The 457837-nt window shown below is 68.9% G+C and carries 431 protein-coding genes, 3 tRNA genes and 1 riboswitch (2 of these 435 only partly in view); of the genes, 174 read left to right on the top strand and 260 right to left on the bottom strand.

The features are described from left to right. Both ACFQY2_RS14840 and ACFQY2_RS14835 read right to left on the bottom strand, forming a co-directional pair. A protein-coding gene (locus ACFQY2_RS14840; RefSeq protein WP_378746707.1) for an aldo/keto reductase crosses the window boundary here: on the bottom strand, positions 1-982 show its 5' portion. Its footprint begins 44 nt before the window's first position; the window shows 982 of its 1026 coding nt (coding positions 1-982); the start codon lies at positions 980-982; the stop codon falls past the left edge of the window. 221 nt (positions 983-1203) lie between these two features. Further along, a complete protein-coding gene (locus ACFQY2_RS14835) occupies positions 1204-3477 on the bottom strand; it encodes a polyribonucleotide nucleotidyltransferase (protein ID WP_378746706.1) in 2274 nt (757 codons plus the stop codon). A 300-nt stretch (positions 3478-3777) separates the two neighbouring features. On the opposite strand from ACFQY2_RS14835, the gene ACFQY2_RS14830 reads away from it, so the two are divergent. Further along, on the top strand, positions 3778-3951 hold the full coding sequence (locus ACFQY2_RS14830) for a DUF5302 domain-containing protein (protein WP_378746705.1): 174 nt from the start codon (positions 3778-3780) through the stop codon (positions 3949-3951). A gap of 33 nt (positions 3952-3984) precedes the next feature. Here the strand turns inward: ACFQY2_RS14830 and ACFQY2_RS14825 are convergent, their stop codons facing one another. From ACFQY2_RS14825 to ACFQY2_RS14815, 3 genes are read right to left on the bottom strand one after another with little or no spacing between them, the layout of a single operon-like run. Further along, positions 3985-4734, bottom strand: a complete 750-nt coding sequence (locus ACFQY2_RS14825; RefSeq protein ID WP_378746704.1) for an SDR family oxidoreductase — start codon at positions 4732-4734, stop codon at positions 3985-3987. Positions 4735-4765: 31 nt separating this feature from the next. Further along, entirely contained in the window at positions 4766-5410 is a 645-nt protein-coding gene (locus tag ACFQY2_RS14820) for an FMN reductase (protein ID WP_378746703.1), read from the bottom strand. A gap of 1 nt (position 5411) precedes the next feature. Then, entirely contained in the window at positions 5412-6611 is a 1200-nt protein-coding gene (locus ACFQY2_RS14815; RefSeq protein WP_378746808.1) for an LLM class flavin-dependent oxidoreductase, read from the bottom strand. A 134-nt stretch (positions 6612-6745) separates the two neighbouring features. On the opposite strand from ACFQY2_RS14815, the gene ACFQY2_RS14810 reads away from it, so the two are divergent. After that, a complete protein-coding gene (locus tag ACFQY2_RS14810; RefSeq protein WP_378746702.1) occupies positions 6746-7873 on the top strand; it encodes an acyltransferase family protein in 1128 nt (375 codons plus the stop codon). A 15-nt stretch (positions 7874-7888) separates the two neighbouring features. Here ACFQY2_RS14810 and efeB read toward each other — a convergent pair whose 3' ends face one another. Genes efeB through efeU form a run of 3 tightly spaced genes read right to left on the bottom strand, consistent with a single transcriptional unit; the run spans position 7889 to position 11344 of the window. Beyond that, on the bottom strand, positions 7889-9151 hold the full coding sequence (efeB, locus tag ACFQY2_RS14805) for an iron uptake transporter deferrochelatase/peroxidase subunit (RefSeq protein WP_378746700.1): 1263 nt from the start codon (positions 9149-9151) through the stop codon (positions 7889-7891). A gap of 13 nt (positions 9152-9164) precedes the next feature. Continuing rightward, positions 9165-10397, bottom strand: coding sequence for an iron uptake system protein EfeO (efeO, locus tag ACFQY2_RS14800; protein WP_378746698.1), 1233 nt, complete (start codon positions 10395-10397; stop codon positions 9165-9167). Then, positions 10394-11344 (bottom strand): iron uptake transporter permease EfeU, encoded by a 951-nt coding sequence (gene efeU, locus ACFQY2_RS14795; protein WP_378746697.1) that lies wholly within the window; start codon positions 11342-11344, stop codon positions 10394-10396. The genes efeO and efeU overlap by 4 nt, the downstream gene beginning before the upstream one ends. A 127-nt stretch (positions 11345-11471) precedes the next feature. Here efeU and ACFQY2_RS14790 point away from each other — a divergent pair, with 127 nt between their 5' ends. Beyond that, entirely contained in the window at positions 11472-12467 is a 996-nt protein-coding gene (locus tag ACFQY2_RS14790) for an isopenicillin N synthase family dioxygenase (RefSeq protein WP_378746807.1), read from the top strand. Positions 12468-12697: 230 nt separating this feature from the next. Here ACFQY2_RS14790 and rpsO read toward each other — a convergent pair whose 3' ends face one another. After that, a complete protein-coding gene (rpsO, locus tag ACFQY2_RS14785; protein ID WP_045276110.1) occupies positions 12698-12967 on the bottom strand; it encodes a 30S ribosomal protein S15 in 270 nt (89 codons plus the stop codon). Positions 12968-13121: 154 nt separating this feature from the next. Between rpsO and ACFQY2_RS14780 the strand changes: the two genes are divergently transcribed. After that, complete coding sequence (locus ACFQY2_RS14780; RefSeq protein WP_378746695.1) at positions 13122-14414, top strand: MFS transporter; 1293 nt, start codon at positions 13122-13124, stop codon at positions 14412-14414. A 42-nt stretch (positions 14415-14456) separates the two neighbouring features. Here the strand turns inward: ACFQY2_RS14780 and ACFQY2_RS14775 are convergent, their stop codons facing one another. Together ACFQY2_RS14775 and ACFQY2_RS14770 are read right to left on the bottom strand one after the other, a co-directional pair. Next, positions 14457-15005, bottom strand: coding sequence for a YceI family protein (locus ACFQY2_RS14775; protein ID WP_378746694.1), 549 nt, complete (start codon positions 15003-15005; stop codon positions 14457-14459). Between the two features lie 154 nt (positions 15006-15159). After that, positions 15160-15528, bottom strand: a complete 369-nt coding sequence (locus ACFQY2_RS14770; RefSeq protein ID WP_378746693.1) for an FKBP-type peptidyl-prolyl cis-trans isomerase — start codon at positions 15526-15528, stop codon at positions 15160-15162. Between the two features lie 162 nt (positions 15529-15690). Here ACFQY2_RS14770 and ACFQY2_RS14765 point away from each other — a divergent pair, with 162 nt between their 5' ends. Together ACFQY2_RS14765 and ACFQY2_RS14760 are read left to right on the top strand one after the other, a co-directional pair. After that, positions 15691-16500, top strand: coding sequence for a FadR/GntR family transcriptional regulator (locus ACFQY2_RS14765; RefSeq protein WP_378746691.1), 810 nt, complete (start codon positions 15691-15693; stop codon positions 16498-16500). Between the two features lie 26 nt (positions 16501-16526). Continuing rightward, a complete protein-coding gene (locus ACFQY2_RS14760) occupies positions 16527-17234 on the top strand; it encodes a cache domain-containing protein (protein ID WP_378746690.1) in 708 nt (235 codons plus the stop codon). Between the two features lie 152 nt (positions 17235-17386). Here the strand turns inward: ACFQY2_RS14760 and ACFQY2_RS14755 are convergent, their stop codons facing one another. Next, entirely contained in the window at positions 17387-18703 is a 1317-nt protein-coding gene (locus ACFQY2_RS14755; protein WP_378746689.1) for a PrsW family intramembrane metalloprotease, read from the bottom strand. Between the two features lie 60 nt (positions 18704-18763). Here ACFQY2_RS14755 and ACFQY2_RS14750 point away from each other — a divergent pair, with 60 nt between their 5' ends. Then, on the top strand, positions 18764-19633 hold the full coding sequence (locus tag ACFQY2_RS14750; RefSeq protein WP_378746687.1) for a fumarylacetoacetate hydrolase family protein: 870 nt from the start codon (positions 18764-18766) through the stop codon (positions 19631-19633). Between the two features lie 90 nt (positions 19634-19723). Here the strand turns inward: ACFQY2_RS14750 and ACFQY2_RS14745 are convergent, their stop codons facing one another. From ACFQY2_RS14745 to ACFQY2_RS14730, 4 genes are all read right to left on the bottom strand, one after another. Next, positions 19724-21184: an aspartate ammonia-lyase gene (locus tag ACFQY2_RS14745; protein WP_378746686.1), complete on the bottom strand. Its 1461-nt coding sequence runs from the start codon at positions 21182-21184 to the stop codon at positions 19724-19726. A gap of 49 nt (positions 21185-21233) precedes the next feature. Further along, positions 21234-22151: a phosphodiesterase gene (locus ACFQY2_RS14740; protein WP_378746684.1), complete on the bottom strand. Its 918-nt coding sequence runs from the start codon at positions 22149-22151 to the stop codon at positions 21234-21236. Positions 22152-22240: 89 nt separating this feature from the next. Continuing rightward, the gene (locus tag ACFQY2_RS14735) at positions 22241-22576 is read right to left on the bottom strand and encodes a peptidase (RefSeq protein WP_378746683.1); all 336 of its coding nucleotides are present in this window, start codon (positions 22574-22576) and stop codon (positions 22241-22243) included. Further along, positions 22573-24039: an anion permease gene (locus ACFQY2_RS14730; RefSeq protein WP_378746681.1), complete on the bottom strand. Its 1467-nt coding sequence runs from the start codon at positions 24037-24039 to the stop codon at positions 22573-22575. The genes ACFQY2_RS14735 and ACFQY2_RS14730 overlap by 4 nt, the downstream gene beginning before the upstream one ends. Positions 24040-24248: 209 nt before the next feature. Between ACFQY2_RS14730 and ACFQY2_RS14725 the strand changes: the two genes are divergently transcribed. After that, positions 24249-26354, top strand: a complete 2106-nt coding sequence (locus ACFQY2_RS14725) for a S9 family peptidase (protein ID WP_378746679.1) — start codon at positions 24249-24251, stop codon at positions 26352-26354. A gap of 238 nt (positions 26355-26592) precedes the next feature. Next, a complete protein-coding gene (locus ACFQY2_RS14720; RefSeq protein ID WP_378746678.1) occupies positions 26593-27561 on the top strand; it encodes a hypothetical protein in 969 nt (322 codons plus the stop codon). Positions 27562-27753: 192 nt separating this feature from the next. Here the strand turns inward: ACFQY2_RS14720 and ACFQY2_RS14715 are convergent, their stop codons facing one another. From ACFQY2_RS14715 to truB, 6 genes are all read right to left on the bottom strand, one after another. Beyond that, a complete protein-coding gene (locus ACFQY2_RS14715) occupies positions 27754-28782 on the bottom strand; it encodes a 6-phosphofructokinase (protein WP_378746677.1) in 1029 nt (342 codons plus the stop codon). 222 nt (positions 28783-29004) lie between these two features. Next, a complete protein-coding gene (locus tag ACFQY2_RS14710) occupies positions 29005-31152 on the bottom strand; it encodes a DEAD/DEAH box helicase (RefSeq protein WP_378746676.1) in 2148 nt (715 codons plus the stop codon). A 171-nt stretch (positions 31153-31323) separates the two neighbouring features. Continuing rightward, the gene (locus ACFQY2_RS14705) at positions 31324-32271 is read right to left on the bottom strand and encodes a bifunctional riboflavin kinase/FAD synthetase (protein ID WP_378746674.1); all 948 of its coding nucleotides are present in this window, start codon (positions 32269-32271) and stop codon (positions 31324-31326) included. Beyond that, positions 32268-32705 carry a hypothetical protein gene (locus ACFQY2_RS14700; protein ID WP_378746673.1) on the bottom strand — a complete coding sequence of 146 codons (438 nt, stop codon included), beginning with the start codon at positions 32703-32705 and terminating at the stop codon, positions 32268-32270. Before ACFQY2_RS14700 ends, ACFQY2_RS14705 begins: the two co-directional genes overlap by 4 nt. A gap of 28 nt (positions 32706-32733) precedes the next feature. Further along, positions 32734-33102 (bottom strand): hypothetical protein, encoded by a 369-nt coding sequence (locus tag ACFQY2_RS14695; RefSeq protein WP_378746672.1) that lies wholly within the window; start codon positions 33100-33102, stop codon positions 32734-32736. Further along, the gene (gene truB, locus ACFQY2_RS14690; RefSeq protein WP_378746671.1) at positions 33099-33992 is read right to left on the bottom strand and encodes a tRNA pseudouridine(55) synthase TruB; all 894 of its coding nucleotides are present in this window, start codon (positions 33990-33992) and stop codon (positions 33099-33101) included. Before truB ends, ACFQY2_RS14695 begins: the two co-directional genes overlap by 4 nt. 82 nt (positions 33993-34074) lie before the next feature. On the opposite strand from truB, the gene ACFQY2_RS14685 reads away from it, so the two are divergent. Then, positions 34075-34974 carry an A/G-specific adenine glycosylase gene (locus tag ACFQY2_RS14685; RefSeq protein ID WP_378746669.1) on the top strand — a complete coding sequence of 300 codons (900 nt, stop codon included), beginning with the start codon at positions 34075-34077 and terminating at the stop codon, positions 34972-34974. A gap of 13 nt (positions 34975-34987) precedes the next feature. On the opposite strand, the gene rbfA is transcribed toward ACFQY2_RS14685, so the two are convergent. From rbfA to ACFQY2_RS14650, 7 genes are all read right to left on the bottom strand, one after another. Beyond that, on the bottom strand, positions 34988-35419 hold the full coding sequence (gene rbfA / locus ACFQY2_RS14680; RefSeq protein ID WP_378746668.1) for a 30S ribosome-binding factor RbfA: 432 nt from the start codon (positions 35417-35419) through the stop codon (positions 34988-34990). 65 nt (positions 35420-35484) lie between these two features. Next, positions 35485-38244 (bottom strand): translation initiation factor IF-2, encoded by a 2760-nt coding sequence (gene infB, locus ACFQY2_RS14675; RefSeq protein WP_378746667.1) that lies wholly within the window; start codon positions 38242-38244, stop codon positions 35485-35487. 94 nt (positions 38245-38338) lie between these two features. After that, on the bottom strand, positions 38339-38611 hold the full coding sequence (locus tag ACFQY2_RS14670; RefSeq protein WP_378746666.1) for a YlxR family protein: 273 nt from the start codon (positions 38609-38611) through the stop codon (positions 38339-38341). A 50-nt stretch (positions 38612-38661) separates the two neighbouring features. Beyond that, entirely contained in the window at positions 38662-39645 is a 984-nt protein-coding gene (gene nusA / locus ACFQY2_RS14665; protein WP_378746665.1) for a transcription termination factor NusA, read from the bottom strand. A 93-nt stretch (positions 39646-39738) separates the two neighbouring features. Next, complete coding sequence (locus ACFQY2_RS14660) at positions 39739-40773, bottom strand: TIGR00730 family Rossman fold protein (protein ID WP_378746664.1); 1035 nt, start codon at positions 40771-40773, stop codon at positions 39739-39741. 34 nt (positions 40774-40807) lie between these two features. Then, a complete protein-coding gene (locus ACFQY2_RS14655; RefSeq protein ID WP_378746663.1) occupies positions 40808-42562 on the bottom strand; it encodes a proline--tRNA ligase in 1755 nt (584 codons plus the stop codon). Between the two features lie 60 nt (positions 42563-42622). Beyond that, complete coding sequence (locus ACFQY2_RS14650) at positions 42623-43393, bottom strand: isocitrate lyase/phosphoenolpyruvate mutase family protein (RefSeq protein ID WP_378746661.1); 771 nt, start codon at positions 43391-43393, stop codon at positions 42623-42625. Positions 43394-43500: 107 nt separating this feature from the next. Between ACFQY2_RS14650 and ACFQY2_RS14645 the strand changes: the two genes are divergently transcribed. Together ACFQY2_RS14645 and ACFQY2_RS14640 are read left to right on the top strand one after the other, a co-directional pair. Continuing rightward, positions 43501-44922 (top strand): RNB domain-containing ribonuclease, encoded by a 1422-nt coding sequence (locus ACFQY2_RS14645; protein WP_378746660.1) that lies wholly within the window; start codon positions 43501-43503, stop codon positions 44920-44922. Then, positions 44919-45770: a phosphotransferase gene (locus ACFQY2_RS14640; RefSeq protein ID WP_378746659.1), complete on the top strand. Its 852-nt coding sequence runs from the start codon at positions 44919-44921 to the stop codon at positions 45768-45770. The genes ACFQY2_RS14645 and ACFQY2_RS14640 overlap by 4 nt, the downstream gene beginning before the upstream one ends. Positions 45771-45785: 15 nt before the next feature. Here the strand turns inward: ACFQY2_RS14640 and ACFQY2_RS14635 are convergent, their stop codons facing one another. The 5 genes from ACFQY2_RS14635 to ispG all read right to left on the bottom strand — a co-directional run bounded on the left by ACFQY2_RS14635 (position 45786) and on the right by ispG (position 51266). Further along, positions 45786-46631, bottom strand: a complete 846-nt coding sequence (locus ACFQY2_RS14635) for a sigma-70 family RNA polymerase sigma factor (protein ID WP_378746658.1) — start codon at positions 46629-46631, stop codon at positions 45786-45788. Next, a complete protein-coding gene (locus ACFQY2_RS14630; RefSeq protein WP_378746656.1) occupies positions 46628-47995 on the bottom strand; it encodes an FAD-binding oxidoreductase in 1368 nt (455 codons plus the stop codon). The genes ACFQY2_RS14635 and ACFQY2_RS14630 overlap by 4 nt, the downstream gene beginning before the upstream one ends. 104 nt (positions 47996-48099) lie before the next feature. Next, positions 48100-49080: an aldo/keto reductase gene (locus ACFQY2_RS14625; RefSeq protein ID WP_378746655.1), complete on the bottom strand. Its 981-nt coding sequence runs from the start codon at positions 49078-49080 to the stop codon at positions 48100-48102. A 174-nt stretch (positions 49081-49254) separates the two neighbouring features. Next, positions 49255-50109 carry a hypothetical protein gene (locus ACFQY2_RS14620; protein ID WP_378746653.1) on the bottom strand — a complete coding sequence of 285 codons (855 nt, stop codon included), beginning with the start codon at positions 50107-50109 and terminating at the stop codon, positions 49255-49257. Between the two features lie 5 nt (positions 50110-50114). After that, positions 50115-51266 (bottom strand): flavodoxin-dependent (E)-4-hydroxy-3-methylbut-2-enyl-diphosphate synthase, encoded by a 1152-nt coding sequence (ispG, locus tag ACFQY2_RS14615; protein ID WP_378746652.1) that lies wholly within the window; start codon positions 51264-51266, stop codon positions 50115-50117. Positions 51267-51516: 250 nt separating this feature from the next. On the opposite strand from ispG, the gene ACFQY2_RS14610 reads away from it, so the two are divergent. Then, on the top strand, positions 51517-53394 hold the full coding sequence (locus ACFQY2_RS14610) for a chorismate-binding protein (protein WP_378746650.1): 1878 nt from the start codon (positions 51517-51519) through the stop codon (positions 53392-53394). Positions 53395-53455: 61 nt separating this feature from the next. Here the strand turns inward: ACFQY2_RS14610 and ACFQY2_RS14605 are convergent, their stop codons facing one another. Then, complete coding sequence (locus ACFQY2_RS14605) at positions 53456-54769, bottom strand: M50 family metallopeptidase (protein WP_378746649.1); 1314 nt, start codon at positions 54767-54769, stop codon at positions 53456-53458. Positions 54770-54830: 61 nt separating this feature from the next. Between ACFQY2_RS14605 and ACFQY2_RS14600 the strand changes: the two genes are divergently transcribed. From ACFQY2_RS14600 to ACFQY2_RS14590, 3 genes are all read left to right on the top strand, one after another. Further along, positions 54831-55433, top strand: coding sequence for a hypothetical protein (locus tag ACFQY2_RS14600; RefSeq protein WP_378746648.1), 603 nt, complete (start codon positions 54831-54833; stop codon positions 55431-55433). Positions 55434-55612: 179 nt separating this feature from the next. After that, complete coding sequence (locus ACFQY2_RS14595) at positions 55613-56272, top strand: DUF1775 domain-containing protein (protein ID WP_378746646.1); 660 nt, start codon at positions 55613-55615, stop codon at positions 56270-56272. 74 nt (positions 56273-56346) lie between these two features. Then, positions 56347-57957, top strand: a complete 1611-nt coding sequence (locus ACFQY2_RS14590) for a Mur ligase family protein (protein WP_378746645.1) — start codon at positions 56347-56349, stop codon at positions 57955-57957. Between the two features lie 31 nt (positions 57958-57988). On the opposite strand, the gene dxr is transcribed toward ACFQY2_RS14590, so the two are convergent. Then, complete coding sequence (gene dxr / locus ACFQY2_RS14585; protein WP_378746644.1) at positions 57989-59074, bottom strand: 1-deoxy-D-xylulose-5-phosphate reductoisomerase; 1086 nt, start codon at positions 59072-59074, stop codon at positions 57989-57991. Between the two features lie 73 nt (positions 59075-59147). After that, positions 59148-60104 (bottom strand): FKBP-type peptidyl-prolyl cis-trans isomerase, encoded by a 957-nt coding sequence (locus ACFQY2_RS14580; protein ID WP_378746643.1) that lies wholly within the window; start codon positions 60102-60104, stop codon positions 59148-59150. A gap of 129 nt (positions 60105-60233) precedes the next feature. Here ACFQY2_RS14580 and ACFQY2_RS14575 point away from each other — a divergent pair, with 129 nt between their 5' ends. Next, the gene (locus ACFQY2_RS14575; RefSeq protein WP_378746642.1) at positions 60234-61010 is read left to right on the top strand and encodes a lysophospholipid acyltransferase family protein; all 777 of its coding nucleotides are present in this window, start codon (positions 60234-60236) and stop codon (positions 61008-61010) included. A gap of 10 nt (positions 61011-61020) precedes the next feature. On the opposite strand, the gene ACFQY2_RS14570 is transcribed toward ACFQY2_RS14575, so the two are convergent. Then, positions 61021-61503, bottom strand: coding sequence for an OsmC family protein (locus ACFQY2_RS14570; RefSeq protein WP_378746640.1), 483 nt, complete (start codon positions 61501-61503; stop codon positions 61021-61023). A 55-nt stretch (positions 61504-61558) separates the two neighbouring features. On the opposite strand from ACFQY2_RS14570, the gene ACFQY2_RS14565 reads away from it, so the two are divergent. Further along, positions 61559-62554, top strand: a complete 996-nt coding sequence (locus tag ACFQY2_RS14565; protein WP_378746639.1) for an asparaginase — start codon at positions 61559-61561, stop codon at positions 62552-62554. A 24-nt stretch (positions 62555-62578) separates the two neighbouring features. Here ACFQY2_RS14565 and ACFQY2_RS14560 read toward each other — a convergent pair whose 3' ends face one another. The 17 genes from ACFQY2_RS14560 to prmC all read right to left on the bottom strand — a co-directional run bounded on the left by ACFQY2_RS14560 (position 62579) and on the right by prmC (position 79269). Continuing rightward, a complete protein-coding gene (locus ACFQY2_RS14560; RefSeq protein WP_378746638.1) occupies positions 62579-65260 on the bottom strand; it encodes an FtsK/SpoIIIE domain-containing protein in 2682 nt (893 codons plus the stop codon). A 58-nt stretch (positions 65261-65318) separates the two neighbouring features. Continuing rightward, positions 65319-66113, bottom strand: a complete 795-nt coding sequence (locus tag ACFQY2_RS14555; protein ID WP_378746636.1) for a PP2C family protein-serine/threonine phosphatase — start codon at positions 66111-66113, stop codon at positions 65319-65321. Positions 66114-66185: 72 nt separating this feature from the next. After that, positions 66186-67169 (bottom strand): aldo/keto reductase, encoded by a 984-nt coding sequence (locus tag ACFQY2_RS14550; RefSeq protein ID WP_378746635.1) that lies wholly within the window; start codon positions 67167-67169, stop codon positions 66186-66188. A gap of 117 nt (positions 67170-67286) precedes the next feature. Beyond that, complete coding sequence (locus ACFQY2_RS14545; RefSeq protein WP_378746633.1) at positions 67287-68099, bottom strand: large exoprotein; 813 nt, start codon at positions 68097-68099, stop codon at positions 67287-67289. Between the two features lie 132 nt (positions 68100-68231). Then, positions 68232-68972, bottom strand: coding sequence for a YaaA family protein (locus ACFQY2_RS14540; protein ID WP_378746632.1), 741 nt, complete (start codon positions 68970-68972; stop codon positions 68232-68234). 78 nt (positions 68973-69050) lie between these two features. Then, positions 69051-69311 (bottom strand): F0F1 ATP synthase subunit epsilon, encoded by a 261-nt coding sequence (locus ACFQY2_RS14535; RefSeq protein WP_307366516.1) that lies wholly within the window; start codon positions 69309-69311, stop codon positions 69051-69053. A 2-nt stretch (positions 69312-69313) separates the two neighbouring features. After that, positions 69314-70768: a F0F1 ATP synthase subunit beta gene (atpD, locus tag ACFQY2_RS14530; RefSeq protein WP_378746630.1), complete on the bottom strand. Its 1455-nt coding sequence runs from the start codon at positions 70766-70768 to the stop codon at positions 69314-69316. Positions 70769-70794: 26 nt separating this feature from the next. Further along, on the bottom strand, positions 70795-71691 hold the full coding sequence (locus ACFQY2_RS14525; protein WP_378746629.1) for a F0F1 ATP synthase subunit gamma: 897 nt from the start codon (positions 71689-71691) through the stop codon (positions 70795-70797). Positions 71692-71710: 19 nt separating this feature from the next. Continuing rightward, the gene (gene atpA / locus ACFQY2_RS14520; RefSeq protein WP_378746628.1) at positions 71711-73351 is read right to left on the bottom strand and encodes a F0F1 ATP synthase subunit alpha; all 1641 of its coding nucleotides are present in this window, start codon (positions 73349-73351) and stop codon (positions 71711-71713) included. Between the two features lie 51 nt (positions 73352-73402). Then, complete coding sequence (locus ACFQY2_RS14515) at positions 73403-74191, bottom strand: F0F1 ATP synthase subunit delta (protein WP_378746626.1); 789 nt, start codon at positions 74189-74191, stop codon at positions 73403-73405. Continuing rightward, entirely contained in the window at positions 74191-74727 is a 537-nt protein-coding gene (locus tag ACFQY2_RS14510; RefSeq protein WP_378746625.1) for a F0F1 ATP synthase subunit B, read from the bottom strand. The genes ACFQY2_RS14515 and ACFQY2_RS14510 overlap by 1 nt, the downstream gene beginning before the upstream one ends. Before the next feature lie 28 nt (positions 74728-74755). Further along, complete coding sequence (gene atpE / locus ACFQY2_RS14505; RefSeq protein WP_378746624.1) at positions 74756-74992, bottom strand: ATP synthase F0 subunit C; 237 nt, start codon at positions 74990-74992, stop codon at positions 74756-74758. A 44-nt stretch (positions 74993-75036) separates the two neighbouring features. After that, a complete protein-coding gene (atpB, locus tag ACFQY2_RS14500) occupies positions 75037-75831 on the bottom strand; it encodes a F0F1 ATP synthase subunit A (RefSeq protein ID WP_378746622.1) in 795 nt (264 codons plus the stop codon). Positions 75832-75985: 154 nt separating this feature from the next. Next, entirely contained in the window at positions 75986-76453 is a 468-nt protein-coding gene (locus tag ACFQY2_RS14495) for a hypothetical protein (protein ID WP_378746621.1), read from the bottom strand. Then, positions 76453-77619 (bottom strand): MraY family glycosyltransferase, encoded by a 1167-nt coding sequence (locus ACFQY2_RS14490; RefSeq protein ID WP_378746620.1) that lies wholly within the window; start codon positions 77617-77619, stop codon positions 76453-76455. Before ACFQY2_RS14490 ends, ACFQY2_RS14495 begins: the two co-directional genes overlap by 1 nt. Further along, entirely contained in the window at positions 77616-78362 is a 747-nt protein-coding gene (locus ACFQY2_RS14485; protein ID WP_378746619.1) for an L-threonylcarbamoyladenylate synthase, read from the bottom strand. Before ACFQY2_RS14485 ends, ACFQY2_RS14490 begins: the two co-directional genes overlap by 4 nt. 49 nt (positions 78363-78411) lie before the next feature. Continuing rightward, on the bottom strand, positions 78412-79269 hold the full coding sequence (gene prmC / locus ACFQY2_RS14480) for a peptide chain release factor N(5)-glutamine methyltransferase (protein ID WP_378746618.1): 858 nt from the start codon (positions 79267-79269) through the stop codon (positions 78412-78414). A 99-nt stretch (positions 79270-79368) separates the two neighbouring features. On the opposite strand from prmC, the gene cysK reads away from it, so the two are divergent. Continuing rightward, complete coding sequence (gene cysK / locus ACFQY2_RS14475) at positions 79369-80316, top strand: cysteine synthase A (RefSeq protein WP_378746616.1); 948 nt, start codon at positions 79369-79371, stop codon at positions 80314-80316. A gap of 11 nt (positions 80317-80327) precedes the next feature. Beyond that, positions 80328-80897: a serine O-acetyltransferase EpsC gene (gene epsC / locus ACFQY2_RS14470; RefSeq protein WP_378746615.1), complete on the top strand. Its 570-nt coding sequence runs from the start codon at positions 80328-80330 to the stop codon at positions 80895-80897. Positions 80898-80999: 102 nt separating this feature from the next. Here the strand turns inward: epsC and ACFQY2_RS14465 are convergent, their stop codons facing one another. The 6 genes from ACFQY2_RS14465 to lysA form a co-directional block, all read right to left on the bottom strand. Beyond that, positions 81000-81602 carry a hypothetical protein gene (locus ACFQY2_RS14465; protein ID WP_378746613.1) on the bottom strand — a complete coding sequence of 201 codons (603 nt, stop codon included), beginning with the start codon at positions 81600-81602 and terminating at the stop codon, positions 81000-81002. 516 nt (positions 81603-82118) lie between these two features. Then, positions 82119-83195: a peptide chain release factor 1 gene (gene prfA / locus ACFQY2_RS14460; RefSeq protein ID WP_378746612.1), complete on the bottom strand. Its 1077-nt coding sequence runs from the start codon at positions 83193-83195 to the stop codon at positions 82119-82121. Between the two features lie 23 nt (positions 83196-83218). Further along, positions 83219-85381 carry a transcription termination factor Rho gene (gene rho / locus ACFQY2_RS14455; protein WP_378746611.1) on the bottom strand — a complete coding sequence of 721 codons (2163 nt, stop codon included), beginning with the start codon at positions 85379-85381 and terminating at the stop codon, positions 83219-83221. 164 nt (positions 85382-85545) lie between these two features. Further along, positions 85546-86508: a homoserine kinase gene (gene thrB / locus ACFQY2_RS14450; RefSeq protein WP_378746806.1), complete on the bottom strand. Its 963-nt coding sequence runs from the start codon at positions 86506-86508 to the stop codon at positions 85546-85548. A gap of 29 nt (positions 86509-86537) precedes the next feature. Further along, positions 86538-87851, bottom strand: coding sequence for a homoserine dehydrogenase (locus ACFQY2_RS14445; protein WP_378746610.1), 1314 nt, complete (start codon positions 87849-87851; stop codon positions 86538-86540). 75 nt (positions 87852-87926) lie between these two features. After that, a complete protein-coding gene (lysA, locus tag ACFQY2_RS14440) occupies positions 87927-89318 on the bottom strand; it encodes a diaminopimelate decarboxylase (RefSeq protein WP_378746608.1) in 1392 nt (463 codons plus the stop codon). Positions 89319-89437: 119 nt separating this feature from the next. Between lysA and ACFQY2_RS14435 the strand changes: the two genes are divergently transcribed. Then, positions 89438-90484: a YihY/virulence factor BrkB family protein gene (locus ACFQY2_RS14435; protein ID WP_378746606.1), complete on the top strand. Its 1047-nt coding sequence runs from the start codon at positions 89438-89440 to the stop codon at positions 90482-90484. Between the two features lie 58 nt (positions 90485-90542). Here ACFQY2_RS14435 and ACFQY2_RS14430 read toward each other — a convergent pair whose 3' ends face one another. Genes ACFQY2_RS14430 through ACFQY2_RS14420 form a run of 3 tightly spaced genes read right to left on the bottom strand, consistent with a single transcriptional unit; the run spans position 90543 to position 94022 of the window. After that, a complete protein-coding gene (locus tag ACFQY2_RS14430) occupies positions 90543-91319 on the bottom strand; it encodes a DUF2993 domain-containing protein (RefSeq protein ID WP_378746605.1) in 777 nt (258 codons plus the stop codon). A 1-nt stretch (position 91320) separates the two neighbouring features. Next, the gene (argS, locus tag ACFQY2_RS14425; protein ID WP_378746604.1) at positions 91321-92988 is read right to left on the bottom strand and encodes an arginine--tRNA ligase; all 1668 of its coding nucleotides are present in this window, start codon (positions 92986-92988) and stop codon (positions 91321-91323) included. 50 nt (positions 92989-93038) lie between these two features. Continuing rightward, positions 93039-94022, bottom strand: a complete 984-nt coding sequence (locus ACFQY2_RS14420; protein WP_378746602.1) for an N-acetylglucosamine kinase — start codon at positions 94020-94022, stop codon at positions 93039-93041. Between the two features lie 87 nt (positions 94023-94109). Between ACFQY2_RS14420 and ACFQY2_RS14415 the strand changes: the two genes are divergently transcribed. The 6 genes from ACFQY2_RS14415 to ACFQY2_RS14390 all read left to right on the top strand — a co-directional run bounded on the left by ACFQY2_RS14415 (position 94110) and on the right by ACFQY2_RS14390 (position 100141). Next, positions 94110-95045 (top strand): MurR/RpiR family transcriptional regulator, encoded by a 936-nt coding sequence (locus ACFQY2_RS14415; protein WP_378746601.1) that lies wholly within the window; start codon positions 94110-94112, stop codon positions 95043-95045. Then, positions 95042-95794 (top strand): sugar isomerase domain-containing protein, encoded by a 753-nt coding sequence (locus ACFQY2_RS14410; protein WP_378746600.1) that lies wholly within the window; start codon positions 95042-95044, stop codon positions 95792-95794. Before ACFQY2_RS14415 ends, ACFQY2_RS14410 begins: the two co-directional genes overlap by 4 nt. An 84-nt stretch (positions 95795-95878) precedes the next feature. Continuing rightward, positions 95879-97297 (top strand): N-acetylglucosamine/diacetylchitobiose ABC transporter substrate-binding protein, encoded by a 1419-nt coding sequence (ngcE, locus tag ACFQY2_RS14405; RefSeq protein ID WP_378746598.1) that lies wholly within the window; start codon positions 95879-95881, stop codon positions 97295-97297. After that, on the top strand, positions 97294-98316 hold the full coding sequence (locus tag ACFQY2_RS14400; RefSeq protein WP_378746597.1) for a carbohydrate ABC transporter permease: 1023 nt from the start codon (positions 97294-97296) through the stop codon (positions 98314-98316). Before ngcE ends, ACFQY2_RS14400 begins: the two co-directional genes overlap by 4 nt. Positions 98317-98450: 134 nt before the next feature. Next, positions 98451-99239, top strand: coding sequence for a carbohydrate ABC transporter permease (locus ACFQY2_RS14395; protein WP_378746804.1), 789 nt, complete (start codon positions 98451-98453; stop codon positions 99237-99239). A 107-nt stretch (positions 99240-99346) separates the two neighbouring features. Next, complete coding sequence (locus ACFQY2_RS14390) at positions 99347-100141, top strand: SGNH/GDSL hydrolase family protein (protein ID WP_378746596.1); 795 nt, start codon at positions 99347-99349, stop codon at positions 100139-100141. Here ACFQY2_RS14390 and ACFQY2_RS14385 read toward each other — a convergent pair. The 7 genes from ACFQY2_RS14385 to ACFQY2_RS14355 all read right to left on the bottom strand — a co-directional run bounded on the left by ACFQY2_RS14385 (position 100134) and on the right by ACFQY2_RS14355 (position 104058). Further along, a complete protein-coding gene (locus ACFQY2_RS14385) occupies positions 100134-100673 on the bottom strand; it encodes a DUF488 family protein (protein WP_378746594.1) in 540 nt (179 codons plus the stop codon). The genes ACFQY2_RS14390 and ACFQY2_RS14385 overlap by 8 nt on opposite strands. Then, positions 100666-100881 carry a DUF2945 domain-containing protein gene (locus ACFQY2_RS14380; protein ID WP_378746593.1) on the bottom strand — a complete coding sequence of 72 codons (216 nt, stop codon included), beginning with the start codon at positions 100879-100881 and terminating at the stop codon, positions 100666-100668. Before ACFQY2_RS14380 ends, ACFQY2_RS14385 begins: the two co-directional genes overlap by 8 nt. Positions 100882-101028: 147 nt before the next feature. After that, positions 101029-101104, bottom strand: a tRNA-Arg gene (locus ACFQY2_RS14375). Between the two features lie 70 nt (positions 101105-101174). Further along, positions 101175-101561: a DUF1304 domain-containing protein gene (locus ACFQY2_RS14370; protein ID WP_378746591.1), complete on the bottom strand. Its 387-nt coding sequence runs from the start codon at positions 101559-101561 to the stop codon at positions 101175-101177. A gap of 39 nt (positions 101562-101600) precedes the next feature. After that, on the bottom strand, positions 101601-102467 hold the full coding sequence (locus ACFQY2_RS14365; protein ID WP_378746589.1) for a CPBP family intramembrane glutamic endopeptidase: 867 nt from the start codon (positions 102465-102467) through the stop codon (positions 101601-101603). Beyond that, positions 102464-103189: a tRNA (guanosine(46)-N7)-methyltransferase TrmB gene (gene trmB, locus ACFQY2_RS14360; protein WP_378746588.1), complete on the bottom strand. Its 726-nt coding sequence runs from the start codon at positions 103187-103189 to the stop codon at positions 102464-102466. Before trmB ends, ACFQY2_RS14365 begins: the two co-directional genes overlap by 4 nt. A 29-nt stretch (positions 103190-103218) precedes the next feature. Then, entirely contained in the window at positions 103219-104058 is an 840-nt protein-coding gene (locus ACFQY2_RS14355) for a DUF3097 domain-containing protein (RefSeq protein ID WP_378746587.1), read from the bottom strand. Positions 104059-104148: 90 nt separating this feature from the next. Between ACFQY2_RS14355 and ACFQY2_RS14350 the strand changes: the two genes are divergently transcribed. The 4 genes from ACFQY2_RS14350 (at position 104149) to ACFQY2_RS14335 (ending at position 108304) form a co-directional block, all read left to right on the top strand. After that, on the top strand, positions 104149-106194 hold the full coding sequence (locus ACFQY2_RS14350) for a TPM domain-containing protein (protein ID WP_378746586.1): 2046 nt from the start codon (positions 104149-104151) through the stop codon (positions 106192-106194). A 67-nt stretch (positions 106195-106261) separates the two neighbouring features. Then, positions 106262-106999, top strand: a complete 738-nt coding sequence (locus tag ACFQY2_RS14345) for a PspA/IM30 family protein (protein WP_378746585.1) — start codon at positions 106262-106264, stop codon at positions 106997-106999. Positions 107000-107054: 55 nt separating this feature from the next. Continuing rightward, positions 107055-107864 (top strand): arginase family protein, encoded by an 810-nt coding sequence (locus ACFQY2_RS14340; RefSeq protein ID WP_378746583.1) that lies wholly within the window; start codon positions 107055-107057, stop codon positions 107862-107864. Then, on the top strand, positions 107861-108304 hold the full coding sequence (locus ACFQY2_RS14335; protein ID WP_378746582.1) for a Fe-S oxidoreductase: 444 nt from the start codon (positions 107861-107863) through the stop codon (positions 108302-108304). Before ACFQY2_RS14340 ends, ACFQY2_RS14335 begins: the two co-directional genes overlap by 4 nt. Positions 108305-108329: 25 nt before the next feature. On the opposite strand, the gene ACFQY2_RS14330 is transcribed toward ACFQY2_RS14335, so the two are convergent. Next, entirely contained in the window at positions 108330-108788 is a 459-nt protein-coding gene (locus ACFQY2_RS14330) for an SIP domain-containing protein (RefSeq protein ID WP_378746581.1), read from the bottom strand. A 62-nt stretch (positions 108789-108850) separates the two neighbouring features. Next, complete coding sequence (locus tag ACFQY2_RS14325; RefSeq protein WP_378746580.1) at positions 108851-109555, bottom strand: tyrosine-protein phosphatase; 705 nt, start codon at positions 109553-109555, stop codon at positions 108851-108853. Between the two features lie 158 nt (positions 109556-109713). Between ACFQY2_RS14325 and ACFQY2_RS14320 the strand changes: the two genes are divergently transcribed. From ACFQY2_RS14320 to ACFQY2_RS14295, 6 genes are read left to right on the top strand one after another with little or no spacing between them, the layout of a single operon-like run. Further along, positions 109714-110637 (top strand): alpha/beta fold hydrolase, encoded by a 924-nt coding sequence (locus ACFQY2_RS14320; RefSeq protein ID WP_378746579.1) that lies wholly within the window; start codon positions 109714-109716, stop codon positions 110635-110637. A 34-nt stretch (positions 110638-110671) separates the two neighbouring features. After that, positions 110672-112201: an ABC transporter substrate-binding protein gene (locus ACFQY2_RS14315; protein ID WP_378746578.1), complete on the top strand. Its 1530-nt coding sequence runs from the start codon at positions 110672-110674 to the stop codon at positions 112199-112201. A 3-nt stretch (positions 112202-112204) separates the two neighbouring features. Then, complete coding sequence (locus tag ACFQY2_RS14310; RefSeq protein WP_378746577.1) at positions 112205-113158, top strand: ABC transporter permease; 954 nt, start codon at positions 112205-112207, stop codon at positions 113156-113158. Continuing rightward, positions 113155-114039 carry an ABC transporter permease gene (locus ACFQY2_RS14305; protein ID WP_378746575.1) on the top strand — a complete coding sequence of 295 codons (885 nt, stop codon included), beginning with the start codon at positions 113155-113157 and terminating at the stop codon, positions 114037-114039. The genes ACFQY2_RS14310 and ACFQY2_RS14305 overlap by 4 nt, the downstream gene beginning before the upstream one ends. Continuing rightward, positions 114036-114839 carry an ATP-binding cassette domain-containing protein gene (locus ACFQY2_RS14300; RefSeq protein WP_378746574.1) on the top strand — a complete coding sequence of 268 codons (804 nt, stop codon included), beginning with the start codon at positions 114036-114038 and terminating at the stop codon, positions 114837-114839. The genes ACFQY2_RS14305 and ACFQY2_RS14300 overlap by 4 nt, the downstream gene beginning before the upstream one ends. Next, positions 114836-115630 (top strand): ABC transporter ATP-binding protein, encoded by a 795-nt coding sequence (locus ACFQY2_RS14295; protein ID WP_378746573.1) that lies wholly within the window; start codon positions 114836-114838, stop codon positions 115628-115630. Before ACFQY2_RS14300 ends, ACFQY2_RS14295 begins: the two co-directional genes overlap by 4 nt. Here the strand turns inward: ACFQY2_RS14295 and ACFQY2_RS14290 are convergent. The 3 genes from ACFQY2_RS14290 to ACFQY2_RS14280 are packed head-to-tail and all read right to left on the bottom strand — an operon-like array spanning position 115611 to position 117660. Beyond that, positions 115611-116177, bottom strand: coding sequence for a GNAT family N-acetyltransferase (locus ACFQY2_RS14290; protein ID WP_378746571.1), 567 nt, complete (start codon positions 116175-116177; stop codon positions 115611-115613). The genes ACFQY2_RS14295 and ACFQY2_RS14290 overlap by 20 nt on opposite strands. Then, entirely contained in the window at positions 116174-116875 is a 702-nt protein-coding gene (locus tag ACFQY2_RS14285; protein WP_378746570.1) for a uracil-DNA glycosylase, read from the bottom strand. The genes ACFQY2_RS14290 and ACFQY2_RS14285 overlap by 4 nt, the downstream gene beginning before the upstream one ends. Beyond that, positions 116875-117660 (bottom strand): SDR family oxidoreductase, encoded by a 786-nt coding sequence (locus ACFQY2_RS14280; protein ID WP_378746568.1) that lies wholly within the window; start codon positions 117658-117660, stop codon positions 116875-116877. Before ACFQY2_RS14280 ends, ACFQY2_RS14285 begins: the two co-directional genes overlap by 1 nt. A gap of 172 nt (positions 117661-117832) precedes the next feature. Between ACFQY2_RS14280 and ACFQY2_RS14275 the strand changes: the two genes are divergently transcribed. Next, positions 117833-119152 (top strand): bifunctional o-acetylhomoserine/o-acetylserine sulfhydrylase, encoded by a 1320-nt coding sequence (locus ACFQY2_RS14275; RefSeq protein WP_378746567.1) that lies wholly within the window; start codon positions 117833-117835, stop codon positions 119150-119152. A gap of 192 nt (positions 119153-119344) precedes the next feature. On the opposite strand, the gene ACFQY2_RS14270 is transcribed toward ACFQY2_RS14275, so the two are convergent. Continuing rightward, positions 119345-120097: an endonuclease domain-containing protein gene (locus ACFQY2_RS14270; RefSeq protein ID WP_378746566.1), complete on the bottom strand. Its 753-nt coding sequence runs from the start codon at positions 120095-120097 to the stop codon at positions 119345-119347. A 302-nt stretch (positions 120098-120399) separates the two neighbouring features. Here ACFQY2_RS14270 and ACFQY2_RS14265 point away from each other — a divergent pair, with 302 nt between their 5' ends. Further along, positions 120400-121605 (top strand): homoserine O-acetyltransferase, encoded by a 1206-nt coding sequence (locus ACFQY2_RS14265; protein ID WP_378746565.1) that lies wholly within the window; start codon positions 120400-120402, stop codon positions 121603-121605. 12 nt (positions 121606-121617) lie between these two features. Here the strand turns inward: ACFQY2_RS14265 and ACFQY2_RS14260 are convergent, their stop codons facing one another. From ACFQY2_RS14260 to ACFQY2_RS14245, 4 genes are all read right to left on the bottom strand, one after another. After that, a complete protein-coding gene (locus ACFQY2_RS14260; RefSeq protein WP_378746564.1) occupies positions 121618-122277 on the bottom strand; it encodes an NUDIX domain-containing protein in 660 nt (219 codons plus the stop codon). Further along, positions 122267-122590 (bottom strand): MTH1187 family thiamine-binding protein, encoded by a 324-nt coding sequence (locus ACFQY2_RS14255; protein ID WP_378746563.1) that lies wholly within the window; start codon positions 122588-122590, stop codon positions 122267-122269. Before ACFQY2_RS14255 ends, ACFQY2_RS14260 begins: the two co-directional genes overlap by 11 nt. 87 nt (positions 122591-122677) lie before the next feature. Next, positions 122678-123925 carry a hypothetical protein gene (locus tag ACFQY2_RS14250; protein ID WP_378746562.1) on the bottom strand — a complete coding sequence of 416 codons (1248 nt, stop codon included), beginning with the start codon at positions 123923-123925 and terminating at the stop codon, positions 122678-122680. Between the two features lie 16 nt (positions 123926-123941). Then, entirely contained in the window at positions 123942-124778 is an 837-nt protein-coding gene (locus tag ACFQY2_RS14245; protein WP_378746561.1) for an NAD(P)H-hydrate dehydratase, read from the bottom strand. A gap of 50 nt (positions 124779-124828) precedes the next feature. Here ACFQY2_RS14245 and ACFQY2_RS14240 point away from each other — a divergent pair, with 50 nt between their 5' ends. After that, a complete protein-coding gene (locus ACFQY2_RS14240) occupies positions 124829-125890 on the top strand; it encodes an NADH:flavin oxidoreductase/NADH oxidase (RefSeq protein ID WP_378746560.1) in 1062 nt (353 codons plus the stop codon). Positions 125891-125999: 109 nt separating this feature from the next. Here the strand turns inward: ACFQY2_RS14240 and ACFQY2_RS14235 are convergent, their stop codons facing one another. The 4 genes from ACFQY2_RS14235 to ACFQY2_RS14220 form a co-directional block, all read right to left on the bottom strand. Then, complete coding sequence (locus tag ACFQY2_RS14235) at positions 126000-127061, bottom strand: hemolysin family protein (RefSeq protein WP_378746559.1); 1062 nt, start codon at positions 127059-127061, stop codon at positions 126000-126002. Next, entirely contained in the window at positions 127058-128392 is a 1335-nt protein-coding gene (locus tag ACFQY2_RS14230) for a hemolysin family protein (RefSeq protein WP_378746558.1), read from the bottom strand. The genes ACFQY2_RS14235 and ACFQY2_RS14230 overlap by 4 nt, the downstream gene beginning before the upstream one ends. A gap of 298 nt (positions 128393-128690) precedes the next feature. Further along, positions 128691-129665, bottom strand: a complete 975-nt coding sequence (locus ACFQY2_RS14225; protein ID WP_378746557.1) for a hypothetical protein — start codon at positions 129663-129665, stop codon at positions 128691-128693. A 320-nt stretch (positions 129666-129985) separates the two neighbouring features. Next, complete coding sequence (locus ACFQY2_RS14220) at positions 129986-131446, bottom strand: GuaB1 family IMP dehydrogenase-related protein (protein ID WP_378746556.1); 1461 nt, start codon at positions 131444-131446, stop codon at positions 129986-129988. Positions 131447-131606: 160 nt separating this feature from the next. Here ACFQY2_RS14220 and ACFQY2_RS14215 point away from each other — a divergent pair, with 160 nt between their 5' ends. Beyond that, positions 131607-135278, top strand: a complete 3672-nt coding sequence (locus ACFQY2_RS14215) for a multifunctional oxoglutarate decarboxylase/oxoglutarate dehydrogenase thiamine pyrophosphate-binding subunit/dihydrolipoyllysine-residue succinyltransferase subunit (RefSeq protein WP_378746555.1) — start codon at positions 131607-131609, stop codon at positions 135276-135278. Positions 135279-135429: 151 nt separating this feature from the next. Here the strand turns inward: ACFQY2_RS14215 and ACFQY2_RS14210 are convergent, their stop codons facing one another. Genes ACFQY2_RS14210 through ACFQY2_RS14200 form a run of 3 tightly spaced genes read right to left on the bottom strand, consistent with a single transcriptional unit; the run spans position 135430 to position 137689 of the window. Beyond that, a complete protein-coding gene (locus ACFQY2_RS14210; protein ID WP_378746554.1) occupies positions 135430-136731 on the bottom strand; it encodes a GNAT family N-acetyltransferase in 1302 nt (433 codons plus the stop codon). Between the two features lie 47 nt (positions 136732-136778). Further along, complete coding sequence (locus tag ACFQY2_RS14205) at positions 136779-137024, bottom strand: zf-HC2 domain-containing protein (RefSeq protein ID WP_378746553.1); 246 nt, start codon at positions 137022-137024, stop codon at positions 136779-136781. Then, positions 137021-137689: a sigma-70 family RNA polymerase sigma factor gene (locus ACFQY2_RS14200; RefSeq protein WP_378746552.1), complete on the bottom strand. Its 669-nt coding sequence runs from the start codon at positions 137687-137689 to the stop codon at positions 137021-137023. The genes ACFQY2_RS14205 and ACFQY2_RS14200 overlap by 4 nt, the downstream gene beginning before the upstream one ends. Positions 137690-137738: 49 nt before the next feature. Here ACFQY2_RS14200 and aroA point away from each other — a divergent pair, with 49 nt between their 5' ends. Genes aroA through bcp form a run of 3 tightly spaced genes read left to right on the top strand, consistent with a single transcriptional unit; the run spans position 137739 to position 140626 of the window. Beyond that, positions 137739-139064 (top strand): 3-phosphoshikimate 1-carboxyvinyltransferase, encoded by a 1326-nt coding sequence (gene aroA, locus ACFQY2_RS14195; RefSeq protein ID WP_378746551.1) that lies wholly within the window; start codon positions 137739-137741, stop codon positions 139062-139064. Beyond that, positions 139061-140122, top strand: a complete 1062-nt coding sequence (rsgA, locus tag ACFQY2_RS14190) for a ribosome small subunit-dependent GTPase A (RefSeq protein WP_378746550.1) — start codon at positions 139061-139063, stop codon at positions 140120-140122. Before aroA ends, rsgA begins: the two co-directional genes overlap by 4 nt. 27 nt (positions 140123-140149) lie before the next feature. After that, the gene (gene bcp / locus ACFQY2_RS14185) at positions 140150-140626 is read left to right on the top strand and encodes a thioredoxin-dependent thiol peroxidase (RefSeq protein WP_378746549.1); all 477 of its coding nucleotides are present in this window, start codon (positions 140150-140152) and stop codon (positions 140624-140626) included. Positions 140627-140635: 9 nt separating this feature from the next. Here bcp and ACFQY2_RS14180 read toward each other — a convergent pair whose 3' ends face one another. Continuing rightward, the gene (locus ACFQY2_RS14180) at positions 140636-141055 is read right to left on the bottom strand and encodes a hypothetical protein (protein WP_378746548.1); all 420 of its coding nucleotides are present in this window, start codon (positions 141053-141055) and stop codon (positions 140636-140638) included. 204 nt (positions 141056-141259) lie between these two features. Between ACFQY2_RS14180 and ACFQY2_RS14175 the strand changes: the two genes are divergently transcribed. Beyond that, positions 141260-141508, top strand: coding sequence for a WhiB family transcriptional regulator (locus ACFQY2_RS14175; protein ID WP_071641453.1), 249 nt, complete (start codon positions 141260-141262; stop codon positions 141506-141508). A gap of 61 nt (positions 141509-141569) precedes the next feature. On the opposite strand, the gene ACFQY2_RS14170 is transcribed toward ACFQY2_RS14175, so the two are convergent. Both ACFQY2_RS14170 and ACFQY2_RS14165 read right to left on the bottom strand, forming a co-directional pair. After that, on the bottom strand, positions 141570-143042 hold the full coding sequence (locus ACFQY2_RS14170) for a sensor histidine kinase (protein WP_378746547.1): 1473 nt from the start codon (positions 143040-143042) through the stop codon (positions 141570-141572). Between the two features lie 49 nt (positions 143043-143091). Then, the gene (locus tag ACFQY2_RS14165) at positions 143092-143487 is read right to left on the bottom strand and encodes an Rv3235 family protein (RefSeq protein WP_378746546.1); all 396 of its coding nucleotides are present in this window, start codon (positions 143485-143487) and stop codon (positions 143092-143094) included. Between the two features lie 157 nt (positions 143488-143644). On the opposite strand from ACFQY2_RS14165, the gene ACFQY2_RS14160 reads away from it, so the two are divergent. Next, a complete protein-coding gene (locus tag ACFQY2_RS14160) occupies positions 143645-144241 on the top strand; it encodes a hypothetical protein (RefSeq protein WP_378746545.1) in 597 nt (198 codons plus the stop codon). Positions 144242-144263: 22 nt separating this feature from the next. Here the strand turns inward: ACFQY2_RS14160 and ACFQY2_RS14155 are convergent, their stop codons facing one another. Continuing rightward, positions 144264-144542 (bottom strand): helix-turn-helix domain-containing protein, encoded by a 279-nt coding sequence (locus tag ACFQY2_RS14155; protein WP_378746544.1) that lies wholly within the window; start codon positions 144540-144542, stop codon positions 144264-144266. A gap of 97 nt (positions 144543-144639) precedes the next feature. Between ACFQY2_RS14155 and ACFQY2_RS14150 the strand changes: the two genes are divergently transcribed. Together ACFQY2_RS14150 and ACFQY2_RS14145 are read left to right on the top strand one after the other, a co-directional pair. Continuing rightward, on the top strand, positions 144640-145254 hold the full coding sequence (locus tag ACFQY2_RS14150; RefSeq protein WP_378746543.1) for an SAF domain-containing protein: 615 nt from the start codon (positions 144640-144642) through the stop codon (positions 145252-145254). Then, on the top strand, positions 145251-146456 hold the full coding sequence (locus ACFQY2_RS14145; protein WP_378746542.1) for a CpaE family protein: 1206 nt from the start codon (positions 145251-145253) through the stop codon (positions 146454-146456). Before ACFQY2_RS14150 ends, ACFQY2_RS14145 begins: the two co-directional genes overlap by 4 nt. On the opposite strand, the gene ACFQY2_RS14140 is transcribed toward ACFQY2_RS14145, so the two are convergent. From ACFQY2_RS14140 to ACFQY2_RS14130, 3 genes are read right to left on the bottom strand one after another with little or no spacing between them, the layout of a single operon-like run. Then, entirely contained in the window at positions 146404-147627 is a 1224-nt protein-coding gene (locus tag ACFQY2_RS14140; RefSeq protein ID WP_378746541.1) for a pyridoxal phosphate-dependent aminotransferase, read from the bottom strand. The genes ACFQY2_RS14145 and ACFQY2_RS14140 overlap by 53 nt on opposite strands. 50 nt (positions 147628-147677) lie before the next feature. Further along, the gene (locus ACFQY2_RS14135) at positions 147678-148352 is read right to left on the bottom strand and encodes a GntR family transcriptional regulator (protein ID WP_378746540.1); all 675 of its coding nucleotides are present in this window, start codon (positions 148350-148352) and stop codon (positions 147678-147680) included. Positions 148353-148387: 35 nt separating this feature from the next. Next, positions 148388-149371 carry a carbamate kinase gene (locus tag ACFQY2_RS14130; protein WP_378746539.1) on the bottom strand — a complete coding sequence of 328 codons (984 nt, stop codon included), beginning with the start codon at positions 149369-149371 and terminating at the stop codon, positions 148388-148390. 145 nt (positions 149372-149516) lie between these two features. On the opposite strand from ACFQY2_RS14130, the gene ACFQY2_RS14125 reads away from it, so the two are divergent. The 7 genes from ACFQY2_RS14125 to ACFQY2_RS14095 all read left to right on the top strand — a co-directional run bounded on the left by ACFQY2_RS14125 (position 149517) and on the right by ACFQY2_RS14095 (position 157747). Continuing rightward, positions 149517-150431 carry a DUF2877 domain-containing protein gene (locus ACFQY2_RS14125; RefSeq protein WP_378746538.1) on the top strand — a complete coding sequence of 305 codons (915 nt, stop codon included), beginning with the start codon at positions 149517-149519 and terminating at the stop codon, positions 150429-150431. 24 nt (positions 150432-150455) lie between these two features. Then, entirely contained in the window at positions 150456-151064 is a 609-nt protein-coding gene (locus ACFQY2_RS14120) for an ankyrin repeat domain-containing protein (RefSeq protein WP_378746537.1), read from the top strand. 20 nt (positions 151065-151084) lie between these two features. Then, complete coding sequence (gene fdrA, locus ACFQY2_RS14115) at positions 151085-152632, top strand: acyl-CoA synthetase FdrA (RefSeq protein WP_378746536.1); 1548 nt, start codon at positions 151085-151087, stop codon at positions 152630-152632. Continuing rightward, positions 152632-154053, top strand: a complete 1422-nt coding sequence (locus ACFQY2_RS14110) for a DUF1116 domain-containing protein (RefSeq protein ID WP_378746535.1) — start codon at positions 152632-152634, stop codon at positions 154051-154053. The genes fdrA and ACFQY2_RS14110 overlap by 1 nt, the downstream gene beginning before the upstream one ends. Further along, positions 154050-155636: a hypothetical protein gene (locus ACFQY2_RS14105; RefSeq protein ID WP_378746534.1), complete on the top strand. Its 1587-nt coding sequence runs from the start codon at positions 154050-154052 to the stop codon at positions 155634-155636. Before ACFQY2_RS14110 ends, ACFQY2_RS14105 begins: the two co-directional genes overlap by 4 nt. A 97-nt stretch (positions 155637-155733) precedes the next feature. Beyond that, complete coding sequence (locus ACFQY2_RS14100) at positions 155734-157227, top strand: cytosine permease (RefSeq protein ID WP_378746533.1); 1494 nt, start codon at positions 155734-155736, stop codon at positions 157225-157227. A gap of 31 nt (positions 157228-157258) precedes the next feature. Next, positions 157259-157747 carry a nucleoside deaminase gene (locus ACFQY2_RS14095; protein WP_378746532.1) on the top strand — a complete coding sequence of 163 codons (489 nt, stop codon included), beginning with the start codon at positions 157259-157261 and terminating at the stop codon, positions 157745-157747. A gap of 83 nt (positions 157748-157830) precedes the next feature. Here the strand turns inward: ACFQY2_RS14095 and secA are convergent, their stop codons facing one another. Continuing rightward, positions 157831-160620 carry a preprotein translocase subunit SecA gene (gene secA / locus ACFQY2_RS14090; protein ID WP_378746531.1) on the bottom strand — a complete coding sequence of 930 codons (2790 nt, stop codon included), beginning with the start codon at positions 160618-160620 and terminating at the stop codon, positions 157831-157833. A 210-nt stretch (positions 160621-160830) separates the two neighbouring features. On the opposite strand from secA, the gene ACFQY2_RS14085 reads away from it, so the two are divergent. From ACFQY2_RS14085 to ACFQY2_RS14070, 4 genes are all read left to right on the top strand, one after another. Beyond that, positions 160831-161430 (top strand): PadR family transcriptional regulator, encoded by a 600-nt coding sequence (locus tag ACFQY2_RS14085; RefSeq protein WP_378746530.1) that lies wholly within the window; start codon positions 160831-160833, stop codon positions 161428-161430. Beyond that, complete coding sequence (locus ACFQY2_RS14080) at positions 161427-162149, top strand: ABC transporter ATP-binding protein (RefSeq protein WP_378746529.1); 723 nt, start codon at positions 161427-161429, stop codon at positions 162147-162149. The genes ACFQY2_RS14085 and ACFQY2_RS14080 overlap by 4 nt, the downstream gene beginning before the upstream one ends. Next, positions 162146-164869, top strand: coding sequence for an FtsX-like permease family protein (locus tag ACFQY2_RS14075; protein WP_378746528.1), 2724 nt, complete (start codon positions 162146-162148; stop codon positions 164867-164869). The genes ACFQY2_RS14080 and ACFQY2_RS14075 overlap by 4 nt, the downstream gene beginning before the upstream one ends. A gap of 179 nt (positions 164870-165048) precedes the next feature. Continuing rightward, positions 165049-166368: a hypothetical protein gene (locus tag ACFQY2_RS14070; protein WP_378746803.1), complete on the top strand. Its 1320-nt coding sequence runs from the start codon at positions 165049-165051 to the stop codon at positions 166366-166368. Between the two features lie 209 nt (positions 166369-166577). On the opposite strand, the gene hpf is transcribed toward ACFQY2_RS14070, so the two are convergent. The 5 genes from hpf to mtrA all read right to left on the bottom strand — a co-directional run bounded on the left by hpf (position 166578) and on the right by mtrA (position 172182). Continuing rightward, entirely contained in the window at positions 166578-167237 is a 660-nt protein-coding gene (hpf, locus tag ACFQY2_RS14065) for a ribosome hibernation-promoting factor, HPF/YfiA family (protein WP_378746527.1), read from the bottom strand. Positions 167238-167335: 98 nt separating this feature from the next. After that, positions 167336-167992 carry a ComF family protein gene (locus ACFQY2_RS14060; RefSeq protein WP_378746526.1) on the bottom strand — a complete coding sequence of 219 codons (657 nt, stop codon included), beginning with the start codon at positions 167990-167992 and terminating at the stop codon, positions 167336-167338. Between the two features lie 120 nt (positions 167993-168112). Beyond that, positions 168113-169819, bottom strand: coding sequence for an LpqB family beta-propeller domain-containing protein (locus ACFQY2_RS14055; RefSeq protein WP_378746525.1), 1707 nt, complete (start codon positions 169817-169819; stop codon positions 168113-168115). Next, entirely contained in the window at positions 169816-171492 is a 1677-nt protein-coding gene (mtrB, locus tag ACFQY2_RS14050; RefSeq protein WP_378746524.1) for an MtrAB system histidine kinase MtrB, read from the bottom strand. The genes ACFQY2_RS14055 and mtrB overlap by 4 nt, the downstream gene beginning before the upstream one ends. A gap of 9 nt (positions 171493-171501) precedes the next feature. Beyond that, complete coding sequence (mtrA, locus tag ACFQY2_RS14045) at positions 171502-172182, bottom strand: MtrAB system response regulator MtrA (protein ID WP_378746523.1); 681 nt, start codon at positions 172180-172182, stop codon at positions 171502-171504. Between the two features lie 169 nt (positions 172183-172351). Between mtrA and ACFQY2_RS14040 the strand changes: the two genes are divergently transcribed. From ACFQY2_RS14040 to aqpZ, 8 genes are all read left to right on the top strand, one after another. Further along, on the top strand, positions 172352-173794 hold the full coding sequence (locus ACFQY2_RS14040; protein WP_378746522.1) for a hypothetical protein: 1443 nt from the start codon (positions 172352-172354) through the stop codon (positions 173792-173794). Continuing rightward, a complete protein-coding gene (locus tag ACFQY2_RS14035) occupies positions 173791-174444 on the top strand; it encodes a DUF4129 domain-containing protein (RefSeq protein ID WP_378746521.1) in 654 nt (217 codons plus the stop codon). The genes ACFQY2_RS14040 and ACFQY2_RS14035 overlap by 4 nt, the downstream gene beginning before the upstream one ends. Beyond that, on the top strand, positions 174441-175664 hold the full coding sequence (locus tag ACFQY2_RS14030; protein WP_378746520.1) for a DUF4350 domain-containing protein: 1224 nt from the start codon (positions 174441-174443) through the stop codon (positions 175662-175664). The genes ACFQY2_RS14035 and ACFQY2_RS14030 overlap by 4 nt, the downstream gene beginning before the upstream one ends. 74 nt (positions 175665-175738) lie before the next feature. After that, positions 175739-176662, top strand: a complete 924-nt coding sequence (locus tag ACFQY2_RS14025; RefSeq protein ID WP_378746802.1) for an AAA family ATPase — start codon at positions 175739-175741, stop codon at positions 176660-176662. Between the two features lie 17 nt (positions 176663-176679). Further along, entirely contained in the window at positions 176680-177987 is a 1308-nt protein-coding gene (locus tag ACFQY2_RS14020) for a DUF58 domain-containing protein (protein ID WP_378746519.1), read from the top strand. Positions 177988-178057: 70 nt separating this feature from the next. After that, complete coding sequence (locus ACFQY2_RS14015; protein WP_378746518.1) at positions 178058-178486, top strand: Fur family transcriptional regulator; 429 nt, start codon at positions 178058-178060, stop codon at positions 178484-178486. After that, positions 178487-179986, top strand: coding sequence for a catalase (locus tag ACFQY2_RS14010; RefSeq protein ID WP_378746517.1), 1500 nt, complete (start codon positions 178487-178489; stop codon positions 179984-179986). It begins immediately after the preceding gene. Between the two features lie 108 nt (positions 179987-180094). Beyond that, a complete protein-coding gene (aqpZ, locus tag ACFQY2_RS14005) occupies positions 180095-180874 on the top strand; it encodes an aquaporin Z (RefSeq protein WP_378746516.1) in 780 nt (259 codons plus the stop codon). A gap of 33 nt (positions 180875-180907) precedes the next feature. Here the strand turns inward: aqpZ and ACFQY2_RS14000 are convergent, their stop codons facing one another. Genes ACFQY2_RS14000 through ACFQY2_RS13990 form a run of 3 tightly spaced genes read right to left on the bottom strand, consistent with a single transcriptional unit; the run spans position 180908 to position 183526 of the window. Then, complete coding sequence (locus tag ACFQY2_RS14000; RefSeq protein WP_378746515.1) at positions 180908-181897, bottom strand: stage II sporulation protein M; 990 nt, start codon at positions 181895-181897, stop codon at positions 180908-180910. 52 nt (positions 181898-181949) lie between these two features. After that, the gene (locus ACFQY2_RS13995; protein WP_378746513.1) at positions 181950-182834 is read right to left on the bottom strand and encodes a transposase; all 885 of its coding nucleotides are present in this window, start codon (positions 182832-182834) and stop codon (positions 181950-181952) included. Continuing rightward, on the bottom strand, positions 182831-183526 hold the full coding sequence (locus ACFQY2_RS13990) for an SOS response-associated peptidase (RefSeq protein WP_378746512.1): 696 nt from the start codon (positions 183524-183526) through the stop codon (positions 182831-182833). Before ACFQY2_RS13990 ends, ACFQY2_RS13995 begins: the two co-directional genes overlap by 4 nt. A 58-nt stretch (positions 183527-183584) precedes the next feature. On the opposite strand from ACFQY2_RS13990, the gene ACFQY2_RS13985 reads away from it, so the two are divergent. Further along, the gene (locus ACFQY2_RS13985) at positions 183585-184394 is read left to right on the top strand and encodes an RDD family protein (protein ID WP_378746511.1); all 810 of its coding nucleotides are present in this window, start codon (positions 183585-183587) and stop codon (positions 184392-184394) included. 51 nt (positions 184395-184445) lie between these two features. Here ACFQY2_RS13985 and ACFQY2_RS13980 read toward each other — a convergent pair whose 3' ends face one another. After that, the gene (locus ACFQY2_RS13980) at positions 184446-184670 is read right to left on the bottom strand and encodes a DUF3499 family protein (RefSeq protein WP_378746510.1); all 225 of its coding nucleotides are present in this window, start codon (positions 184668-184670) and stop codon (positions 184446-184448) included. Positions 184671-184741: 71 nt separating this feature from the next. Here ACFQY2_RS13980 and ACFQY2_RS13975 point away from each other — a divergent pair, with 71 nt between their 5' ends. Continuing rightward, on the top strand, positions 184742-185173 hold the full coding sequence (locus tag ACFQY2_RS13975) for a hypothetical protein (RefSeq protein WP_378746509.1): 432 nt from the start codon (positions 184742-184744) through the stop codon (positions 185171-185173). A 16-nt stretch (positions 185174-185189) separates the two neighbouring features. On the opposite strand, the gene ACFQY2_RS13970 is transcribed toward ACFQY2_RS13975, so the two are convergent. The 4 genes from ACFQY2_RS13970 to manA all read right to left on the bottom strand — a co-directional run bounded on the left by ACFQY2_RS13970 (position 185190) and on the right by manA (position 191372). Then, complete coding sequence (locus ACFQY2_RS13970; protein ID WP_378746507.1) at positions 185190-186578, bottom strand: DUF5719 family protein; 1389 nt, start codon at positions 186576-186578, stop codon at positions 185190-185192. Continuing rightward, positions 186575-189664, bottom strand: a complete 3090-nt coding sequence (locus ACFQY2_RS13965) for a glycosyltransferase (RefSeq protein WP_378746506.1) — start codon at positions 189662-189664, stop codon at positions 186575-186577. The genes ACFQY2_RS13970 and ACFQY2_RS13965 overlap by 4 nt, the downstream gene beginning before the upstream one ends. Before the next feature lie 132 nt (positions 189665-189796). Continuing rightward, the gene (locus ACFQY2_RS13960; protein WP_378746505.1) at positions 189797-190114 is read right to left on the bottom strand and encodes a WhiB family transcriptional regulator; all 318 of its coding nucleotides are present in this window, start codon (positions 190112-190114) and stop codon (positions 189797-189799) included. A gap of 109 nt (positions 190115-190223) precedes the next feature. Continuing rightward, positions 190224-191372 carry a mannose-6-phosphate isomerase, class I gene (gene manA / locus ACFQY2_RS13955; RefSeq protein WP_378746503.1) on the bottom strand — a complete coding sequence of 383 codons (1149 nt, stop codon included), beginning with the start codon at positions 191370-191372 and terminating at the stop codon, positions 190224-190226. Positions 191373-191461: 89 nt separating this feature from the next. Here manA and ACFQY2_RS13950 point away from each other — a divergent pair, with 89 nt between their 5' ends. From ACFQY2_RS13950 to ACFQY2_RS13930, 5 genes are all read left to right on the top strand, one after another. Beyond that, on the top strand, positions 191462-192880 hold the full coding sequence (locus ACFQY2_RS13950; RefSeq protein WP_378746502.1) for an O-antigen ligase family protein: 1419 nt from the start codon (positions 191462-191464) through the stop codon (positions 192878-192880). Then, a complete protein-coding gene (locus ACFQY2_RS13945; RefSeq protein WP_378746501.1) occupies positions 192877-194175 on the top strand; it encodes an O-antigen ligase family protein in 1299 nt (432 codons plus the stop codon). The genes ACFQY2_RS13950 and ACFQY2_RS13945 overlap by 4 nt, the downstream gene beginning before the upstream one ends. Positions 194176-194253: 78 nt before the next feature. Further along, complete coding sequence (locus ACFQY2_RS13940; protein ID WP_378746499.1) at positions 194254-196164, top strand: glycosyltransferase; 1911 nt, start codon at positions 194254-194256, stop codon at positions 196162-196164. Beyond that, entirely contained in the window at positions 196161-197117 is a 957-nt protein-coding gene (locus ACFQY2_RS13935) for a glycosyltransferase family 2 protein (RefSeq protein ID WP_378746498.1), read from the top strand. Before ACFQY2_RS13940 ends, ACFQY2_RS13935 begins: the two co-directional genes overlap by 4 nt. After that, positions 197114-197722 (top strand): hypothetical protein, encoded by a 609-nt coding sequence (locus tag ACFQY2_RS13930; protein ID WP_378746497.1) that lies wholly within the window; start codon positions 197114-197116, stop codon positions 197720-197722. The genes ACFQY2_RS13935 and ACFQY2_RS13930 overlap by 4 nt, the downstream gene beginning before the upstream one ends. 40 nt (positions 197723-197762) lie before the next feature. On the opposite strand, the gene ACFQY2_RS13925 is transcribed toward ACFQY2_RS13930, so the two are convergent. From ACFQY2_RS13925 to ACFQY2_RS13910, 4 genes are all read right to left on the bottom strand, one after another. Continuing rightward, complete coding sequence (locus ACFQY2_RS13925) at positions 197763-198500, bottom strand: ABC transporter ATP-binding protein (protein WP_378746496.1); 738 nt, start codon at positions 198498-198500, stop codon at positions 197763-197765. Beyond that, the gene (locus tag ACFQY2_RS13920) at positions 198500-199330 is read right to left on the bottom strand and encodes an ABC transporter permease (protein WP_378746495.1); all 831 of its coding nucleotides are present in this window, start codon (positions 199328-199330) and stop codon (positions 198500-198502) included. The genes ACFQY2_RS13925 and ACFQY2_RS13920 overlap by 1 nt, the downstream gene beginning before the upstream one ends. After that, complete coding sequence (glf, locus tag ACFQY2_RS13915; RefSeq protein WP_378746494.1) at positions 199317-200465, bottom strand: UDP-galactopyranose mutase; 1149 nt, start codon at positions 200463-200465, stop codon at positions 199317-199319. The genes ACFQY2_RS13920 and glf overlap by 14 nt, the downstream gene beginning before the upstream one ends. A 65-nt stretch (positions 200466-200530) precedes the next feature. Then, positions 200531-201826 carry a nucleotide sugar dehydrogenase gene (locus tag ACFQY2_RS13910; RefSeq protein WP_378746493.1) on the bottom strand — a complete coding sequence of 432 codons (1296 nt, stop codon included), beginning with the start codon at positions 201824-201826 and terminating at the stop codon, positions 200531-200533. On the opposite strand from ACFQY2_RS13910, the gene ACFQY2_RS13905 reads away from it, so the two are divergent. From ACFQY2_RS13905 to ACFQY2_RS13895, 3 genes are read left to right on the top strand one after another with little or no spacing between them, the layout of a single operon-like run. Next, positions 201819-203105 (top strand): acyltransferase family protein, encoded by a 1287-nt coding sequence (locus ACFQY2_RS13905; protein ID WP_378746492.1) that lies wholly within the window; start codon positions 201819-201821, stop codon positions 203103-203105. The two genes, ACFQY2_RS13910 and ACFQY2_RS13905, sit on opposite strands and share 8 nt — an antisense overlap. 29 nt (positions 203106-203134) lie before the next feature. Continuing rightward, the gene (locus ACFQY2_RS13900) at positions 203135-204442 is read left to right on the top strand and encodes a glycosyl transferase (RefSeq protein WP_378746491.1); all 1308 of its coding nucleotides are present in this window, start codon (positions 203135-203137) and stop codon (positions 204440-204442) included. Next, positions 204439-204885, top strand: coding sequence for a hypothetical protein (locus tag ACFQY2_RS13895; RefSeq protein WP_378746490.1), 447 nt, complete (start codon positions 204439-204441; stop codon positions 204883-204885). The genes ACFQY2_RS13900 and ACFQY2_RS13895 overlap by 4 nt, the downstream gene beginning before the upstream one ends. 19 nt (positions 204886-204904) lie before the next feature. On the opposite strand, the gene ACFQY2_RS13890 is transcribed toward ACFQY2_RS13895, so the two are convergent. The 29 genes from ACFQY2_RS13890 to ACFQY2_RS13750 form a co-directional block, all read right to left on the bottom strand. Then, the gene (locus ACFQY2_RS13890; protein ID WP_378746489.1) at positions 204905-206056 is read right to left on the bottom strand and encodes a hypothetical protein; all 1152 of its coding nucleotides are present in this window, start codon (positions 206054-206056) and stop codon (positions 204905-204907) included. Continuing rightward, positions 206049-207284 carry a hypothetical protein gene (locus ACFQY2_RS13885; RefSeq protein ID WP_378746488.1) on the bottom strand — a complete coding sequence of 412 codons (1236 nt, stop codon included), beginning with the start codon at positions 207282-207284 and terminating at the stop codon, positions 206049-206051. The genes ACFQY2_RS13890 and ACFQY2_RS13885 overlap by 8 nt, the downstream gene beginning before the upstream one ends. Positions 207285-207292: 8 nt before the next feature. Then, positions 207293-209008 (bottom strand): ABC transporter ATP-binding protein, encoded by a 1716-nt coding sequence (locus tag ACFQY2_RS13880; protein ID WP_378746487.1) that lies wholly within the window; start codon positions 209006-209008, stop codon positions 207293-207295. Positions 209009-209080: 72 nt separating this feature from the next. Further along, entirely contained in the window at positions 209081-210067 is a 987-nt protein-coding gene (locus ACFQY2_RS13875) for a Gfo/Idh/MocA family oxidoreductase (RefSeq protein ID WP_378746486.1), read from the bottom strand. Further along, positions 210067-211164, bottom strand: coding sequence for a DegT/DnrJ/EryC1/StrS family aminotransferase (locus ACFQY2_RS13870; RefSeq protein ID WP_378746485.1), 1098 nt, complete (start codon positions 211162-211164; stop codon positions 210067-210069). The genes ACFQY2_RS13875 and ACFQY2_RS13870 overlap by 1 nt, the downstream gene beginning before the upstream one ends. Next, entirely contained in the window at positions 211161-211772 is a 612-nt protein-coding gene (locus ACFQY2_RS13865; RefSeq protein ID WP_378746484.1) for an acyltransferase, read from the bottom strand. The genes ACFQY2_RS13870 and ACFQY2_RS13865 overlap by 4 nt, the downstream gene beginning before the upstream one ends. Positions 211773-211828: 56 nt before the next feature. After that, on the bottom strand, positions 211829-212956 hold the full coding sequence (locus ACFQY2_RS13860; protein ID WP_378746801.1) for a glycosyltransferase family 4 protein: 1128 nt from the start codon (positions 212954-212956) through the stop codon (positions 211829-211831). A gap of 111 nt (positions 212957-213067) precedes the next feature. Further along, a complete protein-coding gene (locus ACFQY2_RS13855) occupies positions 213068-213475 on the bottom strand; it encodes a DUF2304 domain-containing protein (protein WP_378746483.1) in 408 nt (135 codons plus the stop codon). Continuing rightward, entirely contained in the window at positions 213472-214200 is a 729-nt protein-coding gene (locus ACFQY2_RS13850; RefSeq protein WP_378746482.1) for a glycosyltransferase family 2 protein, read from the bottom strand. Before ACFQY2_RS13850 ends, ACFQY2_RS13855 begins: the two co-directional genes overlap by 4 nt. A gap of 32 nt (positions 214201-214232) precedes the next feature. Beyond that, positions 214233-216164, bottom strand: coding sequence for a DUF6541 family protein (locus tag ACFQY2_RS13845; RefSeq protein ID WP_378746481.1), 1932 nt, complete (start codon positions 216162-216164; stop codon positions 214233-214235). Then, the gene (locus ACFQY2_RS13840; protein ID WP_378746480.1) at positions 216161-216898 is read right to left on the bottom strand and encodes an ABC transporter ATP-binding protein; all 738 of its coding nucleotides are present in this window, start codon (positions 216896-216898) and stop codon (positions 216161-216163) included. The genes ACFQY2_RS13845 and ACFQY2_RS13840 overlap by 4 nt, the downstream gene beginning before the upstream one ends. Next, on the bottom strand, positions 216895-217830 hold the full coding sequence (locus ACFQY2_RS13835) for an ABC transporter permease (RefSeq protein ID WP_378746479.1): 936 nt from the start codon (positions 217828-217830) through the stop codon (positions 216895-216897). Before ACFQY2_RS13835 ends, ACFQY2_RS13840 begins: the two co-directional genes overlap by 4 nt. A gap of 108 nt (positions 217831-217938) precedes the next feature. Continuing rightward, the gene (locus ACFQY2_RS13830) at positions 217939-219417 is read right to left on the bottom strand and encodes a hypothetical protein (RefSeq protein WP_378746478.1); all 1479 of its coding nucleotides are present in this window, start codon (positions 219415-219417) and stop codon (positions 217939-217941) included. Next, positions 219387-220085: a cytidylyltransferase domain-containing protein gene (locus ACFQY2_RS13825; protein WP_378746477.1), complete on the bottom strand. Its 699-nt coding sequence runs from the start codon at positions 220083-220085 to the stop codon at positions 219387-219389. The genes ACFQY2_RS13830 and ACFQY2_RS13825 overlap by 31 nt, the downstream gene beginning before the upstream one ends. After that, the gene (locus ACFQY2_RS13820; RefSeq protein ID WP_378746476.1) at positions 220082-221128 is read right to left on the bottom strand and encodes a nucleotidyltransferase family protein; all 1047 of its coding nucleotides are present in this window, start codon (positions 221126-221128) and stop codon (positions 220082-220084) included. Before ACFQY2_RS13820 ends, ACFQY2_RS13825 begins: the two co-directional genes overlap by 4 nt. Beyond that, entirely contained in the window at positions 221125-221769 is a 645-nt protein-coding gene (locus ACFQY2_RS13815; RefSeq protein ID WP_378746475.1) for an acetyltransferase, read from the bottom strand. Before ACFQY2_RS13815 ends, ACFQY2_RS13820 begins: the two co-directional genes overlap by 4 nt. Then, the gene (locus ACFQY2_RS13810) at positions 221762-222862 is read right to left on the bottom strand and encodes an N-acetylneuraminate synthase family protein (RefSeq protein WP_378746474.1); all 1101 of its coding nucleotides are present in this window, start codon (positions 222860-222862) and stop codon (positions 221762-221764) included. The genes ACFQY2_RS13815 and ACFQY2_RS13810 overlap by 8 nt, the downstream gene beginning before the upstream one ends. After that, positions 222852-224006 carry a UDP-N-acetylglucosamine 2-epimerase gene (gene neuC, locus ACFQY2_RS13805; RefSeq protein WP_378746473.1) on the bottom strand — a complete coding sequence of 385 codons (1155 nt, stop codon included), beginning with the start codon at positions 224004-224006 and terminating at the stop codon, positions 222852-222854. Before neuC ends, ACFQY2_RS13810 begins: the two co-directional genes overlap by 11 nt. 14 nt (positions 224007-224020) lie before the next feature. Next, positions 224021-225178, bottom strand: a complete 1158-nt coding sequence (locus ACFQY2_RS13800; RefSeq protein WP_378746472.1) for a LegC family aminotransferase — start codon at positions 225176-225178, stop codon at positions 224021-224023. Beyond that, positions 225175-226170 carry an SDR family NAD(P)-dependent oxidoreductase gene (locus ACFQY2_RS13795; RefSeq protein WP_378746471.1) on the bottom strand — a complete coding sequence of 332 codons (996 nt, stop codon included), beginning with the start codon at positions 226168-226170 and terminating at the stop codon, positions 225175-225177. Before ACFQY2_RS13795 ends, ACFQY2_RS13800 begins: the two co-directional genes overlap by 4 nt. A gap of 31 nt (positions 226171-226201) precedes the next feature. Further along, entirely contained in the window at positions 226202-229096 is a 2895-nt protein-coding gene (locus ACFQY2_RS13790; protein ID WP_378746470.1) for an LGFP repeat-containing protein, read from the bottom strand. Between the two features lie 92 nt (positions 229097-229188). Further along, on the bottom strand, positions 229189-230262 hold the full coding sequence (locus tag ACFQY2_RS13785) for a glycosyltransferase (RefSeq protein ID WP_378746469.1): 1074 nt from the start codon (positions 230260-230262) through the stop codon (positions 229189-229191). 80 nt (positions 230263-230342) lie between these two features. Further along, complete coding sequence (locus tag ACFQY2_RS13780; protein WP_378746468.1) at positions 230343-231794, bottom strand: LCP family protein; 1452 nt, start codon at positions 231792-231794, stop codon at positions 230343-230345. After that, positions 231791-232258, bottom strand: a complete 468-nt coding sequence (gene purE, locus ACFQY2_RS13775; protein WP_378746799.1) for a 5-(carboxyamino)imidazole ribonucleotide mutase — start codon at positions 232256-232258, stop codon at positions 231791-231793. Before purE ends, ACFQY2_RS13780 begins: the two co-directional genes overlap by 4 nt. Before the next feature lie 136 nt (positions 232259-232394). Next, entirely contained in the window at positions 232395-233555 is a 1161-nt protein-coding gene (locus ACFQY2_RS13770) for a 5-(carboxyamino)imidazole ribonucleotide synthase (RefSeq protein WP_378746466.1), read from the bottom strand. 37 nt (positions 233556-233592) lie between these two features. Continuing rightward, positions 233593-234153, bottom strand: a complete 561-nt coding sequence (locus ACFQY2_RS13765) for a PH domain-containing protein (RefSeq protein WP_378746465.1) — start codon at positions 234151-234153, stop codon at positions 233593-233595. Between the two features lie 129 nt (positions 234154-234282). Next, positions 234283-235062 carry a biotin--[acetyl-CoA-carboxylase] ligase gene (locus ACFQY2_RS13760; protein ID WP_378746464.1) on the bottom strand — a complete coding sequence of 260 codons (780 nt, stop codon included), beginning with the start codon at positions 235060-235062 and terminating at the stop codon, positions 234283-234285. Then, positions 235063-236334 (bottom strand): CDP-glycerol glycerophosphotransferase family protein, encoded by a 1272-nt coding sequence (locus ACFQY2_RS13755; RefSeq protein ID WP_378746463.1) that lies wholly within the window; start codon positions 236332-236334, stop codon positions 235063-235065. It abuts the gene before it with no gap. Positions 236335-236350: 16 nt separating this feature from the next. Further along, on the bottom strand, positions 236351-237586 hold the full coding sequence (locus ACFQY2_RS13750) for a CDP-glycerol glycerophosphotransferase family protein (protein WP_378746462.1): 1236 nt from the start codon (positions 237584-237586) through the stop codon (positions 236351-236353). Positions 237587-237704: 118 nt separating this feature from the next. On the opposite strand from ACFQY2_RS13750, the gene ACFQY2_RS13745 reads away from it, so the two are divergent. Then, positions 237705-238742, top strand: coding sequence for a glycosyltransferase family 2 protein (locus ACFQY2_RS13745; protein ID WP_378746798.1), 1038 nt, complete (start codon positions 237705-237707; stop codon positions 238740-238742). Between the two features lie 26 nt (positions 238743-238768). On the opposite strand, the gene ACFQY2_RS13740 is transcribed toward ACFQY2_RS13745, so the two are convergent. The 3 genes from ACFQY2_RS13740 to ACFQY2_RS13730 are packed head-to-tail and all read right to left on the bottom strand — an operon-like array spanning position 238769 to position 243147. Then, the gene (locus ACFQY2_RS13740; RefSeq protein WP_378746461.1) at positions 238769-240205 is read right to left on the bottom strand and encodes a CDP-glycerol glycerophosphotransferase family protein; all 1437 of its coding nucleotides are present in this window, start codon (positions 240203-240205) and stop codon (positions 238769-238771) included. Further along, the gene (locus tag ACFQY2_RS13735; protein ID WP_378746460.1) at positions 240202-241455 is read right to left on the bottom strand and encodes a CDP-glycerol glycerophosphotransferase family protein; all 1254 of its coding nucleotides are present in this window, start codon (positions 241453-241455) and stop codon (positions 240202-240204) included. The genes ACFQY2_RS13740 and ACFQY2_RS13735 overlap by 4 nt, the downstream gene beginning before the upstream one ends. A gap of 51 nt (positions 241456-241506) precedes the next feature. After that, entirely contained in the window at positions 241507-243147 is a 1641-nt protein-coding gene (locus ACFQY2_RS13730) for a trypsin-like peptidase domain-containing protein (RefSeq protein ID WP_378746458.1), read from the bottom strand. A gap of 97 nt (positions 243148-243244) precedes the next feature. Between ACFQY2_RS13730 and ACFQY2_RS13725 the strand changes: the two genes are divergently transcribed. Continuing rightward, positions 243245-244444, top strand: a complete 1200-nt coding sequence (locus ACFQY2_RS13725; protein WP_378746457.1) for an aminotransferase class I/II-fold pyridoxal phosphate-dependent enzyme — start codon at positions 243245-243247, stop codon at positions 244442-244444. Between the two features lie 21 nt (positions 244445-244465). On the opposite strand, the gene ACFQY2_RS13720 is transcribed toward ACFQY2_RS13725, so the two are convergent. Next, a complete protein-coding gene (locus tag ACFQY2_RS13720) occupies positions 244466-245272 on the bottom strand; it encodes a carbon-nitrogen hydrolase family protein (protein ID WP_378746456.1) in 807 nt (268 codons plus the stop codon). 66 nt (positions 245273-245338) lie between these two features. Between ACFQY2_RS13720 and ACFQY2_RS13715 the strand changes: the two genes are divergently transcribed. Continuing rightward, positions 245339-245686 (top strand): carboxymuconolactone decarboxylase family protein, encoded by a 348-nt coding sequence (locus ACFQY2_RS13715; RefSeq protein WP_378746455.1) that lies wholly within the window; start codon positions 245339-245341, stop codon positions 245684-245686. Between the two features lie 47 nt (positions 245687-245733). Here ACFQY2_RS13715 and ACFQY2_RS13710 read toward each other — a convergent pair. From ACFQY2_RS13710 to ACFQY2_RS13700, 3 genes are all read right to left on the bottom strand, one after another. Further along, positions 245734-245807, bottom strand: a tRNA-Met gene (locus ACFQY2_RS13710). A gap of 167 nt (positions 245808-245974) precedes the next feature. Continuing rightward, positions 245975-248896, bottom strand: coding sequence for a UPF0182 family protein (locus ACFQY2_RS13705; RefSeq protein ID WP_378746453.1), 2922 nt, complete (start codon positions 248894-248896; stop codon positions 245975-245977). 90 nt (positions 248897-248986) lie between these two features. Beyond that, on the bottom strand, positions 248987-250081 hold the full coding sequence (locus ACFQY2_RS13700) for a PDZ domain-containing protein (RefSeq protein ID WP_378746452.1): 1095 nt from the start codon (positions 250079-250081) through the stop codon (positions 248987-248989). A 120-nt stretch (positions 250082-250201) separates the two neighbouring features. On the opposite strand from ACFQY2_RS13700, the gene ACFQY2_RS13695 reads away from it, so the two are divergent. Then, on the top strand, positions 250202-251653 hold the full coding sequence (locus ACFQY2_RS13695) for a zinc-dependent metalloprotease (RefSeq protein WP_378746451.1): 1452 nt from the start codon (positions 250202-250204) through the stop codon (positions 251651-251653). A gap of 799 nt (positions 251654-252452) precedes the next feature. On the opposite strand, the gene ACFQY2_RS13690 is transcribed toward ACFQY2_RS13695, so the two are convergent. Both ACFQY2_RS13690 and nudC read right to left on the bottom strand, forming a co-directional pair. Then, positions 252453-254174 carry an ATP-dependent helicase gene (locus ACFQY2_RS13690; RefSeq protein WP_378746450.1) on the bottom strand — a complete coding sequence of 574 codons (1722 nt, stop codon included), beginning with the start codon at positions 254172-254174 and terminating at the stop codon, positions 252453-252455. Further along, positions 254175-255053 (bottom strand): NAD(+) diphosphatase, encoded by an 879-nt coding sequence (gene nudC / locus ACFQY2_RS13685; protein ID WP_378746449.1) that lies wholly within the window; start codon positions 255051-255053, stop codon positions 254175-254177. Between the two features lie 110 nt (positions 255054-255163). Between nudC and ACFQY2_RS13680 the strand changes: the two genes are divergently transcribed. Further along, on the top strand, positions 255164-256579 hold the full coding sequence (locus tag ACFQY2_RS13680) for a phosphotransferase (protein ID WP_378746448.1): 1416 nt from the start codon (positions 255164-255166) through the stop codon (positions 256577-256579). Here the strand turns inward: ACFQY2_RS13680 and ACFQY2_RS13675 are convergent. Continuing rightward, on the bottom strand, positions 256525-260001 hold the full coding sequence (locus tag ACFQY2_RS13675; protein WP_378746447.1) for an ATP-dependent helicase: 3477 nt from the start codon (positions 259999-260001) through the stop codon (positions 256525-256527). The two genes, ACFQY2_RS13680 and ACFQY2_RS13675, sit on opposite strands and share 55 nt — an antisense overlap. Further along, positions 259998-263207: an ATP-dependent helicase gene (locus ACFQY2_RS13670; protein ID WP_378746445.1), complete on the bottom strand. Its 3210-nt coding sequence runs from the start codon at positions 263205-263207 to the stop codon at positions 259998-260000. Before ACFQY2_RS13670 ends, ACFQY2_RS13675 begins: the two co-directional genes overlap by 4 nt. A 129-nt stretch (positions 263208-263336) precedes the next feature. On the opposite strand from ACFQY2_RS13670, the gene ACFQY2_RS13665 reads away from it, so the two are divergent. Next, positions 263337-263561 (top strand): DUF3107 domain-containing protein, encoded by a 225-nt coding sequence (locus ACFQY2_RS13665; RefSeq protein WP_378746444.1) that lies wholly within the window; start codon positions 263337-263339, stop codon positions 263559-263561. Between the two features lies 1 nt (position 263562). After that, the gene (locus ACFQY2_RS13660) at positions 263563-263850 is read left to right on the top strand and encodes a hypothetical protein (RefSeq protein WP_378746443.1); all 288 of its coding nucleotides are present in this window, start codon (positions 263563-263565) and stop codon (positions 263848-263850) included. Between the two features lie 36 nt (positions 263851-263886). Here ACFQY2_RS13660 and ACFQY2_RS13655 read toward each other — a convergent pair whose 3' ends face one another. Then, positions 263887-264597 (bottom strand): ferritin-like fold-containing protein, encoded by a 711-nt coding sequence (locus ACFQY2_RS13655; RefSeq protein ID WP_378746441.1) that lies wholly within the window; start codon positions 264595-264597, stop codon positions 263887-263889. A gap of 164 nt (positions 264598-264761) precedes the next feature. Here ACFQY2_RS13655 and ACFQY2_RS13650 point away from each other — a divergent pair, with 164 nt between their 5' ends. Beyond that, positions 264762-266279, top strand: a complete 1518-nt coding sequence (locus ACFQY2_RS13650; protein ID WP_378746440.1) for a DEAD/DEAH box helicase — start codon at positions 264762-264764, stop codon at positions 266277-266279. 219 nt (positions 266280-266498) lie between these two features. Here ACFQY2_RS13650 and ACFQY2_RS13645 read toward each other — a convergent pair whose 3' ends face one another. Continuing rightward, positions 266499-267374, bottom strand: a complete 876-nt coding sequence (locus ACFQY2_RS13645; protein WP_378746439.1) for a PHP domain-containing protein — start codon at positions 267372-267374, stop codon at positions 266499-266501. A 53-nt stretch (positions 267375-267427) separates the two neighbouring features. On the opposite strand from ACFQY2_RS13645, the gene ACFQY2_RS13640 reads away from it, so the two are divergent. From ACFQY2_RS13640 to ACFQY2_RS13630, 3 genes are all read left to right on the top strand, one after another. Further along, a complete protein-coding gene (locus ACFQY2_RS13640) occupies positions 267428-268450 on the top strand; it encodes an endonuclease/exonuclease/phosphatase family protein (protein ID WP_378746438.1) in 1023 nt (340 codons plus the stop codon). Positions 268451-268595: 145 nt separating this feature from the next. Beyond that, positions 268596-270014 (top strand): aminopeptidase P family protein, encoded by a 1419-nt coding sequence (locus ACFQY2_RS13635; protein ID WP_378746437.1) that lies wholly within the window; start codon positions 268596-268598, stop codon positions 270012-270014. Between the two features lie 141 nt (positions 270015-270155). Next, positions 270156-270617, top strand: coding sequence for a low affinity iron permease family protein (locus tag ACFQY2_RS13630; RefSeq protein ID WP_378746436.1), 462 nt, complete (start codon positions 270156-270158; stop codon positions 270615-270617). A 26-nt stretch (positions 270618-270643) separates the two neighbouring features. Here ACFQY2_RS13630 and ACFQY2_RS13625 read toward each other — a convergent pair whose 3' ends face one another. Then, a complete protein-coding gene (locus ACFQY2_RS13625) occupies positions 270644-271126 on the bottom strand; it encodes a GNAT family N-acetyltransferase (protein ID WP_378746434.1) in 483 nt (160 codons plus the stop codon). 163 nt (positions 271127-271289) lie between these two features. Here ACFQY2_RS13625 and ACFQY2_RS13620 point away from each other — a divergent pair, with 163 nt between their 5' ends. Continuing rightward, positions 271290-271916 (top strand): uridine kinase, encoded by a 627-nt coding sequence (locus ACFQY2_RS13620; protein ID WP_378746433.1) that lies wholly within the window; start codon positions 271290-271292, stop codon positions 271914-271916. A 75-nt stretch (positions 271917-271991) separates the two neighbouring features. Beyond that, positions 271992-272651, top strand: coding sequence for a YdcF family protein (locus ACFQY2_RS13615; RefSeq protein WP_378746432.1), 660 nt, complete (start codon positions 271992-271994; stop codon positions 272649-272651). Positions 272652-272663: 12 nt separating this feature from the next. Here ACFQY2_RS13615 and ACFQY2_RS13610 read toward each other — a convergent pair whose 3' ends face one another. Genes ACFQY2_RS13610 through ACFQY2_RS13600 form a run of 3 tightly spaced genes read right to left on the bottom strand, consistent with a single transcriptional unit; the run spans position 272664 to position 274443 of the window. Beyond that, positions 272664-273326 carry an alpha/beta fold hydrolase gene (locus ACFQY2_RS13610; RefSeq protein WP_378746797.1) on the bottom strand — a complete coding sequence of 221 codons (663 nt, stop codon included), beginning with the start codon at positions 273324-273326 and terminating at the stop codon, positions 272664-272666. Positions 273327-273328: 2 nt separating this feature from the next. Continuing rightward, positions 273329-273736, bottom strand: a complete 408-nt coding sequence (locus ACFQY2_RS13605; protein ID WP_378746430.1) for a hypothetical protein — start codon at positions 273734-273736, stop codon at positions 273329-273331. Beyond that, positions 273733-274443: a general stress protein gene (locus ACFQY2_RS13600; protein ID WP_378746429.1), complete on the bottom strand. Its 711-nt coding sequence runs from the start codon at positions 274441-274443 to the stop codon at positions 273733-273735. Before ACFQY2_RS13600 ends, ACFQY2_RS13605 begins: the two co-directional genes overlap by 4 nt. Before the next feature lie 82 nt (positions 274444-274525). Between ACFQY2_RS13600 and ACFQY2_RS13595 the strand changes: the two genes are divergently transcribed. The 3 genes from ACFQY2_RS13595 to ACFQY2_RS13585 are packed head-to-tail and all read left to right on the top strand — an operon-like array spanning position 274526 to position 277502. After that, complete coding sequence (locus ACFQY2_RS13595) at positions 274526-275851, top strand: magnesium transporter (protein ID WP_378746428.1); 1326 nt, start codon at positions 274526-274528, stop codon at positions 275849-275851. Further along, positions 275851-276366, top strand: a complete 516-nt coding sequence (locus ACFQY2_RS13590; RefSeq protein ID WP_378746795.1) for a DUF1003 domain-containing protein — start codon at positions 275851-275853, stop codon at positions 276364-276366. The genes ACFQY2_RS13595 and ACFQY2_RS13590 overlap by 1 nt, the downstream gene beginning before the upstream one ends. Continuing rightward, complete coding sequence (locus tag ACFQY2_RS13585; RefSeq protein ID WP_378746427.1) at positions 276363-277502, top strand: Mrp/NBP35 family ATP-binding protein; 1140 nt, start codon at positions 276363-276365, stop codon at positions 277500-277502. The genes ACFQY2_RS13590 and ACFQY2_RS13585 overlap by 4 nt, the downstream gene beginning before the upstream one ends. A gap of 19 nt (positions 277503-277521) precedes the next feature. Here ACFQY2_RS13585 and ACFQY2_RS13580 read toward each other — a convergent pair whose 3' ends face one another. Next, a complete protein-coding gene (locus ACFQY2_RS13580) occupies positions 277522-277908 on the bottom strand; it encodes a twin-arginine translocase TatA/TatE family subunit (protein ID WP_378746425.1) in 387 nt (128 codons plus the stop codon). 85 nt (positions 277909-277993) lie between these two features. Between ACFQY2_RS13580 and ACFQY2_RS13575 the strand changes: the two genes are divergently transcribed. After that, on the top strand, positions 277994-278626 hold the full coding sequence (locus tag ACFQY2_RS13575) for an O-methyltransferase (protein WP_378746424.1): 633 nt from the start codon (positions 277994-277996) through the stop codon (positions 278624-278626). Between the two features lie 63 nt (positions 278627-278689). Here the strand turns inward: ACFQY2_RS13575 and ACFQY2_RS13570 are convergent, their stop codons facing one another. The 3 genes from ACFQY2_RS13570 to dapE all read right to left on the bottom strand — a co-directional run bounded on the left by ACFQY2_RS13570 (position 278690) and on the right by dapE (position 281246). After that, positions 278690-278863 carry a DUF3117 domain-containing protein gene (locus ACFQY2_RS13570; RefSeq protein ID WP_082069058.1) on the bottom strand — a complete coding sequence of 58 codons (174 nt, stop codon included), beginning with the start codon at positions 278861-278863 and terminating at the stop codon, positions 278690-278692. A 113-nt stretch (positions 278864-278976) separates the two neighbouring features. Continuing rightward, positions 278977-280191: a hypothetical protein gene (locus tag ACFQY2_RS13565; RefSeq protein ID WP_378746422.1), complete on the bottom strand. Its 1215-nt coding sequence runs from the start codon at positions 280189-280191 to the stop codon at positions 278977-278979. Further along, a complete protein-coding gene (dapE, locus tag ACFQY2_RS13560; RefSeq protein WP_378746421.1) occupies positions 280173-281246 on the bottom strand; it encodes a succinyl-diaminopimelate desuccinylase in 1074 nt (357 codons plus the stop codon). The genes ACFQY2_RS13565 and dapE overlap by 19 nt, the downstream gene beginning before the upstream one ends. Positions 281247-281312: 66 nt before the next feature. Between dapE and dapD the strand changes: the two genes are divergently transcribed. Together dapD and ACFQY2_RS13550 are read left to right on the top strand one after the other, a co-directional pair. Further along, complete coding sequence (gene dapD / locus ACFQY2_RS13555; protein ID WP_378746420.1) at positions 281313-282266, top strand: 2,3,4,5-tetrahydropyridine-2,6-dicarboxylate N-succinyltransferase; 954 nt, start codon at positions 281313-281315, stop codon at positions 282264-282266. 206 nt (positions 282267-282472) lie between these two features. After that, entirely contained in the window at positions 282473-283942 is a 1470-nt protein-coding gene (locus ACFQY2_RS13550; protein ID WP_378746419.1) for a DEAD/DEAH box helicase, read from the top strand. 137 nt (positions 283943-284079) lie between these two features. Here the strand turns inward: ACFQY2_RS13550 and ACFQY2_RS13545 are convergent, their stop codons facing one another. From ACFQY2_RS13545 to ACFQY2_RS13515, 7 genes are all read right to left on the bottom strand, one after another. Next, entirely contained in the window at positions 284080-284406 is a 327-nt protein-coding gene (locus tag ACFQY2_RS13545) for an SHOCT domain-containing protein (RefSeq protein WP_378746418.1), read from the bottom strand. A 35-nt stretch (positions 284407-284441) separates the two neighbouring features. Further along, on the bottom strand, positions 284442-285731 hold the full coding sequence (locus ACFQY2_RS13540; protein WP_378746417.1) for a citrate synthase: 1290 nt from the start codon (positions 285729-285731) through the stop codon (positions 284442-284444). Positions 285732-285913: 182 nt separating this feature from the next. Then, complete coding sequence (dapC, locus tag ACFQY2_RS13535) at positions 285914-287026, bottom strand: succinyldiaminopimelate transaminase (RefSeq protein ID WP_378746415.1); 1113 nt, start codon at positions 287024-287026, stop codon at positions 285914-285916. After that, entirely contained in the window at positions 287027-287347 is a 321-nt protein-coding gene (gene fdxA / locus ACFQY2_RS13530) for a ferredoxin (protein ID WP_307366933.1), read from the bottom strand. Positions 287348-287356: 9 nt separating this feature from the next. Further along, positions 287357-287767 (bottom strand): histidinol dehydrogenase, encoded by a 411-nt coding sequence (locus ACFQY2_RS13525; protein ID WP_378746414.1) that lies wholly within the window; start codon positions 287765-287767, stop codon positions 287357-287359. 67 nt (positions 287768-287834) lie between these two features. Further along, complete coding sequence (locus ACFQY2_RS13520; protein WP_378746412.1) at positions 287835-288149, bottom strand: AzlD domain-containing protein; 315 nt, start codon at positions 288147-288149, stop codon at positions 287835-287837. Next, positions 288146-288886, bottom strand: a complete 741-nt coding sequence (locus ACFQY2_RS13515) for an AzlC family ABC transporter permease (protein ID WP_378746411.1) — start codon at positions 288884-288886, stop codon at positions 288146-288148. Before ACFQY2_RS13515 ends, ACFQY2_RS13520 begins: the two co-directional genes overlap by 4 nt. Positions 288887-288952: 66 nt before the next feature. Here ACFQY2_RS13515 and ACFQY2_RS13510 point away from each other — a divergent pair, with 66 nt between their 5' ends. Beyond that, on the top strand, positions 288953-289498 hold the full coding sequence (locus tag ACFQY2_RS13510) for a helix-turn-helix domain-containing protein (RefSeq protein ID WP_378746410.1): 546 nt from the start codon (positions 288953-288955) through the stop codon (positions 289496-289498). A gap of 12 nt (positions 289499-289510) precedes the next feature. Here the strand turns inward: ACFQY2_RS13510 and ACFQY2_RS13505 are convergent, their stop codons facing one another. Both ACFQY2_RS13505 and typA read right to left on the bottom strand, forming a co-directional pair. Then, entirely contained in the window at positions 289511-290374 is an 864-nt protein-coding gene (locus ACFQY2_RS13505; protein ID WP_378746409.1) for a phospholipase, read from the bottom strand. A gap of 263 nt (positions 290375-290637) precedes the next feature. After that, entirely contained in the window at positions 290638-292548 is a 1911-nt protein-coding gene (gene typA, locus ACFQY2_RS13500; RefSeq protein WP_378746408.1) for a translational GTPase TypA, read from the bottom strand. Between the two features lie 128 nt (positions 292549-292676). Here typA and ACFQY2_RS13495 point away from each other — a divergent pair, with 128 nt between their 5' ends. Beyond that, a complete protein-coding gene (locus tag ACFQY2_RS13495; protein ID WP_378746406.1) occupies positions 292677-293447 on the top strand; it encodes a CPBP family intramembrane glutamic endopeptidase in 771 nt (256 codons plus the stop codon). Between the two features lie 51 nt (positions 293448-293498). On the opposite strand, the gene ACFQY2_RS13490 is transcribed toward ACFQY2_RS13495, so the two are convergent. From ACFQY2_RS13490 to gcvT, 8 genes are all read right to left on the bottom strand, one after another. Further along, on the bottom strand, positions 293499-294074 hold the full coding sequence (locus tag ACFQY2_RS13490; protein WP_378746405.1) for a PH domain-containing protein: 576 nt from the start codon (positions 294072-294074) through the stop codon (positions 293499-293501). Then, positions 294071-295744: a dipeptide ABC transporter ATP-binding protein gene (locus tag ACFQY2_RS13485; protein ID WP_378746404.1), complete on the bottom strand. Its 1674-nt coding sequence runs from the start codon at positions 295742-295744 to the stop codon at positions 294071-294073. The genes ACFQY2_RS13490 and ACFQY2_RS13485 overlap by 4 nt, the downstream gene beginning before the upstream one ends. Continuing rightward, positions 295741-296697, bottom strand: coding sequence for an ABC transporter permease (locus ACFQY2_RS13480; RefSeq protein WP_378746403.1), 957 nt, complete (start codon positions 296695-296697; stop codon positions 295741-295743). The genes ACFQY2_RS13485 and ACFQY2_RS13480 overlap by 4 nt, the downstream gene beginning before the upstream one ends. Beyond that, positions 296690-297616: an ABC transporter permease gene (locus tag ACFQY2_RS13475; protein ID WP_378746402.1), complete on the bottom strand. Its 927-nt coding sequence runs from the start codon at positions 297614-297616 to the stop codon at positions 296690-296692. Before ACFQY2_RS13475 ends, ACFQY2_RS13480 begins: the two co-directional genes overlap by 8 nt. A gap of 86 nt (positions 297617-297702) precedes the next feature. Next, positions 297703-299361 carry an ABC transporter substrate-binding protein gene (locus tag ACFQY2_RS13470; protein WP_378746400.1) on the bottom strand — a complete coding sequence of 553 codons (1659 nt, stop codon included), beginning with the start codon at positions 299359-299361 and terminating at the stop codon, positions 297703-297705. 173 nt (positions 299362-299534) lie between these two features. After that, positions 299535-302351 carry an aminomethyl-transferring glycine dehydrogenase gene (gene gcvP, locus ACFQY2_RS13465; protein ID WP_378746794.1) on the bottom strand — a complete coding sequence of 939 codons (2817 nt, stop codon included), beginning with the start codon at positions 302349-302351 and terminating at the stop codon, positions 299535-299537. A gap of 56 nt (positions 302352-302407) precedes the next feature. After that, entirely contained in the window at positions 302408-302785 is a 378-nt protein-coding gene (gene gcvH / locus ACFQY2_RS13460; protein ID WP_378746399.1) for a glycine cleavage system protein GcvH, read from the bottom strand. After that, positions 302782-303915, bottom strand: coding sequence for a glycine cleavage system aminomethyltransferase GcvT (gene gcvT / locus ACFQY2_RS13455; protein ID WP_378746398.1), 1134 nt, complete (start codon positions 303913-303915; stop codon positions 302782-302784). The genes gcvH and gcvT overlap by 4 nt, the downstream gene beginning before the upstream one ends. Before the next feature lie 167 nt (positions 303916-304082). Continuing rightward, positions 304083-304176, bottom strand: a riboswitch (glycine riboswitch). Between the two features lie 107 nt (positions 304177-304283). Here gcvT and ACFQY2_RS13450 point away from each other — a divergent pair. The 5 genes from ACFQY2_RS13450 to ACFQY2_RS13430 all read left to right on the top strand — a co-directional run bounded on the left by ACFQY2_RS13450 (position 304284) and on the right by ACFQY2_RS13430 (position 309864). Next, positions 304284-304946 carry an NUDIX domain-containing protein gene (locus ACFQY2_RS13450; protein WP_378746397.1) on the top strand — a complete coding sequence of 221 codons (663 nt, stop codon included), beginning with the start codon at positions 304284-304286 and terminating at the stop codon, positions 304944-304946. A gap of 130 nt (positions 304947-305076) precedes the next feature. Then, a complete protein-coding gene (gene nadA / locus ACFQY2_RS13445; RefSeq protein ID WP_378746396.1) occupies positions 305077-306384 on the top strand; it encodes a quinolinate synthase NadA in 1308 nt (435 codons plus the stop codon). Continuing rightward, positions 306381-307862, top strand: coding sequence for an L-aspartate oxidase (nadB, locus tag ACFQY2_RS13440; protein ID WP_378746394.1), 1482 nt, complete (start codon positions 306381-306383; stop codon positions 307860-307862). Before nadA ends, nadB begins: the two co-directional genes overlap by 4 nt. After that, positions 307859-308710 carry a carboxylating nicotinate-nucleotide diphosphorylase gene (gene nadC / locus ACFQY2_RS13435; protein ID WP_378746393.1) on the top strand — a complete coding sequence of 284 codons (852 nt, stop codon included), beginning with the start codon at positions 307859-307861 and terminating at the stop codon, positions 308708-308710. Before nadB ends, nadC begins: the two co-directional genes overlap by 4 nt. Then, positions 308710-309864, top strand: a complete 1155-nt coding sequence (locus ACFQY2_RS13430; RefSeq protein ID WP_378746392.1) for a cysteine desulfurase family protein — start codon at positions 308710-308712, stop codon at positions 309862-309864. The genes nadC and ACFQY2_RS13430 overlap by 1 nt, the downstream gene beginning before the upstream one ends. A 27-nt stretch (positions 309865-309891) precedes the next feature. On the opposite strand, the gene ACFQY2_RS13425 is transcribed toward ACFQY2_RS13430, so the two are convergent. Beyond that, positions 309892-310878: a squalene cyclase gene (locus ACFQY2_RS13425; RefSeq protein WP_378746391.1), complete on the bottom strand. Its 987-nt coding sequence runs from the start codon at positions 310876-310878 to the stop codon at positions 309892-309894. Between the two features lie 62 nt (positions 310879-310940). On the opposite strand from ACFQY2_RS13425, the gene ACFQY2_RS13420 reads away from it, so the two are divergent. Both ACFQY2_RS13420 and ACFQY2_RS13415 read left to right on the top strand, forming a co-directional pair. Continuing rightward, positions 310941-311879, top strand: a complete 939-nt coding sequence (locus ACFQY2_RS13420; RefSeq protein ID WP_378746390.1) for a glycosyltransferase family 2 protein — start codon at positions 310941-310943, stop codon at positions 311877-311879. A gap of 5 nt (positions 311880-311884) precedes the next feature. Then, entirely contained in the window at positions 311885-312658 is a 774-nt protein-coding gene (locus ACFQY2_RS13415; protein WP_378746389.1) for an SDR family NAD(P)-dependent oxidoreductase, read from the top strand. 36 nt (positions 312659-312694) lie between these two features. On the opposite strand, the gene ACFQY2_RS13410 is transcribed toward ACFQY2_RS13415, so the two are convergent. Next, positions 312695-314626, bottom strand: a complete 1932-nt coding sequence (locus tag ACFQY2_RS13410) for an ABC transporter ATP-binding protein (RefSeq protein WP_378746793.1) — start codon at positions 314624-314626, stop codon at positions 312695-312697. A 158-nt stretch (positions 314627-314784) separates the two neighbouring features. On the opposite strand from ACFQY2_RS13410, the gene ACFQY2_RS13405 reads away from it, so the two are divergent. From ACFQY2_RS13405 to ACFQY2_RS13395, 3 genes are read left to right on the top strand one after another with little or no spacing between them, the layout of a single operon-like run. After that, entirely contained in the window at positions 314785-316260 is a 1476-nt protein-coding gene (locus ACFQY2_RS13405) for an MDR family MFS transporter (RefSeq protein ID WP_378746387.1), read from the top strand. 48 nt (positions 316261-316308) lie between these two features. Then, entirely contained in the window at positions 316309-316653 is a 345-nt protein-coding gene (locus ACFQY2_RS13400; protein ID WP_378746386.1) for a hypothetical protein, read from the top strand. Continuing rightward, entirely contained in the window at positions 316650-316886 is a 237-nt protein-coding gene (locus ACFQY2_RS13395; protein WP_378746385.1) for a hypothetical protein, read from the top strand. Before ACFQY2_RS13400 ends, ACFQY2_RS13395 begins: the two co-directional genes overlap by 4 nt. A 73-nt stretch (positions 316887-316959) precedes the next feature. Here ACFQY2_RS13395 and ACFQY2_RS13390 read toward each other — a convergent pair whose 3' ends face one another. Then, the gene (locus ACFQY2_RS13390; protein ID WP_378746383.1) at positions 316960-317109 is read right to left on the bottom strand and encodes a hypothetical protein; all 150 of its coding nucleotides are present in this window, start codon (positions 317107-317109) and stop codon (positions 316960-316962) included. A gap of 116 nt (positions 317110-317225) precedes the next feature. Between ACFQY2_RS13390 and ACFQY2_RS13385 the strand changes: the two genes are divergently transcribed. The 3 genes from ACFQY2_RS13385 to ACFQY2_RS13375 all read left to right on the top strand — a co-directional run bounded on the left by ACFQY2_RS13385 (position 317226) and on the right by ACFQY2_RS13375 (position 318818). Further along, on the top strand, positions 317226-317738 hold the full coding sequence (locus ACFQY2_RS13385) for a DUF6328 family protein (protein ID WP_378746382.1): 513 nt from the start codon (positions 317226-317228) through the stop codon (positions 317736-317738). 107 nt (positions 317739-317845) lie between these two features. Further along, a complete protein-coding gene (locus ACFQY2_RS13380) occupies positions 317846-318136 on the top strand; it encodes a Fe-S cluster assembly protein HesB (protein ID WP_378746381.1) in 291 nt (96 codons plus the stop codon). A gap of 106 nt (positions 318137-318242) precedes the next feature. Beyond that, complete coding sequence (locus ACFQY2_RS13375) at positions 318243-318818, top strand: 1-acyl-sn-glycerol-3-phosphate acyltransferase (protein WP_378746380.1); 576 nt, start codon at positions 318243-318245, stop codon at positions 318816-318818. A 165-nt stretch (positions 318819-318983) separates the two neighbouring features. Here ACFQY2_RS13375 and ACFQY2_RS13370 read toward each other — a convergent pair whose 3' ends face one another. The 4 genes from ACFQY2_RS13370 to ACFQY2_RS13355 all read right to left on the bottom strand — a co-directional run bounded on the left by ACFQY2_RS13370 (position 318984) and on the right by ACFQY2_RS13355 (position 322370). Further along, a complete protein-coding gene (locus ACFQY2_RS13370) occupies positions 318984-319922 on the bottom strand; it encodes a tellurite resistance/C4-dicarboxylate transporter family protein (protein WP_378746378.1) in 939 nt (312 codons plus the stop codon). 99 nt (positions 319923-320021) lie between these two features. After that, positions 320022-320591 (bottom strand): alpha/beta fold hydrolase, encoded by a 570-nt coding sequence (locus ACFQY2_RS13365; protein ID WP_378746377.1) that lies wholly within the window; start codon positions 320589-320591, stop codon positions 320022-320024. Positions 320592-320683: 92 nt separating this feature from the next. Continuing rightward, positions 320684-321865, bottom strand: a complete 1182-nt coding sequence (locus ACFQY2_RS13360) for an MFS transporter (protein ID WP_378746376.1) — start codon at positions 321863-321865, stop codon at positions 320684-320686. Between the two features lie 61 nt (positions 321866-321926). Then, positions 321927-322370, bottom strand: a complete 444-nt coding sequence (locus ACFQY2_RS13355; RefSeq protein WP_378746375.1) for a nuclear transport factor 2 family protein — start codon at positions 322368-322370, stop codon at positions 321927-321929. 169 nt (positions 322371-322539) lie between these two features. On the opposite strand from ACFQY2_RS13355, the gene ACFQY2_RS13350 reads away from it, so the two are divergent. Then, complete coding sequence (locus ACFQY2_RS13350; protein WP_378746374.1) at positions 322540-323013, top strand: nuclear transport factor 2 family protein; 474 nt, start codon at positions 322540-322542, stop codon at positions 323011-323013. A gap of 138 nt (positions 323014-323151) precedes the next feature. Here the strand turns inward: ACFQY2_RS13350 and ACFQY2_RS13345 are convergent, their stop codons facing one another. The 6 genes from ACFQY2_RS13345 to ACFQY2_RS13320 all read right to left on the bottom strand — a co-directional run bounded on the left by ACFQY2_RS13345 (position 323152) and on the right by ACFQY2_RS13320 (position 330581). Continuing rightward, on the bottom strand, positions 323152-324705 hold the full coding sequence (locus ACFQY2_RS13345; RefSeq protein ID WP_378746373.1) for a sugar ABC transporter ATP-binding protein: 1554 nt from the start codon (positions 324703-324705) through the stop codon (positions 323152-323154). Between the two features lie 15 nt (positions 324706-324720). Next, on the bottom strand, positions 324721-325482 hold the full coding sequence (locus ACFQY2_RS13340; RefSeq protein ID WP_378746372.1) for an SDR family NAD(P)-dependent oxidoreductase: 762 nt from the start codon (positions 325480-325482) through the stop codon (positions 324721-324723). Positions 325483-325533: 51 nt separating this feature from the next. Further along, positions 325534-326529 (bottom strand): SDR family NAD(P)-dependent oxidoreductase, encoded by a 996-nt coding sequence (locus ACFQY2_RS13335; RefSeq protein WP_378746371.1) that lies wholly within the window; start codon positions 326527-326529, stop codon positions 325534-325536. Between the two features lie 52 nt (positions 326530-326581). Next, entirely contained in the window at positions 326582-328051 is a 1470-nt protein-coding gene (locus ACFQY2_RS13330) for an aldehyde dehydrogenase family protein (protein WP_378746370.1), read from the bottom strand. A 317-nt stretch (positions 328052-328368) separates the two neighbouring features. Continuing rightward, positions 328369-329433 (bottom strand): ABC transporter permease, encoded by a 1065-nt coding sequence (locus tag ACFQY2_RS13325; RefSeq protein ID WP_378746369.1) that lies wholly within the window; start codon positions 329431-329433, stop codon positions 328369-328371. Then, entirely contained in the window at positions 329430-330581 is a 1152-nt protein-coding gene (locus ACFQY2_RS13320; RefSeq protein ID WP_378746367.1) for a sugar ABC transporter substrate-binding protein, read from the bottom strand. The genes ACFQY2_RS13325 and ACFQY2_RS13320 overlap by 4 nt, the downstream gene beginning before the upstream one ends. A gap of 668 nt (positions 330582-331249) precedes the next feature. On the opposite strand from ACFQY2_RS13320, the gene ACFQY2_RS13315 reads away from it, so the two are divergent. Further along, the gene (locus tag ACFQY2_RS13315; RefSeq protein WP_378746366.1) at positions 331250-331996 is read left to right on the top strand and encodes an SDR family NAD(P)-dependent oxidoreductase; all 747 of its coding nucleotides are present in this window, start codon (positions 331250-331252) and stop codon (positions 331994-331996) included. Between the two features lie 399 nt (positions 331997-332395). After that, a complete protein-coding gene (locus tag ACFQY2_RS13310; protein WP_378746365.1) occupies positions 332396-332719 on the top strand; it encodes a VOC family protein in 324 nt (107 codons plus the stop codon). Positions 332720-332925: 206 nt separating this feature from the next. On the opposite strand, the gene ACFQY2_RS13305 is transcribed toward ACFQY2_RS13310, so the two are convergent. Continuing rightward, positions 332926-333882: an MBL fold metallo-hydrolase gene (locus tag ACFQY2_RS13305; RefSeq protein WP_378746364.1), complete on the bottom strand. Its 957-nt coding sequence runs from the start codon at positions 333880-333882 to the stop codon at positions 332926-332928. A gap of 49 nt (positions 333883-333931) precedes the next feature. Then, positions 333932-335551: a long-chain fatty acid--CoA ligase gene (locus ACFQY2_RS13300; RefSeq protein ID WP_378746363.1), complete on the bottom strand. Its 1620-nt coding sequence runs from the start codon at positions 335549-335551 to the stop codon at positions 333932-333934. Positions 335552-335783: 232 nt separating this feature from the next. Here ACFQY2_RS13300 and ACFQY2_RS13295 point away from each other — a divergent pair, with 232 nt between their 5' ends. Together ACFQY2_RS13295 and ACFQY2_RS13290 are read left to right on the top strand one after the other, a co-directional pair. Continuing rightward, positions 335784-336719 carry a LysR family transcriptional regulator gene (locus ACFQY2_RS13295; protein WP_378746362.1) on the top strand — a complete coding sequence of 312 codons (936 nt, stop codon included), beginning with the start codon at positions 335784-335786 and terminating at the stop codon, positions 336717-336719. Between the two features lie 70 nt (positions 336720-336789). Further along, positions 336790-337260: a YybH family protein gene (locus tag ACFQY2_RS13290; protein ID WP_378746361.1), complete on the top strand. Its 471-nt coding sequence runs from the start codon at positions 336790-336792 to the stop codon at positions 337258-337260. A gap of 56 nt (positions 337261-337316) precedes the next feature. Here the strand turns inward: ACFQY2_RS13290 and ACFQY2_RS13285 are convergent, their stop codons facing one another. From ACFQY2_RS13285 to ACFQY2_RS13270, 4 genes are all read right to left on the bottom strand, one after another. Then, positions 337317-337763 (bottom strand): nuclear transport factor 2 family protein, encoded by a 447-nt coding sequence (locus ACFQY2_RS13285; RefSeq protein ID WP_378746360.1) that lies wholly within the window; start codon positions 337761-337763, stop codon positions 337317-337319. A gap of 60 nt (positions 337764-337823) precedes the next feature. Beyond that, on the bottom strand, positions 337824-338615 hold the full coding sequence (locus ACFQY2_RS13280; RefSeq protein WP_378746359.1) for an IclR family transcriptional regulator: 792 nt from the start codon (positions 338613-338615) through the stop codon (positions 337824-337826). Positions 338616-338644: 29 nt separating this feature from the next. Next, the gene (locus ACFQY2_RS13275) at positions 338645-340069 is read right to left on the bottom strand and encodes a M24 family metallopeptidase (protein WP_378746357.1); all 1425 of its coding nucleotides are present in this window, start codon (positions 340067-340069) and stop codon (positions 338645-338647) included. Positions 340070-340217: 148 nt separating this feature from the next. Then, a complete protein-coding gene (locus ACFQY2_RS13270) occupies positions 340218-341015 on the bottom strand; it encodes an IclR family transcriptional regulator (protein WP_378746792.1) in 798 nt (265 codons plus the stop codon). A 91-nt stretch (positions 341016-341106) separates the two neighbouring features. Here ACFQY2_RS13270 and ACFQY2_RS13265 point away from each other — a divergent pair, with 91 nt between their 5' ends. The 6 genes from ACFQY2_RS13265 (at position 341107) to ACFQY2_RS13240 (ending at position 346866) form a co-directional block, all read left to right on the top strand. After that, positions 341107-342219 (top strand): cupin domain-containing protein, encoded by a 1113-nt coding sequence (locus ACFQY2_RS13265; protein WP_378746356.1) that lies wholly within the window; start codon positions 341107-341109, stop codon positions 342217-342219. Then, complete coding sequence (locus tag ACFQY2_RS13260; protein ID WP_378746355.1) at positions 342216-343040, top strand: fumarylacetoacetate hydrolase family protein; 825 nt, start codon at positions 342216-342218, stop codon at positions 343038-343040. The genes ACFQY2_RS13265 and ACFQY2_RS13260 overlap by 4 nt, the downstream gene beginning before the upstream one ends. A 134-nt stretch (positions 343041-343174) precedes the next feature. Continuing rightward, positions 343175-343831, top strand: coding sequence for a maleylpyruvate isomerase family mycothiol-dependent enzyme (locus tag ACFQY2_RS13255; RefSeq protein WP_378746354.1), 657 nt, complete (start codon positions 343175-343177; stop codon positions 343829-343831). Between the two features lie 7 nt (positions 343832-343838). Continuing rightward, positions 343839-344726, top strand: a complete 888-nt coding sequence (locus tag ACFQY2_RS13250) for a carbohydrate ABC transporter permease (RefSeq protein WP_378746353.1) — start codon at positions 343839-343841, stop codon at positions 344724-344726. Continuing rightward, positions 344723-345550: a carbohydrate ABC transporter permease gene (locus ACFQY2_RS13245; protein ID WP_378746352.1), complete on the top strand. Its 828-nt coding sequence runs from the start codon at positions 344723-344725 to the stop codon at positions 345548-345550. Before ACFQY2_RS13250 ends, ACFQY2_RS13245 begins: the two co-directional genes overlap by 4 nt. Next, positions 345547-346866, top strand: coding sequence for an extracellular solute-binding protein (locus ACFQY2_RS13240; protein WP_378746351.1), 1320 nt, complete (start codon positions 345547-345549; stop codon positions 346864-346866). The genes ACFQY2_RS13245 and ACFQY2_RS13240 overlap by 4 nt, the downstream gene beginning before the upstream one ends. A gap of 20 nt (positions 346867-346886) precedes the next feature. Here the strand turns inward: ACFQY2_RS13240 and ACFQY2_RS13235 are convergent, their stop codons facing one another. Both ACFQY2_RS13235 and ACFQY2_RS13230 read right to left on the bottom strand, forming a co-directional pair. Then, positions 346887-347435 carry a Dps family protein gene (locus ACFQY2_RS13235; RefSeq protein WP_378746350.1) on the bottom strand — a complete coding sequence of 183 codons (549 nt, stop codon included), beginning with the start codon at positions 347433-347435 and terminating at the stop codon, positions 346887-346889. A 76-nt stretch (positions 347436-347511) separates the two neighbouring features. Then, positions 347512-348432 carry a helix-turn-helix domain-containing protein gene (locus ACFQY2_RS13230; protein ID WP_378746349.1) on the bottom strand — a complete coding sequence of 307 codons (921 nt, stop codon included), beginning with the start codon at positions 348430-348432 and terminating at the stop codon, positions 347512-347514. A 103-nt stretch (positions 348433-348535) separates the two neighbouring features. Here ACFQY2_RS13230 and arfB point away from each other — a divergent pair, with 103 nt between their 5' ends. Next, a complete protein-coding gene (gene arfB / locus ACFQY2_RS13225) occupies positions 348536-348979 on the top strand; it encodes an alternative ribosome rescue aminoacyl-tRNA hydrolase ArfB (RefSeq protein ID WP_378746347.1) in 444 nt (147 codons plus the stop codon). Positions 348980-348998: 19 nt separating this feature from the next. On the opposite strand, the gene ACFQY2_RS13220 is transcribed toward arfB, so the two are convergent. Both ACFQY2_RS13220 and ACFQY2_RS13215 read right to left on the bottom strand, forming a co-directional pair. Continuing rightward, entirely contained in the window at positions 348999-350129 is a 1131-nt protein-coding gene (locus ACFQY2_RS13220) for an epoxide hydrolase family protein (protein WP_378746346.1), read from the bottom strand. Next, positions 350126-351880, bottom strand: coding sequence for an FAD-dependent oxidoreductase (locus ACFQY2_RS13215; RefSeq protein ID WP_378746345.1), 1755 nt, complete (start codon positions 351878-351880; stop codon positions 350126-350128). Before ACFQY2_RS13215 ends, ACFQY2_RS13220 begins: the two co-directional genes overlap by 4 nt. A gap of 48 nt (positions 351881-351928) precedes the next feature. Here ACFQY2_RS13215 and ACFQY2_RS13210 point away from each other — a divergent pair, with 48 nt between their 5' ends. After that, positions 351929-352501 (top strand): helix-turn-helix domain-containing protein, encoded by a 573-nt coding sequence (locus ACFQY2_RS13210; protein ID WP_378746344.1) that lies wholly within the window; start codon positions 351929-351931, stop codon positions 352499-352501. Between the two features lie 43 nt (positions 352502-352544). Continuing rightward, positions 352545-353030 (top strand): tetratricopeptide repeat protein, encoded by a 486-nt coding sequence (locus tag ACFQY2_RS13205; protein WP_378746342.1) that lies wholly within the window; start codon positions 352545-352547, stop codon positions 353028-353030. A 173-nt stretch (positions 353031-353203) separates the two neighbouring features. Here the strand turns inward: ACFQY2_RS13205 and ACFQY2_RS13200 are convergent, their stop codons facing one another. Next, on the bottom strand, positions 353204-353767 hold the full coding sequence (locus ACFQY2_RS13200; protein ID WP_378746341.1) for a dihydrofolate reductase family protein: 564 nt from the start codon (positions 353765-353767) through the stop codon (positions 353204-353206). Positions 353768-353814: 47 nt separating this feature from the next. Then, the gene (locus ACFQY2_RS13195; RefSeq protein ID WP_378746790.1) at positions 353815-354759 is read right to left on the bottom strand and encodes a DMT family transporter; all 945 of its coding nucleotides are present in this window, start codon (positions 354757-354759) and stop codon (positions 353815-353817) included. Between ACFQY2_RS13195 and ACFQY2_RS13190 the strand changes: the two genes are divergently transcribed. Next, complete coding sequence (locus ACFQY2_RS13190; RefSeq protein WP_378746340.1) at positions 354731-355084, top strand: Lrp/AsnC family transcriptional regulator; 354 nt, start codon at positions 354731-354733, stop codon at positions 355082-355084. The two genes, ACFQY2_RS13195 and ACFQY2_RS13190, sit on opposite strands and share 29 nt — an antisense overlap. 68 nt (positions 355085-355152) lie before the next feature. On the opposite strand, the gene ACFQY2_RS13185 is transcribed toward ACFQY2_RS13190, so the two are convergent. Then, positions 355153-356019, bottom strand: coding sequence for a GyrI-like domain-containing protein (locus ACFQY2_RS13185; RefSeq protein WP_378746339.1), 867 nt, complete (start codon positions 356017-356019; stop codon positions 355153-355155). Between the two features lie 134 nt (positions 356020-356153). Further along, positions 356154-356687 carry a TetR/AcrR family transcriptional regulator gene (locus ACFQY2_RS13180; protein ID WP_378746338.1) on the bottom strand — a complete coding sequence of 178 codons (534 nt, stop codon included), beginning with the start codon at positions 356685-356687 and terminating at the stop codon, positions 356154-356156. 158 nt (positions 356688-356845) lie between these two features. Between ACFQY2_RS13180 and ACFQY2_RS13175 the strand changes: the two genes are divergently transcribed. Beyond that, positions 356846-357865: an aldo/keto reductase gene (locus ACFQY2_RS13175; protein ID WP_378746337.1), complete on the top strand. Its 1020-nt coding sequence runs from the start codon at positions 356846-356848 to the stop codon at positions 357863-357865. 84 nt (positions 357866-357949) lie between these two features. Here the strand turns inward: ACFQY2_RS13175 and ACFQY2_RS13170 are convergent, their stop codons facing one another. Genes ACFQY2_RS13170 through ACFQY2_RS13150 form a run of 5 tightly spaced genes read right to left on the bottom strand, consistent with a single transcriptional unit; the run spans position 357950 to position 361346 of the window. Then, complete coding sequence (locus ACFQY2_RS13170; protein ID WP_378746335.1) at positions 357950-358480, bottom strand: VOC family protein; 531 nt, start codon at positions 358478-358480, stop codon at positions 357950-357952. 43 nt (positions 358481-358523) lie between these two features. Further along, on the bottom strand, positions 358524-359228 hold the full coding sequence (locus ACFQY2_RS13165; RefSeq protein WP_378746334.1) for a helix-turn-helix domain-containing protein: 705 nt from the start codon (positions 359226-359228) through the stop codon (positions 358524-358526). Positions 359229-359280: 52 nt separating this feature from the next. Then, a complete protein-coding gene (gene ychF, locus ACFQY2_RS13160) occupies positions 359281-360354 on the bottom strand; it encodes a redox-regulated ATPase YchF (RefSeq protein ID WP_378746333.1) in 1074 nt (357 codons plus the stop codon). Positions 360355-360365: 11 nt separating this feature from the next. Then, positions 360366-360563 (bottom strand): hypothetical protein, encoded by a 198-nt coding sequence (locus ACFQY2_RS13155; RefSeq protein ID WP_378746331.1) that lies wholly within the window; start codon positions 360561-360563, stop codon positions 360366-360368. 39 nt (positions 360564-360602) lie between these two features. Next, positions 360603-361346 carry a class I SAM-dependent methyltransferase gene (locus tag ACFQY2_RS13150; protein ID WP_378746330.1) on the bottom strand — a complete coding sequence of 248 codons (744 nt, stop codon included), beginning with the start codon at positions 361344-361346 and terminating at the stop codon, positions 360603-360605. Between the two features lie 60 nt (positions 361347-361406). On the opposite strand from ACFQY2_RS13150, the gene ACFQY2_RS13145 reads away from it, so the two are divergent. Together ACFQY2_RS13145 and ACFQY2_RS13140 are read left to right on the top strand one after the other, a co-directional pair. Further along, positions 361407-362000, top strand: coding sequence for a 3'-5' exonuclease (locus tag ACFQY2_RS13145; protein ID WP_378746329.1), 594 nt, complete (start codon positions 361407-361409; stop codon positions 361998-362000). Positions 362001-362088: 88 nt separating this feature from the next. After that, positions 362089-362472, top strand: coding sequence for an ankyrin repeat domain-containing protein (locus ACFQY2_RS13140; RefSeq protein ID WP_378746328.1), 384 nt, complete (start codon positions 362089-362091; stop codon positions 362470-362472). Between the two features lie 15 nt (positions 362473-362487). On the opposite strand, the gene ACFQY2_RS13135 is transcribed toward ACFQY2_RS13140, so the two are convergent. Both ACFQY2_RS13135 and glpX read right to left on the bottom strand, forming a co-directional pair. After that, a complete protein-coding gene (locus ACFQY2_RS13135; protein WP_378746326.1) occupies positions 362488-362766 on the bottom strand; it encodes a hypothetical protein in 279 nt (92 codons plus the stop codon). A 172-nt stretch (positions 362767-362938) separates the two neighbouring features. Further along, the gene (gene glpX, locus ACFQY2_RS13130; protein WP_378746324.1) at positions 362939-363925 is read right to left on the bottom strand and encodes a class II fructose-bisphosphatase; all 987 of its coding nucleotides are present in this window, start codon (positions 363923-363925) and stop codon (positions 362939-362941) included. 183 nt (positions 363926-364108) lie between these two features. Between glpX and fbaA the strand changes: the two genes are divergently transcribed. Then, the gene (fbaA, locus tag ACFQY2_RS13125) at positions 364109-365137 is read left to right on the top strand and encodes a class II fructose-bisphosphate aldolase (RefSeq protein WP_378746323.1); all 1029 of its coding nucleotides are present in this window, start codon (positions 364109-364111) and stop codon (positions 365135-365137) included. 58 nt (positions 365138-365195) lie between these two features. Here fbaA and ACFQY2_RS13120 read toward each other — a convergent pair whose 3' ends face one another. The 3 genes from ACFQY2_RS13120 to ACFQY2_RS13110 all read right to left on the bottom strand — a co-directional run bounded on the left by ACFQY2_RS13120 (position 365196) and on the right by ACFQY2_RS13110 (position 366940). Then, on the bottom strand, positions 365196-365705 hold the full coding sequence (locus ACFQY2_RS13120; protein WP_378746322.1) for a hypothetical protein: 510 nt from the start codon (positions 365703-365705) through the stop codon (positions 365196-365198). Positions 365706-365780: 75 nt separating this feature from the next. After that, a complete protein-coding gene (locus ACFQY2_RS13115; protein WP_378746321.1) occupies positions 365781-366440 on the bottom strand; it encodes an anti-sigma factor family protein in 660 nt (219 codons plus the stop codon). Continuing rightward, positions 366437-366940, bottom strand: coding sequence for a sigma-70 family RNA polymerase sigma factor (locus tag ACFQY2_RS13110; RefSeq protein WP_378746320.1), 504 nt, complete (start codon positions 366938-366940; stop codon positions 366437-366439). Before ACFQY2_RS13110 ends, ACFQY2_RS13115 begins: the two co-directional genes overlap by 4 nt. Before the next feature lie 82 nt (positions 366941-367022). Between ACFQY2_RS13110 and ACFQY2_RS13105 the strand changes: the two genes are divergently transcribed. Further along, entirely contained in the window at positions 367023-367526 is a 504-nt protein-coding gene (locus tag ACFQY2_RS13105) for a DUF2231 domain-containing protein (protein WP_378746319.1), read from the top strand. Between the two features lie 4 nt (positions 367527-367530). Here the strand turns inward: ACFQY2_RS13105 and ACFQY2_RS13100 are convergent, their stop codons facing one another. Further along, on the bottom strand, positions 367531-368298 hold the full coding sequence (locus tag ACFQY2_RS13100; RefSeq protein WP_378746317.1) for a GntR family transcriptional regulator: 768 nt from the start codon (positions 368296-368298) through the stop codon (positions 367531-367533). A gap of 200 nt (positions 368299-368498) precedes the next feature. Between ACFQY2_RS13100 and ACFQY2_RS13095 the strand changes: the two genes are divergently transcribed. Genes ACFQY2_RS13095 through ehuA form a run of 4 tightly spaced genes read left to right on the top strand, consistent with a single transcriptional unit; the run spans position 368499 to position 371583 of the window. Further along, entirely contained in the window at positions 368499-369386 is an 888-nt protein-coding gene (locus ACFQY2_RS13095) for a transporter substrate-binding domain-containing protein (protein WP_378746316.1), read from the top strand. A gap of 13 nt (positions 369387-369399) precedes the next feature. Continuing rightward, positions 369400-370125, top strand: a complete 726-nt coding sequence (gene ehuC, locus ACFQY2_RS13090; RefSeq protein ID WP_378746315.1) for an ectoine/hydroxyectoine ABC transporter permease subunit EhuC — start codon at positions 369400-369402, stop codon at positions 370123-370125. Next, positions 370122-370784: an ectoine/hydroxyectoine ABC transporter permease subunit EhuD gene (gene ehuD / locus ACFQY2_RS13085; RefSeq protein WP_378746314.1), complete on the top strand. Its 663-nt coding sequence runs from the start codon at positions 370122-370124 to the stop codon at positions 370782-370784. Before ehuC ends, ehuD begins: the two co-directional genes overlap by 4 nt. Beyond that, positions 370768-371583 carry an ectoine/hydroxyectoine ABC transporter ATP-binding protein EhuA gene (ehuA, locus tag ACFQY2_RS13080; RefSeq protein WP_378746312.1) on the top strand — a complete coding sequence of 272 codons (816 nt, stop codon included), beginning with the start codon at positions 370768-370770 and terminating at the stop codon, positions 371581-371583. The genes ehuD and ehuA overlap by 17 nt, the downstream gene beginning before the upstream one ends. Before the next feature lie 73 nt (positions 371584-371656). On the opposite strand, the gene ACFQY2_RS13075 is transcribed toward ehuA, so the two are convergent. The 3 genes from ACFQY2_RS13075 to ACFQY2_RS13065 form a co-directional block, all read right to left on the bottom strand. Then, positions 371657-372919 carry a hypothetical protein gene (locus ACFQY2_RS13075; RefSeq protein WP_378746311.1) on the bottom strand — a complete coding sequence of 421 codons (1263 nt, stop codon included), beginning with the start codon at positions 372917-372919 and terminating at the stop codon, positions 371657-371659. Positions 372920-372928: 9 nt separating this feature from the next. Continuing rightward, complete coding sequence (locus tag ACFQY2_RS13070) at positions 372929-373450, bottom strand: DUF6264 family protein (protein WP_378746310.1); 522 nt, start codon at positions 373448-373450, stop codon at positions 372929-372931. Between the two features lie 97 nt (positions 373451-373547). Further along, a complete protein-coding gene (locus ACFQY2_RS13065) occupies positions 373548-374549 on the bottom strand; it encodes a 4-hydroxy-3-methylbut-2-enyl diphosphate reductase (protein WP_378746789.1) in 1002 nt (333 codons plus the stop codon). 180 nt (positions 374550-374729) lie between these two features. Here ACFQY2_RS13065 and xseA point away from each other — a divergent pair, with 180 nt between their 5' ends. From xseA to ACFQY2_RS13035, 6 genes are all read left to right on the top strand, one after another. After that, positions 374730-376007 (top strand): exodeoxyribonuclease VII large subunit, encoded by a 1278-nt coding sequence (gene xseA, locus ACFQY2_RS13060; protein ID WP_378746308.1) that lies wholly within the window; start codon positions 374730-374732, stop codon positions 376005-376007. A gap of 204 nt (positions 376008-376211) precedes the next feature. Then, the gene (locus ACFQY2_RS13055) at positions 376212-376442 is read left to right on the top strand and encodes an exodeoxyribonuclease VII small subunit (protein ID WP_378746307.1); all 231 of its coding nucleotides are present in this window, start codon (positions 376212-376214) and stop codon (positions 376440-376442) included. Next, entirely contained in the window at positions 376439-377080 is a 642-nt protein-coding gene (locus ACFQY2_RS13050; protein ID WP_378746306.1) for a DUF4245 family protein, read from the top strand. The genes ACFQY2_RS13055 and ACFQY2_RS13050 overlap by 4 nt, the downstream gene beginning before the upstream one ends. Then, a complete protein-coding gene (locus tag ACFQY2_RS13045) occupies positions 377077-377748 on the top strand; it encodes a carbonic anhydrase (RefSeq protein WP_378746304.1) in 672 nt (223 codons plus the stop codon). Before ACFQY2_RS13050 ends, ACFQY2_RS13045 begins: the two co-directional genes overlap by 4 nt. Next, on the top strand, positions 377745-379166 hold the full coding sequence (locus ACFQY2_RS13040) for a class II fumarate hydratase (RefSeq protein ID WP_378746303.1): 1422 nt from the start codon (positions 377745-377747) through the stop codon (positions 379164-379166). Before ACFQY2_RS13045 ends, ACFQY2_RS13040 begins: the two co-directional genes overlap by 4 nt. Positions 379167-379387: 221 nt before the next feature. Continuing rightward, positions 379388-380224: a DUF559 domain-containing protein gene (locus ACFQY2_RS13035; RefSeq protein WP_378746302.1), complete on the top strand. Its 837-nt coding sequence runs from the start codon at positions 379388-379390 to the stop codon at positions 380222-380224. 87 nt (positions 380225-380311) lie between these two features. On the opposite strand, the gene ACFQY2_RS13030 is transcribed toward ACFQY2_RS13035, so the two are convergent. The 3 genes from ACFQY2_RS13030 to ACFQY2_RS13020 form a co-directional block, all read right to left on the bottom strand. Further along, positions 380312-381619, bottom strand: coding sequence for a PhoH family protein (locus ACFQY2_RS13030; RefSeq protein WP_378746787.1), 1308 nt, complete (start codon positions 381617-381619; stop codon positions 380312-380314). Positions 381620-381834: 215 nt separating this feature from the next. After that, positions 381835-382965 (bottom strand): aminotransferase class V-fold PLP-dependent enzyme, encoded by a 1131-nt coding sequence (locus ACFQY2_RS13025; RefSeq protein ID WP_378746300.1) that lies wholly within the window; start codon positions 382963-382965, stop codon positions 381835-381837. A 17-nt stretch (positions 382966-382982) separates the two neighbouring features. Beyond that, entirely contained in the window at positions 382983-383765 is a 783-nt protein-coding gene (locus ACFQY2_RS13020) for an isoprenyl transferase (RefSeq protein WP_378746299.1), read from the bottom strand. A gap of 108 nt (positions 383766-383873) precedes the next feature. Between ACFQY2_RS13020 and ACFQY2_RS13015 the strand changes: the two genes are divergently transcribed. Then, complete coding sequence (locus ACFQY2_RS13015; protein WP_378746786.1) at positions 383874-384575, top strand: hemolysin III family protein; 702 nt, start codon at positions 383874-383876, stop codon at positions 384573-384575. Positions 384576-384637: 62 nt separating this feature from the next. Continuing rightward, positions 384638-385111, top strand: coding sequence for an S-ribosylhomocysteine lyase (locus ACFQY2_RS13010; protein WP_378746298.1), 474 nt, complete (start codon positions 384638-384640; stop codon positions 385109-385111). Positions 385112-385151: 40 nt separating this feature from the next. Here ACFQY2_RS13010 and ACFQY2_RS13005 read toward each other — a convergent pair whose 3' ends face one another. Further along, positions 385152-385457 (bottom strand): hypothetical protein, encoded by a 306-nt coding sequence (locus ACFQY2_RS13005; protein ID WP_378746296.1) that lies wholly within the window; start codon positions 385455-385457, stop codon positions 385152-385154. A gap of 74 nt (positions 385458-385531) precedes the next feature. Between ACFQY2_RS13005 and ACFQY2_RS13000 the strand changes: the two genes are divergently transcribed. Next, entirely contained in the window at positions 385532-385918 is a 387-nt protein-coding gene (locus tag ACFQY2_RS13000) for a DUF4307 domain-containing protein (protein ID WP_378746295.1), read from the top strand. A 123-nt stretch (positions 385919-386041) separates the two neighbouring features. Next, positions 386042-386530 carry a transcription elongation factor GreA gene (gene greA / locus ACFQY2_RS12995; RefSeq protein ID WP_378746294.1) on the top strand — a complete coding sequence of 163 codons (489 nt, stop codon included), beginning with the start codon at positions 386042-386044 and terminating at the stop codon, positions 386528-386530. A 60-nt stretch (positions 386531-386590) separates the two neighbouring features. Here the strand turns inward: greA and ilvA are convergent, their stop codons facing one another. Both ilvA and ACFQY2_RS12985 read right to left on the bottom strand, forming a co-directional pair. Continuing rightward, positions 386591-387820, bottom strand: coding sequence for a threonine ammonia-lyase (gene ilvA, locus ACFQY2_RS12990; RefSeq protein WP_378746292.1), 1230 nt, complete (start codon positions 387818-387820; stop codon positions 386591-386593). Then, on the bottom strand, positions 387817-389013 hold the full coding sequence (locus tag ACFQY2_RS12985; RefSeq protein WP_378746291.1) for an AI-2E family transporter: 1197 nt from the start codon (positions 389011-389013) through the stop codon (positions 387817-387819). The genes ilvA and ACFQY2_RS12985 overlap by 4 nt, the downstream gene beginning before the upstream one ends. A gap of 90 nt (positions 389014-389103) precedes the next feature. On the opposite strand from ACFQY2_RS12985, the gene ACFQY2_RS12980 reads away from it, so the two are divergent. Next, on the top strand, positions 389104-390360 hold the full coding sequence (locus ACFQY2_RS12980; RefSeq protein ID WP_378746785.1) for a winged helix-turn-helix domain-containing protein: 1257 nt from the start codon (positions 389104-389106) through the stop codon (positions 390358-390360). Positions 390361-390395: 35 nt separating this feature from the next. Here the strand turns inward: ACFQY2_RS12980 and ACFQY2_RS12975 are convergent, their stop codons facing one another. The 3 genes from ACFQY2_RS12975 to ACFQY2_RS12965 all read right to left on the bottom strand — a co-directional run bounded on the left by ACFQY2_RS12975 (position 390396) and on the right by ACFQY2_RS12965 (position 393593). Next, the gene (locus ACFQY2_RS12975) at positions 390396-390962 is read right to left on the bottom strand and encodes a LemA family protein (protein ID WP_378746290.1); all 567 of its coding nucleotides are present in this window, start codon (positions 390960-390962) and stop codon (positions 390396-390398) included. 70 nt (positions 390963-391032) lie between these two features. After that, the gene (locus ACFQY2_RS12970) at positions 391033-392346 is read right to left on the bottom strand and encodes a D-arabinono-1,4-lactone oxidase (RefSeq protein ID WP_378746288.1); all 1314 of its coding nucleotides are present in this window, start codon (positions 392344-392346) and stop codon (positions 391033-391035) included. Continuing rightward, a complete protein-coding gene (locus ACFQY2_RS12965; protein WP_378746287.1) occupies positions 392343-393593 on the bottom strand; it encodes an alanine racemase in 1251 nt (416 codons plus the stop codon). The genes ACFQY2_RS12970 and ACFQY2_RS12965 overlap by 4 nt, the downstream gene beginning before the upstream one ends. Before the next feature lie 84 nt (positions 393594-393677). On the opposite strand from ACFQY2_RS12965, the gene ACFQY2_RS12960 reads away from it, so the two are divergent. Then, a tRNA-Leu gene (locus ACFQY2_RS12960) sits at positions 393678-393750 on the top strand. A gap of 124 nt (positions 393751-393874) precedes the next feature. Here ACFQY2_RS12960 and ACFQY2_RS12955 read toward each other — a convergent pair. The 9 genes from ACFQY2_RS12955 to ACFQY2_RS12915 all read right to left on the bottom strand — a co-directional run bounded on the left by ACFQY2_RS12955 (position 393875) and on the right by ACFQY2_RS12915 (position 402447). After that, complete coding sequence (locus ACFQY2_RS12955) at positions 393875-395521, bottom strand: NAD(P)/FAD-dependent oxidoreductase (protein ID WP_378746286.1); 1647 nt, start codon at positions 395519-395521, stop codon at positions 393875-393877. After that, the gene (locus tag ACFQY2_RS12950; protein ID WP_378746784.1) at positions 395518-396879 is read right to left on the bottom strand and encodes a S8 family serine peptidase; all 1362 of its coding nucleotides are present in this window, start codon (positions 396877-396879) and stop codon (positions 395518-395520) included. Before ACFQY2_RS12950 ends, ACFQY2_RS12955 begins: the two co-directional genes overlap by 4 nt. After that, complete coding sequence (locus ACFQY2_RS12945) at positions 396879-397415, bottom strand: DUF501 domain-containing protein (protein ID WP_378746285.1); 537 nt, start codon at positions 397413-397415, stop codon at positions 396879-396881. The genes ACFQY2_RS12950 and ACFQY2_RS12945 overlap by 1 nt, the downstream gene beginning before the upstream one ends. 47 nt (positions 397416-397462) lie before the next feature. Next, positions 397463-397984, bottom strand: coding sequence for a septum formation initiator family protein (locus tag ACFQY2_RS12940; protein WP_378746283.1), 522 nt, complete (start codon positions 397982-397984; stop codon positions 397463-397465). 42 nt (positions 397985-398026) lie between these two features. Then, positions 398027-399307 (bottom strand): phosphopyruvate hydratase, encoded by a 1281-nt coding sequence (gene eno / locus ACFQY2_RS12935; RefSeq protein WP_378746282.1) that lies wholly within the window; start codon positions 399305-399307, stop codon positions 398027-398029. Positions 399308-399400: 93 nt separating this feature from the next. Then, positions 399401-400060 carry an O-methyltransferase gene (locus ACFQY2_RS12930; protein ID WP_378746280.1) on the bottom strand — a complete coding sequence of 220 codons (660 nt, stop codon included), beginning with the start codon at positions 400058-400060 and terminating at the stop codon, positions 399401-399403. A gap of 31 nt (positions 400061-400091) precedes the next feature. Next, on the bottom strand, positions 400092-401048 hold the full coding sequence (locus ACFQY2_RS12925; RefSeq protein WP_378746279.1) for a CPBP family intramembrane glutamic endopeptidase: 957 nt from the start codon (positions 401046-401048) through the stop codon (positions 400092-400094). Between the two features lie 26 nt (positions 401049-401074). Next, entirely contained in the window at positions 401075-402100 is a 1026-nt protein-coding gene (locus ACFQY2_RS12920) for a DUF1648 domain-containing protein (protein ID WP_378746278.1), read from the bottom strand. Then, on the bottom strand, positions 402097-402447 hold the full coding sequence (locus ACFQY2_RS12915; RefSeq protein ID WP_378746276.1) for a GntR family transcriptional regulator: 351 nt from the start codon (positions 402445-402447) through the stop codon (positions 402097-402099). Before ACFQY2_RS12915 ends, ACFQY2_RS12920 begins: the two co-directional genes overlap by 4 nt. Positions 402448-402588: 141 nt before the next feature. Between ACFQY2_RS12915 and ACFQY2_RS12910 the strand changes: the two genes are divergently transcribed. After that, positions 402589-403821 carry an APC family permease gene (locus tag ACFQY2_RS12910; protein ID WP_378746275.1) on the top strand — a complete coding sequence of 411 codons (1233 nt, stop codon included), beginning with the start codon at positions 402589-402591 and terminating at the stop codon, positions 403819-403821. A 4-nt stretch (positions 403822-403825) separates the two neighbouring features. Here the strand turns inward: ACFQY2_RS12910 and ACFQY2_RS12905 are convergent, their stop codons facing one another. Further along, complete coding sequence (locus ACFQY2_RS12905; RefSeq protein WP_378746274.1) at positions 403826-404602, bottom strand: helix-turn-helix domain-containing protein; 777 nt, start codon at positions 404600-404602, stop codon at positions 403826-403828. Between the two features lie 81 nt (positions 404603-404683). On the opposite strand from ACFQY2_RS12905, the gene ACFQY2_RS12900 reads away from it, so the two are divergent. Beyond that, positions 404684-405196: a VOC family protein gene (locus ACFQY2_RS12900; RefSeq protein ID WP_378746272.1), complete on the top strand. Its 513-nt coding sequence runs from the start codon at positions 404684-404686 to the stop codon at positions 405194-405196. Between the two features lie 25 nt (positions 405197-405221). Here ACFQY2_RS12900 and ACFQY2_RS12895 read toward each other — a convergent pair whose 3' ends face one another. From ACFQY2_RS12895 to ACFQY2_RS12885, 3 genes are all read right to left on the bottom strand, one after another. Further along, entirely contained in the window at positions 405222-406508 is a 1287-nt protein-coding gene (locus ACFQY2_RS12895) for a histidine--tRNA ligase (RefSeq protein WP_378746783.1), read from the bottom strand. Between the two features lie 425 nt (positions 406509-406933). Then, positions 406934-407611 (bottom strand): MazG family protein, encoded by a 678-nt coding sequence (locus ACFQY2_RS12890; RefSeq protein ID WP_378746271.1) that lies wholly within the window; start codon positions 407609-407611, stop codon positions 406934-406936. Between the two features lie 10 nt (positions 407612-407621). After that, on the bottom strand, positions 407622-408788 hold the full coding sequence (locus ACFQY2_RS12885) for a Na+/H+ antiporter NhaA (protein WP_378746270.1): 1167 nt from the start codon (positions 408786-408788) through the stop codon (positions 407622-407624). 130 nt (positions 408789-408918) lie between these two features. Here ACFQY2_RS12885 and ACFQY2_RS12880 point away from each other — a divergent pair, with 130 nt between their 5' ends. Together ACFQY2_RS12880 and gdhA are read left to right on the top strand one after the other, a co-directional pair. Continuing rightward, positions 408919-411585: a phosphoenolpyruvate carboxylase gene (locus ACFQY2_RS12880; protein ID WP_378746269.1), complete on the top strand. Its 2667-nt coding sequence runs from the start codon at positions 408919-408921 to the stop codon at positions 411583-411585. Between the two features lie 116 nt (positions 411586-411701). Further along, a complete protein-coding gene (gene gdhA, locus ACFQY2_RS12875; protein WP_378746268.1) occupies positions 411702-413069 on the top strand; it encodes an NADP-specific glutamate dehydrogenase in 1368 nt (455 codons plus the stop codon). A gap of 282 nt (positions 413070-413351) precedes the next feature. On the opposite strand, the gene ACFQY2_RS12870 is transcribed toward gdhA, so the two are convergent. The 4 genes from ACFQY2_RS12870 to ACFQY2_RS12855 all read right to left on the bottom strand — a co-directional run bounded on the left by ACFQY2_RS12870 (position 413352) and on the right by ACFQY2_RS12855 (position 416916). Further along, positions 413352-413948: a gamma carbonic anhydrase family protein gene (locus ACFQY2_RS12870; protein WP_378746267.1), complete on the bottom strand. Its 597-nt coding sequence runs from the start codon at positions 413946-413948 to the stop codon at positions 413352-413354. Between the two features lie 66 nt (positions 413949-414014). Then, positions 414015-414173, bottom strand: coding sequence for a hypothetical protein (locus ACFQY2_RS12865; RefSeq protein WP_378746265.1), 159 nt, complete (start codon positions 414171-414173; stop codon positions 414015-414017). An 82-nt stretch (positions 414174-414255) separates the two neighbouring features. Beyond that, a complete protein-coding gene (cydB, locus tag ACFQY2_RS12860) occupies positions 414256-415293 on the bottom strand; it encodes a cytochrome d ubiquinol oxidase subunit II (RefSeq protein ID WP_378746264.1) in 1038 nt (345 codons plus the stop codon). Between the two features lie 27 nt (positions 415294-415320). Then, complete coding sequence (locus ACFQY2_RS12855; protein WP_378746263.1) at positions 415321-416916, bottom strand: cytochrome ubiquinol oxidase subunit I; 1596 nt, start codon at positions 416914-416916, stop codon at positions 415321-415323. A 155-nt stretch (positions 416917-417071) separates the two neighbouring features. Here ACFQY2_RS12855 and ACFQY2_RS12850 point away from each other — a divergent pair, with 155 nt between their 5' ends. Further along, the gene (locus tag ACFQY2_RS12850; RefSeq protein WP_378746262.1) at positions 417072-417428 is read left to right on the top strand and encodes a BlaI/MecI/CopY family transcriptional regulator; all 357 of its coding nucleotides are present in this window, start codon (positions 417072-417074) and stop codon (positions 417426-417428) included. 10 nt (positions 417429-417438) lie between these two features. Continuing rightward, positions 417439-418257, top strand: coding sequence for a M56 family metallopeptidase (locus ACFQY2_RS12845; RefSeq protein WP_378746260.1), 819 nt, complete (start codon positions 417439-417441; stop codon positions 418255-418257). 148 nt (positions 418258-418405) lie between these two features. On the opposite strand, the gene cydC is transcribed toward ACFQY2_RS12845, so the two are convergent. The 4 genes from cydC to ACFQY2_RS12825 are packed head-to-tail and all read right to left on the bottom strand — an operon-like array spanning position 418406 to position 427115. Then, on the bottom strand, positions 418406-421786 hold the full coding sequence (gene cydC, locus ACFQY2_RS12840; RefSeq protein WP_378746259.1) for a thiol reductant ABC exporter subunit CydC: 3381 nt from the start codon (positions 421784-421786) through the stop codon (positions 418406-418408). A gap of 28 nt (positions 421787-421814) precedes the next feature. Beyond that, positions 421815-422627: an alpha/beta fold hydrolase gene (locus ACFQY2_RS12835; protein WP_378746257.1), complete on the bottom strand. Its 813-nt coding sequence runs from the start codon at positions 422625-422627 to the stop codon at positions 421815-421817. A 33-nt stretch (positions 422628-422660) separates the two neighbouring features. Then, the gene (mfd, locus tag ACFQY2_RS12830; RefSeq protein ID WP_378746256.1) at positions 422661-426191 is read right to left on the bottom strand and encodes a transcription-repair coupling factor; all 3531 of its coding nucleotides are present in this window, start codon (positions 426189-426191) and stop codon (positions 422661-422663) included. A gap of 42 nt (positions 426192-426233) precedes the next feature. Beyond that, on the bottom strand, positions 426234-427115 hold the full coding sequence (locus tag ACFQY2_RS12825) for an EamA family transporter (RefSeq protein WP_378746255.1): 882 nt from the start codon (positions 427113-427115) through the stop codon (positions 426234-426236). Between the two features lie 74 nt (positions 427116-427189). Here ACFQY2_RS12825 and ACFQY2_RS12820 point away from each other — a divergent pair, with 74 nt between their 5' ends. The 12 genes from ACFQY2_RS12820 to ACFQY2_RS12765 all read left to right on the top strand — a co-directional run bounded on the left by ACFQY2_RS12820 (position 427190) and on the right by ACFQY2_RS12765 (position 438804). After that, the gene (locus ACFQY2_RS12820; protein WP_378746254.1) at positions 427190-427753 is read left to right on the top strand and encodes a GNAT family N-acetyltransferase; all 564 of its coding nucleotides are present in this window, start codon (positions 427190-427192) and stop codon (positions 427751-427753) included. Between the two features lie 165 nt (positions 427754-427918). Beyond that, positions 427919-428782, top strand: coding sequence for an Fpg/Nei family DNA glycosylase (locus ACFQY2_RS12815; protein ID WP_378746252.1), 864 nt, complete (start codon positions 427919-427921; stop codon positions 428780-428782). Positions 428783-429027: 245 nt separating this feature from the next. Next, a complete protein-coding gene (ribD, locus tag ACFQY2_RS12810; protein WP_378746251.1) occupies positions 429028-430056 on the top strand; it encodes a bifunctional diaminohydroxyphosphoribosylaminopyrimidine deaminase/5-amino-6-(5-phosphoribosylamino)uracil reductase RibD in 1029 nt (342 codons plus the stop codon). Further along, complete coding sequence (locus ACFQY2_RS12805) at positions 430056-430685, top strand: riboflavin synthase (protein ID WP_378746250.1); 630 nt, start codon at positions 430056-430058, stop codon at positions 430683-430685. The genes ribD and ACFQY2_RS12805 overlap by 1 nt, the downstream gene beginning before the upstream one ends. Then, positions 430682-431956 carry a GTP cyclohydrolase II gene (ribA, locus tag ACFQY2_RS12800; RefSeq protein ID WP_378746248.1) on the top strand — a complete coding sequence of 425 codons (1275 nt, stop codon included), beginning with the start codon at positions 430682-430684 and terminating at the stop codon, positions 431954-431956. Before ACFQY2_RS12805 ends, ribA begins: the two co-directional genes overlap by 4 nt. Then, positions 431953-432429, top strand: a complete 477-nt coding sequence (gene ribH / locus ACFQY2_RS12795) for a 6,7-dimethyl-8-ribityllumazine synthase (RefSeq protein ID WP_378746247.1) — start codon at positions 431953-431955, stop codon at positions 432427-432429. Before ribA ends, ribH begins: the two co-directional genes overlap by 4 nt. Positions 432430-432495: 66 nt before the next feature. Next, on the top strand, positions 432496-432855 hold the full coding sequence (locus ACFQY2_RS12790) for a Fe-S protein (RefSeq protein ID WP_378746246.1): 360 nt from the start codon (positions 432496-432498) through the stop codon (positions 432853-432855). A gap of 138 nt (positions 432856-432993) precedes the next feature. Next, positions 432994-434166, top strand: coding sequence for an ABC transporter substrate-binding protein (locus ACFQY2_RS12785; RefSeq protein ID WP_378746244.1), 1173 nt, complete (start codon positions 432994-432996; stop codon positions 434164-434166). Between the two features lie 40 nt (positions 434167-434206). Further along, positions 434207-435085 carry a branched-chain amino acid ABC transporter permease gene (locus tag ACFQY2_RS12780; RefSeq protein ID WP_378746243.1) on the top strand — a complete coding sequence of 293 codons (879 nt, stop codon included), beginning with the start codon at positions 434207-434209 and terminating at the stop codon, positions 435083-435085. Further along, positions 435085-436863 (top strand): ATP-binding cassette domain-containing protein, encoded by a 1779-nt coding sequence (locus ACFQY2_RS12775; protein WP_378746241.1) that lies wholly within the window; start codon positions 435085-435087, stop codon positions 436861-436863. Before ACFQY2_RS12780 ends, ACFQY2_RS12775 begins: the two co-directional genes overlap by 1 nt. After that, positions 436856-437581, top strand: a complete 726-nt coding sequence (locus ACFQY2_RS12770) for an ABC transporter ATP-binding protein (RefSeq protein ID WP_378746240.1) — start codon at positions 436856-436858, stop codon at positions 437579-437581. The genes ACFQY2_RS12775 and ACFQY2_RS12770 overlap by 8 nt, the downstream gene beginning before the upstream one ends. Then, positions 437578-438804 (top strand): alpha-hydroxy-acid oxidizing protein, encoded by a 1227-nt coding sequence (locus ACFQY2_RS12765; protein ID WP_378746239.1) that lies wholly within the window; start codon positions 437578-437580, stop codon positions 438802-438804. Before ACFQY2_RS12770 ends, ACFQY2_RS12765 begins: the two co-directional genes overlap by 4 nt. A 93-nt stretch (positions 438805-438897) precedes the next feature. Here the strand turns inward: ACFQY2_RS12765 and ACFQY2_RS12760 are convergent, their stop codons facing one another. Beyond that, the gene (locus ACFQY2_RS12760; RefSeq protein ID WP_378746238.1) at positions 438898-439530 is read right to left on the bottom strand and encodes an HAD-IA family hydrolase; all 633 of its coding nucleotides are present in this window, start codon (positions 439528-439530) and stop codon (positions 438898-438900) included. Positions 439531-439593: 63 nt separating this feature from the next. On the opposite strand from ACFQY2_RS12760, the gene ACFQY2_RS12755 reads away from it, so the two are divergent. Together ACFQY2_RS12755 and ACFQY2_RS12750 are read left to right on the top strand one after the other, a co-directional pair. Beyond that, the gene (locus tag ACFQY2_RS12755) at positions 439594-439800 is read left to right on the top strand and encodes an AsnC family protein (RefSeq protein WP_378746237.1); all 207 of its coding nucleotides are present in this window, start codon (positions 439594-439596) and stop codon (positions 439798-439800) included. A 40-nt stretch (positions 439801-439840) separates the two neighbouring features. Then, positions 439841-441739: an ABC transporter ATP-binding protein gene (locus ACFQY2_RS12750; RefSeq protein ID WP_378746236.1), complete on the top strand. Its 1899-nt coding sequence runs from the start codon at positions 439841-439843 to the stop codon at positions 441737-441739. A gap of 69 nt (positions 441740-441808) precedes the next feature. On the opposite strand, the gene ACFQY2_RS12745 is transcribed toward ACFQY2_RS12750, so the two are convergent. Then, positions 441809-442255, bottom strand: coding sequence for a hemerythrin domain-containing protein (locus ACFQY2_RS12745; protein WP_378746234.1), 447 nt, complete (start codon positions 442253-442255; stop codon positions 441809-441811). A 209-nt stretch (positions 442256-442464) separates the two neighbouring features. Beyond that, positions 442465-444270, bottom strand: a complete 1806-nt coding sequence (locus tag ACFQY2_RS12740; protein WP_378746781.1) for a phosphoenolpyruvate carboxykinase (GTP) — start codon at positions 444268-444270, stop codon at positions 442465-442467. A gap of 175 nt (positions 444271-444445) precedes the next feature. Between ACFQY2_RS12740 and ACFQY2_RS12735 the strand changes: the two genes are divergently transcribed. Next, positions 444446-445888 carry a helix-turn-helix domain-containing protein gene (locus ACFQY2_RS12735; protein ID WP_378746233.1) on the top strand — a complete coding sequence of 481 codons (1443 nt, stop codon included), beginning with the start codon at positions 444446-444448 and terminating at the stop codon, positions 445886-445888. A 7-nt stretch (positions 445889-445895) separates the two neighbouring features. Here the strand turns inward: ACFQY2_RS12735 and ACFQY2_RS12730 are convergent, their stop codons facing one another. Genes ACFQY2_RS12730 through ACFQY2_RS12720 form a run of 3 tightly spaced genes read right to left on the bottom strand, consistent with a single transcriptional unit; the run spans position 445896 to position 449268 of the window. Further along, positions 445896-446672 carry a thioesterase family protein gene (locus ACFQY2_RS12730; protein WP_378746232.1) on the bottom strand — a complete coding sequence of 259 codons (777 nt, stop codon included), beginning with the start codon at positions 446670-446672 and terminating at the stop codon, positions 445896-445898. A gap of 49 nt (positions 446673-446721) precedes the next feature. After that, positions 446722-447774 carry a winged helix DNA-binding domain-containing protein gene (locus ACFQY2_RS12725; protein WP_378746231.1) on the bottom strand — a complete coding sequence of 351 codons (1053 nt, stop codon included), beginning with the start codon at positions 447772-447774 and terminating at the stop codon, positions 446722-446724. A 45-nt stretch (positions 447775-447819) separates the two neighbouring features. Next, positions 447820-449268, bottom strand: a complete 1449-nt coding sequence (locus ACFQY2_RS12720) for a glyceraldehyde-3-phosphate dehydrogenase (RefSeq protein WP_378746230.1) — start codon at positions 449266-449268, stop codon at positions 447820-447822. Between the two features lie 219 nt (positions 449269-449487). Between ACFQY2_RS12720 and ACFQY2_RS12715 the strand changes: the two genes are divergently transcribed. After that, on the top strand, positions 449488-450138 hold the full coding sequence (locus ACFQY2_RS12715) for an HAD-IA family hydrolase (RefSeq protein WP_378746229.1): 651 nt from the start codon (positions 449488-449490) through the stop codon (positions 450136-450138). Positions 450139-450145: 7 nt separating this feature from the next. Here ACFQY2_RS12715 and ACFQY2_RS12710 read toward each other — a convergent pair whose 3' ends face one another. The 3 genes from ACFQY2_RS12710 to ACFQY2_RS12700 form a co-directional block, all read right to left on the bottom strand. Continuing rightward, complete coding sequence (locus ACFQY2_RS12710) at positions 450146-450703, bottom strand: hypothetical protein (protein ID WP_378746228.1); 558 nt, start codon at positions 450701-450703, stop codon at positions 450146-450148. Between the two features lie 150 nt (positions 450704-450853). Then, positions 450854-451924: a hypothetical protein gene (locus ACFQY2_RS12705; protein WP_378746227.1), complete on the bottom strand. Its 1071-nt coding sequence runs from the start codon at positions 451922-451924 to the stop codon at positions 450854-450856. A 37-nt stretch (positions 451925-451961) separates the two neighbouring features. Next, the gene (locus ACFQY2_RS12700; protein WP_378746226.1) at positions 451962-452399 is read right to left on the bottom strand and encodes an Lrp/AsnC family transcriptional regulator; all 438 of its coding nucleotides are present in this window, start codon (positions 452397-452399) and stop codon (positions 451962-451964) included. Positions 452400-452549: 150 nt separating this feature from the next. On the opposite strand from ACFQY2_RS12700, the gene pdhA reads away from it, so the two are divergent. The 5 genes in view from pdhA to ACFQY2_RS12675 are tightly spaced (at most 22 nt apart) and all read left to right on the top strand, a layout consistent with a single transcriptional unit that may run on beyond the window. Continuing rightward, positions 452550-453668 (top strand): pyruvate dehydrogenase (acetyl-transferring) E1 component subunit alpha, encoded by a 1119-nt coding sequence (gene pdhA, locus ACFQY2_RS12695; RefSeq protein ID WP_378746225.1) that lies wholly within the window; start codon positions 452550-452552, stop codon positions 453666-453668. Then, positions 453665-454711 (top strand): alpha-ketoacid dehydrogenase subunit beta, encoded by a 1047-nt coding sequence (locus ACFQY2_RS12690; RefSeq protein WP_378746223.1) that lies wholly within the window; start codon positions 453665-453667, stop codon positions 454709-454711. The genes pdhA and ACFQY2_RS12690 overlap by 4 nt, the downstream gene beginning before the upstream one ends. After that, positions 454708-456078 carry a dihydrolipoamide acetyltransferase family protein gene (locus tag ACFQY2_RS12685; RefSeq protein ID WP_378746222.1) on the top strand — a complete coding sequence of 457 codons (1371 nt, stop codon included), beginning with the start codon at positions 454708-454710 and terminating at the stop codon, positions 456076-456078. The genes ACFQY2_RS12690 and ACFQY2_RS12685 overlap by 4 nt, the downstream gene beginning before the upstream one ends. A gap of 22 nt (positions 456079-456100) precedes the next feature. Beyond that, positions 456101-457291: a thiolase family protein gene (locus ACFQY2_RS12680; protein WP_378746221.1), complete on the top strand. Its 1191-nt coding sequence runs from the start codon at positions 456101-456103 to the stop codon at positions 457289-457291. After that, a protein-coding gene (locus ACFQY2_RS12675; protein ID WP_378746220.1) for an enoyl-CoA hydratase/isomerase family protein crosses the window boundary here: on the top strand, positions 457284-457837 show its 5' portion. 208 nt of this gene lie beyond the right edge of the window; only the first 554 of its 762 coding nucleotides appear in the window; its start codon is at positions 457284-457286; its stop codon lies beyond the right edge, outside the window. Before ACFQY2_RS12680 ends, ACFQY2_RS12675 begins: the two co-directional genes overlap by 8 nt.

The raw sequence follows: 457837 nt of genomic DNA, 5'->3' as shown, positions 1-457837 counted from the left end.
GTGTGATTCCGGCGCCCTGCACGAGCTCGTCGACGTGCTCCACGGCGAAGGCGTTGACGATCGGCGCCACGACCGTGCGCTGCGCGAGCAGCCACGCCATCGACACGGCCGCGACAGGGACCGCGAGCTCATCGGCGATCAGGTCCAGAGCCCGCAGAACGCGTATTCCGCGCCGATTCAGATGACTGCGCATCTGCTGTCCGCGCACGCCCACCGCGGAGCTCTTGGTGCGGTGCCGCCCGGACAGGAAGCCGTGCTCCAGGGCGTGCGATGGAGTGACGGCCAGACTCTGTGCGGCGGCGACCAGGCGCAGGTCGCCTTCGAAGTCATCGCGTCGCACGAGGTTGTAGGGCTCGTCGAGCACCTCCAGTCGCGGGTAACCCGCCGCCGCCAGGATCCGCGCCTCCACGAGTCGCTCCGGTGCGAAGCGGAACGCACCGACCGCGGAGATCTTCCCGGCCTCACGCAGCCACTCCACCGTCGCGAGGGTGTCCTCGAGGTCGGTGCTCTCATCGAGCGACGCATCCAGGTAGAGCACGTCGATGCGATCGACGCCGAGTCGGGTGAGCGAGCCCTCCACCGCACGCACGAGGTTGACCGATCCGAGCCCGGGGTTGTCGGCGTGCGAGCCGATGCGTGCGCTCAGCACGATCTGCTCACGTCGTCCGTTGGACTGCAGCCACCGGCCGATGATGTGCTCGCTCCGGCCTCCCGAGAAGCCGTCCGCAGTGTGCACCGCGTTGCCGCCGAATTCGAGATAGCGGTCCAGCAGCGCATGGCTGGTCTGCTGATCGACGTTCCAACCGAACTCGGCGGCTCCCAGCATGATCGGGAAGATGCGGAAGCCGGTCTCGCCGAGGGAGACGCGGATGCTCTCGCCGACGCCGGGACCGATGACGGGGATCGGCGCGGAGGGATGGTCGTCGACGGACGTGTCGGCACGCGACGGCTGATCGGCTGTGCCGATACCGAATATCCTCATCTCCCACCCCCGCGGACCCTCGATCCGTGATGCAGCGCACCCCCCGGTGCGTACTCACAGGCTAAGCGACGTCCTGCACCGCGATGTCCACGACGACCGTGCGGAGGTGAACTTCTCGTAACGATCCGGTCACATCGGATACGACAAGACCCGGGCTCCTGCAATCCGCTGCAGGAGCCCGGGTCTTCGTCATGGATGCAGCCGAAGCGGCATCCTCCGGATCACGCTTCGGTGCTCTCCGGAGCCGTCTCGCCCTCCGCGGCCGCGTCGTCGAGCACGGGCTCGAGCGACAGCTTGCCGCGGTCGTCGATCTTCGTGATCTTCACGAGGATCTTCTGGCCGACGGAGAGGACGTCATCGACGTTCTCGACGCGCTTGCCACCGGCGAGCTTGCGCACCTCGGTGACGTGCAGCAGTCCGTCCTTGCCCGGCAGCAGCGAGACGAAGGCGCCGAACGTGGCGATCTTCACGACGGTGCCGAGGAACTGCTCGCCGACCTCCGGGTTGGTGGGGTTGGCGATCGCGTTGACCTGGGCACGGGCGGCCTCGGCCGACGGGCCGTCGACAGCTCCGATGTAGACGGTGCCGTCCTCCTCGATGGAGATCTGAGCGCCGGTCTCGTCCTGGATCGCGTTGATCGTCTTGCCCTTCGGGCCGATCAGCTCGCCGATCTTGTCGACCGGGATCTGCACGCTGATGACGCGGGGAGCGGTGGGCGCCATCTCGTCGGGAGCGTCGATTGCGGCGTTCAGCACGTTGAGGATCGTCAGACGCGCCTCGCGAGCCTGGGTGAGGGCGCCCGCCAGCACCGACGACGGGATGCCGTCGAGCTTGGTGTCCAGCTGGATCGCCGTGATGAACTCGCTGGTGCCCGCGACCTTGAAGTCCATGTCGCCCAACGCGTCCTCGGCACCCAGGATGTCGGTGAGCGCCGCGTAGCGGGTCTCGCCGTCGACCTCGTCGGACACCAGGCCCATGGCGATGCCGGCGACCGGTGCGCGCAGCGGCACACCGGCGTTCAGCAGCGACAGTGTCGAGGCGCAGACGGAGCCCATCGAGGTGGAGCCGTTGGAGCTGAGCGCCTCGGACACCTGACGGATCGCGTAGGGGAACTCCTCGCGGGTGGGCAGCACCGGCACGAGCGCGCGCTCGGCGAGGAAGCCGTGCCCGATCTCGCGACGCTTCGGCGAACCGACGCGACCGGTCTCACCGGTGGAGTACGGCGGGAAGTTGTAGTGGTGCATGTACCGCTTGTGCGTCACCGGCGACAGCGAGTCGATCTGCTGCTCCATCTTGAGCATGTTCAGCGTGGTGACGCCCATGATCTGGGTCTCACCGCGCTGGAAGATCGCCGAGCCGTGCACGCGCGGGATGACCTGCACCTCTGCGTCCAGCGGACGGATGTCCGCCAGGCCACGGCCGTCCATGCGCACGCCCTCGGAGAGGATTCGTCCGCGGACGATGTTCTTGGTGACCGACTTGTAGGCACCGGAGACCTCACCCGCGGCGGTTGCCGGGAGCGTGCCCGCCTCGATGGCGGCGGCGACCTCGGTCTTGACGCGGTCCTTGACCTCGTCGTCGGCGTTCTGACGCTCGACCTTGTCGGCGATCTGGTAGACCTTCTCGAGGTCTGCCGACGCGGATGCCGACACGAAGTCGTACGTGGCCTGCTCATACGCCGGGAAGACCGGGTAGACGCCGGGCTCCTTCGACGAGTGCTGAGCCATCTCGGCCTGAGCCTCGACGAGCTTCTTGAGGAACGGCTTGGCAGCCTCCAGGCCACCGGCGACGATCTCCTCGCTGGGCTTGACGGCTCCGGCCTTGATGAGGTTCCAGCTGTTCTCGGTGGCCTCGGCCTCGACCATCATGATCGCGACGTCTTCCGAACCGTCGGCCTTCTTGACGACGCGGCCGGCGACCATCAGGTCGAACACCGCCTCTTCGACCTGAGCCTGGTTCGGGAACGCCACCCACTGGTCGGCGTGCTCGCCGTGACCCGGGATCAGCGCGAGGCGGACACCGGCGATCGGGCCCGAGAACGGCAGACCGGAGATCTGGGTGGACGCGGATGCGGCGTTGATGGCCAGTGCGTCGTAGTACTCGCCGGGAGCGATGGAGAGCACGGTGATGACGATCTGGACCTCGTTGCGCAGACCGTCGACGAACGACGGACGCAGCGGACGGTCGATCAGACGGCACACCAGGATCGCCTCGGTGGAGGGGCGGCCCTCACGACGGAAGAACGAACCGGGGATCTTGCCCGCGGCATAGGACCGCTCCTCGACGTCGACCGTCAGCGGGAAGAAGTCGAAGCCCTCGCGCGGGTGCTTGCCCGCGCTGGTGGCCGACAGGATCATCGTCTCGTCGTCGAGGTAGGCGGCGACGGCGCCCTGCGCCTGCTGGGCGAGGCGGCCGGTCTCGAAGCGGACGGTGCGGGTTCCGAAGCGTCCGTTGTCGAGGACGGCTTCGGCGGCAGTGATTTCAGGACCTTCCAAGAGGTCTCTCCTTCTTTGTTTAGGCTCGCGCGTCCGTATGACGGGCGAGTTCTCGCGAAGGAGCGGATGCGGGCAGATATAGGCGCGCGGGCACTCCCGCGAATGTCGCCAGCACTGGCCACCAGTAGAAGACCACCCGGCGCCGTGCGCGACGAGGAACCCACCACAGGGGACCAGCTTCTCAGCCGACCGCTCCGTACTACGTCGATATGAAGTTGGCGGATGCCACAGGCATCCGATGCCAGCCTAGCAGTGCCTCTGCAATCGACGCGCTCCCACCGAGCGACTAGGCTGACCGACATGAGCGAAGACAAGGCAGTCTCCCCCGAGGAGATGAAGCGCAAGTTCAAGGAAGCGCTCGACCGGAAGAACTCGAAGAGCCGGGCCGGTGAATCGCACCTCAACGGCGATTCGGCCGTGCACGCGACCAACGCCCCTCAGATGAAGCGCGAGTTCCGCCGCAAGAGCGGCTGACGCCCGTCCGCATCCACCTGCTCTCGGCTCAACTCATCTCTCGGGTTGGGCCGAGAGCCATTCTGCGAACGTCGTCGTTCCGTGGTCGGCATCGTCCTGCGGCAGCAGCGCGCCCGAGCGCATCGCCCGCCCGAATCGTCCGGGAAGGCCCAGCTTCGGCATCCATCCCCTTCTCCCGCGGTGGCGCGCCCAGGCCCGCATCATCTCGGCGAGGTCCTCCTCGCGCGGTCCGGCGATGTCCTTCGCACGTCCCTGCGCAGGGCGCTCGGCGAGCTCCACCAGACGGATGGCGAGTTCGCGCGCGTCGACGGGCCTGGTGCGCATGCGCACCGCGAGGTGAATCGGGCCGATGGCCGCCCGCGCGTACATCTGCGCCGCGAAGTCATGGAACTGCGTCGCACGCAGGATCGTCCACGGGACCTCGCCCTCCTGCACCGCGGCCTCCTGGGCGAGCTTGCCCGCGTAGTAGCCGTACGGTGCTCGATCCACGCCGACGATCGACAGCGCGATGTGATGGCCCGTTCCGTCCCGCCGCTGCCCGGAGAGGAGGTTCGCCGTGGTGCGACGGAAGAACTCCGCCGCCTTGTCCGCGTCCGTGGTGGTGATGTTCAGCACGTCGATGACCGCATCGGCTCCCCCGAGCGCGTTCTCGAGGCCGACTCCCGCCTGCACGTCGATCCCCGAGCCCCTGCTCAGCACGCGCACGGCATGGCCGCGCTCCTGAGCGACGCGGACCACGTGCGATCCGATGACCCCGGTGCCCCCGGCGATGGCGATGTCCATGGGTCCATCCTCCCCCGCCGGGGGTCTTTCGTCACTCCCCCGCGAGACCGCCGAGCAGGTGGCCGAACGAGCGCCCCTTGCCGAGGTAGGTGTCGGGGTCGAACGGGTCGGCATCCGTCACCGCGTCGCGGCGGGCGATCGCGTCCGCGAGCTCGCGCGCACCGCGCTCCACGCGAGCACTCAACGGCGCCACCTCGTCGGCGTTCGCGCCCCAGTCGCTCGATGCGGCGAAGACGCCGGTGGAGACGGGTTCCGCGTGCAGGTACGTGAACAGCGGGCGGATCGCGTAGTCGATCGCGAGCGAGTGCCGCGCCGTGCCGGCGTTCGCACCCAGCAGCACGGGCTTCCCGGTGAGCGCGTCCGGGTCCAGCACGTCGATGAACGACTTGAACAATCCCGCATAACTGGTCGAGAAGATCGGGGTGACGGCGATGAGTGCATCCGCCGAGACCACCCGGTTGATCGCCTCCTCGAGGGGCGCGGGCGCGAAGCCGGTGAGCAGGTTGTTCGTGATGTCGTGCGCGAGGTCGCGCAGCTCGATCACATCGGCCTGCACCTCGATGCCCCGCTCACGCAGGGCCTTCACCGTCTCGGCGAGCAGGCGGTCCGCCAGCATCCGCGTCGAGGACGGGTTCGACAGTCCGGAGGAGATCACGGCGATACGGCGCTCGCTCATCTCACGCCTCCGTCCGGGTCAGTCCGAACGCCGCACCGGCGGGAGCCGGCGCGTCCTGGTAGGGCGATCCCGCGGTGAGGTTGTCGCCGCGGTTCGCACCGGGGCGTGCCTCGCGGGCGGGCCCATCGCCGTATACGGCGCGTACCCGGGCCGCATGGGTGGGCGCGTCCGGTGCCTCGGGCGCGCGGTTCTGCGCGAGCTCCTTGCGCAGAACGGGCACGACCTCGCTGCCGAGCAGGTCGATCTGCTCGAGCACGGTCTTCAGCGGCAGCCCCGCGTGATCCACGAGGAACAGCTGACGCTGGTAGTCGCCGAAGGTGTCGCGCATGGCGGCGTAGCGGTCGATGACCTGCTGCGGGGATCCGACGGTCAGCGGCGTCATCTCGGTGAAGTCCTCCATCGAGGGGCCGTGGCCGTAGACCGGCGCGTTGTCGAAGTACGGCCGGAACTCGTTGACGGCGTCCTGCGACTTCGGGCGGATGAAGGCCTGGCCGCCGAGCCCCACGATCGCCGTCTCCGGGGCGCCGTGGCCGTAGTGCGACCAGCGCTGACGGTACAGCTCGATCAGGCGCTGGTAGTGCTCCTTGGGCCAGAAGATGTTGTTCGCGAAGAAGCCGTCGCCGTAGTATGCGGCCTGCTCGGCGATCTCGGGGGTGCGGATCGATCCGTGCCAGACGAACGGCGCGACGCCGTCCAGCGGACGCGGGGTGGCGGTGAATCCCTGCAGCGGGGTGCGGAACTTGCCGTCCCAGTCGACGACGTCCTTGGTCCACAGCTCGTGCAGCAGCGCGTAGCTCTCGATCGCCAGAGGCAGGCCCTGGCGGATGTCCTTGCCAAACCACGGGTAGACAGGGCCGGTGTTGCCGCGGCCCATCATCAGGTCCATCCGGCCGCCGGAGAGGTGCTGCAGCATCGCGTACTCCTCCGCGATGCGCACCGGATCGTTGGTGGTGATCAGCGTCGTGGACGTCGAGACGATCAGCCGCTCGGTCTGCGCGGCGATGTAGGCCAGCAGAGTCGTGGGGCTCGACGAGAAGAACGGCGGATTGTGGTGCTCGCCGATGGCGAAGACGTCCAGTCCCGCATCCTCGGCGTGCTTCGCCATGGTGACCGCGGCCTGGATGCGCTCCCGCTCGCTGGGCGTGACGCCGGTGGTCGGGTCCTGTGTGATGTCACTGACCGACATGAGGCCGAACTGCATGCCGGACCGGTCGCTGCTCTGTGCGTCCATGATCTTCTCCGCTCGGGATGCCGTGACATCCCCTTGTATTCATTTGAATGTAGTTGGTGCAACGCCTCCACCGCAAACTTATTCCCGGCGGGTAGCCTCGGATGATGAGCAGTGCCGTGCAGCATCCGCCCACCGGTTCGACGGGCGCGATCCCCCGCCCGCGTCGGCGGGTTCCGTTCTGGGACAACGCCCGCTTCGCCTGCATCGTGCTCGTGGTGCTCGGTCACGGCATCCAGCGTCTCATCTACGACTCCGACATCTCGTACGCCTTCTATCTGTGGGTCTACGCGTTCCACATGCCCGCGTTCGCCATCATCTCCGGGTACTTCTCCAAGGCCTCCAGCCCCACCAGGAAGCAGATGGCGCGGATCATCACGGACATCGTCGTGCCGTACGTGATCTTCGAGGGTCTCTGGACCCTGACGAAATGGCTCGTGGAGGGCCGCGCGGACCCGAACCTCACCCAGCCGTCGTGGACGCTGTGGTTCCTCCTCGCGCTGGGGATCTTCCGCCTGGTGCTGCCCTACCTGGCCATCCTGCGGTGGCCGCTGGCGTGGGCGCTCGCGATCTCGATCGGAGTCGGCTACCTCGACAACGTCGACAGCACCTTCTCGCTGTCGCGCACCCTGGGTCTGCTGTTCTTCTTCACCCTGGGCTGGTGGCTGCGCGAACGGGACGTGGTGCGCCGCTTCCAGCTGATCGATTTCCGGCCGTGGTGGCTGCGCGCGAGCGCCGTCGCAGTGCTCGGCGGCTGGGCGTTCGTGTGCTGGCGCTGGCTGCCGACGTGGGATGCCGTGGAGCTGCGGTACTGGTTCTTCTACGACGATTCGTATGCGGGCCTCGCCGCCGACGAGTGGTGGGCGGGCGGCATCCGTCTGTGCCTGATGGCCCTGGCCCTGCTGCTGAGCGCGTGCTTCCTCGTGCTCATGCCGCGCCGGACCCAGCGCTGGACCACGCTCGGCCAGTACACGATGTACGTGTACCTGCTGCACTCCTTCGTGCTCTACCCGTTCCGCGAGTCCGGCGTGCTGCGCGGCCTGGACCCGACGTGGCTGTGGCTGCCGCTGATCACCCTCTTCGCGGTGCTCGTCGCATTCGCGCTCGCCTCCAAGCCGGTGCGTCGCCTCTTCCGGCCGCTGATCGAGCCCCGGCCCCGCTGGATGTTCGACGACGCGGCCCTGGCATCCGGTGCCGACCACCGCAACGACCCGACGGGATCGCGCCGCAGCTGAGCCGGTGCGGGATGCTCAGGCGAACAGCGCGGCTCCGACGTAGGAGCCCTCGGAGGCGCCTGCGGGAATCGCCCAGACTCCGGAGCCGACGTGCCGGATGTACTCGGCCAGCAGGTCGGAGGAGAGCTTGCGCTGCAGCGAGACGAACTGCCGCGGGTCGCGCTGGTACGAGAGGAAGAAGAGACCGGCGTCCAGCCGGCCCAGCGCGTTGTTCCCGCCGACGTAGTTGAATCCCCGGCGGAGGATGCGGATCCCGCCGTTGGCGTCGGGATGCGCGAGACGCACGTGGCTGCGCTCGTCGAGTCCGGACAGCTTCGGCCGCGTCATCTCCGTGCCACCGGACAGCGGCGCGCCCTCGCCCTTGTCGCGCCCGAAGATGCGCTCCTGCTCGCCCAGCTGCACCCGATCCCACGTCTCGATCAGCATCGCGATCTTGCGGGCGACGAGATAGGTGCCGCCCGCGAGCCAGGTGGGATCGTCGTCGTCCGCCACCCAGACGTCGGCTGCGAGGGCCTTCGCATCGTCGGCGAGGATGTTCGCGGTGCCGTCCTTGAAACCGAACAGGTTCCTCGGTGTCGCCTGCTCGGAGGTCGTGCGCGAGGTCTTGCCGAAGCCGAGCTGCGACCAGCGCAGCTTCGCACGGCCGAACGCGATCCGGCTGAGGTTGCGCACAGCGTGCACGGCGACCTGCGGGTCGTCCGCACAGACCTGGATGCACAGGTCGCCGTCCGACTGCGCCGGATCGAGGTCGTCGCCGAGGAAGGACGGCAGCCGTTGCAGACGAGTCGGGCGCTGCGCACGGATGCCGTAGCGGTCGCCGTCCTCGTTCTCGAAGAGCGTCGGCCCGAAGCCGAACGTGATCGTCAGCGCGCTCGCCGGCAGTCCGAGCGCCTCGCCGGTGTCGTCCGGCGGCGTCTCCGCCGTGCCTCCGACGGCCCCGGTCGCGCTGACCTCGAGCCCCTGAGTCATGCGGGCGGCCGCGTAGCTCCAGTCCTGCAGCAGCTCGATGAGATCGTCCCGGCCGCTGCGCGGCATCATGTCGAACGCGGCGAAGTGCAGATGCTCCTGCACGGGGGTGACGATTCCCGCCTGATGAGTCCCGAAGAACGGGTGGCTGTCGGGGGCCGACGACTCGGGCGGCCGCGTCGCACTCAGCGCGAAGCCGCCTGCACCGGCGGCAACGAGAGCGGCGGCTCCTCCTCCGGCGAGCCCGAGCAGCCCGCGCCTGCTCAGACCCGTGCGCGTGCGCGGGTGCGGGGCCGTGGTGTCATCGCTCATCGGACTGCGAGCGTCAGGAGAGCGCCGTGCCGGTGAGTCGGGACAGCGGCTCCGCCAGGGCATTGATCAGATCGACCAGTCCGCGCTTGTCCTCGTCCGTCAGCTCGGTGAACGGGACGAACCCGGACGCCAGTGAGCCATGCGCGGCGAGCGCCGCGTCCAGGTCGTCGTAGCCGGCCGCGATCTGCTTCACCAGTGCGGCCCCGTCGTCGCCCTTGGCGGCGACGAAGTCGCTGACCAGCGAGAACGCCATCCTGGAGCCCTCGACGTTGGCGGCGAAGTCGTACAGGTCGGTGCGGGACCACCAGTCCTCCTCGCCCGTGATCTTGCCCGTGGCCACCTCATCGAGCAGGGCGACGGCACCGTTGGAGATGCCGGCGATCCCCTGGTCGTTCAGCGCCGAGGTGAAGTCCTTGGAGTGCACGTAGTCGTAGAGTTCCTGCACATCGGCGATCAGCAGGTCGCCGAACTCACCGCGTTCCTCGGTCGTGGACGGCGACCAGTCCTGCCAGGCCGGCGTCGCGCCGTCGGCGTTCAGGGCGTCCTTCGCCGGAACCCAGAGGTCCTTCTCGATGCGGTGGAAGCCGGTCCAGTCCAGACCCTCTGCGACCGCATCCACCTCACGGAAATCGATCCGGGGGTCGAGGTCGCCGAGCGCCTCGGCCACCGGTTCGATGCGCTCATAGTAGGTGCGGGCCGCCGGGAACAGCTGGCGAGCCTTCTCGTCGTCACCCGCGGTGTACGCCGCGACGAGGCCTTCGACGGCGGGCACCAGGCTGCCGACCTGATCCTTGACGAAGGCGGCGTACAGATCGACCGCCTTCTGCTTCTGCTCCGCGTCCGGTCCATCGATGGCCACCTTGTCGCCGCTGACCGCGAACGCCGCCCTCCCGACCCCCTCGCCGACCATCCCCGGCTTGCACACGGTGAAGTAGTCGCCGGGCTGGGCCACGACCGTCAGTGTGCGCGACGCTGCGGGGGCGATGTTCTCGACCTCTCCGACGATGCGCAGGCCGTCCGAGGCCAGCAGGTAGAACTCGGTGATCTGATCGCCGCTGTTGGCGATGTCGAAGGTGAGGGTGCCGCTGCTCGCGGTGTCGGCCGAGACGGTGCAGGTGTCGTCGGTCGACGTGACGGTGAACGTCGCCGACGGGTCGGCGCTGGTCTTCGCCACGCATCCGGTGAGAGCGACGGCCGCGACGGCGATCGCCGCGGCGAAGGAGAGGGGACGGACTGCGTTGGTCATGGGGCTCCCGGAGACGTAGGGGTGAGGGACGACGGATGCAAGGCCGCGTCTGCGGGCTCGCGCTGAGGGCGGGGACGGGCGCGGTGCGCTCCGCGCAGGAAGAAGACGCCGACGACGACGATGTAGATGCTCCAGGCGATCACCTGCAGCCAGGTCATGTGGGGCATGAAGCCCACGACCGCCTGAAGCAGGACGGCCCAGACACCGGCCGGGGCGATCACAGCGCTCACGTCGAAGGCCCAGCCGAACGGGAACCCCGCCCACCCCGTCAGCACCACACCGGTCACCGCGTCGACGGGTGCCGCGGCGCTGAACGGACCGGGGAGGACACCGGCCTCCTGCAAGTCCATGACCGCGTAGGCGAGCACCCCTGCCGCGACGATGACGAGGAATCCGCCCGTCCAGGTGAAGAAGCGGCCGAGATCGAGGCGGAGTGCCCCGCGCGCCAGCAGCCATCCGGCGACGACGGCGACGACGAGGCCACCCGCCGCGCCCAGCAGCACCGAGGGGTCCGTGCCGAAGGTCTGCGACATCGACCACAGCAGCAGTGTCGTCTCGATCCCCTCGCGGGCGACCGACACGAACCCCACCACGACCAGCGCCCACACGCTGCCGTGCTCCAGCGCGCGGTCGATGCCGCCCTGCAGCGTGGTCTTCATGCTGCGCCCGGTCTTCTGCATCCAGAAGATCATCCACGTGACCATGCCGACGGCCAGCAGCGAGAACGTTCCGCCGAGGATCTCCTGGGCCTGAGAGGTCAGCGCGTACGAGCCGAAGGTGAGGATCGCACCGATCCCCAGTGCCAGTGCGACGGCGAGGCCGATGCCGGCCCACATCCGCGGCAGCACGTCCTCTCGCCCGATCCGGCGGAGGTAGGCGACCAGGATGCCGACGACGAGCGCCGCTTCGAGGCCTTCTCGCAGGCCGATGAGGAAGGTGGCGATCACAGGCGGATACTCCGAGAGCCGAAGGTGTGGGTAAGGAGTGCCTTACCTAACGACTGTACATCCGGGTAACCCCACGCAACAAACCTGGCCACCCGCGGATCGCGCGCATACCGTCGATGCATGGCAGATCTCTCTCCCGATCCTCGACCTCTCCCGCCTCGACCGGGGGCAGGACGAGGCGGAGCGCTTCCGCGACGACCTGCGCACCGCGACCCGTGACGTGGGCTTCTTCTATCTGACCGGCACCGGCATACCGCCCGAATTGGAGCAGCGGCTGCATCGCGCCGCCCGGGCCTTCTTCGCGCTCCCCGAATCCGACAAGCTCGCGATCGAGAACGTGAAGAGCCCGCACTTCCGGGGCTACACGCGTGTCGGCGGCGAGCGCACGCGCGGTGCGGTCGACTGGCGCGAGCAGATCGACATCGGTCCGGAGCGCGAGTCCGTCTCCGGCGGCCCCGCGTACACCCGGCTGATCGGGCCGAACCTCTGGCCGGCCGCGCAGCCCGAGCTGCGCGAGGTGGTCGCGGAATGGCACGCCGCACTGTCTGCGATCTCCCGTCGTCTGCTGCGCGCGTGGGCGCTCGCACTGGGCGCGGAGGAGAGCTACTTCGATGATCATTTCGGTGAACCGTCCACTCTGATCAAGATCGTCCGCTATCCCGGCACCGATGAGCCGCTCCCCCAGCAGGGCGTGGGCGCGCACAAGGACAGCGGCGTGCTGACTCTGCTGTGGGTGGAGCCCGGACGCGGCGGCCTGCAGGTCGAGCGCGACGGGCAGTGGGTGGATGCCCCACCGGTGGAGGACGCGTTCGTCGTGAACATCGGCGAGCTGCTGGAGTACGCCACGGGCGGCTATCTCAAGGCCACGAACCATCGCGTGATCTCGCCGAAGGCGCCGGACGATCGCCTGTCGATCCCGTTCTTCTTCAACCCGGCTCTGGACACGCAGCTGCCGTTGATCGATCTGCCGCCCGAGCTCGCGTCACAGGCGCGCGGGGTGACGGACGACCCCGGCAACCCGATCCACAGCCTGTACGGCGAGAACGCCCTGAAGTCACGTCTGCGGGCCCATCCCGAAGTGGCAGCCATCCATCACCCCGACCTCGTCGGTGCGTCGGCGTAGCGACCGATCTCACGGTGCGCCGGCACCACCGGCGCCGAAGCCCCTTGCGCACGTTCCAGCGGGAAAATCCCGCAGTGAGGCATCACGTCCGACATGAGAAACCACGTGCGCACGTGAGTCTCACGCTGAAAATGGTTTCTCGCGCCTCAGCGCTGCCGGGAACGACGAAGGCCGCCCACACCGTGGGCGGCCTTCTCAAGAATGTTCTGCGCGATTGAACGCTGGTGCGATTAGCGACGCAGGCCGAGACGCTCGATGAGCGAGCGGTAACGGCTGATGTCGATGTCCTGCAGGTAACCCAGCAGGCGACGACGCTGACCGACGAGCAGGAACAGCCCACGACGCGAGTGGTGGTCGTGCTTGTGTTCCTTGAGGTGCTCGGTGAGGTCCTTGATGCGCTGCGTCAGCATCGCGACCTGCACCTCGGGGGATCCGGTGTCACCGGGGTGCGTCGCGTACTCTTCGATGATCGCCTTCTTGACGTCTGCTTCCAGTGCCATAGATTCGATCCCCTCTCTGCTTGTTGCGCGGCGCCCGACGCCTGATACGTGGGCTCTCTTCATCCGCGGCCGATCAAACGGCAACCTCAACAGCTTACCAGCCTTCCCGCACCCTCTGCGCCCGGTCGGGCACCGAGCCGGATAGCCTCATCTGGTGCAGTTCTCCCGCGGTCTCCTCATCGACCTCACCCCGTTCCGGACGAGCCCCGCCTTCGCGCGGATGTGGATCGGGTCGGCCCTGTCCGGGATCGGCGGACAGCTGACCGTCGTCACCGTCATGCTGCACGTGTTCGACCTGACCGGCAGCACCTTCGCGGTGTCGATGATCGCCGTCGCGGGCCTGCTGCCGATGATCCTCGCCGGGCTGTACGGCGGGATGCTGGCGGACGCCTTCGACCGACGCCGGCTCGCACTCGTCTCCGCCACGATCGCCTTCGCCGCCACCGCCCTGCTCGCCGCCCTGACGTGGACGCACGCGGAATCGATCTGGTGGCTGTACGCACTGAGCATGACCATCGCCGCGGCGAACTCCGTGGGGATGGCCACCCGCACCGCGATCGTCCCCCGCCTGATCCCCCTGGATCAGCTCGCCGCGGCATCCGCCCTGAACGGCATCTCCTTCGGGCTCACAGTGATGGTCGGCCCGGCGGTGGCCGGCATGCTCGTCGCCCTCACGGGCTTCGGCTGGACGTACACGATCGACGTCATCCTCATGCTCTCGATGTTCCTCGGCCTGTGGACGCTGCCCGCGCTGCGACCCGAGGGCACGATCGTGCGCCCCGGCCTGGCCTCCCTCGTCGACGGGTGGCGGTTCCTGAGACGCGCCGGGAACATCCGGATGCAGTATCTGCTCGACGTCACGGCGATGACCTTCGGCCAGCCGCTCGCCCTCTTTCCGGCGCTCGGCACCGTGCTGCTCGGCGGCGGAGCGATCACCACCGGCATCCTCACCGCCGCGGTCGCGGTGGGGACCTTCGCCTGCAGCCTGTTCTCGGGCAGGATCGTGCACTACCGCTGGCACGGGCAGGGCATCGTGCGCGCCGTGCAGGCCTACGGCGCCGCGATCGCGCTGTTCGGCATCGTGCTGCTCTTGGGCGTCTTCCTGCCCACCGCATCCGAGGACGCACCGCACATCGCGCTCATCGTCGCCGCGTGCGTCGCACTGGCGCTGTCCGGAGCGGCGGACAATGTGAGTTCGATCTACCGCAACACAATGATGCAGGCTGCCGTGCCGGACACCATGCGCGGTCGGCTGCAGGGGATCTTCATCATCGTCGTGGCCGGCGGTCCGCGGATCGGTGCGCTGTACGCGGGCGCGCTGGCCACGCTGACGAGTCTGTGGTTCCCGCCGCTGCTGGGGGGCTTCCTCGTCATCGGCGTGGCGGCGATGCTGTCGCGGCTCAATCCGCGCTTCCGCGGCTACGACGCACTGAACCCCACGGCCTGACGCGGAGAGCGTCGAGCCGCGGGGCTCAGGAGCGGCGAAGATTCAGGCCTGCAGCGCGCCCTGCAGGTCGAGGCCGATGGTGATCTCCTTGCCGACGAGCACACCGCCGGTCTCGAGCGCCGCGTTCCACGTCAGGCCGAAGTCCTCGCGGTTGATCACGGTCTTCGCCGACGCACCGGCCTTGTAGTTGCCGTAGGGATCCTTGCCGAAGCCGCCGAACTCGAACTCGAAGCTGACCGGCTTGGTGATGCCGCGGATCGTCAGGTCTCCGTCGACGAAGAAGTCGCCGTTCTCGATGCGGGCGCCGGTGGACGCGAACTCCATGGTCGGGAAGGTCTCGGCGTCGAAGAAGTCAGCCGAGCGCAGGTGCGCGTCGCGGTTCTCGTCCTGCGTGTCGATGGAGGTCACGTCGACCTTCGCCTCGACCTGAGCCTCCAGCGGGTTCTCGGGGGCGACGAGCGTCGCCTCCTTCATGCCGAACGTGCCGCGCACCTTGGAGATCATCATGTGGCGGACGCTGAAGGTGACCTCGCTGTGCGACGGGTCCAGGACCCAGGTGCCGGGGCGGTAGCCGGGGATCTCGATCGACATGTGGTTTCTCCTCAGTTCAGGTGGCCGCGTTCTCGCGGCATCAGAGGACGAGAACTTCTATGCGCGTGAATCTATTCCCGGGTTTCCGCTGAAGAATGCGAAAGGCCTCCGCCCGCGCGATCGCGGACGGAGGCCAGGCTCGGATGCTGTCGGATCAGCCGACGGCGACCAGGTCGATGATGAAGATCAGGGTCTTGCCGGAGAGGAAGTGGCCGGAACCGGCGGGACCGTACGCGAGGTGCGGAGGGATGGTGAGCTCTCGGCGTCCGCCGACCTTCATGCCGGGGATGCCGTCCTGCCAGCCCTGGATCAGGCCGCGCAGCGGGAACTGGATCGTCTCACCGCGACCCCAGGACGAGTCGAACTCCTCGCCGGAGTCGTGCTCGACACCGGCGTAGTGCACGGTGACGGTGTCGCCGGGCTTCGCCTCATCGCCGTCTCCGACGATGATGTCGCGGCTGACGAGCTCGGTGGGGGCGGGTCCGGTGGGGGCGTCGAACTCGGGCTTTGTGCGATCAGTCATGAATACATCAAACCCCGACCCGCGCGCACAGGTCAACGTGATGACTCCGCTGAGCGCGAACTCTCCGACGCGCCGGTCGGCGCGTCGTCCGCGATGCGCGCGGACCGGCGAGAGGCGCTGAAGCTCGCACGGGCATGGTGGATGCCGTGCGAGAATCCACACATGGATTCACTGATGTCGTCGCCGGGGCTGCGGTCCGACGAGCCATCGGTCGACGCCTCTGCGCCTGTCTCACCGAATCGCCTGCAGGGCGCGCTGTTCCAGCCCATCGGGGACGAGGGTCGCGCGGAGCTGGTCGAGCGGAGACTGGTGGACGCGATCCAGCGCGGCCACCTGCGGGCCGGCGAGCGACTTCCGGCGGAGTCGGAACTCGCGCGCAGCCTCGGCGTGGCGCCCGTCACGGTGCGCGAGGGACTCCTCGCCGTCCGCGGCCGCGGCCTCATCGTCACCCGACGTGGACGCAACGGCGGCAGCTTCGTGTCCGACGATGCCGATCCCCTCGCATTCGCGCGCGCCGAACTGGCCCGCACCTCCCGGATAACCCTGCGCGACATAGGGGTGCACTACGCCGCGATCTCGACGGCGGCCGTGCGACTGGCGGCCCGCAGGGCGGACCCCAGCGAGATCCACCGCGTGTTGCACCGACTCGAGGCGATCGGCGATCTCGAGCCCGAACAGCAGCGACGCGTGCTCGATGACGTCCAGGTGGAGCTCGTCGCGCTCAGTCAGTCGGCGCGGCTCACCCGTGAGCAGATGAAGCTGCAGGCCGAGTTCTCGCCGTACCTGCGCCTCGTCGCCCCCGATGCCCCGGGGCTCGCACGACAGGCCCGCGGCATCATCCGGATCATCAAGGCAGTCCGATCCGGTGACCAGGAGGACGCCGCACGACGCACCGAGGCCATGGTCGCCGACGTCATCGACGAACTGATCCGGTTGCAGAGCGAGCTCTCGGACTCTGCCCTTCCCGGATGACGACCCTCGACGCACAGGAGACCGCGATGAGCATCACTCCCATCACCTCCCGGCCCGACGCGGCGCAGATCGTCGAGGAGTACTTCAGCGCCCCGATCCGCATCCTTCAGGAGTGGGCGGCCCCCTGTGCCGAGGAGGTCGCCGCCCTCCTCGAAGGCGGCGACCTGAGCCGCGCGGCATTGGATGCCCTTGTGGAGCCGTACGCGCTGCGCAGCCTCGACCTGCAGGGCGCGCGGGTGCACGGCGCGGGATTCATCGCCGCGCTCGGTCTGCTTCCCGACACGCGCGGCCATCTCGCCTGGTGGCAGTGCGAGGACAGGCGCCGGCTCCTCCTGGCGTCGCAGAGCGTGAACAAGGAGTACATCGACTACCGCGAGCTCGAGTGGTATCGCGTGCCGATGAGCACCGGTCTGCCGCACGTGGCCGGACCGTACGTCGACTACCTCTGCCGCGACGAGTACACCATCACGATCGCCGTGCCCGCCCTCTCCGGCGAGACTCCCCTCGGTGTCGCGGGACTGGACCTGCTCGTCTCCGAAGTGGAACGCGAGCTGATTCCCCGTTTCAGCGCTCTCGGGCAGCAGGTCACACTCGTCAACGGCGTCGGTCGGGTCGTCGTCTCGACCGACCCTCGATACGCGGCCGGGGACTCCGTGCGCGGCAGCCGCCTCGCGGATCTCGCGCGAACCCCGTGCGACGAGGTGGCGCTGGATGTCATCGTCGAGAGCTCCTGACCGGATCCCATCCGACTCTTGACTTCCATGCGGGTCGGAGGCACCCTGTCAGTAGGCCAACTCAGCGCCCGGGAGACTAGCAGGCATCGCCGCAGCACCGGGCGCTGAGTCTGTCAGGTCGGCCTTGCGCAGGTCAGCCCGAACCTCGGGGCTCAGTACGCCAGCAGCTGCGCCCGCGTGACCCGGGTCCTGGCGAGCAGCGCCTGCTCATCGGCGGCCGCGTACGCGTCGTGGCCGTTGATCGCGCGCTGTCGCACCGCGGCGAGCGCCGCCGCATCCCTGATGAAGGAGCGCATCAGCGCGCGACGATCGCCGGGGAGCGCGGCGGCCCACTGCAGGCCGACTCTGCGGCCGGCAGGGGTGGCGAGCATCACCACCTCCTCCGGCGTGAACCAGCCGGCTGCCGCGTAGTCGCCCAGACGTCGCTGGGTCAGACGCGCCTCCTCACGTCGCAGCGCGACGATCACGAGGATGAAGACGACGAAGAGCGGCACCTGGGTCGTCAGATACAGCACCGTGAAGTCGCCCAGCAGGGAGGAGCCGTTCCAGAACGCGTGCAGAGCGACTGCCCCGAGCGCGCCCAGGGCACCGGCCCCGAGGGCGCCGGCGGTGTTCGCTCCGCGGCGCACGACGACCCCGATCGCGAAGCCCGTGAGCGCCGTGAACATCGCGTGCGCGAAGGGCGATACGAGCCCGCGCAGGATGAAGGTCAGCGTCAACTCTCCCGCACCGCCGGTGACGAGACTGATCCCGAAGTACTGAATGTTCTCGGTGAATGCGAACCCCGCACCGACCAGCGCCCCGTACACCACGCCGTCCACGGGTCCGTCGAAAGCGCGGCGGCCGATCACGAACACCAGGAACACGCCGAGACCCTTCGCGACCTCCTCGATGAACGGGGCCTGCACGACACCGGTGAAGAACGGATTGCGGATGCCGGCGGCGACCGTGAGCAGCAGGTCGAACAGCAGCGACAATCCGACCGCCGCCACCGCTCCCCAGGCCAGCGCGAAGACCACCAGGCTTCTGGGCTCGGGCTCCCACCGGTCGATCAGTCGGACGCCGAAGAGAACGATGCCGAGCGGTACGAGAGCCAGCAGCAGCCCGACGATCGAGGCGCCGGCGCCCAGGAAGCGGGCGAAGTACGCGATCAGCGCGAGCATCGCGAACCCGAGCACCCCGAACAGCCAGATCGAGACCGAGCGTCCCTTGCGCACCGGCATCGCGAGCGCGGGCATCGCCGCAGCGGGCGTCACCGGCTGCGGCGCGGGCAGCGGTGAGGTCGCCGGGGCCCCTGCCGAGGAACCGGCGAAGACCGCTGCGGGCCCGGCGGCGGACTGCGCCGCCGGCGTGCGCGCGTCCTGCCCGCGGACTGGATGCGGCGGCTGACCGTAGACGGGTGTCGGCGGCTGACCGTACACCGGCCGCGGTGGCTCGCCGTACCGCGGGGGCTGTCCTCCAAAGCTCATAGGGAAAGCCTAGAGGGAGCCTCTGCTCCGCCACCCGCCGCGGCCGGTACCGTAGAGGACATGCGGTTTGCCCACCTGAGCGCTCACGACTCCGAAAACCTTCATCTCGCCGTCATCGACGGGGATGAGGCGGTGCTCGTCAGTGACCTCGTCTCCCCCGGACCCCAGACTCTTCAGCAGCTCATCGCCGGCGGCGACGAGCTGCTCGACGACGTGCGCCGCGCGTTCGCCGCGAACGGGGCCCCTCGGCATCCTGTCGCGGACTTCTCCTTCGGGTCCGCCATCGTCGACCCGCCCGCGGTACTCGCGGTCGGCCTCAACTACTCCGCCCACTCCAGCGAGCTCGGACTGAAGACCGACGCGGCACCGACCGTCTTCACGCTCTGGCCCAACTCGCTGACGGGCCACGAGCACACCACCTCCTGGCCGCGCACGCTCAGCGAATCCATCGACTACGAAGCCGAGCTCGGCGTCATCATCGGGAGCCCGGCGAAGGACGTCTCCGTCGATGACGCGCTGAACGCCGTCTGGGGATACACCGTCGTGAACGACATCACCGCCCGCGACATCCAGTTCGCCGAGGCGCAGTGGAGCCGCTGCAAGTCGTTCGACGGCTTCACGCCCACCGGCCCGGTCGTGGTCACCGCCGACGAGATCCCCGATCCGCAGGCGCTGCACATCTGGACCGTCGTCGACGGGCACACCGTGCAGGACTCGACCACCGGGCACATGGTCCGCGACGTCGCCACGCTCATCGCGCACCTGTCCACATCGGTGACGCTCCTGCCCGGCACACTGATCTCCACCGGCAGCCCGGGTGGTGCGGGGTACTCCCGCGACCCGCAGATCTTCTTGCGCGACCGTTCGACGGTGACGGTGGGCATCGACGGGATCGGCGAGCTGACCACGCACTGCCGCATCCTGAACTGATCCGGCCGCCGAGGCGCCCCCGCCGACCGAGCAGCCCCCTCCCGGCTCGCCTTCGGCGTCCGTGAGGGGGCTGCGATGTGCCCGCCGTGGTCAGTTCTGCGGAAGATCCTCGGCGGCGATCACCGGAATCGCCGAGGTGATCGTCTCCAAGCCCGACAGCCGCGCGGGTGAGATCTGCTTCATGACCTCTTCGCGGGACATCAGCCCGGCCTCGACCACCAGGTCGGCGATGTTGCGGTTGGTCAGCAGCGCCGCCTTCGCGAGTGCGGCGGAGGCCGCGTACCCGATGAACGGTGTCAGAGCCGTGACGACGCCCACGGAGGCGCCGACCATCGCACCGAGTCGTTCACGGTTCGCGGTGATGCCATCGACGCAGTTGACCCGCAGCGTCCACATCGCCTGGCGCATCCACGTGATCGACTGGAAGATCGAGTGCGCGATCACGGGCTCGAACGCGTTCAGCTGCAGCTGCCCGCCCTCCACCGCCATGGTCACGGTGACGTCGGCACCGGCGACGGCGAACGCCACCTGGTTGACGGCCTCCGGGATGACGGGGTTCACCTTGCCCGGCATGATGCTGGAGCCGGCCTGCATCGCGGGCAGGTTGATCTCGCCGAGACCCGCCTGCGGGCCCGAGGACAGCAGGCGCAGGTCGTTGCAGATCTTGGAGAGCTTGATCGCGTTGCGCTTCAGCGAGGACGAGAAGGACATGAAGGCGCCGGTGTCGCTGGTGGCCTCGACCAGGTCGCCTGCCGTGCTGAGATCGAGTCCGCTGATCTCGCGGAGATGACGCAGCACGGTCGGTGCGTAGTCGGCGTGCGTGGTGATGCCGGTGCCGATCGCCGTGGCGCCCATGTTGATCTCGGTGAGCAGCGACGCGTTCTCGGTCAGGCGGCTGTGGTCCTCGCCCAGAGTCGTGGCGAAGCCGTGGAACTCCTGGCCGAGGGTCATCGGCACGGCGTCCTGCAGCTGGGTGCGCCCGACCTTGAGGATGTCGTGGAACTCGTCCGCCTTGGACAGGAAGGACCGCCGCAGCAGGTCGAGCTCGTCGAGCAGCGAGAGGAGGTTGAGGGAGAGTCCGATCTTCACCGCAGTCGGGTACACGTCGTTGGTCGACTGGCTCCGGTTGGTGTGATCGATCGGCGACAGGTACGCGTAGTCGCCCTTCTGCCGCCCGGCCATCTCGAGCGCGACGTTGGTGATGACCTCGTTCGCGTTCATGTTCGTCGAGGTACCGGCACCGCCCTGGATCACGCCGACCGTGAACTGATCGTGGAACTCGCCGTCGATGATGCGCTGCGAGGCGTGATCGATCAGGTCGGCCCGCTCGGCATCCAGCACCCCGATCTCCTTGTTGGCGCGCGCGCTGGCCTGCTTGACCATGGCCAGCCCGCGTACCAGGTCCGGGTACACCGAGATCGGCCGCTTGGTGATCGGGAAGTTGTGCTCGGCGCGCAGGGTGTGCACGCCGTAGTAGGCGTCTGCGGGGATCTCGAGGCTGCCGATCGAGTCGGTCTCTATGCGGGTCTGGGCAGGCGCGTCAGCGGCCATGTCACGTCCTTGTGGGTAGTGGCGGGTGGGATGGGGGGATGCTGCCAGTCTACGCCTGCGGCCTCGGCCGCTTCCTGGAGAAGGCCTCCAACCGCTCCTGGGGCGACAATCGGGCCATCGCCCGCGTCCACTCCTCGCTGAAGTAGTCCCCCGTCGGCGCATCCGCGACGGGGACCACCGTATGGGTGATGACATCGGGGCGCACGTGCACCAGCTGGAACGCCTGTGCGGCGTCCATTCCGTTGACCTCCAGAGCAGGACGGCCGAGATTCATCGTGTAGCAGGTCGAGGATGCCACGCTCACCGGGACACCGGCGAACATGCCGGACGACGAGTAGTGCAGGTGCCCCGCGAGGATGCCACGGACGTCGGTACCGCGGATGACCTCGGCCAGTTCGTCCTGGTGGCGCAGCTCGAGGATGTCGAACAGCGGCAGGTGCGCGGGAAGCGGGGGGTGGTGCATCGCGATCAGCGTGCCGTGCGGTGCCGGGTGCTGCAGCTGTTGCGCGAGCCAGGACCGCTGCGCCTCGTCGATGTCGCCGTGATGCCAGCCCGGCACACTGGAGTCCAGTGCGATGAGACGCAGACCCTCCAGGTCCCACACACCGGTGACCGGTTCCTCCGTCGCGGGAGCATCCAGCAGTCCGACGCGCAGCGCCGCACGCTCGTCATGGTTGCCTGCGACCCACACGATCGGGCAGCCGAGATCCGCTGCGACCGGTTCGATCAGGGCGCGGAGCCGGCGGTACGCGTCGGGCTCGCCGAAATCCGTCAGGTCGCCGGTGATGACGATCGCGGACGGGTGCGGATGCACCCGGCGCACGGTGTCGAGCGTGTGCGCCAGGTTGCTCTCGCTGTCGGAGCCGCCGGCGTGCCTGGCGCCGTGGGCGAGGAGATGCGGGTCGCTGAGATGGATGATCGTGTGCGACGCGGGCTGATGGCGTCCGAACACGGGCGGGTCGATCATGCGCCCAGCCTACGGCCGGGATACGACATCATCCGGATTCCGGCCTGCGCCGTCAACCGAGACCGAGCCCTTCCACGACCGAGCCCGCCTCAGTGATTGATGACGATGATCAGGATGCCACCGAGCACGGCCGCCCCGCAGAGCACGAAGCAGGCGATCGCGGCGACGAAGGCCAGCTGCCTCTGCGCGGTGGTCAGCGGGTTCTTCTTGGCCGCTTTGGCCGCCTGCTTCGCCGCATGCCTGATCTCCTTCTCGGAGAGCACCGTGATGGCGTCGGTGAACTCGGCCGGCGTGACGACGGGGACGCGTCCGGCGCGCACCAGCATGCGCAGTCCGAGTGCGTAGAGCGAGACGACCGCGACGGCGCCGATGAAGGCGACGACGAACACGCTGAGGAACGCACCCCAATCGATCACGACGCTCATCGTGCAGCCTCCTGGTCATCGACCGCGATATCCCATTCGGCGAGCTTCGCTCGCGCGCGACGGCTGGCGCTGAGCTCCTCCCACTCCTGGCTCGCCTTCTCGGCCTCCGCGTACTTCCGCGCCGCGCGGTCCGCGGCCTTGCGTGCCGCCTTGATCTCGCTCGGGGTCCCGCCCGCCTTCTTGAGCTTCTTCGCGCGGCGCGCCGCCCGCTCGGCCTCGTCTGCCTTGCGCTCGGCCCTCTCGAGGGCCCGCATCAGCTCGATCCGGCTGGTACGGCGGGTCGGACCGGGAACATCGGGCAGGTCGACGACGTGACCGGACTCGGCGACATCGCTCATCGCATTCGCCGAGTTGACGGCGTTCTTGCGGGAGCGCAGGTACAGTCCGATGATGACGGCGAGCGCGAGCACCGCGTCTATCGCGACGCCCCAGCCGCCGAACCACATCACGAACAGCGCGGCGAACGCGCCGACCGCTCCGGCAGCGGGAAGGGTGAGCAGCCAGCCGATCGCGATGCGCCCCGCCGTGCGCCAGCGCACCACCGAACCGCGGCGGCCCAGACCGGAGCCGATCACCGACCCCGAGGCGACCTGTGTGGTGGACAGCGCGAATCCCAAGGCGCTGGAGGCGAGGATCGTGGCGGCCGTCGAGCTCTCCGCGGCGAAGCCCTGCGCGGGCTTGACCTCGGTGAGGCCCTTGCCCAACGTGCGGATGATCCGCCATCCGCCGAGGTAGGTGCCCAGCGCGATCGTGAAGGCGCACGCGACGATCACCCAGAACTCGGGGTTGTGGAAGTCCTCGCTGCCCGGGTCTCCGGTCTGCCAGCCGACGGTGATCAGGGCGAGAGTGATGACACCCATGGTCTTCTGCGCGTCATTGGTGCCGTGGGCGAGAGCCACCATCGAGGAGGTGAAGATCTGCCCCCAGCGGAACCCGGAGCGCCCGTCGGGCTTGCCGTCGTACCGGCGAGTGATGCCGTAGGCCACCTTCGTGGCCGCGAAGGCGATGAGCCCGGCCGTGAGCGGGGCGATCAGGGCCGGCAGCACGACCTTCGAGAGCACGACGCCGAAGTTGATGCCCGCGACGCCGAAGCCCACGAGGGTCGCGCCGATCAGGCCGCCGAACAGAGCATGCGATGAGCTGGAGGGAAGCCCCAGCAGCCAGGTGAGCATGTTCCAGGTGATCGCGCCGATGAGTCCGGCGAAGATCAGCTGCGGGAGCAGGTCGTGCGGAATGTCTCCCTCGTTGACGATGCCGCCGGAGACCGTCTTGGCGACCTCCGTGGACAGGAACGCGCCGACGAGATTCAGCAGTGCCGCCAGCAGCACGGCGGTCTTGGGCTTGAGCGCGCCGGTCGCGATCGGCGTCGCCATCGCGTTGGCGGTGTCGTGGAATCCGTTGGTGAAGTCGAAGAAGAGCGCCAGTGCGATGACCAGCACGACGACGAGGGCTGCGGTTTCCACCGGTCTCTTTCGTTGGGATTGCCAGGAGGGGATGCCGGGAGTCCGGCGTGACGAACGAAGAGTTCACCGTGGGTTCAATATCCGTTTACGGGGCCCGCGAGAATCTTCCCACCCTCCTCCGCCGCGGTCAACTCGCGCGACACGCGCAGCGCTGCGCGCCCGCCGCGCTGGACGCGCTCGGCACGCGCGCGCCGCGCTAGCGTGGGAGGGTGAGCGATTCCCGCATTCAGCCGCCCGTCGCGGCCCGCCGCCCCATCACCCGCACCCACCACGGGGACTCCTTCGAGGACGCCTACGAGTGGCTCAGAGCCAAGGACGATGCCGAGGTCGTCGCCCATCTCGAAGCCGAGAACGCCTATACCGAAGCGCGCACCGCGAGGCTGGAACCGCTGCGCGAGCGGCTGTTCCAGGAGGTGAAGTCGCGCGTCCTGGAGACCGACCTGTCGGTTCCCACCCGACGCGGCGACTGGTGGTATTACGGGCGCACCGAGGAGGGCTCCCAGTACGGCATCCAGTGCCGTACCGCCGCGACCGGCGACGACTGGACCCCTCCGGTGCTCGAGCCGGGGGTTCCCGTCCCCGGCGAGGAGGTACTGCTGGACGGCAACGTCGAGGCCGACGGACACGAGTTCTTCTCGCTCGGGGCCTTCGACATCTCCGAGGACGGCCGACGGATGCTCTGGTCGGTGGATGTCGAGGGATCGGAGCTCTACACGGTCCACGTGCGCGACCTGGTCACCGGCGAGCGGCTCGGCGACGTGATCGAGAACACCGGCCAGGCGTTCTTCACCCCCGATGCCGAGTCGATCGTCTACACCACCCGTGACGAGGCCTGGCGGCCCGACACCCTGTGGATGCACCGCCTGGGGACGGCCGTTGCCGAGGACACCCAGCTCTTCCACGAGCCCGACGAGCGGTTCTGGCTGGGCGCGGGCGTCACCCGCAGCAAGAGGTACCTGGTGATCGGGCTCGGCTCGAAGATCACCAGTGAGGAGCTGCTGATCGATCTGTCCGATCCGGATGCCGAGCCCCGCGTCGTCTGGCCGCGGCGCGACGGGGTCGAGTACTCGGTCGACCACGCGGTCGTCGACGGCGAGGACCGGCTCCTCATCCTGCACAACGACGGCGCGCTGGACTTCGAGCTCGTCTCGGTCTCGGCATCCGACCCGCAGGGTGAGCGGCGGATGCTGCTGCCGCACACGCCGGGACGGCGCCTGTTGGACGTGGACTGCTTCCGCGACTTCGCGACCGTCGAGTTCCGCGCCGAGGGGATGCCGCATGCGGCACTGCTGGACTACCGCAGCGGCACCCTGGACGTCGTCGAGTTCGACGAGCCGCTGTACGAGGCCTACTTCAGTGGGAATCCGGAGTGGCACGCGCCGTTCCTGCGCATGGGGTACACCTCCTTCGTGACGCCGTCGACCGTGCTCGAGCTCGAACTGGCCACCGGTGAGAAGCACGTCCGCAAGCAGATGACCGTGCTCGGCGGGTACGACCCGGCCGACTACGGCCAGCAGCGCGTCTGGGCCACCGCACCCGACGGCGTGCAGGTGCCGGTCTCCCTCGTCTGGAGGCGCTCGTTCGGCGACCCGGGCGCGAAGGCGCGACCGGTGCACCTGTACGGCTACGGCTCGTACGAGCACTCCATCGACCCGAGCTTCTCGGCCATGCGCCTGTCACTGATGGACCGCGGCGTGATCTTCGCGGTGGCGCACGTGCGCGGCGGCGGGGAGATGGGACGGCACTGGTACGAGGACGGGAAGGAGCTGAACAAGCGCAACACGTTCACCGACTTCATCGCGAGTGCGCGGCATCTGATCGACGCCGGGGTCACGACGCCCGAGCTCATGGTCGCGGAAGGCGGGAGCGCAGGCGGCCTGCTGATGGGCGCCGTCGCCAACCTCGCCCCTGAGCTGTTCGCCGGCATCCTCGCCAACGTGCCCTTCGTCGACGCGCTCACTTCCATCCTGGACCCGTCCCTGCCGCTGACCGTGGTGGAGTGGGACGAATGGGGCGACCCCCTGCACGATCCCGAGGTGTACGCCTACATGAAGACGTACACGCCGTATGAGAACATCCGCTCCGACATCGCCTACCCCCGCATTCTCGCGATGACCTCGCTGAACGACACGCGCGTGCTGTACGTGGAGCCGGCGAAGTGGGTGGCGGCGCTGCGGCACTCCGGCGCGCAGGATGTGCTGCTGAAGTGCGAGATGTCCGCAGGGCACGGCGGAGTCAGCGGACGCTACAACGCCTGGCGCGACCGCGCGTTCGAGCTCGCCTGGATGCTGGACGTGCTGGGCCTGGCCGACTGATCGCGCGCCGCCCCTGCATGTCCCCGTTGTGGCGGGTGCGCTCCCTTCGCACCCGCCAGAACTGATCCGCCGCGCGCGACGTGTTCCAGAACTGGCGGGTGTGCGCCGTCGCGAGTCACCACGACGAGGACACGATGCCGGACCATTCGCCCTGCACACTTCTGTCGTCCTGATCGACTGTGCACAGTTGGTGGCATCCGGCATCCACGCATGCGCGGTGATCGGGTGAGATACGGGGATGACTCGCAGGCAGCCGCTTCCCGACGACCTCCTCGGCGCCCCCTTCCACATCGCGCAGGCCCACGCGGCGGGACTCGCGCGTTCTCGCCTGCGCGCAGGGGACCTGTCGGCTCCGACCCGTGGCGTTCGATGGCTGCGGAACAAGGCATCAGAGGAGGATGCTGCGGCACTCTCGCCGACGCAGCGGATGCAGCGACTCACGAGACTCCTGCGTGAGGACGCCCAGGGGTTCGCCGCCGCCTTCACCCCGCACCAGTTCCTGAGCCACGAGACGGGACTCGCCATGCTGGGCGCTCCCCTGCCGTACACGACCGCCGGCCGCCGTGAGGTGCATGTCTCCGTGCGGCGCCCGCATCCGCTTCCGCGTCGGCGGGGAGTCCACGGCCACCGCCTGCAGGCGCGCGAGTCGGCGCGCTGGCGAGCAGGCGGCCTGCCGATCGAGCAGCCCGCGCGCATGTGGCGTCAGGCGGCGTCGCAATGGGAGCTGGATGATCTGATCCTCGCGGGCGACTTCCTCATCCACCCGAGCCGCCGCCTCGCCACCCTCGAGCAGCTGCGCCAGGAGGTCGCGGAGGCCGGCGACGTGCGCGGGCTGCTGACCGTCGCCCTGAGGGAGATCCGGTCGGGGTCCGAGAGCCCCGAGGAGAGCCGTCTGCGCCTTCTGCTGACGCGGGCCGGCCTGCCGGAACCGGTGCTGAACATGGACCTGGTGGACAGCAGCGGCGAGTTCGTGGCCCGCCTCGACCTCGCCTATCCGGAGTATCGGGTGGCACCGGAATACGACGGCCGGGGACACGCGCACGAAGCGCAGTTCGCCAAAGACGCCGACCGCTGGGATGCGATCCGGGCGCAGGGCTGGCAGCACGTCCGCATCCTCAGCCACCACCTGCGGCCGAATCCGCAGATCGCCGTCGACAAAGTGGCCGTCGCACTGTTCGCCGCAGGGTGGCGGCCAGGGCGCGGCTGACACCCCGTCTCAGAAATGGCGGGTGGAACAGCATCCGACCCACCACTTCTGGGACATGCACCCGGATGCGGCGCAGCAACGGCGGGTGCGAAGCCCGGACACCCACCACTTCTGGGACATGCACCCGTGGTCGACGTACGCGGCACGGATCGAACGGCAGAGCGCGAACGGTCAGCCGAAGAGCGCAGAGGGTCAGCCGAAGAGCGCGGAGGCTTCTTCGTAGCGTTCCCGCGGCACGGTGTTCAGCTCGCCCAGGGCCTCTTCAAACGGCACGAGGACGATGTCGGTGCCGCGCATCGCGACCATCTGCCCCCAGGCGCCGTTGACGAGGGCATCGGCGGCGTTCAGGCCGAGGCGCGTCGCCAGCACGCGGTCGAAGCCCGAGGGCGAGCCGCCGCGCTGGATGTGTCCGAGCACCGTGGAGCGCGTCTCGATTCCGGTGATGCGCTCGATCTCCGGCGCGAGGATCTCACTGATCCCCCCCAGACGCGGACGGTTGAAGGCGTCCAGCCCCTTGTCGCTGTACGCCTCGTTCATGTCGGTGAGGGTGAAGCCCTCCGACACGACGACCAGAGGCGCGCGGCCGCGGTCCCTGGCACGCGAGACGAGAGCGCAGATCTCGTCCATGGTCATCGGGACCTCGGGGATGCAGATGACATGCGCGCCCGCCGCCATGCCGGCGTGCAGGGCGATCCAGCCGACGTGGCGGCCCATGACCTCGGCGACCATGCAGCGCTGGTGCGAGTCGCCGGTGGTGCGCAGGCGGTCCATGGCATCCGTGGCGATGTTCACCGCGGTGTCGAACCCGAAGGAGTAGTCGGTGGCGCGCAGATCGTTGTCGATGGTCTTCGGCACGCCCAGGACGTTGATGCCGTCCTTGGCGAGACGGTCCGCGGCGGCGAGGGTGCCCTCGCCTCCGATCGCCACGATGCCGTCGATGCCGTGCGCCGCGAGGGTCTTGGCGATGTTCTCCGCACCGCCTCTGCTGCCTTCGTAGGGGTTGGTGCGGCTGGTGCCGAGGATGGTCCCGCCGACCTTCGAGAGCCCCTTCACCTCGTGCCTGGTCAGGGGGAAGAAGTCTCCGTCCACGACGCCGCGCCAGCCGTCGCGGATGCCCACGAACTCGAGGTCGTACGAGGTGGTGCCCTTGAGCACGATGCCGCGGATGACTGCGTTCAGTCCGGGGCAGTCGCCGCCGCTCGTGAGAATGCCGATCTTCATGCTGCTGCCTTCATGATCCGGGAAAAGAGGGTTGGGGCGACGCTGCCTGCATCCGACCCTAGTGGGGAACCCGGGTCGATGCCATTCCACAGTGCATGAAAACCGATAATCTTGCGAGGCCATCTCGGGCGATTTCGGATACTTAGCCATATCGCATCCGATTGACCGAAAGAGGGCGTCAAGAACTGGTGTTCTTAACGCCCTCGTTGCGGGTGATGACGCTCAGTCGGCCCCGAGCGCCTCGCGCAGCAGATGCATGAGCGCAGCCATCTGGACGGATTCTCCCGCGGTCTCCTCGACGGACTCGCCGTCGAGGGCACGCGCGGCCAGGCCCTGCTTCTGATCGATGAGTTCGGCGATCTTCGTGTCGATGGTGTGCGCGGCGATGATGCGCCACGCCGTGACCGGCTCGTCCTGACCGATGCGGTGCACCCGGTCGATGGCCTGGGTCTGCTCCGCGGCCGTCCAGCTGAGCTCCGCCAGCACCACGTTCGACGCGGCCTGCAGGTTCACGCCGACACCCGCCGCCGTCAGCGAGCAGACCGCGATGCCGACCGTCGGGTCGGTGTTGAAGGCGTCGATGGCCTGCTGACGCGCCGGCGTGGACTGGTCGCCGCGGATCGAGACCGCCTTGATGCCCGATGCCGCGAAGTGCGCCTCCGCCTGATCCATGACGTCGATGTGCTTGGCGAAGAACACGACCTTCTCGACCGAGCGCTGCAGCTGGGCGGCGTAGTCGGCGGCGAGACCGGCCTTGGCCTGACCGATCCTGCGGACCATGGTGAACACGTTGTCACCGCCGGTGCCTGCGGCCTTGGACTCCTCGAGTTCGTTGTGCGCGACGAGCCGGACGATGTCGTCGTTGATGTCGCCCTTCGACGACGGCCCGTGCGCGGCCGCACGCGCCTCGACGATGCGCCGGTACTTCGCCGCCATCCGCTCACCGAGTTCGCGCTCGGCCTGCCGGATGCTGCGGCCGAATTCGTCGTCGAGCTGCACGGGAAGGTCGGCGATGAGCTTGTCAGGCAGGTCCGCGGCCACGTCCTTCTTCTTGCGCCGCACGATGCCCATCGAGATCACCGCGTCGCGCGCCTCCGCGTAGAACGACTTGTCTGCCGGCGTGAGGCCGGTGGCATCCAGCTTCTCCATCAGCGCGGGCTCGGGCTTCTCCCCATTGGTCCAGCCGAGGAACCGCCAGATCGCGTCGAAGTCCTCGACGTCGTTGATCAGCGGGGTGCCGGTCAGCGCGAGCAGGAGCGGGTCACGGGTGCGCTCGCGCACTCGTGCGGCGAGGGCCAGCACGTTCTGCGAGCGCTGCGAAGAGAGGTTCTTGATGAAGTGCGCCTCGTCCACGACGATGCCCTTCAGTCCGATCTCGCCCAGCCAGGAGAGGTGGCGGTCGAGGATCTCGTAGTTCACGATGAACACGTCCGCGAACGCGTCGATGTCGGTGCCGTCGCCCTGGATGACCGTCGCACGGCGCTGCGGAGTCCACAGCTCCACCTCGCGCGCCCAGTTCATCTTCACCACGTTGGGCACGACGACCAGCAGCGGGTAGGCACCGGCGACGGATGCCGCGAGCACCGACTGCGCGGTCTTGCCGAGTCCCGGCTCGTCGGCGAGCAGGAAGCTTCGGTGACCGGCACGGACGGCCTCCACGAACCTGGACTGATGAACCATCACCTCGCGGCCCTTCGGCGAGAGGTGGTCGTACTCCGGGGTCGGGGGCAGTTCCATCGTGGCCGCTCCCCCGCCCGCACCGGACTCGAAGGCCTTGTAGAGCGGCCCCATGAGCTCCCAGCCGTCCAGCCGGCGGCGCGGAACGGAGGCGGGGCGCGGGGTGAGATCGGGCTCGAGGAAGGGGTTCGCGAGCTGACGCGACTCCACCGACGGCGGGGTCACCTGCTTCTCGGCGAGAGCCGCCGGGACGACCGCGGTGGCGCGCACGGGTGCGACATCGGTGATGATCAGCTCCTCCGGCGCGAGCTCGGCGCCGGACTCGAGCAACCAGTCGCGGCGCATGCGCTTGGCCACGGGCGAGGTCGCCTGGTCGGCTTCGAGCAGCTGGATCAGGGAGGTGTCCCGCGCCGCGGTCTTCGCGAGGATCGTCGCCACGCCGTCGAGCCGCTTGAGCAGCTCCGCGCGCGCGGCGTCGGTCAGCTCCGCATCCGCCTTCACCCTGGCGCGCTCCTCGCGCACCAGGAATGCGATCACCTGGAACTTGACCCGGTTGGTGGGTCCGAGCTTCGATCGCTGCGCCTTCGCCTCGATCTCGCGCACCTTGCGGGCGAGAATCGGGATCAAGGGTGCCTCTTCGTCTCGACGAGAGGTCTTCTTGCGCCGCGATGCGGCAGTCGCCGTGGTCGGCATGCTCCTCCTGAGCGTGAGTGCCGAAGCGCCGAAGAGGCCTTCGATTCGTACTGCGATCCGCGTGTGGCGCCAGCCAGGACCGTGCGGACGGCTGCTCCGGTCTGCGCGCGGGTACGGCGGATCTCGGATGCCAGGGCACAGTTTACGGCATACCCAGGACTGATGCGATCGTCATTCCTTCGCGAGTCGTGCGCGCGCCTCCGAGACGTCGGCGGCCATCTGCGCGATCAGCGCGTCCAAGCCGTCGAACGCGACCATGCCGCGCAGGTGCGCGGTGAACTCCACGGTGACGTGATGCCCGTAGAGGTCCAGCCCGACCTCGTCGAGCACGTGGGCCTCCACCTGGCGGCGCGGGACGTCGTCGAAGGTCGGGTTGGTGCCCACCGAGATCGCGGCGGGGTGCCGGATGCCGGTGTCGTGGTCCTCCAGCCACCCGGCGTAGACGCCGTCGGCCGGTGCGAGCGCGTCGATGACCTCGGAGAGGTTGGCGGTGGGGAAACCGAGCTCGCGACCGCGTTTGAGTCCGTGCACGACCTCGCCCGACACGGTGACCGGTCGTCCCAGCGCCCTGGCCGCCCCGACGACATCACCCGCTGCGAGCATCTCGCGGATCCAGGTGGAGGACACCCGCCGCTCCGCACCCTCGGGGTGCACGTCCTCGACGACGTCGACGGTGAAGCCGTATCTCGGCCCGAGCTCGCGCAGCAGCGCGGGATCGCCCTGACCCCCGCGGCCGAAGCGGAAGTCACGACCGACGAGCACCGTGACGACGTGCAGCGCGTCGACGAGGATGGTGCGCACGAAGTCCTCGGCCGACAGCGACGCCAGAGCTCGATCGAACCGGAGGAGCAGCGTGGCGTCCAGCGCCAGTTCGCCGAGCAGCGCGATCTTGCGGTCGGTGGCGACGACGTTCTGAGGGCACACCTCGGGGCGCAGGATCTCGAGCGGGTTGCGATCGAAGGTCACTGCGACGGATCGGGCGTTCGCCGCCTGCGCGTCCTCGCGCATCCGCTCGATGACGGCGCGGTGACCGACGTGCACGCCGTCGAACTTGCCGATCGCGACCACACTGGGTCCGAAGTCGGCGGGCACCTCGGTCGGATCCCGGAAGACGATCATGCCCGCTCCCCCGCCGGCGGATGCGTGCGCAGCCACCAGAGACCGAAGACCGGCAGCACGAGCGGGATGAAGACGTACCCCATGCCGAAGTACGACCAGACGCTGTCGTGGGCGAACAGCGCCGGCACGAGCAGACTCAGGGCGCCCACGACGATCACGCCGGTGAGTTCGAACACGATGGCCGTCCAGGCGATCGCGTACCAGCCGCGTCGATGCGCCAGGATCAGGGCGAGCGTCGCGACGATGTAGACCACCGCCGCCCCTGCCGACAGCGAGTAGGCCAGCGGAGCCTCGTCGAAGCGTCGGACGATCTGCACGAAGCTGCGTCCGGTGGCACCGAGCGCCATCACGGCGTAGACGATGACGAGGACCCGGCCGATACCCGTCATGCGGGTGCGCGCGTGGATCTGGGGCGATGCATCGGTGTGGGACATTGCGTCCACCATCCTAATCCGCTCCGGATCACGCGATCTGCACGGTCCAGATCGTCTGCATCCGCCACAGCATGATGGCCAGGGCCAGACCGACGACGCCCAGCACCACGGTGCTCCACCGCGTGCGATCCAGCAGCGCCCACAGCACCCCGCCGACCGGCAGGAGCAAGGCCCCGATCAGGTAGACCCAGTACTCGAGCAGGTCACCGGTCGGCGCGTTGCCCACGAGCGGTGCGATGATGGCGACGACCGCCTGCACCACGAGCAGCGCCTCCACCAGCGCCACACTGCCGACGCTGTAGTCGCTGGGCCGGCGACCGGCGAAGCCCAGCGCGAGGCAGAACAGGCCCGCCGCGCAGGCGACGATGATCTGGACGATGGTGAACCACAGGATCACGCCTGCACCTCCGGCATGTTCATGACGCTCTTGATGTCGCGATCGCGCGCCTCGACGATCCCCACGAGCACTCCGTCGGGATCCAGTGCTGCCACCTCCGCCGCCGTCAGCCGCTGTCGCTGGCCGACCAGGCGCTTCCCGTGACGGAGGTCGCGGGCCTCCTCCGCCGTGACCGGCAGCACCGGCATGACACGAGCCGCCGCTTCCGCGGGTGTCAGCGTGGGCGCGCCCTCCAGACCGTCGACGCCCACGGCGCCGTCCACGTCGAAGCCGCCGACCCTGGTGCGCCGGAGCATCGTGAGATGGCCGCCGACGCCCAGCATGTCACCGAGGTCACGCGCCAGGGCGCGGATGTATGTGCCGGAGGAGCAGTCCACGATCACGTCGAGGTCGACGAAGCCGTCGGACGGTCGCTCGGCGAGCACCTCGAAACGTGAGACGGACACCTCACGGGGAGCGAGTTCGACGCTCTCGCCCGCGCGCACGAGGTCGTACGCACGCCGACCGGCGACCTTGATGGCGGAGACCGAGCTGGGGACCTGGGAGATCGCACCCGTCAGGCGGCGGATGCCGTCGCGCACCGACGCGTCGTCCACGGCCGCCCACGCGGCGGCATCCGCCGTCTCCGTGATGTCCCCCTCGGCGTCGTCGGTCGTCGTGCGTGCGCCGAGCCGGATCGTGGCGAGGTAGGTCTTGTCGGCGCCGACGATGTACGTCAGCAGTCGGGTGGCGCCCTCGATGCCGATCACGAGCAGGCCGGTGGCCATCGGATCGAGCGTGCCGGCATGCCCGACCTTGCGGGTCCCGCAAGCACGCCGGACGCGCGCGACCACATCATGACTGGTCAGGCCACCGGGCTTGTCTACGAGGAGGATGCCATGCGATGCCACCTGCTCAGCCTACCGATACGCCGCCCCGGAGCCGGGTCACCCGCAGACCGGAACCTCGCCGTTCAGCCCATAGGCTGGACACGTGCCGACCGCGACGATTCCCCCCGCCGCCTGGCGTCCGGCCCTGCTCGAATGGTACCGCCAGACAGCGCGCGACCTGCCGTGGCGCAGGCGGGAATTCTCCGAGCGCTACGGAGCGTGGGGAACGCTGGTCAGCGAGTTCATGCTGCAGCAGACGCCGGTGGCGAGGGTGATCCCTCACCTGACCGCGTGGCTGGAGAGGTGGCCGACGCCGGATGCCATGTCGCGGGCCACCCCTGCCGAGGTCGTGCACCAGTGGGCGAACCTGGGCTACCCGCGCCGCGCGCTGTGGCTGCACCGCGCGGCGGTGGAGACCGTCGAGCGCCACGGCGGCGCCGTTCCCCGTGATGTCGCTGCGCTGCTGGAGCTGTCGGGCATCGGCGACTACACGGCCCGCGCAGTGGCGGTCTTCCACTACGGCGACCGGCATCCCGTCGTCGACACCAACACGCGCCGGGTGATCGCGCGCGCCGTCGACGGCCGCGCCCAGCCGGATCCGCCGTCCAGACGCGACCTGGAGCGGATGTCCGCTCTGATGCCCGACGACGTCGACGAATCGGCGATGTTCAATGCGGCGATGATGGAACTGGGTGCGGTCGTGTGCACGGCTCGCACACCGAAGTGCGAGGTCTGCCCGATCGCCGCGCAGTGCGCCTGGCTCGCCGCCGGCAGGCCGGACACCGGTGACACCCGTCGCCGACAGGCACGCTACGAGGGGTCGGATCGGCAGACGCGCGGCGGGGTGCTGCGTGCGCTGCGCGACGCCGCGGACCATCGGATGCCGGCCGATGAGGTGCTCGCCGACTGGCCCGACGCGGCTCAGCGCGATCGGGCCATCGACTCGCTGATCGCCGACGGGCTCGTCGAAGCGGCAGCGGGAACACTCATGCTGCCCCGCTGAGCGCTTCCAGCGGTCAGTCCTCTTCGTCGTCCTCGTCGCGGACGTAGGGGTCGGCGTCACCGGCGTGGGTCGCGCCCACGGCGAGCTTCGCCACCTCCTCGTCGCGCTCGCGCGCCTGCCGCAGCAGGTCGGCGATGTGCCCGGCGTTCTCCGGCAGAGCGTCCGGGATGAACTCCAACGTGGGCACGAGGCGCACGTTCAGCTGCCGGCCGACCTCCTTGCGCAGCAGTCCGGTCGCCGAGGTCAGCGCGGCGCCGCTCGCGACGCGTTCCTCGTCGGTGCCCAGCACCGTGTAGAACACGGAAGCGTGCTGCAGATCACCGCTGACACGCACGTCGGTGATCGTCACGAACCCGAGGCGCGGGTCGCGCAGCCCCTTCTCCAGACGCTCGGCGAGGATGACGCGGATGCGGTCCGCGAACCGGGCCTGTCGTTCTCCAGCCATGATTCCCACTCCCTGTGTGACGAATGAGGGGCGCCCCGCGGGCGCCCCTCCCCGAACCGATCAGATCAGCTGCGTGTCTTCTCGACCATTTCGATGGTCTCGATCTCGTCGCCGACCTGGATGTCGTTGAACTTGCCCAGGCCGATACCGGCCTCGAAGTCCGTGCGCACCTCGGTGACGTCGTCCTTGAAACGACGCAGCGACTCGATGGCGAGGCCATCTGCGAGGACGATGCCATCGCGGATGACACGGGCCTTCGCGTTGCGCGTGATCGTTCCGGAACGGACGATGACACCGGCGATGTTGCCGAACTTCGAGGAGCGGAACACCTCGCGGATCTCGGCGACGCCCGACTGGACCTCTTCGAACTCCGGCTTGAGCATTCCCTTCAGGGAGTTCTCGATCTCGTCGATCGCCGAGTAGATGACCGAGTAGAACCGGACGTCGACGCCTTCGCGCACCGCAGCCTCACGGGCCTTGGGATCGGGGCGGACGTTGAAGCCCACGATGATCGCGTTGTCGATCGTCGCGAGGTTGACATCCGACTCGGTGACAGCGCCCACACCGCGGTGGATGATGCGCAGCTGCACGGTGTCGTCGACCTCGATCTTGAGCAGCGACTCCTCCAGCGCCTCGACGGCACCGGACACGTCGCCCTTGATGATGAGGTTGAGCGTCTCGACCTTGCCCTCTTCGAGCGCGCGGGTGAAGTCCTCGAGCGAGATGCGCTTGCGGGCCTTGGCCAGCAGGGCGTTGCGCTCGACGGCCTCACGCTTCTCAGCGATCTGGCGGGCCATGCGGTCCTCTTCGGTGACGATGAAGACGTCGCCGGCGCGCGGCACCGAGTTCAGTCCCTGCACCTGCACTGGACGCGACGGAGCCGCGTACTCGACTGCCTCGCCGTTCTCGTCGAGCATGGCGCGCACACGGCCGTAAGCCGTACCCGCCACGATCGAGTCGCCGACGCGGAGCGTTCCGGACTGGATCAGCACCGTCGCGACCGAACCGCGGCCCTTGTCGAGCTTCGCCTCGATGGCCACACCGCGGGCAGCCTTGTTCGGGTTGGCCGTGAGGTCCAGGCCCGCGTCGGCCGTCAGCAGGACGGCATCGACGAGCTCCTGGATGCCCGTTCCGGCGCGCGCCGACACATCCACGAACAGCACGTCTCCGCCGTACTCCTCGGCGACCAGACCGTACTCGGTGAGCTGCTGACGCACCTTGGCCGGGTTGGCCTCGGGCTTGTCGACCTTGTTCACCGCGACCACGATCGGCACATCAGCCGCCTGCGCGTGGTTCAGCGCCTCCACCGTCTGCGGCATGATGCCGTCGTCGGCGGCGACCACGAGGATCGCGATGTCGGTCACCTGCGCGCCACGGGCACGCATGGCGGTGAACGCCTCGTGACCCGGGGTGTCGATGAAGGTGACCGCACGCTCGATGCCGTCGTGCTCGGTCCAGATCTGGTACGCACCGATGTGCTGGGTGATGCCACCGGCCTCGCCCTCGATGACGTTGGACTGGCGGATCGCGTCGAGCAGCCGGGTCTTACCGTGGTCGACGTGACCCATGACGGTGACCACCGGGGGACGGATCTCGAGGTCGTCCTCGCTCTCCGCCTCCAGCTCGGCCTCGAGGTCGAGACCGAAGCCCTCCAGGAGCTCCTTGTCCTCATCCTCGGGCGAGACCATCTGGATCTTGTAGCCGAGCTCCTCGCCCAGCACCTCGAAGGTCGCCTCGTCCAGCGACTCGGTGGCCGTGGCCATCTCGCCGAGGTTGAAGAGGATGGTGACCAGCGTTCCGGGCTGAACGGTGTAGCCGTTCAGCGCTTCGAGCTTGTCCGCGAAGTCGGCGATCGATGCACCGCGCCGCAGACGAATGATCTCGCCGTTGCCCTTGGAGACGTTGACGCCGCCGACGACCGGCGCCGACCGCATCTCGAATTCCTGCCGCTTCGCCCGACGCGACTTGCGCTGCTTGCTCTTGCCGCCGCCCTTGCCGAACGCACCTGCGGTACCGCCGCCTGGTCCACGACCACGACCGCCACCACCACCGGGGCGACCGGCGAAGCCGCCGCCCGGACGGGCGCCGGGGCCTGCACCGGGAGCGCCGCCGGGACGGCCGGGACCGCCCGAGCGCTGCTGGAACGGAGCGCCACCGGGACGGCCGCCCTGTCCGCCGCGAGCGCCACCGGGACCACCGGGGCGACCGGGACGCGGAGCGCCGAGGCGCGGCGAATCGGCCCGCGGAGCCTGCGGGCGGGGGATGTTGCCGGGAGTCGGCCGCTGGCCCATGCCCTGCGCCGACGCGAACGGGTTGTTGCCCGGGCGCGGACCCGCCGGGCGCTGGCCCATGCCCTGCGCCGAGGCGAACGGGCTGTTGCCGGGACGCGATGCGCCGGGCTTGGGGGCGCCGCCGCCGGGCTTGGGTGCACTGCCGCCCGGCTTCGGGGCGGCGGGCTGGGCCGCACCGGGAGTCGCCGCCGGCTTGTCCTCGGCGGGTGCCGGTGCGGTCTCGGCCTGCGGCTCGGGAGTCTCCGGCTTCGCCGCCGGCTTCGGGCCGGGCTTGGGCCCGGGCACCGGGGCGCCCGGCTTGGCGCCGGAGGACGCCGGGGTCTTCGCCGCAGGCTTCGTCTCCGCCTTGGCTGCTGCGGGCTTCGCCGCGGGATCGGCCTCGATGGCGGCGCGAAGCTTGCGCGCCACCGGGGGCTCGATGGTGGAAGAGGGACTCTTCACGAACTCGCCGAGCTCCTTGAGCTTCGCGAGTGCGAACTTGCTGTCGATGCCGAGTTCAGCGGCGATCTCGTGTACGCGTGGTTTAGCAGCCACAATTCTCCTGTCGGGGTCGGTCCACCCTGACAGGGCAGACCATTAGTCGCGGACGGGTCTCATTTCGAGCCGTTCACTTTGTTTCCATAGCCGTTCAGCCTTTGTTCTTCGAGCCGTACTGTTCGATGGTCTGCGCGTTCTCCGCCTCCGGAAAGGCGAGGGCGGGGGAAACGCGAAGTGCTCGTGCGAAAGCCCGGCGCCGCACTGCGGCCTCCAGACATTCGGGTGTCGGATGCAACCAGGCGCCCCTCCCCGGCAGCACGCCTCGCTCGTCGAAGACGAGTTCACCGTTACGCTGGGCCACCCTGATCAGAGCGGTTCGAGAGGCACGTCCGCGGCAACCGACACACGTTCGTACAGCATCCATCCTACACCTCACCACGATATCCGAAGCCCGGCGCTCCGCGCCGGGAGGCGTCACTCCATCACGCTGTCGGGCTGGATGTCGATCTTGGCGCCGGTCAGCTTCGCCGCAAGACGCGCGTTCTGACCTTCCTTGCCGATCGCCAGCGACAGCTGGTAGTCGGGAACCAGCGCGCGCACGGCCTTGATGCCCGCGTCCAGCACGAACGAGGAGGTCACCTTCGCGGGCGAGAGGGCGTTGGCGACGAAGGTCGCGAGGTCGGGGTGGTGGTCGACGATGTCGATCTTCTCCCCCGACAGCTCCTCGGTCACCGCACGCACACGGCGGCCCATCTCACCGATGCACGATCCCTTCGCGTTGACGGAGGGGTCGTTCGCCTTCACCGCGATCTTGGTGCGGTGACCGGCTTCGCGAGCAAGCGACACGATCTCGACCAGGCCGGCCGCGATCTCGGGCACTTCGAGCGCGAAGAGCTTGCGCACGAGGCCCGGGTGCGTGCGGGAGACGGTGATCTGAGGCCCCTTGGTGCCCTTGGCGACGCTCGTGACGTAGACGCGCAGACGCGTACCGTGCGCGTACTCCTCGCCCGGCACCTGCTCCTCGGGCGGGAGGATGGCCTCGACGGTGCCGAGGTCGACGTGGATCATTCGCGGGTTCGGACCCTGCTGGATGACTCCGGCGACGATGTCGCCCTCCTTGCCGCGGAACTCGCCGAGCACGGCGTCATCGGCGATGTCGCGCAACCGCTGGCTGATGACCTGCTTGGCGGCGTAGGCGGCGATGCGGCCGAAGTCGGCGGGCGTGGTCTCCTCCTCGCCGATGACCGCACCGTCCTCGTCCTCCACGGGCTGCAGCACCGCGACATGACCGGTCTTGCGGTCCAGCTCGACGCGGACTCCGGCGGGGATCGTCCCGTCCTCGGAGACGTGCTTGCCGTACGCGGTGAGGATGGCCTGCTCGATGATCGACACCAGTTCGTCGAACGGGATCGCCTTCTCCTTCTCGATCCCTCGCAGCAGTCCGAGTTCGATGTCCATCAGCGGTCTCCTCTATTCAGCTCTCCTCCGCGGAAAGACACTCCGCGGGCATCCGTCCAGAATAGCCGAAAGCGAGCGGCTCGGCCGCGGTCGTCAGAGTGCCGACGGCAGGTCGTCGATGGCGCGGATGAGGGCGAACAGCGATCCCACGGCCCGCTGGCGCAGATTCATCACCAGCCGGGGAAGCTCCACCGCATCGCCGTCGGTGATCTCCGCCTGCAGCGGTCCTGAGCGCTCGATGGCCCCTTCCGCGCACATCTCGCCGAACCGTTCGTTGAGGCTCGCCACCTCGGCATCCGTCGGCTCGTGCACCAGCCTCAGCACGAGCTTGTCTCCCACCCACCGCAGTGAGTCGTAGTTCCGCCAGAAGGCGGTGATGTCGGCGACCGCCTCGTCGACGGAGTCCGTGATCAGCACCCGGTCGAGATCGTGGGGATAGATCACCCCGGCGGGCACGAGGTGCTCGTCCACGAAGGTCTTCAAGCCGGTCCAGAAGGTCCCGCCCGGTGCGTCCAGGAGCACGATCGGCATGGGCTCGGCCTTGCCGGTCTGCTGCAGGGTGAGCAGTTCGAACATCTCGTCCATGGTGCCGAATCCGCCCGGCAGGCACACGAAGCCCCGCGACTCCTTCATGAGCATGAGCTTGCGGGTGAAGAAGTACTTCATCGAGACGACCTGGGCGTCCTGCGCGACGATGGTGTCCGCTGGCTCCTCGAAGGGCAGCCGGATCGACACGCCCAGCGACATCTTCGCGCCCGCACCCTCCACGGCCGCCTGCATGATCCCGGGACCGGCGCCGGTCACCACCATCCAGCCGTCGCCGGCCAGCGCCGCCGCGACCTCACGGGCCTGCACGTACAGCGGGTCGTCGTGCAGCGTGCGCGCGGAGCCGAAGACGGTGACCTTGGGGACACGGTGGAAGGGCTGGAACAGCCGGAAGGCCTCATGCATCTCGCTGAGCGCCGCAGACGCGATCTTCAGATCCAGCCGGTCGGTGTTCTCTCGGCCCAGCAGGAGCGCAGTCTGCAGCAGCCGTGTGACCAGCCCGCGCTCGGCGCGGATGCCGGCCCGTTCCAGAAGTCCGGTGAGCTCGTGTCGAAGGTCGTCGTCCAGCAGGGCATCCGTCATGCTCTCAGCCTGTCACAGCCGAGGCGGCACGACCTCAGCGAGTGAGGCGCGCGACGGCATCCGCGACCGGCAGCGTCTCGCGATCACCGGTGCGGCGATCCCACAGCTCGACCTGCCCGTCGGCGGCGCCTCGCCCGACGATGACGATCTTGGGCACGCCCACCAGCTCGGCGTCGCCGAACTTCACCCCCGGGGACACCTTCACGCGGTCGTCGTAGAGCACGTCCAGTCGCGCCGCCTCGAGCTGCTCGGCGATGTCCTCGGCGACGTCGAAGGCGACCTGGTCGCGCCCGGCTGCGACGACATGCACGTCGAAGGGCGAGACGGATGCCGGCCAGATGAGTCCCCTGTCGTCGTTGCTGAGCTCGGCGATGATCGCGAGGATGCGCGTCACGCCGATGCCGTACGAGCCCATGGTGACGGTGACGAGCTTGCCGTTCTCGTTGAGCACCTTCAGGCCGAGCGCCTCGGCGTACTTGCGACCGAGCTGGAAGACGTGTCCGATCTCCATGCCGCGCGCGAGGGTGACCGGGCCGGAGCCGTCCGGTGCGGGATCGCCATCTCGGACGTTCGCGATCTCGACGGTGCCGTCGGCGATGAAGTCCCGACCGGCCACGACGTCATGCGCGTGCTTCTGATCGATATTGGCTCCCGTGATCCAGCGGGTGCCGTCGGCGACGCGCGGGTCGACGAGATAGCGGATGCCGGTCGCCGACTCCTCGCCCAGGATCGCGCCCGTCGCGGACCAGGGCCCGATGTAGCCGCGCACGAGCAGCGGGTGCTTCTCGAAGTCGGAGTCCGTCGCGGGCTCGACCTCGGCGGGTGCGAAGGCCACCTCCGCGCGCTTCATGTCGACGTCCCGGTCGCCGGGAATGCCGACGACGACCACCTGGCGGGTGCCGTCCAGGTGCGTGAGCGCCAGCACGACGTTCTTCAGCGTGTCGGCAGCCGAGTAGTCGCCGTCCAGCACCGCGTTGGCATGCGCCACGAGCGTGTCGATGGTGGGAGTGTCCGGAGAGTCGAACACGCTGGCTGCCGGGGCGTCGTCCCAGCCGACAGCCTCCGGAGCGGTGGTCGTGTACGCCTCGACGTTGGCGGCGTACCCGCCCGCGCTGCGCACGAAGGTGTCCTCACCGACCGGCGTCGGGTGCAGGAACTCCTCGCTGCGCGAGCCGCCCATGGCGCCGGCGTCGGCCTGCACGATGGCGTACTCCAGGCCGAGTCGCTGGAAGATGCGCTCGTAGGCGTCGCGCTGAGCCATGTAGCTGACGTCCAGGCCCTCGTCGGAGGCGTCGAAGGAGTAGGCGTCCTTCATCGTGAACTCGCGTCCGCGCAGGAGACCGGCGCGGGGACGCGCCTCGTCGCGGTACTTGTCCTGGATCTGATAGAGCATCAGGGGCAGGTCCTTGTAGGACGAGTACAGGTCCTTCACCAGCAGAGTGAACGCCTCTTCGTGCGTCGGCGCGAGCAGGTAGTCGCCGCCCTTGCGATCCTGCAGGCGGAACAGAAGGTCGCCGTACTCCTCCCAGCGCCCGGTCGCTTCGTATGCCTCGCGGGGCATGAGTGCGGGGAAGTGCACCTCCTGCGCACCGGCGGCGGCCATCTCCTCGCGGATCACCTTCTCGATCTTCGCCTTGACGCGCAGGCCGAGCGGCAGCCAGGCGAAGATCCCGGCGGCCTGCGGACGGATGTACCCGGCGCGGATCAGCAGTTTGTGACTGGCGACCTCAGCACCTGCCGGGTCTTCGCGAAGCGTGCGGAGGAAGAAGTTCGATAGACGAGTGACCACGAGTCGATTGTACTGACCGTGATCACTCGCCTCTGCCGAGGTGTCGGTCTGCTGGTTCTCTCAGTTCAGCGCGCGGGTGCTCGCGGGGATGACGCCGTCCGCGTACAGATCGGTCGCGAGGTCCTGCAGGGCGGTCAGCGCGACGCGCTGAACCATCGGGCCGTACGAGATCCGCGCCACACCGAGCGCCTCGTACTCCGCTGCGGTGAGGGCGCCGGGCAGGCCGATCACGCTGACCTTGCCCGCGCCGATGCCCTCGACGAGAGTGCGGGTCGCGTCGGCATCCAGGATGCCGGGCACGAAGACCGAGGTGGCCCCGGCCTCGAGGAAGGCACGACCGCGCTGCACGGCATCCGCCAGCTTGTCGGCGAGGGGCTTGTCCCCGCCGCGCACGATGGCGTCGGTGCGGGCGTTCAGCGCGAAGGCGACGCCCTCGGCCTCTCCGGCCTTCACGATCGCCTCGACCTGCGCGACCGATTCCGCGAACGGCTTGAGCCGGTCCTCGACGTTCGCTCCGACGACGCCCACGCCGATCGCGAGGCGCGTGGTCTCCCCCGCATCCCCGTAGCCGTCGTCGAGGTCGGCGGAGACCGGAACGTCGACGGACGCCGCGATCCGGCCGACCATGTCGATCATCAGCTCGCGCGGGATCTGCCCGTCCGGGTATCCGAAGGTGGCGGCGATCGAATGTCCGGCGGTGGCGAGCGCCCGGGTCTCGGGCAGCGCGGCGATCGCCTTCGCGGAGACGACGTCCCAGATGTTGACGACGCGAAGGATCTCGGGTGCTTCGTAGAGGCGGGTGAGGATCTGTGCCTTGTCTGCGGTGGTCATGGCTCTCACGCTAGCGCCCGCAGCGGGCCTCGGCGCCGGGATGGCCGAGAATGACGCAGCGGGCCGGGCTCCGCTCCCCCTCGAGGCCCGCGGCATAGGCTGGCCGCATGCCTCAGCGTCGTTCCCGTGTCGCCCCATCCGCCGAGCAGAGCGAGCTGGCAGCTGCCCTTGCGGCACTGCGCGCCGCGATAGAGGCTCCCCTCGAGTTCTCGGAGGAGGCGCTGGCAGAGGCGGAGTCGGCGACGCCGGCGGTTCCCGATCTCGATCTGCGCGACGTGCCGTTCGTCACCCTCGATCCGGCGGGCTCGCGGGACCTCGATCAGGCGCTTCATCTGGAACGCGACGGATCGGGCTTCCAGGTGCGTTACGCCATCGCCGACGTGCCCGGGTTCGTCACGGCCGGTGGCGCCGTCGACCGAGAGGCCAGGCAGCGCGGTCAGACCCTGTACCTCGCGGACGGGACCATCCCCCTGCATCCGCTCGCCCTCTCGGCGGACCGCGCGTCGCTGCTGGCGGACCAGGAGCGCCCTGCCCTGGTCTGGACGTTCGCACTGGACGAGACGGGCGCGGTGACGCGGTTCCGACTGGAGCGGGCTCTGGTGCGGTCCCGCGCCCAACTGGAGTACGTGTCCGCACAGGCGGCACTCGACCGTGGAGAAGGCGGGCCGCTCTCCCTGCTGCAGGAGGTCGGCGAGCTGCGTCTGCACCAGGAGCGGGAGCGTGGCGGCGCCAGTCTCAATCTTCCCGACGAGGAGGCCATCCAGAACCCGGACGGCAGCTATGGCATCAAACGGCGGCGACCGCTGCCCGTCGAGGACTGGAACGCCCAGCTGTCGCTGATGACGGGGATGGCCGCGGCCGAGCTGATGGTCGGCGCGAAAGTAGGGGTGCTGCGCACCATGCCGCAGCCCGACGAGGAGGCCTTCTCTCGATTCCGCCGTCAGACCGAGGCGCTGGGCCGACCGTGGCGGAACGGCCGGTACGGCGACTATCTCCGCGAGCTGGACAGATCGGATCCCCTGACGCTTCCGGTTCTCGAGGCTGCCGCCTCGCTGTTCCGGGGCGCCGGATACGCGACCTTCGACGGGACGCTTCCGGAGGGAGACCTGGAGCAGGCTGCCATCGGCGCTCCGTACGCCCACGCGACCGCTCCCCTGCGACGGCTGGTCGACCGGTGGTCGCTGGCCATCTGCCTCGCGATCTCGCAGGGTCAGGACGCCCCCGACTGGGCGAGGTCCTCCCTCCCCCAGCTGCCCGGGCTCATGCAGCAGTCGGGTCAGCGCGCGTCTCAGCTGAACGCCGACACGCTGAACCGCGTCGAAGCGGCTCTGCTGCGACCGCTCATCGGCCAGGACATCGAGGCGAGCGTGATCGAGATGCGCGGCGAGGACCGGGCGGCGGTCCAGATCGCCGACCCCGCTGTGACCGCCTCGGCGCCGGTGCCGGCGGGTACCGCTCCCGGTGACACGGTGACGCTGCACCTGATCGGCGCCGAGGTGGCCACAGGCGAGGTCGAGTTCGCGGCGTGATCGGCTGGTCCGAGGGGCGGCTCGATGCGGCGCAGCGGGTCTGGGTCGAGGCGCGGGTGCCGGATGCCGAGCTGATCCGGGACATGTCCTGGGGGCTGGTCGACACCACGGTGCTGCACTTGCGGTCGAACGGTGAGGACTTCGTCGTGAAGGCGGCCGGTCGCCAGGACACGCATATGCCCCGCGAGATCACCGCGCACTCCGGATACACGACTCCCCTGGTCGCCACCGGGCATGCGGCCGCACTGCGCGGATCCTCCCCATCGGTGCGCGTCATCCTGCTGGAGCATCTGCCCGGTGAGCTGGTGCTGGGCACGGAGGCCGAATGGCAGAGGGACACGTACAGGCAGACCGGTGCGCTGCTGCGTCGCCTGCACGATCAGGCATCGCGCAGAGATGCCGACTACGAGGCCCGTGCGACGGCGCGCGCGCTGCACTGGCTCGACCGGCCGCATCGCGTGGATCCGGCGACAGCGGCTCGCGCTCGTGATGTGCTGGAGTCCGCGCCGACGCCACCGGTGCCGCTGGTGCCCACCCATGGCGACTGGCATCCGCGCAACTGGCTGTTCGACCATGGCACGGTGCGCGTGATCGACTTCGGACGGTTCGCGTTCCGGCCGGCATCGACCGACCTCACCCGCCTCGCCGCCCAGCAATGGCGTGGACGTCCTGACCTGGAGGCCGCGTTCTTCGACGGCTACGGCGATGACCCGCGAAGTCCGGACCTGTGGCGACTCGAAGCCCTGCGCCAGGCGGTCGGCACGGCGTGCTGGGCGTACGAGGTCGGCGACGAGGCTTTCGAAGCCCAGGGGCATCGGATGCTCGCAGAGGCACTGGACGCCTACTGACTCGCCCGCCCGGCGTCAGCGCAGGCTGCGCGATTCCATGGCGGTGATCCGATCGTCCCCCACGGTGAAGAACAGGATCGACGACGGATGATCGTGCTGCGATGCGAGCACCGCGATCGCGTCACCCACCTCGAGGATCTCGAATGCGTACCCGACCGCGAAGCGGTGGAACTCCGCTGCGCTCGCCGCGACGCGATCCGCCCCGCGGACGATGCGGATGCCGCCCTCGCCCTGGTCCACCCGGAACTCCAGCGTCGGATGCAGAACGCTCAGGAGCGCCTCGAAGTCCCCGTCTCGAGCCGCCGCGAGGAACGCTTCGACCACGGCCCGTCGCTTCTCACGGGCGGCGACGCCCTGGGGATTCCCGGGCGCGGCACCCCGGACCCGGTCCCGCGCGCGACTGGCCAGCTTTCGGGCCGCCTGTGGGGAGCGGTCCACCACCTCCGCGATCTCGTCGAAGGGCAGAGCGAAGACATCGTGGAGCACGTAGGCGAGCCGCTCGTCGGGTGAGAGCTGCTCCAGCACGAGCATCAGCGCGTAGCCGATGCGGTCGGCGGCATCAGCGCGCAGGAGCGGGTCGGCGCTGTCGGGTGGCGCCTCGATGTCGGGCAGCGCATCGAGGGGGTTCTCCTGGCGCCGTGCACGGGAGCGGAGCTGATCGAGACAGACCCGGCTCACAACCCTGGTGAGCCAGGCGCGCAGATCCTCGATGCCGTCGTCACCCGCGCTTCCGAGGCGCAGCCACGCCTCCTGCACGGCGTCCTCCGCATCGACATGGGAGCCGAGCATCCGATACGCGACCGCCGTGAGATAGCGGCGGTGACCGTCGAACCGCGCCGCGAGCGCTGCAGGCTCGATCATCGGGATCCCTTCCCTTCAGACAAGACATTAGCGGGGACCTCAGCGCCGGGACCGAAGTGGCGCCTGAAGAGGTTCGCGGGGTCGTACTTCTCCTTCACGGTGGCGAGGCGTACGAGCGTGTCCTTGGGGAAGACGGCGCCGATGGCCGCTGCGGAGCTGCCGTCGAGCGAGTTCGCATAGGCGCCGTCGACATGCGGGGCGAGCCTGTTCCACAGCAGATCCAGCCGGGCGCGCGCGTCGGCGACGGCGTCGTCAGGGCTCACGGCGAAGGTGGTCACCATCACCTCCGCGCTCCTATGCGCGAACGCCGTCGCCGCCGGCGACACGTGCGCGAATGCGCCGCCGAGACTGTGCAGGATGATCGCACCAGGTTGTCCCTCGCCCGCGCTGCGCACGACCGCAGCTGCGGCCTCCTCGACCCGGTGCGGGGCGACGACTCCGTTCCGCACCGAGGCGGTGAGCCCGGTCGGCAGTTCCGCACCGGGGTGCAGCACCTCCGCGTACGGAACACGTCGCTGATCGACCGTCAGGGCGCTTCCCGCGGCGGAGAGCGCCGCGACGGACTCGCCGAGGTCGCCGTCGTCGCAGCGGACCAGCGTGATCTGCACGGGAGCGTTCACGCCGCCGGTGAGAGGATCGGCCAGGACCAGTGTCGATCCGATCTCGAACGGCGCCGTGCGCATGTGCGCGGTCCAGGCGTCGACGACCTGCGCGGCCTGCTCGGCGGGGAACGTCATCCGGCAGGATGAGACGTCGGTCACATGCTCGGCCTCGAACTCGAATGCCGTCACGATGCCGTAACCACCGCCTCCCCCTCGCAGCGCCCAGAACAGCTCCGCGTGATGCGATTCGTCGACTTCGAGGATGTCGCCGGACGCGGTGACCAGTTCGATCCGCCGCAGATGGTCCAGGGTGAGGCCGTGTCGACGCACCATCCATCCGATACCGCCGGAGAGGGTCAGTCCTCCCACTCCGACATCGGCGGTGTCGCCGGAGGAGATCGCCAGCCCGTGAGGGCCGAGAGTCTCGACGACCTGACGCCACAGTGCGCCCCCGCCCACCCGCACCCGGTTCCCCGACAGCATCTCGACCGCATTCAGATTACGCAGATCGATCACGATGCCGTCGTCGACGGTGCTGAGCCCGGCGGCGGAATGACCGCCGCCCCGGACGGCGACCCGCCGTCCTGACACGGCGGCGAAGCGCACCGCCCGCTGCACGTCGGCGGCATCCGCCGGGCGGAGGATGACGGCGGGCGCACCCGTGGTCAGTGCGTTGCGCGCGGCTGCGGGGTATCCGTGGGACTCCGGCGTGATGACGTCTCCGGCGAAAGCGACGGGTCGCGCAGCGGACAGTGCACTCATGATGTCTCCTTCCGACGCGCCGCTCTGGCGCCTCATGAAGAAGACGATGGCGCCGCCGCGGATGTGACCGCGAGGGCGGCAGGCTCGCGAGGGACGCCGCTCGGTCAGCCGTCGACCGTGCGCTGCATCTCCTCCGGATACCGTTCTCCGTGCACGCCGATCCGTGCGGCGATGGCGTCGAGATCATCGAGTTCGGTGCCGCTGAGCTCGAGTTCGACGGCGCCGATGTTCTCGTGGATGCGAGACATGCGCCGCGTGCCGGGGATCGGCACGATCCACGGTCGTTGGGCGAGCAGCCAGGCCAGCGCGATCTGTCCCGGCGTCGCGTGCTTCTCCTGGGCGAGCGCCGCCACGTGCGCCACCAGCCGGGCGTTGGCGCGGCGGTTCTCCTCGGTGAAGCGGGGCAGGTCACGGCGCATGTCGTCGTCGGCGAAGCTCGTGCCCGCATCGATCGCGCCGGTGAGGAACCCGCGGCCCAGCGGACTGAAGGGCACGAACCCGATCCCGAGCTCCTCCAGTGCCGGCAGCACCTCCGCCTCCGGGTCTCTCGTCCAGAGCGAGTACTCGCTCTGGACCGCCGACACCGGGAAGACGGCATGCGCACGCCGGATCGTCGCAGCTGATGCCTCGGACATCCCGAAGTGACGGACCTTGCCCTCGGCGACGAGCTCGGCCACCGTGCCGGCGACGTCCTCGATCGGCACGTCGGGGTCGACGCGATGCTGGTAGAACAGGTCGATCACATCGGTGCGCAGGCGCGTGAGCGACGCATCCGCGACGTCGCGGATGTGCTCGGGGCGACTGTTCATCCTGCCGCTCCGGCCGATGTCGAAGCCGAACTTCGTCGCGATCACGACCTGGTCGCGCACGGGCTGGAGCGCCTCGCCGACGAGTTCCTCGTTCACATAGGGGCCGTACACCTCCGCGGTGTCGAACAGCGTGACCCCGGCATCGACGGCACCGCGCAGCACCGCGATCATGTCTTCGCGGGAACCGGGGTTCGGCCCGTAGCTCTGCGACATGCCCATGCACCCCAGACCGATGGCCGAGACCTCCAGCCCCAGACCCAGGCTCCGTGTCCTCATCCGCGCGCTCCTCTCCGTTCTGCGAAGAGCGTACGCCGGTGGGGCGGTGTCCAGTCCACAACTCCGGAGATCTGCGCGATATCGGACGGATTCCCCGCGCAGTCGACCGAAATGCTGCAGATCTCCGGAGTCATGCCCCGCGCGACCGACCGGCACCAGGCCGTCACCCGCGGCTCAGGCCGGGACGGCGGAGGTGGTCATGACCAGCAACTGCGGGTCGGTCAGATCGAGGGACACGGTGATCGCCGCGAACTCCGCCAGCGAGCTCGCATGCGTGCCCCCGCAGAGGAATCCCACCTCGGCCTCGGGCAGCTCGCATCGCCAATGGCGCCGATCGATGATGCTCGGGCCCTCGACCTCGATGCGGCTCGTGCCGCCGGAGGCGACCCAGCCCGCAAGGAGCTCGTTGATCCGCGCCTCCCTGGACACGAGAGTGGCCGCGAATCCTTCGGAGTCGAAACCGGCCTTGCGCAGGCTCTTCCCCAGCCGGTACTCGTCGACGCTGCCGTCGTCGTGGATGCGGCTGGACTGATTCGCGCGGCCTTCGAAATCGGGGTTGCCCAGCGGGTCGCCGGCGATCTCCTTGCGCCACAGCTCCGCCAGCGCGCCGTCCAGAGCCAGCGACGCCAGGTGGCAGGCGGTGTGACCGCGGCTGAGGGCGGCGCGGCGACCCGCATCGACCTCCAGTGCCACAGCCGCTCCCACCGACAGATCGGCCGGCAGCTCACCATCGATCCGGTGCGCGACGAGCCAGGTCCAGCCTTCCGCTCCGCGCTTGACGGGGATGTCACCGCTGACGAAGAGCGTTCCGCCGTCGTCGACGGCGGCCATCACGGCCTCGGAGACCTCCACACGGATGCCGTCGAGGAGGATCACACCGGAGTCCCCGGGCTGATCCGGCCAGGTGTGATCCACCGGGTGGAAGGGCGTGGCATCGACGACGACCACCGAAGACTCGCGATCGACGAGCATCACCTCGCCGATGCCGGTCAGGGAGCCGTCGGGGAACGATACGCGCGTGGACTGCATGGACGTCAGCCGGTGATGACCTGTGCGGTACCCAGAGGAGCATCCGCACCCATCTCGGCGGCGATGCGGTTCGCCTCCTCGATCAGAGTGGCGACGATGTCGGCCTCGGGCACCGTCTTGATGACCTCGCCCTTGACGAAGATCTGGCCCTTGCCGTTGCCCGAGGCGACGCCGAGGTCTGCTTCGCGGGCCTCTCCCGGTCCGTTCACCACGCAGCCCATGACGGCCACGCGCAGCGGAACCGTCATGTCCTTCAGGCCCTCGGTGACGGAATCGGCCAGAGAGTACACATCGACCTGCGCTCGTCCGCAGGACGGGCAGGACACGATCTCCAGCTTCCGCTCGCGCAGATTCAGCGACTGCAGGATCTGGTGGCCGACCTTGACCTCTTCGACCGGGGGCGCCGACAGCGACACGCGGATCGTGTCGCCGATCCCCTCGCCCAGCAGGATGCCGAACGCCGTGGCGCTCTTGATCGTGCCCTGGAATGCGGGGCCGGCCTCGGTGACGCCCAGGTGCAGCGGCCAGTCTCCGCGTGCGGCCAGCTGCCGGTACGCCTTGACCATCACGACGGGGTCGTTGTGCTTGACCGAGATCTTGAAGTCGTGGAAGTCGTGCTCCTCGAACAGGGACGCCTCCCACACGGCGCTCTCCACGAGAGCCTCCGGCGTCGCCTTGCCGTACTTCTCCAGCAGGCGGCGGTCCAGCGACCCCGCGTTCACACCGATCCGCAGCGATACTCCTGCCGCCTGAGCGGCCTTCGCGATCGCGCCGACCTGGTCGTCGAACTTGCGGATGTTGCCCGGGTTGACGCGCACGGCCGCGCAGCCGGCGTCGATCGCCTGGAAGACGTACTTCGGCTGGAAGTGGATGTCGGCGATCACCGGGATCTGGCTCTTCGCCGCGATGATGTGCAGCACGTCCGCGTCGTCCTGCGACGGGACAGCCACGCGCACGATCTCGCAGCCGGATGCCGTCAGCTCCGCGATCTGCTGCAGCGTTCCGTTGATGTCCGTGGTCTTCGTGGTCGTCATCGATTGCACGCTGACCGGGGCGTTGCCCCCGACCAGCACCTTGCCGACCTTGATCTGACGGGACTTGCGACGAGGCGCGAGGACTTCGGGGACGCGCGGCATCCCAAGATTCACTGCTGGCACATGTCCAGGCTACCGCCGCTGGATCGGTGCCGGCTGGACGCAGGGAGAAGGCGCGTCCGACAGACGCCGCGTCCGGCGTCGTCATGGCCGCGGGCCCGTCGTGCGCGATGTGGTACTTTCGCGGTATGTCCGCGACCCGCACCTGGTGGCCCGCCTTCTAGGCGGTGATTCGCGTACCCACGAGAACACGACCGCCTTCCGGGGCGGTCTTCTTGTTCTCCGCACCGGAATCCCCGACCTGGAGACACCGATGACCGCTCTGCCCGCTCGCCTCCGAGACCTCGCCGACGATCCGTCCGCCTCCTTCGTGCTGATCGCCCGGGACGGTGATGTCGAGTTGCTCACCGGCGACATCGTCGACGTCCGGACGCTGGCCGACATCCCGCTCGACGGGCCCGACGGCGCACGCGAGGTGTTCGCGATGGTGCCGTACCACCAGGTGCGCGAGCGCGGCTTCGAAGCGCAGGACGACGGCACGCCACTGCGCTGCCTGCTCGTCGACGAGCACGAGAAGCTCGATGTCGCAGAGCTGATGGCGTCCCTCCCCTCCGACTCCATCGCTCTCACCGACGGTGGATTCGACATCTCCGACGAGGACTACGCCTCCGTCGTGGAGCGCGTCATCGCCGAGGAGATCGGCCGCGGCGAGGGGGCGAACTTCGTCATCCGCCGCGACTACCGCGCCGCCTTCGATGCGGACGACCGCACTGCCGCTCTGACCTGGTTCCGTGCTCTTCTCGAGCACGAGCGCGGGGCCTATTGGACGTTCGCCGTGATCACCCCCGGACAGATCGCCGTGGGCGCGAGCCCCGAGGCGCATGTCGTGGCTCGTGACGGGGTCGTCACGATGAACCCGATATCGGGCACGTTCCGTCATCCCGCGGGCGGTGCCACGGCCGAGTCGCTGACGGAGTTCCTCTCCTCCACGAAGGAGACCGAGGAGCTGTTCATGGTCGTCGACGAGGAACTGAAGATGATGAGCCAGGTCTGCTCCGACGGCGGGCGCATCACCGGCCCTCATCTCAAGGAGATGTCGCGGCTCACTCACACCGAGTACATGCTGCGCGGCCGCAGCCGTCTGGACCCGCGCGACATCCTGCGCGAGACGATGTTCGCCCCCACGGTGACCGGTTCCCCGATGCAGAACGCGTGCACGGTCATCGCCCGCCACGAGCGCCAGCCGCGCGGGTACTACTCGGGTGTGGCAGCACTGTTCACCCCCAACGACGAAGGCGGTCACGACCTCGACGCCCCCATCCTGATCCGCACGGTGTACCTCGAGGACGGACGTCTGCGCGTGCCGGTGGGCGCCACCCTCGTCCGTCACTCCGACCCGGCCGGCGAGGTCAGTGAGACGCACGGCAAGGCGGCGGGCGTGCTGGGCGCCATCGGGGCGATCGAACGCGACCACGTCGCCGAGTCGCGTGACGATGACGCGCCTGCACCGCCTCGGCTGGCCGATGATCCGACGATCGCCGCGCTGCTGGCGTCCCGCAACACCCGCCTGGCGGACTTCTGGATGCAGCCGCAGGATTCCGCACCCGCCGGTCCCTTCCGCGGCACGCGCGCACTGGTCGTCGACGCCGAGGACCGCTTCACGACCATGCTCGCCCACCAGCTGCGCCACCTCGGGCTCGACGTGGAGATCCTGGCGTGGGATGCGGTGAGCGACGAGGCCGTCGACGCCGCCGACCTCATCGTCTCGGGTCCCGGCCCCGGGGACCCGCGCGATGTGCATTCGCCGCGCATCGCCCGCATGCAGCAGGTCGTCGCACGGCGCCGCGCGGCCGGCGCTCCCCTGCTCGCCGTGTGTCTGAGTCATCAGATCCTCGCCGATGGGCTCGGCGTCGACCTGGTGCCGCTGGACTCGCCGCACCAGGGTGTGCAGAAGGTGGTCCCGGTGTTCGAGCATCAGGCGTCCATCGGCTTCTACAACACGTTCACCGCCCGCGTCGCCCCCGGGACGACGCGCGTCGGCGCCGCGGAGGTGTCAGCGGATGCCGTGACCGGTGACGTGTATGCGCTGCGCGGCGTGCGCTTCGCGTCCGTCCAGGGCCACCTGGAGTCGATCCTGTCGCGCGACGGCATCGCCACGCTGGAACGCCTCATCGCCCACGCCCTGACCTGAGCGCGTGATGATCTGAGCGCGTCCCTGCCCGAGTGCGGCGGGCCCGGCGCACGGGGCCTCGTCAGCCGAGCAGGTTCATCGGCTTGACGAGGTCGGCGATGATCAGCAGCGCGCCCATGCCGATCAGCAGCACTGCGACCACGACCGTGACCGGCACCAGCCTCGTCGCATCCGCGGGAGCGGGTTCCGGACGGCCGGTGAGCTTCGCCCACATCCGCTTGATCCCCTCCCACAGCGCCACGACCACGTGCCCGCCGTCGAGCGGCAGCAGCGGGATCAGGTTGAACACGAACAGCGCGACGTTCAGTGCCGCCAGCAGGTTGAGCAGCACGGCCAGGCGGTTCAGCACGGGCGCATCGGTGGCGGCGACCTCACCGGCGATGCGGCCCACTCCGACCACGCTGAGCGGCCCGTCGGGGTCGCGTTCGGATCCGGTCACCAGCGAGACGCCGACGTTCCACAGCTTGGCGGGGAGGTTGATGACCAAGGAGGTCACTCCCCCGACCTGCTGCATCGTCATCTCGGCACCCGTGCCGAGCGGCTGACGTGCGTACTCGTACTGCGCGGTGATGCCGGCGTAGCCGACGCTGCGCGTGACCTGGGCCCCGGAGGCGTCGAGGACGGGCCTTCCGTTCGCGTCGACCTCGCCGCGCTGCGCGGCGACCGGCGTCAGACGCAGGGTGACGTCCTCACCGCTGCGACGCACGACGACGTCCAGACTGCGTCCGGGTGAGTCCTGAATGATCTGCGACGCCTGCGCGAACGTGGCCACCGCGGTGCCGTCGACACGGACCAGCGTGTCGCCCGGCTTGAAGCCGGCGTCGGCGGCCGGCGCGACGGGATCGGATGCCGTGCACTCGTCCTGGGCTGCCCCGGCGGGCACGACGCAGGCGCTGACCGCCGAGATCGTCGTGCTCGCCTGCTGGATGCCGATGCCCGATGCCATCAGCGTGAACAGCAGCACGGCGAGGATGAGGTTCATCACCGGGCCGCCCAGCATGACGATGATCCGCTTGAAGACGGGAAGACGGTAGAACACCCGCTCCTCGGCACCCGCGGCGATGGTCTCGTCGTTGGCCGCACGGGCGTCCTGCACCAGCGTCGCGAACATCCCGGTGGCGGAACCCGTGCCGCTCGAGGGCGGGTACATGCCCGACATGGAGATGAAGCCGCCCACCGGGAGCGCCTTGACCCCGTACTCGGTCTCGCCGAAGCGTCTGGACCACAGGCGGGGGCCGAACCCGATCATGTACTGGCCGACGCGCACGCCGAACAGCTTGGCGGGCACCAGGTGGCCCACCTCATGCAGCCCGATCGACACGCCGAGACCGACGAGCATGAACAGGATGCCGCCCACGTACAGCAGAATCTCCACGCGATCACGCTAGCGGCTGCTCCTACGAATCAGCCGTTCGAGCCGGCGATAGGGTGGATGCGTGTCGATCCGCCAGCTGCGTCTCCTGCGCGGCGCGTCGGCGGCCTCGATCGCGACGACCCTCGCGGCGCTCTCGCACACCTTCGGCGGTGGGTCGCTTCCGCATCCGCTGCTCATGCTGGCTGTGGCGGTGCTGCTCACGCCGGTCGCCGCACTGCTGGTGGGCACGCGCGTAGGCCTTCCCGGTCTGGCGGCAGCCGTCACAGCGACGCAGCTCGTCTTTCACGCCCTCTTCGAGGTGGTCGGTGGGATCACTCCCACCGACGCCGTTCCCGGTGCTCATCAGCACGGTCCGACGGTGCTCGCATTCGCAGCCGGAACCGGTGATCCCTCACTCCTGACCGCCTCGCCCGGCATGCTCGCGGCGCACGTGGCCGCCGCCGTGGTGACCACGGTGCTGGTGTGGCGCGGCGAGCTGCTGGTGCAGGTCATCGCACGCTGGGTGCGCTCGCTGCTGCGGACGCTGCGCCCGGTGGCGCCGTACGCTGAGCACGCGCGCGTGCCTGTGCCGCGCGTCGCCGTCCGCGTGCACGCCCGGCTGCTCGCCGACTGCGCCTGGCGGCGGGGACCGCCGGAACCCGGTCCCCGCATCATCCTCGGCTGACCGCGCCCGTATCGGCGCGTCGGTCGCACGCCCGACCCGACCCCGTCGGTCCGACCCCGTCGGTCCGGCCCCGTCGGTCAGGCTCCGGCGCGCCCGCACTCGCGGCCGCCCCGGCCCGCGCATCCCCGCGGGCCCGTGCCGTCACGGCGGCACCCGTTTCGCACTTTCCAGGAGAAGCAATGTCACACCCCCTTCGACGCGGCGCCCTCGCGGCAGCCGTCGCCGCAGCGTTCGTTCTCGCGGTTCCCGCAGCCGCCGCAGCGCACGTCGGCGTCTCGCCCGATCACATTCCCGCCGGCAGTTCCACCCTCCTCACCTTCTCGTTCAGTCATGGATGCGAGGGCTCGCCCACGACCGCCCTGCGTGTGACGATGCCGGAGGGCATCGGCAACGCCTGGCCCACCTTCGACTCCGACTGGAGGGCCGACATCGAGAAGAGCCCGAGCGGAGCCGTCTCCGCCGTCACCTTCACGGCCGTGCATCCGGTGGCCGAAGATCTGCGCGGCATGGTGGGTCTCACGGTGATCACCGACAAGCATGCCGCCGACCGGCTGGTGTTCCCCGTCGAACAGCGCTGCGTGACCGGCACGAACGAGTGGACGCAGATCGCCGAGGACGGTGAGGATCCGCACTCTCTGGAGGCTCCCGCCCCCGTGGTCGTCCTCGACGCCCCGAACGATGCGGACGATGTGCATGGCGCGCACGGCGGGCAGCCGGCGGCGGACGCTCCGGAGGGCGGCTTCGCAGCATCGGCTCTGCCGCTCGCGCTCGGCGGCGGTGCACTGGCGGTGAGCCTCGCCGCGCTGCTGCTCACGATCGGCAGCCGTCGCCGACGCTGAGCACTCGCGGATCGTGGTGCCCGGCACGCTCCTGTGCCGGGCACCTCAGCGGCGCGTGAGAACATGGATCCGACATGACTACCCTGCCTCCTGTGCTCCGCCCCGCCGCCCCACCCCGTCGCGCGCTGGCCGAGCTCTCCGACCGATTCGGCCATGACACCCGCGGTGATCTCGCGGATGTCCAGCTCACCGGCATCACACTCGCCACCGCCGATCTGCGCGCGGGTGAGGCGTTCGTCGCCATCCAGGGTGTGAACAGGCATGGTGCAGAGTTCGCTCCCACGGCGGCTGCCCAGGGCGCGGTCGCCGTGATCACGGACGCCGCGGGTGCCGACATCGCGGAGCCCGCCGGCCTGCCGATCGTGATCGTCGATGACCCGCGCGCGGTGCTCGGCGAGCTCAGCGCGTGGGTGTACGGCACCGGCGCGTCCGATCCGCTGCCGCTGCTGTTCGGCACGACGGGCACCAACGGCAAGACCAGCGTGTCGCATCTGCTGCAGGGCATCTTCGATCAGCTGGGCGTCGTCTCGGGTCTGTCCTCGACGGCCGAGCGTCACATCGCCGGTGAGGTGATCGTGTCGCGGCTGACGACGCCGGAGGCATCCGAGATGCATGCGCTGCTCGCGCTGATGCGCGAGCGCCACGTCGAGGCCGTCGCGGTGGAGGTCAGCGCGCAGGCGCTTTCCCGGCACCGCGTGGACGGCATCGTGTTCGACGTCGCGGGCTTCACGAACCTCTCGCACGACCATCTGGACGACTACGCCGACATGGAGGAGTACTTCCAGGCGAAACTGCCGCTGTTCACGCCCGAGCGCGCTCGGAGGGGCGTGGTCAGCCTCGACTCCGCCGCCGGCGCGCGCGTGGTCGATCGCTCCGGCATCCCGGTGGTGACCGTCGGCACGCCGTCGATCGCGGTCGATCCGGATGCCGCGGCGGCAGCCGACTGGGTCGTGACCATCGATGACGAGCGCCAGAGCGGCACGGTCTTCACGCTCACCGGCTCCGACGGCAGGTCATTGACCACGCTCGTCCCCGTGATCGGACAGCATATGGCCGCCAATGCCGGCCTCGCGATCGTGATGCTGCTCGAGGCGGGCTACGACTGGGACCGGATCACCGCGGCGCTGGAACGCGATGGCCAGATCATCGCGCATCTTCCCGGTCGTACCCAGTTCATCTCCGGAGAGACCGGTCCGGCCGTCTACGTCGATTTCGGACACTCCCCCGACGCGTTCGAGAAGACGCTCGCCGCCGTGCGCCGTGTCACTCCGGGCAAGGTGCTCATGCTGTTCGGCGCAGACGGCGACCGCGACGCGACCAAGAGATACGACATGGCGCGCACGGCGGTCGAGGGCAGCGACATCCTCGTCATCACCGACCACCATCCGCGCTTCGAGGATCCGGCATCCATCCGCGCGACTCTCGTCGAGGGCGCACGTCGGGCACGACCGGATGCCGAGATCCACGAGTTCTCGCCGCCGGAGAAGGCGATCGTCGCGGCCGTCGGCATGGTCGGCGATGGGGACGCGATCCTCTGGGCAGGGCCCGGGCATCAGGACTACCGCGACATCCGCGGCGTGCGCACCCCGTACTCGGCTCGCGAGCTCGCTCGCCGGGCGCTCATCGCCGCCGGCTGGCCCGCGCCCGACTCGCACTGGCCCGTCCCGTACGACGATCGGACCTGACCGACCACACCCGCTGTCCCTGTTTCGGGGATCAGTGCGCGGAGGCGATCAGCGCGTCGGCCTTCGCGCGCGCCCACGCCTCGGCATCCGCCAGTCCGTCCAGCGTGAGCTCGTCCGGCGCGTCGTGCGCGTCCAGCACGCGCTGGATCGTCTCGACGATGCCGAGGAAAGGCAGCCTGCCCTCGTGGAAGGCGTCCACAGCCTGCTCGTTGGCGGCGTTGTACACGGCGGGCAGCGTCTTGCCGGCACGCCCCACCGCCTTCGCCAGCGCGACTGCGGGGAAGGCCTCGTCATCCAGCGGCTCGAACGTCCACGTGCTCACCGTCCGCCAGTCCAGCGGGCGGCCCACGCCGCCTACGCGATGCGGCCAGTCCAGGCCCAGGGAGATCGGCAGCCGCATGTCGGGCGGCGAGGCCTGGGCGATGGTCGACCCGTCGACGAATTCGACCATCGAGTGCACGATCGACTGCGGGTGCACGACCACTTCGATGTCGTCGTAGTCGACGTCGAAGAGCAGGTGCGCCTCGATGACCTCCAGACCCTTGTTCACGAGGGTCGCTGAGTTGGTGGTGACCATTCGGCCCATGTCCCACGTCGGGTGCGCCAGTGCCTGCGCCGGGGTGACACCGGCGAGCTCGGCGCGGGTGCGCCCGCGGAACGGCCCGCCGGACGCGGTGACGACCAGGCGACGCACCTCCTCCTTCGCGCCGGCGCGCAGGGCCTGGGCGATCGCGGAGTGCTCGGAGTCGACCGGGACGATCTGATCCGGCGCCGCCGCCGCGCGCACCAGCTCGCCGCCGACGATCAGGGACTCCTTGTTGGCCAGAGCGAGGGTGCGTCCCGCCTTCAGGGCGGCGAGGGTGGAGCCGAGACCGATCGACCCGGTGATGGCGTTCAGGACGACATCGGCCTCCACGTCGCGCACCAGCTGCTCGGATTCGGATGCGCCGAGAGCGGTGTGCTCGAGGTGGAACTCCTCGGCCTGCCGGGCGACCGCGTCCGCCTGAGATCCGGCCGACACCCCCACCAGTTCGAACCGTCGCGGATGGGCGCGGATCACATCCAGAGCCTGGGTGCCGATGGAACCGGTGGAGCCGAGGACGATGACGCGACGCATATCGCCAGCCTATGCGACGGCACGGCGACGCGCGGCGGCCGCGGGAGCGCGACCTCGGACCGCCCTCGCCCGCTTACTGGGCGGGAGCCGCAGGCGCGTGCATGGTCGCGAGGATGTCGATCACGAAGACGAGCGTCTTGCCGCCCAGCTCGTGCGCGTCGGCGTCCTCGCCGTATGCGAGCGCGGGCGGGATCACGACGAGCACCTGCGAGCCGACCTTCTGACCGGCGAGCGCCTGCACGAATCCGGGCACGTAGGTGTTACCGGGCAGAGCGAGCGGTTCGCCATTCTTCCAGGACGAGTCGAAGCTCTTGCCGTCGGCCCAGTCGACGCCGTAGTACTGCAGCAGAGTGGTGTCGCCGTCGGCGACAGCGGTGCCCTCTCCCTGCTTGAGCACGGAGACCTTCAGATCCTTCGGGGAGTTGCTCTCGGGGATCGTGACGCGGGGCTCTCCGTCCTTGGCGAGCTTCACCGTGGGCATGCCCTCGGTGGGTGCCTGTGGCTCGCCCCAGGCCGCCGTGTCGACGGTGTCGAGCACGTCGATGATGTACACCTGCGCGCCGGCGCCGCCCTCCTGGGCGGGGAACACCGCCGCGATGCGGGATCCGATCGGAACGCAGCCGATCACCTGGGCGAGGGTCTGATTCGCGAGCACGTTCTGAGGGAGGATCTCGGCATCCGCGTAGCCGAGGTCGCCGAGCTTGTCGCCCGTGGCGGTGTCGAAAGCACTGATCGCGTAGGCGACGTAGTCGCCCTTCTTGATCTCGGGGCCGTCCCCCTCGCTCACGACCGTGCGCTGCAGCCCTTCGACGTCCTGGTCGAGCGCGAAGGTCGCCGTCGAGGGCGTGCCGAAGGTGCCGTCGATCTTCACGGAGTCGGACAGGCTGCCCGGCTCGACCGCCTGCGCACAGGCGTCGCCGCTCGCATCGGCCGATGCGCTCGCGGACGGTTCCGGCGTCGAACTGTCACCGCAGCCGGTCAGCAGGAGCGCCGAGACGGCGAGAGTGGAGAGGAGGGCGAGGGGACGCACGCGCAAGATGGGACCTCATGATCGCTGATGGGGAAGATCTCATCCTGCCGTATGCGGCTTTGTCATGGCTGAACGTCACGGGCCGTCGCCATGCCCTGTACGGAATGCACGGCTGGATAAGCTTCTCTGATGAGTTCTGAGCTGGCTGTCGAGTCCGAGCACGAACCGGAGACGCACGCTCCCCGACATGCCGGATTCAAGTACGCGGTGGGCCGGATGCTCGCCCGGCCACTGGCCCGCGTCGTCTACCGCCCGCGCATCGAGGGCAGGGAGAACGTCCCGAAGGAGGGCGCGGTGATCCTTGCGAGCAATCACCTGTCCTTCATCGATTCGATGGCCATCCCGGTCGCCGCTCCTCGTGCGGTGCATTTCCTCGCGAAGTCGAGCTACTTCGAGGGCACGGGCCTGAAGGGCGCACTGTCCCGCGAGTTCTTCACCTCCGTCGGCGCCATCCCCGTGCGCCGCGGCGGCGGGCAGGCCGCCCTGGATGCTCTGGATCAGCAGCGTCGGCTTCTCGAGGAGGGTCTCGCGGTCGCGCTGTATCCCGAGGGGACGCGCTCCACGGACGGACGGCTCTACAAAGGCCGCACGGGAGCGGCGTTCCTGGCGCTGCAGACGGGTGCGCCGGTGGTGCCCGTCGGCCTCATCGGCACGGACCGCGTGATGCCCGTGGGCGCGAAGATGCCCTCGATGAAGGAGCGCGTGACGGTGCGCTTCGGCGAGCCGATCGACGTCTCCAAGCACGGTGCGGCGACCAGCGGGAAGGCGCGTCGGCTGGCCACCGACGAGATCATGGCCGCCATCCACGCCTTGAGCGGGCAGGAGCTCGCCGGCGTGTACAACGAGCCGCCTGCACAGAATCCCCTCGAGAAGATCAAGCAGGCACTGCCCCACGAGCGCCGCTGATCCGGGCGCGTCAGCCGGCCACGACGGTCGCTTCGTGCCTGACGGGGAAGTTCACGGAGTTGGCGATGAAGCACCACTCGTGCGCCTGTTCGTGCGCCCGTTCGGCGGCCTCGATCATCCCGGGGTCCGCGACGGTCACGTGCGGGCGCAGCACGACCTCGGCGAAGGCGCCTCCTCCGCGCCCGTCTTCGCGCATGATGCCGGAGGCGTCGTCCCGATAGGAGGTGACGACGACCCCGGCCGTCACGCACGCGTGCAGGTAGGAGAGCAGGTGGCATTCCGAGAGCGCCGCCACGAGCAGATCCTCGGGGTTCCATCGCGCGGGGTCTCCGCGGAAGGGTTTGTCGGCGGATGCGAGCAGCTCGGGTTTGCCGTCGATGGCAACGGTGACGTCGCGCGTGTAGTCGCGGTATCCGCTGGTGCCCGTGCCGAGATTCCCGGTCCAGGTCGTGGTGAGCGTGTAGTGGTGTTCGCCGAGCCGGAGCTGTGCCATTCCGTCAGTCTCGCACCTCGGCGGACCTGCGAGCCGTGCGCACTAGGCTGGATGGGTGCTGGAGACCCTGACTGTCCGTGATGCTGTCGAACTCGCCGTCGTGGAGCGCAGCGGCTTCGTGGAGTCCCGTCACGTCGGCGCGGCCGTCGTGCTCGCGCCGGACGGCGAGGTGGTCGCGCAGCACGGGAACGCGGATGCCGTGATCCTGCCGCGCTCGAGCCTGAAACCGCTGCAGGCGGTCGCGAGCCTGACTGCCGGCGCGTCGCTGCAGGGCGAGCAGCTCGCGCTGGGGACGGCGAGCCACTCCGGCACCGACCGGCACGTGGACGTGGTGCGCGAGATCCTCGCCGGCGGCGGCCTCACCGAGGATGATCTCGCCTGCCCTGCCGCATGGCCCAGCGATTCGGCGACCCGCCGCGAGATGATCAGCGACCACGCGGCGCAGTCCCGGATCAGGATGAACTGCTCCGGCAAGCACGCGCTCATGCTGCGCGCCTGTGTCGCCACCGGATGGCCCACCACCGGGTATCTCGACCCTTCCCACCCGTTGCAGGGACACATTCGCGAGGTCGTCGAGCGACTGACCGGCGAGAAGATCGCGCACACGGCTGTCGACGGATGCGGTGCACCCGTCCACGCCGTCACGCTGACCGGACTCGCCCGCGCGATCCACCGCATCGGCACCGCCTCCGAGCGCTCCCCGTTCGCCCTGCACCGTATGGCGGGGAGCCTGATGCGCGCGGTGCGCGAGAACCCCTGGGCGATCGCCGGCCCCGGCGAACCCGACACCGTCGCCGTCGAGACTCTCGGCGTCTTCGCCAAGCACGGCGCGGAGGGCGTCATGGTCATGGTGGCGCCCAACGGCACCACCGTCGCCCTGAAGATCCTCGACGGCGATGGCCGCGCCGCCACCATTGTGGCCGCCACCCTGCTCGCGCGGACGGGCGGCCTGACCGAGGCGGACGCCTCGGCACTCGCGGCGACCCTTCCCCTGTCGGTTCTCGGCGGCGGTGAGCCGGTCGGCGCGATCCGCGTGAGCAGCGACCTCTGAGTCCTTCCCGCTGTGGTGCGGACCTCAGATGAGCAGCACCCGGCGGGGTCTTCCTCCCGCCTCCACGCTCCAGGCGCGATCCTCGTGCTGCAGCGCGAAGGGCGGCAGTTCCCGCACCGCGGCGAGCTGACGCAGTTCGCTCGCGCACTCGGCGGCGACGACGAGCTCCCCCGACGTGCGCACGGCCTGCAGTCGGCTCCACTGCGCCCGCCACTGCTCGGGGTCCCCCACGACGATCACGCCCGCGTCATCGTCCGCCGCCGCCGATTCCTCGAGGGTCGTGACCCGGTGCGTCCCGTCCGCCCGGGTGAGCACGGCGCGGGTGGCGTCGACGGCCGGCGTGACGATCCCCACGATCCGCCGCCGTGGTGTCCATCTCGGGGAATCCGCCGCCCGGGGACCGGCGTCCGTGTGATGCACGGGATCCGGCAGGCACAGCTGAGTCTCACGGTCGTCGAGCCAGGCGCGCCCCGCGGGCCGGGTGCGATCGAACGCCACGGGCTCACCGCCGGCGGCGATGTGCTCGATCTTGCTGGTCAGTCGGAGCAGCGCCCGTCGAGGGACGGCCTCCAAGAGCCTTCCCAGCGGACCGGAGACCCGCGACAGCGCGATGACGGTCCCTGCCGGCGCCCGCACGATGCTCTCCCAGCGACTCAGGAAGACCTGCGCATAGTCGGAGGGATACCGACCGACGAGGACGTCCAGGTCGTCGCACACGACGGGCCCATGACGTCCTCCGGCGAGCTCGGCGACCGCGTCCCACGCCTGCTCCGGGTCCGAGGGCACGAGGACGGCGTCCGGAAGCTGCGACGCGATCATCGCCAACGCGCTGGTCTTGCCCGAACCGGGTCCCCCGATCACGGCGAGCCGCTCACCGGGTGACAACTGGACCCAGGGCTGCCGCTGCCGTTGCGGATCATCCGCCCGCCCCAGCAGGACATGCTCGTGTTCGCCGGGTGGGACCACCAGTCGTGCGGGAAGCGGAGGGAGCCAGGGACTGTTCTGGGCGACGTGCGTCTCCCACCGCTTCTCGACGGCGAGGAGATCCGCCTCTGCGGTCAGCGCCACGCGCATCGGCTGCGCCTCCACATCTCGGGGCCGCCTCACATAGGCGAGGCCACGGGACTCCGCCCCGCCGCGGAGCTGCGCGGCGGCGTCCGATCCGATCACGAATCTGCTGTCCGCCGACTCGGCCACCCTCAGGCTGATGCGCAGCGGGCAGTTGGCCGCGAGCGCATCGCGGATGCTGCCGCTGGCGCGCTGCGTGCCGAGCACCAGGTGCATGCCGAGCGCACGCCCGCGGGCGGCCACATCCGTGAAGATCTCCCCGAGTTCCGGGTACTCCTGCAGGAGTGCGGCGAACTCGTCCACGACGATCACCAACCGTGCCAGCGACGGGCAGTCGCCGACATCGCGCACGCCCGCCGCCGCGAGGGCCGCCTCCCGGCGACGCAGCTCTGCGGTGAGGCCGCCCACACCGCGACGCGCACCGTCGGCATCCAGGTCGGTCACGACCGCGACGACGTGCGGCAGGCGACGCAGCGGATCGAAGGCTGTGCCGCCCTTGAAGTCGACCAGTACGAACGCGACCTCCTCCGGTGGATGCACGGCGGCGACCGCCGCGACCCAGCTCGTGAGCAGCTCGCTTTTGCCCGTGCCCGTCATGCCGGTCACGATCGCGTGAGGACCGTCCTCGACGAGGTCGACGCTCAGGTCGCCGCGCTCCCCTCGTCCGAAGGCGGCGCGCAGGCCCACGACCGCGGCCGGAGCGATCTCGGCGAGACCGATCCGGTCGGGCAGAGAGCTCTCGGCATCGGTCCGGGCCGCCAACTGCGCGCCGATGACTCGCGCCTGCTGCGCCGAGACCGCCTCCGCGGCCACGACCGTGTCCCCGTCCGGGGTGCGCAGGCGGGCACGACCGGGAATGGTGCAGTCGAGGACGGTGGTGATGCCCTCGGGCGGCTCCTCGCCCGGGGCGCGGATGCAGATCACCGCGTCCGCCGCCTCGTCGCCGTCTCCCAGGCGCAGGCGGAATCCGGCGCTGCGACGCCCCACGTGCGGAAACGTCTCGAGCCCCCAGTCCCTCGCCGGATCCCCGCAGAGCGCGAGCTGGCCGGGACTGAAGCGGATGCACAGCTGTGCGACGAGGGCGCGTGCGACCGCCTGTGCGATCGGGTGCTCCGCACGGATGCAGACTCCGTCGCCGAGCGGCGCCGGGATGGGAGCGTCCTCCAGCTGCTGCGCACGAGCGCGGAAGGTCCGGGAGCGGTCGTCCTCACCGCCTCGGGCCTGCACGCGGCTGCCCCGCACACCGCGCCCGACCACGACCGGGGTGTCGCGCTGCACCGCTTCTCGCCCCCGCAGGGGCAGCTCGCGCAGGCATTCGGCGACGTCGGGCTCGCGGCGCCAGAGCAGTGCGTGCTCCTCGCGGTGCAGCTGCTCCAGCTCACGCTCGGCGCGCTGCCATGCCGCGTCCGCCTCGGCCTCCGCGCGACGGCGGTCCTTGCCGCGGATGCGCAGTCCGTCCAGGAACGAGGCCACGAGCATCAGCGGGCCGAGGGCGGCGAAGCAGAGGGCGAACAGCGATCCGGTCACCAGCCACAGCACGACGCCCGCGACGATCGGAACGACGGCGGCGAGAAGAGGCGGTGCCGGACGTCGAGTAGCAGCCGGCACCGCGGGCAGAACGATGGTGGTCGCATCCATGCCGCCCATTGCACCGCACCGGGCCCGGCGAAATCAGCCTGTCCACAGGTCGAGGCGGTCAGTCTCCGGAATCGGGAACTGTGGAGGACGATTGCGCCAGCAGCACGCGGAGCACGATCAGGGTGACGTTGTCGCGACCGCCGTTCTCGAGTGCGGCGTCCACCATGGCATCCACCGCGTCGCCCGGATCCTCGTGCTCGCGCAGGAAGTGCAGGATGCCGTAGTCGGTGAGCTCCTTGGTCAGTCCGTCCGAGCAGATCACCAGCCGGTCCTCATCGCGCACATCGACGCTCACATAGTCGGGGGCGACCAGGTCGCTGGCGCCGACCGCTCGTGTGATGACGTTGCTGTACGGGTGCCCGTCGGCCTCCTCCGGGCTGATCTTCCCCGAGGCGATGAGCTCCTGCACCACGGAATGATCCGTGGTGACCTGCACGAGTCGGTCGTCGCGCTTGAGATATACCCGCGAGTCGCCGATGTTCAGGGCGGTCCACTGCCACGCGCCGTCCTCGTCTCGGCTGAGGAACACGCCCGTCAGGGTCGTGCCGGTTCCCTCATCCGTCGTCTCCGGATGGCTGTGGATGTCGTCGATCGCGAGATGCAGAGCCTGCTGGATGCCGGCATCCGTGATGTCGCCGTCGCCGAGCATCTCCTCGAGTCGCGCGATGGTGTTCTGACTCGCGATCTCCCCACCGGCATGACCGCCCATCCCGTCCGCCACGACGAAGAGGGGGAACTTCGCCAGGTACGCATCCTGATTGTTCTCGCGGCGCCGTCCGCGGTCGGTCGTCCCCGCCCAGGAGAGCTGCAGCTCGTCGCTGACGCGATACGTCTGCGTTGTCGTCTCAGGCACGGTCGGTCTCCGTCGGATGTGCGGGCGCGGGGGCGTCCGTGGAATACAGGTACATGCTAATGGAGTCGGCACTCACATCCGCGCCGCGGGATCCTCGGGCAGCGGGAACAGCCGGTCGATCTCGGCGAGGTCCGCGGCCGTCGGGTTCCAGGCGTCGGCCGCTGCGGCGTTCGCCTCGACCTGTGCGGGGGTGGTCGCGCCGGCGATGACGCTGGAGACGCCGGGCTGCGCGAGAAGCCAGCCGAAGGTCGCCTGCAGCATCGTGATGCCGCGCGCGTCGCAGAAACTCTGGTACGCCTCCAGCGCATCCCACGGTGCATCCGACCAGATGTGCCGACGGGTGTCCATGATGCGGCTGCCGGACGGACCGCCCTCACGCGTGAACTTTCCCGTGAGAAGCCCGTTCTTCAGCGGGAAGTACGGGAAGAAGCCGAGCTGGTACCGGTTGGCCGCCGGCAGCACCTCGCGCTCGGAGGCGCGAGCCAGCAGCGAGTAGTGGTTCTGCGCGGATATGAAACGGCCAGTGGAGCGGGCGCGCGCGGTGAACTCCGCCTCCGCGATCTGCCAGCCGTCGAGGTTGGAGTGTCCGTAATACCGGATCTTGCCCTCGTCGACCAGCTCGTCCAGCGCGTCGATGGTCTCGGCGATGGGTGTCTGAGGGTCGGGCAGATGCAGCTGATACAGGTCGATCCAGTCGGTGCGCAGGCGCCGCAGCGACTGCTCGACGGCGAGACGGACATAGCGTCGCGATCCACGGCCGCCCGGGAAGTCGTACCCCATGTCGGTCTCATGGCCGAACTTCGTCGCGAGGACGACGCGATCGCGACGGCCCTCCAGCACCTCACCCATCAGTTCTTCGCTGCGTCCCACCACCGCGCCGTACATGTCAGCGGTGTCGAAGAAGAACACTCCGCTGGCGAGAGCCGCGTCGATCACGGCACGGGTTCCGTCCAGGGTCTCCGTGACGGTGCCCGCCCGGCCGAAGTTGTTGCATCCGAGTCCGGTCGCCGACACGACGAGTCCGGATGCGCCGACGCGACGCTGCGAGGTTCCCATGCGTCAACCGTATCGAATGCGAGCAGGGCTCGGCGCCGCGCGACGCCACGACGGGTCGTGGTGCAGCGCGCACGGGGAAGACCAGAGGCCCTCGACCGAAGTCGAGGGCCTCTGCGATCACGCCGGCGGCTGCGTCGGGTCGACGGGCGGAGCCGGAGGAGGCGTCCCGGGGGCTGCCGGCGGAGCCGGAGGCGTCCCCGGGGCTGCGGGAGGAGCGGTGGGCGGTGCGGGGGGCGTCGCGGGAGGCGGCACGGGCGCACCGGGCGCCTGCGGTGCGGGCGCCCCAGGAGCCGGAGGAACCGGCGCGCCGTAACCGGGCTGCGCGGGAGGCTGGTAGCCCTGCGGGGGCGCGGCGTAGCCCTGAGGCGTGCCGTAGCCCTGGGGAGCTCCGGACCCGGGGACGGCGCCGGCCGACGGCTGAGTGGGCACGCCGTCCCACACGGTGCGGTCGGCGAGGAAGGCATTGGCGGCCCACGGCGAGGGCGCGACGTTCGGGTTCCAGCGCGACTTGTCGAACGCGTTGATCCCCAGCCAGACGACGCTCACCAGGACGTAGAGGATGACCCAGGCGGCTTCCTTCTGCAGCTTCAGGCCGACGCGCCAAGCCGCCATCGCCGAGAGCACGCCCAACGCCAGTCCGATGAGCCCTCCGAAGAACCCGAGAACGGGGATCCAGGAGAGCACGATCATCCCACCGATGCCGTAGAGCACGAGCCACGGACTCATGTCACCGAGCTTGAAGAAGATCATGATGTTGTAGACCGGAACCCAGGCGCGCCACTTGCCCTGCACGCCCGCCTTCTCGAAGATCTTCATCATGAAGAGCGAGCCGACCACGTAGGCGATCGGCACCACGATGAAGAGCAAGGCGGTCAAGACCGCGATCATCGCGTAGAGGGCGCCGAGTCCGGCGAGATCCCCGTTGTCCATGTCGTCTCATTTCCCTTGTCGACCAGGCGAGCCACTGCGCTCCCCCGGCGAATGAACAGCAACGGCCATGCTATCGGGCACGGAATCGCTCGGGCAATGCTCCGGGCGGGCGGTGACGCTCATTCTCCGCCGTCAGCTCTCGGTGACCAGCTCCCACACCCGCGGTTCGTCAGACTCCCGCAGCCGGATGCCCGACGTCTCCGCCCAGGCCGACAGTCCGCCCGCGGTGCGAATCCTCGGGCGTGTCGTCGCCAGCCTGCGGACCAGCTCGCCCTTGGCCTTCTTGTTGAAGTGGTTCAGCGCCCTGCCCGTCGATGTCACGACGCGCACGTAGGCCGAGGCCACCGAATCCGGCACCGGCCCCAGAGCGACGTACGCCTCACTGCGCAGGTCGAGCAGGAAGTCCTGGCCGGCGAGAGCCTCGGTCGTCGCCGCTGCCCAGTGGCGGCGCAACGGCGGGATGCCGGGCAGTGCCGTCCCCGCAGCGAGGCGGTACGCCGGGATGCCGTCGAGAGCACCGACCGGGCCGAACGGCGCCGAGTGCACGAGCACATGTTCCCCGAGCCAGCGGCGCGACGCGCGGTCCATGCTCGCCGCATCGAGCGCGTCGTAGAGCACGCCGGTGTAGCGATCGACCGCCGCCATCGTCGGCGCGGTGCGCAGGAGCCGGTTGCTGTCGATGTCGCCACGCTGGCGTTCGCTGAGTTTCAGTACGCGCTGCGCGTGATCAGGGTCCGCGGAGAGCGCGATCAGGGCGGTCACCAGGTGCTCGCGCCTGTCGCGCAGTCCAGGCAGCGCGAGGGCCGTGAGGTCGACGGGCGTGCCGGTTCCCCCGGCTCGCTTGGTCTCGGACGGGGGCAGCAGGATCTTCATGGGCTCTCGGGGACGAAGAAGCGTCCGCCTCGATCCGAGACGAGCTCGGACCGAGACGGACGCGTCAGCGGATTGCTGTCAGGCGACCAGCGCGGCGTTGCCTGCCACGATGGTCAGGTTGTCGCCCTCCATCGAGAGGAAGCCGTCCTGCGCGTTGGCCATCACCTTGGTGCCGTCGGCACGGGTGATGCGCACCTGGCCTTCGGCGAGGATGGCCAGCACCGGCTCGTGACCGGCCATGAAGCCGATCTCGCCCTCGACGGTCTTCGCGATGACGAGCGTCGCTTCTCCCGTCCAGACCTCCGCGTCCGCGGAGACGAGACTGACGTGAAGCGCCATGATCAGGCGTTCTCCTTCTGGATCTGCGCCCAGCGCTCTTCGACGTCGGAGATGCCACCCACGTTGAAGAAGGCCTGCTCGGCGACATGGTCGAAGTCGCCGCGGGTGATCGCATCGAACGACTCGATGGTCTCCTTCAGCGGAACGGTCGAACCCTCGACACCCGTGAACTTCTTGGCCATGTAGGTGTTCTGCGAGAGGAACTGCTGGATGCGTCGTGCACGCGACACGACGATCTTGTCCTCTTCGGAGAGCTCGTCGACACCGAGGATCGCGATGATCTCCTGCAGCTCCTTGTTCTTCTGCAGGATCTGCTTGACCGTGGTGGCCACGCGGTAGTGGTCCTCGCCGAGGTAGCGGGGGTCCATGATGCGCGAGGTCGAGGTCAGCGGATCGATGGCCGGGTACAGACCCTTCGACGCGATCTCACGGCTGAGCTCGGTCGTCGCGTCGAGGTGCGCGAAGGTCGTCGCCGGAGCCGGGTCGGTGTAGTCGTCGGCGGGGACGTAGATCGCCTGCAGCGAGGTGATCGAGTGACCGCGGGTCGAGGTGATGCGCTCCTGAAGGAGGCCCATCTCATCGGCCAGGTTCGGCTGGTAGCCCACGGCGGAGGGCATGCGGCCCAGCAGCGTGGAGACCTCGGAACCGGCCTGCGTGAAGCGGAAGATGTTGTCGATGAAGAGCAGCACGTCCTGCTTCTGCACATCGCGGAAGTACTCCGCCATGGTCAGTGCCGACAGGGCGACGCGCAGACGCGTCCCCGGCGGCTCGTCCATCTGACCGAAGACGAGAGCGGTCTTGTCGAAGACGCCCGCCTCCTCCATCTCGTGGATCAGGTCGTTGCCCTCACGGGTGCGCTCACCGACACCGGCGAACACCGACACACCGCCGTGGTCCTGCGCGACACGCTGGATCATCTCCTGGATGAGGACGGTCTTGCCGACGCCGGCACCACCGAACAGACCGATCTTTCCACCCAGCACGTACGGGGTGAGCAGGTCGATGGACTTGATGCCGGTCTCGAACATCGTGGTCTTCGACTCGAGCTGGTCGAAGTTGGGAGCCTTGCGGTGGATCGGCCAGCGCTCGGTGACCTCGATGGTCTCGCCGGGCTCGAGGTTGAGGACCTCGCCGATCACGTTGAAGACCTTGCCCTTGGTCACGTCGCCGACGGGAACGGAGATCGCCTCGCCGGTGTCGCGCACCTCCTGGCCGCGGACCATGCCGTCGGTCGGCTTCAGCGAGATCGCGCGAACCAGGTCATCACCGAGGTGCTGCGCGACCTCGAGGGTGATCTCGGTGGAGTCCTCGCCGATCACGATCGTGGTCTTCAGCGCGTTGTAGATGTCGGGAATCGAGTCGTGCGGGAACTCGATGTCCACGACCGGACCGTTGACGCGTGCGACGCGCCCGACGACCGCGGTCGCGGGCTTGTCAGCCGTAGCGGTGGGGGTCATTTGTTCGTCTCTTTCCTGAGGGTCTGTCAGCTGGATGCGAGAGCGTCGGCGCCACCGACGATCTCGGCGATCTGCTGGGTGATCTCGGCCTGGCGCGCGTTGTTGCGCAGGCGGGTGTAATCGGTGATCAGCTTGTCGGCGTTGTCGCTGGCCGACTTCATCGCCTTCTGCGTCGCGGCCTGCTTGGCAGCCGAGGACTGCAGCAGGGCGTTGAACACGCGGCTCTGGATGTAGACCGGCAGGATCGCATCCAGCACGGTCTCCGCATCGGGCTCGAACTCGTACAGCGGGTAGACCGTGCTGCCCGCCTCCGAGTCGTCGGCCTCTGCGATCTCCAGCGGAAGCAGGCGCACGTTCTCCGGCGACTGCGTCATCATGCTGACGAACCGGTTGTACACAAGGGTGATCTCGTCCACGCCACCCGCTTCCCCACCGCGGGAGAAGGCATCCAGCAGCGTGTGCGAGATCTCCTCCGCCGTGTGGAACGACGGCGTATCGGTGTCGCCCGTCCACTCCGCCGCCGAGGCGATGCCCCGGAACTGGAAGTAGCCGACGGCCTTGCGGCCCACCAGATAGAACACCGGTTCCTTGCCCTGCTCGCGCAGCAGCTCCGCGACCTCGAGACCCTCACGGAGGATCTGCGAGTTGAAGGCCCCGGCGAGACCGCGATCCGAGGAGAAGATGACGACCGCGGAGCGGCTGATCTTCTCGGGTTCGCGGGTGAGCGGATGGTCGACGTTCGAATGCGTCGCGACGGCGGACACGGCCCTCGTCACGGCACGCGCGAAGGGGCTGGACGCCTTGACGCGTGCCATCGCCTTCTGGATGCGCGAAGCCGCGATGAGTTCCATCGCCTTCGTGATCTTCTTGGTCGTCTGAGCAGAAGAGATCTTCTGCTTGTAGACCCTGAGTTGAGCGCCCATGAATCAGTACCTCACGCGATTACGCGCGACGACCCTTGACGATCTTCTCCTGGTTGACATCGTCCGCATCAGCGGCAGCGTGCTCCTCGTGGCCCGGGGCGCCGATGGCGCTGCCCTTGCCGCCCTGGAACTCCAGAATGAAGGCGTCGGTCTGCTTGTCCAGCTCCGCGACCGTGTCGTCGTCGAGGACGTTGGACTCGCGCAGCTTGTCGAGGATGCCCGTGTTGCGACGCAGGTAGTCGAGCAGGTCGCGCTCGAAGCGCAGCACGTCCGACACCTCGAGGGTGTCGAGCTTGCCGTTGGTGCCGGCCCAGATCGAGACAACCTGCTCCTCCACGGGGTACGGCGAGTACTGCGGCTGCTTGAGCAGCTCGGTCAGGCGCGCACCACGAGCAAGCTGGCGACGCGACGCCGCGTCGAGGTCGGATGCGAACATCGCGAACGCCTCGAGCGAACGGTACTGCGCGAGCTCGAGCTTGAGCGTTCCGGAGACCTTCTTGATCGACTTGACCTGAGCGTCACCACCGACTCGCGAGACGGAGATACCCACGTCGACCGCGGGACGCTGGTTGGCGTTGAAGAGGTCGGACTGCAGGAAGATCTGGCCGTCGGTGATGGAGATCACATTGGTCGGAATGTAGGCCGAGACGTCGTTCGCCTTGGTCTCGATGATCGGCAGACCGGTCATCGATCCCGCACCGAGCTCGTCGGACAGCTTCGCGCAGCGCTCCAGCAGGCGAGAGTGCAGGTAGAAGACGTCACCCGGGTATGCCTCGCGGCCCGGCGGGCGGCGCAGCAGAAGGGAGACGGCACGGTAGGCCTCAGCCTGCTTGGAGAGGTCGTCGAAGACGATCAGCACGTGCTTGCCGCCGTACATCCAGTGCTGGCCGATGGCAGAACCGGTGTAGGGAGCCAGGTACTTGAAACCAGCGGGGTCGGATGCGGGAGCGGCCACGATCGTGGTGTACTCCAGCGCACCGGCCTCTTCGAGCGCGCCCTTCACCGAGGCGATGGTCGAGCCCTTCTGGCCGATCGCGACGTAGATGCAGCGCACCTGCTTGTTGACGTCGCCCGACTCCCAGTTGGCCCGCTGGTTGATGATCGTGTCGATCGCCAGGGCCGTCTTCCCGGTCTGGCGGTCGCCGATGATCAGCTGACGCTGGCCGCGGCCGACGGGGATCATGGCGTCGATCGCCTTGATGCCGGTCTGCATGGGCTCGTGCACCGACTTGCGCTGCATGACGCCGGGCGCCTGCAGCTCGAGGGCACGCACACCCTCGGTGGCGATCGAGCCGAGACCGTCGATCGGGTTGCCGAGCGGGTCCACGACCCGGCCCAGGTAGCCGTCGCCGACGGGAACGGAGAGGACCTCACCGGTGCGGGTGACTTCCTGACCCGCCTCGATGCCGGTGAAGTCGCCGAGGACGACCACGCCGATCTGGTGCTCGTCGAGGTTCAGGGCCAGGCCCTTGGTGCCGTCCGCGAAGGTGACGAGCTCGTTGGCCATGACGCCGGGCAGTCCCTCGACGTGCGCGATGCCATCGGCTGCGTCGGTGACGGTGCCGACCTCGGTAGCCGCGGCCCCGGTGGGCTCGTAGGCTGCGGCGAAGTCCTTCAGCGCGTCACGGATGACGTCGGGGCTGATCGATAGTTCTGCCATTGTCTTCCCTTTGTGTGTCTGGGTGAGCGCGGTTCCCCGCGCCAGTCGTTGTCAGCTCGCGAGCTTCTGGCGAAGGTCGGCGAGTCGGGCGGAGATGCTGCCGTCGATGACATCATCGGCGATCTGCACGCGCAGTCCCCCGATGACGGTGGGGTCGATCACCTGATTGACGGAGATCTCGCCCCCATAGCGGCTGGCCAGAGCATCACGGAGACGGGTCTCCTGAGCAGCGGGCAGCGGAGCGGCGGTGTACACGGTCGCGACCGTGCGGCCGGACTGTGCGGAGACGATGTCGATCGCGCGGGCGATGATCTGGCGCACCCGGCGCTCACGCGGCTGGCGCACCAGTGACGAGGCGATCAGCACAGTGGCAGGGGCGGCGTTCGCACCGAAGACCTTCTCGACCAGCGCCGACTTGGCCCCGTCGTCGCCGAGACGGCGTCCGAGGGCCAGCTCGAGCTCCGGGTTCGCGGCGATGACGCGCGAGAATCCGAACAGCTCCCCCGAGACGTCGTCCTGCGGCGAGGCGATGGCGGCCGTGCGGATCGCCAGCTCCTCGACACCGTCGACGAGATCGGATGCATTCGACCAGCGCTGCGCCGCGACCGTGGTCAGCAGCGAGCGCACCGGCGCGGATGCACCGGCGAACACGCCCGAGACCAACGCGGAGCGCGCCTCGGCGGGAGCGGCAGGATCAGCGAGCGCGCCGCTCAGCTGGGCCGACTCGGCGATCGCGCGAGCGGCTGCGAACAGCTCGGCCGCGCTGTCGAGGGTCAGGCCCGACGCTGCGGCAAGCGCGTCCGTCGATGCCGCGAGTGCCTGAGTGGTCGCGCTGCCCATTACCTGGCTGCCTTCTCGATGTCGGCGAGGAAGCGGTCCACGACGGCGGACGCACGCGCGTCGTCCGTGAGGGTCTCCCCGACGACGCCGCCGGCGAGGTCGATCGCGAGCGTGCCCACTTCGTTGCGCAGCGACACGAACGCAGCCTGACGCTCGGCTTCGATCTGAGTGTGCGCAGCGGAGCTGATGCGGCTGGCTTCGGCCGTGGCCGTCTCCTTGGCCTCGGCGACGATCTTCTTGCCGTCCTCACGGGCGGCCTCACGGATCTCACCGGCCTCGGTGCGGGCTTCAGCGAGCTGGCGGGTGTACTCCTCCAGCGCGGCCTCGGCCTGCTTCTGCGCTTCGTCGGCCTTGGCGATGTTGCCTTCGATGGCCGCTGCACGCTCGTCGAGCATGGCGGTCAGCTTGGGAATCGCGACCTTCCACGCCACCACGAGGATGATGACGAAGCAGATCGCCGACCAGAAGATGTCGTACGACGCTGGAACCAGCGGACTCGGCGCCTCTTCCGCGGCAGTGACAAGAGTGCTCAGCATCCTGTCTCCTTACGTGTGGGAAGTGGAATCAGAAGCCGAAGATGAAGCCGGTGGCGATGCCGATGAAGGCGAGCGCCTCGGTGAAGGCGATACCGATCCACATCAGCACCTGCAGGCGGCCGGCCAGCTCGGGCTGACGGGCGACGCCCTCGATCGTCTTGCCGACGACGATGCCGATGCCGATGGCCGGGCCGATGGCTGCGAGGCCGTAGCCGACGGTCGCGATCGAGCCGGACATCTCAGCGAGAACCGTAGTTGCGTCCACGGGATTTTTCCTTTCGGTTGGTGGGCAGGCGGAGGCCTGTCCCCTTAGTGCTCATCGGCGACTGCGAGCTGGATGTAGACCGCAGTCAGGACGGCGAAGATGTACGCCTGCAGGACGGCCACGAGGACCTCGAACAGGGTGAAGGCGAGGCCGAAGGCGCCGGTCGCGACGCCGAGCGCCGACCACCAGCCGCTGAGGCCGAAGACGAAGAACTGGGTTGCCGAGAAGAACAGCACCAGCATCAGGTGACCGACGATCATGTTCATCAGCAGACGCAGGGTCAGGGTGACCGGGCGGATGATGAAGGTCGACAGGAACTCCAGGAGCGCCACGAACCACTGCAGCGCCACCGGAATGCCCGAGGGGAACAGCGAGTTCTTCACGAACCCCTTGGGGCTCTTCTTGACGCCGGCGTAGATGAACGTCACGTACGAGACGATCGCCAGCAGCAGCGGGACCGCGATCACCGAGGTTCCGGCGATGTTCACGCCGGGGATGATGCCGGTCAGGTTCATGAACAGGATCATGAAGAAGATGGTCATCAGGATCGGCAGGAACCGGTCGCCGTCCTTGCGACCCAGGAGATCGTGCGCGATGTTGCCGCGGACGAAACCGAAGCCCATCTCGACCAGGCTCTGGAAGCGCCCGGGTACCACGCGCAGGCGGCGCGTGCCGAGCCAGAAGATCAGGACGAGGATGACCGTCGCGAGAATCTGCGCGAGGTTGATGCGCGTGAACGCGAACGGCGTGTTCTCGAAGGCGATGACCGCAGGGAAGAAGTCGAGAATCGACGGAGGATGGAACGTCGGACCCTCAGTCGCGGCGGCAAGGAGAGACACGGCTTGAGTCAACGTTGCGGCTCCAGCTTCAGAGCACCGGGAGCAGATCCGATGCGCGGGGACAGATGAACGTCAACCGCGGCGAACCGTGATCTGCGAGGATCACCACACAACCTGCGGGGACTCGTCCAGCTTAGCAAACCCTGAGCACCGATCATGACGCCTCGTCGTCCTCCACCCGGGTGGGAAGCTCGATGTCGCTCACATTCGGCAGGCGCATGCGCATGACGACGAGCGCGTCGATGACCAGCGAGACCACGACCCCGGCGACGATCGAGAGGAACAGCACCTGCGGCACCACCCAGGGCTGGCGGCCCAGGACGAGCATCACCACGACGAACAGCCCGATCTTCACCAACCAGCCGCCGAGGACGATCGCGAAGAAGAACTGCACGTACAGGGGGTCGCCGAACCAGCGGTTGGCGAAGAGGATGCTGCCGGCCGTGACGGCCAGCAGGAGCATCGTCAGCAGCACCCCCACCAGGCCGCTCCAGAGACCGTGCACGCCGGCGACGGCGAGACCGATGCCGCCCGCGATCACGGCGAGGGCGAGGGCGGCGATCGCTGACACGATCAGAGTGCGGCGGAGGATCGGTGTGCTGGAGACGGGGCGCGGGGTCATCAGGGCTCCATGGACGTCGGGGTCAGGCGGTGCGGGGGTGTCGGGCGACGGTGCGAGGGCATGAGGGTGACGACGAGGCAGGCCGCGACGCCGACCACGCCGAACAGGATGCCCACGATGTATCCGCCAGGCCAGTCCTGCCTGGTGGCGATGTACATCAGCAGGACCGCCAGGGAGATGACGGCGGTCCAGGCGTAGAAGATGAGGACGGCGTCGCGGTCGCGATGGCCGAGATCCAGCATCCGATGGTGCAGGTGCTTGCGGTCCGGCGCGAACGGCGACTTCCCCGCCCGCATGCGACGGAAGACCGCCAGGGCGAAGTCCAGCAGAGGCAGCATGACGATCACCAGCGGCAGCACGATGGGGATGAAGGCACCCAGCAGCTGAGACCGGCCGAAGCGCTCCGGGTCGAACGCGTTCACGTCGCCCTGCGTGGTGACGGCGATCGCCGACGTCGCCATCAGCAGCCCGAGCACCAGCGCACCCGAGTCGCCCATGAACAGTTTCGCGGGGCTCCAGTTGAAGGGCAGGAATCCCACGCACACGCCGATCAGGACGGCTGCCAGGAAGGTGGCCAGGTTGAAGTAGCTCGTCGCGCCGGAGTCGCGGGTGAGGATGTAGGAGTAGACGAAGAAGATCCCGTTCGCGATCAGGCAGACGCCCGCGACCAGCCCGTCGAGCCCGTCGATGAAGTTCACCGCGTTCATCACGACGACGATCGCCAGCATCGTGATCGAGATGCTCACCCAGGGAGAGACGAGGATCATGTCTCCCACCGGCAGAGAGAGCACCTGCAGCCCGCCGCCGGCGGTGATGATGCCGGCCGCGAGGAACTGCGCGGCGAGCTTGATCATCCAGTCCAGATCCCAGAGGTCGTCGATGACGCCCACGATGGCGATCAGTAGGGCGGCCGCGAGGATCGACCACAATGTGTGCGGGGGCGACCACATCCGCTCGAAGAAGGGGTTCGCCGCCGAGATGAGGATCGCCACGGCGATCCCGGCGAACATCGCCACTCCCCCGAGCCTCGGCGTCGGAGTCTTGTGCACGTCCCGTTCACGGATGCCGGGGTAGAGCTTGAACTTCAGGCTCAACCGCCAGACCGCCCACGTCAGCGCGAACGTGATCGACGCCGTGAGGATGATCGTGAACAGGTACTGCTTCACTCTTCGTCGACCGTGCTTCCGCCGTCGGCATCCGCGGATGCACTGTCCGGCGCGACCTCGGCCAGCTGGTCAGCGGGCTCCAGCAGATCGCCGAGCACCTCCGCGAGCTGATCGCGTGTGATCGAGCCCTCACGGAGGATGCGCACACGGGCGACCTCATCCGGACCCGTGCCGACGAGCGACGTCGCGTCGACGATGGTAGAGGGCACGCCGTTCTCGCTGTACCCCTCCTCCAGATAGACCGCGACGCTGTCGCCGAGCATGGCCTGGGCGTCGGAGGCGATGATCGCCGCATCCCGCCCGGTCAGGTTCGCACTGGAGACCGCGAGCGGACCGGTCTCGGCCAGCAGCTCGAGCGCGACGCGTCGATCCGGCATCCGAACGGCGACCGTGCCCTGGGTATCGCCGAGATCCCACGTCAGCGACGGCTGCGCGGGCAGCACGACGGTCAGTCCTCCGGGCCAGAAGGCGTCGATGAGCTTCTGGACGGGCGCGGGCACTTCCTCCACGAGCGCGGCCATCATCTCCTGCCCTGCCACGAGCACGGGCGGCGGCATGTCGCGTCCCCGCCCCTTGGCCGTGAGCAGCCGCTGCACGGCCGCGGGGGAAAAGGCATCCGCGGCGATTCCGTACACGGTGTCGGTGGGCATCACGATGAGCTCGCCGCGGGCGATGGCCTGGCGTGCGTGGCGCATGCCGGCGAGGATCTGAGCCTCGTCGCGGCAATCGAAGACAGTTGACATGGCTCGCCCATTCTACGGTGATGGACCGTAGGCCCCGCCCGGAGAGCGTTCAGCGGGTCAGCGCCGTGGTCGCGCGGTCCCGGCGGGTGAGGTCCTCATGCGTCGCCGCGGATCGCCAGCCGTCGGCTTCCAGCAGTGCGCGGATCTCCGCGCCCTGCAGCTCGCCGTGCTCGAGAACGAGCAGCCCGCCCGGATGCAGCAGCTCCTGAGCTCGACGACTGATCACCCGCACGACGTCCAGTCCATCCGGACCGCCGTACAGCGCCTGGGCGGGGTCGTGCAGGCGCACCTCCGGGTCACGCGGCACCGCGTCGTCCGGTACATACGGCGGGTTGGAGATCACCACGGCCGCCGTCCCGCGCAGTTCGTCGAACGCGGTGGCCAGGTCACCGTGCACCAGGGTGAGGTTCTCGGCGCGGGCCGTGTTGCGCGCCGCCCAGGTGTACGCCTCGGCCGAGCGCTCGACGGCGAACACCCGGGAATGCGGAACCTCGGTGGCCATGGCGAGGGCGATCGCGCCGCTGCCGGTGCCCAGATCGACGGCGACGGGCGCCGGCGTCGCGCTCTCCATCAGCGCATCGATCGCGATCTGCACGACCACTTCGGTCTCGGGGCGCGGAATGAACACCCCCGGGCCCACCTCGAGCTCCAGATGCCGGAACGCCGCCCGGCCGGTCAGGTGCTGCAGCGGTTCCCTGGAGGCACGGCGGGCGACCAGCCCGTCGAGCTGCGCGGACTCGGCATCCGCCAGCACGTCGCCGCGGATGACCGCCGCCTGCAGCTCGCCGCGACCGAGGCCCAGCACGTGGCCGAGCAGCAGCTCGGCGTCCACGCCCGGCTCGGGTACGCCCGCGTCTGCCAGCTGCTGTGCGATGGCGCGCAGTCGCGCGGAGAGAGGCTCGGGCATCCCCCCAGCTTAAGCGCCGCCCGCCGGACACATTCAGCAGATGCGTGGAGTGCACGCCCTAGGCTGATGACGCTGATCCCTTCGACGAAAGGTCCGCCCATGGCCGGCATCCACTCCGATATCACCACCGCGTTCGGCAACACCCCGCTGGTGCGGCTGAACCGCGTGACCGAGGGTCTGAACGCGACCGTGCTGGCGAAGCTGGAGTTCTACAATCCGGCCTCCAGCGTCAAGGACCGCATCGGGATCGCGATGGTCGACGCCGCCGAGGCGTCGGGACAGCTCAAGCCGGGCGGCACGATCGTCGAGGCCACCAGCGGCAACACCGGCATCGCGCTCGCAATGGTGGGAGCCGCCCGCGGCTACAAGGTGATCCTGACCATGCCCGCCTCCATGTCCAAGGAGCGTCGTGTGCTGCTGCGCGCCTTCGGCGCGGAGATCGTGCTCACCGACCCGACGAAGGGCATGACCGGATCGATCGAGGTGCTCAAGGAGATCCTGGCGGAGAACCCGGATGCCGTCTGGGCCCGTCAGTTCGAGAACGCCGCCAACCCTCGTATTCACCGCGAGACGACCGGCCCCGAGATCCTGCGCGACACCGACGGCGACGTCGACATCTTCATCGCGGGTGTGGGCACCGGCGGCACCGTGACGGGCGTCGGACAGGCGCTGAAGGCGGTCAAGCCCGACGTCCGCGTGATCGCGGTCGAGCCGAAGGACTCCCCCGTGCTCAGCGAGGGCCACCCCGGACCCCACCGCATCCAGGGCATCGGCCCGAACTTCGTCCCGGACGTGCTGGACCGCGACGTGCTCGACGAGGTGTTCCCCGTGGAGTTCGATGATTCGCTGCGCACAGCGCGGGATCTGGCCGTCAAGGAGGGCCTGCTGGTGGGCATGTCCGCCGGCGCGGCCGTCTGGGCTGCGCTGAAGGTCGCCGAACGACCGGAGAACGCCGGCAAGACCATCGTCGTCGTCATCCCCGACACCGGTGAGCGCTACATCTCCACCGCGCTGTTCGAGGATCTGCGCGACAAGCCGAAGGACTGACGGCTTCCGACATGGGCGTCGTCTCCCGGGTCCGCGAAGACATCGCGGCCGCGCGCACGCGTGACCCCGCCGCGCGCAACGGCCTCGAGGTCGCCGTGCTGTACTCCGGTCTGCACGCGATCTGGGCGCACCGCGTCTGGCATGCGCTCTGGCGGCGCGGTCTGCGCCTCCCTGCTCGTGCCGGCTCGCAGCTCACGCGCTGGCTGACCGGCATCGAGATCCACCCGGGCGCGCGCATCGGCCGCCGGTTCTTCATCGACCACGGCATGGGCGTCGTGATCGGCGAGACCGCGGAGATCGGCGACGACGTGATGCTGTACCACGGTGTCACTCTGGGAGGCCGCACCCGGAATCACGGCAAGCGGCATCCGACACTGGAGGACGGCGTGGCGGTCGGGGCGGGCGCGAAGATCCTCGGCCCGGTGCGGGTCGGCGCCCGCTCGGTCGTCGGGGCCAATGCCGTCGTCACCCGCGACTCGCCCCCGGACAGCGTGCTGGTCGGCATGCCGGCGAAGGCCCGGCCGCGTGACGGATCCGACGACTCCCGAGCCCTGCTGCAGGCGCCCGAGTACATCATCTGATCCCCCGTCAAAGCCCGTCTGTGGGGCGCAGAGGTCGGTTTCAGCGGGGCCGAATAAGGCATTCGCGCCCCACAGCCGGGTGGTTTGCCTGCCCAAGGTCTGTCAGCGATTCAAAGCGCTGCGGATGCGGCGCACGGCTTCGGCGGGTTCTCGGAAGACGTGCTGGGATGTCAGACGCACGGTCTGCCATCCGGCTTCCGCATAGGCCTGGTACTTGTCGATGTCCCGCTGCAATTGCCTGCGTGTGAGATGCCCGTCGCTCTCGTACTCGATCGCGATCTTCCGTTCCGGGTAGGCGAGCTCGCTGCATCCGAGCCATCGACCACGACGGTCGTAGACATCGTGATCGAGCACGGGCTCCGGCAATCCGGCATCGCGGACCAGAAGCCGGATCCTCGTCTCCGGCGGTGACGACGCACCCGTCCTGGCATCCGCCAACGCTCGACGCAGTTTGGGCGCCGCCGGGCGTCCCTTTCGATCAGCTGCCTGTTCGAGATCGGATCGCACCGCCATGGGCGTCGTGTCGATCGTCTGAAAGCCGCCGGGATATCGCGGGATGCGCAGGATGCAGTCGGCAGCAGCCGTGAGGTCGTCCTGGCTGAGGTGAGTCCCCAGCGTCGCCCACGTGCTCGCCGGATCGGTCAGCCGGAGGTCCCCGATCTCGACGACCGTGACGAACCCCGAGGTGAACTTGTGCCCTCGCACCCCCTCGCGGCGCGGCGGGCGGTTCGGACGGTACCGACCGACATGCAGATCGGTCCAGTCGCGCGGTGGGAGTGGGATTCCCCAGTAGAACGCAGCACTCGGACCGCAGAAGAAGGCCGTCGGCCCAAGCACCGGCAGGAACTGCTGCATACGCTGCAGGTGGTGGGTTCTCCTCGGATCGTCCGCGACAGCATCCGCACCCTCACAGCCGGTTGTGCCGACAGTCACCGATTCCGAGATGCGCATGCGCATTCCATGGAACGGTGCGGCAAGATCGCCGCCACTCAGACGTGAGCGGCCGATCCCCTTTTCCCGAGCATCGGCGATGGTGAAGAGCGGACCGAGTTCCTCCGGGAGCGGTCTGCGAGAAGCGGGCATGGGACAACCATGCAGCGAAGCCAGCCGGAGCCTCAGGACTTATCCACAAGTGACCGTCCATGGGGCGCAGATGTCGCTTTCAACGCGGCTGAAGGGCGCGTTTGCGCCCCACAGACGGTCTTGGAACGGGGGCAGCTGTCAGGAGCCACCGAGCGAGGCGAGGCGCTCCGCCTCGTCGGCCTCGATGCAGGATTCGATGATCGGATCGAGTGCGCCGTCCATCACCTGGTCCAGGTTGTAGGCCTTGTAGCCGGTGCGGTGGTCGGCGATGCGGTTCTCCGGGAAGTTGTAGGTGCGGATGCGCTCGGAGCGGTCCATCCCGCGGATCTGCGAGCGGCGGGCATCGGAGGCCGCGGCGTCCAGCTCCTCCTGCTGCCTGGCCAGCAGGCGGGCGCGCAGCACGCGCATGCCGGCTTCGCGGTTCTGCAGCTGCGACTTCTCGTTCTGCATCGATACGACGATCCCCGTGGGCACGTGCGTGATGCGCACCGCGGAGTCGGTCGTGTTGACGGATTGACCGCCCGGGCCGGAAGAGCGGTACACATCGATCTTCAGGTCGTTCGGATCGATCTGGATCTCCTCGGGCGCGTCGACCTCGGGGAACACCAGCACCCCGGTGGTCGAGGTATGGATGCGGCCCTGCGATTCGGTGGCGGGGACGCGCTGCACGCGGTGCACGCCGCCCTCGTACTTCAGGTGCGCCCAGACGCCCTGTGAGGGATCGGCCGATGAGCCCTTGATCGCGACCTGGACGTCCTTGTAACCGCCGAGGTCGGACTCGTTCCGCTCGAGCAGTTCGGTCTTCCAGCCGCGATGGGCGGCGTACTGCATGTACATGCGCAGCAGATCCGCGGCGAACAGCGCCGACTCGGCACCGCCCTCCCCGGCCTTGATCTCCATGATCACGTCTCGCGCGTCATCGGGGTCACGAGGTATCAGCAGGCGCCGCAGCTTCTCCTGTGCGACGCGCAGGCGCTCCTCGAGAGAGGGAACCTCTTCGGCGAACGCCGCGTCCTCACGCGCGAGTTCGCGTGCCGCGTCCAGATCCTCCCCCGCCGCCGACCACGCCTCGTGCGCGGCGACGATGCGGCTGAGCTCGGCGTAGCGCCGATTCACGCGTTTCGCGCGCACCGCATCGGCGTGCACCGCCGGGTCGGACAGCTCCTCCTGAACCCGGCGATGCTCGTCGATCAGCGTCTGGACGGACTCGAACATCCCGCCGCTCCCGTCGTGCAGAATCAGCGGATGTTGTTCTCGTGACCGTGGCTGGAACCGGTGGAGGGCGGCGTCGGGATCGACTTCTGCATCTGGAAGAGGAACTCGACGTTCGAGCTCGTCTCCTTCAGCTTGCCCAGAACGACCTCCAGCGCCTGCTGGGGGTCCAGGCCCGCGAGGGCGCGGCGCAGCTTCCACGTGATCTTGACCTCGTCGGCCGAGAGCAGCATCTCCTCGCGACGGGTGCTCGACGCGTTGACGTCGACGGCCGGGAAGATGCGCTTGTCGGCCAGCGCGCGCGACAGGCGCAGCTCGCTGTTTCCGGTGCCCTTGAACTCCTCGAAGATGACCTCGTCCATCTTGGAACCGGTCTCGACCAGCGCGGTCGCGAGGATCGTGAGCGATCCGCCGTTCTCGATGTTCCGCGCGGCACCGAAGAATCGCTTCGGCGGGTACAGGGCCGCCGCGTCCACGCCACCGGTGAGCACACGGCCCGAGGTGGGGGTCGCGATGTTGTAGGCGCGGCCCAGACGGGTGATCGAGTCCAGCAGCACGACCACGTCGCGGCCGAGCTCCACCAGGCGCTTGGCGCGCTCGATGGCGAGTTCGGCGACGGTGGTGTGGTCCTCGGCGGGACGGTCGAAGGTCGAGGCGATGACCTCGCCCTTCACCGTGCGCTCCATGTCGGTGACCTCTTCCGGGCGCTCATCGACGAGGACGACCATGAGGTGGACCTCGGGGTTGTTCTGCGCGATGGCGTTCGCGATCTGCTGCAGCACGATGGTCTTGCCCGCCTTGGGAGGCGCGACGATGAGACCGCGCTGGCCCTTGCCGATCGGGGCGACCAGGTCGATGATCCGCTGGGTGAGCTTCTCGGGAACAGTCTCGAGCCGGAGCCGCTCCTGCGGGTACAGCGGGGTGAGCTTGCCGAACTCGAGGCGGGTTCCGGCATCCTCGGGCGACAGCCCGTTGATCGAGTCCACCTTGACGAGCGCGTTGTACTTCTGACGGCCCTGCTGCTCGCCCTCGTGCGGCTGCTTGATGGCGCCGACGATGGCGTCGCCCTTGCGCAGGTTGTACTTCTTCACCTGTCCGAGCGAGACGTACACGTCGCTCGCACCGGCGAGGTAGCCGGTGGTGCGCACGAAGGCGTAGTTGTCGAGCACGTCGAGAATGCCCGCGATCGGGATCAGGACGTCGTCCTCGCCGATCTCGGTCTCGAACTCGTCGGCGTTCTGGTTGCCGCCGCCACGACGCTTGTTGCGCTGGCGGGTGCGCCCGGAGCCGGACTCGTCATCACCGTGACCGTGGTCCTGCGCACCGTTCTGGCTGCTGCCACCGCCCTGGCTGCCGTTGCTCTGGCTGCCGTTGCCGCGCCCACGGCTGCGGTTGCGGTTGCGTCCGCGGCCACGACCGGATCCGTCGCCGTCGCCGGAGGAGTCGTCATCCGACGAGCCGTTCTGCTCGCCATCGGAGGAGCCCTTGTCGGAGGAGCCCTTGTCGGACTTGCGGTCGGAGCCCTTGTCCGACCTGCGGTCCGAGCTCTTGTCGGAACCGCGATCGGAGCCCTTCTCGGAGCCGGAGGCGTCCGAGCTCTCGGCTGCGGCATCCGCAGCCTCGTCCTGCACATCGGTGCTCTTGGCGCCGCGACGGCCGCGGGCCGGGCGCTTCGCCGGCTCGGCGGTCTCGGATTCATCGACGGGCGTCGCCGCCTCCGCGGCGGTCTCCCCCTCGTCGGCGGTCTTGCTCGATGCGCGCGCGGCGCGCTTGCGGGCAGGCTTGGCCGGCGCTTCGTCAGCATCGGGCGCGCCCGACTCGTCCGCGGCAGGAGCCTTGTCAGCGGCAGGAGCTGCGTCGCCCGCGGGAGCCTTGTCGTCCGCGGGGATGTCGAGTGCCTCGGCATCGGCCTTCTTCGCGCGCGTGCGGCGCGGAGTCTTCGGCTTCTCCGCCGCGGCATCCGGCGCCGTCACGGCCTCCGGAGCAGCAGCGGGCGCGGATGCGGTCTGCTGTGCATCGGCGGCGGGTGCCTGTGCCTCGGCGGTCGGCGCCTCGGATGCGGATGCAGCCGCGGCCGCAGAGGCTGTGGTGGCACGCCGCGGCGCGCGCTTGCGTGCGGGCGCCTTGGTCTCGGTGGCGACCGGGTCAGCGGTCGCCTGGTCGGTCTGGGTCTCGGAGAAGTTCTCCACGAGTACTCCCTCATATGTCGTGGGAAATGAGCAATCCAGAGAATGCGCAGCAGAAGCTGCACGTCACACGCGCCGACGCAGAGCGCCTGCCTGCAAGAACCTGGATGGCACTTGGGGATCGCGTGCGGATTTCGCAGAAGTGCGACGGGGCCAGATTCACGAACTTACGTGGAGCCCTCCGCTCGATCCCTAACTGTACCACCACGCACGTCGACGGCGAGCATGTGCGCGTCCCACGGGGTGTCCGTGACGGCATCGGCGACATCGACGGATCGCTGGCGCTCGCCCGGTCCGTCGGCGAGCACGAGGACACTGGGGCCGGCGCCCGAGACGACGGCCGCGTGGCCCTGTGCGCGCAGCGCCTGCACGAGACGCAGGGTCTCGGGCATCGCGGCGCCGCGATAGTCCTGATGCAGCCGGTCCGCGGTGGCGTCCAGGAGCAGTTCCGGGCTCTGCGTGAGCGCGGCGACCAGCAGCGCCGAGCGGGAGACGTTGAACACCGCGTCCTCCCGCGGCACGTGCGGCGGCTGCAGCGATCTGGCCAGTGACGTCGACATCGTGAAGCCGGGGACGAAGACGACCGGCGCCACGCCGCGGTGCACGAGCAGCTTCTTGTGCTGCGGGCCGTTCTCACCCGTCCATGCGATCGTGAGCCCGCCGAACAGCGCCGGGGCGACGTTGTCGGGGTGCCCTTCCAGCTCGGTGGCCAGACGAAGCAGGGTCGTGTCGTCGAGGTCGACGTCCTCCGCCAAGAGTCCCTTGGCGATGAGGATCCCTGCGGTCACGGCCGCCCCGGAGGAGCCCAGCCCGCGGCCGTGCGGCACCCCGTTCTCGGCGCTGATGCGCAGGCCAGGCATCGCGCGTCCGGAGTCGGCGTAGGCGTGGGCGATCGAACGGACCACGAGGTTGCTCGCATCCCGCGGGATCTGCTCCGCACCGGAGCCGGTGACCTCGATGTCGAGCCGGTCGTCGGAGAACGCCGAGACCGTGATCGTGTCGTAGATGCTCAGCGCGAGTCCGAGCGTGTCGAAACCGGGTCCCAGGTTCGCACTGGTGGCCGGCACGGTCACCGTGACCGTGCGCAGGGCATCGTCCGGAGCGGATGCCGAGGTGACGACGGGCTCCATGTCCGCCGGCACGACGGTGACGCCCACGGTCATTCCCCTTCGACGCGCAGCACGGAGACCACGTGCTCGACGACGTCGCTTGCGGTGAGCCGCTCCACCGCCGCGCTGAGGGCGCTGTCCGAGGCGCGGTGCGTACCGATGATCAGGCGTGCCGTGTCCGCCGCGCCGTCCTCGGTGGGGGTGCCTGTCTGAACGAGGGTCGCGACTGACACGCCGCCCTCGCTGAGCAGCCGTGCGATGGTGGCGAGCACACCCGGCTCATCGGCGACCTCGAGGGTGATCTGGTAGCGGGTGGTCACGTGGCCGATCGGCGCGACGGGGAGGTTCGCCCGGGTGGACTCCCCCACGCCCGTGCCTCCGGCGATGTGACGTCGTGCGGCCGAGACCACGTCGCCGAGCACGGCCGACGCGGTCTGCACGCCGCCGGCGCCGGCGCCGTAGAACATCAGCGAACCGGCGGCCTCGGCCTCGACGAAGACGGCGTTGTTCGCGCCGTGCACAGACGCCAGGGGGTGCGACCGGGGCACGAGAGCCGGGTACACCCGCACCGAGATCGACTCGCCGTTCTCGTCGTTCAGCCTCTCGCAGACGGCGAGCAGCTTGATGACGAATCCTGCCTCGCGGGCCTCCTCGATCATGGCGGCGGTGATCGTGGTGATCCCCTCCCGGTGCACGGCGTCCAGCGGGACAGCGGTGTGGAACGCCAGGCTCGCCAGGATCGCCGCCTTCTGCGCGGCGTCGTAGCCCTCGACATCCGCCGTGGGGTCGGCCTCGGCGTACCCCAGCCGCTGGGCGTCCGCCAGCACGTCGGCGAAGTCGGCTCCCTCGGAGTCCATCCGGTCCAGGATGTAGTTCGTCGTGCCGTTCACGATGCCCATGATGCGCACCACCCTGTCACCGGCCAGAGAATCGCGCAGGGGCCGGATGATCGGGATCGCACCGGCGGCGGCGGCCTCGTAGTACACGGACGCTCCCACCCGGTCGGCGGCCTCGTACACCTCGGGACCATGGGTGGCGAGCAGCGCCTTGTTGGCGGTGACGACATCGGCGCCGGATCCGAGCCCCAGCAGGATGTGCGAGCGGGCCGGCTCGATGCCGCCCATCAGCTCGATGACGATGTCCGACCCGGTGATCAGGGTCTCGACGTCAGTGGTGAACAGCTCCTTGGGGAGATCCACATCACGCGGCGCGTCGACATCGCGCACCGCGATGCCGGCGAGATCCAGGCGCGCACCGGCACGGTCGGCCAGCTCGTCAGCGTGTCGCAGCAGGAGGTCGGCCACCTGCGATCCCACGGCTCCGGCGCCCAGCAGCGCCACGCGAAGTCGTCGGTACTCGGTCATCTGCACTCCTCAGCACGTCAGTCAGTCAGGTCTGTCATGGGCGGCGACGTTCGCACGCCCGGTGTCTGCGGCCGGTCACCTGTCGATGCCGGCGTCGCGCGCCAGCAGGTCGGACAGGCTCTCGCCGCGCACGATCACCCGGGACTCGCCGTCGTTCACGGCGACTATCGGAGGACGGGGCACATGGTTGTAGTTGCTCGACAGCGGTGCGCAGTAGGCACCGGTCGCGGGTACCGCGAGAAGGTCGCCGGGAGCGACATCGCCGGGCAGGTACTCGTGATCGACGACGATGTCGCCGGATTCGCAGTGCCTGCCGACGACGCGCACGAGCACGGGGTCCGCGCCGCCGAGGCGTGCGGCGAGTCGGGCGGAGTACTGCGCGCCGTACAGAGCGGGACGCGCGTTGTCGCTCATTCCACCGTCGACACTCACGTACCGCCGGCTGCCGCTGTCGAGTGCGACGTCCTTGACGGTGCCGACCTCGTACAGGGTGACGCCGGCGTTGCCGACGACCGCGCGACCGGGCTCGAACGAGAGCACGGGGATGCTGATCCCACGGGCCGCGCACCCTTCGGCGACCGCCGAGACGATGCCGTCCGCGAGATTCTCGATCGGCTCGGGCGAATCGACACGGGTGTACGCGATGCCGAAGCCGCCGCCGAGGTTCAGGTGCGGGACGTCGCCTCCGGCGAGCAGCTGCTCGTGCAGGTCGAGCACGCGCGCGGCGGACTCGCGGAATCCGGCGACGCCGAAGATCTGCGAGCCGATGTGGCAGTGCAGCCCCACGAAGTCGAGTCCCTCGATCTCACGGATTCGCGCGACCAGTGCCGGGGCCTGCGTGAGCGGGGTGCCGAACTTCTGATCCTCGTGCGCCGTGGCGAGGAAGTCATGCGTCTCGGCGTGCACGCCGCTGTTGACGCGCAGCATCACACGCTGCGAGGCGCCGGTGCGGGCCACGATCGCCGCGAGGCGTTCGATCTCGATCTCGCTGTCGATGACGATGGTGCCGACGCCGACCTCGACCGCCCGCTCGAGCTCCGCCACCGACTTGTTGTTCCCGTGGAAGCCCAGGCGTGCGGCATCCGCTCCCCCGGCGAGGGCGACCTCCAGCTCGCCTCCCGTGCAGACGTCGAGGTTCAGCCCTTCCTCCATCACCCAGCGAACGATCGTGGTGTTCAGCAGCGCCTTGCCTGCGTAGTACACGCGGGCAGTGGTGCCGTGCGCGGCGGCTGCGTCGTCGAAGGCCGACCGGATGCGGGATGCGCGACGGCGCACCTCCCCCTCGTCGATCACCTGCAGCGGTGTGCCGTAGGTGCGGGCGAGGGCATCGGCGGAAGCGCCTCCGATGATCAGCACGCCGTCCGAGTCGCGCTCGGCAGAGGCCGGCCAGACCGCGGGCACCAGGTCGTCGGCGTCGTCGGGGACGACGAGCCATCCCGGGGCGGGCGAGGAGACAGCTGACTGCACAGAACACCAATCATGGGGACGAGTCCTCGGGCATCGGGCGCACGGCGAGGCTGACCCGATTCTAGGACATCGGCGCAACCCCCCTGGCTATGTTCCGGCCGGTGACTATGTTGATGCAGATGAGCAGCCGTACCGACTCCCCGCAACCGGGCTTCTTCTCGCGCGTCTCCAAAGCGACCATCGCGCGACTCCTGCAGTGGCGACTGGTGCGCGCGATACTGCGATACATCGGGCGTCGGGGTCCTGTGCTGGCGGACGCGGTCACGTATCGGGCACTGTTCAGCGTGTTCGCGGCGGTTCTGCTCGGGTTCTCCATCGCCGCGCTGTGGCTGTCCGGCGACGACGTCGCCTGGGACGCGGTCGTGACCGCGGTGGATGCCGCGGTGCCCGGGCTGATCGCCACGGGTGATGGGGAGGGGATCGTCGACCTCGCCGACATCCGCGCACCCGCCGGGCTCTCGATCGCCGGGATCATCTCGCTGGTCGGTCTGATCGGCTCGGCGCTGGGCGCGATCAGTTCTCTGCGCATCGCCATCCGCAGCGTGGCCGGCACCGTGCACGCCGATGTCGTCTGGTTCAAGGTGATCCTGCGCAACGTCCTGCTCGCGCTCATCATCGCGGGCACGTTCGTCGCCGCTGCCGCGCTGACTTTCGCCAGCGGACTCGTCGTCGACGCGCTCGCGGCGGCAGTCGGCCTGCCGAGTTCCTCGGCGGCGGTGCTGTGGACGGTGCGCGGGCTCTCGCTGGTGGTGGTGCTGGCGCTGAACGCCGTGCTGATCGCGGCGGCGTTCCGGATGCTGTCCGGGGTGCGCGCGTCGGCGAAGTCGTTGTGGGCGGGCGCCCTCGTCGGTGGCGTCGCCCTGCTGGTGCTTCAGGAGCTGTCTGGACTGTTCGTGGGCGGGGCGAGAGCGAATCCGCTGCTGGCATCGTTCGCGTCGCTGCTGGCCCTGCTGCTGTGGCTGAACCTGTCCACCCAGGTCATCCTGATCGCCAGCTCGTTCATCACGCTCTCAGCGAAGGAGGAGCGCGACCGAGTGGCCGAGCGCTTCCGCGCCCGCACGCTGGCTGAGGAGGGACTTCGCCGGGCGGAGGAGGACGTGCGCATCGCGACCGGCGAGCTGCGTGAGGCGCAGGAGGCGGTCGAGAAGGAGCACAAGAGCACCTGACGGCTTCCGCTCGCTCCCCCGAGCCGTCGAAGGGGGCGTGAGGGGCCCGGAGCGGCGCTCAGCGGGGGCAGGTGCCGTTCTCGAGAAGCGCGGGATCGTCGGCGATGCGGCCGTCTGCGGTGAAATCGGCGACCGCCGTGGTGCGCTGGATGCGCAGCGCGGTGAGCGTCAGGCCTGCCGGCAGCTGATCGGCGATGCAGAGACGCTGCGATCCGGCGAGACCTTCGCCGACGTCCCCGAGGAGTCCGGCGAGCGCCCGCAGATCCAGCTCGTTGCCGCCCAGCGTCGCGGAGACGGGGGTGAGCAGGAGGTCGCCGTCGTCTGCGCCGGGGGTCACGGTCAGCCCCACAGGAATCGTGCGTCCCAGGAGGGTGATGTCGCCCTGCAGCGTGGCGTTCGGCTCCTCGAGCGTGATCTCGGCATCCGGCAGCCGGGAGTGCTTCAGCAGCCCGGCGAACTGCGTCTGATCGACCGAGACCGTGCCCTTCGCCGAATGCAGGGCACCGCCGCGCAGCGGCACGCCGGTCGCGGTGACGTGCGCGGCACCCGTGATGCCGCCGATCGTGACCTCGTCCGAAGCCAGCTGCAGCTCGTCGAGGGTGCCGGTGACCAGCTGCGGGACCAGCAGGCCGGACGCCTGCACGTCCAGCTGCTGATCGGAGGGCAGGTCCAGCTGCTCGACGACGATCGAGCGCACGATGCCCGGCAGCACGGCCCGGGCGATCAGCTCCGCCGCGACGAGCAGCACGGCCACCGCCACGACGACGACGAGAACGACCCATGGCCAGCGGGTGCGCCGCGCTCCGGCATCCGCTCCCCGTGCCGCGGCGGTCATGTCACATCCGCTCGGGGGCGGACACGCCCAGCAGTCCGAGCCCGTTGCGCAGCACCTGACCGGCGGCGTCGTTCAGCCACAGGCGAGTGCGGTGCACGGTCTCGATGGGGTCATCGCCCTTGGGGATGACCCGGCAGTTGTCGTACCAGCGGTGGTAGAGCCCCGCCAGCTCCTCCAGGTACCGCGCGATGCGGTGCGGCTCGCGCACCGAGGCGGCGAAGGCGACCAGGCGAGGGAACTCCTGCAGGGCGCCCAGCAGGGCACTCTCGGTCTCGTGCGTGAGCAGTTCCGGCGCGAACTCGGAACGGTCCACGGCGGAGTCGGCCGCATTGCGCGCGACGTTGTGCGTGCGCGCGTGCGCGTACTGCACGTAGAAGACCGGGTTGTCGTTGGTGCGCTTCTGCAGCAGCTCGGGATCCAGATCCAGCGGCGAGTCGGCGGGCGAGCGCTCCAGGGAGTATCGCAGCGCGTCGGGGCCCAGCCAGTCGAGCAGGTCGTCCATCTCGATGATGTTGCCCGCGCGCTTGGACAGGCGTGCACCGTTGATGGAGACCATCTGCCCGATCAGCACCTGGATGTTGCGCTCCGGGTCCTCACCCGCCGCGCCGGCGACGGCCTTGAGCCTGTTCACGTAGCCGTGGTGGTCGGCGCCGAGCAGGTAGATCTTGTTCTGGAAGCCGCGGTCGCCCTTGTTGAGGTAGTACGCCGCGTCGGCGGCGAAGTAGGTGAACTCACCGTTGGAGCGACGGATGACGCGGTCCTTGTCATCGGTGAAGTCCGTGGTGCGCACCCACACCGCGCCGTCCTCATCGAACACGTGCCCCTGGGCACGCAGCCGGTCGACGGCCTGATCGATGAGGCTCGGACCGCCGTCCTCGGAGGCGGCATGCAGCGTGCGCTCGGAGAACCACACGTCGAAGGGCACGTTGAAGCGCTCGAGGGAGTGCTTGATCTCGGCGAGCTGGTACTCGTAGGCCTGGTCGCGGGCGACGACCAGCTGCTCGTCCTCGGGCAGCTGCAGCAGGCCAGGATGCGCGGCGAGCACGCGCTGGGCCAGCTCGCCGATGTAGGCACCCGGGTAGCCGTCCTCGGGGGTCGGCTCGCCCTTCGCCGCGGCCAGCACGGAACGCGCGAAACGCTCCATCTGCGCACCGGCGTCGTTTATGTAGTACTCCCGCACGGCGTGCGCGCCGCTGGCCAGCAGCAGGCGCACGATCGAGTCGCCCAGCGCCGCCCAGCGCGTGTGCGCGATGTGCAGCGGCCCGGTGGGATTCGCCGAGACGAACTCGACGTTCACCGAGACGCCGGTCTGCGAGTCGTTCGTCCCGTAGGCGTCGCCCGCGTCGACGATCGTCTTCGCGAGAGCCCCTGCGGCGGCGGCATCCAGTCGGATGTTGATGAAGCCGGGGCCGGCGACCTCGACACCCGCGATGCCGCCGACCGCGGCCAGACCGTCGGCGATCTGCTGCGCGAGCTCACGGGGGTTCGTCCCCAAGCGCTTCGCGAAGCGCATCGCGATGTTGGTCGCCCAGTCGCCGTGGTCGCGGTTGCGCGGACGGTCCAGGACGATGTCGGATGCCGTGAGCCCGAGCTCCTCGCCGGGGCGTCGCTCGGCCGCGATCGGTTCGAGGACGGCGAGGACGGCTGCGGAGAGGGCTTCAGGGTTCATAGACTCACCAGTCTACGGCCCGGGTGACCGGGCGACGGGGGCCTGAGGCCTCAGCGGAACGCGGAGACCGTTTCGGTGAGACGGGCGAGGATCGCCGCATCCGGAGCGCCTCCGGCCGCGCGCACGGCCAGCACCGCCGCGCCGACCGCGCCGTCGCCGACCGGATGCAGCTTCAGCCCGTCAGCCGCGCCGCCGAGGCGCGCGAGGAACGCGTCCCGCACGGGGCTCATGCGTGCCAGCACACTGCCGCCGATCACGAGGGGTCCGGGACCGCGGAGCACCGCTGTGAGTGTGTCCGCGAGATGCTCGCCGGCCGCGGCGAGGATGCGGTGGGCCACGGCATCCGTGTCCTCGAACGCGAGCGGCGTCAAGGCCGCCAGCTCGATCGGCGGACGCGCGTACAGCGCGCCGACCAGCGCTTCCAGCTCTCGCCACCTGCCCTGTTCGCGCACGTCGGTGCGGGCGAGACCGTAGTGCGCGAGGACTCGAGGCGTGAGGTTCGTCGCGGGGCCCGTGCCATCGAGATCCTGCACGGCGGCACGGGCGATCGCGTGGCCGATCCAGAAGCCGCTGCCGCGGTCCCCCAGCAACCAGCCCAGCCCGTCCCCGACGCCGTCGATGCGTCCGTCCTGCACGCGGATGACGCACGCTCCCGTTCCGGACACCAGGGCGTAGCCGAAGGCGGATGCCGCGCCGCTGAAGTACGTCGCGAGGAGGTCGGACTCGAAGACGAGTCGGCCGGCGAAACCCGCCTCGACCAGCCGGTCATGCAGCCAGGCGACACCACCCGATGCGCGCATGCCCGCCATCGCCGCGACGATCACCGACACGTCGGACAGGGCACGATCCGATTCGGCGAGGGCCATCCGGATGGCATCCAGGACACCGTCCGCTGCTCGATCCGGGCCCGCGGAGATGGGATTGCCCCGGCCTCCGACGCCGTACCCGAAGCACTGCCCGCGGAGGTCCGTCAGCACCGCCCTGGTCGAGGTTCCGCCGGCGTCGATGCCCAGCAGGAGCGATTCGTGACTCATTCGTGATGCTGTCCTATTTGACGTTTTCGTCGCGTGAGAATAGTTTTCATCTCAACGAGAAAAACCCTACCGGGATTTCAGGAGGCAATGGTGCCACGGACCAAGGACTTCGGCAACGGAATGACGATCGCGCGCCGCATCGCGGCCGGTCGTCACACCATGCCGACGGCGATGAGCAAGATCGCCGATGTGGTCACCGTGCACCCCGCCGCCCCCATCGAGCTGACGATCACCGAACTCGCGGATCGCGCCGGGACCTCCCCCGCCACCGTCACCCGCTTCTGCCGCGCGATCGGCTTCGACGGGTACACACAGTTCCGCGTCGGCGTGGCCAGCGAGATCGGCCGCGGCGACGCGAACGAGAGCTGGCACGCCGACATCGGCGAGGAGTTCGGCGCCACCGACGAGCCGGGCAAGGTGCTGCAGACTCTCGTCGCGCTGCACGTGGACAGCCTGGAGAGCACGGCGTCACGCCTCAATCTGGACAGCGTCATGCAGGTCGCGAACGCCGTGGCCGTCTCCCGTCACGTGGACATCTACGGTGTGGGCGGAAGCGGTGTCATCGCCCGCGAGTTCCAGGGGCGGCTGTATCGCATCGGCGTGAACACGCACGCATGGTCGGACGTGCACGAGGGACTCACCAGTGCCGTGATGCAGGATGCCAGGTCGGTCGCCGTCGGGATCTCCAGCACGGGTCGCACCGATGAGACCGTGCAGATGCTCTCTCAGGCCGGCGCCTCGGGCGCCTTCACGGTTGCGATCACCCACGACGCGGACTCGTGGCTGGCCGGGATCGCCGATGTCTCCCTGGCCACGGCCGAGCCGTCCCGCTATCTGCGCCCCGACGACCTGTCCGTCAAGCACTCGCAGCTGCTGGTGCTCGATCTGCTCTACCTGCTCATCGCGCAGCAGATGTTCGCCGACGCATCCACCCGCCTCGCGGCGAGCGCGATGGCCGTTTCGGGGCACCGGCGTCCGCCGCGCCCTGCCAAGACCGCTTCCACCCCTGAGGAGAACCGATGACTGCAACCCCTACCGATCTGCTGCGCGAGGCGACCGTCCGGCTCGAGCGGCTGGCCGCCGACGCCGAGACCGGTGCCCTCGATCCCGCCATCGCACTGATGGTGCAGGCGCTGGACGGTGGCGGCGTGATCCAGGCGTTCGGCACGGGTCACTCCGAGGCCTTCGCGATGGAGATCGCCGGGCGGGCGGGAGGCCTCATCCCGACGAACCGCTTCGCGCTGCGTGACATCGTCATGCACGGCGACCGCGATGCCGACGTGCTGACCGGTTCCCTGGAGCGCGAGCCCTGGGTCGTCGACGAGCTGATGTCGACGGTTCCGGTCGGTGCGAAGGATGTGTTCCTGATCGCTTCGAACTCCGGGGTGAACGGGTCGATCGTCGGCACGGCGCTGTGGGCCCAGGAGCGCGGTCACCGCGTCATCGCGGTGACCAGCCTGCAGCACACGGTGCGTGTCGAGCCGAAGCATCCCAGCGGCAAGCGCCTCAGCGAGATCGCCGACGTCGTCATCGACAACCTCGCACCCTACGGCGACTCGACGCTGGAGCTCGGCGGCGGGATCGGCGCCGGGGCGATCTCCTCCATCACGGCCGCATTCATCGCGCAGCTGCTGACTCTGGGGGTCGCGCGCACCATCGCCGCGCGCGGCGACACCCCTCCGATGTACATCTCCGCCAACATCCCCGGCGGCGATGACCACAACTCCGTCCTTGAGGACCGCTACGCGGGCCGCATCCGACGGGGAGCTTGATCCGTCGAGCTCACCCCGGGGCCCTGAGCTCGGCGAAGGACCCGACACCCACACACCGAACAGATCACTACGGAAGGTATGAAGATGGAACTCAACGATGCATCCATCAGCCGGCGCAACCTGCTGCGCGGCGCGGCCACGGCTGCGCTGCTGCTGCCGTTCGGCGCCACCCTCGCCTCGTGCGCCGCACCGGCGGGCGGAGGCGGCGGCGACAAGCCCGCGGGTGATGTCTCCGCCGACAACCCCTTCGGCGTGGCAGCGAACTCGAAGGTAGACGCGGTCATCTTCGACGGCGGCTACGGCATCGACTATGTCGAGAACTCGGCGAAGATCATGCAGGACAACAAGAACCTCGACGGCGTGTCCGTCAAGGTCTCGTCGTCCACCAAGATCGCCCAGGAGCTGCAGCCTCGCTTCGTCGGCGGCAACCCGCCGGACCTCATCGACAACTCGGGTGCCAACTCGATCGGCTGGAACACGATCCTGGACCAGCTCGAGACGCTCGACGATGTCCTGGACTCCAACAACCTCGAGGGCACCAAGATCAGCGACACGCTGTTCGGCGGAGTGAAGGCGCCGGGCACGTTCGACGGCAAGTTCGTGGCGCTGAACTACGTCATGACGGTCTACGGCATCTGGTACTCCTCCAGCCTGTTCGAGGCGAACGGCTGGGAGGTGCCGAAGTCGTGGCAGGACCTGAAGGCGCTCGGCGAACAGGCGAAGGCCAAGGGCAAGTACCTCTTCCTGTGGGGCAAGGAGGCGGCGACCTACTACCAGACCATGGTGGTGGACTCCGCGGTCATCCAGGCCGGCGACGATGTGCGCATCCCGCTGGAGAACCTCGACGCGAAGGCCTGGTCGCACCCGGCGATCCAGGGCATCCTCGAGATCCTCCACGACCTGATCGCCTCGGGCTACGTCAAGCCCGGTGGCGGCGGCACGCAGTTCACCCAGGCGCAGGCTCAGTGGAGCCTGGACCAGGAGGCGCTGCTGTACCCGTCGGGATCGTGGATCGAGAACGAGATGAAGAAGACCACCGCGGACGACTTCAAGATGAAGGGCTTCCCGGAACTTCCGCTCGACACCAGCCAGACCACCCCGGCCGGCACCATGCGCGCCGAGGCCGGCGAGCCGTTCATCGTCCCGACGAAGGCGAAGAACGTCGCCGGCGGCAAGGAGCTGCTGCGCACCATGCTGTCGAAGGAGTCCGCCACCGCGTTCGCCAAGAACAAGCTGGCTCCGACGATCGTCAAGGACACCGTCCCCGCCGACGGCTTCGGCTCGACGGCGCTCGTGTCGCAGTCCGAGATGCTCGCCGCGGCCGGGGAGAACGTCTTCACCATCAAGTCGTTCAACCTGTACGGCATGAACTCCGACCAGCTGCCCATCTGGAACTCGTTCCTGGACGGCAAGATGACGGTCGCGGAGATCACCAGCCAGCTTCAGGCTCTGACCGACAAGGTCCGCGAGGACAGTTCCGTCACCAAGATCGAGATCAAGTGAGCTATTCCACCGTCAGCGGTGGACCGGGGCTTGAGACGGCCGCGGTCACCGCAGTCCAGGCGGGGCGGCGCAAGCCGTCCCGCCTCGGGCGGCGCAAGCTGACCTTCGACTTCGTCTCGTTTCTGCTCGTCTTCCTCGGCCTGCCGCTGGTCATCTTCCTCGTCTTCGTGATCTCGCCGTTCCTCCAGGCGCTCTACTACGGGCTGACCAACTGGACCGGCTTCTCGGCGACGATGGATTTCGTCGGCATCGACAACTACGTCAGGCTGTTCAACGACCCGATCTTCATGCGGGCGATGATGAACAACATCGTGCTCGCCATCATCGTGCCGTTGATCACCATCGTGATCGCCCTCGTCTTCGCCAGCATGATCACCGTCGGAGGCGCGAGCCACGGACAGGTCCGGGGCCTGCGCGCTTCCAGCTTCTACCGGGTCGTGTCCTTCTTCCCGTACGTGATCCCCGCGATCGTCATCGCCATCCTCTGGAACATGATCTACGCGCCCACCGGCCTGCTCAACGGGCTGCTCGAGCTGTTCGGGATCGACAACGGGGGCTTCGCCTGGCTCGGTGACGAGCGCACCGCCATGGGGGCGACCATCTTCGTCATCGTGTGGAGCATGGTCGGCTTCTACATGATCCTGTTCATCGCCGCGATCAAGGGCATCCCGTCCGAGACGCTGGAAGCCGCCCGCATCGACGGCGCAGGCCGGTTCCGCACCGTCACCTCGATCCTCCTGCCGCAGATGCGCGACAACGTGCAGACGGCGTACATCTACCTGGGCATCCTGGCCCTCGACGCGTTCGTCTACATGGTCGGGCTCAACTCGACCGGCGGACCAGGCAACAGCACGCTGGTGATGAGCCAGTACCTGTTCCGCACGGCGTTCGAGAAGGGTCAGTTCGGCCTGGCCACCGCGATGGGCGTCATCCTCGCGGTCATCACCCTGATATTCGCCGCACTCGTCATCGGCGTGTTCCGCCTGATCGGCGGCAAGGACGAAGGAGGACGCGCATGAGCACCGAGACGCGCGCCGCGGTCACCATCGACGGCGGATCCAGAAGCTCCCTCCCGTCACGCAGGTCGAACCCCTCCCGCAGGACGAAGTCCACGACCGGCGACAAGGCAGTCGCCGGCGTCTCGCACGTGGTGATGGCCATCTGGGCGATCGTCGTCATCCTGCCGATGCTGTGGACCCTGCTCGGGTCGTTCAAGACCACGAAGGAGATCTTCGCCTCCCCGTTCGGGCTGCCGGCGAACTGGAGCTTCGAGAACTACATCAGCGCGTGGGTCGACAACGCGTTCGGCCAGATGTTCCTCAACACGGTGATCGTCGTCGGCGTCTCACTCGTGTCGGTGATGATCCTGGGCGCGATGTGCGCCTACGTGCTGGCCCGGTTCTCCTTGCCCGGCAGCAGGATCATCTACTATCTGATGCTCGCCGGCCTCACCTTCCCGGTGTTCCTCGCGATCGTGCCGCTGTTCTTCATCCTGCAGAACATGGGACTGCTGAACACGCTGCCGGGCCTGATCGTCACGTACGTCGCGTTCGCGCTGCCGTTCACGGTGTTCTTCCTGTACTCGTTCTTCAAATCGCTGTCCTACGAGATCCAGGAGGCCGCGTACGTGGACGGCGCCAGCGAATGGCGCACGTTCTTCCAGGTGATGCTGCCGATGGCCAAGCCCGGTATGGCGGCGGTGGCGATCATGAACTTCCTGGGCCTGTGGAACCAGTTCCTGCTGCCCATCTCGCTGAACACCGACAAGGACAACTACGTGCTCTCCCAGGGCATGGCGGCCTACGCCTCGTCGGCCGGCTACGCCCTCGACTTCGGGCAGATGTTCGCGGCGGTGATGATCACCATCATCCCGGTGCTGATCGTCTACATCCTGTTCCAGCGTCAGCTGCAGGGTTCCGTGTCCCAGGGCACCTCGAAGTAGCATCCAGTGGCCGTCAGAACTCCCCTTCGGTCCCGAGCCGGAGGGGAGTTCTGCATGCCGGTCGCGGCGGAATTCGCATCCGGCTCCCGATGACCTACTCTCGTCCCATGCCTTTGCTCCAGCCGACCCGACGGCGCCGCATCGCCCTCGTGGTCGTGGGTGGCCTGGCCGTCGCGCTCACCGTCGCGCTGGGGATCGTCCGGCCGTGGATGCCGCCCGCCGAGACGGCCCCCATCGCGGCGGCGCCCGGCGGGATCTCGCCTGCGGCGCTGACCCTTCCGGACGATCCGACGGTGCTCGTGTTCGGCGACTCCTGGACGTACGGCTCGGCGGCGACGCCTCCCACGCTCGGGTACGCGTATCTGCTCGCTGACCTGCTCCACGGCACGACCGTCGTGGACGGCGTGCGCGGCAGCGGCTATCAGAAGCCCGGTCTCGACGGGCCCGACTACGGCACGCGGATCAGAGCACTGGATGCCGGCATCGCCCCCGATCTCATCATCATCGAGGGTTCCATCAACGACAGGCGCGAGAACGCGGAGGCGTTCCCGGCAGCGGTCGATGCCGCCTGGAACGCCCTGACGGCGACCTTCCCCGACGTGCCCATCGTGGTGCTCGGCCCCGCCCCGCATGAGCTGCCGGTCGGCGCATCCACGGCACGCATCGATCAGGATCTCTCGCGTCTGGCCGCCGAACGCGCCTGGTGGTACATCTCGCCGGTGCGGGAGAGGTGGATCACGCCGGAGAACTACCTGCAGATGATCGACGTCGGCGTCGGTCGCAAGCACCCCACGAACGCCGGGCACGAGATGCTCGCACAGAGGGTCACCGAGGCGCTGGAACGCTTCAGCACGGCTCCGGTCACCGCTGCCGATGGCACCCGGCCGAAGCCTGCTAAGTAGCCGCGGGGTACTGCACTCCGCCGTCGCGGACGACGGCTCCTTTCGTGAGCTCCGCGCCGGCGACGCGCCCGTCGGGCATGAGATGCCCGACGCGGATGCCGCGGGCCAGCAGGTGATCGGCGATGAGGCGCCGATGGCATCGCCACCAGACCGCCTCTGAGCACATCACCGCGGGCGGATGCTGCGCGTTGGCCTGCGCGATGAGCCCGTCGAGTCCCTGCGCGAACTCCGCGCCCATCGCGTAGTCGGCGTAGTTGTGGAAGCTGCGGTTGCGCCAGAGGGCGTTCACCTCGTCAGGGACGTCGTGCTGGACCGGGCGGCGCCCGGTGAGCTCGGCGACGTGCGCGTAGCGGATGCCGACCTCGCCCAGGCTCTCGCTCAGAGCGTCCTGGTTGAACCACGGGTACCGATTCGAGCCCGGCAGACGTCGCACGTCGACGATCGCGCCCGCTTCGGCCTCTTTCACGAGAGTCAGGAACTCGTCCAGCGGATGCGTGGAGTGGCCGACCGTGAGGATCTCCGGGTCAGTCATCGACGAGCGTCAGCGCGCTGCCCTTGTGCGCGGCGACGTGATCGGTCTTGTCGCTCGTGATCTCGTACTGCGGGTCGTCATCGCTGGCACGATGCGTGTGCCCCTTGTAGTCGAAGTCGGTGGTGTGCACCTTCGAGATGCGGCCGCTCACCTGTCCCGCCTCCGAGTTCCACCTGACGTGGTCTCCGACCGTGAAGCGCTTGGTCATCGCAGGCTCCTCTCACCGTATGGGAGCATTCTCGCGCGGCACGGAGGCGTGGACCACCGGGTTGACAGCGGCCGAGATCGGCACTCCGCCGGGTGGATGCGCAGAGAGGGGCCGCCTCCGGGCGGCCCCTCTCTGCGTTCGTCGTGGTGGTGCCCCCGACAGGAGTCGAACCTGCGACCTACGGTACCGGAAACCGGCGCTCTATCCACTGAGCTACGGAGGCGAACTCATCGAGCCTATCAGCTTCGAATGGCGATTCTGCGCACCGCGGAGACCCTTCCCCCGCCCGGGATTCAGGCGATCGCGATGCTCACGATGAGCACGGCCAGCAGCGGCAGAACACCCTGCACCGCGGCTGCGCGCAGCTTGGTGCGGTCCGCCAGCACGAGCACCAGTGCGGCGGCCAGCATCATGCCGGTCGCGGCGAGCACGAGGGTCACGCCGGCCGTTCCCTGACCCGCGATCGCGAGCACCACGCCCAGGAACGCGGTGAGCGCGAGGAACAGGTTGTAGAAGCCCTGGTTGAAGGCCAGCTGCTTCATGGTCTCGGCATCCTCTGCGCTGCGCACCCCGAAGACGCGGCGGGTGGCGGGCTGCGTCCAGCGCAGAGACTCCAGCACGAAGATGTACACGTGGACCGCTCCGGCGAGCGCGGCGAGGACGAGGCCTGTGATCAGCATCCGACGATTCTCCTCCCTCGCGATCAGCCTCGACAGAGGTCAGACGAGGAACACCGGGAGAAGACCGGGATTGTGCGCGTGGACGAGCACGGCGAAGACGACCGCATCGAAGAGCAGGTGCACGGTGACCACGTACGCGAGCGAGTGGGTGCGCAGGAAGATCCAGCCCTGCAGCAGCGCGAACGGGATGGTCAGCACCGGCCCCCATTCCCGATAGCCCAGTTCCCAGAGGAACGAGACGAAGACGATCGTCTGCAGGACGTTCGCGAGGGCGTCCGGGAAGTGCCGGCGCAGCAGCGCGAACACCGTGCAGATGAAGAACAGCTCATCCCAGATGCCGACCGCGCCGACGCCGACGAAGAGCCGGACGATCAGTTCGGGCGTGTCGACGACGGGCCAGTTCTGGTACACACCGCTGGTGATGAAGTAGAACGGCAGGATCAGCCAGCCGAGGACCAGCACGGCGACCAGCCAGCCCCACTGCCACCGGTTCCACCGGCGCCGCGCGCGCCACGGGAAGGAGATGGCTCGATCGCGGAACACGAAGCGCGAGACCAGGTACGGCACGAGCACCGCTCCCCCGAGGGCCAGGGTGAATCGCAGCATGGCGAGGTCATCGAGCTGCGCCTCCAGCGAGATGGCGTGCACGATCAGCATCCCCAGCGCGATCAGTGCGAGATCCCGGGTGAGCGACGGCATCCGCTTCTCGCCGATCTCCCACGTCGGGTGCGTCCCGACCGAGACCGTCGCGGTGCGGGGCGCGCCCCGCTCCACCAGCGCGGCGGATCCGACGCCGACGACCATGAGCATCCACCCGACCCACGTCCAGCCGAGCACGAAGAATGCGGGCGCGGCCAGGCACACGAGGACGGCGGGGCCGAGACGGCGCCAGGATGCGGGGTTCACGCCCGCGGGACCCTGCGGTAGGTGAGATCACGGATGTCGCGGCCCTTGCTGATGCCCTTGCGCTCGAACGCGGTCATCACTCGTCCGTCGAAGCGCGGCGCCCAGTCGCCCTCGAAGGCGCGCTCGAACTCCGGCGCCTCATCGAGCACCTCGCGCATCTGCAGCGCATAGTCCTCCCAGTCGGTCGCCAGGCGCAGCAGTCCGCCCTCGGCGAGAGCATGCGCTGCGGTCACGGGGAATCCAGGACGCACCAGACGACGCTTGGTATGGCGCTTCTTGTGCCAAGGGTCGGGGAAGAAGATCCAGACCTCGGATGCCGCGCCCTCCGGCAGCAGCGTCGAGAGCACCTCGGGCGCGTTGGCCTCCACCAGGCGCAGATTGCGCGCACCGGCCTTGTCCGCGTCGAGCATGGTGCGCGCGAGTCCGGCACGGAACACCTCGACGGCGAGGAAGTCGGTCTCGGGGTGCGAGGTCGCGGCCGCCACGATCGCATGCCCCTGTCCGGAGCCGATCTCCACGATCAGCGGTGCGGTACGGCCGTACTCGGATGCCGGATCCAACCGCGCGTCCGGGTGCACCGAGGTGAAGGCCACGTCGCGTTCGACGTCGATGAGGTACAACGGTGCGAGCTGCTCGAAGGCCCGCTCCTGCGCCTCGGACATGCGACCGCTGCGGCGCACGAACGAGACCGGTTCTTCACGGAAGGTGCGGGGTTCTGGCATCCCACCAGGGTATCCGCGAGAGCGACCGCTCACGCGGCGGGCTCCGTGACGAAGTCGATGAGCTCTTCGACCCGGCCGAGCAGGGACGGCTCGAGGTCGCGGAACGTGGTGACCCGGGCCAGGATGCGCTGCCAGGCGCGCGCGATGTCCGCCTGATCCTCGGCCGGCCAGCCGAACGCTTTGCAGATGCCCGTCTTCCAGTCCGTGCCGCGCGGGATCTGCGGCCAGGCGCGGATGCCCATCGCGGCAGGTGTCACGCACTGCCAGACGTCGATGAAGGGGTGTCCGACGATCTTCAGGTGCGCGCCGTGCGGACCGCGCATGATCTGCTCGACCATCCGCGTCTCCTTGGACCCCGGCACCAGGTGATCGACGAGCACGCCGTAGCGGCGCTGCGCATTCGGCGGCGCCTGGGTCAGCAGGTCGTCGAGCAGGTCGATGCCCTGCAGGTACTCCACCACGACGCCCTCGACGCGCAGATCGGCGCCCCACACCTTCTCCACGAGCTCGGCGTCGTGCCGGCCTTCGACGAGGATGCGACTGGGCAGGGCGACCTTCGCCCGGTCGTCGGCGACCGTGAAGGAACCGGATGCGGTGCGCCGGGTGCCCTGCGGCTTCGCTGCGGGGATGATCAGACGGACCGGTTTGCCCTCGATGAGGAAGCCGCCGCCCAGCGGGAAGGTGCGTCGGCGCCCCTTCCAGTCCTCCAGCTCGACCAGTCCCGCCTCCACGCGGGTGATCGCGCCGCAGTACCCGTCGTCGGCGACTTCGACGACGAGATCCTTCTCGGCAGGCACGTCGCTCGCCTTCACGGTTCCACGATCCCGCCATCCTGCCGCGAGCACGTCGCCGCCGTACCTGTCGTCCATGCCCTCCAGCGTATGTGCCTCCGCTACGGGCGAACGCCGAACGCGCGGCGGGTGCTGTCGCGTGTCGGCCGCAATGCATAGACTCGTGGCATGGGGGCGCGGCTGCCGGTCGGAGGGATCACTATGAAGCACCGGTGGCTGGCCGTGATCGCGATCCTGCTGGGCACGATCCTCGGGGGCCTCACGCTGAACGCGGCGTCCGCCACAGCGCCCGGGCCTCTCGACGGCCCCATCACCGATCGCAGCGGCGTCGTGTCCGCCGCGGATCGCGCGCAGGCCGAGAGCACGCTCGCGAAACTGCGCACCGAGGCCGGGATCGACCTCTTCTTCGTCATGATCCCGCAGTACACCGACCCGGCCGTCATGGAGGACTGGACCACCGCGACAGCGCAGGGAAACAGCTTCCGCGGGGACCAGTACCTGATCTCGGTCGCCACGGAGGGCCGCTCCTACACGATGTACCGTCCCGACGACGGACGCATGACCACCTCCGAGCGCGACGACATCCTCGCCGCCATGCGCCCTGACCTCTCGAACAGCGATTTCAGCCACGCCGTCGTCGCCGGGGCCGACAAGGCGTACGACATCTACGTGCTGGCGCCGCAGCGCACCGCTCAGGGATGGGCGGTGTTCGGCATCATCGCACTGATCGCGGTGATCGTCGTCGTCGTCGTTCTGTTCGTGCGCCGAGCGCGCAAGCGCGCCGCGGAGAGGGCGAAGCGTCAGGCGGCGCTCGCGGAGACCTCCCAGCAGGCCAGCATCGCACTGGTGCGCACCGACGACCTCGTCCGCACCAGCGAGCAGGAGATGGAGTACGCCCGCGCACAGTTCGGCGATGAGGTGATCGGAGAGTTCGTCGCGGCGCTGGAGACGTCGCGAAAGAACCTCGACGAGGCGTTCTCACTGCAGCAGAAGCTCGACGACGAGATCCCCGACACCGATCAGCAGAAGCAGGAGTGGTACGAACGCATTCTGCAGCTGTGCTCCGACTCCACCCAGGTGCTCGAGGCTCGCAAAGCCGACTTCGATGAACTGCGCAAGCTGGAGCAGAACGCTCCCGCCGCGCTGGAGAACGTCCGCCGACTGCGCGCCGCCGCCGCAGCCGAGGTCGACCGCGCCGAGCAGATCCTCACCTCACTCGCGGCACGCTACTCACCCGTCGCCTATTCATCGGTCAGCGAGAATCCCGCGCAGGCCCGCTCCCGGATCTCCTTCACCGACACTCAGCTCCAGGCCGCCGAGCAGGCGCTGACCGCCGGGAGCACCGGCGATGCCGCGGTGGCTGTACGCGCGGCCGAAGGCGCTGTGCAGCAGGCCACCCAGCTCGAGGATGCCGTCGAGGAGATGCAGAACGCCCTCACCACGGCGGAGACCCGCGCGAAGGCACTGGTCACCGACCTGAACGGCGACCTGCAGACTGCTCAGGCCCTTCCGGACGCACAGGGCGCCGTCGCCCGTGCGATCTCGGCCACGCAGCAGGGCATCATCCAGGCACAGGGCCTGCTCGGTCCCCGCGGAGCCGACCCGATGGCCGCGCTGCGCATCCTCGAGGCGGCGAACTCCGCCATCGACGCCGTCATCGCACAGGTGCGCGACGAGCAGGCGAGGATCGAGCGCGCGCGCAGCATGCTCGCGGACGCGATCCAGCGCGCTGAGATGCAGATCGGGGCCGCCGAGAGATTCATCCAGAACAATCGCGGCGGCGTCGCCGCCGCCGCGCGCACCCGCCTGTCGCAGGCGCAGGCCTCGGTCCTCGATGCACGCCGGGCGGGCGGGTCCGACCCGGTTAAGGCGCTCGCCCTGGCTCAGAACGCCGATCGCCTCGCGAACGAGGCGCTGCGTCTGGCCCAGAACGATGTCAGCACCTGGGGCGGGCCCGGCGCAGGCGGCGGCAGCGACAACCTCGGTGCACTCCTGGGCGGTATCCTCATCGGCCAGGCCACCGGCCGTCGCGGCGGCGGAGGCTGGGGCGGCGGCGGCTGGGGCGGCGGCGGTCTCGGCGGCAGCAGCGGCGGAGGCGGATTCTTCGGCGGCGGAGGCGGGGGCGGATTCTCCGTCGGCGGCTTCGGCGGCGGCGGCTTCGGCGGCGGAGGCGGCGGCTTCGGCGGCAGCAGCGGGGGCGGCGGCGCCTTCTGAGTCGCCGGTCCGTCTGACATCAGACACACACGGCAAGACAACCATCCGATAAGAAAAGGAACCACACATGGCCAAGGAATCCATTTTCGGACGCATCTCCACGCTCGTCCGTGCGAACATCAACGCGCTCCTCGACCAGGCCGAGGACCCGCAGAAGATGATCGACCAGCTGGTCCGCGACTACACGAACAACATCGCCGATGCCGAGTCGGCGATCGCGGAGACGATCGGCAACCTGCGACTTCTCGAGCGCGACCACGAGGAAGACGTCCGCTCCGCCGGCGAATGGGGCAACAAGGCGCTCGCCGCGAGTCGCAAGGCCGATGAGCTTCGCAGCTCGGGCAGCACCGCCGACGCGGACAAGTTCGACAGCCTCGCCAAGATCGCGCTGCAGCGTCAGATCAGCTCCGAGCGCGAGGCTCGCGCGGCCGAGCCGCAGATCGCTTCGCAGACCGAGATCGTCGACAAGCTCAAGAGCGGCCTGAACGGCATGAAGGACAAGCTCGGCGAGCTCAAGACCAAGCGCAGCGAGCTGCTCGCTCGCGCGAAGGTCGCGGAGGCTCAGACGAAGGTTCAGGATGCGATCGGCTCGATCAACGTGCTCGACCCCACCAGCGAGCTCGGCCGCTTCGAGGACAAGATCCGTCGCCAGGAGGCGCTCGCCCAGGGCAAGGCCGAGATCGCCGCATCCTCGCTCGACGCCCAGTTCGAGAGCCTCGAGGACCTCGGCGAGCTCACCGAGGTCGAGGCGCGTCTCGCCGAGCTGAAGGCGGGCAAGCCGCAGGGCGCCATCGAAGCAGAGTGACGGGTGGGCGGATGCCGCAGCCCGGCATCCGCCTCTCCTCCTCAGAGCTGAACACATGACCCGATTCCTCATCGTCCCGCAGTGGCAGGGCTCGCCGTCCACGCGAGCCATGCTCTTGGTGGACGGCGCGAACGCGATCGCCGGCGACCTGCCGCGCAAGGACACCACGGTGCTGGACGTGCCCCTCGAAGCCGGCGAATCGCTCGGCACCGGTGTGCGCCGGCTCAGTGCGCTCCTGCGGGTGCGGGAGCTGATCGCCGAGCAGATGGCGACGGATGCCGCGGAGCAGACCGTCGTGATCGGGGGCGATTGCAGCATCACCGTCTTCGCGCTCTCCGCCCTCGACCTCGCGGACACGGCCGTGCTGTGGTGCGATGCGCACCCCGACCTCAACGACCCGTCCTCGTCGCCGTCCGGCGCGTTCTCCGGCATGGCGCTGCGGGCGGTGCTCGGTGAGGGCGAGCCTCAGCTGGCGCTCGCGCCCGCCGTGCCGCCCGAGCGCATCGTCCTGCTCGGCGCACGCAGCATCGACGAGAGCGAGGAGGATCCGCTGTCCGGCATCACCACCCTCACCGCCGAGGACGCGCAGGATCCGGATGCCGTCGCGGCAGCGGTCCGTGCCACTGGCGCGGCGCGGGTGTGGGTGCACATCGACGTCGACGTCATCGACCCGTCCGAGTTCGAGGGCGTCTCCGAAGCCGCACCGTTCGGCGTCGCCACCGGCGCGCTGGTGTCGGCGATCAAGCGGGTGCGAGCCGACATCCCCCTGGCGGGCGCCACCATCTCCGGATTCGCCCCGCGCAGCCCCGCGGACGCCGTACAGGACATGGGCGCCATCCTGCGACTGATCGGCGCTGTGGCGTGAGCGCCGACTGGCGCAGCGACGCCGACGGCATCCTCGAACGAGGACGACGCTTCGATCGGCGCATCCCCGCGTTCCTGCTGCGATCGCCGATCAGCCGTCTCGGATACTGGTGGGGAAGCGCGGTCGGCTGGGTGTGGGGCACGATCTGGAGCACGGGCCCCGTCGAACGGCGCAACGGACTCTGGGTGTTCCGGGGCCTGCCGCCGTGGTCGTACGGTCGGGGCGGCGTCTGCGTCGGCGGCTGCTACCTCACCGGCGACGTCGAGCCCTCCGAGGCGGTCCTCCGACACGAGGCGGTGCACAAGCAGCAGTGGCTCCGCTACGGCTTCCTGCTGCCGTTCCTCTACCTCTTCGCGGGCCGCGACGCGCTGCGCAACCGCTTCGAGATCGAAGCGGGCCTTGAGGACGGCGGCTACGTGCGCCGACCGTCGCGCCGCTGACGGCCTCCGCCGCCGTCCGGGTGCCTCAGTGGACGGGCAGGCCGTATCGAGCCGGTGCGTGAATGGCACTCGGAGCCACGCCATGACGCTCGGTGAGGTGATCGACGATGTCGGCCGTGCCGACGAAACCGCCCAGGAGCGTCACCTCGGTGCGCAGCGTGGCGGCGGAATCATCGCACAGCATCTCATCCGCCCACGCGGTCGCGGCGCGGGTGAGAACCTCACCGGTGGCGCGACGCGCACCACCACGGGTGCGGGCGAGCCAGGTGACGGTCATCCGAGGCGGAGCGGTGATCGCACCCACGTCGCAGACGTCCGGCACTTCGATGAAGACGCGGCCGACCGCGCACAGCGGAAGAGTGGCGAGGACCAGCTCCAGTTCGGCCAGCGAGTTCTCGTCAGCGGTGACGAGATGCTGCACCAGCGGCCGCCGAGACGCCCTGCGAGCCGCGCGTGCGCCGGCGGATGTCTGGTCGATGCTCATGATGGGTTCCATCGTAACACCGAAGGAAGGGTTGCCTTACCTTCCCCGCCGAAAGAAGAGCGTCACTCGATCAGGGTGCTGCGCAGTCCTTCGAGTTCGGCATCCGTCAGCCCGGCGCCCTGCAGGAAGGCCGCCGCCGAGCCATGCCGTTCATCGATGTCGGCCAGCAGCGCGGCCATCACGGGCGCGGGCGACTGCGTCGCGAGTTGGATCGCATTGCGGGCATCCGGCATGTGCTCGCGCAGGTAGCGCACGATCGCCGTGTTGCGCTCCCTCGGCAGCTGCGACTCGGTCAGCGCGTAGTCGGCGATCACCGCGTCGCGATCGGCTCCGATCGCGCTCAGCGCCAACGCGACCGTGACTCCCGTGCGATCCTTGCCGACCGTGCAGTGCACCAGAGTGGGCTCCCCCGCCGCGACCACGCGCACCGCCTCCACCAGGCGTGACGCGCTGTCGTCGACGAGATGCCGGTACATTCCGGCGAGGTCCATGTCCTCCTCGAAGAACGAACCCACGGATCCGAGGAACAGCGGAATGTGCGTGGTCGGCACGGAACGCAGTGCCGAGGGCTCGGCCCGCACTTCGGTGTCATCGCGCAGGTCCACCACCCGCCGCACCCGCTGGGCCAGCGCGGTCGCACCCTCGGGGGTGAGCCGAGCCAGCTGCCCCGACCGCAGCAGCGCACCGGAGCGGACGCGAGCGGAACCGACGGGAATGCCGCCGACATCTCTGAGGTTGCTCACGCCGGGGATGTCGATGATCGTCACCGTTCCAGCCTAGGTGGAGAACGCATCGAACCCCACCCGCAGGCGAGTGCAGAAAGCGCAGTGATATCCTTGGTTGTTGGCATTTTTATAGGGCAAGATCCCATGTTTCTTGGCGTACTGATCCGAGATTTCTCGTGAACCGCATCCGATAGCAGAATATGGCCGTGGCACAAGACACCAGCGAGTTCCGCTATCTGCCGGTCCAGGCCGAGAGGTTCGAGACCGCCGTCCCCCCGGCCCAGCGGATCGCGATGCGGCTCCCCGACGGTCGCTCGGTCAGCGCGCTGCGCTTCGGCGAGGACGCACCCGAGGTGACGCTGCTGCACGGCGCCGGACTCAACGCCCACACCTGGGACTCCGTCGCGCTGCTCCTGGGGCGCCCCGCACTGGTCATCGACCTGCCCGGACACGGCGACTCCTCCTGGCGCGAGGACCTGGACTACTCCCCGGCGGCGCTCGCAGCCGATGTCGCGGTCGCCCTCGAGCAGTGGACGCAGACGCCGCAGGTGCTGATCGGGCATTCCCTCGGGGGGCTCACCTCCGCGGTGATCGCAGCGCAGCATCCGCAGCTGGTGGCCGAATTGATCCTCGTCGACATCGTCCCCGGTCTCGACACCGACGCGGCACCAGCGGTGCTGCGCGATTTCTACCAGGTGACCGACTTCGGCTCCCGTGAGGAGGCCGCGGATCGCGCCGAGCGATTCGGCTTCGGCGGCGCCAGGGAGGACACCGAGCGCGGAGTGTTCTTCAACACCCGCGTCCGTGAGGACGGCCGCGTCGAGTGGAAGCACCACTTCGCGCAGATCATCGGGCACGCCTTCGACGCGCTGAACGCCGCGAACCGCGCCTCGCGCGCTGCGGACCTCTGGGCCGACCTGGTCGCCGTTCGCGCACCGGTCACGCTCGTCCGCGGCTCGCACGGCTTCCTGCAGGACGCCGACGTCGCGGAGTTCTCACGACGGGTGCCGACCGCCGCTGTCCTCACCGTCGATGCAGGTCACAACGTGCAGGAGACGGATCCTGCCCGCCTGGCCTCCCTCGCCTCCGAAGCACTGAACCGCACCTCCCGCCTCCCCCGCTGACCCGAGCGGGCCACACCCTCCGAGAGGACACTCCGTGTCTAGATCCCTCACTGCACGTCGATCTGTCCGTCTGGCGGCCATCGGTCTCCTCGCCGTCGGCGCACTCGCGCTGAGCGCCTGCGGCGGTTCGCCGGAACCCGTCTCGACGTCGTCCGGGAAGGCCGACCCCGACGCACACCTCGCCGTCGGCCTGGTGCTGGAGCCGACGAACCTCGACATCCGCCACACCAGCGGCGCCGCACTCGAGCAGATCCTCGTCGACAACATCTATGAGGGTCTGGTCACGCGCACGCAGGACAACAAGGTCGAGGAGCGGCTGGCCGCCTCGTACGAGATCTCCCCCGACGGCCTGACGTACACCTTCACGCTCAACGAGGGCATCACCTTCCACGACGGCAGCGCGCTCACCTCGGCCGACGTCGTCGCCTCGTACGAGACCGTGCGGACGGATGCCAGCGTGCAGGGCAACGCCGAGTTCGCGGGCGTCGCCGCCATCACCGCTCCAGATGCCCAGACCGTCCAGATCACGCTGACCAAGCCCGACCAGAACTTCCTGTTCAACCTCACCGGTCCCGCAGGCCTCGTCTTCAAGAGCGGCGACGCGACCGACATGAAGACCGCCGAGAACGGCACCGGGCCGTTCACCCTCGAGCGCTGGACCAAGGGCAACTCCATCACCTTCACCCGGTACGACGAGTACTGGGGAGAGAAGGCGCAGCTGGCCCAGGTCACCTTCCAGTACATCCCCGACTTCACCGCCGGCGTGAACGCGGCGCTCGACGGTTCGGTGGACGTGCTCACCGCCGTGGATCCGAATCTCGTGTCGCAGTTGAAGGACTCCGGCGACTTCACCGTCACCACCGGCCGCACCACCGACAAGGCCACACTCGCGTTCAACAACGCCAAGGCTCCGCTCGACGACGAGCGCGTCCGCAAGGCGCTCCGGCTCGCGATCGACCATGAGGCCCTTGTCGAGGCCGTCGGGGCCGGCGAGACGCTGTACGGACCGATCCCCTCGCTCGACCCCGGCTACGAGGACCTGTCGGACCTGGTCCCGTACGACCCCGACGAGGCGAAGAAGCTCCTCGAGGACGCCGGCCAGGAGAAGCTCGATCTGACTCTCACCATCCCGTCCTTCTACGGCACCACAGTCGCCCAGGTGCTCGTCTCGGACTTCGCGAAGGCCGGAGTCTCCCTCGAGGTCAACCGCGTGGAGTTCGCGACCTGGCTCGAGGACGTCTACACCAACCACGACTACGAGCTCAGCTTCGTGCTGCACGTCGAACCGCGCGACTTCGTCAACTGGGCGAACCCCGACTACTACTTCGGATACGACAACGCCGAGGTGCAGGACCTGTACGCGCGGTCCCAGGCCGAGTTGCACCCCGACAAGGCGGCAGAGCTGCTGAAGCAGGCCGCACGCATCGTGTCGGAGGACAATGCGGCCGACTGGCTGTACAACGGAGCGACGCTGACGGCGCTCGGGCCCGGAGTGTCCGGGTTCCCGAAGGACTCGATCAACTCCCGCATCGACCTCGCAGGCGTCACCAAGTCCGCCGACTGACGCATGCTCCGGTACGCGCTCACACGAGGAGTCCTGCTGATCGCAGGGCTCCTCGTGTCGAGCGTGATCATCTTCCTCACCCTGCGCGTGTTTCCCGGCGACGTCGCGCAGCTGATCGCGGGCACGCAGGCCAGCCCGGAGACGGTGGCGGCGCTGCGAGAGTCCCTCGGGCTGGACGAGCCGCTGACCGCGCAGTACGCCGCGTGGATCGGGGGCATCCTGCAGGGCGATCTCGGCACATCGCAGCTCAGCGGCGCGTCCGTCGGGGCGGAGCTGGTCGAGAAGGCTCGCGTGACCGTCCCGCTGGGCATCATGGCCCTCACGATCGCCCTGCTGATCGCGGTGCCCTTCGGCATCCTGTCGGCTGTTCTGCGCGGACGCGCCGGCGGCACCTCGGTGAACGTGGCCGCGCAGGCCGTGGCGGCCGTGCCGGTGATCTGGGCAGGCATGATGCTCGTGGTCGTGTTCGCCCTCTGGCTGCGATGGCTGCCCGCCCAGGGTTTTCCGCGCACAGGGTGGACCACGCCCTTGGCGGCATTCGAGGCCCTGCTGCTGCCCGCGCTCACCATCGGAATCGTCGAGGGCGCCATGCTCCTGCGCTTCGTCCGCAGCGCCACACTGCAGGCTGCCGGGCAGGACTTCGTCCGCACCGCCGCGGCCAAGGGCCTGACGCGGCGTCAGGCCCTCATCCGCCACGGCATCCCCGCTGTCGGGCTGTCCATCGTGACCGTCCTCGGCCTGCAGGTGGCCGGCATCATCGTCGGCTCGGTGGTCATCGAGCAGCTCTTCACGCTCCCCGGCATCGGACGGATGCTGGTCGCCGACGTCGGCACACGGGACCTGGTGAAGGTTCAGAGCGAGCTGCTGGTGCTCACCGGGTTCGTGCTGCTGATCGGATTCCTCGTCGACCTCGTGCACCACGCCGTCGACCCACGACAGCGTGCGGAGGTGGAATGATGCCTCGGTGGCTGCGTTCGCTGATCTCCTCCCGCACGGGCCTGTTCGGCATCGTGATGGTGGTGCTGATCGCTCTCACCGCGCTCGTCTCCCTGTTCTGGACACCGTTCGATCCGATGCTCTCCGACATCCGCGGACGCTGGACGGCCCCCGGCTGGCCTCACCTCCTCGGCACCGACGGCACCGGCCGTGACATCCTCAGTCTCGTGATGGCAGGGGCTCGGACGACCGTCTTCGTCGCCCTCGGAGCCGGCGTGGTCGCGACCCTGGTGGGCATCGCACTGGCCGCGCTCGGCGCACTGACGGCGAGATGGCTGCGGGAGACGGTGGCCGTGCTCGTCGACATCCTGATCGCCTTCCCCGTTCTGATGATCGCCATGATGATCTCGGCGGTGTGGGGCGGGTCCCTGTGGGTCGTCGTGTTCTCGGTGGGGATCGGCTTCGGAGTGAGCATCGCCCGTGTCACGCGTCCGGAGCTGCGGCGCGTGCAGCGCAGCGACTTCGTGGTCGCCGGGCGGGCGAGCGGGCTGACGACGCGTCAGAACCTCCTGCGCCACCTGCTGCCGAACGTGGCACCGGTGTTCATCGTGCAGCTGTCCTGGTCGATGGCGGTCGCCGTGCTCGCCGAAGCCGGCCTGTCCTACCTCGGGTTCGGGGCGACACTCACCGAGGCCTCGTGGGGCACCCTGCTCGCCGATCTGCAGCGCTACATCGGAGTGCATCCGCTGACGGTGGTCTGGCCGGGTCTGGCGATCACCCTCACCGTGCTGGGCCTGAATCTGCTCGGCGATGCGCTGCGCGAGGCCACCGACCCCACGCTGGCGCGCCACGGCGCGCAGGAGCACCCGGGCCTGGCGGCAGAGGGCACGGTGGTCGCATGAGTCTCGATGTGCAGGACCTGGGCGTCGAGATCGACGGCACCCGTGTGATCGACGGCGTCTCCTTCTCGGTGCAGGACGGTCAGCGCTTCGGCCTGATCGGCGAATCCGGTTCGGGTAAATCCCTGACGGCACTCGCCGTGCTCGGACTGCTGCCCGACGGCGCGCGGGCGACCGGCAGCATCCGCTGGCACGGAACCGAACTGATCGGCATGCCCGATCGCGAGCTGGCGAAGCTGCGCGGCGATGACATCGGCATGGTCTTCCAGGAGCCGCGCACCGCCCTGAACCCGATCCGCACCGTGGGCAGGCAGATCGCGGAGTCGATCCGCATCCACGAGGGCATCGGACGGAGGGAGGCGCGCAGACGAGCCGTCGTCGAGGCCGCGCGCGTGAATCTTCCCGATCCGGAATCGATCGTCGACCGGTATCCGCACCAGCTCTCCGGCGGTCAGCGCCAGCGCGTCGCGATCGCGATGGCGCTCGCCTGCCGGCCCAAACTGCTGATCGCCGATGAGCCGACCACAGCCCTGGACGTCACCATCCAGGCCGAGATCCTGAAACTCCTGCTCTCGCTCGTGGAGGAGCACGGCATGTCGCTGGTGTTCATCACCCACGACCTTGCGGTCCTGTCGCAGATCGCCACCCACGCGGCGGTGCTCGAGCACGGGCGCGACGTCGAGCAGGCGCCGGTGCCGACCCTGCTCAGCGCCCCTTCCTCTCCCGTCACGCAGGCGCTGCTCCGCGATGCGACCGCCACGCTGTGGCGCCCGCAGACCGACGGCGAGGAAGGCACGGAATGAGCCTCATCGTCGCGGAGAACCTCAGCCGCACCTTCCCCCTGCCCCAACGGACCCTGTTCGACCGCCGTCGCACCAGCACCGCGCTGCAGCCCACCGATCTGACCATCGAGGCCGGCGAGTCCGTCGGTCTCATCGGCGAGTCGGGTTCGGGCAAGTCCACCCTGGTCCGCCTGCTGCTGGGCCTGGACCGCCCGACGACCGGCAGCGTGATCGTGGACGGCAGGGAGGTGGACGCGACGGCATCCGCCCGGTCGCTGCACTGGCTGCGCCGTCAGACCGGACTCGTCTTCCAGGATCCCTACGCGTCACTGGACCCGCGCATGACCGCGGGACAGATCATCGCCGAACCCCTCTGGGCGCTCGACATCCCCGGCGACCGCCGTGCGCGCGTGCGCGAGGTCCTCCGGCAGGTGGGCCTGGACCCGACCATGGCCGATCGGCATCCCCACGAGTTCTCCGGCGGGCAGCGCCAGCGCGTGGCGCTGGCCCGCGCGATCGCCCACCGGCCGCGGATCCTCGTCGGCGACGAGCCGCTCTCCGCCCTCGATGTCACCGTGCGCGCGCAGATCCTGGACCTGCTGCGGCAGCTGAAGCAGGACGAGGGGCTCACCCTCATCCTGGTCTCGCACGACATCGGCGTGGTGCAGAGCCTCGCCGACACGGTCGCGGTGATGAAGGACGGTGTGATCGTCGAACGCGGCACGACGGATGCGGTGCTGCGGCGCCCCGCCGAGGACTACACCAGGGCACTGCTCGCGGCGATCCCCGTGATCACGCCTCCGGCCGTCTGAGTGGTTCGGTCCCGGAGCCTGTCGAAGGTCCGGGGCCTGTCGAAGCCAGACTCTTCTGCAGGAAGTACACGCCCTGCGACTCGCCGAACTTCTCCCCCACCTCGGTGAGCCGGCCCACGTCCACGAACCCCGCCTTGCGGTGCAGGGCGATGGAGGCGTCGGCGCCACGATCCGCGATCACCGCGATCACCTGGCGCAGTCCCGCGCGGCGGCACGCGTCGAGGAACTCGGCGAGCAGCGCCCATCCGATCCCTCGGCCTGCTGCCGACGGTGCGAGATAGACCGAGTTCTCGATCGTGAAGCGGTACGCCGACTTGGGCGACCAGGGCTGGCCGAGGGCGTAGCCCAGCAGCTCTCCGGCATCCGTCTCGGCGACGAGGAACGGGATCCCTGCAGCCGAGACCTTCGCCTTCTTCTGCGCCCAGTCGTCCTCCGTCGACTCGATCTCGTCGTAGGTCACCGTCGAGGTCCGTACGTAGTGGTTGTAGATGTCGCGGATGCCGGTCAGATCACTGTTCGCCACCGGGCGCACGCGCAGCGCGCTCATTCCTCGCCCTCCACGCGCCAGTCGACGGCCGGCGCGCCCATCGATTCCAGCAGCGCGTTCGTGCGCGAGAACGGGCGCGACCCGAAGAACCCGCGCCGGGCCGACAGCGGCGACGGATGGGCCGACTCGATCACAGGCGTGCTGCCGAGCAGTGGCTTCAGCCCTCGGGCATCGGCACCCCACAGGATCGCCACCAGTGGTCGTCGCCTCGCCACCAGCGTGCGGATCGCCAGCTCGGTCACCTGTTCCCACCCCCAGCCGCGGTGCGAGCCCGGCATGCCGGGGCGCACAGTGAGCACCCTGTTCAGGAGCAGGACGCCCTGGTCGCTCCACGCGGTGAGCTCGCCATGCGGGGCCGGCGGGATGCCCAGATCCTCCTGACGCTCGCGGTAGATGTTGCCCAGGCTGCGCGGCAGCGGGCGCACCTCACGGTCGACGGCGAAGGACAACCCGATGGCATGACCCGGCGTCGGATACGGATCCTGGCCGGTGATGAGCACCCGGACGTCCTCCAGCGGACGCTGGAAGGCGCGCAGCACGTTCGGACCTGCGGGCAGATAGCCGTCGCCGGCGGCCTGCTGCTCACGCAGCCGATCGCCGATCGCGGCGATGAGCGGCTGCACCGGTTCGAGTGCGGCAGCCCACCCCGGATCGAGCTCTCCCGCATCGGCGAGCTGGGCGAGGGTCTGCGCCGGCATCAGTCCACGTCGGTGCGCACGTGCAGCGGTCCGCGCGCGAGCAGATGCTGCGCGGACTGGGCGACGGGACGCATCGTGACGAGATCGAGGTTGACGCGGCGCGGCGCGTTGAGCGCGTACGCGATGACGTCGGCGACATCCTCGGCCAGCAGCGGCTCCTCGACACCGGCGTACGCGGCCTCAGCCGCGACCCGGTCGCCGCCGAGGCGATTCAACGTGAACTCCTCGGTGTGCACCATCCCGGGCGCGACCTCGACGACGCGGATCGGCTCCCCGTTCAACTCCTGCCGCAGCACCTTGACGAGCATCGACTCCGCGGCCTTCGCGGCGTTGTAGCCGGCACCGCCCGGGTAGGCGATCTGCGCAGCGGTGGAGGTGACGAAGACCGTATCGGCGTGACCAGTCTGCGCGGCGCCCTCGCGCAGCAGAGGCAGGAGACCCGAGACGAGCCGCTGCGTCGAGAGCACGTTCGCGTCGTACATCCACTGCCAGTCCTCGACGGAGCCGCCCTCGACGCTGTCCGTGCCCCTGGCGCCGCCGGCGACCTGAACGAGCGCGTGCAGCGGTCCTGTCCGCTGGAGCTCCTCGGCCAGGGCCGCGACGGCATCCGCATCCGTCAGATCGCATGCGATCGCCGATGACCCGGTCCCTTCGGCGAGGGCCTCCAACCGGTCCGCGCGTCTCGCGACGCCGACGACATCCCAGCCCTGGGCGCGCAACGCGCGCACAGTCGCCTCCCCGATACCGGTACTGGCTCCGGTCACCACGGCACGTCTGTTCACCATGCGTCCACCGTACGGCTTTTTCCGCATCCTGCTGTGATCCGGTGGCGTCCTGTCGCGATCCGCGAGTGTTACGTAACATTTCCCACCGGTTGTCCCGCCTGCAGCCCTTCCGTACTGTCGCAGGCAGGGCAGATGCCCTCCACCCGACTTACATGCCCCTGGGAGAGTTGCGATGACCGCAGAAGACTGGCGTTTCGAGACCAAGCAGATCCACTCCGGTGCCGCTCCGGACCCGGTCACCGGCTCTCGTGCCACGCCCATCTACCAGACGACCTCGTACGTGTTCCGCGACACCGAGCACGCCGCCAATCTCTTCTCCCTCGCGGAGTCGGGCAACATCTACACGCGCATCCAGAACCCGACGCAGGATGTCGTCGAGCAGCGCCTCGCCGCGCTCGAGGGCGGCACGGCGGCGCTCGTGGTCGCATCGGGCATGTCGGCCGCGACGCTGTCGATCCTCAACATCGCCGGCGCCGGTGACCATGTCGTCGCCTCCTCCGCCATCTACGGCGGAACGTACAACCTGCTGCGCTACACCCTGGCCAAGCTCGGCATCGAGACCACCTTCGTCGAGGACCAGGACGACCCGCAAGCCTGGCGCGACGCCGTCCGGCCGAACACCAAGCTCTTCTTCGCCGAGACGATCGGCAACCCGAAGATCAACGTCCTCGACATCCAGACCGTCGCGGACATCGCCCACGAGAACAGCGTGCCGCTGATCGTCGACAACACGATCTCCACCCCGTACCTCGTTCGTCCGTTCGAGTTCGGCGCCGACATCGTCATCCACGCCGCGACGAAGTTCCTCGGCGGACACGGCACCGTCATCGCCGGCGCCATCGTCGACGGCGGTACCTTCCCCTGGTCGGAGCACGCGGACAAGTTCCCCGGTCTCACCGAGCCGGACCCGTCGTACCACGGCGTCAGCTACTCGGGAGTGCTGGGCGACAGCATCGCGTACATCATCAAGGCCCGCGTGCAGCTGCTGCGCGACACCGGCCCCGCGATCGCCCCGGCCAGCGCCTGGCAGCTCATCCAGGGCATCGAGACCCTGTCGCTGCGCATCGAGCGTCACGTGCAGAACACGCAGGAGATCGCCGAGTGGCTCGAGAACCACGATGACGTCGCCTCGGTCAGCTACGCGGGTCTGCCCTCGTCGCCCTGGTACGCCCTGGCCAACAAGTACGCGCCGAAGGGCGTCGGCGCCGTGCTGTCGTTCGAGCTCAAGGGCGGCGTCGACGTCGGTCGCGCGTTCGTCGACAACCTGAAGCTGTTCAGCCACCTCGCCAACATCGGCGACGTGCGCTCGCTGGTGATCCACCCGGCCTCCACCACGCACTCGCAGCTCAGCCCCGAGGAGCAGCTGTCCAGCGGCGTCACCCCGGGCCTGGTCCGTCTGTCCGTGGGCCTCGAGAACGTCGAGGACCTCAAGGCCGACCTCGAGCAGGCGCTGGTCGCCGCTCGCGCCGTCGCCGAGGCCGCACGGGTCTGAACCCGTCCTCGCTGACCATGATGCCCCGGACCGTGCGGTCCGGGGCATCATGCGTTCTGAGGCTCGCTCCGCCGCGCGGCGGATTCCGGCAGGCGCCTCCCGCCCCCATGGCGGGAGCCAGATGTCGGTCATGGCGTCTGAGAACAGGCATCCGGCTCCTCGCCACCCCTGTGTGAGGTCTCCGGGCCGAGCTCACACCCGTGGCCGAGCGCGCATCCCGGAGGCGAGGCGGGCGCGACGCGCGTGACGAAGGTGCGTGAGGAAAGCGTCGGGATCGTCGAGGTCCGCCTGCGTGAGGCGGATCACGATCCATCCCCGCCGCTCGAGCTCACGCTGTCGGCGGATGTCCCGGCGCCATTGCTCCCGGTCCGATCGATGACCGTCCCCGTCGTACTCGATGGCGATCTTCAGCTCGGGGTACGCGAGATCCACACGGGCGACCAATCGCGCACCGTCGAAGACCTCCCACTGCACGACGGGCTCCGGCAGTCCGCCGGCCCTGATCATCAGACGCGTCTCGGACTCCTTCGGCGATTCCACCCCTCGTCGCGCGAGCCCCAGCGCCGTGCGCACCGTGGCGCAGCCGGGAAACCGCCCCCACTCCGCGAGCCGACGCTGTACCTCCTCCGGAGTCGCCAGGGGACGCACGGCAAGCATCCCGGGGTAGTTGTCCGCGTCGGTGAGCAGCGCATCGAACGCGGTCACCATCTGGATGAGGGTGAGATCGGCCGCACTCGACAGCACCGCGGCGATCGGATCGACGACCGCCGCACCTCCGAAGATCAGCCGCCGCGTCCGATGAGGAGCTAGCCGGCGCCCTTTCACACCCGCTCCGCGCGGTGGCGCCGCATCCGGCGCCACGCAGACGTGCAGCGGCTCTGCCCCGGTCCACACGTCGGGATGCGGCAATCCCCACAGGCGCATCGCCGTTCGTCCGACGAACATCTGACCGGGGAGCATGATGGTGCGGTAGCTGTCGACGAGGTCTCTGAAGGTCGACGGAGGGCGTCTGGCACGGGTGCCGTGGAAGGGACGGGCGAGGGTTCATCCGGTGGCGAGGAGCCGAATGTCGTTCACCGGGACCCCAGAATCGACATTCGGCTTCCCGCGCGCCCGACCCGGCGCTCCCCGCCCGCTCGACCCGGCGCGCCGGCGCACCCGACCCGGCGCGCCCGCACAGTCGACCCGGCGCGCTCGTGCCGCGTAACCTTCCGACCCCGGACGCGGGCGCAGGCGACAATGGGAGCATGGACTGGCAGACGACCTCTGAGGACACGGTGCCGTCGGCGCCCGTGACCGAAGCCGATGAGCGTCTGCTGCGTGCGCGGCCCCCCGCCACGGGCGCCTGGCGCGACGGCGACCCCGCCGGTGACCGCCGGTTCACGTTCCTCGGCGATTTCCGCACCGAGAACGGTGACCACCTGCCCGTCACCCGGCTGGCCTGGGAATCATGGGGCGAGTTGAACCAGGCCCGCGACAATGCCGTGCTCATCCTGCACGCCCTCACCGGGGACAGCCACGTGCGCGGCCCCGCCGGTGCCGGGCATCCCACCGCAGGATGGTGGGAGCAGATCGTCGGTCCCGGCGCCGCGATCGACACCGATCGCTGGTTCGTGATCGCCCCCAACATGCTGGGCGGATGCCAGGGCTCGACCGGCCCCGCGAGCATCGCCCCCGACGGCCGTGAATGGGCTTCCCGGTTCCCGTACCTGACCATCAGGGACCAGGTCGCCGCCCAGATCCGTCTGGCCGATGTGCTCGGCATCCGGCGGTGGGCGGCGGTGATCGGCGGATCGATGGGCGGGATGCACGCCTTGGAGTGGGCCGTCATGGAACCCGAGCGGGTCGAGCGGCTGGGTGTACTGTCCTCTCCACCCGTGACCACGGCCGACCAGCTGGCGCTGAACTTCGTGCAGTTGGAGACGGTGCGGATGGACCCGCGGTTCGCCGGCGGCGAGTACTACGACGCCGCGCTCGGCGAAGGCCCGCACCGTGGGCTCGCGCTGGCCAGGCGCATGGCGCTGTTGAACTATCGCAGCCCTATCGAGCTCAACCAGCGGTTCCAGCGCTCCTGGCAGTCCGGCGTCTCTCCCCTCGGTCGGGGCGGCCGATTCGCGGTGGAGTCGTATCTGGACTTCCACGGCAACAAGTTCACACGACGCTTCGACGCGAACAGCTACATCACCGTCGTCGAGGCCATGAACTCGCATGACGTCGGCCGCGATCGCGGGGGCGTCGAGGAGGCCCTGCACGCGATCACCGCCAAGACACTCGTGCTCGGCACCGACAGCGACCGGCTGTTCCCCGTCGACGGCCAGCAGCGCATCGCCCGCAGCGTGCCGAATCTCATCGACGACGAGGCGATCGTTCTGACCAGCGACTTCGGTCACGACGGGTTCCTCATCGAGACGGATCCGGTCGGAGCGCACCTGGAGCGACTGCTGAGCGCGTGAGACGTCGCAGCGTCAGCCGCGCTCGTAGGTCCAGGGCAGCGATCCCATCCGCAGCCGGTGTCGCGCGCCGACGGCCCCGGGCTCGTCGGGATACTGCTCATCGCCCGACCACAGTGCGAGCCTGCCCTCCGCACTCTCGCTGATCCGCGTGTCGAACCGCGCCGGAGCCGCGATCGCGTCGAGCGCCGTGAAGGCATCGTCGACCGTCCGGTGCAGGAGCAGCCCGTGCAGCGTGACCCAGGTCGGCGGGAAGAGCACGATCTCGCCGGCCGCATGCCGCGTGAAGACCTGATCGACCGTGAGCCAGGCGGCCTCCTCGATCTCGCCGGGATTGATGCGCACCTCCTCTCCGCGATCGCGGGCGAGGAAGAACCAGGTGCGGAACCTCACCGGAGTCTCGGATGGCGGACTCCAGCAGGACAGCACCGCGAGGTCACGGATGCGGATGCCGGCCTCCTCGTGCGTCTCGCGAACAGCGGCGCTGCGCGCAGCATCCTCCTCGGTGGCCGCGTCGGCACGGTCGGCGGCGTCGACACGACCGCCCGGGAACACCCACGCACCGGGGAACGATCCGGACTCCGGCCGGCGCAGCAGCAGCGCCTCCGGACCCTCCCGACCGTCCCGCAGGACGACAGCGGTTCCGGCGATGCGCACGGACGCCTCATCGACCACGATCGGCTCCGTCGTCGATCGCGGCCTCGAGACGCTCGATCTTCGCATCCAGCTCCCCGCTGTAACCGGGGCGGATGTCCGCCTTCAGCACCAGCGACACGCGGGATCCGAACGGCAGGACGGCTTCTGTGGCGCGCTTGACCACGTCCATCACGGTGTCCCAGTCCGGCCCCTCGATCTCGGTGAACATGCTGGTGGTGCGGTGCGCGAGACCGGACTCGCGCACGACGCGCACGGCTGCGGCGACGGCGTCGTGCACCGAGTCTCCTTCACGGCCGGTGCCGGACGGGGCTACTGAGAATGCGACGAGCATGATTCCTCCTGGGTCGGTGTCGGGTCGGTGTTGGGTGTCGGTGAGGTAGTCGGTGAGCTGGGTCGGTAGCTGGGCCGGTGAAGGCGGTCAGCGCACGGTCCGGGAAGAGCGTGAGGACACGGACGCCCGTGGGGTGCGCATCACGGCGCGTGTCGAGTGGATGAGCAGGACGACGAGAAGCAGGTTGCGCACGGTGACGATCAGCACTGCGGCGGGCTCGGCACGCAGCAGAGCGTCGTAGGCGAGCGGATAGATCGCGAAGGTCAGCGCGCACAGTACGAGCACCAGCGCGGCGGCCGACCGCGCACGGGGCCGGTCGAACACGACCCAGAGAATCACCGGCGGGAGGAGCCAGGTCGTGAACTGCGGCGAGCCGACCTTGTTCGTGACGATCAGCGCGACGACCAGGGCGAGGGCGAGCGGCGGCACCAGTCGCTGCCAGGCGGTGCCGCTGCGCGCCCGCGCGACGCCCACCATCACGATCGCGACGACGGCCACTGCCATGACGCCGGTGAGCGCCCAGGACACCGCGTCCGCGCCGGGTGCGACGATCTGGAAGGTGAGGATCTCGAAGCTGTACTCGATCCGGGCGCCGCCGACGACCGCCAGCCAGAGGAACGGCGTCGCCGCGACCGCCTCGATCTGGAGCCCGCGCCCGGCCTGCGTGGTGAGGAAGCCGAACACGTGCTCCCCGGCACCCAGCAGCACCAGCGCCGCGATGAGCGCCGCGCTGACGGATGCCGCGGTGAGGACGGTCTGCCAGGAGCGCCGTCCCGCGGCGATCGTCGCGAGGACGAGGGCGCCCGGCCAGATCTTGACCCACGCTCCGACGGTCAGCAGTGCGGCGCCGACCCGAGGGCGCTGCGCCAGCCACAGACCGCCCGCGATCGCGATCGGCACCGTGATCGCATCGATGCGGTACAGCGCGATGGGTCCCAGCAGCAGCAGCGCCCCGGTCCAGAACCAGGCCGCGTGGCGTCGGCGTCGGGTCCGGCCACGGCCGACGAGCAGGGCGAACGCGAGCAGATCGGATGCGGTGACCAGCACCGCCCAGCCGATCAGATAGGCGCCCGCGCTGCCGAACGCCGCCGTGAACGGCGCCGCGAGCAGCTGCGCCAGCAGCATCGGAACCAGGGCGAGCTGCGGGTAGACCCAGTCCTCGGTGATTCCCACGACCGCGTCGCCGGCGAGCGCGGCGGAGGACCACGGCTGGTAGACCAGCACCACGTCGCCCATCGGCTGGCCGGGCAGCACCCAGCCGAGCCAGGCGACGAGCCCATGGGCTGCGAGGAACGCTGCCCACAGGGCGGCGGAGCGGGTCCTGTTGCGTGTCATCCGAGCAGCGCCGCCATCACGCGATCAGTCCGCCGATGGCGGCGGACAGCGCCTCGGCGACGTCGAGAGCGACGATCGGATGCCCGACCGCCCCGTCCACCGCTCCGGATGCCCGTGCGCCGGCGAACCCGTGCAGCCAGACGGCCGAGGCCGCGGTCTCGTGATGCGGCCTGTCGGGGTTGGCCGCCAGCAGTGCGGCGATCACAGCGGCGAGCACGTCACCCGTGCCCGCCGTCGACAGCCAGGCCGGCCCGTTCGAGACCGCGATCGGCTGCGATCCCGGGGCGGCGACGATCGTCCGTGCGCCCTTGCGCACCACCACCTGTCCGAGCGCGTCGGCGGTCTCGACCACCTCCGCGGCACGCTGCTCCGCCGACGCGTCCTCCGGCGTCGCCGCCAGCCCCAGACGCGCGCGCAGGCGGGCGAGCTCACCGGCGTGCGGTGTCAGGACGAGCGGGGCGCGGGCGCCAGGGGCGAGGTCCAGCGCACCCGCGTCCACCACCACCGGCGTCTCGCCGTGCAGGATCTCGCGCAGCGCCGCGAGCTCGTCGTCGTCGCGGTGCACGGCATCCGTTCCCGAGCCCACCACCCAGGCGTCCACGCGCGTGCGTCCGACGTCGGCGCCGGCGACGGTCTCCGGGCGCCGGGCGAGCACCGCATCCGCCGCCCCGCCCACGTAGCGCACATAGCCGGCCCCGGAACGCCAGGCGGCCTCGACTCCGAGCACTGCCGCCCCCGGATATGCGCGCGACCCCGTGCGCAGTGCGACCACCCCGCGCGTGTACTTGTCGTCATCCGTGGTCGGCACACGCAGGAACGCGACGGTGTCTGCCCTCGTCCACTCGCGGATCATGTGTCCACGCTAGCGCTCCGGACAGCATCCGCAGGCGGTAGCGTCGAGGGGTGAGTCAGCTCTTCTCCCCCCTCTCCCTGCGTGATCGCACCTTCCGCAACCGTCTCTGGGTCTCCCCGATGTGCATGTACAGCGCCGTGGACGGAGTGCCGCAGAACTGGCATCGCACCCACCTGGCGCAGTTCGCCTCCGGTGGTGCCGGTCTGATCATGGCCGAAGCGACCGCGGTGGTGCCGGAGGGGCGCATCTCGCCGCGTGACACGGGCCTGTGGTCCGATGAACAGCGCGTCGTCTGGGCGCAGATCGTCGCCGACGTGCACGAGCGCGGCGGCCTGATCGGCGTGCAGCTCGCGCACGCCGGTCGCAAGGCCTCCACCTGGTGGCCCTGGGCGGAGCAGCGCGGCTCCGTCCCTGTCGACGACGGGGGCTGGCCGACACTGGCGCCCTCCGCCATCGCGTTCGAGGGATACGCCGAGCCGAGCGCTCTGGACGCGGCGGGCATCGAGCGGGTGGTGACGGGATTCGCGGATGCCGCACGCCGCGCCGTCGACGCCGGCTTCGATGTGCTCGAGGTGCACGGCGCGCACGGCTACCTGCTGCATCAGTTCCTCTCGCCGCTCTCGAACACCCGGGACGACGAGTATGGCGGGGCGCTCGAGAACCGCGCCCGGCTGCTGCTGCGCGCTCTGGATGCCGTCCGCTCGGTCGCCGGCGACTCCCTGCCGGTGTTCGTGCGGCTGTCCGCCACCGACTACGCCGAGGGCGGCTTCACACCCGAAGAGGCCGCCGTGGTGGGACGGTGGGCGATGGAGCGCGGGGCAGACCTGATCGATGTCTCCAGTGGTGGCATCATCGCCCATCCGATCATCGACTACCGGCCCGGCTATCAGGTTCCCTTCGCGGCGACCGTGCGGGACGCGGGTCGCGTTCCCACCGCAGCCGTCGGGCTGATCACCTCGGGCCCGCAGGCGGAGGAGATCCTCGCCTCCGGCGCTGCGGATGCCGTCTTCGCCGGACGCGAATGGCTGCGCGACCCGCACTTCGCACTGCGGGCCGCGCAGGAGCTGGGCGCGCAGGTCGACTGGCCGCCGCAGTACCTGCGTGCCCGCTGAGCGGCTGAGCGGCGGACCGCCCCGGTGCGGCGCACGCCGCGGCGCTCCACCGCCGCGACGTGCATCAGCCGCCGCGACGTGCATCCGTCGCCGCCGAACGGCGCTGCCCTCAGCGGCCGCGGCTGCGTCGCGTGGCGTCCTGCACCTCGCCGACGAGCTCCTCCAGGATGTCCTCGAGGAAGAGCACCGCCGTCGTCTCGCCGCGCATGTCACGCACCTTCGCCAGGTGACGGCCACCGCGTCTCATCGCCGCGAGGGCGTCCTCCAGGTCGGTGTCCTCCTGGACGGGGATCATGTGATGGATGCGCTTGGACGGCAGCGGAGCGCCGGTCCTGGCATCCGCCTCCTCCCCCTCGAAGGAGCGCAGCACGTCCTTGAGGTGCACGTAGCCGATCGGCGCGCTCTCGTCGTCCACGATCACGTAGCGCGAGAATCCGTACCGCGCGACGGACTTCTCGACGTCGTCCGGCGTCGCCGTGGCAGGGAGGGTGATGAGCTCCGCCAGGGGTACGGCGACATCGCGGGCCTTCTTGTCGGTGAACTCGACGGCCGCCGCCACCGCACCGGAGGTGTCGGTGAGCACTCCCTCGCGACGCGACCGATCCACGATGGTCGCGACCTCCTCGATGGTGAACGTCGAAGCCGCCTCGGTCTTCGGCTCCACGCCGAACAGGCGCAGGACCCCATTGGCGGAGCCGTTGAGGGCCCAGATGACATGACGGAACACGCGCGACACCCACACCAGCGGCGGCGCGAGGACGAGCACGGCGCGATCGGGAATCGAGAACGCGAGGTTCTTCGGCACCATCTCGCCGAACACCACGTGCAGGAACGACACCAGCGCCAGCGTGATGACGAACGCGGCGACCGAGATCACGGCAGGGTCCCAGCCGACCGCGTGCATGGGGATCTCCAGCAGATGGTGGATGGCCGGCTCGGACACGTTGAGGATCAGCAGCGAGCAGATCGTGATGCCCAGCTGCGAGGTCGCCAGCATCAGAGTGGCATGCTCCATGGCGTAGAGCGCGGTCTTCGCCGCACGCGATCCGCGCTCGGCGAGCGGCTCGATCTGCGAGCGCCGTGCGGAGATCACGGCGAACTCTCCGCCGACGAAGAACGCGTTCGCCAGCAGCAGCACGACCAGCCAGACCAGTCCGCCCCAGTCGCTCATCGGGTGACCTCCTGGTCGTGATCGGTGCCGTCGCCCGGCACCGAGGGGTCGGCTGTGTAGCGGATGCGATCGACGCGGCGACCGTCCATCCGGATGACCGCAAGCGTGCCGCCCGGAATCCGCACCTCGTCGCCGAGCACGGGAACGCGTTCGAGCAGGCTCATCACATACCCGCCGACCGTGTCGTACACCTCGCCCTCCGGGACGTCGAGGCCGGTGCGCGCCAGCAGCTCGTCCGGGCGCAGCTCCCCCGGGAACGTGATGATGTCGCCGCGGCGGACGATGCCCGCTCGCGAGCGGTCGTGCTCGTCGAACACCTCGCCGACGATCTCCTCGATGAGGTCCTCGAGGGTGACGATGCCGGCGGTGCCGCCGTACTCGTCGATGACGATCGCCATCTGGTAGCCCCGTGACCGCAGCTCCGCGACCAGCACGTCCAGGTGCATGGTCTCGGGCACACGCAGCGGCTCGGTGCTCAGCGCGCCGACAGGAACCTCCATGCGCTTCTCGCGCGGCACCGAGACGGCCGCCTTGACATGCACGACGCCGGTGATGTCGTCCAGGTCGTCGTCGTAGACCGGGAACCGGCTGTGGCCGGTGCTGCGCGCCAGGCGGATGACGTCGTCGGCGGAGTCGCCCACGGAGATCGCATGCATGCTCGGGCGCGGTGTCATGATGTCGTCCGCCGTCAACCGGGCGAACGTGAGACTGCGGTCGAGCAGCGTGGCGGTGTCTTTCTCCAGCACACCCTGGCTGGCAGAGCGGCGCACCAGCGAGGAGAGCTCCTCGGCGCTGCGTGCGCCGCTGAGCTCCTCCTTCGGTTCGATGCCCATGCCGCGCAGCACCGCGTTCGCGCTGCCGTTGAGCACCACGATCGCGGGTTTGAACACCATCGTGAAGGCCGTCTGGAACGGGATGACGAGCTTGGCCGTGGCCAGCGGCAGCGCGAGGGCGAAGTTCTTCGGCACGAGCTCGCCGATGATCATCGACAGGATCGTCGCGACCAGCATCGCGACCGTCACGGACACGGGGGTCGCGGCAGCCTCGGGGATCCCCCACACCTCCAGCAGCGGCTCGAGGAGCTTGGAGATCGCGGGCTCCATCGTGTAACCGGTGAGCAGCGTGGTGAGCGTGATGCCCAGCTGCGCCGAGGAGAGATGGGTCGAGGTGATCTTCAGCGCCCGGATGGTGAGCACCAGCCTCGGCTCCCCGCGCGCCTGGCGCGCTTCCAGCTCTGCACGGTCGAGATTGACGAGCGCGAACTCACTGGCGACGAACAGGCCCGTCCCCACGATGAGAAGAAGCCCCACGCCCAGCAGCACGAATTCCATCAGCTGACATCCTCGCGTTCAGCGAGAGAGGGACGGTGGGGCGATGTACTGCAAGAGGGAGGGTCGTCCATGGTGCCGACGATCTTACCGAATCGGACTATGAGGCGCCGATCGCGTCCGCGAACGGCGAACACGCGCTCGCCCCCTTGTCGCGCTGTCGAATTCTGCGCGCGCTGCGCGAATATGCGGCGCTCCAGCAGAGAGCAGCAGCGCGAACGATCGGCGATGTCGAGAGCAGCAGCGCGTGCGGAGAACAGCAGCGCGTGGCACTGCGCGCCGGAACCGGGAACGCCGGGGCTCACCACCGCAGCCCGCGGCGAGGACGCGGCAGTCTCGACGGCACGCCTGCACCGGTGAGGATGTCGTAGAGCAGCGCGGGTTTCCGGTGCGCATCCGTGCGCCACCGCGACAGACCCGTCACGACCCTGCGCAGCTCGTCCTCGCGGTCCTTCTCCTCCAGAACGGCCTGCTGCGGGGTGCGTCCCGCGAGGATCTCGGGATCGAAGTACTTGCCGGTGCCGTCGAATTCACCGACGTGGTCGAATTCCTCGAAGTAGAAGTCCGTGCGCACCCGACGACCGCTGGGAAGTCGGAAAGCCTTCTGCAGCGTCGGTGCGGGAAACCCCAGCACGTCCAGCAGAACGCGTGCTTCGGACTCCCTGACGAAGTCGGCCTGCGACGTAGCGAAATCGAGTGCTGCCCGTACTCTCGCGAGACCGCGACGGTTCTGGAGATCGAGCGTCTGCGTCAACTCGGATGCCGATGCCAGCGCGCCTCCTCCGCGACGCGCCCACAGCGTCTGGTCCACCGCGACGACCCCGTCTCGGAACCCGGAGTCGGCTGCGATGTCGATCGCGGTCTGCGCAGGAGGCGTCACCAGGTGTCCGCGCCACTCGACCACGTCGACGCCGTCGAATCCGAGGGCACGTCGGGAGACGGCACCCGAGGACCGGCCGCCCGACGCCCGCCCGATCCTGATCTCCACCCTGTCCGGCCAGGCTCCGATCCTGTCGATGTCCCAGATCGCCGCCGCCGCCGCGCCCATGAAGACCTGAGGAGAACGCGATCGGTCGGCCACTTCCAGCACCTTCACCAGGTGCCTGCGGATGGGCGACAGCTCCTCCCAGTCAGCGCTGAGGGCATAGCTTCCGGCGACGATGCGATGGACGCCTCCGTGCGCGACGAGCGCCTTCAGACGTCGGTCCGACAGTCCCACGCCGTTCGGGTCGGACCGCCGCCTCACGATGATCGGATGCTCTGTGCGCGCCGGCATGCCGAGAACCCTGGCACGGCGCGCACGTCGCCGGTCTCGGCATCCGCGTGATCTGTGGATATCTCGCTCGCACGGCGCGATGTGCAGGACGATGCGCGACGACGCGCCCCGGCGACGCGCTGCTCTTTCCTGCTCGCGCGGCGCATATCTGCGCAGCGCGAGCGGAATTCGACAGCGCGACCGGATGAGCACATCGGGAACAGCAGCGCGAGCGGAATTCGACAGCGCGAGCCGGGAGCGGAGCCGGGAGCGGCGGCGGGAGCGGCGGCGGGAGCGGATGCGGATGCGCGAGCGGCGCTGCGAGCGAATGCTGCGAGGCACTACCAGCTGACGGGCAGCGCCTTGCCCTCCTCATATCCGGACGCCGACTGCACGCCGACCAGCGCGCGCTCGTGGAACTGCGCGACCGTCGCCGCCCCGGCGTACGTGAACGACGAGCGCACGCCCGAAGTGATCATGTCGAGCAGGTCCTCCAGCCCCGGACGGAGGGGATCGAGGTAGATCATCGACGACGAGATGCCCTCGGCGAACAGCTCCTTGCGCGCCAGCTCGTACGGGTCGAGTCTCTCGAAGCGCGCCTGCACCGCCTTGGTGGAGGCCATGCCCCAGGACTCCTTGTACGCACGCCCTCTCTCATCGTGCAGCAGTTCGCCCGGCGACTCGATGGTGCCGGCGAACCACGAGCCGACCATGACGGATGCTGCTCCGGCGGCGAGCGCGAGGGCGACATCACGCGGATAGCGCACGCCGCCGTCGGCCCAGACGTGGGCTCCGAGCGAACGAGCGGCCTCCGCCGTCTCGAGCACGGCCGAGAACTGCGGACGCCCGACGGCGGTCATCATCCGGGTGGTGCACATCGCGCCCGGTCCGACCCCCACCTTCAGGATGCTCGCGCCGGCTCGCACGAGATCGAGCGCGCCGTCGGCGGTGACGATGTTGCCTGCCGCGATCGGCAGGCCGAGGTCGAGCTGTGCGACGATCTCGAGCGCGCGCAGCATCCCCTCCTGGTGGCCGTGCGCGGTGTCCAGGACGAGCACATCCACGCCGGCGGATGCCAGCGCGCGCGCCTTTCCGGCGACGTCGCCGTTGATTCCGATGGCCGCCGCCACCGCCAGCCTTCCGGACCTGTCGACGGCGGGGCGGTACAGGCTCGAACGCAGCGCCGAGCGCGGGGTGAGCGTGCCGATGACCCGCCCCCGCTCCAGCACGAGCACGATCTCGGCCTCCGCGGCCGCCATGGTGTCGAACGCCTCCCTGCCCTCTCCGATCTCGTCCGCGGCGACCGCCACCGCCTCGGCGTGCACGAGGTCGCCGAGAAGGGCATCGGTCAGCGCCGTCGCCAGCCGAGGCGCGGGGAGGATGCCGAGCACATCCTCGCGCTCCAGCGGCGCCTGTCCGCTGCGATCGGCGACGACGATGCCGTGGCCGGCCGTGGCGGGGAGCAGCCGGAGGGCGTCGGCGACGGTCGCTCGCGGCGAGAGCACGAGCGGGGTGTCCCACCGCACGGGCTGGGTCTTGACCCACCGGATCGCGTCGTCGAGCGACTGCAGCGGCAGATCCTGCGGAAGCACACCGAGTCCGCCGCGCCGGGCGAGGGTGGCCGCGAGACGCGGTCCGGTGACGGAGTTCATGTTCGACGCGACCAGGGGAAGGGTCGCCGGCGTGCCGTCACCCGGCGCGAGGTCGACCTGCAGCCGACTCGTCACACCGGAGTGACGAGGCACCAGGAACACATCCGAGTAGGTCAGATCCACTGCAGGTCGCTCGCCGGAGAACTTCATATCGCCAAGCTACCCCGGGGAGCCTTCGGAAACAGCCTGACCGCAGAGCATTCCGCCAGGTGAATGGCGTTAGGCTTGATGACTGTTACATGTGCGACCCGACGCGCTCTCGCCGTCGAGCCGCATACACGGCTTCAGTGACGAAAGAGGGCGGTAGAGCGTGTCGAACCAGGTGACCGGCGTCGCAGGCGACGGGGGGTTCGGAGCCAATTCGTGGCTCGTGGACGAGCTGTACGAGCAGTTCAAGCAGGATCGCAACTCCGTCGACAAGGAGTGGTGGCCGATTCTGGAGAATTACACGCCGGATGCTGCCGCGCAGGAGAGCTCCTCTCCGTCCGCCTCCGCACAGGCCGGCAGTCCGGTCACCGCCCCGATTCCCGTGATCGGCGCGCAGCCGGTCGCGCGCACCACGGCCAAGCCCGCGAAGCAGGCACCGATTCCCGCTCAGGCGCCGAAGCCTCAGGCCAAGGAGGAGGCTGCCCCGGCCGACGAGGAGAAGGTGACCCCGCTGCGGGGAATGCCGAAGACCCTCGCGGCCAACATGGATCAGTCGCTGAGCGTGCCCACCGCGACCAGCGTGCGCACCATTCCCGCGAAGCTGATGATCGACAACCGCATCGTCATCAACAACCACATGTCGCGCACGCGCGGCGGCAAGGTGAGCTTCACCCACCTCATCGGCTGGGCGCTGATCCAGACGCTGAAGGAGTTCCCCAGTCAGAACGTCTTCTACGCCGAGGTCGACGGGAAGCCCTCGGTGGTCGCCCCCGCCCACGTGAACCTCGGAATCGCGGTCGACATCCCCAAGCCCGACGGCACCCGTGCGCTGCTCGTGCCCAGCATCAAGCGCGCCGACACCATGTCGTTCAGCGAGTACCTCACCGCGTACGAAGACCTCATCTCGCGCGCTCGCAGCAACAAGCTGACCGCGGCCGATTTCGCCGGCACCACGGTCTCGCTGACCAACCCGGGCGGCATCGGCACCGTGCACTCGGTCCCCCGCCTCATGAAGGGCCAGGGATGCATCATCGGCGCCGGGGCTCTGGACTACCCCGCCGAGTTCCAGGGCTCGAGCCAGAAGACGCTGACCGAACTGGGCATCGGCAAGACGATCACGCTGACCAGCACCTACGACCACCGTGTCATCCAGGGTGCGGGCTCGGGCGAGTTCCTCAAGAAGGTGCACGAGCTGCTGATCGGCGAGCGCGGCTTCTACGACGACATCTTCGCCGCTCTGCGCATCCCCTACCAGCCGATCCGCTGGAACGCGGACATCGCCGTCGACCTCGCCGAGCGCGTGGACAAGCAGGCGCGCGTGCAGGAGCTCATCAACTCCTACCGGGTGCGCGGGCACCTGATGGCCGACATCGATCCGCTGGAGTACGTGCAGCGCTCGCACCCGGACCTGGAGATCGAAAGCCACGGGCTGACGTTCTGGGACCTGGACCGCGAGTTCGTGACCGGCGGATTCGGCGGCAAGCGCGTAATGAAGCTGCGCGACATCCTGGGCGTACTGCGCGATTCGTACTGCCGGACACTCGGCATCGAGTACATGCACATCCAGGACCCCGAGCAGCGGCGCTGGTTCCAGGAGAAGCTCGAGGTCAAGTACGTCAAGCCCGGCCACAACGAGCAGCTGCGCGTTCTGAGCAAGCTGAACGAGGCCGAGGCGTTCGAGACGTTCCTGCAGACGAAGTTCGTCGGACAGAAGCGCTTCTCCCTCGAGGGCGGTGAATCCCTGATCCCGCTGCTGGACGAGATCCTGCAGGGCGCGGCCAACGCCGGCCTCGACGGTGCGGCGATCGGCATGGCCCACCGCGGCCGACTCAACGTGCTCACCAACATCGCCGGCAAGACGTACGGCCAGGTGTTCCGGGAGTTCGAGGGTTCGCTGACCCCTGGCAACACGCGCGGCTCGGGTGACGTCAAGTACCACCTCGGCACCGAGGGCACCTTCATCGCCGAGGACGGCGCCGAGCTTCCCGTCCACCTGGCGGCCAACCCGTCGCACCTGGAGACCGTCGACGGCGTGCTCGAGGGCATCGTCCGCGCCAAGCAGGACCGCAAGCCGATCGGCACCTTCGCCTGGTTGCCGATCCTCGTGCACGGCGACGCGGCCTTCGCCGGGCAGGGCGTCGTCGTGGAGACGCTGCAGATGTCCCAGCTGCGCGGCTACCGCACCGGCGGCACCGTGCACGTCGTCGTGAACAACCAGGTCGGCTTCACCACCCTGCCGACCGACTCGCGCACGTCGGTGTACTCCACCGACGTGGCGAAGACCATCCAGGCGCCGATCTTCCATGTGAACGGCGACGACCCCGAATCGGTCATCCACGTCGCCCGGCTCGCGTTCGAGTACCGCGAGCGCTTCCACAGCGATGTCGTGATCGACCTGGTCTGCTACCGCCGCCGCGGTCACAACGAGGGCGATGACCCGTCGATGACCCAGCCGCTGATGACCGACCTCATTCAGGCGAAGCGCTCCGTGCGCAAGCTGTACACCGAGGCGCTGGTGGGTCGCGGGGACATCACCCAGGAGGAGTACGACCAGGCCAAGGCCGACTTCCAGAGCCGCCTGGAGGTCGCGTTCGCCGAGACGCACGCCGCCGAGACCGGCGCGACGCCGATCGCCCCCGACCTGACTCCTGTCGACGAGCAGATCGGCTCTCCGGACGTGACCGGCGTCCCGCTCGAGGTCATCCACCTCATCGGCGACGCGCACGCGAACAAGCCCGACGGGTTCACGGTGCACTCCAAGCTCCAGCAGCAGCTGGACAAGCGCGTGACGATGAGCCGCGAGGGCGGCATCGACTGGGGCTTCGGCGAGCTGCTCGCCTTCGGCTCCCTGCTCGTCGAGGGCACCCCCGTGCGCCTGGCCGGCCAGGACTCCCGACGCGGCACGTTCGTGCAGCGTCACGCCGTGCTGCACGACCGCAACAACGGCCAGGAATGGCTGCCGCTGACCAATCTCTCCGACAGCCAGGGGCGCTTCTTCGTCTACGATTCGCTGCTCAGCGAGTACGCGGCGCTCGCCTTCGAGTACGGGTACTCGGTCGAGAACACCGAGGCGCTGGTGCTCTGGGAGGCGCAGTTCGGTGACTTCGTCAACGGCGCACAGTCCGTGATCGACGAGTACGTCTCCGCCGCGGAGCAGAAGTGGGGCCAGCAGTCCGGCGTCGTGCTCCTGCTGCCGCACGGCTACGAGGGCCAGGGGCCCGATCACTCCTCCGCGCGCATGGAGCGCTTCCTGCAGCTGTGCGCTCAGGAGAACATGACCGTGGCGCGTCCGTCGACCCCCGCCTCGTACTTCCACCTGCTGCGTCGCCAGGCGTACGCCCGTCCGCGCAAGCCGCTGATCGTCTTCACGCCGAAGGCGATGCTGCGTCTGCGCGGCGCGACCAGCCAGGTGGAGGACTTCACGCAGGGCCGCTTCGAGCCCGTGATCGACGACGACCGGGGCCTCGACCGCTCTGCCGTCAAGCGCGTACTCGTGCACTCCGGCAAGATCCACTGGGACCTGCGCAGCGAGCTGGAGAAGAACCCGAACCCCGAGATCGCCCTCGTCCGGCTCGAACAGTTCTACCCGACGCCGATCGACGCGCTGAAGCAGATCACCGACTCCTACCCCGGCGCCGAGCTCGTGTGGGTGCAGGACGAGCCCGAGAACCAGGGGGCGTGGCCGTTCCTCGCGCTCGCGTTCGCGGATGTCCCCGGGGATCGTCAGTTCCGGTCGGTGACCCGCCCGGCCGCCGCATCGCCGGCCACGGGATCGTCCAAGGTGCACGCCACCGAACAGGTCCAACTGCTGAAGACCGCCCTGACGCTCGGCTGACCACCCCTCTGCCGCAATGCGACGGATGCCGCTCCTCCACCGTGGGGAGCGGCATCCGTCGCATTGCGGGGAGCGCGTGCCGGACGCCACGAGTGCCCGAAGCCGCGGTCGCCGCGGGCGCCGACGGCCGCGCGCGGAACGCGCCGCGCGGTCAGTACCAGATGCTGAGGAACGGCGCCGGATCCGTGTGCAGCGCCCGGCTGAGCGCGGCGATGACCTCAGGGTCGCCCTGCACGCGCCCGGCCGCCGCGAGCTGGCTCAGCGGCACACCCCCCGCGTAGACGGTCGACAACTCGGACACGCCCATCGTCACGCCGGCGGCAGCCGAGGTCTCCTCCACGACTGCCGCGCCGAGGACGTCGGCCTGCAGACGCCAGGTGCCGTCGGCGAGCCCGAACGGGTCGGTCACGCGCAGCACCACATCCAGTGGTGCGGCGAAGCGGCGCGCGCGCAGCACCGCCGGCACATCCAGCACTCGCAGCCAGCCGTGATCGTGCACGGTGACCTCGACCGAGCGCTGATCCGCGACGAGGTGAAGGATCGGGTCGTCGGTCGGCCGCAGCGCGGCTTCCACCCGGTCGACCAGGTCGTGGTTCACGGCGAAGCCCCACAGTGCGCGCTGCGCCTCATCGGTCTCCGCAGCCAGGTGACGGATCGTCATGGTGCTGCGATGCGAGTCGGGTTGCTCCTTCATGCTGAACGACATCGCCCCGCGCAGCCTGTCGTCGGCGTCCAGGTACAGAAGACCCCGCACCGCGGCGTCGGTCTTCGCACCGTCTGCGGTGATTCCCGCGAGACCGAGCCAGCGGCGGCCCCACCCCGGGATCTGCCCGGTGCGCGCGTGCCGGGCGTTCTCATGCACGGCGCCGAGATCCACCGCCAGGCGCGCCTTCTCGACGTATTCCAGCCGACCTGCGGCCTCCGGGCCTCTCCATCCGGCATGTCGTGTCGAGATCGCCACTCGTGCCGCCTGGACGGCGGGCCCGAAGCCGTACCGGCCGTAGATCGTGGCCTCCGTCGCGGTGAGACCCGCGACCGGCACGCCTGCCGAGGCAGCGGCACGCAGTTCTCCCTCGAGCAGGTTCCGCGCGATGCCGCGGCGGCGATGGGTCGCCGACACCGTGACCATGCTGATCGCCCACATCGGGATGGTGCCGCCTGGCACGGTCATGTCGGCGACCCAGGAGTTCACCGTCCCGACCGGCAGCGCGTCGGCGGTCGCGCCCCTTGGATAGACGGCGACGTTGCGCCGGTCGGCCCACGTCGAACGCATCTCCGTGATCTCGGGATCGGTCGGCTCGGCGCCGAGGAAGCCGCGTTCCGTGGCGCGCGCGTAACCCGCCGATACCTCCGGATCCGAGATGTCGACGACACGGTAGTCGTACCCCGCGTCCTCGAGTCGCTTCGCCGAGTTCTCGTCTGCGGGTACGGTGCGCGCGTCGATGGAAGTCACCCGCCCACACTACCCACACGCGGCGCCCGTGCGTCGGGGCCGAGCGCTCAGTGGGAGGCGGCCTGCGCGACCCTCAGCCGCGCGAAGACCTGCTCGCGCAGCTCCTCGGGCGCTGTCTCGCGGCATGCACGCGCGATGACCTCTGTCAGCGTCGTGGCCACGAGCGCCTCGTCCTTGCAGGACGGGCAGTTCTCGAGGTGCTCCCGGATCTCGGCGTGCTCGGTGTTGCACACCTCGTTGCGCAGGTACTCCTCCAGGTCACGGCGGGCCTTCTCACAGCCGCAGTCACTCATTTCTCGCTCCTCGTTCGAGCCCCGGCGATTCCTCGCTCGGCGGCATAGTCCGCCAACAGCTCCCGCAGCATCCGTCTGCCCCTGTGCAGACGGCTCATGACGGTGCCGATGGGTGTCTTCATGATGTCGGCGATCTCCTGGTAGGAGAAGCCCTCGACATCGGCGAGGTACACGGCGAGACGGAAGTCCTCCGGCACCTCCTGCAGAGCATCCTTGACCACGGATGCCGGCATGCGGTCGATGGCCTCGGCCTCGGCCGAACGGCTGTGCGTGGCGGTGGTGGATTCCGCCCCGCCCATCTGCCAGTCCTCGAGCTCGTCGATCGTGCCCTGGTACGGCTCGCGCTGGCGCTTGCGATAGATGTTGATGTACGTGTTGGTGAGGATGCGGTACAGCCACGCCTTGAGGTTGGTCCCCTGCGAGAACGACGACCAGGCCGCGAAGGCCTTCACGAAGGTCTCCTGCACCAGGTCGGCCGCATCGGCGGGGTTGCGCGTCATGCGCATCGCCGCCGCATAGAGCTGGTCCATGAAGGGGATCGCCTGCTCCTCGAAATCGCGTCGAGGATCGCCGGATGCTGTGTCGTCCATCACCGGCCAGTCTAGGCGCGACAGCGCCTCGGCATCGGCCGTCTCCGTCCGGGTGCGAATCAGCGTGGCCTGCATCGGTCACCTCCCTCTCCGTGTGTCGCGGGCTTCACTAGGCTAAGAACCGATGAGCACTCAACGGTATTCCCCTTCCCCGCCTCGGGGTGCGTACCTCGCACCGGGCAGCGACGCGCCCGTGCACGCCTCCGTGAGCATCCCCGGGTCGAAATCCCTCACCAACCGCGAGCTGATGATCGCGGCGATAGCCGACGGCCCGGGTCATCTGGTGCGCCCGCTGCACTCCGACGACTCGCGTCGCATGGTCGACGCGCTGCGCCTACTGGGCATCGGGATCGAGGAGGTGCCGTCCGACGGCGAGTTCGGACCCGACCTGCTGGTCACCCCCGCCCCGCTGCGGGGCGGCGTCACCATCGACTGCGGCCAGGCCGGAACGGTGATGAGATTCATCGCCCCGCTCGCCGGCCTCGCGTCCGACGACGTGCACGTCACCGCCGAGGAGAACGCGCTGCACCGTCCGATGGGCGCCCTCATCACCGGGCTGCGGGACCTGGGCGTCGACGTCGACGACGAGGGCACCTGGTCGCTGCCGTTCACCATCCGCGGGCACGGCCGCATCCGAGGCGGGCGCATCGAGATCGACGCGTCGGGCTCGAGCCAGTTCGTCTCGGGACTGCTGCTGGCCGCTCCCCGCTTCGACGTCGGCCTGCACCTGGTGCACACCGGCGACCACCTGCCGAGCCTGCCGCACATCGACATGACCATCGAGTCGCTCAGCCGTCGCGGCATCCGGATCGAACGGCCCGCGGTCGGCGAGTGGCTCGTCGAAGCGGGCGTCCCCCGCGCCAAGGATGTCACCATCGAGCCGGACCTCTCCAATGCCGCGCCCTTCGTCGCCGCAGCGCTCGTCACCGGCGGCGAGGTGACGATCGGCGGCTGGCCGCTGCACTCCACGCAGCCGGGCGCCCTGCTGCCGGACATCCTGCACGCCATGGGCGCGCACACCACCCGCCACGGCGGCGCGCTGACGGTCCGCGGTGGCGACGGCATCCGCGGTCTCGAACTGGACCTGTCGGCGGCGAGCGAACTGACCCCGACCATCGTGGGACTCGCGGCGTTCGCCGACGGGCCGACCACCATCCGCGGTGTGGGGCACATCCGCACCCACGAGACCGACCGCATCGCCGCGCTCATCGGCAACCTGCGCGGACTCGGCGGAGAGGCGGAGGAGCTGCCCGACGGGCTGCGCATCATCCCCCGACCGCTGCACGGCGGCGCCTGGCCCGCCCATCACGATCACCGCATGGCGACCACCGGGGTCCTGATCGGCCTGCGCGTCCCGGGAGTCGAGATCGACGACATCGGCACCACGACGAAGACGCTGCCCGAGTTCACGCTCCTGTGGGAGCGGATGCTGAGGGGCGCCCCCGCGTGAGCTGGCTGGGCGACGACGACCCGCTCGACGACTTCGAGGAGTTCGACGAGAGCAGCATCCGGACGCGCCCCAACCCGAAGGCCAACCGACCGCGTACCAAGCGCCGTCCCGCGCATGAGGACGCCCGGATCGGGCGCATCCTCGGCGTCGACCGCGGCCGGTACAGCGTCCTGATCGATGAGGATCAACCGGACGAGCGCCTGGTGACCGCCACCAGGGCGCGCGAGCTCCGGCGCACCGCGATCGTGACCGGCGACCGCGCGCGCGTCGTGGGCGACACATCCGGCGACGACGGGACCCTCTCACGCATCGTGGGTCTCGTCGAGCGCACCTCGCTGCTGCGACGCAGCGCCGACGACACCGACCAGGTGGAACGGGTGATCGTCGCGAACGCCGATCAGATGCTCATCGTCGTCGCAGCCGCCGATCCCGAGCCACGGGCACGACTCGTCGATCGCTATCTGGTCGCGGCGCTGGATGCCGGCATCCGCCCGCTCCTGGTGGTCACCAAGACCGACCTGGCCGACCCCGCGACCTTCCTCACCCACTTCGACGGACTCGATCTCACCGTGTTCACGAGCGAACGCGATGAGATGCCCGTGGACGAGATCGGCGCCGAGCTGATCGGCCGGTCGACGGTCTTCGTCGGTCACTCGGGAGTCGGGAAGTCGACCCTCGTGAACGCGCTCGTTCCGGGTGCTGGGCGGGCGACGGGGCACGTCAACGAGGTCACCGGGCGCGGACGCCACACCTCCTCTTCGACGGTGTCGCTGCGCTACACGACGCGGAACGGGCGCGGCTGGGTCATCGACACGCCCGGAGTGCGCTCCTTCGGGCTCGGGCACGTCGATCCAGCGAACATCCTGGCCGCGTACACCGAGCTCGCCGAGATCGCGGAGGAATGCCCGCGGGGCTGCACGCATCTGCCGGATGCCGCGGACTGCGCCTTGAACGAGGCTGCGGCCGAGGGACGCCTGAACGAAACCGGCAGGGACCGATTGGAATCCCTGCAGCGACTGCTGACGACCTTCGGGGACTCCCCTCGCTCCGGCGGATGATCTGCTCCGGCGGATAAGCTGAGGGGCGTGACCACGCTGCGCCTGGAACCCGGTTCCCCTGCCCCCGACTTCACCCTCTCCGACCAGGACGGAAACCCCGTCTCGCTGGCTGATCTGCGCGGTCAGAAGGTGATCCTGTACTTCTACCCCGCCGCGATGACCCCGGGGTGCACGACTCAGGCATGCGACTTCCGCGACAGCATCTCCTCCCTGCAGGGGGCCGGCTACAGCGTGATCGGCGTCTCCCGCGACGAACCCCGGAAGCTGCGGGAGTTCCGCGAACGCGACGCGCTCACCTTCCGGTTGCTCAGCGATCCCGACCATTCGGTGCACTCGGCGTACGGCGTCTGGGGCGAGAAGATGAACTACGGCAAGGTCATCGAGGGCGTCATCCGCTCCACCTTCGTCCTCGATGAGCAGGGCGTGATCGAGATCGCCCAGTACAACGTCAAGGCCACCGGCCACGTCGCGCGCCTGCGCAAGACCCTCGGCATCGACGCCTGACGCGCGTCGTCACCGGTCGTCGCGCTCTTCCCTCGCACGCTCCTGAAGACGGGAGTCCGAAGCGCCGTCGCGACGGACGGCCGCGATCAGCAGCGTCAGCCCGATGACACCGGCACCGCCGACGATCACGGCGAAGAGCCAGGGCGGAGGCTGGATGCTGAGGGCTGCCAGTGCGAGGGCGATCGCGAGCACCTGGAAGAGGATGCCCCCCGATCGCGCCCAGGACGCGCGGCGCAGTGTTCCCGCGGCGAAGGCGATGAGAGCCGCGGCCCCGAGCAGTGTCAGCACGATCAGCGCCACGCCGCTGGCCGGCGACGACGCGTCCCCGGCGCCGAGAGCGAACAGCTCGATGAGCGCGATGGCGACCAGGGCAGCACCCTCCAGTGCGAGAACCCCCGCGGCGAGGGTGGCGGCCCCAGACCGGCCCATCGGCACGCTCCTCCCAAGAGTTGTCAGAAAACCCTTGATTTCAGATTGTTTCTGTAACAAAATAGTAAAAGCCATGTGCTCCCACATCGGAGTGGGGCGGGTACTTTCCCCGCATGACCAGGCTAGCGGAATCCCGATCCGCTCCTGAACTCTCGTGCCGCATCAGCGGCCCCACACCGAAAACACCACTTCTGAGGAGCCTCAATGGACTGGCGCGATAAAGCGGCCTGCCTGACCGTCGACCCCGAACTGTTCTTCCCTGTCGGGAACACGGGTCCGGCCGTCGACCAGATCGAGAAGGCCAAGGCCGTCTGCGCCACGTGCACCGTCACGGAGATCTGCCTGCAGTACGCCCTGGAATCCGGTCAGGATTCGGGCGTGTGGGGCGGTCTCTCGGAAGACGAGCGCCGTGCGCTGAAGCGTCGCGCCGCTCGTGCGCGCCGCGCCGGCTGATCCGCATCCGAACGCAGAGGCGCCGGTGGGGAGAACCCCACCGGCGCCTCTGCGTTCTCGGTCAGACCGCTATCCACCGCATGGGGATGTCGATGGTCACCTGGGTGCCCTCCCCCTCGCGGCCCTGCCACTCGATCGTGCCGCTGAGCTCGCCCTGGATCAGGGTGCGCACGATCTGGGTGCCCAGCCCCTGCCCGACCCTGCCCTCGGCCAGTCCGTGGCCGGTGTCGATGACCTTCACCCGCAGCTGCTCGGAGGTGCGGGCTGCCTCGATGCGCACGATGCCCTCCTGACCGGCCAGGCCGTGCTCCACGGCGTTGGTGACGACCTCGGTGAGTGCGAGGGCGAGCGGCGTCGCGTATTCGCTCGGAAGAACACCGAAGCGCCCCTCGAGCTGGGTGCGCGCACGCGTGTTCGGCGCGGCCGCGACCTCGGCGACGAGCTTGAGCACACGGTCGAAGACCTCGTCGAAGTCCACGGTCTGCGACAGACCGCTGGCCAGCGTGTCGTGCACGACCGCAATGGCCTCCACGCGCCGCATCGCCTGCGTCAGCGCTTCCCGCGCCTCGTCGGAGTGGGTGCGGCGCGCCTGGATGCGCAGCAGTGAACCGACTGTCTGCAGGTTGTTCTTGACCCGATGGTGGATCTCGCGGATGGTCGCGTCCTTCGTGATCAGCTCCTGCTCCTGATGGCGGAGCTCGGAGACGTCGCGGCACAGCACGATCGCGCCGATCCGCGTGCCGTGATCCTTCAGGGGGATCGCGCGCAGCGACACCGTCACGCCGCGCGCCTCCATGTCGGTGCGCCACGGCGCTCGACCGGTCACGACCACGGGCAGGGACTCGTCGACCTGGCGCGAGGGCGGGATGATGTCGGTGGTCACATCGGCGAGCGACTCCCCCTCCAGCTCGTCATCGAAGCCCATCCGGTTGAACGCGGACAGCGCGTTGGGGCTTGCGAAGGTGGTGATCCCGTCCACGTCGAGCCGGATCAGTCCGTCCGAGGCGCGCGGCGCCCCCCGACGAGGCGCCGTGGGGGCGGAGAGGTCGGGGAACTCGCCCGAGGTGATCATGCGGAACAGATCGTTCGCGCATTCGTCGAAGCTGATCTGCTGACGCGACGGCATCCGCGCCTCACCGAGGTTCGTATGCCGGGTGAGCACACCGAGCACGACGCTCTCCTCGTCGTTGCGGATGATCGGCACGGCGCGCACCCGCGTCGGCGTCTCCTCGAACCAGTCGGGCGAGGACGAGTCGACGATCGTCCCGGACTCGAACGCCGACTGCACCTGCGTGCGCCACTGCGGGCGCACCTTCTCCCCGACGATGTCCCGATAGAACAGCGTGGCCGCGCCGCTGGGGCGTGAATGCGTCACGGCGACGAAGGAGCCGTCCGCGGTCTCGATCCACATGACGATGTCCGCCGAGGCGAGGTCTGCGAGCAGCTGCCCGTCTCCGGCGAGACGATGGAGCCACTCCACGTCGGCGTCGGTCAGGAGGCCTTGAGCGTGAACGAGATCACTGAGCGTTGACACTCGCCCAGCCTACCGGGGTCGGTCCGCCGACCACGGGCCGCCCGAGGTGTCAGAGCACGGCGAACGAGCTGGCCCGCCACCTGCTGTCGAGGCCCTCCAGCCGGATCGCGACGGCTCGTGTCCGTCCCGGGCCGGCCACGACGACGACAGCCTCGACGATGCCGTCGACGGGTGCGCTCTCCCGGATGGAGAGGATGTGGAAGGTCGGCCGCGTGGGCGTCACTCCGCGTGCGCTGCGGGCACGGGCGGACAGGTTCGCTCGCACGGCGAGCGCGCGGAACGCGTCCTCGCTCAGCCAGCGCGCCAGCTGGTCGACTTCGCGCACGCCAGCGAGCACCTCGAGGGCGCCCTGGGTGAGGCTCCTCAGGAGAGGGACAGGATCCGGCAGGCGTGCGGCCGACGTGGGCTGCGGTTCGAAGTACTCACTTGACGTCGTCGTCCTCATCCCCGCGTTCCCCCCGGCCCTGACAGTTCATCGATAGTGTGTGCGCGTAACGAATTCCCTTGCAGTGAACCATGGCTCCTCACGGGGAGGAACCCCCTCAGCGGGATCTGTGGATAACTCAGGCGCCCGACGTCAGCCCTCCCCTACGCTCGGATGCGTGGAATGGGAGCACCTCTTCGAAGACCTCGAGGGTCAGCTCGCTGCGGAGTGGGAGGCCGAGCGCGCGGCGCTGGATGCCGAGTCCGAGCGCCTGCGCATCTCGAAGTTGACGCTTCGTGATCGACTCCGTGCCCTGAGTGCGGACGCGCCGCGGCTCCTGGTCGAGCTGGCCGACGGCGACCACTGGGACGCGACGCTGCGCGCCGTCGGCTCCGATTGGATCGCCGTCGCAGCGGCCGGCGACACGCGTCTGCGGGTCGTGCCCCTGACGGCGGTCCAGGCCGTCGGCGCCGACCACGGCGCGCTCCTGGCCGGGCTGCGCTCGGATCCCGCCCCGACGGGTCTGCGGGAGCGGATGACGTTCGGCTTCATCCTGCGCGACCTGGCGCGGCGCCGTGCGCCGGTCACCATCGCTCGACGCGGGTCGGATCCTCAGCACGGCACGATCGACCGTGCCGGTGCGGACCACCTCGATCTCGCCCTCCACGACCCCGGTGAGTCGCGGCGGGCCCGCTCGGTGCGCGGATTCCGACTCATCTCCTTCGGCACCATCACCTGGGTGCGCGTCGAGAGCGGCGCGACCGCGGCACTCTGACAGGCGGCCGACCGAGGCTCGGTCAGTCCCGGTGGTACGGCGTGGTGCCCCAGAGCTCGGGGAAGCTCGCTTCGTTCGCCTGACGCCACAGCGCCATCCGCCTGGCCTCTTCGGACTGCTCGGAGAGATAGTCCGACAGACTGCGCTCCTCGATCCGCCAGCGCGGTGGTGAACCCAGCTGCGAGCCGCGCAGACGGCCCTGATGCACGAGGTCCACGACTTCGTCGATCTCGATGCTCAGAAGCTCGGCGACCTGCGCGGGGGCGAGGAAGCGAGGAGCCATCTCGGATGGTTCGGGCATGTCCTCATTCTCTCCCGGGCGCGGTCGCGACAACGCTGAGAATCCCCCCTGTGGATAACTTTTCAGGCACTTCTTCGGAATCTGTGACCATGGCAGCATGATGCACTCGCGAGCGCGCCGTCCGTTCTTCGGCGACCTCCGCTTCCTGGTCGGTCTCGCCCTCGTCGTCGTCTCCGTCGCCGGCGTGTGGCTGCTGGTGTCGTCCTCGCGTCAGACCACGCCGATGCTGCAGACGACGCGCGCCATCCTTCCTGGTGAGGCGATCGATTCGGCGGACTTCCGGGTCGTGGAGGTGGGACTCGGCGCTCTGACGGAGACCTACCTGGCTCCCCAGAACATGGCGGAGGGGACGATCGCGACGCGGACGCTTCCGAAGGGCGAGCTCGTGCCGCTGTCGGCGGTGGGAGATCAGGAGAGCGCCCGCACCACCACCGTCGTGGTGAGCAGCACCGCGCTGCCCGAGGGAGTGCGGGCGGGCACCGTCGTCGAGCTGTGGCATTCGCCGCTGCACAAGGACGGCCGCACCGTCGATGCTCCGCGGATCCTCGTCGGCGATGCCGTCGTCGCCGCCGTCGCCGAGTCCGAGGGCATGCTCAGCCAGAGCCGCACGGACGTCGAGGTCGTCATCGACCGCGCCGATGTCGCGGATGTGCTCGCGGCGGTCTCCAGCGGGTCGATCATCTCGATCGTCCCGGCAGGCGCGGGCTCATGACCTCCGTGATCGTCGCCGTGTCGGGTGAAGGCGCCGCGATGATGGCATCCGACCTCGAGCTCGAAGGCGTGGATGTGCGGCGCATCGATCCCTCCGAGGTTCGGGACCTCGCTCTGGCCGCGGTGGACGCTCTGCTGATCACTCCGACGAGGGGGACGCTCACGCCGGACCTCGTGAGCGCCTGTGATCGCGCCGGCGTGCGCATCCTCGCCGTGGGCGATGCCGATTCCCGCATCCTCTCCCGGTTCGGCCTGGGTGCGCCGCTGCCTTTCGAGACCCCGGCATGGCGGATCGTGCAGCTGCTCGCCTCTGCGCCGCTCGCCGCGGAAGCCAGCCCTTCCCCGCGTCCACGAGTGCTCGCGGTCTGGGGCCCCCAGGGCGCACCGGGACGCTCGACCGTGGCGATCCAGCTCGCTGTCGAGCTGTCACGAGCGGGTCGGCGCACAGCGCTGGTCGACGCCGACAGCGTCGCGCCCTCGATCGCTCTGCAGCTCGGCCTGGGTGATGATGCTCCCGGTCTCGCCGCCGCGTGCCGTCGCGCGGAGCTGGGCAGCCTCGACGTCGCAGAGCTCTCGCGCCTGTCCGTTCCCGTCGAGACGTCAGGTGGCACGCTGGAGGTGCTCGGGGGCTTGAATCGACCGAGTCGCTGGCCCGAGCTCGGAGCGTCGCGCGTGCGCACCACGCTCGCCGCGTGCCGGAACTGGCTCGATGACACCGTCGTCGACGTGTCCGCCGAGTTCGACGAGGACGACGATCCCCTGGACCCCGGGGCACCCACCAGGCACGCGTCGACCACCGCGGCGCTGCGGGAAGCCGATGCCGTGATCGCCGTGCTCTCCGCCCACCCGCTGGGCGTCAGCCGCTTCGTGCGCGGCTACGCCGAGCTGCGGCACCTGGTGGGAGGAACCCCGATCACGGTCGTCGCCAATCGGGTGCGCCCCGGTCCGCTGGGCATCGATGCCCGCGGTCAGATCCGTCGGACGCTCGATCGCTTCGCCGGGGTCGACGAGGTGTCCTTCCTCCCCCAGGATCAGCGCGCGGCGGACGCCGCTGCGCTGCACGCGCGAGCGATCGCCGATGTGTCGCCGCGATCGCCTCTCGTGTCGGCCGTGCGTCGCACGGTCTCCAGCCTGCAACCGCGCCAGGATCTCACTGCCGGTAGCTCGCGAGGAAGTTCCCGAGCCGCTCGACGGCTTCGCTGAGCACCCGGGGCTCCGGCAGCGTGACGACGCGCAGGTGGTCGGGATTCGGCCAGTTGAAGCCGGTGCCCTGCACCAGCAGGATCTTCTCCGACACGAGCAGGTCGTAGACCAGCTTCGCGTCGTCGCGGATGTCGTGGACGTTCGGATCCAGCTTCGGAAAGGCGTACAGCGCGCCCTCGGGCTTGACGCAGCTCACACCGGGGATCGCGTCCAGGCCGCGCCAGGCGATGTCCCTCTGCTCGTGCAGGCGTCCCGACGGAGCGATCAGCGATCCGATGGACTGCACGCCGCTGAGGGCCGCCTGCACGGCGTGCTGCGCGGGGACGTTCGGGCACAGTCGCGTCGACGCGAGCAGGGTGATGCCCTCGAGGAAGCCGTGCGCGTGGGATCTGGGTCCGGTGATCACCAGCCAGCCGGAGCGGAATCCGGCGACGCGGTAGGTCTTCGACAACCCGTTGAACGTCAGGCACAGCAGGTCGGGGGCGAGCGTCGCGGTGGGGATGTGCGTAGCATCGTCGAAGAGGATCCGGTCGTAGATCTCGTCCGAGAGCAGCAGCAGCTGATTCTCCCGGGCGATCTGGACCAGGCCCTCCAGCACCTCGCGGGAGTAGACCGCGCCCGTCGGGTTGTTGGGGTTGATGATGACGATGGCCTTCGTCTGCGGCGTCACCTTCGAGCGGATGTCCTCGAGGTCGGGCTGCCAGCCGTTCTCCTCGTCGCACAGGTAGTGCACGGGCGTGCCGCCCGCAAGGGAGGTCATCGCAGTCCACAGCGGATAGTCGGGTGCGGGGATGAGCACCTCGTCGCCCTCGTCGAGGAGCGCCTGCATGACCATCGTGATCAGCTCGGACACACCGTTGCCGAGATAGACGTCGTCGGGGTCGAACCGCGGAAAGCCCGGAATCTCCTCGTAGCGGCTCACCACGGCGCGGCGAGCGGAGATGATGCCCTTGCTGTCGCTGTAGCCGTGGGCGGTGGGCAGTGCGGCGAGCATGTCCCGCACGATCTGGTGCGGCGCCTCGAAGCCGAAGATGGCGGGGTTGCCGGTGTTCAGCTTGAGGATCTGGTGCCCCTCGGACTCGAGCCGGGCGGCCTCGACCAATGCCTTGCCCCTGATCTCGTAGAGAACGTTCTTGAGCTTGGACGACTGGTCCAGTGTGCGCCGGGTCATTCGCCCAGAATACCGGCACGGACAGGGCGGGACGCCGCCCGGGACCGCGCTCAGCCCGCCGCGACCCGCGCGCCGTCGGGGCGTCGTCCCACGGCGTGGGCCTGACGCTCGCGCCGGCTGCTCTCGACGTGGGCGCGCGCGAGCGCGCTCGCCCGATCGCCGTCGCGATCGCGCACCGCCTCGTACAGGGCGACGTGCTCATCGGCGATGTGCTCGAGGTCGTCGTGCTGGACCAGCGACCAGCGCAGACGGCTGCGGATGCTGGCCATCAGATGTCCCAGGAGCCGGTTGTCGGCCAGTTGCACGGCGACTTCGTGGAAGTCGGCGGCCTTCCGGCGGGAGGTCACGCTGTCATCGAGACGAGCGCTCTCCTGCTCGGCCTCGAGAACCGCCTTGAGCAGTTCGAGGTCCTCGCGCCGGTGTCGCTCCGCGGCGAGACGGAACGTCATCGGCTCGAGGACCTCCCTGACCTCATCGAGGTCGGCGAGATCGGCTGCGGTGAACTCCCGGACGATCGCCCAGGTGCGCGGGCGCAGCTCGACCAGGCCCTCGCCGTCGAGCAGCTTCAACGCGTCTCGCACCGGTACCCGACTCACACCGAACTCGGCGGCCAGATCCCGTTCGGTCAGCTTGCTGCCCGGTGGGCGGGCCCCGTCGAGGATCGCGTCGCGCAGCCAGGTGGCGACTCGACTCGACTCCAGTTCGCGTTCATCAGCTCCGGTCACAGGATCATCTTCCCATCTCGTCCGGGCGGATCCGCTCATCCCTTCTTCGCGAGCGCCTTCTCGACCGGAGCCCGCTCGGCGGGGGTCTTCTCCACCCAGCGGATGCCCTCGGTAAGCGTCGGGACGATCTCGGTGCCGATCTTGCGGGCGAGCAGATCGTCCAGCCGGTCCAGCGGTCCGATCAGCGTGCGTCCGCCCGCGCGCGCGACGCGGATCGCCGCATCGATCTTGGGCTGCATGGACCCCTCGGCGAACTTCATCGCGGCGACCGCATCCGCCGATGCCGTGTGGATGTCGCGCTGATCCGGCGTGCCCCAGTTCTCGCTGACGTAGTCCCCATCGGTGAGCATGATCAGCGTGTCGGCGCCGATGTCCGCGGCGAGCGCGGCACTCGCGAGGTCCTTGTCGACGACGGCCTGGACGCCGATGTGGCGCCCCTGCGAGTCGGTGCGCACCGGCACGCCGCCGCCGCCGACGCAGACCGCAAGGCTGCCGGCCTCCAGCAGGCGGCGGATCAGCGGGGCCTGCACGATCGCGACGGGGTTCGGTGAGGGCACGACACGACGGAAAGCGTCGCCGTCCTTCGCGATCGTCCAGCGGTACTCGGCGGCCGCCTCAGCAGCGTCGTGCGCGGAGTACTGCGGCCCGATGAGCTTGGTGGGTCGTTCGAACGCCGGGTCGGATTCGTCGACGACGGTGGTGGTGATGATGCCGGCCACCTCGCGTTCGCCGCCGAGGGCGTTCGCGAGTTCCTGCTGCACGACGTAGCCGATCATCCCCTGGGTCTCGGCGCCGAGGATGTCCAGCGGGTACGCCGCGACGTCCTGGTACGCGAGGTTCTGCAGAGCGAGCAGACCGACCTGCGGCCCGTTGCCGTGGGTGATCACCATCTCGTTGTCGCGCGCGAGCGACGCCAGCGCCATGCAGGCAGAGCGCACGTTGCTCCGCAGGTACTCGGCGGTCATCGGCTCGCCACGACGTGCGAGGGCGTTGCCTCCCAGTGCCACTACGACGCGCATGTTCTCTCCCTTGATCGGTTCGGTTCTGGTATGCCAGATATTTAAATGGTATTCCATTTCTATAAATGGTATACCTGTATCGATACGTTCACAGCATCCGCTGCCCGGCCACCCCGGGACCGGCGAATGCCACGGAGAGAAGACGATGACCCCCGTCGCACCCCCCGTCGCGCTGCGCGCGACCACCTGGGATGCTGCGCTTGAGGAGACGCTCTCAAGCTCGGCGCATGCCGGGATGCTCGGCGATCTCTCCGTGCACTCCGTGCACGACCGCGTCATCAACCTCCGCTGCGGCGACGGGCTCATCGCCCTCGTCGACGACCGGCTCGATGATGCCCCCTTCACCATCCGCATCCGCTCGGCGCAGTGGCCCCTGCTGCCGGCGCGCGTCGGAGACCCTGCGAGGATCACCGTCGACGGACTGATCGTGCATGCAGCCAGGACGGACGTGCGCGTCGTCCTGCACCCGGCCGATCGCTGGATCCCCGCACCGATCCAGGGAGCACCGTCCGTCGCGGCTTTGCGCGACGCCCGTGCCGCACTGGCCGCCATGACGCCTCCTCCACCGATGACGCCCTTCGGCCTCGCCAGCGCGCCGGCACTCGCCGCGGGCATCGACCGGATGCGCATCGCCGCCTCCGCGGTGCTGCAGGGCAGCCCCGCGGAGAACGCGGTCACCGACGCCGCGCGGCGGCTCATCGGTCTCGGCGAGGGTCTGACCCCCTCCGGGGACGACATCCTCACTGGGCTCGCCTTCATCGCCGCCCACCCCGGGTTCGGACTCACGCGGTTGATCGCACCGCTCTCGGATGCCGTCTGCGCCGGGTTTGACGCCACGACGCTGCTGAGCACGGTCACCGTCCAGGCCGCGCTCGCCGGACGAGCGCGCGCCCGACTGCACGATCTGGTCGCGGCGGTCGTCGACGGCAGCAGCGAGCGGATCCTCACCGCCGCCGTCGCCACGGCGGCGATCGGCCACACGTCGGGGCACGACATCCTCACCGGCATCCGGCTGGCCCTCGACCTCGCAGGGACTCGCGCCCCTGCACACGCACTCTGAACGAAACACAGAAGGAGAACCCTGATGAGCACGGCCCCCACACCCGACGAGCGCTACCTCGGCAGCGCCGCGGCCGGTGACCTCGACGGCGTCCGCGCCGCCCTGGCCGACGGCGCGGACAAGAACGCCGTCGACCACGAGGAGGCCACCGCGATCCTGCTCGCAGCACGCGGCCGCCACCTCGACGTCATGCGCGCACTGATCGCCGAAGGCGTGGACATCGACGCCCAGGATCAGACGTGCTTCAACCCGTTCATCCACGGCTGCATCTTCGACGACCTCGAGATCGTGCAGATGATGGTCGAGGCGGGCACCGACCTCAAGCGCCTGACCCGCATGGGCGGCAACGGCCTCACGCCGGCAGCGGAGAAGGGTCACATCGACGTCGTGCGCTACCTGCTCGAGAACACCCGCATCAACGTCAACCACACCAACAACCTCGGCTGGACGGCCCTCATCGAGACGATCATCCTCGGTGACGGCGGACCGGTGCGCCAGCAGACCGTCGAACTCCTGCTCGCGCACGGCGCCAAGCCGGGGATGACCGACGAGTGGGGCGTGCCTCCCGTCGAACTCGCGCGCACGCGCGGCTTCGACGAGATCGTCGCCATCCTCGAGCGCCACCAGGCCTGAGACCTCCCGAAAGGATCACGATGACCAGACACATCGAAATCAGGAAGAACACCTACGTCGACTCGGTCTCGCTCATGTCCATGAGCACGAAGGCGAACGCCGTGGACGGCGTCACCCAGGCCCTGCTGGGCATGGCCACACCGATGAACAAGGAGGTGCTTCGCAACGTGGGCGTCTCCGACCCCGCCGTCGATGCGGCCAAGCCCAGCGATCTCATGATCGTCATCGACGCCTCCGAGGACACCATCGACGCGGCGATCCAGGCCGTCGACGACATCCTCGCACGCAAGACCACGAGCGGCGGCGGCGCCGCCGAGGTGCGCTACCGGACGCTCGACGCCGCATTCGACCAGGTCGTGGACAGCAACCTCGTGCTCATCTCCGTCAACGGAGCGTTCGCCGCCCGGGAGGCCCGCAAGGCGCTGAACGCCGGCAAGCACGTGATGATCTTCTCCGACAACGTGTCGGTCGAGGACGAGCTCGCACTGAAGACGCTCGCGCACGAGAAGGGCCTGCTCGTGATGGGTCCCGACTGCGGGACGGCCATCATCAACGGCGTCGGGCTCGCCTTCGCGAACGCCGTGCGCCGCGGGAGCATCGGCATCGTCGGAGCATCGGGCACCGGCAGCCAGGAGCTCGCCGTGCGCGTCCACGACTTCGGTGGCGGCGTGTCGCAGCTGATCGGCACCGGTGGACGCGACCTGTCCGCCGAGATCGGCGGCATCTCCATGATCGACGGCATCCGTGCCCTCGACGCGGACCCCGAGACATCCGTCATCGCGATCATCTCCAAGCCCCCGGCCGACGAGGTCGCCGAGAAGGTGCTGGCTGCCGCCGGCTCCGCCTCCAAGCCCGTCTTCGTCACCTTCCTGGGCTCGGACCGCACCGATTCCGGATACGAGAACGTCACGATGGTGCAGGGCACCAAGCCCCTCGCCATCGCGGCCGTCGTCGCCTCGGGCATCGACGAATCGACGCTGAACAAGCGCGCGCTGAACATCCCCCTCGTCCACGAGGTCCGCGCCAAGCTCGCACCGGAGCAGAAGTACATCCGCGGACTGTTCTGCGGTGGCACCCTGTGCGACGAGGCGATGTTCGCCGCACTGGACAAGTACGAGAACGTGTACTCGAACATCCAGAAGGATCCGGCCAGGGTTCTCGGGCCCGGCGACGACTCGCGCGAGCACACCTTCCTCGACATGGGCGACGACGACTTCACCAACGGACGCCCGCACCCCATGATCGACCCGTCCCTGCGACTCCAGCGCATCGTGCAGGAGGCCGACGATCCTGAGGTCGGGGTGATCGCGCTGGACTTCGTGCTGGGCTTCGGCGCGCACGCGGACCCCGTCGGAGTGACGATCCCGGCGATCCGGGAGGCGCAGGCGAAGGCCGAGGCGCGCGGTCAGCACCTCGAGATCCTCGGCTACGTGCTCGGGACGGACCAGGACACCCCGGCGATCGCCGAGCAGGTGGCCCAGCTCGAGGCAGCCGGCGTGACCATATCCTCCTCCTCCACCAACCTCGGGCTGCTGGCCCGCGAATTCGTCGCGAAGGGTGACAACTGATGAGCGTCAACGACCTGTTCCAGACTCCCCTGAGGCCGGTGAACCTCGGCCTCGACATGTTCGCCGACGACCTGAAGTCGCAGGGCGTGGATCCCGTGCTGATGGATTGGACCCCGCCGGGCGGCGGCGACCCGGAGGTCATCGCCGCACTGGCGCGCCTCGAGGACGCCGCAGTGGCCGAGAAGATCGATGCCGCCAACGAGGTCGCACTCGAGCGCATCCTCACCGCCCAGCCGTTCCTCGAGGGGTTCGGTCAGGCGATCGACGTCGTCCCCGGGATGACCGCCAAGACGATCCTGCACGCAGGACCCCCGATCGAGTTCACCCGCATGTCCGGCCCGATGAAGGGTGCCGTCACCGGCGCGCTGGTCTTCGAGGGTCTGGCCGCCGACGTGGACGAGGCCTTCGAGCTCGCCGCCTCGGGCGAGATCGTCTTCTCGCCGTGTCACGAGCATCAGGCGGTCGGGTCGATGGCAGGTGTCACCAGCGCCAGCATGTGGATGCACCAGGTCACCAACCGCACCCATGGCAACACCGCCTACACGAACCTCTCCGAGCAGCTGTCCAAGATCCTGCGCTTCGGAGCCAACGACCAGTCGGTCATCGACCGCCTGAACTGGATGCGCGACGTGTTCGGCCCGGTGCTCTCCGCAGCCATGGCACTGAACACCGATGGGCTGGACCTGCGACTGATGCTGTCGCAGGCGCTGCACATGGGCGATGAGGCGCACAACCGGAACGTCGCCGGCACCACGCTGCTCATCCAGGCTCTCGCGCCCTACATCCTGGAGACCGACTTCACCACGAAGGAGAAGCGCGAGGTGTTCGACTTCGTCGCCTCGTCCGATTACTTCTCCGGGCCGACCTGGATGGTCGCGGCGAAGGCGGCGATGGATGCGGCCAACGGCGTCGAGAACTCCACGATCGTGACCACCATGGCGCGCAACGGCGTCGACTTCGGCATCCGCGTCTCCGGCACCGGTGAGCAGTGGTTCACCGGGCCCGCCCAGCAGGTCATCGGACCCATGTTCGCGGGCTACACCGAGGCCGATTCGGGTCTGGACATGGGCGACTCGGCCATCACCGAGACGTTCGGCATCGGCGGCTTCGCCATGGCCGCGGCGCCCGCGATCGTGGCGCTCGTGGGCGGTACCGTCGATGAGGCGATGAACTACTCCCGCACCATGAACGACATCACCACGGGCAACAACCCGAACATCACGATCCCGGCGCTCGACTTCATGGGAGTGCCCAGCGGCATCGACGTGCGCAAGGTGATGGAGACGGGCATCCTGCCGGTGATCAACACCGCCATCGCCCACAAGGACCCCGGCATCGGCATGATCGGTGCCGGTATCACCCACCCGCCCGTCGAGGCATTCCAACAGGCGCTTCGCGCCCTCGCAGATCGGATCGCATGATGACCGCCGTCGCCCCTCCGAGCTCCGCTCAACTGCACTGGTGGAAACGCGGTGACATCGCGGCGTTCTTCGCGCTGTTCACCAACAACCTCACCAACCTGATCACCTTCACGGCCCTGCTGACGATGGCCGGTCTTCCGGCCGAGATCGTCGTGGGGCGGATCGCGCCCGCTTTCGGTCTGGCGATCCTGATCACCTCGTCGATGTACGTGTGGTTCGCGAGGCGACTGGCCGCCAAGGAAGGGCGCGGCGATGTCGTGGCGCTTCCGTCCGGCCCGAGCGCCCCGTCGATCTTCACCGTCACGTTCCTGGTCATCCTGCCGGTGTACTCCAGCACGCAGAACGCCGAGCTGGCCGTCGGCATCGGCCTGGTCTGGGGCTTCCTCGAGGGACTGATCCTGTTCGTCGGGTCGTTCTTCGGCGACCTGCTGCGCCGGGCCGTGCCGCGCTCCGTGCTGCTGGCGTGCCTGGCGGGTCTCGGCCTGCTGCTGCTGGCGATGAACCCGATGCTGCAGGCGTTCCAGTTCCCGGTCGTCGCGTTCATCGTCCTCGTGATCGTGTTCATCAACTGGTTCGGTCGTTCGCCGTTCCTGGGGAAGGTTCCCACCGGTCTGCTGCTGCTGGTCGTGGGCACGGCCGCGGCGTGGGCGTTCGGACTGCAGAGCCCCGAGGCGGTGCAGGCCGCGCTGGCCAACGCCGGGTTCCACCCGCCGCAGGTCGCTATCGGCAGCTTCGTCGAGGCGATCGCGCACGCGGGCCCGTACCTGGCGTCCGCGATCCCGCTGGCACTGGCGAACTACGTGTTCGACCTGGAGAACATCGAGGCCGCCGAGGCCGCGGGCGACCACTACCGGGCTCGTCCCGTGATGCTGGTCAACGGCGGAGCGACGATGATCGGCGCGCTGATGGGCAACCCGTACCCCGTCACCGTGTACATCGGGCACACCGCCTACAAGGAGATGGGCGCCGGCGTGGGCTACACCCTCGCCAACGGAATCACCATGTTCGCCGTCGGCCTGTTCGGGTTGAGCGCGCTGCTGCTGTCCATCGTGCCGATGGCTGCCATCGCGCCCATCCTCATCTACATCGGCATCGTCACCGCCAACCAGGTGGTGCGCGAGACGCCGAAGGTCGAGATCCCGGTGATCTTCGTCGCATTGTTCCCGTGGATCGCCAACTGGGCGAACAGCCTCGTGAACAACGTCCTCAAGTCCGTGGGCACCAACGCGGGTGAGGTGGGCGCGGATGTGCTCAACGCGGCCGGCACGTACTACTCGGGCATCACGAACCTCGGGAACGGCGCCCCGCTGTCGTCGCTGCTGTGGGGCATGATCGCGATCTTCGCGATCCGCAACAAGCCCCTCAACGGCGTGATCGTCAGTGTCCTCGCGGCGATCCTCGCCTTCTTCGGCATCATCCATGCACCGGTGCCGACGGTCGGCGGCGAGACGCCGACCATGTTCCTGGTCGCCTACCTGATGGTCGCCGCGCTCTTCCTGGCGAAGTGGGTGCAGGATCGTGTGACCAAGGAGCAGGTCACGTTCGCCGCTCATGAGGAGCTCACCATGTCGGCGCTGCGCTGAGCGACGGCGACGACGCCAACACCTGTCGTGCCCGGGAGGAGCACCGCTCCCGGGCACGACACCCCCACCCTCTCGGTGCTGAGAGAAAGCGGATGCCATGTCTGAGACCCCCGTCCGGGATCTGATCGATCCGGGCCAAGCCGCGATCGACGCGTACCGAACCCGCGGTTATGCCGACGACGTCCTGCCGATCCGCCCGGGGGATCGCAGCTGGAAGATCCCGCAGTTCATCACCGTCTGGATGGGACCGATCCACAACATCCTGTCCTACTTCACCGTCATGACCTTCTTCGCCCTGGGCCTGAACGCCTGGCAGGTGGTCGGCGCCATCATGACCGCCGCGGTGATCGTCTCGCTCGGCTACATCCTGAACGGCCAGGCTGCCGCGAAGTACGGCGTGCCGTTCGCCATGCAGCTGAGGGAGGCCTTCGGCCATAAGGGCGCGCTGGTGCCCACCTGGATCCGCGGCATCATCGCCGGCTTCGTGTTCTTCGGCATCACGAGCGTCTCCTCCGCGCAGGCCTTCGACGTCGTCTTCGAGACCGTCTTCCCCGGATTCATGGATATCGGGGGCGGTGCCGACATCCTCGGGCTGCCGATCCCCACCGCCATCTCCTACCTGGTGACCTGGGTCCTCACGGTCGGGCTGTTCCTGGGCGGGCAGGCCTTCCTCGGCAGGTTCAGCACCTGGGCCAACCCCGCGGTGTTCATCCTGGTGGTGATCGCCGTCGTCCTGGCGGTGGTCAACGCCGGCGGGTTCGGGGAGGTCATGGCCATGCGCGTGGTCGACTCGGCCGTCACCCCGCTGGTGTTCATCACCTGCGTGTCGATGCTCGTGTCCAACTGGGCCGGCCCCATCGTCAACACCGGCGATTACACGCGCAACGCGAAGCGGATGAAGGATCCCGCAATCGGCTTCCCCGTCGGCGTGATCGGCTCCTATCTGTTGTTCGCGCTCGTCACCGTCTCGTTCGTCGCCTCCCTGCAGATCGCCACCGGCGGCGACTTCGACATCAATCGTCCCGGCGTCTTCGTCGAGGCGATCAACTCGATCGGCAACCCGTTCGTCGTCGTGCTGCTGGTCATCGCGATGAACGTGGGCGCCGTGGCATTCGTAGTGTTCGGGAACATGCTTCCCGCCGGACTCCAGCTCACCGCTCAGCTGCCGAAGCTGTTCACCGTCAGGCGCGGTGCGATCCTGGCGGCCGCCGTCGGCACGCTGATCCTGCCGTGGCAGTTCGTGGAGAACACGGATGCGCTGTTCCTGTTCTACTCGTTCATCGGATCGATGTTCGGGCCGATCGTCGGCATCATGCTGGCCTCGTACTTCGTCGAACGCGGACGCACACTGGATCTCGCGGGCATCTACGCCGACTACCGCGGGGGCGAGAACGGGTCGCTCCCGGCGTACAACTGGCGTGCTCTGGGCGTGCTGCTGCTGAGCTTCCTCATCACGATGGCAGGACGCGTTCCCGGCATCAGCTCCGTCGATCTCCTGGCCCAGGTCAACAATCTGGCGTTCTTCTCCGGGCTGATCATCGGCTTCGTCGGTTACACCCTCACCATTCTCACCACACGCCGTCGCGTCTGACGGCTCCCCATGCACTGAACAGGAGACAACCATGAGTCGCACCCTTCCCTCCCCCGATGTCCTGGACTCGTTCTTCGCCCCCGCGGTCCAGGCGACCCTCGCGGGAATGCGCGCCGGCACCGGCGGGCCGTTCGGCGCCACCCTCGTCGACGGCGACGGCGACATTGTCGTCGCCGTCGGAAACACCGTGCTGCGGGATACGGACATCTCCGGCCACGCTGAGATGGTCGCCGTGCGAGAGGCGTGCCGGATGCTGAACACGCTCGATCTGTCGGAGTACACCATGTATGCGACATGCGAGCCGTGCCCGATGTGCGTCGGCGTGATGATGTGGGCGGGCATCCGGACCTGCTACTACGCGTCGACGCGTGAAGATGCTGCAGAGAACGGGTACAGCGACATGCACCTGCGCCGGTTCCTCGACGGCAGCGACACCACCACCTTCGACCTGGTCCACCTCGACCAGGGTCGGGAGGACTGCGCGGCCATCTGGACCGAGTACCGCACGCTGAACGCCTGACCCCCGGCAGGATCGGAACCCCTCCGGGTCCGAGAACGCAGAAGGCCGGTCCCTCGGGGCCGGCCTTCTGCGTCGTTCGAGTACTACTTCTTCTTGCGGTTCTGAGCGCGACGCTGCTCGCGGTTGCCCGCAGGCGGCTCCTCGGCATCCGTGCGCTGTCCGAACGCACCGCGCGCCGCCGGCTCAGCAGGAGCCTGCGCGCCCTGGGCCGCCTTGCGCAGTCGAGCGGTCGCCGCCTGCTGCACCTGACCGCGCTCGTTGCGCACCTCGATCTCACCGGAGTCATTGGGCGCCGAGTACTCGAGCTTCTGCTCGGGCTGGCCATCGGCGAGTCCCTTGGCCTCGACCTCGGCCTGATCCGTGCCCGCGCGGCGCACTTCCACCTCGAGGTTGTAGAGGTAGCCGACGGACTCCTCCTTGATCTGCCCCATCATGGACTGGAACATGCCGTAGCCCTCGCGCTGGTACTCGATCAGCGGGTCGCGCTGCGCCATCGCCCGCAGGCCGATGCCGTCCTTCAGGTAGTCCATCTCGTAGAGGTGGTCGCGCCAGCGACGATCCAGCACCTGCAGCACGACGCGTCGCTCGAGCTCGCGCGTGGCGGCCTCGCCGAGCGACTCCTCGCGCTTCTCGTACGCGATCAGGGCATCGGAGAGCAGCTCGCGCTTGAGCGCCTCGGCGCTGATGCCGCCGCGACGATCGCCTGCCTCCGCGACGACCTCATCGATCGTCACCCCGACCGGATACAGGGTCTTCAGCTCGGTCCAGAGCGCATCGAAGTCCCAGCTCTCGGTGTGCCCCTCCGAGGTGTGGTCATCGACCACGCCTCCGATCGCGTCCTCGATGAAGTGGCGCACACGGTCGGCGATGTCATCGCCGTGCAGGATCTGGCGGCGGTCGGCGTAGATCGCCTCACGCTGACGGTTGAGGACGTCGTCGTACTTCAGCACGTTCTTGCGCATCTCGGCGTTGCGCGCCTCCACCTGCGACTGAGCGCTGCGGATGGCGCGGCTGACCAGGCCGGACTCGATCGGCACGTCGTCGGGGAAGTTCGTGCGCGCCAGGATCGCCTCGGCCGCACCCGACTGGAACAGACGCATGAGGTCGTCGGTGAGGCTCAGGTAGAAGCGGCTCTCACCGGGGTCTCCCTGGCGACCCGATCGTCCGCGCAGCTGATTGTCGATGCGCCGCGATTCGTGGCGCTCGGTGCCGAGCACGTACAGGCCGCCGGCTTCGGTGACCTTGACGCTGTCCTCGGCCACCTTCTTCTGCATGGCCTCGTAGGTCTCGTCCCACGCCGCCTCGTACTCGTCCGGGGTCTCCTCGGGGTCCAGGCCCTGGGCCTTGAGCTCCTGGACGGCGAGGAACTCGGCGTTACCGCCGAGCATGATGTCGGTACCGCGCCCGGCCATGTTCGTGGCCACGGTGACCGCGCCGAGCTTTCCGGCGAGCGCGACGATCTCGGCCTCGCGTGCGTGATTCTTGGCGTTGAGGACCTCGTGCTTGATGCCCTTCTTCGCCAGCAGGCGGGAGAGGTACTCGCTCTTCTCGACGCTGACGGTGCCGACGAGCACGGGCTGGCCGGTCGCGTGGCGCTCGGCGATGTCCTCGACGACCTGGGCGAACTTGGCCTGCTCGTTCTTGTAGACCAGGTCCGGCTGGTCCTTGCGGATCATCGGCTTGTTCGTCGGGATCGGCACGACACCCAGCTCATAGGTCGACATGAACTCAGCGGCCTCGGTCTCGGCGGTGCCGGTCATGCCGGCGAGCTTGTCGTACAGCCGGAAGTAGTTCTGCAGCGTCACCGTCGCGAGGGTCTGGTTCTCGGCCTTGACCGGCACGCCCTCCTTGGCCTCGATGGCCTGGTGGATGCCCTCGTTGTAGCGACGACCGACCAGGATGCGGCCGGTGTGCTCGTCGACGATCATGACCTCGTCGTTCATCACGACATAGTCGGTGTCCTTCTTGAACAGCGAGATCGCCTTGATCGAATTGTTCAGGAACGAGATGAGCGGCGTGTTGGCCGACTCGTAGAGGTTGTCGATGCCGAGGTGGTCCTCGACCTTCTCGATACCGGGCTCCAGGACGCCGACGGTGCGCTTCTTCTCGTCGACCTCGTAGTCGACGCCGGCTTCGAGGCTGCGCGCGATCTTGGCGAACTCGGTGAACCAGCGGTTGGCCTCGCCCGAGGACGGACCGGAGATGATCAGCGGCGTGCGCGCCTCGTCGATGAGGATGGAGTCCACCTCGTCGACGATCGCGTAGAAGTGCTCGCGCTGGACGAGATCCTCCTTGCGCCACGCCATGTTGTCGCGCAGGTAGTCGAATCCGAACTCGTTGTTCGTACCGTAGGTGATGTCGGCGGCGTACTGCGCGCGACGTACCTCGGGGTTCTGGCCCGAGACGATCGTGCCCGTCGTCATGCCCAGTGCACGATGCACGCGTCCCATCAGCTCGGACTGGTACGACGCGAGGAAGTCGTTGACCGTGATGATGTGCACGCCCTTGCCGGCGATCGCGTTCAGGTACGACGGGAAGGCGGCGACGAGGGTCTTGCCCTCACCGGTCTTCATCTCTGCGATGTTGCCGTTGTGCAGGGCCGCGCCGCCCATGATCTGCACGTCGTACGCGCGCATGCCCAGAGTGCGCCGCGCCGCCTCGCGGACGGCGGCGAAGGCCTCCGGCATCAGCTGGTCGAGCGTCTCGCCCTTCTCGTAGCGTGCACGCAGCTCGGCGGTCTCGCCGCGCAGCTCCTCGTCGGTGAGCTTCTCGAAGTCGTCCTCCAGCGCGTTGACCGCCTTGACGACCTGCTTCAGCCGACGAAGGATGCGTCCTTCACCGGCACGCAGCAGCTTCTCGAGAGGATTGGCCACGGATTTCTCCCTTGGATCACGGGTTCCGACGGGGGTGGCCGTCGAACATACCGTGCCATGTTACCGGCCCGTGACATGCGTGCGCTGTGCGCGCGAGCACCCTCGTGACGCTGACCGCGAACGGGCCCGCGGAGGAGGGGCTCCCATCGAGGCTTTCCCGACATGCATATACTCGGAAACGCAATACCGGGAAATCCGACAGGAGATCACATGTCCGTCCGCCAGAGTCTGCTCGCCATTCTCGCCCAGGGCCCCTGCTACGGGTACCAGCTGCGCGCCGAGTTCGACCGCCGCACCGGCTCCACCTGGCCACTGAACGTCGGCCAGATCTACAACACCCTCGAACGCCTGGAGCGCGACGGCCTGGTCGAGAAGGGCGAGGTCAACGAGCAGGGGCACGTGTACTACGGGATCACGGATGCCGGGAGCGCAGAGGTTCGCCATTGGCTGGACTCCCCCGTGCAGCGCAGCGCCGGCACGCGAGACGAGCTGGCGATCAAGCTGGCTGTGGCCGCGACGCTGCCAGGAGTCGATGTCACCGCCGTCATCCAGAGCCAGCGCCGTGCTTCGCTGGCTCAGCTGCAGGAACTGAACCGCGCAAAGTACGCCGGCGCCGACCCCGACGGGCCGGAGGAGCTGGCGTGGAGCCTGGTGGTCGACTCCATGATCTTCGCCGCCGAAGCCGAGGTGCGCTGGCTCGATCACACCGAGCAGCGGCTGAGCCTGCATCCGCGGCGAGCGCTGGAGCTCGAACTGTCCACGGAGCGACCCAAGCGCGGCCGCCCGGCTAAGGCGCAGGCTCAGGCATGAGCGGCGAGGTCGTGCTGCGACTGGTGGGCGTCTCGCAGCAGTACGGTGCCGGTGAGCTCGCGGTGTTCGCGCTGAGCGGCATCGATCTGGAGGTCCTCACCGGCGAGCTCGTGGCCGTGATGGGCGCCTCGGGGTCGGGCAAGTCGACGCTGCTGTCGATCGCGGGCGGGCTGCAGACCCCGACCGCGGGCGAGGTCGTCATCGACGGCGAGCACCTCAGTACCGCGAAGCCCGACCAGCTTGCGGCGCTGCGACGCCGGGCCGTCGGCTTCGTCTTCCAGGACTACAACCTCATCCCCACGCTCACGGCGATGGAGAACGTCACGCTTCCGATGGAACTGGACGGCGTGAGCCGGCGCACGGTGCGCCGCGCGGGCCGGGATGCGCTGGGGCTGGTCGGTCTCGCGGATCGCGGCGACGCCTACCCGGACGACCTGTCCGGTGGTCAGCAGCAGCGAGTGGCCATCGCACGGGCGATAATCGGCGGGCGCCGGCTGATCCTGGCCGACGAACCCACCGGCGCGCTGGACTCGGTCACCGGCGAGCAGGTCATGAAGACGATCCGGGGACGGGTGGATGCCGGAGCGGCGGGCATCCTGGTCACGCACGACCCGCGCCACGCCGCCTGGGCGGACCGGATCGTCTACCTGCGCGACGGGCGCATCGTGGACGAATCGCGACGCGATTCCGCGGATGCGATGCTGGCGGCCCGACGATGAGCAGGCATGCCCGGCCCGGCGTGACGCTGAAGCTGGCCTGGCGGCAGCTGCTGCGCACGAAGGGATCGTCGGTGCTCGTGGCAGCACTGATCGCCGCTCCCGTGGCGGGAGCCGCCGGCGTTCTGACCTCCATCGAGAGCCGCACCCCGAGCACGGCCCAGACGGTGCACTTCGAACTCGGTGAGACACAGTCCTGGATCAGGATCGAGGGCGGAGCGGATCCGTCGAGAGTGCAGGCGGTCGATGCCCCGTTCATGACGTGGATCGAACGCGCGGACGACGGATCGGCGGCGAACCCCGAGCTGTCACCCCCGCTCGACCTGAGGGATGCGCAGCTGCCGGCGGGCACCGAAACGATCCCGCTCACCGAGGGCTACGAGCGTCTGACCACGATGACCGGGATAGCCGGGTTCCCTGTCATCTACGGCAACGCCTGGGACGAACGCCTGGCGGGGAGGTTCGAGCTGATCTCCGGTCGTGCTCCGCAGGACCCGGATGAGGCGATGAGTTCCCCCGAACTGCTGAAGCGCCTGGGCGCGGCGGTAGGCGACGACATCGAGCTGCCCGACCGCGGCGTGAACGTGCGGGTGGTGGGGATCCTTCGCGCGATGGACGGCGGCACCTACCGCATGCCGCTCTTCCTTCCGGCGAGCGCCCTGCTGGCGGCCGATCCGCCGTCGCACCCGGACACGACCTGGTTCCTGCCAGACTGGCAGCCGGACCTGACCCAACTCGCTGACATGAACCACGCGGGCTACGTCGCCTACGCCCGCGATCTCGTACTCGATCCGCCTGCCGGGGCCGAGACCGAGGCGACCATGATGCAGGGGCAGACCGACTCCGCATGGGTGACTATCATGCTGGTCTCGCTCGGACTGGTGTTCGGCGGCCTGCTCGTCGGTCTGCTGGCCGCGGCGGCGATGGCTGTCAGCGCCCGTCGTCAGCAGCGCTCACTGGCGGTGCTGACGACGGTCGGCGCGCGCCGACGCGACGTGTTCCGCACGGTGCTCACGCAGGGAGCCCTGCTGGGTCTGGCCGGCGGCCTCATCGGCGCCGCGATCGGCATCGGCGGGGTGGCCGCACTGAACGCGCTGATGGACCCCGGGGTGAAGAACACCTTCTGGTCGTCATGGGGCCTGGAGGTCCCGTGGTCGGTCGCCGGGGTGATCGCCTTCGCCGTGCTCGTGGGACTCGCGGCATCCGTCATCCCCGCGCACGGCGCCACCCGCGGCGATGCGCTCGCGGCCCTGCGCGGTGCCAGGCGCCCGGTCAGCATGTCGCTGCGCCGCCCCGTCGTGGGAATCGTGGTCGGTCTGATCGGCGGTGGGACGGTCGTGGCCGGGGGCGTGCTCCTCGGCGTTCTCGCCGCAACGGACGCGTGGAACCAAGGGCTGCAGACGACGGCGCTGTGGGCCTCGATCATCGGGGTGCTGCTGTTGCTGCTGAGCGTCACGCTCAGCGGGCAGGGGATCCTCGCGCTCCTGGCCCGCATGCTGGCACGGTTCGGCTCGGCGGCCCGGCTCGCATCCAGGGATGCCGTGGCCAACTCGCCTCGGACCGTGCCCGCGTTCGTCTCCATCGCAGCCAGCACCGCGGTCGCGGTCTTCGTGCTGTGCGCGATCGCCATCCCGCAGGCTCAGTCGGCACGCAACTGGGCCTGGGCGGCACCGAAGGGCGGCGTCATCGTCTCCAGCTGGGGGGAGGAATCGCAGTCGCAGGCGCCGGCGTTCCTCTCCTATGCCCACCCGGACCGGATCATCCCGGTGTCCACCTCCGTCGAACCCGTCGTCGATACCAAAGACACGTCGGAGCAGGCCCGGGAAGTCGCCTACACCTCGATGTGGGCGGAGGAGACGGGAGGCTGGATCAATATTCCGGGCCAGCCCCTGACGATCGTCGAACCCGATGACGTCGAGGCTCTGACCGGTCTCGCTCTCAGCGATGCGGAGCGCCGGGCGTTCGCGGAAGGCGGCACGATCGCGGCGTTCGTGCAGCGCCAATCCCCGCAGGGGTACGCCGAGTACGTCGACGACGATGACAATGCACAGCTGGCCTTCTGGGAGGCGAAGGACGTCTACACGGGGGAATTGCCGGACCCGGTGCGCACCGAGACTCTGCCTGTACAGGTGCATGTCGGCGCGAGCACCGCCTACCCGGTGATCCTCTCCCCCGCCGCGGCAGAGCGGTACGGCGTGGAGTCGCACGTGAGCAGCTGGATCGCACTGTTCGACGATCCGCCTTCGGACGCCATGATGGACCGGCTGCGGGCGGATGCCGAGACCGCGAGCACGGGCGGCGCGGTGTTCGACGTGCGCGTGGAGAACGGACCGGACTCGCCGCTGCCGTGGCTGGCCCTGGTGCTCGGCATCCTGAGCATCATCGTCATCGCGGCCGCGACGATCAGCCTGGGCCTGGCCCGCATCGAGCGGCGGGAGGATGATGCGACTCTCGCCGCCGTCGGCGCCACGACGGCGCTGAGGCGTCGGGTCGCGGCGTGGCAGGCCATCATCATCGCCGGGGTGGGGTGCGTGATCGGCGTGCTGCTGGGCCTCGCGGGCGCCTGGGCTCTCACCCAGGCGATCTCCGGATCCCGCCTGAGCGATGCGCCCGTGCTCTGGCTGCTGGGCATCGCCGTGGGCCTGCCCAGCGTGATCGCGCTGGTGTCCCTGCTGATCCGTCCCCCGCATCCCGACCTCACCCACCGCACAGCGATCGCGTGAGCCCCGGTCTTCCCGGTCGCCGCCCCTGCTGAGCATCCTCGCCCCGCCGGTTGACGCGATTGAGCAGGGGCGACGACGACAGGCAGGGGCGACGTCGCAGGGTCACCGCGAAGGCGTGTTCGCGCAAGGCGCATCCGATGCACAGCACGCGCATCGCCGACGATCGTAGGATCGAGGACATGGCCGGATTCTGGGGCAGACGCAAACGTGACGAGGAAGCGCTCGCGGCGCAGGACGCGGATCTGGCGCGGCGCGCGGAGCAGGCGCTCGTGTCCGCGGATGAGCGCATCCGCACCACCGCCGATGAGCTGGCGTTCGCGCAGGCTGAGCTCGGCGAATCGCTGACCGCCGATCTGAAGGCCGCACTCACAGCCGTGCGCACCCACCTGCGCGAGGCGTTCCAGCTGCACCAGCTCAATCATGATGAGATCCCGGACACCGTCGAGGAGCTCCGCACCCGCAACGCCCGCATCGTCCAGCTGTGCGACTGGGCGGAGGACCTGCTCGATGAGAAGACCGCCGTCCTCGCCGAGAATGTCGCGCGGGTCCGCCGCGCGCCCGAGATGATCGCTCAGGTGCGCCGGGATGCCGAGGCCCTGAGCGCCCGCGTCGCACCGGCCAGAACGACCATCGAGAGACTCGCCGCCCGCTACGCGGAGACCGCCATGCGCCGCATCGCCTCTTCCGCGGAGGAGGCCGAGCAGCTGATCGCCTTCGCGCTCCACGGCGCCGATGTCTCCGAGCGCCGCCGGGCGGCGCACCGCAACGAAGAGGCGAATCTCGCCCTCGAGACCGCCACCGAGGCCATCCGCCGCACCGCGACGATCCTCGACACGGTCGACGACTTCGAGATCGAGGCGCTGCGGGCGGAGTCGACACTCGCCGATGTGGTGGCGGACTCACGCGGTGACATCGTCGCAGCGCGCAGCGCACCGCAGACTCGCGAGGTCGTCGAAGCAGCCGCGCAGCTGGACGCCGCACTGAACGCGCTCGCGCCCTCCGGCACCCGCAACGACCCCTTCGCGGAGCTCACCCGGCTCCGCACGGCCAACAGTGCGCTGGACGCGGCGATCGACAAGGCGCAGTACCGCGCGCAGCATCCGCTTCCCTCCCTCGACCAGGTGCAGCACGCTCTCGACGACGCCGACAGGCAGCTCGGCGTCGCGCGCAGCCTGATCTCCGGCCATCGCGGCTGGATCGGCGCCGATGCGCGCACCCGCCTCGCCGAGGCCGAGCGACTGCGGATCGACGTTCCCGCGATGCTGCCGGCGGAGGACACCCGCGAGCTCGCGCTGTCGTCCGCCCGCCGTGTCGCTCAGCTGGCAGCGGAGTCGCTGCAGCTCGCCCAGCGCGACATCGACTCGGCCCGACCGCAGGATCAGAACTGGGGCAATGGCGGCTGGGGCGGCGGACGCCGCGGCAGCGGGGGCAGCGACCTCATGGGCGGTGTGCTCGGCGGCCTGGTCATCGGCAGCATCCTGGACGGCATCTTCGACTGAGCGCGGCCTGTACGAGCAGCCCTGCCGGCCGCGCGTGTCCCAGAAGCGGCGGGTCCCGCGGCCGCTGACTCACCTGTTCTGCGACGCGCAGAGAGACGTGTCTCAGAAGCGGCGGGTCCGGTGCCCGCTGACCCGCCTCTTGTGGGACATACATGCCGTGAACGCGGCAGAGGCGCCCTCCCCGGACGGAGAGGGCGCCTCTTGCGCGGTCAGGATGCCAGAGCCTCCTCGGAAGGCGGCGCCTGCGTGGTCAGCGAGATCACGCCGTAGTCCCAGCCCTTGCGTCGGTACACGACACTCGGGTGATCGGTGCGCGCGTCGACGAAGAGGAAGAAGTCATGTCCGACCAGCTCCATGCGGTCGACGGCCTCCTCGACCGTCATCCACTCGGCGTCGAAGTTCTTCGTGCGGATGACGACGGGCGAGTAGGCCTCCTCCTCGTCCTCGACGATGGGGATCGCCCCCGTGGCGACAGCACGCAGCACGTCGGCCGATGCCGGCTGCACATCGATCCCCTCGAGGGAGCCGCTGCCCTTCTCGAAGTGAGCACCACGGGTCTGGTTGCGCCCGTCGATGCGCTTCTCCTTGGCCCGGCGCAGCTGCTCCGCGAGCTTGTCGAGTGCCATGTCCATCGCCGCGAACTTGTCGGAGTCGACAGCCTCGGCGCGAACGACGGGTCCCTTTCCGAGGAGCGTGAGCTCCACCGTCTCGTCGGGGATCCGCCCGTTGCGATAGGCACGGTGCGTGACCTTGACCTCGAGCCGGAGCGCTCGCGGTGCGAGCGTCTGGATACGTGCGGTCTTCTCCTCGACAACTGTCCGGAACCGGTCGGAGATGCTCACTCCGACACCGACGATGCTCGTTTCCATCACTGCCTCCTTGTCCCGGTCCTCCCGGCCAAGGGCGGACCGTGGTCGCCTTGTGACCCCCTACGCTAGTCCCCGCGACGGAACATGTCACTATCCGTTCACACCGAGTCGCGCCTGCCGCCTCGACCGGGCGTGGCGGCCAGTGCGACAGCGCACCCGGGTCGGAAGCCCGCCGCACGCAGTGCCCTCGCCGCCTCATCGATGGTGGCGCCCGTGGTCACCACGTCATCGACGATCACGACCGCCCGGCCCCCTCCCTGCGTGCCGATCACCCGCATGCTTCCGGCGACATTGCGCGCGCGCTGGTCCCGGTCGAGGTCGCGCTGATCGCGCGTGCGCCGGATCAGACGCAGCATCCGGTGGCTGGGGAATCCCGCTCGTCGGATGAGCAGCTCCGGAACACGGTAACCCCGTCGACGGTACGCCGGGCCGCTAGTGGGCACCGGGACGAGCAGGGCGTCTTCGCGCGCCCGCACAGCGAGCACTGCGGACAGTGCCGTCCCGAGCGGACGGGCGAGCATGGTCGCACCCTCCTCCTTGACCCGGCGGATGCTCCGTGCCGCGACCCCGTCGTAGGCCAGCGCCGCGTACACCGGCAGCCCGTCAGGAGTGCGGAGCTCGATCGGCCGGGCGATCAGCGCGCCCCGGCAGTCTGCGCACAGCAGAGTGCCGGGACGGTCGCAGCCGGGGCAGACGGATGCCAGCAGCAGCGCGAGCGCCTCCTGCACGACCTCGGACGCTCGGTGCCGGTGCATGTGACGATCCTCGCGCGCCGGCGCAGCGGAGACGTGCTCGGATCACGACATCGGTGCACAACCCGTCGCGTCCGGCGGATTGTGCAGGGGGGACGGATGCGCAGGAAGGGCGGATGCCGCTCAGTATCCGGCGCGTGTACCCAGCACCAGGACGTTCTGGATCGACCTCTGCCAGGACGAGCCCCGCTGCGCATAGACCGCCCCGTCGGAGGAGAGCACGCGCACGCCTGTGGAGGTCTTGGCGCCCGCCACGGCATCCGCTCCATCCGGTGCCGACGAGGACGAGGCCGGTCCGCCCACCACGTACGTCGTGAGCTGCGGGTCGGGGGCGCTGCTGAGCACGGCGAGCGAGTCGTCCCCCACCCAGGCGAGCCCCCGAGCCGGCCCGTCCAGACGCCCGATCTCGTGGATCTCTCCGAGTTCGGTGGGCTCGGAGTCCTTGCCGCGCAGTATCGCCGCGACCACGACGCGGCGCTGGCCTCCTGTGGTGACCACCGCGGCCACCCGTGCGCCGTCGGCGGAGACGCGCAGCTGGCTGATGCTCTCCGCGCCCGGCCAGGCGCGGGTGATCGGCTGCTGCACCCGCTGATCGCTCCAGGCGCGCATGCCCTCCGGCACGTCGCGCTGCACGGTCCAGGTGAACCCGAAGGGATCCAGAGAAGGCTCGATGAGCCCGGCGGTGTCGTCGAGCTCCACCGTGTTGCCCGCCGTCACCGCGAACACCCGTCCGTCGCGCAGCTGCATCGCCGCGAGGGTCGCATCCAGCGAGACGTCGATGGCGGTGATCCGGTCGGTGATCTTCGCGATCTGCGCGGTCAGATCTCCCACGGGCTCGAGCGCGTCGCCCGTCACCGCACGCCCGAACGTCTCGTCGTTGAGCACGAGCACGCCGGGGTCGATGATCGAGGGGTCCACCGCGACCGTGGCGGCCTCCAGGGGAACGCCGTCGACCGTGAACCGCACCTCGCTCACACCCACCCCGGCGAGACTCGCCTCCAGCTGGGTGCGCATGCGCGCCAGATCGGTGGAGGATGCGGCGAGGGCCGTCCGCGTCAACGCGACCGAGGCCACCTGCGAGGTGTCCACCTGGACCGCGTCACCGGCCAGCGACACGTCATCCGAGAACGCCGTGCGCACTGCGGGGGCGAGCCACCCGCTGGGCTGGCCCGAGATCAGCGCCCGGGCGATGGAGGTCGCCATCGCGGGTCGGCGGGGGAACCAGCGCACGTCGGGCACGAGGTGCGCCCAGCTGGGATCGAAGTACTTGAGCGCGTACTTCTGGTACACGCGCATGAAGGTCTCGGCGTCGAGCACGATACCGTCATCGGACTTGGCGATCCGCCACTCGCCGTCGTCGTCGCGCTCCAGCTGGTAGGTCGCCTTCGCCGGACCGGATTGGGCGTTGTAGGCGCCATCGGCGTCCACGCTGGCGACCTGGTTGAACTGGGCGTGCACCTCGGCCGTCTTCGCCGAATCGTCGTCGGCATCCACAGCGGGGTCGAAGTCGCGATCGGTCGCCGATGCATCGATGGTGACACCGGCGCCCGGCTTCCACTCCTGACGGAAGTCGTCGGTGAGGAATTCGTGCGCCGTCTCCCAGTTGCTCGCCGGGGAGATGGCGGCCTCCAGGAAGCCCGCCACGATCTCCTCCGGACCGTCGCCGGGTCTGGGGCCCTGGGCGTAGAACACGAACGGATCGTCCTGCCCCTCCTCGCCGATCGTGAGACCCGGATTCGGCGCACCGGACGTGGGCAGTCCCGCGCATCCGGCGAGAAGAAGCACGGCCGATGCGACCGCGACCAGACGGAAGCCCCGCTGACATCTCATGTGAGTCCCTCCTGACTGCCTGCGGCACGCCGGAGCACGATCGGCTGGGTGACCCCGCCCAGCTCGGCGACCGACTCCTGCGGCTCGACAGGAATCGGACTCGGCCCGACCACCTCACCGCCGGAGCGGGGGATGGTGAGGACGAAGTTGCTGCCGAGGCCCAGCTCGGACCAGACCTGCAGGGAGCCGCCGTGCAGGTGCGCGTCGCCCAGTGCGATCGACAGGCCCAGCCCCGTTCCGCCGATGGTGCGCTTGCGCGACGGGTCGGCGCGCCAGAACCTGTCGAAGACGTGCTCCGCATCCTCGGGCCGCATGCCCATGCCGAAATCCCTCACCCCGACGGCGACGGCGTATTGATTGCTGTCGACGGTGACCACGACCGGCTGTCCCTCGCCGTGTTCGATGGCGTTGCCCACGAGGTTGCGCAGCACGCGCCGCACGCGCCGCGGGTCCATGTCCACCGGCGAATAGCCGCCGGGAGCGACCAGGCGCAGCTCGGTATGGTGCGTCTCGGCGAGCGGACGCATCTGCTCGACGATCTCCTCGGCGAGTTGCGCCAGGCTGGTGGCCTCGATCTCGAGCTGCACGGATCCGGCGTCGTAACGGCTGATCTCGAGCAGGTCGGCCAGCAGGGTCTCGAAGCGCTGCACCTGGGTGTGCAGCAGCTCTGCCGTGCGCCCCGTGGTCGGGTCGAACTCGTCCCTCTGGTCGTTGAGCATCTCGGCCGCCAGCCGGATGGTGGTCAGGGGCGTGCGCAGCTCGTGCGAGACGTCGGAGACGAAGCGCTGCTGCACCAATGACAGTTCCGCCAGTTCCTTGATCTGTCGTTCGAGGCTGTCCGCCATGGCGTTGAAGGACATCCCCAGGCTCGCCAACTCGTCCTCGCCGCGCACGGGCAGACGCACGCCGAGCTCACCCGATGCCAGTCGGGCGCTGGTCTCGGCGGCCTCGATGATCGGAGCGGACACCGACCGGAGCACAAGCCATGAGATGCCGGCGATCAGGGCGACGAGCGTGAGACCGGCGAACCAGAGCGTGCGCTGGACGAACAGCAGGGTCTCGTCGGCATCCGCGAAGTCATACGCGATGTACACGTCGTAGGTGGCCACGCCGGGGATCTTCAGAAGCTGTCCGACGACGATGCCGGCGGATTCCCCGTCCTCGCCGTCGGGGATCGCGATGGACTGCCAGGCCTGACGTCCGGGCACCTTCAGCACCCGTGTGTGCAGCTCGTTGCTGATCTGCGAGGCCGTGAACTGCAGTCTGCTGAAGCCCGGCGGCGTGTATCCGTCGCCGAGAGTCTCGGCGAGCTGGCCGACGATGCGATCCGACGAGGCTGTGCGGCTCAGCTCTCCCTGCGCCTCCCGCCAGAGGCTGGACAGGGTGGTGCGGTCATCGCCCGCCACCCCGGAGTCGAGCACGCTCTGCGCCTGGGCGACGGCGGCGCGCGCGTTGTGCAGCGACTCGTCCTTGCGCGCCTCGAACAGGTCGTTGCGGATGACGAGCCCCATGATCGTGCAGATGATGAGGATGGCGAGTGAGGTGGCCGCCAGCGTGATGGCGGTGGCGCGGAAGCGCATCGAGCGCCGCCAGTCGGCGACCAGGGCATCCGGCCAGGTGCGCGGAGAGCGCCAGGAGGCCGTGCGTACGCGCGTCGCGGTGGTCGCGATCACAGCAGTCCCCTAGCCGACGCTCCCGGCACGGTAACCGACACCACGCACCGTCATGACGATCCTGGGGTTGTCCGGATCGAGCTCGACCTTGGCGCGCAGCCGCTGCACGTGCACGTTGACCAGACGGGTGTCGGCCTTGTAGTGGTAGCCCCAGACCTGCTCCAGGAGCATCTCCCGCGAGAAGACCTGCTGGGGCTTGGAGGACAGTGCGACCAGCAGCTGGAACTCCAACGGTGTGAGCGCGATGGGTGCGGTGCCGCGACGCACCTCGTGCGCATCGACATCGATGGTCAGATCTCCGACGCGCAGCACCTCGGCCGTCGCCTGCGGCGTGGGGCGCAGACGCGTGCGGATGCGGGCGACGAGTTCCTTCGGGTTGAAGGGCTTGACGATGTAGTCATCGGCGCCGACCTCGAGCCCGCGGACCACGTCGGCGGTGTCGGTGCGGGCTGTCAGCATGATGATGGGCACCCCGGATTCGGCCCGGATGCGGGTGCAGATCTCGATGCCGTCCATGCCGGGCAGCATCAGATCCAGCAGGACGAGGTCCGGTCGCGATGAGCGCCACTCCTCGACGGCCTGAGCGCCGTCGGCGCAGAACAGCACGTCGAACCCCTCCGTGCGCAACACGATGCCGATCATCTCGGCCAGGGCCGTGTCGTCGTCGACCACGAGGATTCGAGAGGTCATCTTGTGCCCAGCCTCATCTTTCTCTCCGATGCGGACGGCGAAGTCCCAGGGCGACCGCAACTCGGATCAGCCTACTTGACAATGCCGGGGACGACCCAGTGGCCCGCGCGTGCCGTCTCCGGGCGACCCGTGTGACACGATGGGAGGGCACAGCGGAGGGAGTGCCGAGATGAGCGGACAGACATGGACGCCCGCCCCGAAGAAGGGGGTGTTCCCTCTGCATCCGATGACGTTCGGGACCATCCTCGGACGCGCTTTCGCCGCGCTGCGGCACAACCCGAAAGTGCTGTTCGGGTTCGCCGTGGTCGTGCAGTTCGCGGTGGGGATCGTCACCGCGGGTCTGATGCTGCTGGTCGGCTTGTTCATCGCAACCCGGATCGCGTCGGTTCCCACCTACTCCCCCGACTACGGGGCGATCGTCGCCGGTTCGGTCGCGCTCGGCCTTGTCGCGGCTGTCCTCGTGGCCCTCGCCACCGTCGCATTCATCTCGGTCATCCAGGGCCTGGTGGCGGCGGACGTGTCCTATGCCGCCGTGTCGCAGAAGGCGCCGCTGAGGCTGCTGTGGCGCCGAGTGAGGCCGGCGTTCTGGCGACTGTTCGCCTACTCGCTGCTGCAGATGCTGGCGGCGCTGCTGTGGATCGGCTTCCTGTTCGGCGTGGTCTTCGGCATCCTCTCGGCGGGCGGCTTCGACTCCGCGGGGTCGATCGCCCTCGCGGTGGGCATCGGGCTGGTGCTGGTCCTCGGCAGCATCCCGCTGTACGTCTGGCTGACCACGAAACTGCTCGTGGTGCCCTCCGTGCTCGTCCTCGAGCACGCACCGCTGCGCACGGCACTGGTGCGCTCGTGGCGTCTGATCCGCGGTCGCTTCTGGGTGGCGTTCGGCGTGACCGTCATCATCGGACTCGTGATGGGCCTGGCCGTGCAGGTCGTCGCGTTCCCGGCGTCGATCGTGTCGTCGCTGCTGACCGGCGTGATCGCCCCGACCGGGACCGAAGACGTGTCGGCGTGGATCGGCGTGATCGTCGCGAACGTCGCCCCGCAGGTGCTGGTGCTGGCCGTGCAGGCGATCGCCATCGTCGTGCAGGGCACCGGAGCCACGCTGATCTACCTCGACAGCCGTATGCGGTACGAGGGCCTCGACCAGGCACTGGTCAGGCACGTCGAGCTCACGTCGCAGGGCACGGCGCCCGACGAGCTCGACGACCCCTACCTCGTCGATCCGGCGCGCGCGGTCTCGAAGCAGCCGCCGGTCATGCAGACGCCGCCGCAGCCTCAGCCCGGGTACGGCTACCCTGCACAGCCCGGCTACCCTTCACAGCCCAGCTACCCGGCACAGCCCAGCTACCCGGCACAGCCCGGGTATCCGGCCTACGGGTACCCGAACCCGGCCGGCCAGGCCTCGGCACCCGGGTATCCCGGCCAGCCCCCCGCCCCCTCCGCCCAATCGGGGTATGCGGCGAACGGCTACACCGCTCCGCCCCCGCCCCGTGCCGACACTGCCCCGCAGCCCGCGCCCCGATCCGCCGCGCCCGAGGATGCGGCGCCCGAGGCCGAGCCGACGCAGAATTCCGAGGCCTCGAGTCCCTGGGCGGCGCCCGGCTCCGGCGCATGACCCCGCTGCCCTTCGACGTCTTCATCCCCGACGGGGATGAAGCCAGACGCTGGGCGGAGCAGGAGCTGGCCGAGCAGGAGTATCAGGCGGCCAAGCCCACCTGGTTCGACGAGTTCATCGCGGGCATCGTGAACTGGTTCCTCGGCCTGTTCACCGAGCGCGGCGCGGGCGGCGTCGCTCCGGTGGTCGTCACGGTGATCGTGATCGTGATCGTCGCCGCGCTCGTGGTCGCGCTGCTGGTGTGGGGCCGGCCCCGGGCGTCCCGGACCGTGCGTCAGCCCCGGGATCTGCTCGGCGAGCGCGACGATCGGACCGCCGACCAGTTGCGCGCCGAAGCCGAGCGCCGAGCTCGCGAACAGGACTGGGACGGCGCCGTGGTGCTGAGATTCCGCGCGCTGGCCCGTGACCTGATGGAGCGCGATCTCATCGACCCCGCGCCTGGCGCCACCGCGCAGGGCATCGCCCGCGACGCCCGCGTTCCCCTGCCGGCCTTCGGTGAGCGCCTGCACAGTGCGGCGACGGCGTTCGACGCGGTCAGATACCTGCGCACCGCGGCTGATGAGACGCAGTACCGCGCGCTGGCCGCCACCGACGACGAGGTGCGCGCCGCACCCGCCGCCGCACGCTTCGCCGAGGCGGCACCGGCATGAGCATCGTCGAGGCGCCCGTCCCCGCCCGTTCTGTTCCGGATGACGGCGCTGTCGCCGCGTCCACGGCCGCTCCGCGCCCGGCCGGGCGCGGGCGGCGCGTGCTCGGATGGCTGCTCGTCAGTGCGCTGCTGCTCGGAATCGGGCTGCTGTCGATGCGCTTCCTGGTGACCGACCCCGACCTCACCGGCACGCTGAACCCCGAAAGCCCCGGTCCGCACGGCGCGAAGGCCCTCGCTGAACTGGTGCGCGATCAGGGCGTCGACATCGAGGTGACCCGCAGCAGACTCCGCGCCGCCGCTGCGCTCGATTCGGAGGCGACGCTCGTGCTCACCGATCCGTTCACGCTCACCGATGCGGCTGCGCGGACACTGGTCGACAGCGCCGACCGTGTCGTTCTGCTCAGCAGCAGCGCCAGAATGCTGCGGCTTCTCGACCTCGGCGAGGATGCGCCCGGGGAGAGCGGGTCCGTCGAGGGCCGGTGCGCGATGGCGGAGTTCGCACAGGTCGGGCCCATCGAGGCTGAGCGGATGTTCCTTCCCTCCGCCGGCGCGGACGGATGCTTCACCGCCGCATCCGGCGCCTCGGCCGTGCTGCGCAGCGACGTCGGCGGGCGCACGGTCACCCTCGTCGAGGGCGCGCAGCTGCTCTCCAACGACGCACTCGCACAGGCGGGCAACGCCGCCCTGGGGCTGGCGCTGCTGGCTCAGCAGGATCGCATCGTCTGGTATGTGCCGACCTTCGCCGACAGCGACATCTCCGCAGGCGACGGCGATTCGCTCGGCGATCTCACTCCCGACTGGCTCAGCCCGGCCATCGTGCTGCTCCTGATCGCCGGCATCGCAGCCGTCGTCTGGCGCGGACGCCGATTCGGTCCGCTGGTCGCCGAGTCGCTGCCCGTCACCGTTCGAGCCGCAGAGACGATGCAGGGCCGCGCACGTCTGACGGCGAAGGCGGCGGACGCGCCGCACGCCGGCGCCGCCATTCGCGCGGGCACGCTCACGCGGCTCGCGGCACGCCTGGCGCTGAGTCCTCGCGCCTCCGTCCCGGAGATCGCTGATGCGGCGTCCGATCGCCTCCGCGTTCCCCGCACCTCGCTGTACGACCTCCTCGGCGGTCCGCCGCCGCAGAGCGATCATGAGCTGATCGAGCTCGCCCGCCGTCTCGCCGAACTCGAGACAGCCGTCGATGACGCCGTCCGCACCGAAAGGAACCGCCCGTGAGCGACGAGTCCACCCCCTCCGCCACTCCCGCCTTCCCTGCCACCTCCGTCGGCGACGACGGACTGCGGCAGGCGATGCACCGCGTGCGCACAGAAGTCGACAAGGCCGTGATCGGGCAGGCCGGCACCGTCACCGGTCTCCTGGTCGCGCTGCTCGCCCGTGGGCATGTGCTGCTGGAAGGCGTGCCCGGCGTGGCCAAGACGCTGGTGGTGCGCAGTTTCGCCCGCGCGATCGGTCTGGACACCAAGCGCGTCCAGTTCACCCCCGACCTCATGCCAGGCGACGTCACCGGGTCTCTGGTCTACGACGCGCGCACCGGCGAGTTCGAGTTCCGCGCCGGACCGGTGTTCACCAACATCCTGCTCGCCGACGAGATCAACCGCACTCCTCCGAAGACCCAGGCGGCGCTCCTGGAGGCCATGGAGGAGCGTCAGGTCTCGGCCGACGGGCTGAGCCGCCCGTTGCCCGATCCCTTCCTCGTCGCCGCGACCCAGAACCCCGTCGAGCACGAGGGCACCTACACCCTGCCCGAGGCCCAGCTGGACCGCTTCCTCATGAAGCTCGTGGTGGGGATGCCGGAGCGAGACGCCGAGGTGTCGGTGCTGCGGCTGCACGCCGGTGGGTTCTCGCCGAGACTGCTGACCGGGGTGCAGGCCGTGATCAGCGCCGCCGAGATCCGTGCCGCCCAGGAATCCGCCGCCCGGGTGCAGGTGACCGATGACGTGCTCGGCTACGTCGTGGATCTCGCTCGCGCCACGCGCTCATCCCCCTCCGTCGAACTGGGGGCGAGCCCGCGCGCATCGACCGCGCTGCTGGCGGCGGCCAAGGCCTGGGCGTGGCTGAACGCTTCCTCGGCCGTCACCCCCGACCACGTGCAGACCATGCTGATGCCCGTCTGGCGGCACCGGCTCCAACTGCGGCCGGACGCGCAGATGGAGGGCGTCTCACCGGATGCCGTCCTGCAGTCCGTCGTGCAGCAGACCCGAGTTCCTATCTGAGATGAGTCCGATCTGACATGTTCCTCACCGCTCTGCCGGCGCTGCTGATCGCGCTGGGCGTCGCTCCGATCGCGCTGCTGAGCGCGCTCGGCTGGTCGGCGTGGGCGGTGTTCGGCGCGTGGCTGCTGCTGTGCGCCGCCCTGGTGGCGCTCGACGTGTCCCTCGCGGCCAGCCCTCGCGCCCTCGTCGTGACGCGGCGACTTCCCGCGCGGGCTCGTCTCGGAGAGCCGGTCGCGACCAGCGTCGCCGTGCAGAACGTCGGGTCGCGGGCGCTGCGCGGCTGGCTCCGTGACGCCTGGCAGCCGACTGCGGGTGCACCGCTCGCACGCGAGTGGATCGACATTCCGCCGGGGGAGCGCCGCCGGGTGCAGATGCCCCTGCTTCCGCGCCGCCGCGGCGAACTGTCCAGTGACTTCGTCGTGATCCGCTCCCGAGGTCCGCTCGGTCTCGCCGGGCGGCAGGGTCGTCACGACGTGCGGGGCGCGCTGCGGGTGCTTCCCGCATTCACCTCGCGCAAGCATCTGCCCTCACGCCTCGCCCGGCTTCGCGAGTTGGACGGCAACACCTCCATCCAGGTGCGCGGGCAGGGCACCGAATTCGACTCGCTGCGCGAGTATGTGCGCGGCGACGACATCCGGTCGATCGACTGGCGCGCCACCGCACGCGCGGGCACGACGATGCTGCGCACGTGGCGTCCCGAGCGCGACAGGCACGTCGTGATCGTCGTCGACACCGGCCGCACCGCCGCCGCCCGCGTAGGAGACGGCACGCGGCTGGACGCGTCCTTGGAGGCCGCGCTGCTGCTGGCGGCGCTCGCCTCGCGCGCCGGCGACCACGTGCACCTGCTGATGTACGACCGCGTCACCCGCGCTCGCGTCAGCGGAGTCGACGGCGCGGCACTGCTTCCGGCGTTGACGGATGCCATGGCGCCCGTGCACGCCCGGCTGGTCGACACGGACTGGGCGGGCGCTTTCGCCGCGGTGCGCACGGCGACGACGCGCCCGTCTCTGATCGTCGTGCTGACCGCACAGGACGCGGCGGAGTCCGCACGTGGCTTCCTCGGCGCGTTCCCCGACGCCTCCCGCGCGACGACGCTGCTCGTGGGCTCGGCGACCGACGATTCGATCTCGCAACTGGCCCGCCGACGCGACTCGCGCCTCGACATCTACCTGGCCGCCGCAGCCGAACAGACGATCAGCGATGCCCAGGTCGTCGCGGACGCCGTGCGTCGCGCCGGCGGCGAGGCCATCGTGGCGGATCCCGACTCGCTGCCGCCGCGCATCGCCGACCGCTACCTCGAACTCAAGGCGGCCGGCCGTCTCTGAGGCGGAGCTCCGCCTTTTCCTGAACCATTCGTTATTAAGAATCATTCAGAACAACTGCTAGACTGGCGCCATGGGACCCATTGCACCGCCTGAGCGTCTGCGCGCCGCGGGACTGCGCGTGACGCTGCAGCGGGTCGCCGTGATCGAGGCGCTGCAGACACGGCCCCATGCCTCCGCGGAGACGGTCTTCTCGCAGCTGCGTGAACGCCACAGCAGCATCGCGCTGCCCACGGTGCACGGCATCCTGGGCGATCTGACGGGCGCGGGCATCGTGCGCCGGGTGAGCCTGCCCGATGCTCCCAGCGCCCTCTACGAGGTGCAGCACGAGTTCGACAACCACCATCACCTGCAGTGCGTCGAGTGCGGCCGCGTCGAGGACGTCGCGTGCGCCGTCGGCGAGGCACCCTGCCTGCACCCGTCACACGATCACGGGATGCGCATCCTCGAGGCCGCCGTGACCTACCGAGCCATCTGTTCCGATTGCGAAAGGACGAAGTGAATGACTGAAGAGAACTTCACCACCACCCAGACCGGCACGCCCGTCGCCAGCGATGCACACTCGCTGACCGGCGGCCCTGACGGCACCACTGCGCTGCACGACCGCTACCTGGTCGAGAAGCTCGCCTCGTTCAACCGCGAGCGGGTGCCGGAGCGCAACCCGCACGCGAAGGGCGGCGGCGCGTTCGGCGAGTTCGTCGTGACGGAGGACGTGTCGCAGTACACGCGAGCCGCCGTCTTCCAGCCGGGAGCGAAGAGCGAGACGCTGATCCGCTTCTCGTCGGTCGCGGGCGAGCAGGGCTCCCCGGACACCTGGCGCGACGTGCGCGGATTCTCGCTGCGCTTCTACACCACCGAGGGAAACCTCGACATCGTCGGCAACAACACCCCGACGTTCTTCCTGCGCGACGGCATCAAGTTCCCGGACTTCATCCACTCGCAGAAGCGTCTGACGGGTTCAGCGCTGCGCGACGCCGACATGCAGTGGGACTTCTGGACCCTCTCGCCGGAATCCGCCCACCAGGTCACCTACGTGATGGGAGATCGGGGACTGCCGCGCTCGTGGCGTCACATGAACGGCTACGGCTCGCACACGTATCAGTGGATCAACGCCGCCGGCGAGCGCTTCTGGGTGCAGTATCACTTCCTGTCCCGCCAGGGCGTGGAGCCGATGTTCGCCGATGAGGCCGAGCGTCTCGCGGGCCAGGACGCCGACTACTACCGTCGTGACCTGTACGAGTCGATCGAGAACGGCGAGTTCCCGTCGTGGGATGTCTATGTGCAGGTCATGCCGTACGACGAGGCCAAGCACTACCGTTTCAACCCGTTCGATCTGACCAAGATCTGGTCGAAGAAGGACTACCCGCGGATCAAGGTCGGCACGTTCACGCTGAACCGCAACCCGCAGAACTTCTTCGCCGAGATCGAGCAGGCCGCCTTCTCGCCCGGCAACCAGGTTCCGGGCACGGGCATCTCGCCGGACAAGATGCTCATGGCTCGCGTGTTCGCCTACCCGGACGCCCAGCGCTACCGCATCGGAACCAACTACAACCAGTTGCCGGTCAACCAGCCGCATGCCGCCCACACGAGCAACTACATGCATGAGGGCAACATGCAGTACCACTACAACAGGGCCGAGCACCGCGTGTACACGCCGAACTCGTACGGCGTGGCGGGTGGGCCGGTTGCCGACCCGCAGCGCGGGATCGAGGCGAGCTGGGAGTCCGACGGCGCGCTCATCCGCAGCGCCGCCACCCTGCACGCCGAGGACGACGATTTCGGCCAGGCACGCACGCTCATCAACGACGTGTTCACTCCCGAGGAGCGTCAGCGCTTCATCGAGACCCTGGCCGGTCAGTACGCTGCGCTGACCGTCCCCGCCATCCAGGAGCGCTTCTTCTGGTACTGGGGTCAGGTCGACCAGAAGGTCGCGGACGACGTCCGGGCCGCGGTCGCCTCGGGCGCCGCGCACGAGGAGGAGCCGGTGGGCGTCGGCGAGTGATCAGGTAATTCACTGATTCCTGCGCGGGGTCGGATGCTACGGCATCCGACCCCGCTATCGTTCTCAGGGAAATCGATCGCCTCGATCGGTCCGAAGAGAGGGAATCTCATGAGCGAATCCTCCATCACACCTGCGCCGGAGCCCGGTGCACCACTCACCGCATCACTGGGCGCGAAACTCGCGGCCGAAGGCTTCGGAACGTTCCTGCTCGTGTTCGGCGGTGTCGGCACCGCGGTGTTCGCTTCGAACCATTTCACAGATCCGGGCGCGAACTCGGCCGTGTACGTCGCGGTCGCCCTCGCGTTCGGCCTGACCGTCCTGGTCGGCGTCTACGCGTTCGGTCCTCTGTCCGGCGGTCACTTCAACCCGGCCGTCACGCTGGGTGCGGCCGCAGCGGGGCGGCTCGCCTGGCGCGACGTCGCGCCGTACATCATCGCGCAGATCGTCGGTGGCGTCGTGGCCACTACGGCACTGACGCTCATCGGCTTGTTCGGCCCCGAGGGCTGGCTGACGGCCGCGCAGGACGGCGGTTTCGCGTCCAACGGCTGGGGCGCCCATTCGCCCGCCGGATTCGGCATGATGGCCGCGATCATCATCGAGGTCATCCTGACCGGATTCTTCCTGCTGGTCATCCTCGGCTCGACGCATCCGACCCGCGGCACCGCGCATGCCGGCATCGCCATCGGCCTGTCATTGACCCTGATCCACCTGATCGCCATCCCGGTCGACAACACCTCGGTCAACCCCGCCCGTTCGCTGGCCGCGGCGATCTACGGCGGAGCCGAAGCGCTGGGGCAGCTGTGGGTGTTCATCGTCTTCCCCGCCGTCGGCGCCCTGCTGGCCGGATACGCCTACCGCGCACTGTTCGAGGGAACCTCGCGGTCCTGACCCGGGTGCGCCGACGCGCGCCTGCGGTGTCCTTCAGCCCGCGGTGAGCGTCGGCGTCCCGGCCTCGTACTCCACGAGATCGCCGGTCTCTCCGCGGTGCGCCGCCCGGCCTCCTATGAGGAGCATGTAGAGCAGGAAGGCCCCCAGGGCGAGCGCGCCGATGCCGATCTTGACCGCCCACGGCAGGCCCGACCCGGTCACGAATCCCTCCACGACTCCCGACAGAAGCAGCGCGAACACCAGGCCCATCGCGACCGTCGCCAGTGCGCGCCCTCCGGCCGCCAAGGACTCAGCGCGCGTACGCCGTCCCGGCACGGCCCAGGACCAGAAGATGTGCAGGCCCGCGGCTGCGGCGACGAAGATCGAGGTCAGTTCCAGCAGGCCGTGCGGCAGGATGTGCAGCAGCATGACGTCCAGTCGGCCGTGAGCGGCCATCACGGCGGCGGCCGCGCCCAGGGCGATGGCGTTCTGCATGAGCATCCACACCGGCCAGAGACCGGTGACGCCGAACAGGACGCACTGCAGGGCGATCCAGGCGTTGTTCGACCAGACCATTCCGGCGAAGGACGCCATCGGCCGGTAGTAGTCGACGAAGTCCTCGTCGGCGTACTGCCGCAGAGCCTCAGGAGTGCCGAGCGCCGCGATACGAGACGGATCGGCCGCGATCCAGGCCGCACTGATCACGACGACGAGAACGAAGGCGAGCGCGATCACGGCGGTGGTCCAGCGGATGCGGTAGAGCGCTGCCGGCAGCTGCAGCGCGAAGAATCTTGCGGTCTGGGCGAGGATGTTCTCCCCTGCACCGGTGAAGCGCAGTCGCGCCGCGGCGAGGATCGTGGAGAGGTACGCGCCCTGCGGAGAGTCCCCGACGGAGGTCTTCAGCTCTGCGAGATCGGCGGAAGCGGCTCGGTACCGGACGATGAGCTCGTCGACCTCGGCACCGCTGAGGCGCCACTGGCGGCTGAGCGCGTCCAGGCGCTCCCACTCGGGGCGGCGCGCGTCGGTGAGGGCATCGGCATCCACCTGAATCACTGTACGGGCAATCGTCCCGCCCCCGCGAGCGGCGTCGGCCGTGTCACCCGCGCGCCGTCACGCCCCCTGCCTCGCGCAGCAGCTGCTCCACGGCGGCGCGCGCATCCGCCAGCTCCCTCTCGGCGGTCGCCACCCGCTCCTCCGCCTCGAGTCGCCTGTCGGAGAGAGCATCGAGGGCGTCTGCGGCACTCTCGGACTCCGCGCGGATGCGTGCGAGCTCCGACCTCAACTCGGCTTCGCGCTCATTCAGATGCCGCAGGCGCTCCGTCAGCTCACGCTGCTCCCTCTCCTGTTCGCGCTGGTCGCGCTGCGCGCGCGCGAGCTCTCCCTCCGCGGCGAGCACCGCTCGCTCGGCCTCGCGGCGCACCCGGCGCGCCTGGACCTCATCGGGCCTCCTGGGCGCGGCTGACTTCGGCGCCTCTGGTCGACCCCCGGCGACGATCTCATCGAGATGCCCGGCGTACTCGCCGGTCGGCTCGAGCTCGCGCACCAGTCGTCCGGAGGCGACGGCCGCCGCCGCATCCGGATCGAAGAACGCGGCCGACAGCGTCTGCTGCACAGCCTGCGAGGTCCCGTCCGACACCCTCTCACCCCGGTCCTGCGCCAGCGACACGGCCTCGCGTGCCAGTTGGGCGGTCAGAGCGCGGCGCTGCCGGCCGAGTCGCGCCAGCGTCACCGCGTCGAGATCGGCCTGCGCCTCCCGCAGCTCCTCGGCGAGCTGCAGCGCCTCCGCCAGCCGGTCCGTTCGTTCGCGGGCGAACAGATTGACGATCCAGGCGGCGATCGACGGCTTCCGAAGTGCTCGGATCCGCGCCGCCAGCTCGCGGTCGGTCACCGCTCCGGCACGCGCCTCCCTCGCGGTCACGAACCCTTTGAGGGGCGCGCCATAGAGCTCGGCCGCGACATCCGCGAGCTCGTCCACCCTCACGCCGCGGGTTCGATCACGGTCGGATCGGTCGGATCCACGCTGCGCGTGCTGTTGACCTTGCGGTCCACGACGTACTGCGTGATCGTGGCGGCCACCTCGGTCGATGCCGCCTCGAGCAGGGCGAGCATCCCCTCGCGCCCGCCTCGATCGAGCTTGACCGGCTCCAGCCACTCGTCGACCGCACCCTCGGTGAGGAACGCGGGCATCCTGTCGTGCACCTCGCCACCGGCGTCCTGCGCCTGACGGGTGATGACGACGAAGCAGCGCACGTGCTCCCCCGTCCGCAGCTGCATCGACCAGGTGAGCCCGGCCGCCGCGAGCAGACCGTCGCCGTGCAGGAAATGCGGTGTCTTGTCACCCTTCTCGCCGGTCCACTCGAAGTAGCCGCGCATCGGGACGACGCACCGGGCCGCCGTGAAGGCGGGCGCCCAGAACCCCGTGGCGAGCTTCTCGATCCGGGCATTGATCATCGGCGGCCCCTGCGGTCGGTTCGCCGGCTTCTGCCAGTCCCATCGCACGAGCTCCAGCAGACGCCCTTCACCCCGGTCGCGGACGATCACCGCATCATCGGTCGGGGCGATCGAATAGGAGCCGTGGAATTCGCGCCACCAGTCCTCCGGCCTGCCGCCCTCGATGACGAACTGCTGGATCAGCTCGTCTGTGGTCGCATCCATCGCGAATCGTCCGCACATGCCCGCGAGCATACGCGGCGGCGACGACGTTCACACCGACACCTGATTTACTGGACTCATGTCGAGCGCGATCCCCGGGGAACAGGAGATCCTCTCCGGAGAGGCCGTCGCCATCGACGTGCAGCCGGTCGGATTCATCCTCCGTGCTGCGGGCGCGCTGATCGACATGGTCATCGGCTTCGCCGTCTTCGTCGCGTTCGTGCTGCTGCAGATCTGGCTGCTGAGCCAGGGCCTGCTGGACGAGCAGACACTGCCCATCCTCACCATCTGGGCATCGGTGCTGAGCTTCCTCGTTCTGCCCATCACCATCGAGACCGCCCTGCGGGGCCGCAGCGTCGGCAAGCTCGCGGTCGGCGGACGCATCGTGCGGGTCGACGGCGGAGCGATCACGTTCCGGCACACCTTCATCCGCGCGCTCATCGGCGTGCTGGAGATCTACGTGACCTTCGGTGGGGGCGCGGTCATCACCGGCGCCCTCACCGCGCGGTCGCAGCGGCTGGGAGACCTCGTCGCCGGCACCTACGCGCAGCGGGTGCGCACGCCCGCCCTGCCGCAGCACAGCCCGTACCTGCCGCCGTCCCTGGCGGACTGGGCGAGGGTCGCCGACGTCGCACGACTGCCTGACCGGCTTGCGCGTCGCGTGTCGCAGTTCCTGTCATCGGCCGATCAGCTCTCCCCCGCAGCACGCACCCGGATCGCCCAGGAGCTCGCGCGCGAGGTGAGCGGATTCGTCTCCCCCCTGCCGCATGCGGCAGCCGAGGATCTGCTGCGCGGCGTGACGGCGCTGCGGCGTCAGCGCGAGCAGCGTGCGCTGATCCTCGCCGATGACCGCGCGGAGCGGCTCACCGGGCGACGGGTGCGCATCTGAGCCTCAGTGTCGCGATGCCTCAGTGTCGCGATGCCTCAGTGTCGCGACGCCTCAGTGTCGCAACGCCTCATGACGGATGACCAGCCAACCCGCGGGGACCGACAGCCGGTCGGCATGCTGCGCACAGAGGTCGTGGGCATGCGGATCGCCACCGGGACCGAGAGGACCCAGGGCGGCCATCTGATCGCCGTAGTCGAAGGTCAGCGTGGCGACCGCCTCGCGTGCGCACGCCACCTTGGAGCAGAGCCGTTCGTCGGTGCGGAGTGAGTCATCCATCGATCCCAGCGTAGGACGCCACGACCGGATCCACGGCAGCCGCGCGGCGGGATCCGGCCTAGACTCTCGATATGCCTCGTCGTCGCACCGCACGCACCGCCACCCCCCGCGGCGCACGTCACGGGCGCCACGGTCGGCTCGGGCGAAGTGAGGTCGTGCGTCCTCCGCTGCCTCCCTTGGACGGACGGCTGGACCGCTTCGAGGTCACCGTCGGCAGCGCGGTGGAGTACCTGCGCAGCTCATGGGAGGAGCTGCGCGACGTGAACTTCGAGATCGCGGCGATGCCCGTGCACGATCGCGACGACGGCATCCCCCGCTGGCGGGTGGATCATGCCGCGCGCCGCGTCGCCCTGTTCCGGGTGCCGATCGAGCGGCTGCTGCCCAAAGGTCATGACGACGCCCTGCACCGCCGGGTGGCCATCGAGAGCGCGGTCTTCCATGCCGCCGCCGAGTACGTCGGACGGGAGCCCTGGGAGCTGGGCTCCGAGGGTCGCGACTACTGACGACCCGCCGGTCACCTCACTGTCTGACGAGAATCGGCTGACCCGTGGCCGCCCCGCCCCACAGCGGCCATCCGGCGATCGCGGATGACTCCTCCCCGCCGTCCATGCCGATGGCGGCATGCAGGCGTCCGGTCGGCACGAGCGTGTGCCCGCCGGCCTTCACGGGCACGGCGGTCGCGCCACCGGCGGGCAGCTGCACGCTCCGCTCGCCGGACTCTCCGCCGAGCGCGACCGTGACGTCGTCCTGCCCGGCGTTGCGCAGGAACAGGGTCGCGGGTGCCCCGCCGGGGACGGAGAACGTCGTCTCGGAGCCGGACGCCAGCTCGGGTGCAGGAAGCATCCAGGCGAAATCCTCGCGAGAGCCGGCACGAGCCGTCTGCCTCACGCCGGCCACGATGCGCGCGCCGGATTCGATCTCGATGTCGTAGGCCCCTGCTGCAAGCCCGGCCAGCGCAATCTCCGTCGGTGTGGCGGCTACCAGGTCCACGGGATACTCGCCGACGCCCTGTCCGGTCGAGGCGGACCGCACCCGGACCACCGCGCTGCCGCCCTCGTCCGGAGCGAGCATCCGCACCACGAGTCCGTTCGCGTCGTCGCCCTCGGCGACCGGCGCAGATCGGACCCCGAGCAGTTGAAGGTCGTTCTGCGGACCGCTGACGCCGTCCTGCACGTCGATACCCACGGCGTCCAGGGTCCGCACCAGGGCGGACTGCAGCGAGGCGCGGACCGGGGCGCCCGAGGACGAGACGTGCACCACCGGACTCCGCTCGCCCGCCGCGACGGAGGCCAGAGGCAGGCCCAGCTGGGTCATCGGCGGCACGACCACGGTCGAGGCCTTGCGGGCTTCGCCGTAGACATCGAGTTCGACCGTCGCGGTGACGGCCCCCGGGTTGGAGAGCACGATGACGTCGGACGCGCCGGTCGAGACGTCTCCGCCCACGAGCCAGGAGCTCAGAGAAGGCTCCCGGCAGGGAGCGGCCGCGAAGCCGCTGACATCCTCGGCCGAGATCTTCATCGACTCGGAGGCTGCGACCTGCGGTACCGTGCGGTCCTTCACGCGTGCGGTGACCGTCTGAGCACCGGATCCCCCGGTCACATCCGACATGTCGAGCTGCACCGTCTCCGCTTCGTCGGCAGCACCGTCGACGCGCACCCGGGGCGTGGCCGCCGCGACCATCAGGTCGGCGCGGGCGGCATCGCGTCCGAGCGCGCGGAAGGATCCGTTGCACACCAGAAGCGCATCCGACGGGACCGGCGTCACCGTCTTCCCGACGGGCTCGCTCCGCACCTCGGGCCAGGGCGCCGCGACCGCAGCGACGACACCCAGGACGCAGGCTGCCGCGATGACCGCGCCGGTCGCGACTCGCGCGCCTGTCGCAGCGAACCTGATCGTCTGCTGCTTCATCGCGCCTCCTCCGTCACGTCGTCGCCGCTGGTCGGCGGGTCATCCTCTGCGCGCCCGCCCGCATCCTGCTCGGCACTCGCTGCCCGCGGGTCGTGCGAGCTCTCCGCATCCGGCGGGGCGCTGACAGCGCGTTCCTCGTCCTGCTCCGGGGTCGATGAGGCCGGGCCGGGTTCCGACTCCGGGCCGGGTTCCGACGCCGGGTCGGGTTCCGGCTCCAGGTCGGGTTCCCGCGCGGGGGCGGGATCCGCATGCACCACGGTCGCGCTCGCCCGCGACGAAGGACGTGGTCCATCCGGGCGTCCGACGATGCGCGAGCGCGCTCGGGCGGCGCGCCGCGACGCCCTGGTGGGCATGGCCAGCAGCAGAGCCGCCAGCAGGATGATCAGCTGTCCGAGAACCACCGCGCGGCTTATCGCCTGGTCTGCGAGGGCGGGCTGCTCCCGCGTCGCGGTGGCGGTGTCGACGCGCCACAGCATCCCTCGCGCAGTCTCTCCCGCCTTGACGAAACCCGCACGCTGATCGATGGCGGTGGTCGCCTCCTCGCGCATGGTCCGAGCGCGGTCCTTCTCCTCCGCGGCCGGTGCGAGGAGAACGAAGCCGATCGCGTCATCGGCGAGATCGGCGGCGGCGTCGAAGTCCCGGCCGGAGACCAGATCGACGGCGGTCGCGGAGATGTCGACGCCCTGAGGCTGTGTCGCCGCGGTGAGAAGTGTGCTCTGGGCGCCGAGCGTCGCACTCGCGCCCCACACCGTCTGGGCCGACAGCGAGCCGTCGTTCAACGGGGTCAGGACCAGCGTCCCGCGTTCTCCCTCGTCTCCCGCTTGTGCGGCGACGAGGGCGGGCAGCGTGCTGGCCGGACCGTTCTGCAGCAGTGCGTGGTCCGCATGCACCGACACCAGCGCGGGAACTCCGCAGACCGCCACGGTGAGCCCGGCCACGAGCGCGGCGCTCGCACGCAGGGTGGCGTGGACCACGACGCTGTCGAGCGTGACGAGCGCGGCACCGGCCATGCCGAGCCAGGCGAGACTGATGCCGGTGCCCGGCCAGACGGCCACACCCGCCCCGTCGGCGAACGAGACCACGACCCCGGCGGTGAACAGCGCGGTGGCCAGTCCCGCCAGCGCGGTCAGAAGGAGCGCGAACCCGGCGCGCCAGCGCGGCGACAGCGCCGACAGCAGCGCGAGCAGCGCGACCGGGGCCAGCAGCAGCGGAATCCAGTCCGCCACCGCAGCGTCCGCGAGCCAGTCCCACCCGGCTCGGCCGGGTGCGGGGAAGCCCAGCGCGATCTCGGCGCGCCCCGCCGCATCCGCGGCCGCCTGGTCGAGTGCGGCGACGGCGCCGGGATCGGCGAGCAGAGCCCAAGGGTCTCCCATGCGCACGCGCCGCACCACCAGCGGGGCGAACATCACCGCGCTGGGGATCAGCAGCCACAGCAGTCGGCTCGCACCGCGCACCCGACGGGTGGCGAGCATGAGCACGATCGAGAGCGCCCACAGCAGCACGAAAGCCGGCGCGAGTGACGGTGCACAGGCCAATGCGACCGCGGTGAGGACGGATGCCGCTCCGGCCGCGCCCCAGGACCGGTGGGCGACGACGGCGGTGTGCACCAGCCACGGCAGCACCAGGTGCAGCAGGACAGCGGCAGGGCGTCCCTGCACGAGGGCGGTGAGGAACGTCGGTGCGAGCGCCCAGAGCACGCCGGCCAGGATGCGAAGCCCGGCGCGGTCGGTCACGCGGGTCGCGGCGAACCATCCGCCGAGCACGGCGAGCGGAAGCGCGACCAGCCACAGCAGCACCAGGGAGAACGACGGTGCGGCCGGCCACAGCGTGCCGAGCACGGCGACGACGCCGGCGAACGGGTCGGCGGGTCCGATCACGCCGAGTCCGACATCGCGCAGCCCCCACGCCGCATCGGCCCAGAGCGCCGAGACCGTACGCCGCAGCGGGAGCAGAGCACCGCCGCCCAGCACCGGCCAGGCCAGCAGAGTGCCGAACGCGGTGATGCTGACCACCAGTGCCGCCAGCACGGCCCACGCGCCCCCGCCGCTGAAGAAGTTCAGCTCGCTGACGGCTCCCCGCTCGCTGCCGTGTCCGTCATCCAGTCGCTGCTTCAACTGCGCGCGTGTGACGCGCAGCGGCGTGATGTCCGACCAGGATGCGGAGCGGAACGAGCGCAGCGCGCGTCGTGAACGCGCCAGCGCCGCCAGACTCAGCATGCTCGCGAGCGCCGCCCCCCACTCGGGCGCGACCTCGGCGGGACGCTTGGCGATGAGGTGGGTGATCGAGCGCCACAGCGCCAACGGCAGAAGGGTCAGCCAGTGCAGGGGCACCGCGGCGGCCGGAGCGTATGTCAGTCGACGATGCAGCTGGGCGCGCCGGCTGGCCCAGGCGCGGGAGATGGGGCTCAGCGGCAGAGCGGCGGGGCCGCCCGGATGCACGGCGACGCGCGCACGGGGCACGAGCACCATCCTGGCGCCGCCGAGACGCGCACGGACCCCCAGGTCGAGGCCGACGTCGGCACCGGAAAGCGCGGTGTCGGGGCGCAGCACACGCGGAGCCTCCCCGCGGATGAGCATCCCGCGCACATCGGCGCCGAGCGCGTCCTCGGCATCGTCGTGCTGGCCCTGGTCGAGCTCATCCGCCGCCAACTCGACCGAGCGACCCCATCGGGTCATGCTCACGCCGAGCGAGACGATCTCCCGGGAGTCGTCGTGACGAACCAGCTTCGGAGCCGCGATCGCCGCCGACGGCGAACGCTCGAGGGCACCGGCCAACAGCTGCAGCGCGTCCGGCTCGGGAAGGGTGTCGTCTGCGAGGAGCCAGACCGCGCTGTTCACCGCGACGCGCGGTTGGGCGAGCGCGATCGCCTCTGTGAAGGTCGTTCCGGCGCGGGCCTCGATGATCCCTTCCACCAGACGGCCGATGCCGGGCATCCGCCGCACGCGCTCCCCGTCGCCGAGCACCACGACGGTGACCGCGGCCGGCGGGAGACTCTGCTCCGCCAGGGCGTCGAGGGTTCGACTGAGCAGGACGCTTCCGGATTCACCGGAGCGCGCGACGATGAGGGCGTGGACACGTGCTGGCATGGCACCTGTCAGCCTATGCAGGGGGTCGCGCCTCTCCGGTCACCACACCGGCGCGCCCAGCAGAAACCGGCGGGGCATCGCATCCGAGCGGATGCGATGCCCCGCCGGGTCGACTCCGCGCAGCGGTGCTGGTCAGCCCGCGCGTCGCTTGAGCTTGCGTCGCTCGCGCTCGCTGAGGCCGCCCCAGATCCCGAATCGCTCGTCATTGTTCAGCGCGTACTCGAGGCATTCCCCCCGGACATCGCAGGACGTGCAGATGCGCTTGGCATCTCGCGTCGAGCCGCCCTTCTCAGGGAAGAACGCCTCCGGGTCGGTCTGCGCGCAGAGCGCATCGACCTGCCAGGCGAGCGCGCCATCATCTTCTGCGTCGGCTCGGCGCACACCCGGTACGCCGAGATTCACCGGATCGACGAACCAATTCTCGGGAACGTCTGAGCGGTAACCCGTCATCTCGATCTCCCAACCCTGCTTGTGCCCCCCGACGGGCCGTTCTTTCCCTAATTACACCCGTGTCATTCGCTTCGGTCAAGTCGCAGATCGTAAACCCTCAATGCCGCATTTAAAGTTCATTGGACGTTCTCCGGCGTGTCGCGGCGCCGGGCTCCGCGATGAAGACCTCACCGGCACCCGTCAGCACCAGCTCCTCGACGTCGGCAGGGGCGAACACGGCGGAGCCGACCGGCGCGACCGCGGACTCGCCGTCCCTCGTCCCCACACGGATCGTGCCCGCTGTGCTCAGGGCCATGGCCGGACCGCTCACGCGGATCCATTGCTCGCCGCCATCCAGCCGGATGCGCCGCAGGGCGAAGTCCGGCACCGGAATCTCATACGCGGTCACTGCCCCCGTGGCGCTCTGCACCGGCACCTCACCCGGTCGCGTGTCGACGATCGCGAGCAGTTCCCGCACGTCGATGTGCTTGGGGGTCAGTCCGCCGCGCAGCACGTTGTCGCTGGCCGCCATGATCTCGACGCCGAGTCCCGACACGTAGGCGTGCAGGAGACCGGCGCTCAGGAAGATCGCCTCGCCTGGACGCAGCACGATGAAGTTCATCAGCAGAGCCACCACCACGCCCGGGTCGCCCGGGTTGCGTGCGGCGATGGTGCGCGCGGCGGCGAGCGCCTCGTCGAAGCCGCCCGACTCGGCGTTGCCGAGCGCGCCGATCACGTCGTCGACGGCGCCCTGGGCGGAGCCGGAGAGCAGCCAGGCGATGGTGTCGCGCAGCGCGTCCTGCTCGCTGCCCGCAACGAGTCGGTCGCGCAGTTCGATCACTCCCGGCACGGCGGGGAACGCCGCCAGCATCCGCAGCGTCTCGGACACCGGACGCAGTCCGGCGAGTGCCTCGAACCGGTCGCTGAGCGCGACGATGAGCTCCGGCTTGTGATTGGCGTCGCGGTAGTTCCGGCTCGGGTCGTCGGCATCCATCCCGCTCTCCCGGGCGAAGCCGTCCCGCGCCTGATCCCGCGTGGGATGCACCTGGATGGACAGCGGGCGCGCCGCGGCGAGCAGCTTCAGCAGGTACGGCAGCGACCCGCCCGTGACGGCGTCGAGGGTGCCGCCTCCGACGACGTCCGCGGGGTCCCCCGGGTGGTCGCCGAACCACACCTCGGCCTCGGGGGCGTCCGACGGCTCGCGGCCCTCGAGGGCGGCGAGCAGTGACGTCGAGCCCCACGCATAGTCCCGTGGTTCGTTGGTGAGAGTCAGAAGCATGCATCCAGGCTAACCGCGCCTCACGCCGCCCCAGAGTGTCGCGGCGCCTCACGGCGGCGACGCCGGTGCGGCGCGGTAGCCTGAACGCGATGGCCGTGTACACCAGACATCCCGTGGCGGCACCGCCCGCCGCCCCCGCCCGCGAGACGACGGGGCACCTCATGGTGCGCGCCTACAGCGTGCTGTGCCTGTTCGGTGTGTTCGCGCACACGGCCGTGTACAACCTCGTGGGCCCGATCGGCGCCGCCGTCGTGCTCGCCGCGCTCACTCTCGGCGCTCTCGGCATCTGGGTGCCCGCAGTGGCCAGGAGCCGCCCCACCCGGTTCCCCTGGCGAAGGCTGCCGTGGGTGGCGCTCGGCTACGGCGCGCTGGCCGCGGTCTCCGTGCTGTGGTCGCGATGGCCGGGCGCGACGGCGCTGACCTGGGTGCTGCTGGCGGCGGTCACCGCCAGCGCACTGATGGTGGCGACGATGCTCACCTGGCAGGAGATCGCACGAGCGCTGTCGACTGCGCTGAAGCTCATCCTCGGACTCTCCCTCGCCATCGAACTGTGGGTGGCGCTGGTGCTGCGCCACCCCATCCTCCCGAACTTCGCCGACGTGCCCCCGGGCGAGATCGACCCGCACCTGTACTGGGTGCGCGGCAACCTCTTCAACGACGGACGGATCCAGGGGGTGGTGGGAAACGCGCACGCGATGGCGATGATGTGCCTGTTCGCGCTGATCGTTTTCGGGGTGCTCTACGCCGCCCGGATCCGCCGACGCGGGATACTGATCGGCTGGGCGGCGCTGGCCGTCGTGCTGCTGGTGAAAGCGGCATCGACCACCGTGTACCTCGGCATCGCGGTCGTCCTGCTGGTGCTCGCGGCAGCTCTCGTCATGCGCGTGGCATCGACCCGGCGAGCGCGTCGGACGGGGTACATGGTCTTCGCCGCCGTCGCCGCGGCCGGCACCGCCGGAGGACTGCTGCTGCGAGACCGGCTGCTCGGACTGTTCGGCAAGAGCTCCGACCTCACCGGAAGGCTGGAGATCTGGCAAGCGGTGTGGGAGCGTGCGATCACCCGTCCCGTGTTCGGCAACGGCTTCTCCTCGCCGTGGGTGCCCTGGGATCCGGCGTTTCAAGGCTGGATCCTCAATCACGGGCTGACCGTTTTCCACGCCCACGACATGTGGCTGGATGTCTTCCTGCAGCTCGGCGCCGTGGGTGTGGTGATCATGGCGATCGCCTGGCTCGCGCTTCTCTGGCGCGCCTGGTTCTTCGCGGTCGACCGACCGCGCTGGGATCTGGATGCGAAGCGCCCGTACTCGCCGATCGCGCTGCTGCCGCTGCTGCTCACGGTCTCCCTGCTCTTCGAAGGGCTGGCCGAGTCCGCCCCGATCATGCTGTGGGGCTGGATGCTGCTGATCCTGCTGTCCTTCAAGATGAAGGCGGTTCCCCTGATCGGCGTCGGCGTCGGCGAACGCACTCCCGTCATCTCGCACGGCCCCCGGGCGCGGCAGGTGCCATGAGTCCGCGGCGGTACGTCGTCTCGCTGCTGGCTTCAGCCGGGTTCGCCCGCGCGTACACGATCGCGGGCCTCGCCGCGGTGTTCGGGGTGTTCCTCATCGAGCGCCTGACGTCGACGATCACGCTGGTCACCATCGTCACGGTGCTCGCCGCGATCGGGGTGGGCGTGCTGCTCACCCGCCGCGACGAGCTGTCGCTGCTGCGGTTCGCGCCCACTTCTCTGGTCGGCTTCCTCTCACTCGCGCTGTTCAGCCTGGTGTGGACGACCAGCCGCACCGGGACGCTGACCGGGTGGCTGACGCTGCTCGGCTTCACGATCATCGCCGTCACCATCGGCCACGTGCGCGACACCCTGCAGACCGTGCGCGCCCTCGGTGACACGCTGCGCTGGCTGCTGACGATCTCGCTGGGACTGGAGCTTCTGTCCGGCGTGCTGCTGGACATGCCGCTCGCGGTACTGGGGGTGGAGGGCAACCTCGCGCTCGGCGGCCCGATCCAGGGCATCTTCGGCACGCGCAACATGCTGGGCTTCGTGGCCGTCGTCGGGCTGATCACGTTCGCGATCGAGTGGCGCACGCATTCGATCGACCGGGTCGTGGGGATGTACTCGATCGCGCTCGGCGGCTTCCTGGCGCTCCTGTCGGCCTCTCCCACTGTGGTCGTCCTGGCCGCGGCAGTCGGCGTCGCCACCACCGCCCTCACGATCGTGCGGCACACGCCGGCCCGTCACAGGGTGAGCGTGCAATGGGCTCTGGGCGCTCTGGTCACCGTCGCACTGATCGTGGCGTTCGCGCTGCGGCATCTCGTGATCCGCCTGCTCGACGCCGGCTCGGACTTCTCGACGCGCGCCGACCTGTGGAACCTGATCCTGGACTACGTCGCCCAGCGTGCGGCCACCGGATACGGCTGGTTCGGTTCCTGGGCCGGCGGCCAGTACCCGATCCCGTACATCAACTACCAGCTCTCCGATCACCACCAGTCGGCTCTGAACTCGTACTTCGACGTGCTGCTGCAGCTGGGCTGGCTGGGGCTCGCCCTGTTCCTCATCCTGGGCGGGGTGGCCATCGTGCGATCGTGGCTGGTCGCGAGCGCACGACGCTCGGTCGTGTACGCGTGGACGCCCCTGCTGCTGGTCACACTCGCGGTCGAGTCGATGTTCGAGAGCTTCACACTCACCGGCGCGGGCTGGGTGCTGCTCGTGCTGTGCGCCCTGCGTGCCGGGCAGGCCCGATCGTGGCGGCAGAACATCGATGACGCCCAGACCGGAGCGGTACCGACCCTGGGTCCGCACGAGTGAGCGGACCGCACGGCCCGCAGGCACCGCGCCGCCCGCTTTCCAGGGTTCCCAAGGTGTCGCCGGGTAGGCTTTGACCTCGTGACCCACGTGCTGCAGAACGTCGTCTTCCCCCTCGACCGGGACCCCGATCTGCTCCCCCTCTACGCCGACCCCGAGACCTGGTCGGTGATCGACGAGGAGCCCGTGCGCGTCTCCAACCGGGCACATCTCGGCAACATCCTCGGCCGCCATCGCGCACGCATCACGTCGGGCCGCCGGGTCTCGCTGGGCACCTATTTCAATGCCTTCCCCGCGTCGTACTGGCAGCACTGGACGAGCGTGCGCCGGATCACCCTGACAGTGCACACCAGCGGTCCGGCAACCGTCCTGGTCTACCGGTCCAACGGGGCCGGCGTCCGTCAGCGGATCGACACCCGTGAGGTGAGCGGCGAGGCCTCGACCTCGTTCGACCTGTCGCTGACGGAGTACAGCGACGGCGGGTGGATCTGGTTCGACGTGGTCGCCGACGAGAAGCATGCGGTGCTCGAGCGGGCCGAGTGGACGACGGAGCAGGAGCCCGCCCGCACGGGCAAGGCGTCGCTGGGCATCACGACCTACAACAAGCCCGACTACTGCGTCGACACGCTGCGGGCGCTGGCGGAGTCGCCTGACGCACTCGAGTTCGTCGACCGGATCTTCCTCATCGATCAGGGCACGCAACTCGTCGCCGACCAGGACGGCTTCGAGGCCGCCGCGGCGGCGCTCGGCGAGACGCTGCAGGTGATCCGCCAGCCCAACCTGGGCGGTTCCGGCGGCTTCGCCCGTTCGATGCACGAGACGCTGCAGCGCCCGGAGAGCGACTTCGTGCAGCTGCTCGACGACGACGTGCGTTTGGAGCCGGAATCGCTGCGCCGCTCGATCGTCTTCGCGCAGTACGCCACGACGCCGGTCCTCGTCGGCGGGCACATGTTCGATCTGCTCGATCGCCCCAAGCTGCACGGCTGGGCCGAGGTCGTCGACGAGGCTCCGTTCATGTGGCGCAACCTCTACCAGGAGAAGATGCCGCACGACTTCGGCGCCGCGAACCTGCGCCAGTCGCCGCTGCTGCACATGCGCATGGACGCCGACTACAACGGCTGGTGGATGTGCCTCATCCCCCTCGATGCGATCCGCGAGGTGGGCCTGTCGCTGCCGGCGTTCATCAAGTGGGATGACGCGGAATTCTGCCTGCGCGCCGGTGAGGCGGGCTTCTCCACCGTCTCACTGCCCGGCGTCGCCCTCTGGCACGTCTCCTGGGTCAACAAGGACGACACCATCGACTGGCAGGCGTACTTCCACGCGCGCAACCGCATCGTGGCAGGGCTGCTGCATTCCGACGTGCCGCACGGCGGTCGACTGCTCAAGCACAGCCTCCGCGTGGACCTGAAGCATCTGATGATGATGCAGTACTACCCCGTCGCCCTCCGCATCAAGGCCCTGCACGACGTCCTGTCCGGCCCCGAACACCTGCGCGAGAACCTCGCCACGGCGATGCCCGAGGCGAGACGACTGGCGGCGCGCTTCCCGGAGACCGTCGTACACCGCGACCCGAGCACCGTGCTGCATTCGCGGCACGGGCGGCAGGTCTACAAGCAGTCGAAACTGCATGATTTCGACAGCCCGACCGGCCTGCGACTGCGGTGGTTCACCCTGCGCACACTGGTCGCGCACTGGCTGCGCACCCCCGACCCCGCGAACATCCGCCAGCCGGAGGTCGAGTTCGGCAAGAACGATGCCATGTGGTGGCGGGTGCCCTTCTTCGACAGCGCCCTGGTGAGTTCAGCCGACGGATCGGGGAAGAACGTCTACACGCGGGACCGCGCGCAGTACCGCCGCATGCTGCGCGAGTCGATCCTGCTGCACCGCCGGCTCCGCCGGAACTGGGCGAAACTGCAGCAGCAGTACCGGAGCGCGCTTCCCGACCTCGTCTCGGACGCATCCTGGCAGAAGATCTTCGAGGAGCAGGCATGACCGCAGTCGAGTTCGACCCCGCGTCCGCGGCGATCGTGATCGTCACGTTCAACCGCTCCAATCTGCTGAAGGGGCTGCTCTCCAGCATCCGCTCCATGGACCCGAAGCCCGGACGGATCGTCGTCGTCGACAACGCGTCTGCCGACGACACCACGGAGGTCGTCGAGTCGTTCCGCGAGGACATCGGCACCGAGATCGTGTACCGCCGCCTGGAGACCAACACCGGCGGCTCGGGCGGGTTCAGCGAAGGCATGCGCACGGCGTACGATCTGGGTGCCGAGTGGATCTGGATGATGGATGACGACGTCGAGGTGATCCCCGACGGACTCGCGCGGATGGGCCGCTGGTCGCACCGGTTCAAGAGCATCCAGGGGCGCCGCTACGACTACGACGGCAGCGAGTTCTACTGGCAGTACCGCATCGCCGAGCGCATGGGCATCCCGATCCCCTTCGCGCCCTCGAAGTTCGACGCGTCGGGTTTCAAGGAGATGAACAGCGGTTGCTTCGAGGGCATGTTCATCCACCGATCGATCGTGCGGCAGATCGGCCTCCCGGACCCGCGGTTCTTCATCTACTGGGACGACCAGATGTACGGCTGGCTGGCGTCGCGCCTGACCACCGCCGTGATCGTCGACGAGTTCGTGCTGAGGCGCACGCGTGAGATCAGGCAGTGGGACATGGGCATCCGGCACTTGAACGCGTCCAGCAACTCGTACCGCTACTACATCATGCGCAACCGGGCGTTCATCAAGCAGTACTACCGCGTGCACGGCGCGTACAGCCCTGTGCTCTTCGGGCTCGGGACCACGGCCACGTTCTTCAAGGAGCTCATCAGGCTGGTCTTCGTCGAGCGCACCGCACGGGGTACCAGCAACCTGTTCCGTGGCATCCGCGACGGCGGGAAGATCGGACGCGACCGCAGCTGGCAGCCGATGCCCGCACTGGAGGCATGATGACCGAGCCGCAGCCCGAGTATGTCTGGGCCTACCCGGAGGAGAAGCCCAAGCGCGGCCGTGTGTGGCTGATCGTCGGACTGGTGGTTCTGGCTGTCGCCATCGCCGCCGCCGTCTTCTGGCTGTTCATCCGGCCCTCGCTGGGTGCCGTCCAGACGCCCGCTCCCACGGTCTCGGCGTCGGCCACCCCTTCCCCGTCGTCGACGCCGTCTGCGACGCCCACATCGACGCCCACGCCGTCCCCCAGCTCGGTTCCCAGCGCGGAGCCGACGGCGGCCCCGCCTCCGCCCACCGCTCCGGACATCTCCGCCTTCCGCCAGAACGTGACGCCCGTGCTGTCGGACGCTCAGCGCGGACTGCAGTTCGCCGCCGAGTCCGACCCCCAGGAGGCCGCGCAGAATGTCGGATTCCTGCAGGAGGATGCCGGACGTCTGTCGGACTTCGTCGCACCGGCCTCGATCTCCTCGCAGTGGACCTCGAGCCTGGACGCCTACGCCCGATCGCTGCAGAGCCTGCGCACCGCGTATGAGCGCGGCGGCTCCGCAGAGAGCGAGCTCAGTGCCGCGCGTCGCGCTCTGGATGCGTTGAACGGCGTCGTCGACTGACCGACGCGCTCGGCATCAGGCCGACGGGCATCGCTGCCGCTCAGCGTGCGGTGTGGTCGGCGTTGTACCGGTCGAGCACATCGGCGATGGGCGCGTCCAGTACGAGCTCGCCCTTGTTCAGATACAGACCGCGCTTGCAGAACCGGCGCAGGTCGCGTTCGTTGTGGCTCACGAAGAACAGCGTGCGCCCGTCGGCCAGCATCTCGTCGATGCGCTTGTAGCACTTCTCGCGGAACGCCTTGTCTCCGACGGCCAGCACCTCATCGACGAGCATGATGGGCTCGTCGAGCTGGGAGACCACGGAGAACGCGAGACGCACCTTCATCCCGTTGGAGAGGTGCTTGTACGGCATGTCCTGGAACTCCTCCAGTTCGGCGAACCCGATCATGTCGTCGTAGCGCGAGGCGACCTCGGCCTTCGACATCCCGTGCAGGCCTGCGGTGAGCCGAACGTTCTCCCGCACGGTGAGATCGCCGACGAACCCGCCGGTGAGCTCGATCAGGGGCGCCACGCCCCCGTTGACGCGCACATCCCCTTCGTCGGCGAGCAGCACACCGGCGACAAGGCGCAGCAGCGTCGACTTGCCCTGTCCGTTGCGCCCGACCACACCGATCGACTCCCCCGGCGCCACCGAGAAGGAGACATCGCGCAGAGCCCAGAACTCGCCCGGCCGCGAGCGTCGGCTCGCGCCGGCGAACAGATCCTTGAGGGTGCGGTTGCCTCGCCGATTGCGGCGGAACCGGACGCCCAGTCCACGCACCTCGATCGCAGCGGTCATCACAGCTCCTTCAGGACAGGGCGCTCGAGCGTGCGGAACACCCAGATGCCCAGGGCCAGGATCGCGAGGCTCATCGCCGCGCCGACGCCGACGACCAGCGGATCCCACTGATCGGGGAAGAACGCCATGCGATACAGGGAGAAGATCCCGGCCAGCGGGTTGAACATGCCGAGCGTCTCGAACGGTCCGGGCAGATCCTTGACGCTGTAGATGATGGGCGTCGCGTAGAACAGCGCGCGCAGGATGAGAGCCGTGGTGCGCTCGAGATCGGTGTACAGCGCGCACAGTGGGGCGACGAGCAGTCCCAGGCCGATCAGCAGCACCGCCTGCAGCAGCACGGCGACGGGCATCCAGAGGATGCCCCAGCCGATGTGCACGACCTTGTCAGGGTCGGCCTCGGTGAGCAGGTTGACGGCCACGAAGATGGCGAGCACCGGCAGCGAGAAGAGGAACTCGATGCCCTTGCTGAGGACGATCCGGTTCACCCAGATGGATCGTGGGATCGAGGTCGACCGCACCAGTCGGGCATCCTTCTTGAAGGCCCGAGTGAAATCGCCGACCGCGGAGTTGAACCAGACCCAGGGCAGCAGCGCCGAGATGAGGAAGATGATGTAGGGCTGCGCGCCGACGGTGCGCTGGAAGACCTGCGTGAAGACGAACCAATAGATCGCGCTCATCACGAGCGGGTCGAGCACCGACCAGAGATATCCGAGCGCGCTCGTCGAATAGCGCACCTTGAGGTCGCGCGCGGACAGCAGCCACAGCGAGTGGAAGTAGCGCCGGGGGGTCCCCGTCGCGCCCACCGTCGTCGCCACGTCAGTCGCTCTCACCGGAGAGCTGGTTGCGCCACATCGACAGCGCAGAGCCGATCGCCATGTGCATGTCGAGGTACTGGTACGTGCCCAGACGTCCCCCGAAGTGCACGTCGTCCTCGCCCTTCGCGAGCTCCCGGTAGGCCAGCAGTCCGTCGCGGTCGGCTGCGGTGTTCACCGGGTAGTACGGCTCGTCCTCGCGGTTCGCGAAGCGTGAGAACTCGCGCATGATCACCGTCCGGTCCGAGTCGAACACGTCCTTGCGCTCGGGATGGAAGTGCTTGAACTCGTGGATGCGCGTGAACGGCACATCCAGGTCCGGATAGTTCATCACGCTCGTGCCTTGGAAGTCGCCGACGTCGAGCACCTCCTGCTCGAAATCGAGCGTCCGCCAGCTCAACGCTCCCTCGGCGTAGTCGAAGTAGCGGTCGACCGGCCCCGTGTAGACGATCGGCAGCCGGCCGACGGTCGCCGCTTTGTTCAGCGGCTGCGACTCGTCGAAGAAGTCGACGTCGAGTTTCACCTCGATGTTCGGGTGGTCCGCCATCCGCTCCAGCCACGCCGTGTAGCCGTCCGTGGGCAGCCCCTCCCACGTATCGCTGAAGTAGCGGTTGTCGTACGTGTAACGAACCGGAAGACGACTGACGATGTCGCCGGAGAGCTGGTGAGGGTCGGTCTGCCACTGCTTGGCGGTGTAGTCGCGGAAGAACGCCTCGAACAGCGGACGTCCGACCAGGGCGATCCCCTTCTCCTCGAAGTTCTGGGCCGTCTTGACGTCGAACTCCCCCGCCTGATCCCTGATGAGCGCGCGGGCTTCACTGGGCGAATAGGCCGCCTGGAAGAACTGGTTGATCGTGCCGAGGTTCACGGGCATCGGGTACACGACGTTCTTGTGCCGCGTGTAGACCCGGTGCACATAGTCGGTGAAGGTGGTGAACCGGTTGACGTACTCCCACACGGTGGGGTTGGAGGTGTGGAACAGGTGCGCACCGTAGCGGTGCACCTCGATGCCGGTCTCGGGCTCCGCCTCGCTGTAGGCGTTGCCGCCGATGTGCGGGCGGCGGTCGATGACGGTCACCTTGCGGCCGGCCGCGGCGGCGCGCTCAGCGATGGTGAGGCCGAAGAAACCCGACCCGACGACGAGAAGATCCATGAGTCAATCGTATCGGCGGGATGCTGGGAGACTCAGCCGCCCATGCCGTCGCGCGTGCCGTCCTCTCAGGATGCGGTGCCGACGACGATGCGCGGCGTGCCCGCCCAGAGCGCGGCGTCGGAGGCGTTGCGACCGTCGACGAGGAGCTTCACACCGGGGATCTGGGCCGGCGCGAGGGTCTTGTAGTCGGCGTGGTCGGTCTGCAGGACGGCCAGGTCGGCTGCCTCGCCGATCCGGTACGGCTCGAACCCGAGGCCCCGCAGTTCGTCGTCGCTGTACAGCGGGTCGTGGACGACGACCTGCGCGCCCCGCACTTTCAGCGCGGTCACGGTCGGGAAGACGCCCGAGAACGCCGTCTCCTTCACACCGCCCCGGTAGGCGGCACCGAGGACCACGGCCTTCTGCCCCGTCAGGTCGCCCAGAAGGTCCGCCGCCTGCGCGACGAGCCTTTCCGGCATCGACGCATTCAACTGACGCGCGACCCGCACGATGTCCGCATCCGGATCCGTGGACAGGTACAGGCGCGGGTAGACCGGGATGCAGTGCCCGCCGACCGCGATACCGGGCCGGTGGATGTGACTGTACGGCTGAGAGTTGCACGCCTCGATCACCTTGTACACGTCGATGCCGTGCGATGCGGCGAACAGGCCGAACTGGTTGGCCAGGCCGATGTTCACATCCCGGTACGTCGTCTCAGCCAGCTTCGCCATCTCCGACGCCTCGGTCGTGCCCAGATCCCACACCCCATTGGGACGGGGCAGGTCCGGCCGCTCGTCGAACTGCAGCACCGCCTCGTAGAACTCCCGCGCGCGACGGCTGCCCTCCGGGGAGAGCGCGCCGATCAGCTTCGGGTACTTGCGCAGATCCGCGAACACCCGACCGGTCAGCACCCGCTCCGGCGAATACGCCACATGGAAGTCCACGCCCTCGGTCAGCCCGGAGCCCTCCTCCAGCATCGGCTTCCACCTGTCGCGGGTCGTCCCCACCGGCAGCGTGGTCTCGTACGACACCAGCGTGCCAGGAGTCAGGTGCTCGGCCAGCGAACGCGTCGCCGCGTCCATGTACGTGAAGTCCGGCTCCCAGGTCTCATCGTTCACGAACACCGGAGCGACCAGCACCACCGCATCCGCACCCGGGATCGCCTCAGCGTAATCCGTGGTCGCACGCAGACGCCCCGCCGGGATCAGCTCCTCCAGGCGCTCCTGGAGCTCCGCCTCACCGGGAAAGGGCTCCACCGCCGCGTTGATCGAGTCGACCGCCTTCTGATTCACGTCCACACCGATCACATCGTGACCGGAAGAGGCGAACTGGACAGCGAGGGGAAGGCCGATCTTACCGAGGGCCACGACGGCAATGCGCATGGGGACCATTCTACGGTCGCGAATCGGGGGAAGCGCTCAGCGTGAGCGCCGCAGCCCGCACCTAGAATGGTGCACTATGGCCAGCCCTTCCGCAGACTTGGCGAGGACCCCTCGGCTGGACTCACTCACCAGTTTGCGGTGGTGGGCCGCGCTGGGAGTGTTCGTCTTCCACATCCGCAACGTGGTGCCGCTGCCCGGTGTCGTGGGCGAGCTGGCGCGCTACGGGAACTTCGGCGTTGCATTCTTCTTCGTGCTGTCCGGATTCGTCCTTACATGGTCTTGGCGTCGAGAAGTCGGGATCGGCACCTTCTACTGGCGACGATTCGCTCGCATCTACCCCCTTCATCTGATCACTCTGCTCCTGGCGATCCCGGTCTTCTACAGCTTCGCCCCCGATCCCGCTCACACCTGGGTCAAGCCTTTCGACGTCGCTGTCCTCGGGCTGAGCTTCGTGCTGCTGCAGGGTTGGTCACGGGATCCCGCGATCCTCTTCAGTGGGAATCCGGCGTCATGGACGCTCACGGTAGAGGCTTTCTTCTACGCCCTGCACCCATTCATCATGAAGGCAATGGGGAGGATCAGCGGCCGAACCGCCATGATCGCAGCAGGGGGTGTACTCCTCGCGAGCGTGGCAGCGCGTTTCGTGATGGTGGCGCAGCCGGCAGGTGTGGCACCGGATCTGCCCTGGCCCGTTCTGCGTGTCAACGAGTTCCTCATCGGCATGTGCCTGGCCTGGGCCATTCGATCGGGCTGGCGTCCGCGGATCCCGGTCTGGATCCCGTTCGCGCTCATCGCGGCTTATGTGCTCCTCCCCAAGGCCCTCGATCGGATGACCGGCAGCCGGATCGACCCAGCGATAGCGCCGTTCGTCAGCGAGATCATGGTTGCATTGTTCGCGATACTCATCTGTGCATTCGCAGTCGCCGATCTTGAGGGCCGAACCCGACTCAGCCGCTCCACGCCCCTCGTTCGCCTGGGTGAGTGGTCCTACGCGTTCTACCTGATCCACGCCACACTCATCTACGCGGTGCTCGCCCTGTTCGGCCGTCAGCACGGTCTGTGGGGAGTCGGGTGGATTATAGTTCTGCTTACAGCATCCATCGTGTGCGCATGGGCTCTTCACAGGCTCGTCGAGCATCCGATAGAGCGGCACCTTCGCGCGTGGCAGAACGCGCTCGTCGCGAAGAGGCGCGCCCGCGCGGCGTCTGGCGTTTCCGGCGCGACAACGACTCGCGATGATCGCGCCGTCGTCACCGAACCAGGCGGGGAGACCTCTTGAATACGCGGCAGCGCCCTCATCTTCTCTACGTGGCATGGGGATACCCGCCCTCTCGCGGAAGCGGCGTCTACCGGGCCTGGGCCACAGCGAACGCGTTCGCGGAGGCCGGCTGGGATGTCACTGTGCTGACCGTTCCGCGTGAAGTGTTCGAGATGTCGACGGGCGTCGACCTCACCCTCGAGAGGCGCGTGCACCCGCGGATCAGGATCGAGCGCGTCCCCTTCCATTCGGGCACATTCGAAAACGACCTGAGCACGTGGTCGCGTTTGCGCGCGCATGCCCCCGAGGTGTGGAACGCGATCCAAGGGGTGAAGGTGCAGCGGTCGTTTCCTGAACGAACGTACGGAGGGTGGCGCCCCATCCTCGAGGGCGCGGCTCGCCGCATCCACCGTGATCACACCGTCGATCTGACGATCGGAACGGCAAACCCGAACGTGGACTTCATCCCCGGATATGTGCTGAGCACCGAGTACGGTGTCCCGGCTGTCATGGACCACCGTGATGCCTGGTCCGTGGACATCTACTCCGGCCGACGCACGTTCGATGCAAGGAGCAAGGCGGGTTCGTGGGAGCGTCGTCTGGTCAGCGATGCGGCGCAGGTCTGGTTCGTGAATCGTCCCATCAGAGACTGGTACGCGACGCAGTATCCGGACGCCGCGGACAGGTTCCTGGTCGTGGAGAACGGTTACGACACGAGCCTGACCTTCCCGGCGCGGAGCAGAGACGAAAACGAGGGCCTGGTCTTCGGCTACATCGGCACGATCTCCGGCGCGGTACCCATCAGCGAACTGGTCGCGGGCTGGACGCTCGCGCGACGGCGGAGCGAACTCATGCGCTCTGCACGCCTGGACCTGTACGGGTACCTCAACCACCTCGGCGTGCCTGCGCAGAACATGGTCCAAGCAATGGATGCTTTCGCTGAGAATGATATCCGCTACCTCGGTCCAGTCGGTCGCGCCGAGATAGCCGCCACCTATGCGAGCTTCGACGCCCTGGTCCTCACCTTCGGCGCGGGACGGTTCATCACGGGCGGGAAAGTGTACGAATACGCCTCGACCGGCCTGCCGATCGTCTCCGTGCACGACCCCGCGAACGAGACGACACGAGCACTTTCCGGCTATCCGGGATGGCACGGGACGGCGGACATGACCGCAGAGTCGATCGCAGACGCGTTCATCGCCACGGCGGAGGATGCCGTGGTGGTGTCTGACGCAACGCTGGACGAAGCCCGCGCGTACGCGCAGCGCTACTCGAGGAAGGCGCAACTCGGCCCTCGTATCGCTGAATGGACCGAGCGAATCAGAGAATCACACGGCACACAGGGGAGGACCTCGTGAAGATCATGCTTCTGTCTCCCTCGGGTGCGTTCGCGGCCGCGATGGAATCGTTGGCGGATGGTGAGTCCACGTACAGCACGGTGCTCGTCGCCGCCCACGCGGTCGACCTGCCGACGGATGCAACCCTTATCCGGCTGGGCGACACAGCGCTTGCGCCCGAGGGCCGGCTGCTGAAGGCTCTGGACCGGACGATGATCGGGCGAAACATCAAGCGCCTGCCGCCACTCGATGGCGGGCACCGCTTCGCGGCGCGAGCGCGGCGTTCACATGAGTTCCGTTCTGCGGCTGCTGAGGCTGATCTCATTGTTGCTCTGGAGAGGGACGCGGTCCTCGCCGCCTGGACCGCACTCCGTTCATGGTCGAAACCTCACGCCCGCGGCGTGTTCGGATTGGCTCCGGCACGTGCCGTCCTCGCCGCTTTACGCGCTGCCCAGGAGCAGTAGTCGCCACCAGGCCGAGAGATCACTCGGACAATCTCCGGAGAAGGGTGCGCTCGACCGCGATGTCCGTTTCTGAAGAGAGCGGCTCCGCCGCCTCATGCGACGCCGCTTTGAAGTTCTCAACTTCTTGTCGAGTGAGCGCACGGATCGTGATCGCCACCTCTTCTCCGGTATACCCCGAGGTGACAGCGCCCAATCCGTGCTCTGCAATCAGGCGATCCGTCTCCACCGACGGCCCGAACACCAGTCCCAGCCGCGCCTGGACGAAGTCGAAGAACTTGTTCGGCAGCATGTAGCGGTGGTTCGGAGTGAGCGGCGGCAGGATGAACACGCCGAGATCGTGATCATTGAGCACTCCAGGCAGCGCGGATGGCGCCACAGGCGGGTGAAGCGTTGTCTGCGGGCTGCGTGCGATCCGCTCCTGAAGCTGGCGCCAGTACGTGCCCCCCTGCCGCGAAGGGAGCAGGTAGAGATCGAGTGAATAATCATCACCAAGGAGATCAACCGCATCGATGATCGCTTCGATGTTGCGGCCGGGAACGGCACCACCACTGTGTACAAGACGAATCCGTCCTTCCACGAGCGGCGTCGGTCGGAGATCGGCACGAAACGCGATCGCGTTGCGCACGACATCGGGCAGGACGCCGAACTCGCTGCTGTACATCTGGGCAATCGAGTCGTTGACCGTCGTGGCGGCGTCGACCCGCGGCAGATAGCGTGCGCATACCCACCTCATATACGGCGACACGAGCAGGCGCCACGAACGGACGTGGGTGCGCTCCTCCGGCGCCCACTCGTGCAGATCGCACCACACCTTCGGTGTGCCGGGAACACGGAAAGCGATGGGAAGGGCGCGCGCCTCGTTCGCCACCACGATGTCGAACTCGCGGTCGCCTAGCAGCTGATGCGCAGTCCGAAGCGCGGGTGCCATCATCTCGACAGCGCGGAAGCGCCGAAGGGCAAGATTGAGCACTCCGAACGGCGTCTGCGGCAGGGAGGGCAGGTCACTCGGAATCTCGATGTGATCGGTGGCGCGGGCGGGCCGATCCCCGTACGACAGGGTGGTGACGTCGCCGAAGTCTGCGAGCACGTCGAGCTGTCGGAGTACCCGCGAGTCCACAGTGATATCGGAGAACGAGATGCAAAGGATGCGAGTACGCGACGCATCAGACAAAGGGATCCTCCTCCGCGCCGGGCGCCGCCGGGACAGCCCCCAGAAAGTCTGAGAGTACACGGGCGGACATCCGCCCGTCGTGTACCTCGCGGACATACTCGACGCCCGCGGCTGCCCGGTCGCGAAAAGTCGTTCGATCGTTGAGGATGGCCCGGATCGTCACGTCGACGTCGGCATATCTCGATTCGACGATAGGCAGGACCAATCCGGTCCGCGCAACGACCCGTGCCCGCACATCGTCGTGCACATGGCCGACCACGACTCGTCCCGCGGCCATCGCCTCACACGCAGCCACACCGTAATCGCCGAGGCGGAACTGGTCGAGCACGATGTCTGCCTGTCGATAAACGCCGGGCATTTCCGCCGCGGGGACACCTTCGAGCCGAACATATCGGATCGCCCCCTCAGCATCGAGCTGTGACAACTGCTCGTCGATCACCGGATCCCCCTTCATCGGGGAGTTGCTGGGGACGTAGGCCACTGTGGGTCTACTCTCTCGCAGCGGCTGTTGGTCCGAGCGCCAGCGGTCTGTGTCCACGACGACAGGGAGCCACGTGGCGCGGGGCACATCGAGCAATCCGGGCGTGGATACGAAGACCGGCAGGCTCGTCTCCGAGATCAGGCTTCGCCGCTCGCGAGAGTTTCGCTCCAACAACGCCGTCGACGCGGGTGGGTAGTGTCCGCGTTCACCGAACGGCGAATCCGCCTCCCAGCGCGCATGAACCGACGGGATGCGGATATCCGACCCGTGCCAGACAAGCGCGAGGGCGATGCCCGATGCTGTCAGATCATGTACGGCGTCGAGCGGAGTCCGGCCCGGCACAGAGCCGTAGGGGTGCCGCCCGGACTCGACGACCATATGGGTGAAGCCGTCGATGATCGCGCGGCGCTGGCGACGCTGCCACCCCCGGGCGAAGATGTAACCCGATTCGGGGATCGACAGATCTGACGGGAATCCGAAGCGCTCCGTCTGGGCGTTGGTCGTCATCAGATTGACTGCTTCGACTCCCACCAGATGCTCGCGGGCTGCGCGTGCCCAGAGATACGCCTGACCCGCAGAGTTCACCGGCGCGATCAACAGCCGCACTCCCGCCGGTGGTACCTCTGATGTGACCATCGTGGCGTCGTTCCAACCAAGCGCGCCGGGCAAGGCCCTGGACAGCATGCGGTCGGGGAAGATTCCGAGCGCTGTTCGGGTGACGCCGAGAACGCGATCGCGCAAGCCCATCCCGCTCCTCAGACCAATCCTGCGAGTTGCGCCTGCGCTGCGAAGGCCGGACTCGCTGCAACGACCTCGCTGAAGGTTCCCCGCGCACCGACCGTTCCGCCCTGCATGAAGATGATCTGATCGAACTCACGGATGGTGCTCAGGCGATGCGCCACAGCGATGACAGTGACGTCTCCTCGCAACTCTCGGATGGCGTCTGCGACGTCCGCTTCGGTCTTGGTGTCCAATGCGCTCGTCGCCTCATCGAGCACGAGGATGAGAGGGTCGCTGTAGAGAGCACGGGCGATCCCCAGGCGCTGCCGCTGGCCGCCGGAGAGACTCATGCCCCGCTCCCCCACCCGAGTGCTCAAGCCGTCAGCTCGCGCCTCGATGACATCCCAGAGCTGCGCCCTGCGCGCCGCCTGTTCCACCCGCTCGAGATCGAAGTCATCACTCCATGAAAGTGCGATGTTCTGGGCGATGGTGCCGTCGAAGAGAGTCACTTCCTGGGGCACGTAACCCACATGGGTACGCCACGCCCGCAGGACCTGGGAAAGGTCCCTCTCATCGATTCGGATCGTTCCTGAAGTCGGCGTGAGAAGTCCCAGCAGCAGATCGACGAGGGTCGACTTGCCCGCACCGGACGCGCCGGCAATGCCGACCGTGCTGCCGAGCGGAATCTCCAAGCTCGCGTCCCGCACTGCCGGGTTCGCACTGCCGGGGAAGGTGAATGAGACGCTGTCCAAGCGAAGCGCTTTCGGCTCCTCCGGCAGCGGATCACGTCCGAGCGTCTCTCGACCGGCATGGAAACGCTTGGACTCCTCGATCTCCTTGATCACCAGTTCGACATAGGGCGTCGCGGTGGTCGTGCGCGTGAGCACCGTCTGAAATCCGGTCAGCGAAGGCACCAGGCGGAATCCGGCGACACCGAAGACCGCGACCGCAGATATGGTCGCGCTCATGTCGCCGTTGTTCGCGATATACGCGCCACCGCCCACCACCACGAATCCGCCGATGATGGCTGCGTCGAAGACGAACCGCGGCACAGCGGAGAGGAAGCTGGAGTTCGCGCGTGCCTGGGACGTCCGTGCACGGGTCGCGCCGACCACCTCGGTGACTTCCTCCACTTTGTCTCTCAGACTGATCTCCTTGAGCGAGGCAATCATCCCTGAGATCAGCGCGGAGACGCGTAGCGCCGAGTCGCGTGCGACACGTGCTGCCTGACGAGTCTTACCGCTCAGCACGAAGTACTGCAGAAGAGCGATTCCACCGAGGTAGATGATCGTGATGAGCGCGGTCATCGGCTGGGCGACGACGATCACCCCGACGACTCCGACGCAGGTGACGACCAGCCCGGGAACCGTCGTGACGGGGAGGAGGAATCCGGCTACGACGTTGGCGATGGCACCATCGGTCATCGTGATGATCTGCGCACTGTTGCGCGTCATTCGATCCGTCCAAGACGACCGTATGTAGGCGCCGAAGAGCTCCTGACCGACCGCGAGTTCATAGCTGGCGAATCGCCTTGTCGCGATCCACTGCAGCCAGACGTTAGCGGCGGACTTCGCAATGACCACGGCGGCGAGGATCAATATCAGCCAGACCAGCTGGTCCTCTGGTATCGGACCGACCAGCGGCAACGAGGCCCCGGATCCAGCCACGGTGCCGGCCAGAGTCAGCGCCAGCAACATCAAGGCCGTCACATCGACGATCGCCAATCCCGCTGAGATCAGGCCGAAGACCAACAGGAATCTGCTCGCTGACGCCGGCAGCAGAGGAAGCAGCCGCCGAAGGATCCGTACGATGTCGCCCATGGATCAGAGTCGCACGGCCGCACCGGTGTGCGCAGATCCGAGGGCGGCTTCGACGACGGCGAGGGTGCGCTGTCCCTGTTCCATGGTCACGACGTCGGTGGTCTTGCCGAGCACGGCGTCGCGGAAGGCCTCGTGCTCGACGCGGAGCGGTTCCCGCTTCGCGAATGCGTATCGGGTGACGTCTCCTTCTGACACGCCGCGGAAGGAGGACACCGACTCCCACTCCAGCGGGATCGTGCCGTTGGCGTAGAAGGTGAGGTCTCCGGTGCCGGTATCGGCGATGAAGGCACCCTTCTCCCCCGTGACGACGGTCACGCGCTCCTTCATCGGGGACAGCCAGTTGACGATGTTGTTCACGATCACCCCGGACTTCGTGCGCCCGGTGATGGTGATCATGTCCTCGTACTCGCGACCCGACTTGAACGCGGTCTGCGCGAACACCCGCTCGTAATCGGACTGCACCACCCAGGCGGTCAGATCCACGTCGTGCGAGGCGAGGTCCTTCGCCACGCCCACGTCGGCGATCCGCGACGGGAAGGGGCCCTGGCGGCGGGTGACGACCTGGTACACCGCGCCCAGGTCGCCTGCCTCGATGCGGCGGCGCAGCTCCTGCAGCGCCGGGTTGAAGCGCTCGATGTGTCCCACGGCGCCCACGAGTCCGGCGGCGGCGAACGCATCGACCATCCTCTGGCCGGCCTCCACCGTGTGCGCGATCGGCTTCTCGACGAGGGTGTGCACCCCCGCGGCGGCCAGCTTGAGCGCGGCGTCCTCGTGGAATCGGGTCGGAACGGCGACGACAGCGATGTCGATGCCCGCGCCGATCAGCGCGTCGATGTCCGGCAGCACCTGAAGGCTGCCGGCGACACCGTGCGGGTCACCGCCCGGGTCGGCGATGGCGACCAGCTCCACGCCCTCCAGCTCCCGCAGCACGCGCGCATGATGGCGGCCCATCATGCCCACACCCAGCAGACCCGCCCTCAGCACCGCCATCAGGCGCCCGCTCCCGCGACGGCGTTCACGGCGGCGACGATGCGCTCCAGGCCCGCCGGCGACAGCGACGGGTGCACCGGCAGCGAGGCCACCTCGCGGGCCGCGCGCTCAGTCTCCGGAAGATCCAGCCCGGGCGCGTACGGGGCAAGCGAGGGCAGTCGGTGGTTCGGGATCGGGTAATACACGCCCGCGCCCACCTGATGCTCCTCCTTCAGCGCCTTCACGAACCCGTCCCGGTCCTCGGGAACCCGGATCGTGTACTGGTGATACACGTGCACCGCCCCGTCAGCGACAGGCGGCACGATCACGCCGTGCAGGTTCGCGTCCAGGAACGCCGCGTTCGACTGACGAGTCGCCGTCCAGGCATCCACCTTGGTCAGCTGCACACGTCCGATGGCGGCATGGATGTCCGTCATCCGCGCGTTGAACCCGATCAGCTCGTTCTCGTACTGCCGTTCCATGCCCTGGTTGCGCAGCAGCTTCACGCGGCGGGCGATCTCGGCCGTCGCGGCCGTCACCATCCCGCCCTCACCGCTGGTCATGTTCTTCGTCGGATACAGGCTGAACATCGCGAACTCACCGAAGGAACCCACCGGCCGACCGTCCAGCGATGCGCCGTGAGCCTGCGCGGCATCCTCGTAGAGAGCCACACCGCGCTCCGCCGCGAGCTTCTCCAACTCGCGCATCCGCGCCGGGTGCCCGTACAGGTGCACGGGAAGGATGCCCTTCGTCTTCGGGGTGATCGCGGCCGCGACCGCGTCCGGGTCCAGGCTGAACGTGTCCGGCTCGATGTCCACGAACACCGGCGTCCCCCCGGTCAGCGCCACCGAGTTCCCCGTAGCGGCGAAGGTGAACGACGGCACGATCACCTCGTCACCCGCGCCCACCCCCGCAGCCAGCAGACCCAGGTGCAGACCGGCCGTACCCGAGTTCACCGCCACCGACGCGCGCCCCGGAACGAAATGCGCGGAGAACTCCTCCTCGAAGGCCGCCACCTCCGGTCCCTGCGCGACCATGCCACTGCGCAGCACCCGATCGACCGCCTCCCGCTCCTCGTCACCGATGATCGGTTTCGCCGGGGGAATGAACTCGCTCACGCGGCCTCCTTGGTAAGGGTTCCATTGGATTCAAGGTATCGATCCCCCGTGTTCGGGCAGATCCAGGTCATGATGTCATCGCCCGCGATCAACGGCACGCCGGATTCGCCCACCCACGCGATGCGCTTCGCTGGCACGCCCGCGACGAGGGCGTAGGCGGGCACGTCCTTCACGACGACAGCACCGGCGGCGACGGTGGCCCAGGCGCCGATCGTGACGGGCGCGACACATGTGGCCCGCGCGCCGATGGCCGCGCCCCGCTCGATCGTGACGCCGACCGGCTCCCAGTCGTGCGCACTCTTCAGCGTGCCGTCGGCATTGATCGCACGCGGGTAGGTGTCGTTGGTGAGCACGACGGCGGGGCCGATGAACACGCCATCACCGAGCTTCGCCGGCTCGTACACCAGCGCATAGTTCTGCACCTTGCAGTTGTCGCCCATCTGAACGCCGGTGCCGATGTACGCACCGCGTCCGACGATGCAGTTCTCGCCCATCCGCACGCCCTCACGCACCTGCGCCAGGTGCCAGATGGAGGAGCCTGCGCCGATGGAGGCATCGGAGGAGACGTCCGCGGAGTCGACGATCCGCACGGGGGTTTCGCTAGTCATGGGATCTCCTCAGCTCGGCTCGACTGAGGCGAACCGACGATCGAGGATTCTATCGGTCACGCCTGAAGACTCCGCCCAGCGTCCTCGACCACGCGCCCGACGCTCGCCCTCAGTACCGCATCAGCCGCACGTTCTGCCACGGCCCTGGCCGACACATGTCTTTCCGCCCACTCCGCGAGCTCTGTCCTCGGCGACCCGTCGTTCGCGGCGAGCAGAGCGCGGATCGCGTCTGCGTATGCCTCCGCCTCGAAGGGCGCTGACGCGCCCAAACGCTCCTCCTGCACGACGCTGCGCAGCGGTTCCGGTCCGGCGAACGCGACCGGCGTCCCTGCAGCCATTGCGGCATACAGCTTGGTCGGAACCGCGAAATCGTACCCCTGTCCCGGCTTGAGTGTGGCCAACGCGACGCGGGCGGAGCGAGTCCATGAGGCTGCGACCGCCGCGGGGACGGGAGGGAGGAATCGAATGCGATCCGCGATCCCGTGTCTGCGAGCCGCGGCTTGCAGAGCCGGCTTGTCCGCTCCTTGACCGATGAAAGCCGCCGTGACCTCCGGATCATCCCGCATCACCAGCGCGAGCGCCTCCACCGCGACGCCAGCCCCGTGCCATTCGCTCATCGTGCCCACGTACACGACGTCGCACGCTTCAGCTATCGACGGTCCCTCCGGTGTGAAGAGTGCGGTGTCGACGCCGTGCCCGACTGTGGTCATCTCGGCCGTCGGCGCGAGTTCTGTGATGCGCCTGACGACACCATCAGACACGATCAGATTGTCCGCCGCCCCGCGCAGCGCGAACGTCTCCATCTGGCGCACAGCGCGGATGACCCAACCTGCGGCGCCGGTCATCTGCGCAGCATCAGACCATATATCGGCGGCGTAGTAGACATACGGCCGTCGTCTGATCCGAGCCGCCACGCGAGCGACGACTCCCGTCGTGGGAGGCGGTTCCACCACATACACATCGGTCCGACGACCGAAAATCAGGCGAAGGAACACAGGAATATCGAAGCTCATGTACTGGAGGTATCCCCGCACATACCCGGCACGGTCGCGCAGCACCGGCCAGCGATGCACGACCTCGCCGTCCGACGGCGTGAGCGGGATATGGCGAGGAGGCTTCGTCGTGATCACGCGCACATCATGCCCACGTCGGACGAGTTCACTCACAAGCGCCTGAAGACGCATGGATCCCGCCGACGGCTCGGGAGTATAGATGCGGGAGACGATGGTGATCCGACGCCGCGTCTCCGCGCCGCCGTGGCCTTCACGTGTCACAGGTGCTACCTCCGCCGCACGTCATTCTCGTTGCTCATCCGTGCCTGTCTCGCTGTCGAGAGAAGGAGAAGACTCGTCGGATGCCGCCTCGAGGACGTGAATGCGCCGAGCGAGGAACGCGGACTGCTCGCTGAGGTCTCGGACCCTCGACTCGAGGCGGGTCAGCTCGGCACCGTATTGAAGGCTCACCAGGAAGAGCAGTCCGATCGACACGAAGAACACGAGGTTCGTCGGAACAGCGATGCCCAGGATCTTGGACGCCCACGTGAGGGTCTGCGGGAACACAGCGATGATGAGGGCGAGCAGTCCGCCGATGAACCACCAGACCGCATGGCGCTCACGCAGCGTGCCCTTGCGCATGAGCTCGATGATCGCCACCAGCAGGAGGACGGCGGCAACGATGCCGAACGCATACGTGATACCGCTCACAGCACGTCCTCCAGCCGGGTGCGTGGTCGCATCATGGCCAGCAGGAAGGCCGCACACGCCCGTGCGAGGTAGATCGCGGCCCTGAGCGGATGCTGGGATGCCTCGCCGCCCTGTCGCGGGCGCATCTCGACCGGTATCTGACGGATACGAAGCCCTGCTCGCGCACCGATAACCAGCGCCTCGATCGTGTCCCCGAGATACTCCGCGGGCAGGTTCTCAGCGAACAACGCGACCGCCCGCGGCCCGGATGCCTTGAATCCGCTCGTGACGTCGGTGAGGCGGACTCCCACCACGCGGCTGAGTACGGTGGAGAGCACCCGCATCGCCCACTTGCGGGGCCCCCGAACACCATAGTCGCCTTTGCCCGCGAAGCGCGCTCCGATCACCAGGTCAGCCTCGTCGAGTCCGGCTACGAGGGCAGCGATCTCAGCCGCATCGTGCTGGCCGTCGGCGTCGACCTGAACGAGCACATCGAAGCCGTGATCTCGCGCGTAGCGAAACCCTGTCCTCATCGCGCCGCCGACGCCGAGGTTGAACGGCAGGCGGAGAACGATCGCACCGGCATCCCGCGCACGCTGAGACGTTGCATCCGACGAGCCGTCGTCGACGACGAGGCAGACGGCGCCGGGAACGGACGCGACGATGTCACGCACCACGTCCGCGACGGACTCCTCTTCGTTCCACGCCGGCACAACGACGAGGACGCTCTGCTCTGCCGCACCCATCGCGTTCGATCCTAGCCGGGTGGCCGTGCCGCTCACTGAGCGCACGCCGTGATGCGCCAGAGCGAGGCGTCGTCGCCCACCGAGTCGACGAGCTCGAAGCCGGGTTGACCGGCGAAGTCGGTCATGCCCGGCATGAGATAGCGTCCGGGCCCCTCCTCGCCGGGTCCGAAATCGAGCACATAGCCCGGGTCGCCGTACACCGTCAACGCGGCGCAGACGGCGGGGTCGATGGCAGCATCACGCAGTCCCTGGGCGATGACCTCCCATTGCGGGCCGCGCGGCGGCGCCCAATTGCGGGGAAACACGTCGATACCGCTGAGAAAGTAGCCGAAGCCCGACCCTGTGGAGGGGTTGCCGAGCACCCGGGCGTCGGCGGGTACCTCGTCCGAGAGGGATTCCAGCAGCTCGCGCTCATCGGGATTGAGATATGCATCCGCTGCGGCGACGTATCGCGATTCCCGGTCGTAGGTCCCCTGGGTGTAGGCCGGCATGGCAACCGGCCGGAAGATGATCAGGACAATCATGAACACGACGGTCGAAGCGAGACCCGTCGCGAGCGCAGACGCCGACTCGGCAGGTCGCTCCAACCGCGCGGCGACGGCACGCAGCACGACATCCGCACCGATCGCCGCCAGCGGGATGACGACGATCGGCGCCAGCGCTGCGATGCGGTAGGGATCGGCGTACCAGGCGCCGAGCACCCCGACGCGGATCAACGGCGCGCCGATCGCGGCGACCAGAACGTACAGCGCGGAGATCCCCGCCCAGGACACCGCGAACCAACGCAGGCGGACTGTGCGGACGGCGACGACCAGCCCGACGAGCATGAGAACACTCGTGCCGAAGGCGAACGGGATCAGCACCTGACCGTTCAGGAGAACGTCGAGGAACACCTCGAGCTTGCCCCGGAACGGCGGCCAATGCGATCCCGAAGTCCCCTGCGCGAGGTATAGCCAGCCGGCACCCAGAAGGATCCAGAGAACCGCGATCGCGAGGATCCCGCGTCCTCGGCCCCACGCCGCGCGACGGGCCCACACGCGAGCCGTCACCCAGACCGCGCACACGGCCGCCCACGGCAGGATGCCCGCCGGCTGCGCGAACAGGATGGCAGCCACCGCCACGAGCACCTGCAGTGCGACGCGCACGACATGGGCGATCGATCGTGTGACACCGGACCACTTCTGAATGGTGATGACCACGGCGATCGCTGCGGGTATCAGGGACGTCGACAGCGCGTTCGGGAAGAGCACCCCCCACTGGAACATGAGCAGCGGAAAGGTCTGCAGCGCGCCGGCGAGCACGGCCGCGTACGCGGTGACCGTGGTGGATCCGGTGACGGCGCGAGCAAGCCAGGCGATACCCAGAGTCCAGATGAGCCCGGCGATGACGAGCGTGAGCATGTTCGCGGCGACCGAAATCTCGGCGCCGGTCATCAGCACGACCAGAGACACCAGCGCATGCCAGGCCGCAGGATAGAAGCTGCGGCCGCCGACGACCGCATTCACATGAAGCGAGGATGCGTCCTCGGTCTGCAGGATGAAGCGCACCGCGTTCATGTGGAAGACCGCGTCATTCGTCTGCGATATCCCCGACGGATCCTGCACGTAGCCGACGATCCGCCAGATCGACAGCGCGACGCCCGCCGCCAGTGCCGTCGGCAGCAGCCAGCGCGTCGGCGCGGCACCGGCATCGGACAGCCGGCCCTTCGCCCACCAGCCGATGAGCGCAGCGAACGCGACCAGAACGATCATCGCCCCGGTCCAGACGATGGGTGTCCACGGCACACCGACGGCACCGAGCGCCAGGGCGACCACTGCCGTTCCGGCCACGGTGAACAGCGGCGCCGACGCGAGCAGCGGCAGTCCGCGCAGCCCGGCGAGACGGAATGCCAGCACGCCCGGGAGATACACGACGGCGATCGTCGCGATGAGCACGGGCAGCTGGCTGGCCCAGTCGAGGATCATGTCGCATCCACCAGGGCGATCGCCCCTTCGACGTCTCCGTCGTAGACGACTTCGCCCTTGCTGATCACCACGCCTCGACTGCAGAGTTCACGGACCATCTCCATGTCGTGGCTGACCACGACCAGCGTCTTGCCCTGGGCGATGAGCTCTTCGAATTTCTGACGGCATTTCTCGCGGAACGGCACGTCGCCCACGGAGAGGATCTCGTCCATGAGGAGCACGTCGAGCTCGACGTGGATCGCGACGGCGAATGCGAGGCGCAGGAACATCCCCGACGAGTAGTGCTTGACCTCCTGGTCGATGAACTCCTCGATCTCGCTGAAGGCCACGATCTCGTCGTAGCGGGCTTCGATCTCGTGCTTCTTCATGCCCAGGATCGCTGCGTTGAGGAACACGTTCTCCCGCCCCGACAGCTCGGGATGGAAACCGGCGCCGACCTCGATGAGTCCCGCGACCCGGCCACGCGTCAGCACCTGACCGGCGTCCGGTTCCATGACTCCCGAGATCAGCTTCAGGAGCGTCGACTTTCCTGAGCCGTTCATCCCCAGGATGGCGATGGACTCGCCCTCGTTGACGACCAGTCCGACGCCCTTGAGAGCTTCGAACGTCGACGTCAGCTTGCGCCGGCGGATCCACGACACGAAGGTGTCCTTGAGTGAGAACGCGTGGTTGAGGGTGAACGTCTTGCGCACATCATCGATGATGATGCTCGGGCGCTTCGCGGTCTGAGTCATAGGTCCTGGGCGAACTTTCCTTCAAGACGGCGGAAGACGAGCTGACCGAGCAGCAGCGTGCCGATCGCGATCAGCCCGGTCCACAGGCAGTTCATCAGCAGATTCGGCGGAAGCGGCGTGAGCACCTCGCCGGCATAGCCGACGGCGTCGACCACACCCTGACTCGCCGGTCGCCAGAAGGCGTAGTGGAACAACTCGACTCCCTGGGTGATCGGGTTGAGCATGTACAGCTGGACCACCCAGGTCGGCCAGCCGAGCTTGTCGACCACCGCATCATGCACCATCGTCCAGGCATACAGCACGGGTGACGCCCAGGTGGCCAGCAGCAGCAGCAGCTCGACGATGTTCTCGGCATCGCGGAAGCGCACGTTCACCGCACCGAAGAACAGCCCGAGCCCGAGCGAGAAGACCATGACGATGGCCATCCCGGCGAACGCACCGAGTACTCCGAGGACGGTGACATGCCCGGCCCACCCCATCAGCAGACAGACGAAGAGCAGCAGGCCCATCTGCGGAAGAAAATGCACGAACGACACGAGGACGGCTGAGACGGCGAACAGCTGTCTCGGGAGGAACACCTTCCGCACCAGCGCGGCGTTGCCGACGATCGAAGTCGTCGCGTTCTTGAAGCCCTCGGAGAACAGATTGATGACGACGATGCCCGAGAAGAGGTAGACCGCGTAGTTCGGCACCCGATCCAGGTTCATGAAGATGCCGAGAACGACCCAGAACACCAGGAACTGGGCGGCGGGCCGCACGTACGACCACAGCCAGCCCAGCACGGAGTTGCGGTACCGGGTGGTCACACCGGTGCGCACGAGCAGGCGCAGCAGATAACGCCAGCGCACCACATCGATCAGCCCATGGCTCTTGCCGGGAACTTCGAACTCGGTGCGCGGGACGGCGGCGAAAAGATCTCGGGTGTCAGTCACGGGCCCACTCATCTGATGTGCGGCGGCGGCGCCCGCCACAGGATATCCGCCAGTTTAGAGCACCGTGCTGAAACACCCGCTGTGACCGGTCGTCGGCGAGCCAGGGGCTCATAGAGATTCGAGTTCAGCACGACGACCGGCGAGCCACTGCCGGTAGGAGCCCACCGCGCCCGGAGCCCAGATGGCTGCATCACTCGACGGGAGGTCGGTGACGGAGATCAACTGCTGCAGTCGCACCACCGCCTCCGCCGCGTCCGCCACCCGGGCACCGAACGCGTCGCCGATCACGTTGTCGGCGAACGCGGAGTCACGCGCGATCACGTGGCACCCGAAAGCCGTCGCCTCGAACAGCACGGTGCTGGCCTCGCCGAGCACGACGCGGGACCGCTTCAGCGATTCGTACACGTCGGGTTCGAGATCGACGCTCACCCCCTCAGCCTCGGCAAGCCGCGGGTACCGCTCGGCGGTCTGCTCCCGCTCCCCGGGGTGCGGCCGGAAGACGATCGACCACGAGTCGGGCAGTCCTGACCGCAACTGCATGACGAACGCGTCCGTCGCCGCTGGATCGGTCCGCGACGACACCACCAGGATCCCGTTCGGGCGCCCGCCCGACGCGAGCGCGGCCTGACGCTCAAGATGGGGCTTGCCGATGCTCGTCACGCGGCCAGGATGGCGGATGCCGTCGGTCCAGAACGATCCGAACGTCAGCACCTCGTCCGGCAGACCCCGGCGCAGTTCGGGGCGCGCGAAGAGCTTCCCGAAGTTGTAGGCCGGGTGCGAGGGCCCGATCCACCCGTGCTGCGGCTCGACGACGTACACCCCCGCATCCTTCATGAGTCCGATGGGTTCGCAGTTGTAGGTGTACGAACCGTTGTCGTAGAAGACGATCCTCGGCCGGGTGCGATCGATCAGCCTCTGCAACTCCTCCTGCTGGAACGGCCGAAGCCGTTCCGAGGCGAGCACCCTGTTGCCTAATGCGGTGAAGGCGTCCGACGGCTGGCCGAGCAGACGCGCGAAATCCGCCAGAAGTGCACTCATCCCCGCCGCGTAACCGGGTGTGAGCGCCTTGCCTCGGGCCCGCCAGCGCGAACGGGCGGTCGCCGATTCCAGGCTCAGGGTCGGTCGGAAGACGGGGGCGCCGATGGGCGAGGGCAGTGGACGTGCCTGCACGACCACCGCGTCGTCCGTCGCCTCCGCGAAATCATCCACGAGCCAGTTGCGTGCGCGCCCCTCCTCGGCTGAGAGCGTCACTCCGGAGACATAGAAGCAGACGTCATGCGGGCGCGCACGACGCACGGCATCCCACCGGCTGGGCCAGTACCCCTTCGCGACGCGTCGGAGTTCACCCCACCTGCTCCAGGTGCTCTTCGACTCGACGGCGACGCTGCCCGTCTGCTGCGCGGAGAGAGCCCAGGCGATCTGGACCCGCACCTGGGCCCAGAACGGGACAGTGGTTCCCGGCAGCACCTCGAAGAGAGCGTCGGGTGCATCGTCCTCCAACGCCAGCAGCGCACGCATCGCGTCGGAGGTGCGAGCATCGAGGCCGTCGGTCGCCGTCACAGATCGTCCCTCTGCGTCATCAGCCATTCGACGATGCGGAAGTCGTACTCGCTGTCGACGTCGGTGGAACGCTCGGGGGGCATCTCGTACAGGATGGTGGAGGGGAAGAACACCACCTGGTCCTCGAGGAGCGATTCCCGGCGCCACACGTAGATCGATCCGTTCATGTCGAAGCAGCGCGGCGCATCCTGACGGCGCAGCACGGCGTCCCCCGGCTGCTTGCTGACCGCGACGGTGCCGTCGGGCTGTTCCTCGACGAGATTGAAGTACGGATTCCGCCGCGCCTCGGTACCGGTGATGAGCGATTCCACCTCCGCGCTCTCGAACATCTCGACGGCGGCACGGATGTCGTCCACCGTCCGCAAGGGACTGGTGGCATCGAGATCGACGCACACGTCATAGCGCTGTCCAGTGCGTTCCTCGGTCGACCGCACCGCGTGCGCGATGGCGGGCACCTTGCCCGCGGTGTCCGTCGCCATCTCAGCGGGACGACGGATGACCCCGGTCGCACCGAACGAGGGCGCGAGCTCGAGAATCTCCTCCGAGTCGCTCGAGACGACGACCTCGTCGAACAGGCCCGTAGCCACAGCCTGTGCCACCGAGTGGCCGAAGAGCGGTTTCCCCGCGACGACGCGCAGGTTCTTACCGGGCACGCCCTTCGATCCCGCCCGCACCGTGATGCTGCAGATCCTCATCGTCGACTCCGCTCCCACGCCGTGCGGGCGCGCTCCAGGTCCTCAGGGCGGCCGACGTCGATCCATTCCTCGCGGATCTCGAAGGCCGATACCGGCCGGCCGTCCTCCATCATTCGCGACAACAGCGTCGGCATGTCGCAGTACTCGTCCCGTTCCAGCATCGCCAGCGCCGCGGGGTCCATCACGTAGATCCCCGCGCTGACCAATTCGCTGTGGTACGGCTTCTCAGCCAACCCCGTCACCCGGTGGCCGTCGCGACGAATGACCCCGTAGGGGATCTCGAAACCATACTCACGAGCGCCGATGGTGGCCGCCGAATCGGATTCGGCGTGGAAGGACAGCATCTGCCGCAGGTCGACCTCCGTGAGCAGGTCGGCGTTCATGACCACGAACGGCTCGTCGACCTCGTCCTGCAGTTGCGCCATCGCGCCCGCCGTGCCGAGCGGCATGGGCTCATGCAGGTAGGTGATCTCGAGTCCGTGCGCACGTCCGTCCTGCAGATGCTGCTCGATGAGGTGCCCGAGGTGGTTGACCGACACGTGCACACGACGGAACCCCTGACTGTGCAACCGGCTGAGGATCACGTCGATGATCGGTACGTCGCCCAGCGGTACGAGCGGCTTGGGGATGTCCTTCGTGATCGGATAGAGCCGTTGCCCCCGGCCACCGGCCATGAGCACCACAGGAGAAGTGAGCGCCGTCGAGATGCGCTCCCCCTCCCCCACCACGTCGATCAGCCGGCCCTCATCATCGACGACCGCGATGACCCGGATGCCGCGCTCCGCGCGCAGTGCGTCGACGGTCTGCTGGGTCGCCGTCGGCGGTACAGCGGCGGGATGCCGGTTCATCACATCGCCGGCGCGACCCTCGAGCGTGGCCCCTCCCAGCAATCCGCGGCGGATGTCGCCATCGCTGATCGCTCCGACGAGCCTCCCTTCGCCGTCCTCGACGAACACGACCTGGCGACGACTGCGGTCCAGTCTCGCCAGAACGTCATGGATGCTGACGTCGGGGGTGATCGGCGGATCCGAGGACTCCCTCATGCGCTCTCCTGTCCTGCGCTGCGGATCTTCCGTGCGGGTACTCCGACGACCACCGTGCGGACGGGCACATCGCGGACCACGACCGCTCCCGCTCCGATGATGCTCTCCGCGCCGATCCGAATTCCCTGGATGACACGCGCACCGAGCCCGAGGTGCACGCCCTCACCGACATCCACACCGCCCGCGATGACCGCTCCCGGCGACACGTGACTGTGGGCGCCGATGACCGTATCGTGTTCGACGACCGCGCTCGAGTTGACGATGACGTCGTCCGCGATCACCGCACCGACATTGACGACCGCCCCAGCCAGCACCTGTACGCCCTCGCCGAGACTTGCACCCGGATCCACGAAAGCCTGAGGGTGGATGACCGACGCGAAGTCGAACCCGAGCGATCTCACGCGCTCGTAAAGGGCTCGACGCGCGCGCGTCGAGCCCGCCGAGCCGAGACCGTTGACCACCCTCACCTGAGCAGGGTCCATCTGTTCGAGCGCGTCATCGTCTCCGAGATGCGCGAGATGCGCCGACAGACGTCCCGGTTCCGGCGCAAGGTACCCGCGTACCGGGGCACCTTGACGGGAGAGAGCCGCGAGCACGGAGCGGGCGTGTCCCCCGCTGCCGAGCAGGATGAGCTCAGTCATCGATCAGTTCCCCCCGCCGGTACGCGCGCGCCGCCGGCGCCCCCACGACCTCCCAGAAATCGAACGAGGTGCGCCCGGTCGCAGGACGGAGGCAGGCGATGTCGGCCTCTCCGATCAGCTCTGCGGCAGCGATGTCACGGGTGGCGACCAGACTGCGGCGGACGACTTCCCTGTTGCCGACTTCGACGGGCTGCGTGCGCTTCTCGGTGGAGCCGAGAATCACCGGAACGCGTCGCAGATCGGCGACGTAACTGCGCAACCCGTCAGGATCCAGGGAAGCGGCGTGGTCAGGTCCATCGGCCGCTGTGTCGAAGGTGAAATGCTTCTCGACGACGCTCGCGCCCATCCCGACGGCGAGGACGGATGCCAGCGATCCCATCGAGTGATCGGAATAGCCGACCCGGTGCCCGTACGCGTCGGCGATCGTCCGCATCGCACGCAGATTGAGATGCGCGTCTGCGGCCGGGTACTCGGTCGTGCAATGCAGGATCGTCACGTGCTCGGAGAAATCGACCTGCTCATCGCGGAGCCGCCAGGCGTGCTCCACCGTCGCGGCGTCCAGGCGCGCTCCGCGCTCCAGGAGACCGTTCGCCTGGGCGAGTCCAGCCGCCAGGAACCGCAGCGCCGCAGCGATCTCGTCGAGGGCGGCCATACCGGTGGAGAGGATCACCGGCAACCCGCTGCGCCCGGCCTTCACCAGCAGCGGGGCGAAGGTGAGGTCACCCGAGGCGATCTTGACGACGGGTATGCCGAGTTCATCGATGAGGAAGTCGAGGCCATCGAGGTCGAAGGCGGTCGACAGGAACTGGATCCCCTGCCTGTCGCAGTGATCGCGCAGTTCGCGGAACTCGTCGCGGCTGAGCTCCAGTCCCTTCAGCAGGTCGTGCTGGGTACGCGCGTCTTCCTGGGAGAGTCGTTGATAGTCCGCCAGTTCGGCGGATTCCAGCGCCAGGGAATCGGCGGAGAAGGTCTGGAACTTCACGGCATCGGCCCCCGCGGACACGGCGAGGTCGACGAGGTCGCGCGCCACGCCGAGCGAGCCGTTATGGTTCACGCCCGCCTCTGCGATCACGAAGACACGGTCATCGGTCATTGTCGTCTCCTGGTCTCAGATCGTGGAATCTCTTGCGCGCGGGGTGCGGCAGCGTCGCCTCCCGGAGGGTGCGCGCGGTGCGCTCGGCGAAACCCGGAGAGCCGAACACGTCCGTGGCCCCCGTCGCGTGCGCACTGTGGACCGCGTTGCGGATCGCGTCGGCGATGGCGACGCGATCAACGACAGGCACAGCCACGGTCGGGGCGAGCGGGCGCCCCTTCTGCCGGTCACCGATGAGCACCGAGGGGATGCCCAGCACCGGGGCTTCGAGCACGGTGGAGGACGAGTTGCCGACGACCACGCTCGCGGCCGCCATGGCACTGAGATACCCGCGCTGACCGAACGACTCGACGAAGTCGACCCGGTCCGCCTGCTCCTGGACGAAGCGGGCGATCCGATCCCGCACGCTCGACGTGCCGATGTCCGAGTTCGACCCGGTGATCACCATGCGCAGCCCGTCGACGGCGAGCATTCCGGCGAGCATCTCCTCCAGAAGGATCTCCGGCTCGGCGGCGTCCATCACCGCCGGATGAAAAGTCACCAATGCCACCGGAGAGGTCAGACTCACATCGAAGCGCTGCTCCACGGCATCCGGCGTCATCAGTTCGAGCGCCGCGAGCGCATCCACGATCGGGGCGCCGTGGAAGAAGACCCGGTCCGCATCCTCACCGAGCTGGATCACCCGGCGACGGTGATCGGCGGTCGACACGAAATGAAGATAGGACATCTTCGTGATCGAGTGCCGCAGCGCGTCGTCCATCGCGCCCTCGGTGATCTCCCCGCCGTGAATGTGTGCGATGGGCAGCGAGAGGATCGTCGCGGCGGTCGCGGCGGTGAAGGCCTCGAGTCGGTCACCGAGGATGACGATGGCGTCAGGCGCCAATCGCTCCAGAGCGGCTACGTACAGCGGCAGCGCTTGCCCGACGTCCTCTGCAACGGCGCTCCGCGTGTCGCTGTCCGACCAGATGGGGACGGTCGCGGCGATCTCGAACCCGTCGCGCCGGATCTCATCCACGGTGTGTCCGAAGCGGTCGCTCAGGTGGGTGCCGGTGACCAGAAGCTGCAGCTCGAGCGCCTCGTCCGCGTCGATCGCCCGCAGCAGCCCTCTCAGCAGCCCGTAGTCCGCGCGTGTGCCGGTGAGCACTGTGATCCTGCGTGTCACGACGCCGCCAGCGCGGGCGAACTCGGCAGGCACACGACGCTCGCGTGCAACCGCTCCGCAACGGGGAGCGGAGCGTGCGGAAGGTCGCGATACGGAGCCTGCGCGCTCAACAGGTTCCAGAACGGACGGCACTGCAGCCCGCCGTCGTTCGCGGCCTCCAGGAATTCGTCCCGCGCGCGCAGCCCGCCGTCGACCTGTACAGCGCACAGCCAGTAGTTGCTCTCGGTTCCATTCGGCTCAGCAAGGAACGTCACGCCGGAGACGTCGGCGAACGCCTGCTGATACCGCGTCGCGAGGCTGCGCTTGTCCGCGAGGAAGTCCGACAGACGTTCCAGCTGCGCCACCCCCAGCGCCGCGTTGAGGTTGGGCATCCGGTAGTTGAAGGCGACCTCGTCATGCTCGAACTCCCACCGGTGGGGCAGCTTCGCGGTGGTCGTGAGGTGTCGTGCGCGGATGGCGAGATCGTCGTCGTCGGTGAGGATCATTCCGCCACCGCCCGTGGTGATCGTCTTGTTCCCGTTGAAGCTGATGATGCCGAGAAGCCCGAAGGTTCCGGTGTGCTTGCCCCCGACACGGCTGCCGAGAGATTCGGCCGCGTCCTCGACGACGGGGACGCCGTACGAGTCTGCGATCGAGACGATCTTCTCGATCGCCGCGGGGTGGCCCAGCGTGTGCATAGGGACGATCGCGCCGATCCTGCGACCTGTCGCCGCATTGATCAGTCCGGACGTCGACGGCGTTGCGGCAGCGAGAACTCGGTCGACCGACTCCGCAGACATCCCCAGCGTCTCAGGGTCGCTGTCGACGAAATACGGCGTCGCGTTCGCATGTGCCACAGCATTGGCCGTCGCGATGAACGACAGAGCCGGGACGAGCACCTCATCGCCCGGGCGGACACCTGCCAGCAGCAGGGCCACCTGCAGTGCGGACGTGCCGTTCGACACCGCTATCGCGTGAGCGGATCCCGTGAACTCGGCGATGCCGCGCTCGAACGCGTTCACGAACTCACCGACGCTGGAGACGAAGGTCGAATCGAGACACTCCATCACACGCGCCTTCTCGCGGTCACCGATGTCCGGGATGTGCAGCCCGACGAAGGGTTCGTCGCCGACGACGTCCCGCACGACCTGCACGAACTTCTGGGCGGAGATCATACGACGTAGGCGTCCGTGCGGTAGCGGGCGAGGTTGGCGGGATCCGTGAACCACTCCGCGGTCTCCCCGAGTCCCTTGCGGAACCCGTCGACGCCGTCGTAGAGCGGCATCCACCCCAGCAGCTCGCGAGCCTTCGAATTGTCGGAGAAGAGGCGCTCCACTTCGGAGTTGGTCGGACGTAGACGCGCGGAGTCCTCGGTCGCGACGGCGTCGACGCCCATCGCTTCGGCGATGAGATCGAACGTCTCCGCGATCGACACTTCGAAGCCGACGCCCAGGTTGATGACCTCGCCGATCCCGGCGTCACTCGTCAACGCGGCCGTGAAGCCCGACACCGTGTCCGGCACATAGGTGAAATCACGAGTCGGCGTCAGCGCCCCGAGTTGCACTTCGCGCTTGCCTGCCGCCAGCTGGCTGATGATCGTCGGGATCACCGCACGAGCCGACTGACGCGGCCCGAAGGTGTTGAACGGCCGGATCGTGACGGTGGGGAGCTCGAATGACGTGTGGAACGAGTTGACCATCTGGTCGGCGGCGATCTTCGACGCCGAATACGGTGACTGGCCCTGAAGCGGGTGCCCCTCGTCCATCGGAACGTACCGTGCCGTGCCGTACACCTCGCTGGTCGACGTGTGGATGAATCGCGACACTCCCGCGGCGCGGGCCGCGTTCAGCAGATTGACGGTGCCCTGGATGTTGGTCTGCACGTACAGATCCGGCGCGGCGTACGAGTAGGGGATGGCGATCAGCGCCGCGAGGTGCAGCACGGCATCCCGGTCGTGGACGGCGGACATCATCAGCGCAGGGTCGCGCACGTCGCCGGGCAGGAACTCGATCTCGCGGGCCACTTCGGGCGCGATTCCGTCGAGCCAGCCCCGGGAGTCGAACGAGTTGTAGAGCACGAGCGCACGCACGTCGTGGCCGTCCCTGACCAGCTGCTCCGCGAGGTGCGATCCGATGAATCCGTCAGCTCCTGTGAGCAGTACTCTCATGCTCTCTACTTTAGTCGGCCCGCCCTGCGCGTCAGTTGAGCGTCGTGGTGGCTGCCTCGCCGGGGGTGTACGAGATGGTGCCGCCCTCGAAGGACTGTGCGCACACCGTGCCCGAGCACGTCTCGATGCCCGTGGGCCAGCCCAGCTTGCCGCGAACCCAACCGGCCTTGCTGTACGCGGTCATCACCGTCGCCGACGAGACGAACGTGCCACGATCCGAGGAATGCACCCATCCCTTGGCGAACTTCCGGGCCAGACCACCGCCATTCGCATCGGCCACCACCTGCACCGCCGCCTGCGCCCCGCCCAACCCGTCGGTCACACTCGTCTGCGCCTTCACGGCCGCCGTGATCGCCGCGGGGGTCACGCCAGGCGCGGCGACAGCTGCCTTCCCCTTGACGTAACTGATCACACCACCGGCGAACTGCTGCACACACGCGGATCCCGTGCAGAACTCCGCACCCACCGGCCAGCCCAGCTTGCCGCGAACCCAACCGGCCGCGCTGTACGCCTTCATCACCGTCGACGACGACGCGAACGAACCCTTCGCAGATGAATGAATCCACCCACCCGCGAACTCCTGCGCAGTCCCGTTGCCGTTCGCATCGGTGATCTTCTGCTCAGCAGCAATCGGCCACCCCAGGAACCCACGCAGCCAACCCGCCGCACTGTACCCGGTCATGATCTTCGACGACGAGGAGAACGTCCCCTTCGCAGACGAGTGCACCCACCCGCCCGCATACTTCCGAGCCAGACCATTCCCATTCGAATCGGACACCACCTGCACCGCAGCAGCAGCCTTACCCAGGGCGCCGTGCTGTGCGGCCCGGACAGCAGTGACCTTGTCCGCTGCCATGCCCAGCAGGGTGATGGCCGCCTTGCCGGGGGTGTACGAGATGGTGCCGCCCTCGAAGGACTGTGCGCACACCGTGCCCGAGCACGTCTCGATGCCCGTGGGCCAGCCCAGCTTGCCGCGAACCCAACCGGCCTTGCTGTACGCGGTCATCACCGTCGCCGACGAGACGAACGTGCCACGATCCGAGGAATGCACCCATCCCTTGGCGAACTTCCGGGCCAGACCACCGCCATTCGCATCGGCCACCACCTGCACCGCCGCCTGCGCCCCGCCCAACCCGTCGGTCACACTCGTCTGCGCCTTCACGGCCGCCGTGATCGCCGCGGGGGTCACGCCAGGCGCGGCGACAGCTGCCTTCCCCTTGACGTAACTGATCACACCACCGGCGAGCTGCTGCACACACGCGGATCCGGTGCAGAACTCCGCACCCACCGGCCAGCCCAGCTTGCCGCGAACCCAACCGGCCGCGCTGTACGCCTTCATCACCGTCGACGACGAAGCGAACGAACCCTTCGCAGACGAATGAATCCACCCACCCGCGAACTCCTGCGCAGTCCCGTTGCCGTTCGCATCGGTGATCTTCTGCTCAGCAGCAATCGGCCACCCCAGGAACCCACGCAGCCAACCCGCCGCACTGTACCCGGTCATGATCTTCGACGACGAGGAGAACGTCCCCTTCGCAGACGAGTGCACCCACCCGCCCGCATACTTCCGAGCCAGACCATTCCCATTCGAATCGGACACCACCTGCACCGCAGCAGCAGCCTTACCCAGGGCGCCGGCATTGCCGCCGCGGGCGCGGTGCTCCTCGTCTATCGCTCGCTGCGAGACCCCCACGGTGGCGACCGCGCTCTTTCCGCTCGCGTAGGAGATGATCCCGCCGGCGAACGGCTGCGTGCAGTCGCCGCCGGTGCAGGTCAGGGGGCCGACGGGCCAGCCGAGTTCGCCTCGCACCCAGCCCGCGGCGCTGTACGCCGTCATGATGGACGTCAGGGAACTGTAGGTTCCTGCGGACGACGAGTGAATCCAGCCGCCCTCGAACTGCTGGGCCTGCCCGTTGCCGTTCGGATCAGTCACGGACTGGACGGCCGCCACCGGCTTGCCCAGCGCTCCGGACGCCCCGCCCATCCGCTTCCACTCGGTGGCGATCGCGCCGCTGACCGCGGGGGCCGTGCTGGCCGGCGACTGGGTCGACCCGAACCAGTCGGTGAAGTAGTTGTAGAAGTTCCGGTTGCCGTAGCTCGAGCATGAGTCACCCGAGCCGTAGCCCGCCTTCATCGCCGCGGCGTTGGGCTGATACGGGGTGTAGTAGTAGAGCGCAGAGGTGGCCTTGTTGGCGATCTTGACGGGCGCGGTGCCGCAGGCCTTGTTGGGGTGGTACAGGATGTTCCAGGTCTTGCCCGGCGCGTACCAGGTGAAGTACCTGCCCTCCAGGTAGGTCTGCATCTGACGTGCCGCACCGTAGATCTGGTGGAAGAACCCGACGTACTTCGGGTCGCAGGGGGCCGTGTCGGGACACCCTTGCCCGAGCGCCTTGTCGTAGCGCCAGTAGCTGGGCCAGGTGTGGGTGACGAGACTCTGCTCCTTCTGCAGCATGACGATCAGCACCTGCGGGTTGATCCCACACGACTGCGAGACCTTGTGGATGATCCGCGCGGCGGATTCGTTGGCAGCGCCGGTGTACCCCTTGCAGTACGCGTCGGCCGGGCGGTTCACGCTCGTGTACTTGAAGTCCTTGAGGCAGATGATCGGACCGTACTCATCAGACCCGCCGCGGCAGGTCTTCACCTTCGAGTTGAAGAAGGACTGGATCTGCGCCTCGGTCATCGTCGACTTGTCGGTGAACACCGCGTCGCTGATGATGTTCCCCGCGGCGAACCCGGCGAGCGAGGTCTTCGCGGGGCCGCCCGCCAGCGTCTCGACGACGCCGGCAGCTGCCGGGACGACCGGCACGGTGGCCGCCTGAGCCGGCGCCGCTGTGCTGAAGACGAGCGCGAGGAGGGCCAGCAGAGTGGTCGACCAGCGCGCCGTTCGAGAGAGTCCCAGAGAGCGGTTGCCGCGTGAATGCATGTGAATAGTGTGACTGAAGTTCACGAATGATGCCAGTGGGGCGGTATATCGCTTGTTTGATCTCGGCGTGTCGCGATCCTCAGAGCTGGCTTTCAGAGTTCGGCGTGCAGCGCCCAGACACGTTCCGCGCTGCTCGCCCAGGAGAACGCCCGGGCCCGGTCGGACGCCAGCACACGCAGCCGCTTCGCGCCGGCGCCCAGCCCGTCGAGGAGTGCCTCAGCGAGATCCTCAGCCGCCACCACCGCACCCCCGTCGGCGATCACATCCCTGTGCACGCCGGAATCGCGGGCGATCACCGGGATCGAGAGCGCCATGGCCTCGATCGCGCGCCACGGCCAGGCCGATCGCTCCGAGGTCGCGACCAGCGCGTCAGCCCCGCCCAGCACTGCCGCGCGATCGGCCTCCTCCAGCTCTCCTCGCACGTGCGCACGGCGCTCGGGCAGTCCTGCCGCCGCTGCGACGTCGACGATCATCGGCTCAGCTCCCTCGGCAGCGTCCAGCATCACGGCATCCACTCCCGCCCGGGCGGCGGCACGGAAGCCGGTGACCAGCGAATCCCGCTCCCCCGTGATCACGATGTAGCGGTCGGGCAGCCGCAGCCTCTCGCGCCGTGCCTCGGCATCCGACGGCACCCCGAAGCCGTCCGGCGCCGCACCCGCGATCACGCGGATACGATCCCCCAGCTTCGCGATCTCGGCCAGCCTCACTCCGATCGCGTGCGAAGGGACGATCACGGCATCCGCATGCCTGACAGCGCGCTTGAGCATCGCTCGCTGCCACACGACGTTCGCCTTCGACAGCGACTCGGGCGCCTCCCACGCGCACAGGTCCCACATCGTCACGGTGATCTGGTCGTGGTCGTGGGTGCGATCGTGCCGCACGAGAGGCGCCATCAGACTCGGCGCATGGATGAGTCCTCCCCCGATGCCGGGCGCGATGCCCATCTGCCAGGTCGCCGCCAGCTCCGCACGCCCGAGCGGCAGGGCTCGCACGTTCTGCAGGCCGGGCGTGGTCGCCTCGGCGCCCCTCGGCACGAGGGCCGAGACGACGCATCCCCGCGGTGCGGTGGCGACGAGTCCTGCCGTCAGCGACAGGGCCGCACGAGCCTCATCGGCGTCCACGACCTGCGACGCCTGATCCAGCACGACCCGCAACTGCACACTCATGAAAACAGCCTAAGCGCGTCGCTCCGCGAACTCCCGAGGCGGGGCCGCCCTTCGACAAGCTCAGGGACCTGCGCCGCGACTCAACTCGCCGGCGTCTCCTTCTTCGGCGGATGCAGAGCCTCCTGCACCATCTGCCGGACGAGCGCGAAGTCGGGATCCTTCTCCTCGATGCCGTTCTCGGGAGTGAGCTCGATGCGCGTCACCGGCTTCTTCTTCGCCTTGAGCATCAGGTCGAAGAACTCCGGCAGCTTGTCCTGCGGCAGATCCGTCGATGCCAGGTCCGCGCCCGCATCGGCGATGGAGCTGAACCGCGACAGCACGTTCTGGGGCGTGAACTGCGCGAGGATCGCCTCCTGCAGCTCGCGCTGGCGCTTCATGCGGTCGTAGTCGCTCGTCGTGTACCGCGAGCGCGCGTACCACTGCGCCGTGTCGCCGTTCATGTGCTGCTGGCCCGGCTCGATCCAGCCGATCGCCCAGTCCTGGGCTGACTGACCCTTGTACTTCGGGCCACCGCCCTTCGGCAGCCGTTCCTTCACGTCGATGTCCACGCCGCCCAACGCGTCCACCAGTGCCGCGAAGCCGTTCATGTCGAGGAAGACGTAATACGGGATCTCGATTCCCAGCACGCCCTCGGCAGCGTCCTTGGTGGCTTCGATCCCCGGCGACGAGCCCTGTGCCGCGGCATCCGGGTACAGCGCCTTGCCGTCGTCCTTGCGACAGACCTCCGCGGCATTGCGGATCTGATTCATCCAGGCGTTCCAGCCGCACGTCTGATCCCCATGCGACTGGAAGCCGTCCGGGTAGAGCTCGTGCATCGGGCTGCCCTTGCTGAACGGCGGGTGCGGTAGTTCCCGCGGAATCCCGGTGATCGTCATCGCACCCGTTTCGGCGTTCACCGACACGACCGAGATGCTGTCGAAACGCATGGAGTCGCGCCCGTCGCCGCTGTCAGCACCGAGCAGCAGGATGTTGTAGTAGCCGTCGCTGGGCGGGAGACTCGGCCCGCTGTTGCCGAAGATCGTGCTGATCGCCCCCCGCCCCGACGCCACGGCATCCGACGCGTACACGGCGGCGGAGCTGGCCAGAGCGAGGACGAGGACGGATGCGATCGGCGCCGCCCACCGCGTGATCGACGGCACCTTCACCAGCCGCACGAGGCGCAGCGTGTCGATCGTGAGGACCACCCACAGCACGACGTACCCGAGCAGCAGCATCTGGGCCAGGGTGAGCAGGAACCACGAGAGCGGCCCGGTGGCGAACCAGACCATCACCCCCTGGGCGAACAGTCCGAGGCCGGCGGCGACGACCAGGAGGAACCAGCCGAGCAGAGTCGCACCCAGCCCGAAGCGCCCCAGCCGCCGGTTGCCGGCGAGCACCTGCGCCGAGCCCGGCACGAGCACGTTCATGACGACCAGCCACCAGGCGCGCCGTCCCATGCCCGCCGCGTCCTGCGCATCGGGATAGCGGATCGGCTCGGACTCGATCAGCGGGCGCGCGCCTCGTGCCGAGGGACGCGGAGCCGCAAGGGTCACAGGGAGTCCTTCAGCCGCTGATTCTTCTGCTCGACCTGACCCTCGAGGTCGCGGGCGTACGCCTCGACGCGATCGGCGAGATCCGCGTCGGCGGTGCCCAGGATCCGAGCGGCGAGGATGCCGGCGTTGCGCGCTCCGCCGATCGACACGGTGGCGACGGGGATGCCGGCGGGCATCTGCACGATCGAGAGCAGCGAATCCATGCCGTCGAGGTACGCGAGCGGTACGGGCACGCCCACCACCGGCAGTGCCGTCATGGATGCGAGCATGCCCGGCAGGTGCGCGGCTCCCCCGGCTCCGGCGATGATCACACGGATGCCGCGGCCGCGCGCGTCCCGCGCGTAGGTCATCAGCTTGTCCGGGGTGCGGTGCGCCGAGACGACCTCGACCTCGTGCGGGACGCCGAAATCGGTGAGCGCCTGGGATGCGTCACTCATCACGCGCCAGTCGGAGTCGGAACCCATCACGACGCCGACCAGGGGCGAACTCGAGGAATGCAGCGGCTCAGTCACCATGACAGGCTACGGTGCGCCCCTGTGAGATCCGCGCAACGGCACGCGTGCGCGGTTCAGCGCGTGCGCGGCCCAGAGCGTGCGCGGCTCAGAGGAAGGCCGCCGCCGCGGCCCGGGCGACATACACGACGTCGTCGAGATCATCCCCTGTGACGTTCACGTGGCCGACCTTGCGGCCGGGGCGCGGCGACTTGCCGTAGGTGTGGATCTTCGCCTCGGGGTGCTCGGTCATCGCCTGCGCGAAGCGATCCTCGAGCGCACCCTCCGCAGGCCCGCCGAGGATGTTCACCATCACCGTCCAGGGTGTGCGCGGCTGCGTGCGTCCCAGAGGAAGGTCGGCGACCGCCCGCAGGTGCTGCTCGAACTGCCCGGTGACGGACCCGTCCTGGCTCCAGTGACCGCTGTTGTGCGGACGCATGGCCAGCTCGTTGACAAGGATCCGCTCGTCATCGGTCTCGAACAGCTCGACCGCCAGCATCCCGGTGACCCCGACTCCGTCGGCGATGGCGCGGCCGATCTGCTCGGCCATCTCGACGAGACGCGCACTGGCTCCCGGGGCGGGCGCGATGACCTCCGCGCACACGCCGTCGCGCTGCACGGTCTCCACGACCGGGTAGCTCACGATCTCCCCGCTGGGCCGTCGCGCGACCTGCTGGGCCAGTTCGCGCGTGAACGGCACCAGTTCCTCGGCGAGCAGCGCATCGCCGTCGGACAGTCCGGCGAACCAGTCCGCCGCATCGGCGCCGACGCGCACGACGCGCACCCCCTTGCCGTCATACCCGCCACGCGGGGTCTTCACCACTGCTCCCCCGCCGTGGTCGTCGATGAAGCGCTGCAGTTCGTCCGCGTCGTGCACGGCCGCCCAGTCAGGCTGGGGCACGCCGAGTTCGGCGAGGCGCGCGCGCATGACCAGCTTGTCCTGCGCGAACTGCAGAGCATCCGGTCCCGGATGCACCCGCACGCCATCGGCGACCAGCGCCCGGAGCACATCCTGCGGCACGTGCTCATGATCGAAGGTGACGACGTCGACGTCGTCCACGAAGGCCCGCACGGTCTCGAGGTCACGGTAGTCGCCGACGGCGGTCGCCGCGAGCTGCGCGGACATGCCCTCGTCCTCGGCGAGGACGCGCAGGTCGATCCCGAGCTCCACCGCAGGCGCGATCATCATCCTCGCCAGCTGGCCTCCACCGATCACTCCCACGCGCACCGTCATCCGGGACTCCTCTCGTCGAGGACCATTCTCGCGCATCCGCAGGTGCGCGACCCGCCACTGCGCGACGGGTCGCTCAGCTTCCGGACAGGGGGCCGGGGAGGGAGCCGGCCTGAGCATCGCGGTGCGCGAGGATCTGGTTGACCTCGATCTGATCCGCGAGCACTTCGTGCACGAGGTTCACGCTGGGCACGTTCACCAGCCTCAGCGGGGAGTCGACGCCGTTGTTCAGCGTGATGGTTCCCGCGCCCCACAGTCGCTGGAGGGGACCTCGCCGGACGGCGATCGAGTATCCGCGCGCGTGGGAGAGCTCCCGGCGGTTCCGCGCGCCGATCCCGTCCTGCACGATCACCCGGCGGGTGGTGATCGTGTACGAGGTGGACAGCCATCGCAGGAACGGCACGACGGCGAGCAGAAGGATCGCACCGGCCGCCCCGGCCAGCACCATCCAGCTCTCGAGACCGGGAGGAACGTTGCCGGCGAAGAACGCTCCGGCGCCGCACGCCGCGATCAGCACCAGCGCCGACCAGAACAGGCGTCGCGCGTGGCCGCGGAACCGCGCCACCACCAGCTCTTCGGCGGGCACGCCGGGTGGCGGCATCATCGGCCGTCCTCCGAGCGTCACGGGCTGGGTCACCCCTCCATTGTGCCTGCGGCAGCTGACAACGCGGGATGCCGCGCCGGGCCCGGATCACGGCCCTTCGACAGGCACAGGGCTCTTCGACAGGCACAGGGCTCTTCGACAGACTCAGGGACCGGAGGCTGCTCAGCGACCGGGAGGGTCGGCGAGCCGCACGTGCACGACGTCGCCCGAGAGCACTTCGCGCTCCGCCGATCCGTCGTCGATGACCAGCCGCCCGTCGGCCGCGAGTCGCGTGGCTCTCCCGTTCAGCGTGCTCCCGTCGGGCATCGAGACGTTCACGGGCTGTCCGAGGGTGAGACAGCGCGCCGTGGTCTCGGCGTGCAGGCCGGAGGCGCGGGCGTCCCCCGCCCGGGTCAGTCCGGCGATGGCGGCGCCGAGTCCGATGAGGTAGTCGGCGAGAAGGCGATCGGGGTCCGCATCGACACCCAGGGCGGCGAACGACGTCGCCGAGGGCACCGGCAGCTGCTCGACCGTCATCGCGGTGTTCACGCCGGTTCCCACGATCACAGCACCGCCCGCCACCTCGGCGAGGATGCCGCAGATCTTGCGTCCGTCGACGAGCACGTCATTGGGCCATTTCAGCCCCACGACGTGCCCGGGAAGTTGGGCTGCGATGGCATCCGTCATCGCCACGCCCGCCGCCAGCGGTATCCAACCCCACGCACCGGTGTCGGTCGGAAGATCGCGCAGCAGCACCGACACGGCGAGCGCGGCATGCGGCGGCGTGGTCCAGGTGCGATCGAGCCGTCCGCGTCCGGCGGTCTGCGTGTCGGTGAGAAGTGCCGACAGATGCGGCCAGGCCGCGCCATCCACGGCGCGCTCACGCAGCTCGGCGTTGGTCGATGCGCATTCCGGCAGTACGACCAGCGCCGATGCGACGGATGCCGCGCGCGTCAGCTGCATTCAGTCCTCGTCGTCTTCGTCGTCGTCATCGTCCGGCGGGGTCACCGTGGCGTCGTTCGCGTGCCACTCGTCCCACTTCTGCATGAGCTGCTCGATCGCAGCGTGGAACTTCGCCGTCGCGGCTCCCGGGGTGGTGTCGCCGAAGTAGTGCCGGACCCAGGTGCGCAGTCTCGCCACGGCCTCCTCGTCGGCGCTGACCCGGTCGGCTTCGGCGATGATGTCACGGGCACCCGTCGCACTCAGCCACTCGCAGTCCGACAGGTAGCCGGTCGTGTCGATGGATGCTCGCTCGTCGACCGGACGCGTGATCAGCAGCGGCTTGCCGGCCGCCAGACGGTCGTAGACCATGGCCGAGATGTCGACGATCGCCACATCGGCGGCGGCGAGCTGCCAGCCCAGCTCCGGGCCGTCGTCGTACACGTGGTGCGCACCCGGGTCGGCGGCGTTGGACTCGGAGATCGCCGTCAGGATGCGGCGGTGCGCGGCGGCGTACTTCTCGTCCACCACGCCGCTGCGCGGATGCGGTCGGTAGATCACGCGGTGACGTGGGCTGGCCAGGAGCGCCCGCATCAGCTCCTCGCCGTGCGACGCGATGGAGCCGTAGTGCGCAGAGGGCCGGTCTCCCTCCCACGTCGGCGCGTACAGCACCACCATGCGGTCGTCGGGGGTGTAGGGCAGCATGCCGGAGTAGTGGTCGGCCTGCGGCCGACCGATCTCGATGGCGCGGCGGTCGATGTCGTAGTCCCAGAGCGTGCGGCTGAGGCGGTCGCGAGCGGCCTGGCCGGCGATGAAGGCGTAGTCGTACGCCTTGTACTGGTTGGTGGTCATGTACATCTTGTCGGACTCGCCGTGGTTGATGAACACGTGCCAGCGGCGCCCGTAGCGGAACATCTGGAAGTTGCGGGTGTTCTGGTTCACGTACAGCACGACGCGGATGTCCTGCCGGGCCAGGAACTTCTCCAGGTTGCGAACCGTCGGCACGAACGCCACCGGCGGTGCGTCCTCCTGCAGCAGCTTCTCCGCTCCTGCCGCACTGCGCGACAGGACCACCACCGGCCACCGCGTCGCCAGCTGCTCCAACGGCCGATACCACTGACGCATCTGGTACATGTTCACCGCGCCGTCGGCGAAGTACACCGCGATCTTGTAGTGATTCTCCGGATGCGGTCCCTGCGTCTTGAGCATGTGGCGCACACGCTGCACGGCGCCGCGCGATGCGAGCGCCTTGCGCAGAAGCCGATACGCCTTCTTTCCGTCCCTGAGCGCGCCCATCGTTCCAGAATACCGCTCAGTGCTGCGCGTCCTCGCGCGCTCGGTGCTCCTGCCAGCGGTCGGAGAGCGTCTGGATCGCCGCCTCGAACCGGGCAGTGGCGGCGCCCGGCGATGTATCGCCGAAGTAGTGCGTCGCCCAGCGCGCCAGCCGCGCGACCGCCGCGCCGTCATCACGCACCCGGTCCACCTCCGCGACGACATCGGCGGCGGCATCGACGTGCAGCCATTCGCAGTCGGAGAGGTAACCGGAGCGGTCGATCTCGGCCTCGTCGTCGATCGGCCGGGTGACGATGAGCGGCCGGCCCGTGGCCAGCCGATCGTAGATCATGGCGGACACGTCGAGGATGGCCACATCCGCGGCGACGAGCTGCCACCCGATGTCCGGACCGGCATCGTGCACGTGCCCGGCGGTCGGGTCCGCGGCGTTCGCGGCCGCGAGCATGGCGACGATGCGTCGGCTGGCCGCGCCGTAGGCGCCGTCCATCACGCCGGTGCGCGGATGCGGGCGGTAGATCACCCGGTGCCGTCCCGTGGCGAGCAGCTTCTCCACGAGTGTGATGCCGTGGCTGAGCACCGACCCGTAGCTCATCGACGCCCGATCGCCCTCCCATGTCGGCGCGTACAGCACGACGACGCGGCCGTCCGGCTCGTAGGGCATGGTACCGGCGAAGTGGTCGGCCTGCGGGCGGCCGATCCGGATGGTGCGACGGTCGACGTCGTAGTCCCAGAGAACGTCGGCGAGGCGATCGTGCGCGGCCTGACCGGCGATCAGGGCGCAGTCGTACGCCTTGTACTGGTTGCTGGTCATGTACACCTTGTCGGACTCGCCGTGGTTGATGAACACGTGCCAGCGGCGCGCGTACCGGAACATCTGGAAGTTGCGCGTGTTCTGATTCACGTACAGCACGATGCGGATGTCCTGTTCGTCCAGCAGCGCCTCGAGCTGTCCGATCTCCGGAGCGAAGGCCACGGGCAGAGCGCCGTCGTCCAGCAGCGCCGCGGCGCCTCGTGGCGAGCGCGCGATGACGACCACGGGAAAGCGGTCGGTGATCGCCTGCAGCAGACGGTACCACTGCCTGATCTGGTACATGTTCACTTCGGTGTCGGCGAAGTACACGGCCACGCGGTACCGGTGCGGCGGATGAGGACCCTGCTCCTCGAGCAGCCTGGTCACGCGTCGGTGCGCCGCGCGTGCGGCCCGCACCCGCGTGAGCAGGCGATATGCCTTCTTCACGTCGGTGATGGCGCCCATCCGGCACACGGTAGACCGGCAACCTCCGAACCCCCCGAGCGCGGCTCGACTCGCCGCATGACATGATCGACGGGTGCACGACGACGAACGGACAGAGCCCGAGGGCGTTTCGTTCGTCATGCCCGTGCTGAACGAGATCGACTACCTCGACCATGCGGTGCGATCGGTGCTGGATCAGGATGTCGACGGGCCGACCGAGCTCGTCCTGGCGCTGGGTCCTTCGACCGACGGCACCACGGCGCTCGCGCAACGGCTCGCCGAGGAGGATGAGCGTGTGCGGCTGGTCGACAATCCGCAGGCGGACATCCCCGTCGGGCTGAATGCCGCGATCCGCGCCAGCAGGCACGCGACCGTGATCCGCGTCGACGCCCACTCCGAGCTGTCCCCCGGATACGCCAGACGGGCCCTGCAGACGTTGCGCCGCACGGGTGCCGCGAACGTCGGCGGTGTCATGCGCGCCGAGGGGCGCACGCCGTTCCAGCGCGCCGTGGCACGCCTGTACAACTCCCCCGTCGGGCTGGGCGGCGGGGCCTATCACGGCGGGGCGCGAGAGGGCGAGGCGGAGTCCGCCTATCTCGGTGTCATGCGCCGCGAGGTGCTGGACGAGGTCGGCCTGTTCGATGAGACCATCCGCCGCGGCGAGGACTGGGAGCTGAATCTGCGCATCCGTCAGGCCGGACACCTGGTCTGGTTCGATCCGGACCTGTCAGTGACCTACTGGCCGCGAGAGAGCTGGTGGCGCCTGGCACGACAGTTCCGCGCCACCGGCGCCTGGCGGGGCGAACTCGTGCGCCGCTACGGCCGCCGCAACGGGCTGCGCTTCTTCGCCCCACCAGCTCTGGTGATCGCCACCGCGCTCGCGGTGATCGTCGGCGCCCTCCAGCTCACCGGGCTGCTGCGCGGGATCGGCGCCCTGCTGGCCTGCGTCCTCTATCTGCCGCTGGCCGCCTACGCGCTGCTCGTGGTCGCGGTCGGCCTGGGTGGCGCAGGCATCGAGCGCGCTCCGCGCGGTCTGCGCGAACGACTGTGGACCCTGGTCGTGCTGCCGACCATGCATTTCTCCTGGGGCCTCGGGTTCCTCGCCGGCGTTCTGCACGGCGCGCGCGACACGGTCGACGCGTCCCGGTTGGGCTCGCGCAACACACCGCTGCCCTGAATCCAGCCGTCCGGGCGGAGCACGCCTCAGGCTGTCAGCCACCCCTGATCGAGAATGCGCGATACCACGCGGTCGGCTGCGCCGCCGTCGTCGAGCCTGTTGAACTGCGCCGTCCAGGCGTCGTAGCGATCGCGGTACGCGGCCGCTACGTCCGCATCGGACAGCACCCGCACCAGCTCGTCCTGGGTGCGCACCACAGGGCCGGGCGCGCGCTCGCCCAGGTCGAAGTAGAACCCGCGCAACTCGCCCCGATAATGCTCGAGGTCGGGCACGAGGAAGTACATCGGACGCCCGGTCACGCTGAAATCGAACATCACCGAGGAGTAGTCGGTGATGAGCGCATCCGCGATCAGCAGCAGGCGCGCCGTCTCCGGGTAGCCGGTCACATCGATGACGCGCGCGCCCGCGTGGTCGCGGCCCGGCTTGAGCGTGCGGGAGTGGCCGCGCACCAGCACGACCGAATCGGTGCGTGCCGCCAGATCCTCGGGGTCGACGAAGTCGACGATCTCGGAGCGGTCGTCTCGCCAGGTGGGCGCGTACAGCAGCACCCGCGCGTCGGGTGCGATACCGAGCGCCTCCCGGATGAGCGCGGGGTCGCCGTGCGCGAACAGGTCGTTGCGCGGATAGCCATCCACCCAGACGGGCTTCCCGAAGAACGCGTACGCTTTCTTGAGCACTCGGGCGGCGTACACGTTCTGCGCCAGCAGGGCATCCCAGCGCCGTGATTCCTTCACGACGGCGGCCATTCGCCTCGGGGCGAAGCCGGGACGATGCAGCGCCAGGCGCTTCAGCGGCGTTCCGTGCCAGGTCTGCAGCACATGCTGGCCCGGTTTGCGCACGAAGCGACGCCGCAGCCAGTCGTTGACGATCAGCATCCGCGATTCCGCCCGCGCCCGCCACCACTCCGGGCTGCTCTCGACGACCGCGATCGCGCCCTCCGGCACCTCCACCGACAGGTCGGACACCGCCCAGTACCGCGTCACTGCGGGCGCACGCTCGGCGAGCACGCGGTCGATCGCCCGCGGGTTGCATCCCGATGTCTGCCCGTAGAAGCTCTCGAAGAACACCGCGTTCTCGCCGCCTCCCACGTGTGAGACGTACCGCTCCTCGAGCGTGCGCTGGCCCTCGGCGGTCTCGTAGATCGGGTCGAGCGGCGCGGAGATCCGGACATCCGCACCGTGCGCTTCGATGCGCAGGATCGGCACCAGCGTCGGGGCCAGGTCGACGGCGGCGAGGTCGGCGTCCGGGATGTCGAGGACATAGGAGCCGGAAGGCAGCGGCAGCTCTGCCCCGCCCCAGCGGGACACGCGCAACGGGAACGTCGCCTTCCACGTCTTCCCGCCTCCGGTGACCCTCCCGGCCACGCGCGCACGCGCGCCGGTCAGATCGGCGGATGCCGGTCGCGGTCCGGTTCCCGCGATGATCAGCGCCTGCGCCTGCTCATCGATCCGGGCAGTGGTCATCGTGCTCCTTTCGGCGCGGGGACTCCCCGCGCACGGATGGCCTGATACACGCGGCGGGCGTTGCGCCCGTCGCGGAAGGCGTGCATTCCCGCGCTCAGCGCGGCCGATCGTGCAGCCCGCTCGGCACGGACGGCGTCATCGGAGAGGACGGCATCGACCTGCTCGATCGCCGCGTCCCAGTCGCGCGCGAAGTCGTCGCCGGCGACGTCTTCGTAGCGGCCGTAGAAACCCCGCTCACGGGCGTACTCGGCCACATCGGGCGCGAGGTAGACCACGGGCGTCGCCAGCAGTCCCACGTCGTACGCCATCGACGAGTAGTCGGTGATCAGCACATCGACGCGCGCCAGTGCGGGAGTGACATCCGCGAGCAGCTCCGAGCTCAGGATCCGCACCCGACCGCTCGACCACGGGGGCGAGTACGCGCCCTCCCCCAGCGGGTGCGAGCGGATGAACAGGATCGCGTCGCGCTGCTCCAGCATCCGCACGATGCGCACCCACTGCTCCGCGCTCGGAATCGCCGGGTCGGCCGCCCCGTCGCGCCAGGTCGGCGCATACAGCAGCACGCGCTGCGAGGACAGCAGCGGCCCAGTGCGGGTGAGCAGAGCGGATGCCGTGGCGCGTCGCTCGTCGAGACTGGCGGTCGAGAGCACGTCCACCCGCGGCTCGCCGGTGACCACCACGCGGTCCTCGCCCAGACCGAACGCCGATTCCAGCCGGCCGCGCGACCGATGCGAGGCGGCGGGCAGCACCCGGATGCGCTGCGCGGCACTGCGATAACCGAATCTCAGCAGACGCCGCAGCAGCCCCGCCGCCGGAAGACGCCCCGGAACCTGCACGGTGACCGGGGAGTCCAGGCCGATCCGCTTGAGCGGGATGCCGTGCCAGAGCTGCACCACGAATCCGTCGGTGCTGCCGTAGCGGTTGACGTCGCCGAGTCCGTGGGTGACGATCAGCACGCCGGCGCGGACCGTGGCCCACCAGCCGCGCACGCTGTCACGACGGCGGGTCCGGATGCCGAGGGCCTTCGCCTCCGCATCCTCCCTGTCCGACCTCGTCAGCCAGATCGTCCGGTGCCCGGCCGCCTGCGCCTCGCGCTGCATGGCGAGCGCGCCGTCGCCGATTCCGGCTCCGCACCCGAGAACCCACGTGTCCCCCCGCGGCACGAGGAGCGTGCCTATGCGTCCTGCGGCATACAGCGGCAGCCGGAGCAGCTTGGCCGCGTTGCCGGTTCCGAATGAGAAGGACGCCACCCCGCGAGCCTATCGCGGGGCGGCGTCCCTCTTCTGAACGCGGACGGGCCGTCAGAGCTTGAGCGTTCCCAGCGTCGCCTCCGTCGTGTACGTCTTGCCCGAGCGCACGTAGACGATCTTCGCCGTGCTGCCCGCCGCAGCCGCGCGCACCTGCGCCGTGAGGTCGTTCGCGCTCGCGATCGGCACGCCGTTGAACTCGGTGACGATGTCGCCGCGCCGCAGACCGGCCTTGTCCGCTCCGCCCCCGGCGGTGGGCGTGTCGATGACGGCACCGGCGACAGTCGCGTCCTGCAGAGAGGATGCGTCGCGCACCGTGGCGCCGAGCAGTCCGTGCGTGGCCGACCCGTCGGCCATGATCTCCTTCGCCACGCGCTGGGCGATGTCGGAGGGGATAGCGAAGCCCACGCCGATCGAGCCGGGCTCACCGGACGACGACGAGGACTGACCGGCCGTCGCGATCGCCACGTTGATGCCGATCAGGCCGCCCTTGCTGTCGACCAGCGCGCCACCGGAGTTTCCGGGGTTGATCGCGGCATCGGTCTGGATCACCGCGATCGAGATGGACTGCTTGGCCTGCTGACTGCCCATGCCGGGGATGTCGAACTGGAAGGGGCCACCCTCTCCGTTCCCCTCGCCCTCGCCCTGCTGCTGGTCCTGCTGGGCACCGTTGTCGGGAAGGGCCGACGAGGCGACCTGGATGCTGCGGTTCAGCGCGCTCACGATGCCGGTCGTCACCGAGTTGGACAGACCCAGGGGCGCGCCCACGGCCACGGCCGTGTCGCCGACGTTCAGCTCTGACGAGTCGGCGAACGTGATGGGAGTCAGATCCTTCGCATCCTTGAGCTTGATGACGGCGAGGTCGTATACGGGGTCGGTGCCGACCACGGTCGCGGAGTAGATGCGCCCGTCGGAGGTCGTGACACGGATCGTCGGGTCCGCGACGGCCCCGCCCAGCGTCACGACGTGCGTGTTGGTCAGCACGTGGCCCTCCTTGTCGAGCACCACGCCCGAGCCGCTGCCCGATCCCTGGTTCCCGGCGACCTCGATCGTGACGACCGAGGGCAGCACCTTCGAGGCGATCGCGGTGGTCTCGTTGACCGACCCGGGGTTGTTGACGGTGACGGTCTGCGGACCGGCTGCCGACTGCGAGACGGGCCCGTCGAACACGGCGCCGCCCAGTGCGCTGCCGCCGAAGCCAGCGACGCCGCCCACGAGCGCCGCAGCGAGGAGGAGACCGGCGACCCTGGCCGGCGTGCCGGTGCTCTTGCGCGGGGGCTGCGCGCCCGTGTGCTCAGCATCGGTCGGAGCGGCGAGCAGTGCGGGGTCGAGCGGCAGCGTCTGGGCCGCCGGTGCCGTCCGAGGCTGCGCTGCGCCGCCGAAAGCCGCCCCCGTGATGTGCGGGGCGGTGGGCGAGTACGCGGGGGCGCCCGACCCTGTGGGCTGCTGGTGGGGTGCGGCCTGTGCCTCAGCGGGCTGCGCCTGATCCGACGGGTTCCGGGTGGGAGCCGCGTAGGGAGGCTGCCAGGTCGGCGCCTGCTGCGGCGAGCCGTGCGAGCCGGAGACTCCGGGATCGCCCTGCGGCGGCGCGGTCGCTGCGGGACCGGTCGCCGGAGCCTGAGGCGTCGTCGGCGTGGAGCCGGCGCTCGAAGACTCGGGTGCGGGCGTCTCACCGTGGGTGTTGTCGTCGTTCATGATCTGCTCCTTCCAGGCGCACCATCAGACTGACAAGTGAGTCTGTGCTTTTCATATGGCGAGGATGGATTTCCCCTATGGTCTTAGCCTGTTCTGCATGGATGTCATTCCCGGCGCCTGGCGCCGCACCGCAGTCGGCGCAGGTCTTCTCTCCCCGCACGGCGATGTCGCGCCCACCATCTTCGCAGAGATGTCGGCCGCGGCGGTGAGATTCGACGCGATCAACCTCGGGCAGGGGTTCCCCGACGAGGACGGCCCCGCCGAGGTTCTGGAAGCGGCACGGGAGGCGATCGCGCAGGGCGCGAACCAGTATCCGCCCGGTCGCGGCATCCCGGATCTGCGCCTGGCGATCAGCGAGCACCAGCGGCGCTTCTACGGCCTGACCGTCGACCCCGACACCGAGGTGCTGGTCACGGCCGGTGCCACCGAAGCGCTGACGGCGACGCTGCTGGCACTCCTCGGCTCCCCCGACGACGAGGTGGTCGTGTTCGAACCCTATTACGACTCCTACGCTGCCGCGGTCGCACTGGCGGGAGCACGCCTGCGCACTGTTCCCCTGCGTCGGCCGGACTTCCAGCCCGACCTCGCACAGCTGGCGGACGCCGTGAACGACCGGACACGGGTCATCATCGTGAACGATCCGCACAACCCGACCGGCGCCGTCTTCGCCTCCGAGGTGCAGGCCGAGATCGTACGGCTGGCGGAGAAGCACGACGCGGTCATCGTGACGGACGAGGTGTACGAGCATTTGTCCTTCGACACCGCGCACGTTCCGATGGCGACGCTCCCCGGGGCGGCGGAGAGGACGCTGACGATCTCCTCCGGAGGCAAGACGTTCTCGGCGACAGGCTGGAAGATCGGCTGGGTGCACGGGCCCGCCGCCCTCATCACGGCCGTGCTGACCGTGAAGCAGTACCTGACCTATGTGAACGGCTCACCGTTCCAGCCCGCGATCGCCGTCGGCCTGAGGCTACCGGATGCGTACTTCGACCAGGCGCGCTCTATGCTGCAGCGCAAGCACGGACTGCTGGGCGATGCGCTGCGCATGGCGGGCTTCGAGGTGCACACCCCGCAGGGCGGGTACTTCACGGTGGCGGACGCCACGGCGCTCGGCGGGTCGGATGCGGCGGAGTTCTGCCGTGCGCTGCCCGCGCGGGCGGGGGTGGTGGCGATCCCGATCACGGCATTCGTCGCGCCGGAACATCACGGCGACTTCGCGGGTCTGGTGCGCTTCGCGGCGTGCAAGCGCGTCGAGGTGCTCGAGGAGGCCGCGCGGCGGTTGGCCGCTCTGCGCTGACGCGCGCGGAGCGGGTGCGGCTCAGGGTGCGGGCACCACCCGGTAGCGGCGCAGTCGCAGCACGGGGTTGATCTCGCGGGTTCGGGCGATCAGATCGGCGTCGACGGATGCCAGGGCGATCCCCTCGCCCGCGCTGACGCCGGCGACGACCACTCCCTGCGGATCGATCACCTGAGATAGGCCCACCCCGACGGGCGCCGGGTGATCGGCGGCAATCACGTACGCGGTGTTCTCGATCGCCCTGGCGACGAGGAGCGAGTTCCAGTGGTGCTCCTTGAGGGGGCCGCGCACCCATTCGGCCGGCACCACCAGGGCATCCGCTCCGGCATCCGCGAGCGTGCGAGCCACTTCGGGGAAACGCAGGTCGTAGCAGGTCATGAGACCGAAGCGGATGCCGTCCACGTCCAGCACCGCGCTCTGATCGAGCTCCCCCGCCTCGATCCAGTCGGACTCGGTCTGCCCGAACGCGTCGTACAGGTGCTGCTTGCGATACACCGCCTGCACACCGGCATCCGTCACCGCGACGAGGGTGTTGTGCACCCGCCCCGCATCGGCTCGTTCCACGAGGCCCGCGACGATCGCCGTGCCGTGCGCACGCGCGAGCTGCTGCAGGGAGTGCACGAAATCTCCGTCGAGGGTCTCGGCGTTCCCCGCCAGGGAGTCGTCCATCGGGTCGGTGAAGAAGCTGCTGTACTCCGGGAGCACCACGACGCGGGCTCCGCGGGCAGCCGCTTCGGCGACGAGCTCGGCGACGCGGGCGCGGTTGGACTCGCGGGAGGCCGAGGGCGCGAACTGACAGACGGCGACGAGGGGAGCGGAAGCGGCCATGCCCCCATCCTGGCACCCGGGCACGACGGCGGGCATAGCCTGAGGATGACTGAGGAAGGAAACACCATGGCAGATTCTCCCTATCCGACACGCACCCCCGAGTTGACGCGCAGGCGCCGCGAGCTGGTGCCGGACACGTCCGCCGCCTTCGAGGCGTTCAGCAAGCAGGTGTTCGCGGCGGGCGCGCTGGACGAGAAGACCAAGCAGCTGATCGCCGTCGCGGTGGCCCACGTGACGCAGTGCCCCTATTGCATCGACGGTCACACCAAGCAGGCCTCGCGAAAGGGCGCCGCGGACGAGGAGATCATGGAGGCGATCTGGGTCGCGGCCGAGATGCGCGCCGGCGGTGCGTATGCCCACTCGGTGGTCGCGCTCAGCGCGCTGGATGCCGTGCACGGTCACGCTCACGCGTGACATAAGAAGAGGGCCCGATCCTTGCGGATCGGGCCCTCTTCTTCTTGTTGCGGGGACAGGATTTGAACCTGCGACCTCCGGGTTATGAGCCCGGCGAGCTACCGAACTGCTCCACCCCGCGGCACGTCTTAAAGCCTAACACGCTCCGGAACAGCGGGCGAATCGAGCGGCCGGAGCGATGCGCACGGGCGTGTCGCGGGCATATCTCCGCAGAAATGCACGACGTCGCAGATATCCGGGTGGATTCTGCGACGTCGTGCATTTCTGCGAGGGAGCGCGAGCGAGCGACTACTGCGCGGCCTGGCCCTCCAGAGCGAGCAGCTTCTCGATCGCGGCGGTGAGCTTCTTGTCCTGCGTCGCGAACTCCGACAGGTCACCGGCCTTCAGAGCAGCCTCGCGGGCCGTGAGCGCGTCCTTGGCATCCGACAGGGCCTGCGCCATCGCATCCGACGGCGGCGGCGGGGTCGTGCCCTCATCCGGCGGGGTGTCGCCCTCATCCGGCGGGGTGGTGCCCGGATCGGTGGGTGTCACTCCCTCATCACCGCCGACCGCGCCGGCGTCGCCGCCGAACAGTGCGTCCAGCGCCTCCGTGAGCGTGTCCTCGAACGCGACCCGGTCACCGAAGGCGACGAGGATCTTGCGCAGGTTGGGCAGCTTGGTGCCCTCGGAGGACTGCACGAACACGGGCTGCACGTAGAGCAGACCGCCGCCGACCGGGAGGGTCAGGAGGTTGCCGTACTTGACCTCGGACTTACCGATCGTCAGCACGTTGAGCTTCTCGGCGACCGTGGCATCCGAGTCGAAGGTGTTCTGCACCTGGCCCGGTCCCGGAACCGTGCTGGCGGTGTCGATCTCCAGCATCCGCAGTTTGCCGTAGTCCGGCGACTTCACGCCCTTCTCCGACCCGGCATCCGAATCGACGGCCAGGTAGCCCATCAGCACCTCGCGGCTCTCACCCTGCGCATCGGCCGGGATGAAGGTCGAGAACATCGAGAAGCGCGGCTCGTCCTGCCCCGGCATCTTCATCGACAGGTAGTACGGCGGCTGCAGTTCGGTCTTCACCCGCGGGTCCGCGGGCGTCTGCCAGCGGTTGTCCTCCTGCGCGAAGGAGCCGGCGTCATCGATGTGGTACACACCGAGCATGGCCCGCTGCACCTTGAACAGATCGGTCGGGTAGCGCACGTGGCTCATCAGATCGGCGGACATGTCGCTGATCGGCTTGACCGTCGAGGGGTAGATCTTCTGCCAGGCCTTCAGGATCGGGTCCTCCTCGTCCCAGGCGTACAGGTTGACCGACCCGTCATAGGCGTCCACGGTGGCCTTGACCGAGTTGCGGATGTAGTTGATGTTGTCGAACGCGACGGCGGAGGCCGGCGTGTTCGCATCGGCGATCGCGTCCCGCATGCTCACTGTCTTGGAGTACGGGTAGGTCGCGCTCGTGGTGAAGCCGTCGACGATCCACACGATGCGTCCGTCCACGACGCTGGGATAGGGGTCGTGGTCCAGCGTCAGGTACGGGGCGACCTTCTGCACGCGGTCGAGCGGCTTGCGGTCGTACAGGATCTGCGACTCGGAGTTGACGAGGTTCGAGAACAGGATCTGCTCGGACTGGAACTTCAGCGCGTACAGCAGCTTGATGAAGGTGTTCCCGATGCGGGGACCACCATTGCCCGTGAACGTCGTCTTGGTGTCGCTGCTCTCGCTGTCCTGGCCGCGCGGGTAGTCGATCTCGACCGGCTTGGTGCCCTCGGGCGCCCCGACGATCGAGTACTCCGGCGAGGACTCACCGAAGTAGACCCGCGGCTCGAACTTCTCGCTCTCGCTGAGGAAGCCCGCCGTGGGGATCCCCTGCTCGAGGAAGACCGGCTCGCCGTCGGAGGTGCGCTCGTTGCCGGCCATGGCGACGAGGCCGTAACCGTGCGTGTACACCGCGGTGCGGTTGTTCCAGCTGTCGCCGCCGCCGAGCTTGGCCATGTCGAGGTCGCGCACCGAGACCACGGTGTCCTGCGACTCGCCGTCGATCGTGTAGCGGTCCACGTCCAGCTCGTCGGCGAACTGGTAGTACGAGCGGTACTGCTGCAACTGGCGCACGGTCGGTCCGATGACGGCGGGGTCCATGATGCGCACGGAGGCCGTGGTGGCCGCATCCGCGCGGAGCTGACCGGCCTCGGTGTCGGTGGTCGCCTTGAACGGCGTGACCTCCATGTCCGCGACGCCGAACGCCTCCTTGGTGGCCGCGATGTTGCGGTCGTAGAACTGCGCCTGGTAGTCGTTCTCGTTCGGCTTCACCTGGAAGGTGGTGACCACCCAGGGGTAGCCCATCCCGACCACGAGAGAGGCGACGATCAGCAGCGCGGTCGCCGCAAGCGGGAAGCGCCAGCGGCCGATCACGGCGGTCACCAGGAACAGCACGGCCACGACGGCGGCGATGATCGACAGGATCGCGAGACCCGGGATGGTCGCGTTCACCCCGGTGTACCCGGCGCCCGTGATCCGGCCCTCCGGCTGCACCAGAGTCAGATAGCGGTCCAGCCACAGGCTCACGGCCTGAACGGCGAGGTAGAGACCGGCGAGGATCGCCAGCTGGATGCGGGCGGGCTTCGAGATGCGCAGTTCGCGCTGGCCGATGCGTACCGAGCCGTACAGGTAGGACACCAGCGCGGTGATCACCAGGCTCAGCAGCAGGACCGCCGAGACGAATGCCAGCAGCATCGAGTAGAACGGCATCGCGAACAGGTAGAAGCCCGTGTCGACGCCGAACTCCGGGTCGAGCGTCCCGGTGGTGACGCCGTTGGCCCACAGCCACACGGTCTTCCAGTTGCCCGCGGCGGCGAAGCCCGCGAACAGGCCGAAGAACACCGGCATGCCCCACATCGCCAGGCGACGCAGCGGCTCGATGACCTCCTGGTAGCGGTCGAGTTGCGAGCTCAGCCGCACGTACACCGGCCGCAACCGGTAGGCGAGCTGGATGCACAGGAAGATCGGCAGTGCCATGCCCAGGAAGCCGATCACGAACATCGACACCGTCGCGATCCACTGGGTGGTCAGAACGGTGCTGAAGTCGAGCTGATCGAACCAGAGGTACTCGGTGAAGAGCGACGCGAAGATGAAGAACGCGGCGATCAGGGCGGCGATGATCCCCACCGAGACGGCGAGGATGCGGCGGGAGGCACTGGGTGTGGCCGGCGGACGGGCTGAGGTGGTGGTCACCATCCCATCCTATGCAGGCGACCTATGCACCCGCCCCGTGTTCCGCTCTGCGCGGACCCTTCGACAGGCTCAGGGGTCAGAGGGGTGCCGTCACTTCGCGGATGTCGTGCAGACCGGCAGCGTCGACGTGTCACCGTCGTCGGCGATGACGCCGAGGATGCGCATCGACTCCTCCAGCGTCCCCGTGCGGAACACATCCAGCCCGTCCGGCACGTGGCCGACGACCTCGTCGCAGTTGCTCTCCGGGGCGAGGAACACGGTCGCGCCGGCATCCCTGGCGCCATACAGCTTCTGCCGGATGCCGCCGATCGGTCCCACGTTCCCCGCCGCATCGATGGTGCCGGTGCCGGCGACCCGCTTGCCGCCGTTGAGCTCCCCCGGGGTGAGGGTGTCGATGATCCCGAGCGCGAACATCATGCCGGCGCTCGGACCGCCCACGTTGTCGAGCTGCAGCTTCACGTCGATCGGGAAGTCGTAGTCGGTGGTCAGGGAGATGCCGATCAGCCAGAGGGTCGTGCCATCGGCATCCGTGGTCTCCTGCGGTGTCACCGACACCGTCTTGACCTCGTCGCCCCGCAGCACGCTCAGCTCCACCTCGGCGCCCTTCGCATCCTGTATGCGGTCGCGGAGCAGAGTCGCGGAGTCGACGTCGACGCCGTCCACCTGGAGGATCCGGTCGCCGTCCTCCAGATGTCCCTCGGCCGCCGACCCGTCCAGCACGCTGACGACCTCGACCTGCGCGCCGACGTCGTATCCGAGCGCCGTGAGCGCCGCGGCCGTCGCCTCGTGCTGGGAGTCCACCATGAGCGCGGCGTTGCGCTCGTCGCGCTCATCGCTGGTGACGCCCTCGGGGAAGACCGTGTCGATGGGGACGACCGCCCGGGTCGGGTCGAACCAGGTCAGCGCGAGTTCGAACCAGGTGGGGGTGCGGTCCCGGTTGCCGATCACCTGCACGGTCGTGAGGTCGAGGTTCCCGCCGGTCGGATACGTCTTCGCATCCGACACCTCGATCAGCGGGACTTCCTTGCCGTCCGTGCCTCGCGCCGTCCCGAGGGTGTCGAACACCGGCCCCGGACGCTGGATCACGTACTGCGTCGGCACGAACGTCAGACCGACCAGCGCGACGAGCGAGACGCTCAGGGCGATGACCCCGGCAACCGTGCCGTTGATGCGGCGTGATGACACGGGACCTCCGGAGCGTTCGCGAGCGGCGTACAGATATCCGGGGCCCGCAGGGCACGGGCACAGGATCGTGTGACTAGCGTAGAGCGCACACGCTACGGGCATGCTGAGAGGGCGATTCGCATGGCAGACGACGAACAGGATCCTTCCGATTTCGAGGAGATGCTGCGCCGCATGATGTCGGGTGGGCAGATCGACCCCGAGACTCTGCGTGAAGCGCTCTCGAACATGAACGGTGCGTCCTTCGACCCCGGCCAGATGTCCGGACTGATGGCGCAGATGCAGGGCATGTTCGCGCAGGATCCGTGGCAGAACGCCGAGCGACAGGCGCTGCACATCGCCAATCGGGACGGACTCGGCATCACCACCGGCGCCCAGACGTCGCTGGTGGATGCCTTCGGCCTGGCCGACCTCTGGCTGAGCGAGGCCACCACCATCTCCGAGCTGGCGTCGCCGCCGCAGGCGATGACGCGCGGGGACTGGGTGCAGAAGACCCTGCCGGTGTGGAAGGAGATCGCCTCCCCGGTGTCGACCTCCATCGCCGATGCGTTGACCGGTGCGCTGCAGACGCAGGTGCCCGAGGAGATGCAGGGCATGGTGCAGGGCGCGGGCGAGCTCATGCGAGGCCTGGGCGGGTCGCTCTTCGCCGCGCAGTTCGGTCAGGTGCTCGGGCGGCTCTCCCTGGAGGTCGTCTCCGGTGGTGATGTCGGCATCCCCGTGCTTCCCGCCGGCACAGCGGCGGTCATTCCTCAGAACATCGCCGCCTTCGGCGAGGGACTCGAGATCCCCGAAGACCAGATCGCCCTGTACCTCGCGGTGCGCGAGCTCGCGTACGCACGGCTGTACCGGCACGCGAAATGGCTGCACCTGCACGTGCTCTCGCAGATCACCGACTTCGCACGCGGGGTGACGGTGGACATCGACGCGCTGGAGGACCTGGCATCCCGCCTGGACCCGAGCGACCCGGAGGAGCTGCGCGCGGCCATCGAAGGCGGCGCCCTGCTGCCGACGCAGACGGATGCGCAGCGCGAGGCGCTCACCCGGCTGGAGAACCTCATCGCCACGATCGACGGATGGGTCGATGTGGTCACCGGACACGCGATCGCGCGCCTTCCCGACGGCGCGCGCCTGGCCGAAGCGGCCAGGCGCCGTCGTGCGGTGGGCGGCCCCGCCGAGGACGCACTGGGCGCCCTGGTCGGGCTGAAGCTGCGTCCGCGGCGGCTGCGGGAGGCCTCGGCGATGTGGCAGGCGGTCACGGATGCCGTGGGCGTCGCGGCCCGCGATTCGCTGTGGGACTACCCGGATCTCATGCCCGCGGCCGGCGACACCGACGACCCCACGGCTCTGATCGCCCGGCTGCAGGCGGCGCAGCGCGGCGAGGCTCCGGCTGCCGACGAGTTCGACGAGGCGCTGACGCGCCTGCTGGACGGCGAGGACTTCTCGGACGCGCCCGGCGAGGGCGGCTCGACCTCCTCCGACGAGAACGGAACCGAGAACCCCGGCGACGACGGCTCCCCTGCTCGTGATGCCGACCGTCCGGAGGATGACCGTCCCGAGGGCGACCGCCCGGTCTGACAGGCGTGCCCCTGCACAGGCATCGATGCCGGAGAAGTTGTCCACGGATCGCGTGTGCGCTCCCCACGCCTGGCGGGAAACGCACACAATCGGGGTATGAGCCCCCGGACCGCCTCGACGATCACGCGCCTCGATCCGCGATATCCGCTGCTGTGGCGCGACGAGCACACGGTGCAGTTCGGCTTGGAGGCGGTGGCGTCCGTCGACGTCACGGAGCCGTGGGCGGAGCCGCTGCTGCTGCGGCTGCGCAGCGGCATCCGCCTGTCGACCTTCGACGTCGTCGCGCACAGCGTCGGCGCCCCGCGCGAGGCCGCCCGTGAACTGCTGGCCCGGCTGCGGCCGCTGCTGGTGGGCGAGCAGCCCGCTGCGCCTCCGGTGTGGGTCGAGGGACTGAACGTCGCGGACAGCCGCACGCAGGAGCGGATGCGACAGGCGCTCGCCGACGAGGGGATCGAGGAGGCGCAGGGCCGCCAGACAGGCGCGGTCGCCGTCGTCGTCGTGGAGGGCGCAGCCGCCGCACTGCAGTTCGCCTCGTACCTGCGCGAGGATGTGCCGCACCTGCCCGTCGCCTTCGAGCATCAGGCGGCGGTGATCGGGCCGCTCGTGCTTCCCGGGAGAACCCCCTGCCTGTCGTGTCGCGATGCGCACGAGCAGCAGCGCGATCCCGCCTGGCCGATGCTGCATGCGCAGCTCGTCGGCCGACCGGCCGCGACCACGGCGGCGAGGATCGCGCACGCGGCAGGTCTGACGGCCCGCGTGCTGCGCGCACCCGTGCGGTCCGGCGGTCTGATGGTGCGGGTCAGCCCTGACGGGCGGGTCGCCTGGCGCTCGGTGCGACATCACGAAGGATGCCGGTGCCTCGAGCCGTCGTCCCGATCTCTGCCAGGAAGCGCGAGGGACTCCGCTCCCCCCGACCTGCGCTCCGAGACCACGAGATCGCCAGCGTACGCGCGGCCCGCGTGATGCCCACGTAGGCCAGTCGCCGCTCCTCGTCGACCTGCGCGAACGTGGTGGCGTACGAGATCGGCAGCGCTCCTTCAGCCCAGCCGGCCAGCAGCACATGCGGCCACTCCAGTCCCTTCGCCGCGTGCAGGGTCGACAGCGTGACCGTCCGCAGGGTCGGCTCGTGCTGATCCTTGGCGCGAGCCATCAGGTCGTCGGCGAAGGCCCGCAGCGTCGTGCCCTCGGGCGCTTCCTCGGCGAGCCGGAGGATCGCTCGCCGCGCCTCCCAGCCGTCGCGTTGAGCACCACCCGCCTCGGGCGGCTCATCGGTGAGCCCCAGGCCGCGCAGCACGTCGCGCACGGTGGGCAGGAACCCGACATCCGTCGGAGCGACCGCGGCGCCGCGCAGGGCGAGGACGGACTGGCGCACCTCGGGCATGTCGAAGAACCGCGTTCCGCCCAGCACGCTCGTCGCGATGCCGCGGGTCGCGAGCGCCTGCTGGAGCACCGCGGACTGCGCGTGAGCCCGGTACAGCACGGCGATGTCGGAGGGCGACTCGCCCGCCGCGATGCGCGCCGCAATGGCAGCGGCGATGCCGTCGGCCTCGTCTCGCTCGCTGTCGAAGGCGGTGACGATGGGCGTCTCGCTGTCGGCGCCGGGATGCGACGGGACGAGGTCGAGCGCCCCCGGCCTTCCCTTCATCAGCGCATTGGCGACGGTGAGGATGGGCTCCTGAGACCGGTAGTTGGTCTCCAGGCGCACGACCGTGGCGTCGGGGTAGCGCTTCCCGAACTCGAGCAGGTAGCGCTGCTGAGCGCCCGCGAACGAGTAGATCGTCTGGCTGGCGTCACCGACCACGCAGAGATCGCGGCGATCGCCGAGCCACAGCTCCAGCAGACGGTTCTGCAGCGGTGAGACGTCCTGATACTCGTCCACCGTGAAATGCCGGTACTGCTCGTGCACCGACGCCGCGACGCGGCTCTCCGTCTCGAGCATGCCCGCGCACGCGAGCAGCACGTCCTCGAAGTCGAGCTGCCGCCGCTCGTCCTTCAGCGCCTCGTAGGCCACCTGCAGTTCGATGAGCTGTTCCGGGCGGATGCCGCTGATCGGGCGGTTCTGGTCCGCGTACTGCTCGATGGACATCATCGAGACCTTGCGCCATTCGATCTCGGAGGCGACGTCGCGCAGGGTGGCGGTAGTGGGCCTCAGGCGCATGCCGTCTGCGGCCTGCCCGAGCATCCGCACCTTGTTGTCGATGATCTTCGGGGCGGTGTCCCCCGCGAGCGTCGGCCAGAAGAAGTTCAGCTGGGCGAGGGCGGCGCTGTGGAAGGTGCGCGCGGACACCCCGCCGACACCGAGTGCGCGCAGACGGCCGCGCAGCTCTCCCGCCGCCTTCGCGGTGAAGGTGAGGGCCATCACGCGAGACGGGGAGTATGCGCCCGTGTCCACACCATGCGCGATGCGGTGCGTGATCACGCGGGTCTTGCCGGTGCCCGCACCGGCGAGCACGGCGACCGGTCCGCGGAGCACCGATGCGGCCTCGCGCTGGCGCTCATCCAGAGCGTCGAGAGCTCCCACTTACAGACCCTCCCGGTACCACTGCTCGATGAGGCGGCGCGCGATCGATGCGGGGCCGGGCAGACCGACCGGACCGTCGCCTGCCAGCGCGGTGCCGATCTCGTCACGCGTCAGCCAGCGCACCTCGGTGATCTCCTCGCCATCCGCCTCGGTCTGCTCGTCGACCGCGACGACGCGGAATCCGAGCATCAGCGACCGCGGGTAGGGCCATGCCTGCGAGGAGACGTAACGGATGTCACGCACCCGCACCCCCGCTTCCTCCGCGAGCTCACGGTGCACGGTGTCCTCGAGCGACTCGCCGGCCTCGACGAATCCGGCGAAGCAGGAGTGCATCCGTCCGCGCCAGTTCGCGTTCGCGCCCAGCAGCAGCCGCTCCCCGTCCGGGCTCACGACCGCGACGATGACGGCAGGGTCGGTGCGGGGGAAATGCTCGGCGCCGCAGGTGGCGCAATGCCGCGACCAGCCCGCGTTCTGCAGCTCCAGCGCCGAGCCGCATGCCGCGCAGTAGCCTGCGTCGCCCAGCCAGGCGGCGAGCGCTATCGCCGTGACGAACAGGTCGTTCTCGTGCTCGTCGAGACGACCACCGGCATCCCGCAGCCCCAGCCAGGTCTCCTCCGGGGCGCTGTCGATGCTGTCCGGCTCGGGGGGTGCGGCGGCCAGCAGCAGCGCGGATCCGTCCCGGTCACGGCCGAGCAGGGCCCACTCCGCCTCGCCCACGCTGGACACCTCTGCGCGCACCACGGCGTCATCGGCCACGCGCAGACGGCCCTCCCGGACGACCACCGCACGCGTGCTCGGGTCACCGCGCAGCCGGACCAGAAGATCGGGGTCGGCACGCGTGTCCGCGGCCCGGTCGAGGATGTCCCGCAACGAGGTCATGCACTCCTCCTGATCTCGTGTCGTGTGCTCACCCGCTCCGCACGATCGTAAACGGGAGCAAGGGCGTGGCGTGGGCGCACCGGCTGGGGTGCGCGCCTAACCTGGAGGACATGGCACGCTCACCTTTCACTCTAGTGGCGGCGGTCACGGCCGCATTGCCCGGGGCTGAGGTCGTCGGCGCTCGCGCCTTGACCTCGGACGGAGACGGGAGGTTCGACTCCGCGGTCGCGACGCTCGCGGACGGGCGCGAACTCGTCATCCGCGTGGCCGAGGACGATGCAGCCGAGCGCGAATTGGCCGAGGAGTCCCTCGCTCTGCGAGCGCTCACCGCCGGCGCGCGGGAGATGCTGCCGTTCCGGGTCCCGACCTGCATCGGCGAGACCCGTGTGGGCGAGGCCAGGGCACTGGTCACCGACCTCATGCCGGGTTTCCAGATCGACGCCGCGCACGTGCCGGGCGGCCGGGGAGCGGCGACGTCGATCGGCGAGGCCACCGCTGCCGTGCATGCTCTCCCCACCTCGGTGGTGCGAGCAGCAGGACTGACGATCAGGGACGCCGGAGGAGTGCGCTCCGAGATCCAGCGACTCGTGGACCGGGCGGCGTCCACGGGACGGGTGCCCGCCAGGCTCACCGCCCGGTGGCGGGATGCCACCGGAGACGGGGACCTCTGGCGGTTCGAGACCACGGTCACCCTGGCGGGTCTGCAGGCGCAGTCGTTCCTCTTCGAGGACGACCCCGACGATGGCCCGCAGGTGACCGGGGTGCTCGGTTGGCACGGCCTGACCGTCGGAGACCCCGCCGAAGACCTCGGCTGGCTGTCGGGGGCACCGGATGCCGCCGGAGATGTGCACGCCGCGTACGTCGCTGCGTCGTCCCGCGCTGCGGACAACGCCCTGCGCGTACGCGCCCGCCTGCACGCCGAACTCGAGTTCGCGCGCTGGCTGGTGCACGGCGATGAGCAGCGCCGCCCGGACATCGTCGACGACGCCGCGGCGCTGCTGGAATCCCTCGCGGACGGCCTGCGCAGCGACGACCTGCGGGTGATCGCCGCCTACACGGGCGGCGTCGACTCGGCCCTGGACGTGCTGGACCGCACTCCGGAGACCGCGGCGACCGCGGTGGACACCTCGATGCAGACCGATGCCTATCGTCCGGAGGATCTCTGGCGCGACGAGGCGGACGACGCACCGCAGACCGAAGACCCCTCCTCCGAGCACCCCGGCGGCGGAACCGATCGGGACGACCTCGATCCGGAGGACGCCGGTGACACGCACGACGCCCTCGGTGCGCATGGCGCTCTGGGTGCGCACGACGTGTCAGGCGCCGCCCACCCGGGTACCGGCTCGGAGGAGATCACGCAGGACCTGACAGGGATCAGCGGCGTCCGCGGGTCGAATCATGATGGTGCGGCGCGGACGGAGCCCGATCCGCCCGAGCACCAGCCGAGCGACATCGACTCCGCGGAGGAGGCTCAGCGGGCAGCTCGTGCGGCGCTCCAGCGCTGGACCAACTCCTCCTCGGAGTAGACCCGGTCGTCGCGGATGACGAGGTCGTCCGCCACGTAGAACAGCACCACGTCGATCTGCTCGAGCGGTACGCCGAAGCGGCGGTGGTAGGCCACGCGGTAGAGGGCGAGCTGCAGCATCCGCTCCTCGCGCTCCTGGGCCGTGCGCGGCGCCCGCCCCGTCTTCCAGTCCACGATCTCGATGCGCCCACCGCGATCCTCCCGGCGGTAGACCGCATCGAGCTTGCAGATCACGATGTGCCCGTCGGCGAACGCGAAGTCGATCTCGATCTCGACGGCGATCGGCTGCAGCGCCGCCCATTCGCTGCGCTCGAAGATCGCCCGCAGCGCGGCGAGCGCCTGCTCGTCATCGCCCGTCGTCGAGGCGAGGCCGCCGGCTTCGGGTGTCTCCTCGTCGAGCTCCCACAGGGCGGCTTCCGCGGAGGAGCCCGCGCCGACCAGGCCCGAGCGGTGCTCGACCCACGCGTGGAACAGGGTCCCGATCCGCGTCTGCGTGTACGGCCGCTCGGGCATGGGGCGACCGAGGTCGCGCAGCGTGCCCCGGTAGTCGCTCACCCAGTCCTTGAACCGCGAGGCGGGCACGCGCGTCGGAGCCTCGCCCGCAGTTCCCCGCATCCGCTCAGCACGCTCGGCGAGCAGCCGCTCCAGCTGCACGGTCGGGGCCGGCGCGTCGGTGGCGGACATCGCGGTGCGCACATGCTCGGCCGCTGAGGTGACGACGGCACGACGCGAACCGAGCGGGTCCATCGGCCAGCTGGTGGTCAGTCCCGGACCGGCATAGGGGTTCTCGTCGGGATCGACCTCGCCGATCGGCTCCAGGCCGAGCACCTCGATGGCCTCGAGCAGGAAGCGACTCGCCTTGCGGGGCTTCACCTGCCCGGCCCAGTGCGCGCCGGACAGCAGCAGATCACGTCGCGCACGCGTCACGGCGACGTAGGCGAGACGGCGTTCCTCCTGCTGCTGGTAGTCGCGGTAGTCGTTCTTGAAGCGGCGCAGTGCTCCTCCCTGCGGGTACGCCTTGGTCACGCCGGCCGCCAGAGCATCCAGAGCGGCCTTGTGCCGTTTCGCCGGGTCCTCGCCGGCGGCGTCCATCTCGGCTCGCGGGTCCCAGCGGAACACCGGCAGGGCGTCCCGGTCGCCGCGCAGCGCGAACGGCACCACGCCGAATCCGAACCAGCCCGAGGTGTCGCTGACCCGACCGGGCAGCTCGTCCTCCACGAGACGCACCACGGCGACGGAATCCCACTCCAGCCCCTTCGAGCCATGGATCGTGAGCAGCTGGACGACACCCGGCTCGGGAGGTTCGGGTCGGGGCATCAGCTCGTCCGTGCTCTCGGCCTTGTCGAGCCAGGCGAGCAGGCTCGAGATCGTGCCCCGATCATCCGCGGTGAGAAAGGCGCGCACCTCGTCGACGAAGGCACGCAACTGGGTCGCGGCGATGCGTGCCGGACCGCGGGACTCGTTGGCGGCGAGCTCGATGTCCAGACGCAGCTCGAGTTCGATCAGGCGGATGAGCTCGGGGATCGGCAGCCCGACCGAGCGTCGAAGCCGCTCGAGGATCTCCCCCGCCGTGCGCAGTCGGCGGCGGCCTTCGGGGGTGATCGCCGCGATGAGGCGGTAATCATCGGGCGCCGCGCGCAAGAAGTCCACCGCATCGACGATCGAGACGGCTTCGTCGGCGCCGCGTGAGGAGCGCAGCCGGTCGCGCACCTCGTCCGAGAGCGGCGCGAGCGATGCGTCGCGTCGAGCGAGAGCGGATGCCAGCTCGTACAGCGCCGCCATGTCGGCCACGCCGATGGCGAACCGCGGACCCACCAGCAGGCGGATCAGCGCGGAGCCCGCAGTGGGATCGTGGAGGACGCGCAGCATCGAGACGACGTCGACGACCTCGGGGGTGGACAGCAGGCCGCCCAGCCCCAGGATGCGGTGCGGGATGCCTCGGCGGGCCAGGGCAGCCGCGAAGGTCTGCATGTGTCGCTTGGAGCGGAACAGGATCGCACCGGTGTGCGCCGTCCGCGCGCTGTGCTCTGCGGCCGACGCGTGCTCGTCGCGGCGCTGCTGGAACCATGCCGCGACCGCCTCGGCCTCCTCGTCGACGGTCAGGGGGAACGCCACCTCGACCCGCCCCCGACCGGCACCGGGGCGCGGTTCGAGGGCCGGCACCTGGAGTCCGGGACGCTCGAGCGGTTGCAGAACGCGATTGGCGACGTCGAGGATGCTGCTGTCGTTGCGCCAGCTGGTCATCAGGCTGTACGTCCTCGCCGGCTGCTGCTCGGCGAACGACCGTCCGAAGGCGTACAGGTTGTCGGCGCTCGCTCCGCGCCAGCCGTAGATGGACTGGTGCGGGTCGCCGACCGCCATCACCGCGCTGTCACGGAACAGGGCGGCGAGGAACCGGGTCTGGATGACGGACGTGTCCTGATACTCGTCCAGCAGAACGACGCGGTGCTGCTCGCGCAGCTCGGCGCGCACGTCGGGTGCGGTCTCGACGATGTCGAACGCCCCGCCTACCTGGTCGGCGAAGTCGAGCACCCCACGCCGTTCCTTCTCGGCGATGTACTCGCGCACGAGGCGGGTCAGCACCGGCATGCTCAGCAGGTTCAGTGCCGCGGTGTCGACGTCGCGGTTGCCGCGGTACGGGCCGAATGCCGCCGCCTGTTCGGTGGCGATGCGCTCGACGGCATCCAGATCCACCCGGTGGTCGAGTGCCTCTCCCGCGAGCTTCTGCACGGCGTCGATGACGGTGCCGAGCGCGCGGTCGATGTCCTCGATGCCGGGCAGGTCGGCGCGCAGCACCACCGTGCGCGCGATCAGCCAGGAGGCGGACTGGCTGAGCATGGCCGCCTCCGGATCGCGTCCGATGCGCGCCGCGTGCTCGCGCACGATTCCGTCGGCGAACGCGTTGTAGGTCGAGACGCGCGGACGCAGCAGCAGGTCGTCGGCGGAGCGCGGCGTGCGCGGGTCCCACCCGGTGCCGAGCCTCTCGGCGAGGGCATCGAGCACCTGGGTGCGCACGGTGTCCCGCTGCGCGCCCGGTGCCGCGTCGTGCACCCGACGCAGGGCTCCGGAGTCGACCAGCTCCGGCAGGTGCGGCAGCAGTCCCCGCCGCGCGAAGTGGCCGATGGTCTCCAGCCGGGTGCCGATGCGCTCCGCGAGCTCACCGGCTGCCTTGCGCGTGAAGGTCAGACCGAGCACTTCGTCCGGTCGCACGTGTCCGTTGGCGACGAGCCAGACCACCCGTCCTGCCATGGTCTCCGTCTTGCCGCTGCCGGCGCCTGCCACGACGAGCGCCGGCTCGGGCGGCGCCTGGATGACGTCCTGTTGGGCGCCGGTGGGGACGGGCAGTCCGAGGGCGAGCGCGATGACCTCGGCCGAGATCGCCGACGAGGTCTCCGGGTCCGCGATCACCTGCGCGGGGATCATGCGCTCACCGCCGGTACCGTGTGGATGCGGCACGGCGCGACGCGCACCTGAGTGTCGGCGCAGTGCGATTCCACCTGGGCGGTGAAGGTGCCGGCGGCCATGCCCCGCCCGGCCTCGATGACGCGGTGCAGGAACGCCGCCCGCTGATCACGGTCCAGCGTGTGCTGGTGTGCGATGCGGTAGTCGGCCTTGCCGACGGTCTTCGACACGATCAGCAGGCGCGCGCCGGTGAGCGCCTGCGGCGGAGCGCCCTCGATGAGCCCCTCCTGCACGGCGATCTGATACGCCGCGAGCTGGGCGTGCTCGCGCACGTTCGCCTCGGTGTCGGGTTCGTACTTGCCGGTCTTCAGGTCGACGACGACGACGCGTTCTCCGTCACCGCCGCCCATCGGCTGCCATTTCTGACCCCGGGCCGCCGCGTGCTCCCCTGCTCCGGCCGGGTACACCTCCACGCGGTCGATGACGCCGCCGACCACGGCGCGGGCGGACGGCGCCGCATCCGCGTCGGCGGTCTCCGATTCCGCGGGGTGAACGGTTCCGTCCTCCAGATCGACGGCGAAACGGAAGTCGGTCTCCGCTCCGACCACCCGCCCGCCGTCGCCGGCGCTCGCGCCGAGGTAGGAGTGCAGCCGCTCGATGTACAGGTCTGCACGGCGGCGCTCCTTGCGTCCGATCCATTCGGTCTCGAAGTCCAGCTCCGGCCAGTGCTCGTCGACGATCGCGCGCATCGCCTCGAGGTCGCCGTCGGGCGCCTTCTCCATCGCGTCGTGCACGATCGTGCCGATCCCTGCCGAGGGCGGCGCGACCGTGTCGCCGCCGAGGGAGGAGACGACCCAGTTCAGACCGCACTCCTCGAACGCCTCCAGCCGTGAGGGCGAGACCTTGACCGGCGCTGCCGCCAGATCCCGCAGCGGTGCCGTGCTCGAAGGCGGTGCGACGCCGTACCACTCGTCGGGAGCGGCCCCCGCGACGCCGGCCTCGGCGAGGATGCGCAGCTGGCCGGCGGATGCCGCCCGCTCGGCGTCGTCGAAAGCCGTGGTGAGCACGCGGCGATGGCGCGCCACGAGTCCGCGCAGCGTGATCGGGTGGGCGAAGCGCAGCTCGTCCTGCTCTGCGGGCGGAGCCGGCGGGAGAAACGAGAAGAAGGGGCTGGGCGACTGGTCGTCGTCGTCCACCGCCGACACCACCAGCCGGGTTCTCGCCCGAGACAGCGCCCGCACGAACAACCGGAGCTCGTCGTGCAGCGCCGCGCGCCGACGGTCGAGCACGCCGGGGACGATCTCCGGCAGCCCGTCGCGCGAGGCGGCGAGCCAGTCCGCGAGACGCCAGGTCTCCAGCATCCCGCCGCGGAGACGCACGTTGGGCCAGATGCCGTCCTGCACGCCGGAGACCACCACGGCCTCGAACTCCGCGCCGAGTGCGGTGGCCGGGGTCATCAGAGTGACCAGTCCTGGCCGCTCGGGCGCGGACAGCGTGTCCTCCGGAACCTCGCTGTCGAGGATGTCGCGGATGAACAGCGCCGGCTTCTCCTGCGGTGAGCGCTCCACGAAACGCTTGGCCGCGTCGAACAGCGCCACCAGACTGTCCAGTGAGCGGGCGATCTCCGCCCCCCCGGGGTGGTCCGCCGCCGTGCGCCACACCGTCTGCAGCGAGGCGCCGCCGATCGAGCGGGCGCGCTCCCACACCCGCCAGAGAAGTTCGTGGATCGTCTCCCCCGCCGCTCCGGCCTCGTGCACCTGAGCGAGGGTCTCCGCGAATCTCTGGGCGACGCGCGCCTCGGGTGCATCGACACGATCGAACAGATGCGGATACGCCATCGCCTCGCGCAGCAGCTCCCTCGCGGGCGTCGACCCGCCCTCGCCCAGTTCCACGTGCCGCAATCGGGCACGCAGCCGGCGCAGACCCACGGCATCCAGCCCTCCGAACGGCGAGGTGAGGGCCTCGGCGAGCAGATCGCCCTGGCGATCGGCTGCGTCCGTCAGCCCGAGCCGCACGATCTCGACGATCGAGCGGACCGTGGCCTCGCTGCCGAGCGGCCGGGGCACTCCGGCGGCGCGGGTCGGCACCTCCCGCGCCGCGAGCTCCGCCTCGAGCATGACGATCTGCCTGGTGTCGTGGGCGATCACCGCGATGTCGCTCCAGGCGATGCCGTCGCTGAGATGCCAGTCGCGCACGATCGCCGCGATCCGGTCGATCTCCTCGTGCGGAGACGGCGCGATCAGCGTGCGCACGCCGGCGTCGGATGCCTCTCCAGGAGGACGCCGGTGATCGACCCGCCCTGCCACCCCGATGGCCTGCGTGATGGTGCGGGTGAGCGCGGTCAGCGCATCGCTCTGGCGGTGCGCCTCGTCCAGGACGTGCACGTCTCCCAGCACCTGCGCGAGCTCGGCGAACAGCTGCGGACTGGCCCCGCGGAACGCTCCTGAAGAGATGTCGGGGTCGCCGAACGCGAGAACCGCGACCCCTCGCGCGCGCAGCGCCCGCACGAGACGGATGCCGCCTCGGGTGAGCTCCTGCGCGTCGTCGATGAGAACGGTCCGCAGCGCCGCGAGCGGCCCCAGCGTGGCCGCATCCGCCGATTGCAGGATCCCGGTGGCCTCGGTCAGCAGCTCGGGGATGTCGCGGTGCGACACCCGCATCGCCCCCATCACCTCGCGGTACTCGTCGAGGAAGTCGCCGGCGGCGGCCCACACCTCGCGCCCCGATGCCTCCAGCTCGCCGGGCAGGATACCGAGTTCGGTGCACTCCGCGAGGAACGCGCGCAGCTCGGAGCGGAACCCCTTCGACGCCCGCACCGCCGGACTGAGCGCCTCCGGCCAGCGCCGGCTGCCGTCCTCGGCGTCGCCGGTGAGCAGATCTGCGAAGATGCGGTCCTGATCCGCTCCGGTCAGCAGCGCCGGCGGTTCCAGGCCGTTGTGCACGGTGGCTCCGCGCACGACCTGGAAGGCGAACGAGGCCAGCGAACGCACCAGGGGTCCGGGAGTCGCCTGAGCGACCCGCACGCCCACGCGGTCGCGCAGCGCCGTCGCCGCCTGCCTGCTGGGCGTCAGCACGAGCACCTGCTCCGGCAGCATCCCCGCGGCGAGCAGATGCACCACGCGGTCCACGAGAGCGGTCGTCTTGCCGGTTCCCGGCGCGCCGATGACCACACCGGATGCCGTCGCGTCGGCGTGCACGATGGCGTGCTGAGCGGCATCCTCTGTCATGCCCTCCACGCTAGCGGCGCGCACCGACACGCGCCCTGTGCGCCCACGGCGAAATCGACCCGGCCCCGGCTCGACGCCGGGCGCCAGCCGGTAGAGTTGCCCGTGTTCGCAGACATCTGAGGAGATCGCGTGGAAATTCGCATCGGCATCGTCAACACCGGTCGTGAGCTGAGCTTCGACACCTCCACCAGCGCCGACGAGGTGCGGGAGCAGGTCACCGCCGCCCTCGAGCAGAACGCCAGCCACCTGACCTTCAACGACGCGAAGGGCAGCTCCTACATCGTCCCCACCGCGAACCTCGCCTACATCGAACTGGGCACCGAGGAGTCGCGCCGGGTCGGCTTCGTCGCCTGACATGTACATCCTGCTGGCGCTGATCGCGGCCTGCGCGCTGGGAGTGGCGCTGCACTACCTCCTCCCCCGGCGCGAGTTGCGCGGGGTCGCCGTGACGCCTGCGATCACGACGGCCGCGGCCGCGGCGATCTACACGATCCTGCAGTGGAGCGGCGTGGGCGAGGACGTCGTCTGGCTGTGGGTCGCGAGCATCGGCGGTGGCATCCTCGTCGCGAGCCTGGCGACTCTCGCACTCAGCGCGCAGCGCGCTCGCCATGACGCCGCGGAGAAGCAGGCTCTCGGGATCTGACCCGCCCTCGACCGGTCCGCCGCACCGGAGCGGATGCTACGAGGCGAGCCCCATGGCGTCCATCCGGCGCGCGTGCGCCCCCATCAGCTCGGTGTAGACCGGCTCGATGCGCTCGTCGTCCGCCTCCAGCCGTCCCGGGCGCAGCGCTCCACGGCACACCAGCAGAGTGTCGCCGACGAGGCGACGCCCCCACATCGACAGCAGGGAGCGCCACTCGTCATCGCTCTCGATGGTCTCCTGGATGATCCTGACGATGCCGCTGCCGGCGTCATCACGACGCAGGATCTCGGCGACCCGCTCCCCCGTCGCGCCGTAACTCGCGGCGAGCGCGAGGTAGAAGTCGTCCAGCATCCCCGCGGTGAGATAGACCGACAGCAGGGTCTCCTCCTGCCGTTCGCCGATCGTCTTGCGCCGGAAGGCGTCGAGGTTCTCCCGGAACGGCAGCATCACCTGGGTGGGGTCCTCGCCCTGGTCGGCGATGACCTCCACGATCCCGCGATGCTTGTCGAGCGCTGCGCCGGCGGCGCGCGAGAGCGCCTCCTTGCGCGCGAGCTGCGGAGTGCCGCGGATGCTGCGGCTGAGGGTCTCGAAGTAGCCCAGCTGCAGATAGGCGGCCTGTCCGAGGAAACGATTGAGCTCCGGGGCGAGCTCGGCGAAGTCGACGCGCGTGGCGCCCGTGCTGTCTCCCTTGCTGCGCAGAGTCAGGGTGCGCCGCTGGGGCTTGCGCTTCCAGAACCAGTTGACCACCCGCCCAGACTACTGGTCAGACGACGGGCCTCCGGTAGGCTGGTCCCGTCCTGCCATCGGAGCAGGGCCCCGCGCCTGTGGCACACGTGACGGCGTGGATCCAATACGAGGCGCCTCTCGCGCGGCAGACTGCCGTGCACGCGCCGGACAGGCAGACACCCACTGTGACTACATTCGCTGATCTCGGAACCGAGCAGGACATCGTCGACGCGCTCGCCGCCAAGGGCATCGTCGACGCCTTCCCCATCCAGGAGCAGACCATTCCGCTGGGCCTGCCGGGCCAGGACATCATCGGCCAGGCCAAGACCGGCACGGGCAAGACCTTCGGGTTCGGCATCCCGCTCGTCCAGCGCCTCGGCCAGAATCCCGAACCGGGCGTGAAGGCCCTCGTCGTCGTGCCGACGCGCGAACTGGCGGTGCAGGTCTTCGAGGACATCGACATGCTCGCCTCCAACCGCCCGACCAGCGTCGTCGCGATCTACGGCGGCAAGGCGTACGAAGGGCAGATCGACCAGCTCAAGGCCGGCGCGCAGATCGTCGTCGGCACGCCGGGCCGCCTGATCGACCTCGCGAACCAGCGGCTGCTCGACCTGTCGAACGCGACCGAGGTCGTGCTCGACGAGGCGGACAAGATGCTGGACCTGGGCTTCCTCGCGGACATCGAGAAGATCTTCTCCAAGGTTCCGCCGGTGCGTCACACCCAGCTGTTCTCGGCGACCATGCCCGGGCCGATCGTCGCGCTCGCGCGCCGGTTCATGACCAACCCGATCCACATCCGCGCGAACGACCCCGACGAGGGCCTGACGCAGGCGAACATCAAGCACATCGTGTACCGCGCGCACTCTCTGGACAAGGACGAGATCATCGCCCGCATCCTGCAGGCCGAAGGTCGCGGCAAGACCGTCATCTTCACTCGCACCAAGCGCGCGGCGCAGCGGCTCGTCGACGAACTCGGCGACCGCGGCTTCAACGTCGGCGGCGTGCACGGCGACATGGGCCAGGAGCAGCGCGAGCGCTCGATGGCGGCGTTCAAGGCCGGCAAGCGCGACGTGCTGGTCGCCACCGATGTCGCCGCCCGCGGCATCGACGTGGACGACGTCACGCATGTGATCAACCACACGATCCCCGACGAGGACAAGACGTACCTGCACCGCGTGGGCCGCACCGGGCGCGCGGGCAAGACGGGCATCGCCGTCACGTTCGTCGACTGGGAGGACCTGCACAAGTGGGCCCTGATCAACCGCGCGCTGGACTTCGGTCAGCCCGAGCCCGTCGAGACGTACTCCTCGAGCCCGCACCTGTTCACCGACCTCGACATCCCCGAGGGCACGAAGGGGCGTCTGCGCACGGCGCCGAAGGCCGAGAAGCCGACTTCCGAGCGCAAGCAGCGTCAGCCGCAGAAGGCCGCCGACGTCGCTGCGGAGGGCTCCGACTCCGGCACGACCCGCCGTCGTCGTCGTCGCAACCGCTCCGGTGCCGAGAAGGTCGGCTCGACCTTCATCGAGGGGGCCGAGCAGTCGGCATCCGAATCGAGCGCATCGACGACGACCGTCGACCGCGACGCGGAGGGCGCCGGCACGCACGACGGCGACGCCACACGCGAGCACCGCGACGGGAAGCCGGCTCCGCAACGCCGCCGCCGTCGCCGCCGCTCGGGTGGTGCTGCGCCCACCGGCGCCTGACCCGGCTCACTTCAGCCGCGCGGCCGTCCCGGTCGCGCGGCTGTTCTGCACCCGGGAGCCCTTCTGCGTGCGGTCGCGCGGCTGTTCTGCACCCCGGAGCCCTTCGCAGGGAGCCGGATGCCGGTTCTGAGGCCTGATGACCGGCATGTCGCTCCTTCCCACACGGCGGAGACGACCCGATGCGGAGGAGGCGTGTGCGGAGCAGACGTCCTCGGGGACCTAGGGGAAACGCGCCGGCGTTCCTGATGCCCGGTCGATGATGCGGGCGACCATCTCATCCGACGTGGTGTTCTCGCCCGGCCGATTCGGCTTTCCCGCGCCGTGGTAGTCGCTGGATCCGGTCACGATCAGGTCATGGCGGTCGGCGATCTCGCGCAGGAGCCGCTTGCCGTCCTCCGTGTTCTCCCGGTGATCGATCTCCAGGCCGCCGAGGCCTTCTGCGATGAGCCGCTCCAGGTAGGCGATGGGCATCATCCGGTCCCGTCCCGAGGTGACCGGGTGCGCGATCACGGCCACTCCCCCCGCACGCGTGATCAGGCGCACCGCCGTGAGCGGATCCGGAGCGTAATGGGGTTCGTAGTAGCCCGTGCGCGGATGCAGGATGCCGTCGAACGCCTCCGTGCGGTCGCGGACGATGCCGCGAGCCACCAGGGCATCGGCGATGTGCGGGCGGCCGACCGTGGCATCCGATGTCGTCTGCGCGAGAACATCGACCCAGTCGAGCTCGTAGTCGCGACCGATGTTGCGGACGATCCGTTCGGCGCGTCCCAGCCGGTCCCGGCGGATGCGGCCGGTCTCCGCGACGAGCGCCGGATCGGTCGGGTTGAAGAGGTACCCGAGCACGTGCACGCTGCGCCAGTCATGGCGGGCGGAGAACTCGATGCCGGGCAGGAATGTCATCCCCAGCCCGACGGCGGCGTCCCCCGCCTCCACCCAGCCGGTGGTGCGGTCATGATCGGTGAGGGCGAGCGTGCGGATGCCGTGGGCGTGCGCCTGACGGACGACCTCGGCGGGGGTCTCGGTGCCATCCGAGTGGTTGGAGTGCAGGTGCAGATCACTCGGCCCGGTGAACGGTGAGAGCGCGCCCTGGGTCATCCTCCGAGCGTACCGCCAGGGCCGTCACAGCAGATTCCTCTAGGCTTCTCGCGATGCTACGCCTGGTCGGAATCCTCATCACCGTGCTCTTCGCGATCGCGACCGCCGTGCTCGTCTGGCCGCAGTTCTTCCAGCTCGAGACGACGTTCCCCCTCGCACAGATCATCGCGTCCCGCGCGCTCGTCCTCGCCGGGTTCGCGGCGGTCGTCGTGCTCGCGCTGCTGATGCTGATCGCCCGGCCGCTGCGCGGCTTCGCCGCATCGATCCTCATCGTCGCGCTGATCGGCGCCGCTGCGACGGGGCTGGTGGGCGCGACGCGGGGGCTGGGTACGGGTTCGCTCCCGCAGAAGACGGATGCCGCACTGCGCGTGCTGACGTGGAACACGAACGGCGCGGCCGTCTCCGCGGAGCGGATCGCCAGCGTCATCGCCGAGCAGGACGTCGACATCGTGGCACTTCCGGAGACGTCCGAGCAGGTCGGTGAGCAGATCGCCATCCGGATGCGCGATGCGGGCGATCCGATGTGGGTGCACCATGTCAACATCCGTCCTGATGTGGCCAACGGGCCGCAGGCGTGGCAGACGACGATCCTGATCTCGGCGAAGCTCGGCAAGTACTCGGTGATCGCCTCCTCGCGGGACGGATCCAGCAACACCAGTTCCGTGCCGAGCGCCGTCGCGATGCCGGTGGACGGGACGGGACCGACCATCGTGGCCGTGCATGCCGTCGCTCCGCGCGAGAACGCGATGGATCGCTGGCGTTCGGACCTGGCCTGGATCGCCGACCAATGCCCGGAAGGCGACTTCATCCTCGCCGGAGACTTCAACGCCACACTCGACCACATGGCCTCCTTCGGCAGCCGCGGCGGCACCATGGGGCGCTGCCACGACGTCGCGAGCAGCACGGGCAACGGCATGATGGGCACCTGGCCGGCATCCGTCCCCGCGCTGCTCGGCGCACCGATCGACCATGTCATGGCCAGCGAGAACTGGCGTGCGACGGGCTCGGTCGTGCTCGACGATGCCGGGGGAAGCGACCACCGCGCCCTCGTGGCACAGCTGGAGCCGGTCGGCTGACCCACCGCCGTGTCCGGCGGGGTCGTGCCCCGATCCCGGTGAGTCCACCCGCCCCGGGACCGGACTCGCCCGCCCCGGGACCGGACTCACCCGACCCCGCGGCCGGGCTCACCTGACCCGGAGACCGGATGAGACAATGGACAGCATGAGCACCGCAGACAACGACGCCGCCGTCGAGATCCCCGCCGAGGCCGTCGAAGAGGCGAAGAACCCCCGCAGGCAGCCCTTCCCGCAGGGTTTCCTGGACACCATCTCCACCGGGTGGGCCGAGCGCCCCGAATCCATGCCCGAACCGCGAGCCCACGCCGCGTTCGCGGCGGCCCGCCGCGCCAAGGTCTCTGCCGCCTTCCCTGGCAAGCGCCTCGTCGTGCCCGCCGGCTCGTTCAAACAGCGCAGCAACGACACGGACTACCCGTTCCGCGCGCACTCCGCCTTCCTGCACCTCACCGGTTGGGAGACCGACGCCCAGCCCGACTCGCTGCTGGTCTTCGAGCCGACCGATGCCGGTCATGAGGTGATGCTGTACTTCCGCGAGCGCGCCGACCGCACCACCAGCGAGTTCTACTCGGATGCCACGATCGGCGAGTTCTGGATCGGCCCGCGCCCCTCGCTCGCCGGCGTCGCCGCCGACCTGGCCGTCGAGACCGCGCACATCGACACGTTCGTCGCCGGCGACGCTGACCTCGTCGTCGACGCGGATGCCGATCTCACCCGCTTCGTGTCCGAGCTGCGCCTGGTCAAGGACGAGTTCGAGATCGCGGAGATGCGCACCGCTGTCGCCGTCACGGCGTCCGGATTCGACGACATCATCCGCGACCTGGATCGCGCGATCGCGCACCCCCGCGGCGAGCGCATCGTAGAGGGGATCTTCCACCAGCGCGCCCGCAGCGACGGCAACTGGGAGGGCTACGACACCATCGCGGCCTCAGGGCCGCACGCCTGCTACCTGCACTGGACCCGCAACGACGGCGCCGTCGTACCCGGTGACCTGATCCTCATCGACGCGGGTGTGGAGGTCGACAGCCAGTACACCGCCGACATCACGCGCACCCTGCCGGTCGACGGCACGTTCACCGAGGTGCAGCGCCGGGTCTACGACGTCGTCCTGGAGGCTGCGGACGCCGCTTTCGCCGCCGCCAGGCCCGGCGTCCGGTTCCGCAGCGTGCACGAGGCCGCGATGGCGGTCATCGCCCGCCGCACCGCCGAATGGGGACTGCTGCCGGTCACCGCCGAGGAGGCGCTGGACGCCGACAAGGGCGGCCAGCAGCGGAGGTACATGGTGCACGGCACCAGCCACCACCTGGGCATCGATGTGCACGACTGCGCGCAGGCGAGGCGCGAGATGTACTACGACGGCATCCTGGCGCCCGGCATGGTGTTCACCATCGAGCCCGGCCTGTACTTCCAGATCGACGACCTCACGGTTCCGGAGGAGCTGCGGGGCATCGGCGTGCGCATCGAGGACGACATCCTCATGACGAAGGACGGTCCGGTGAACCTCTCGGCCGCGATCCCGCGCACCGCCGGAGACGTCGAAGCCTGGATCGCACGGCTGAGGCGCTGACGCAGGTCGGCCTGCGTCAGCTTCCTCATGCCGGAAAGGGCTCGGCGTCAAGGGACTGGTCGATCCGCTGCTGCTGTGACCTGCTTGTCATGAGCACAGCTCGCGCCGCCACGGGGGCGCGACCTCACGAAGGAGATCACGATGAGCGCCAGTCCTGTCATGCCGAGCGAGGTGTCCGACAAGCTCGGCGTCTTCGACCGATTCGCCGAATCCGCCTCGCGACTCGCCAGCCGCGCGTGGTTCTTCTGCTTCTGCGTTCTGCTGGTGGTGCTCTGGGCGCCGTCGATCCTCCTCATCCGGAACATCGACACCTGGCAGCTGATCATCAACACGCTGACCACCATCGTGACGTTCCTGATGGTGGCTCTGCTGCAGAACAGTCAGACGCGAGCGGACCTGGCGGTTCAGCACAAGCTGAACGCGATCGCCGATGCGCTGTCCGACCTCATGCATGAGGAAGGCCATCAGAAGGACGCCGCAGAGCTGCGAGACGCCGTGGGACTCGAGGATCGCGAGAGCACGAGCAAGAACATCGCGAACGCCGGCGCGAGCACGGGCGGAGACGAGACCCCGGCCGAGACGCGGCGTTCACGTCGCTCCTGAGGCGGGCGGCGTGGGCGTCGCCCGCCTCAGCGCGAGACGGCCAGGGCAGCGCTGTACTTGAACCCGACGTGGGAGTCCGCGAACCCGAGACGTGTGTAGAAACGGTGAGCGTCTGCGCGGGCGGCGTCGGAGGTGAGCTGCACCAGCGGCGCATCCAGCTCGATCGCGGCCCGTTCCATCACCCAGCGCATCAGGGCGGTCCCGATTCCGCTCGAGCGCTTCGTGCTCGCGACGCGGACGGCCTCGACCAGCAGCCGGGTGCTCCCCCGCCGCGTCATGCCGGGGATGACCGTCAGCTGCAGCGTCCCGAGGACGGCGTCGTCCTGGTCCACCGCCACGACGATCTCATTGCTCGGATCGCCGATGATCCGATCCAGTGCGCAGGCGTAGGCCTCGGCATCCTCGGCACTCGCGACGTCCCCACGACCGGCACTGATCGGGTCGTCCGAGAGGAGCCGGATGATCGAATCCAGGTCGTCGCGCGTCGCTCTGCGGATGGCGAGCGTCATGTCTCGCGCTCTGGCTGAGAACGGGAGACCCAAACGTTCGATCACGGATCACTCTCTTCCTCGCCGACCGGTCCTAGGACATCCGAGCCTACGGGACTCCGCACCTCGCCCGGCTTCGGCCGGACTCGGAGGCCGGAGCAGCGTCGCCCGGTACCGTGGAGCGATGGACCTGGACGGTGTGACCGCTGCGGTCTCGCAGTGCATCGCCGATGCCGACCATCCGATCGTCATCGGCATCTCCGGGTATGCCGGGTCGGGCAAGAGCACGCTCGCGCGCGAACTGGTGGCCCGGATCCCCGGCTCGATCCGCATGCGCGGCGACGACTTCCTCGATCCGACCCGCTCCCACCGGCGTTCGACGGACTGGGATGGCGTGGAACGCACTCGACTGGTCGCCGAGGTGCTGAAGCCGTTCCGGGAGGGCACCCCGGGGAGCTTCCGGCGATACGACTGGACCGCGCGGCGGTTGAGCGCACCGGAGCCGGTCCCCACCGGGCCCGCGCTGATCGTCGACCTCATCGCACTGTTCCATCCCGACACCGCCGGATCCCTCGACCTCCGGATCTGGTGCGACCTGGATCTCGCGACCGCGCAACGGCGAGGGATGGCACGGGACGCCGCCGCGGGACACGACCATGCACGGCTGTGGGAAGAGGTCTGGACTCCGAACGACCGCGACTTCGACGCGAGGTTCGCACCCCGGCGTGCCGCGGATGTCGTCTACTCCGACGGAGCAGACGACAGCGGAGCGTCGGGATCAGGTCACCGCACCGACCGACCTGCTCAGTGACGGCGTGTGCGTCGACGACCTGCCGATGACCGTGCGGGATCTGGATGAGGGCTGACCGTGTCTAAGGTGGCTCACGTGACCTTCCCACGCACCGCTCTGATCGCGAGCTTCCCGCTTGCCGCCATCGGGCTGTGGCTGTGGGCGGAGGTGGTCGACGAGCTCGCCAGTCGGAGCGATCATGGCGCTTCGGCGACCGGGCCGAACACCCCGCCCGCCGGGATCGACGCGCACCCCGGGCCGCGTCGCGATGCGGTGGTCGTGCTCGGCTACCGGAACCGCGGCGCACGCGCCAACGCCGTGAACAGGTTCCGGGTGCGCGCCGGAATCCGTTCGCTCGATCCGGATGCCGCAGACAGCGTTCTGGTGCTCTGCGGCGGAGCCGTCGGCGGCGAGATCCCCGAGGCGACCCTCATGGAGCGATACGCCCGCAGCCGGCTCGGCTTCGACGGCCGCATCGCCCTCGACACCGCCAGCCGCGCCACCTGGGAGAACATCGCCAACGCGATCCCATTCATCGAGCACGCCACCACGATCAAGATCGTCTCCCACGCGCCGCACGGCCAACTGGGCCGCCAGATCCTCCGACAGCAGCGCCCCGATCTTGCCGACCGCCTGGTCCGCGGCGCCGAGCACCGTTTCGGTGAGGCCCCGGTGCTGAAGATCCTCTCCGCGCTGCGCACGGTGCAGTCCCGGCTGTCCGGAGCGTGGCAGACCGCCGCCGGCCCCCGAGAGTGAGGGACCGGACGATCAGGACCGCGCGCTCACCTGCGAGATGAACTCGGCGACCACCGGAGCCACCGAGGCGCCCACATCAGCCGCGGCACGTTTGCGGCCCTTCACCTCGAACGAGTGGCCACCACCCTCGATCCAGGCGATCCGCGCATCCCGACACGACGCCACTGCTTCTTCCACCTGCGACAGCGGCTGCACGAAAGGATCATTCGTGCCCTCGACGAACAGCTGCGGCGCACGCACAGCCGGCAGATGCTCGACGCGCGGCTTGTCGGGTCTGCCCGGTGGATGCAGCGGATAGCCGAGATACACGAGCCCGTCCACTTCGAGACCCTCGGCCGCCGCCATCGACGCCATCCGTCCGCCGTACGACTTGCCGCACGCCCACACCGGCGCGTCGGCCGCGTCCTCGCGGATGCGCGCGACCATCGCACGCCAGGTGAGGATCGCGTGCGCGGCGGGCCCCGGCATCCGCCTGCCCGCCTCGACGTAGGGGAAGTTGAAGCGCACGGTCGTGAAGCCGTCCTCGCGCAGGGCGTCGGCGAAGCCGACGAGGAACGGATGATCCATCCCGGCGCCGGCGCCGTGCGCGATCGCGACGACGCCGCGGGACTGCTGCGCGGGTTCCTCCCACGCCACCGACACCGCGACCGGCCCGGCGGGAAGCTCGACAGCCAGGGTCACGGCGTGCGCCTCCGGAACGGCGGGCGCACGAACTCCCCCCGCCGCGCCTGCAGCGTACCCCGCACGACGACCACGAGGTGCACGACGCACACCAGTGCGTACAGCACGATCGGGATGCCGAGCGGCAGGAACCCCACCGGTTGCGGCGTGCCGAACAGGCGCGGGACGGAGAGCGCCAGCTGCAGCACCAGCAGTCCGGTGGAGACCACCAGGAACACGGCACCCCAGCTGCGTGCCGATGCGGCGTTGGCCTTCGCCAGCGCCCCCTGCCTGGACAGCGAGCCGTAAGCGGCGACCATCGCGCCCCCCGCGGCCAGCGAGCCCAGCATCGGCACGGGCAGCAGGATCAATAGGCCCAGAGCCCAGGCGGAGACGCCCGTGGCGGTGCTGCCGGGAGGCGTCATCGCGTCTGGGGAAGAGCGGGCCCGCCCTCATCGCCGGAGCCGGGCTCCTCGGGCACGGGCGGGTCCGTCGGCGAGACGGGCTCACCCGTGCCGGTGGAATCAGGCACGGTCGGCCCGCCGGGCTCGACCGGCGTCGGCGGTTCCGGTGCACTCACGTCATCCGACCCGGACCCCTCCCCGGGAGCCGGGATCCGCTCCCCGAACTGCGGCGGCTTGCTCAGGTCCACGCGGGGACGCGTCGTCACGGCACGCGCGGAGCCCATCACCTGACGCGCCTTCGCCAGTGACGCCGCCTGCACGCGCACTTCGTAGTGGTCGGCCAGCATCTGCGTCATGCTGGCGAAGTCTCGCCGACGGCGCACGATGGAGTACGTGATCAGGCTCATGATCATGCCCAGCGCGACGCCGACCAGGATGAAACCGAGAAAGAGCGAGATGGGCGCATCCGGGTTGCCGAACAGCATGATCGCCGAGAGGACCAGGCCGATGAGCACGCCGTTGATCGCACCCGAGCGGGCTGCCGCGGCATAGCCGAGCCGGCCGGTGACCCGCTCCACCGTGCGCACGCCCTGCCCCACGATCGCGATCTCGCGGGCGGGGATCTCACCGGCGATCAGCTTGGACACGGTCTTCTGAGCAACCTCGTAGTCGCGCGTCGAAGCCACCACCTCGCCGAGGTCGCTGCCCTTGGCCGTACGATTCATCATGCTCATCGTCCTATTGTCCCAGACGACCTGCTGGTGATCATCCGACCGTCCGCGCGTCACGGCCACGACTACGCTGGAGCACGTGAGCACACAACGGGTATTCGCGGCGCGCCTGGCCGGCTGCGCGGTCTTCGACCCCGTCGGCGACCGGCTCGGCAAGGTGCGCGATGTCATCATCGTCTACCGCAAGACCGCCGCGCCGCGCGTGATCGGCCTGGTCGTCGAGATCCCCGGCCGCCGACATGTGTTCCTCTCCATCGGCCGCGTCACCTCCATCCGCTCCGGCCAGGTGATCAGCACCGGCCTGATCAACGTGCGCCGCTTCCAGCCCCGCCCCGGTGAAGTACGCGTTCTCGCCGAGTACCTCGGCCGACGGGTCATGCTCGCCGACGGGAGCGGCAGCGCCGTCGTGGAGGACGTCGCGATCGAGCAGGACCGTCACGGTGAATGGGCGATCACACAGCTCTTCCTGCGCAAGCCGCGCACCAGCGCCTCACCGTTCGCGAAGGGTCCGACGACGTTCGCGAGCTGGTCCGAGGTCACCGAGCAGCAGCACCCGGGCGAGGCCCAGTCCGCCGAGCAGCTGGTCGCCACCTACTCGGAGCTGCACGCCGCCGACCTCGCCACCACCCTGCTCGATCTGCCCGAGCAGCGCCTCATCGAGGTCGCCGAGGAGCTGCCCGACGAGCGCCTCGCCGACGCACTCGAGGAGATGCCGGAAGACGACCAGGTCGGCATCCTCGACCGTCTCGGCGACGAGCGCGCCGCCGACATCCTCGACGAGATGGAGCCGGACGACGCCGCCGACCTGCTGGCGCAGCTGCCGCCGGATCGGCTCGAGCAGCTTCTCGCCCTGATGGAGCCCGACGAGGCCGAAGACGTGCGCACGCTGCTGCGTTACGGCCCCGACACCGCCGGCGGTCTGATGACCACCGAGCCGATCATCCTCTCCGCCGATGCGACCGTTGCGGAGGCTCTGGCCCTGATCCGGCGGCACGAGCTGCATCCCGCACTCGCTGCGGCGGTGTTCGTCACGCTTCCGCCGTTCGAGACGCCGACGGGACGCCTGCTGGGCGTCGTGCACTTCCAGCGGATGCTGCGCTATCCCCCGCACGAGCGGCTCGGCGCGATCCTCGACGACAACCTGGAACCGGTATCCGTCACCGCATCCGCGGCAGAGGTCGCGCGACTGCTCGCCAGCTACGACCTGGTCTCTCTCCCGGTGGTCGATGCCACGCACCGCCTGGTCGGCGCGATCAGCGTCGACGACGTGCTGGACTACCTGCTTCCCGACGACTGGCGCACGCACGACGTGGAAGAGGCCCCGCACGACGGTGCCACGGCCCCGCACGACGGTGCCACGGCCCCGCACGACGGTGCCACGGCAGAGACGGGTGGTGCACGATGATGGCCCGTCCCTCCCGGCTGGACACGCCACGCGGGCGCACGGGGGCGCTGCGCTCGTCAGCGCCGTCCCGGGACCGGTTCGGTCGTTTCACCGAGTGGGTCGCGCGTGCGATGGGCACGCCGGCCTTCCTGGTCATCCTCACCCTGTTCTGCGCGGCCTGGATCGTCTGGAACACGCTCATGCCCGATGCACTGCGTTTCGACGACGCCGCCCTCGGCTTCACCGCCCTGACGTTGATGCTGTCTCTGCAGGCCTCGTACGCCGCGCCCCTGATCCTGCTCGCGCAGAACCGTCAGGACGACCGGGACCGCGTGCAGATCGAGCAGGACCGGCAGCGCTCGGAGCGCAACCTCGCCGACACCGAGTACCTGGCCCGTGAGGTGGTCGCCCTGCGACTCGCGCTCGAGGAGCGCAGTTCGCAGACCATCACCCGTGACGTGCTGCGCCAGGAGCTCAGGACGCTGCTGCATGAACTCGAACGGGAGCCGACCACGATCGACGAGAGCACTCCGTGACGGCTCCCGACCACGTGCGGGCGGCGGTCAGCGCCGTCACCGACCCTGAACTGCGTCGCCCCATCGGCGACCTCGACATGGTGCGGGAGATCACCGTGGACGGGACGACGGCACACGTGTCGATCGTGCTCACCATCGTCGGCTGCCCGATGGCGCAGCGCATCGAAGAGGACGTCCGCCAGGCCGCCGCATCCGTGCCCGACATCACCGACGTGCACGTGGATGTGGGCGTGATGACCCCGGCCGAGCGCCGGGCGCTGACCGAGAAGCTGCGCGACGGCCGGCCGGTCAGGCAGATGCCGTTCGGGCCGGATTCGCTCACCCGGGTGATCCTCGTCTCCAGCGGGAAGGGCGGAGTGGGCAAGTCCACGGTCACCGCGAACCTCGCCGTCGCGCTCGCGCAGCGGGGACTGCAGGTGGGACTGGTGGATGCCGACGTGCACGGGTTCTCGATCCCCGGCCTGCTGGGGATCGCTCCGGGCACGCAGCCCACCCGCATCGACGACCTCATGCTGCCGCCCGTCGCGCACGATGTGAAGACCGTGTCGATCGGCATGTTCCTTCGCGAGGGCGAGTCGGTCGTGGCCTGGCGCGGCCCCATGCTGCACCGCACCGTGCAGCAGTTCCTCACCGACGTCTTCTTCGGCGACCTCGACGTGCTTCTGATCGACATGCCGCCCGGCACCGGCGACATCGCCATCTCGATCGGTCAGATCCTGCCCCATGCCGAGGTGCTCGTGGTCACGACGCCGCAGCCGGCGGCGTCCGACGTGGCGATCCGCAGCGGACTCGTCGCCCGCCGCACCGGTCAGCGCGTGATCGGTGTGGTGGAGAACATGGCGCCGTACACGCTGCCCGATGGCACGGTGATCGACCTGTTCGGCTCAGGCGGTGGTGCCGAGGTCGCCCGCGTGCTCAGCGAACCCGGCGAGCACGGCACGCCAGGCGAGGACGTACCGCTTCTGGCATCCATCCCGCTCAGCCCGGCGCTGCGTCTGGGTGGCGACAGCGGACATCCGGTGGTGCTGGACCAGCCGGAGGACGCCGCCGCGCAGGCGATCATCCGACTCGCCGACACGATCGCGCACCGTGGCCGGGGGCTGGCGCGCCGGACGCTGCCGATGCATCTCAGCTGAAAGGCTCGTGACGCTGCAGTCAGGTCGCCTCGACGTCGAAGGGCGGAGGCGTGCTGCGGGTGAAGGTGGTGCGCGTCCTGGGCGGGCGAGCCGGCGCCACCGGGTCGGTGGCGACCGACGTCGGCACCGCGGGGGCGCTGTCGAACGCGGGCTCCTCGAACAGGGCGTCGCGGATGATGCGACGAGGGTCGTACTGACGCGGGTCGAGCTTGCGCCAGTCCACCTCGTCGACCTCCGGCCCGAGCTCGTCCTTCATCTTGCTCTTGGTGTCGCGCAGGTACTCCCCTGCGCGCCGGGTGAACCTTCTGAAGGCCTCTGCCGCCTTGGGCAGCCGCTCAGGACCGATGATGAGCACAGCGACAATGCCGATCAGCAGCAGCTTGTCCATGTCCAGGCCCCAATTCATCCCCCCAGGCTACCCGTCGCGCCTCCCCTCCGGATGCACCCGCGGCGCATACCCTGTCAGTGACCCTAGTCACAGGAGAAGGACCATGAGCGAACACGACGCGAACGCCCGATTCGCCCGCGAGACCATCGTGGAGCCGGCAGCCATCTCCCGCGCGCGCACGCACGCCCTGGAACTCGGCGCCTCCCCGCTCAGCCCCGCTGTGGGCGCGCAGCTGGCGGTTCTCGCCGCGGCGTCCGGCGCACGCTCGATGGTCGAGATCGGCACGGGTGCCGGCGTGTCCGGGTTGTGGCTGCTGCGCGGCGCGCCGCAGGCCGTGCTGACCACGATCGACAACGAACCCGAGCATCTCGCGGCCGCCCGTCAGGCATTCGCCGACGCCAGGATCCCGCCGGCGAAGTCGCGCTTCATCACGGGCAGGGCAGCCGACGTGCTCCCCCGCATGAACGAGAGCTCCTACGACATCGTCCTCGTCGACGCCGATCCCGAGAACGTCATCGAGTACGTCGAGCACGGGCTGCGGCTCGTGCGCACCGGCGGCCTGGTGCTCGTACCGCGGGTGCTCGCCGGCGGAAGGACCGCCGACCCCGTGCAGCGCGATGCCGTCACCTCGGCGTTCCGCTCGCTCGTCCAGGAGACGCAGGAGTCACCGGCCGTGCTCGCCGCCCTGTCCACGACGGGTGAGGGACTGCTGCAGCTCTCGCGCATCTCGGAATAGCGCGCCCGAACACCGAAAAAGGGCGATGGATCACTCCATCGCCCTTCTGCGTCCGGTCGTGGCTCAGGCCGGGTTCACGACTGCTGCAAGCACGTCGTGAAGTTCCTTCGCCTCGGCATCGTTCACGGAGACGACCAGGCGCCCGCCGCCTTCGAGCGGAACCCGCACGATGATGAGTCGCCCCTCCTTCACGGCCTCCATCGGTCCGTCGCCGGTCCTCGGCTTCATCGCTGCCATCGTGGCTACCTTTCCCTCGGTGGTATACGTCGAGTTTATCGTCAGCGGACGCCGCGGGCGTGTCACGAGGACACAAAGGAACGGCGCGCCTCTGTGCGGCGGCCCTGAAACGACTATGGAACCTGCCAGAACGTCTGTGCAAGGCCGTACATCGAAAGGATCCACAGCCACTGCGCCAACAGGCACAACCCGAGCATTCCCCACCGGTAGCCGCGCGCGCGCGGCACGGCCAGTGCACCCCACAGCGGCGTCAACGGCATGAGAAGCCGCAACGTGCTGGACTGCGGGAAGAACACCGCCAGCAGGTAGAGCAGGTAGCTCGCGCTCCACAGGCGGATGTCGGATCCCAGCCGGCGCACCGCGCGCGAACGCAGCAGCATCCACGCGGCACCGGCCACCAGCGCAGCGAACAGGATCCACCCCGACCAGCCGGGCAGCCCCGCCTGTCCCACCCAGAACTCCGCGCCGCGCACGAACCCCTCGAACGGGATGAAGTCCGCGCTCGCATCCGGCAGCCAGTTGCGCCGCCACGCCAGCTCGGTCCTCAGGTACGCCGTGGGATCTCCGGTGACCACCGACGCGATGATCTGCCAGGAGAATCCGACGGTCGCGCTCAGCAGGCCCAGCGCGACGATGTGCACGATCTGCACCGTCGGCAGCGCCTCCTTGTCCCGTCGCACCCACCGGACGATGCCGTGCAGTGCCAGGAACAGCGCGAAGGCGAGGATGCCGGGCCGGGTGAAGCCCATCAACGGCAGCACGAGATACAGCCCCCGGTAGCGGCGCCCGGCGACGAGGTCGAGGGCGATGAGCAGCAGCAGTACGAACAGAGCCTCGGCGTACCCGACCTGGAACAGCGCGGCCAGCGGACCGCTGGCGAAGAACGCCACCGCCCACATCGCCGCCGCGGAGCCGATGCGCTTGCGCAGCAGCCGATGCAGCACGAGGCAGGCGAGGAACCCCGCCGTCAGAGACACCAGCAGCGCGCCGGCGGCCCAGTCGCCGATTCCGACCCATTGCGACAGGTATGCGTAGACCGGCATGAACGCCCAGGCGTTCTCCGCCACGTCGCCCGATGCGGTCAGCGGCAGCGCGGACGGGTAGCCGTTCACCGCGACCCACCAGTACCACTGTCCGTCCCAGCCGACCACGAAGTCCTGCAGCCCGGGCGCCGGCCCGAACCGCGAGCCCGGACTCGACCGGTGCGCGGCCGACAGCAGGAAGCCGGTCGTCACCAGTCGTGCGAGCACGTAGATGATGGCGATCCGCCCGACGACCGGGAGGCGCGCCCAGTGACGCGCTCCCGAGGTCAGGAGCCGGTGAGCCACGAGCGCAGCCCGCGTTCGACCTCTTCGATCTGAGCGAGGGGTACCCGTTCCTCGTCGTGATGTGCGAGGTGCGGGTCACCGGGGCCGAAGTTGACGGCGGGGACGCCCATGGCCGAGAACCGCGCCACATCGGTCCAGCCGTATTTGGCGTGCGCCTCGCCGCCGACCGCGGCCAGGAAGCGCTGGGCGATGGGTGCGTCCAGCCCAGGACGGGCGCCGGCGGCGGCATCCGTGATCTCGACCTCGAAACCGGCGAACGCCGCGCGCACATGCGCTTCGGCATCCGCCACGCTCTTGCTCGGGGCGAAGCGGTAGTTCACCTCGACCTCGCAGAGGTCGGGGATGACGTTGCCCGCGACACCACCGCGGATGCTGACCGCGTTCAGCCCCTCGCGGTAGCCGAGCCCCTCGACGGCGATCTCACGTGCCCGGTACTCGGCCAGGCGCGCCAGGATGGGCGCGGCACCATGGATGGCGTTCTCCCCGACCCACGAGCGCGCGCTGTGCGCGCGCACGCCGTGGACGCGGACGGTGGCGCGCATCGTGCCGTTGCACCCGCCCTCCACGCGCCCGTCGGACGGCTCGCCGAGGATCGCGAAGTCCGCTTCGAACAGATCGGGACGAGCGGATGCGAGCAGGAACAGCCCGTTGCGGGACTCGTCCACCTCTTCGTTGTCATACCACATCCAGGTGATGTCGGCCTGCGGTTCGGTCAGCTCCGCAGCCAGCTTGAGCTGCACCGCGACGCCGGCCTTCATGTCCACCGTGCCCCGACCCCAGATGTACCGGTCGCCGTCGATCTCGACGTCGCGGCTGGGGACGTTGTCGTTGATCGGGACGGTGTCGATGTGCCCGGCGATCACCACCCGCTGCGGGCGGCCCAGTGCGGTGCGCGCGATCACGGTGTTGCCGAACCGGCTCACCTCGAGATGCTCGTACACGCGCATGGTCTGCTCGATCTGGTCGGCGAGGCGGGCCTCGTCGCCGGAGACGCTGGGGATGTCGCAGATGACGCGGGTGATGTCGGCGGCGGACGCACTCAGATCGATCACCATGGCCCCAGCCTAAACGCTGCGTCACACGCGCAGCATCCGCGAGTCCGCAGGCGATAGCGTTGTCGGATGAGCACCGCACGCACAGCCTGGGGCATCGGCCTGCGCACGCGCGCATCGGACGGCACCGTCCTCGACGCCTGGTACCCCGAGATCGGCCTCGGCGAGCCCGATGCCGCCGTCTCGTCCGCCGCCGCCGCGACCTGGGGCGCGCAGGGTGCGCCCGATGACCGGCGCGAAGTCACCGTGGAACTCGTGCAGCAGAGCGCCGATCTCGACGCCCCCGTCGCCTCCACCGAGGACGCCTACCTGCGCCTGCAGACCCTCTCGCGTCTGCTGGTGCGACCGAACGAGCTGAATCTCGACGGCATCTTCGGACACCTGCCGACGGTCGCGTGGACCAATGCGGGCCCGATGCTGCCCGCCGCTGCGGCGCGGCTGCGACCGGTCCTGCAGCGTCACGGGATCCAGGTGCAGGGGCTGGACAAGTTCCCGCGGCTCACCGACTACGTCCAGCCCGAGGGCGTGCGCATCGCCGACGCCTCACGGGTGCGGTTGGGCGCGCACCTCTCACCGGGGACGACCGTCATGCACGAGGGCTTCGTGAACTTCAACGCCGGGACTCTCGGCGCCTCGATGGTCGAGGGCCGGATCTCGCAGGGTGTCGTCGTGGGGGACGGCAGCGACGTCGGCGGCGGCTCATCGATCATGGGTACGCTGTCCGGCGGCGGCTCGCACCGCATCTCCATCGGCGCACGCACGCTGCTCGGTGCGAACGCCGGCATCGGCATCTCCTTGGGCGATGACTGCATCGTGGAGGCCGGTCTGTACATCACGGCGGGAACGAAGGTCGTGTTCGCGGATGCCGCCCCTCTCCCCGAGGGCGGAAGGCCGAGTGCGAAGGCCGCCGACCTGTCCGGCCGGGACGGTCTGCTGTTCCGGCGCCACTCCCTCACAGGCGCCGTCGAGGTCGTGCGGCGCTCCGGCGTCGGGGTGACGCTCAACGACGCCCTGCACGCCTGACGGACGGGTCTCGCGCGCCTGAACGGATCGTCCAGCCAGGACTGATAGCCTGAGCCCTGACGCCCCTCGCGAAGCGAGACGTCTGCGTCGTCGAAACACTTCCGCACAGCCACACGGCAGCGGTCTTATCGAGCGGCGAAACGATGCGCGATCCCGCGCCGTCGCCCACTTCCGCAGATTCCCTGCGCCTTCACGGAGATATTCCTATGCCTTCCTTCCTCGATCTCGGCGTGCCCGCCGTTCTCGCCGACGTGCTCGCAGCCGACGGCAAGACCGACGCGTTCGCCATTCAGCGCGACACGCTGCCCGACTCCCTGGCCGGCCGCGATGTGCTCGGCCGCGGCCGCACCGGCAGCGGCAAGACCATCGCCTTCGCCCTTCCCCTCGTGGCGCGCCTGGCCGCCTCCGACGCGAAGCGCCGCCCGAGCCACCCGCGTGGACTCGTCCTCGCGCCCACCCGCGAGCTCGCCTCGCAGATCGCCGCCACCGTGGCCCCGCTCGCCGCGGCCGCGGGCATGCGCGTCACCACCGTGTTCGGCGGCGTCAGCCAGCGCCCACAGGAGCAGGCGCTGCGCGCCGGTGCCGACATCGTCGTGGCCTGCCCCGGTCGCCTCGAAGACCTCATGAAGCAGGGCGTCGTCTCGCTGGACTCCGTCGAGATCGCCGTGCTCGACGAGGCCGATCACATGGCCGACCTCGGGTTCCTGCCGGGTGTCACCCGCATCCTCAATGCCACTCCGGCACGCGGCCAGCGCCTGCTGTTCAGCGCCACACTCGACCGCGGCATCGATGCGCTGGCCAAGCGCTTCCTGCACAACCCGGTCAGTCACGAGGTCGATGAGGCCAGCGTGCCGGTCGGCGAGATGACTCACCGCGTGCTGGTCGCGGCCGATGCGGATGCCAAGAAGCGCCTCGTCGAGGACCTCGCGTCCGGCGTCGGGCGCCGCATCCTCTTCACCCGCACCAAGCACCACGCGAAGAAGCTCGCGAAGCAGCTGACCTCCGCCGGCATCCCCTCGGTCGATCTGCACGGCAACCTCGGACAGAACGCCCGTGAGCGCAACCTCGCGGCGTTCAGCGCCGATCCTGCCGCGGGCGGCGTACGCGTGCTGGTCGCCACCGACGTGGCCGCCCGCGGTGTGCACGTCGACGACGTGGAGCTCGTCGTGCACGTCGACCCGCCGGTGGAGCACAAGGCGTATCTGCACCGTTCGGGCCGCACCGCCCGCGCGGGTGCCGCGGGGACGGTCGTGACGCTGACGCTGCCGGAGCAGCGTCGCGATGTGAAGGACATCCTCCGCAAGGCGCAGATCGCCGTCGGCCTGGAGGACGTCACCCCAGCGATCGTCGCCGAGCTCGTGGGCGAGCGCGCCGCGAAGGTGAAGCACGTTCCCGCGCCCGTTCAGCCGCAGGGCAAGCCGAAGGCCAAGCCCGGCCAGGGCCGTGGCAACGCGCAGGCCGCAGGCCGTGGCCGCGGCCGCGGTGGACGTGCTGGCGCTCCGAGCCAGTCCGGCGGCGCACAGCGCGATGTGGCTCAGCCCCGTCAGCGCAACGCCGGTCAGGGTCAGTCCCGTCGCACCGCGCAGGTCTACAGCACCTCCACCGGTGCTCCCGCAGCCACCCAGGGGCGTCCCCGCACCGGTTCGCGCCGCGCCAGCCGCCCCCAGGGCGACTGAGCACGCACACGCAGCACGGCCCGCCGCGAACCTCTCGGTTCCGGCGGGCCGTTCTCGTATCGCGCCGCGACGGGAGCAGTGCGGGCGCAGCCTCGCGGGCGCAGCCTCGCGGGCGCAGCCTCGCGAGCGCTGTGACGTCAGCCCTCGAGCGCCTTGGCGCGCGCGGCGACGTGCTCGTCGTCCGAGATCACACCGCGTGCATGGAGATCGTCGAGCACGGAGAGTCGCTGCTCGATCGACGGGGGCTCGGGCACCGCATCGGAGGCGCGCAGCAGGGCGCTCCGGCCGACCTGTGCGGCGATCTGCGTGTCCATGGTGAGCGGATCGTAACCGGCCTGCTTGGCGACGTTCCACTTGCGCACCGCGACGACGACCGTGAAGATCACCACCCCCGCGAACAGCAGGCCGAAGAGGACGAACACCGCACTGAAGTCGGGCCCGGCATCGAACAAGACATCATCCATGAGCGCATCCTATGACGGACGGCTCGGGCTGAGGGTCAGCGGCGGGGGAACTCCCGCTCCGGTGAGCCGATGTACAGCTGCTGGGGCCGACCGATCTTGGTCTGCGGGTCGCGGTTGAGTTCCCGCCACTGCGCGAGCCAGCCGGGAAGTCGTCCGATCGCGAACAGCACGGTGAACATGCGCGTGGGGAATCCCATCGCCTTGTAGATCACGCCGGTGTAGAAGTCGACGTTCGGGTAGAGGCGGCGCTCCTTGAAGTAATCGTCCGCGAGGGCGATCTCCTCGAGTTCCTTGGCCAGGTCCAGCAGCGGGTCGCTGACCCCGAGAGAGGCGAGCACCTGGTCGGCAGCGTCCTTGACGAGTTTGGCGCGCGGGTCGTAATTCTTGTAGACCCGGTGACCGAAGCCCATCAGCTTGACGCCCTGCTCCTTGTTCTTGACGCTCTCCACGAAGCGCTGCACGCTCTGACCGGACTCGCGGATCTGTCCCAGCATCGTCAGCACGGCTTCGTTCGCACCGCCGTGCAGCGGACCGGACAGAGCCTGGATCCCGGCCGAGATCGATGCGAACTGGTTGGCGCCGGTCGAGCCGACCAGTCGCACGGTGGAAGTGGAGGCGTTCTGCTCGTGGTCCTCGTGCAGGATGAGCAGCAGCTCGAGCGCCTGGGACATCACCGGGTTGATCTCGTAGGGCTCGGAGTTGACACCGAAGTTGAGCTTGAGGAAGTTGTCGACGAAGCTCAACGAGTTGTCCGGGTAGAGGAACGCCTGCCCGATGCTCTTCTTGTGCGCATAGGCCGCGATCACCGGCAGCTTGGCGAGCATCCGCACCATGTTCAGCTCGACGTGATCCGGATTGTTCGGGTCGGTCTGCCCCTCATAGTAGGTCGACAGGGCCGCCACCGCGGACGACAGCACCGACATGGGGTGCGCGGTGTGCGGCAGCGCCGTGAAGAAGTGCTTGAGATCCTCGTGCAGCAGCGTGTGACGGCGGATGCGCTCGTCGAAGTCGGCGAGCTCATCGGGAGTCGGCAGCTCGCCATAGATGAGCAGCCAGGCCACCTCGAGGTAGCTGCAGTTCTTCGCGACCTGCTCGATCGGGTATCCGCGGTAGCGCAGGATGCCCTTGTCGCCGTCGATGAAGGTGATCTCCGACTTCGTCGACGCCGTGTTGACGAACCCGTAGTCCAGGCCCGTGTAGCCGGTCTGACGGGTCAGCGTCGAGAAGTCGATGCTGCCGGCACCGCCGCTGGATTGCAGCAGCGGGAACTCCGCGGTCGTGTCTCCGATCGAGAGAGTCGCCTTATCGGGCTGAGCTGAGCTCACGCCAACCTCCTGTTGCGCCTGTGTCGTCGTGGACGATGTGCGGCGCCGAGCGCCTGCCGATGATCGGCCGCATCGCCTTTACAGCCTACCGGCGCGTTCGGCCTACTGTGACAACCGCCAAGAGATCACCGGGAGCGGCATATCTTTCCGACAAAGACGGGCGGAATTCCGCCCCGTCCCTGTCAGCGGCCGGATGCCGTCAGTCGAGCAGCCGCCTGTGCGACGCGCTCGAGCGGAGCGGTCAGCGACAACCGCACATGATCGGCGGAGTGCTCGCCGTAGAAGTGACCCGGTCCTGCGAGGATCCCGAGCTCCGCGAGCCGCTGCATGGACTCCCACGCATCCCGCCCCTCGGTGGCCCAGAGGTAGAGTCCCGCCTCGGATCCGTCGATGCGGAAGCCCGCGGTGATCACCGCGGGAAGGAGCAGATCGCGCCGCTGACGGTAGAGCTCCTTCTGCGTCGCGACGTGCTCGTCGTCGCGGAGCGCCACGGCCATCGCGTGCTGGACGGGCGCGGGCGGCATGAGACCGAGATGCTTTCGTGCCGTCAGCAGCTCGCCGACGACCCGAGCGCACCCGGCGACGAACGCTGCGCGGTAGCCGGCGAGGTTGGACTGCTTGCTGAGCGAGTAGACGCTGAGCAGGCCCGAGCGGGTGCCGCCGGTGACGCGCGGGTCGAGCACCGAGGGAATCGACTCCGATGCCCACGCACCGTCCCAGCCGAGCTCCGCATAGCACTCGTCGCTGGCGAGCACAGCCCCGAGCTCGCGGGCGCGGCGCACGGCGGCGCTGAGCTCCTGGACCGTCCAGGTGCGTCCGTCCGGGTTGCCGGGGCTGTTGATCCAGATGAGCCGGGTGCCGTCGGGCCACTCGGCGGGATCATCCGCCGCCAGCGCGGTGGCGCCTGCGACGGTCGCGCCGACGGCGTAGGTCGGGTAGGCGACTCGCGGATGCACCACGATGTCGCCCTCGCCCAGATCCAGCAGTGTCGGAAGCAGCGCCACCAGCTCCTTGGAGCCGATCGTGGGCAGCACGTTCGCGCTCGTCAGGCCCGGCACGCCGCGGCGGCGCGCGTACCAGTCCACGATCGCCTCACGCAGCGCCGGAGTGCCGACGGTCTGCGGGTAGGAATGAGCGTCCGTCGACTCGGCGAGAGCCGCACGGATCACGGCGGGGGTCGCGTCGACGGGCGAGCCGATGGAGAGATCGACGATCCCGTCGGGGTGCGATGCGGCGCGGTCCCGATAGGGCTCCACCGCATCCCAGGGATAGTTCGCGAGGTCGCGGACGCCCACTCACTCCCCCTGCGGAGGCAGCGCGGACACGACCGCGTGATCGTAGGGCAGCACACCCACCTTGGCCGCACCGCCGGGCGAACCCAGCTCGTTGAAGAACTCGACGTTGGCCTTGTAGTAGTCTGCCCACTCCTCGGGGAGGTCGTCCTCGTAGAAGATCGCCTCGACGGGGCAGACGGGTTCACAGGCGCCGCAGTCGACGCATTCGTCGGGGTGGATGTACAGCATCCGATCACCCTCGTAGATGCAGTCCACGGGACATTCGTCGACGCAGGCGCGATCCTTCACGTCGACGCAGGGAAGGGCGATCACATACGTCACAGCACCAGTCTACGACGCGTCAGGACCTCGGCGACCGCCGGCGGCCGTGCGCGCCGAGAGATCCCGCAGCTTCGACAGGTCCGGCCAGGCGACGATGACGGCGACCAGGCCGGCGGCGACGTACATCCAGATGTTGCCGAGCGGCGTGTTGGGCACGACGACCGAACCGCCGGGGCCGCGTTGCGAGATGACGAGGATCAGCACCATCATCCCGATCCCTGCGGCGAGAGCCGCCCACCGATCGCCGGTGAGCGCCCGCAGGGCGACGAGCAGTGCCCCGCACGCGATCGCGCCGAGGATGAGCCCCACGGGCAGGGGGCCGAGCGTGTAGCTGTGCGCGATCGTGGCAGCGACGCCGTAGACGGCGCCGATGACGAACGCGGCCAGCCACGAGACGCCGCGGGTGATCAGGAATCGCACCGGATCAGCCTACCGATCCCGCCTGTCGGTCTGCCGGTTCGCACGGGACGCCGCGACGGCGCAGGGTTCACGCCCCCCACCCGATCAACCGCAGCAGCGCTGCCACGGCAGCGGCGGCGACCACCACGACGAGAAAGGACTGCCTCATCCACAGCAGCCCTGCCGCGACCAGCACGGCCGGCACCCTGGCGTCCACCAGGATCGCCTGCCCCGCACCGAGGCTCTGCACCGCGACCAGAGCCGCCAGCAGCGCGACGGTCAGCAGGTCCGAGATCCGCGCCGGACGCTCCGCCTCGAGCACGGATGCGGGGATCAGGTAGCCGAAGGCCTTCAGCGCGGCACAGATGCACGCGGCGAGAAGCACCGCACTCCACACACTCACGACAGCACCTCCGCGGCCGAGGCGACGTCCTTCCGGCCGAGCCAGTTGAACCAGCCGACGACGATCGCGACGACAGCCGCGACGAGCACCGGCAGACCGGGCATCAGCACGGGCGTGAGCGCCGCCGCGACGACGGCCGCGGCCACACCGACCACGATCGCCTGGCGCTGCTTCAAGCGCGGCCAGAGGAGGGCCAGGAAGGCAGCCGCGGCCGCCGCGTCCAGACCCCAGGACTTCGGGTCTCCCAGCACATCGCCCAGCAGAGCACCGGCCAACGTGGTGAGATTCCAGCCGACGAAGACGCCCAGCCCGGTGATCCAGAACCCCAACCTGCTCAACGACGGCGTCGCCTGCGAGATCGCGACGGCCGTGGACTCATCGATCGTCACCTGCGCGGCAGCGGTCCGTCGCCAGAAGCCGTCTCCGATGAGCGGCGACATCCGGATGCCGTAGGCGAGATTGCGCACGCCCAGCAGCACCGCGGAGGCGATGGCCGAGGGAAGGGCAGCGACACCGCCGGAGCCGAGGACGCCGATGAACGCGAACTGCGACCCGCCGGTGAACATCAGAAGGCTGAGCACGCTGGTCTGCAAGATGTCGAGACCGGACGCCACTGCGAGCGCGCCGAAAGAGACGCCGTACGCACTGGTCGCGATCGCGACGCCGAGCCCCTCTCGCCAGACCTCCCGCGTGGGCGAGACCCGCGCCGATTCGGATGTTCGATCGATTGAACGCATGACCAACATTCTGAACGCGCGGTGCGTTCAGGTCAAGCCGAACGATCGTTTGCCATACTGAACGACATGGAACTGCGCGAACGCATCGCCCACTCGCTGCGCCACGAGCGGGAGGCGGCCCGGATCTCCGTGTCCGAACTGGCGCGTCGTGCGGGTATCTCCAAGGCGACGGTGTCGCAGCTGGAGAGCGGCGTCGGCAACCCCAGCGTCGAGACGCTCTGGGCGATCGGCGACGCTCTGGGCGTGCCGTTCTCGACCCTGGTCGACGAGCGCTCCACAGCACCCCGTCTGATCCGCCTGGGCGACCACGCCGGTGTGCCGTCGGCAGCGTCTCCCTACCTCGCGACCCTGCTCTCGGCCGCAGCCCCCGGCACGCGACGCGACATCTACCTGATCCAGGCGGAACCCGGCGAGCCGCGCCGGTCACTGCCCCATCATGTCGGCACCACCGAGCACGTCGTGCTGCTGTCCGGCGAGGCGATGATCGGCCCCGCGGACGATCCGCAGCTGCTGAACCCGGGCGATTACCTCTCCTACGCCGGAGATGCGCCGCACGTCTTCGAAGCCCGGCGAGCCGGAACCAGCGCCGTGCTGGTCACCGAGCTGCGCTGACAGCGTCGGTGATCAGTACCAGTTCACCGCCTGCGAGTGCGACCATGCGGCGCAGGGCGAGCCGTAGGCCCGCTTGATGTAGTCCAGACCCCAGGAGATCTGCGTGGCGGCGTTGGTGCGCCAGTCCGCTCCGGCGGTCGCCATCTTGCTGCCGGGGAGGGCCTGCGGGATGCCGGTGGCTCCGCCGTTGCGGTTGTACGCCTGGTAATTCCAGCCGGACTCCTTGTTCCAGAGGCTCGAGAGGCAGGAGAACTGCCCTGCGCCCCAGCCGTAGCGCTCAGCGGCCATCCGGCTGGCCGTCGCCTTCGCTCCTGCCGGGGTGTTGGCCGCAGCCAGAGCCGCCGCAGCCCGGCGCTCGGCCTCCGCCGCCTTCTCGGCCGCGATGCGCTTGGCCTCGGCGCGCAGACGCGCCTCCTCCGCCGCTTTGGCCTCCTTCGCGGCTGTCAGGGCGTCCTGCAGTGCCGCGGTCTGCTGCTGCACGCCGACGGTGCCGCGGACCACGTCATCGGTCAGATCGCCGAGCTGCTCGCCGGTGAGTCCGTCCGATGACTCGATGGCGGTCACGTCACGCGTGAGGGCTCGCACGTCGATGGTCGTCAGCAGCGCCTCGACCCGGACGTCGGACACCTCCACGACGTGGTTCAGGGCGACCGCGTTGGTCAGAGCGATCCGTCCGGCGTCCTCGGCGACAGACGCTCGATGCATGTCGACATCGGACGGTGCTGCCAGTGCCGGCGCTGCCACGAAGCCTGTGGCCGCTGCTGCCGCAAGGACCGCGCCGACGGCGAGTCCGATCACGGGACGGCGCAGGGCCGAGTGCGCGGATGCCGCGCGCGACACGCGTTCGGACGCACGGGTGCGGGGGGAATGATGCATGGGGTGGGTTCGACTTTCGGGTCGTCGTCGTGCCCGACCCCTGGGCGGGGCTGCTCATCGGGAGCGCATTGCCGGGCACGGGGATCGAGTCTGCCGCCCGGACCTGGACGGAACCCCTCTCCGACCTGGATGTTCCGTGGCCGCCGGGTGGGAGTTCCGGTCTCGCCCTCCCAAGAAGATGTGTTATGCGTTCGTTATCTTTCCGGTTCGGAAACGACGAGGACCCCGGCCGGTGGCCGGGGTCCTCGCTCGCAGCTGCTGGGTCAGGCGTTGACGTCCTGGCGCTTCTGGCGCGACGCCTCGCGACCGCGGACGGTCTGGTCCAGGATCACCTTGCGGATGCGGACCGCCTCGGGCGTCACCTCGACGCATTCGTCGTCACGGGCGAACTCCAGGCTCTCCTCGAGCGTCAGCAGGCGCGGCGGGGTCATCGACTCGAAGGAATCCGAGCTGGCCGCACGCATGTTGGTCAGCTTCTTCTCCTTGGTGATGTTCACGTCCATGTCATCCGCGCGCGAGTTCTCGCCGATGACCATGCCCTCGTACACCTCCTGCGTCGGCTGCACGAAGAACGACATCCGCTCCTGCAGGGCGATCATCGCGAAGGGCGTGACGACTCCCATGCGATCAGCGACGATGGATCCGTTCTGGCGGGTCGTGATGTGACCGGCCCAGACGTCGTAGCCGTGCGAGATCGCGTTGGCGATGCCGGTACCGCGCGTGGTGGTCATGAACTCGGTGCGGAAGCCGATCAGGCCGCGCGAGGGGACGATGAACTCCATGCGCACCCAGCCGGTGCCGTGGTTGGTCATGCCGTCCATGCGGCCCTTGCGGTTTGCGAGCAGCTGCGTGATGGCGCCGAGGTACTCCTCGGGCGCGTCGATGGTGAGGTGCTCGTACGGTTCGTGGGTCTTGCCGTTGACCTGCTTCGTGACGACCTGGGGCTTGCCGACGGTGAGCTCGAAGCCCTCGCGACGCATGTTCTCGACCAGGATGGCGAGTGCGAGCTCGCCGCGACCCTGCACCTCCCAGGCGTCCGGCCGCCCGATGTCGACGACCTTGAGCGAGACGTTTCCGATCAGCTCGCGGTCCAGACGATCCTTGACCATGCGCGCGGTGAGCTTGTGGCCCTTGACCTTGCCCATCAGCGGCGACGTGTTGGTGCCGATCGTCATCGAGATCGCGGGATCGTCGACGTGGATCTGCGGCAGCGGACGGACGTCGTCCGGGTCGGCGATGGTCTCGCCGATGGTGATGTCGGGGAAGCCGGCGATGGCCACGATGTCGCCGGGGCCGGCGGAGTCGGCGGGGTAGCGCTCCAGCGCGCGGGTCTTGAGCAGCTCGGTGATGCGCGCGTTCGCGTGCGTGCCGTCAGCACGCACCCATGCGACCGTCTGGCCCTTCTTCAACGTGCCGTTGAAGACGCGCAGCAGGGCGAGGCGACCGAGGAACGGGCTGGAATCGAGGTTGGTGACCCAGGCCTGCAGAGGCGCCTCGTCGTCGTACGACGGGGCGGGGATGTGCTCGAGGATGGCTTCGAACAGCGGCTCGAGGTCATCGTTGTCGGGCAGCTCGCCGTTGATCGGCCGGTTGCGGGATGCTGCGCCGGCGCGACCCGAGGCGTACACGACCGGGACGTCGAGCAACGCGTCGACGTCGAGGTCCGGCACGTCGTCGACCAGGTCGGACGCCAGGCCGAGCAGCAGGTCCTGCGCCTCCGCCTCCACCTCGGCGATGCGCGCGTCGGCGCGGTCGGTCTTGTTGACGAGAAGAATGACCGGAAGCTTCGCCTCGAGTGCCTTGCGCAGCACGAAGCGGGTCTGCGGCAGCGGACCCTCCGAGGCGTCCACGAGCAGCACCACGCCATCCACCATGGACAGGCCGCGCTCGACCTCGCCGCCGAAGTCGGCGTGGCCAGGAGTGTCGATCACGTTGATGGTGATCGGGGAATCGGTGTGCACACCCTGGTAGGTGATGGCGGTGTTCTTCGCGAGGATGGTGATGCCCTTCTCGCGTTCGAGATCACCGGAGTCCATGGAACGCTCTTCGACGTGGGCGTGCTCACCGAAGGAGCCCGTCTGCCGGAGCATCGCATCGACGAGAGTCGTCTTTCCATGGTCGACGTGCGCGACGATAGCGACGTTGCGGAGATCAGAACGGAGGGCGTGCGCCATGCAGGTGTCCTAAGAGGATTTCGGGGAAATGTAAGGCGTCGGTTCCTGAGCCTGTCGAAGGGCCGACGTTCCAGGATACCGTATGCACGCTGACCGGCCGCTGAGGAGCACCGGATACCATCGGTGGCGTGACCGCCACGCCCTCCCGCGCCCGCCTGTGGTGGGAGATCGCCATCGTCCTCGCCCTCGGTCTCGGACAGTCCGCCGTCTACTCGGTCGTCCAACTGGCCTATCGGCTCACCGACTCCACGCCGCTGGCCGAGCAGACGACGACGCTCAACCCGCCGCGCAGCGATCGCGAGATCTTCGACCTCGTCTATCAGCTGCTCTCGATCGGCTTCGGGATCGTCCCCGTCCTGCTGGTCTGCTTCCTGCTCTGGCGTTCGCGGCGGCCGCACCTCTCCGCGCTGGGGCTGAGCGGGCGAGACCACGGGCGCGACGTCGGCTCGGGCGTGATCCTGGTGCTGGCGATCGGCATCCCCGGTATCGGGCTGTACCTGCTGGGTCGCTCCCTGGGCTGGTTCGTCGCGGTGAACCCCGGCGGTCTCGACGCGCACTGGTGGACGGTGCCGATTCTGCTGCTCTCGGCAGCGCGCGCCTCGATTCAGGAGGAGTTCGTGGTGCTCGGTTACCTGTTCGCGCGCCTGCGGCGGCTCGGCTGGGGGCCGTGGCCGATCATCGTGGCGACGAGTCTGCTCCGCGCCTGCTACCACCTGTACCAGGGGCCCGGTGCCTTCGTCGGCAACTTCGCGATGGGGATGCTGTTCGGCTGGCTGTTCGCCCGCAGCGGCCGGCTGCTGCCGTTCCTGGTCGCGCACTTCCTCATCGACGCGGTCGCCTTCGTGGGATACCCCTGGGCGGCGGCCATGTGGCCGACGTTGTTCGGGTTGCCCGGCTGACAGTCCGCCGGGCGCAGCAGGTCAGGACATCCGGAGGCGGGATGCCCCGGCTCAGCGGGTCAGTGCCACGGCGGTCGCCGCCCACACGATGAGGGCGAGCAGGACGGCCAGCGCCGGCCAGTCCCAGCCGCGGCGGATCGGCGCATCGGCATCCGCCGACGCAGCCCGCCATCGCTCGCGCACGCCCTCCAGCTCGCGCACCCCCGTCGGCGGCCTGATGCCCTCGACCTCGCGCTCCTGCGGCGTCTGCCTGCGGGGACGGGACCGCGCCGGACCGCCCATCGCGGTGATCTTCGTCCCATCGTCGAGGTGGAACTCCATCTGCCAGCGGAAGTCGACGTCCCGGACATGCGCCCAGCCGAACGTGGTGCGCCGCAGCAGGTTCTGCACCACCGCGCCGCGATCGGAGACGCGCAGCATCGATGCGGCGGACGCGGCGTACATGACCCACAGCGCGAACAGCACCCAGGGCGCCAGCAGCATCATCTGCGCGAAGCCCGCCCTGACCACCGCATCGCCGAGCAGGTACACCGCCGCGAGGGCGGTGACCGCAAGCAGGACGATCCCCGTCCACGGACGGAACGTGCGCGGACGGGAATCGCTCGTCTCCTGGTGAGGAGAGCTCACCAGCCTCCCCCGCCGAGCGGGATCGAGGCACCAGGGATGGCATCGAGCAGGCGCTCGGTGTACTCCTTCTGCGGGTTCGCGAAGATCTCGTCGACCGACCCCTTCTCGACCAGCTTTCCCTTCTCCATCACGGCGACCAGGTCGCTGGAGACGCGCACCACCGCCAGATCGTGCGTGATGAACAGGTAGGTGAGCTTCAGCTCGCTCTGCAGCTCGGCCAGCAGCCGCAGGATCTGCGCCTGCACCAGCACGTCCAGGGCCGAGACGGCTTCGTCGAGCACGACGACCTCGGGCTTCAGGGCGAGGGCACGGGCGATCGCCACGCGCTGACGCTGACCGCCGGAGAGCTCGTTGGGGTAGCGGGCCGCCACCTCACGCGGCAGCGCCACCTGGTCGAGCAGCTCCAGCACCCGCTCGCGACGAGAGGCCTGATCGCCGACACCGTGGATGTTCAGCGGCTCGGCGATGGTGTTGCCGATGTTGCGCAAGGGGTCCATGGAGCCGTACGGGTCCTGGAACACCGGCTGCATGCGACGGCGCAGTGCGAAGGACTGCGCCGCGGAGAGACCCGACACCTCCTCGCCGGCGACCTCGATGCGTCCCGATGTGGGCTGCTCGAGCTTGAGCACCATCCGCGCGACCGTCGTCTTGCCCGAGCCGGACTCCCCCACCAGGGCGAGGGTCTTGCCGCGAGGGATCGAGAAACTGACGTCGTCGACGGCCCGGAAGTCCTCGCTGCGGAATCCGCCCATGCGGATCTTGAAGTCCTTCGTCAGCCCCTCGACGCGCACCATGTCCGGGACATCGGTGTCGTCGCCGGTCTCGATGCCGCGGTCCTCGACCACCGCCTGGATGCGGTGCGAAGCGATGCTGGGGGCTGCCCCCACCAGACGCCGTGTGTACGGGTGCTGCGGGTCCTCGAGGATCTGCCTGCTCGGACCGGACTCGACGATGTATCCCTGATTCATCACGATGATCTTCTCGGCGCGCTCGGCGGCGAGGCCGAGATCATGCGTGATCAGCAGCATGGAGGTTCCGCGCTCGCGCGTCAGCTCGGCCATGTGATCCAGGATCACGCGCTGCACGGTCACGTCGAGTGCCGAGGTCGGCTCGTCGGCGATGAGCAGACGCGGGTCCGCGGCCAGACCGATGCCGATCAGGGCCCGCTGGCGCATCCCTCCGGAGAACTGGTGCGGGAACTGGTGCAGACGCTTCTCGGCGTCGGCGAGCCCTGCCTGCTGGAGCACATCGATCGCGCGACGTCTGATCTCGGCGCGCCCCTGGGCCAGGCCGTTCGCCCGGATGGCCTCCTTGACCTGGAATCCGACGCTCCACACCGGATTGAGGTTGGACATGGGGTCCTGCGGGACGAAGCCGATGTCTCGTCCGCGCACCTGCTCCATCTCGCTCCTGCGCATGGCGGTGAGCTCCCGGCCCTCCAGCGTGATCGAGCCGCCGGAGATGCGACCGGTGCCGGGCAGCAGGTTCACGATCGCGCTCGCGGTCGTGGACTTGCCGGATCCGGATTCGCCCACGATCGCGACGGTCTCGCCCGGGAACACATCGAAGTCGATGCCGTGCAGGACTTCGCGCACGCCGCCCTGCCCTCGGAACTCGACCTTCAGGTCGCGGACGCTCAGCAGCGGGGTGTCGTCGATCATGGCGCTCATCGCGTCGCCCTCGCCCTCGGGTCCATGGCGTCGCGGACGAGTTCGCCCAGCATGATGAACGCCAGCACGGTGATCGTCAGCGCGATCGACGGATAGATCAGCGACATCGGCGCGATGCGCAGGCTGCGCTGTGCATCGCTGATGTCACGGCCCCACGACATCACGTCGCCGCCCATCCCGACGCCGAGGAAGGTCAGCGTCGCCTCGGCGACGATGGCGCCCGCCATCGCAAGGGTCGCCAGCACCAGGAGCGGTGCGAGCGCGTTCGGCAGGACGTGCGAGGTGAGGATCTTGAACCGGCCGAGTCCCAGCGCCGTGGACGCGGTGACGAACTCGGCCTGACGGACGCGCAGGATCTCCGCCCGCACCACGCGCGCGGTCGATGCCCAGGCGAAACCGCCGATGGCGATCGACATGGTCAGCACGTTGCGGTACTGCGCGAACACGGTCATCACGACGACCGCGGCGAGGATGTACGGGATCGAGAAGAAGATGTCGCCGACACGGGACAGCAGCGCGTCCAGCCAGCCGCCGTAGTATCCGGCCAGGGCCCCCATGACCAGTCCGATGCTCGACCCGATGATCGTCGAGAGCAGTCCGACCGTGAGCGAGGTGCGCGCGCCCCAGATGATGCGGGCATAGATGTCGCACCCCTGGAAGGTGAAGCCGAGGGGGTGGCCCGCCTCGGGCAGCCCGTTGGAATTGGCGAGCTGGCAGTTGTTGTTCGGCGGCGTCTGCGTGAACAGCGTCGGCCACACCGCCATGAGCAGGATGACGCCGACGATGCCGACCGAGATCCAGAACAGCGGGCGGCGGCGCAGGTCGTACCAGGCGTCGCGCCACAGGTTGGATGGCTTGCCGCTGACGCGCACGGCGTCGGTGGGCGGCTGCTCCTCGACGACCGACGCGACGTAGTGCGGGATGCGCCGTTGGGGCTTGGCGGGTTCAGGCATAGCGGATCCTCGGGTCGAGCAGACCGTAGAGCAGGTCGACGACCAGGTTCACGAGCACGTAGAGGATGACGAAGACCGTGACGAACGACACGATCGTCGGCCCCTCGTGCTTCAGCGTCGCGGCGAACAGGGTGTTGCCGACGCCAGGGATGTTGAAGATGTACTCGGTCACGGTGGCGCCGACCAGCAGCACGCCGAAGTTGGTGGCCGAGTTGGTGATCACGGGGATCAGGGAGTTGCGCAGCACGTGCACGGGCAGCACGCGATAGCCGGGCAGCCCCTTGCTGTACGCGGTGCGCACCCAGTCCTGATTGAGCGTGTCCAGCACCGAGCCGCGCATCAGCCGCATGCTGGTGGCGTACAGGCTCAGGCCGAGCACGATGGCGGGAAGCCACAGGTCGCCCCAGTCGTTCTGCGCGCCGACCGTCGGCCGGAACCAGCCCAGCTGGAGGGCGAAGAAGTACTGCGCGATGAAGCACATCACGAAGATGGGCATCGACAGGAAGATCAGCGACACGACCAGGTTCAGGTGGTCGGAGAACTTGCCCTTCCGCAGCGCCGAGATCGCGCCGATGATGATCGACAGGACGAACTCGAGCCCGATGGCCATGACGGCGAGGCGTCCGGTGACCGGAAGGGTGCGCTCGAGCACCGCGTTGACGGACTGTCCGGAGAAGGTGGTGCCCATGTCGCCCTGGAAGATGCCGAGCATGTAGTAGTAGTACTGCACCAGGAAGGGCTGGTCGAGGTGGTACTGGGCTCGCACGGCGGCGAGCAGAGCTTCGCTGGGCGGCTTGTCGCCGAACAGCGCGAGGATGGGGTCTCCCGGCATGAGGAAGACCATGGCGTAGATGAGCAGGGTGGAGCCGAAGAAGACCGGGATCAGCTGAAGAAGCCGGCGCAGGATATAGGCGAGCATCCACTCTCCTTCCGTGGAGGTGAGGGTGCAGGACGCATACCAGGAGGCGGCGACAGGAGCGTCGCCGCCTCAGGGTATGAGCTGCGTTACTTCTTCGACTTGGTGATCTCGTAGTACAGCGGGACGGAGTTCCAGCCGAACGTCACGTTCTGGACGTCCTCGCCGAAACCGCCGTTCACGTTCTGGTACCAGAGCGGGATGGCCGGAAGGTCCTCGAGGAGGATCTCCTGGGCCTTCTTGTAGTCGGCCTGCGCAGCCTTCTCGTCGGTCGCGGCCGCGCCGTCGGCGAGCAGCGAGTCGACCTCGGGGTTGGAGTAGTCGCCATCGTTCGAGGAGGCACCGGTCGCGTACAGCGGGAACAGGAAGTTGTACAGCGACGGGTAGTCCGCCTGCCAGCCCGAGCGGTTCGCGGTCTGGATGGTGCGCTTGCCGCTGGCGTCGCGCTTGTTGACGTCGGCACGGAGCGTGGCGAAGTCGACGTAGGCCTTGCCGGCCGCCTCGATTCCCAGGGTGTTCTTGATCGAGTTGGACACCGCGTCGACCCACACCTGGTGCGGTCCGTCGGAGTTGTACGCGATCTCGAAGGTGCCGGACCACGGGGCGATCTTGTCGGCCTCGGCCCACAGCTTCTTCGCCTCGTCCGGGTTGAACTTCAGCACGTCGCCGCCGTCGAGCGCCTCGCCGCCCCCGTCGATGACGGGAGAGGTGAAGTCCGTTGCCGGGGTGCGGGTGCCGTTGAACACCTTGTCGGTGATCTCATCGCGGTTGATCGCCATCGAGAGTGCCGCACGGCGCAGCTTGCCCTCTTCGCCGGCGAAGTGAGCGACCTGCTCGCCGATCGTGAACGACTGGAAGATCGCTGCCGGCTGGTTGACCGCGCGGTCGCCCAGCTCGTCCTGATAGATGGCGAGCGACGACTCCGGGATCTGGTCGATCACGTCGACGTTCCCGCCTTGCAGGTCCGCGTAGGCCGCGTCGAAGGAGGCGTAGAACGTGATCGTCAGACCGCCGTTCATCACCTTGCGGTCGCCCTGGTAGTCCTCGTTCTTGACCAGGTCGATCTTGACGTCGTGCTGCCAGGCGCCGTCACCGGCGAGCTTGTAGGGGCCGTTGCCGATCGGGTTCTCGCCGAACGCCGCCATGTCGTCGAAGGCGACGTCGGGCAGCGGGTAGAAGGCCGAGTAGCCGAGGCGCGTCGCGAAGTCGTTGGCGACGGGCGAGGTCAGCTCGATCGTGAAGGTGTGGTCATCGGTCTTCTTCAGGCCGGTGAGCTCGGAGTCGGCGTCGGCCTTGAAGCCCACGATGTCCGAGAACCAGGACTGGTTCAGCTGCTTGTTCGACAGCTGAGCGCCCCAGTTCCAGGCCTTGATGAAGTTGTCGGCCTTCACTTCCGTGCCGTCCGTGAACTTCTGACCCTTCTTGAGGGTCACGGTCAGTGTGGTCGGGCTGTCGACCTTGATGTCCTCGGCCATGTCGTTGACGAGCTTGCCGTCGCCGTCGTAGAAGGCCAGGCCGGCGAAGATCGCGTCGAGGATCTTGCCGCCGCCGACCTCGTTCGTGTTCGTCGGGATGAGTGCGTTCTCGGGCTCGGAGCCGTTGGTCGTGATGATGGCGGTGGCATCGACATCGCCGCCGCCCGTGTCACCACTCGGCTGCGGTGTCGAGCCTGACGAGCATCCGGCGAGCGCCGTGACGCCCGCCACCAGAAGTGCCGCACTCGCAAGTGCGATCCGATTGCGCTTCACTTGTGTCCTCCTATGGACGTTGGAGCGATAACCGCCTTCCGTGTGAGAAGGCGGCGCATAACCCCGATCCTAGATCGGGTTCAACCGCGGGAGACGGCCGAGGGCCTAACTGTTACTCACCCTTAACCGAAGTCGCCCCGCCGTGGTGTCCATGGCGGGGCGACCCTGGCCGCTTACGCGAAGGCCTCGATCGGCGGGCAGGCGCACACGAGGTTGCGGTCGCCGTAGGCCTGATCGATGCGGCGCACCGGCGGCCAGTACTTGGTCGCGACCAGCGAGCGCACCGGGTACGCGGCCTCTTCGCGGGTGTACGCGTGCGTCCACTCCCCCGAGATCAGCGACGCCGCGGTGTGCGGCGCATGCACCAGGGGGTTGTCGTCGGCGGGCCAGCGGCCCGCGGCGACGGCATCCGCCTCGGCCTTGATCAGCGTCATCGCCTCGATGAACCGGTCGATCTCGCCGAGGTCCTCGGACTCCGTCGGCTCGACCATCAGCGTGCCCGGGACCGGGAACGACATGGTCGGGGCATGGAAGCCGTAGTCGATCAGGCGCTTGGCGACGTCGTCGACGGTGATGCCGGTGGCCTCCTTGAGCGGACGCAGATCCAGGATGCACTCGTGCGCGACACGCCCCTGCTCGCCGGTGTACAGCACCGGGAAGTGGTCGGCCAGCCGCGCGGCGATGTAGTTGGCGGACAGCACGGCCGCCGCCGTGGCATCGCGCAGACCGTCCGCGCCCATCATGCGCACGTACGCCCACGAGATCGGCAGCACGCCCGCCGAGCCGTAGGGCGCGCCCGAGACGGGCCCGCCCTCGAACACGTGGCCGCCGGCGTGCTTCGCCTTCTGCTCCTGCGGGTGACCGGGCAGGAAAGGCGCGAGGTGCGCCTTGGCCGCGACCGGGCCGATTCCGGGTCCGCCACCGCCGTGCGGGATGGCGAAGGTCTTGTGCAGGTTGAGGTGCGAGACGTCGCCGCCGAGGTCGCCGAACCGGGCGTAGCCGAGCAGCGCGTTGAGGTTCGCGCCGTCCACGTACACCTGGCCGCCCGCATCGTGCACGGCGGAGGTGATCTGGACCACCTGCTCCTCGTACACGCCGTGCGTGGACGGGTAGGTGATCATGAGCGCCGCGAGGTTCTCGGCATGCTGGGAGATCTTGGCGTGCAGGTCGTCCAGATCGACGTTGCCGAGATCGTCGGTGGCGACCACGACGACCTTCATGCCGGCGAGCACGGCGGATGCCGCGTTCGTGCCATGCGCCGACGACGGGATCAGGCACACCGTGCGGTGCTCCTCGCCGTTGGCGTGGTGGTGACCGCGGATGGCGAGCAGGCCCGCCAGCTCACCCTGGGAACCGGCGTTCGGCTGCAGCGAGACGGCGTCGTAGCCGGTGACCTCCGCGAGCCATCCCTCCAGCTGATCGATCATCGCGAGCGAGCCCTCGACGTCCTCGCGAGGGGCGAACGGATGCAGCTGGGCGAACTCCGGCCAGGTGATGGCCGCCATCTCGGTGGCGGCGTTGAGCTTCATCGTGCACGAGCCCAGCGGGATCATGCCGCGGTCGAGCGCATAGTCGCGATCGGCGAGCTGCTTGAGGTAGCGCATCATGGCCGTCTCGGAGCGGTGCACGTGGAAGACCGGGTGCGTGAGGTACTCGTCATCCCGGTGCAGGGCGGCGGGAAGCGCGTTCTCGGAGCCTGCGACGAAGCCGAAGACGCGCTCCTCCCTGCCTCCGAAGAGCAGCGCGACGCGGTGCAGATCGGCGAGGGTGCTGGTCTCGTCCACCGAGATGCCGACGGTGTCGGCATCCGCCAGACGCAGCAGGATGCCGGCGGCGTGCGCCTTCGCGACCATTGCCTCGGCACCGCCCGCGACCCGGACGTTCAGGGTGTCGAAGAAGGCGTCGTGTACGACATCCGCTCCGGCCTCGACGAGCCAGTCCCGCAGGACTGCGGTCTGGGAGGCAACCTCGGAGGCGATCGCACGAAGACCGTCCGGCCCGTGGTACACCGCATACATGGAGGCCATCACGGCCAGCAGCACCTGAGCGGTGCAGATGTTCGAGGTCGCCTTCTCGCGACGGATGTGCTGCTCGCGCGTCTGCAGCGACAGACGATAGGCGGGGTACCCGCTCGCGTCGACCGAGACGCCGACCAGGCGTCCCGGCAGCTGGCGCTCGAGGCCCGCACGCACGGCCATGTACCCGGCGTGCGGTCCGCCGAAGGCCATCGGCACGCCGAAGCGCTGGGTCGTGCCCACGGCGACGTCCGCGCCGAGCGAGCCCGGCGAGCGCAGCAGGGTGAGACCGAGCAGGTCCGCCGCGACGACGGCGATGCCGCCGGCCACGTGCGCGGCGTCGATGACGGCGCTCGGGTCCCAGACGCGACCGGAGGCCCCCGGGTACTGCAGGAAGACACCGAACAGGGCTTCGGGCAGCTCCTCGCCGCCGGCGAGGTCCCGTTCCACGAGCTCCACCCCGACGGCATCCGCCCGTGTCTTCAGCACGGCCTTCGTCTGCGGAAGGGCGTCGGCGTCGACGACGAAGACATCGGTCTTCGCCTTCGAGGCGCGCCGCGCGAGCAGCATCCCCTCGGCCACGGCGGTCGACTCGTCGAGCATCGACGCGTTGGCGGTGGAGAGTCCGGTGAGGTCGGAGACCATGGTCTGGAAGTTGATCAGAGCCTCGAGCCGGCCCTGGGAGATCTCCGGCTGGTACGGCGTGTAGGCGGTGTACCAGGACGGGTTCTCGAGCACGTTGCGCTGGATCACCGACGGCGTGAAGGTGCCGTAGTAGCCCTGGCCGATCATGGCGCGGTTCACCGTGTTGCGGTCGGCGAGCGCGCGCAGCTCGGCGAGCGCCTCGGCCTCGGACGCGGCCACGGGGATGCTCGAGTCACCAGCGTCTGTATAGATGGATGCGGGCACCGCCTGGCGCATCAGCGTCTCGACGGACTCGTCGCCCGTGCCCGAGACGCCGAGGACGTCGAGCATCTGCCGCTGGGCGTCGGAGGTGACCCCGATATGACGATCGGCGAAGGAGACCACTCTCAGCCCTTCGTGATCGCGGTGTAGGCGTCGCGGTCGAGCAGACCGTCCAGCGCGCCGTCGGCGACGGCGACCTTGATCAGCCAGGCGTCCTCGAACGGCGAGGCGTTCAGCAGCGCGGGGTCGTCGACGACCGCCTCATTGACCTCGGTGACGGTGCCGGTGACGGGCGCGTACAGCTCGGAGACCGACTTGGTCGACTCGGCCTCGCCGAACACGTCTCCGCGGGTGAGTTCGGTGCCCACCGCGGGAAGCTCGACGAAGACGATGTCGCCGAGGGCGTCGGCGGCGAAGTCGGTGATGCCGATCGTCGCGGTCTGGCCGTCGACGGCGACCCATTCGTGCTCTTCGCTGTACTTGAGGGTGGTGAGATCGGTCATTTCTTCCTCCGGTAGAAAGGCAGGGCTGTCACGGTCGCGGGGATCTTGGTCCCACGCACATCAAGGAATACTGCGGTTCCCTCGTCGGCGGAAGAGGGATCGACGAAGGCCATCGCGATGGGGTGGCCGAGCGTCGGGCTGAGGGCGCCGCTGGTGATCTCTCCGAGGACGCTGCCGTCTTCGGAGACCACGGCGTAGCCGGCGCGGCCGGCGCGTCGGCCCTCGGCGGTGAGGCCGACGAGCACGCGGGCGTCCGCGGCGGGAGTGATGGCGTCCTTGCCGACGAAGCGCTCCTTGTCGGCGACGACGACGCGACCCAGTCCCGCCTGCGCGGGCCTGGTCTCGCGGGAGAGCTCATGCCCGTAGAGCGGCATTCCCGCCTCCAGACGCAGCGTGTCGCGGGCAGCGAGTCCGGCGGGAACGAGTCCGTGCGGTTCGCCGGCGTCGAGCACGGCATCCCAGAGCGCCTCCGCGTCGGCTGCCGCGACGAGCAGCTCGAAGCCGTCCTCGCCGGTGTAGCCCGTGCGGGCCAGCAGCAGCGGCTTGCCGGCGAAGGTCGCGGTGGCCCAGGAGTAGTACTTCTGCTCGGCCCAGGGGATGCTGACGTCGTCGATGCCTGCGACCTCGGTGAGGATCTGCTCGGAGGCAGGACCCTGTACGGCGATCAGCGCGTAGTCGTCGGAGACGTCCTCGACGGCCACGGCGAAGCCGGTCACCCGGGCCTGCAGGCCCTCGCGCACGGCATCCCGGTTGCCCGCATTCGAGATGATCAGGAAGTCGTCGTCCTGCAGGCGGTAGACGATGACGTCGTCGACGATGCCGCCGTCCTCCGCGAGCAGCAGCGAGTACTTCGCCTTGCCGACCGTCATCGCGGAGAGCCGTCCGGCGAGCGCGTAGTCGAGGTAGGCCGGGGCGTCCGCACCCCGTACGGTGAACTCGGCCATGTGCGAGATGTCGAAGACCCCGGCCGCTGTGCGCACCGCGTGGTGCTCGGCGAGGTCGGAGGTGTAGCGCACCGGCATCTGCCAGCCGCCGAAGTCGGTGAAGGACGCCCCGAGCGCCTCATGGCGTGGTCGGAGCGGGGTGAACCGCGGCTCTGCCGCGGAATCGGATGGAGGGGTTTCGGTCACGGAGCTCTCCCGGTCTGGTCGGGCGGGACGCCGTCTTGGTCGTCCTCGGAACTCCCCCTCTGTCATCGGGCCTGAGAGCTTCGCCCGTCCTTCGACGGGCCCGGGGACCCATGCCAGGAGTGGCTTTCACCGTCGGCGGATGCGTGAGCATCGCTTTCCAGAGCGGCCGGACCGGAACGGTAGGGATACCTGAGAGATTGGCGGGGAGGCTTGCTCCTTCGGTGCCCGGCTGCGCTCACCGGGCTCTCCCGCACAGGTCATCGGCCTGTGTTCAGTTAGAGCTCCAGCATAGCGGCACCCGGCCGTGCGCACGTGGCCGGATTCGCGAGCTCATCGGCCGCGCGCGGCACTCCTCTAGGCTCGTCATCGTGACCGTAACGACAGCTGAGAACGACGCGATCCGCGTGGCGGTGTCGACCGTCATCTTCTCCCTGCGCAGCGCCGCCGAGGGCGATCGCCTGATGCTGCCGCTGGTCCGACGCACACGCGAACCGCACCGCGGCGCATGGGCGCTGCCGGGAGGCTGGCTGGACCCCGCCGAGGACCTGGACGCCGCGGCATCCCGCACCCTTGCTGAGACGACCGCGCTCAAGCCGAGCTACCTGGAGCAGCTGTACACGTTCGGCGACGTCGATCGCGCGCCGACCCGGGCGATCTCCATCGTGTACTGGGCGCTGCTGCGGTCGGACCTCGTCGACGCGCAGCGCTCGGCGAGCGACGCCCCCGAGAATGTCGAGTGGTTCGACGTCGACGCCATCCCGCCGCTGGCGTTCGACCACAATCGCATCGCGGAGTACGCGCTGGACCGTCTGCGCAACAAGGTCGCGTACAGCCGCATCGCCGCGGGGCTGCTGCCGGATGAGTTCACGCTCACCGAGCTGCGCGAGGTGTACGAGGCCGTGCTCGGCAGGCGGCTGGACCCCTCGAACTTCCGCCGTCTGCTGGAGGGATCCGACGAGCTGGTTCCCACGGAGTCGTTCCGCACCGGCAAGCACCGGCCGGCGCGCCTGTACCGCTACCACGCCGACTGACCGCCCCGTCCGCCGCTGGCCCGAGGTGTGCGCGACGTCACACGGATGACCTCGGATTGCACTTCTGGTCATATCGACATAATCTGTGACTCGCACAGTAAGTGTCGAAGTGACTATAAGGCGGCGCCCGATGTCCACCCCCCTCCTCTCCCCCGAAATCGACCCCTCGGTCGACCACGCTCTGCAGGCGATCATCTCGGGCTCCTCGACCGAGTCCACCTGCACCACCGACCTCGCGGCGGGCCCGTGGGACTTCGACAGCCGCCCCGGCTACGGTCCGGGCTCCTCGATGGGCGACGTCATTCCCACCGGGGCCCCGCGCCAGGGAGAGCTGCCGCAGGAGTACCGCGACGCCGACGAGGCCGAGCTGCACGCGCGCATCGACGCCGCCAAGCAGACCCTCGGCGATCGCGTCGTCGTGCTCGGGCACTTCTACCAGCGGGAAGAGGTGGTCCGGCACGCCGACTACGTGGGCGACTCGTTCCAGCTCGCGAACGCCGCGCTGGAACATCCCGAAGCCGAGGCCATCGTGTTCTGCGGCGTGCACTTCATGGCCGAGACCGCCGACCTGCTCTCCCGTCCCGAGCAGTCCGTGATCCTGCCGAACCTCGCGGCGGGCTGCTCGATGGCGGATATGGCCGACATCGACCAGGTGGAGGACTGCTGGGAGCAGCTCGCCGACGTCTACGGACCACTGGACCAGCCGGATGCCGACGGCCTCGTGCCCGTCATCCCGGTCACCTACATGAACTCCTCCGCGGCGATCAAGGGCTTCGTCGGCCGTCACGGCGGGATCGTGTGCACGTCGTCGAACGCGACGACGGTGCTGGAATGGGCGTTCGCCCGCGGCCGGCGCGTGCTGTTCTTCCCCGACCAGCACCTGGGCCGCAACACCGCCAAGGCGATGGGCGTGCCGCTGGAGCAGATGCCGATGTGGAACCCGCGTCGGCCCCTGGGCGGTTCGACGGTCGCAGAGCTGCAGGACAGCCGCGTGATCCTCTGGCACGGATTCTGCTCGGTGCACCGCCGCTTCAGCGTCGCCCAGATCGACCAGGCCCGTGCCGAGCACCCCGGCGTGCGCGTGATCGTGCATCCGGAGTGCCCGATGGAGGTCGTGGATGCCGCCGACGAAGCGGGCTCCACCGAGTACATCCGCCGCGCGATCGCCGACGCGACCGAACCCACCACCTTCGCCATCGGCACGGAGATCAATCTGGTGAGACGCCTGGCCGCGCAGTATCCGCAGCACGAGATCTTCTGCCTCGATCCGGTCGTCTGCCCGTGCTCGACCATGTACCGCATCCACCCCGGTTACCTCGCCTGGGTGCTGGAGGAGCTGGTCACCGGGACCGTGCAGAACCGGATCCGCGTCGCGGATGACGTCGCCGCCCCGGGCCGGCTCGCGCTGGAGCGGATGCTGGCGGCGAAGCCGCGATGAGGGTCCTCGTCGTCGGCGCGGGCATCGCGGGACTCACCGCGGCCCTGCGCGCGGACGCCCTCGGTCACGACGTCGAGGTGCTCGTGAAGGGGCGCCTCGGCGAGGGAAGCACCACGCACGCCCAGGGCGGCATCGCCGGTCAGTACGGTCCAGGAGACTCGGCGGCACTGCACGCGCTGGACACCGTGCACGCCGGAGACGGCCACGGCGATCCTGCGGCGATCGGCGCCCTCGTGGATGGCGCCGCGTCCGCGCTGGAGGCATTGATCGACGCCGGTGTGCGCTTCGATCTCGCTGCCGACGGATCCATCGCCCGGGGCCTGGAAGCCGCGCATTCGCTGCCGCGCATCGCCCACGCGGGCGGAGACGCCACGGGTCGCGCGATCTCGGACGCCCTCACGCACCGCCTGCGGGCGAGCGGCGCGACGGTGCGCGAGCGGGCGTTCGCCTCGGACCTGCTGGTCGAGGGCGGGCGGGTGCGCGGCATCCGGCTGCTGGACCACACGCGCGTCGATGCGGATGCCGTGATCCTCGCCACGGGCGGTGCCGGGCACCTGTATCCCTTCACGACCAATCCGGTCGGCACCACCGGCGACGGCATCGCGATGGCGCTGCGCGCCGGGGCGTCAGTGGCCGATCTGGAGTTCGTGCAGTTCCACCCGACCGTGCTCATCGATGGCGACGGCGCGTTCCTCCTCTCGGAGGCCGTGCGCGGAGCGGGCGCGACGCTGCTGGATGCCGAGGGCCGGCGATTCCTGCTCGACGAGCACCCCGACGGCGAGCTGGCCCCGCGCGATGTGGTCGCGCGTGCCGTGGCCGGGCAGGCGATCGCTCAGGGCTCGCCGGTGCGGCTGGACGCGACGCGCCTGGGCCGCGACCGGCTGGCCCAGCGCTTCCCCACCATCGACGCCGAGCTGCGGCGACGCGGATACGACTGGTCCGAGGAGCCCGTGCCCGTCTCTCCCGCCGCGCACTACCTGATGGGCGGCGTCGCCACCGACACCGAGGGACGCACGTCGCTGCCCGGCCTGTGGGCCGTGGGAGAGACCTCCCGCACCGGTGTGCACGGCGCGAACCGGCTGGCATCCAACTCGCTGCTGGAGGGCGCGGTCTTCGGCGCGCGCGCCGCGGACTCCCTCGCCGCCACGTCGCCCACCACGTTCCCCGGGCGGGGCGCACCATCTCGCCGGACGGAAGGCGACCCTCCGGGACCCGGGGACGATGCTCCGCGCTTCTCGCGTCTGGCCCTGCAGCGGCTGATGTGGGAGAACGTGGGACTGCGGCGAGATGATGCCGGCCTCTCCCACGCCGCCCGAACGCTGAGTTCCTGGGTCGCACCGCAGCCGCGCACTTCGTGCGAACAGGAGGATGCGAACCTGCTCGTCACCGCCCGTGCCGTGACAGCCGCCGCGCTGGCGCGCGCCGACTCGCTCGGCGCGCACTTCCGCCTCGCCCCCGCTCTGATCGGAGCTCGATGATCACCCCGGCCACCCTGCACCGCACCGTGCGCGCCGCACTGGAGGAGGACGCCCCCTGGGGTGACATCACCAGCACCGCCCTGCTGCCCGACCACGCCCACGCCACAGCCGACCTCATCGCCCGGGAAGCGGGCGTGTTCAGCGGTGGCGAGGTCTTCGCCGCCGCCTTCGCACTCACGGATCCTGCCGTGCAGATCGACCTGCATGTGGGGGACGGCGACCGGTTCGACGCCGGCGACGCTCTCGCCTCGGTGTCAGGCAGAGCACGCAGTCTCCTCACCGCCGAGCGCGTCGCGCTGAACTTCACCCAACGGATGAGCGGCATCGCGACGCTCACCGCCGCGTACACGGATGCCGTGACCGGCACCGGCGTGCGCATCGCCGACACCCGCAAGACCACGCCGGGGCTTCGGGAATTCGAGCGGCACGCTGTGCTCTCAGGCGGCGGCAGCAATCACCGCCGGTCGCTGTCGGACGCCGTGATGGCCAAGGACAACCACCTCGCCGTGCTGCGCCAGGGCGGACGAGACCTCGCGTCAGCCCTGCGCGAGGCACTCTCCCGACTGCCGCACACCACGCATGTCGTGGTGGAGGTGGACCGGCTCGACCAGATCCCCGCGGTGCTCGACGGCGGCGCCGACACCGTGCTGCTGGACAACTTCTCCCTCGACGAGCTGCGCGCGGCAGTCGATCTGCTCGCCGGGCGGGCGACCGCCGAGGCCTCCGGCGGGGTGAACCTCGACACCGTGCGTGCCATCGCCGAGACCGGCGTGCAGGTGATCTCGGTCGGGGCCCTGACGCACTCCGCCCGCGCGCTGGACCTCGGGCTCGATCTGCGGATCGACTAGTGCTCTATCTCGATCACGCGGCGACCTCGCCGGTGCGTCCCGAGGTCCTCGAGGCGATGCGTCCGTACCTGACGGACGTGTACGGCAACCCGTCGAGCCACCACACGGCAGGCGAGGCCGCATCGTCCGCGCTGCAGCAGGCACGGGAGCGCGTCGCCGCCCGCCTCGGCATGCGGCCCTCCGACATCGTCTTCACCTCCGGAGGCACCGAGGCGAACAATCTCGCGGTGAAGGGCATCGTGCTCGGCACCCTGCCGTCCCCGCCCGGACGACGACACCTCATCACCACCCCCCTGGAGCACGAATCGGTGCTGGAGTCGGCCGAGCATCTGCATCGCCTGCACGGCGTGGACGTCACCCGCCTGCCTGTCGACGGGCAGGGTTCCCTGCGGCCCGACGATCTGGCCGCGGCGCTGCGGGACGAGACCGCCCTGGTCAGCTTCGCGCACGCCAACAACGAGATCGGCACGGTGCAGGACGCCGCGGCGCTGGCGGCCGTCGCCCGCGAGCGGCGCGTGCCGGTGCATGTGGACGCCGTGCAGTCCGCAGGCTGGCTGGACCTGCGCCAGCTCGGAGCGGACGCCGGAATCGCGGCGATCTCGATCGCCGGCCACAAGCTGGGCGCCCCCAAGGGCACCGGCGCGCTCGCCGTCCGCTCGCGCATCCCGCTCGAACCCCTGCTGCACGGCGGCGGCCAGGAGCGGGGACGTCGCAGCGGCACGGAGAACGTCGCCGGTGCCGTCGCCCTGGCGCTCGCCCTCGAACTGACCGAGCACGAGCGCGAGCAGCGCACCGCGGCGATCGCCGCGACGAGGGACGCCTTCATCGCCGGCGTGCTTCATGCCGTGCCTCAGGCGGCGTTGACCGGTTCGCCCGATCACCGACTGCCGAACCTGGCGAGCTTCACGTTCGCCGGCACGAGCGGCGAGGCGATCCTGCTGGAGCTCGAGCGCCGCGGCGTGATCTCCTCCAGCGGCTCGGCGTGCGCCGCGGGGAGCGATGAACCCTCGCACGTGCTGCTGGCCTGTGGAGTCGCCCCCGAGATCGCGCAGACCTCGGTACGCTTCACCTTCGATCGTGCTCCCCTGCCCGAGGGGTCGGGACAGCACCTGGCCGCACTGGTCGCCGCCGCGGTGGCGGGCGTCGTCGGCTGAACGCGTGCGCGCCGATCCGCACCCCGGTCACGCCGGGTTCGCGGCATCCCACCAATCCAGCACCCGGGTGCCGGTGAGAGTGAGCCACTTGGACGGCTCGCCCTGCGGTGCGTCGATCTCCACCCAGACCGCACCACCCGGGCGCCCGCCCTGCAACCAGGTGCCGTCGGGCCTGCGCGCCGCGCGCACGACCTCCGCAGCCTCGGCGAGGCGCGGGTCGGGCTCGGACTGCTCCAGCCGGGCGACGGCGCGGAAATGGTCCAGTGCGGCGAGTGCGCTGTACTGCCACCTGCTCGGTGCGATGAAATCGGTGACCCATGGTCCCACGATCTCGCCGTCGGACAGGCGTCGCATCAGGCCGCGCTCCAGCAGATACCCCTCACCGCCGTGCCGCGCCTCACGCAGCGCGGTGTCGCCGGTGATGTCCTCGTAGGCGAGCATCTCGACGACGGCGTTGAGCGTGGAATGGAACGACGAACGCACGGAGTTCCCCTCCTCTGCTTCGCAGTTCCACCCGCCGTCGGCCAGCCGGTGGGCGGGGAACCAGTCCGCCAGCGCCGACACGTCGGCGCCCAGCCAGGCGCCGGTCGCCAGGGTGAACGCGTTGATGCAGACGTCGACCTCCCCTCCCCAGTACGGCAGGTCGTCGTACTCCCAACGGCTGTTCTCGGCGAGCTTCTCCGCCGTCCCGGCCAACGCGCGCGCATCCAGTCCGAGCACGCGCAGGTCCCTCAGTGCCCAGGTCGTGGCGATCCAGGGCTGTTCACCCGCGGTGCGCTCGATCACGCCCGCGCCGTCGAAGTCCTTCGAGGGGAAGTACGCGCCGCCGGCCCATTGCCCGTCCGGATCCTGGTGGGCGAGGATCACCGCGCCGAACCCCTCGGTGCCGACGCGCGACCGTGTCGCCTGCCATGACGCCTCGGGCGCACCCAGCAGGTCGCGCTCGAGCTGCCATCGCAGCGACGGATCCGAATCGAGCAACCAGTTCGTGATGTCCTTCGTCAGCGAAGTCATCTTCCGCACGTTACGCCGCCCCTCCTCCATCCGGAAGCCTCGCCCGCCGTAGGATCGGTGACGTGCATCCGCTGGTCACCATGATCGTCCCAGGGCGCGACGTCGCCGCCTTCGCCCCGGCCGCGATCGCGTCGCTGCAGGCGCAGAGCGAAGTGCGCTGGCGTGCGCTGCTCATCGACGACGGCTCGCTCGACGACACCGGCGCGGTGTTCGCGGCCGCCGCGGCATCGGACCGCCGTTTCGAGCTGCTCCATCACCGGGAGGCGCGCGGTCTCGGCGCCGCCCGCAACATCGGACTGGATCGTGTCGACACGCCTTTCGTGGGATTCCTGGATGCCGACGACGAACTCGCACGGGACGCGCTGAGGCTCTGGCTGAGTGCACTCGACGAGTCCGGCAGCGACTTCGCCGCGGGCGCCTACGTGCGCGCGAGAGCCGTCGACGGCGGCTACACCTCGGGCCGGGTGCAGCCCTGGGTGGCGAGGGCCACCTCGCCGCGTCGGCTGGGCGTCACGCTCGCCGAGCATCCGCACGCGTCCGGCAACATCGTCGCCTGGTCCAAGCTCAGTCGCGCGCACGTCTGGGACGACCTGCGCTTCCCGGAGAACGTGGCGTACGAGGATCAGATCGTGGCGCAGCGCATGTACACGCGGGCACGCGCCTTCGACGTCCTGCCCGACGTGGTGGTGCGCTGGCGTCTGCGTGCCGACGGCACCTCGATCACCCAGGGGAAGGCACGTCTGCCTGTGCTGCACGACTACCTCACGGCGCTGCGCGGCGGTATCCGAGTGCTGCACGATGCCGGTGTGGTCGAAGCCGTCGTCACCCGCCTGGACCTGATCTTCGCCATGGATCTGCCCCCGCTGCGCGAGATCGCGCGGGAGCACCCCGACCCGGCGTATACCGCGATGCTGGACGGGTTCGAACACGAGCTGCGCGCCCTTCCCGAGTTCGCATCCGCTCACCCCGACCCGGCTCTTGCCGCCGCCCTCGCCTGGTGACGACGGTGAGCACCTACCTGGAATCGCTGTTCTCGCTGCAGGGACGAACCGCCGTCGTCACCGGTGGGTCGTCGGGCATCGGCCGGGCGATCGCCTCCGCGCTGGCCCGAGCGGGAGCCGCGACGGTGATCGTCGCGCGCGGCGAGTCACGCATCGCCGACGCCGTACGCGCGCTGACCGATGACGGATGCCGCGCTGCCGGCGTGGTCGGCGATCTCAGCACGCGAGCAGGCATCGGCGAGGTCGCGGAGGCGGCCGCGGAACCGTTCGGCGAACCCGACATCCTGGTGAATTCGGCGGGCGTCAACATCCGTCCTCCGATCTCGGAGATCACGGAGCGGGACTGGGATCTGACGCTGACCGTCAACACGCTCGCGCCGTTTCTGCTCGGCCAGCGCTACGCGCCAGGGATGGCGCGGCGCGGGTTCGGGCGCCTGATCCACATCAGCTCCCAGCAGGCGCACCGCGCTTTCGTCTCCAGCGGGGTCTACGGCGTCTCGAAGGGCGCGGTCGAATCGCTCATGCGCTCCGAGGCCGAGGCATGGGGCGGCACCGGCGTGACGAGCAACACGTTGGTGCCGGGTTTCGTCCTCACGCCGCTGAACGCGCGACTGCAGGACGACACCGCGAAGGTGGCGGAGCTCGCCGCGCGCACCATGATCGGTCGCAACGGTCTGCCCGAGGACTTCGCGTCGGCGGCGGTCTTCCTCGCCGGCGCCGGCTCGGCGTACGTCACCGGGCACTCGCTGTTCGTGGACGGCGGGCTGTCCGCTCACTGATGCCGATCGGCGACGTTCGCATCCCCGGCCGTGCGGTCAATGGCCCGTCGGCGGCCACGCGTCGCGGAGACTCGAGTCCGGGTGCAGCGACGGATCGAGGGCGACGTGGGGCTCGATGCGCGCAGCGGCCACCTGCTGCGCGGCCAGTTCGGCGTACAGCCCACCGGCCGCGAGCAGTTCGGCGTGCGTGCCGGACTCGATGATCCTTCCCGCTTCCAGCACATGGATGGCGTCGGCACCCATCACCGTCGACAGCCGGTGCGCGATGGAGATCACGGTGCGCCCCTTGGCGGCTTCATCCAGCGCCTCCTGCACGACGCGCTCGGAGACCGTGTCGAGCGCGGAGGTCGCCTCGTCGAGCAGCAGCACCGGCGGGTCCTTCAGCAGCACGCGGGCGATGGCGATGCGCTGCTTCTCTCCGCCCGAGAGACGGTAGCCGCGCTCGCCGACGACGGTGTCGTAGCCTGCCTCGAAGCCGGCGATGATGTGGTGGATGTTGGCCGCGCGGCACGCCGCCTCGATCTCGGCGTCGGTGGCGTCCGGCTTCGCGTACCGCAGGTTCTCGCGGATCGTGGAGTGGAACAGATACGTCTCCTGCGAGACGATGCCGATGTCGTCGATGATCGCGTCCTGGCGGAGGTCGCGGACGTCCGCACCGGCGAAGCGCACGGTGCCTGCGCTGGCCTCGTAGAGCCGGGGTGCGAGGTACAGGATCGTTGTCTTGCCCGCGCCCGACGGGCCGACGAACGCGACGTGGCTGCCGGGTTCGGCGACGAAGGAGACGCCGTCGAGTGTCGCGCGGGAATCGTCCGCGGCATCCGGGTAGCGGAAGACGACGTCCTCGAACTCGACACGGCCGCGCGGGCCGGGCGCGGATGCCATGCCGATGGCGTTCGGAGCATCGCTGATCTGCGGCACGAGGTCGAGGTACTCGAAGATGCGCGCGAAGAGCGCCTTGGAGGTCTGCAGGTCCAGCGCGACGCGCATGAGACCCATCAACGGCATCAGCAGCCGTGCCTGGACAGTCGTGAACGCCACGATCGCCCCCGCGGTGATCTCCGGTGCGCCGCCGCCGATGAACAGACCGGCGACGAGGTAGATCACCGCAGGCACGCTCGACATGAGCACCTGCACGACCGCGAAGAAACCCTGGCCGCTCATGGCACGCCGCACCTGCAGACGCACCTGGTTGCGGTTCTCGTCCTGGTAGCGAGCGGACTCCGTGCGCTGGCGGTTGAAGGACTTCGACAGCAGGATGCCCGAGACGCTGAGTGTCTCCTGCGTGATGCTGGTGAGCTCCGAGAGCGACTCCTGCGTCTCACCGGCGATGCGTGCTCGGATCTGACCGACCCGCCGCTGGATCAGGACGAGGACGGGCATCATCACCACCGCGATCAGGGTGAGGCGCACGTCGATGACGATCATGGCGACCAGCGATGCGATCACCGTGACCGTGTTGCCGAGGATGCTCGTCACGGTGTTCGTCAGCACGCCGGAGACCCCGCCGACATCGTTCTGCAGCCTCGACTGGATGACGCCCGTCTTGGTGCGGGTGAAGAAGGCCAGCTCCATGGCCTGCAGGTGCTCGAACAGCTTCACCCGCAGGTCGCCGGTGACCTCGTTGCCGACGGTGGAGGTGAGCCAGGTCTGCACGACGCCCAGCACGGCCGAGAGCAGGAACAGTCCGATCATGATGCCCACCAGGGCTGACAGCAGCGGGATGTGCGGCCCTCCGCCGTCGAGCGGGAAGAGCGCGTCATCGAAGATGCGCTGCACGAGCAGCGGCGGGATGACGGCGAGCCCCGCGCCGACCACGACGAGCAGGGCGGTCAGCAGCAATCGTGACCGGTAGGGGATGAACAGCTCGACGACGCGCCGCCCCAGTCCCGCGACGGCGGGAGCCGATGCGTTGAGCCTGCGCTGCGCCGCCTCGTCCACACCGCGGAAGCCTCCGCCGCGTCCACCCATGCTCATCCCCTCAGGTTAGTGCGCGCCTCGGACGTCGGAATGAAACGTCGGTGCGACCGGTTACGCTGTAACGCTGATCCACCACCGCGCTGATCCACCGGCACGGGGTGCGCCCCTCGCATGGGTCGCCCTGCACACGCCACCTGTCAAGGAGTCCCATGTCTGCCGTCCACACCGGAGCCGTCCCCGTGCAGCGCACGACGCCGGGCTTCATCCCCGCCAAGGACATGGCGGTCATCTGGGTCCTGCTGGCGGCCGCCTTCGTCGCGATCCTCAACGAGACGACGATGGGGATGGCAATCCCGCATCTGATCTCGGACCTCGGGATCACCCCGATCGCCGCGCAGTGGGTCACCAGTGCCTTCATGCTCACCATGGCGGTCGTCATTCCGATCACGGGCTTCCTGCTGCGTCGCTTCACGACCCGGCAGATGTTCCTCGCCGCGATCGCGCTGTTCTCGGCGGGCACGCTGCTCGCCGCCCTGGCAGCGGGTTTCCCGATGCTGCTGGGAGCGCGCATCGTGCAGGCGTCCGGCACCGCTGTCATGATGCCGCTCCTGATGACCACGATCATGAACCTCGTCCCGGCGGCTTCGCGCGGCCGCATGATGGGGCGCGTCAGCATCGTCATCGCGCTGGCCCCCGCCATCGGTCCCACCATGTCGGGCTTCCTGCTGGACCACTTCGGCTGGCGGGCCATCTTCGTCGTGGTGCTGCCGATCGCGCTGGTGGCGATGCTCATCGGATGGCGCTGGCTGACGAATGTCGGCGAGACCACCCGTGCGCCGATCGACCCGCTGTCGATCGTGCTGTCGGCGTTCGGCTTCGGCGGGCTCGTGTACGGGCTCAGCCAGATCGGCGGACTCGGTCAGGGTGCCAGCTGGGCGCCGATGGCGATCGCCCTCGTGGTGGGAGTCGCCGGTCTGGGTCTGTTCCTGTGGCGACAGGTCATCCTGCAGAAGTCGGATGACGCGCTGCTGGACCTGCGGGTGTTCGCCTCGCGGGACTTCTCGCTGTCGATGACCCAGATGTTCCTGCTGTCGCTGGCTTTCTTCGGCAGCATCACCGTCGTCCCGCTGTACCTGCAGGACGCCCTGGAACTCAAGGCGCTCGATGCCGGACTGATCGTGCTGCCGGGCGCACTGGCGATGGGCCTGCTCGGTCCGGTGATCGGCCGCATCTACGACAGTCACGGCACGCGGATCCTGCTCATCCCGGGTTCGATCCTGGCCGCCGCCACGCTGTGGCTGTTCACCACGCTGACGGTCGACAGCTCGATCTGGTTCGTCATCACCGCGCAGACGCTGCTCTCCGTGGGGCTCGCGCTCTCGTTCACCCCGCTGTTCACCGCAGCGCTGGCGTCGCTGAAGCCGAAGTTCTACTCGTACGGCAGCGCCGTGATCGGAACCGTGCAGCAGGTGGCGGGCGCCGCAGGCATCGCGGTGATGATGGCGATCTTCACGTCGATCGTGAACGCCGGGGGCGGCACCGAGGTTCCGCAGGCCGTGGCGGCGGGCACCCGCACATCGCTGACCATCGGCGCGATCATCGCCACGATCACGATCGTGGGAGCCTTCCTGATCCGCAAGCCGGAGGACGACGGCGAGGGGTCCGCACCGCACGCCGGCCACTGAGCGGCAGGTCCTTCCGCTCCGGGCAGCGGCGGAGTACCGTCCAGTGGCATGATCATCACTCCCCCGGCGCAGGAGGACGCGAGCGGACCTGTTGCGCGGATGTACCAGAACGATGTGGTCGAAGACGGCTTCGTGCACACCTACACGGCCGCGATGGCGCTGAACCCCGAGGCCGACGAGGCATTCAGGGCTCTGGTCAGGGCAGTCCTGCCGTCGATCGGCGTCCGCGTCTACGAGGCCGCGACGCTGGGGGCGGCACGCGCGATCGGATCAGTGCACTGCCTGACCGCGCACGCGCGCAAGTCACTGAAAGCAGGCACACCGACGAGGCGGGGCTGCGGGCGTTCGCCGCGGACGAGGACGAGGGGTTCGACGCCGCCGAGCAGGCGGTGATCCGCTTCGCGGAGAAGCTCTCGACCGCACCGGCGACCATGAGCGACGCGGACTCCGCCGAATTGCGCGCGTACGGCTTCAGCGACCGGCAGATCGTCGACATCACTCTCGCGGCCGGCCTGCGCAATCATTTCAGCCGGTCTCTGCTCGCTCTGGCGGTTCCTCTGGACGAGGATCCGCTGCTGCCGGCCGATCTGGCTGCGGCTCTGCGCACCCGGGCCGAGCGCCGGTGAGGCGGACGCAGCCTCTTCGTCGTGCGCGCGAACGCCCTGCCGCCGACGCGATGCCATAGCAGCCCGCGGGTGCTCAGCCGCCAGACGGCGCCTTCGTCACGGTGGGCAGCACGCAGTATCCGTCCACGCACATCCCCGCAGCCGCGTCCGACTCGATCAGCTGCAGCGACGGGGGCGCGGAGGGCGCCGAAGTCTCTGTGACAGGAACCTGCTTCTCAGCCATCCCTCGATGGTACGCCTTGCCGCAGGCACTGGCACCGCCGCCGGATCGGGGCCGAGCTCGCCGGCACGGATCAACCCGCTTCCGCTGCCGTCCTCCAGCCGATACTGTGCGGAATCATGAACACAGAGGCCGTTCGTCCAGGCGAGACTCCGTCGGAGCGCGCGGACCGCAACTGGAATGAGCTGATGCAGGAGCTGCGGGTCATGCAGACCGGCACGCAGATTCTCAGTGGCTTCCTGCTCGCCGTCGCCTTCCAGCCCCGCTTCGCCGAGCTGGACGACCTCCAGCGGGCGCTCTACGTCACCCTGGTGCTGCTCGCCGCGACGGCGACCGTCCTCGCGCTCACGCCGGTCGGGTTGCACCGGATGCTGTTCCAGGAGCGGCGCAAGATCCAGCTCGTCCGGGCGACGGACCGGCTGGTCAAGGTGAACCTGATCGTGATCGGCGCGGTGACCGTCGGCGTGGTGGCGCTGATCCTCGACGTCGCCCTGGACCGCACCACCGCGATCGTCGTGGCTGTCATCGGCGTGATCGTGATCCTGGTGCTGTGGGTGGGTCTGCCTCCGTTGCTGCGCCGACGACCGCGAGGAGAGCCCGACGTGGAGGAAGAAGAGACGTCGCACATGTGAATGGCCTGCGAGTACGCCGCTGAGGTTGAATCACCGGACGGAGTGCGGAATCGTGGCCCGGACACCGCGCTGAACGGTGCGGTGCCCGCAACCGGAAGGAGAGCAGCATGCTCACCCTGACCGACAACGCAAACACCATCGCCGCGACGATCGTCGCACAGCAGAGCACGACGCCGGATGCGGGACTGCGCATCCATTCGTCGGGCACTGCCGCAGAGCCGCGCTTCGCGGTGACCATCGCCACCACACCGGAACCCGGTGACGCGGTCATCGGCGATGAGGACATCCGCGTGTTCCTGGAGCAGGCCGTCGCGGAAGCCCTGGACGACAAGGTGCTCGATGCCTCTGTCGACGAGGAGGGTGCCGTCTCGTTCACCCTGCTCCCCCAGCCGGCCTGACGCTGCAGTCCGCCAGGCCATCAGCGCGAAGAGCCGTCGTCCGCCACATCGGACGGCGGCTTTTCGTATGCCGGGTCGCGCATGCGATCTGACCTAGCGTGAGGGGATGCTGCGCCGCCTTCTCTCGCGCCTGTTCTGGACGTTCAGTCGCTGGACGCTCCGCACCGAGCCCGCCCCGACCCGTCCGACCGTGCTCGTCGGTGCTCCGCACACCTCGAACTGGGACTTCGTGCTCATGCTCGCCATCGCCTGGCGCCTCGGCGTCGACCTGCGCTGGCTGGGCAAGAAGAGCCTCTTCGCCGGATGGCGCGGCGCGATCATGCGGCGCCTCGGCGGCATCCCGGTGGATCGCGAAGACCCGGGCCGCGTGGTCGACGACGCAGTCGCCGCGGTGCGCTCAGGCGAGATGTTCGGACTGGTCGTCACACCCGACGGCACCCGCAAGGGCCACTCGTACTGGAAGTCGGGCTTCTACCGGATCGCGCGCGAGGCCGGGATGCCGGTGACGCTCGGCTTCGTCGACCGCACCACGATGACAGCGGGACTCGGCCCGACCATCGATCTGACCGGAGACGTCGCCTCCGACATGGACCACATCCGGGCATTCTATGCAGACAAGGCCGGACTGCGTCCGGAGCACCGCGTGGAGCCGCGGCTGCGCGACGAGGACGCCGGGGACTGACGCGGCGGCCCGCTACGTCCGGGCAGCCCGTGAGCGTCTGCGCAGCGCATCCGCGAGAAGCGTCAGCAGGTGGTGCAGCATCCCCGTCGACACGACCGCCCAGACGATGACGGCGACGAGCAGCGCCACGCTGCCGACAGAACCGGCGGCAGGCAGGGCATCGGCCTAGCCGAGCGAGAGCGACGCGACGGCGAACATGCCGACCGGGAAGACCATCGACCACAGCGACGGCACGTAGCGCAGAGGCACACGATGCAGCGCGTGCCGCCAGACCCCGGCACCGACCAGCAGCGGGATCAGCCACAGACAGAACACCCAGAACACGACCACCGTGGCCGCGATCAGCGGACGGACGGCGTCGACCAGCGGGGTGTGGTCCATGCGAACGATCGCGGCCCCGGCTACCACGGCGATCGCCAGCGCGCCCATCGCAACCCAGTACGCCGGATCGAACTGCTGCGGTGTGACGCCGTGGTGCACCACGCGCAGCAGCACGAGCATGGCCATCGCCGCATACAGGACCACGCCCACCGACCACGCCAGCACGGCCAGCAGCCCTACCCAGGAGGCGACGGCGCTGTCGACGCGCGGATGCAGCTGCGCCATGCCGATCGCCAGCGACTGACTGGCGACCGCCCAGATGAACCAGGTTCCGTTCGCGCGTGCCAGGATCGGCCTTCCGTCGCGCCGCATCATCACCTGCCAGGGCAGTGCGTAGCCGAACACGAACCAGATGAACGCGGCGACGAGGAACAGCGGTATCGCGAGGACGTCGAGCCCCTCCTGCGCGAGGCGCACGCCGAGCACATCGGTCGCTGCGACCACGGTGAAGAAGGCGAACGCGGTCTCCGGATCGCGCAGATCGGCGACGACACGCTCCCAGAACGCGAACGCACGCCACACGAACAGCACCCAGAGCACGACGTACAGGGCCGCAGCCGCGCACAGCAGGGCAAACGAAAGCGGGCGGATGCCGGCGGCGTGCAGTCCGATGGACACGATCCCCGTGCCCATGACCGCCGCGAAGTATCCCGGCGACAGGTGTGCGACGGCATGGCGGACCGGAGACGAGGCGTCCTGCTCGGCGGCGGCCGTTGCGCTCATCGCCTGTCACCTCCGGATGCCCCGACGGCGTCCACCGTCCGTTCCAGTATCGCGCGCAATCCGCGCGCCGCGTGAAGCGAGGTCAGCACCGCGACCCTGTCAGTCCCAGTCGAGGTACTCCTCGATGACGACGGCGGTCTCGATGGGGTGCGTCGCCGGGAAGAAGTGGTCCGCGTGCGGAATGCGCATGATGCTCGCGCGCTCGGGTGCGGTGGCGTGCAGCGTCTCGGCGTTCACGGCCGGGGTCACGTCGTCGTCCGATGCCTGGATGATGAGCACGGGGACGCCCGGGGCCAGGTCGATCTGCGCATCCTCGACGCCCAGCAGCAGCAGGCCGTTCACGCGTTCGTGGTGCTCGCTCGCGAACACCCGGGCGATCGTGCCGCCGGCGCCATGCCCTCCGATCCAGGTGTCGGCGATCCCGAGGTGGTCGATCACGGCGAGGGCATCGGCTGCGCGATCGCCGAGGGCGAGTTCATCCGACTGAGCGCGTGCGCCGATCCGGACGACCCGGAAGCCGGCTTCTTCGGCCAGATAGTGCGAGACCACGCCCAGACCGTCCGCCTGCAGGTCGCGGTGCGTGACCAGCGTCAGAGTGACCGGCCCCTCCCCCTCGTCGGCGAACGGGACCGCGCGGCCGTCGGGCTCGAAAGTGGTGATCTGCGTCACGGTGCTCTCCTGCGTGTCTGTCGGCCGTCGCACCGGATGCGCGAACCGCCTTGATCACCGTATTCACGCTGTCGCCCGCAGACAAGTTCGCGTCATGGGCGGGCCCTTCTGCGGGGCGCGGAGACCAACAGTCCACCCAGGACTGCAACAACGCCACCGACCAGCAACAAGCTCCCACCCGACGTCGTGTCGATGAGTATTCCGCCCACGGCAGCGCCCACTGCGACGGCCGCGTTCGCCGCCATGACCAGCAGGCTTCCGATCTGCTCCAGTCGGACTGGTTCCGTCCTGGCCCCCCAGATCTGCAGGGAAGTGGCGACTCCGCCGAACCCGAAACCCCACAGCATCGCCGTGACGAGCAGCCCCGGCAGCGAGTTGCCGACCACGAGCATGAGAAGCATGCCTGCGCCCAGCACCGCTGGATACAGGAGTACCCCTGCGCGCCTGGTGCGATCAGCGAGGGGTCCCGCGAGCGCGGTTCCGACGAAATTCGTGATGCCGAATACGAGCAGCAGCGTCGCGACTGCCCCCGTATCGATGCGTGCCAGGCTCACGACGATGGGACGGAAGAACGGGTATCCCACGAAATGGCCGGCATAGATCAACATGGTCGCCACCAGACCGAGCCGCACTATCCGTGATCGCAGTGCGGCGCCCAGCGCGCTCAAGCCGCGAACGTGTCTCGCGGGCAATGACGGAAGAGTCGCTGCCTGCACCATCAATGCGACCACAGCGCACGCGGCAGCGAGAGCGAACACTCCTCGCCACCCCCAGATGTCGCCCAGCCACGCGCCGAGCGGGATGGCCACTCCCGTAGCGACCGGAACACCGGCATTGACCACCGCGAGCGCGGATCCGAGGCGAGACGGGGGAACGAGTTGTGCGGTCACAGCGATCCCCATCGCCCAGAACCCTCCCAGCGCCACTCCGAGGACGCACCTCGCCAGCAGGAGCACCGCCAGACCGGGGGTCAGCGCGGTCAGCACATTTCCGATCACGGCAAGAGCAGTGAGCCCGAGCATAACGCGACGGCGATCGGAGCGCGACAGCATCACCGGTATGAACAGCGCCGACAGCGTCGCAGCGATTGCGGTAGCGGTGAAGCTCTGACCGGCAGCACCGATGCTCACCTGCAGGCCCTCTGCAATGAGCGGCAGCAGGCTCGTGGGCAGGAACTGCGACATGGCGATGGAGAATATCCCCAGTCCCAACGAGACGACACCGCCCCACAGGCGGTGCTCCCTTCTGTGGGTCGTCTGTTCCCCGCGACTCACCGCTGCGGCGCCCGCGTTCCGCTTGCTCGTTCCGCCTCCGTGTCAGCGAATCGCCTGCAGCTCACGGTCGGGTCGCCCTCCCGACCTGAACCGGGTCGGCGTAGTAGACGTTGATCTCCCGGATCAAGCCGTTCTCGAAGGTGATGAAATGCCCGACCAGGGTGTCAATGACCTTGCCGGTGGCTACGGAGGTCGCACGCATGCGCATCTGGATCGCCAGCCCCGCTTCCCCTTCGAAGTACTGTGTCTGCGACAGCTCCAGGGACGACCAGGTAGCACTGAACAGCGCGAAGAAGCGCTCGAACCCCGCAACACCGCGCCACTCGCCGGGGTATGGCAGGGAGGGGCCCTGCCGACCGACCACCTGGGGATGCAGATGCGACGCCATCTCGCTGAAGTCTGCGCCTGCCTTCGCGCCGCCGGCCTCGACATAGCGTTGCTCCGCTTCGTAGAAGCTGTCCAGCCTGGCCCTGAAGCTGGTTGTCGAATCGTCGATTGCGCTCATCGTCGCCTCCTATGGATGACTCGTAGTATTCCCCATCCGTCACCCGGGATCGCCGCAGTTCTCGCCAGCAGAACCTCACTCTCCGTCCCGAACGCGCCCACCTAGCATGTCCTCAGAGACCGGACGGTGGCCTGGAGCACGTCGTCAGTGGGAATCGAAGGAGATTGAGATGTCTGATGAGTCTGTTCTGAAGCGGATCCGCGGGTTGGAGGATCGTGCGCGCATCATCGACATCGTGGGCAAGTTCGCGGTCAGCATCGACCGGCGCCGCTGGGACGATCTTGCAAGCTGCTTCGCGGACGAGATCGAGTTCAATACGATCAGGTCTGGGCGTTGGGTTCGATCCGGGCGCGCCGAGCTCATCGACACTCTTCAACGCGCATTCGAGATGTACACGGCGACGCAGCACATCAGTGCGAACCATCAGATCACGATCACTGGAGACGAGGCAGTGGCCCTGTCCACCCTCAACGCCACGCACCACCTCGTCGGAGCGCCCGGCGGCGACTTCCACCAACAGGTGGGGTACTACGAGTACCACCTGGTGCGCGAGCCGAAGATGGGCTGGCAGATCACGAAGGTCGAGCAGTTCGTGCATTGGCAGCGCGGCAACCAGGAGATCTTCGACCGCACACTCGCTTAGGCGATACTCGTAGATCCCGTGGCGCGAGATCTAGGAGTATTGCCTCTTCACACCCCCGACGACTCCAGCGAGTCGCGCAATCAACCAACGTCGCTGGGCAGCATCTGAGGCAGGTCAGAGATCGTCCTGCCCTGCGGCCTATGGTGCGACTGCGTAACTCGCCTCGGCGAGTACATCCGCACTCAGAGCACTCGTCTGCGTGAACTCGGCCACGATCCTCCCGTGCGAGAGGACGAGGACGCGATGCGATTGCGCGGCGACCTCCTCGAAGTCCGTACTGATCAGGACGATAGCCGTGCCGGACTCTGCGGCCTCATGCAGCAGGTCGTAGAGAATTGCTCGAGAGCCGATGTCCACACCGGCTGTGGGGTCTTCCAGAACCACCACGGCAGGTCGATCCGCGAGCGCGCGTGCGAAGATGACCTTCTGCTGGTTCCCACCGCTCAGCTCCGACATATCGCGGTCGGCACTGCCTCGCGGCATCACGTCGAACGTGTCCGCGGTTGAGAGCACCTCCCGCGTCTCACGCCACGGATTTCTGAACCCGGCACGTGTCCACCCGCCGAACCGACGCCGACTGGGCAGCATGTTCTCGCGGATCGCCAGTCCGGTGACCACTCCTTCACGCTGTCGGTCTCCGGGCACCACCGCGCATCCGCTTCTCGTCATCGCATCGGGCCGGCCGAGTGGAAGGGGTTCGCCCTTGAGATGTACCGAGCCACCAGTAGGCTTCGTCGCACCAGCCAGTGCCTGAGCGAGTTCGCGCGTTCCGCTTCCCACCAGCCCGCAGACACCGAGCACCTCCCCGGCCTGCACCTCGAAGGAAATCGGTTCCATGACTCTCTCGGTCGTCAGGTCTCTGACGATGAGGTGAGGTGCACCGTCGCCGCCTGCCGTGCTGCGCGAGCGACCACGGGGCTGCGAGCCTGCGGCCTCGGCGCCGACGATGTGTCGTACGAGTTCATCGTGTGCGATGCCCGACATAGGAGTCGTGCAGACGTTCTTGCCGTTACGCAGAACCGTCACCTTGTCGACGAGGCCGTCGAGCTCATCCAGCCGGTGGGTCACATAGATGAACGCTGCGCCGCCGCGTCTCATGCCCTTGAGCGCATTCGTGAGGCGCTCGACCTCAGGCTTCGGCAGGCTGGCGCTCACCTCATCGAGTACGACGATGCGCGGATGCTGCGCCAGCGCGCGCGCCAGTGCGCACAGCACCTGCTCGTCACGGGAGAGCGAGCTGACCAGACGGTCCGGGGCGAAGTCCGCCCCGACAGAGGCCAAGGCTTCGACGGCTCGGATCGATGTCGCCCTGTCGTCAACGAGACCGAACCGTTTGTCGAATCCCAGCTGAAGTGCGATGTTGTCGGAGACGCTCAGGTCGTCGACGAGACCGAGATCCTGATGGACGAACGCGACGCCGGCATCCCTTGTGTCGTGGGGGCTGTGATTCGGCGGCAGTGCTGTCCCATTGACCTCGATGACCCCGGAATCCATTCGATGCACACCGGCGAGGATCTTGATGATCGTGGACTTGCCTGCCCCGTTGGCGCCGAGAAGCGCGTGTATCTCGCCCGGCTCGACATCGAAGGACACATCATCCAGAACCGTGCTCTGACCGAACGTCTTGACGACCCGTGAAAAACGCAGCGCAGGTGCTGCTCCCTGCACGAGCCCAGTGTGTGAATTCTCCATGACGCTGCTCCTTGCTCAGATGCCTATGCCACCGGCGATGTCGATGACAGCGCCGGTGATGTATCCGCCGTGGGGGCCGGCGAGGAAGCCGACGACGGCGGCGACTTCCTCTAGGGTTGCGATCCGACGGATAGGAACCATGTCGAGATACTCGTCTGGAGCGACTGTACTGCCCAGTGCTTCGACCATCATGTCCGTCGGCATCGCGCCGGGTTGAACGATATTGGCGGTGATGCCGCGGTACCCGAGATCACGGGCGACCCCGCGCGCGTACCCGATCAGCGCCGCTTTGCCCCCGGCGTAGTCGGCGACGCCGGGGGTCAGAGCCAGGGTGCCGTTCCTCGACCCGATGAAGACGATGCGACCTTCGTCCGACAAGACTCTGGCTGCCGCTCGCGTCGTGGCGACCACGCCCGCCACATTCACCTGCCATTGATGATCGAGAGCGTCGACGTCAAGAGCGGGGTCGTCGACCCGCTGGCCCTTCGCGACAACCGCGGCGTTGTTGATGAGGATGTCCAGGGCTCCGAGTTCGGAGATCACCTGCGAAATCAGCCGGCTCGCTGCGGAGGTGTCTGCCTGGTCGCTTTGAATCGCGACCGCGCGGCGGCCGAGCCGCTCCACGCGCCGGACGACGGCCGCAGCCTTGTCAGCAGAGCTCGCATAGCTGATGGCGACATCGGCGCCCATCTGTGCGAGTGCGACGGCAAGTGTCGCACCGAGTCCTCGCGATCCACCGGTGATGAGTGCGGTCTTGCCGGCAAGAGGTTGGGGCATGTGCGTTCTCCTTCGAACGTGAGTGGTCGGTCGCGCCGTGAAGCGTCGGGGCTACGACAGGAACCGGACTCCCGTCAGCTCTTCGCTGAGGGCCCAGTTCCGCGCGGCATTCACCGTGTCCACGGCGTATCGCATGACACCGCGACCGGCGCCGGACTCGAAGAAGTCCAGTGGTGCGTCTGAACTCACCAGAGTCGCGATGTCGCAGTCCTCGCAGTAGACGCCCCCGCGGTCTGCCAGTTGGATGCTCGTCGCGCACCAGACTCCGGTGGCCGCACCCTGGCTGGGCGTCTTCAAGCGCCGTTCGGGGTCCACTACTGGATTGCCGTCGGCATCCAGCAGCCCGGCCGCGATCATGTCCTCTCTCTTCAGATAGGTTCCCAGCCCCGTCGAGGCGATGTTGCCGGGATGCACGGCGAATGCGCGAACACCGTGCGCCGCGGCCCGTTGATCCAATTCCACCGCGAAGAGCGCAACGGCGGTCTTCGATTGGCCGTAAGCCTGCAACGGGTCGTATTCACGCCGATCGTAGTTGGGATCATCGAAATCAACGGGAGCGTACTGATGGGCCAGCGACGAGTAGAGCACGACCCGGGCGCCACCGGCACGGCTGAGTGCAGGCCACAGGCCCGCAGTCAGCTGGAAGTGCCCCAGATGGTTGGTGGAGAGCTGTCGCTCGTTCCCCCGAGAATCACGCGAGAGCGGCGGCGCCATGATGCCCGCTGCATTGATCAGGATGTGCAACGGAAGCTCGCGCCCCGTCACTGATGCGCAGAGATCATCGATCGTCTTCGGATCGGTCAGGTCCACCCGCACGAACTCAGCATCAGACGGGCCGAGCTCGGCTCGGGCGGCATCGAGTTCGCGGTCCGCGATGATGACGTGCGCACCGGCGCCCGCCAGCGTTCGCGCCGTCTCCAGGCCGAGGCCGGAGTTCCCGCCCGTGACCAGCGCGTTCCGTCCGGTCAGGTCGATCCCCGCGATGACTTCACTGCTCGTCGATGCCGGGCCGAAGGGCGAGCCGATCGGCTCTTGTGAGATCGTCATGTCGATACCTCTGTCTTCCTTGACGTGGGGTGGATGGAGTCCGTCCGCGTCGCTATGCGGCGGGGAGCCCGATGGTCTTGGTCTGCAGATACTGCTCAAAGCCCTCGAGGCCGTTCTGCCGGCCCAGACCGCTCTGCTTGTACCCGCCGAAGGGCGCATCGGCGGCATACGGATCGCTGCTGTTGATGCGCACGACTCCGGCGCGCAGCCGATCGGCGACAGCTCGTGCGCGCAGGGGGTCTTCTGAGGTGACGTTCGCGCCGAGTCCGTACGGAGAGTCATTCGCGATGCGCACCGCGTCCTCTTCATCGTCGTAAGGGATCACGGTCAGCACGGGCCCGAAGATCTCCTCCTGCGCGATTCTCATCCGGTTGTCGACATCGGCGAAGAGCGTCGGTTGGATGAAGTACCCCTTCTCCAGGTGCTCCGGGCGGCCACCACCGGTGACGATCCTCGCGCCTTCTGCCGTTCCGAGAGCCAGATATCCCAGCACGCGCTCGCGCTGTCGTGCGCTGATCACGGGTCCCATGTGCACGTCGGGGTCATTCGGATCGCCGTAGGGAATCTTGGCCATCTCTGCGGCAGTGCGCTCGACGATCTCCTCATACGACGACCGCGGAGCCAGCAGCCTCGTCGGAAGATGGCAGCCCTGTCCGGCGTGGGCGGTGACGAAGAATGCCGCCATCGGAAGGTGCACATCCAGATCGGCGTCGTCCAGAAGGATGTTGGCCGACTTGCCGCCCAGTTCCAAGAAGAGGCGTTTCAGAGTCGGAGCCGCCTGCGCGGCGATCCTTCGACCGGTGGCTGTCGATCCGGTGAACGAGATCATGTCTACCCGGGGATCGGTGACGAGTCTCTCTCCCGCCCGGTGATCGGATGATGTGACGATGTTGAGCACGCCCCGGGGGATGTCGGTGTGCTGAGCGACCAGCCGCGCCAACCGGGTCGCGTTGAACGGCGTGTCCGGCGCTGGCTTGAGCACCACGGTGTTGCCTGTCGCCAGCGCTTGGCCCAGCTTGTGCAGCGTGATCTCGACCGGAACATTCCACGGGACAATCGCCCCGACGACGCCGACTGCCTCCTTCTGCACGACCCTGCGCACAGTCTGACCGAACTTCTGCACGTCGCCCAGGTCGCGTTCCCAGGGGAACTCCCGGACGAGGCGAGCAGGATAGGTCAACGCGTCATCGAGCGTCGGATCCAGGTGCGCGAGCTGGACGAGCGATCGCGGCATACCGGTCTCGTCGATGATCTCCTGGCGGAAGAGTTCCCGCTCCCCTTCCAGCGCAGCCTGCAGTTGCAAGAGAGAACGCTCGCGCAGCTCCCGGTTCGTCGACCAGTCCGTCGTATCGAACGCGGTGCGTGCAGCCGAGATCGCGCGGTCGACGTCGTCGAGTGTGCCGTCGGCGACCTGCCCGATCACCTCTTCTGTGGCGGGGTTGAGATCATCGAACCTCGCTCCAGAAGATGATCCGACAAGATCTCCATCGATCAGCATCAACTCGTCGTGCACTGCATTCATCGTCTTCCCTTTCACACAGGGTTCAGGCTCATCCTCGATCCGGGGATGGAAGCGGGAGTTTCTCGCATCGGAGCATCGTGTGAAATACGAATCAATCACGAAGCAGGAGCGACCAGAGACAAGTTCTAGCTAGCGGAATCACGGACGGCCGCGCTCAGAACCGAAGCATTGCCCGACGCGTCGCCGGATCGTACGGCAGTCTGCTGCATGCGGTCGATATCGCCGTTCTGGGGGCGAGAGGCAGCGACCTCACCCCAGCGGGCGCGCTCCTTCTGCCGCGCCCCCAAGAGCACGCGGCAGAAGGAGCCCGGTCCGAATCATGCGGTTCTTCGGCGGCGGGTGATCGTGGAGATGATCACCGCTATCAACAACGCCGCACCGTTGAACACGTCCTGGATATAGACCGCAGCACCCAACTGGTTGAGCCCGGTGATGCCGACGCCTATCACATAGACGGCTATCACTGTCCCGGCGACGTTGTAGCGTCCCGGTCTGAAACACGTGGCTCCGAGGAACGCTGCGGCGAATGCAGGCAGCAGCGAGCCCAGACCGATGACCGGCGACGATCCTCCCAGGCTCATCATTGAAACGGTCCCCGCCACTGAGCACAGGAATCCGCCGATGATGAAGCTCTGACGTACTTGACGGTCAGCGTTGATGCCCGACAGTCTCGCCGCGGTGGGGTTCGCACCGACCGCGTAGGATCGGCGCCCCCATACCGTCAGTTCGAGGAGTACGAACAACAACACGGCTGCCAAGGCGAGGTAGAGGAACGGCAGCGGGATGCCCGCGATTCGCTGTCGGCCCAGATCTAGGAACCAGGCAGGGGCGGGGCCTGTGATCACGTGGTTCTGCGTCAACCACTCGGTGAGGCCAAGGATCAGCATTCCCGTTCCGAGCGTCGTGGTGAACGACGGTAGACCGAGCCGCGTGACCAACTGGCCGTTGATTATCCCGATAGCGATTCCCACCACGATCACCGCGGCCAGCGCCAGCATCGGCGGCCACTGGTTCCGAATCACCAGCACCGCGCAGAGGCTCTGTGCGAGACCGAGTTGAAAGCCGGTGGAGAGGTCGAAGTGCCCGGCGACGAGCGGAACCACTACCGCGAGCGCCAGCAGTCCCGTCGTCGCCTGCACCGACAGAATCGTCTGGAGATTCGATACCGTGGCGAAGACCTGAGGGTTGTTGATGCTGAAAACCACCCAGAGAAGCGCCAAGACGCCGACGAGAGCGAACTTGGACACGACGTACGAAAGCAGCCCGCTGCCTCTGGACGCCTCCCTTCGCGCACCTTGAGTCCCGGAGGGGGGCGCGAACGTCGGGTCGGCGGTGCCGACGATCCGCGTCCGCGCTCTCACTACCGTGTCTTTACCAGTCATTTGGTCCCCCAAAGTGTGTGGTAGGCGTCCCGGTAGTCGAACTCGATGTCCCAACCGCGCGTGAAGATCTCTTCGGGTGCGTCGTCGATGTTCGCCTCGGTCCAAATGCGCTGGGGTACAACCTGGAACTTGCTCACAGACTGGTCCGCCATCAGGCGAGCGAGACTGTCGACGGCTGCCCAGGCAGAGTATGGGGTAGGCGAGGCCAACTCCAATGCGACCTGACCTGTCTTGATCTGGGACATCTGCTGCGGCAGACCGGTCATCGACAACAATTTGACACTGCCACTCTTGCCGGCCAACTGAATACCCTGCTGGATAAAGCTCGCAGTGGCGTCGTCCGAACCCCAGACATAGTCAATGTCGGGATGCTGTTGAAGCTGTGTTGTCACGAGTGGTGCAAGACTCGTTCCCAGAGTCGCAGTAGTGATGTCTGACGAGTAGACGACGCAATCCGCGCAGTCGCTCTTGAGTTTTGCGGCGATCGCAGCCGTTCGCTGCTGGACGTTCGGTACGCCCGGGACGTCGAGTAGGAGAACGTGCGCCTTGCCGGCGGAATCAGCCATGAGCCATTCGGCGACATCCTCGCCACCGACCAGAGGATCCGGCGCGATGTAGGTATCGATTCCTTCGACATCGTTGGCGCCGGGAGTCTGCTGGGTGAGCACGAACGGAACGCGCTTGGCTACCACCGATGTCATGGCATCACCATAGAGATTCGGGTCTGCGGAGATGGCAATGATGCCGTCGACGCCGGAAGCGACTGCGTTCTTGATTGTCTGGTTGTAGACGGTGGGATCGAACTTGCCGTCGACGACGTCCACAGTCCAGCCGAGCGACTCGGCCACCCTCTTCTCCTCCTCCGCCTCGTCGACGCAGCCTTGGCCGGCACTGCTGCACGGCATGATCAGGATGTGTTTGCCGGTCGGTGGGGTGAACGAGTCGGCGGGAGCATCGATCTCGGTGACCGGCCCCATGGCGTCCGTCACCACCGCAGATGCTTCGCCGGGACCTTCACTGGTGCTACTGCTGTCACTCGACCCGCCGGAGCACGCCGCCAGTGTCAGTGCCGAGGCCACTGCGACCGCTGTCAAGAGAAGTGCGCGGGGCCGGCGCCTGCTGCCCCCGCTGGTGATGGTGATATTCATTGCAGTGTCCTCCATGTTCATACGTTGAAAAACGTCATTGTTCTTGTTGAAAGTCCGATACTCACCTATGGCGACGAGCCGGCCGATTTTGTGTGGTGCTGCCCGGAGGTGCGTCCAAACTCATCGGCGTGCAGAATTTCGCTCCGCTGAATCGCTCGGTCAGCCCAGAGAATTTGCGAGCTGCCGGCTCCTGCGACGAATCACCAGTAATGTCGCCCATGTCTTGACCTCCTTTGGCCAACCATCATCGGCGCCGCATTTCGACGTACCCCATGGCCCCGCCCATCGCGTGTCAAGAATTCAACGAGGCTCATCGCAAGTGTGGTTGGGATGAGCGCCTCGTGTCCACACGATTCCTTCAAGCAGAACCGCCTTGTGCTCAAGCAAGGCGTGGGACATGGTTGATAGTTCTTGGTCCAGGCGATGACGGGTCTCCGAACCGGACCCAGCTGCAGGCGCCGCATTGCGCTCCCCGCTACAGGATTCTTGGTGACAGAATTGCACCCTGGCCTCTCTCCGGCCGTTCTAGGCTGACGGTCACGCCGCGCCCCCCTGTCCCGTAAACGCGCGCAGACCCGCCCGTCGAGCAACAGGACGACGGTGAATGCCGCGTGCCACGACGAACGGGTTCGGGATCGCTCGCCTGTCTATTGGGAGGTTGAACGCAAATGCGTGAAAAAGAACTATCGGGAAAAGTGGCACTGGTCACAGGTGGCAGTCGAGGGATAGGCGCGGCCATCGCTGTGAGCCTCGCCGACTTGGGTGCCGATGTGGCGTTCACCTACTCACGCTCGAAGGATTCCGCCGATCACGTCGCCGCGACGATCGGATCTGGTGGCCGGCGTGCTCTGGCGATCAGAGCTGACAGTGCTGACGCGACCGAGGTGATCGGCGCCGTCGACCAGACGTTCGATCAGCTTGGTGGACTGGACATTCTCGTGAACTGCGCAGGCATCAATCGCCGCGCGCCAATCGAAGTGGTGCCACTCGAGGAAGTCGATCGCACCTTGGCGACGAATACCCGAGGCGTGTACCTGGCCGCGCAAGCGGCGCTGCGGCACATGCCCGAGGGCGGGCGAATCATCTCCATCGGAAGCAATCTCGCCGATCGGGTGCCGTTCTCCGGGCTGACCCTGTACACCATGAGCAAGGCTGCGCTTCTCGGCTTGACCAAGGCCCTGGCGCGCGAGGTCGGTGATCGAGGCATCACGGTCAATCTGATCCAGCCAGGGCCGACCAATACTGACATGAATCCCGAGGACGGCCCCACCGGCGAACTGGCACGCTCGATGAGCGCCCTCGGCCGTCACGCCTCCACCCGAGAGATCGCAGACGCGGTGACATTCTTGGCAAGCGCGCGCGCGACGAACATCACGGGCACGGCGCTGACTGTCGACGGCGGCTCGAACGCCTGACCCGGAAATTGCCCGGGTATGAGTAGCCTGCCTGGAAGAACTGCCTGCGCGGACTGCTCGCCGGACAACGGCTACCCTGCGAAGTCGAACCGGACCTGGCCGCGTGCACGCGGGATCGCCGCGACGATCCCCGAGCGGTGTTCCAGCAACCTCACGCAGTGTCTCGGCAGCATGCCGATCCTCGGGTTCAGTAAGGCCGAGCAGCTCGCGGTCACGGTATCCTGGTGAGGATGATGACCAGCCAGGCCCATGTTGGCCGCTCCCGGAACGGCGATCTGGTCGTGCGCTGATCCGCGCTCCTCCTTGCGTGGGTGACCCGAACTCACCCAGACAGCACAAGGAGAACCATGACAGCACACTTCAACCACACAATCATCGCCTCGATCGACGCTGCCGAAAATGGCGGAGTTCTATCGTGACCTGCTCGAAGCCGACGACGCGCCCGCGTGGGGCCCGTACGTCAACGTACAGATCGGCGGCGGCGTCTTGCTGCAGTTCGCGGCCCCGCCGATGGAGTTCCCGCCGCAGCACTATGCGTATCTGCTCGATGATGCCCACTTCGACCGCGCTTACGCCAAGATCACCGATCACGGCTTGGATCATTGGGCAGACCCTCAGCGATCCAAGCCCGGAGAGATCAACCACGAACACGGCGGCCGAGGCGTCTATCTCCTCGATCCCTCAGGGCACTATCTCGAGCTGATCACCCAGCCGTACCTCTGACCCGCGGCGGGCGAGACGGGACATCCGGTCCGCGTACCCTGACGCTGACCCGGGGCGGGGTCGGCCCGAAACTCCGTCCCCGATTCAGCAACACGGCCGAGCACGCCGGCAGGGTCGACAATGTGACGAGGGGTCACCATCTTGACTTCGTACGCGTGAGAAGCAGAGAGCTCTCCCGAAGGGTCACAGGCTGACTGCGTTGGAGACTATTCAGCGAGTGTCGCGACCAGTCGGAAGCCGTCGCCGTCCGAGACGATATATCCGGCGACGTCGTCCGCGAAGTGCGTGCCCAGCAGCAGAGTGTCGGTGCCGGCGAATTCCTCCAGCAGCTTGCGCCGGGTGCGGGCTGAGACTTCGCCGTCCCAGTCACCCTGAGAGCTCCATTCGGGGCGGGCGATCTGTACCGGGTGGTGGAAGGCGTCGCCGGTCACCAATGCAGATGACCCAGCGGACTCCACCCGGATGCTGTGGTGTGCAGCGGTATGGCCCGGCGTCAGCTCGTAGCGCACACCTGGGATCACCTGACCGTTGATCGGCACCAGGTCCAGTCGGCCTGCGTCGACAATCGGCTGGAACGATTCCTCCTGGATGAGCCGGGTCTGTTCGGACAGCGCGTGGCTATCCGGTAGGAATGCCCGGTCGAGCGAACTGGCCTCGTCGTCGGACGAGTCATCCGTTGCGGCACCTGCCACGATGATCTGGCTCAGGTGACGCTCGTATTCATCGCGCACCATGACGAGGCGGGCGTTCGGGAAGGTCGGAACCCATGCGCCCGCCTCATTGCGCATGCTGCACCATCCCACGTGATCCAGGTGTGCGTGGGTGCAGAGTACGATGTCGATGTCCTCGCGGGCGTAGCCCGCCTCGCTGAGCCTGTCCAGAAAAGACGTCTCCAAGTTGCTCCACGCAGGCTGCATGGGATAGTTCTTGCCGTTACCGCATCCCGTATCGGCGAGAATCACGTGCTCACCTGTGTCGATGACGAACGAATGCACCTCAGCGCGGATCCGCGCCTTCTCGTCGATGTAGGCGGGGTACAGCCAGTCGATCTCCGTCACCGCCTCCGGCGTCAGCTCCGGAATGAGTCCGTCCATCATTCCGACCTCGATGGGAAATTCGAGGACCTTGGTGATCTTGAAGTCGCCTACTTGCCACGTGTTCATTTCGAACCTCTCTGTTCTCTGTTGTCCATGCTCCCGGTTCCGGGGCGCGTCAGGTTGTCGGCAAGACATGGTCAGCGAACTGATCGCGCAATGTCTTCTTGCTGAATTTGCCAACGCTCGTCTTGGGGATCTCCGCCATGAAGATCACGTCGTCCGGCAGCTGCCAGCGGTCCAACCGGGCCCGCAGGAAGGTCAGCAGATCCTCCTTGCTCAGATCGTGCCCGTCTTTGAGGACCACGCATGCGAGGGGTCGTTCCATCCAACGCGGATGCGCCACGGCCACGACGGCCGCCTCAGCTACCGAGGGATGACCCATGATCGAGTTCTCCAGATCGACCGAGCTGATCCACTCCCCACCTGATTTGACCAGATCCTTGGTGCGATCGACGAGCCGGATGAACCCCAACGGCGAGATGCATGCCACATCCCCGGTGCGCAGCCAGCCATCGGGCGAGAACTGCTCCTGCTCATCTTCCAGGCGATAGTACTGTCGGGCGATCCACGGCCCGCGCACCTCCAGCTCACCCTGATGAGTGTCGTCCCAGGGGAGAACCTGCCTGCTGTCGGGGTCGACAATGCGCGCCTGCACGCCGTGCAATGTCATACCGGCAGTGCTGCGCCAGTGCGCCTTCTCCTCGTCATCCATCCCATCCATCTCTGGGCGCAGACGTGCGATCGAGCCCAGCGGCGAGACCTCGGTCATGCCCCAAGCCTGGGTTATGGGGAAGCCCAGCGCCTGGTGATAGCCCTCTGAGAGCGCGACGGGAACGGCCGAGCCACCGCCGAGAATTCGGTTCAGTGAGGAGAGATCGTAGTCGTCGAGCAAAGGAAGAGCGCCCATCCAGATGCTCGGCACGCCGGCGGTGTATGTGACCCGCTCCTGGCTCATCAGCTGCAGGATCGCCGGCGGCGAGAGGTCCGGGCCGGGCATCACAATGTCCGCGCCCGCCTGGACGGCGGTGTACGGCAACCCCCACGCCATGGCGTGGAACATCGGCACGACAGGCATGACGACATCTCTGTCGGTCACGGCAGACACGGCCGCGGACACACCCGCGTTCGAGTGCAACCAGATTGAGCGGTGTGAGTATAGGACTCCCTTCGGATTTCCCGTAGTCCCGGATGTGTAGCAGAGTGCCGCCGCGCGGTGCTCATCGCGCACACGATCGTTGAAGCCCGCTTCGTGAGAGCCCGCGAGCAGTTGCTCCCAGCGGATGATTCTGGGGTCATCGGGAAGCTCCGCGTCTCCCCCGGCATCGTCCATGACGATGACGTGACGAACACTGCGGAGATGGGGAAGATGCGGCAGCAGACGGTTCAGCAGGGAGGAGTCCACGAAGATGGCCTCGTCTTCTGCGTGGTCGATCGAGTACCGGATCTGCTCGGCGAAGTACCTGATGTTGATGGTGTGCAGGACCCGGCCTGTTCCGGGCACGGCGAAGTACAGCGCGAGATGTCGCGCCGTGTTCCACGCGAATGAGCCCACCCGCGCGTCCGCAGACAAGCCGAGTCGATCCAGCGCACCAGCGAGCCGACGAGCTTCCGCCCCCAGGTCACGATAGTCCGTCCGTACGATACCGGTCGCGGTCCTGGTCACCACGCGACTCTGGGGATAGTGGGAGATCCCTCGTTCCCAGATGGATCCCACTGTCAACGGGAATTCCTGCATTAGGCCCTGCATGGGTCCTCCAGTGCTTCCGGGTCCGGCCGAGCGCTGCTCCACGGTCGACCGCGCCACCTAAGACCTGCCCGGGCGCGTTATCCGATCTCAGCCTCGTTGCCGAACGATGTGTCGGTTGCTCCCGTCCCCGAGAGCGCCTGTTCCATTCTCGACACGAGCGTGATATAAGTTCAAGAACAGGTTCAGCGATAGGTTCATTGAAGAACCGTTATGAGGTGTCATGGAACCCCAATTGACTCTGCGGCGGCTGGAGATCTTCCGCCTCATCGTCGACAAGCGCAGCGTGACCCGCGCCGCAGCGCAGCTCATGATCGCGCAGCCCGCTGTGTCCAGTCAGTTGCGCTCCCTCGAGGAATGGGCCGGCGCCAAGCTGTTCGTCCGTCGAGGCAACCAGTTGTTCCTCACAGAAGCAGGTCGACGCGTCGATGCGTGGGCGAAACGTGTTCTTGCCAGCGCCACGGAGGTGCGGCGCGACGTCGAGGGCACCGAGTCCGGACAGTCCGGCAGCGTGGTGGTGGCTGCAAGCATGGGCGTCGGCAGCTACCTGCTCCCCCGGGTTCTCACCCGGTTCCGTGAGCGCAACCCAGGAGCAGACATCACCCTCAACATCGTCCCGCCTCAAGAGACGCTGCGACAGATCGAAACGGGGGAGGCCGATTTCGCGGTCACATCGTGGGATTCGGATGAGATTCTCCCTGACGTCCGCTCAGAGGTGTTGCGGGACGAACCGCTGGTACTCGTGGTCCGTTACGACAAGCGCCCTCCCGGCGGGACGCTGCACCTGGACGACGCCTTGCGGTTGCCGCTCGTGGGGGCGCCCCGAGCCGTCGCCGCCCAGCGCAGCCTGACGGCACAGCTGCGCAGAATCAGCGATGTCGAACCCGAGTATGTGATCAGTCTCGGCCACGCGCTGTCGACGACCCGCGCCGTCATCGAGCACGGATGGGCAGCGATCCTCCCGAGATACGCAGTGGAGCAGGAGGTGGCGGCTGCTGACCTTGCGATCGTCAATATTCCGGGGTTCGATGTGCGAGAGCGCCTCGCGCTGGTATGGCATCCGGAGAAGATCTTCTCCAAGCTCCATGAGCGGCTGATGTCTGCGACCCGTCACGAGCTGGGCACGGTCGAGGACACTCGCCCAGCCACCTACTGGTAAACGGAACACCGGTGATTCTCCTGGCCAGAATGTACTTGTCGTTCGGTGAGCGCTCCTCGAGACTGGCGGCATGAGCATTCAGGATTCCGTCATCGCTGACCCGGCCGCGCGCACGATCGCGCGATCCGAAATCACCGCGCTCCTGCAGCGCTACGCGAACATGGCCGTGGAGAACGCCGATTTCGCCGGCATGTCACGTCTGTTCTCGGAAGACGGGTCGTTCATTCTGCTCGACGGAACCGCAGTACCCGTGACGGAGATCGAACAGATCGTCGCCGGCAATGAATCAACATTCATTCGGCACCACCTGACAACGATCCACATTGAATTCACCAGCGAAACCACGGCGAACGCCGACAGCTACTACATCGCGTTCACGGATCTCGCTCAGCCCGACCACTGGGGCCGCTGGCTCGATACACTGCGGCGCGAGCCCGATGGCCGCTGGGTCCTGGTCAGCAAGCAACCAGTCGTCGAGGGGTACCACCCGGAGGGATGGGTGGCCACCATCCTGTTTCCCGCAATGCAGGCGCAGGCCTGAAGCAGACGAGTCGGGGCCTGTCCGCCACTTTGTGGATGGTGAACAGGCCCCGAAACTCATGCTGGGATTCCTCGCCGAGTACCGGCGCTGACAAGCGCAGCGGTGTCCTTGTAGAAGTGGTCCAGGTGCGACATGCCCTGAGGAGTGAAGGTGAACAGCGAGACGACCGGCATGTTCACCTGAAGCCCGCTCTTGCGCAGCACCGCCCTCAGGCGCCCCTCCGTCAGCACTCGCTGATCGTCCAGCGGATGCCATTTCGCGTCGTCATACACGACTTCGAACACCGCCCAATGCTCCGTCACAGCATCGAAGAGTCGCGCGAAGCCATCGTGACCGCGCCACGTTCCGCCATGCGGCAGAGAATCTGGCACGTGCACCACGACATCGGGATGCAGCTCCTTGAGCATCACCGCGATATCCCGGTCAGCAGCGTCCGCCTGAACGTACTCGTTCTCCGCGTCGTAAAAGCGCTGGAGACTCTTCAGCGAGTCGACTTCCATCATTCTTCATCCCTTTCTTCTGGGTGGCGCGGCAGGCGTCGATCGGTCCGGTCCGCGAACGCCCTATCCAGCGAGCGCAACGCTCCCCTCGACGGTGCGCAGCGCATCGGCGAGTTGAATGCTCGTCGAGTGCAGCACGGACACATACCGATCGATCTGCGTCTCGTCGAAGCGAATTGTCGGCAGCGACACCGAGAGTCCGGCGAACAGTTCGTCGCCGGGCCGCAGAATGGACACGCCGATCGCGACGAGGCCGTGCTCCGAACGATGATGATTCAGCGCGTAGCCACATCGCCGCACTCGGTCGATGTCCGGGCGCAACCGACGCCAGAGGTCCTGCCCCTTTGTGGAGTTCCGGTCGAGATACCGCTTCACATCAAGGTCGGGTCTCGACCCCAGGTACAGCATTCCAGTGGTCGTCCGATGCAGCGGGAAGACCATCCCCTCACGGGATGTCACCCGAACCGCTCGTTCACTCTCCACACTGGCGATGAAACGCGCGGTGTCCCCGGTGCGGATCGACACATTGATCGACTCGCCGAAAATCGCGCTCAATCGTCGAAGATAGGGCAGCGATGCTTTCCTGAGCTCGGCGGCACGAGACGGCGAATGGGAGGTCAGCTCCAGGACGGGTCCTGGCCGGTACGCCCGCGCCTCGTCCTGCCTGGCATAGTCCCGGTAAACGAGCATCTGGAGCAGGCGATGGGCTGTCGACCTCGCGACCCCGAGTCGCTCGGCTGCGGCGGCCACGGTGAGAGACCCCTCTACCTGGAGTACGAGGGCGAGTCTCAACGCGTGGTCGACACTGGCTATCGCGTAGGACGGCGGTGTCTTCAAAGCAGTCGAGTGATTCACAGCATCGTTCCAATCGAATCCAGGGTGGCTCAGCCACCGAGTCCTATGGTGCGGGGGGTTCCGACAAGCAGCTCTGCTCCGCCTTCGCGAACCACCATGAAATCGGAGAGCACGCAGCCCACATCGGGCTTCCACGAGGGGTCGAACAGGTCGATGTTGTTTCCGAAGGTCATGCCTTCCTCCAGCTCGAGACCCTCGATCCTGCTGCCGTTCGCCGTGTCGAGCCCGAACCCCGGCTGGTACACCACAGTGGGGAACTCCGGCGACGCCAGACCCATCGCATGAAATCCCAGTTCGACCCATCCCAAGCCGGCTTCGGCGACGGGTTTGCGCAGTGCCTGCAGCACCTCTCCCACTGTCACCCCTGGACGCATCATCTCCTGACTGATGTCGAGGCACTCGATGGCGACGTCCCAGATCCGCTGCAGCTGCGGCGGAACACGCTTGCCGACGTGCACGGTGTACTCCGCATGCACGAGGTACCCGCCGTACTTGGTGTGGAACTCCGAGATGACGTTGTCCCCCTCCTCCAGAGGGCGCATCGTCGGCGAAGCGGGCTGGTCATTGCCGTGAAGGAGATGCCAGATCTCCGTGGGCGGGTGCTCCACGGGGCCGGATGTCATCAGGTTGAAGATGTTGGGTTCAGCGCCCTCAGCGATCTGTGTGCGCACCATGTCGGCATAGAGCTCTGCCTCACGGACGCCCGGACGAGCTCGATCGACCATCACGTCGATGACCTTGCGGGCGATCTTTCCCCCCTTGCGCATGAAGGAGATCTCCTCCTCGCTCTTGACCATGCGCATCTCTTCCAGCGCATACCCGAAGTCGACGAGTCGTGCGTCTGGGAGCGCAGCGCGCAGCCCCTGCAATTCAGCGTCGACGAACACGCTGGAGGGCAGAATGGTCGAGCTGAAGCCGATGATGCCGATGCGGGATCTGTGCAGGCCACGATCGCGAAGCTCGGCCGCGATCTCGCCGGCTCCGCGAAGGATGCGGATGTCGCTGACCCAGTCCTGCACCGTCTGTTGCGCATGGAAAGGGCGGCTCATGTGGGGCACCGCGTTGTACACAACTGGATCCGCGTCCAGGAAGAACAGTGCCTTCGTCCCCATCTTCGCGCCGACTCCTGTGACATAGCGAAGGTTCGCCAACCCCATGTCCCAGTACATGTCCGTGCCGAGCAGGATCAGGCAGTCGAGGCCGGCGAACAGCATCCGCTTGCGCAATCCGTCCCAGCGACGGTCTCGTTCAGTCAGCGAGAGCCGAGGGAAGTGCTCTGGAGCCACGACATTGGGGTGGGCTCCGGCGGGGAGCTCGTGTTCCGGATAGGGGCGCATCGCGATCTGCGATGCCGCAGGTCCGAGCCTGGAAGAGAGGCCCGTGCGCATCTGGGCCTCTTCCGGGCTCTCTGCAATTACCTCTTCGAATGCCGTAGCCGTACTGAACGCTGACATGGACTCCCTCGTCTTCTATCGCTTGCCGTCAGTCTCCGACAGCAGGCCGCATAAGATCAAAGTCCAGTTCAGCAATAAGCACATACAGTTATCTGTATGTGATGGTGACCACAGGCCGGATGTGTCTCGACCCGCAGGCCAGCCCGGGTCATGACGTGGGAGCTTCTCCTGCCAGGACCCGCTCACCTCGAGCCCGCGCGTCATGGAGAGCACGGACGAATCGCCCCGCATCCGGGGCCACGAACCGATCCATCGGAACCGAGACGGCGAGAGCTGCAGCCGGGTATCCTCCGCTCCCCGTCAGCGCGATCCCCAGCGCACGCACACCGGCTTCGCTCTCTCCCCGGTTGTATGCGACTCCGACTGCGCGCACCTCCGCGAGTTCACGCTCGAGCTCCTCGAACGTGCGCAGACGCTGCGTGGGCCAGCTCGGAAGCCCATGAGGATAGACATTGCCGAGGATCGACGGCCCGAGCTCCGCAAGAATCGCCTTGCCTCCGGAGTTGCAGTACGCCGGCATCCGGGCGCCGATCCTCAAGCCGACCCGCAGTTCCTGATTGCTCTCGATACCGTCGATGAAGACGATGTCGCCGCCGACGAGGGTCATCAGATGGACCGTCTCGTCCACCGTCTCGAACAGCTCGCGCAGGGTCGGGCCGAGCTGGGCCGCCAGCTGCGTCGCGGGATCGACGGGTGCGCGGGCGAATACCTGACCGAGGCGGTACCGGCGACCGGCGGTTCGCTCCACGAACCCGTGGTCCCGCATCGTCGCCAGCAGGCGAGAGGCCGTCGACGGTGCAACACCGAGGTGCTCAGCCGCCCGGGAGACGCTGAGCTCACCGCCCCTCACCAGCAACTCGAGCAGCTGCATCGCGTGCGAAACCGCGGCCACCCGCCCAGATCGCGGCCCGCCATCCGCGGCAGGGGGAACTCCGTTCTTGCGCATCACGCAATAAATCTAACCAAGTGTTCCGCTCTTGGGAAGTCTGGCCTAGCTTACGAGACATCTCACCCGTCCAATCGAGGAAGGATCAGGAATGACAGATTCGAAGGCGCTCGGCCATGCCGACGTCGTGAATGTCATGCGTCCTGAGGACGCTCCGGAGCTTCACGATTTCTACCGTGATCTCGAGCAGCATCACCTCATCCCGCTCTGGACCCAGCTGGGCGATCTCATGCCGCTGGCACCGTCTCCGCAGGCACTGCCCTGGCTCTGGAAGTGGGCCCAGCTGCGCGAACTGGCAGAGCGCGCAGGAGAGCTCGTGCCGGTTGGACGGGGTGGTGAGCGCCGGGCGATCGGACTGGCCAACCCGGGATTGTCGGGCAGGCCATACATCACGCCGACTCTCTGGGCCGCGATCCAGCAGCTCGGACCTCGAGAGACCGCGCCGGAGCATCGACACTCTCAGAATGCGTTCCGGTTCGTCACTTCCGGCCAAGGAGTCTGGACTGTCGTCAACGGGGACCCCGTCCGGATGAGCCGCGGCGATCTCCTGCTCACTCCTGGATGGCATTTTCACGGCCACCACAACGAGACCGATCAGTCGATGACCTGGATCGACGGACTCGACATCCCGTTCGCGCAGCAGATGGACACCGGATTCTTCGAATTCGGAGCCGATCGGGTAACCGACTACGCGACACCGAACTATTCGCGCGGCGAGCGGTTGTGGAGCCATCCTGGCCTTCGTCCGCTGACCGGTCTGCGGTCCACCGTCTCAAGCCCGATCAGCGCGTATCGCTGGGAGCACACGGATAAGGCACTCGCCGAGCAGCTTCTCTTGGAGGACGAAGGCACGCCGGCCACCGTGGAGCCCGGCCACGCAGCGGTGAGGTTCGTCAATCCGACGAACGGCGGCGACATCATGCCGACGATCCGCGCCGAGTTCCACCGGCTCCGTGCAGGATCAGACACCGCCCCTCAACGAGCGGTCGGATCGAGCGTGTACCAGGTATTCGAAGGATCCGGCACAGTGCTTCTGAACGGGGTTGCCCACCGTATCGAGCACGGCGACATCTTCGTCGTCCCGAGTTGGTGCGAGCTCGCCGTTCACGCAGAGACGCAGCTTGATCTGTTCCTGTTCAGCGACGCGCCGATCTTCGAGCGTCTGGGCCTGGCACGGACGCAGCAGAGCGAGCGTGTGGCATGAGGCTCGCGACGGTCTACCTCAACGCCGGCACTGTCGCCGCACGCATCGACGGCGCACAGGCGATCCTGCTCGAGGAGTACGGTGATGTCGGTGAGCTCCTTGCTCGCGGTGGGCTGGCGAGCGCAGCCTCTGCAAAAGGACCTGCCGTGGAGCTCTCGGAGATCCGATTCGCACCGGTCGTGACGCGCCCGAGCAAGATCGTTTGCGTCGGGTTGAACTACCGAGCGCACATCCTCGAGATGAAGCGGGACCTGCCGGAGCATCCGGTCTTATTCGCGAAGTTCGCCGATTCGCTCTTGGCAGCCGACGATCCGATACCCCTGCCGCCCGAGAGCGACGCCGCCGACTGGGAGGGCGAACTCGGAGTGATCATCGGCTCGACCGTGCGTCGCGCCGACGCGCAGACTGCTGGTGCCGCAATCGCCGGCTACACGATCGCCAACGACGTATCCTTCCGCGACTGGCAGTTCCGTACGAGGGAATGGCTGCAGGGGAAGGCATGGGACGCCTCGCTTCCCCTCGGCCCGGTCATGGCGACTCCGGACGAGATCCCTGACGAGGCCTACTTGACGACCCATGTGAACGACGTCGAGAAGCAACGGGGAGACATTCACGACCTCGTGCATTCGCCCGGCGCTCTCGTCCAGTACATCTCCACGATCACGACACTCCGCCCTGGCGACGTGATCGTCACGGGTACTCCCGGTGGCGTCGGCCACGCCCGCACCCCGCGCGAATATCTCGCGCACGGCGACATCGTGAGCATCACGATCGACGGCATCGGCACGTTGCGCAACAAGGTGGTCGAGGAAGCGTCATGACTGAGGTGAGGCGGCTGAGCGCGGAAGCGGAGACGCTTCGAGCCCGTCAGGGCGACGGGGCGAGATACGACGCCGCCAACGCCCCGCACGCCGAGCTGCTCCTCGCCCGTCGTGGGACCGCGTACTTCGCCAGAGTGCTGCAGGAACTCGGCGATGACGACCTCGATGCACCATCCCTGCTGACCGGGTGGTCGCGCCGGATGCTCATCGCGCACGTCGGGTACAACGCGCGTGGCCTCGCGCGCTTGACACAGTGGGCCCGCACAGGGACGAAGACTCCGATGTACGACTCGGACTCTCAGAGATGGGATGAGATCGTCTCGGGAGCCTCGTTGCCTCCACAAGCCCTCCGTCATCTGTTCGAGCACTCCGCGATTCATCTGAATGTCGAATGGCGGGATCTGGAGGATTCGCAATGGGACGCCTCTGTCGTCACCGCGCAGGGGCGAACTGTCCCGGCTCGTGAGACCACCTGGATGCGAGCGAAGGAGGTCTGGGTTCACGCGGTGGACCTGGGAACCAGAGGTTCGTTCGCAGATTTCCCGCCGGAGATGATCGACGGCATCATCGATGACGTCTTGCGAGTCTGGAACCGCCGGGACGAGCGCCTCTCCCTGCTGCTTCGAGCATCGGACCGGCCTGCCGAATGGGGCGAGCGGCGAATCGGCACCGGTGGTCCTGTGGTTGAAGGGCGAGCCGTCGACATTGCCCGCTGGCTTGCGCGCGGTCGAGCACACGGGCTCAGACGAGTTGATGGCGATGACCTCCCGGACATTCCACGCTGGTTCTGAGTCCTGGATGGTGGCCGGACCAGCGCGACGCCGCCCGGCTGCGCCGTCGTCGTGGGTGCGCGCGCTCCCCTGGCTCGCGCCGAGCCTACTCGGCCTGATCGCGTTCACGCTGGTTCCCCTGCTCATGCTCGTCTGGCTGTCGGGAACGCGCTGGTCCCTCGTCGGCACCGCCGAATGGATCGGCTTCTCCAACGTGGTCCGCGTCGCGACGGACGAACGTTGGTGGCATGCGGTGGGTGTGACTGCCGCGCTCACAGCCTTGACGGTGCCGATGGAGATCGTGATCGGCATCATCGTCGGCTACGCCTTATCGACGAAGGCGACCACAGGAGGAGGCGGGGTCACGCGCGCCGCTCTGCTTCTCCCCTGGATGAGCGCGCCGCTGACGGCCGGGGTGATGATGCGATGGATCTTCGCCCCCGCCGACGGCGCGCTCAGTCGCATCTCAGGAGCCCGCCTCGACTGGCTCGACTCCCCGCTGCCTGCGCTGCTCGTCGTCATGGCTGTCGTGATCTGGCAGAGCGCCGGATTCGCCGCGCTGATCTATGCGATCAGCTTCGCCGACGTACCGCAAGAACTCAAGGACGCCGCCGCGTTGGATGGCTGCGGAGAATTGCGGACGCTGATCCACGTCAGCCTGCCCAGCGTTCGGGCGATGACCGTCTTTCTCGTCCTCACCGGGATCGTCAGCACCTTCGGCCTGTACGACGTCGTGATTCCCTTGACAGCGGGCGGACCGCTCGGCGCGACAGAGACCGTCGGCATGCGGATCGTGTCCACGGCATGGGAGGCCTTCGATTTCGGCGCGGCAGCAGTCATGTCGCTGTTCGCTCTCGTGATCGAACTGGTACTGATCGGCGCTGTACTCCTGGTGCTGTGTCGGCGGTCATCATGATCACGCCCGCCCGCCGAACAGCCACTGTGACCATTCTCACGATGGCCATCCTGGTTTCCGCAGCGCCTTTCGTCGTGACTCTGCTGCCCGCTTTCACCAGCCCGACCCAGTTCGCACGAAAGGGCGTCAGCTGGCCGTCGCCATTCTCGCTGGAGAATTTCCTGACGGTGCTTGCCGACCCAGCCGTGGTCATCGTGCCCGCCCTCAGCACCACCCTCGTCGCGGTCGTCACCTGCGTGATTCAGATGACGAGCTCGGTCTGCGCAGCGTATGCCTTCACGAGATTGCAGTTCCGCGGCCGCAATCTCGTCTTCATGGCGTGCATCGGGGTGTGGTTGATCCCGCCAACCGTGCTCGTCGTGCCTCTGTACCTCGCGTTCGCCCGTGCAGGGCTATCCGGCTCGTTCGTGGCCCTCATCCTTCCCACAGCCTTGGCCTCACCATATGCACTCTTCCTGCTGCGGCAGTCGTTCGAGTCGATCCCCCGTGAGCTCTTCGAAGCCGCCGCGATCGACGGCGCCTCGCACAGAAGAATCTTGATGTCCGTAGTGCTGCCTGTGTGCCGCCCCGCGCTCGTCACACTCGTGGTCGTCATCACCACCACCACATGGAACTCGTACCTGTGGCCGCGCATGATCGCGGGGGTGCAGCTGCCGCAGGTACAGGTCGCGATCGCCTCGCTTCGGACGCAATACGACGATCGCTGGACGGTGGTGATGGCCGCCAGTGTTCTCGCATTGCTGCCGACGATCGCTCTGGTCTTCGCGATTCGCAGACTCATCGTCCAAGAACCGGCCCCGGCCAGACAAGGAGATTCACCATGAAACGACGCGCATCAATCACTGCGGTGCTGACAGCGGCACTCGCTCTCAGCTGTGTCGCGTGCGCTCCTCCAGAGTCGTCCACCACATTGAGCTTCCGGCTCTGGGACCCGAACGTCGCGGCAGCGTACCGTACTTCATTCGACGCTTTCGAAGCGAAGACCGGCCATCGTGTGGATATCGTCGTCATACCGTGGGAGGACTACTGGTCGCAGCTGCGCACGGACATCGCCTCCGGCACCATTGACGACGTGTTCTGGACGAATGCGACGAATCTCGCCGAGTACGCGCGCGCCGGAACGCTCTCAGCTGTCTCCCCCGCGCAGATCGCTGACCAGAGTCGGGATTGGGCGCCATCTGTGGTTTCCCAGTTCACCCTCGATGGCGAGCTGTGGGGGGTTCCACAGCTGACCGATCCCGGTATCGGCGTACTCGTGAACACGGATCTGCTCCGATCATCCGGGCTCTCCATGGACGATGTCTCGGACCTCTCCTGGGATCCGAAGGCGCCCGACGACACTCTTCGCACTGCCGCGCGCCTCCTGACACAGGACGCGGACGGCGATCATCCCGGTGACCCGGAGTTCGAACAATCCCGAATCGTTCACTACGGATACGGCGCGTCCAGCGATCTGAACGCCATGCTCCTGCCCTTCCTGGGCAGCAACGGCGGTGCCTGGCAACGCGGCGATGAGTTCGTCTTCGCGTCACCGAAGGGGGTCGAGGCGATCGGCTACCTTGTCGGTCTCATCAACGACGAGACCGTGGCTCCTCCTGCGGCTGACACCGTTGCACCTGCGGGTTCTGACGCAGTGAAGGATCTGTTCCTCAAGGGCAGACTCGCGCTCTTCCAGACCGGGGCGTACAGCCTGCCGTCTGTGGAGGAGTTCGCTGACTTCTCCTGGGCGATCGCACCCATCCCCTCGGGACCCGAGGGTCGTATCTCGCCGACGAACGGGATCGTCGCCTCTGCATCATCGGTGACTTCGAACCCGGACGCCCAGGCCGCGCTGTTGCACTGGCTCGGTTCCACCGAGGGCACCCAGGCAATCGGCGAGTCGGGCTCGACGCTGCCTGCCGTCCTGTCTGCGCAGGAGCAGTACCGAGAGGTCTGGATGCGCAGAGGTATAGATGTCACCCCACTGTTCGACGTGCTTGAGAACGGATCGGTCCAGCCACCTCAGGGGCAGAATTACGGGGCAGCCTCCGATGCGATGCGCCCCTTCCTGGATAAGGCGTTCCTCGGTGCGCAGGCCGTGGAGGACAACGTGCATCGCGCGCAACGATCAGCCAATGAGGCGATGGCGACCGAGCCCTAGCCGGGCATGCGGAAGGGCGGTCAGCGCCCTGCGGGCGTGCGGTTCTCCGCACTGACCATCCAGGCGAACTGCTCCAGCTTCTCGATGATCGCGTGCAGGACGTCCGCGGAGGTGGGGTCCTCCTCGTCGACCTGGTCGTGCACGTCGCGCATGGTGGCGACCGTGGTCTCCAGTCGCTCTGTGATCAGCCCGACGGTCTCCTCGGTCGACACCTCTCCGGCGGGAAACGGCGGCAACGATGTGGTCTGCGCGACCGTCCCGCTGCGGCCGTCGGCGGTCGCGTGCAGCGCCCGCATCCGCTCGGCGACGGTGTCGCTGAACGTGCGTGCGGCGACGATGATCTCGTCCAGCTGGCGATGCATGTCTCGGAAGTTGCGGCCCACGACGTTCCAGTGCGCCTGCTTGCCCTGCAGCGACAGCTCGATCAGGTCGGCCAGCACTGCCTGCAGGTTGGCCGTGAGCTCGGGCGAAGCGGTGAATCCCTTCTCGGCGTTCTGACGACGGGTGGGCGTGGCGTCCGGCTTGCTCCCGGTGCCCTTGCTCGCGGACTTCTTCTTCGTGTCAGCCATGCTTTCTCCTCACTCCTCGCCGCGGCGGCGGCGATCGAACATGCCCGTCAAGCTACCGGTGCTCTCGGCAGGACCCTCAGGGGGTTGACATGTTCTCCGCGGTCAGAGAAGCGAGCTTCTCGGCATCGCGAGAGCCGGTGTCGGCGTGCAATGTGACGAGGAGCAGTCCGTCCGTCCCGTCGATCGCCATCCGTTCCCGATGCAGCGTGAGGGTTCCGACGCGAGGGTGGTTCAACGTGATCGGGCCGCCGTACTGCCCCTGCACGTCGTGGCGGGCCCAGGCTGCACGGAAGCCGGGGCTCGCCGCCGACAGCTCCGAGACGAGCCTGATCAGCTCGGCGTCCGTGATGTCCTCCCCCATCGTCTGGCGAAGGTTTCCGACGAGGCATTCGGTGGCTCGTCGCCACTCCGGGATCAGCGCTCGCTCTTCCTCGTCCAGGAAGAGGTCGCGCAGGCGGTTGCGGCCCGCGGTGAGCCGTGGCGAGACCGCACGTGCCGCCGCATTGGCGGAGACCACATCGAACCGCACCGTCTCGACGAACGCCGGCACCGACAGCGCGTGCAGCAGGCTCTCCGCGCCGGGCGCGAGCACCTCGGCCCGATGCGGGGAGGGCGGGTGAGCGGCGGCGAGCGCATGCACGTGCGCCACGTGCGCCTCGTCGAGGTCGAGCACACGGGCGATCGAGTCGAGCACCTGCGCGGAGGGATTGCGGTCCCGACCGCGCTCGAGACGCAGGTAGTAGTCGGCGCTGATGCCGGCGAGCAGAGCGACCTCCTCGCGGCGCAGCCCGGGAACGCGTCGCACGCCCGCCGTCCGCAGCCCCTTCTGCTCCGGTCGCACCTGTGCCCGTCGCGCCTGCAGATAGGCACCCAGGGGATTGCGCAGCTCCCGCGCGATATCCGGGTCCAGATACGGCATCCGCTGAGGCCTCGGCGGGGCGGGTTCTCTCAGATCGCTGTACGGGTGGAACTCGCCGTGGGGTGTGGAGGTGCGCATGCCGATACCAACCTCCGGTTCGCGCGGTCTATTTCTCCTGACATCTCCGGCTGGCGCCGACCGGTCGGGTGGGCACGCGCTGAGCGTGCGCCAGACTGGTGGCGTGGACGATCTGCGCGTGATGCCGGGGCCGGGTGCGCCCCAGGGGCTGGTGATACCGGCAGCAGACCTCATGGAGCAGTTCTCCCGGTCCTCCGGTCCGGGTGGCCAAGGCGTGAACACCACGGACTCCCGCGTTCAGCTGACCATCGACCTCGCGACCACGAGCGCGCTCGATGAGACCCAGCGCCGGCGCGTGCTGGCCCGGCTCGCGCCGAGACTGGCGGGCACCGCTCTCACCGTCAGCGCCAGCGAGCAGCGCTCCCAACGACAGAATCGACTGGTCGCGAGAGTGCGCCTGGCCGCCCTGCTGCGCGACGCCGTCATGCCGAGCGCGGTGCGGCGCGCAACGCGGCCGACGAAAGGCTCTCAGCGACGCCGACTCGAGACCAAGCACCGACGATCGGAGACGAAGGCCACTCGCCGAAGGCCGGACCCCTCAGGCTGATCGTCGGGAGCTCCTCCGTCTATGCGGCGATCACGTCCATGAGCTCACGGATGTCCGCGGCGAGCAGGGCCGGCTCCTCGTGCGGTGCGAAGTGCCCGCCACGGGGCATCACGGTGTAACGGACGACGTCGTACACGCGCTCCGCCCAGCTCCGAGGGGGGTGCGTGAGGTCGTGGGGGAAGATCGCCACGGCTGTCGGAACCTGTACGCGCGCGACACGGCGCGTGTGTCCGGCAGCGTACTCGAAGTACGGCCGCAGAGAGGTGGAGATCGACCCGGTGAACCAGTAGAGGGACGCGAGGGTCAGCAGGTAGTCGTCGGTGAACCTGCTGCCGACGTCTCCGTCCGAGTCGCTCCAGGCGCGGTGCTTCTCGAGGATCCAGGACAGGAAGCCCACCGGCGAATCGGCCAGCGCCGGTGCCAGCGTCAGCGGGCGCGTCTGCTGCTGGTGCTGGTATCCGCCTTCGGATGCGTTCCAGGCGGCGACCTCGTCCAGATACCGATGTTCTTCCGCCGTCACCGTCGACGGGTCCACCTCCGGCGGCGAGGCCACCGAGAGCAGATGGATGCCGGCGACAGCATCCGGATGCGCCTGCGCCAGGCGCGACACGATGCCCGCCCCCAGGTCGCCGCCGTGCGCGACGTACCGGTCGAATCCCGACGACTCGGTCATGAGCCGGTGCAGGATCTCGTGGGTCTGGACATCGAGGGACGGCGTCTGCGTCGAGAACGGGAACCCCGGGAGCGCGGGCACGATGACGGTAGCCGAATCGGCTTCATCCGCCCCGAACCGCGATGGCTGAGACAGCCGCCGCGCCACCTCGACGAGTTCCAGTGCTGAGCTCGGCCAGCCGTTGACGAGCAGAATCGGGGTGCGCCCGGGACGCTCGGCGTCGAAGCGCAGGTAGGAGATCGTCACCGCGTCGAGTGAGGCGCTCCGCCAGGGCAGCTCCGCGATGACGGCTTCCTGCGCACGCCAGTCGAATCCGTTCCCCCAGTATTCGGCCAGCCGGCGCAGCTCGTCCTGATCCGTTCCGCCCTCCCATGCGCTGACGGGCCATCGCTCTGCCCATCGCGTGCCCCGGACCCGATCCAGCAGGCCCTCCAGCTCCGCGTCGGAGACGTCCAGCGGCATTGCGGTTGCAGTCATCGTCCTGCCCCTCTCTCAGGGGCAAGAGCCGGAGCGGAGACAGGTATTCCCTCCGCTGCGTGCGCGGGGTCACCGGTTCGCGCGCGAACGGCGCGATCGAGGTCGGCCATGAGAAGGTCACCGTGCACCGCGGAGCCCGTGGTCACCCCCGACGCGCTGGAGGAGATGACCATCGCCATCGGCTGGCCGGCGTTGCCTGCTGCCCAGACTCCCGGCACCGCCGTCTCACCGCGAGAGTCGGCAGGGATCCGGGTGCCGAACGGCGTCTGCTCGGCGGTTCCTCCGATCGACTCGTAGAGCTCGGTCCGGGCGTGGAACCGCGGGGCGACGACGACCGCATCGATCTCGACGCTCTCACCGCCGTCCAACTGGACGGCGCGCACATCCGTGCCTTCCATGACGAGCTTCTCGACACGGGCCCGCACCACAGGCACCTCCGCCGCGGCGAGGATCGCCGCCTGCTCCTCGGTGGGCTCCGCCGCCTCGTGCAGGAACACCGTGACGTGCTCACTGAGCTGCCGGAACAACGTGGCCTGATGGAGGGCGACCTCGTCGCGGATGAGCACGGCGATGCGCTGACCTCGGACCTCCCAGCCATGGCAGAACGGACAGTGCAGCACCGTCTTCCCCCACCCTTCGCGCACTCCAGGGATGTCGGGGAGATCGTCGACCAGCCCCGTCGCCAGAATGACGCGACGCGCGCGGACGCGCCGGCCGTCGTCGCCCATCTGCACGGTGAAGGCGTCCAGAGCACCGGAGAGTCCGGTCGCGCGGCCGGTGAGAATCCGGACCCCGTACGACTCCGCTTCCGCGCGTCCCTTCTCGAGCAGCTCGCGGGGAGCGATCCCCTCGTGTCCCAGGACGTTGTGCGCTCCGTCGGCGGGCGCGTTGCGAGGCTGTCCTTCGTCGATCACCACGACGTCGCGCCGCGACCGGGCAAGGATGATCGCGGCCGCCAGCCCGGCGTAACTTCCGCCCACGACAGCCACCTCCACGTCGACGTCCTCTGTCGGGACGGGGACATCCTCGGTCTGCCGTCGGACAGCGACCCAGACCGTGCGAACGGATGGCGGCGAGACCGCGGGCGCACCGCCATCGCTCGGGGCGGCACCGATGATGAACTCCTGCCCGTCATGCTCGGGGACGGTGAATCCTGCGCCGACGAGAAGCTGCGGCCAGTCATCACGTGCGTACCCGCGGTCCGGGCGATGCCCTGCGGAGCGCTCGGATGGTACGGCGCGTCCGTCGCTGTGGCCATCGGTGCTCGCACCTCCGGACAGCTCCGTCAGGACGAGCACGCCTCCGGGGCGCAGAACGGAGCGGGCGAGGCGCAGCGCCGCGACCGGATCATCGAGGTGGTGCAACGACAGGGACGCCCACACGAGGTCGGCATCGGCGGTCACCTCCGCGGTCCAGTCCTCGTTCAGGTCGACACGGTGGGTGACGATGCGGTCCGCGACCCGGGCCTCGGTGGACGCGGAGCGCACGTGTGCCAGCAGCGCTTCGGAGACGTCGAACGCGTGCACTCGCGCCGTCGAGAAACGCTGCGCGAGCGCCACGGCATCCGCTCCGACCCCCGATCCGAGATCGATGATGCGCCTGGGCGGTGCATCCAGCGCGGCGCTCGCGCGTTCCAGAGCCGCGTCCCTCGCGGCGGCGCTCAGGCGCGACTCGAACTGGAGGTGCTCGGCGAGGCCTTCGGGAAGGTCCTGCCAGGGCTCATGAGCGGAGCGATGCGCCGTGTTCGTCATGCGGGAGACGCTACGCGAGATTCGCTCCTTACGCATAAGCTCTTGCATATGATGCAAGAGAATACCGAAACGATCGTGCGCCAGCGCATCCGCGGGCTTCGCACCGCACGCGGCTGGACGCTGGACACTCTGGCCGCTCGCTGTTTCCTCTCGCCGTCGACGCTCAGCCGGATCGAAACGGGCCGCCAGAGGATCGTGCTGGAGCAACTGGTCGCGATCGCCAAGGCGCTGGGCACCTCTCTCGACCAGCTCGTCGAACCCGAGGGTGATGAGGACGTCGTCATCCGCCCCGAGCCTGAGTCCGTCGGCGGTGCCACGTTCTGGCTGCTGTCACGCGAACGCGACCGCCGCGGGGTGACCATCGGCAAGATGCGCCTCACGGAGAACGCGGAGGCGAAGGAGGCCCAGGTGCACCCCGGCTACGAATGGTTCACCGTCCTCAGCGGCATCATCCGGCTCACTCTCGGAACCCGGACCATCCTCGTGACGCCGGGCCAGGCCGTCGAGTTCCCCACCATGACCCCGCACCGTCTGGAGGCGCATCAGGGCACGGCGGAAGTGCTCACCATCTTCGATCAGGACGGCGAGCAGGCTCACCTTCCCGGGCACCGCCATCAGTGACGAGCCGTGGTCGTCCGCAGTCCGACATGTCAGGATCGACGTCATGGTCATGACACTCGAGCAGTGGGAATCCTCGGTGGCGGGGCTCTGGGCGCGTTCTGACTCGCTCCAGCGCGAAGAGGGCGTCGCGGCGATGCGGGAGTTGGCCGACAGCTGTCCGGCGACCGATGGCCGCGCCGCGTTCGAGCTCGCCGGCATGTACGACTCGATGGGGTACGAGGCGGAGGCCGGTGCGGAATACGAGCGAGCTCTCGGGCTGGGCCTGGACGACGCACGGCACGCTCAGCTCGCCGTTCAGTACGGATCGACCCTGCGCAACCTGGGCCGTCTCGACGAGGCGATCGCCGTTCTGCAGGCGGCGCCGGTGCACGAATCGACCGGCTCGGCACCCCGCATCGTGCTGGCCCTGGCTCTGCACAGCGCCGGCCGCAAGGACGAGGCACTGCGAGTCTCCATCGACGCGCAGATCGACTGCCTGCCGCGCTATCGGCGCTCGATGCGCAGATACGCCGCAGCACTGACCGAGTGACGTCGGCGTCCCCCGGGCTCCGCTCACCGGAGCTGATCCTGACCTGACCCCTCAAGGCCTACCACGGCGAGGCCAGCACCTTCTGGAGGTGCAGGTCAGGCGGGAAGACCGTCTCGCCGTCATAAGCGCTGCCCGGTCGCGCGGATCACCCGGGAGCGCTCACGTCTCGGTGGTCATGCCGATTGCGCCGTGCGATAGTGCATGGCGACCGCGCCGTTGCTGAGCGGCGTCGCGGAGACGAGCTCGAGGCGGCGGGTGCTCACGAGCCCGCTCGCGTACAGCGAGGGTCCGTGCCCGGCGATCATGGGATGCACCAGGAAGCGGTACTCGTCGATCAGATCCAACCTGTCCAGCTCCGTCGCCAGCATCCCGCTGCCCAGGAGCACGCCGCCGGGCGTCTGATCCTTGAGCTCCTGCACGGCGGTGCGCAGATCGCCGACGAGATGCTGACTGTTGGTCCAGGCGAAGTCCGTGCGGGTCGTCGAGACGACGTACTTCGGCTTGGACTCCAGCTTGGTCGCCCATTCGCGCAGTGCCGGTGGTGCATCGACGTCGCCGCGGGCGACCGCGGGCCAGGAGCTCTCCATCATCTCGTAGGTCGTGCGCCCCCAGAGCATGGCGCCGCTGTCATCCATGAGGCGGATGAAGTAGGCGTGCGTCTCGTCATCCGCGATGCCCTCACGGTGATCGACGCACCCGTCCAGCGTCACATTGAGGCTGAAGGTGAGACGAGACATACGGCGATCCTAGGTCTCACCGCTGGTCGTGAACAGGCGCGTCCAGGTCACGAGTCCTCGACCTCCTGGCGGGCGTCTGGTTGCGAAGGCGCCCGCGACGGGCATCGATGACCGTGACGGCCACGAGTCCGATGATCATCAGCGCGCAGCCGGCGAGAGCGGTGCCGGTGAGCTGCTCCTGCAGCACGATGACCCCCAGCAGTGCTGCCAGCAGCGGCTCGGCGAGGCTCAGCGTGCCGGCGACCGGCGGTCGTCCGGCGCAGCCCGTAGACGAACAGCGCATAGGCGAGCGCGGTGCCGGCCAGGCCGATCCATCCGATGAGCAGCAGCGAATCGGCATCCGCGAGATGTGCGGGATTCAGCACGATGATCGGCGAGAGCAGAACACCGGCGAGGATCAGGGTGAAACTCGTCGCCGGCAGCGCGGGCACTCCGGTGGACAGGAACCGCTTAGCGGCGACCGTGTACACGCCGTAGCAGGCTCCTGACACCAGTGCCACCGCGACTCCCGTCCCCGCGACGCCCTCCGCACCCCAGGGATCGAGCAGCACGGTGCAGCCGATGATCGCGGCTGCTGTCCCTGCGGCCCAGCCGAGCGTCATCCGGTCGTGGGTCCACCACCGTGCGCAGAGACCGGTGACCACCGGTGCGACACCCAGCGCGATCGCCGTGCCGAGGGCCGCGCCCAGCTGATCCACCGCGTGCATGAACGCGACCTGATAGACGCCGGTGGCCAGCGCGGCCAGCAGCAGCCATCCGATCACGTCTCTGCGCAGCAGCTGCCGCCACGCCGACCCCCGCGAACTGAGTGCGGCCAGCGCCGCCCCGCCGATGAGCAGACGCGCGACACCGAGTGCGCCAGGATCTGCCTCGGATTCCGCGAGAACCTGTGCCGGGCCGACCGTCCCCCACAGCAGCGCGGCACCGAGCACGGCGGTGGCGCCGACGACGTCATTGGATCGGGTGCGGAGTCTGCGCGAGCGCGGAGTCATCACCGGCGCGCGCCTCGAGCTCGACCTGGCAGAGATCGGCCGGCCCGTCCAGGCGCTCGTGGCCGTTCGCGTCCGACCTCCCACACGTGACCGCATCGAAGGGTTCCGGGAGTGGGCAGCGGCGCTGCCCGAGGTGCTGGGGGTGTTCGTGACCAGCGGCACCGAGGACTTCCTGATCCATGTCGCCGTGCCCGATAACGACCACCTCTACGCCTTCGTCATCGACCGGCTCACCGAGCGCGCCGAGGTCGCGGATGTGCGCACGTCGATCGTCTACGAGCACATCCGGGCGGCGACCGTCATCCCCGTGCGCTCGGAGGAGTGAATTCGCTCTGCGATGACGGCGCGACATGGGCCGGACTCCGTGACGCCGGAGCAGGCCCATGTCGCGATTCACGCGCGCTCGATGGGCAACCAGAGGTCACACGTCGCCGTGCTGAAGTCCGCGGCGCGCTCGATCACCGCCACGATCGAGGGCCCGGGGCGCAGCCGCCAGGGATTCGAGGGGAACCATTCCGTCGCTGAGCCGGCGTAGGCGGCTTGGAGCGCGGCCGGGTGCTCACCCGACGTGCGGAACACCACCCACGATCCTGCCTCGGCCTCGATCGCGTCAAGATCGTCGGGCACCTCGGTATCGGCTCGGACGGCGACCCCGTGAAGGTAGGTCAGTTCCGTGCTCTCGACGAAGTCGGGATCGACGTCGGCGCTCACCTGCAGCAGGCCGGCAGGGTCGGTCTCACTGAGCTGTTTGAGGCGCTCGTGCTCGGCGACGGGCAACGAGGCGATGTGCTGTTGGATCTGCGCGTTGATGCCTTCGTGGATCAGCGGCACGCGTGCCGCGTGTCCGATCAGACGAAATGCGGGACGTCCGATGATTCTGGCGTCCATGGGGACGCTCCCTTCGACGGTCAGGCGGAACCTGAGCTGCGGATAATTTCGAAAGGGGCCGCCTTCTCGACGGGCATCGCCGTGGCTCACGCCGTGCACGGCACGGAATGCTCGACCGAATGCCTCGGTCGATCCGTATCCGTATCGGACCGCGATGGTGAGGAAGTCCTCGTCACCGACCACGTCCGCAGCAGCGACGGTCATGCGCCGACGCCGCACGTACTCGGACACCGGCACGCCCGCCAGCGACGAGAACATGCGACGAGCGTGATAGCCGGTCGTCCCCATCGCTGCGGCGAGCGCATCGATGTCGATCTCTCCGCCGATCCGCTCCTCGATCGCATCGACCAAGTGATTGAGCATCTCGATCATGGTGGCTCCTTTCGTGAACCACTCTCCCGAATGCGAGACTTCCCGGCCCGACTTCTCCGGTTCGATCCGATCGAGTGCGCCGTCTTGTCGCCGAGTGCAGGGATCTACTCATCCATCATCGCGGGCACTCCGCGTCATCTTCCGCGAGGCGCGCACAGACCGTCGAGCAGCACTTCCGCCATGCCGCCGATCCGTCCGGATCCTGAACTCGAACTGTCCGCCAGACGACTGAGCGCCTGGATGAGGTCCTCGGCTCGCACGTCGGCTCGGATCGAGCCGTCGTCCGCTCCTGCGTCCAGAATGCGCTGCACCGGCGGGGCAAGCGTCCCGAGGAAGTACGCCGGCAGGGGCTGGTATGCCGGATCCCCCGAGTGCAGCGCGGCCGAGAACCCGCGTTTGGTGGCGACGAACTCGGCAAGCCGACCGGCCCATCGGCGCAGGGCTTCCACGGGCTGATGACGTTCGAGGAGCTGTTCGGCCACGGCGGCCGTGGCGTCCACTTCGCGCCGGAAGACCGCGATGATCAGGTCGGACCGTTGCGGATAGTTGCGGTAGATGGTCCCGACGCCGACACGAGCGCGCGCAGCGATCTCGCGCATCGGCGCATCCACTCCGGATTCCGCGAATGCGGCCTTCGCGGCATCCAGCACGGCTGCGCTGTTCCTCACCGCGTCCGCACGCTTCCGTGGCGCAGGGACCGCGTTCTCCGGCGAGCTCATTCATCTCCTGAATCGTCGTGACAAACGGAACATCGTTCCGTATAGTTACGGAAGAGCGTTCCGCTTATTCGATCGTACCTCGATCGACCACCGACCACGGAGTAACCATGCAGACCAGACCACTCGGCCGCACCGGAATACGCGTCTCACCCTTCGCGCTCGGCGCGATGATGCTCAGTTCCTTCGGCAATCCAGACCAGGGCGACGTCGATCGTATCGTCGCACGGGCTATCGACGCGGGCATCAATCTCATCGACACGGCCGACGCATACGGCGATTCGGAGGAGCTGGTCGGCAAAGCGCTGCGCGGTCGCAGAAACGAGATCGTCCTCGCCTCCAAGTTCGGGCTGCCCATGGGCGATGATTCGAACCACCGGGGCGGGTCCCGGCGATGGATCATCACCTCCGTGGAGAACTCCCTGCGCCGCTTGGGCACCGATCACCTGGATCTCTACCAGTTCCACCGCCCCGATCCCGACACAGACATCGAGGAGACCCTGTCGGCCCTCAGCGACCTGGTCCGCAGCGGAAAAGTCCGCGCGATCGGCTCATCCGACATGCCGGCGTCCGAGATCGTCGAGGCGCATTGGATCGCCGACCGGCGTGGACTCGAGCGGTTCCGCGTTGAGCAGCCCCACTACTCCCTTCTCGACCGTGCGGTCGAGCGCGAAGTGCTTCCCGTCGCACAGCGCTATGGCATGGGCACCGTGATCTGGAGCCCGCTGGCCAGCGGCATGCTCACCGGACGCGTCCGCCGCGGGCAGGAATCCGACCTCAGGCGCACACAGCGGTTCAGCGCACTCCGCGACCCGCGACGCGTCGACGCCGTGGAGGAGTTCATCACGCTCGCCGATGACGCGGGCATCTCCCTGACGCACATGGCGCTGGCCTTCGTGATCGCACATCCCGGAGTGACCTCCGCCCTGATCGGTCCGCGCACCATGGAGCAGTTGGACGACCTCCTAAGGGCGTCGGAGGTGTCCCTGCCGGACGACCTGCTCGACCGGATCGACGCGATCGTTCCGCCCGGCACGGGCGTGGGCCGGATGGATCAGGAGTACAACACGCCCGCGATCCTCTCGGAGGCCCTGCGCAGGCGGCCACTCGCCGAGCGCTCCGCCGCCTGAGCCCAGTCGTCCACGCGGAATCCGCGTCCAGGCAGTCGCCATCGCGCCAGCGGCTGCCTGGTCACCGACGGGCGAATTCGCGTCTCAAGCTCTCGGGTCTCGCAGGCCGGTCATCGCGGCGAGAAGCGTGTCGTGGATGTAGGCGAGCTCGGGCGAGATCTGTCCCCATCCCCCGCTCTGCTCCTCGACGGTCCAGTCCTGCTCGCTGGACCGTTCCTCCGCATCCATCTCGCCGTGCTGCCAGATCCACCAGATGTTCGCGCTCGAATCCTGGACCCGAGCGAGTCGGGTCCCGAAGAAGTCAGTCGGCTCGGTGATGAGCCGCGCGTTGCGGGCGATCGCGCGATCGAGCACCACGTCGATGTCGTGGACATAGACCTGAAGAAGGCTCGGAGTGAATGGCCAGTCCGGTTTGCGCTCGGCGAGCATGATGGTCGTCGTTCCGACGCGTACCTCCGACTGCAGCAGTAGGCCGTCTTCGTCGATAGTGCGGGCTTCGGCGTGCTCCTCGCCGTCGAAGACCTCGATGATGAACCGCCCGATCTCATCGGCGTCACTGGTGATGATGCAGGGATTGACGGTGGCGTAACCCTCAGGGGTGACCGGTGCAGACATCTCTTGCTCCTGTGCTGGCGGTGGATGCGTTGCGTTCATCCCATCAGACCGCCGTGCGGCGGTCTTGAAGAATTCCGCCATCTCGGCCGGACAGCACACGTGCGGGAGTCCTACCGTGAAAGACCTTCAGCGCACGCGTCAAATGCGCCTGATCCGCGAAGCCGCAGTGGGCCGCGCACTCGATCGGCGACATGCCCTGCAGCAGCAGTGCATAAGCCTCGCGCGCGCGGGACAGCTGCGCGATCTGCTTGCGCGTGAGCCCGGTGGTGGCGCGCACCCGTCGCTGTCGCTGCCGCTCGGAGTAGCCGACGTGGTCACCGGAGAGCATCCGGCGCACGTCGTCGTCGCTGCGCAGGATGTCGAGCTCCACAAGCCGCTCGGTGAATCTCTCGAGCTCTTCGAAGTCCGGCACAGGCACGGCGTGCTCGGCAAGCAGGACATGCCCGGCTTCGATCTCCAGCGCCTGTTCCCCACCGAGGAGGAGCACCTTGCTCACTCCGGGCAGGACGACGTGAGCCTGCAACTGGATGCCCCAGCTGTGCTCACCGACCGACGAACGGATCCACCGATGCCCCAGCGTCGGACCCGCCAGCCCGGCCCGCAGGTCTCCGCCCCGCTCTCGCGCGAACCACAGATCCCAGTACTCGACGGCCGGCGCGAGATAGCGCTCATCGCGCGTCGACCGCGCCTGCCACACGCATTCCAGCACGGGCGAGTCCGGGCGATACTCCTCGTAGATCCGCTCCATGCAACTCCCCTCCGGACACATTGTGCGCGCTGGAGCGGCCTCGAGCCAGTGCTCAGTTGTTGAAGCGGAACTCCACGACGTCGCCGTCCTGCATGACGTAGTCCTTGCCCTCCAGGCGCGCCTTGCCCTTGGCGCGCGCCTCGGCGATGGAACCGGTCTCGACCAGGTCCTCGAACGAGATGACCTCGGCCTTGATGAAGCCCTTCTCGAAGTCGGTGTGGATCACGCCCGCGGCCTGCGGCGCCTTCCAGCCCTTCCCGATGGTCCAGGCACGCGCTTCCTTCGGGCCGGCCGTCAGGTAGGTCTGCAGTCCGAGGGTGTCGAAGCCGATGCGGGCGAGCTGGTCCAGGCCGGATTCGTCCTGTCCGGTGGACGCCAGCAGTTCTGCGGCATCCTCGGGGTCGAGGTCGATGAGCTCCGATTCGATCTTCGCGTCCAGGAAGATCGCCTTGGCGGGGGCGACGATGGCCTCCAGCTCGGCCTTGCGCGCGGCGTCTGTGAGCACGGCCTCGTCGACGTTGAAGACGAAGATGACCGGCTTCGCTGTCAGCAGGCCGAGTTCCCTGATCGGTGCGAGATCCAGGCCGGAGACGGACAGCAGCACCCCGCGTTCCAGCGCATCCTGTGCGGCCTTCGCCGTCTCCAGCACGACAGGGTCGGTCTTGCGTCCGCGGACCTCCTTCTCGAGACGCACGATGGCCTTCTCCAGGGTCTGCAGGTCGGCGAGCATCAGCTCGGCGTTGATGGTCTCCAGGTCGTTCTGGGGGTTGATCGCGCCCTCCACGTGCACCACATCGTCGTCGGCGAAGCCGCGCACGACCTGGGCGATCGCGTCCGCTTCGCGGATGTTCGCGAGGAACTGGTTGCCCAGCCCTTCACCTTCGCTCGCACCGCGGACGATCCCGGCGATGTCGACGAACGACACCGCCGCAGGCAGGATGCGCTCACTGTGGAAGATGCCGGCGAGCACCTCGAGTCGAGAATCGGGCAGGCTGACCACGCCCACATTCGGCTCGATCGTCGCGAACGGATAGTTCGCCGCGAGCACGTTGTTCTTGGTGAGAGCGTTGAAGAGGGTCGACTTGCCGACATTCGGCAGTCCCACGATTCCGATGGTTAGGGCCACGGGGGTCCAGTCTACCGGGGGCGCTGGTCGAGCCTTCTCCAGTGCCCCTCCGAGATCACGTCGACGTCGTCACCGACGACGCGGATGGCGGTCTGGTCATCGAGCGCGTACGCAGGCCCGCCGATGCGCTGCGCCCAGCGCTCTGCGTGCGCGAGGGTGTTCTCGGGGAACGTCGGGTAATCGAGGTGCGGGAAGATCGAGAAGTCCACGATGCCGAGAAGGTCATCCTCCCTGTCGACTGATCGAACTCAGGCGGGCCGCGTCGCGCGGAACGCCCGGGTCACGTAGGGCAGGTCGATCGTCGCCTCGGCGTCCACGCCGAGTTCGTCGAAGAGTGCGTCCATGCCGGCATGGATTGCCGTCCGGTCCTCCTCGGATGCCGTGATCAGGTGACTGCGCGAATCGGCCATGCGGTGCAGCTGTGCTCGCGTCATGGGACGCGCCCACTCCCATCGCCGCGACTCGAGCTCTCCGAACGGCGCGGTCACCGTCGGGCCGTCGCCGTCCAGCAGCTCCTCGGCGGCGCTGGCGTGCATGATCCGGGTGAGTCGACGCACCCAGTCGACCCGGTTGTCGCGCGTGTTCCAGATCAGCCCGAAGGTGCCGCCTGGCCGGAGCACGCGGCCGACCTCCGCGGAACCGGCGACCGGATCCACCCAGTGCCATGCCTGGCCCAGCACGAGCGCGTCCAGACTCGCGTCCGGCAGCGGCAGCGCCTCGGCCGTGCCGACGAAGGTCGGCACGCCCGGCACCGTCTCCCGCAGCTTCGCAAGCATGGCGGGGTCCGGGTCGATCGCGACGACCTCGGCATCCGGTGCCTCCGCGAGCACCCGTGTCAGCTTGCCCGTCCCCGCGCCGACATCCGCGACGCGGCGAGCACCCGGGCTGAGAGTCTCCAGCATCCAGGCGACCGCCTCGAACGGATAGTCCGGGCGTGCGGCCTCGTACGTCTCGGCCTCGGCTCCGAAGGATGTCGCCCGCGCATCGCTCATGTTCTTCAGCCTACGGCGAGCCTGCCGCGCTGCGGATGGCTCGGGCGGGAAAGTGGACATGTGCCACTGGACTTCACCGCGATCGACTTCGAGACGGCGAACTCCAGCCCCGCCTCGGCCTGCTCCGTCGGCCTCGTCCGCGTGCGCGACGGCGAGGTCGTCGCACAGACGGGATGGCTGATCCGTCCGCCGGCAGGTCACGACGACTTCAACGAGTGGAACACCAAGATCCACGGCCTGCATGCCCACGACGTCGTGCGAGCAGCGACCTGGGAGGAGCAGATCGACCGGCTGTGCGCGTTCGCCGGGGCCGACGTGCTCGTCGCCCACAGCGCCAAGTTCGACCTGACCGTGCTCAGCCGCGCCTGTGAAGTCACGGGGGTCGATGCGCCGCCGTACCGTTCGCTGTGCTCGCTGGCGGTGGCGCGCAAGACCTACGAGCTCGACTCGTACCGCCTGCCCAGGGCCGCTGCGGCCGCAGGGTTCGGCGACTTCCCGCATCATGATGCGCTGGCGGACGCGCGTGCGTGCGCGCAGATCATCATCGACGCCGCACGGCGCGCCGATGTGGCCGACATCGAGGCGCTGGGCGAGGCCCTCGGCATCCGCCTCTCCGCACCGCTCGTCGTGCAGCCCGAGCGCGCCGTCGCCTGAGTCCGCTGCCACCTGAGATCGCTGCCACCCAGACCGCTGCCACCCAGACCGCTGCCACGGAGTGCGGCCGAACATGGACAATGGTCAGGTGACGAACGGACTCAGCAGCGAAGTGATCGAGGGAACCTTCGACCTGGCACGCCAGGGGCGGGTGGGGCCCCTGGGCGAGATGATCGACGCCGGCGTGCCCATCGACGCGCGCAACGCGCGGGGAGACACGCTCCTCATCGTCGCGACCTACGCCGAGCATGTCGACGTGGTGACCGACCTGCTTCGCCGAGGCGCGGACAAGGACGCGATCAACGCCAACGGGCAGACGGCGGTGTCGTGCGCGGTGTTCCGACGCAACGAGCCCTTGCTGCGGATGCTGCTGGATGCCGGCGCCGACCAGGATGCCGGCGCGCACACCGCCCGTCAGGTCGCGGATCAGTTCCAGATGGCCGACATGCGCGCGGTGCTCGACTCCTACTGAGGCGGCAGGCTGCGCTCAGGCGCCGCCGGGAACACCCGACAGCAGGGCGATGACGATGCCGGAGGTCAGCACGAACGCGCCGATCATCCACCAGGAGCTGATCTCGTGCCCTTCGTCCCGGCGCACCCGGAACAGCACGTCCTTGCGGCGGGCGGGGTCGGGGAAGGCACTCGCCGCCGTCTTCGCGGCGATGGCTGCGGCGATCTGCTCGTCGGTGACCCGGAGGATGCGGCCGGTCTTCGTGGTGACCTGCTGAACTCGACTCGGCGACCCAGACTGCTCGTGCGATGACATCCCGAGCTCTCCCGTTCGTGACCCTACCGGCGCGGGCGCGCGCCGGGCATGGACTCCATTGTGCCAGGGCGCGCTGAGAATCGTCGTCAGCCCCGCGGACCGCGCGTCCGCACGGGGCATCCGCAAAGGCGAGCCTCCCGCCCCCAGCTGCCGGCCGGCGATCAGCCCCGACTCAGAGCCACTTCGAGACGAGGTGATCCGACACGATCCGCCGCATGGTGCCCGACGCGCTGCGCAGCACGATGCTCTCGGTGTACAGATAGCCGCCCTCGCGTCGGACACCGCGGACCAGCTGCCCGTCGGTCACGCCGGTCGCGACGAAGATGGTGTTGTTGCCCTTGACCAGGTCGTCGGCCTCGTAGACCTTGTCCATCTCGAGTCCGGCGTCGATGCCGCGATGACGCTCCTCGTCGTCGCGAGGCCAGAGGACACCCTGGATGTGACCCCCGAGCGCCTTGATCGCGCAGGCGGTGACGATGCCCTCCGGGCTGCCGCCCACGCCGACGCACATGTCGGTGCGCGCACCGTGACGTGCGGCGTTGATCCCACCGGCGACGTCGCCGTCGCTCATCAGACGCGTGCCGGCACCGGCGTCGCGGATGTCCTGGATCAGCTGCTCGTGCCGCGGCCGGTTCAGGACCGAGACCACCATCTCGTCGACCGGCTTGTCCAGCGCCCCTGCGAGGCGGCGGATGTTCTCGGCGATGGGAAGACGGATGTCGACCACCCCGACGCCCGCGGGGCCGGTGACGAGCTTGTCCATGTAGAACACGCTGGAGGCATCCAGCATCGAGCCGCGGTCGGACACCGCGAGCACGGAGAGGGCGTTCTGCCTGCCCGCCGCCGTCAGCGACGTGCCGTCGATGGGGTCGACGGCGATGTCGCACTCGGGACCGCGACCGGTGCCGACCTCCTCGCCGTTGAAGAGCATCGGCGCGTTGTCCTTCTCACCCTCGCCGATCACGACACGGCCCTGGAAGTCGACGGTGCCGAGGAACGCGCGCATCGCATCGACGGCCGCTCCGTCGGCCGCCTCCTTGGCGCCGCGCCCGATGAAGGGAACCGCCCGGATGGCCGCGGCCTCCGTGGCGCGCACCAGTTCCAGTGCGAGGTTGCGGTCGGGGCGGAGGGGGCTGAGATCGGCTGTAAGGCTCACCATGCGGTCAGCCTAACGACGTGGCTGGTCGAAATCGGCGACTTTTCCGGATTTCACCATGAAGGAAACGCTGTTCTTTACAAAATCTCAAGAACGCCCGCCAGGTGCCGCGACATGACCGAGAAGAACCCGCATCCCCGCGACTAAAGTGGCCATGACCCCCGCACATCAGAAGCAGGAGATTTCATGCCCGTCGCCACTCCGGACCAGTACGCAGAGATGCTCGACCGCGCGAAGGCCGGTGGCTTCGCGTACCCCGCTTTCAACGTGTCCAGCTCGCAGACCATCAACGCCGTGCTGCAGGGGCTGACCGAGGCCGGCTCCGACGGCATCATCCAGGTGACCACGGGCGGGGCGGACTACTTCGCCGGCCACACCGTCAAGGCACGCGCCACCGGCGCCCTGGCCTTCGCCCGCTACGCCACCGAGGTCGCCAAGAACTACCCGGTGACCGTGGCGCTGCACACCGACCACTGCCCGAAGGACGCGCTGGCGGGCTTCGTCGAGCCGCTCATCTCAGCATCCGAGGCAGAGGTCAAGGCGGGACGCAACCCGATCTTCCAGTCGCACATGTGGGACGGCTCCGCTGTGCCGCTGGCGGAGAACATCGAGATCGCCAAGGAGCTGCTTCCCCGCATGAAGGCGATCAACGCCATCCTCGAGGTGGAGATCGGCGTCGTCGGCGGCGAGGAGGACGGCGTCGCGCACGAAGGTTCGAACGAGGCGCTCTACACCACCTTCGCGGACGTCGACCAGGCGGTGCAGGCCCTGGGGCTCGGCGAGCAGGGCCGTTACATCGCGGCTCTGACGTTCGGCAACGTGCACGGTGTGTACAAGCCGGGCGGAGTGAAGCTGCGCCCCGAGCTCCTCGGCGAGATCCAGGAGCAGGTCGCGGCGAAGTACAGCACCGGCAGGAACCCGCTCGATCTGGTCTTCCACGGCGGGTCCGGTTCGTCGGATGCCGAGATCGCCACCGCGGTCGCGAACGGTGTCATCAAGATGAACATCGACACCGACACGCAGTACGCGTACACGCGCGCGATCGCGGACTACATGTTCAAGAACTATGACGGCGTCCTGAAGGTCGACGGCGAGGTCGGCAACAAGAAGCAGTACGACCCGCGCGCGTGGGGCAAGATCGCCGAGACGGCCATGGCCGCCCGCGTGGTCGAGTCGACCCGCCAGCTCGGCTCCTACGGGCAGTCCCAGAGCTGACCGCCCTTTGTGAGAGGCGGATGCCCCGGATCATCGCGATCCGGGGCATCCGTCGTTCTCAGCCGCCGATCTTCTCACCGGCGGGAGACAACACCCACCAGATGCCGCCCACGCCCTGACCGTTCACGTCGCCTGCCGCCTCGTCGCCGGCGAACGTGTACAGCGGCCAACCGTCGAGAGTGACCTGATGCTTGCCGTCGGGAGTGTCGATGGTGGCGAGCGTTCCGGTCACGCCGTCGGCCTTCGGTTCGGCGGATGCCGACAGGATCGGCGGCCACTGCGTCAGACAGGCTCCGGTGCAGGCGCTCGTCGCCGCACCCTGGGTGTCCTTGTCGTACATGTACGCGGTCATCCCGTCGCCGTCGACGACCACCGACCCGAGCGAGGTGTCGGCGACCTTCAGCCCGCTGTCGGATGCCGCCGGCTGCGACGCCTCCGAGGAGGGCGCACCGTAACCGGCGTCGGAGCCTGCCCCGAGGTCCGCGTCGGAGGAGCCCGATGTGCTGCCTGCGCAGCCCGTCAGGAGGAGGGCGAGGGCGATGCCCCCGATGGCGAGTGCCTTGCGCACGATGCTGTCCTTTCACCCTTCGGGGCTGCGTGCGCAGGCCCGATCGGATGACACGACACGGACACGTCGGATGGTTCAGTCGAATTCGTGACGGACCATGACCGTGCCCGACTCGTCGCGGATCTCGATGCTGCGGATGTCGGCGGTCGACAGCGATGTCCCGGCGGAGAGCCGGGTCGTGGCGCCGGGTTCGACACTCCAGGTCGACAGTGTGCTCTCCGCGCCGTCGTCCCCTGTGACGACGAGTTCGTAGGTGCCTGCCTCGCCGGTGCGGTACCCGTCGTACGCGCAGACCACCTCGAGTCTGGTTCCCCACGGCACCGCCGTGAGCGAGACGCTGGCCGTCACAGGCGCTCCGGCGACCGGCTCCAGTGCCACGACATCCGCCGGCGGGGGCAGCAGCAGCGACACCGACACGGCGATCGCCACGACGACGGCGGCGGCGATACCTGCCGCCCATGCTCCGACCCGGCGCCGGGCACTCCGGCGCGCTCGCGCCGCGGCGAGCACGCGAACGGCTCCGGCATCGTGGGCATCCTGTGTGCCGATCCGCAGCGCGTCCTCGGCATCCACCTGGGACAGCAGCGACACCGTCGACCCGAGCTCGGCGACCGCGGCACGACATCGCGGGCAGTCGGCGAGGTGTGCTTCGAACTCGGCACGCTCCGTCGTGGAGAGTGCGCCCAGCGCGTAGGCGGCATCCCAGGTGGCGTACCGTTCATGATCCGCGCTCATCGGGTGACTCCTCTCTCCTGCAGCGCGAGCCGCAGGGCCCGCAGTCCGTAATGCATCCGCGACTTCACGGTGCCCTCCGGGATGCCGAGCTCCTCGGCGATCTCGCCCACGCTCCGGCCACGGTAGTAGGCCGCCACGACGATTTCCCGATGCTCCGGACTCACGGCGACCAGCGCGTCCTGGATGAGCAGCGCGTCGAACAGCCGATCCGTGTGATCATCCGTCACACGATCGGGAACCTCTGCCACGGGATGCTCGTGCCGCCGCCGTGCGCTGCGCACCTCGTCGATCACGATGTGCCGGGCGACGGTGATCATCCAGGCGCGTGACGTCGACGGGTCCTGAGCCAGGATGCGCGGCGTGCGCCAGGCGCGAAGCAGGGTCTCCTGCACGACGTCGTCGGCCGAGCCCCGATTGCCGGTCAGGCTCACCACGTACCGGCGGATGTGACCGGCATGCAGCTCGTAGAGCGCGGTGAGTCGCTCGTCGTCATCGGTCACGGTCAGCCTCCCACTGGAGACACGATATGAGGGCTTCCCGGGTTCAGATGAACCCCGGAGCATGTCGGATCGTTCTCTCAGTATGAACCTGATCCCCGCCGCCGGCCCGTCCGCGTTCTCCGCGCTGTTCGAGTTCACCGGACTCCCCCTGCATCCGCTGCTCGTGCACGCCGCGGTGGTGCTCACTCCGTTGACCGCGATCGCCCTCGCACTCGCCGCGCTCTGGCCCGCGGCGCGTCGACGGCTCGGCGTCGCCCTGCCCATCGCCGCCCTGGTGGTGGCGGTCCTCGCTCCGGTTACGGTCCTCGCCGGGGAGTCGCTGGCCGATGCGCTCGGCCGCACGCCGGCCATCGCACATCATGAGTCGCTGGGGCGGATGCTGCTGCCGTGGGCGATCGCGATGCTCCCGGCATCCGTGCTCGTGTGGTGGAGCGGCCGAGGCTCCACCGCGTCGTCCTCGCGCCGTCCGAGATGGGCGACCGTCGTGATCGCCGGCGCGGCCGTGGTGGTCGCCGTCGTCACCCTCGTCCTCGTGGTGCTCACCGGGGACGCCGGTGCGCGGGCGGTGTGGGGAGGCGTCGTATGAGGGCTCAGCGGGAGTCGTCCGCGGCCGCGGCGTCGATCGGCTGGAATCCGTGGTCGGCCTCCTCGACGTCCACTTCGACGATGTCGACGGTGACGTCTCCTCGCAGACGCGAGACGGCGTCGGCGAACTGCTCTTCGAGAGCGGCGACGGCGCCGTCGGCGTTCCCCTCGGCGAGCGCGTCGAGCAGTCGGCGATAGGTGGGCGAAACGGATCGACGCACCGAGTAGCCGTCGGGCACGCTGAAGCTCATGATGCGCGTCTGCATGATCAGGGTCGCGATGCCGCGTGAAAGTCGATCACTGCCCACGGCATCCACGAGCACCTGATGGAATTCCAGGTCGGCGTCGCCGATGGCGCGGGCGTCGTCTCCCTCACTGACCGCGACGAGCTCGTCATACGCGGCGGTGATGCGCTCCATCGCCTGCGGGTCGGGGTCGCGGGCGATGCGGCGCGCGGCCTGAGCCTCGATCGCCAGCCGCATCTCGTAGACGTCCGGGATCTGCTCCCCGTCGATGACGGCCACGCTCATCCCGCGGCCGGGTATCGCCGTCAGGATGCCCTCCTGCACCAGACGCTGCGCGGCCTCCCGCAGCGGACTGCGACTGACTCCGAGCTGGGACGCGATCTCGACCTCGCCGAGCGGCGCGCCGACCGTCAGAGCGCCGGAGAAGATCGCCTTGCGCAGTTCGATCGCGATGAGATCGACGGTCGACAGCCGCGACACACGCAGCACGGAGGCCCGGCCGACGGATCGGGGCAGGTCACGGGGCATTCAGATCTCCTCATCCGTGGTGACACGTGAACTCATTCTCCCGCGTGCCGGGGCGAATTCCTCGCAGACTCATCGGCAACAGTTCTGTCTCATTGTCGACAATCTGCACGTCTGATTGTAGATGGATCGACAAACTCCCGTATCGTGTTGCCCGGTCGCAGCCCACTCCGGCTCGACGGACAGTCACGAAGAGGAGCATCATGAGCAAGCGCACAGCCCGAACCGCACTCGCCACGCTGGGGGTGGTGACCCTCGCTCTCACCGGCTGCGCATCCGGTGGCGCCGGCGATGCCGGCGATGACGCCAGCAGCACACTCGAGAAAGCACAGGAATCCGGCACGATCACACTGGCCGTCGCCGCCGAGCGGCCCTATTCGTGGGTGGAGGGCGGAGAGCCGACCGGCGCCACCATCGCCCTGCACGAGAAGATCTTCGCCGGCATGGGCATCGATGACATCGAGGTCAAGGAAGTCGAATGGAACGCCCTCATCCCCGGCCTGAACGCCGGACGCTGGGACGTCATCAGCGCGGGGATGTCGATCCTTCCGGACCGCTGCGAACAGGCCGCGTTCAGCGACCCCGAGATCATGTACACCACCACTCTCGCCGTGCCGAAGGGCAATCCCGACGGTCTGAGCGACCTGGATTCGATCGCCGAGAAGGAGGGCATCACTCTCGCCGTCCAGTCCGGAGCGATCGAGGAGGGTTACGCCGAGGAGCTGGGCATCACCGACGTCATCAAGGTCGACAGCGCCACCGCCGGTCTGGAGACCGTGCAGTCGGGCCGTGCCGACGCCTTCACGCTCACCGCGGTGTCGCTGAACTGGATGACCAAGGACAGCGACGACCTCGAGACCACCGAGGCGTTCGTGCAGGTCATCGACGGCGTCGAGCAGATCGGCGCCGGCGCGACCGTCTTCCGCAAGCAGGACAGCGAACTGCTCGAGGCGTACAACAAGGAGCTCGCGAAGATCACCGGCGACGAGCAGTCCTACCTCGACCTCGTCGAGCCGTTCGGCTTCACCGCCGAGAACCTGCCGCCCGCCGACCTGACCACCGAGCAGCTCTGCTCGGGCGACCTCGGCTGACCTCCTCTGCGACGTGATCGAGAACTTCGAGGCGCTCCAGGGGGCGCTGCCCTACCTGCTGGACGGGTTGCTGATAACCGTCCAGCTGACGGTGGGCGGCGCCCTGCTGGCGTTCGTCATCGCGATCGCATTGGGCCTGCTGGCCCGGTTCGACAACGTCGTGCTGCGCGGCTTCGCCCGCACCGTGATCGAAGTCTTCCGCGGCACGTCCCTGCTGGTGCAGCTGTACTTCCTGTTCTTCGTGCTGCCGCTGCCGCCCTTCAACGTCGAACTGCCGCCCGTCCTCGTCGGCATCGTCGGTCTGGGTCTGAACTACGGCGCATACGGCGCGGAGGTGGTGCGCGGCTCGATCAACTCCGTCCCGCGCGGACAATGGGAGGCCACCACCGCACTCAGCCTGTCGCGCACGCAGCGCATGTGGCGAGTGATCTTCCCGCAGGCCTGGGCGCTGATGATCCCCTCCTTGACGAACCTGCTGATACAACTGCTCAAGGGCACCGCAGTGGTCTACCTGATCACCATCGTCGATCTCACCGCGGAGCTCAACAAGCTGCGCATCGACACCGACGTGTTCTTCGCCTATTCACTCGGCTTGATCGTGTACTTCGTGATCGCTTATCTCCTCACCATCGCCATGAACGCACTCGAGGCGCGCGCCAAGCACCGCCTCGGCCAGGGAACCCGCCTGCGTGAAGCAGTCGCCGCGCCCACCGTCGACGCAGAGAGGGATGTCCCGTGAACGACGACCGAGTGATCTGGAACTGGGATCACGTCCTCGCGGCGCTCCCCGACATGCTGTGGTCGTTCCTGACGATCACGGTGTACGTGACGGTGCTGGGCAGCATCATCGCCGCCGTGCTGGGGCTGGTCATCGCCCTGGCGCGCAAGAGCACCCCGCGCCCGATCGCCGCCGTGCTGACGTTCGTGATGAACTTCATCCGGATGACGCCGCTGGTCGTGCAACTGCTCTTCGCGTACTACGCCTTCACCGCCGTTCCGCCGCTCACGCTCGGTGTGATCATCTTCGGCATCCACTACGCCACCTACATGGCTGAGGTGTACCGCGCCGGAATCGACGCGGTGCCCCGCGGGCAGTGGGAGGCCACCACCGCCCTGTCCATGTCTCGCGGTCGCACCTGGACAGCGGTCATCATCCCCCAAGCACTGCGCTCGACCGTGCCCGCCCTCGGCAACTACGTCATCTCCATGTTCAAGGAGACGCCGTTCCTCGCCGTCATCACCGTGACCGACATGGTGCGCGCCGCACAGGAGTACGGCGGATCGCACTTCCGATTCATCGAAGCCATCACCATGGCGGGGATCCTGTTCCTCGTCGCCAGCTACCCGACGTCACTGCTCATCGGGCGATTGGAGAAGCGCCTTGCCTACACCACCTGACACTCACACCGGCGCCGTCGCGCTGCAGGACGGCGATGTTCCCGCCATCCGCTTCGAGAAGGTCGAGAAGCGCTTCGGCGACCACGTCGTGCTGCACGATCTCGACTTCACGGTGCGCAAGGGCGACCGCGTCACGCTCATCGGTCCCAGCGGCTCGGGAAAGACCACGATCCTCCGACTCGTCATGACGCTCGAGGAGGCGAACGACGGGTACATCCTGATCGACGGCCAGCCGCTCACGCACATGGAGCGCGGCGGAAGGCGCGTCGAGTTGAAGGAGAAGCACAAGAACGAGATGCGCAAGCGCATCGGGATGGTCTTCCAGCAGTTCAACCTGTTCCCCAACATGACCGTGCTGGAGAACATCATCGAGGCGCCGGTGCACGTGCTGAAGGTGCCGAAGGATCAGGCGGTGGCGCGCGCTCACGAGCTGCTCGAGATGGTGGGCCTGCCTGACAGAGCCGACGCGCATCCGACGCAGCTCTCCGGCGGTCAGCAGCAGCGCGTGGCGATCGCGCGCGCCCTGGCCATGCAACCCGAGATCCTGCTGCTGGACGAAGTGACCAGTGCGCTGGACCCGGAGGTTGTCGGCGAGGTCCTGGGGATCCTCCGCGACATCGCGCGCGACACCGACGTGACGATGCTGATCGTCACGCACGAGATGCAGTTCGCGCGTGACGTGTCCAATCGGGTGCTGATGTTCGACGGCGGCCGCATCGTCGAGGAGGGCTCGCCCGAGCAGATCTTCACCGCCCCGCAGGAGCAGCGCACGAAGGACTTCCTCGCCGCGGTGCTGTGACTTCGGACGTCGGCGGAGGATCGGTGCCGCAGGCCGCGACGGATCGGCGCCGCCGGCGACGGAGATACCGCGGTCAGCGGCGGCGCAGTATCCGCGCCGCCCAGATCGCCAGGTCGGCGACGGCATCGATCGCGAGGAGGATGCCGAGGCCACGGCCGAGCCCCGACCTGCTGCGTCCGAGGGCGAGGCCGGCGCCGAGCTCCGCCGCGCTGAGCGCGACCCCGAGCACAGGGCGCTTGCCCAGCAGGCGCGCGAAGCGTGCCGCGGGACGATCACGGCGGGTCAGCGGCGTGGCCTCGACGAGTCCTCCCAGCACGATGCCGCCGATCGTGGGCCCCCAGCCGCGGGCGGAAAGACGCTGTCCGGCGCCGCGCTCATCGAGCCCGGCGCGGATCAGCGCCGCGGGAACGCCGAATGCCGCGACGAAAGCGCACAGTCGCGCGCCTTCACCGACGACACCGCCCAGGCTCTCCGGGATGCAGGCGCTGTGCGCCGCGGCGACGTCCAGGGCATCCGTCATGCCGAGCGAGGTCAGCTCGTCACCGATGCCATCCGCCTCCACGAGCATCCGCCGATACAACTCGACCGTCTCCGGCACGGCGATCGCATCGATGTCCAGTACGGGACGGGTAAGCCGCTCGGCGTTCGGCCAGAACATCCCCGTCGCTCCGCGTGGTGACGTCACCTCGATCCACGCGTCGCCGTGCGGGGGAACGTTGACTTCGATGACGGGTCCATCCGCGCGCCCCCCAGAGATCGCGCCGTGCGCGCGATCGGTGCGGTAGCGGTACGCGGACCACGTCCCGTCCTCGAGGTAGTCGACGTCGGTCTCCAGCAGCTGCGCGGTGAGCCGCGCGGCCCAGACGCCGCGCCGGGAGAACTCGGCGACGCGCACCGGCTCGGGAGCGAACAGATCGTCCTCGAGATCGTCGGCATCCGCCGGCATCCCGAACCCGGCGAGATCGTCCGGTTCTTCGGTCGGTTCGTCGAGTTGCTCGAACGCCTCTCCGTACTGCTCCTCCAGCTCCGCGTCGACGTCATCCAGGTCGCCCTCCGCGTACCCGAGGTGCAGAGTCAGCCCCTCGGCCCGGAACAGCGCGCCGAGTGCCGCGGCAGTCAGATCGAAGCGCAGCAGCCCCTCGGAATCCAGTGCCACGACGTCGCCGCTCTCGGTGACCGGGATGAGCACCACGGTCGCCTCGCCGTCGAAGCCCCGCACGGCCGCCAGCACGCGCTCAGCCGCCAGGATGCGCTCCGCGGCGGCCGTGGGATCGGCGCCGTCGCCCGAATCGACCGAGGCGTAGGTGACGTGGAAGGCGATCTGCTCTGCTGACACCCTCCGAGGCTACCCGGCAGGTGGTGTGAGCATCCCCTGCATGAAAGCAGGATCGCCGAACATGGGCACCGAGATGCACAGCGAGACGACGAACATCGTCACCACGAAACCGACCAACGGCAGCCACCACGACGAGCGTCCCCGGCGGATCCTGCGCACCGAGAGCCACGCCGTCGCCGCGTAGCCGACCACCATCACCACCAGGGCGATCGCGCCCCAGGTCTTCGCCGCCGCGAAGTTCGAGAAGGACCCCTCCATGCCGAGCATCTTCAGGGTCTGATCCAGCGTGGTCGACAGATCCAGGAACCCCGGGATCGAGGTGAGCACGTTGACCAGTCCGATGCCGAGCAGCATGGCGGTGATCATGCGCCCCGCGCGGGTGCCGGCGGACGGGGTGCGGACGACGGGCTGCGGACCCGAAGGCACGGGCGCGGCAGCCGCAGGCCCCTGCTCCACGGGCGGCAGCCCTGCGCGCACCCGCTGCTCCTCCGGCGATGCGTACTCGCCGTACTGCGGCCGATCGACACTCATGGCGTCCACGCTACCCGCCGCGCCTTGGTCGCCGCCGTGAAGCCGTGGCGTGACGACCGTGGTGAAGCCGTGGCGCGCCGACCGCGGGCCGGCGCGCTCAGCGCGTGCGGCCGCCCAGCGCGCGCTCGTCGCGCTTGCCCGCGGAATCCTGACGCAGCTCCTTCGGGAGCGAGAACATCAGGTCCTCCTCGGCGGTGCGCACCTCTTCGACGTCGCGGTAGCCGGCCTCGTCGAGCGCGTCGAGCACCTCGCGCACGAGCACCTCGGGCACGGATGCCCCGCTGGTGACGCCCACGGTTTTCACGCCGTCGAGCCAGGACTGCTGCACTTCATCGGCGTAGTCCACGCGGTAGGCGGCCTTGGCACCGTACTCGAGCGCCACCTCGACCAGGCGCACGCTGTTCGACGAGTTCGCCGACCCGACGACGATCACCAGATCCGCGTCCTTCGCGACCTTCTTGATCGCGACCTGACGGTTCTGGGTGGCGTAGCAGATGTCATCCGACGGCGGATTCTGCAGCTCGGGGAAGCGCGCGCGAAGCCGGTGGACGGTCTCCATGGTCTCGTCGACCGAGAGCGTGGTCTGCGAGAGCCAGACGACCTTGGAGGGGTCGTTCACCTGCACGGTGTCGGCCTCGGCGGGTGAGTTGACGATGGTGACCCGCTCCGGAGCATGGCCGGCGGTGCCCTCGACCTCTTCGTGGCCGTCGTGCCCGATCAGGAGGATCTCGTAGTCGTCGCGCGCGAAGCGCACGGCCTCACGGTGCACCTTGGTGACGAGGGGGCAGGTCGCGTCGATCGCGTGCAGCTCACGGTCGGATGCCGCCTGCACGACCGCAGGCGAGACGCCGTGGGCGCTGAAGACGATGTGGGCGCCCTCGGGCACTTCGTCGACCTCGTCGACGAAGATCGCACCCTTCTGCTCGAGCTCGGTGACGACGTGGATGTTGTGCACGATCTGCTTGCGCACGTAGACCGGCGAGCCGTACCTCTCGAGCGCCTTCTCGACGGCGACGACGGCACGATCGACCCCGGCGCAATAACCACGCGGTGCGGCCAGCAGCACCCGCTTCGCACCGTCGACGGGACGGTTCTCCAGAGGCGTGCGCTGGGCGGCGCGACGACGGCTGGGAACCTGCGGGACAGGAAGCGAGATGTTCAGGGCGGCCACGCCTCGAGTCTACCGAGCCTGCCTGACGAAGGGCCTGGGAGCCGGTCCCGTCGCATCGCCACCGCGGGCAGGGCCCTTCCTGTCGGCGGCATCCGGGACAATGGGGGGATGACCGCGTTCGAAGCCGCAGCGATCCCCGGCGAACCGCCTCCCGCCGATTCGGTGGCGCCACGCGACTCGACAGCGGCCGCTCCGACCTCGGTCGCTCGCCTGAACGGCACGATCCGCGACTTCATCGCGCGCTGGAACACCGTGTGGGTCGAGGGCGAGATCACCTCGTGGAACGTGCGCGCCGGAAACGTGTTCGCGCGTCTGAAGGACGTCCGCAGCGACGCGCAGATCTCCATCCGGGTGTGGTCGAGCGTACGACCGCGGATCCCGGGCGACCTCGCCGTCGGCGACCATGTCGTCGCTGCGGTGAAGGCCGACTACTTCGTCAAGGGCGGGGATTTCAGCTTCATCGTCTCGGCGATGAAGCACGTCGGCCTGGGCGACCAGCTGGAGAAGCTCGAGAAGCTGCGCGCTCAGCTGCGCAGAGAGGGGCTGTTCGACGCGAGCCGAAAGAAGCCCCTCCCCTTCCTGCCGCACGTGATCGGGCTGATCACCGGAGAGAGATCGGATGCCGAGAAGGACGTGCTGCGCAACGCCGAGCTGCGCTGGCCGCACGTGCGCTTCCGCATCGAGCACGCGGCGGTGCAAGGCGAGCGCTGCGTCCCCGAGACGCTGGCGGCGCTGCGCCGGCTGGACGCCGACCCCGAAGTCGACGTGATCGTCATCGCCCGCGGCGGCGGGGACCCCCAGACCCTCCTCGGCTTCAGCGACGAACGGCTCGTGCGGGCCGTGGCCGCCGCATTCACGCCCGTCGTGAGCGCGATCGGCCATGAGAACGACCACCCGCTGCTCGACGATGTCGCCGACCTCCGCGCCTCCACCCCCACCGATGCCGCCAAGCGCGTGGTGCCGGACGTCGGCGAGCAGCGTGCGGTCATCGCGCAGTTGCGCGCCCGCGCGACCGGACGGCTCACGCAGCGCCTCTCGCACGACATCATGCAGCTCGAGCAGCTGCGCTCGCGCCCCGTGCTGCGCTCACCCGATCCGATCATCGACGATCGTGCGCAGGAGGTCTGGCTGCTGGCCTCGCGCGGCCGTGACACCCTCACCCGCAGACTGGACGCCGCTCAGCGCACCACCTCCGAGCTGCGGGCATCGCTGCGTGCACTCTCGCCTGCCGCGACCCTGGCGCGGGGGTACGCGATCGTCCACCTCGACGACGGCCGATTGCTGGCCGACGCCGCCGACGCCCCCGCCGGGACCGCGCTGACGGTGACCGTCGATCGAGGATCGGTCCGCGCCCGCTCCGAGGGCCAGGTCCCCGAGGGTGCGTAGTCGCAGCGCCGCGGGCCACGCCCGCGAAGCGCGCCGCGTCGCGCCGCACCCCCGCCGCCGCTCCGGGAGAATTGCCTTGCAGGTCGAGACGGATGCTGCCAACGCAATCCTCAGCGCGCAGAGCAATTCTCGCGGGGGGGGGGGGGCGGCTGACCGCTCCGCGGCGGGAATGCGCGCTCAGGACGCGCCGGTAGGATGGGGGGCGTGACTGCGTCCAACGATTCCCCCGTCGAATCGCTGTCGTTCGAGGCCGCTCGCGACGAGCTCGTGCGGGTGGTCGCCGAACTCGAACAGGGTTCCCCCACGCTGGAGCACTCCCTCGCACTGTGGGAGCGCGGCGAAGCCCTCGCCGCGCGCTGCGAGGAATGGCTGCTGGGCGCGAAGCGCCGCCTCGACGCGGCTCGCGATGCAGCATCCGGCAAGGACGAGGCATGAGCAGGCAGAACCGCATCGTCGCCGAGCTCGGCCGGCCCGAGACCCCTCAGGAGACCGCCGACCGCAAGGCCGAAGCCAGCCGGATCTACCGGTCGAGCCAGAGCTTCCGCAACCTCATCGCGGCGCTGATCGTCACCGTGGCGGTGGTCGCCGTCATCGTCTTCGCCGTGCCCCGCGGCGAGCCGACCGCACGCCCCGTGATCGACGCGGCGAAGATCGCCTCCGATGTGGAGTCGACCATGGGCCGCGCTGTCGTCGTTCCCGTCATCGACGAGGACTGGCGCGTGAACGCCGCAGGGCTCGAGGGCGGCGCCGTGATGGTGTGGAACGTCACGCTGGCGCCGTCCGGCGAACGCGAGCGCGGATTCGTCAACTTCGCACAGGCCTTCGACGCCGACGTCACCTGGGCGCCGAAGGAGACCGGCGGCATGGCACCGAACGGCACGACGGAGATCGACGGGCTGAACTGGGACGTCTTCGATCTCGGCGAGCGGGGCACCGCGAACGTGACCTACGCGCTCGGCACCCAGGCCGGCCCCGACTATGTGCTGCTCTACGGCTCACGCTCCGCAGACTCCACCAAGGAACTTGCTGAATCCCTGACCGAACAGCTGCGCGACTTGAAGGAGGCCGAATGACGACGACGCTCACACCCGCCGAAGCATGGCAGGAGATGACCGACGGCAACGCGCGTTTCGTCGCCGGCACCCCGGAGCACCCCCACCAGGACACCGCCCGACGTGCGGAACTGGCCAACGGACAGCATCCGATCGCCGCGTTCCTCGGCTGCTCCGACTCGCGCGTCGCCGCCGAGACGCTGTTCGATGTCGGACTCGGCGACCTGTTCACGATCCGCAATGCCGGACACATGGTCACCGAGTCGGCCGTGGCCAGCATCGAGTTCGCCGTGGGCCTGCTGGATGTTCCCCTGCTGATCGTGCTCGCCCACGACTCCTGCGGAGCGGTCGCCGCGGCCGTGCAGGGAACCGCCATCGACGCCGAGCCGCTGCCGCAGAGCATCTGGAAGCTCATCGCCCCCATCGTGCCCGCCGCCCGCCGCGTGCTGCGTGAGAGCGGCGGCACCTCGGTCGCCGACATCGACCCCGAACAGGTCGGCCGCGAGCACCTGCGCAACACCATCACCGGGCTCATGGAGTCGTCGGAGATGATCAGCACCGCCGTCGCAGAGGGTCGCCTCGCCATCGTCGGCGCCAAGTACCGCCTGACCGACGGCACGGCCGTTCCGGTCGCCCAGGTCGGCCTCCCCGACACCGACATCCCCTCTCTCGCAAAGGAGCAGAAGTGACCGACACACCCCAGCGCAGCGGCGACACCGAGCAGGAGTACCGCATCGAGCACGACACCATGGGTGAAGTGCGTGTACCCGTGAACGCGCTGTACAGCGCTCAGACCCAGCGTGCGGTGGAGAACTTCCCGATCTCGGGCATGGGCCTCGAGTCCACGCAGATCGCCGCGCTCGCCCGCATCAAGAAGGCGGCGGCGCTCGCGAACAAGGACCTCGGCACTCTCGACGGCGACATCGCCGACGCGATCGCCCAGGCCGCCGACCAGGTCGTCACCGGCAAGCACGACGGGGAATTCCCCATCGACGTGTACCAGACCGGTTCGGGCACCTCGTCGAACATGAACATGAACGAGGTGCTGGCGAACCTGGCATCCGGCATCCTCGGCTCGGCCGTGCACCCGAACGACCACGTCAACGCCTCGCAGTCGTCGAACGACGTGTTCCCGACCTCCGTGCACGTCGCGGTCACCCAGGCGCTGATCGATGACCTCATCCCCGCGCTCGACCACCTCGCCGTGGCCTTCGAGACCAAGGCTGAGGAATGGAAGAGCGTGGTCAAGTCGGGTCGCACGCACCTGATGGACGCCACCCCGGTCACCCTGGGCCAGGAGTTCGGCGGATACGCCCGCCAGATGCGCCTCGGCATCGAGCGCGTGCAGGCTGCGCTCCCGCGCGTGGCAGAGGTGCCGCTGGGCGGCACGGCCGTGGGCACCGGCATCAACACGCCGCTCGGCTTCCCGCAGAAGGTCATCGCGCTGCTCGCCGCGGAGACCGAACTGCCGATCACCGAGGCGAAGGACCACTTCGAGGCTCAGGCCAACCGGGATGGTCTGGTCGAGGCATCCGGCGCTCTGCGCACCATCGCCGTGTCGCTGACGAAGATCAACAACGACCTGCGCTGGATGGGCTCGGGCCCGAACACCGGTCTCGCCGAGATCCACCTGCCCGACCTGCAGCCCGGTTCGTCGATCATGCCGGGCAAGGTCAATCCGGTCATCCCCGAAGCCGTGCTGATGGTGTGCGCGCGTGTGATCGGCAACGACGCCACGATCGCCTGGGGCGGAGCATCCGGCGCGTTCGAGTTGAACGTCGCCATCCCGGTGATGGGCACCGCGCTCCTGGAGTCGATCCGCCTGCTCGTCAACGCGACGCGCGTGCTGGCCGACAAGACCGTCGACGGCCTGGTGGCCAACGTCGAGCGCGCGGCGGCGCTGGCCGGCATGAGCCCGTCGACCGTCACCCCGCTGAACAAGCTCATCGGCTACGAGGCGGCGGCGAAGATCGCCAAGCACGCGGTCGCCAAGGGCATCACCGTGCGCGACGCCGTGGTCGACCTCGGCTATGTCGAGCGTGGGGAGATCACCGAGGCACAGCTGGACGAGAAGCTCGATCTGCTGAGCATGACCCACGCGGGCTGACACCCTCGAACCCCGGCCCCGATCTGCTGAGGCCGTCCCGATCTGCTGACCTTTCGTGAGGAAGAGTCAGCAGATCGGGACACGCTCCGCGGATCGGGGCCTTCTCGCCCCCGGACACAACCGGCCGGATGCTCCTGCACGACTCCGGGTTGGACCGAGTTGTGCACAGAACGCGTCTTCGAGCCCATCCGGATGCTGCTGCGCGGGCCAGGCTGTACGGCATGCTCTCCGCATCCGACACGATCCGACGCCTCGGCGGCGTCGCCCGTGGCACGCATCTGCAGACGATCGGCTTCACCCGAAGGGCACTGTCGCGGTGCGTGCGGCGCGGCGAGATCCACCGCATCCGCGACGGGGTTTTCGCTGTACCGCCGGTGCACGAGGACGTCTGGTCGGCCACAGCGCACGGCGGCGCTCTGACCTGCGCGAGCGTGCTGCGGATGTCGGGGGTGTGGGTCCTCGAGTCGCCCGAAGCGCCGCACGTCTGGCTCGGTCCTGGCCACCATGCGCATGCTCACGCGGGCTGCCGGTGCATCTCGCACTTCTACCGCGGCATTCCACCCCTCGGACGCGCGAGCCTCGAGACAGCTCTGCTGCACTACCGCCGTTGCGCCGGGGACGAGGCATTCTTCGCGGCGTTCGAGTCCGCCTGGCGGAAACGACTGCTGTCGAAGGCCGCACGGTCCCGCGTGCGGGCCGCACTTCCGGCATCCGCTCGCTGGCTGGTGGATCTCGCACGATCGGATGCGGACAGCGGCCTCGAATCGCTCCTCCGTCTGAGGCTGCACGTCCTCGGCATCCGTCTGGATTGCCAGGTACCGATCACCGGCGTCGGCCGAGTCGACTTCGTCGTGGGCGGCCGCCTCATCCTGGAAGCCGATGGCAAGCAGAACCACGACGGTGACCGCATGATGCACAAGGATCGGGTACGGGATGCGGCGGCATCCGCCCGCGGGTACGAGACGCTGCACTTCGACTATGCGCAGATCATCCACGATTGGCCGACCGTGCAGGCCGCCATCCTCGCTGCGCTGCACCGACTGGCCACTCGCGTCTGACCCGTTCCGCGGACCGGGTCCCGATCTGCTGACCTTCTCAAGGAATTCGTCAGCAGATCGGGGCACCCTCCGCAAATCGGGTCCGGGTCAGCTGAGCTCCCCGCCTTCCAGGAGCTCGGTGACGAGCGCCGCGATGGCGGAGCGCTCCGAGCGGGTGAGGGTGACGTGGCCGAACAGGTCGTGCCCCTTCAGCGTCTCGATCACGCTGGCGATGCCGTCGTGGCGGCCCACCCGCAGGTTGTCGCGCTGACCGACGTCGTGGGTGAGCACGACCCGGGAGTTCTGGCCCATCCGGCTCAGCACCGTCAGCAGGACGTTGCGCTCCAGCGACTGCGCCTCGTCGACGATCACGAAGGCGTCGTGCAGCGAGCGGCCGCGGATGTGGGTGAGCGGCAGCACCTCCAGCATCCCGCGCTCCACGACCTCCTCCAGCACGTTGCCGGAGACGACCGAGCCGAGCGTATCGAACACGGCCTGACCCCAGGGTCCCATCTTCTCGCCCTGGTCCCCCGGCAGGTAGCCGAGCTCCTGCCCGCCGACGGCGAACAGCGGCCGGAAGACGATGATCTTCTTCTGCTGCTGCCGCTCCAGCACCGCCTCGAGCCCCGCGCAGAGGGCGAGCGCCGACTTGCCGGTGCCGGCCCGGCCGCCGAGCGAGACGATGCCGACCTCCGGGTCGAGCAGCAGGTCGATGGCGATGCGCTGCTCGGCCGACCGACCGTGCAGTCCGAACACCTCGCGGTCGCCGCGCACCAGGCGGTACTCGCCGTCGCCGGTCACCCTCGCCAGGGCGGAGCCGCGCTCGGAGTGCACGACGAGCCCGGTGTTCACCGGAATGCCGATCACCTGCTCGCTGACGCCGACCTCGCTCTCGTAGAGATCGCTCATCTCGTCTCCGGACAGGTCGAGCGCGGCGATGCCCGTCCAGCCTGAGTCGATCGCCTGCTCGGCCAGATACTCCTCGGCTTCCAGTCCCAGGGAGGCGGCCTTGACCCGCATGGGCAGATCCTTCGAGACGATCGTCACCTGCTGACCATCCTGCGCGAGCTGCGCGGCGGTGGCGAGAATGCGACTGTCGTTGTCGCTGAGCCGGATGCCGGCGGGCAGGATCGACAGGTCGGCCGCACCGAGTTCCACCCGCAGCGTGCCGCCGTCGCCCACCTCGACGGGGAAGTCGAGTCGGCCGTGCTCGACGCGCAGATCGTCGAGGTGGCGCAGCGCGCGGCGCGCGAAATACCCCAGCTCGGGATCATGGCGCTTGGCCTCGAGCTCCGAGATGACCACGACCGGCAGCACTATCGAATGCTCCGCGAATCGGAAGAGTGCCTGCGGATCGCTGAGCAGCACGGAGGTGTCGAGCACATATGTGCGAAGAGCCGTGTCATCGTGTGACACGGCTCCGGTACCTGCTGCCCTGCGGGTGGACTGCTGCTGCGCTGAACGTGTGGTCACGATCCACTCCTACCCGGGAGAATCCCGGCTCTGCAGCGAGTCGACCAGGGGCCACGAGTCGCGTTCCGAAGGTCGACTCGATCGGGCGCGGTGCCCGATGCCTTGAAGGTAAGCCAGCGGAGGCGCGACGCCCGGGAGGGACACGCGGGGGCATCGGCTCAATCGCTTGCGAACGGATGGTGAACGGATGCCGCGAGCGCATCGTCCAGCATCCGCAGCGTCTCGGCGCCGGTGCCCGCATGCGCGGCGATGCGCACCGCACCGGCGCGCACGGTCACCGCCAGTCCGACCTCGGACAGGATGCGTCCGAGTCTTTCCGGGTCGTCGGGCACCAGCGAGACGATCCCCGCCCGCTGCCGGGGATCCGCGGGCGTGACCGTGCGGATGCCGTGACGCTCGACCGTCGCGAGGATCTCGTCCACGTTGACCCTCACCCGTTCGCTGATCCCGCCGACGCCCGCGCGGCGCAGCTCGTCGGCCGCGACCGCCAGTCGGACGGCGGCGAGGTGATCGGGCACGCTCGTCGTGAAGGCACCGGCGCCGGCGGTGGGCGCGGGCACCCCACCGCTGAAGGGATCGTCGGTGTCGATGCCGGTGATGCCGCTGAGCGCGGGGCGTATCCGCTCCCGGGCGCGATCCGAGAACCTGGCGAAGGCGGTGCCTCGACCAGCCCGCAGCCACTTGTAGCCGTGCCCCGCGACGACATCCGCGGCGCGCCAGTCCTCGGCGACCACGCCGAAGGACTGCACGGCGTCGACGATGAGCAGCCGGTCGGGACCGACCAGCTCTCGCAGTGCGGCCAGGTCGGCACGGTATCCGGTGCGGTAGTCGACGTGGCTGACCGCGACCGCCGTGACGCCGTCGTCGAGCGCGTGCGCGACCGCATCCGCGGTGACCCGGCCGTCGGCGGGCGCGATCCAACGCGGCGCGAGGGCACCGCGCGACGCATCGGCGGCGCGCTGGAGGGTGAGGCTGATGCTGGGGAACTCCCCGATGGCGGCGACGACCGTCCCCGAGAGACCGTACAGAGCGTGCTGCAGGACGTGGGTCGATGCGGGTCCCAGAACGACCTCGGCGCGATCCGCTGCCAGCAGATCGGCGAGCGCTGCCGTGGCGTCGCCCGTCCTCGCCGTGACGACCTCGCGGTCGGCGGCGCTGTATCGGCCGAGCGCCTCGACGGCCTCGTGCATCGACGCACGAACCGCAGGCGAGAGCGGACCGTACGCCGCCCAGTTCAGATAGCCGGTCTCACCGGCGAACGACGCGATGTACTCATCCAGTGCGCTCACCCGAACAACCTCCTCCGTCACCGTCCGAAGCGGCGATCCCGATCGGCGTAGTCGCGGATGGCGCGCAGGAAGTCGACCTCGCGCAGGTCGGGTCCGAGAGCCTCCACGAAGTAGAACTCGCTGTGCGCGCTCTGCCACAGGAGGAAATCGCTCAGCCGCTGCTCGCCGCTGGTGCGGATGACCAGGTCGGGATCCGGCTGGCCGCCCGTGTACAGGTGCTCGCCGATCATCTCCGGCGTCAGCCGGGCGGCGAGGTCGTCGAGAGTGCCGCCGGACGCGTTGTGCTGGCCGATGATGCTGCGCACCGCATCGACGATCTCATTGCGGCCCCCGTAGCCGACGGCGAGGTTGACGTGCAGTCCGGTGTGGGCGCGCGTGCGCTCCTGCGCGTCGTGGAGCACGTGCGAGAGCTCCGGCGGCAGGATGTCGGCGCGACCGACGTGCTGCACGCGCCAGCTGCCGTGCTGCGCGAGCGTGTCGGCGAGCTCGGCGATGATCTCGATCAGATCGCCGATCTCCTTCGAATCGCGCTTGTGCAGGTTGTCCGCCGAGAGCAGGTACAGCGACACGACGCCCACCCCGAGTTCATCGCACCAGCCCAGGAACTCACGCATCTTCGCGGCCCCGGCACGGTGCCCGTCAGCGGCCGACTCGTATCCGAGCTGCCGGGCCCAGCGACGGTTGCCGTCGATCATCATCGCGACGTGGTGCGGTACGGACGCGGGGTCGATCCGACGCCGAAGTCGGTTCCCGTAGAGCCGGTAGAGGGGCCCCCGTCCCGTGCTCTCTCGTGCGCTCACGTGCCTACGCTACCGCCACCGACCGGAGGAGCAGCTGACCGCGCGGCGTATGTACTGCCACCGGAATGCTCGCCAGCCTAGAGTGAGCGGGTGAGCACGGAACCCGATCTGCCCCAGTTGCCCCTGCTCGACGCCGCAGCGGCTGATCCCGTCGAGATCAGGCCCACCTGGCGCGGGTGGATCCACGCGGGCACCTTCCCCGTCGCGATCGTCGTGGGCATCGCGCTCATCATCCTCGCGCAGGGCGCACCCGCGAAGTGGGCGGCCGCGGTCTTCATGGCCTCGTCGCTGCTGCTGTTCGGCAACTCCGCGCTGTATCACCGGTTCGACTGGGGCCCCCGCGTGAAGGCCGTTCTCAAGCGGATCGACCACGCCAACATCCTGCTGCTGATCGCCGGGACCTACACCCCGCTCGCCGTGCTCGCCCTGGAGCCGTCGAAGGGCACGCTGCTGCTCTACCTGGTGTGGTCGGGGGCGCTGCTCGGCATCCTGTTCCGCGTCTTCTGGATCGGCGCCCCGCGATGGCTGTACGTCGCGCTGTACCTGGTGCTGGGCTGGGCTGCCGTGATGTACATGGTGGATCTGGCGCGTGCGAACGTGGCGATGACGATCCTGGTGTGCGTCGGCGGAGTCCTCTACACGGTCGGCGCCGTCATCTATGCGATGAAGAAGCCCAACCCCTGGCCGGGGCGGTTCGGCTTCCATGAGATCTTCCACGTGTGCACCGTGCTCGCGTTCCTGTGCCACTGGACGGCGTGCCTGCTCATCTCGCTCGAGCCGTACTCCCCCTCGCTCGGCCTGCCCGGCTGACTTCCTGTGCATCGAGGGCGACGGCGCGTGGCATCCTGACATCTGACGATCAGGAGGATCCCATGGCCGAAGTAGAGAGCTTCACCCTCGACCACACCGCCGTCCTGGCGCCCTACGTGCGCCTGATCGGGGTCGAGCGCGGCCCGAAGGGCGACGCGATCTCGAACTTCGACGTGCGGTTCGTGCAGCCGAACGAGGGCGAGATCCCGACTGCCGGGCTGCACACCATCGAGCACACGCTCGCCAGCGTGCTGCGCGACCACATCGACGGGGTCATCGACATCTCGCCGTTCGGATGCCGTACCGGCTTCCACCTGATCATGTGGGGCGAGCCGGCTGTCGCCGACGTGGTCGCCGCCGTGCGTGCCGGACTGGAGTTCATCGCCGGCCCGGCCGAGTGGAGCGATGTTCCCGGCGTGTCGGCGGTGGAGTGCGGCAACTACCGCGACCACAGTCTGCACAGCGCCAAGGAGTGGTCGAAGCGGATCCTCGAGCAGGGCATCAGCCTGGACGCCTTCGCCCGCGTCGGCGTCTGACGTCGAGGTCCTGCGGGCCGGCCGCGCGGTGGCCGTCCGCCTAAGCGCGGTCCCGCGGGTCGGGGCCGGCATCGTCGGAGCCGGAGCCGGAGCCGGAGCCGGAGCCGGAGTCGGAGGCAGCGGCGGACCCGGCCTGTGCGGCTGCCTGCTCGGCATCCAGCTGCTCGCGCACCTCTTCGCGATAGCGGACGCGGCGGATGCGACGGTTCATGTCCCAGATGAGCAGCACGACGACGGCCACGAGGAAGACCATGAGCGCGAAGCCGGCGAATCCCGGGGTCACCGAGTCCGGATCCACCGTCATGGTCGGCGTCGGCATCGGAGTCGTGTCGCCGAACAGGATCATGAGTCCGCCTTTCCTCCACAGGTCGCATAACCTGGGAGTACCAGCCTATCCGCCGACAGAGACCCGGGAGACCCGTGACAACCCCACGCGAACTCGATGAGCGCTACGGTCGCACGGCCCCTCGCCGACTGCCGTGGATCATCGGCGGGATCATCACGGTCGCGATCATCGTCGCGTTCGGATGGATGACCGTCGCCAGGGGCATGAACGCCGTGGACGCCGCCGACATCGGCTTCACGGTGACCGATGCGCACAGCGTGGACCTGCGCTTCCAGTACACCGCTCCGGCCGGATCGGACGTCGTCTGCGTCGTGCAGGCGCTGGACGAGGAGTTCGGGATCGTGGGCTGGAAGGTGCTCGAACTGCCCGCCGTCGAGCAGCACACCAGGGCTGTGGACGTGCGCATCCCGACCGTCGCCGCGGCGACAACGGGTTTGGTGAAGAGCTGCTGGGTCGTTTAGACTCGTGCGCAGATGACCGACGCCCCGGCCCATGCCGGGGCGTCTTGGCATATCCCCGGGGAGTGCAGACGATGCTCCCCCGCATCCCAGCCCCTGAAGGGGCCCGCATCGAAGGAGCACGCTGTGTCCACAGACGCTCAGGTACCGTTCCTCACGCAGGAGGCCTACGACCGCCTCGCCGAGGAGCTCGAGCACCTCTCGACCGTCGGCCGTGACGAGATCGCCGCACGCATCGAAGCTGCGCGCGAAGAGGGCGACCTCAAGGAGAACGGCGGCTACCACGCGGCCAAGGATGAGCAGGGCAAACAGGAGGCGCGCATCCGCACCCTCCAGCAGCTACTGAAGACGGCCAAGGTGGGCGAGGCTCCGACCAGCCGCGGAATCGTCGAGCCGGGCACGGTCGTGACGGCCCTCGTCGCCGGCGACGAGGAGGTCTTCCTGCTCGGGAGCCGCGAGATCGCCGCTGGCGGAGATCTCGACGTGTACAGCGAGGCGAGCCCGCTCGGACAGGCCATCCTCGGCCTGAAGGTCGGCGACAAGGCCAGCTACGAGGCCCCGAACGGACGCTCGATCGCCGTCGAGGTCACCGGCGTGGAGACCTACACCGGCTGATCCGGAGAGACTCGCGCCCGCTGCGGACCGTGCACAAGGCACCGTCCGCAGCGGGCGCTCTCATTCGGCGACGGTCTCCGGCTCGAAGCCCGCAGCGCGCAGGGTGTCCAGCGCCAGCTGGGTGTGCTCGGGACCGCGCGTCTCGATGGACAGCTGCAGGATCATGTCGCTGATCTGCAGCCCGTGTCCGTGCCGCGTGTGCAGCACCTCCATCACGTTGGCCCCCACCTGCGAGAGGATCTCCGCGACCCGAGCCAGCTGGCCGGGGCGGTCCGGCAGCGGCACGCGCACGGTGGCATAACGGCCGGAGGCGGCCAGCCCGTGGGAGACGACCCGCTGCAGCAGCATCGGGTCGATGTTGCCTCCGGAGAGGATCGGGACGGTCGTGCCCGCGCCGTGCACCTTGCCGGCGAGGATGGCGGCGACGCCGACCGCGCCCGCCGGCTCGACGACGACTTTCGCGTGCTCCAGCAGCACGAGGATCGCGCGCGCGATGTCATCCTCGGACACGGTGACGACCTCGTCCACGAACTGCCGGACGAGTTCGAAGGGAACAGCGCCCGGTCGTGCGACGAGGATGCCGTCGGCGATCGTGGGATGCGTGGTGATCTCGATCGGGTGTCCCGCCTCGAGCGACGGCGGCATGGCAGCGGCGTTCTCGGACTGCACGCCGATCACGCGCACCGTCCGACCGGCGGCGGCCGCGGCCTGCTTGATGGCTGCGGCGACGCCGGCGATGAGGCCGCCACCGCCGATGCCCATGATCACCGTGTCGACAGCGGGGACGTCCTGGAAGATCTCCATGCCCAGAGTGCCCTGGCCGATGACGATGTCCCGGTGATCGAAGGGCGGGATGAGAACCGCACCGGTGCGCTCCGAGAACTCCGCTGCCAGTCGCAGCGAGGTCGCGACCGTCTCGCCCTCGAGCACCACCTCGGCGCCGTAGCCGCGGGTCGCGAGCAGCTTGGGGACGGGCACTCCCAGCGGCATGAAGATGGTGGCAGGGATGCCGAGGGCCTGCGCGGCGAGCGCGACGCCCTGTGCGTGGTTTCCGGCCGACGCCGCCACCACGCCTCGCGAGCGCTCCTCGGCGGTCAGCTGCGCGAGGCGGTACGACGCGCCGCGGATCTTGAACGACCCCGTGCGCTGAAGGTTCTCCATCTTCAGCAGCACCGGCGAACCGAGTACGTCGCTGAGGGCGCGCGAAAGCTCGGTGGGCGTGTGCGAGATCACGCCGGCTAGGCTCTGCGCCGCTGCGGAGAACTCCGCCAGGCTCGGGACTGCGGTCATCGATTCCTCCTCGGCCGCTCGCGCGGCACTGTGCTCCAGATCAGATCCGCCCGGGGCTTCTCCCCCGTGCGCCAGGCGCCGGTGCTGATGGTCACCGCCGCGACGTTGATGAATGCCGCCAGCGGCACCGCGAACAGGGCGCCGGGAATGCGGGCGATCATCGCGCCGCCTGCGACCACCAGCACGACTGCCAGCGGGTGCACCTTGACGGCCGACCCCATCAGGATCGGCTGCAGGATGTGTCCCTCGAGCTGCTGCACGAGCAGCACGACCCCGAGCATGGCCAGCGCGATCCACGGACCGTTGTAGACCAGTGCGAGGAAGACCGCGACTGCCCCGGTCAGCACGGCGCCGACGATCGGCACGAAGGATCCCAGGAACACCAGCACGGCGACCGGGATCGCCAGGGGCACGCCGAGCAGGGCCGCACCGATGCCGATGCCGACGGCGTCGATCGCGGCGACCAGCATCTGTGTGCGCGCGTAGTTGATCACGGTGGCCCACCCGTTGCGGGCGGCGGCGTCGGCGGCCGGCCGGGCCTTGCGCGGGAAGAGGTTCAGCGTCCATCTCCAGATGCCGCCGCCGTCGGCGAGCAGGCAGATCAGGACGAACAGGGAGAGCAGGGCGCCGGTGACGAGCTCGGCCGCGGTGCCCGTGACGGCGACGCCGGTGCTCACCAGCCAGGACGACTGCTCGTCGAGCAGATCCAGCCCCTGCTGGATGTATGCATCGATGTCGTCGGCGGTGAGGTGCAGCGGACTCTCCAGCAGGAAGGTCCGGAACTGCTCGATCGCCTCCGTGGTCTTCGCCTGCACATCCGGAAGCTGGGCGCGCACCTGCCAGATGACGAGCCAGACCAGCCCCGTGACGATGCCGAGGGCGCCGATCACCGTGGTCGCGATCGCCAGCCAGCGCGGGAATCGTCCGCGCAGCATCAGCTGGAACGCCGGCCACAGCAGTGCGGTGATGAGGATACCGACCATCAGCGGGATGACCAGCAGCTTCAAGAGCATGACCAGCCAGATGAACAGCGCGATCACCCCGGCGATCACGAGCAGACGCCACGAGTACGCGGCGGTCACGCGCAACGGCATCGGAACCGCCTCGTCGACCTCGGTGGTGACCGTGCGGTCGGTGACGGGCGGGTAGTGGCGGAACGGATTGCGGAACCTCGGTGTGGGGTCGTCGCTCATAGTGAGATTCTACGTACCGGCGGCGACGCCGCCCCGTTGCGTGTCGGTGGGGGCGGATAGCCTGGCCGGGTGACTTCTTCGACCGCTCCGATGCCGACGGTGCAGACGATGAGCGCTGCCGAGGCCCGGCGCATGACACTGGCCGCCCAGGGGTTCTCCCGTCGGATGCCGAGCGCCGTCGCCCCGCGCCATCTGCACCGGGCCATGGATCGGCTCGGCGTGCTGCAGATCGACTCCGTCAACGTGTTCGCGCGTTCGCACTACATGCCGATGTTCTCCCGGCTCGGCTCGTACGATCCCGCCCTGCTGGACCGCGGCTTCGTGTCGCGCACCGCCCATTACGTCGAGTACCTGGCGCACGAGGCGACCTTCATGCCGGTCGCGGACTGGGCGCTGTGGCAGTTCCGGATGCAGGACTGGCGCGACCGCGAATCCGCGCCCGACAGCTGGATGCACACGCATTCCCGCACGTTGGAGTGGGTGCGAGCGGAGTTGCGTGACCGGGGTCCGCTGCGGCCGGTGGACCTGCGCGAGGATGCACCCCGCGAACGCGGGCCGTGGTGGGACTGGGACGAGGCCAAGTCGGCGCTCGAGCACCTCTGGCGGTGCGGCGAGGTCGCGATCGCCGGGCGGGTCGGTTTCGAGCGCCGGTACGCGCTGGCCGAGCAGGTCATCCCCGCCGACGTGCTGGCGGCTCCGGTGCCGAGGGCGGATGCGGTGCGCGAGCTCGTGCGACGCGCCGCGCGCTCGTATGGCGTGGCGAGCACGGCCGATCTCAACGACTACTACCGACTGCGCGATCAGGCCGCCGTGCGCCGGGCGGTCGCCGATCTCGTCGACACCGGAGAGCTCGAACCGGTCTTCGTGCGCGGCTGGGAGCGCACGACTCGCGGGCCGGCCTGGCGTCACCGCGACGCGGTGATCCCCCGCAGGATCGACCGCGCCGCGCTGCTGACGCCCTTCGACCCGGTGGTCTGGTTCCGCGACCGCGCGCTGCGGGTGTTCGACTTCGACTACCGCATCGAGATCTACGTGCCGGCCGACAGGCGCCGCTACGGGTACTACTCGCTGCCTGTGCTCGTCGGCGACCGGATCGTGGCGCGCGTCGATCTGAAGGCCGACCGTGCGGCATCCGTCCTGCGTGTGCAGTCGGCCTGGTGGGAGCAGCACGCCCGTCCCGACGTCGACGCGGTGCGCATCGCCGAGGAGCTCGTCCGTGCGGCACTGTGGCAGGGCTTGGAGCGGGTCAGCGTGTCGGGGTGGGGAGATGCGACGGATGCCGTGGCGCACGCTCTGCAGGGGCGCGACAGCCTCGTGGATCGGCACGTGCACCCGAGGGAAGACTGAAGGTCCCGCCGTGGCGGTGCCTTCGGTCGCTCACCTCAGAACTGCACGCGAGGTGGTTCGGAGATGGCGGTGCCGTCGGCGACTTCGAAGAATTCGCGTTCGGTGAAGCCCAGGCCGCGCGCGAACATGTTGTTCGGGAACACCTTGATCTTGGTGTTCAGCTCCCGCACGCCGCCGTTGTAGAAGCGACGGGCCGCCTGGATCTTGTCCTCGGTGTCGACGAGCGAGTGCTGCAGCTGCAGATAGTTCTGGCTGGCCTGCAGCTGGGGGTAGGCCTCGGCGACCGCGAACAGGCTGCGCAGGGCCTGCTGCAGGTGCCCCTCGGCGATACCCGCCTCCGCGGGGCCGGTGGCGGACAGCGTCTCGGCCCGAGCTCGAGTGACTCCCTCGAACACGGACTTCTCGTGCGCGGCGTACCCGCGCACCGTCTCGATGAGGTTGGGGATGAGGTCGGCTCGGCGCTTCAGCTGCACCGTGATGCCGCTCCACGCCTCGTCGACGCGGACATTCAGCTGCACCAGCGAGTTGTACGTCGACCACAGGTAGATCCCGACGATCACCAGTAGACCGACGATGATCAGTACTGGCCAGAGCCATTCCATGCGAAGCCCCCTCTTGGATGTTCATCCATCCTATGCATCGACACTGCGCGTCGGCTGGACGATCGAGCATTCACGCGCCCAGGATCCGCTCCAGATGACGGTTGCCGAACAGGCGCTGCGGATCCAGTCGGTCGCGCAGCGCGATGAAGTCGTCGAAGTGCGGGTACCGGTCCCGCAGCTGCTCCGCCGTCAGTGTGTGCAGCTTGCCCCAGTGCGGTCGTCCGTCGTGACGGAGCATGATCTGCTCGACCGCCCCGAAGTACTCCCGCGGGTCGGCGCGCCAGTAGCGGTGCACGGCGATGTAGGCGCTGTCCCGGCCGGACGCGGTGGACAACCAGAGACCGTCGGCAGCCGCGAACCGCACCTCGACGGGGAACTCGATGCGCCAGCCGCGCTGGTCGACGAGCCGCCGGAGCTCCTCGAACGCCGGCACGACGTTCTCCGCGGGGACCGCGTACTCCATCTCCCGGAAACGCACGCTCCGACGGTGGATGAGCACGCGGTGAGAGGAGTCGGTGTACTCGCCGCGCCCGGTCAGCTGCACGGCGAGTCGGTTGAACGGCGGGATGATCGCCGGGACCACGCGGCTGACGGCGCAGAACGCGCCGAAGACCCCGTTGGCGAGCACCGTCTCGTCGATCCAGCCCTGCACCCGCGGGACGGGCCGGCGCCTGGTCGACTCGGGCAGGCGGGTCTGCGTCTTCATCAGGGCGAGGTCGGTGTGCGGATGCCAGTAGAACTCGAGATGATCCGCTGCCTCCGCTCGTGAGTGCAGGCTCTGCAGCGCGTCGTCGAGTGCGACCGGGGCGTCGACGGCGTGCAGGACGAATGCGGGGACGCACTGCAGGGTCACCTCGACGATCACGCCCAGCGCGCCCAGCCCGACGATGGCACCGGGCAGCAGGTCCGTGTTGTGCGTCTCGTCGATGCGCAGCATCTCGCCATCGGCGGTGACGAGAGTCAGACCGCGGACCTGCGTGGCGATGCCGCCGAAGCCGGTGCCGGTGCCGTGCGTGCCGGTCGAGATCGCTCCGGCGATCGACTGCCTGTCGATGTCGCCGAGATTCTCCATCGCCAGTCCGTGCCGACGCAGGAGCCCAGGCACACGGTGCAGCCGCGTGCCCGCGAGCAGCGTCACACGGCCGGTTGCGACATCCGCGCTGACCAGGCCCTGCAGATCGTCGAGTTCGAGCAGCACCCCGGGGGCGACCCCGATGCCCGTGAAGCTGTGCCCCGCGCCGACGGCCTTGACCGTCAGCCCCTGCGCGGCGGCGGCCTTCACCGCCCGCTGGACGCCCTCCGGCGAGCGAGGTCGTTCCACGCGCAGCGGGCGCACGGAGGCCGAGCGGGCCCAGTTGCGCCAGGTGCCGCCGGGACGTGTCACAGGAACGCCCTCCCCTCACCACGGTAGGTGGGCAGCTCGTCCACGACCGCGCCGTCGGCGACGAGGTGGTAGCGGTCGACCCGCTCGGACGGCTCACCGCTCTTCGCATGCCGGAACCAGACCCGGTCGCCGATCCGGAGCTCACGCGCGGCAGCGCCCTGCAGCGGCGTCTGCACCTCACCCGCCGCCTCGCGCGGCAGGGTCCGCAAGCGCGGAGGCCACACCGGGACCGGCTGCCGGGATGGCAGCGCGGGTCCGGATGCGATCCAGCCGCCGCCGAGGACCGTGACGATGTCCGGCGCCGGTCTGCGGACGACGTCGAAGGCGAAGCCCGCAGCCGGGGCGAGTGAGAACGACCGGTATCCGTCGAAGAGGTGTCCGGCCAGGAGGCCGCTGCCCGCCGTCGCCTCGGTGAGCGACTCGTCGCTGCCGGTGAACTCGAGGGAACCGGTCCCACCGCCGTTGAGGAACTCCAGCGGCGCGACGGACAGCATGGCCTCGGCGATCTCGGCACGACGCCGACGCAGCTCGTCGCGTGATCGAGCCTGCACCAGGCGGATGACCGGAGCATCCACGCCTGCGGCATCCCCCTGTCCGGCGATCTGCGCTTCGTACATCTGCAGACCCACCAGGTGGAATCCCGGCCGCCGCACGATCTGTCGGGCGAATCCGGCGACGTCGGCGGCCGTGTACAGGGGTGAGCGACGCACGCCGATGTGCCCCAGCCCGGGAGCGCGCAGCGAGGCGTCGACGTCGATCGCGACCCGCACCACGGGCCGAGCGCCGGGCGCGGCGAGGGAGTCGATCAGGTCGAGGTGCTCGAGCGAGTCGACCATCAGCGTGATGCGCGAAGCGAGGAGCTCGTCCGCGAGGAGCCGGGCGAGTCCGGCGCGATCGACGGTGGGGTAGCCCAGGACGATGTCGTCGTGGTCTTCGGCCAGCCAGAGGGCTTCCGCCAGAGTGAACGACAGGATGCCGCGGAAGCCGGGAATGGCGAGCACCGCATCCAGCACGGAACGCACCCGCACCGACTTCGTGGCGACGCGGATCGGGATGCCGCCGGCGCGCACCAGCAGGTCCATCGCGTTGTGCCGCAGCGCATCGCGATGGATGACGGCGACCGGCGCGGACAGGTGGGCGGTCGCCTCGCTCATCGAGCGCCAGTAACGGCCGGGATCGTTCCAGGCGAGGTCGGCGGCGACGGTCGAGTCGGCGGACAGGCCCTGTTCAGCGGTGAGGTCGAGCACTCCCCCACCCTATGACCTTCGGTACCGCGATTCACCACCTCAGGCACTGCGTCGCATCGGCGGCCGTCGCTAGGCTGGGCGCGGGCCCCCATAGCCCAACGGCAGAGGCAGGCGTCTTAAACACGCTTCAGTCCGGGTTCGAATCCCGGTGGGGGCACGTCCGCCGCGCATGACGCCGTCGCCGCGCATGACGCCGTCGCCGCCCCGATCACCACGGCGATGGCCCGGGTAGACAGATGGCCCGTCCGAGGTCTCGGACGGGCCATCTGACGTGTCGCGGATCAGGCGTTGGCGTCGATGCTCTCCTTGACCGGGGCCGCCTCCGCAGGCGACTTGTCGGCCGCAGCCTTCTTCGCAGGTGCCTTCTTGGCCGGAGCCTTCTTCGCGGGAGCCTTCTTCGCGGGAGCCTTGGCGGCATCCGACTTCACCGGTGCCGGGCTCTCGCCCTTGACGGGCACATCGGCCTCGTCCAGCTCCGCTTCACCGGCAGGCGTCGCGTCGGCAGGCGCCTCCGCGGGCGGCGCCGGCGATGCTGCGGGTGCTGCAGGAGCGGCGGGCGCGACTGCCGGGCGCGGACGAGCGGCGAACTCCTCGAACACCGCGCGCGGCTGCTGCACGGCCTCGAGGTTCACGATGTCGCGACCCAGCCACAGGTTGTTCCACCAGCCCCACAGCACACGCCACTTGCGCTCCCACGTCGGCATTGCCAGACCGTGGTAACCGCGGTGCGCCACCCAGGCGACGAAGCCCTTGAGGGCGAGGTTGCCCGACTGGAACACGCCGTTGTAGAGGCCGAGACCCGCGACGGCGCCGAGGTTCTTGTGGAAGTAGTCCTTGGTGCCCTCGCCGCGCAGCACGGCGACCAGGTTCTTCGCGAGGACCTTCGCCTGACGCACGGCGTGCTGGGCGTTGGGGACGCAGTACCCGCCGACGCCGCCACCGGACAGATCGGGGACGGCCGAGACGTCACCGGCGGCCCAGGCGCCCTCGACGGGCTGCTCGGCGGTGCCGACGCGCAGGTCCGCGCGGGTCTGGATGCGACCGCGCTCCTCGATCGGCAGGTCGCCGCCGCGGACGACGGTGGGGTTGGCCATCACGCCCGCGGTCCAGACGATCAGGTCGGTCGGGATGACCTCTCCCGTGGAGATCTCGACATTGCCGTCGACGGCACCGGTGACCTGCGTGTCCAGGTGCACGTTCGCACCGCGCTTGGCGAGGTCCTTCAGAACCCATTCGCTGGTCTTCAGCGACACCTCGGGCATGATGCGGCCCATCGCCTCGATGAGGTGGAAGTGGGTGTCCTCGAAGGAGAGCTGCGAGTACTTGGACACCAGCGAGGAGGCGAGCGAGCGCAGCTCGGCGAACGCCTCGATGCCGGCGAAGCCACCGCCGACGACGACGGTCGTGAGCAGACGGTCGCGCTCGGGACCGGCGGGGATGGCGGCTGCCTTGTCGAAGTTCGAGATCAGCTTGTCGCGCACGGCGACCGCCTCTTCGATGGTCTTCAGCCCGATCGCGTTGTCGGCGATGCCGGGGATCGGGAACGTGCGCGAGACGGCGCCCGCGGTGACGACGATCTGGTCGTAGGCGAATTCGTAGGAGTCGCCGAGCTCCGGCGTGATCGTGGCGACCTTGTTCGCGTGGTCGATGCCGGTGACCCGCGCGGTGATGACGTGCGTGCGCTTGAGGTGACGACGGTGCGAGACGACCGCGTGACGCGGTTCGATCGAGCCGGCCGCGACCTCGGGCAGGAACGGCTGGTACGTCATGTACGGCAGCGGGTCCACCATCGTCACGTCGGCCTCACCCTTGCGAAGGTGCTTCTCTAGCTTCCATGCGGTGTAGAAACCTGCGTAGCCTCCACCGACAATCAGAATGCGGGGTGCAATGCTGTTCTGAGGCACAGGGGGATAACTCCTCGTAATCATGGTTTGAGAGTGCGTCTACCGCGCTCCGTTCGGATGCGCCGGGCAGCAGCAGTGACGCCAAGCGCTATCAGAGTACCAGGCACGGTGAGCGCCAGAAGCGGCAGGGTACCGTATCTCAGCGTCTCGGCGGACGGCAGCAGGGGCGATCCCTGCGGACTGGGCGGCTCAGCCGCGGGCAGCGGAGGCACCGCCACCGGGGCCGGGCTCTCCTGCGGAGTGGGATCGACAGGCGAGTCCGCGCGGCGGTACAGCCGCACCCACTCCTTCAGATCGCCCATCGGGTTCGCGGACACCGCAGGGACGGAAGCCGTCACCGCGGCGTTCGCATCGAGAAGTCCGTAGCCGTAGAGCACGTCGGGGGTGCCGCGCATCTCGGGTACCGGGATCGCCGTTCTGACGAGGCGGTTGATGACGTTCGCGGCATCCAGGTCGGGGTGGGCGGCGCGCACGAGCGCGGCGGCACCGGCGACGATGGGCGCCGCGCCGCTCGTGCCGTCCCAGCTGACGACGGTTCCGTCGGCGGACATGCCGATCAGCGCCTCACTGGGCGCCATCACCCCCAGGGTGATCCCCTGCGTGGACGCGGCTCGGCTGGCGGTGCCGGTCTGGTCGACGCCGCCGACCGTCAGCACGCCGGGGATCGTCGCCGGCGCGCCGACGATCGAGGTTCCGCTGCCGCGGTTTCCGGCCGCCACGACGACCACGACGTCGTGCTCGAAGGCGTAGAGGAACGCGTCATCCCAGCTTCTGTCCCAGTCGAGGGTGTTCGTCGTGAGCGACAGGTTGATGATGTCCGCGCCATGATCGACCGACCAGCGCATCGCCTCGGCGACCTGCTTGGTGAACGGCACGGAGCCTGCCGCACCGAAGCTGATCGACACGGAGAGCAGGCTCGCCTCGGGGGCGACGCCGATGAGCCCCGTGCCGTCGGGGTTTCCGCGACCCGCCGCCAGCGACGCCACCCAGGTGCCGTGGTTCGGGTCGCGCACACCCACCGGCGTCCGGCCATCTGCGGTGCCGCTGCCGGACACGTCCGTGCCGTCCTTCACCGCGCCGTCGAAGGTCACCGGCGGCTTGCCCACACCGGTGTCGATGACGGCGATGGTCACGCCCTTGCCGCGCGTGACCTGCCAGGCATCCCGTATGCGCGCCCCGTCCAGCCAGTACTCCTTGGCGCGCACGGGGTCGGTCGGATCATCGGCGACCGGTGAGGCGGGTGCCGGCGCCGCGGTCTCGTCCTCCGTCGGTCGGACGACGGACGGCAGAGCGGATGCCGCGGCCGCCGGTGTTCCGACCAGCAGCACGGATGCCGTGATCGCCGCCGAGACGACGACCCGCGACAGCATCCGCCGCCGCATCATCCTGCTGCTGTCCCGCGCAGGGCGGCACCGGGGTCCGCGCATGCGCAGCGCTTGGGCGACCAGCTCGACCGGGCCAGCGCCGCGTCGCCGATCGGGTTCACCCCGGGGCCGGCAGCGAGCGCATGACCGGCCAGTGCGTGCAGGCATTTCACGCGGGTGGGCATGCCGCCCGCGGAGATGCCGTCGATCTCCGGCACGTCGCCGTACTCGGCGCGGTCGGCGAGGTAAGCGCGGTGCGCGGCCAGATAGTCGGACGCCATGGTCTCGTCCTCGTCGAGCTGGCCGGCGAGCTCGGGCATCACCTGCGTGGCCTCGAGCGTCGACATCGCGACCGTCGCCGCGGGGTGGGTCAGGTAGTAGAACGTCGGGAACGGCGTGCCGTCGTCCAGACGCGGAGCGGTGGCCACCACCGTGGGATTGCCGCAGATGCAGCGTGCGGCGATGCCGACCACGCCTCGAGCCCGGCGGCCGAGTTGACTGGACACGACGTCCAGCTCGGCGGCCGTCGGCGTCTGGTAGGGCGGTGTCGTCACACCTCCAGAGTAGAGCGATCGACCTGTGTGATGACTCAGTGCCGCGGTCAGCGCGTCGGCGCCTCGACGGCGTTCTTCGCGAGGCCGGCGGAGGTGAGGCTGCGCAGCAGTTGCGGCATCCAGTCCGAGGGCCGCTCCTGGATCTCGTCGCTCACCTGCTTCTGCTCCGGTGGGATGTCAGCGGGATCGAGATCGTTGTCGACCAGATAGACCACCTCACCCGGCCGGACGTAGTACAGCCGCTCACGAGCCTGCGTCGTGATGTAGGCCGGGTCGCTCCAGCGCGTGCGCTCCTGCTCGAGGCCGGCGATCTGATCCTTGGTGAGCTGCACCGAGTGCTCGAGCGCGGCGATCTTCTGGCGCTGGTCGACATAGGTACCTATCGATGGCACCAGCACCCAGGTGCCGAGGATGACCAGCGACAGCATGATCACCGCGAACGTCGACAGCCGGATGCCGCCTGCCCATTCCCGCACATCGACGGTCCGGGCCGCCCCGCGCGATGTCCGCTCGAGTGCGGGTTCCGCGGCGCCCGGGGACGAAGAAGGGGGAGCAGGTCGTCGTGCCATGCTCCCCCTCCTTCTCTCAGTTCGTCGGCGCAGATCTCCCGATCAGGCCTGGAAACGCGGGAAGGCCGAGGCTCCCGCGAAGATCGCGGCGTCGCCCAGCTCCTCCTCGATGCGCAGAAGCTGATTGTACTTCGCCACGCGCTCGCTGCGAGCGGGCGCACCGGTCTTGATCTGACCGGAGTTGGTCGCGACGACGAGGTCGGCGATCGTGGTGTCCTCGGTCTCACCGGAGCGGTGCGAGAGCATCGCGGTGTATCCCGAGCGCTGCGCGAGGCTGACGGCGTCGAAGGTCTCGGTCAGGGTGCCGATCTGGTTGACCTTCACCAGCAGCGAGTTGCCCACCCCGCGCTTGATGCCGTCGGCGAGACGCGCCGGGTTGGTGACGAACAGGTCGTCGCCGACCAGCTGCACCTTCGTGCCGAGCGCGTCGGTGAGGGACTTCCAGTTGTCCCAGTCGTCCTCGGCCAGGGCGTCCTCGATCGTGACGATCGGGAAGTCGCGCACCAGACCCTCGTAGTACTCGATGAGCTGGTCCGCGGACCAGTCCTTGTTCTCGAGCCGGTACACGCCGTCGGAGAAGAACTCGGTCGCCGCGACGTCGAGGCCGACGGCGATGTCCTTGCCCGGGGTGAATCCCGCCTTCTCGATGGCCTTCAGCAGGAAGTCGAGGCCTTCGCGGTTGCTGGGCAGGTCCGGGGCGAAGCCGCCCTCGTCCCCCAGCCCGGTGTTGAAGCCGGCGGCCTGCAGCTCGGACTTCAGCACGTGGTAGGTCTCCACACCCCAGCGCAGCGACTCGGAATAGGTGTCGGCGCCGATCGGCGCGAGGAAGTACTCCTGGAAGTCGATGCCGTTGTCGGCGTGCTCTCCGCCGTTGATGACGTTGAACAGCGGCACGGGAAGCAGGTGCGCGTTCGGGCCGCCGAGGTAGCGGAACAGCGGCAGGTCGGACGAGTCGGCCGCGGCCTTCGCCACCGCCAGGCTCACGCCCAGGATGGCGTTGGCGCCGACGCGGCTCTTGTTCTCGGTGCCGTCGACCTCGATGAGGATCTCGTCGACGATGCGCTGCTCGCTGGCCTCCACGCCCTCCAGGGCGGGTCCGAGCTCGTCGATGACGGCCTCGACGGCCTTCAGCACGCCCTTGCCGCCGTACCGGCTCTTGTCGCCGTCGCGCAGCTCGTACGCCTCGAACGCCCCGGTGGATGCTCCGGAGGGGACGGCGGCCCGCTGCACGATTCCATCGTCGAGGAGCACCTCCACCTCGACGGTCGGGTTTCCGCGCGAGTCCAGAATCTCTCGTGCGCCTACAGCCTCGATCAGTGCCACGGGTGTGCTCCTTTTCAGGGAGGGAAGGGGGTGTGGAGCGACGTCGATCCGCCGTTCAGTCTAGTCATGCGCCCTTCGAGAGCTCTCGGCGTTTCAGACCAGCACGGCCACCGCGACGCCATCCCACCCCTTGAGACCGACGGTCTGCAGCGCGGTGGCATCGAATCGCGGATCCTCTCCCAGCATCCGCAGCCCGTCCCGCGTGCCGATCACCATCGGATCCGAAGAATCCGGGTTCGCGATCTCGCCCTCGCGGCCGATGTTGTCGACGATGACGACTGTGCCGGGATGCCCCAGCTTGGCCGCCCAGTCCAGATAGATGGTGTTGGACTCCTTGTCGGCGTCGATGAAGACGACATCGAACCCGCCGACGAGTGTCGGCAGCACGTCCACGGCGCGGCCGACGCGGATGTCCACACGTTCCCCCACTCCTGCGGCGTCGATGCTGCGTCGAGCCACCTCGGCATGCGCAGCCTCGGCCTCGATGCTCACGACGCGACCGGCATCGCCCACGCCACGCGCCATCCAGATGGTCGAGTAGCCGCCCAGGGTGCCGATCTCCAGCACTCGTCGGGCGCCGGCGATGCGCACCAGGAGGTTCAGCAGCTTTCCGGCGACCGGCGCCACCTCGATCTCGGGCATGCCGGCGGCGCGCTGGGCCGCGAGGGCGGCGTCGAGCGCCGGGTCGTGCCCGACCAGGGTCTCGGCGAGGAAGTCGTCGGCGGCGCGCCAGGCGCTCGGAGTGGAGTCCATCCCCTCACTCAACCCCGGCGCGCATCGCGGGTCAAGCCTCCGGCTGCGCGGACGCGGCGGGCGCGGCCACGGCATCGCGCGGTCCGGCGAGCGCGGGCTGACGCCGGAACTGACCGGTCAGCAGCAGGACGATGATGACGACGCCGCCGACGATCCACCCGGATGCTCCGAGTCCGGACGCCCAGGCAGGGTCGAAGGTCGCGTCGGCTGCGGCGAACAGCAGCGGGACTCCCACCGTGGCGTTCATCGCCCCGTGCGCGAAGACCGCGGGCCAGAGCGAAGCGCTGCGCAGGCGCAGCCAGCCCAGCAGGACGCCCCACACGAGGCACCCGACGGTCATGAGCAGCACCCCGGTGACGTCGGTGCGCCCGAAGTTGTAGCCGAGCAGGATGACCGGGGTGTGCCAGAGTCCCCAGATCACCCCGCTGATCAGCAGCGCGGGCCACGTGCCGTACGGGCGCAGCGCCGGAAGCAGGAAGCCTCGCCAGCCCACCTCTTCACCGAAGGCGGCGAGCGCGTTGATCGTGGCGGCGGCGAACGGCACCGCGATCAGCTGGGTCAGGACGAGCACTTCGGTGGGTGGCAGCGCCGCGCCGGCGGGCGCCGTCGCCTCGATGGCGCGCCGGAAGCCCGAGAGCCCCGCGAAGTCGGCCTGGAACCATCCGAACCCGGCGGAGAGCAGCATCGCGAGGGCGATCAGTGCCATCGTCCCGAACAGGCCGAGCACACTCAGCCAGATCACCCGCTTGGCGGGCCGGAGCGTCCACATGCCGAGGAAACGCAGCCGCTGCCCCTTCGGGATCGGCCGCATCACCAGTACGACGATGAGCACGGCGGCAGCCGGCGTGTACATCATGACCGTCAGCAGCAGCGTGGCGGACGGCTCACGCAGTCCGTCGCCGAGCCAGAGGGGCAGCGCCGCGGCCCAGGCGAGGGCGAATGCGAGCACGACATAGGCGGTGATCGCCAGCGTGCGGATGCGGATCATGATCGTCTCCTCTGTGTACGGTTCGTTCAGGCGTCGTGCACGTGGGTGCGCAGGGTTTCCAGGGTGGCGGCGGCGACCGATGCCCCCTCCACCGTCACGACGAAGATGCGGCCGTCGGTGCGGGTGATCTGCAGCGCCTCCCCTGCGCGCAGGACCACTCCTCGGCGACCGTCGACGGCGAGACGCCATCCCCATCCTCCGAACTCGCGGAGCGGATCCAGCTGCACGGTCTCGACCTTCTCGATGCGCTCCAGCGCGATGCGGCTGCTCGGCCAGCCGAGCAGCGAGCGGACTCGGAGTCCCTGCCCGTTCACGCGCACGCGGAAGACGACCATGGTTCCGACCAGAAGCACCATCGCCAGCGTGACGACCGCGAGAACCCACCAGGTGCCCTCGCCGGCCGCGGCCAGGAACACCGTCATGACGGCCAGCAGAGCCAGCGACGAGATGAGCACGATCATGCCGCTCCGCGCCATCGTCGCGGTGCCGAACCATGCCGCGCGTGCGCCAGGGGCCAGCGGGATGCTGCCTGCCGGAGCCGTGCCGTCTTCGGGACTCGCCGGGCTCGCGGGCTGGAGGAACCAGCCGAGCACGCCGAGCAGCGCGAGGAGTCCGAACCCGATGAGGGTCGGAATGCCGATGTCCGGTGTGTCGGCGGCATCCGTCAGCCCTCGCTGGAACCAGGCGCCCGCGACCGCGATGAACCCGATGAGCGCGGCGAGGCCGAGGTTGAGTGCGCCCATGAACCTCGTCGTCGCCGACCACGGGCCGACGGCAGGCGCCAGACTGCTCTGCGGAAGGCGGTGGCCGCCCCAGGCGATCAGCCCGGTGAGGACGACCACAGCCGCTCCGACGCCGAGCACCAGCAGGATGTACGCCCACTTCGGCGCGTATCCGTTCACGCCGTCGGAACCCCAGTGAATGGCCATGGGGTCCGGAAGCACCGGCATCCACGAGCCGATGGTCGCCGCGGCAACGACGAGAAGCCCGAGCGGCGCGATCAGACCGACCCAGACGAAGGCGGTGCGGGAGCGGCGGACATCATCATTCACAGCGTGGTCTCCTTCACGAGAGAGGCGAGAGTCGCAGGCGCGATGCCCAGCGACGCCGCGCGGGCGACGAGAGCGCGGATGTCGTGGGCGAGGTCCACCAACGGCCCCGCCGAGGCGGAGATCACGGCACCCCGCCCGCGGCGGAGGTCCAGCAGTCCCTCGTCGCGCAGCTCCTGGTAGGCGCGCAGCGCCGTGTGCACGTTCACGTCCACCGCATCCGCCACTTCTCGGGCGGACGGCAGGCGGTCGCCGGGACGCAGACGCCCGGACAGCACATCCCCGCGCACGGACGCGGCGATCTGCTCGAACAGCGGTCTGGTGCTGTCGGGATCGACTCGGATCAGCATGCCGACCTCCTTCATCCCGATTATTCTAATGTGGCTAGATCAATTAGTACAAGTAGATCAATAGTCGAAGCTCACGCTCGATGCCGCGCGTGACCGGACCCAGGTCTCCCGTTGTTCACCTTCCACTGACACCATGGACGAATGTCTCTCGCCCGTCGTCTCACGGTGACCGACGCCGTCGCCATCGGCCTCGGCTCGATGATCGGCGCCGGCGTCTTCGCGGTGTGGTCGCCCGCCCTCGGAGCGGCCGGATCGGGCATCCTCATCGCGCTCGCCGTCGCCGCCCTCGTCGCCTTCTGCAATGCCACCTCATCCGCGCAGCTCGCGGCCGTGCACCCGATCTCGGGCGGCACCTACTCCTTCGCGCGGGCAGAGATCGGCCCCTGGGCGGGGTTCGTCGCCGGCTGGTGCTTCGTGATCGGCAAGATCGCCAGCTGTGCGGCCATGGCGATGACCTTCGCGGCCTACGCGGCTCCCGCGCCGTGGCGCACACTCGTCGCCGTTGTGGCCGTGGCGGCCCTCGGCGCCGTGAACTGCTTCGGAGTCACCCGCACCGCCCTGCTCACCCGCATCCTCGTGGTCGTCGCCCTGATCGGACTCGCCGTCGCGGTCGCGGCAGGCGTCACCGCCGCCCCCACCGCGGCCCCCGCTCCCCTGCCGGATGCGACCGCATACGGCGTGCTGCAGGGCGCTGGGCTGCTGTTCTTCGCCTTCGCCGGCTACGCCCGCATCGCCACGATGGGCGAAGAGGTCATCGATCCGGCGCGCAGCATCCCGAGGGCGATCGTCCTGGCTCTCGGCGGCGCGGTGGTCGTCTACGTGCTGGTCGCGCTCGCGGTGATGCTCGTCGTCGGAGCCGACGCCGTCGGCAGCGCCCATCCCGTCGTGGACGTCATCGCCGCCAGCGGGTGGTCCTGGGCGGGACCCGTGGTGCGGGTCGCAGCCGCCGCAGCATCCCTGGGCGCCCTGCTCGCGCTGCTCACCGGCATCGGGCGCACCACGCTCGCCATGGCGCGCGAGGCGGACCTGCCGCGCTGGCTTGCGGCCGTGGACCCCCGTTGGCAGGTGCCGCGGCGGGCCGAGGTCGCGATCGCCCTGATCGTCATCTCGGTCGTGCTGGTGGCCGACCTGCGCGGCGCCATCGGCTTCTCCTCCTTCGGCGTGCTGCTGTACTACCTGCTGGCGAACGCCTCTGCGCTCCGTCAGGGAGATGACGTGCGGCGCTATCCGCAGACGCTGCAGGTGATCGGTGCGCTGGGCTGCCTCGTGCTGGTGAGCACGCTGCCCGCACTGGCCTCGGTGATCGGCACCGCGGTCGTGCTCATCGGCGTCGTCTACCGCGCCGTGCGGCTGCGGGTCTCGACGCGGCGCTGAGCGCTCAGGCCCTCCGCCGATACCCGCTCGGCACGATGCCGAGCACGTCACGGAAGTCGCCGGTGAGGTGCGCGTGGTCGGCGTATCCCAGTTCGGCGGCGAGCGCGGCCAGGTCTGCGCCGGGGTCCTCGCGCAGCCTCTGCGCGGCTTCCTGCAGCCGGCGTCGCCGGATCATCGCCAGCGGCGGCAGTCCCACATGGCGATGGGTCACGCGCTGCAGGGTGCGCAACGAGACCGACAGGCGGGTGGCGGCCTGCTCGGCGGTGCGCAGGTCCGCGTCCGTCATCAGCAGATCCACCGTCTCGTTCGCATGCAGCACGGCATCCGTCGGCGTCCCCGCGTGGTCGGCGAGCCAGTGCGACATGACCGAGACCGCTTCGCCCAGCCGGTCGTCACCGCGACCGCTCATCGCCGCGACGAGCGGGTCGAGCAGATCCGGGGCATCCAGCACCACCGACGTGTCGCGCAGACCCGCAGGATCGTCGGTCAGCGCCACGACCGCCGCGGGGCGCAGCAGCGCCCCGACCGCCCATCCGCTGCCAGTCAGATCCCGATGGGTCGCCCGGGTGGTCGCCCCGACGAGCTCGACGTGCGACGGCTCCACCACCAGGTTCAGGGCCGGATAGGCGACCACGTCCTGCCGTGAGGTTTGTCCCTCTGCGAGATCCCACTCGGGGATCCAGAACCACGCGACCAGGTGCGCGGCGGCGGCGGTCGGGGGAAGGCGGTGGAACCTCGGCATCCGCTCGGGGTACAGCACTCCCCGTCCTGCATCGATCACGCCACCGAGGATAGTTGCCGGCGGCGACATCTGTCGCGAATCTCCAAGCCCCGCCATCCCGCGCTCTCCTACCGTCGGATCATGAACACTTCCCAGCCCGGCCTGACCGGAACGCACACCACCGACGGCCGCCCGAACGGGTCGACCTCGCTCACTCCCTTCCTCGCCATTCCCGACGCGGCGGGCGCGATCGCCTTCTATCGGGACGTCTTCGGCGCCCGCGTCGTCGACGTCACGGAGTTCGGCGGAGTCGTCGCGCACGCCGACCTCGACTTCGGCACCGGCTGCCTGCAGCTGGGCGAGCCGTCCCCGGACTACCATCTGGTGGCCCCGCCGACCGGCGAGGACGACTGCTACTCCATGGGACTCTACGTGCCCGATGTCGACGCGGTGGTCGCGCGAGCCGTCGAGGCGGGCGCGGTCGTCCGCGAGGCGCCGTCGGACTTCGTGTCCGGCGATCGTTTCGCCAGCATCCGGGATCCGTTCGGCGTGCGCTGGTCGGTCATGACCCGGATCGAGGACATCTCCGAGGAGGAGAGCGCCCGCCGGGTCGCGGAGTGGGCGTCATCCGTCTCGGCGGGTTCTGCAGACTGAGTGGCGGCTCTCCGTCAGCGGCGGATCAGGAGAGCGGTTTGACCTCCACCGCACCGGGCTCGTCGCCGACGCGCACCGACGCGAAACCGGTGTAACCGTCGCCCGCGGACCGCTCCAGCAGCGCCTTCAGGTTCTTGGTGCGGCGCTCCAGGCGCACGCGGGCGGCGGCGCCGCTGCGCAGCAGCGCGGTCTTGTGCGCCAGCAGTTCGGTCACGGGGACGTCGACGTCGTGAATGAGCACGATGGACTGCGCGGCTTCAGCCTCCTGCGCGGCGACCAGGTCGACGATGCGCTCGAAACCGATCGAGAACCCGACCGCGGGCACCTGCTGGCCGAGGAAGCGTCCGATCATGCCGTCGTAGCGTCCTCCGCCACCCAGGGAGTAGCTCACCGAGGGGTGCGCGAGCTCGAAGATCGTGCCGGTGTAGTAGCCCATTCCCCGCACGAGGAACGGGTCGTAGACGAGCGGCGGCTCCTCTTCCACGTGGGTCCCCGAGCCTGTCGAGGGGCGTGCGGCGACGACCGCCTCGCCCAGGCCCACGAGGTGCGCGACGAGTTCGTCGGGCGCACCCGCGGGGAGCGCCTTGCGGATCTGCCGCTCGCCGTACGGGTTGTACTCCAGAGTCTGCGGGCGGGCGAGGAACGTCTCGAAGGCGTCGACGGCGGATGCGGTCGTGCCGCGGCCTCGCAGCTCGGCGGCCACCCCGTCGGAGCCGATCTTGTCGAGCTTGTCGATCGTGATGAGCACGCCCGGCCGCTCATCCGCGGTGAAGCCGAAGGAGTCCAGCATCCACTCCAGCGCGCGGCGGTCGTTGATGCGCACCGTCCCGCCCTCCAGCCCGAGGGCGTCGATGGTGTCCAGGGAGGCGGTGATCAGCTCGGCCTCGGCGCGGGCGCTGTCGTCGCCGATGATGTCGATGTCGCACTGCACGAACTGCCGATAGCGCCCCTTCTGCGGGCGTTCGGCGCGCCAGACCGGGCCGATCTGAATGGAGCGGAACACCGCGGGCAGCTGACCCCGGTTGGTGGCGTAGAAGCGCGCGAGCGGAACGGTCAGGTCGTAGCGCAGGCCGAGATCGCTGAGCGCCGCGGGGTCGTCCGCGCCCTCTCTGATCGCGTCGGCGTCGAGCCCGCGGCGCAGAATGTTGTAGGAGAGCTTCTCGTTGTCGCCGCCGATGCCGGCATGCAGTCGGTCGTACTCCTCGACCACGGGAGTCTCGATCTCGTCGAAGCCGTGCGCGCGGTAGCGCTCGCGGATGACGGCGAGCACGCGCTCGCGGCGGGCCTTGTCAGCGGGGAGGAAGTCGCGCATTCCGCGCGGCGGGTTCACGGTTGCCACTCGTCCATCTTTCCAGGTCCGGAGCGTCCGGCCGACGGCATCCTCGGTCGCCGTGTTCCGGCGGGGAGCCGGATGCCGATTCCCAGCGCCCAGAACCGACACTCGGCTCCCCCGGGGCACCACACGCAACCCAGGCGAGGAGCCGGATGCCGATTCCCAGCGCCCAGAACCGACACTCGGCTCCCCCGCGCACCACACGCAACCCAGGCGAGGAGCCGGATGCCGATTCCCAGCGCCCAGAACCGTCATTCGGCTCCCCCCGGGCACCACCGGGACCCAGGCGAGGAGGCGGATGCCGATTCGCAGGGCCCAGAACCGACATTCGGCTCCCCCCGGCACTCACGCGACCCAGGCGGGGAGCCGGATGCCGGATAGGACCCGGCGGACGAAGACGCGCGTCAGGCGGATTCGGCGGAGCGGACGTCGTCCTCGAGCAGTCGCAGGCGCTCGCGCAGGGCGCGCTCGGCATCCCATCCGTTCTCGCGGGCCTGAGCCACGAGCGCCAGCAGGGCGTCGCCGAGATCGGCCTCGGATGTCGGTGCGGAGGCTGCCTCCGACGTCCGGACGAGGTCGGCCGCGCGCCCGAGCACCTTCTGCGCGCGGGCGAGTGCGGGCATGCCGCTCGGCACCCCGTCGAGCACGCTGCGCCGGGTGCGCTTCTCCTCGGCCTTCGCGGCGTTCCAGTGCACCAGCACCTCTTCCGGAGTGGTGGCGACAGCCCCGGCGAAGACGTGCGGATGCCGCCGCACCATCTTCTCGGCGAGTCCCCGCGCCACGTCATCGATGCTGAAGGGATCGTCGGGATCCTCAGCCGCGACGGCGGCGTGGAACAGCACCTGCCACAGCAGGTCGCCGAGCTCCTCGCGCAGCTCCGCGCGGTCGCCGCTCTCGACCGCGTCGATGAGCTCGTACGATTCCTCGATGAGGTACGGGACCAGGTCGCGATGCGTGATGCGCTGCGACCACACGCAGCGCTCGCGCACCTGGCGCATGGTCTCCGCCGCCGCGCGCAGCGGGTCGCCCACCGTCAGCGGGTCGGCCACTGGCGGGTTCGTCTTCTCGCGCGGATCGGTCATGGCATCCTCCTCAGGCGGACGCGGCCGCCAGCATCCGGTAGTGCCGCGCGCGCATCGAGACGACCACGCCCGACAGGATCAGCGCGATCAGGGAGCCGGCGAGGACGCCCAGAATCGCCTCGTCCTGCACGGCTCCCTCGCCGGCGAAGGCGAGGTTCGCGAGCAGCAGCGAGACGGTGAACCCGATGCCGCCGAGCACTCCCGCGGCGAGGAGGTCGGGGAGCACGAGCGCGGGCGCGGTGCCGCGTGGGCGCAGCTGCAGGCTCGCCCAGCCGAACACGGTGATTCCGATGATCTTGCCGACCGGCAGCGCAACCAGGATGGCCCAGAACGCCGGTGACAGCTCGCTCGGCGACACCTGCGGGATGACGACGAACGCCGCCACGAAGGCGAAGACCGGCAGGATCGCCCCGTTGACCGTGGGCTCCAGCGCGTGTCGCGTCTTCTCGGCGGGAGCGGGCGACATGAACAGGCCGAGCAGCACGCCGGCGATCGTGGCGTGGATGCCGGAGACAGCCATCAGCCCCCAGGCGATCACGCCGACCACGCCCATCAGCACGCCGATCCCCGAGGACCCGGACTTCGCCAGCATCCGGCTCAGCAGCGCGAAGATCACCACGGCCACGACGGCGAGCGCGAACATCAGCCAGTTCACGTCGTGCGCGAAAAGCACGGCGATGAAGATGATGCCGATGATGTCGTCGAGAATCGCCAGGGCGAGCAGGAACACGCGCACGGCCGGCGGCAGACCCTTGCCGAACATCGCGAGCACGCCGAGGGCGAAGGCGATGTCGGTCGCGGTCGGGATGGGCCAGCCGCCGCGGGTTCCCTCGCCACCCGCGATCAGCAGGTAGATGGCGATCGGCACGATCACACCACCGGCCGCGGCGATCGCCGGCTGAAGGGCCTTGTGCAGGGAATTCAGCTCACCGTGGGTGAGTTCGTGACGCAGTTCGATCGCGACGACGAGGAAAAAGATCGCCAGCAGCCCGTCGGCGACCCACTCCTCGATGGACAGGTCCAGGGGTGTGCCCGGGATCGCGATGTGCGTGTGGAGCACGGCGGCGATCGGATCGTGGGTCGCGATGTTGGCCAAGAGCAGCCCGAGGGCTGCCGCGGCGAGCAGGAGGGCGGCGGGGAACTGCTGGCCGCGGAGAGGGTTTGCCGAGATGCGCATCCCCTCCATGCTAGAGCTCTCCCCGAACGGGCACCCCCGAGCATCGACGGACACCGACGAGCCCCGGCTGGCGGGCGGGAGCCCCGTCACGAAGAACGGAGGCCGATCCGTCGCGGGATACTCTCGGAACATGCCGCCCGAGCCCACGAACACCGAAGCCATCCGCGTCATCAGCCGATTCGAAGCGTCCAACGGCATTCCCGACAGCATGCGTGCGGACGTGCGGATGCTGGGCGGTCTGCTCGGCCAGGTGCTGCGGGAATCCGGCTCTCCCGGCCTCTTCGAGGACGTCGAGCGTCTGCGTCTGGCTACCATCCAGGCAGCCGAAGCCGAAGGCGACGAAGCGTTCGAGCGCGCTGCGTCCATCGCCGACTCGTTCACCATCGAGCGTGCGGATGAGGTCGCCCGCGCGTTCACCTGTTACTTCCACCTCGTCAACCTCGCGGAGGAGCACCAGCGGGTGCGCGTGCTGCGCGAGCGGGCAGGGAAGCCGGGCCGGGAGAACGCGACCGATACCGTGTCGACCGCGTTCGCGCAGCTGCGACGCGAGATCGGCGACGAGAAGGCGCGCGAGCGTCTGTCCGAACTGCGCTTCCATCCGGTCTTCACCGCACACCCGACCGAGGCACGCCGTCGTGCCGTGTCCAGCAGCATCCGTCGCCTGTCTGAGCTGCTCACCCAGAACGATGAGGCGAGCGTGGGCGGGGCCGAGCAGAAGCGCGCGCACCGGCGCATGCTCGAAGAGGTCGACACCCTGTGGCGCACCGCCCCCCTGCGCGCGCAGAAGCCGTCGCCGACCGACGAGGTGCGCACGGTGATGGGTGTCTTCGACGAAACGCTGTTCACCACCGTCCCGCACGTGTATCGGCGCATCGACGACGAACTGCGCGGTGACGACTCGGGCAGCAGCGCCCCGCTCGTCCCCGCTTTCGTGCGCGTCGGCTCGTGGGTCGGCGGCGACCGCGACGGCAACCCGTTCGTGACCTCATCGGTCACCCGCGAGGCCGCCGACATCGCCGCCGATCACGTGCTGCGCGGCATCGAGCGGGCGATCGAGCGGATCGGCCGCACCCTCACGCTCGACGGCGAGGGCACGCCGGCCAGCACCGAGGTGACGGCCATCTGGTCGCGGTTCGATCTGGCGCACCCCGAGGTCGCGGCCGAGATCGCCAAGCGCTCCCCCGATGAACCGCACCGCCGTGTCGCGCTCTCGCTCGCCCACCGCGTGCACGCCACGCGCACGGGGGCCGACGGCGCGTACGCCGCACCCGAGGAGCTGCTCGCGGACCTGCGCACCGTGCAGACCTCGCTGGCGGCCGCCGGAGCCACCCGCCACGCGTTCGGCGGCGTGCAGCACCTCATCTGGCAGGTGGAGACCTACGGCTTCCACCTCACCGAGCTCGAGGTGCGTCAGCACTCGCAAGTCCATGCCGAAACGCTCGCCGAGATCGAGGCGGGCGGTGAGCTCAGCGAGCGCTCCGAGGAGGTGCTCGAGGTCTTCCGCGCCGTCGCCGACATCCAGAAGCGCTACGGGCTGCGCGCCGCGGGCCGCTACGTCGTCTCGTTCACCCGTTCGGCGGCGGACCTCGCCGCCGTGCACAAGCTCGCCGCACACGCACTCGGCGACGAGGCGCCGGTGCTCGACGTGGTGCCGCTGTTCGAGACCTTCGCCGACCTGCAGGCCGCCCCCGGCATCCTCGCGGAAGTCGTGCAGTTCCCCGAGTTCCGCGCACGGCTGGAGGCCACCGGCAACCGTCTCGAGGTGATGCTCGGCTACTCCGACTCATCCAAGGACGTCGGCCCGGTCGCCGCCACACTCGCCCTCTACGAGGCCCAGCGCGACATCGCGCAGTGGGCTGTAAACGCCGGCATCCGCCTCACCCTCTTCCACGGCCGCGGCGGCGCGCTCGGTCGAGGGGGCGGCCCTGCGAACTCCGCGATCCTCGCGCAGCCGCCGCATTCCGTCGACGGCCGCTTCAAGCTCACGGAGCAGGGCGAGGTCATCTTCGCCCGGTACGGGGAGCCCGCCATCGCCATGCGGCACATCGATCAGGTCGCCGCCGCGACGCTGCTCGCGTCCTCTCCGACCGTCGAGAAGCGCATCAGCGACGCCGCCGAGCGCTTCGCATCGATCGCCGCCACCATGGACGTGGCGTCGCGCGACCGGTTCTTCTCGCTGGTCGGCGCCGAGGGCTTCGCACCGTGGTTCGCGACCGTCACCCCGATGGAGGAGATCGGCCTGCTGGCGCTGGGTTCGCGTCCCGCGCGACGCGGACTCTCCGTGGAGTCGCTGGAGGACCTGCGGGCCATCCCGTGGGTGTTCGCCTGGACCCAGGCGCGCATCAACCTGGCCGGGTGGTTCGGTCTGGGTTCAGCGCTGGAGGCGGTCGGCGACGAGCAGGCGCTGATCGAGGCCTACCGCGAATGGCCGCTGCTGCACACCATGGTCGACAACGTCGCGATGAGCCTGGCGAAGACCGACGAGCGCATCGCCGCAGAGTATCTCGCCCTCGGCGACCGCGAGGACCTCGCCGAGATCGTGCTGGACGAGCTGCGCCTGACCCGCGAGTGGGTCATCCGGCTCACCGGTGGCGCCGAGCTGCTCACCGGCAAGCCGATCCTGCAGCGCGCCGTGCAGCTGCGCACCCCGTACGTGGATGCGCTCTCGCTCCTGCAGCTGCGCGCGCTGCGCGCGTTGCGCACGACGGCGACCGATCCCGTGCAGACCCCCGACCTGCAGCGGCTGCTGCTGCTCTCCGTCAGCGGGGTCGCGGCAGGCCTGCAGAACACCGGATGACACGATGTCAGGGCTCCCCGGAGAGGGTTGTAGGGTGAAAACTCAGCCTGATCCGGCGAAGCATCATGCGACACGATCGCTCGCATCCCCCACCCGCCCTTGAGAAAGCTTCCCGCGTGACCGATACCACTGCCGATTTCCATCCGCTCAGCGCTGCGGCGCAGCCCGTCTTCGAGACGGTCCGCGACCTCAACCCCAACGAGCCGGAGTTCCACCAGGCGGTCCACGAGGTGCTGCACTCGATCGGGCCCGTGCTGGAGCGTCACGCCGAATACACCGACAACGGCATCCTGGAGCGCCTGATCGAACCCGAGCGGCAGATCATCTTCCGCGTGCCGTGGATCGACGACGCGGGAAGGCTGCAGGTCAACCGCGGCTACCGCGTGCAGTACAACTCGGCACTGGGCCCGTACAAGGGCGGACTGCGCTTCCATCCGACGGTGAACATCTCGATCATGAAGTTCCTCGGCTTCGAGCAGATCTTCAAGAATGCGCTCACCGGTCAGGGCATCGGCGGCGGCAAGGGAGGGTCGAACTTCGACCCGCACGGCAAGAGCGAGGCCGAGGTCATGCGCTTCTGCCAGTCGTTCATGAACGAACTGTTCCGTCACATCGGCGAGCACACCGATGTGCCGGCGGGCGACATCGGCGTGGGCGGCCGCGAGATCGGCTACATGTTCGGCATGTACCGCAAGATCACGAACCGTCATGAATCCGGCATCCTGACGGGCAAGGGCATCGGCTGGGGCGGCGCTCAGGTGCGCACCGAGGCCACGGGCTACGGCGCGGTGTTCTTCGTGCAGGAGATGCTGGCCGTGCGCGGTCAGACGCTGGAGGGCAAGCGCGTCGCGGTCTCCGGTTCCGGCAATGTGGCGATCTACGCGATCGAGAAGGCCACCCAGCTCGGTGCGCGGGCGGTGACGGCATCCGACTCCTCCGGCTACGTGATCGACGACGCCGGCATCGACCTGAGCCTGCTGCGCCAGATCAAGGAAGTCGAGCGCGGTCGCATCGTCGAGTACGCCAACCGTCGTCCCGGTGCTCGCTTCGTCGAGGGCGGGAACGTCTGGGAGGTGCCCGTCGACATCGCGGTGCCCTCGGCCACGCAGAACGAGCTGGATGCCGATTCCGCACGGATGCTGATCGCCAACGGCGTGCGCGCCGTCGCGGAGGGCGCCAACATGCCCTCCACCCCCGAGGCCGTCGGCGCGTTCCAGGACTCAGAGGTGCTCTTCGCCCCCGGCAAGGCCGCGAATGCCGGCGGTGTCGCCACCTCCGCCTTGGAGATGAGCCAGAACGCCTCGCGGCAGCGCTGGAACTTCGCGAACAGCGAGCAGAAGCTGCGCGACATCATGGCCGACATCCACGACGCGTCCTTCCGCGCGGCGGAGCGCTACGGCACCCCCGGTGATTACGTCGCGGGCGCCAACATCGCCGGCTTCGAGCGCGTCGCCGACGCGATGATGGCCCAGGGCGTCATCTGACCGGGTCCGTCTTCGACTTCTCGGTTCGCGCTGTTCTTCTCGGTTCGCGCTGCTGATCTCGGTTCGCGCTGCTCTTCTCGGCTCGCGCTGCTGACCTCGGCTCGCGCTGCTGATCTCGTCGGCTCGCGCCGTTCGCGCTATCCTTCTCATCTCGCGCGGCGGATATATGCGCAACGCTGAGCGAGAACAGCAGCGCGAACGAGGACGCGGATGTGGAGCAGAACGCGGATGCCGCGGCGCGATCGGTGAGGCGGATGCCGCGGCGCGAGCGCCCGGAGCGGGTCAGAGCCGGCGGTCGTCGGCGTGGCGCGCCAGCGAGCGGGCATAGCGCTCGGTGAGCTGCACCATCAGGTCGGGGGTGTCGCGGTCGACGCCGAAGACGTGGCCGGGGAAGTCCAGCTCGGGCATGGCTTCGGCGATCTCATCGGCCTGATCGGGTGAGAACATCTGCACCGGGTCGCCTGCCGCGACCCAGCCGATCGGCACGACCGTCCCCTCCGGCAGCACGGCACGGCGCTGCACGATCGCGTTGACGCGGATCTCGCAGTGCGCCCCGACCAGGGCGCCGTTGAACACGCGGGCGCCGGATGCGAAGAACACCTCCTCGCCGACCGTCGCGCCGGCGATGCTGGCGAGCGTTCCGACCAAGGTGTGCGCCCCGATGTGCACGGCGTTGGCGGCGGTGGCCCGGATCAGGGCGTTCTCCATGACGATCACGTGCTCGCCGAGGGTGATCGGCCCGCCCTCGGCGGTGATCACCGCGCCGTGCAGCACCTGGCAGTCCGGTCCGATCTCCACATCGCCGGAGATCACTGCGGTCGGCGCCACGACGGCGGTGTCGTGGATGCGGGGCCGAGCCCCGAGGTGCTCGTAGATCATGCCCACAGACTAGCGTCCATGGTGCGTGCCGTCAGGGGCGCAGCGAGGCCGACCGTCGAGTGCGCTTCACGTGCGCGAACGCCCGTTGCGGATGAACCCGAACACGAGGGTGGCGAGGAACAGCACGATGCCCAGCACAGCCAGCCACAGCAGTCCCTTGATGACGAATCCCAGCACCGAGAATCCGAGCCAGATGACGAGCAGCACGATCAGCAGTGTCCACATGGCACCATCCTGCACACGCAGCGCTCGCTCGTCCAGGCAGTTGACCGACGGTCGTCGTTGAGCTATCCGCCGGAGCGCACGGTCAGCGGGCCCGCAGCACGGCCGGCAGCACGATGTGCACCTCAGGGATCATGCCGGGAGTGACCCGCTTGCGGAAGATCCAGTAGCTCCACGCCTGGTACAGGATGATCACCGGCAGCGAGACCGCTGCGACGACGGTCATCACGCCCAGCGTGTAGGGGCCGTTGGCGGAGTTCCAGATGGTGAGATCGAACGCCCCATCGACGGTCGACGGCAGCAGCACCGGGAAGAGCCCCGCGAAGATCGATGCCGCACCGAACAGGCCGAAGCCGGCGTACCCGATGAACGCGTAGCCCTCGTTCCGACGCCGGGCCGCCAGCCACCCCAGTACCGCGGCCACCGCGGCCGGCACGATGAGTGTCCAGGACAGCACGCTGCCGCCGTGGACGCCCTGCACCAGGAGCGCCCAGATCGCCGCGGGCACCAGGCACAGCGGCGCCCAGCGGGCCGCGAACCGGCCGGCGCGTTCTCGCACCGGGCCGTCGGCCTTCAGCCCCAGGAAGGTCGCGGCATGCGCGAGCGCGAATCCGACCACGGCGATCCCACCGAGCACCGCCGGAGGCGTCAGCCAGACGAAGGGGCCTCCGACGCGGTCGCCGTTCGCATCGATCGGCAGCCCCGTGGTGGTCAGCGCGAGGGCTGCTCCAATGCAGAACGCGACGATGAGCGAGCCCAGACCGATCATCCAGGTCCAGAACGTCCGCCAGCGTTCGGTGTGGATCTTGCCCCGGTACTCGATGCCGACGGCCCGAACGATGAGCCCGACGAGGGTGATCGTCAGCGGCACGTACAGCGTCGAGAACAACGAGGCGTACCAGGCGGGGAAGGCGGCGAACATCGCCGCCCCCGCGGTGATCAGCCAGACCTCGTTGCCGTCCCAGACCGGACCGATCGTGTTGAGCATGACCCGGCGGTCGCGTTCGGAGCGCGTGGAGAAGATCATGTGCATGCCGACGCCGAGGTCGAAGCCCTCCAGCAGCAGGTAGCCGATCCACAGCACGGCGATCGCGATGAACCAGACGACGGGAAGCGGTTCCATTTCCTTTGTTCCTCTCGAATCGGCCGGTCAATAGGCGAAGGCGAGCACGTCGCCCTGCCTCTCGCCGCTGTCGACTGCACCGCCGGCGTCGCCGTGATCGTCGCGGTCGGCGCTCAGCTCGGGCATGGATGCGGCGACGCCGCCGCGGACGTACTTCACCATGAGGAAGCCCTCGATCACGAGCATCACCCCGTAGACGACGCTCAGCGTGATCACCGAGAAGAGCATCTCCCCCGCGGTGACGCCCGGCGACACGGCGGCAGCGGTGAACATGAAGACGCCGTCTACTCCGGTGGGATCGGGGTTGGGCGCCACGACGAAGGGCTGCCTGCCGAGCTCGGTGAAGATCCAGCCGGCGATGTTCGCGGCGAACGGCGCGACGATGCCGAGCAGCGCCAGTCGCATGATCCATGCCGACGCCGGCACGGTGCCCTTCCTGGTCAGCCAGACCGCCACCACCGCGCCGAAGGCGACGACGGCGCCCAGGCCGATCATCAGGCGGAAGCCCCAGTAGGTCACCCACATCAGCGGCACGTAGTCGATCTCGGCACCGGCGTGCGCGCCGTACAGCGCATCGTCCGGGATGGTGGCGCCGTACTGGTCGACGTAACGCGGCTCGAGGTCGCGGATGCCGGGCATGTCGGCGCCCCATTCGCCCGCGCCGAGGAACCCGAGCACGCCCGGCACCTCGATGAGCGTGACGACGTCGGAGCAGTCCGACGAGCCCGGGTCGCCGAGGGACAGCACCGAGAAGGAGGAGCCGGTGTGGCAGGCTGCTTCGGCCGCCGCCATCTTCATCGGCTGCTGCTCGTACATCAGCTTGCCCTGGATGTCTCCGGTCACCACGGTGCCGAGAAAGCCCACCACCGCGACGACCGCTCCGAGGCGCAGCGACCACAGCCAGACGCCATGGTCCTTGCGGTCACGACCGGGGGCGGCATCCGTCTCGCCGACGATCACGCGACCGCTCGCATCCACCGTGTCGATGCCGTCATGGCGGCGACGCCACAGGTGGTACCAGGAGATGCCGATCAGGAACATGCCGGCGACGACCAGCGCACCGAGGATCGTGTGCGTGTAGGCGGCGAGCGCGGTGCTGTTGGTGAGCACCGCCCACACGTCGGTCATCACCGGTCGGCCGTCGGCGCTCATCTCCACGCCCACCGGGTGCTGCATCCAGGAGTTCGCGACGATGATGAAGAACGCGGAGATCCAGGATCCGATGACCGCGCACCAGAGCGCGGCCAGATGCAGCCCCTTGCGCAGGCGCCCCCATCCGAAGATCCAGATGCCGAGGAACGTCGACTCGACGAAGAACGCGAGCAGCCCCTCCATCGCGAGCGGCGCACCGAACACGTCGCCGACGAAGCGGGAGTACTCGCTCCATGCCATGCCGAACTGGAACTCCTGAACCAGGCCCGTGGCGACGCCGACGATGAAGTTGATCAGGTAGACCTTGCCCCAGAACTTCGTCATCCGCAGGAACTTCTCGTCCCCCGTGCGCACCCAGCGGGTCTGCATGAGGGCGACCATCATCCCCAGTCCCAGCGTGAGCGGAACCATCAGGAAGTGATAGACGGTCGTGATGCCGAATTGCCACCGAGCGATGTCGAGCACGTCCACGCGGAATCTCCTTCGCGATGCGGGCGCCGGTCTGCATCCTCCGACGCTCCTTAATTCTACGCTTCGTAGAACTACTTCGACACAGCATAGAACAATTTTTACGGATGGTAGAATCAGGGAGCGCGGCGGGGAATGCCGCGACGGAGGAGGTCGCCATGGGAACACTCGGAGAGCTGGAGCGTGCCGTGATGGACGCGCTCTGGGACGCCGATGGCTCGCTGAGCGCCTACGATGTGCAGCACCGGCTCGAGTCCGAGGGCCGCTCCCTCGCCGCCACCACGCTGCTCACCGTGCTGTCCCGCCTGGAGAAGAAGGGCTTCGTCCGCTCCGACCGATCCTCGCGGCCGCACCATTACACGGCCATCGCCTCGCGTGCCGACCATGTCGCCGAGCTCATGCACGCGGTGCTGGGCGATGCCGGCGATCGCACCGCCGTGCTGGAGCGCTTCGTGGGCGGGGTGTCCGTGGAGGACGCCGCCATCCTGCGTCAGCTGCTCGGACGCACGAGCTGAGTCCTCCCCGATGATCGAGCTCGCGGAGGTCGATGCCACCGTCACGGGAGCGCTCGTGATCCCCCACGGCGTGATCGTCGCCGCGGCCGTCGTGCTCGGCGTGTTCGCGCTCGCGCTGGCCTGGCCGGTGCCCGTGCTCCTCTCGCGCTCATCCTGGCCGATGCGCACACCGGTCATGGCGCTCCTGCTGTGGCAGGTGATCGGCCTGGCGGGAGGCCTGTCGATGATCGGCGCGCTCGCCCTGGCCGGCTACGCCGCAGTGCCGGCGCACCCGCTGCCGGCACTGATCCCCGCGTTGGCATTCGCCCTCTACCTGCTCGCGCACCTCGCCGTGACGATCGTTCAGGTGACCAGACAGCGCCACCGGCATCTCGCCCTGCTCGAGCTGCTCACCTCTCCGCATCCGACTCGCGCGCGGACGCGCGTGATCGATGACGCGGTGCCGGTCGCGTACTGTCTGCCGAACGGCGCGCGGTCGGTGACGGTGCTCTCGCAGGGGCTGCTGGACCGTCTGGATGCGGATGAACTGGTGGCTGTGATCGCGCACGAACGGGCGCACGTGGAGCAGCGGCACGACCTGCTGCTGCTCGCGTTCCGAGCCTGGCGGTCGGCTCTGCCCTGGTTCCCGATCGCCGCCCGCGCCGAAGTCGAAGTCGCGGCTCTCGTGGAGATGCTCGCCGACGATCACGCGCGCCGCGAGGTGCGCGACGAGGTGCTCGCTCGTGCGATCCTGCAGGTGGGCGCCTCCGGGGTCTCCGGCGCGGTGGCCGATCAGCCGGTGTCCGGGTCGACGCGCGTGAGCGACCGGTTCCGCCGGCTCGCGGCCTGACCCCGCGCCCCGGTTCGCGGGACGCGCAGGCGCGCATCCCTTCGCGCTGCTGTTCTCGGACGCCACCCGCTTCGCGCTGCTGTTCTCGGTCGGCGCTGCGCCGATTTGCGCAGCGCCGACCGAAAAGTGCAGCGTGAACGGGGGCGCGTCAGCGCAGCGCCGGTGCCGGAACGCCGTCGGCGCGGATGCCGTCTGTGCAAGTTCCGACGACGAGCCGCACGATCTCGTCGTCGTCCTGGCGGTCGGCGGCGCGGTGCGAGACGAGCAGCACGATCCGGTCGGCGGTGGCCGCCCTGACATCCGTCATCATGACGGCGGCAGTGGGCTCGTCGAGGTGCGCGGTGGGCTCGTCGAGGAGGATCACGTCCGACCGGGTGAGGAGCGCACGGGCCACCGCGAGGCGCTGGCGCTCGCCGCCGGACAGCGCGGAGCCGCCGGCGCCGACCCGGGTGTCCAGCCCTTCGGCGAGGGAGGTGAGCAGCGACCCTAGCCCGGCCCGGTGCAGCGCGTCGCGCATCTCCTCGTCGCGGGGTGCGTCATCCCGCGCCCGGGCGAGCAGAAGGTTCCCGCGCAGCGTGGAGTCGAAGACGTAGGCGTCCTGTGGGCACCACGCGACGCGGTCGCGCCAGGCGCGCTCCTCGAGCGCGGTGAGCGGCAGACCGTCTGCGAGGATGGCGCCGGATGCCGGACGGAGAGCGCCCATCACCGCCGACAGCAGCGTGGATTTCCCCGAGCCGGACGGCCCGTCGAGCACGAGCCACCGGCCGCGCTCCACGGCGCCGGACACGCCGCTGACCGCCGCGTGCGCGACCCCGGGATAGCGAATCGTGACGTCGTCGAGTGCGAGGCGGCGCGTGGCAGCCGGATGCTGTGACCCCCACTCGGCGGAGGGAACCGGCTGCAGGATCGGGTCCAGCCGTCGGAGGAGGGCGCGCAGGGCCGGCATCCGCTGCGCCGAGGACACCAGATCGGCCAGCGGCTCCAGCACGGCCAGCATGAGCAGCGCGATGACCGAGACCAGCGCGGCGGAGTTGCGGGTGGAGAGCACCGGCGCCAGCACCGCGAGCAGCGTCGTCGCGGCGGTGATCAGGGCTGTGCCGAGACCTGCCGACCAGGCGGCGCGCCGTTCGGCCGTCGCGAGCAGATCGGCGTGCGCGTCGAGCTCGCGCAGCGCGCGGTCCGTGACGCCGTTGCCGCGCAGATCTGCGGAGGCGGATGCCAGAGCCGACGTGCCGCGGACGATCGCGGACCGCGCCGCGACGCGCTGCGCGCCGGCACCGCGCTCACCGCGGATGGCGAGCAGCATGGCGAGGACGACGGCGCCGATCAGCACGACCGCGACGAGCAGGGTGAGGTGCGGAGTGACCGCCGCGGTGGTCATGATGGCCGCCGTGAGGACGAGGACGCCCGCCCCGACGGGCGGCACGATCCGCGGCAACTGATCCCGCAGGTCGTCAGCCAGGGTCACCAGGTAGTCGAGCGGTGCTCCGCCCTCCAGCAGCCGGCGGGATCCGGCCCCACGCCGGGCGATGGCGCGCCAGAGCCGCAGACGCAGGGCGTCCACGACCAGGAAGGCCGCCCGATGGGTGACGAGCCGCTCGGCGTAGCGCCCGGCCGCGCGTCCGATGCCGAACGCCCGCACGCCCACGATGGCGACGAGCAGGTACATGATGTACTCCTCGACGCCGGCGCGCACGATGAGCCATCCGGACACGGCGGTGAGCGCGGCCGCCATCCCTGCCGCGAGGGCACCCAGGCCGATCGATCCCGCCCACAGCCAGGCGTGCGGGCGCAGCAGCGTGAAGAGCGTGAGACGGCGGGTCGGTTCGGACTGGTGCGGCGTGCTGTCGGAGGACGTCTGCACATCTGAAGGACGGTCGAGGGCGGATTCTCCTTCAGAAGCGGAGATGTCCTTCAGAAGCGACGGCGCCGATGCCGATGCCACGGCCACGGCCACGGCGACGCGCTGCTCCGCCAGCGCGAGCGTCTCCGGCTCATGACTGGCGAACACGATCGTGCAGGACGATGCGCGGCGCAGGACCGCCTCGCGCACCACCTGCGCGGCGGCGGGGTCGAGGTGCGCGGTGGGCTCGTCGAGCACGAGCAGCGTCGCCCCGGCATCCGCGCGCGCCAGGGCTCGTGCGACGGCGAGGCGCCGCAGCTCTCCCGGGCTCAGCTCCGCCACGGCGGCGTCGGCGAGTGCGGCCAGGCCGAGCTCCGCGAGGGCATCCTCCCTCGCTCCGTACAACGCCATCTCCTCGCGCGGCGTCGACGCGAACGCCCTCGGCGCCTGCGGCGCCCAGGCGACGGCATCCGCCCCGCGGATCGCCCCCGTGACCTCCGCGTCGGCGGGAAGGATTCCTGCCAGCGCGGCCAGCAGTGTGGACTTGCCCGCACCGCTGGGACCGGTGATCGCCACGATGCCGTGCAGATCGGCGTTCAGATCCGTGATCGTCGCGGCGGCGCGCCCGGCGTATCGCACGCGGAGGTTCTCGATCGTCACCGCGTCCGCGCGACCGCGTCGCACGTCGCGCGCCGGCTTCTTCGACAGCAGGGTCTTGGCCCGGTCGAGGGCGGACAGTCCGTCCTGCGACGCGTGGAAGGCCGCGCCGACGTCGCGGAGCGCCTGGAAGCACTCCGGGGCGAGGATCAGGGCGATCAGCGCCGGCTCGAGCGTCATCGAGCGGTCCAGCAGCCGCAGCCCCAGCACGACGGCGACGAGGGCGACGGAGATGGTGGCGATCAGCTCCAGCGCGAGCGAGGAGAGGAACGCCCAGCGCAGCGTCTCCTCGGTGCGGGCCCGGTAGCGGCGCTGGATGCCGTCCAGTGCGCGGGTCTGCTCATCGATGCGCCCCAGACCCACGAGCACGGGCAGGCCCCGGGCGAGTTCGGTGAGGTGGTCGGCGAGCCGGGTCAGCGCGGTGAGCGCCTCGTCGGTGCGCTGCTGGGTGTGCTTGCCGATGAGGATCATGAACAGGGGCACGAGCGGGATCGTGAGCACGATGATCAGCGCGCTCAGCCAGTCGGCGCCGAGGATCCTCACGCCGACGACCAGCGGGACAACGGCCGCGCTGATCAGCGCGGGCAGAGTCTGCACGTAATAGTCGTCCAGATCGTCGAGCCCGTCTGCGGCGAGCACCGCTGTGCCGCCTCCGGTTCCCTCACCCTGCGCGATGCGCCGCCACAGCCGACTGCGCAGCTCGCGCTTGACGCCGGTGGCGACGCGCCGCGCCACGACGGATGCCGCCCACTCGCCGCCGGCGCGCAGGGTCAGTCCGATCAGTCCGCACAGCAGGATGATCCGCGTCGCTGCGGGGGTGAGGCCGGCGCCCGCCAGCGCTCCGATGCCGCGGGCGACGGCCTCGGCGATGAGCACGAGTCCGACCGCGCGCGCGGCGGCCAGCGCACCCAGCAGATAGATCGAGGCCTTCGGCACGGGCCCGAACTCGGGCCGCCGGAAGCCCGGTGCGTGCCGAGTCCGCCTGGCCTCGACCACCCACGGGTCGTTCGGGTTCGTCTCAGCGCTCACCCGTGAATTCTACCATCTGTAGAAGTTCTCAGTCCGGCGTGCCGTCCCACTCGCGCAGGAGGTCGAGGATGGCGGCCGACACAGCATCCGGGGCATCCGCCATGGCCACGTGACCCGCACCGGGGATCTCACGCAGCCGCACACCCTCGGCGGAGGCCCACGCGCGCATCGCCGTGATGATGTTGCCGGTGCGGTCCTCAGCGCCCACGACGAGGCCGAGCGGGACCGGGGTGCGAGAGGACGGCTCCGGTTCGACGAACGACGCCGTGGCGCGCATCACGTCGAGGAACACCTGTTTCGGCATCCGCGCGAACACCTGTCGGATGCGCTCGACCGCCGCGCCGGAGACCGCGGAGGCCTTCGCGGATAGGGCGGACAGCTGCGAGGCGGGGATCATCCGGAGAGCCGGCATCGCCATCCGCAGCTGGACTCTCTCGGCGCGGGTCAGGGGCCCGGCGTTCCACGTCGCGCCGATGACGATCAGCCCACCGACCTGCGCCGGGTGCGCCCGTACGAAGGCCTGCGACAGATTGCCTCCCATCGAATGCCCGACGAGGACGGGGCGATCCAGCACCAGCTCGTCGATCAGCGCGCCGAGGTCGGCGAGGGCGTCGTCGGCGGTGAACCGGGTGCCGTCGGCCAGGGCGGAGCGCCCGTGACCCCGCTGGTCCACGAGCACCGATCGGTATCCGGCGTCCTGGACCGCCTCCGCCTGTGCGGCGAAGGAGGTGTGATCCATGCCCGCACCGTGCAGGAGGACGACGGGCCGACCGGATCCTCCGCTGTCGTGGTAGCGGATCACCGCATCGCCTCGATCCAGCGTCGCCGTCAACTCCACCATGATTCGACCCTAGGGGATCGCCTCACGCGGTCGTCAGGATGCCGTGGCCTTCGCCGGCTCCGGGAACATCGCGGTGAACAGGTTGTCGACCCAGTCCAGGATCTCCACATCCACGGGCATCGGGACGACCAGCGCCTCTCCCCCGCCGACCAGCTTGGCCTTCGGGTACAGCCGCTGCAGGCGCACCTTCATCGAGTCCTCTAAGCGGGCGGGAGCGACCCGCAGGTTCGAACCCATCGCCACGACATCCGTGAGTCCCGCCCGCGCGGCACGACGGCGCAGCCGTGCCACGGCGACCAGGGTCTGCACCTCTTCGGGAAACGCCCCGTACCGGTCGATCAGCTCCTCGGCGACGAGATCGATGGCATCGTCGGCAGCGGTGGCCGTCGCCGCGGAGGAGAGCTTCTGGTACGCCTCGAGCCGCAGCCGCTCGCTGTCGATGTAGTGCTCGGGGATCCGCGCCTCCACCGGCAGCTCCAGCCGCAGTTCGCCGCCGGTCTCGGTCTCCTCGCCGCGGAAGTCGGCGACGGCCTCGCCGATCATCCGCAGGTACAGATCGAAGCCGACGCCGGCGATGTGTCCGGCCTGCTCCGCCCCGAGCATGTTGCCGGCGCCGCGCAGCTCGAGGTCCTTCAGCGCCACCTGCGTGCCCGAGCCGAGCTCGTTGTTGACGGCGATCGTCTGCAGTCGATCGGCGGCCGTCTCACTGAGTGGCTTGGAGTCGTCGTAGAGGAAGTACGCATAGGCGCGCTCACGACCGCGTCCGACGCGCCCGCGCAGCTGATGCAGCTGGGACAAGCCGTACTTGTCGGCTCTGTCGATGATGATCGTGTTCGCGTTGGAGATGTCCAGGCCCGTCTCGATGATGGTGGTCGAGACGAGCACGTCGTACTTGCGCTCCCAGAAGTCGTCGACGACCTGCTCCAGCTGGTGCTCGCCCATCCGCCCGTGGGCCACCGCGATGCGCGCCTCGGGTACGAGCTCGGCGAGCTCCGACGCGACCCGCTGGATCGACTGCACCCGATTGTGCACGAAGAACACCTGACCCTCGCGCAGAATCTCGCGGCGGATCGCGGCAGCCATCTGCTTGTCGCTGCGGGGCCCGACGAACGTGAGGATGGGATGCCGGTCCTCCGGCGGTGTCTGCAGCGTCGACATCTCGCGGATGCCGGTGACCGCCATCTCGAGGGTGCGCGGGATGGGCGTCGCGCTCATGGCGAGGATGTCGACATTGGTCTTCATCTTCTTGAGCTTGTCCTTGTGCTCGACGCCGAACCGCTGCTCCTCGTCGATGATCATCAGGCCGAGATCCTTGAAGATCACCTGGTCGGTCAGGATGCGGTGCGTGCCGATCACCATGTCGACCGAGCCGTCCAGGAGCCCCTGCAGCGTGAGCCTGGCCTCCTTGTCGGTCTGGAAGCGCGAGAGGGCGCGCACCTGCACGGGGAATCCGGCGAAGCGCTCGGTGAAGGTCTCCATATGCTGCTTGACCAGCAGCGTCGTCGGGACGAGCATCGCGACCTGCTTGCCCTCCTGGATGGCCTTGAACGCGGCGCGCACGGCGACCTCGGTCTTGCCGAAGCCGACGTCACCGCTGAGCAGTCGGTCCATCGGGACCGGACGCTCCATGTCGGCCTTGATCTCGTCGATCGTCTGCAGCTGGTCCTGGGTCTCGGCGAACGGGAACGCCTCCTCCAGCTCGCGCTGCCAGGGCGTGTCGGGGCCGAACGCATGGCCCTTCGCGCTCATCCGCGCGGAGTACAGCTTCACGAGCTCGACGGCGATGTCGCGCACGGCCTTGCGCGCCTTGCCCTTGGCCGCCGACCAGTCGCTGCCGCCCATCTTCGAGAGCACGGGGGCTTCGCCGCCGACGTACTTCGAGAGCAGATCCAGCTGATCGGTGGGCACGTACAGCTTGTCGCCGGGATAGCCGCGCTTGGACGGCGCGTACTCCAGCACGAGGTATTCGCGCGTGGTCTTCGTGGCATTGCGTCCGCCGGAGGACACCTCGCGCTTGGTCATCTCGACGAAGCGACCGATGCCGTGAGTCGTGTGCACCACGTAGTCGCCCTGCTTGAGCTGCAGCGGGTCGACGACGTTGCGCCGACGCGAGGCGAGCTTGCGCACCACGCGCTGGTCGCCGCCGATGGTGCGGCCGTAGAACTCGTTGTCGGTGAGGACGGCGAGCTTCGCGTCCGGCACCTGGAAGCCGGATTCGACGGCGCCGACCACCAGGCTGGCGACGCCCGCCTCGGGCGCCTCAGTCAGGTCGGTGACCACGCGCGCTGCGAGCCCGCGGTCGCTGAGCACATCGCGCGCCCGCTCGACGAGCCCCTGACCGGATGCGATGACGACCACGCGCCACCCCTCGCCCAGGCGGGCGTCGACGAACGAGATCGCACCGTCGACGTTGCCGTGGAAGGACGGGATGATCGACGAGTCGAGGTTCTCGGCATCCGCGTCGTCGATGGCGAACGCGCTCAGCCGCCACCAGACGCCGCCGCGGTCGCGCACGATCTCGCGCAGTCGGGCGATGGAGATGAAGTCTCCGGCGCCCAGATCGATCGGCGCGGATGCTCCCGAGGTCGCCGCGCTCCACGCCGCATCCAGGAACTCGCGGTTGGTCTCGCCGAGGTTCTGCGCTCGTCCGCTGGCGCGTTCGGGATCGACGATCGCAGCCGCGGAACCGGCGGGCAGGTACTCGGCCAGGGTCATCAGCGGCCCGGCCACAGCCGGAAGCAGCGACTCCATCCCCTCGACGGGAATGCCCTCCGCCATCTTCTCGAGCATCCCGGAGATCGCCGGGAACTGGCCCACCAGGCCGGCGGCGCGCTCTCTCACGTCGGCGGTCAGCAGCAGCTCACGGCTGGCCGGCAGCAGGGCGGCGTCGACGTCTCCAGGGAGAGACCGCTGGTCGGCGACCGAGAACGCACGGATCTGGTCGATCTCGTCGCCGAAGAACTCCACCCGCAGCGGATGGTCCGCTGTGGGCGGGAAGACGTCGAGGATGCCGCCGCGCACCGCGAACTCGCCACGGCGCGACACCATGTCCACCCGGGAGTACGCGCGCTCGACGAGCCGCTCGACGGCCTGCTCGAGCTCCATGCCGCGCGAACCCACGCGCAGCTCCAGCGGAGCGGCGTCGCCGAGGTTCGCCGCGAGCGGCTGCAGCGCGGCGCGCACCGAGGCGACGACCACCAGAGGCCTGCTGCCGTCCCACGTGGTGATGCGCCGCAGCGTCTCCAGCCGGCGCCCGACGGTATCGGGACTGGGGCTCAGCCGCTCGTGCGGCAGGGTCTCCCAGGCCGGGAAAGTGAGGATCTCGGCATCGGCGGCGTAGCAGCCGATGGCCGCGGCGACGGACTCGGCGCGGCGGCCGGTCGGCGTCACGACGAGGACGGATGCCGGCAGGCCTCCCTGCGCGCGCTTGTCGAGGAGCCCCGCGATCACCGGGGCATCCAGCCCGTCGACCACCGAGATCTCGGCATCGGTCTTCGCCCAGGTCAGTGCGTCGCGGTACAGGTTCGCCTCTTCCAAAGCACGCAGAATCCCCGGAACAGTCACCGGAGAAGTCTACTGTCCACCCACCGACACCGCTCTTCCTCGTCATCGGGGCGGACGACGCGCGGCCCGGAACCCCTCCACCGCCAGAAGCGCGAGCGCCACGGCGAGGATCGCGTAGACGAGCACGTCGGCCCCTTGCATCCGCTCCCCCAGCACGAACGCGACCGCGACCAGCAGCACCGGCTCGACATAGGTCAGCAGGCCGAAGACCGGCATGGACAGCAGCGTCGAGGCGCCCAGATAGAGCACCATCCCGAATCCGCCGAGCACTCCGACCGCAGCGAGTCCCGCCACCTCGACCAGCGGCAGCGGCCCGGGAGTGGCCGTGGCCAGCATGATCACCGCGATCGGCGACATGACCGCCAGCTCCATGCCGAAGACGAACGGACCGTCGAGACCGAAGCGCTGCCGCAGCACGAAGTACACGGCGTAGGGGATGCAGATCACCAGCGTCACCCAGGACAGCTGCGGGGTGGCCACGAGTTTGACGGCCACGGCCACGGCGGCGAGTGCGACCACGCACCACTGCATGCGGCTGACCCGGGCGTGCAGGATGAACCGGCCGCCCAGCACGAGGGTGATCGGGAGCAGCAGGTAGCCGAGCGACGCGTCGAGGCCGTGCCCGTGCATCGGAGCCCACATGAACAGCCACAGCTGAACGCCCACGATCGATGCGAGCAGCAGCGCGAGCGGCGGCAGCCACCACCGCGACCTCAGCCGGCGCAGCAGCACGCGCAGCGCGACACGGGACGAGGCGAGCCACAGCGCGGCGAGATAGAGCGCGAGGGTCGCGAGCACGCGCCAGGCCCAGACGACCTCGGCCGAGGAGTGCAGCTGCGCGGTGAGGTAGAAGATGCTCGCGAAGAGCACGGATGCCAGCAGCGACGCGGCGACACCGCGCGGAGATGATCGCTGCAGCGGCACGGCCGTCCTCCTCCCGGTCTGACGGCGAAGGGCCGCGGTCACCAGCCTAATGAACACCTCATTACGCTGGTGCGATGCAACCCGTCACCCTGCGCACCGAGCGGCTCGTCCTCAGCATCCCCACCGTGGACGACGTCGACGCGATCACCGCCGCCTGTCAGGATCCCGAGGTGCCGCGCTGGACCACTGTGCCCAGCCCGTACTCCCGGGAGGACGCGGAGGAGTTCGTCGGGCTGGTCGCCGGCTGGTGGGAGGAGGGCGTGGAGACGGTCTGGGCGATCCGGCGCGACGGGGAGCTGGCCGGCATGGTCGGGCTGCACCGGATCACCCGACATCCGCATGGCGGCGAGGCGGAGATCGGCTTCTGGGGCACCGCTGCGCACCGCGGTCAGGGCATCATGGGCGAAGCCGGGCGGGCGGTGGTCGACTTCGCCTTCGCCGAGCTCGGTCTCGCCCGGCTCGCCTGGCGCGCCGTCGTCGGCAATGTGCCCTCCGCGCGCACAGCACGCGGTCTCGGGTTCCGCTACGAGGGGATGCTGCGCCTGGGCCTGACCGGCCCGCGGGGGCGCGACGACGCCTGGATCGCGGGGCTGCTCGCCTCCGACGATCGCACTCCCGTGGCGTGGCCGGTGCTCTGACGTCTTCGCCCGCGACGGCGCCCGTGAGGCGGGATTCCGCACGAAACGCAGGTGCGGACGCCAGGGTCGCTCCTGCCTTCCGCGCGATCCCCTGCGTTTCGTGCGGTCCTCTGCGTTCCGCGCAATCCCCTGCGTTTCGTGCGGTCCTCGTGGCAGGATGTCGGCATGCCCGAGATGCCGGAGGTGCAGGGACTGGTCGACTTCCTCGGCGAGCGCGCCGTCGGACACGCCGTCACGCGCGTCAGCGTGGCCGCCATCGCGGCGCTGAAGACGTTCGACCCGCAGATCACCGCGCTGCAGGGTGCGACGATCACCGCAAGCCGGCGGCACGGCAAGTTCGTCGATCTGAGCCTGGGCGATGACCTGCACCTCGTCTTCCACCTCGCGAAGGCGGGGTGGCTGCGCTGGTACGAGACCCTGCCGAGCACGCTGATCAAGCCCGGGCGCAGCCCCATCGCGCTGCGCGTCGCCCTCGACGACGACAGCGGGTTCGATCTGACCGAGGCCGGCACGAAGAAGTCCCTCGCGGTGTACGTGGTGCGCGACCCGCAGGACGTGCCCGGCATCGCCCGGCTGGGCCCCGACCCGCTGGACGCGTCGTTCACCAGGGATGTCTTCGCCGCCCTCCTCTCCGGCAGACGGATGCAGATCAAGGGCCTGCTGCGCGACCAGAACCTGATCGCCGGCATCGGCAACGCCTACAGCGACGAGATCCTGCATGCCGCGAAGATGTCGCCGTATGCACCCGCCGCCGGCCTCGATGACGCGCAGATCGACCAGCTCTACGCGGCCATGCTGGAGACCCTGCGCGAGGCTATCGCGGCTGCCGCCGGCAAGCCGCCGGCTGACCTGAAAGACGCCAAGCGGCGCGGCATGCAGGTGCATGCGCGCCGTGGCGAGACCTGTCCGGTCTGCGGTGACACCGTCCGCTCCGTCTTCTTCGCGGACCGCAGCATGGAGTACTGCCCCACCTGCCAGACCGGTGGCAGGATCCTCGCCGACCGGCGGCTCTCCCGGCTGCTGAAGTGACGCCTGTTACGGGGAATGAATCACCGGCGCCCATGTTGAGTAGACTCAGAGCATCAACGTGCTCCGGGGTCGGTGTGAATCCGAACCGGCGGTGACAGTCCGCGAACGCCTGGCGACAGGCGCCGATCCGGTGGAAATCCGGAACCGACGGTGATGCGAGCAGCCGCTCGCTAGTCCGGAAGAGAGGCAGCACGAGCGACGCGATCGCGCGCGCTGTCAGCCCCGGTTTATCAGAAGGATGACCGATGGCAGTGACCGAGGCGGAACGCGATGCGATGTCGCGGGCGCTCTCCCTCGCCGCTCATGGCCCCCGCGGCGTGAACCCGCAGGTGGGCGCCGTTCTCCTCTCCCCCTCCGGCCAGGTCCTCGCGGAGGGCTGGCATCGCGGTGCCGGCACCGCGCACGCCGAGGTCGACGCGCTCTCCCGGCTGGCACCGGGCGAGGCCCGCGGCGCGACCGCGGTGGTCACCCTGGAGCCGTGCAACCACACCGGCCGCACGGGGCCGTGCTCACAGGCGCTGATCGACGCGGGCGTCTCCCGCGTGATCTATGCGCTCGATGACCCGGGCGCGGCGTCCAGCGGCGGCGGCGATCGGATGCGCGCCGCGGGCCTGGACGTGGTCGCCGGCGTCGAGGAGGTCGCCGCCCGCGATCTCATCGGAGACTGGCTGACCGTGCAGCGACTGGGCCGCCCGTATGTGACCGTGAAGTGGGCGCAGAGCCTGGACGGGCGCGCGGCCGCCTCGGACGGCACCAGCCAGTGGATCACCGGCCCTGTCGCACGCGCCGACGTGCACGCCCGCCGCGCGCAGGCGGATGCCATCGTCGTCGGCACCGGAACCGTGCTGGCCGACGACCCGGCGCTCACCGCCCGCGACGGCGATGCGCTGCTCCCTCACCAGCCCATCCCGGTCATCATCGGTGCGCGCCGGACTCCCGTGCACGCCGCCGTGCGCCGGCATCCGCTGTCCCCCCTGTTCTACGACACCCACGACCTCGCCGCCGTGCTCGCCGACCTCGGCGAACGCGGCGTGCAGCGCGTCTTCGTCGAGGGTGGTCCCACCCTGGCCAGCGCGTTCCTCGCCGCCGGCCTGGGCGACGCCGTGCTCGCTTACATCGCCCCTGTGCTGCTCGGCGGCGGGCGTCTCGCCCTCGCCGACATCGGCGTGGGCACCATCGCCGACGCACGCCGGCTCAGAATCGACGAGTGGATCACCCTCGGCGAGGATCTGCTGGCCGTCGCCCGCCTCACATCCGATTCGGAAGGAAGCTGATGTTCACCGGAATCATCGAGGAGATCGGCGAGATCGCCGCCATCGCGCCGTCCGGAGACGGCTGGCGCCTCACCGTGCGCGCCCCGAAGGCGGCCTCAGACGCCGTTCACGGCGAGTCGATCGCGGTCAGCGGGGTCTGCCTGACCGTCGTCGGCTCGACATCCGACACCTTCGACGCCGATGTCATGAAGCAGACGCTGGACGTCTCGGCGCTCGGCACGGTGCAGGTCGGCACGCGTGTGAACATCGAGAAGGCGATGCCCGTCGGCGCGCGGCTCGGCGGGCACATCGTGCAGGGCCACGTCGACGGCACCGGCTCGGTCATGGAGGTGCGGCCGGGCGACCAGTGGCGCGTGCTGCGCTTCAGCCTGCCCGCCGGGCTCGCTCCCCTCATCGTCGACAAGGGGTCGATCAGCGTCGCCGGCACCTCGCTCACCGTCAGCGCCGTGAGCGACCCCGACGAGTCTCCGGCCTGGTTCGAGGTGTCGCTCATTCCCGAGACGCTCGATGCGACCGTGCTCGGCGCGCTCGTCCCGGGCGACGTCGTGAACCTCGAAACCGACATCCTCGCCCGTCACGTGGAGCGCCTGCTGGCGTTCCGCCCCCTTCCGGAAGGAGGCTCGCGATGAGCCTTTCCCCCATCACCGACGCCGTCGAGGCTCTGCGGGCAGGCCGGCCCATCATCGTGGCCGACGACGAGAACCGCGAGAACGAGGGCGACATCATCATCTCGGCCGAGCTCGCGACCCCCGAGGTCATGGCGTGGATGGTGCGCTGGACCTCCGGGCTGATCTGTGCGCCGATGCCCGCCGACCTGGCCGACAGCCTCAACCTCCCGCCCATGGTGGAGAGCAACGAGGACGCCCGGTCGACCGCGTACACCGTGAGCGTGGACGCCGCCGACGGTGTGACCACGGGCATCAGCGCGCACGACCGCGCGCACACGCTGAACGTCCTGGCGAACCCGCAGTCGACCGCGACGAGCATCATCCGCCCCGGGCACATCCTGCCGCTGCGCGCCGTCGACGGCGGTGTGCGCCAGCGCGGCGGGCACACCGAGGCCGCCGTGGAGCTGATGACGCTGGCGGGACTGCAGCCCGTCGGCGCGATCGCCGAGGTCGTGGACGAGGACGGCAGCATGATGCGCCTGCCCCGCCTGCTCGAGCTGGGCGAGCGGGAGAACGTGCCGGTGATCACCATCGAGCAGCTCATCGCGCATCTGCGAGAGGTCGACCCGCGCGACGAGGCCGACTGCACCACGCAGAAGACGCAGCGCCGCGTGAGCCTGCGGGCTGACGCGAACGTGCCCACCTCGCACGGCACGTTCCGCTTCCTCGCCTACAAGGACCGGGTCACCGGCACCGACCACATCGCGGTCGTCTCCGGCACTCCCGGGGAGACCGCTCTGGTGCGGGTGCACTCGGAATGCCTCACCGGTGAGGCATTCGGCTCGCAGAAATGCGAATGCGGCCCCCAGCTGCAGGCCGCGCTGGACATGATCGAGACCGAAGGCGGCGTGGTGGTCTACATGCGCGGTCATGAAGGCCGCGGCATCGGGCTCATCAACAAGCTCCGCGCGTACAGCCTGCAGGAGGAGGGCCTGGACACCGTCGACGCGAACCTCGCACTGGGGCTGCCCGCCGACGCCCGCGAGTACGCGGCGGCCGCCGGCATCCTGTCCGACCTCGGCATCTCCAAGGTGCGCCTGCTCACGAACAACACCGACAAGGTCGACAAGCTGCGCGAACTCGGCCTGGATGTCATCGAGCAGGTGCCGCTGATCGTCGGAGTCGGCCCCAACAACCACCAGTACCTCGAGACCAAGCGCGACCGCATGGGCCACATCATCGGCGAAGCCGAGCTGGCCCAGGCGCTCGCGAGCGGAAAGGACCACGCATGAGCGGCGCCGGAGCCCCCACCCCCCTCGCCCCCGTCGACGGACGCGGCCTTCGTGTCGTCGTCATCGCCGGAACCTGGCACGAGACGATCTCGAACGGCCTCATCGCCGGTGCGCAGCGGACCCTGGACGCCGCGGGTGCCGAGCACAGGCTGGTGCGCGTGCCGGGCTCGTTCGAACTGGCCGTGGCCGCGCAGGCGGCCTTCGCCGGCGGTGCGGACGCCGTCGTGGCGCTGGGTGTGATCATCCGCGGCGGAACGCCGCACTTCGAGTACGTCTCCGCAGCCGCCACCGACGGGCTCACGCGCGCCTCGCTGGACGCCGGCAGACCGATCGGTTTCGGGCTGCTCACCCTCGACGACGAGCAGCAGGGCCTGGACCGCGCGGGTCTCCCCGGCTCGAAGGAGGACAAGGGCGCCGAGGCCGCGGATGCCGCGCTGCGCACCGCCCGCGTGCTCGCCGAGCTGCGCGGCTGACCCCGCGCCGCTGCTGTCCGTCCCGAGCGCTTCCCGCGACGCGCGACGATTGGTTAGCCTGGGCCCATGGAGACCCTGCGCAACCTCGTTCTGCTCGTCCATCTCGTCGGCTTCGCCGTGCTGTTCGGCTCCTGGGCCGTGCAGGCGTTCGGCGGAAGACGGGAGATCACCCGGCTGATGCACGTCGGCATCTCGATCGCCGCCGTCGCCGGACTCGCCCTCGCCGCGCCATGGGGTATGCCCGAGGGCGAGGAGTTCGACTACGCCAAGATCGGCACGAAGCTCGTGGTCGTACTCATCATCGGCGCGCTGCTCGGCATCGGTCAGGGACGCCAGCGCAAGTCCGGCGGCGTCGCCCCTGCGCTGTTCTGGGGCATCGGCATCCTGACGCTCGTCAATGCCGGGATCGCCGTGCTCTGGCACTGAATCGGCGGCCGTCGGGCCTAAGATCGTTCCATCGCCCTGCCATCCCCGCAGCGAGGCTGTTGCGCATCGCGCGCGACGCGGGATCATCGGTCCGACGTCGCAGGGGCGACCAGATTCATCGTTGAAATGGAGATCCTCATGCGCAAAGCCCTTCGCACCGCAGTCATCCTGTCCGCCTCCGCTCTCCTCCTCGCCGGCTGCAGCGCCGCGCAGGACGGCGGCGGCACCGCCGGCGGCAGCCTGAAGGGCTCCGGCTCCGGCGACTCCTGCACCATCGACGGCACCGTCCCCCTCGGCGCCGCGCTCAGCCTGACGGGCGCAGCCGCCAGTTACGGCGAATCGCAGCAGAACGGCCTGAAGCTCGCCCTCAAGGACCTCAATGCCAAGGACGGCGTGACGTACGACCTGAAGATCGAGGACGACGGCACCGACCCGAAGCAGGCCATCGGGGTGTTCGAGAAGTTCGTCGCCGACGGCACCAGCGCCGTCATCGGCCCCACCCTCTCGAACACGGCATTCCAGGCGCAGCCGATCGCCCAGGACGGCGGGATGCCGGTGCTGGCCATCTCGAACACGGCCGCCGGGATCACCGAACAGGGTGACTTCATCTTCCGCGACTCCCTCACCGAGGGCCAGGTCATCCCGCAGACGATCGAGGCCGCGACGGAGAAGTTCGGCCTGGAGAAGGTCGTCGTGATGTACAGCAACGACGACGCGTTCACCGAATCCGGGTACAAGGTGATGGCCGAGTCGCTGAAGGAGCAGGACGTCGAGGTCGTCGACACCCTGAAGTTCTCGGTCAAGGACACCGACTTCCGCAGCCTGCTGACCGCCGCGAAGGAGAGCAAGCCCGACGCGATCGTCGTCTCGGCGCTCATCGAAGCCGCGATCCCGCTGGTCACGCAGGCTCGCGAGCTCGGAATCGACGCGCCCATCATCGGCGGAAACGGCTTCAACAACCCGCAGCTGATGAAGGATGCCGGCGCCGCGGCGGAGGGTGTGGTCGTGGGCGCCGCCTGGAACTCCGCCTCCGACAGCCCCGAGAACACCGCGTTCATGAAGGCATACGAGGAGGAGTTCGGCGCAGGTCCGGACCAGTTCGCCGCCCAGGCGTACACCGGCCTGCTGGTGCTCGACCACGCGGTGCGCGTGAACTGCTCCGGCGAGCGCGCGGATGTGCAGAAGGGCCTGACCGAGGTCAAGGATCTGAAGACGCCGCTCGGCACGCTGACGATCAACGAGGACCGCGACGCGGAGCACTCCGCCGTCGTCCAGATCGTGCAGGACGGCAAGTTCGCGGTCCTGAACTGAGTCCCCTCTGATCTGACGACTCCGACCACCAGGAGCCCCCATGCTGCAGCAGCTGCTGAACGGCCTGTTCCTCGGTTCGATCTACGCGCTGTTCGCCATCGGGTTCACCCTGGTGTTCGGCATCCTGGATCGGCTGAACCTGGCCCACCCGTCCGTGTTCGCCGCCTCGGCGTTCGTGGGCATCTGGATGACGGAGGCCTTCGACCTTCCGCTGTGGCTCGTGCTGATCGCGGTGTTCGCGTTCGGGGCGATCATGGGCCTGCTCATCGAGCGCATCGCGTTCCGGCCGCTCCGCGAGCGGCCGGACGCGCACTTCGCCGGCCTGATCTCCTCGATCGCCATGGCGGGGATGATCGTGGCGCTGCTGCAGGCGGCGTTCGGGCCGAACACCCGACGCTTTCCCGTGGGGACCATCCCCGAGGACGCACTGAAGCTGGGAGATCTGACCGCGAGCTGGCTGCAGATCATCATCCTGGTGGTGTCGCTGGGCCTGATGGTCGCGCTGAGCATCCTCGTGCAGCGCTCGTCGCTGGGACGCTCGATGCGGGCCGTGGCCGAGAACCCCACGGCCGCCCGCGTGCTCGGCGTGAACGTCGAAGGCGTCACCGCGACGACGTTCGCGATCTCCACCGCTCTCGGTGCGGTCGCCGGCGTGCTGTTCGCCCTGAACGTGAACAGTGCACAGCTGGGCATGGGCAGCGCGATCGAGCTGAAGGGTCTCGCGGTGATCATCGTCGGCGGCATGGGTTCGCTGTCCGGCTCACTCGTCGGCGGGCTCATCCTCGGCATCGCCGAGGTGTTCGCCATCCAGTACATCGGCTCCAGCTGGCGCGATCTGATCGCGTTCGCGCTGCTGTTCGTCATCCTGCTGGTGCGGCCCGAGGGTCTGTTCGGCAAGCGCAAGGTGCGTGAGGTCTGATGCTGTTCACCGAATCGACCCTCGTCTTCATCGCGCTCAACGGCGTCTTCGCGTTCTCGTTCTACGCGGTGCTCGTCGCCGGCCAGCTGAGCCTCGCGCAGGCCGGTTTCGCCGGAATCGCCGGCTTCACCGCCGCCACCCTCACCCCGCCGCCCGCCCAGTGGGGGCCGATCCCCACGCTGCTGTTCGCGATGGTGGTCGGCATGCTCGTCGGCGCCGTGACCGCGGTGATCCTGGGGCTTCCGACCATGAAGCTGCGAGGCGTGTACCTGGCCATCGCCACACTCGGATTCGCCGAGGCGATCCGGATCTTCCTGTTGAACTCGGAGTGGACCGGCGGCGCGCAGGGCATGTCGGTGCCGAAGACGCTCACCCCGGTGGTCGCCTGGGTCGCGCTGGCGCTGGTCACCTATTGGTTCGCCCGGCAGAGCCGCTCCCGCTATGGACGCGCCCTGGAGGCGATCCGCGAGGATGAGCTCGCCGCGCGGTCCATCGGCATCAACGTCGGCGGGCACCGGCTGTCGGCGTTCGTCGCCGCCGGTGTGCTGGCCGGCCTGTACGGGGTCATGTGGGCGTACTACGTGCGCCTCGTGGCCCCCGAGGACTTCGGCTTCACCACGGCGATCGACGGCCTCGTCACCGCTGTCGTCGGAGGGACCGCGAACTTCTTCGGCCCGATCCTCGGCAGCGGCTTCCAGACCATGCTCCCCGAGATCCAGCGCACCATCGGCATCGAGGCCGGCTGGATCCGCCCGTTCATCTCCGGCCTGCTGCTGCTCCTGGTCATCCTGTACCTGCCCGGCGGGATCGCGAGCCTCATTCCCCGGCGCCGCCAGAAGGTCGACATCGCGTCGCTGCAGACGGATGCCGCGGGTCTCTCGCTGCGCACGCACCCGGCCGCGGGCGAAGTCGTCGCCGAACTGAAGGACCTGGCCAAGGAGTACGGCGGGGTGCACGCCGTGCGCGCGGTGAATCTCACGGTGCGCAGCGGCGAGGTGGTGGGACTGATCGGGCCCAACGGCGCCGGCAAGACCACCCTGGTGAACATGATCAGCGGGCTCATCCCGCCCTCTTCCGGCACCGCCACGGTGCTGGGCGTGCCGATCGGACGCACGCCGGTGCACCGGATCGCCGCGGCGGGGGTCACCCGCACCTTCCAGCACTCGAAGCTGTTCAACCGGCTCACGGCGCTGGAGAACGTGCTGATCGGTGCGCATGTCGTCGCCAGGCCCACGTTCCTGCGCCGGCTGATCTGGCTGCCGTCGGCACGCCGCGACGAGCAGACCGCTCTCGCGCACGCCGCCCGCTGCCTGGACCGGGTCGGCCTGCTGGACAAGGCCAACACCCTTGCGAAGGGCCTCTCCTACGGCGACCAGCGCCGCCTGGAGATCGCCCGCGCACTGGCCGCCGACCCCTCGCTGCTGATCCTCGACGAGCCCGCCGCCGGGATGAACCACGTCGAGGCCGACGGGCTGAGCGAGCTGATCCGAAGCCTGGCCGCGGACGGTCTGACGATCATCTTCATCGAGCACAACGTGGGCATGGTGCTGGACACGTGCGATCACATCATCGTGCTGAACTTCGGCGAGGTGCTCGCGGAAGGCACTCCGGCGGACATCGCGGCGGACGAGCGCGTCATCGAGGCGTACCTGGGCGCCGCGGATGAGAACGCCGGCGAGGCGGATGCCGGACAGGCGGATGCCGGACAGGCGGATGCCGGGAGCTCGGCGTCCGTGACGCCCACGAAGACGACCGGCCGGGAGGGCGACGATGACTGAGCCGCTGCTGAGTGTGCAGGACCTGTCGGTGTCCTACGGACGCGTGCACGCCGTGCGCGGCGTCTCCTTCGATGTCGCCGCGGGTTCCCTGGTGACGCTGGTGGGCGCGAACGGCGCCGGCAAGTCGTCGATCATCAACGCGATCTCCGGCATCGTGCGCCCGTCCGGCGGGAAGGTCGTCTTCGACGGCGCGGAGATCACGAAGACCAGATCCCACCGGCTCGTGCCGAGGGGATTGGTGCAGGTTCCGGAGGGCCGCCAGATCCTCGCGACGATGACGATCGCCGAGAACCTGCAGATGGGTGCACGTGCACACGGTGCCGGCTCCGGCGCGGCCATCGACGAGATGTACCAGCGCTTCCCCGTGCTCGGCGAACGGCGCAAGCTGGCGGCAGGATCACTCTCGGGCGGCGAGCAGCAGATGCTCGCCATCGCGCGGGCCATGCTCGCGCGGCCGAAGCTGATCCTGATGGACGAGCCGTCGATGGGCCTGGCGCCCAAGATCGTCAACGAGGTGTTCGCCGTCATCGACGAGGTGCTCGCCGAGGGCACCACCGTGCTGCTGGTGGAGCAGAACGCACGCAGGGCCCTCCAGGCCGCCACGCAGGGCCACATCCTGCAGAACGGCGAGATCGTGCGCTCGGGGGCATCCGAGGCGCTGCTTGCAGACGACGACATCATCCAGGCCTACCTGGGCACGGGGCGGTCCAAGGAATGACCCTCCCCCCGCGCCGGATCACCAGGCGCGTGCCGACCTGGGGGGCGGTGGCGCCGCTGCTGGGCTTCCGCCGTCCGGTGTGGAACCGCGTCGACCGTCGACTCGCGCAGGCGCTGTCCGTCAAGGATCTCGCCCGCATCGCACGACGCACCACTCCGCGTTCGGTGTTCGACTACGTGCACGGCGCAGCGGAAGAGGAACTCAGCATCGCCCGGGCCCGTCGCGCCTTCGCGCAGGTCGAGTTCGAGCCCCGGGTGCTGCACGACGTCGCCGAGGTCGACACCTCCACGACGATCCTCGGGCAGCCGGCATCGTTCCCGCTGATCATGGCGCCCACCGGGTTCACCCGGATGATGCAGCACGAGGGCGAGATCGCCGTGGCGCGCGCCGCCGCGCGGGCCGGTGTGCCGTACACGCTCTCGACGATGGGCACCACCTCGCCGGCCGAACTCAAGGCGGCCGTGCCGACCGGGACCAACTGGTTCCAGCTGTACCTGTGGAAGGACCGCGACGGCACCCGGCGCCTCATCGACGACGTCCGCCGCGCCGGTTACGACACGCTGGTGCTCACGGTCGACACCCCCGTCGCCGGCAACCGGCTGCGCGACGCCCGCAACGGCCTGACCATCCCACCCACGCTGAACCTGAAGACCATGTGGGACATGGCCTGGCATCCGGCCTGGTGGTTCAACGTGCTCACCACCGCCCCGATCGAGTTCGCCAGCCTGCGCTCCTTCGACGGGACGGTCGCCGAACTGGTCGCGAAGATGTTCGACCCCTCGCTGAGGATCGAGGATCTCGCGTGGCTGCGCGAGCAGTGGCCGGGCAAGCTCGTGGTGAAGGGCATCCAGTCCGTCGCGGATGCGCAGCGGGTGGTGGATGCCGGCGCCGACGCGCTCGTGGTGTCCAACCATGGCGGGCGCCAGCTGGACCGGGCGCCCACTCCGCTGCGCCTGCTGCCCGAGGTGGCGTCCGCCGTCGGCGACCGGGCCGAGATCTTCCTGGACACGGGCATCCTCTCCGGCGCCGACGTGCTCGCCGCCGTCGGGCTGGGCGCCGACGCCTGCATGGTCGGTCGCGCGTACCTGTACGGCTTGATGGCCGGCGGCGAGCGCGGCGTCGATCGGATGCTGCAGATCATGCGCACCGAGGCCGTCCGCACCATGCAGCTGACCGGCGTCTCGACCGTGGCAGAGCTGCGCGGACGCGTGCGGCTGGGCTGACTCAGCCCTCGAGCGCCTCGGCAGTTCTTCGCAGTTCTGCACATCTCCGCAGGTTTGCGCCGGATCTCTGCGAAATACTGCAGATCTGCGAAGTCACGCGCCCGGGCCTGCCAGGAACTCCTCGATCGCGGCGATCGTGGTCGCGTTGTCGACGTGCAGTTCACCACGGATGCCGACGGCGGCCGCCGCGTCGATCGAGTGACGCCGGTCGTCCACGAAGAAGACATCCTCGGGATGCGCCTGCATCCGCGCGAGCGCCAGCGTGTAGGCGCGCTCGTCCGGTTTGTTGACGCCCTGCTCATGGCTGTAGCAGATCGGGTCGAAGATCTCGGAGAAGCCGTACCTGCGCTCCTCCTCCTCGCGCGCACCGTCCGCGGAGTTGGAGAGGATCGCGAGCGACGCACGGCCTCGCAGCGAGCGCGCGTACTCGATCAGCTCGGAGTTCGCCGTCCCGCAGTAGGCCTCCCAGAAATCCGTCCGCATGACGGCGCGGTCTGCGGGCGTCAGCGCGAGCCTGTCGCCCAGCACCTGCCAGAACTCGTCCGCACGTCCTGAGACGACATCGATCGACGGGAGGCGTCCGCTCACGACGAGCTCATCGATCTCCGCATCCGGAGCACCGGCGTGCTTGCGCCAGCGCCGCCACCAGGCGTCCTGCCAGGTGTCGTCGTCGACGAGTTCCAGCACGCCGCCGACGTCGAACAGGATCCACATCTTGTCGGGCACCCGTTCACCCTAATCGAGTCAATACAGGTTGACAGACGGAAGGCGTCAACCTATATTGACATCATGATCACCCGCACCGCAGCAGCCACCGACCCCGACGGCGAGCCGCTGGCCGAGCTGCACCGACTCACCGGCATCCGCCGGGAGATCGCCCGCGCCGAGGAGGCGCAGGTGCGCCGCGCACGCCTGGCGGGATACTCCTGGCAGGCGATCGCCAGCGCCCTGGGCGTAACCAAGCAGGCGGCGCATAAGAAGTTCGGCAGACAATAGAGACATCCCCGCAACACCTCCCTCAAGAACGAGGTCCTCAATGTCCCGCACGGCGACAGAACGCCGGCGCGGGCGCGGTGCGCAGCAGGATGGCCCGCGCGCCACGTTCCGCCAGCTCCTCCCCTTCCTCTTCGAGCACAAGAAGGTGCTGGTCGCGGTCGCCGCGCTCAGCATCGTCGGCGCCGCAGCCTCTCTGGCGCAGCCCCTGCTCGTCGGCCAGGTCATCGATCGGGTGCAGAAGGATCAGGCGCTCGGATCGCTCGTCTGGCTGCTGATCGGCCTGGTCGTCGTCGCATCGGTGCTCTCCGGCTACCAGCATTACCTGCTGCAGCGCACCGGCACCGCTGTCGTGTACTCCAGCCGTCGACAGCTGATCGCCCGCATCCTGCATCTGCCCATCAGCGAGTTCGATGCCCGCCGCACCGGCGACCTCGTCTCCCGAGTCGGCACCGACACCACGCTGCTGTATGCGGTGCTCACCCAGGGCCTCGCGGATGCCGTCGGCGGCGCGATCCTGTTCGTCGGCGCGCTCATCGCGATGCTCGTCATCGATCCCGTCCTCCTGCTGCTGATCGTCATCGTCATCACCACCTCGGTCGTGGTCGTGGTGCTGCTCAGCGGGCGCATCCGCACCGCATCCGCCGCTCAGCAGCAGAAGGTGGGCGAGCTGGCATCCGGCATCGAGCGCGGCATCTCCAGCATCCGCACCGTGCGCGCCTCCGGCGCGACCGAGCGCGAGACGCGCGCCGTCGACGCCATCGCGGGCGAGGCCTACGGCCTGGGCGTGCGGATCGCGAAGATCTCCTCGATGGTCGTCCCGGTCGCGGGGATCGCCCTGCAGGTCTCGCTGCTCGTGGTGCTCGGAGTGGGAGGGTTCCGAGTGGCCTCCGGCGCGCTGAGCATCGCGTCGCTGGTGACCTTCATCATGTTCCTGTTCATGCTGGTCATGCCGCTCGCCCAGGCCTTCGGCGCCTTCACGTCCGTCAATCAGGCGCTGGGCGCGCTCGGTCGCATCCAGGAGATCCTCGACCTGCCCACCGAGACCGAGAACGACGAGACGGACTCCGCGGCCACCACCGCGCCGGTCGCCGGAGCGCCGGCGATCGAGTTCCGCGATGTGCGGTTCCGGTATCCCGACGACGTGATCGCCGCCCGCGAGGCGGCCGCCAGGGAGGCGCGCACGCTGCTCGCCGAGGCGCACCTCGAACGTGCGGACGAGGTCCCTTCGACCGGCTCGGGGACCCACGATCCCATCGACCGGGACGTGCTGAAGGGCGTGTCGTTCGCTGTACCGCGCGGCGCGCGGGTGGCACTCGTGGGACCGAGCGGTGCCGGCAAGAGCACGATTCTCTCGCTCATCGAGCGCTTCTACGACCCGACCGGCGGCAGCATCCGTCTCGCCGGGCACGACGTGCGCAGGTATCCGCGCGAGCGACTGCGTGCGCAGTTCGGCTACGTCGAGCAGGACGCGCCCACGCTCGCCGGCACGCTGGCGGAGAACCTGCGCCTGGCCGCACCGGATGCCACGGACGCCGACTGCGAACGCGTGCTGCGCTCCGTGAACCTCGGCGACGTGCTCGAGCGCAGTCCACTGGGCCTGCAGGCTCCCGTCGGCGAGGACGGCGTCATGCTCTCGGGCGGCGAGCGCCAGCGCCTCGCCATCGCGCGCGCGCTGCTCACCGAGGCCCCGATCCTGCTGCTGGACGAGTCGACCTCGTCGCTGGACGGCGTGAACGAACAGCGGATGCGCGAGGCGATCGATGCCGCGGCATCCGACCGCACCCTGATCGTGATCGCGCACCGCCTCTCGACCGTGGTCGACAGCGATCTCATCGTCGTGCTGCAGGACGGCCGGGTGATCGGCCAGGGCGCGCACGCCGACCTCGTCGACGAAGTGCCGCTGTACCGCGACCTCGCCCGTCACCAGCTTCTGGTCTGAGAGCCGAGAAGACATCGGGCCCTCCGCAGCCGCGTCAGCCTGCGAGGGGCCCGATGGGCATGAGGGTGCTCAGGCCTGCTCGCAGACCCAGCCGTCGGGATACGCGCCGTCGGCCAGGAAGTCCGCCAGCTCCGCGCGCACGCCCTCGTCCAGATCGGCGTCGGCCCGCGGATACACGATGGGTTCCTCCTTCGTGTTGTGCTCATCCAGCAGGACCAGCAGGTCGCGGCACCTCGCATCGGCGTCACCGCCCGCGGCCACCGTGGCCTCCACGGCATCCATGGCGCGCCACAGCTCGCCGTGCTCGCGCAGCATGACGAACAGCGGCATCATCATCGTGGGCTTCAACGGCGGGAAGAGGAACACCTCCTCCAGGTAGATGTGCCTGCGCAGCGCCAGCATCGCGCCCTGCAGCGCCTGCGGGTCGCCGTCGTCGCCGAGGAACGCCTCGATTCCGAGATCGATGGCGCGATGCTCCGCGGTCAGTGCATCCGCCAGCGCACTGCCCTCACCCATCAGACGTCCCGCTTTCCACCGATGGTCATTCGTGCCGCGATGCTCATGTCGCTCCGATCCCGTCTTTGTCCACAGAGGTGCTATTTATCCACAATAAACCCTGTGGAAAACCTGCCGACAAGAGGGTGAAGAACGCGACGGCAGGATGCCGGGACCACTCAGCCGAGGGTCGTCCCGGACATCCCGCCGCCGCGGGTCCGAGTGCGCGGTCAGCGTGCGGCGTTGAGCCGGTAGCGCAGCGCGTCGAGTTCGCTGCGCAGGGCAGCGGGCAGCCTGCTGCCGAAGATCGCGTAGAACTCCTCCGTCGAGTCGGCCTCCGCGAGCCAGGCGTCGACGTTCACGTCGAAGAGCTCGTCGAGGTCGGCGTCCGTGATCTCCAGTCCGTCCAGGTTGAGGTCCTCGCGACGCGGCAACCGGCCGATCGGGCTGTCCACCGCGCCGACCTCACCCGAGATGCGACGGATGATCCAGTCGATGACGCGCGAGTTGTCTCCGAAGCCCGGCCACAGGAAGCGGCCGTCCTGACCGCGGCGGAACCAGTTCACCTGGAAGATGCGCGGCGCGCGATCGAAGCGCAGCGTGCGACCCACCTTCAGCCAGTGTGCGAAGTAGTCTCCCATGTTGTAGCCGCAGAACGGGAGCATGGCGAACGGGTCGCGCCGCAGCTCACCGACCGTGCCCTCCGCCGCAGCAGTGCGCTCGGAGGAGATGGTCGAGCCGAGGAAGACTCCGTGCGTCCAGTCGGTCGCCTCCACCACCAGCGGGACGTTGCTCGCCCGACGCCCACCGAAGAGGATCACGTCGAGAGGGACGCCTTCCGGCGCCTCCCAGTCGTCGGAGATCTGCGGGCACTGCGCGGCCGACACGGTGAAGCGGGAGTTGGGGTGCGCAGCCGGGCGACCCGACTCCGGCGTCCACGGCTTGCCCTCCCAGTCGATGAGGTTCGCCGGCGGGGTGTCCGTCAGCCCCTCCCACCACACATCGCCATCCGGTCGCAGTGCGACGTTCGTGAAGATCGTGTTGCCCCACAGCGTCTCCACCGCGGTGACGTTGGTGGACTCGCCGGTGCCGGGAGCGACGCCGAAGAAGCCCGCCTCGGGATTCATCGCGTACATCCGACCGTCCTCACCGGGCCGGATCCACACGATGTCGTCGCCGAGAGTGTCGACCTTCCACCCCGGGATGGTGGGCCGCAGCATGGCGAGGTTCGTCTTGCCGCACGCCGACGGGAACGCGGCCGCGACATGGTGCTCCCGTCCCTGCGGATCGGTGACCCGGATGAGCAGCATGTGCTCCGCGAGCCAGCCCTCGTCTCGGGCGATGACCGAGGCGATGCGCAGTGCGAAGCACTTCTTGGCGAGGATCGCATTGCCGCCGTAACCGGATCCGTAGGAGTAGACCTCGAGGGTGTCCGGGAAGTGGACGATGTACTTCTCGTCGTTGCACGGCCACTCGACGTCGGCCTGCCCGGGGCCGAGAGGAGCACCCACCGAGTGCACGGTCTTGACCCACGGCGCGCCTTCGGCGATCCGGCGGGTCACGGCGTCTCCGACACGGGTCATGATGCTGATGGAGGCCACCGCGTAGGCGCTGTCGGTGACCTGCACGCCGATGTGCGAGAGCTTGCCGCCGACCGGTCCCATCGAGAAGGGGATGACGTACATGGTGCGCCCGCGCATCGACCCCTCGAAGACGCGGTCCATCGTCCGGTGCATCTCGGCGGGATCGGCCCAGTTGTTGGTCGGACCGGCGTCTTCCTCGCGCTCGGACGCGATGAAGGTGCGAGCCTCGGTGCGCGCGACGTCGCTGGGGTGCGAGCGGGCCAGGTAGGAGCCGGGACGCCACTCCGGATTGAGCTTGATGAGCTTGCCCTCATCGACCAGTTGCCCCAGGATCATGTTGTTCTCGGCCCGCGAGCCGTCGATCCAGTGGATGCGATCGGGCTGGGTGAGCGCGGCGATGCCGTCCACCCACTCGCGCAGCTCGGCCATCGCCGGCGTGTCGTACGCCGGCATCGCACCGAAGTTGCGCACCGGCGCGACGGAGGGGATCCGGGGGGCGTACGTCTCGACCATGGCCATGTCTGCTCCTTTGAAGGGACTGCGGTGCCTCCATCTTCTGGGATATTTCCAGGCACTTTCGGTGAAACCGGACGAAAAGAACAGACGTTCTTTCGGGTATGCTCAAAGAATGTCGACCAGTGGCCTCGAACTCAGCACACTCGGACACCGCATCCGGCACCACCGCACCACCAAGGGCTTCACGCTCGACGAACTGGGAGCCCGAGTCGGCATCGCCGGTTCGCAGCTGAGCCTGATCGAGAACGGCAAGCGGGAGCCGAAGCTCTCCCTGCTGCAGGCGATCGCCTCGGCCTGCGGCACCGATGTCGCCGACCTCATCTCCGGCGAGCCGCCGAACAAGCGGGCAGCACTGGAGATCGAACTCGACCGCGCCCAGGCGAGCCCCGTGTTCCGCCAGCTCGGCATCGCACCGGTCAGGGTGTCGAAGAGCATGAGCGACGAGACCATCGAGGCGGTGCTCGGCCTGCATCGCGAGCTGCATCGTCGCGAGCGGGAGGCGATCGCCACCCCCGAAGAGGCGCGTCGTGCCAACACCGAGCTGCGGCTGACGATGCGCGGCAAGTCGAACTACCTGCCTCAGATCGAGGCTCTCGCCGAGAAGCATCTGAAGGCGTCGGGTCACGTCTCCGGAGCGCTCACGCACCGCACGGTGAGCATCATGGCCGAGAAGCTCGGCTTCGAGCTGATCTACGTCGACGACCTGCCGCACTCGACCCGGTCGGTCACCGACCTCGAGAACGGCCGCATCTACCTGCCGCCCGCATCCATCCCGGGCGGGCACGGGCTGCGCTCGATGGCGCTGCAGGCGATGGCGCATCGCATCTTGGGCCATACCCGTCCCACCGACTACGCCGACTTCCTGCAGCAGCGGCTGGAGATCAACTACTTCGCCGCCTGCTGCCTGATTCCGGAGACCGCCGGCGTCGCGTTCCTGCAGCAGGCGAAGAAGGACCGCAACCTCGCCGTCGAGGACTTCCGTGACGCGTTCGGCGTCACCCACGAGGCCGCGGCCATGCGCATGACCAATCTGATGACGCACCACCTCGATATGCGACTGCACTTCCTGCGCGTGGACGAGAACGGCGCCATCACCCGGGTGTACGAGAACGACGACCTGCCGCTGCCGATGGATGTCACCGGATCGGTCGAGGGGCAGCCGGCCTGCCGGCGGTTCTCCGCTCGCGCGGCGTTCGAGCAGCGCAACCGCACCACGGAGCACTACCAGTACACCGACACCCCGTCGGGCACTTTCTGGTGCGCGACGCAGACCGGCTCGGGGGGCGACGGCGGCTTCTCGATCACGGTCGGGGTGCCCTTCGACGACGCGCGCTGGTGGCGCGGGCGCGAGACGTCGCACCGAGCCCAGTCGACCTGCCCCGACGAGGCATGCTGCCGCAGAGCATCCGCAGACGTCTCGCAGCGCTGGGAGGGTCGCGCCTGGCCGAGCGCACGGGTGCACACGCACATGTTCTCGCCACTCCCCCGCGGCGCTTTCCCCGGCGTCGACGACAACGAGGTCTACGCCTTCCTCGACCGGCACGCCGGCCAGTAGCATCCGCTCAGCGCGGACGGACGGTGAGCGTCTGCGACGATGTGCCGAGCGGCCCCGACGCGTCACTGACCACCGACTCCGTCAGGCCGATGCCGTCTGCGCCGAACGACACCGAGGTGTCCAGCCCGAACCAGTCGCCGGCCGGCTCGCGGAAGATGCTCGCCGTGAGGTCGACGTTGGGGTAGAGCGCCTCCTCGGGTGCGACGCGCGTGGCGATGCCGTTCGCGAAATCCAGCATCCCCAGCATCCTGGCCCGTGACGAGACGGCCTCGCCCTCGAGCAGCGGATGCTGCGGTCGGATCCAGCAGCGTGCACGACCGCTGCCGGCAGCCTCGCGCCTGGCGTCGATCGACCGGATGGCGCCGCCGGCCCAGACCTCGGCTGCGGACCACGGTGCGAACGACTCGCGGCCGGGCATGGGCGGCAGCGGGCTGCCCTGGATCGCCGAGGTGTCGGCCTGCTGCAGCAGCCACGCCCGCAGAGTGACGGCCGGTCGTCCCGCGTGACTCAGCACCGCCTCCACGAGCTCGATCGTGCGCCCCCGGCGCACGATCCGTGTGGAGGTGTCGAAGGCATCCATCGGGATGACGCCCAGGATGTCGTAGCCCGCGCGGGCGATCACCAGCGGGGATCCGGGGCGACGCGCGGCGTGGTCGATCTCGACCAGGTGCGCGAGCAGGCCCAGCACGGGCGCGATGTGCAGCTCATCGGGGTTCCAGGCCCCGCCGACGTGCTCGGTGGGCTCGAACGCGGTCTCGGACAGACGCAGGAAATAGGTCGACACGCCCCTCATTCTGTCAAGCCGCGATGCCCCTTCGTGTCGCGTGGTGGTCTCAGCCGTCGACGAAGTGCGCGAACCTCGCGAGGGCGGATGCCACCGCATCCGGATCCTGCGGCTCCTCGCCGAACAGACTGGGCGGCTCATGCCGGGCGGCGTCGGCATGCGCCCAGGTGCCGATGACGCTGCCCCGGTGCACGAGCACGGGACGCACCATGCCGTTCTTACCCGGCCCGACGGCTGCGAGCCTCTCCGGTGCGCCGACGGGAGTGCGGTCGGCGTAGGAGATGTAGTACTCGTCGAAGGCGGGCAGCGCGAAGACCTGGGGTGCTCGCGGCGCACGTCTGGGCGTCGCCGCGGTGGTGAACAGCTCATGGTCCACCTCGACGAGCCGTTCCCGCGACCGTTCCGCGGCCTCGCGCGCGGAGGCCAGGGTCAGCCCCGACCACCAGGCGAAGTCAGCGGCCCCCGCAGGACCATGCCCGTCGATGTATCGCACGAACAGCTCGGCGAGTGGATCGTCAGGCGCGGGGGACTCCGGAACCCAGTCCTCGACCAGCACGAACCGCTGGTCGCGTGCCACGCCCGCACGAACCGGGTCGATCGGCCCCTGGCAGATCTCCCCGGCGACGGTGAGTGCGAACAGCAGGTGGATGCCGCGCTGCCCTCGCGGGTCGGTTCCCGCCCTCTCGAGGAGAGCGAAGGCCTCGGCCCTGGTGCATCCGCCGTCACGCAGCGCCGGGCGCAGCGCCCGCGAGGCCGTGGACAGCATCGGAGCATCGACACCGAGATCCCGGTGTCGCCCCGCCGCCTGCTGCCGCTGCCGGTCGGCCGTGACCGAGAGCACCCAGGACAGGTCGCGTGCCGGGATGATGTGCAGCGTGCCGCGCATGGTCCACGCGCGCACCAGATCGCCCCGTGCGAATGCGGCATCCACTCGCGAGAGAGTCGGTGCACCCCTGGAGCGCACGCCGAGCGCCCAGCGTCCCGCCAGAAGATCCTGACTCTGCACGGCCAGCATGTGCCGAGCCGCGTCGGTCACCGTCGCGGCAGGCGCCGTGAGCCGATGCGATCGCAGACGTCGATCCAGCAGGGCGTGCGGAGTCATGGGCCCATTCTGGGGGCATCCACCGACATCCGCCGCCCAGCCCGGTCAGGCGCGCAGCGTGACCTCGCGACGGGTCGGCAGCACGACAGGGTGCGATCCCGCCATCACCTCGAGCACGCGCACCACCTGGCACGAGTAGCCGTATTCGTTGTCGTACCAGACGTACAGCACCACATCGCGGTCGTTCGCGATCGTCGCCAGCCCGTCGACGATCCCTGCGCGGTGCGAGCCGACGAAGTCACTGGAGACCACCTCGGGCGACTCGATGTAGTCGATCTGCTGGCGCAGCTTGGAGTGCAGCGACGCGCGCCGCAGGTAGTCGTTGAGCTCGTCCTTGGTGGCGGGATTCTCCAGCGTCAGATGCAGCACGGCCAGCGACACGTCCGGCGTGGGGACGCGGATCGCGGAACCGGTGAGCTTGCCCGCCAGCTGCGGCAGCGCCCGGGCGACGGCCTTGGCCGCGCCGGTCTCGGCGATGACCATGTTCAGCACGGCGGAGCGCCCGCGCCGATCGCCGCGGTGGAAGTTGTCGATGAGGTTCTGATCGTTGGTGAACGAGTGCACCGTCTCGACGTGACCTCGCACGATGCCGTACGCCTCGTCCATCGCGGCCAGCACGGGGGTGATCGCATTGGTGGTGCAGGATGCCGCGGAGACGATGCGATCATCGGCCGCGATGGTCGAGTCGTTGATGCCGTGCACGATGTTCTTCAGCTCGCCCTTGCCTGGTGCCGTCAGCAGCACGCGCGCGACGCCCGTCGAATCGAGGTGCCTGCTCAGGCCGGCCTCGTCGCGCCAGCGGCCGGTGTTGTCGACGACGATCGCATCCCGGATGCCGTACGCGGTGTAGTCGATCGTGCCGGGGTCGTCGGAGTAGATCACCTGGATCCTGGTGCCGTTGGCGATGATCTGCGAGCGCTCGGCGTCGACGTCCACGGTGCCTTCGAAGCGTCCGTGCACGGAGTCGCGCAGCAGCAGTGAAGCCCGCTTGACGAGGTCGTTCTCCGCGCCCTTGCGCACGACGATGGCGCGCAGGCGCAGTCCGCTGCCGCCGCCCTTGTGGGCGATGATGATGCGGGCCAGCAGCCGGCCGATCCGGCCGAACCCGTAGAGCACGATGTCCACCGGGTCGGCGAGTTCGGCGCCCAGTGCGGGCTCGAGCTCCTCCCGCAGGTACTCCCGCAGGTCTCCGCCCTGGGCGGCGTGGCCTTCGGCCAGGCGCGCGACGTCCAGCGACGCGGCGCCGGGGCCGATCTCGCGCAGCGCCTCGAGCACGGACAGCGTGTCGGTGAGGGCGAGATGACGGTGGCCCAGCTGCGCCACCCGGTCGTGCACCTCCAGGATTCCGGTGGTCGAGAGCCCGAGCAGCCGATGCCCGTGCAGCGACGTGACGACGTCGTGCTCCCGGTTCAGGCCGCCGATCAGCGGGATCATCCGCTCGGCGAGCTCTTCCTTGACATGCCAGTCATCGTGGTGGGTCGCGACGTGTTCCATGTGCGTCCTTGCAGGGGTGATCGAGCGCCGGCGCGGGTGGCGGCGCGGCTGATGAGGGACGGATCCGCCCGGTTTCCAGGCTATCCGGGCGCATCCGCGGCTCGAGCGTTCTGCGCCCTGTCACGGATGCCGAAATGCGGCTTTCTTGACACCGCTGAAAGAACTGTCGGGTGCGGCCGCGCGGTCGGCGCGGATCACCGTGCCGGATAGCCTGAGACCATGAGCCACACGATTCTCGCCCGTGCCGTCCTGCTCGACATGGACGGCACCCTCGTCGACTCCACAGCGGTGGTCGAGCGACTGTGGCTGAAGTGGGCCGAACCGCACCGCCTGGACCCGCAGCGCGTCCTCGAGGTCGTGCACGGCCGGCAGGGGCATCAGAGCATGGCGATCCTGCTGCCCGAGCGGGATCATGCCATCAACCTGGTCGAGAATCAGGAGATGCTGGACCGTGAGAGCGGCGATGTCGAGGGCGTCGTCGCCATCGGCGGAGCGCAGGAGCTGCTGGCGGCGCTGGAGAAGCATCCGCATGCCCTCGTCACGTCGGCGAACGTCGCACTGATGACGGCCCGGATGGATGCCGCAGGCCTCACGGTTCCGCAACTCGCGGTCACGGCGGAGAGCGTGACGGCGTCGAAGCCGCATCCGGAGGGCTTCCTGAAGGCCGCATCCCTGCTGGGCGTCGATCCGGCCGATTGCGTGGTGTTCGAGGACTCACCCGCGGGCATCCAGGCCGGGCTGGCCGCAGGGATGACGGTGATCGGCGTCGGCCCACTGGCTTCGGCTCATGCCCCGACCTACGCGGTCGACGACCTGACGTCGATCGCGATCGTCGAGCGACCGGACGGGTTCGAGCTGACCATCGGCTGAGGGTGCCTCATCCCGCCAACGCTGCGATCTCGGAGGATGTGATCGTCGTGTACGGAGCATCTTCCGGACTCACCGCAGTGAACGATTCGTCGCCGGACGAGACATAAGCACCCGCCGAAGCGCCGAGGATGGTGAAGGTGCCCTCGAGACCGTCACGGGTGAACAGCAGGTACTTCCGCGACACCTGGAGCGGCACCTCTTCCGAGACGTTGGTCTGGATGATAAGGACCTCGTCGCCGGGCCGCGCGTCGCCCCGGTGCACCTTGGCGATGCGAAAGGTGACGGCAGTCGCCTCGATGCCGTCGGCTTCGCCCAGCGCCTTCTGCTTGTCGTCCGCAGACAGGCCGAGCACCGGATTCTGCTCCGGTGTCTCGCCCGTGTATCGAGGGATGAGAACGCTGCTCTCTACGGCGACCGACACGCCCTCGATGATCAGCGTCGCCTCGGAGAGCAGGCTCGCGCGATCGTAGTGCGGATAGTCTGCCGACGACTGTGCCGGTGCTCCACAGCCTGACAGGATCAGCACGGCCAGACCCGGACCCCACATGAACTTCCACCGACTCATCGGGGACTCCCCTCTTCCGCGTCTGGCCCGATCCAACCACAAACGGCGGGAACGCACCGGCTCTCAGTCGTACTCGAAACCCTCCAAGATCTGCGGTGCGTGTGGAGCGGATCGACGTGGTGCGGATCTGCGGCGCACTGAAGGATGCTCCTACTCCCGCGTCCACTCCCCGGTTCCCCCGTCACCCGACAGCCATGTGGCCGGCTCATCGGCGAAACTGATGGCCTCGGTCACCCAATACGTCTCACCCGGGCTCCAGCCCGCGATGACGGACGCGGCGGCGCCGCCCGCCGGGATCGCCGTGCCTGCGGCTGCCAGGTAGGCGCCGATCTGCAGGTGCACGGCGTCGTAGTGCTCAGCGACAGCGGCCCAATCCGGGAGCACCCACTGCCCGATGCGCCCGGTGGTGCGATACCAGTCGTGCCGCCTGAGCGCGGTCACCGCACTCGGGAATCGTGCGCACAGCTCACCCCACGCCTCGGCGCAGTCGATCTCGAACACCCGGGCACGTGAGGAAACCGAAGCCGAGTACGCGAGGCCTCGCTCCCAGCCCAGACTGTCCTCGACGAACCACAGTGCCGCGGGACTGCCATCGAAAGTCGCGCCATTGGTCGAAGGCGTCGGCCAGCCGGGCGTCGACCACCACTCACCGCTCATATTGGCTGTCGGGTCGGCTGGCCGGTCACGCTGCGCACGCCGTTCCTGTTCGATCTGCTCGGCCTGGATTCGGCGTAGCTCCGCCATCGACAGCGCCGTCGGTGGCCCGATACGCGGCTCGTCCCACCGTACCGACCATTGGTGGCGCACATCGATCGGACGCCACCACGACGACACTGTCGGCGCGACGTGCTCTGCGACGCGTTCCAGTGCCGCGCGGACTTCGGCAGTCGCCGCCACCTGGTCGGTGCCGTCTGGCTCCTGCCAGTACCTGGCCATGTCCACCGAACGGGCCATCGCCGCACGCAATCGCGTCGGGCTCGCCTCTGCGAGTGACGTCTCTGACAGCAACCGCGCCACCTCGTCGGGCGTCGCCGGGGCGCGCTCCTTCGGGCGTGGTCCGACGCCGATCCAGATGGTGGTTCCCGGCGGTTCGAACGTGCGCACCGCGGAAGAGACGGCCCCGGCCAGCAGCATTCGGCCGACGTCATTCGGCCCTTCAGATTCCAGGGCGATCTCCAGCAGCATCCGCCGCCCACGCGGACCGGCGAGCAGAGCATCCACACATTGCATCCGGTTCACACTCGCTATTCAACCGTGATCAGTCCCGGCTGAAGTCCTCGAAGATCAGCGTCGTGCGCGTCGAGCGGATCGACGGGATGGCCTGGATGTCCTCGAGCACGATGCGTCGCAGGTCACGGGCATCGCTCGCGCGCACCAGCAAGATGACGTCGAAGTCCCCGCCGACCAGCGCCATGTGCTCCACCTCGGGAATCGCCCGCAGTCGCGCCTGCACCTCCTGCCAGGTGGCCTGCTCGATGGCGAGCATCACGTACGCGGAGGCGTGGTGGCCGAGTTGCACCGGGTCGGTGCGTACGGTGTAGCCGGTGATGACACCGGCATCCGTGAGCCTCTTGATGCGGGCATGCACTCCCGCGCGGGAGATATGCGCTGCATCCGCCATCGCCGTCATGGAAGTGCGCGCGTCGCGGCGCAACGCGTCGAGGATGGCGCGGTCCGTCGCGTCCAGAACCGTCATGCGAACTCCTTCGTTCCGTCAGCCCGTGCTGACACTTCGTGCACTCACTGCCGAGAATAGCGGCAATCGTCCACTCTCCGGCCTCAGCCATTGGACGATTGATGATCAGACGGCATCCTGAGGGTATCTGTTCGGCAAGGAGGGCGAACCATGCGGCATGACGAACTGCTCCCCCGCGACACCCCGGTGGTGCTCATCGACGAGACGGGCGCGGCCGTCGTCGACGACGGCTACCCGATGCCGGATGCCGATGTCCTCCTGCGGGCGTACCGCGGACTCGTCGAGGGCCGGCGCATCAACGAGCAGGCCTACGCCCTCGTGCGGCAGGGCCGTATGGCGGTCTACCCGTCCTCTCACGGGCAGGAGGCCTGCCAGGTGGCGGCCTCGCTCGTGCTCCGGGAGGGCGACTGGCTCTTCCCCACCTACCGCGACTCCGTCGCGGTCATCGCCCGCGGAGTCGCCCCGGCGGATGCCATGGTGCTGCTGAAGGGCGACTGGCACTCCGGATACGATCCCGCCGAGCACCGCGTCGCCCCGCAGGCGACGCCGCTGGCGACCCAGCTGCTGCACGCCGTCGGCTTCGCCTACGCGGCCAAGCGCCGTGGCGAGGACACCGTGGTGCTGGCGCTGTGCGGCGATGGGGCGACCAGCGAGGGCGACTTCCATGAGGCGCTGAACTTCGCGGCGGTGTTCCACGTTCCGGTGGTCTTCTTCATCCAGAACAACGAGTTCGCGATCTCAGTGCCGCTATCGAAGCAGACGGCCGCCCCCTCCCTGGCGCACAAGGCGATCGGCTACGGCATGCCGGGGCAGCGCGTCGACGGCAACGACGCGGCGGCCGTGCTGTCGGTGCTCGGCGAGGCGGTCGGGCGCGCACGCGCCGGTGGCGGTCCTTCGCTGGTGGAGGCGCACACGTACCGCATGCAGGCTCACACCAACGCCGACGACGACACCCGCTACCGCGAACGCGACGAGGTGAAGGCGTGGGCGGCACGCGACCCGCTCACTCGGATGCGCACTCACCTGATCGCACAGGGACTCCTCGACGACGAAGTGGAGAAGCAGCTCGCAGACGGATCCGAGCAGATCGCGTCGGCCCTGCGCGACGCGCTGAATGCGGATGCCGAACTCGACCCCGAGGACCTCTTCCGTTTCGTGACCTCCGAGCGCTCTCCGCAGCTCGAGGAGCAGTGGCAGCTGCTGAACAGCGAGATCGGCCGAGCATCCCTCGGCAGCACGGAGCTCACCCACGCAGGAGGTCACCGATGACCATCGCACACGACGACACGCGCCTCGACGCCGCCCGCCCCGTGGTCGGAACGATGACGATGGCCGCCGCGCTCAACCGCGCCCTCGCCGACGCCATCGCCGAGGATCCTGAGGTGGTCGTCTTCGGCGAGGACGTGGGAGCCCTCGGCGGGGTGTTCCGCATCACCGACGGGCTGGCCCAGCGATTCGGCGAGGACCGCTGCTTCGACACCCCGCTGGCGGAGTCCGGGATCGTCGGCACCGCCGTCGGAATGGCCATGAACGGCATGCGTCCGGTCGTCGAGATGCAGTTCGACGCCTTCGCGCTGCCCGCGTTCGAGCAGGTCGTCAGCCACGTCGCCAAGCTCGGCAACCGCACGCGGGGTGCCGTCCGGATGCCGATCGTCATCCGCATCCCGTTCGGCGGCGGCATCGGCGGGGTCGAGCACCACTGCGACTCGTCCGAGGCCTACTACGCGCACACTCCCGGCTTGACGGTCGTCGCACCGTCGACCCCTCAGGACGCGTACTCGATGCTGCGCGCGGCGATCGCCTCCCCCGATCCGGTCGTGTTCCTGGAACCGAAGAAGCTGTACTGGTCGACGGGCGAGGTCGACACCTCCGTCACCGCGGACCTCGGCACGGCGCGCGTCGCCCGCGAGGGCACGGACGTCACCGTGCTCGCGTACGCGGCCATGGTGCCCGTCGCCCTGGAGGCCGCCGAGATCGCCGCCTCCGAAGGGCGCAGCGTGCAGGTCATCGACATCCGCAGTCTGTCGCCCTTCGACGATGCGACCGTCACCGCGGCCGTGAAGTCGACGGGGCGCGCAGTGGTCGTGGCAGAGGCACCCGGGTACGTCAGCGTCGCGAGCGAGATCCAGGCCCGCGTCTTCGAGCGCTGCTTCGAGTACCTCGAGGCACCGGTGCGCCGCGTGACCGGCTTCGACACGCCGTTCGCTCCCCCGAAGCTCGAGCACTGGTACCTCCCGGATGCCGATCGCATCCTGGACGCCATCGACTCGCTGCACTGGGATGACGACACCGTCGAGGGGGCCGGGCGATGACGACCACGACCGCACGGGTGTTCCGTCTGCCCGATCTCGGCGAAGGCCTCACCGAGGCGGGTCTGGTGCAGTGGCTGGTGCAGGTCGGCGACACCATCGCCACCGACCAGGCCATCGCGGAGGTCGAGACCGCGAAGAGCATCGTCGAGCTTCCCTCCCCGTTCGCCGGGGTCATCACCGCGCTGCACGGCGAGCCCGGGGACACGATCCCGGTCGGCGCGCCGGTGCTGGAGGTGGCCGGTGACACTGCGGACGACGATGCCAGGGGCTCCTCGGACGAGCAGGATGCCGTTGCGGTCGACACCACGGAGAAGGAGGCCTACCGCACCGAGGAGCGCGCCGGGTCGGGCAACGTCCTGATCGGCTACGGCACCACCGAGCGCACCGCCTCCGGCCGCCGCCGCCCCCGCGCCACCCTCTCGCCCACACCCTCCCTCGCCGTGTCACCGGCCACCTCCCCGGCGCCGGTCGCGGTGCGGTCGCCGCTGGTGCGCAGGCTCGCGCGCGACCTCGGCGTGGATGTGCAGACCATCACCGGGACCGGTGCCGACGGCGCGATCACCCGCGGCGACGTGCTGCGCGCGGCGGTCGACAGCGCCGTGGACGGCGTCGGCACGAGCACGACACCGGCATCCGCTCCGGCTGCCGCCGGCGATGCGGTCGACGGACTCACCGTGCTCTCCCGCGAGCGCATGAGCCCGTTGCGCCAGGCGGTGAGTGCGACGCTGTCGCGCAGTCGCGCCGAGATCCCCGAGGCGACCGTCTGGGTCGACGTCGACGCCACCGAGCTGTGGGAACTGCGCGCGCGGATGGCGCCGGCAGACGGCAGGGCTCCCTCGCTGACGGCCCTGCTCTGCCGGTTCGCGCTGATCGCTCTGGACGAGTACCCGCTGCTGGCCTCGCGGCTCAGCGATGACGCCGGCGAGATCATCGGATTCGACGGCGTGAATCTCGGCATCGCCGCCGACACCGCACGAGGGCTGATGGTGCCCGTCATCCCGCGGGCGCACGAGCTCACCGTGGAGCAGCTGGATGCCGCGCTGCGCGAACTCGCCGAGACCGCGCGAGCGGGTCGCACGCCCCCCGAGCGCCTGCGCGGTTCGACGTTCACGCTGAACAACTACGGCGGATTCGGCGTCGACGGCTCGGCGCCCATCATCAACCATCCCGACGTGGCGATGCTCGGCATCGGACGCATCATGGAGCGGCCCTGGGTGGTCGACGGCGCGATCGTCGTGCGGCGCATCGCGCAGCTGTCACTGGTGTTCGATCACCGGGTCTGCGACGGCGGCTACGCGGCAGGTTTCCTGCGCCGCGTGGTGGAGCTCATCGAGCATCCGCTGCGCGCCTACGGACGGATCCGGTGACCATGAGCGACAGGACAGCAGCATGACCGAGGCCTACCTCGTCGACGGTGTCCGCACCCCGGTCGGACGCTACGGGGGCGCGCTCTCCGGCGTGCGCCCGGACGACCTCGCAGCGCTCGTGGTCGGGGAGACCGTCGAGCGCTCCGGCGTGCCGCACGACGCGATCGACGAGGTCATCCTGGGTGCGGCGAACCAGGCCGGCGAGGACAACCGCAACGTCGCGCGCATGGCCGTGCTGCTGGCCGGCCTGCCCGACACGCTCCCCGGCATCACGGTGAACCGGCTCTGCGCATCGGGCATGTCGGCGATCGCGATCGCCTCACAGGCCATCCGCGCCGGCGACGCGGACGTCATCGTCGCCGGCGGCGTCGAGTCCATGTCCCGCGCGCCGTGGGTGCAGGCCAAACCCGAGCGCGCCTGGGCGAAGCCCGGCGCTGCCTTCGACACGTCGATCGGCTGGCGGTTCGCGAACCCGAAACTCCTCGCCCGCGACAAGGCCACCTTCTCCATGCCGGAGACGGCAGAGGAGGTCGCCCGCCTCGACAGGATCACCAGGGCGGATGCCGACGCGTTCGCCCTGCGCAGTCACCAGCGGGCGGTCGCGGCGATCGACGCCGGGCGGCTGGCGGCCGAGATCGTCGCCGTGCAGACCGCTCGCGGGCTCGTCGACACCGACGAAGGACCCCGCCGCGACACCTCGCTCGAGGCGCTCGCGAAGCTGCGTCCGGTCGTCGCGGGCGGCGAGGTCGTGACGGCCGGCAACGCCAGTTCGCTCAACGACGGCGCCTCGGCGATCGTCGTGGCCGGTGCGGATGCCGTGCAGCGTCACGGCCTGCGTGCCCGCGCGCGCATCATCGCGACGGCCACGGCAGCCCTCGCGCCCGAGGTCATGGGCCTCGGCCCGGTGCCCGCCACGGAGAAGGCGCTGCGGAAGGCGGGTCTCACGGCCGCGGACCTCGGCGCGGTGGAGCTCAACGAGGCGTTCGCGACGCAGTCGCTGGCCAGCATCCGTCGCCTGGGTCTGGACCCCGCGATCGTCAACGCCGACGGCGGGGCCATCGCTCTCGGGCATCCGCTGGGATCCAGCGGGTCCCGGCTGATCGTCACCCTGCTGCGCCGGCTGGAGGCCACCGAAGCCCGGTACGGCCTCGCGACCATGTGCGTCGGCGTCGGCCAGGGGACCGCGATGATCGTGGAGCGGATCGATGGCTGAGGCCCTGCTCCTCGAGCGGCGCGCGGACCGCGTCGTCGCGACCCTGAACCGCCCTGCCGTGCGCAACGCGATCGATCAGGCCATGGTGGACGAGCTGCACGCGCTCTGCGAGCAGCTCGAGAAGGCTCCGCACATGCTGATCCTCATCGGCGCCGACGGGGTCTTCGCCTCGGGCGCCGACATCGGTCAGCTGCGCGAGCGCACCGCCGACGACGCCCGCAAGGGCATCAACTCCACGGTTTTCCGGCGCATCCGTTCCCTTCCGATGCCCGTGATCGCGGCGGTCGACGGCTACGCGCTGGGCGGCGGAGCCGAGCTCGCCTACGCGGCCGACATCCGCATCGGCACGCACCGGGTTCGCTTCGGGAACCCCGAGACGGGTCTCGGCATCATCGCCGCAGCCGGCGCCACCTGGCGGCTGCCCGAGATCGTCGGGCACGCGCGTGCCAGCGAACTCCTGCTCACCGGGCGCATGGTCGACGCCGAGGAGGCGCTCGCCTGGGGACTGGTGTCCTCGCTGCACGAGCCCGCCGCCCTGCTCGACGC

The organism is Microbacterium sp. GCM10027623 (assembly GCF_042666935.1).
Taxonomy (GTDB): domain Bacteria; phylum Actinomycetota; class Actinomycetes; order Actinomycetales; family Microbacteriaceae; genus Microbacterium.
This window is presented reverse-complemented; position numbering and strand designations above follow the sequence as displayed.

Coding starts and splice junctions, on each gene's coding strand:
- ACFQY2_RS12940 (WP_378746283.1), bottom strand. CDS start 397,984: ATGGCACGACGACCTGCTCCCCCTTCTTCGTCCCCGGGCGCCGCGGAA.
- ACFQY2_RS12815 (WP_378746252.1), top strand. CDS start 427,919: ATGCCCGAGATGCCGGAGGTGCAGGGACTGGTCGACTTCCTCGGCGAG.
- dapE (WP_378746421.1), bottom strand. CDS start 281,246: ATGGTGATCGATCTGAGTGCGTCCGCCGCCGACATCACCCGCGTCATC.
- ACFQY2_RS14595 (WP_378746646.1), top strand. CDS start 55,613: ATGTCACACCCCCTTCGACGCGGCGCCCTCGCGGCAGCCGTCGCCGCA.
- ACFQY2_RS14180 (WP_378746548.1), bottom strand. CDS start 141,055: ATGGGCCGGTCTGGGGCCGCCACCCTCGCCGCGGGGGTTCTCGCACTG.
- efeO (WP_378746698.1), bottom strand. CDS start 10,397: ATGACCAACGCAGTCCGTCCCCTCTCCTTCGCCGCGGCGATCGCCGTC.
- ACFQY2_RS13005 (WP_378746296.1), bottom strand. CDS start 385,457: ATGATCCTGTTCGGCGACACGACTCCGATGCCGACGCCGACCATGACG.
- ACFQY2_RS14755 (WP_378746689.1), bottom strand. CDS start 18,703: ATGAGCTTTGGAGGACAGCCCCCGCGGTACGGCGAGCCACCGCGGCCG.
- ACFQY2_RS13825 (WP_378746477.1), bottom strand. CDS start 220,085: ATGAGGATCTGCAGCATCACGGTGCGGGCGGGATCGAAGGGCGTGCCC.
- ACFQY2_RS14015 (WP_378746518.1), top strand. CDS start 178,058: ATGGGACCCATTGCACCGCCTGAGCGTCTGCGCGCCGCGGGACTGCGC.
- ACFQY2_RS13980 (WP_378746510.1), bottom strand. CDS start 184,670: ATGGATGACTCACTCCGCACCGACGAACGGCTCTGCTCCAAGGTGGCG.
- ACFQY2_RS13045 (WP_378746304.1), top strand. CDS start 377,077: ATGACGACGACGCTCACACCCGCCGAAGCATGGCAGGAGATGACCGAC.
- ACFQY2_RS13830 (WP_378746478.1), bottom strand. CDS start 219,417: ATGGCTGATGACGCAGAGGGACGATCTGTGACGGCGACCGACGGCCTC.
- ACFQY2_RS14820 (WP_378746703.1), bottom strand. CDS start 5,410: ATGAGCGAGCGCCGTATCGCCGTGATCTCCTCCGGACTGTCGAACCCG.
- nadB (WP_378746394.1), top strand. CDS start 306,381: ATGAGGGTCCTCGTCGTCGGCGCGGGCATCGCGGGACTCACCGCGGCC.
- ACFQY2_RS13200 (WP_378746341.1), bottom strand. CDS start 353,767: ATGTCTCGTCTCACCTTCAGCCTCAATGTGACGCTGGACGGGTGCGTC.
- ACFQY2_RS14445 (WP_378746610.1), bottom strand. CDS start 87,851: ATGACCGAGTACCGACGACTTCGCGTGGCGCTGCTGGGCGCCGGAGCC.
- ACFQY2_RS14235 (WP_378746559.1), bottom strand. CDS start 127,061: ATGAGCGACTGGGGCGGACTGGTCTGGCTGGTCGTGCTGCTGCTGGCG.
- ACFQY2_RS13150 (WP_378746330.1), bottom strand. CDS start 361,346: ATGAGCGATGCGCGGGCGACATCCTTCGGAGCCGAGGCCGAGACGTAC.
- ACFQY2_RS13875 (WP_378746486.1), bottom strand. CDS start 210,067: ATGGCGGTGCTGAGGGCGGGTCTGCTGGGTGTGGGCATGATGGGCCGC.
- atpA (WP_378746628.1), bottom strand. CDS start 73,351: ATGGCAGAACTATCGATCAGCCCCGACGTCATCCGTGACGCGCTGAAG.
- ACFQY2_RS12950 (WP_378746784.1), bottom strand. CDS start 396,879: ATGCGGCGGCGGATGCTGTCGCGGGTCGTCGTCTCGGCGGCGATCACG.
- ACFQY2_RS13945 (WP_378746501.1), top strand. CDS start 192,877: ATGAGTCCGCGGCGGTACGTCGTCTCGCTGCTGGCTTCAGCCGGGTTC.
- ACFQY2_RS12805 (WP_378746250.1), top strand. CDS start 430,056: ATGTTCACCGGAATCATCGAGGAGATCGGCGAGATCGCCGCCATCGCG.
- ACFQY2_RS14650 (WP_378746661.1), bottom strand. CDS start 43,393: ATGACCACCGCAGACAAGGCACAGATCCTCACCCGCCTCTACGAAGCA.
- ACFQY2_RS14705 (WP_378746674.1), bottom strand. CDS start 32,271: ATGATCGTCTTCCGGGATCCGACCGAGGTGCCCGCCGACTTCGGACCC.
- ACFQY2_RS13230 (WP_378746349.1), bottom strand. CDS start 348,432: ATGCGCACCTCCACACCCCACGGCGAGTTCCACCCGTACAGCGATCTG.
- purE (WP_378746799.1), bottom strand. CDS start 232,258: ATGGGTTCCGACTCCGACTGGCGCGTGATGAGTGACGCATCCCAGGCG.
- ACFQY2_RS13635 (WP_378746437.1), top strand. CDS start 268,596: ATGAGCACCGCAGACAACGACGCCGCCGTCGAGATCCCCGCCGAGGCC.
- ACFQY2_RS14735 (WP_378746683.1), bottom strand. CDS start 22,576: ATGAGCGTCGTGATCGATTGGGGTGCGTTCCTCAGCGTGTTCGTCGTC.
- ACFQY2_RS12850 (WP_378746262.1), top strand. CDS start 417,072: ATGGGAACACTCGGAGAGCTGGAGCGTGCCGTGATGGACGCGCTCTGG.
- ACFQY2_RS14635 (WP_378746658.1), bottom strand. CDS start 46,631: ATGATCGAGCCTGCAGCGCTCGCGGCGCGGTTCGACGGTCACCGCCGC.
- ACFQY2_RS13720 (WP_378746456.1), bottom strand. CDS start 245,272: ATGGCCGCTTCCGCTCCCCTCGTCGCCGTCTGTCAGTTCGCGCCCTCG.
- ACFQY2_RS12820 (WP_378746254.1), top strand. CDS start 427,190: ATGCAACCCGTCACCCTGCGCACCGAGCGGCTCGTCCTCAGCATCCCC.
- ACFQY2_RS13195 (WP_378746790.1), bottom strand. CDS start 354,759: ATGACTCCGCGCTCGCGCAGACTCCGCACCCGATCCAATGACGTCGTC.
- ACFQY2_RS12865 (WP_378746265.1), bottom strand. CDS start 414,173: ATGTGGACACTGCTGATCGTGCTGCTCGTCATCTGGCTCGGATTCTCG.
- ACFQY2_RS13115 (WP_378746321.1), bottom strand. CDS start 366,440: ATGAGCGCGGATCATGAACGGTACGCCACCTGGGATGCCGCCTACGCG.
- ACFQY2_RS12745 (WP_378746234.1), bottom strand. CDS start 442,255: ATGGGTGAGGGCAGTGCGCTGGCGGATGCACTGACCGCGGAGCATCGC.
- ACFQY2_RS14265 (WP_378746565.1), top strand. CDS start 120,400: ATGGACTGGCAGACGACCTCTGAGGACACGGTGCCGTCGGCGCCCGTG.
- ACFQY2_RS13550 (WP_378746419.1), top strand. CDS start 282,473: ATGCCTTCCTTCCTCGATCTCGGCGTGCCCGCCGTTCTCGCCGACGTG.
- ACFQY2_RS12955 (WP_378746286.1), bottom strand. CDS start 395,521: ATGATTACGAGGAGTTATCCCCCTGTGCCTCAGAACAGCATTGCACCC.
- ACFQY2_RS14540 (WP_378746632.1), bottom strand. CDS start 68,972: ATGAAGATCCTGCTGCCCCCGTCCGAGACCAAGCGAGCCGGGGGAACC.
- ACFQY2_RS14245 (WP_378746561.1), bottom strand. CDS start 124,778: ATGATCCGCGAGTGGACGAGGGCAGACACCGTCGCGTTCCTGCGTGTG.
- ACFQY2_RS14825 (WP_378746704.1), bottom strand. CDS start 4,734: ATGGACATCGCCATCGCCGGGGGCACCGGGGTCATCGGATCGCACGTG.
- ACFQY2_RS13820 (WP_378746476.1), bottom strand. CDS start 221,128: ATGAGGGAGTCCTCGGATCCGCCGATCACCCCCGACGTCAGCATCCAT.
- ACFQY2_RS13985 (WP_378746511.1), top strand. CDS start 183,585: ATGTCGAGCGCGATCCCCGGGGAACAGGAGATCCTCTCCGGAGAGGCC.
- argS (WP_378746604.1), bottom strand. CDS start 92,988: ATGAACCCTGAAGCCCTCTCCGCAGCCGTCCTCGCCGTCCTCGAACCG.
- ACFQY2_RS13970 (WP_378746507.1), bottom strand. CDS start 186,578: ATGAAGCAGCAGACGATCAGGTTCGCTGCGACAGGCGCGCGAGTCGCG.
- ACFQY2_RS13170 (WP_378746335.1), bottom strand. CDS start 358,480: ATGTCTGCACCGGTCACCCCTGAGGGTTACGCCACCGTCAATCCCTGC.
- ACFQY2_RS14070 (WP_378746803.1), top strand. CDS start 165,049: ATGGCCGGATTCTGGGGCAGACGCAAACGTGACGAGGAAGCGCTCGCG.
- ACFQY2_RS14765 (WP_378746691.1), top strand. CDS start 15,691: ATGGATTCACTGATGTCGTCGCCGGGGCTGCGGTCCGACGAGCCATCG.
- ACFQY2_RS14745 (WP_378746686.1), bottom strand. CDS start 21,184: ATGGCCGCTGACGCGCCTGCCCAGACCCGCATAGAGACCGACTCGATC.
- ACFQY2_RS12845 (WP_378746260.1), top strand. CDS start 417,439: ATGATCGAGCTCGCGGAGGTCGATGCCACCGTCACGGGAGCGCTCGTG.
- ACFQY2_RS14545 (WP_378746633.1), bottom strand. CDS start 68,099: ATGGACAACGGGGATCTCGCCGGACTCGGCGCCCTCTACGCGATGATC.
- ACFQY2_RS14130 (WP_378746539.1), bottom strand. CDS start 149,371: ATGCGCGTCGTAGTGGCACTGGGAGGCAACGCCCTCGCACGTCGTGGC.
- ACFQY2_RS14535 (WP_307366516.1), bottom strand. CDS start 69,311: ATGGCGCTTCACGTCAGTCTCGTCTCCGCGGACGCGGAGGTCTGGACG.
- ACFQY2_RS12780 (WP_378746243.1), top strand. CDS start 434,207: ATGCTGCAGCAGCTGCTGAACGGCCTGTTCCTCGGTTCGATCTACGCG.
- ACFQY2_RS14165 (WP_378746546.1), bottom strand. CDS start 143,487: ATGAGGACGACGACGTCAAGTGAGTACTTCGAACCGCAGCCCACGTCG.
- ACFQY2_RS13960 (WP_378746505.1), bottom strand. CDS start 190,114: ATGACGGGTTACCGCTCAGACGTTCCCGAGAATTGGTTCGTCGATCCG.
- glpX (WP_378746324.1), bottom strand. CDS start 363,925: ATGGTGAGCCTTACAGCCGATCTCAGCCCCCTCCGCCCCGACCGCAAC.
- ACFQY2_RS14125 (WP_378746538.1), top strand. CDS start 149,517: ATGACCCCCGTCGCACCCCCCGTCGCGCTGCGCGCGACCACCTGGGAT.
- ACFQY2_RS14720 (WP_378746678.1), top strand. CDS start 26,593: ATGACTCGCAGGCAGCCGCTTCCCGACGACCTCCTCGGCGCCCCCTTC.
- ACFQY2_RS13840 (WP_378746480.1), bottom strand. CDS start 216,898: ATGACTCAGACCGCGAAGCGCCCGAGCATCATCATCGATGATGTGCGC.
- ACFQY2_RS14020 (WP_378746519.1), top strand. CDS start 176,680: ATGTTCCTCACCGCTCTGCCGGCGCTGCTGATCGCGCTGGGCGTCGCT.
- ACFQY2_RS13950 (WP_378746502.1), top strand. CDS start 191,462: ATGGCCGTGTACACCAGACATCCCGTGGCGGCACCGCCCGCCGCCCCC.
- ACFQY2_RS13290 (WP_378746361.1), top strand. CDS start 336,790: ATGAGCATTCAGGATTCCGTCATCGCTGACCCGGCCGCGCGCACGATC.
- ACFQY2_RS13390 (WP_378746383.1), bottom strand. CDS start 317,109: ATGGCTGAGAAGCAGGTTCCTGTCACAGAGACTTCGGCGCCCTCCGCG.
- ACFQY2_RS13240 (WP_378746351.1), top strand. CDS start 345,547: ATGAAACGACGCGCATCAATCACTGCGGTGCTGACAGCGGCACTCGCT.
- ACFQY2_RS14370 (WP_378746591.1), bottom strand. CDS start 101,561: ATGCTGATCACAGGCCTCGTCCTCGCCGCGCTCGCCGGAGCGGTCCAC.
- ACFQY2_RS14295 (WP_378746573.1), top strand. CDS start 114,836: ATGAGCCTCATCGTCGCGGAGAACCTCAGCCGCACCTTCCCCCTGCCC.
- ACFQY2_RS13385 (WP_378746382.1), top strand. CDS start 317,226: ATGAACACAGAGGCCGTTCGTCCAGGCGAGACTCCGTCGGAGCGCGCG.
- ACFQY2_RS13605 (WP_378746430.1), bottom strand. CDS start 273,736: ATGACGCCTCCCGGCAGCACCGCCACGGGCGTCTCCGCCTGGGCTCTG.
- ACFQY2_RS13405 (WP_378746387.1), top strand. CDS start 314,785: ATGTCTGCCGTCCACACCGGAGCCGTCCCCGTGCAGCGCACGACGCCG.
- ACFQY2_RS14055 (WP_378746525.1), bottom strand. CDS start 169,819: ATGAGATGTCAGCGGGGCTTCCGTCTGGTCGCGGTCGCATCGGCCGTG.
- gcvH (WP_378746399.1), bottom strand. CDS start 302,785: ATGACCGATCTCACCACCCTCAAGTACAGCGAAGAGCACGAATGGGTC.
- ACFQY2_RS13935 (WP_378746498.1), top strand. CDS start 196,161: ATGACCGCAGTCGAGTTCGACCCCGCGTCCGCGGCGATCGTGATCGTC.
- ACFQY2_RS14300 (WP_378746574.1), top strand. CDS start 114,036: ATGAGTCTCGATGTGCAGGACCTGGGCGTCGAGATCGACGGCACCCGT.
- ACFQY2_RS13800 (WP_378746472.1), bottom strand. CDS start 225,178: ATGATCTCCGCCCAGAAGTTCGTGCAGGTCGTGCGGGACGTCGTCGGC.
- efeB (WP_378746700.1), bottom strand. CDS start 9,151: ATGAGCGATGACACCACGGCCCCGCACCCGCGCACGCGCACGGGTCTG.
- ngcE (WP_378746598.1), top strand. CDS start 95,879: ATGGAACTCAACGATGCATCCATCAGCCGGCGCAACCTGCTGCGCGGC.
- ACFQY2_RS13675 (WP_378746447.1), bottom strand. CDS start 260,001: ATGATCCCCGCGCAGGTGATCGCGGACCCGGAGACCTCGTCGGCGATC.
- ACFQY2_RS12710 (WP_378746228.1), bottom strand. CDS start 450,703: ATGAGTCGGTGGAAGTTCATGTGGGGTCCGGGTCTGGCCGTGCTGATC.
- ACFQY2_RS13425 (WP_378746391.1), bottom strand. CDS start 310,878: ATGACTTCGCTGACGAAGGACATCACGAACTGGTTGCTCGATTCGGAT.
- ACFQY2_RS14205 (WP_378746553.1), bottom strand. CDS start 137,024: ATGAGTGACTGCGGCTGTGAGAAGGCCCGCCGTGACCTGGAGGAGTAC.
- ACFQY2_RS13670 (WP_378746445.1), bottom strand. CDS start 263,207: ATGACAGAGGATGCCGCTCAGCACGCCATCGTGCACGCCGACGCGACG.
- ACFQY2_RS12835 (WP_378746257.1), bottom strand. CDS start 422,627: ATGGTGGAGTTGACGGCGACGCTGGATCGAGGCGATGCGGTGATCCGC.
- ACFQY2_RS13400 (WP_378746386.1), top strand. CDS start 316,309: ATGATCATCACTCCCCCGGCGCAGGAGGACGCGAGCGGACCTGTTGCG.
- ACFQY2_RS14645 (WP_378746660.1), top strand. CDS start 43,501: ATGCCTCAGCGTCGTTCCCGTGTCGCCCCATCCGCCGAGCAGAGCGAG.
- ACFQY2_RS14810 (WP_378746702.1), top strand. CDS start 6,746: ATGAGCAGTGCCGTGCAGCATCCGCCCACCGGTTCGACGGGCGCGATC.
- ACFQY2_RS14120 (WP_378746537.1), top strand. CDS start 150,456: ATGAGCACGGCCCCCACACCCGACGAGCGCTACCTCGGCAGCGCCGCG.
- ACFQY2_RS13680 (WP_378746448.1), top strand. CDS start 255,164: ATGGCACGCTCACCTTTCACTCTAGTGGCGGCGGTCACGGCCGCATTG.
- ACFQY2_RS13350 (WP_378746374.1), top strand. CDS start 322,540: ATGTCTGATGAGTCTGTTCTGAAGCGGATCCGCGGGTTGGAGGATCGT.
- ACFQY2_RS14095 (WP_378746532.1), top strand. CDS start 157,259: ATGAGTCGCACCCTTCCCTCCCCCGATGTCCTGGACTCGTTCTTCGCC.
- ACFQY2_RS14275 (WP_378746567.1), top strand. CDS start 117,833: ATGACCGCAGAAGACTGGCGTTTCGAGACCAAGCAGATCCACTCCGGT.
- ACFQY2_RS13570 (WP_082069058.1), bottom strand. CDS start 278,863: ATGGCAGCGATGAAGCCGAGGACCGGCGACGGACCGATGGAGGCCGTG.
- ACFQY2_RS14380 (WP_378746593.1), bottom strand. CDS start 100,881: ATGACCAAGCGCTTCACGGTCGGAGACCACGTCAGGTGGAACTCGGAG.
- ACFQY2_RS13335 (WP_378746371.1), bottom strand. CDS start 326,529: ATGACGATCTCACAAGAGCCGATCGGCTCGCCCTTCGGCCCGGCATCG.
- ACFQY2_RS13910 (WP_378746493.1), bottom strand. CDS start 201,826: ATGCGCATTGCCGTCGTGGCCCTCGGTAAGATCGGCCTTCCCCTCGCT.
- ACFQY2_RS12680 (WP_378746221.1), top strand. CDS start 456,101: ATGACCGAGGCCTACCTCGTCGACGGTGTCCGCACCCCGGTCGGACGC.
- ACFQY2_RS14390 (WP_378746596.1), top strand. CDS start 99,347: ATGCCTTTGCTCCAGCCGACCCGACGGCGCCGCATCGCCCTCGTGGTC.
- ACFQY2_RS13795 (WP_378746471.1), bottom strand. CDS start 226,170: ATGAGAGTACTGCTCACAGGAGCTGACGGATTCATCGGATCGCACCTC.
- ACFQY2_RS14625 (WP_378746655.1), bottom strand. CDS start 49,080: ATGAGGACACGGAGCCTGGGTCTGGGGCTGGAGGTCTCGGCCATCGGT.
- ACFQY2_RS13905 (WP_378746492.1), top strand. CDS start 201,819: ATGCGCATGGGGACCATTCTACGGTCGCGAATCGGGGGAAGCGCTCAG.
- ACFQY2_RS14740 (WP_378746684.1), bottom strand. CDS start 22,151: ATGATCGACCCGCCCGTGTTCGGACGCCATCAGCCCGCGTCGCACACG.
- ACFQY2_RS12925 (WP_378746279.1), bottom strand. CDS start 401,048: ATGATCCGCATCCGCACGCTGGCGATCACCGCCTATGTCGTGCTCGCA.
- ACFQY2_RS14525 (WP_378746629.1), bottom strand. CDS start 71,691: ATGGGCGCTCAACTCAGGGTCTACAAGCAGAAGATCTCTTCTGCTCAG.
- ACFQY2_RS13185 (WP_378746339.1), bottom strand. CDS start 356,019: ATGATCGAGATGCTCAATCACTTGGTCGATGCGATCGAGGAGCGGATC.
- ACFQY2_RS13235 (WP_378746350.1), bottom strand. CDS start 347,435: ATGGCTGACACGAAGAAGAAGTCCGCGAGCAAGGGCACCGGGAGCAAG.
- ACFQY2_RS14750 (WP_378746687.1), top strand. CDS start 18,764: ATGCGGTTTGCCCACCTGAGCGCTCACGACTCCGAAAACCTTCATCTC.
- ACFQY2_RS14150 (WP_378746543.1), top strand. CDS start 144,640: ATGATGCACTCGCGAGCGCGCCGTCCGTTCTTCGGCGACCTCCGCTTC.
- ACFQY2_RS13315 (WP_378746366.1), top strand. CDS start 331,250: ATGCGTGAAAAAGAACTATCGGGAAAAGTGGCACTGGTCACAGGTGGC.
- ACFQY2_RS13250 (WP_378746353.1), top strand. CDS start 343,839: ATGGTGGCCGGACCAGCGCGACGCCGCCCGGCTGCGCCGTCGTCGTGG.
- dxr (WP_378746644.1), bottom strand. CDS start 59,074: ATGCGTCGCGTCATCGTCCTCGGCTCCACCGGTTCCATCGGCACCCAG.
- ACFQY2_RS14100 (WP_378746533.1), top strand. CDS start 155,734: ATGTCTGAGACCCCCGTCCGGGATCTGATCGATCCGGGCCAAGCCGCG.
- ilvA (WP_378746292.1), bottom strand. CDS start 387,820: ATGACCGCAGTCCCGAGCCTGGCGGAGTTCTCCGCAGCGGCGCAGAGC.
- ACFQY2_RS12775 (WP_378746241.1), top strand. CDS start 435,085: ATGCTGTTCACCGAATCGACCCTCGTCTTCATCGCGCTCAACGGCGTC.
- atpD (WP_378746630.1), bottom strand. CDS start 70,768: ATGACCCCCACCGCTACGGCTGACAAGCCCGCGACCGCGGTCGTCGGG.
- ACFQY2_RS12770 (WP_378746240.1), top strand. CDS start 436,856: ATGACTGAGCCGCTGCTGAGTGTGCAGGACCTGTCGGTGTCCTACGGA.
- ACFQY2_RS13300 (WP_378746363.1), bottom strand. CDS start 335,551: ATGCAGGAATTCCCGTTGACAGTGGGATCCATCTGGGAACGAGGGATC.
- ACFQY2_RS13480 (WP_378746403.1), bottom strand. CDS start 296,697: ATGCCTGAACCCGCCAAGCCCCAACGGCGCATCCCGCACTACGTCGCG.
- ACFQY2_RS14085 (WP_378746530.1), top strand. CDS start 160,831: ATGTCCGTCCGCCAGAGTCTGCTCGCCATTCTCGCCCAGGGCCCCTGC.
- ACFQY2_RS13750 (WP_378746462.1), bottom strand. CDS start 237,586: ATGGGCGCCATCACCGACGTGAAGAAGGCATATCGCCTGCTCACGCGG.
- prmC (WP_378746618.1), bottom strand. CDS start 79,269: ATGCCCGAGCCTCTCTCCGCGCGACTGCGCGCCATCGCACAGCAGCTG.
- ACFQY2_RS14310 (WP_378746577.1), top strand. CDS start 112,205: ATGCTCCGGTACGCGCTCACACGAGGAGTCCTGCTGATCGCAGGGCTC.
- nudC (WP_378746449.1), bottom strand. CDS start 255,053: ATGACCTCGTTGCGGGACATCCTCGACCGGGCCGCGGACACGCGTGCC.
- aroA (WP_378746551.1), top strand. CDS start 137,739: ATGAGCACTCAACGGTATTCCCCTTCCCCGCCTCGGGGTGCGTACCTC.
- ACFQY2_RS13930 (WP_378746497.1), top strand. CDS start 197,114: ATGATGACCGAGCCGCAGCCCGAGTATGTCTGGGCCTACCCGGAGGAG.
- ACFQY2_RS14250 (WP_378746562.1), bottom strand. CDS start 123,925: ATGACACGCAACAGGACCCGCTCCGCCGCCCTGTGGGCAGCGTTCCTC.
- ACFQY2_RS12790 (WP_378746246.1), top strand. CDS start 432,496: ATGGAGACCCTGCGCAACCTCGTTCTGCTCGTCCATCTCGTCGGCTTC.
- ribA (WP_378746248.1), top strand. CDS start 430,682: ATGAGCCTTTCCCCCATCACCGACGCCGTCGAGGCTCTGCGGGCAGGC.
- rbfA (WP_378746668.1), bottom strand. CDS start 35,419: ATGGCTGGAGAACGACAGGCCCGGTTCGCGGACCGCATCCGCGTCATC.
- ACFQY2_RS13785 (WP_378746469.1), bottom strand. CDS start 230,262: ATGAGTGTGCAGTTGCGGGTCGTGCTGGATCAGGCGTCGCAGGTCGTG.
- ACFQY2_RS12930 (WP_378746280.1), bottom strand. CDS start 400,060: ATGGACTCCACTCCGAGCGCCTGGCGCGCCGCCGACGACTTCCTCGCC.
- ACFQY2_RS14395 (WP_378746804.1), top strand. CDS start 98,451: ATGGCCATCTGGGCGATCGTCGTCATCCTGCCGATGCTGTGGACCCTG.
- ACFQY2_RS13175 (WP_378746337.1), top strand. CDS start 356,846: ATGCAGACCAGACCACTCGGCCGCACCGGAATACGCGTCTCACCCTTC.
- ACFQY2_RS13050 (WP_378746306.1), top strand. CDS start 376,439: ATGAGCAGGCAGAACCGCATCGTCGCCGAGCTCGGCCGGCCCGAGACC.
- ACFQY2_RS13715 (WP_378746455.1), top strand. CDS start 245,339: ATGGCAGATTCTCCCTATCCGACACGCACCCCCGAGTTGACGCGCAGG.
- ACFQY2_RS12785 (WP_378746244.1), top strand. CDS start 432,994: ATGCGCAAAGCCCTTCGCACCGCAGTCATCCTGTCCGCCTCCGCTCTC.
- ACFQY2_RS13740 (WP_378746461.1), bottom strand. CDS start 240,205: ATGACCACTGCCCGGATCGATGAGCAGGCGCAGGCGCTGATCATCGCG.
- ACFQY2_RS13270 (WP_378746792.1), bottom strand. CDS start 341,015: ATGCGCAAGAACGGAGTTCCCCCTGCCGCGGATGGCGGGCCGCGATCT.
- trmB (WP_378746588.1), bottom strand. CDS start 103,189: ATGCCAGAACCCCGCACCTTCCGTGAAGAACCGGTCTCGTTCGTGCGC.
- ACFQY2_RS12870 (WP_378746267.1), bottom strand. CDS start 413,948: ATGATCTACGAGCACCTCGGGGCTCGGCCCCGCATCCACGACACCGCC.
- ACFQY2_RS13625 (WP_378746434.1), bottom strand. CDS start 271,126: ATGACGCTCGCCATCCGCAGAGCGACGCGCGACGACCTGGATTCGATC.
- ACFQY2_RS12725 (WP_378746231.1), bottom strand. CDS start 447,774: ATGACTCCGCACGCCCTGCTGGATCGACGTCTGCGATCGCATCGGCTC.
- ACFQY2_RS13035 (WP_378746302.1), top strand. CDS start 379,388: ATGCTCTCCGCATCCGACACGATCCGACGCCTCGGCGGCGTCGCCCGT.
- ACFQY2_RS13860 (WP_378746801.1), bottom strand. CDS start 212,956: ATGCGTCTTCAGGCGCTTGTGAGTGAACTCGTCCGACGTGGGCATGAT.
- ACFQY2_RS13265 (WP_378746356.1), top strand. CDS start 341,107: ATGACAGATTCGAAGGCGCTCGGCCATGCCGACGTCGTGAATGTCATG.
- ACFQY2_RS13070 (WP_378746310.1), bottom strand. CDS start 373,450: ATGAGTGTCGATCGGCCGCAGTACGGCGAGTACGCATCGCCGGAGGAG.
- ACFQY2_RS14010 (WP_378746517.1), top strand. CDS start 178,487: ATGACTGAAGAGAACTTCACCACCACCCAGACCGGCACGCCCGTCGCC.
- ACFQY2_RS14270 (WP_378746566.1), bottom strand. CDS start 120,097: ATGTTCGTCGGACGAACGGCGATGCGCCTGTGGGGATTGCCGCATCCC.
- ACFQY2_RS13305 (WP_378746364.1), bottom strand. CDS start 333,882: ATGAACACGTGGCAAGTAGGCGACTTCAAGATCACCAAGGTCCTCGAA.
- ACFQY2_RS12700 (WP_378746226.1), bottom strand. CDS start 452,399: ATGACGGTTCTGGACGCGACGGACCGCGCCATCCTCGACGCGTTGCGC.
- ACFQY2_RS13515 (WP_378746411.1), bottom strand. CDS start 288,886: ATGCGTTCAATCGATCGAACATCCGAATCGGCGCGGGTCTCGCCCACG.
- ACFQY2_RS12885 (WP_378746270.1), bottom strand. CDS start 408,788: ATGCGCATCTCGGCAAACCCTCTCCGCGGCCAGCAGTTCCCCGCCGCC.
- ACFQY2_RS13215 (WP_378746345.1), bottom strand. CDS start 351,880: ATGACGAACACGGCGCATCGCTCCGCTCATGAGCCCTGGCAGGACCTT.
- ACFQY2_RS14060 (WP_378746526.1), bottom strand. CDS start 167,992: ATGCACCGGCACCGAGCGTCCGAGGTCGTGCAGGAGGCGCTCGCGCTG.
- ACFQY2_RS14330 (WP_378746581.1), bottom strand. CDS start 108,788: ATGAGCATCGACCAGACATCCGCCGGCGCACGCGCGGCTCGCAGGGCG.
- ACFQY2_RS14775 (WP_378746694.1), bottom strand. CDS start 15,005: ATGTCGATCGAGATCCCCGGCTACCGCCCCGGCACCTGGGTCCTGGAC.
- ACFQY2_RS13645 (WP_378746439.1), bottom strand. CDS start 267,374: ATGACCCAGGGCGCGCTCTCACCGTTCACCGGGCCGAGTGATCTGCAC.
- ACFQY2_RS13760 (WP_378746464.1), bottom strand. CDS start 235,062: ATGCAGCTGACGCGCGCGGCATCCGTCGCATCGGCGCTGGTCGTACTG.
- ACFQY2_RS13260 (WP_378746355.1), top strand. CDS start 342,216: ATGAGGCTCGCGACGGTCTACCTCAACGCCGGCACTGTCGCCGCACGC.
- ACFQY2_RS14575 (WP_378746642.1), top strand. CDS start 60,234: ATGAGTTCTGAGCTGGCTGTCGAGTCCGAGCACGAACCGGAGACGCAC.
- ACFQY2_RS12975 (WP_378746290.1), bottom strand. CDS start 390,962: ATGGAATGGCTCTGGCCAGTACTGATCATCGTCGGTCTACTGGTGATC.
- ACFQY2_RS12755 (WP_378746237.1), top strand. CDS start 439,594: ATGATCACCCGCACCGCAGCAGCCACCGACCCCGACGGCGAGCCGCTG.
- ACFQY2_RS13135 (WP_378746326.1), bottom strand. CDS start 362,766: ATGTCATCGCACGAGCAGTCTGGGTCGCCGAGTCGAGTTCAGCAGGTC.
- ACFQY2_RS14670 (WP_378746666.1), bottom strand. CDS start 38,611: ATGGATGCTGTACGAACGTGTGTCGGTTGCCGCGGACGTGCCTCTCGA.
- ACFQY2_RS13770 (WP_378746466.1), bottom strand. CDS start 233,555: ATGCGCGAGAATGGTCCTCGACGAGAGGAGTCCCGGATGACGGTGCGC.
- ACFQY2_RS13210 (WP_378746344.1), top strand. CDS start 351,929: ATGATGCAAGAGAATACCGAAACGATCGTGCGCCAGCGCATCCGCGGG.
- ACFQY2_RS14285 (WP_378746570.1), bottom strand. CDS start 116,875: ATGCCGGCGCAGACCCTCGCCCAGCTCGCCGATGCGGGAGAGCTCGAT.
- ACFQY2_RS12715 (WP_378746229.1), top strand. CDS start 449,488: ATGAGCCACACGATTCTCGCCCGTGCCGTCCTGCTCGACATGGACGGC.
- ACFQY2_RS14715 (WP_378746677.1), bottom strand. CDS start 28,782: ATGAAGATCGGCATTCTCACGAGCGGCGGCGACTGCCCCGGACTGAAC.
- ACFQY2_RS13505 (WP_378746409.1), bottom strand. CDS start 290,374: ATGCATCATTCCCCCCGCACCCGTGCGTCCGAACGCGTGTCGCGCGCG.
- ACFQY2_RS13475 (WP_378746402.1), bottom strand. CDS start 297,616: ATGCTCGCCTATATCCTGCGCCGGCTTCTTCAGCTGATCCCGGTCTTC.
- ACFQY2_RS13755 (WP_378746463.1), bottom strand. CDS start 236,334: ATGGGCGCGCTCAGGGACGGAAAGAAGGCGTATCGGCTTCTGCGCAAG.
- ACFQY2_RS13330 (WP_378746370.1), bottom strand. CDS start 328,051: ATGAATGCAGTGCACGACGAGTTGATGCTGATCGATGGAGATCTTGTC.
- prfA (WP_378746612.1), bottom strand. CDS start 83,195: ATGTTCGAGTCCGTCCAGACGCTGATCGACGAGCATCGCCGGGTTCAG.
- ACFQY2_RS14080 (WP_378746529.1), top strand. CDS start 161,427: ATGAGCGGCGAGGTCGTGCTGCGACTGGTGGGCGTCTCGCAGCAGTAC.
- cysK (WP_378746616.1), top strand. CDS start 79,369: ATGGCCGGCATCCACTCCGATATCACCACCGCGTTCGGCAACACCCCG.
- ACFQY2_RS13310 (WP_378746365.1), top strand. CDS start 332,396: ATGGCGGAGTTCTATCGTGACCTGCTCGAAGCCGACGACGCGCCCGCG.
- ACFQY2_RS13380 (WP_378746381.1), top strand. CDS start 317,846: ATGCTCACCCTGACCGACAACGCAAACACCATCGCCGCGACGATCGTC.
- ACFQY2_RS14630 (WP_378746656.1), bottom strand. CDS start 47,995: ATGAGTGCACTGTCCGCTGCGCGACCCGTCGCTTTCGCCGGAGACGTC.
- pdhA (WP_378746225.1), top strand. CDS start 452,550: ATGCGGCATGACGAACTGCTCCCCCGCGACACCCCGGTGGTGCTCATC.
- ACFQY2_RS13245 (WP_378746352.1), top strand. CDS start 344,723: ATGATCACGCCCGCCCGCCGAACAGCCACTGTGACCATTCTCACGATG.
- ACFQY2_RS13815 (WP_378746475.1), bottom strand. CDS start 221,769: ATGACTGAGCTCATCCTGCTCGGCAGCGGGGGACACGCCCGCTCCGTG.
- ACFQY2_RS12900 (WP_378746272.1), top strand. CDS start 404,684: ATGAACACTTCCCAGCCCGGCCTGACCGGAACGCACACCACCGACGGC.
- ACFQY2_RS12985 (WP_378746291.1), bottom strand. CDS start 389,013: ATGAGCGACGACCCCACACCGAGGTTCCGCAATCCGTTCCGCCACTAC.
- ACFQY2_RS13295 (WP_378746362.1), top strand. CDS start 335,784: ATGGAACCCCAATTGACTCTGCGGCGGCTGGAGATCTTCCGCCTCATC.
- nadC (WP_378746393.1), top strand. CDS start 307,859: ATGATCACCCCGGCCACCCTGCACCGCACCGTGCGCGCCGCACTGGAG.
- ACFQY2_RS12720 (WP_378746230.1), bottom strand. CDS start 449,268: ATGGAACACGTCGCGACCCACCACGATGACTGGCATGTCAAGGAAGAG.
- ACFQY2_RS14140 (WP_378746541.1), bottom strand. CDS start 147,627: ATGACCCGGCGCACACTGGACCAGTCGTCCAAGCTCAAGAACGTTCTC.
- ACFQY2_RS12880 (WP_378746269.1), top strand. CDS start 408,919: ATGCCGCCCGAGCCCACGAACACCGAAGCCATCCGCGTCATCAGCCGA.
- ACFQY2_RS13745 (WP_378746798.1), top strand. CDS start 237,705: ATGCCCGTGCTGAACGAGATCGACTACCTCGACCATGCGGTGCGATCG.
- ACFQY2_RS13095 (WP_378746316.1), top strand. CDS start 368,499: ATGAGCAAGCGCACAGCCCGAACCGCACTCGCCACGCTGGGGGTGGTG.
- ACFQY2_RS12690 (WP_378746223.1), top strand. CDS start 453,665: ATGACCATCGCACACGACGACACGCGCCTCGACGCCGCCCGCCCCGTG.
- ACFQY2_RS14620 (WP_378746653.1), bottom strand. CDS start 50,109: ATGCAGTCCACGCGCGTATCGTTCCCCGACGGCTCCCTGACCGGCATC.
- ACFQY2_RS14560 (WP_378746638.1), bottom strand. CDS start 65,260: ATGGATGCGACCACCATCGTTCTGCCCGCGGTGCCGGCTGCTACTCGA.
- ACFQY2_RS14075 (WP_378746528.1), top strand. CDS start 162,146: ATGAGCAGGCATGCCCGGCCCGGCGTGACGCTGAAGCTGGCCTGGCGG.
- ACFQY2_RS13885 (WP_378746488.1), bottom strand. CDS start 207,284: ATGGGCTTGCGCGATCGCGTTCTCGGCGTCACCCGAACAGCGCTCGGA.
- ACFQY2_RS13545 (WP_378746418.1), bottom strand. CDS start 284,406: ATGGATGATGTCTTGTTCGATGCCGGGCCCGACTTCAGTGCGGTGTTC.
- ACFQY2_RS13485 (WP_378746404.1), bottom strand. CDS start 295,744: ATGAGCGCCATGATCGACGACACCCCGCTGCTGAGCGTCCGCGACCTG.
- ACFQY2_RS14515 (WP_378746626.1), bottom strand. CDS start 74,191: ATGGGCAGCGCGACCACTCAGGCACTCGCGGCATCGACGGACGCGCTT.
- ACFQY2_RS14105 (WP_378746534.1), top strand. CDS start 154,050: ATGATGACCGCCGTCGCCCCTCCGAGCTCCGCTCAACTGCACTGGTGG.
- ACFQY2_RS14495 (WP_378746621.1), bottom strand. CDS start 76,453: ATGACCCCGCGCCCCGTCTCCAGCACACCGATCCTCCGCCGCACTCTG.
- ACFQY2_RS12890 (WP_378746271.1), bottom strand. CDS start 407,611: ATGACCGATCCGCGCGAGAAGACGAACCCGCCAGTGGCCGACCCGCTG.
- ACFQY2_RS14420 (WP_378746602.1), bottom strand. CDS start 94,022: ATGAGTCACGAATCGCTCCTGCTGGGCATCGACGCCGGCGGAACCTCG.
- epsC (WP_378746615.1), top strand. CDS start 80,328: ATGGGCGTCGTCTCCCGGGTCCGCGAAGACATCGCGGCCGCGCGCACG.
- ACFQY2_RS14035 (WP_378746521.1), top strand. CDS start 173,791: ATGACCCCGCTGCCCTTCGACGTCTTCATCCCCGACGGGGATGAAGCC.
- ACFQY2_RS14770 (WP_378746693.1), bottom strand. CDS start 15,528: ATGACTGATCGCACAAAGCCCGAGTTCGACGCCCCCACCGGACCCGCC.
- ACFQY2_RS13695 (WP_378746451.1), top strand. CDS start 250,202: ATGGCAGACGACGAACAGGATCCTTCCGATTTCGAGGAGATGCTGCGC.
- ACFQY2_RS12910 (WP_378746275.1), top strand. CDS start 402,589: ATGTCTCTCGCCCGTCGTCTCACGGTGACCGACGCCGTCGCCATCGGC.
- aqpZ (WP_378746516.1), top strand. CDS start 180,095: ATGAGCGAATCCTCCATCACACCTGCGCCGGAGCCCGGTGCACCACTC.
- ribH (WP_378746247.1), top strand. CDS start 431,953: ATGAGCGGCGCCGGAGCCCCCACCCCCCTCGCCCCCGTCGACGGACGC.
- nusA (WP_378746665.1), bottom strand. CDS start 39,645: ATGGACATCGAACTCGGACTGCTGCGAGGGATCGAGAAGGAGAAGGCG.
- cydB (WP_378746264.1), bottom strand. CDS start 415,293: ATGGAACCGCTTCCCGTCGTCTGGTTCATCGCGATCGCCGTGCTGTGG.
- ACFQY2_RS14710 (WP_378746676.1), bottom strand. CDS start 31,152: ATGCCGACCACGGCGACTGCCGCATCGCGGCGCAAGAAGACCTCTCGT.
- ACFQY2_RS14155 (WP_378746544.1), bottom strand. CDS start 144,542: ATGCCCGAACCATCCGAGATGGCTCCTCGCTTCCTCGCCCCCGCGCAG.
- ACFQY2_RS13285 (WP_378746360.1), bottom strand. CDS start 337,763: ATGATGGAAGTCGACTCGCTGAAGAGTCTCCAGCGCTTTTACGACGCG.
- ACFQY2_RS14570 (WP_378746640.1), bottom strand. CDS start 61,503: ATGGCACAGCTCCGGCTCGGCGAACACCACTACACGCTCACCACGACC.
- ACFQY2_RS13730 (WP_378746458.1), bottom strand. CDS start 243,147: ATGAACGACGACAACACCCACGGTGAGACGCCCGCACCCGAGTCTTCG.
- glf (WP_378746494.1), bottom strand. CDS start 200,465: ATGGATCTTCTCGTCGTCGGGTCGGGTTTCTTCGGCCTCACCATCGCT.
- ACFQY2_RS14255 (WP_378746563.1), bottom strand. CDS start 122,590: ATGCTCGTCGCATTCTCAGTAGCCCCGTCCGGCACCGGCCGTGAAGGA.
- ACFQY2_RS14660 (WP_378746664.1), bottom strand. CDS start 40,773: ATGACGGATGCCCTGCTGGACGACGACCTTCGACACGAGCTCACCGGA.
- ACFQY2_RS12740 (WP_378746781.1), bottom strand. CDS start 444,270: ATGCCGGCGTACGACACGCCGGCGATGGCCGAGCTGCGCGAGTGGGTG.
- ACFQY2_RS12685 (WP_378746222.1), top strand. CDS start 454,708: ATGACGACCACGACCGCACGGGTGTTCCGTCTGCCCGATCTCGGCGAA.
- ACFQY2_RS13345 (WP_378746373.1), bottom strand. CDS start 324,705: ATGGAGAATTCACACACTGGGCTCGTGCAGGGAGCAGCACCTGCGCTG.
- ACFQY2_RS14830 (WP_378746705.1), top strand. CDS start 3,778: ATGAGCGAAGACAAGGCAGTCTCCCCCGAGGAGATGAAGCGCAAGTTC.
- ACFQY2_RS13965 (WP_378746506.1), bottom strand. CDS start 189,664: ATGCCAGCACGTGTCCACGCCCTCATCGTCGCGCGCTCCGGTGAATCC.
- ACFQY2_RS14340 (WP_378746583.1), top strand. CDS start 107,055: ATGACCCGATTCCTCATCGTCCCGCAGTGGCAGGGCTCGCCGTCCACG.
- ACFQY2_RS13340 (WP_378746372.1), bottom strand. CDS start 325,482: ATGCCCCAACCTCTTGCCGGCAAGACCGCACTCATCACCGGTGGATCG.
- ACFQY2_RS13105 (WP_378746319.1), top strand. CDS start 367,023: ATGAACCTGATCCCCGCCGCCGGCCCGTCCGCGTTCTCCGCGCTGTTC.
- ACFQY2_RS13370 (WP_378746378.1), bottom strand. CDS start 319,922: ATGAGCGCAACGGCCGCCGCCGAGCAGGACGCCTCGTCTCCGGTCCGC.
- ACFQY2_RS13725 (WP_378746457.1), top strand. CDS start 243,245: ATGGATGTCATTCCCGGCGCCTGGCGCCGCACCGCAGTCGGCGCAGGT.
- ACFQY2_RS13600 (WP_378746429.1), bottom strand. CDS start 274,443: ATGATGAATCGTACGGCCAAGGGCAGCGACCTCGGCGAGGTGGTGGCT.
- ACFQY2_RS14350 (WP_378746586.1), top strand. CDS start 104,149: ATGGGGGCGCGGCTGCCGGTCGGAGGGATCACTATGAAGCACCGGTGG.
- ACFQY2_RS12750 (WP_378746236.1), top strand. CDS start 439,841: ATGTCCCGCACGGCGACAGAACGCCGGCGCGGGCGCGGTGCGCAGCAG.
- ACFQY2_RS13100 (WP_378746317.1), bottom strand. CDS start 368,298: ATGCCCCGTGACCTGCCCCGATCCGTCGGCCGGGCCTCCGTGCTGCGT.
- fdrA (WP_378746536.1), top strand. CDS start 151,085: ATGACCAGACACATCGAAATCAGGAAGAACACCTACGTCGACTCGGTC.
- ACFQY2_RS14025 (WP_378746802.1), top strand. CDS start 175,739: ATGCACCGCGTGCGCACAGAAGTCGACAAGGCCGTGATCGGGCAGGCC.
- ACFQY2_RS14550 (WP_378746635.1), bottom strand. CDS start 67,169: ATGGGAACCTCGCAGCGTCGCGTCGGCGCATCCGGACTCGTCGTGTCG.
- gcvP (WP_378746794.1), bottom strand. CDS start 302,351: ATGCTCGACGTCCTCGGCGTCTCGGGCACGGGCGACGAGTCCGTCGAG.
- ACFQY2_RS13925 (WP_378746496.1), bottom strand. CDS start 198,500: ATGACCGCTGCGATCGAGGTGCGTGGACTGGGCGTCCGGTTCCGCCGC.
- ACFQY2_RS14040 (WP_378746522.1), top strand. CDS start 172,352: ATGAGCGGACAGACATGGACGCCCGCCCCGAAGAAGGGGGTGTTCCCT.
- ACFQY2_RS13165 (WP_378746334.1), bottom strand. CDS start 359,228: ATGGAGCGGATCTACGAGGAGTATCGCCCGGACTCGCCCGTGCTGGAA.
- ACFQY2_RS14030 (WP_378746520.1), top strand. CDS start 174,441: ATGAGCATCGTCGAGGCGCCCGTCCCCGCCCGTTCTGTTCCGGATGAC.
- ACFQY2_RS14355 (WP_378746587.1), bottom strand. CDS start 104,058: ATGGACGACAGGTACGGCGGCGACGTGCTCGCGGCAGGATGGCGGGAT.
- ACFQY2_RS13590 (WP_378746795.1), top strand. CDS start 275,851: ATGGCCCGTCCCTCCCGGCTGGACACGCCACGCGGGCGCACGGGGGCG.
- manA (WP_378746503.1), bottom strand. CDS start 191,372: ATGCTTCTGACTCTCACCAACGAACCACGGGACTATGCGTGGGGCTCG.
- thrB (WP_378746806.1), bottom strand. CDS start 86,508: ATGGAGCCCGTCGTCACCTCGGCATCCGCTCCGGACGATGCCCTGCGC.
- ACFQY2_RS14430 (WP_378746605.1), bottom strand. CDS start 91,319: ATGACCGCCGCGGCACGGGGAGCGGATGCCGGAGCGCGGCGCACCCGC.
- ACFQY2_RS13325 (WP_378746369.1), bottom strand. CDS start 329,433: ATGACTGGTAAAGACACGGTAGTGAGAGCGCGGACGCGGATCGTCGGC.
- ACFQY2_RS14590 (WP_378746645.1), top strand. CDS start 56,347: ATGACTACCCTGCCTCCTGTGCTCCGCCCCGCCGCCCCACCCCGTCGC.
- ACFQY2_RS12735 (WP_378746233.1), top strand. CDS start 444,446: ATGTCGACCAGTGGCCTCGAACTCAGCACACTCGGACACCGCATCCGG.
- ACFQY2_RS14435 (WP_378746606.1), top strand. CDS start 89,438: ATGAGCAGCCGTACCGACTCCCCGCAACCGGGCTTCTTCTCGCGCGTC.
- ACFQY2_RS13850 (WP_378746482.1), bottom strand. CDS start 214,200: ATGGGTGCGGCAGAGCAGAGCGTCCTCGTCGTTGTGCCGGCGTGGAAC.
- ACFQY2_RS14485 (WP_378746619.1), bottom strand. CDS start 78,362: ATGTCAACTGTCTTCGATTGCCGCGACGAGGCTCAGATCCTCGCCGGC.
- ACFQY2_RS14220 (WP_378746556.1), bottom strand. CDS start 131,446: ATGAAGTTCTCCGGCGAGCGACCTGCAGTGGATCTGACCTACTCGGAT.
- fbaA (WP_378746323.1), top strand. CDS start 364,109: ATGCCCGTCGCCACTCCGGACCAGTACGCAGAGATGCTCGACCGCGCG.
- ACFQY2_RS13620 (WP_378746433.1), top strand. CDS start 271,290: ATGGACCTGGACGGTGTGACCGCTGCGGTCTCGCAGTGCATCGCCGAT.
- nadA (WP_378746396.1), top strand. CDS start 305,077: ATGTCCACCCCCCTCCTCTCCCCCGAAATCGACCCCTCGGTCGACCAC.
- ACFQY2_RS13355 (WP_378746375.1), bottom strand. CDS start 322,370: ATGAGCGCAATCGACGATTCGACAACCAGCTTCAGGGCCAGGCTGGAC.
- hpf (WP_378746527.1), bottom strand. CDS start 167,237: ATGGAAACGAGCATCGTCGGTGTCGGAGTGAGCATCTCCGACCGGTTC.
- ACFQY2_RS14815 (WP_378746808.1), bottom strand. CDS start 6,611: ATGCAGTTCGGCCTCATGTCGGTCAGTGACATCACACAGGACCCGACC.
- ACFQY2_RS14110 (WP_378746535.1), top strand. CDS start 152,632: ATGAGCGTCAACGACCTGTTCCAGACTCCCCTGAGGCCGGTGAACCTC.
- ACFQY2_RS13990 (WP_378746512.1), bottom strand. CDS start 183,526: ATGTGCGGACGATTCGCGATGGATGCGACCACAGACGAGCTGATCCAG.
- ACFQY2_RS14175 (WP_071641453.1), top strand. CDS start 141,260: ATGGACTGGCGCGATAAAGCGGCCTGCCTGACCGTCGACCCCGAACTG.
- ACFQY2_RS14225 (WP_378746557.1), bottom strand. CDS start 129,665: ATGCCGGCGCGCACAGAGCATCCGATCATCGTGAGGCGGCGGTCCGAC.
- ACFQY2_RS13640 (WP_378746438.1), top strand. CDS start 267,428: ATGCTACGCCTGGTCGGAATCCTCATCACCGTGCTCTTCGCGATCGCG.
- dapD (WP_378746420.1), top strand. CDS start 281,313: ATGAGCACCGCACGCACAGCCTGGGGCATCGGCCTGCGCACGCGCGCA.
- ACFQY2_RS13010 (WP_378746298.1), top strand. CDS start 384,638: ATGGCCGAAGTAGAGAGCTTCACCCTCGACCACACCGCCGTCCTGGCG.
- ACFQY2_RS14280 (WP_378746568.1), bottom strand. CDS start 117,660: ATGGTGAACAGACGTGCCGTGGTGACCGGAGCCAGTACCGGTATCGGG.
- ACFQY2_RS14610 (WP_378746650.1), top strand. CDS start 51,517: ATGACCGCTCTGCCCGCTCGCCTCCGAGACCTCGCCGACGATCCGTCC.
- ACFQY2_RS13575 (WP_378746424.1), top strand. CDS start 277,994: ATGAGCGAACACGACGCGAACGCCCGATTCGCCCGCGAGACCATCGTG.
- ACFQY2_RS13660 (WP_378746443.1), top strand. CDS start 263,563: ATGTACATCCTGCTGGCGCTGATCGCGGCCTGCGCGCTGGGAGTGGCG.
- ACFQY2_RS13220 (WP_378746346.1), bottom strand. CDS start 350,129: ATGACTGCAACCGCAATGCCGCTGGACGTCTCCGACGCGGAGCTGGAG.
- ACFQY2_RS14305 (WP_378746575.1), top strand. CDS start 113,155: ATGATGCCTCGGTGGCTGCGTTCGCTGATCTCCTCCCGCACGGGCCTG.
- ACFQY2_RS13790 (WP_378746470.1), bottom strand. CDS start 229,096: ATGCATTCACGCGGCAACCGCTCTCTGGGACTCTCTCGAACGGCGCGC.
- ACFQY2_RS14290 (WP_378746571.1), bottom strand. CDS start 116,177: ATGAGCGCGCTGCGCGTGCGCCCGGTGGCGAACAGTGATCTGACCGGC.
- ACFQY2_RS13580 (WP_378746425.1), bottom strand. CDS start 277,908: ATGAATTGGGGCCTGGACATGGACAAGCTGCTGCTGATCGGCATTGTC.
- ACFQY2_RS14345 (WP_378746585.1), top strand. CDS start 106,262: ATGGCCAAGGAATCCATTTTCGGACGCATCTCCACGCTCGTCCGTGCG.
- ACFQY2_RS13320 (WP_378746367.1), bottom strand. CDS start 330,581: ATGAATATCACCATCACCAGCGGGGGCAGCAGGCGCCGGCCCCGCGCA.
- ACFQY2_RS13630 (WP_378746436.1), top strand. CDS start 270,156: ATGAGCGCCAGTCCTGTCATGCCGAGCGAGGTGTCCGACAAGCTCGGC.
- ACFQY2_RS14415 (WP_378746601.1), top strand. CDS start 94,110: ATGGTGCCACGGACCAAGGACTTCGGCAACGGAATGACGATCGCGCGC.
- ACFQY2_RS13975 (WP_378746509.1), top strand. CDS start 184,742: ATGCCTCGTCGTCGCACCGCACGCACCGCCACCCCCCGCGGCGCACGT.
- ACFQY2_RS14320 (WP_378746579.1), top strand. CDS start 109,714: ATGGCCGTGGCACAAGACACCAGCGAGTTCCGCTATCTGCCGGTCCAG.
- ribD (WP_378746251.1), top strand. CDS start 429,028: ATGGCAGTGACCGAGGCGGAACGCGATGCGATGTCGCGGGCGCTCTCC.
- ACFQY2_RS14510 (WP_378746625.1), bottom strand. CDS start 74,727: ATGCTGAGCACTCTTGTCACTGCCGCGGAAGAGGCGCCGAGTCCGCTG.
- ACFQY2_RS14760 (WP_378746690.1), top strand. CDS start 16,527: ATGAGCATCACTCCCATCACCTCCCGGCCCGACGCGGCGCAGATCGTC.
- xseA (WP_378746308.1), top strand. CDS start 374,730: ATGACCGCGTTCGAAGCCGCAGCGATCCCCGGCGAACCGCCTCCCGCC.
- ACFQY2_RS14410 (WP_378746600.1), top strand. CDS start 95,042: ATGACTGCAACCCCTACCGATCTGCTGCGCGAGGCGACCGTCCGGCTC.
- ACFQY2_RS12980 (WP_378746785.1), top strand. CDS start 389,104: ATGCCGACGGTGCAGACGATGAGCGCTGCCGAGGCCCGGCGCATGACA.
- ACFQY2_RS13865 (WP_378746484.1), bottom strand. CDS start 211,772: ATGACTAGCGAAACCCCCGTGCGGATCGTCGACTCCGCGGACGTCTCC.
- ACFQY2_RS12765 (WP_378746239.1), top strand. CDS start 437,578: ATGACCCTCCCCCCGCGCCGGATCACCAGGCGCGTGCCGACCTGGGGG.
- mtrA (WP_378746523.1), bottom strand. CDS start 172,182: ATGACCTCTCGAATCCTCGTGGTCGACGACGACACGGCCCTGGCCGAG.
- ACFQY2_RS13205 (WP_378746342.1), top strand. CDS start 352,545: ATGGTCATGACACTCGAGCAGTGGGAATCCTCGGTGGCGGGGCTCTGG.
- ACFQY2_RS13275 (WP_378746357.1), bottom strand. CDS start 340,069: ATGTCAGCGTTCAGTACGGCTACGGCATTCGAAGAGGTAATTGCAGAG.
- ACFQY2_RS12895 (WP_378746783.1), bottom strand. CDS start 406,508: ATGCGCGACTTCCTCCCCGCTGACAAGGCCCGCCGCGAGCGCGTGCTC.
- ACFQY2_RS13410 (WP_378746793.1), bottom strand. CDS start 314,626: ATGGGTGGACGCGGCGGAGGCTTCCGCGGTGTGGACGAGGCGGCGCAG.
- ACFQY2_RS13810 (WP_378746474.1), bottom strand. CDS start 222,862: ATGACCGATGACCGTGTCTTCGTGATCGCAGAGGCGGGCGTGAACCAT.
- ACFQY2_RS14200 (WP_378746552.1), bottom strand. CDS start 137,689: ATGCAGGCCACGCTGATTCGCACCCGGACGGAGACGGCCGATGCCGAG.
- ACFQY2_RS14145 (WP_378746542.1), top strand. CDS start 145,251: ATGACCTCCGTGATCGTCGCCGTGTCGGGTGAAGGCGCCGCGATGATG.
- ACFQY2_RS14700 (WP_378746673.1), bottom strand. CDS start 32,705: ATGTCCCACACCGATGCATCGCCCCAGATCCACGCGCGCACCCGCATG.
- ACFQY2_RS12915 (WP_378746276.1), bottom strand. CDS start 402,447: ATGCTGATCCGAGTCGATCCCGACAGCACCAGACCGCTGTTCGAGCAG.
- ACFQY2_RS14385 (WP_378746594.1), bottom strand. CDS start 100,673: ATGACTGACCCGGAGATCCTCACGGTCGGCCACTCCACGCATCCGCTG.
- typA (WP_378746408.1), bottom strand. CDS start 292,548: ATGGCGCACGCCCTCCGTTCTGATCTCCGCAACGTCGCTATCGTCGCG.
- ACFQY2_RS14230 (WP_378746558.1), bottom strand. CDS start 128,392: ATGGAATTCGTGCTGCTGGGCGTGGGGCTTCTTCTCATCGTGGGGACG.
- rpsO (WP_045276110.1), bottom strand. CDS start 12,967: ATGGCACTGGAAGCAGACGTCAAGAAGGCGATCATCGAAGAGTACGCG.
- ACFQY2_RS13845 (WP_378746481.1), bottom strand. CDS start 216,164: ATGATCCTCGACTGGGCCAGCCAGCTGCCCGTGCTCATCGCGACGATC.
- ACFQY2_RS13510 (WP_378746410.1), top strand. CDS start 288,953: ATGGAACTGCGCGAACGCATCGCCCACTCGCTGCGCCACGAGCGGGAG.
- ACFQY2_RS13375 (WP_378746380.1), top strand. CDS start 318,243: ATGCTGCGCCGCCTTCTCTCGCGCCTGTTCTGGACGTTCAGTCGCTGG.